Raw genomic sequence first — 461,373 nt, 5'->3', positions numbered from 1 at the left:
GGACAACCCCGACCTCACGCTGGCCTGACCCGCTCCCCCATCACCGAAAGGACAACTCGTGTCCACACCCGCACCATTCGACTTCGTCGTCACCGGTGCGACCGTCGTCTCGCACGACGATCGACGCCAACAGGACATCGCCGTCCGCGACGGCCGCATCGCAGCGGTCGGCGAACAGCTCGCCACCGACGGCGTGCGCACCGTCGACGCCACCGGCCTGCTCCTGCTGCCCGGTCTGGTCGACATGCACGTCCACCTGCGCGAGCCGGGGATGACCGAGAAGGAGGACTTCGCCAGCGGCACCCGTGCGGCCGCCGCGGGCGGGGTGACGACCGTGGTCGACATGCCCAACACCAAGCCGCCCGTGGCCACCGCCGAGCGCTTCCGCCAGAAGCTGGATCTGGTGCGCGACAAGGCCTATGTCGATTTCGGGCTCTACGGCATGCTCGATCACGACAACGACGCCGAGATCGCGGGCATGGCCGAGCTCGGTGCCATGGGATTCAAGCTGTTCATGGGCCAGACCACCGGGGACAACCGCTGCCCGAACGACGCGGCCATTTTCCGCGGGCTCGAAGCGGCCGCCGCCGCCGACCTCGTCGTCGGCGTGCACGCCGAGAACGACCACCTGCTGCGGATGTTCGGTGACCGGCTGCGCGCCTCCGGGCGCAAGGATCCGCGCGCCCATCTGGAGGGCAGGCCCGCGTTCGTGGAGGTCGAGGCTGTCACCCGGATCGTCACCATGGCGACCGAGGCGGGCACGAAGCTGCACATCCACCACCTGTCCACGGCGGTCGGTCTGCAGCGCGTGCTCGATCTGCGCGCCCAGGGCCATCAGGTCACCATCGAGACGCTGGTCGCGCACCTGTTCCTCGACGACGAGGCGTATGCCACGCACGGCAACCTGATCAAGCTCAACCCGCCGATCCGGCCTGCCGGCGACGTCGAGGCGCTCTGGGCCGGTATCGCCCGCGGTGACGTCGACATCATCGCCACCGACCACGCGCCGCACACCGCCGCCGAGCAGGCCGAGCAGGACGTCTGGAAAGCCTACGGCGGATTCATCGGGGTCGAGACGATGCTGCCGTTGCTGCTCACCGCGGCCGCCGCGGGCAAGCTCACCGTCGAGGACATCGTCCGGTTGTGCTCGTATCAGCCCGCGCGGCGGTGGAAGATGGCGGACAAGGGCCGGATCGCCGCCGGGTTCGACGCCGATTTCGTACTGGTCGACCCGACCGCTGCGTCCGTGCTCGACGCGGCGACCCTGCATTCGAAGCACAACGTCAGCCCGTATCACGGATGGCCGCTCGAGGGTGCGGTGCTCGCCACCTATCTGCGCGGACAATTGATCTTCGAAAAGGGTGATGTCATCGGCGCCCCGGCCGGGCGCCAGGTCGTGCCCGTCCGGGCCCCGCACGTCATCGCACAGTGACCGCACGACATTCCGCACACAGGACCGAGGGAGACGCGTGAGCGACCATCAGACAAGCCTGCTCGGCGAGGACGGCGCTGCCACGATCGGCAACGCGGTGGCGCACTGCCTCGCCGAACTGCCCGCCACGCGGGCGCGCGCCCGAAACACCGTGCCCGCGGTCGTGGCCGGCATCGGCACGACCGCGCCGCACGCGCTCCAGGGCGCCCTGCTGCTCGATGCGCTGGCCCGGTACGAGGTTCCGGTTGACCGGACGGTTCCGTTCGCGGATCCGGCCGGGCTGACCGCCGATGAATCCTGGAACCTGGCGCTGGTGCTGAGCCCGTGGAAACAGGACGTGGCGAGCAGGCTGGCCGCGCTCACCCCTTCCGCCGCACAGACCGGTGTGGTCGACACCGTCGTACGCGGTGACGGCGGAACGGTCGGGGTGAACACCAACAGCTGGGCCGCGCAGGCGGCGATGGAAACGTTGCTCGGCGGGCAATCACCCGCCTCGGTCGTGATTCTCGGCTCGGGCGGCTCGTCGAACTCGGTGGCCCTCGCGGTCCGCCGCGCCTGGCCGAAGACCCGCTTGATCGGCAGCGCGCGCAACACCGACGCGCTGCGGGCATGGGCGGACCGCTGCGACGCCGAGACCGTCGCACCCGGCGAACTCGGCGCGCTGTTCGCCGAGAAGGCACCGACGCTGCTGGTCAACACGACCACTTGGGGCGAGACCGACGCCTCGGAGGAGCAGCCCTTCGCCTTCGAGTTCGCCGCGCTCACCGCCCCGGGCAACAGCTACTTCGATCTGAACAACCGGGTTTCGGCGCTGCAGACCAGCGCGCTGCGGGCGGGCATGAACGTGATGTCGGGGACGTTCATGCAGCGCGCGACCAACGCGTGCCGGGCCGCCCTGCTGGCGACGAGGCCGCGATGACCACCTTCGACACCACCCGCAGCAACGAGCCGACCAGCCTGCGCGAACGCGTGTATCGCTATCTGCGTCAGCAGATCACGACGGGCGAGTACGCGGGCGGCATCCGGCTGACCGAGGAACAGATCGCCGACGAGCTCCAGGTCAGTCGCACCCCCATCCGGGAAGCGTTGCAGCGCTTGACCAGTGAGGGGCTCGTGGAGCGGGTGCGCCGCGGGCAGCTGGTTGTCGTGGCGGTCGACGCCGACGCGCGGGCCGAACTGCACGAGCTACGGGTGGCGTTCGACCAGGTCGCCGCGCGGATGATCAGCGCCAAGGCCGACACCGTCGACTGGGATTCGCTCTACGCCGAGCTCGTCCCGCTCGAGACGGCGCTGCGCGAGCACGGCGTCGGCAGCGCCCAGTACTCGATGGCCCATCTGGCCTTCCACATGGCCGTCAATCGCGCCGCGTTCACGCCGATCACCTCATCGTTCCTGGAACGGCAAGCCTTCCTGTACCCGACCGACGACTACGTCCAGCAGCCGGGCCACGAGCCCATCTCCCAGCACCGCACGCTGCTCGACGATCTATCCAGCGGTGATGTCGAGCGCGCCATCACCGCGGCGCGGATCCACGCGCTGCGCGGTCCGGGCAACACCACCCTGTAGCAGAGGAGTTCCACCATGTCCGACGACACCGTCCGGATGTTCGTCAACGGCCAGGCCATGCGGGGCGGGGCATTGCACGACGCGCTCGCCTCGGCCCGCTTCCTCGGCCGGGTGCGCACCGCTCCGGTGTACCGGTTCTTCGACTTCGACAACTCGTTCCCCGGTCTCGCGCCGGTTGCCGAAGGCGGCTGGTGCGTGCCGGGAGAAATCTACGAGGTCTCCTACCGGGAGCTGCGTGAGCGACTGCTCCCGCGTGAGCCCACCGAACTGGAACTGTCGGTGATCGAGCTCGAGGACGGGCGCGGGTCGCTGAGTATGGTGTGCAGGCGCCTCCCGGTCGAAGACGATGCGGTCCGAGAGATCACCGCGACCGGCGGCTGGCACGAGCACCGCGCCACGACCGCCGACCGCACATGAGCGAAATCCTCACGGCGGGCGTCGATCCGGGCACGGCGGACCACTATCTGTGGTGCACACCCGACACCGTCAGCTGGGGGACGTTGCCGACGCCGGACACCCCTGCCGTGCTCACCGTCGACAGCGGCGACACCGTCACCTTCGACACCGTCTCCCAGGAAGGGCTGATGGAGGACCAGGGACGAGACCCCATCGCCTATTTCGGGCAGTACGGAGTCGGCAGGGCTCAGGTCCTGCCGGAGGCCGTCGAGCTGGCGGCCTCGGATCTGCACCGGACGCCCGCGCCGCCGGGGCCGCACATCGTGCTGGGCCCGGTCCGGGTCCGCGGGGCACGAGCGGGTGACTGGCTGCGCGTCGACTTCCTCGACCTCACACCCCGAGTGCCCTACGGCATCATCTCGAGTCGCCACGGGCGTGGTGCGCTACCGGAGCTGTTACCGCACAGCGCCGACGGTGCCGCGGTACCGGTGGTGAGCAAGTTCTGTTCGTTGGACGAGCCAGGGACATCGGCGGTGTTCGGCTACGACACCCGTCGCGCGCGGATCGAACTGGCGCCGTTCCTGGGCCTGTGCGGGGTGACCCCCGAGGGCAGTGCCGCACGGAGCACGATTCCGCCCGGCGCGTTCGGCGGGAACATCGACATCCGCGAGATCGTCGCCGGATCCGCACTGTTCTTGCCGGTGCAGGTCGAGGGTGCGGGCTTCTATCTCGGCGACCCCCATTTCGCCCAGGGCAACGGCGAGATCGCGCTCACCGCGCTCGAAGGGTCACTGCGCGCGACCGCCCGGCTCACCATCGTGCATTCCGGCCTGCCCCAGCATGCTTCGTTTCCCTTCGTCGAGACCGACGAGCACTGGGTAGTGCTCGGCATGGACGCCGACCTCGACGTCGCCATGCGGCACTGTGCCCGCCTCGCCGTCGAATTCCTCTCCTCCCACACCGGCATGACACCCACCGACGCGTATCTGTATCTCAGTGCCGCAGGCGATTTCGCGGTGACCCAGGTCGTCGACCTGGTCAAGGGCGTGCACTGCTCGATCAGGAAACGCGACTTCGCCCACTAGCCCACCGGGGAGCCCCTCTTGCCCGACACTCCACCGACCCGGTCCGGTGCCCTGCGCCGGGCCGATGGTCTCGCGGTCCCGGCCCTGCGCAACGCGCGGCTGCCCGACGGGCGCCTCGTCGACGTAGACCTCGCCGACGGCGTGATCAGCGCAGTGACGCCCGCGACCGCGGCCCCGTACGACGACCGCGACCTCGACCTGACCGGCCACCTGCTGCTCACCGCCCCGGCCGAACCACACGCCCACCTCGACAAGGCACTGACCTACGACGAGATCCGTTCTCCTCCCGGCGATCTCGACGCGGCGATCCGCGCCTGGGACGACCACACCCCGCATCTGACCGTCGACAACATCGCCGAGCGGGCCCACCGGGCGGCGTTGCGCCTGCTTGCCAACGGGACCACGGCCGTGCGCTCCCACGTCAACCTGCTGCGCGGCGACGACCCGCTGCGCGGGGTTCGCGCGCTGGTCGCGGTGCGCGAGGAGCTCGCCGAGCTGATCGACATCCAGCTCGTCGCGCTGACACCGTACGTCGTCGGCGACGACGTCCTGCACCAAGCCATCGATCTCGGCGTCGACTTCGTCGGCGGTCATCCGCACCAGACACCGGACCCCAGTGGGAACCTCGCGCGGCTGCTCGCGGTGGCCCACGCCCGCGGAATCGGTGCCGACCTGCACACCGACGAGCGGCTCGATCCCACCATGCTCACGCTCGAGGAACTGGCGAACACGGTGCGCGACTGGCCGAGAGCGCTGCCGGTGACGGCCGGGCACTGCGTCAGCCTGGGCATGCTCGAGCCCGAATCCCTCGCCCGGGTCATCGCCTCGGTGCGGGCCGCGAACATCGGCATCGTCGCCTTGCCCATCACCAATCTCTATCTGCAGGGCCGCGACCGCCCCGCCGCCACCCCGCGCGGGATCACCGCGGTCCGCGCGCTGCTCGACGCCGGGGTCCGGTTGGCCGCGGGTGCCGACAATGTGCGCGATCCGTACAACCCGATGGGGCGCAGCGACGCGATGGAGACAGCGATGCTGCTGGTGACGGCCGCGCATCTGACCCCGACAGAAGCTTATCACGCGGTGAGCACCGGTGCCCGCGATGTCATGGGTCTGCCGGCCGCCGGTGTCGAGGTCGGTGCCCGCGCCGACCTGCTGGCGATTCGCGCGGCGAACCTCGACGAGGCGATGGCCGACGCACCGGCCGACCGCATCGTGCTGCGCCGCGGCAAGCTCGTGTCGGTCAGCCGGACCGAACGGTCGACCGCACCGCTCGTGCCGGGCTCCCGCCGAGCACCGGCGCGAACCGGCTCCTAGCCGCCGAACACGCGCTCGACGACTGCCTTGGCGCGGCGAGTGATGCGCATGTAGTTGTCGAGGAACTCGCTGCCGTCGTCGGTGGGCCAGCCCGCGACGCGAGCGACGGCGGACAGGAGGCGGCCGGGGCCGGGGAGCTGGTCGGAGGGCTTGCCGCGGACCAGTACGAGAGCGTTGCGGGCAGCGGTGGCGGTGATCCACGATTCGCGCAGCAGGGCAACGTCTTCCGGTTCGAGGATGCCCTCGGCCTCGATGACGTCGAGTGACTGCAGGGTCGAGGTGTTGTGCAGGCCGGGGACCTGGTGGGCGTGGCGCAACTGCAGCAGCTGCACGGTCCACTCGATGTCGGCCAGGCCGCCGCGGCCCAGTTTGGTGTGGGTGGCGGGGTTGGCGCCGCGCGGGAGCCGTTCGGAGTCGACGCGGGCCTTGATCCGGCGGATCTCGCGGACGGAATCGGCGGACACGCCACCGGCCGGATACCGGACCGGGTCGATGACGTGCAGGAACCGCACACCCAGCTCCTGATCGCCCGCCACCTGATGGGCGCGCAGCAGAGCCTGCACCTCCCACGGCTGCGCCCACTGCGCGTAGTAGGCCTGGTAGGCCGCCAGCGTGCGCACCAGGGGCCCGTTGCGCCCCTCGGGGCGCAGGCCCGCGTCGACCTGCAGTGGCGGATCCACGCTCGGCGCGCCGAGCAGGCGCTGAACCTGTTCGGCGATGCCGATGGCCCACTTCATCGCGGTGGTCTCGTCCTCGCCGGGCCGTGGTTCGCAGACGAACAGCACATCGGCGTCGGAGCCGTAGCCCAGCTCCATGCCGCCGAGCCTGCCCATGCCGATCACCGCGAAATCGGCGGGTGCCGGCGTGCCACGCTCGGCCTCCGAGGCGCGGATGACCCCGCTCAGCGACGCCTCGAGCACAGCGACCCACACCGAGGACAGCGCCGCGCACACCTGCGGCACGTCGAGCATGCCGAGCAGATCCGCCGAGGCGACCCTGGCCAGTTCGTGCCTGCGCAGCGAACGGGCCGCCGCGACAGCGCGTTTCGGGTCGTCGTAGCGGGCGGCGGCGGTCTGGATGCCGCGGGCGACCTCCTCGGGCTGCGGTCCGAGCAGCTGCGGTCCGCCGGGCCCGTCGGCGTACATGCGGATGGTCTCCGGGGCGTTGATCAGTAGATCGGGCAGGTACTCCGAGGAGCCGAGCACGATCATCAGCCGCTGGGCGATGGCGCCCTCGTCGCGCAGCTCGCGCAGGAACCAGATCTGATCGTCGAGCCCCTCCGACACGCGCCGGTACGCGAGCAGGCCCGCATCGGGATTCGGGGTGTCGCCGAGCCATTCGAGCAGGGTGGGCAGCAACAGCGCCTGGATGCGACCCTTGCGCGAGACCCCGCCGGTGAGCGCCTTGAGGTGACCGAGCGCGTTCGCCGGCGCGGCGTAGCCGAGGGCGGCGAGCTGGCGGACGGCGGCATCGGGACTCAGGCGCAGCGCGTCGGAGTCGATGCGGGCGACCGCGTCGAGCAGCGGCCGGTAGAACAGCTTGCCGTGCAGTCGCCGCACCCGCATCGAGTTGCGCCGGATCTCGGTGTCGAGCACGCCGACCGCGTCCTGCCGCCCGTCCGGCCGGATGTGGGCGGCGCGCGCCAGCCAGCGCATGCCCTCCTCGTCGTCGGCGGCGGGCAGGGTGTGGGTGCGCTTGAGCCGCTGCAGTTGCAGACGATGCTCGAGCAGGCGCAGGAATTCGTAGGAGGCGGTGAGGTTGGCGGCGTCCTCACGACCGACGTATCCACCGGCGGCGAGCGCGGTGAGCGCCTCGACCGTATTGGTGACGTGCAGTGACTCGTCGACCCGGCCGTGCACCAATTGCAGGAGCTGGACGGCGAATTCGACATCGCGCAGGCTGCCCGCGCCGAGTTTGAGTTCGCGCTCGCGCAAGTCGGCGGGGACCAGGTCCTCGACCCGGCGGCGCATGGCCTGCACATCGGCGACGAAATCGGGGCGCTCCGAGGCGGTCCACACCATCGGCATGATCGCGTCACGGTACTGCTGGCCGAGTGCGAGATCGCCGGTCATCGGCCGGTTCTTCAACAGCGCCTGGAACTCCCAGGTGCGGGCCCAGCGCTTGTAGTAGGCGAGATGGGAGTCGAGCGTCCGCACCAGCGCGCCCGCCTTGCCCTCCGGCCGTAGCGCCGCGTCGACCTCGAAGAAGGCCGAGCTCGCCACGCTCATCATCTCCGCGGCCAGCCGGGTCGCGGTCGCGTCGGCCGGTTCGGCGACGAAGACCACGTCCACATCGCTGACGTAGTTCAGTTCGCGCGCACCGCATTTGCCCATCGCGATCACCGCGAGCCGCACCGGCACCTCGCCGTTCTTGCACACCCGCGCCACCGCGACCGACAGCGCCGCGGTGAGCGCGGCATCGGCCAGGTCCGACAGCTGCCTGCCCACCACCAGATACGGCGGGACCGGCTCGTTCTCCACGGTGGAGGCCAGATCGAACGCGGCCAACAGCATCAGCTGATCGCGATACCGCTTGCGCAGCAACGAGATCGCCTCCGGACCTGCGATCGTGGCGCGATACAGCATCGGTCCCGCGCCGGGCCCCGTCTCCGGTGCCGACGCCACGGCGTCGAGCAGATCGGCGATCACCGCGTCCCGGCCGGGAAGCTCTTTGGCGCGCAAGATCTTCCACGCGTCCGGTGTGGCGACCAGGTGGTCACCGAACGCCGTCGACGAGCCGAGCAGCCCGAACAGCCTGCCGCGCAAGGTCGTTTCCGAGCGGATCGCCGAATCGAGTTCGGCCCAGTCGGCTCCCAGCGATTCGCGCAGCCGGATCAGCGTGGACAGCGCGAGGTCGGCATCGGGCGAGCGCGAGAGCGCCCAGAGCACGGGCACGCCGTCGACATTGTCCCAGCCGAGCTGGTGCAGGGAGTCGGCGGCGGCGGGCTCCAGTAAACCGAGCCGACCTACGCCGGGAACAGCGGAGCGGGCAGTCGGTGGCCGAACCATGCCCTCAAACTACCTCGTGATGGCATCGACCGCGTCACGCCCGTCCGCCTATCGGCTCACAAGCTGAGGTACTCCTTGAGCTCCCACGGGGTGACCTGGCTGCGGTAGTCGGCCCACTCGCGACGCTTGTTGCGCAGGAAGAAGTCGAAGACGTGCTCGCCGAGGGTTTCGGCGACCAGTTCCGAGCGCTCCATCGCCTGCAGCGCCTCGTCGAGGGTGCCGGGCAGCTCGCGGAAGCCCATGGCGCGCCGCTCGGCGGCGGTCAGCGACCACACGTCGTCCTCGGCCTCGGGCGGCAGCGTGTAGCCCTTCTCGATGCCGCGCAGACCGGCGGCCAGCAGCACCGCGAAGGTCAGGTACGGGTTGCAGGCCGAATCAGGGCTGCGGATCTCGACGCGCCGCGAGGAGGACTTGTTCGGCGTGTACATCGGCACACGCACCAGCGCCGACCGGTTGGACCGGCCCCACGAGGCCGCGGTCGGGGCCTCGCCACCGTGGATGAGGCGCTTGTAGGAGTTCACCCACTGGTTGGTGATCGCGCTGATCTCGGGAGCGTGTTCGAGCACGCCCGCGATGAACGAGCGCGCGGTGCCCGAGAGGTTGTTCGGGTCGTCGGCGTCGGCGAAGGCGTTGGACTCGCCCTCGAACAGGCTCATGTGGGTGTGCATGGCCGAGCCCGGGTACTGCGAGAACGGCTTGGGCATGAACGTCGCGCGCACGCCCTCGTCGATCGCGACCTCCTTGATGAGGTAGCGGAAGGTCATCACGTTGTCGGCCATCGACAGCGCGTCGGCGTAGCGCAGGTCGATCTCCTGCTGGCCGGGCGCGCCCTCGTGGTGGCTGAACTCGACCGAGATGCCCATCGACTCGAGCGCGTCGATGGCGTGGCGGCGGAAGTTCGGGGCGGCGTCGTGCACGGCCTGGTCGAAGAAGCCACCGTTGTCGGCCGGAGTGGGTTCGTAGCCGTCCTTGAGCTGCTCGCGTAGCAGGAAGAACTCGATCTCGGGGTGCACGTAGCAGCTGAAGCCGGCATCGGCGGCCTTGTTCAGCTGACGGCGCAGCACGTGGCGCGGGTCGGCCCAGGACGGCGAACCGTCGGGCATCGTGATGTCGCAGAACATGCGCGCGGAGTGCTGATGGCCCTTGGAGCTGGCCCAGGGCAGCACCTGGAAGGTCGAGGGATCGGGGCGCGCGACCATGTCCGCCTCGGACACGCGCGCGAAGCCCTCGATGGCCGAACCGTCGAAGCCGATGCCCTCTTCGAAGGCACCTTCGAGCTCGGCGGGGGCGATGGCGACGGACTTGAGGTAGCCCAGTACGTCGGTGAACCAGAGACGTACGAAGCGGATGTCCCGCTCTTCGAGCGTCCGCAGCACGAATTCCTTCTGGCGATCCATACGGGCGAGAGTAGGCACCTGGCGTTAAATCCGTGTTACATACACGAACGGGTTTGCGATCCGCCCGGCCCCTTGGGCCACATCACCGGCCACGACCTGCCCGCGGCGCCGTCCGCGAGTGCTCAACAGGTGAGGCCGGGTCCGGGCGCGGCGAGATCGACGAGGTAGTCGATGATCGCGCTGTCGAGGCACTGATCCCCCGCTACGAGCGCGGCGGTGTGCCGGTTTCCGCGGAAGGTGATCAGATCCGCGCCCAGCTGTTCGGCCAGGTCGACTCCCGCCTGATACGGCGTCGCCGGGTCGTCGGTGGTGGAGACGACGACGGTGACCGGCAGGCCCGGCGCCGACACCCGATGCGGGTCACTGGTGTTGGGCACCGGCCACGCGGCACACAGTTCCAGCGGGGCGGCGCCGGTGCCCTTGCCGTCGTCGAGGAAGGGCGCGGCCTTGCGGTACTCGGTGTCCTGGCGACCGGTCACCGCGGGATCGGTGATGCGCGGGTCGTCGACGCAGCGGATGGCGTTGAAAGCGTCCTGGGTGTTGGAATACGTGCCGTCCGGGCGGCGGCCGTCGTACAGGTCGGCCAGTTCCAGCAGGGTGTCGCCGCGGCCGTCGCGCAGTTCGATCAGCCCCTGAGTGAGCACGTTCCACATCTCGTCGCTGTAGAGCGCCTGCTGGACGCCGGTGATCGCGTCGTTGTAGCTGAGCCCGCGCGGGTCGTCGGTCACGGCCGGGGTGGTCTCGAGCGGATCGACCAGCGCCCGGAAGCGAGCCACCGACTCGGCCGGATCGGCGCCGAGCGGGCAGCCCGCCTGGGCGGCGCACTCGGCGGAGTAGGCGTTGAACACGCCCTGGAAGCCCGCGGCCTGGCGCAAGGACTCCTGGACCGGGTCCTGGGAGGAGTCCACCGCGCCGTCGAGGACCATGGCGCGCACGTGCCGCGGGAACTTCTCGGCGTAGGCCGCGCCGAGGCGGGTGCCGTAGGAGTAGCCGAGGTAGCTCAGCTCGGCGTCACCGAGCGCGGCGCGCAGAACGTCCATGTCCTGGATCACCTCGCGGGTGCCGACATGGGCGAGCAGGTCGGTGCCGGTGCGCTGGGCGCAGCGATCGGCGTACTCACGGTTGTCGGCCTCGGCCGCCGCGATGCCCTCCGGGGTGTTGTCGGTCGGTGGCTCGGCGCGTTCGGCGTCGGCCTGCTGTGGGGTCAGGCAGACGATCGCGGGCAGGGAGGAGCCGACTCCGCGCGGGTCGAATCCGACGCGGTCGAACTTCTCGGCCAGCTCGGTGCGGGTGCCGATGGTGATCATCGACAGCCCGGAGACGCCGGGACCACCGGGATTCATCAGCAGGGAGCCGATCTTGCGGCCGGTGGCCGGGAGCCGGGAGAGCGCGATCTGGGCGGTCGGTCCGTCCGGGCGGGCGTAGTCGACGGGCACGGTGACCCGCGCGCACTGCGCGCTGGGCGGCAGCCGGTCGTCGGGTCCGCCGAAGCTCTCGCACGAGCCCCAGTCGACCTGCTGGGAGTAGAAGGTGTCCAGCCCGGGCGGTGGTGGCGGCAGCTCGGCGCGCGGCGCGTCCTCACTGGTGCTGCATCCGGTGACGATCAGCGCGGCAATCGCGCCGATGACCACGACGAACCGACCTCGCTGCACGGTGGGTCCACCTTTCCGCGCCGCCGGGCGCACATCTCGATGCGCCCGTTCCGCACGGAGGGGCTCGTGCTCACGGTAGCCGAACCAGCGGTGTGACCGATCACACCGCCACCGGCCCTTAAACCGGTTCGTATCGAGGTGGCACACTGGATTCGTCAGACAAACCCGGGGACCCGGTTACGGGCCTCGAGGAACCAGACGAAAGGGACGATGATGTCCGTATCCGATGAGCAGACTCCTGCCTACGGTGCCGCTCCCGCCACCGCCGACAAGCCTCGCCGCAAGACCCGTGTCCAGCATCTGCAGCAGATGAAGGCCGAGGGCGAACGCTGGTCGATGCTGACGGCCTACGACTACTCCTCCGCGCGTCTGTTCGAAGAGGCAGGCATCCCCGTCCTGCTGGTCGGCGACTCCGCCGCCAATGTGGTCTACGGCTACGACACCACCGTGCCGATCACCATCGACGAACTCATCCCGCTGGTGCGCGGCGTCGTCCGCGGCGCACCGCACGCCCTGGTCGTGGCAGACCTGCCGTTCGGCACCTACGAGTCCTCGCCCCAGCAGGCCCTCGCGACCGCCACCCGCTTCATGAAGGAGGGCGGCGCGCACGCGGTCAAGCTCGAGGGCGGTGAGCGCGTCGCCGAACAGATCGCACTGATCACCGCGGCGGGCATCCCCGTGATGGCACACATCGGCTTCACCCCGCAGAGCGTCAACACCCTCGGCGGCTTCCGCGTCCAGGGCCGCGGCGACGGCGCCGAACAGCTGGTCGCCGACGCCATCGCCGTCCAGGAGGCAGGCGCCTTCTCGGTGGTGATGGAAATGGTCCCCGCCGAACTCGCGGGCCAGGTCACCCGCAAGCTCACCATCCCCACCGTCGGCATCGGCGCCGGCGCCGACTGCGACGCCCAGGTCCTGGTCTGGCAGGACATGGCGGGCTACACCAGCGGCAAGACCGCCAAGTTCGTCAAGCGCTTCGGCAACGTCGGCGACGAACTGCGCACCGCCGCGGCCACGTACGCCGCCGAAGTCCGCCAGGGCACCTTCCCCGGGCCGGAGCACAGCTTCTGATCCGGCGATGACAACCGATCGGGCGACGCCCATCCCGTCGCCCGATCCCGACGCGCTGACCGCCTGGGCGGCAGCGCGTCCGGCCGCCCACGGCATCGCGGTGCCGGCCGGTGGTGCGGCGGAAGTGGCAGACTCGGAGGCGAAATAGTCGAGTCGAGCAGAGGTACCGATGCCGCACCGTCGTTGGAAGTTCCGTCCCGCGCTGTTGATCGCGGGTGCGCTCGCCGTCGCGAGCCTGACCGCGTGTGGCAGTGGCGAAGCCGTGCCCACCGGTAGCTCCGGTACCACCACCTCGGCGGCCGGCAGCGCGGCGAAGACCACCGGCCCGGCGGGTGCCGGCGAGGCCGTGATCACCGATGCCGCCGCGGCGGAGTTGTGCGGCATGATCGAGCCGGAGTTGTCGAACTTCCGGGTGCAGGGGCCGACGTTGGGGCGGTTCTCGCTCAACGCGATGGTGCACGAGTGGGCGCTGCGCAATGGGGGGATCAACGGGCAGGTGCTCGCCGACAAGGCGATTGTCGACCGGGTGACCACCGGGGCCTGCCCCGATGTGCGGACCGAGGCGCTGACTTCGCTCGAATTGCCGGATCTGGCTTCGGGATTGGCGTTCTGATGTGCACGCTCTACCCAGAGATCGAGCCGTTCGAGCACGGGCTGCTCGACGTCGGTGACGGGCAGTCGGTGTACTGGGAGGTCAGCGCGAACCCCGACGGCAAGCCGGTGGTGTTCGTGCACGGCGGGCCCGGCGGCGGCACCGACCCGCTGCAGCGGCGCTTCTTCGATCCCGCCGTGTACCGGATCGTGCTGTTCGATCAGCGCGGCTGTGGCAAGTCGGTGCCGCACATCGCCGACGGCGCGAGCCTGGACACCAACACCACCCCGAATCTGATCGCCGACATGGAACTGCTGCGCGAGCACCTCGGTATCGAACGCTGGCAGGTGTTCGGCGGTTCCTGGGGTTCCACCCTGGGCCTGGCCTACGCCGAGGCGCATCCGGAGCGCGTCACCGAACTGGTGCTGCGCGGGATCTTCCTGTTGCGGCGCAAGGAGATCGACTGGTACTACAACGGCGCGGCGGGCAGCGTGTACCCGGCCGAGTGGGCGAAGTTCCTCGCGCCGGTGCCGGTCGAAGAACGCGACAGCGATCTTGTCGAGGTGTATCACCGGCTGCTGTACTCCCCCGATCCCCAGGTCGCCCTCGACGCCGCGGTGGCGTGGTCGACCTGGGAGGGTGCGACGAGTTCACTACTGCCGCAACCGGATCGGATCGCCGCAACCGGTGAGGCGCGCTTCGCCCTCGCCTTCGCCCGGATCGAGAACCACTATTTCCGGCACGGCGGATTCCTCGACGAGGCACAGTTGTTGCGTGACATCGATCGGATCGCCGACATCCCCGGGGTGATCGTCCAGGGCCGCCACGACATCGTGTGCCCGGCGGTGAGCGCCTGGGAGCTGCACAACGCGTGGCCGTCCTCGACCCTGCACATCGTCGAGGACGCGGGGCACACCGCCCACGAGCCCGGCATCACCCATCACCTGGTGGCAGCGACCGACACGTTCGGGAAGCGAGACTGAATCATGGCGACCGAAGCAGGACCAGCCGTCATCGCGGCACTGCGCGAGGACATCGACCGGCTCCTGGCCGCCGAACCCGACGTCCGGGTCGACGCGTACGACTCCGTGCACCAGATGCGGGTCGCCACCCGCAGACTGCGCAGCGTCCTGCGCTCCTATCGCAAACTGTTCGTCAAGGACGAGGCGGCCGCCACCGAGGCCGAGTTGAAGTGGCTGGCCGACCTGCTCGGTGTCGCTCGCGACGCCGAGGTCCGCGCCGAGCGCTTCGCCGATCTGCTGGCCACCTTCGACGAGGTCCCGGCGGAGGTCACCGATGCACTGGTCGGCGCGTCCCGGCAGGCCTACGCCACCGCCCACGCCGCGGTGCTGGCCGCACTCGACGGCGAGCGCTACCACCGCCTGGTCGAGGTACTGACCACCTGGCGCACCGATCCCCCGCTCTCGGCCGCCCGGGCCACGAAGGACGCGACCACCGTCTTCGAGCAGATCCTGCGCCGCGACCGCACCCGCCTGCGCGAACTGGTCTTCGCCGAACCCACCGCCACCCCCGCCGATCGCGTGGAACTGCTGCACGACATCCGCAAGGGCGCCAAACGCTTACGCTATTGCTGCGAAGCGGCCGCGGCGACCCTCGGCTCCGACGCCCACGACCTCGGCGCCCGGGCCAAACGCCTGCAATCGGTTCTCGGCGACCACCGCGACGCCGTGGAATCCCGCGAAGCGATCCTGACGGTGGGCACCGGCGCCCACGGCCCGACCGCCACCCTCTACGAACTCCTCGCCGACACCGAGGAAGCGGCGGCGGGACAGGCACTGGCCCGCTACCCGTCCGCCGCGGCCTTCATCTCGAGCTGAACGAGAACAACGACCGGCCGAGTGGGGTCGGCTGCCGGGGAAGGGCGGCGAACTCGGAGGCCAGGCGCCGGTGCGCTGTCGTCAGGGGCCTGGGCACGACGAGGTTCCATCAGCTGACGTAGTCGAACGTGATGATCCTCTTGCCCGGATCGGCCACGGTCAACCGCACCGGTACTCGCTGTCCTTCCGGCGGTCGCCCCTCGCACCGACCGAGCACCGGCGGTTGCGCCACGAAGATCTCCGCGGGCCGCGAACCGTTCGCTTCCCGCAGGACCAGCGCGGAGAACTCGCTGCCCACACGGGGGGCGAGCACGGTCGCCTCGGTCAGATCCACGCACGCGCGATCCACCTTGCTGGCCACCGCGTCGGTCCGTCGCAGGGTCTCCACGGCGGGACCGAGGCCGTCGATCACCCATTGCGGCACCTCGGTGCCCGCGCAGTGCGCCAGGCAGATCTCGGTCACGAACCGATCCGCCAGGCGGCGCAGCGGGGCGGTGACGTGGGCGTACGGTGCGCCGATGGCGCTGTGGGTCAGCTTGTCCGCGCCCGGGTCGTCGAGGTCGGCCAGGATGGTGTAGCCCGCGCCGCGCAGGAGGCTGGTCGCCTCCGACATCAGCACCAGGGCCGCGGGGGTGTTGGCGTCCAACCCGGCCAGTAGCCGGCCGACCGGCACGTCGGCGGGCCAGGCGACACCCAGCGCGGCCGCCGTGCGCCGCATCGAGTCGATCGCGCTCTGCGCCGGGGGCGGCATGGTCCGCAGCAACCCGATCGGGGCGCCGTTGTGCTCGAGCATGATCCGCGCCGCGCACATCCCGGTGAGCAGCGAGACCTGTTCGTTCCAATCGTCGGCGGCGGTCCTCGGCTCCAGCTCGAGCCGCCATTCGTCGCCGTGGCGGACCACGTCCTGCGCGGGCAACCGCAACGAGATCGCGCCCTGGTCCAACCCCGCCTCGATCCGCAGCCGCCCGAACTCGGGCAGCGCGACCAGTGAGGGGTGCAGTGTGCCCGCGTCGGCATCGGCCTGCACCCGGGCGTAGTCGAAGCGCTCCCGCGAGCGCACCATCGCACGTGTCACCGAAAAGGATTGGGGCACAGCGTGTTCGTCGAGTTCGATCGTCCACAGCGCAGCGGGACGGTTCTGCCCGGGCAACAGGCTGGCGGCGTCCTCGGACAGCACCGTGGGGTGCAGCGGCACCGCGCTGTCGGGGAGGTAGAAGGTCTGACCACGCGATTCGGATTCGCGGGCGAGCGCGCTGCCCGGCATGATCACGGCGCCGACATCGGCGATCGCGTAGTGCAAGGTGAAGCCGGTCGCGGTGCGTTCCAGCCGCAGCGCCTGGTCCAGATCCATGGCGCCGGGCGGGTCGATCGTCACGAATTCGATATCGGTGCGATCGGCCCTGGTGCCCGCGAACGCGTCGACCGCGTCGCGGGCGTCGGAGACGGCCTCGGCCGGATATTCCGAGGCCAGTCCGAATTCGGAACGGATGGCGCCGAAGTCGACCGGCGCCGAGACGATCCGCTGATGGAGTTCCATCCTGGCAGGTTAGGACGAGAAACTACTGCAATGCCAGCATGGTGCCGTTGAGCTGATCGAACGGGCCGAAGACCGTGAAGGTGACCCGGCCGCCGGGCACGGCGGAGGACACGGTCGCGGCCGCGTCGAGCGCCTCGCCGAAGGAGGCCGCCGACGGATGCGGCAGCCCCGCGATGGTCAGGCCGATCCGGGACTGGGAGACCCAGGCGGTATCGGCTGGGCTGAGGTCGACCTGGACCCCACCCGCCAGCGGGGTCACCGCGACCGCGCTGGCCGATCCGGCACCCAGCGAGGTGAAAACCGCAGCGGCTCCGGCGATCAGTGCACCGGCGACAATGGAACGAACTACCCGCATGTAAATAAGACCTGCTTCCGCGATCGAATGTGTTGGGCCCGCGACCGGAGGGCAGCGAGTCCTGCCGACGGCGAACACTCTATGACCTCGCTCACGTTCCCGACGAGTTCCAGCGCATATTCACCGAGCCGATACACGCGAGCGGCCACCGGCCCGGCAATTGTTACTGTGGCGGCGGCACGCCCGGCACACGCTGGGCGGTGCGCCACCCACGTCGATAAATGGGAGTTCCGAGCGTATGTCGTCGCTGATTTTCGATTACCTGCTGCCGATCCTCGGTCCGGATCAGGCCACCTTCTGGGCCAAGCTGCTGGTGATCAACCCCACCTAGTGTTCCGCGCCTGAAATCCGTTGTCTAATTGTAGGATTCGGTGGTGGCTAGGACGGGGCGGCCGAGATCGGGTCCGGATTTGGTAGTGACCGACGCTCAGCGTCGGGAGTTGGTGCGTGGTGCGCGAGCGGCGACGTCGACGCAGGCGTATGCGTTGCGGTGCCGGATCGTGCTGGCCTGCGCCGAGCCGGGCGCGTTCAACACCCACGTTGCCGCTGAGGTGGGTGTGTCGGCGATGACGGTGCGCAAGTGGCGGAACCGGTTCATCGAGTACGGATTGGCCGGTCTGGCCGATGAACCGCGGCCGGGCCGGCCGCCGTCCATCCTGCTCGATCAGGTTCAGCAGGTGGTCGAGATGACCCTCGAGCAGGTCCCGGCCGATGCCACGCACTGGTCGCGGTCGGCGATGGCCGGGCGGTCCGGGCTGTCGAAATCGACGGTCGGGCGGATCTGGCGGCGGTTCGACTTGAAACCCCACCTGGCCGATGGATTCAAGATCTCCACCGACCCGTTGTTCGTGGAGAAGGTCGTCGATGTCGTTGGCTTGTACCACAATCCGCCCGAACGAGCCGTGGTTCTCTGTGTCGACGAGAAGTCTCAGATGCAGGCTCTGGACCGGTCCCAGCCGGTCTTGCCGATGATGCCCGGCATGCCCGAGCGCCGCACCCACGACTACGCCCGTCACGGCACCACCAGCCTGTTCGCCGCGTTCAACATCGCCGACGGCACAGTGATCGGCGAACTGCACCGCCGCCACCGCGCCACCGAGTTCCGCACGTTCCTGACCAGCATCGACAAGACCGTGCCCGCCGAGTTGGACGTGCACGTGGTCTGCGACAACTACGCCACCCACAAGACCCCGATGGTCCAGCAATGGCTCGCCGCCCACCCACGATTCCACGTGCACTTCACCCCGACCGGCTCCTCCTGGCTCAACCAGGTCGAACGCTGGTTCGGGCTCCTCACCCAGCAACTACTACGCCGCAGCGTCCACAAAAGCGTCGCTGCACTCGAGAAAGACGTCCGAGACTGGGTCGACCAGTGGAACACCAACCCACGCCCATTCGTCTGGCGCAAGACCGCCGACGAGATACTCGACTCCCTCGCACGATATCTGCAACGGATTTCAGGCGCGGAACACTAGTGGACTGATTCCTGCCGAAACATGTCGCCCCCCGTTCACTACACGGGGGGCGAGGTGTTTCCTGGGCGGCTAGCATCCCGCTGCGTGAGCAGAACTACCGCCGCCATCGCGGCCAGCACCACCGTCTTCGCCCTGCTGCTGTCCGGCTGTGGCGACGACTCCTCGTCCACGACCGATTCCTCCTCCTCCACCGCCGCCGCCCCGACCGCCGAGGTCGACGCGGGCAAGGCGGGCATGTTCGTGGTGAGCTACCGCAACGCCTTCCCGAAGCTGGCCGAGGGCCGCGACGACAAAGCGGTCGCCGACGTGCTCACCCAGACCTGCGATGACATCGCCGCCGGCAAGTCGGAGCCCGACACCGTGGCCGGCATCGTGTCGAGCACCGAGAACGGTTCGGCCACCGCCACCGACGAAGAGGCGCAGGCGATCTACCAGATGTCCAAACTCATGTGCTGAGGTTCGCCCAGCGGAAGCGAGGCGGCGGAACCCCTGCGGGTCCGCCGCCTTCGTCGTCGCCGTAGGCGGACGAGCCGACCTGTAAGCCGGATCCTGTCCCCGATTCGCATCGGTAGGCGACCATCCATCTGGACACACCGTCGCCGGGTGCCTCGAGCGGTCCACCCGCAGGCTCGGGCGAGCAGCCCTCCAACACCTGCGCAGCCGCACCGCGAGGTGCGACCTTCGACCTTGCTCCGGGCGGGGTTTACCTAGCCGCCCCGGTCACCCGGGGCGCTGGTGCGCTCTTACCGCACCGTTTCACCCTTACCGCGCCTGCGCGCGGCGGTCTGTTTTCTGTGGCACTGTCCCGCGGGTCACCCCGGGTTGCCGTTAACAACCGCCCTGCTCTGTGGAGTCCGGACTTTCCTCGGCGTCGGGCAGCGGCACCTGAGGTACCCGTTCCCGTCACCGCGGTCGCCCGGCCGACTCGTCCGCTCGTACAGAGTACCCGCGGTGCGAACCACGGCCCGGAGGAGGCAGCCCGCGTAACCACGGAGGGCCCGAGAGCTCAGCCAGATTACGCAGTACGGTTGTCACTCATGGAACGTGTCGACGTCAGTTTCCCTTCGGGTGACCAGCAATGCGCCGCGTGGCTCTACCTGCCCGACGGCGCGCCCCGACCGCGACCGCTGGTGATCATGGGACACGGGCTGGGGGCTACCCGCGAGATGGGGTTGGATCGGTATGCGCGGCGGTTCGTGGCCGCGGGAATGGGGGTGCTCGCCTTCGACTACCGGCATTTCGGGACCAGTGAGGGCGCGCCGCGTCAGCTGCTCAACATCGCCAAACAGCGCGAGGACTGGAGGTCCGCGATCGCCTACGCGCGCAGCATTCGCGGCTTCGACGCCACCCGAATCGCGCTGTGGGGCACCTCCTTCGGCGGCGGGCACGTGCTCGCGGTGGCCCCCGACGACGACTACCTCGCGGCGGTGGTCGCGCAGGTGCCGTTCACCAGCGGGTGGTCTTCGTCGATGGCGAAGGGACCGATCAGCCTGACCAAGGTCGCCACGATCGCCGCCACCGACGTGCTGTTGGGCCCGATCCGGCGCAAGCCGGTGGGTATCCGACTGGCCGGGCGCAAGCGGGCCGCGGCGCTGATGAGCGCCTCCGATGTGCCCGAGGGTTTCGGCAGGCTGGCCGAGGAGAGCGCCACCTACGAGCCGAAAGTCGCCGCGCGAGTGGCCTTCTCGACCCTGTTCGACGCTCCGGGACGCCGGGCCAAGGCCCTCAAGGTCCCCGTGTTCTACGCCATCGCCGAGCACGATTCGATCGCCCCGGCCGCCCCCACCCGCAAGGCCGCCGAGCGCACCAAGCACGCGGTGGTCAAGCAGTACCCGGTCGGCCACTTCGACGTGTACTTCGACGACGTCTTCGAACAGGTCGTCCGCGACCAGACCGACTTCCTGGTCTCGGTCCTGCGCCCCTGATACGGCGGACGGTGTCCGAAACCCGCCGGTACGAGCAGGGTCGTCGGGCACCATGGGTCCATGGAACAGCTCAGCTCGCGCACGATCTACACCAATCCGTGGCTGCGGCTGCGGGAGGACACCGTTCGGCGGGCCGACGGGACGGTGGGGATCTACGGCGTGCTCGACAAGCTCGACTGGTCACTCGTGATTCCGTTCGACGGCAAGGGGTTTCACCTCGTCGAGCAGTTCCGCTACCCGTTGGGCGTGCGCTGCTGGGAGTTTCCCGCGGGCACTCCGCCCGAGGGCACCACACCCACGCCGCTCGAGGTCGCGCACAACGAGTTGCGTGAGGAGACCGGTCTGCGGGCGGGCCGGATGGTCCACCTCGGCACCATGGCGACCGCCCCGGCCATCACCAATCAGCGCGGCCACTGTTTCCTGGCCACCGACCTCGTCCCCGGCGCACCCGAGCGCGAACACGAGGAACAGGACATGCGCACCGCGTGGTTCTCCCGCGCTCGCGTCGAGGCCATGATCATGCGCGGCGAGATCGTCGACGCGCACACCCTGGCCGCCTTCGGCATGCTCCTCATGCACGAACGCAGCCTCGGCTGAGCCCTACCGGGGCGGTGCCGCAATGACCTCGGAGGTCATCGCCGGGCGGCCGGCGAGGTCGATACGCTGACCAAGTGACGGCGACAACGGCCAGTGCCGGAGGGCTGCTGCTCGCCGCGGGCTTCGCGCCCGCCTACCGGGAGTCGAGCCTCGACGCCGCCGAACAATGAGTCGCGAGTACACCAAGGGCGCGGCACCATTCGGTGCCGCGCCCTTGGTACCGGGTTCGCTCAGAGGGGCCGAAAGCCCGCGCCGACCCCGCCCGCGCGGTCGATCACATCCAGGATGACCTGGATGGGCTGGAAATAAGCGGGCGAGTGGACCGGGTTGGCACCGCCGGTGCACGGCACGTCGAAGTCGATCGGGCCGAGGCCGGTGAGCCTGCCCTGGTTCATGCCGACCAGACGATCACCGACGACGACCGGACCGCCGGAATCACCGGGCTGCGAGCAGTACTGGTTGATCGAGGTGCCTTCGAGCTCACCCCACACCACGCCGCAGCTACGTCCGCTGGTGCGCCCGTCCGAGCACACCATGGTGCCCGGCCCCGGCGCGCCACCGATCCCGGCGACGGTGGTCTCGCCGATGGTGCGCACCGGCAGGACCTTCGACGCGTCCAGTTGCAGCACAGCGAAATCCAGGTAGTCACCGTCGTCGGAGAACGCGACGGTGCCGATCACTCCCGCGCCCAGCGCCTGCTCGGCACCGACCCGCGACCCGGTCGGCGCGCAATGGCCCGCGGTGAGTCCGACCAGGCGACCCGCGTTGTCGTGGCCGATGGCCGTCAACGAGCACCCCGACTCGTTGTCGAAGACGATGCCGGAACCCGCCCCGAGCACCACGCTCGGATCAGCCGACACGCTCCCGACGCCCGCGGACGCCGTGAGCACCCCCGCGATGGCCGCCGCACATGCCGCCATCCGTAGAAACCTCATCAAGTACCTTTCTCGATGGCCGCGGCATTCCGCACGCCCGTGAACCTTTCGGTCACGGGGACGATGTCGTTACGCCCCCCGTGAACCCAGGCACTCGTACCGCGTCCGGGCGAGCGGGCCGGCTACAGGTACGAGGTGTCGTTGACCAGGCGCACCGAGGCACCACCGTCGGGATAGAACTCGGCGATGCACAGCGAGGCCAGATCCAGGTGCAGGCGATACAGCAGCGACGGGCCGACGCCGAGTGCCAACTGCAGCAGTGTCTTGATCGGGGTGACATGGCTGACGGCGACGATGTTCTCGCCCGGATACAGCGCCACCAGATCCCGGCGAGCACCCTCGACGCGCTCGCGCACCTGATCGAAGCTCTCGCCACCGGGCGCGGGGATCGACGGGTCGCCCAGCCAGTCTCTGTGCAGCTGCGGATCGCGCTGCGCCGCCTCGGCGAAGGTGAGACCCTCCCAGTCGCCGAAATCGGTCTCGGTGAGGCCGTCGAGGACGCGCAACGGAACATCGAGCGCGGTGGCGGCGGCCTCGGCGGTGGAGCGGGCGCGCTGCAGCGGCGAACTCACCACGGCGGCGATATCGCCCTTGGCGGCAAGCATTTTCGCGGCGCGCTCGGCCTGCTCGCGACCGAGGTCGGTCAGCGGCGGATTGCCGCGGCCGGAGTAGCGACGTTCCACCGACAGGGCGGTCTGGCCGTGGCGCAGCAGCAGCAGGCGGGTCGGCTTGCCGACGGCGCCGGTCCAGCCGGGAGCGGTCTTCGGGGTACTCGTCATCTTCGGCACGGGCACTTCGTCACCGGCCGCGTACCCCGCCGAGACGGCCTCGCGGACGACCCCGGTGAGCGCGCCGTCGTCCATCGCCTCGTTCGCCAGCCGGTCGGCATGGGAATTCTCGGCGCGCGGGATCCAGGAGAAGCTGACCCGGTCGAACCCGGCGACCAGCGCCCGCGCCTGTTCGGCGAGCGGAATCATCGCGGGATGCTTGACCTTCCAGCGTCCCGCCATCTGCTCGACGACGAGCTTGGAGTCCATCCGCACCGCGACCACCCGCGCGCCCAGTTCGGCCGCGGCCGCCAAACCTGCCAGCAGACCACGGTATTCGGCGACGTTGTTGGTGGCGACGCCGAGGAACTCCTTGCGCTCGGCGAGCACCCGGACGTGATCGTCGGCGAAGACCACCGCGCCGTACCCGGCCGGACCGGGATTGCCGCGCGAGCCGCCGTCGGCCTCGACGATCACCTCGTGCGCACTCATCGGCGCACCGATCCGCTCACAGCCCCGATTCCTTGGTGCGCACCATGATCGCGCCGCATTCCGGGCAGCGCAGGACGGCGTCGGGCGCGGCCTTGGCGATGCGCTGCATCTCGCCGCGATCGATCTCGATCCGGCAGGCGCCGCAGCGACGGGCCTGCAGCAGAGCGGCGCCGACCCCGTGGGCGGCGCGCTGCTTGTCGTAGACGGCGAGCAGTTCGTCAGGGAACTGGCCGAGCAGGCCGGAGCGGTCGTTGTCGCAGCGACGCTGGGCCACTTCGAGATCGGCCAGTGCCTCGTCGCGCAGGCGTTCGGCGTCGGCCAGGTCCTGGTCGGCCTTGCTCAGGCGGGCGCCCGCGTGGTCGTGATCGGCGGCCATCGCCTCGCGCTGCTCCATCACGGTCAGCAATTCGTCTTCGAGCACCGTGCGGCGGCGCTCCAAACTGCCCAGTTCGTGCTGGAGCTCGGAGAGCTGCTTGGCGGCGACGGTGCCGGCGGTGAGCATGCCGCGGTCGCGGTCCTCGCGCTTGCGCACGGCCTCGACCTCACCCTCGAGCTTGCGGATGTCACGATCCAGATCGTCGATGCCGATCTCCACCGCGACGGCCGCGTCCTTGTAGCCGTTGCGCTCGGTCGTGAGCCGCGCGACCTCCTGCTGTTCGGGCAGCGCGTTCCTGCGGTGCGCGATCCGCGTCAACTCGGCATCGACAGCGGCGAGCTGGAGCAGCTTGGACTGGACCGACGGTTCGACATTCAACGCGCACGAACTCCTGAACACTGTGGAGGGATGGATCGATCAACCGTACCGCGCCGCGGGGGTTCACCACGCCATGACCCGAGGACGCGGCCACAGACCGGCGAACACGCGGCCCTTCCGACGAAATCGCCCGCTCCGTGGCTCACAGGCACGCCCGCTACGAAACCGACAACTGGGTGCCGCGCATCGGCCCAGCGACCCGACGGACCGGGGGTGAAGTCGCTCAGCCGGTGACCGTCCACGGGTCGGTGCGGAGAGTACAGATCCGGGTGGTGATGTCGGGCAGGGCGGTGCGGACGATCTGGTCGGCCTGGGCGCACCAGGGGAACTCGGTGGCCCAGTGGGCGGCGTCGATCAGGGCGGGGCCGCCGCGGCGGAGGTGCTCGTCGACGGGGTGGTGGCGCAGATCGGAGGTGAGGTAGGCGTCGACGCCGTGGCGGATGGCGGCGTCGAGGTAGGAGTCACCCGCGCCACCGCAGACGGCGACCTTGTGGACCATCCGATCGGGGTCGCCCGCGGCGCGCACGCCCCAGACGGTGCGGGGCAGGCCGACGCCGACGCGGGCGGTGAACTCGCGCAGGGTCTCGGGCCGGGGCAGTTCCCCGATCCGGCCGATGCCCAGGCTCGACGGCAGTGGCGCCCGTTCGGTGAGGTGGTAGGCCGGTTCCTCATAGGGGTGGGCGGCGCGCAGGGCGGCCAGCACGGCGAGGCGGCGGGTCGGGGCGGCGACCACCTCGACGGCGTCCTCGGTGACGGTCTCCACCGCGCCGACCACACCGATGGCCGGGTTGGCGCCCGGCAGCGGGCGGAACTGACCGGTGCCCGAGGTGTACCAGGCGGCCTCGCGATAGTCGCCGATCGCGCCCGCGCCCGCGGTGAACAGGGCCGAGAGCAGGGCCGCGGTATGCGTCTGTGGCACCTGGATCACCCATTTGTCCACGGCGGCAATCGGTTTGGGATCGAGCGGGCCGGTGACGGTGAGGCCGATGGCGGCAGCCAGCGCGTCCGAGACGCCCGGATCGGCGGAGTCGGCGTTGGTGTGGGCGGTGAACAGGGCGCAGCCGTGGCGGATCAAGGTGTGCAGCAGCGCGCCCTTCGGCGTGTTCGCCGCGACGGTGTCGACCCCGCGCAGCAACAGCGGATGGTGCACGACCAACGCCTGCGCGCCCCAGTCGATCGCCTCCTCCACGACGGCGGCGGTGGCGTCGACGGCGAAGACCACCTTGCGCACCTCCTGCCCCGGGTCGCCGCACACGAGCCCGACCGAATCCCACGATTCGGCCAGTTTCGGCGGGTAGGCCCCGTCGAGCACCCCGATCAGTTCGGCCAGGTCGGTCACCGCCGCCTCCTTCGTCGCGCTGGGATTGTCGTCATCGTGCGGGTCGCACCGTGTCTCGAAAGCAGCGTCCGCCCGAGGTGCCCGGTCGACCCGACGGCCGGGCGAACACGCGTGGTCACCACGGCGCCGCCCGCATCCGGCCGATCGGCTGGTCGGGGTCGGCCGATCCGCGCCGGGTCGCTCACCACAGCGCCGTTCGCACAGCGTCGATCAGCTGATCGACGTCAGCCGGCCCGCGCACAGCCACCCGCAGGTGGTTCGGACCGAGGCCGGGGAAGGTGTCGGCGCGGCGCACGGCGATACCGCGGTCGGCGAGTCGTTTGCGCAGCAGCGCACCATCGGGGACACGCAGCAGCAGGAACGGCCCGGTCGCCGGGGTGTGCACCTCGATGCCGAGCGCGCTCAGTCGCTCGACCATCGCGGCGCGGTCGGCGGCGATGCGGTGCGCGGCCTGGCGTGCCTCGGCGACCGCGGACGGCTCGGCGGTCGCGCTGATCGCCTCGAGCTGCAGGGTGCCCAACGGCCAGTGCGGTCGTCCCCGAGTCAGCCGGGCGAGCACTGCGGGCGCGCCGAGCGCGTAACCACACCGCAGCCCGGCCAGTGCCCACGTCTTGGTGAGGCTGCGCAGGACCAGGACGTCGGACACGGCGAGTCCGGCCAGCGATTCGGGTTCACCCGGATCGAGAGACGGCTCACCGGCGGAACTGGACACGCCGGGCCCGGAGACCGCATCGGCGAAGGCTTCGTCGATGACGAGGAGGCGGCCGGGGCGGCGCAGGGCGCGCAGGGTCTGCGCGGGGTGCAGGACCGAGGTGGGGTTGGTGGGGTTGCCGAGCACGACGAGGTCGGCGGCGTCGGGGACCAGGGCGGGGTCGAGGGTGTACGGCGGGTCGAGGACCACGCGGGTGACCGGGACGCCCGCCTCGCGCAAGGCCAGTTCCGGCTCGGTGAACGACGGGTGGATCACCGCGGCGAGGCGAGGGGTCAGACGCGGCAGCATCGCGAAGCCCTCGGCGGCGCCCGCGAGCAGCAGGACTTCCTCGGGCGCGCGGCCGTGCCGGGCGGCGACGGCGGCGCGGGCGGCGTGCTCGTCGTCGGCGCAGGGGTAGCGGCCGAGGTCGGCGAGGCGGGCGGCCAGGCGGTCGCGCAACCAGGCGGGCGGGGCCAGGCCCTGCACGTTCACCGCGAAATCGAGCATCCCCGGGCGCGCTTCCACGTCGCCGTGGTGGCGCAACATCGCGGGGTCGACCGAGTCCTCGAACACAACTGAACACCCTACGTGGCGCGCGTTCGGCGGCACCGGCGAGAATGGGCGCGTGGATCTACACGTCACGTTCATCTGCACGGGCAACATCTGCCGGTCCCCGATGGCCGCGAAGATGTTCGAGGCGCATCTGTTCCGGGCCGGGCTGGCGAACCGGGTGCGGGTCAGCAGCGCGGGGACCGGATCGTGGCATGTCGGCGATCCGGCCGATCCGCGGACCGAGGCGACGTTGCGCCGCGCGGGCTACGACACCGAGCACATCGCGGCCACCTTCGGGCCCGAGCACCGCGACGCCGACCTGGTCGTCGCCCTCGACACCGGCCACGACCGGGAACTGGCCCACCGCGGCGTGCCGACCGAGCGACGCCGACTGTTGCGCAGCTTCGATCCGGCCGCCGACGGCAGCGACGTGCCCGACCCGTACTACGGCGACCAGACCGATTTCGACCTCGTCCGCGACCAGATCGAAGCCGCCGTCCCCGGCCTGCTCGACTGGGTGCACGCCGCACTCGCCACCCGCAGCCCCGCCGATGCCCGATGATCCGCAAACTCGCCTTCCTGCTGCGCCCGAGCTGGCTGATCCTCGGGGTGATCGTCGTCGCGTTCGCCTACCTGTGCTTCACCGTGCTCGCGCCGTGGCAGCTGGGCAAGAGCGACAGCACCGAGCACCGCAATCAGTTGATCGCCGAGTCCGTGCAGGCCGATCCGGTGCCCGTGACCGACATCCTCGACGGTGACCCCACGACCCACACCGAATGGCGCAATGTCACCGCGACCGGCAGCTACCTGCCCGAGTCGACCGTGCTCGTGCGCCTGCGCCACCTCGACGGAGCCCCCGGCTACGCGGTACTGGCCGCCTTCCGCCTCGACGATGGCCGCACCCTGCTCGTCGACCGCGGCCTCGTCGCCGCCGTCGACGGCACCCGTCCGCCCGCCATCACCGATCCGCCCACGGGCCCGCAGCGCCTCGACGCCAGGGTGCGCGCGTCCGAGGGCGTCGTCCCCGACAAGGCCCCGAGCACCCAAGACGGCTACCGGCAGGTCTACACCATCGACACCACGCAGGAATCGACCGTCCTCGGCACCACCCTCACACCCATCCCGACCGGCACCGACAAGGGCGGCTACCTCCAACTGGCCGAGAACCAGCCCGGCGCCTACACCCCCACCCCCCTGCCCCAGCTCGACGCGGGCCCCTACCTCTCCTACGGCCTGCAATGGCTCGCCTTCGGCATCATGGCCCCCCTCGGTCTCGGCTATTTCGTCGTAGCCGAACTCCGCGCCCGCCGCCGCGACCGCGCCACCCCCACCAGCTCCGAGTCCACAGCCATCCCCGCCGAAGACTCGACCGCTCCCGCCACCCCGAACACCGAAGCCCGCCTCGCGGACCGCTACGGCCGCTACCGCTGACATCGCCACCTGACCGCACCCGCACCGTCCGCTCACCCCCGCCGAACAACCCACCCCACGATCCCCGCCACCACCACAGCCCCCACCTGCACCGCCTCCGACATCCGCACCGCCCGCCGCAGATCCGCGGTCCTCGGCGCAGGTCCCTCCCCCAGCGTCGGCCGTAGCTCGGCACCGTGCCGGTACTGTGTCCGGCCCCCGAGCTGGACCCCCAACGCGCCCGCCATCGACGCCTCTACGACCCCCGCGTTCGGGCTCGGATGCTTGCCCGCATCGCGCCGCCACGCCCGCCATGCCGCCCCCGGGGTGCCGCCGACCAGCGGCGCCAACCCCACCGTCAACACACCGGTCACCCGAGCAGGCACCAGATTCGCCACATCATCGGTCCGCGCCGCCGCCCAGCCGAACCGCTCATACCGTTCGTTCCGATACCCGACCATCGCATCGAGGGTGTTCACCGCCCGATATCCCAGCAACCCCGGCACCCCCGCCACCGCACCCCACAGCAATGGCGCGACCGTCGCGTCCGAGGTGTTCTCGGCCATCGATTCCAGCGCCGCCCGCGCCAACCCGTCGGCATCGAGCACCGAGGGATCCCGCCCGCACAGCGACGGCAACAGCTCCCGTGCTCCGGCGAGGTCATCGGCATCGAGCCGATCAGCCATGGCGTGCCCCGCGCGAGCGAGACTGCGCCCGCCCAACACCGTCCAGGTGGCCAACGCGGTCGCGAGCAACCCACCCCGGGCGACGGCAGCGCCGAACGCGACGACCGACCCCACCGCCACGACCTCGTGCACCACCCCGGCCCGCCGGTCATCGGCATAGGTCGACCGTTCCAACGCCGCTGCCGCAGTACCGAATCCGGCGACCGGATGCCAGCGCCGGGGATCGGCGAACACCCGATCGAGCACGAATCCCAGCACCAGCCCGCACGCGGTCGATGTCGCCTTCTGCACGGGGCGAGGGTAGCCGGTGGCGGGAATGTCACACCGGGTGCGCCGGGTTCGTCATCTCTGCGACAGACTTTTCTCATCCCCGGCACCGGGGCGGACAACCGAATGGCGACCACGATGACCGACTCACCGCAGCCCCTCGATCAGGCCGAACTGGCCCGCCGTTTCGAGGAACACCGCCCGTACCTGCGCCGACTCGCCTACAGCACGCTCGGCAGCCTCAGCGACGCCGAAGACGTCGTGCAGGATGCGTGGCTGCGCCTGCAGCGGCAGTTCGCCGCGGGCACGGCGGGCGAGATCGACAATCTGCGCGCCTGGCTGACCACCGTCACCGGTCGGCTCGCCCTCGACCACCTCGGCTCCGCACGCGCCCGTCGTGAGCAGTATGTCGGCGAGTGGCTGCCCGAACCGCAAGTCACCTGGGACGACCCGGCCGACCGGATCTCCCAGGACGAGCGGGTCACCACCGCCTTGCTGGTCGTCTTGGAGTCGCTGTCACCCGCCGAGCGCACCGCCTTCGTCCTGCAGGACGTGTTCGGTATGACCGGCCCCGAAGTCGCCGAGGTCGTCGGACGCACGCCCGCCGCCGTTCGCCAGCTCGCCTCCCGCGCCCGCAAGCACGTGGAGATCGGCACCCCTCGCTTTCCCGCTTCCCCCGTCGAACAGGAGCGGGTCGTGTCGGCGTTCGCGCTGGCCTGGCGATCGGGCGATCTGCGTTCGCTGCTCGGCGTGCTCGACGAGAACGTGGTCCTCACCGCCGACGGTGGCGGCAAGGTCCCCGCGGTCCGTCAGCCCGTGCGCGGCGCGGAACTCATCGCGAAGATGCTGCTGGGCTGGTACCACGCACCCTCGGCCGCGGGTGGCTGGGGCAGGTCGGTCCTGGTCAACGGCGTCCCCGGTCTGGTGGTTCACGACGGCGCCAACATCGGCGTCTTCTCCTTCGTGGTCGACCAGGGACGCATCACCGCCCTCGACATCGTCCGCAACCCTGACAAACTCCACGACCTCCCCACCGAAGGTGACTGGTCCTTCGGCAACCACTGACCCCGAACCAAGATCATCACGCTGTGGTGGCGTTCGCCCCTCGCCACCACAGCATGGTGATCAGCGGCCCAGGTGGCTACGCGTCGAGGGGGTAGGCGTGGGCGGCGGCGACCTCGGCGGAGAGGAGTTTGCCGTCCACGGCGGTGAGACCGGCGGCGAGGCCGGGGTCGGCGGTGCAGGCACCGCGCCAGCCTCGGTCGGCGATGGCGCGCGCATAGGGCAGCGTCGCGTTGGTGAGGGCGACCGTCGAGGTGTGGGGTACCGCCCCGGGCATGTTCGCCACGCAGTAGAAGAGTGAATCCGCCACCGGGAAGGTCGGGTTCGCGTGGGTGGTCGGGCGCGTGGAGGCGAAGCAGCCGCCCTGGTCGACGGCGATGTCGACGAGGACCGAGCCAGGACGCATCCGGGCGACGAGTTCGTCGGACACCAATGTCGGCGCCTTGGCGCCCGGCACGAGGACCGAACCGATCACCAGATCCGCCGCCCGCACGGCCTTGTCGATCTCCCACGCGTGCGAGGCGAGGGTGCCGACGCGTCCGGCGAAGCGGGCATCGAGTTCCCGCAAGCGCGCCAGATTCGTATCGAGCACGCTCACCGTGGCGCCCATCCCGACCGCCACACTCGCCGCGTTGGTCCCCGCCACGCCCCCGCCGAGCACCACCACGTCGGCCGGGCGGACGCCGGGGACCCCGCCGAGCAGCACACCGCCCCCGCCCAGCGGAGCCATCAGGTGATAGGCGCCGACCTGGGCACTCAGCTTGCCCGCCACCTCGCTCATCGGCGCGAGCAGCGGCAGCGAACCGTCCGGCGCGCGCACCGTCTCGTAGGCGATCGCGGTGATGCCCGAGGCGAGAATCGCGTCGGTGCACTGCTTCGACGCGGCCAGATGCAGGTAGGTGAACAGCACCTGGTCGCGGCGCATCAGCGAGTACTCCTGCGCGATGGGCTCTTTCACCTTCAACACCACAGCGGCCTCGGCCCACACCTGCTCGGCGTCTGCCACGATCCGCGCGCCCGCGCCGCGATAGTCGTCATCGGCGAATCCCGAACCGACCCCGGCTCCGGCCTGTACCAGCACCTCGTGTCCGTGCGCGACCAGTTCGCTGGCACCCGCCGGCGTGAGCGCCACCCGGAATTCCTGCGGCTTGACCTCCGTCGGCACCCCGACCGTCACGCCTGCACCCGTCATCCGGCCAGCCTAGGACGTGCCCGGAGCGGATTCGGCCGACCTGGTTCGCGTGTCGGATCGGGATGGCCCGACCAGCGCGGGTTCCGGCAGCGCCACGAGCCCGCAGCGGTGCCGCTCCGCACCGGAGCGGCACCGCTGCGGCGGCCCACCGCGCCCGGTTCGCCGGGACAGCGCAATAATCACCGCATGATCATCAAGGTGACCGGGTTCGAACCGGAGATCGACGACACCGCGTGGATCGCGCCCAACGCGACCGTGATCGGCCGGGTGCGCCTGGCCGCCGAGGTCGGCATCTGGTACTCGGCGGTACTGCGCGGCGACCTCGAGGAGATCAGCGTCGGCGCCGGAACCAATATCCAGGACGGTTGCGTCCTGCACGCCGATCCGGGCTTCCCGCTCACCGTGGGCACCGGGGTCTCGGTGGGCCACAATGCGATTCTGCACGGCTGCACCATCGGCGACGACGTACTGGTCGGTATGGGTGCGACGGTGCTCAACGGTGCGGTGATCGGCGCGGGCAGCCTGATCGCGGCCAACGCGCTGATCCCCGAGGGCGCGCAGATTCCGCCCGGATCACTGGTCGCGGGGGTGCCGGGCAAGGTGCGGCGCGAGCTGACCCAGGGACAGCAGGACGGGATCAAGCTCAACGCGGCAGTGTACGTGCACAACATCGCGGCGCACCGGGATGCCGAGGTGTTGTGAACCATCACACTGAGCAAGTGTCCAGTAGGTAAACCTGATAGCATTTGCCCTGCGTATTGCGTCCGATCATGAGAGTTTCGGTCGGCACCGGATACGCGAGGCAGGAGGTATCACGGTGGCATACATGCAGGCCGGTGTGCACCGAGCGGGGGGACGGCTCAGCGTGGCCGATATCGCCGCCCAGCCGGGCGGAATCGAGGCACTTCGGTGCCGCGTCCACGAATTACGTTCGCGCGGAGTCCATTTCGCCGCCAATGCGATCGAGCAGGAGATGGCCGCGCTGGATCTGGCGCCACGAGGATAATGGGGCGATGCCTACCGTCTCGTCCATCCTCGCGCGGATACTGGAAAAGCCCGTCACCGACGGTGAGAAGCTGCTCGACAGCGCACTGTCGGCGTTCCTGGACTTCGGGATCAAACGCACGAGCATGGGCGAGATCGCGCGGCGCGCCGGGATCAGCCCGGCCACCCTCTATCGGCGCTACGAATCCAAGAACGAGCTGGTCGAAGCGGTCGGCGTGCGCGAAGCGCAGCGCTATGTGGCCGAGATCGACGAGCGGGTCCGCGCGGTCGCCGATCCCGCCGATCAGATGGTCGAGATCTTCGTCGCGTTCGTCACCACCATCGCGGGCAACGAGCTGTTGCGCAGGCTGCTCGGCACCGAGCCGGAGATGATCCTGCCCCGGCTCACCACCGACGCCGGGCCGATCCTCGCGGTCGGGCGCGCCTACCTCGCCGAGAAGCTCCGCGAGCTACCGGCGGGCGAGGCGTCGCCCGATTTCGACCCCGATCTAGTCGCCGAGGTCATGGCCAGGCTCGGGCTGTCCCTGGCGCTCACCCCGGACGGGCTCATCCCCCTCGACGACGCCGAAGCAGGGCGCGAGTTCGCCCGCCGCACGCTGCTGCCGATGGTCGGCATCCGCAGCGATCACTGAACACCGAACGCGGCCGCCACCACCTCGTCGACGCCCGCATCCGCCACGGGCACGCCGTCTTCCAGTACCGAGCGCACTCTGCGGACGATCTCGGCGGCCGCCGGACCGGCCGGATCGGGCACCGGCAGGCGCGCCACGTACTGGGTGATCCAGCGACGCCTGCCCGAGTACAACCGATTCCCGCACACCGCGTCGTAGAACCGCAGCCCCAGCGCCGAATTCGCCACGCCCATCAGCAGATACGCCAGCTCGGTCGCCGCCTTCCCCGCGCCGAGGTCGGTGAGCGAGATCCAGTAGCAGTCCCCGTTGACCACCGCGCCCGAGCGATCCAGCGCGAAACGCGGTCGCTCGCTGATGTCGGGGAACACCAATTTCGGTGCGCCCCACAGGTGTGGACGCTGCGGCACCCAGATCTCGAACCACTTCCGGCCACCGTCGAGCACGTAACGTCGTCCGGCCAGCACCTGCTCGTGCGAACGCAGATACTCCGCCGCGCTCGGGAATTCGGCCAGATCGATCGGCGTTCGGCGCGGCTGCCGGACATCGTAGGGATACAGCACTCTGGTGCCGCGAGCCATCGCGACCTGCCACGGCCGCAGATCATGATGAGTGATCAACTGCCGCAACAACTCCGGCTCCGGCATCGGGTCCATCTGCTCCCACCGATCGGAGATGAACACCCGATCCGCCGTCGTCTTGATCCCCACCCGGATCCGCGCGGCCTCCCCGAAGGAACGCCAGGTGCGCTCGGCGATCCGCGCCAGCCACCGATCCACCCCGGGCCGCGACATCCGCCAGGCGGTGTCGACAGTTCGATCGGGCGAACTCGCCCGCACACTCAGAGGTGAGGTCGGCCACGCACCCGCCCGCTCGGACTTCCCGCTCGACGACGGCACGGTCATCGACACCGGGTCCGGCGATGACGTGTCCATCGAAGAAACGCCTGCTGCCTGTTCTCCCGCCGAACCCGTGCCCGTCGGCGTCGTCTCCGACGCGGCGACTCCCGTGCACAGAACTCCCACCTCCACCGCGAACACGCGCCCACCGTCACCCACCAGGCAGGCGGACTCACCGGCGAGCGCGTCGAACAGGTCGGTGGCGCAATCGGGTTCGGCGCCCGGCTCCTCGTACACCGAGACGTAGCGGCAGTCCGGGTGGTGGTCGGCGCGGGTGGCGACGGTGATCGCGGGCAGCACGGCGGCGGTGAAGAGTTTGGTGTCGCCGAGGTCGTAGAGCTCGACCGGGGTGAGGTCGATGGTCAGGATGCGGCGCAGGTTCGCGCCGGCGCGAGTGGTGAGGAACCGGTTGGCGCACAGCAGGCCGAGCACGCCGTCGGCGGCGAGCAGACGAGGGGCGACGGCGACGAACGGGTGGGTGAGGTCGATGCGCCCACGCAGGCCGAACTGTTTGCTCAGCAGTCGGGCGGTCGCGCCGCCGAGCTGCTGGGTGCGCACGTAGGGCGGGTTGGTGATGATCAGGTCGAAGGCATGGTCGGGCAGGCGGGACGCGGCGGCGAGGAAGTCCTCGGCTCGACAGTCGATCGCGACGCCTTCGTCGGAAGCCCGCCGCGCCGTGCGGCCGACCGCGTGGCGATCCAGGTCGTATCCGGTGAGCCGCACCGCGATATCCGGGGCAGTCGCGGTCAGCTCCCGATGCACCGCGAGCAACAGCTCACCATCACCGCAGGCCGGGTCGAGCACGCGCAGTTCGTCGGCGCGTGGCGCGTGCAGCAGCGCCCGTCGCGCCAGAAACCGCGCGAGCTCGGGCGGCGTGTAGTGCCTGCCGTGCCGTTTGCGCTCCTGCGCGTCACGGGCCTGCGAAGCCATGCGATCGATTGTGCCCTGCGAGCCCCTCCGCACACCGTAAGCAGGACCCCGCCTCACCGGCCGAAACGGCAACGCCCGTCCCGATCGGTGGTTCCGCGCGGTCCGAACGGCTGCTAGGTTGGTCTCAAAATGGGACTAGCTCCCGTGACCTACCCAGGGAGCCGCGCGATGACGCCAACCGACCACGACAGCAGCGATTTCGCCACCCTCCAGCGGCTGGCCGACGAACGCTGGACCTGTCGCCAATTCCGCCCGGAGCAGGTGGACCGGGCCACCATCGAACAGTTGCTCCGCCTCGCGCGGCGCACGCCCTCGTGGTGCAACACCCAGCCGTGGCAGGTCGTCGTCACCGAGGGCGAGGGGACCGAGAGGTTCCGCAAGGAACTGCTCGCCCACATCCAGGCCAACGGCACCGCACCGGATTTCGAGTTTCCCGCGCAGTACGCCGGTGTCTACCGTGATCGCAGGCGCGAGTGCGGTTTCCAGCTCTACGACAGCGTCGGCATCGCCAAGGGCGAGCACGAGAAGACGATGCGCCAGATGGTGCGCAACTTCGAGTTCTTCGACGCACCGCACGTCGCGATCGTGACCTCCGAAGCCGATCTCGGCGTCTACGGCGCCATCGACTGCGGCCTGTGGCTGGAGAACTTCCTCCTCGGCGCCCAGGCCCTCGGCCTCGGCGCCGCTCCCCAAGCCGCCCTCGCCTCCTACGCCCCGTTCCTGCACGACTACTTCGCACTCCCCGCCCACCGCAAGGTCGTCTTCGGCGTCTCCTTCGGCTACCCCGACCCCGACCACCCCATCAACACCTTCCGCACCCACCGCGCACCCCTCGACGACCAAATCACCTGGCACACCGCCTGATCAAGATCAACAGGCACTGGTGGCGGGCGGCTCTCGGCCGATGGTCACACCAGAGCCTGGTGATCAACCGTCCAGGCTTCTACGCGGGCCGGGATGCCTCGGTGAGGCCGGGGCCGGGCTCCGGAACGATGTCGCGGGCGGTGATTTCGGTGTCGCAGGCGTCGCAGGTGAGGTGGACGTGGGCTTCGCCGGTGCACTCTCGGTGGCGGTACTCGACCGGCGGGCCGTCGGGGGCCATGTAGGTGTCGCCCCAATCGCGGATCGCCATGAGGATCGGATAGAGGGCGTGCCCCTTCTCGGTCAGCCGGTACTCCTCGTACGCCCCGTCCTCGACGGGCCGCTTCACCAGGACCCCGTGTTCGATCAACCGATCCAGCCGATCCCCCAGCCGACTCCGCGAAATCCCGAGCGCACCCTGGAACGCGTTGAACCGCCGCACCCCGGCAAAACAGTACTTCAGGATCAGCAACGTCCACCGATCCCCGAAGATCACCAGCGGCCGCGTGATCGAACACGGGACCTCGGCCAGCTCTTCGTAGCGCACCCAGCCATTATGCGCGCAGCCGGGCCGCCGCGGACCTACCTCCCGCGACGACGCAGTTCAGCCGCCTGCGCCCGCATCGCACCCGCGACGAGTTCACGCCCCTCGTGCACGAGATCGACCACCTCACGCGTGGTACTACGCCCGGCATCGCTGAGGATGTCGCCAATGGCGACACCCGTGCGACGCACCGCAAAGGACAACTCGTCGAAGAGTTCCTTCCGATAGCTCATCGAACACCCCCCACCACGACGCCGTCGGTGAACATCTCCCGGCCGAGTTCGGATACACGCATCGACGTAAGGCTCCTTCGGTAACGGCAATTCGCAGCCCAGCTGCCCTTTGAGTGTACGACCGTTCACTGAACAGAAACAACCCTCCCGGTACGCGAAACGGCCGCCGTTGTCTCCTGGCGGGGAGGCAGCGACGGCCGGATCGTAACCAACCAGCTACAACGTCACAGTGGGATGTTCTTGTGGTGGCTCTTGCGGGCCGGGGCCGCGGCGAGGGCCGCGGCGATGATGCTGCGGGTCTTGGCCGGGTCGATGACCTGGTCGACGACGCCGATCGCGACCGCGCGTTCGACACCACCCGCGATCTTCTCGTGTTCGGCGGTCAGGCGCTCGTGCAGGGCTTCGCGCTCGTCGTCGGGGGCCGCGGCCAGTGCCTTCTTGTGCAGGATACCGACGGCGGCCTTGGCGCCCATGACGGCGACCTCGGAACCGGGCCAGGCGTAGACCGCGGTCGCGCCGAGGGCACGGGCGTTCATGGCGATGTAGGCGCCGCCATAGATCTTGCGGGTCACCAGGGTGACGCGCGGGACGCGCGCCTCGGCGAAGGCGTGCAACAGCTTCGCACCGCGACGCACGACGCCCTCGAGCTCCTGGCCGACGCCGGGCAGGTAGCCCGGAACGTCGGTGACCACGACCAGCGGGATGCCGAACGCGTCGCACAGCCGCACGAAACGTGAAGCCTTCTCGGCACTTTCGGAGTTGAGGCAGCCACCCAGACGCAACGGGTTGTTGGCCAGCACGCCGACCGTACGACCGCCGAGACGACCGAGGCCGGTGACCATGCTGCGGGCGTACCCACCCTGCAGTTCCTCGAAAGAGGACTCCCCGTCGACATTGTCGAGCAGTTCGTGCAGGAGCGGCTTCACATCGTAGGCACGCTTGGCCGACTCGGGCAGCAGTGCCTTGAGGTCGACATCGCCGTGCTCGGCCGCGACCAGATCGAACTCGCCCTGCTCGGCGAACATCGAGACCAGGCGACGGGCGCGGTGCAGCGCGTCGGGCTCGTCATCGGCGGCGATGTGGCACACGCCGGACTTCTTGAAGTGTGTGGTGGGACCACCGAGGGTCGCCATGTCGACGTTCTCGCCGGTCACCGAGCGGACCACGTCGGGACCGGTGACGAACACCCGGCCCTCCGGCGCCATGATGACGACATCGGTCAGGGCGGGGCCATAGGCCGCTCCACCCGCGGCGAAGCCGAGGACCACCGAGATCTGCGGGACCAGGCCGGACGCGCGGACCATGGCCTCGAAGACCAGGCCGACCGCGTGCAGCGCCTCGACACCCTCGGCGAGACGGGCACCACCGGAGTGCCACAGGCCGACGACCGGGATGCCGGAATCGATGGCGGTGTCGATCGCGTCGACAATGTGCTTGCAGCCCTCGACACCCATCGCGCCGCCCATGACGGTGGCGTCGGAGCAGTAGGCCACAGTGCGCACACCGTCGACCTCGCCGATGGCAGCGAGTACACCAGAGCGGTCCCGCGGATGCAACGGCAGGATCGTGCCGGGGTCGAAGAATCGCTGGAGGCGACCGAGTGGGTCACGCGGATCGGTCGTCGTGTCTTGAAACGCGGGAGCAATGATTGTCATCGCGTTCACTCCTACCTTCGTTGAGAGTCTCGCCGCGGCGGCGGCTGCGTACGGCGAACCGCCGGTGGGGGTCGAGCCATTCAGTTGGCGCGACCCCCACCGGGGATCGTGAATGCAGTCGATCGGTGCGGCTATGCCCGACCGAAGGCGAGCGCGACGTTGTGCCCACCGAAACCGAAGGAGTTGTTGATCGCGTACTCGATTTCCTGGCGACGGGCTTCCCCGTGCACCACATCGAGGTCGATCTCCGGATCCTGGTTGTCCAGGTTCAGGGTCGGCGGAACGATGCCGTCCCTGATGGACAGCACGGTGAGGATCGACTCGAGGGCACCGACGGCACCGATCGAGTGACCCAGCGCCGACTTCGGCGCGTACACCGAGGCATGCTGCACCCCGGCGTAGTGGATCGCGTTCTTCTCGGCGACGTCGCCGATCGGAGTCGCGGTCGCATGGGCGTTCACGTGCATGATGTCGCGCGGGGACAAACCGGCGGTCTGCATCGCGCGCTGCATGGCGCGTCCCGCACCGGTGCCCTCCGGATCAGGTGCCACCAGGTGGTACCCGTCGGAGGTGATGCCCGCACCCAGCAGGCGTGCGTGGATGGTCGCCCCGCGGGCCTTGGCGTGCTCCTCGGTCTCGATGACCATGAGCGCGCCCGCTTCGCCGAAGACGAAACCATCCCGGTCCTTGTCGAACGGCCGAGACGCGCCCTTGGGGTCATCGTTGCGGGTGCTCGTGGCACGCATCATCGAAAACGCCGCGATCGGCACATCGGAGATGTAGCCCTCGACACCACCGGTGACGACGATGTCGGCGTCACCCATCACGATCATCCGCCACGCGTTGGCGATGGCCTCCGAACCCGACGAGCACGCCGAGACCGGAGTGACCACTCCCGCCCTGGCCTTCAGCTCGAGACCGACGACGGCCGACGGACCGTTCGGCATGACCATCTGAACAGCCAGCGGCGAGATCTTGCGATAGCCACCGTTCTTCAGCTTGTCCACCGAATCGATCAGCGCGTCGCCGCCACCGAGGCCGGTACCGATCGCGACGCCGAGACGGTCGTGATCGACCTCAGGGCTGCCCGCGTTCTTCCACACCTCGCGACCGAGAACGGTCGCCAGGCGCTCGACATACGCCATCCGGCGGATCTCGACCCGGCTCAGCAGCGTGTCGGGGCTGACTTTCAGGTGACCGCCGATGCGCACCGGCAGGTCGTATTCCTCGATGAAGGGATCGTCGAGAACGTCGATTCCGCTCTCACCGTTGAGGAGTCCCTTCCACGTCGCATCGACATCACCCGCGATCGACGTGGTCGCCGCCATGCTGGTGACGACGACGTTGGGGAATTTCCCGTTCAAGGTCGACGGAGCAGGAGTGGTCATGTGTACGCAGCCCTACTCGGCGTCGAACTTGGCCTTGAGCTCCGCGGCGGCGTCGGAGTTCTCCGCCTCGAGCTTCTGGATGTAGGAGACTGCGTCACCCACGGTCTTCAGGCTGGCCAGATCCTCGTCGGGGATCTTGACGCCGTACTTGTCCTCGGTCTGCACAGCGATCTCGACCATGGACAGCGAGTCGATGTCCAGGTCGTCGACGAAGGACTTCTCGATGGTCACCTCGGAGGGTTCGATACCCGTAACCTCTTCGATGATCTTGCCGAGTTCTTCGACGATCTGTTCCTGGGTCAGAGCGGCCACTTTGGTGGCTCCCTTCTTGTTCTCGTTTGTAGGGGTCTGAAACGGACGCGCACTTCGTCGTGCGCGACCGCCGGGGGGAAAGCTAGCCCGAGGTGGTCAGTTCGGCCAACGCGGGGAGGTCTTCCGGCGTCTTCAGGGCGAGCGTGGGCGTGCCCTTCAGTTCGCGCTTGGCGATGCCGACGAGGGTGCCCGCCGGTGGCAGTTCGGCCACGGCCGAGACTCCGGCGGTGCGGATGGTCTCGGTGCACAGGTCCCAGCGCACGGGGCGGGTGACCTGTGCGGCGAGCTTATCGATCGCGTCGGCGCCCGAAGCGACCGGCTTGCCGTCGAAGTTCGACAGCAGCGTCCGGATCGGATCGCTCGGCGAGATCTGGGCGATGGCTCCGGCGACAGCATCCTGTGCCGGGGCCATGAAGGCGGTGTGGAACGCACCGGCGACGGGCAACGCGCGGACCCGTGCCTTCTCCGGCGGGTTCGCGGCGAGCTCCGCCAGAGCTTCCAGGCGGCCCGCTGCCACGATCTGGCCCACCGCGTTGCGGTTGGCCGGGACGAGATCGAGTTCGGCGAGCCGTGCGAGCACGGTGGCTTCGTCGCCACCGAGCACCGCGGACATACCGGTCGGCTCCTCCGCGCACGCCTTGGCCATCTCCCGGCCGCGGATGGCGGCGAGGGCGACGGCCTCGTCGGCGGTGATGACACCGGCGACAGCGGCTGCGGCGAATTCACCGACCGAGTGTCCGGCGACGACTGTATCGGCCGGCAGCGATTCGGGGGCGATTTCGGCGAAGGCGAGCAGGGCGGCGGCGACCACGAGTGGCTGGGTCACCGCGGTGTCGACGATCTCCTCCGCCGTCGCGGTGGTACCGAGACGGACCAGGTCGAGGCCGGCGGCCTTCGACCACAGCTCGAGGCGATCAGTCGCACCGGGGAGTGCGAGCCACGGCGTGAGCATGCCGGGTGTCTGGGACCCCTGTCCAGGGGTGAGCAACGCGATCACTCCCTAAGAGAACACTGTGACCCCCGCCGCAGGAGATGTCGGCGCGAATGAAGCTTTCGGACGCGTTTTGTAGGGGTCCCACAAAATCCGAGGTGGGCTGTCCTGATCGACCGATTCCCCGATCCCGTTACAGGGGGTCGTGACCCATTGGTGTGGGCGGGGTTTCTGTGACAGGGGGTGACGATTCGTTATGCGTTCGTGTCAAACGACCCACTGTGGCCGCGATCCGGAGCACATAAGCGTCTCGAGGATTCATCGGATCACGTCCCGTGATCTCCCCGATTCGTTTGAGTCGGTACCGAACGGTATTTGGATGGACGTACAGCTGACGCGCGCACGTTTCTACTGCTCCACCACAATCCAGATACGCGTCGAGTGTGTCGGATAACGAAGATCCGGCAGCAGCCAACGGGAGCACAAGATACTCGTTCAGCGCCTCTATCGCAGCTCTATCGCCCAGCAGCGCGCGTTCGGGCAGCAATTCCGAGGCGTGAACGGGCCTTGGCGCGGCGCGCCAGCCCACCACGGCCTCCATTCCGGCCAGCGCCTCGATCGCGCTGGCGTGCGCGGCCCCGAGAGTCCGCATGGTCGGGCCGATCACCACCGGCCCGTCGGAGAACACGTCACTGAGCAGATCCACCAGGAACGGCGAGCCGATCCCGGCGTCACCGAGGTTCCCGCTGACCACCATCACCAGCCGAGCGCCCTGCACCACCGCCAGCGCGGCCCGGCCGTGCCTGGTCGCGATGGTGTGCACCGCGCCGACGGTCGAGACGCCCTGATCCAGCGGCGGGGTACCGACCAGCACGGTGGCGGGCGCAGTGGCGTCCCAGTTCAACGTGGCGGCCCGGGAAAGCATGTCCGGGCCCGTGTCACCGCGGACCACCGCGTCGACCACCAGGGCCTCCAGGCGGGTATCCCAGGCGCCCCGCGACTCGGCGGCACTGGCGTACACCGAGGCGGCCGCGAAACCGAGCTCACGCCCGTATCGCAGCACCGCCTCGGTGAGCGCGACCAGCTGCCGATCGTTGCGGGCGAGGGCGGGCAGCCACTGTTCGAAGAAGTCCATGGCCACCCGCACCATGTCCACGGTCTGGCGCAGCGTGAGCCGCCGCGCCAGATCCTGCGGAATCACCTGGAACGCGTCCAGGCTGAATCGGATGTCGGAGTCGGGATCCTGCAACCACTCCAGGAAGTTCACGACCGCCGTCTGCACCAGCATCTGCACGCCCGCGCGCTGCGCGGCGTCCAGGTCGGCGAAGAACGGCAGCCGATCCTGCATGGATCCCACCGCCTCGGTGGACAGTCGGCCCGAGAACTGCTTGACCCGCTTGAGCAGCGTGTCGGGCAGCGGATCACGAGTCTGCCGGTTCGGGGACAGTGCCCCCGTCGGCAGGTATACCTCGTGCTCGCTGGTGCCCTCGGTGATCCGACGGGGCCGCGGCGGTTTGCGCTCCACAGTCCAATAGTCCGCTACGCGAGTTCCTCGCCCGCGTCCGCACTCGGCTTCGGCGCGGCGGCGACATCGTCGATGCCGTACTTCGCCGCCGCTTCCACCGCCTTGGCCTTGTCGAACGAGCCCTCCTTCACCAGGCCCTCCAGCACCGCGACCACGATCGACTGCGCGTCGACGTTGAACACCCGGCGCGCGGCCGGGCGGGTGTCGGAGAAGCCGAACCCGTCGGTACCCAAGGTGGTGTAGTCACCGGGCACCCACTGACGGATCTGATCGGCGACCGCGCGCATCCAGTCGGTGGCGGCCACGACCGGGCCCCGCGTCGGCGCGAGCGCCTGGGTGACGTAGGGAACGCCGGGATCGGTGTCGGGGTGCTTGAGCGCCGCGATCTCCTTGTCCAGCGCCTCACGGCGCAGTTCGCCGAAGGAGGTCACCGACCACACATCCGCCGCGACACCCCACTCCCGCGCCAGCAGTTCCTGTGCGCGCAGGCCGTCGGGCACGGTCACGCCCGAGACGAGGATCTGCGCGCGGACATCGCCCTCACCACCGGGCTGATAGAGGTAGAGACCCTTGAGCAGCCCGGCCACATCGAGATCGTCGGGCTCGGCCGGCTGCTGGTAGGGCTCGTTGTACAGGGTGATGTAGTAGAAGATGTTCTCCCCGGCGAAGGCACCGCTCTCCGGCGGATTCGTGCCGGGCAGCGGAGTCTTCTCCGGCGTGCCACCGCCATACATCCGGCGCAGACCGTCGCGCACGATGTGGGCGATCTCGAAGGAGAACGCCGGATCGTAGGTCACCACCGCGGGATTGGTGGAGGCGAGCAGCAGCGACTGGCCGTCGTTGTGCTGCAGTCCCTCACCGGTGAGCGTGGTGCGCCCGGCCGTGGCGCCGAGGACGAACCCGCGGGCCAGCTGGTCGGCCGCGGCCCAGAAGCTGTCGCCGGTGCGCTGGAACCCGAACATCGAATAGAAGATGTAGAGCGGGATCATCGGCTCGCCATGGGTGGCGTAGGAGGTGCCCACCGCGGTGAACGACGCCGTCGAACCCGCCTCGTTGATGCCCTCGTGCAGGATCTGCCCGGCGGTGCTCTCCTTGTAGGCGAGCATGAGTTCGGCGTCGACCGAGGTGTAGAGCTGGCCGTTGCGGTTGTAGATCTTCAGCGTCGGGAACCACGAGTCCATGCCGAAGGTGCGCGCCTCGTCCGGGATGATCGGCACGATCCGCTTGCCGATCTCCTTGTCGCGCAACAGTTCCTTGACCAGGCGCACCAGCGCCATGGTGGTGGCGACCTTCTGCTTGCCCGAACCCTTGCGGACCGAGCGGTAGGCCTCGTCGCCGGGCAGCGTCAACGGCTTCGGTGTCGTACGCCGTTCCGGGATGAACCCGCCGAGCGACTCACGCCTGCTCAGCATGTACTGAATCGCCGGATTGTCCATGCCCGGGTGGTAGTACGGCGGCAGGTACGGATCCTTCTCCAGCTCGGCATCGGTGATCGGGATGCGCTGCAGATCGCGGAAGTCCTTGAGGTCCTGCAGCGCCAGCTTCTTCATCTGGTGGGTGGCGTTGCGGCCCTCGAAGTGCTTGCCGAGGGTGTAGCCCTTGATCGTCTTGGCCAGGATCACCGTCGGCTGGCCCTTGTGCGCCATCGCCGCGGCGTAGGCCGCGTAGACCTTGCGGTAGTCGTGGCCGCCGCGCTTGAGATTCCAGATCTCGCTGTCGGACATGTTCTGCACCAGTGCCTTGGTGCGCGGGTCACGGCCGAAGAAGTGGTCGCGCACGTAGGCGCCGTCGTTGGCCTTGTAGGTCTGGAAGTCGCCGTCGGGAGTGGTGTTCATCAGGTTCACCAGCGCGCCGTCGCGGTCGGCGCCCAGCAGCGCGTCCCACTCGCGACCCCAGACCACCTTGATGACATTCCAGCCCGCGCCGCGGAAGAACGACTCCAGTTCCTGGATGATCTTGCCGTTGCCGCGCACCGGGCCGTCGAGCCGCTGCAGGTTGCAGTTGATCACGAAGGTCAGGTTGTCGAGCGCCTCGTTGGCCGCCACCTGGATCAGGCCGCGCGATTCGGGCTCGTCCATCTCGCCGTCGCCGAGGAAGGCCCAGACGTGCTCGTCGGAGGTGTCCTTGATGCCGCGGTCGTTGAGATAGTGATTGAACCGCGCCTGGTAGATCGCGTTCATCGGGCCCAGGCCCATCGACACCGTGGGGAACTCCCAGAAGTCGGGCATCAACCGCGGGTGCGGATAGGACGGCAGGCCCTTGCCGAGCCCGCCGTGGCTGTATTCCTGGCGGAAGCCGTCGAGCCGATCGGCGCTGAGGCGGCCTTCGAGGAAGGCGCGGGCGTAGATGCCGGGCGAGGCGTGGCCCTGGATGAAGATGTGGTCGCCGCCGCCGGGATGGTCCTTGCCACGGAAGAAGTGGTTGAAGCCCACCTCGTAGAGCGCCGCCGAGGACGCGTAGGTCGAGATGTGGCCGCCCACGCCGATTCCGGGGCGCTGCGCGCGGTGCACCATGATCGCGGCGTTCCACCGGATCCAGGCGCGGTAGCGGCGCTCGACTTCCTCGTCACCGGGGAACCAGGGTTCGTTCTCGGTGGGAATGGTGTTGACGTAGTCGGTGGAGGTGAGCGCCGGAATCGAGACGCGGCGTTCGCCCGCGCGCTCGAGCAGGCGCAACATCAGGTAGCGAGCGCGGCCCGGACCTTCACGGTCGAGCATGTCGTCGAAGGATTCCAGCCACTCGCTGGTCTCTTCGGGGTCGATGTCGGGTAGATACGACGCCACTCCTTCGCGGATCACCCGCACGCGTTCACCGGTGGCTCTGGTGGGTTGTTCACCGCCTGTGGCGGATGCTGTGACAGCGGGATCATTCGCGGAATTCGCTGAAGCTGCAGAGTGGATCAGGTCGGTCAAATCTGCTCCTCGTACTGGGGGCTTGAACTGCTGATGGCGTCGCTATCCCCGGGCCTGCCCGCTTGGTGTGCGGACCACCCGTTACGAAAGGTTCGGGCGCACCCCCCATCCTTGCCGAAAGGGCCGCCCAGGTCATCATGTCAGCAGCAAATCCATTAGGTTCTGCGGGGGAAAACGTGAGTGTGTACCGGTGAGTGAGAGGGAACGCGGAACGATGAGGCTGCTGGACGCGCGTCGGCTCGGACTGGCCTGTGCCGTCGTCGCGGTGACCTCTGGTCTGGTCGTCGCCGGCTGTGCCACCCAGATCCCCGGAACCCCGACCACCGACGCCGCCGAAGTCGCCGCCTACCAGACCGAGGCCGCGGCGTCGTCCTCGGCGGCGGCGGCCTCGCGGGCAGCCGCCGCCGAGGCCAAGGCGATCAGCGACAACTGCACCCAGTTCCCGACCACCACGGGCGCGGGCGTCACCGCCTACAACGAATTCGTCTCCGCGCACGACAGCAACGCCGGCGACTACGCCGACAAGCGCGAGGCCGCGGCCACCACCCTCGACAACGCGGCGACCAAGGTCGAGAGCGGCGTCACGGCCGCCGCGGGCGCGCTACCGGCCGAGCTGGCCGGCAAGTTCACCGACTACGTCATGGCCGCGCGCGCGCTGTCGGCCGAGACCAGGAAGATGACCTACAGCTCACCGGTCGGTCGGCTCAACGAGGCCAGCCGCACCATTAATCAGGCCCGTACCGCGGTACAAGAGGCCTGCCCAGGCCGCTGAATTCGCCCTGCCGACACGCGGCGTACGGTCCCAATTCATCCGATCGGCTTGCGTTGCGGGCGATAACCATGTTCGCTTGCACCTATCTTACTGTCGGCAGTTTAGGGAGGACACCACCGTGGTCGCCGCGGCGGACGCGCAGAACTACGCTCAGAAGCTTGGCATTTCTCACGGCTTGGTTGTTCAGGAATTGGGCTGGGACGAGGACACCGACGACGCATTGCGCGCCGAGATCGAGGAGGTCAGCGGCGGCGAGATGGTCGACGAAGACTCCGACGAGGTCGTCGACGCCGTCCTGCTCTGGTGGCGAGAAGGAGACGGCGATCTGGCCGACGAGCTGATGGATGCCATCAGCCCGCTGGCCGACGAAGGCTTCATCTGGGTCCTCACCCCCAAGACCGGGCACCCAGGCCATGTCGATCCGAGCGAGATCGCCGAAGCCGCACCCACGGCCGGCCTGACCCAGACATCCACTATCAGCCTCGGGGCCTGGACGGGCAGTCGCCTCGTGCAGCCGAAGGCACCGTCGAAGCAGCGCTGACTCTTCGGTTCGCTAAGGTCTCAGCTGGGCGAGAACGCTCGGCTGAGACCCGACACGACGACAGGATCCCCAGTATGCCGCTAGAGGTTGGCACTCTCGCGCCGGACTTCACGCTCAAGGACCAGAACAACCAGCCCGTCACCCTGTCGGATTACCGCGGCAAGAAGAACGTGCTCCTGGTGTTCTACCCGCTCGCCTTCACCGGCATCTGTCAGGGCGAACTGTGCAAGGTCCGCGACGAGTTGCCCAAGTTCCAGAACGACGACGCCGAGATCATCGCGATCTCCGTCGGTCCCCCGCCCACCCACAAGATCTGGGCCGCAGAGCAGGGCTACCTGTTCCCGTTGCTGTCGGACTTCTGGCCGCACGGCGCCGTCACCCAGTCCTACGACGTCTTCAACGAGAAGTCCGGTTATCCCAACCGCGGCACCTTCGTCGTCGACAAGTCCGGATACATCACTTTCGCCGAGATGAACGAGCCCGGAGAGGCCCGTGACCAGGCGGCTTGGGAGAAAGCGCTCGCCGCGCTAGATTCATAAACCGTCACCGCCGGTTCTCCCCGGCGGTGCCAGGGCGTATAGCTCAGCGGTAGAGCACTGGTTTTACACACCAGCGGTCGGGGGTTCGATCCCCTCTGCGCCCACCATAAGTGCCGTACTCGAATCACCGACCGACAAAACGTCGGCAAGGGATGGTTCGGGCGGGACAGTAGAAGAAGATTCAGCATCCGTACGGGTAGGAGCCTCCGCATAGCGGGGGCTCTTGTCGTATCCGGAGTCTTGGCTGTGTGTGGCTCGCTGAGCGTTGGCGTCGGGTTGCGTGCCCTGCTGGCTGGTTGTGCCGTCTATCCGGCCGTGGGCGGCGCGTGAGACCGCAGTGATGCCCCGCCCGGCTGTTCGGCGTTGGTGAATCCGGTTGGCCTCGTGCAGTTCCGCGAACAGTGGCGTCTTGTCATCGGCCGGAACGACGGTGTTGGTGGTCTCATCGAGGTAAAAGCGCTCGAAGAAGGTTTGGTTGAGCAGGCGGCGGATGTTGTCGGCACCACTCTGGTACATCGCGTATGGGTTCACCAGAAGGTCGAGGCTGCGGCGCAGGACATCAGCCCCGGCGGCGAGTTCGGCGCTGGCGTCAGCCAATCCGAGCTTGAGGCGGTCTTTTTGGATGGTGATATCGCGAAGTTTGGCGCGGATCTTGTCGCCGGGCAGGGTGCCGTCGGCGAGGGCATCAACGAGCCGGTTTTCCTGCGTATCAAGATCGCGGATACGCCGAGCCAGACTGGCGTGGAGTTCCTTGGTGGCGGCGTGTTCGTTGCTCAGGGTGTGATTTAGGACACGGCGCACGTCGGTGATAAACCCGGTCGGCAGCGCGAAGCTGCGGTAGTGCTCGACTATCGCGCCTTCGACATCCTCGATCCGAAGGTGCGGCAGATCGCACAAGCCCTCTTGACGACCCCGGCACACGAAGTAGCCGTACTTCTTGCCTGCCCTGCCGGTGGGCTGGGTGAAGATCAGGCGCGAGGTGCGGCCCTGGGTGTGGCAACGCTGACAGAAGATGCCGCCTTTGAGGTAGTGCTGGTGGACGCGGTCGCGTTGGCCTCTGGCGCTTCTGAGGTCACGGACTTCCTGGACTTTCTGGAACAGTTCTTCATCGACGAGGGGTTCGTGGTTGCCGGGATAGATGTCGCCCTTGTAGATGACGTACCCCAGGTAGTACGGGTCACCGAGCATCTGGTCCAGCTTGTTGGCGGACACGGGATGGATATGGGGGTTGCGGGCGGCCGGGCGGGCGGTCAGGCCGAGGTCGGCCATGGTGGCTTCGAGGCGTTCGATGCTGTACTCGCCAGTGGCGTACAGTTCCCAGGCTTTATGCACAAGGGTGGCGCGCTCGGGATCGAGGGTGACGGTGGCGATCTTCTTGCCGCCGATGTCGGTTTTGGTGTTGAGGTAGCCGAGTTTGGCGCGGCCGATGGTGCCGCCGTGGGTGGCTTTGTAGGCCATCTTGGCGGCGACGTCGAGGCCGTTCATGGTGTTCATGAGGCCGTTCATGACATCAAGCATGCCCTCCATCGCGGTGGCGGCGGGGCCTTCGCCGAAGTCATCTTTGACGGTGATCAGGCGGATGCCGAACTTCTGGAGCTGAGCGATGTGGATGGCGGCGTCAAAATGATTTCGGAAGGCGCGCGCCCGGTTGTAGGTGATGACGTACTTGATGCCGGGATGGGCGTGGATGTAGGCGAGCATCTGCTTGAACGCCGGTCGGTGCTCGACGTCCTTGGCGGAGACGCCGCCCTCGATGAACGGTGGATGTACCAGTTCGCCGCCGACGGCGTTGACCTTGGTGACGCATTCATCCTGCTGGGTGGCGATGGACAGCCCGTTGGGGTCGATGTCGAGGGCAGTGTCGAGCTGCCCTTTCGTGGACACTCGGAGGTAGATCAGCGTCGGTGCTGACGGAGCGAGCAGCGGAGTGGCTCCGAACTCGGTTTCCAGGGAACCGGGCTCTCCCCTGTTCGCGCGACCGTGCCTGGCTGTGACCAGATCCTGAATGTATGCCGGAATGTTGCGAGCGTTGCTCTCGTCCATAAGCTGCCTCCTTTGCTGTGACTACAGTGACGTGGCCACCAGCAACGAGGGGTCAGGATCTTGTTGCCCGTAAACAGCACGAGGGACGCCATAAATGGCGCCCCTCGTGGATGCGGGATATAAGATCGCTAACGTCTCAAATGCGTGGTCGCCATAAGTTAACTGTACCTCGAAAAGTGGCTATTATCAAGGGAATTCAGGGTTTCGGCCACAGTTCGGCGGATCTTCGCGGGCTGGAAGTTCACTCGGTTTGACCGACCCGCGAGACCACCGATCCATCCTCGCCGCCCGCATCATGTCCATCGAAAGCCGCACCAGCAGAACGACGCTTGCGCTGGGTATCATCGCCAGATACGCCGCTGCCACACGCCACCCCCAGCGACCGGTTGACGCGAGGACAAATTAACTTGTCGCGGGCAGGAGAAACGAAGCATGACACCTCGGCACCATCTCATCCCAGAGGCTTACCTACGGCACTTCGCCAAAGCCAAACCAGGCAAGAAGTACCCAGTTGTAGCACTGGTGGATCGAGATGATTCGAGCCGAATAATCCCTAAATCGGTCGATAAGGCGTGCACTGAAGTTGGCTTCTATCGAATCGAAACCGATGATCTGGCACGCGAGAAAGACCGTCAGGGGCACGACCCAGAACTGGTTGAAAACCATCTCAGCCACTTTGAAGGCGAAGGCTTGAAAGTGATCGATAAGTTCACGCGGGAACTCAGCCTCGCCTCCATGACACAGGAGGACTGGTACCACCTGATCAACTTCGTCGCTTTGCAGACGGTACGCGGGCACCGATGGCGTGAAGACCTGAACGCTCTCGCGACCCACAGCGCGCGACAATATCTGCGGGAGACCGTTTCCGATGATGAGATCCGAGACTGGCTGGTCGAGCGCGGCCAGCGACCTACCCATGCAAGCGTACTGGCGTACCGACGTGAGATGACCGGCGATGACGGACCTCGCTTGTTCGCACCCCAAGCAGTGTTGGTTCAGGAAAGCATCCGGATGGCATTTACGCAGATCAATGAGAGGCTCGCCGACTGCATGGCATGGAGCCTGATCGTCGGACGCCCAGGCTCGGTTCTCACCAGCGACGAACCTATTGTGTGGTGGAGCCCAGGCGACGATCCCGTGGGATTCGGATCAGCGCGGGTGATGTGGTTTCCGCTTAGCGACCGTGTGATCCTACAAATTCGTGACACCACGGCAGACCCGGAAAAGCTCGGCCTGCCAAACTCGGCAACACAGGAAGACCGGGACTCGCTCATCCGGTTCATCAACCGGGAAGTCGCCGGCCAGGCCACACGCTGGATCGTCCATCATCCCGATGCTCAACCTCTCGACGGAATAGACTTACCTGCCCGCACAGAGTGGCGGACCCAACTTGTCGATCAGAGCGTGGACGGCAACGTAGTGCGCGAGCAGTACGTTTTCCGCCGCCTGCCCCGCCATGGGATGAATCCGGCCACCAGCGGTGACCAATCGAACCGTACCGAGACCGAGCGACAGAAGCCGAACGGCGCCAACGCAAGCGCCGTCACAGAGGGCGGCTAGAGTATAAGTCAGCCAGCGCGATCGTGACGAGACGGCAGCTCCCGACGGGAGACAACAGCCCCCGAAGGGACTCGTAGCCTGCGTTGCAAAGGACCGTCCCGAGGGGGATTTCGATTCATGATCCGGCGCTATTTTGCACAGGCACGCCACCTCCGATTCTGGAAACAGTTCGGTCAGAGAGTATTTGCCGCTGTTGGCTTGATGGCTGTCAGCCTCGGGCTGTGGGCACTGTTCTATCCGGACCTGTTTAAGAAGAAGTGGTGGGTCGTCGCCGTAGTGGCTGTCGTCGCGCTCACGTGGGCACTCGTGGTGGAGCGGCCACGGCTCCCACAGAAGCGCTATTCGTCCAATGCGACCATCCGCCTCGTCGTAGGCGACCTGTTCGACCAGACCGACGGCAGTCTCCTCATCGGGATGACCTCAACGTTCGACACATCTGTTACTGGCGGAATAATTGCGCCAAACAGCGTTCAAGCGCACTTTCTCAACAGGATCTACGCCGGTTCAGAAGTACGACTAGACATGGCGCTCGACTCCGCACTGTCGGGAATAGCGCCCGCCGCAAACAGTCCGATAAACAAACCCGGCAAGCAGGTCGTGTACCCGATCGGGACGGTGGCAACCCTGTCGGCAACCAACGCACAGAAATACTTCTGTGTCGCATACACCGACATGGATGTTCACAACGTTGCACAAGGCTCAATACGCGGAGTATTGGACAGCCTCGACGCCGTATGGGACGCGTGCGACCGCCACAGCAACGGTGCGCCCGTTTGTGTACCACTGATTGGACAAGGCCAGTCACGGATATCCGAGCTCACCGGTGAAGTCTCGGCACGATTGATCGCCTTCTCGTTCGTACTGAGGACGAGAAGGCATAGGTTCTCCAGAGAGCTGCGTATCGTCGTCACCCAAACTACCGCCGATAACATCAATATGGCGGAGTTCCAAGCATTTCTCACCTCATTGGAGCAGTGATGACTGAGTCGAACCTCTCGCTACCCGAAGTAACCCGGTGCGCATTCTGCGACTACCTAAGTGGCCGACGTCCATTCACCATTCTCTGTCGCTCAGACCGTGTCGCAGCGCTTGTAACCCGCGAGCAGCGAGGAGTTGGCCACATCATCGTGGTACCTGTCCGCCACGCCCCCACGCTTCTAGACCTGAGCGAGGACGAACGACACGCAATCATTGACACCGTCGCCTTGGTCGCCAAAGCAATCGACGAAGCGTTCGAGCGTCCCGGCATTGCTGTGTGGCAGAACAACGGCACGGCTGCTCACCAAACGATTCCACACGTTCACTTCCACGTTGCCGGAACCCTCCCCGATGGTGGCACCGAGTTCGGGGAGGTCCCGGAGCTAACGATCGACGAGACTGATCGGATCGCCGCCAAGATCCGTGCAGGCTCGGATCACCTGTGCTGATATCACCGCCACGATTGGCGACCTGCAGCTCGACACATCACCGATAGCGACCTGTCACAGCCCAAGAGACGAATAGACCTTGTCCGGGTAGATATGCGGCCCCGCCTTCTCAGAACTAGAAAATGTCGAGGCATAGTTGTCGAGTGCGTGCTGGATAATCTTCGGCTGGAACGTTACCGAGACCGTGTAGTAGTCGACATCCAGGAAGGGCTGCGGAATAATCGAGCGGTCGACCGAACGATCCCGAGTGTTCTTAATATTGGCAACCACGACGGGCAACTTGAACTCGATTGCCAACTTTACTTCATGAGCGAGAAACGAAACACCGTTCCCACCCTTCCTCCTTGCACTAGCGCTCCCAAGAAGCACGATCTGCTTTGCATTCGTCATGCGTGCACGAAGGTTTCTTTTGATCGTTTCAGGAAGGCTTGAGTCTTTGGAGATGTTCAGATCATGAGCATCAAAGAAATTGAAGTCGATTTTCTCGTTATCGCGCCATGCTTCCATCATTCGGTAGCAGTGGATATCTTCACTAGCAAATGCAACATATGTCTTATTCCTGTAACCCACGTTTATCCTTTGATCTTGGATCAATCTTGACACCGGAGACTTGAGGCGACGCGCAAGCACTGACAATTCCTGGACATCAACAATATATCGGAATCGTCGACTCGGCGGGCCGCCGACCGCGACCCACCAAACCGACGGCGATACCCTCCAGCCGACTAGGCCAGCTGAATCAGCTTCCAATCGACGGCCTGGCCGCTGTACGGCGGCATAACATTACCCTTGGCAATCGGAGCAGTCGTCGACGGATTACCGACGACCTGCCACACCCCGCTCTCAGGGCAGGTAGATCCAGTATGAGCAATCGTGCCAACCTGACTCATATTGAGCCACCTTTCACCATGACCCTCGGCGTCCGCTTCGGGCCTCGTGGCAGCAGCAAATAAATCTCTGGTCACGATGTGGTCGCCATCACTGACACCCCACAGTCCCCCTGGTAACTTCAGCCGCCTACCGCCAAGTAGATGCAACCCCAGGCCAGAGCCCCTAGGCATCCGGCCTGGGGTTTGCTGTACCGCCATACAGCTTACAGCGGTGTAACTCTCGGCTGGAAAGTCTGTTCGAACGCCGAGGGCATCTAACCCTTGGTGACCGACCACAGCAACTGCGAGGCCGCTGCACGAGCGGACAGAATGCCAGGCCAGAAGGCATTTAGGCCACTAAAATATTCGACCGACCAGTTTCTCGAACGCAATTTATGTTATTGAATTGTGATGTTTACTGGCCATTAGCAGAGTTCCGAGTCGCGCTGGGTTGTCAGGATGATCGGCCCGCGCGATGCAGAGAAAAATTGTTCGGCATGGTCCACGGCCCCATCCATTCCAAGGGTTGCCGAGCCTCCCAAACCGCGCGATCTTGCACAGCCGCGATACCCTCGCCTTCATGGTTGCCGTACCGCTCGAAGCACTCCGCCAAGCGATCCGATCCGCCTGGTCAGCCGACACGAGCGCTGCCGCAGCCTGGACCGAGAACAACCGCGCCAAGGGGCAGTGTGCCGTGACCGCCTGCGTCGTCAACGATCATCTGGGCGGCGATATCCTTCACACCACCGCCACCTTGCCCAGCGGCGATACCGTCTCCCATTACTTCAATCTCATCGACGGCAGGCCGGTTGATCTCACTGCCGAGCAGTTCCCGGAACACACCCAGTTCTCCGAACCGGCACCGAAAACCAAGGGCTTCGCCTCAACCCGCGAGTTCTGTCTCTCCTACGAGCACACCAAGCAGCGCTACGAACTGCTACGGGCAAGGGTTGCCGAACGTCTCAGTGACTAGCCTCACCGTGCCGTCCACAGCCCGAAAAACTCGCGTACTTCCGCCACCGCTACATGCCGACGCAGCTCATCCGCGATCTCGGTAAGCGTCGTTTGCAGGCGTGTCGAGGCCACCTTGCTGACGCCTTGGAAGTTCTCGATTAGTACCCCGCAGCCATCGGCAATCGCCCCGGCCTGAACATAGTTCTCAGCCAAGCGAACCTGCCAGGCAGTCTGCTCACGCGGGTAGGCCGCGGTGCCGCCGATGGCAGATCGCAGATATGTGGTGGCTTCACTGTGGTCGCCCATTCGCATGAACGCCAGGCCGGTCAATCCGCTGAGCTGCGCTTCCGGCAGATGAGCAAGGTAGGCCGGATCATGACCTCTGGTCGATTCATACGCCCGGTGCGCCCGATTGACCGCACCAACCATCGCCGAACGATCGCCAATCACGCTGAGCGCCTCGGCCTCGCGAATTGCGGCCAGTGCCCGCAGCTTTGGGCCGCCCTCTCTCCTGGCGGCGAGTTGCGCGGCTTGGGCGAGCTGCACGCCCTCTTTCGGCCGTGAACCTTCCCGATACGACAGCAGGCAGGCGTTGATCCAGGTATGGGCGGCGGCGATCCCGTCGCCACTGACGGTGGCTGCCTGAGCCGCGTCGGCGTAGTAGCGCTTGGCATCCTTCCAACGGCCTGCGTCGTAATGCACCCAGCCTGCGGCGGTCATCATCTCGGCCCCGGCGCTGGTGAGCGCTTTGCCTACCTTGTCGCTGTAGCTGCCAGCATCGAGGAGTTGCTCGATGTAGCGCACTTCGTTGGAGGCGATCTCGCACAGCCGATCACCGCCAGCCATCAGCTGTAATTCGTGAATCTTGTCGATGCTCTTGGTAATTCGTTCGACATCCGTGGCACCGACCTTCGGTCCAGAAGACGCGGACGAAGCGATCTCCTGGCGCTTGTTTCCACCGACAGCCGTAGCAACCCCAACCGCACCCGTCTTGAAGAACTGGCGACGCCGCACGTCTGCCTCCTCGTCCGACTCGGCCGCCAGTATGGCCAATGGCACTTGGAGTGCGATGGCCACACGGCGCAACACGCGGAGATCGTAGCTGGCGGGGCCGTCGTGCTCCAGCTGCGAAATTGCCGGTTGGGTGAAATGAAGGAGCGCACCCAGATCCGCCTGGGTCATCCCGATGGATCTACGAATCCGCCGGATGGTCTCGCCCGTTGTCATAGACATTCTCGGATACCCCCTGCGCGGCCGAGCCTACTTGGGTTGTGCCGGGTAGGCCGCCTTCGCCGTACGGTTGCGGCCCCGTCTGCACCATATACCGATTTCCGTATAACGGCGCACGGACTAGCTATTTCTGGGCGAAAGCGGCGGTTTTCCGGGCTTACGGTCCAACGCGGTACCCGGCACCGGGCCGACGCCGAACCCCTCAGCGGCGCACCGGTTTACCCATGGGTGGCAGGCCGGTGGCGAAATGCCCCCGGTGCCGGGTACCACCGCCTATTTCGGTTGCTCTGCCACGGAGGATCTCGATGACAACGAATTCGATTGCCATGCAACACTTCATCGCCATAACAAATCAGGAAGCGCACCAGCCACCATCGGTGCCGTTCACCATCGAACAGTCCCACTCGGTGATGCAGTTCCACGTGGCCTGCCGCGCTACACGCTGCCCGAGGAAGGCTGCCGCGCTCGATGCGCTCATCGAGGCCGGACGCGTGGTGCCCTCTGCCAGCAAGCCGCGGTGATCGGTTGTGACTAGGCAGCTGAGATCGAATCTGGCCAACGTCTGCCTGCGGGGGTGTGAGTCATGCCTACATGGCTAAACCTGCTTCTCGCCGGGGTTGCTGGCGTCGGCGCGATTGCACTGCTTGCGTCGGTGGTGGTGATGGCGACACGGTGGCCGGGAGATCCGGGCAGCGCGAGCGCGGCCAGGCCGGCGCCGGGCGGCGATGCTGGATCAACCCCACCGGCAAGCGATGCCGCATCGGGCATCTGGCCCTACTCGTGGACGCACGACGTACCCGATCAGCCCTTCACGGCCGATGAAGCCCACCGCGAGATGCAGGTGCATCGGATCTGCCGCCTGGATGGGTGCGGTAGGAAGGCTGTCGCCTTCCAGACGCTCATCGACGCCGGACGGGTAAGGCCGGATACGTCGCGCCAGCCGTACTGACCGGCACGGCGCAACATCCACAGACAGTCTCGATGCAGAAAGTGAGCTCCCGCATGACTGATGCAGACGATTCGCAGGACGCGAGAAATGATCTGCCACAGCCAATTCCGCGGCGGTATCGAGATGCGGCAGATCGGACCTTCGTGCACGCCGATGGGCCGTTGGCCGAGATCCTGTGTGACGCATACCTGATGGAGTTGACGGTCATCCGGGCGAGGCAATTGCGCGAGTGTCACGGGATGCACCGACCGGATGACTGCTGGGTGCATTTGCAGGCGGCGGTGAAGCTGGTGGATACGGCGTGAGGTTGAAGGCACAGTAGGGATTCAGAATCGGGCCTTCTGCGGACTTCAGGTGTGTGCTCTGCGCTACCTGCGGTCCGACGTCTTGTTCAGGAGGTGGCGTTGTAGCTCAATGTGGCGGAAGCGATAAGCTGCACCATCTATCCGGAATAGGCCGACACGGTGCATGTCCTCCAGGAAATCGATGGTCTTCTTGGGGAGCTTCCCTCGGCGGGCGGACCAGCGTGATACGAACAAATAGGAGTACCATGCAGGCTCCCGCGCGATAGCCAAAGCCATCCCAATAGGAATAGCGAACGGGATTGCAATTATCATCATAAGCGGAACCATCGCAATCCAATGAGCTGAATCCGAGGGCGTCGAGCCATCCGGCATAGAAAAAAACCAAATGATGAATCCAACAACGACCACCATGTATAGGATATTGACGGGAATGCCAGCCAGCGCCCGATTTCTACTTACCCGGTGTGTCGAAATCGGATCTCGCCACGCATTGCGGATAGCGTCGCAGTTCGGACAGTCGCAACTCCAGCCGCAGGTAATGCAGCGCTGTTCCGCGCTGTCCCACTGCTCCCGCTGATAGGTATCCTTTTTAAGTTGCGGACTGTGTTCCGGACATCCCGAATCATGTTCTCTAGGGCGTAGCCATCGGGCAATTCCGTGCTGGATGCTCGCCAGGAAAACGAGCACGGGCGCGACCAATACACCAATCAATGCCCAAATCGCTACTACCGCTGACATGGACAGACCAGCGGGCAACATGTCGATCATCCAGCCACAGAGCATATCCAGCTTTGAGAAGGGCAGGTTTCCGTACCAGACGAGAAAACCTAAGAAGGCACCGCCAGCGAGCGGAGCCCAAAGGAAACCCTTAGCCTCGTGCCGAATTTCGTATCCGACAAAGTCTCTTAGGCTCTTCGAGCCGGTAGGCATCGGAGGTTCCTCGATCCGCCGTATTTGCCATACCAGAACGATTGGTACTACAGCGAATGGCGACAGCAACAAGACGACAGATACCAGAATATGCAGGTACCATACTTCCTTATAGGCGAGGAAACCTAGCGCAACTACCAATGCAATAATCGGAAATGTAACCCGTAAGCGGCGATCCTCAAATAGCCAATCAATAAGCTGATTGACGGTTCGAAATTTTACATGCGGTTTGCCAGAGAGATGCCACCATTCGATAGTGCCGCCAGGATCAACCGTGCGTGCAATATGTGACAGCCACTTTTCGGACTCCCAGATCCTCCATTTCGTTCGAGGACGCCGCGGGTCTGCTTTATCGTCCTCCGATACAGTACGCCGATCGAGCACTGCCGGTACTAGGCAGTCGAAGAGGTAGTGTTGGATTGTTTCAGGGTCACTAAAACGGTCTGTGTCGAGCAGTTCTAGCGGAGTTGTTGCGACAGTCCGTTGATCGCGGCGATAGTCCTTGTCGATATAAATTGTTCGCACAAGCCAGAGGCCGAGCGGGTTGGAGCAGATCTTGGACAATGACTGCGATCGCTCGCTAACAAGAGCATTTTTCATTTCCAGCCATGTCGGGTCTCCCTCCGGCGCAAGGTCGACCAGGTACTTCGCCGCTTCCTCGCTTTTCAGCGGATGCGCCTCAATGACCGCAGCACGAGCAATTACGCCAGACTCGTCGACAATTTCGCCGTACGTCTCGGTTCTGCAACTCACCACCAGCCCGTCGTGGTGAGTAAGGTGTTCATTGAGAGCCTTCACGATATCTGATCGGATACCGCTGACGACTTCATCGAGGCCGTCAATGACAGGGAGGATCAGGTTGGCGTCATACAACTCGCCGGGCGAGGTTTTCTGATTGCTTCCCCATACTTCGGGGTAGTCGATTGTCAAACGATGGACAATCCAGTCTCTTAGCGACTTCTGCTCGGCGACATTCCAGCTGTTGGCGCGGAGAAAGATCGGAACGATCTGCCATTCTTCCTGCTCAAGCAGGCCCCATTGGAGAGTCTCCGCGAAAACAGTCTTACCTGCACCTGTCTGACCGAGGATCACTAGTCGACTTCGCGCAAGCTTCCGAAACTGAGAAGCAGCATCGAGGTGGTCTTCGGAGGTTACGTCGAATGCAAACGGTCCCGATCCGCCGAAAGCGTTGACGAGACGATCTGCCCGCTGCTGCTTGGTCAATGACCAGCGGACGGGCATGGGGTGGTTTGAATCGAGTCGGAGTGCCTTTCGCTCTTCTTTGCAGCGCTTGAGCACAGTCTGCGTGAGCATTTTGGCGGCTTCGAACTGCGCATTAGTAGGATCAAGTAGACGCCGCGATTGCGGAGGGTTCACATTGACAGTGTCGATGTGAACCAGCGGGCTACCAACGAAGTCACTTGAAACAGCGGGCGAGCCGGTTGATTTCGTACCCGCACCCTCTTCACTGGTTTCGTCTTGACTGGAGGCCATGCGAGCAGCGTCCAACACGAATTCGGTCGATCTGTTCCCCGCAAATTGTTCGACCGACTGCGTGCTATCGAGCGTGGGTTCCTGTGGGGCAGATTTGGCTTCGAATTCCTCTTCCAACTTGAGGAGTGCATCCACCAATCTTTCTCGGGCGTCGTCGATCCAGCGCCTTCGTCGACCCTCCCAGATTTTACTGGCCCGGTCTGGTTCAGAAGCAAAAATTTGCTTCATCAACTCCGATGCGAACTTCCCCTCGTCTGCCTCGCGTTCCATGTCACTTAGGATGTACATGGTTCTTAGTAGGCCACGCTTTGTGATTTTACTTTGCGGATCTATTGACCGATCAAATCTCTTGTCCTGCATGGCATGGCCGAAGACATTCTCCAATGCCACCACAGGGTCGAGCGCCAACAGTTCCGGACAGAGCCTTTCGACAAGGCGCGCAATATAATACAAGTCTACGTGATATTTCGCATGACTGTACTTCCGGTCACCGAGCTTGACCGGCTCGCTGTCCCGATAAGAACCGGCTCGTAGCCCAGCTTCTACCCGGACCCTGTATAGGTACAGCGCCGCCAGTTCATGCACCATCGCCTTGGAACGGCCCGCATCCCTATCTGTCACGGCCAACATGATAGCTTACACGTAGGTGTCATGATCCCATTTGACCTCAATCAGCCATGAATTTCCTCGGGCTCAAGGTACTTCAGCAGCTCCGCCTCAAACCATTTATGAAAGTCCGGCCGGAGCCAGCTTGTTGAAGAAGGATCGTCCGGGGACAGATCGTAATTTCTGACCAAATCTTTCATCGCAGTAGTTGCAGCAGCAAAGAAACTCAACGGCGTCTGCTCTGATAGAACCTCGCCAGATAATTGACCGGCTTCTTCCTCATGCATGAGTCGCACTAAATGCGCCGCAGTCGTCACCATATGATCTATATCGTTAGTTTCATGCTCGCGTCGTAATAGCGAGTCCAGCATTGTTGCCGACAACTCCTTTTGCCAGTCATCGCTATTGGCCATGAGATACAGGGCATCCCTTGCCAAACCGGTGTTCTGTTCTACCAGTTGGCGCACACCTTGTTCCACGGCGGAATAGACGCCACCCGCCTCGGTCGCCTCATTGCCTTCGTCTCTATATCGACCGGTAAGCCAATGCTTTCCAGTCAGCTCAAACAAATATGCGATGGCAGCCGGATCAAATTGCCCAAGCGGAAGAGGGTCCGCCGGAAGTTCCGGGTACTTCCGTTCAGGTTGAGGTTCCGACGAGGGGTAATGGTTGGGGTCTGTCATATTTAGTTCTTCTATAAATATATAAGCATATAAGGCGAGAAATTACGAGACCCGCCCTTGATGATCCATTTCCGGGCCAATACTTGGATGCCCTCCCGCTGTCAAGAGAGTTCACCGACAACTTGGCCGCAAGTTGGGCGTCGTTGCAGGTCACGCCCAACTTGCGGCCAACTTCGGTTCCGCTCCTCGATTCCACATGCCACAGTCGAATTGCTTCCATGCCGGAAGCCGGACAATCCCTGATTGATCCGCAAACCCATCCAAAGGAATTCAATGCAATCCACCCTCACTGCGTGGGTTCTGTTCATGGTCTCGTATTTGCTTGTTTCGCTGGAAGCGACCATCAAGGTGCGGCTTTCACAACCACGACACGGGCGACATAGGCGACCAACGGGCAACCTGTGCCCCGGCTGCAGCCACGGCCCGAACGGTGGTGATACCTAACTCTCGCAGTCGTTTCGGCACCAGTCCGGCTGGTGCCGAAACGACTTATCCCCAACCAGCCCTTCGGTTCTGCTCCTTATCCACCCACAGCAAGGAGGCTTACATGCCCCATCTCCCGAAAGCGCAATCCCCGCGGTGGTTCTGCCACCCACTTTCTCCGAATATCTCACCCCGCCTCGTCCTGATCCTCGTATTTCTCATCCTCATCACCGGCTTGGTGACCGCGTGTGGTTCTTCAACCCGGTCGTCCGCTCGCTCCGCCACCTTGGTGCTTACGGCCTCAAGTGCGGAACCCCGCCCGGCCCTGCCGGATTCGCTCGCCACCGAGCTGACCAACATGGCAAGGCACTCGAAGCGGAAGGGCGACGCCACCGTCCGCGTCATCACATCCACCAGCGGCGAGGTCATCACGACCGACCTCACCCCGCTCCGGCCGAACGGCCAGGTGCAGCATGCCGCCGCCGACTCCGAGCGGCAGATCCGCGCGGCCATCGATAAACTCGGCGTCACGCTGAGTGAGGCCACTTCCACCACGCCGGGCCTGAACGTGTTGCCGCTGCTCGATCGGGCAGCGCAGATTCCAAACGCAGATATTCATGTGCTGTCGTCGGGCATCAGTACGGGGGCCCCGATGGCATTCCAGGCTATTGGCTGGAACACGAACCCGGACAGCGTCATCGAGAGCATTACCAGGCAAGGACAACTGCCCAACCTCACCGGCCGTCACGTGACTTTCCACCGCCTAGGCGTCGCTGCCGGATCGCAACCGGGCTTGCCGCCGTTCGCGCGCACCGCGATCGAACGAGTATGGGTCGGGATCTGTGAGCGGGCGCAGGCGGCGAGGTGTGCCGTCGCCCATGACACCCCGTCCGCGGCGGCACCGGTAGCCACGATGCCAGTACCGGTGGTTGGAGTTCCGCAGGCGATCACCGAGGACGGCTGCCCGGTATGGCTGAACCTGTCCGACGCCGTGCTCAGATTTTCAGCCGACAGCGCGGCGCTGCCGGCCAGCGCCGACGCTGCCCTTCTTCCCATCGTGGAAGCAACCTCCCGCTGCACGATTCGGTCGCTGGACATCACCGGGCACATAGCCGATACCGGCGAAGGGAACGATCACAACGATTTGGCGGGTCGCCGTGCCCGCGCAGTGGCAGATCGGTTGGTCGCCCTAGGGCTTCGGCGTGACCTGCTGAAGGCGGTCACTGGCCGCGGTGCCCGCCAACCGGTGATCCCCAACTTCACCGGCGGCGTCTTCGACGAGGCAGCCGCGCAGAAAAACCGCCGTGTCGAGATCGTCTTCCACAAGGCGGGTCGCTGATGCCCCAACACCACCCCTCGCAAGAACGCCCATCCGCCAACCAGATTGGAGGTACTGCTGTGACTTTGACACCTGCCACCACGCCGAACTGCCTCTCCCCTGACCCGCAGCCGTCGAGGACGGTGACGCTACGTAAGCCAACCGACCCACCGATCCTGCCCACGACCCTCGCGGAGCAGCAGTACGAGCCGAAGTCGGTACCCAAGCGGGATATCACATGGTCGCTGGCGACGGGCAAACCGATCCCGCATGGATGGTTGCCGCAAGTACTGGCGCTGGTCGGCGAACAGCGTCGGATCGGCGTCACCCGTGATCCGGCCACATTCAGCCAGATGGAAGCCCTGGTGCTGAGCAAGGGCATGCTGGGGGCCGAGGAAGCCCGCGACCGAGGTGCCGACCAGCTGGGCGACCTGGTAGACCGGGCAGCAACGATCAAGGGCGAAATTGACACGGTGCGTGCCCAAATCGCTCAAATGGACGCCCAGCCGCTGACCGGTATGAACGGCGATATCATCACCACCCGCAGTGCTGGGGACCGGATGATCGTGGTCAGCGCCATCGTCACCGAGGAGCGCGACGCGGGCAGTGTGAAGCATCGGCGGGTGCCGGTCTGGGCACACCGGTTCGCTACTTGGGCGCCATTGGCGGACTTCTTTGTGCTGCTGTATTTCCTGGCGCAGGTGTTCAATGTTGATCTGGCCGGACTGTCGGCTGGTGACGGGAGGGCCTGGGGCGAAAGCCTGATCGGGTTCATCACCTCCATCGTCTTCGCACTGCTGGGTACTGCGGCCGTGGCCGTGGGGCTGAAGTTCATCGGCCACGATCTCAAGGGCTATAAGGACGAACACGGCCACGTCGAGTTCCCGGAAGGGCAGGCGCGCAGCATTCCGTTGCTGTTCGTGGGTTTGGCGTCGCTGCTGGCGATCGGGGCCGGAATCGTCATGGCATACAGACTCGTCTCGGACAGCGTGGCGGCAGGCGGCAGCATCACCGGCGCGGTCGTGCTCGGGGTCTTCTTCGCGGTCGTGGTGATCGTGGTGAACGTGGTGGTCGTCGCGACGCGCTTTCGGGACGGATCGCTCCAGACCGACGAGATCGGGCACTTGGCGACGCAGCTGGCACCGATCCAGAAATTGCGCGTCGATTCACAGCGCCGGATCGACAGCCTGACCACACAGTTGCCGCCGCTCATGCTCAAGGCCGAGCGGGTCTACGCCGCAACGCTCGCCAGGATGGGAACACCGCTCAAGGGGGCGGATCAGGTGCGCTTGCTGGCCCGCTCGTACCACCAGGGTTGCGGCGCGGAGGCAACGTTTTCCACGCAGCACAATGCGGACAGCAACTTACTGGCCCCGCAGGTGGCGGTGGATTACTCGGTGCTCAACCACCTGTTGGGTCGCCTGGGCGAATTGGTCGCGGAGAGCGAAACATCCACCGAGGGTGCGACGTCGACGACTACTCCCACGTCCACGCCTGAGGTGCCGAAGGGCACTTCGAGCGCGAACGACGAAGCTGACGACCTCGGTGGGGAGTGGTGACGCGATGAGCGACGACCTGAATATGGCCGAGAAGTTCAAGCGCGGTTGCATCAGCATCCTGGTCGGCGTGGTTGCCGTCTACTGCGCGGTCGGGGTCATCGAATCCATTTGGCCGACACTGGCACTCATCCTGGGCATTGCGGGAGTGATCGGGGTGATCGCGGGGTTGGTGCTGCTGTATCGCAAGATCCGCAGCGGGTGGTAACTACCGCTTACCCACTCCAATATTGATGGCAATTCTGCAACGTTGACATAAGTGCAATGAACAAACTTATCACCTCCAGAATGATCGCCCTTTCGGTGTTGTGATTTAGTCAATACCGTTGATCGTTGCATACGTGCAACGCATAGTAGAGGACAGCGGACCGTTGCGTGCGTGCAACGCGATCGCGTGAAGGCGTTAATCGCCAAGTCCATTTTCAGAAATATCAACCGTAATTCCCCAAGGAGGACAGCTATGTCAAAAACTGGACGCTACAACTATCGCCGACCCGCAAAGGGTCGCAATCAGCCCGGAAGGGACCGCCACGTCACTGTGCGCAGCGAGCGCAAAGATTCGCCGGATCTTCAGAAATTGGGCCGCGCAATTATTGCGATGGAACTCGAAGAAATGGAGCGACAAAAGGCTACTGACGACGCTCAGACTGATGCCGCTACGGGCTCCCCCGCTGCCGACCTGCTTGCTGAAGAAGACGATTCGGAGGCCGCCCATGACAATAAATAACCCGACCCAAGAACTAACGGCCGACTCCCTCGTCTGGCAACTCCTTTTCTGGCCCAGCCCGTTTCGTGAAGGAGCGGCAACGTCGCTGCTCCGCCATTGGGCCGCACAAAAGCACGCACCACAGCTGATCCTCGAAGCCCGCGCAACCAGCGACGGGGTGGAATACCTTGTGGGCAGCCAACTTCGGCATGTACACAGTGTGCGCCGGTCCGTCGAGCAGCTGATCAGCGGCTCGGTGGTGACGCCGTTCGATGCCGACGAACGCGGCGACATCGTCACCGCCCGCCGCCTCAAGCTCACCGCGACGGATTGGCCGCTCGAACCGGTCGACCGTGTGGCTTCCAGTCGTTCGATTCTGAGTGCTCTTACCGCTGTGAATACCGGTGAGCGACTGGTGATTCAAGTAGTACTCGGGCCGCGCCGTCAGCCGATGTTGCCTCCTAGCGAACACCCCCACGGTGGCCATCAATCGGTGGCGTCGAAAGTGTGGAATGGGTTGCTGCCGGATAAGCGGCCGAATGCCAGGCAGGCCATCACCCGCAAGCTCGGCCAGCACGGCTTCGCGGCCGTCATCCGCATCGGCGTCGAGGCCGGCACCGCGGACCGGCGAAAATCGTTGCTCCTTGGTCTGGCAGCGGCGATCGGGACGGTGGAGACGGCCGGGGTGCATCTCAAGCTGGCGGACGAGAAAGCCGCAAAGGTCAACGGGCCGAAAGCAACCTGGTCGATCCTGACCCCGGCCCAGCCGCTGAGTGTGCCGGAACTGAGTCACCTGCTGGCCTGGCCGGTGAGTGATCACGACGAGCGGTTTCCTGGGCAGCCGCCCTTGCATCCGAAGCCGGTGCGGCCGACCCCGGCGCTCCTGAGTGGTGAGAGGGTGATCGCGGAGGCCAACGCCCCCGGCGTCTCTGGCACTATCGGCTACGACGTGCTCGACAGCATGCGTCACACCTGGGTCATCGGGCCGAACGGCACCGGCAAGTCGACGCTGCTGTTGAACCTGATCGTTCAAGACCTCGAAGCGGGTCGGCCGGTGGTGGTGATCGAACCGAAGGATCTGGTGACAGACATCCTGGCTCGGATTCCTGAGCATCGGAAACAGGACGTAGTCCTCCTGGATGCCCTGGACGAGGCCCCTGTCGGAATAAATCCCTTGGCGCACAGCGAGGGCCGCACACCGGAGGTCATCGCGGATTCGCTATTCGGCACCATCCATGCCATTCACGGTGATCTCGGGCCACGCTCGGCGGACATCCTCCGAAATGCCTTGGAGGTGCTGGCGAAGCGCGATGACGCCTCGCTCACCATGCTGCCGCTGCTGCTCACCAATCCGGGGTTTCGGCGGTCGCTGACCCAGCGGGTGATCCGCGACGATCCTTTCGCGGCCGGGCCGTTCTGGGCCTGGTTCGATGCGATGTCACCAGAAGCGGTGGATACGAAGATCGCTCCACTGAGCAACAAGCTGCGCCCCTTGCTGACACGCCAGTTGAGGGCTGTTCTGGCGCAGCGCAATCCGAAATTCAACATACGCCAAGTGCTGAACGAGAACAAGGTACTGCTGGTGCCGCTCCAGAAGGGCGTCATCGGGCCGGAAAGCGCGCAACTGCTGGGTGCGCTCGTTCTGGCGGAACTGTGGCAAGCAATCCGCGAACGAGCAGGGACGCCGGAAGAGACCAGGCAGCCCGTCGAAATCTACATCGACGAGGTGCAGGACTACCTGCGGTTGCCGACTGATCTTGGTGATGCGCTGGCCACCGCACGGAGCCTCCGGGCCGGGTTTCACCTGGCGCATCAATACCAGAAGCAGTTGCCCCCGGCGATGCTCGATGCCTTTCGGAACAACGCCCGCAGCCGCATCACCTTCCAACTGCAATCCGGCGATGCCAAGGACATGGCGGCCGGGCAGACGATGATCGCGCCGGAAGACTTCGGGGCGCTGCCTGCCCACCACATCTACACCAGCCTGATGCGGGACAACTCAGTCCAGCCGTGGGCGTCCGGCACCACCTTGCCACCGCCACCGATCACCAGCGATCCGAACGAGATTCGGCGACTGAGTCGAGAGCGGTATGGACAGCCGCTCGATGAGATCGAGGCGGGGTTCGCTGCGCTGTTGGAGCAGGTGAATGGCGGGACTAGTAGCGGCGGAGCCCGTCGCCGAAGGAGGAACGACGCGTGACTACACCCCACCCTGTCGACAACCCTTTCGGCCCCTCCAAGAAATCCTCATCTACCTGGCATCATGGTTCGCTGCGGAAGCCGAATGATGGTGCCCATTCGGGCACCACAACACAAGGCCGCCGCCGCGTGCGTGACCTGGACAAAGTAGCCCAGCAACTAGGCGAACGAGACACCGCGATCCTGCGATCGGTGGCAGAACACAAGTTCCTGACCATCGGGCAGATCGAAGTGTTGCACTTCGAAAACGCCCCCGGATCACGCTCACGCGCCGCCCGCCGCGCCTGCGCCCGTCTGCGTCGGCTCGGGGTGCTCGGTGGCTTGACCCGCTCGGTCGGCGGAACCAGCGGGGGCAGTGGCGGGCTCATCCACTATGTCGATGAAGTCGGCGACCGATTACTGCGGCGTGAAAGTGAACGCCGCACCCGACGCGCGTTCCGCGAACCCACCGCGCGTTTCTTGAACCATCAGCTCGGTGTCGCCGACGCCCACGTGGGCCTCGTCCGTGCCGACCGGGCTGGGCAGTTGGAACTGCTGCGCTGCGATATCGAGCCGATCTCATGGCGAACCTACACCGGGATCGGCGCGGTGCGTCTGACCCTCAAACCGGATCTGTACGCCGAAACCGCTTCGCCACCCGGTAGCGAGTACGTCGACGCCGCCTTCATCGAGATCGACATGGGGACCGAAAGCATCCCCACCCTGATCCGGAAGTGCCGCGAGTACGAGTCATACCGCAGACAAGGCATCGAACAGGACCGCAGCGACGGAGCGTTTCCGGTTGTCATCTGGAGCATGGCCGCCGAAACCGACGCCAAGGCCGAACGACGGCGCAGCGCCCTGCATGGCGCTATCGCCAAAGACCGCCGCCTGCCTGAGGACCTGTTCCGGATCATCGCACCCGAACAACTAATCAACATCACGCAGAAAGGAACCAGCCTATGACAGAAGCGAACACAAAACTTGTTCACCCACAACCGATTCCCCCGATCACCAAGCGCTACCGAACCATCCTGGCCGACCCACCGTGGGACATCCTGCAACGCGGGACCCGAGGAGCCGAACAGCACTACTCGCTCATGCCGATCGAGCAAATCAAGGCCATGCCCGTGGCCGACTTGGCTGAGGACAATGCTCACCTTTTTCTCTGGGTTACGAATGCCACGCTGCGGCACGGATTCGAGGTCATGGATGCATGGGGCTTCACCTACCGCTCCCCGCTCACGTGGGTGAAGCCGCGCCTCCAACTCGGGCAGTATCTGCGCAACATGACCGAACACGTCCTGTTCGGCACCAGAGGCAAAGCACCGGTCAACTTCCGCGCACAACCCACCTGGTTCATCGCCCCGGTTCAAGACCATAGCCATAAGCCTGAAGAGCAGTTCGCGATCATCGAGCGCGTCTCCCACGGGCCGTATCTGGAACTGTTCGCCCGCCGTCGTCAACCAGGGTGGGAAGCATGGGGCAACGAAATCGACGACTCCGACATCGTGATCCCCGGCTACCCGGTGCCGTCCGACCACCAGCGCGCACACAAGGGCAATGACGACCCGAGGATTCTCACGGGATAGAGACAGCGCCTCGTCGGTGTCCTGCGGCCGTCACCGTGAACACATCCCGTGTTCGCCGGCCGCTCGCACCGAGGAGGAGCGATGTCCACACCCGAAGGATCGAGCAGCAGGGAAATCACCCTGGCGATCAAACTCGACCCAGCCCGCCACGCTCAGCTCACCTGGATCGCCGAACTGCGCGGCACCACTCTCAAGGCCGAATCGTTCAAAGCGGTCGACGCCTACATCGAGGCAGCCAAACAAGATCCCGAGCTGATCGCCAAGGCTACCGCCGCCCGAGAAGAAATCGAGCGGCAAGCCAGGGAACGGCAGGAGGCTATCGCCAACCTGTTCACCGCACCCACCCCGCCACCGCCCATCCAAGAAGACGAGACGGAATCTGGCGAGAGTGAGGCAAAAGGCACCCGTCGTTCGACCGGACGACGAGGCCCGCAGGCCAGCGAGTAGCGCCACAACCGTCGGGCGAAGCACGCGCTCCCGGCGACACACGGCCGGTCGGATCAGCGAATCGAGGAGCAGTCCTCTTCGCTGGCCGACCGGTCACTTCTCCTTTATATCCGTAAACAATAGGACCTTCACCTCTTCGCTTCGTTGCAGTTTTTACAATAATCGTTGCATGCACGCAACGATGGCGTTATAGTCGAAAAACAAAAAGGAGTAAATAAATCAATGAATCAGGAACAGGCAATCAATATTGGAAATTTCCTGAGATCGAAACGTGAGGGTACAGGGCTATCGCAAGCAGAAGTTGCACGGCGAGCCGGTGTCGCCAAGAGTACTGTCAGCCGGTTGGAAGCGGCGCAGATCAAGCCGCATACCGATAGCCTGCAAGCAATCGGCGAGGTCCTGGGCGTCTCTCTCACAGATATTTTCGCCGCAATCGGTCGAATACCAGCAAGTGAGCTGCCGAGCATCCGCCCGTACCTTCACGCCAAATACTGCGATATGCCAGCCGAGCTATTGGAGGAGATCGAGAACTATCTCGACGGCCTCGCCCGCGCACGAGGCATCAGTTTCGACGGTCCGCGCAACGACGAAGATCAATACGCCACGACAGCGAAGTAATAAGACAACGAGGAGGAACGGAGCCGAAACGAGGAAAACAACCCAAAACCCTCGGGTGGGATCAGGGTGACAACCAGACGGAGAATTCATGTAATCAGATCAAACGCCGAGAGGAGATGTCTTTATGCACAACGAACCCCCTATCCGCCCCCACAGTCACACACTCGCGCACCTGCGAGCTTTGTTGCCACCCCAGCGTGTACACGCGCTGAGCTTTCGTGCTGCACTGCGAATCGCCCAGCGGCAGGCCGAATCGCTGCACGACCGCCACGGGTCGTTCGGCGCCCCGGTGCCAGACTCGATCATCAGCAGTTTGCCGCAACTGCACGTCGAACTGGTCGACAGTCCGATCAGCAGCCTGCGGTTCTGGGACGCCGGACAGCAGCAATGGATCGTCCAGCTCGCCGCCTCGGACGCCGAACCCACTCGGCGATTCCATCTGGCCTACGAGTTCAAACACATCCTTGACCACAATCACCGCCATCAGCTCTACCGCGGCGACGAACACCACACAACCAACTGCCAGGCCGAACGAGCCGCACGCAACTTCGCCGGACTCCTGCTCGTTCCCTCCACCGTGTTGACCGATGCATGGGTCGCTGGAACACGCGACCCTACTGCCTTGGCCACCCTGTTCGCTGTGGACCCTGCTGTCATCACGGCACGGCTGGCACAGATTGGTATCGGAAAGTCGGTGCGCACGCCACAGGCGGGTACCGGCATTGATCCCATTCCAAACGCGACACGCAAGGAATGCCCGATCTGCCCAGCCCGCACCACGGCCGCCCGCAGGAACAGCCCCTCCCGGGCTCGGCCCAGCCGGGCACGTATGGCGATGGCGGAGGCCTAACCATGAGCCGCCGCGTCGATCGCAATCCAGAAGCCGCGTTCACACCAGCAGTACTGTTCCTCTCGGTCGCCAACGCATCGAACGTCGTGACCGACGATCAGGGTGAACCGCTGGCGATCAAGCGGCAGCGTGAGTACGGGCTCCTGACCGCCAGCGCACTCGGGGTCGGGGTGGTCAAGGAGTTCATCGAGATCGGCGTACCTGCGACCGCCCTGCGCTACCGGCCGGAACTCCGCAAGATGCTTGGCTACCTTCGCATCCATCCAGATGTTCACTATGCGATCTTCCCTCACCAAGGGCGGTTCGCCCAGCATTACGCTCATCGCACCAGCCTGCGCGACCGCTTCGGGCGTCTCGGTGTTCGGGTCGTCTTTCGCGACGCCTCATCCAGACTCATTTGAAGACCAGCGAACAAACGGGGTCGGTCAAATCAAATTCCCAATTCACCAAGAAAGGGACTTGGCGTTACGGGATAGGGTCTACCACTTTTCGCTACCCGCATATCGGTATAGACGATATGCACACGATCCCGTGCTCGTGTTATTGATACGTAGAATTTTCTCCTTGCTTCCGCTATCTCGTCATCAGACGGATTGAATCCCGGCAAGCCGGCATTATCCGCACCCGCCAACACGACGCAATCAAACTCAAGCCCTTTCGCAGCGTGGACTGTAGAGACATAAACATGGCCGGGTGCACGCGCTCTGGATCCCAAGTCTGCGAGCATCATATGGGCGGCAGCTCCACCTGGATGTAGCGCAGTTTTCATTCTGTGCAGCTCTCTCGCATCCTCGCTATCGGACATTTTGGACACAATATCAAGAGTAATATCACAGAATCGTTCAACGAACCCTGACGCAGACGAAGATCTCGGATAATCCAACATCAGCTGCACAACGTCACGGCGTATCGAGTGATCGCTTTGACCACGCAAGACTGAATCCAACTCACGCAATCTCGATGCGAGTTCATGAGCATTCGAGCTCGCCGACCATACAGCCATATTTTCAAGCAGCAGTGTGATCGGAACAGGCTCCCAATCATCATTAGACCGTGCAAATGCGGGCACTCCCGAGCTTCGCAAATACTTGACAATTACGTCTCGGTCCGAACCCCAAGGAGCCAGGACTGCTATCTGATCGTACGCGATTCCGCGGGTCGCCTCATGCACCACTAGTTCTAACACCTTTTGCGTTTGCGCCGGAACTCCGCCAGGAGCCGAGTGTATTTCCACACTGCCACCAGGCTTGTCGGAAATTACCGACCTTGTCTCTCCCAAAGCCTTCAGCGCCGCAGATATTATTCCAGTACCACTGCGATAGTTGCGTTCCAGGTTAATCGGATTTATCTCCATAGCCAGGTGACGCAAAAGTTCGGGGTGCGCTCCTGAAAATCCATATATTGCCTGGTCAGGATCACCCACTGCAAATAGGGTCGAGTTTGTCTCTGGACTAAGAGTAATCCCGCGAACAATCCGGTCGAGTCCGGGAGCTAGGTCTTGGTATTCATCCACAAACACCCTTGAATACGATGCAGACAGAACTCTTCGAACCCACTCGTTATCCTCAACCAAGTTGACCGCATGCCTGATTACATCGCGAAATTCATATATTCCTCGCTCGTCCAGAATACGGTTCATCTCTAAAGCGAGCTGCGCAATTCTCGGGCCACCTAGCCGTATATCGCCAGAATAGTCGAGCCGTTGCCGCACCCGGTTTACTGTTGCACGCACAGTGGCACGCTCATAAGAGAGAAACGTGCTTCGATCGAACGCTTCCACAAAAGCCTGATCCAATTCGGAATTTGTCGCGAATCGACTCTCCGCAAGACCGGTATTTCCAGCAGCTTTAGCGAATGGCAGAATTATTCGACCTAGAGCAAAAGAATGCACCGTTCCGATAAAAATCGTAGCCCGCGAATGAACCCCCAGCTCTGCGAGACGTCTTCTTAGTTCGAACGCGGCATCGTTGGTCATCGTTATACAAGCTAGCCCCTGTGGCGAACGTATATCCCCATTGAGAAGATGACGGGCTAACTTGGTGGTCAACAGTTTCGTCTTACCACTCCCAGGTGGGGCAAGGACGGCACAATGTCCATCCGACTCAAACGCTTCCCACTGCTTCTCATTTTCGGCGAGCTCTGCAACTGCTTTATCGTACGCGCTCACGGAATGAGGTGGCCCATCGCACGGGTAACATACTCGGGAGCATCGAGTTTTGCATTCCGCGCTGTAAGCCGTTGAGCAAATCTACCCTTCATTTTTTTCACATATCCAACAAAGTCTGATCCGCTCAAATTTCCACTAGCATAACTGTCTCTGAATCCTTGAGCCTTGGCAGCACTCAAATTAAATGAGAGCAATGCCTCCATCATCGCAGCAGCGTTTCTATCACTGGCATCGTACAGATCAGCTTCGAGTGTCTCACGACCGCAGAAGATTCCAGATTTCTCAGGGTCGTTCGGATCCTCACCCAATACTGTTGCAATCTTGCGTGCACGGTCGGCACCCGTCTTTCCAGCCCCGGCCGAAGGATCCCCGTCAGTGATCACCGCATACGGTGTTCCAACCGCTCGCAAGAACTTTACATAAGAGAGGAAGTGGGTTCCATGGATAGCGCACACGGTCACACCATGCTCATCGAAATTTACACCTGCGTCTGCCAGCCTCGCTGCTAACACTTGCTCTGCAAATCCTTCAACCAGTAGAACTCGACGAGCGAAAACTAGCTCGGACCTGGTGGCGTCAAGGTAGCGACCCAGATCATCCCACTCAGTCTCTGAGAGATCAGCATTCACAGCAGCGAAGGCTTCCGTCTCGACATCGGAGTTCCGAAGGATAACCAGCTTTTTCGGATTTACGACTGATACAATATGCGGACTGTGCGTTGTGACAATTGTGCTCCGTTTATCATTATCGCTTCTCAGAAGACCCTCAAACGCGCGTCGTTGCAGGTGCACATGCAAGTGCGCTTCCGGTTCTTCTATCGTGATCAGAGCATGCTCAATTTCTCGACTATCAAGCAGGCGCTGAAGCTTCAGCTGAAGCAGAGCCAGATACAGGACATTGAGTGCCCCCAAACTCGCACTCGCCAACGAGCGTTGAGAAGCGCCGTCGATAAATAACTGCAATGAGCGGAGGGTGCGTGCAGGGTCCGCTGGAGTGATATCAAGCGTCGGATCAAGCCGATGAATTGGACCTACAAGCAGCTGACCATGATCAGCTATATCAATGCTAGCATCCTTCACCCCCGGAAGATTGCGTATTGCAGAGTTGGCGTCTTCCAGCGCTTTCTTTACGATATCCAAATCGCTGGCGCTTGCCGTTCGTGAGATTTCCTCCAAAACCGGCCGAAGCGGGGAACGCCGCCAAGAGGCCAAATCGCTCTGCACGTCCCGGAGCGCGTGCATATGTTCATGATAGAGATAATTGCGAAGTTCGCCACTAATCCGTTGATTCTCGTCCAGTCCACCGTATATGAGCCATTCATAGACCGGTGCACTCTGCGGATCAACCTTTTGTCGAGGACGGAACTGATAGGTGAGTTTCGCCTTCATTGGGCTGCCGGAAATTAGCGCATCTCTAAGAGTGGCCAACAAGCCAGCATTGGTATCAAAATCGTCTATTTCAACGGAGATAGAAATGACATGCCCGTTTGCCATTGGGTCAGTGCCGAGGGATTCCGAAAAATCTTCGCTGGTTAACGTCCGCTGCTGGCCTGACATACCAGGATCGAGAACGAGCCTGAGGGCATATAGGAGATTACTCTTGCCGCTACTATTCTCCCCAACGACAACAGCACCACCGTCTAACGTGATGTCCAGAGCGCGAAGGTTTCGGAAGTTCGACACAGTGAATCGGCTCAGCCTCATGCCGCATGATCCTACCGTGCAACCGACCAGTAACCGCTGAGCAATCGCGAACTGTCCGAGTTGAGATCCACTGTAGGACTTGGAGTTAGCGATCAGTTTGCCCGCGTCGACCTCTTCCGCTTGGCCGCATGGCTACACCCCGCTCTTGCAGCACCCGTCGAACGGTGGTGGCGGCGCTACCCATCTGTTTGGCGATGGTGGCGAGAGAGTCTCCGGCTTGGTACTGCTCGACGGCAGTGTCAATCTGGGATTCCGTGAGGTGTTGCTGTTGGCGCATGAGGACGTTGTTATCGGCCAAGACCTTGAGGACGCCGCCTTTGGACAGTTCGTACTGCTTGCAGAGCTTGGGCGTGGAGGTACCACTCTTGTAGGCGGTGACCAGTTCGGCAATCTGTTCGGGGGTGAGGCGACGGTCGATGCGGAAACGACGGGCTGGTGGAGCCTCCGATGGCGGACGTTGGGAAGTTGAGGCGACGCGAGCGATGACCCCTTGGAGGTGGTCAGCGTTGTATCGATTCGAGTAGGTTCTTATGAGGCCCACCTACGAAACAGCATGTCAGACGCTGTTTCTCACACCCGGCTCCACTCCCCCGACATCACTTCACCCGTTGAGCTTGCCTAGAACTTGCCAACGGGTCGGCGGAACTACGTGCCGGTGGCCGATTCGGTGCCACCGAACAGCACTGCCCCGGCAGACTCAGCGCTTCGTCGTAGACGTGCCCGTAGACCCGCAGCAGGATCGCCGGGTCATGTCCCAGCCACTTCGCCGCCGCCGACACCGATGCGCCCGAATCCAGCAGGTTCGTCGCGGCGGTGTGCCGAGCATCGTGCAGGCGGATCACCGGCAGACCCGCCGCCTTCGCCTGGCGCTGGAATTCGTCGGTGTACCACTCCGGCCGGATCGCCGAACCATCTTCGTGGACCGCGACCAGACGATCGTCGGACCACGCGACGCCGAGCGCGAGCGCTTCGGCCTTCTGCGCGACCCGGAACCGATGCAGCACGGTCACCACGTCGGCCGGCGGCGGCTGCGCCGTGACTTCGGATCACCCTCTTCGGTGTCCTTGCCGACCGTGACCCGACCGCGCGCCACAGTGGGCGTTGCCCCGTCGATCCGTGACCAGCGCAGCCCCATGATTTCCGAGCGGCGCAATCCGCACAGCGACAACAGGAACAGCGCGTGCAGCCGGTGAGCGCGTACGTGGTCCCGGAACACCGCCGCCTGTTCGCGCGTCCAGACGTTCATCTCGGTATCGGTGATGTCGGGCCGCCGAACCAAGCGGGCGACATCGCGCGTCACCAGACCTTGCGACACCGCGTCGTCCAGCGCGGCGGTCAACTGAATCAGCATGGTGGTCACCGTGCGTTCAGACACCCCACGGAGTTCGGGCGCTGCGGGCGCGTCCGTCGTGGCGACGTACAGGCCGCTCTTCGGCCGGACGATCGCGCCCGAGCCGAGCAGCGGCCCCGAGATACCGCGCGCCCTTCTCGCCGAACTTCTCGGCAACCTGGGCGTACCGCACGCCGTCCGACTGCGCTGCCACGAACACCAGCACGGCGTCCGATGCCGCGCCCGGTTTCCGTTGCACCTGACGGCCTTCGGTTAGCCGCCACGTCACCAGGCGATCCACGTGCGCCTTCGTGAGTTGCTGGAGCGGGAGCTTTCCCAATCGCTCCACAACCGGTTTCAGCGCGTCGCGGTAGCCCTCCAGAGTCACGCGGCGAACATCGCGCCGCCCGTCCAGCCACTTGCCGATGTGTTCGCCGACCGTGGTCTTCGCTGGCCCGACGTAGGTACCGTTCACGACTTCGGTACTGATGCGGCGGTATTCGCGCCGCGCTTCGGTCTTGTTGGTGAAGGTGAAGTGCTTACGGTGGCGCTTGCCGTCCTGCCGCACGCCGATATCCACCTGTTATCGGTGGTCAGAACGCGCATTCGGCCGGTCAGAGCGGAGGTCGACCACGATCACCACGGCGGTGGTCGGCGGCGAACTCGATTCCGTTCGGACTCGGACTCCACCCGTCGCCGGATCGCGTCCACCGTGCGTTCGGGTGGAATCGGCTCCGGCCACACGATCGTGCCGAACACCACGAGCAGCGGCAGGCCGATCGCGAGGATGAACCCGAACGTGATCACCCGTCGGCCCTCTCGCCTGCCACGCTCAGCACCGGCGGTTGATCGTCGCGCGCTTCGGCTGCGGTCAGCCACGCGGCCACGTTGTCCAGCGACCCCGTGACGACCACGCGGAACGGGCTGTACAACTCCCACCCGTACGGCGGTTCGTGCGCCTTGCGGATCGCCATCGAGCGCAACGCGGCCCGTTCGGTCAGCTCATCGAGGCGGAGCTGTACCGGGCCGCTCACGATGCCCGCCGCTTCGGTTCCCACCGATCGAGCGCGACGAGTAGCCGCCGGATCACCTCGGGTGGCGCGACTTCTACCGGGTGCGGTCGTTTCGTGTGCGGCGTGCGCTGGGGCAGTGTCACGGGTCCCCCTGTGGGTGTCAGGTCAGTGCGCCCACCGCCGCAGAGCTTTCGCCATCGTCCCGCAGCTCACTGCGCCCGATGTGCCGAGCCAGCGTTGCCCGGCATACCCCGGCGGTGGGGCTGAAATCAACGCTAGACGTGCATAATTGGTGGTCACAGGCTTACGGTGTTGACAGAGTGTTCACAGCTCCCCGAGCCGAAGGATCACCGCGATGGAACCGGGCGCACAGCTGAGAGCCGCGCGTGAGGCGGCTGGGATAGGGCTCGAAATCGCCCGGCTGACGCACTACTCACCCGCGTATCTGTCGCTCATCGAGTCCGGCAAGCGGCCGGTACCGGCCGAGGTCGCCGCCGCCTATACCGCCGCTCTGGGTGAATCGGCCGATGGAGAACGTGCCGGGGCCGAATGGATACGGCGGGTCGCGGCGTCCGATGTCGGCGGGGACACCCTGGACCGGCTGGAGATGGCCGTGGACGATCTGGCGTCGGCCTACTCCACCACCGCGCCCGCCGAACTGCTGGTCGATATCCGGCAACACATGGGGTACACCGCGCGGTTGTTGGACGGGAAAATGACCCTGGTCCAGCACCGCCGCCTGCTGGTGACCGCCGGGTGGCTCTCGCTGCTGGCCGGGACGTGCCACATAGACCTGGACGAACTACCCGCCGCCGCCGCCCGGCTGCGCGCCGCCCGCGATATCGCCGAAGAGTCCGAGCACCCCGAAATATCGGCCTGGACGCTGGAGACTCGGGCGTGGCAGCACCTCATCAATCGGGAGTTCGCCGAAGCGGTCAAGTTGTCACAGGCGGCGTGCGACATCGCCCCGGCCGACAGTTCGGCCTACATCCAGGCGACCGCGCAGCAGGGCCGCGCCCTGGCCCGCATCGGGGACAGTGCGGGCACATACGGGGCGCTGCGCAGCGTCGCGCGCCTGGTGTCCGGTCTACGCACCCCCGACCGGCCGGAGCATCACTTTCGCTACGACCCGTCAAAGGCCGATACCTACGTCGCCACCACGCTGTCCTGGCTCGGTGACCCGGCGGCCGAGGTCTACGCTCGCCACGTCGTCGCCGATCTGGAGCGCGCCGTGTGTGTCAGGCCACGCCGTATCGCGATGGCGAGCTTGGACCTGGGCCTCGCGCTGGTCGCCGCTGACAAGCCAGATGAGGCGGCGAGCGTGGCGCTGGGCGTGGTCACCGGCGGCCGGTTGGTCCCGTCGCACTACTGGCGGGTGTCGGAGATCGTGAACGGGATCGGGCAGCAGGACGCGCACGGCGCGGCCATCGTGCGCGAAGCGTTCCAAGACACCTACCCGGCATGAATCTGCGCAGGTCAGCGGCCGGATATCGCGAACCGGGAACTTGCCTAGAGCTTGCCAAGACGGACCGATACGGGGCGGACAGGGCAGCACACCACGGACGTGGATACCGCGCTGACCTGGACTCATCGGACGGAGTGGAACAGGGCGGACGTTGATGGGCGCTTTTACACACCAGCGGTCGGGGGTTCGATCCCCTCTGCGCAGCGATAGCAGCACACCTGCGAGTTTCACGCCCACGACGTCGGGCAAGAACGCACCGTCAGGTTCCGGTAGCCATCGCCGAAACCCCAACGGATATGATGATTCGTCGACCGATGCGGTCCGCATGAGCGCCGAGGAATTCGGGCGCGAAGAAGATCGCATCGGTGTTCGTCTCGCCCGTGGTGCTCGGCGGCGGACACCGCTGTTCCCCCGCACTGGACAAGCACATCCGGCTCCGATCGGCCGAGCGGAGGCAGTTCACCACCGCGATGATGCTGCGCTACCTCGCCGACTGGGGCCCGTTCGCGCACGAGCGCCGCAATCGGCACCATGAAACGGTCTGCATCAGCCCGAGCACGACCAGTACCCGCGCCTATCCACGCTCCTGATCCGATTCAGCGGTACCGACAGTGATCACCACATTGCCTGTCTTGTGCCCCGTTTCCACGTACCGATAAGCCTCCACGATCTCGTCCAGCGGAAACCGCCGGTCGACCACCGGGGCGAACTCACCTGTGGTCAGCAGCTCCGCCAGGTACCGCACCATCGCCTGATCGTGCTTCGGCACCGCGAAGACGACCTTCTTGCGACCGGCCAACGGCGTAACCGCCGCCAGCAGGAGGTTCTGGCCAAACCTGCCCGCCTCCGACGACAGGTATACACCCCCGGTTTTCAGCAAGCGCGCGCAACGGCCGAATGAACTCATTCCCACCGCATCGATGACCACGTCATAGGCATGATCCTCGGCCGTGAAATCCTCGACTGTGTAGTCGATTACCCGATCCGCGCCCAGCCCCCTGACCAGATCCATTCGCTCCGTGTCGCAGACCGCCGTCACTTCCGCGCCGCGCGCCTTCCCCAATTGGACGGCGGCGGAGCCGATAGCGCCGGTCGCGCCGTTGACCAGCACGCGGTGCCCGCTGCCGACTGCCGCGGCGTCAAGAAACGTCAGCGCGTAGTGCGCTCCTTCCGTCGCAGGTGCGGCGTCTTCGCAACGTAGGTTCGCCGGAATCTTTGCCAGCGAACCGGTTTCCGGAATCGACAGGTATTCGGCGTGGCATCCGAAAGGTCCCTCGTTGTATCCGAAGACCCGATCGCCGACGGCGAAGGAGGTGACCGCGTCACCAACCGCTGCTACTTCGCCCGCGAACTCGGTCCCGAGAATCAGGCGCTTCGGCCGCCACAATCCCGTGAAGGACCGAACGATGAAGGGCTGTGCCGCCCGATACGCACAGTCGGTCCGGTTCACCGTGGTCGCCTGAATCCGGACGAGCACATCGCTGTGGTCAGGCTTCGGCTGGACCACCTCGGCGACGTGAACCACCTCAGGAGAGCCGTATCGCGAATGCACCGCTGCCTTCATGAAACGGACTGTAGCGCAACTCTTCTTTCGACGTCCTGGTCGACGAAACACCCGCCGACGCTGTCCGAAACCTCGGACACCCTCCCGGTTTGTGGCCACGACGTCGACTTCGCGAGCAGCAGCGTCGGCCACATTCGCCTCCATGATCGGTGGCCGTGACGATCTGGCACGACAACCTCCGGCTCCGTCCTGCACGGTGCCCGAACACTGGCAAGAGGTTCGAGCCGGGCGGGAGAATTCACCTGGCCGCCGACCGCCTCGAAGGGGGCGCGTCGCTAGGATCGCGGTGTGGTGTACGACCCCGACCTGGACATCCTCATGGTCGACGGCTACCGGCACAGGTGGAAGCGGTCGGAGTTCGTCATCGAGTCATGCGCACTCGACCCGGTCGTCCTGCCGACCGGTCGCGTGGTCGCCTGCGATCCCCTCTCCACCCGTGACGACGAGCCGTTCCCGGTGACTGTCGCCCCAGGCGCCTATCCGCTGTTCGCCTGGGTCGCAACGCAGTTCAAGCGCGGCAAGCAGGTCGACCGGCGCAACGCGTTGCTGGAGCTGCGCATCAGTGCGGCACCCGCGCTGACGTGGGAGATGGCTTTCCTCGCCGACGAGTCGGCCGCCGACCTCCGGGAGGAAGGGGCCTACACAGGGCACACCGTCGACGCCGGCTGCGCCACCCTCGCCGACGTCGAGGCGCTGAAGGCCCTGTGGCGCTGGGACATCAGCGAGGTCGATGCGGTCTACGTTCCCCGGCCACTCCCCACCGAGCCCGCTCTCGGCTACATCTCTGCGGTCACCGACGAGGAGACCGGCGCGAACGTCAGCATCCTGAGTTCCGGTCGGGGCAACGGCGTCTATCCGACTTTTGTGCTCCGGGGCGAGCACGGCGAGGTCACCGGGTTGGTCACCGACTTCATGCTGTTCCCCAACGCATGAGCTGGTATCGCCTCGCGCGGGCGGCGAAACTTTTCGGAGAGTGGCGGTCGCTGCCGACCGCGATAGGGTCTCATGGATATGAGCTTGCCGCCGGCCACCACCGTCGCACCCGACAATCGCGTTCCCGCCGAGGTCGGCGCGCGACTGACCGATCTCCTGGAGAAACTGGTCACGCGACGCGACGTCCACCACGCCGCCCTCACCATCGCGAACGGGGAGGGGACACAGCGCTGGTCAGCCGCCTCAGGCCGTGCCGATCACCCGATACGCCCTGACGACCCCTTCTTCATCGCGAGCATCACCAAACGCTTCATCATCGCGTTGGTGATCCAGGCCGCCGAGCGCGGCGAGATCGAACTGGGCGCACCGATCACCGGCTACCTGCCGACGCAGGCGACCGACGGACTTCACGTGCTCGGCGGAGTCGACCGGACCTCCGCGATCACGGTGCGCCACCTCGCCAGCCACACCTCAGGGTTGCCCGACCACTTCGAAAAGCGTCGTGGGGGCCCCAGCCTGGACGACCAGCTCGCCGCCGGCCGGGACGTGGCGTGGACGTTCGAGGACATGATCCGAACCACCCGCGACCAGCAACGGCCCCACTTCGCACCGCAGGACCTCACCGTCTCCCGGCAGAAGGCGCGATACTCCGACACCGGATTCCAGCTGCTCATCCGCATCCTCGAAACGGCTACCCAGCGCTCGTTCGCCGAACTCCTGACAGAACGGATCATCGGACCGCTCGGATTGACGAGTACCTGGCTACCCGGGCATCGCCCGCCGGAGTCGACGGCGGCACCCACACCGCTCTACGCGAAACAGCGTCGCGTCGAACTCCCCTCGTTGATCCAGTCCAGCAACGACTTGTTCAGCAGCAGTGGCGATCTGCTCACCTTTCAGCGAGCACTGCTCGGCGGTGAACTCTTCCGTGAGCAGAGTTCGTCGCGCCTGCTCACCGAGCGCCGCAACAGACTGCGCAACATCCCCGTCCTCCGGTACGGATTGGGCACCATGTTCTTCGGAGTCGGTCGACTCGCGTCGGCGGGCCGACACCCCGTCACCCTCATCGGCCACTCGGGGGCGACCGGCACCTGGCTCTTCCACTGTCCAGAACTCGACCTGCACCTCACGGGCACCGTCGACCAGACCAAGGGACGGGCCATCCCCTTCCGGCTCATGACGCGCTGCCTCAACATCTGGCGCGCGTGAGGTCGAGTTGGCGCACACTCGCCACGGACGTGCGCGGTATGTCTACGTCCGGCGTGACTCGAGGGCGTCGAGAATGAGATCGAGGCCGTAGGCGAATTCGGTGGTGTGGTCGTAGCCCGGCTGGAGGGCGTGGTCGACGATCATTTCGGTGAGATAGGGCAGTTCGGTGGTCGGGAGGTCGGCGAGGATGGTCGTGGCGACCTCCTCGACGTCGCCCGGCGTGGTCACCGGGAGGTTCGCTTCCTGGAGGACCGATCCGCTGACGTAGCTGTCGATGAGGGCGACGGCGTGGGCGGCCAGGGGAAGGGTGAAGCCCGCGCGGCGGAGGACGCCGAGAACGGCGTCGTGGTGGCGCAGCGTCGCCGGGCCGGGGTTGCGCCGGGAATCCATGAGGCCGAGGGCCCAGCTGTGCCGGGACAGGACCGCGCGAGCCGACGACGCACGGGCGCGGATCGCGGCACGCCAGTCTCCGTCGCCGTCGGGTAGCTCGATCGCCGCGAACACCGCGTCGACCACACCGTCGAGGATCGCGTCCTTGTTCGGCACGTGGTGGTAGAGCGACATGGCCTCCACTCCGAGTTCCTGGGCGACCTTGCGCATGGTGATCGCTGCCGCGCCGCCGCGATCGGCGACCTGGATCGCGGCGGCGAGCACGCGATCTCTGCTGAGTGGCTGCCGGGTCGACGGCGGTGTGGGCATCGCGGCTCCTCTGGTGCGAACTGTTGACAACCTTACATGCGTAAGCCACCCTTACATATGTAAGATCCGAACAGAGGAGGCCGCGATGCCGATGCCGAGATGGTGGGGACACATCAACAAGCGGGTGTTCAATCCGCGCGCGGTGGCGAGCGGGAAGTGGCCGGTGCTCACGCACGTCGGCCGCGCGTCCGGCACGACATACCGCACGCCGCTCGACGCGCATCCCGTCGAGGGCGGCTACCTGTTCGTGCTCGTCTACGGATCGGGTTCGGACTGGGTGCGCAACATTTTGACCAGCGGAAGCGCGCGTCTGCGAGTGGAGGGGCACGACTTGGAACTCACCGCGCCACGGGTGGTCGGCCGAGACGAGGCTTTCGAGGCCATGCCCGCCGACGTGGCCCGCCCGCCGAAACTGTTGCGCATCAACGAGTTTCTCCGCATGGACCTGGTCGAGGCGCGGCACACGACGAACCGGAGGCCGCGGGAGTGAGTAACCTGGTTGGGGTCGGACCGCCGAACGCTCAGGAGATCACCCCGTGGGTAGCGAAAACGAGCTCGACCCAGCGCAAGTCGAACTCGGCAGGTTCTATCCCCAACCACCCGAAGCTGTTTGGCACGCCCTCACCGATCCGACCGTGATCGACCAGTGGCTCCTGCCATCGATCGGCTTCGACGCACAGGTCGGGACGTCGTTCCTGTTCACGATCCCGTCGAACCCACCGGCCGAGGTCGCCTGCGAGGTACTCACCGTGACACCGGGTCGCGCGATGTCGTGGAGCTGGATGGATATGCGCGGCCCACAACCGGCTCGCTGGATCGTCAGCTGGACCCTGCAACCGCAGGGCCACGGAACCCGATTACTGCTCACCACCACGGGTTTCGACATCACCGACAAACGTCAGCGGATGCAGCGGAACAACCTCGAACGCGGGTGGCGGCAGCTTCTGACGAAGCTGGGCGGCGTGCTCGACGATCTCTGAACGACCTCAGCCCGGCAAGCCGACGAGTACCGCGCTCTCGGTCCACAACTCCCGCGCCAAGTCGTCGCGCAACGCGTCATCGGACGGGTCGGGCCAGGTGAGCTCGCCCCCTCGCAGTGCCGCGTACACCCGACCTTCCGGTGGACGAACATCCCCGGATACCAATTCCACCAACGCGTTTCCGGCATCGGGTCGGGTGTTGAGCGTGCGATCGAACCGACGGGCGGGCCAGCTCACCACGGGCGAGCCCATCGCCGACCAGGCCACCCTCATGTACCACGGAAGGTCCTTAGCCAATCCCGTCCCGAACACCTGCCCCGGGCAGTACGCGATCGCGGTGATCCCCTTGTCTCGCACGGCATCCTGTCCGGACAACGCCCGAGCCGTCAGCACGGTGCACAACTTCGACGCGGTATAGGCGTGCTCACCCGCTTTCCGCGGGCGGTTGTCCAGCCCCGGATCACGCTCGGGATGCGCCAGCAGCACCGTGTCGGCGTGGCGAGGTGGCGTCAGCCCCGCGCCGGTCGCGGGATCGTGCGTGCCGCTGGTCGTCAGCACCACGGTCGCGCCATCGGCGAGCGAGGGCAGCAGCAGCCGCAGGAGCAGATAGTGCGCGAGGTGGTTCACCGCGAAGGTCGTCTCGAACCCGTCGACAGTTCGATGGGCGGCATCGGACAGCACCAGACCCGCGTTCAACACCAACGCGTCCACCGGTGTCCCGCCGAGCTCCGCACCCACCGCCGCCGCGAACGCCCGCACAGATTCGAGCTCCCCCAACTCCAATGGCAACGCGTCCCCACCACCCCGCGCCCCCAGAATCAGCCGAACATCACCCGATCCCTGAAGCCGCTCCACCGCCAGCGCCCCGAATCCGGACGTCCCACCGGTCATCACCATCGTCGACATCGCGCCCCCAAGGCCTTCGTCGTCCCGTCATCTCAGCGTAGCCCGCCGACCTCGCCAGGACACCCGCGATCACAAGTCCGAGCCGAGCCGAGCCGTCAGCCGACGTCTCGGCGGAGCCAGGTGACTTCGGCGCCGGTGTTGTCGGTGCCCTGGCGGAAGGCTTCGAGGTCGTCGTCCCAGGGGGTGCCGAGGGCGCGGTCGATTTCGGTGGGGAGGTCGAAGGCTCCGTGGGTGTCGAGCTCGGCCGCGGCTTGGAGGAGGGCGCGTAATCGCATCTCGCCGAGCATGACGTCGCCGTTGGCGCCGGTGGAGCCGTGCCAGAGGCCGAGGTCCGGAACGAAACTGTAGCGCTCGCCGTCGACACCGTCGCTCGGGTCCTCGGTGACCTCGAAACGCAGAACGGGCCAGGAGCGCAATGATTGGGCAATTCGGGCGGCGGTGCCGACGGGGCCGATCCAATCACTGGTGGCGCGCAGTTGTCCGTCGGCGGGTTGCGCGGTCCAGCGCAATTTCGCCGGGGACGACAGCGCGGTGGACAGTGCCCATTCGACGTGCGGGCACAACGCGGCGGGCGATGAGTGGATGTAGACCACACCCGCCGTCGCGTCAGCGAACTGACTCGATGCGCGCACTACCAACACCTCCAGCCTCGACAAGGAGCGTCTTCCCCAACGACCCGTCGCGGACTGGCGTGGCCCGAGTGTACTGAAGTGTTCGGTGTTGCGCGTGTTACTTCACAGCGTGTTATGTGTCTCTGCGATCACGGAATCGCTGAATTTCGGCCACGCCGCTCTGGCCCAGTCACCGAAATTCTCGTCGCTCAACGCGATCGCCGCCACCTTTATTTCCGGGTCGACCCAGAGGAAGGTGCCGGACTGCCCGAAGTGCCCGTAGGTGCGGCCGGAATTCGAACCACCCGTCCAATGCGGGGATTTCCCGTCGCGGATTTCGAATCCCAATCCCCAGTCGTTGGGGCGCTGGGCGCCGAAACCGGGCAGGATGCCGTCGCGGCCGGGGAATTGCACAGTGGTCGCGTCATCGAGCGTTTGCCGAGATATCAATTCGGGCGTCAGCAACTCGGTGGCGAATCGGGTGAGGTCGTCCAAGGACGCCCAGGCCGCGTGCCCGGCGGAGCCGTCGAGGATCGCGGTCTTCATACCGAGCGGTTCGAAAACCGCCTCGCGCAGATACCGCGGGAATTCGATGCCGGTGCTCTCGGTGAGGAAATCGGCGAGCAGCTCGAATCCGGCGCTCGAGTAGATGCGACGGGCGCCGGGCGCGGAGATGACATCCGGTGTGGCGAAGGCCACACCGGATGTATGGGCGAGCAGGTGACGCACGGTCGCACCGGGCGGGCCTGCGGGCTGGTCGAGCTCGACCGCGCCCTCCTCGACGGCGACCAGCGTCGCGTAGGCGACCAGAGGTTTGGTGACCGAGGCGAGCCGGAACACCCGATCGGTGTCGCCGATGGTGGCGGCACCGTCGGCGGTGACCACGGCGGCGGCGGCGTTCTCGACCGGCCAGTGCTGAATCTGCTGCAACGATCGCATACTCGGCAGCGTACGAGACGCGGCTACGATCGGGTCATCATGAGCCCCGCACCATCGATCCACGGCGACGTGGCGGCCGGTTTCGGTCCCGTCGCCGACGCTTTCCGCCGCAACTTCACCGAGCACGCCGAGATCGGCGCCGCCGTCGCCGTGTACGCCGGTGACCAGCCGCTGGTCGACCTGTGGGCGGGGCATCGCGATCGCCGCCGCGAAGTGCGGTGGGAGCGCGACACCATTGTTCCGGTGTTCTCCTCGTCGAAGGGGCTGTCGGCGTTCGCCCTCGCCGTCGCCGTCTCACGTGGGCTACTCGACTACGAGTCGCCGGTGGCGAAGTACTGGCCGGAGTTCGCCGCACACGGCAAGGACCGGATCACCGTCCGGCAGCTGATCGACCATCAAGCCGGGCTGTCTGGGCTGGACCGGATCGTGACACTGCGCGAGCTGACCGACCGGGACGCGCTCGGCGAGCTGCTGGCCGCCCAGAAACCCGCCTGGCGACCGGGCACCCGGCACGGCTATCACGCGCTGACGCTCGGGTTGTATCAGAGCGAACTGCTGCGCCGGGTCGATCCGGCGGACCGCAGTCTCGGCCGGTTCTTCGCCGAGGAGATCGCCGGACCGGTCGGCGCCGACGTGTTCATCGGGCTGCCCGCGACCGAGCCGATGGAGCGGGTCGCCCAGCTCTCGGCGACCAAGGGCCTCGACATTCTGCGCTACGAGCTCCGCGACGTACCGCTGCGGATCGGGGCCGAGGTGTATGCCAAACGTGGGCTGTCGTATGCGGCACTGACCAATCCGCGTCCCGGTGCGCCCGCTCGCGCCGCGCGCCGGGACTTCCTCGAGATCGAGTGGCCGGGCATGAACGGTGTCGGCAATGCCCGCGCGCTGGCCCAGATCTACGGCGCGGCGGCGGGGCGCACCGGTGTCCTGCCGATCGACGACGACGTTCTCGACCTGCTCGCCGCCGCCGACACCGCCGACGACGTACCCGCCGATGACCTGGTCCTGCACACCAAGAGCCGCTACCACCTCGGCTTCCGCAAGTCCCGCGGCAGCTTCCGCTTCGGTTCAGACAAACGCGCCTACGGCACCACCGGTCTCGGTGGTTCCTTCGGATTCGCCGACCCGACAACAGGACTGGGCTTCGGCTACAGCATGAACCGGCTGGGCATGGCCATCCTCGACGACGTCCGTAGCCGCAATCTGCGAGATGCTGTCATGAAGTGCGCTGCCAGGTAGCTCAATCGGCATCCGTACAGCGGCTCGCCGGTGTCGGACGAGCACGAATGATGCCTCCGCCCCGGGGATTCGGGTGCGAAGGCATCATGGGCCGATTCGGCGTGAACCGAGGGCGTCAGTGTCCGGCGACGCCGGTGATCTCGTTCGGTGCCGCATCCAGAGTCGCTGTGGCCGTGACCTTTCCCTCGGCCAGGTCGACCCGGTGGACCTGCTTGTTGGCCGGGTCGCTCACGTAGGCGATGCCGCCGCGGACGAACAGCGAGGGCCGGGCTTCCTGCCAGTCGAGGGGCTCGGACCAGGTGTCGATGACCGGGATGGTCCGGGTGACGGTGCCCGCGACCGGATCGATCTCATGGATCTTGCCGTCGGTGCCGAGCACCAGCGCCTCACCCTGCGGGCCGCGGCCCAGGGAGCGGAAGGTGTAGCTGGTGCCGATGTCGATCAGGCGCAGGCTTGCGTCGGTGGTGTTCACCAGCGAGATCTGCTGCGGGCGTTCGAGTTCGGCTTCCTTGTCCTGCTTGTAGTCGCCGAGCACGATCGGGGAGGCCGCACTGCCGGACATGTTGCCGATCCGGCCGTAGGGGGTCGGGCTGGTGACCTTGGTGAACTCACCGTCGCGGTAGACGAGGACGCCGGTCTGGCAGCCGACAACGACGGCTTCGCCCTGAGCGGTCGCTTCGCCGTGCACGCCGGGGCAGTCCTCGTTGCGGGCGAGTTCCTCGCGGTCGCCGTCGAGCGCGACGAGACCGGTCCGCGTCTCCTCGGTGCCGAGGGTGAGCACGAGTTCACCGTTGCTCAGCTCGACCGCGACACCGTGGTGCGGCGCTGCGGCCTGGTAGACCTCGGTTTCGGGCTTTTCCGTACCGATCTGATCGGTATCGATGATGGTGACCTCGCCGGAGCCGTCGGCGAACAGCACCGTCTTGCCGGCGTGCCGAACGACGTGGCCGGGCTTGGCGGCCGGGAAGTCGGTACCGGTGAAATCTGCGTCGTAGGCGTCGAAGACGCGGAACCCGTCCTTGGTCGAGACGACCAGGTGATCGTCGTCGCCGGCCGGGTTGAGGCGGTGGAAGCCGTCGAGGGTCACCTCGCCGCGCTGGTCGAGGCTGGCACCGTCGAGGACGTAGATGCCGCCGTCGTAGGTGAGGGCGATCGGCTCCGCGCCAGGGGTGTGCTCGTGGCCGGGCGCGGAATCATCCGTGCCGCAACCACTCAGGGCGACCACCGAGGCGAGGACCCCGGACATGGCCACCTTCGTGGTGATCCGTGACCGACTGTGCATGTGTTGCTCCATTTCTCGTGCGTGAACTACGTCGATTGCCCGGACAGACCACGGGTGATCGCCTCGGTGTTGGTGCGCGCCATCTCCAGATAGGTGGCCGCACCGCCGCCCGGTGCGGACAGCGATTCGGTGTGTAGCGCGATCACCTGGATCCGCACACCGGTGTGCTCGGCGAGGACGCGCGAAAGCCGGTCCGGCTGGGCGGAGTCGGCGAAGATCGCGCCCACTCCGGCCGCGCGAATCGCCCCGGCGAGCTCATCGAGGTCCGAGGCGCTGGGCGAGGCCAGGGTGGTGCCGCTGGGGATCACGGCGCCGATCACCTGGAAGCCGAAACGCTGGGCGAGATACCCGAAGACGTGATGGTCGGTGACCAGCTGTCGGTGTCCGGGTGCGATCGCGGCGAACCGATCGGCCATCCATCGGTCCAGCTGGTCGAGTTCGTCGAGATAGCGATCGGTGTTGTCGCGCACCGCGTTCGCGTCGATTCCGGGCACCCGGTCGATGACCTCCGCGCTGATCGCCTCGACCGCGAGACGGACCCGCTGCGGATCTGTCCAGAAATGCGGATCGGGCTGGCCGGCGGACTCGTCGGCGGTGTACTCGATCGGGTTCACGCGCTCGGCGACAGCCAGGGTCGAGACCCCCGCGTCGTCCGCGGCCTGCACATGCCGGGCGACCCCTTCTTCGAGACCGAGCCCGTTGTGCACGACCAGTGCGGATCGTTCGATCTCGGCGGCCTGACGGGCCGAGATCGCGAAGGAGTGCGGGTCCGCTCCGGGCCGCATGAGAACGGTCACCGGTGTGGTGTCACCGACCACTGTCCGGGTCAGATCGCCGAGGATGTTGGTGGTGACGACGATCCCGGCCCGGTCGCCGGTAGACGAGCAGGCGACCAGGGACCCGAGCACAGCCAGCGCTCCCACCAGGGCCAACACCGTGCGGATCGCTCGGCGACTCCCGCCGACGCGCGATACCCGTTGCGCGGACGAGCGCACCTGGAATCGCGTCCCCCCGTCGGCATCGACCGGTCCGGGCACGCCTGTCGCCACAATGTCGCGACCGGTCGACGACTCTGCGATACGGTTCGTGTTCACAGACCCGCCTCCACCAGTAGTGACGGTTCGATGTCCAGCGGGAATTCGCGGGCGGTGCGGAGGTTGTCGTTGTAGGCGATCTCGTGGACGGTGCGGGCGCGAGAGTCGTTGAGGTAAGCCCGATTCGGGTCGACCTGGATCACCGGTCGGCCCTCGACGGGGCCGGTGAGCAGGTCGACCTGTGCTGTCTGCGTGCCGGATACGGGGTCGATGCCGTGCAGGACGCCGTCGCGGGTGAGGGCGAGCAGGGCCGAGCCCTCCCCCGCCGTGTTCGCCGCGACCGCGTCGGCGAGGGGGGTGTGGGTCCAGGTCTTGGTCCTGATGTCGACGCTCCAGACGGCGTCGCGACCGGCGAGGGCGGTCAGGGTGGTGCTGCCGGGACGGTGGGTGAAGGCGGTCGCGCGATCGGCGGTCGGGGTCGGGTAGGGGATCTTCTCGGTGACGAACTCACCCTCGCGCTGGGCGACGACGAGCGCGCCGTCGGCACAGCCGAACACGACTCCACGCCTGGTCACGGCTTGACCCTGGGCCGCTGGGCAGGTCTCGGGCTGTACCTGTCCGGGCGCGCCGTCCCGGTCTCGCACCTCGACCCGGCCCGTACCGTCGGCCACGACGAGCCGCTCGCCATACGGCACCGCGATCCCGTCGATCCGCCGTGGCTCGGGCACAACGCCTTCACCCAGGGCGACACGATCGAACGCGACCGTCGCCCCGGACTCCAGAACAACGGTGGCCAGGGCCGAATCGCCATACGCCGCAACCACACCTGACTCGTTCGAGGTAGAAGCGCCACCGGGCACCGTGGCCGCGCCGACCGAGCGAATCGGTGCGCTGTAGTAGTGCCGGTGATCGCCGTGATCCACGGTCCACGCACCGCTGTCGACGATGTGGATCCGGTCGCCGGAGCTCAGGTAGGCGAATCTGCCGTCATCGGCCAGCCGCAGCGCGGGCGAACCACCGGTGCGCGATCCTGCCGGACTCGGCTGCACGGCAGCACCTTCGAGTGCCACATCGACCGGCGTGACCTCCTCGGTCAGCAGATCGACGACCCGCACCGCACCGGTTCCCGCGTCGACCACCACCAGCCGGGTCTGCGCCTCGGTCATCTCCTCGGCACCCGCGACGAAACCGTGCGGTGTCTCCTCGACCACGGCGGGTTCCTCCGCCGTCCCGCAGCCGACCAGCGGCACTGCCGCCAGCGCGGCCACCGAGGCGGCCCCGACCCGGCCGAAGCGCTCGCGCAGGGCGGACACGATCGCCGACAGGAAGAACGCGCCGACGGCCACGGCCGCGATGGTCGCGCCTGCCGCGGTCCCCGCGTGCCAGGAGATGACCAGCCCGCCCACGGTCGAGAGCCCGCCGATCAGAGCCGCGACGGCCATGATCACCGGAATCCGGTCCGACCAGTACATCGCCGCGGCGGGTGGGGCGATGAGCAGGCCGAAGACCAGCAGCGTCCCGACGACATGGAACGACGCCACGATCGCCAGCGTCACCAGCCCGATCAGCGCCGCGTGCGCCAGCTTCGGCCGCAGCCCGAGCGTGTGCGCCTTGCGCGGATCGAAGCTCAGCGCGAGGAAGGCCCGGTGACCCAGCACCGCCACCACCACCGCGACCGCGAGTGCCGCGACGAGGTACCACAGATCGCGCGACCGCACGGCCAGCACGTCACCGAAGAGGAACCCGGTCAGGTCGACGGCGAACGACTGCGAGCGCGACACGATGATCACCCCGGCGGCCAGCATGCCGACGAACAGCAGCCCGATCGCGGTGTCGGTCGCGAAGCGCTTGCTGCGCCCGAGCACCGACACACCGAAGGCCATGGCAGCGCAGCTGACCGCCGCACCGACGAGCAGATTGCCGCCCAGCAGCGCCGCGACCGCGACACCGGGCAGCATGCCGTGCGCCATCGCGTCGCCGAGAAATGCCATGCCGCGCACCACAACCCAGGTCCCGGCGAGGGCGCAGACACAGGAGACGAGCAGGCCGCCCCACAGCGCTCGCTGCACAAATGCCACCTCGAACGGGGCGATCAGCCAATCCATAGCGCCGAACGATATACTGAAAATGATTATCGTTACAAAGAGGGGTGAGATGCGACACACAGCCGACTCGGCGATCCGGCTCGAGCACCTGACGGCGGGCTACGCGCGTCAGCCCGTGCTGCGCGACGTGACGGCCACGATCCCGCGCGGGCAGGTCACCACCGTCGTCGGGCCCAACGGTTCAGGGAAGTCGACCCTGCTCGGCGTACTCGCGGGCACCCTCGCCGCGCTGCAGGGCGCGGTTCATCGCGACACCGCCCGGCGACCCGCGTTCGTGGTCCAGCACACGGCAGTACCGCCGACGCTGCCGATCACCGTGCGCGACACCGTGGCGATGGGACGCTGGGCGCACCGCGGCCCGTGGCGACGGCTCACCAGCGAGGATCGCGCCATCACGCAGTCCTGCCTGGAACGGATGAACCTCGGCGATCTGGCCACTCGACGGCTCGACACCCTCTCGGGCGGACAACGCCAGCGCACCCTGCTCGCCCAGGCCCTGGCCCAGCAGTCGGATCTCCTGCTGCTCGACGAACCGGCGGCGGGCTTGGACGCGGATTCCCAGGCCGAGATCGCCCAGGTACTGACCGAGATCAGCGCGACCGGCGTCACCGTCGTCCAGGCCACCCACGACCTGGCCGAGGCGCAGCGGGCCGATCACTGTCTCGTCCTGCGCGCGGGCCGGCTCGTCTCGGCGGGTGGTCCGGCGGAGGTGCTGGCGGTGATGGTGCAGTGAAAAGCCCGCCCAGGGAACCGAGGACGGTTCACCGAGCGGGCGTGGTCGGGTCGGTTTACCAGTCGGCCTCGGTGTAGCGGATGATGCCGCGCAGGTTCTTGCCGTCCAGCATGTCCTGGTAGCCCTGGTTGATCTCCTCCAGCGAGTAGCTGCGGGTGACCATGTCGTCGAGGTTGAGCTGGCCGGACTTGTAGAGCTGCAGCAGGCGCGGCGCGTCCTGGCGGGCGTTGCCGCCGCCGAAGATGCAGCCCTTCACCGTCTTCTGCAGCATCGACAGCAGGAAGCTGTTCATCTTCACATCGCCGGCGTCCATGCGGCCCATCGAGGTGACGACCAGCGTGCCCGCCTTGCCGGTGAGGATCAAGCCCTCCTCGACGTAGTCGCCGTGCATCTCGCCCATGGTGAGGATGACCTTCTCGGCCATCCGCCCCTCGGTCGCGTCCATGAGCGGCATGATCGCGGCGGCCATGGACTCGTAGGTGTGGGTGGCGCCGAACTTCTGTGCCTGCTCCAGCTTCCACGGATTCGGGTCGATGGCAACGACTTTCGACGCACCGGACAGGACCGCGCCCTGAAGCGCGCTCAGGCCGACGCCGCCGATACCCGCGATGACCACGGTCTCGCCCGGCTGTACCTGCGCCACATGGGTCGAGGAGCCGAAGCCGGTCGGTACACCGCAGCCGACCAGGCAGGCGACCTCGAACGGGACAGTCGGATCGATCCTGACCACCGAGGTGTGGTGCACCGTCATGTAGGGAGCGAAGGTGCCGAGCAGGCACATCGGGATGACGTTCTCCCCGCGCGCCTGGATGCGGTAGGTGCCGTCCGAGATCGCCTGCCCCATCAACAGTCCCGCGCCCAGATCGCACAGCGCCATGTTGCCTGCGACGCAGGCGGGGCAGCGGCCGCAGGCCGGGATGAACGAGAGGATGACGTGGTCGCCCACCGCCAGATCACTCGGACAGTTCGGGCCGAGCTTGGTGACCACGCCCGCGCCCTCGTGCCCGCCCATCACCGGGAAGGCGGGCATCGGCGTCGCGCCGGTGACGATGTGATGGTCGGAGTGGCACATGCCCGCCGTTTCCATCCGGATCTGCACTTCGCCGGCGACGGGGTCGCCGACCTCGATCTCCTCCACCGACCACTGCTGGTCGGTGCCCCACAGGATCGCGCCCTTCGTCTTCATTTCCGGTCGACCTCTCGCCAAGCTGGTGCCTCGTAGTGACTGCACTCACCCTAACGAAGATTCGGCCAATTCTGGAACACGTTCTAGAAAGAATATGAAGATTTCTCTATCCATGCACGTCATGGACGTGGTGCACGAGATCGTGGAGGAAATATCGGCCCAGTGAGGTCACGGTGAACAGCGAGCCGTCGCTGCGCGCGCCACGCAGGGCCAGCCGATCCGACGGAACCGCGCCGAACGCGGCGGCCACCGTGGCCGCGGCGAGCGACAGTTCCTCGGCGACCCGGGCGGGATCCTGCTCACCGTAGCGATCCTCGACCGCCGTCGCGTCCTGATCCCAGTTCTCGAACCGCGGCGCCTCGACGCCGTCACCGGCCAGGATCAGCGCGAGCCTGATGTCGAAGATCCGGCACACATCGCGCACGTGCGCGCCGTATTCGAGGACCGACCAAGTGGACTCGTCGGGCCGCACCCGCGCCTCGGCGCGTTCGAGCGCGGCGCCGAGGCGGGCGGCACTGGCGAGGGCCAGTTCGGGGATCGCCGCGTAGGCGGTGGCCTCGGCGTCGTATCCGCAATCGGGGCAGGGGCGTTCGAGGACCCAGGTCCAGTTCTTGATGTCGGGGACGATCATGATGCGAGCCTAGAATGTCTGCATCTTGTGATCCATCAATATTCCGCCAACTATCCGCGAGATCCGGGCATCACTCGGCGAGACGTTGCGCCTGTTCGAACAACTCCAGCGTCACCGCGTGCAGGAAGTCGCCCACCGGCACGGGCGCCTTGCCCGCGAACGCCCGCGCGTGCGTGCCCTCGAGCACGATGCCCAGCTTGAAGCAGGCCAGCACGGTGTACCAGGTGACGGCGCTCAGGTCACGGTCGGAGAATTTGCCGTAGTGCTCGACCATCTCGGCCTCGGTCGGCAGACCGCCGACGGTGCCGAGCGTGCCCATCAAGCCCGCGCCCACAGTGCCCGGTTCGGGCCTGGTCGCCAGCTGCCAGCCGAGGTCGAGCAGCGGGTCACCGATGGTGGACATCTCCCAGTCGACCATGGCGGCCACCTCGGGGCTGTCGTAGTCGAACATCATGTTCGCCAGGTGACAGTCGCCGTGCATGATGCCGGGGGGCGGGTCCGTCGGGCGGTGGCGGTCGAGCCAGTCGCCGACCTGCTCGAGACCGGGGATCCGCGGGCCGGGGTAACCCTCGTTGGCGGAGTAGGACTCGAGCTCGCGCAACCAGCGCGGCACCTGGCGTTCGAGGAAACCGTCCGGCTTGCCGTAGTCCTGCAGGCCGAGTGCCTGGTAGTCCAGGGAGCCGAGGCGGGCGATGGCCTCGACCGCGGACAGGCCCATCCCGTGGCGGACCTCGGGGTCACCGGCGTGCAGGGCGGGCAGTTCGGTCTGCGGGTTGAAGCCGCGGATGGGCTCCATCAGGTAGAAGACCGCGCCGATCACCGAGTCGTCGGCGCAGGCCGCGATCACGCGCGGGGACCGGATCTCGGTGCCGTCCAAGGCGCCGAGCAGTCGCGATTCGCGGCGGATGACGTCGTTGCTCTTCGCGCGCAGGTGTTGGGGGCCGCGGCGCAGCACGTACTCGCGATCACCACGGGTGAAGCGCAGCATGATGTTCTGCGTGCCGCCACCGATCGCGGTGACCTCGCCGAACTCGCCGCCGGGCAGGTTCTGCTCGTCCATCCACTGCCCGATCGCCGCGAAATCCGCGATCGTCGGGTCGACATCGAGCGGTTGCGAAACAGCCATGACGGACATTCTGCCCCGAGATCGCCACCCGCTGCGCGGGAATGCCTCGCAGGCACACGACCGCGCCCGGCGTAGGGTTTCTCCCACGATGCGCACGCTCTTGATCGACAACTACGACTCGTTCACCTACAACCTCTATCAGCTGATCAGCGAGGTCAACGGCAACGAGCCGACCGTCGTGCGCAACGACGAGGCCGTCGAACTCGACGAGCTGGGGCTGGAGCGTTTCGACAATGTGGTGATCTCGCCGGGGCCGGGCCGCCCCGACCGCGCGCGGGACATGGGGGTGTCGACGGCGGTGATCGCGCACAGCGCGCTGCCGTTGCTCGGGGTCTGTCTCGGCCACCAGGGGATCGTGCTCGGCGCGGGCGGTGCGGTAGGGCGGGCACCGCAGGCCAGGCACGGTTTTCTCGATCAGATCACCCATGCCGATGGTGAGCTGTTCGCCGGGCTGCCGCAGGATTTCACGGTCGTGCGCTATCACTCGCTGGCGGCGCTGGAACCGCTGCCGGAGGTCGTCGAGGTGACCGCGCGGACGAGTGACGGCGTGATCATGGGGGTGCGGCATCGGGAGCGGCCGCAGTGGGGTGTGCAGTTCCATCCCGAGTCGGTGTCGAGCGAATTCGGTGCGGCGCTGGTGCGCAATTTCGCCGACCTCACCAAGGCGCGGGCGCACTCCACCGCGCCGGTGGTGGTGCGCGGGCCGGTGCACGTTCCGAAGGCGGTCGCACCCGAGCATCGATTCGACTTACGGCACAGCGTGATCGAGCGGGCCATCGACACCGAGGCGATCTTCCTGCGCCGCTTTGCCGAGTCGTCGACGGCGTTCTGGCTCGACAGCGAGCATGTGGAGCCCGGCCTCGACCGGTTCTCGTTTCTCGGCGACGCGGCCGGGCCGCATGCCGAGATCGTGGGTTACCGGGTGGGCGAGGGAGTCGTCACGGTGACGGATGACCGGGGAACACGCACCGTCGCCGGGACCGTGCTGGACTATCTCGACCGTGAACTCCGGGCGCGGCACTGCGAGACTCCCGCGCTGCCTTTCGATTTCGCCGGTGGCTATGTGGGCTATCTGGGCTACGAGGTGAAGGCGGACTGCGGCGCGCGGGCCGTGCACCGCTCCCCCACCCCGGATGCCCAGTGGATCTTCGCCGACCGGTTGATCGTGGTCGACCACGAGGCGGGCCGTACGCATCTGCTCGCACTGACCGAACCCGCGACCGAACAGGCGGCACAGCGGTGGCTGCGCGAGACCGAGGCCGCACTCGCGGAGCTGGCCACCTGGGTCAATCCGGCCGATCTGCCCGTGCCCGCCGATCCCGACGCCGTGCTGGCACATCTGGTGCGTGGCCGCGATCGGTACCTGGCTGATGTGGCGGTGTGCCAGGAGCGCTTGCACGCGGGCGAGTCCTACGAGATCTGCCTGACCGACGCGGCCGCCGTGGCCGCCGCGCCTGACGACGGGCTCGACCTGTACCTGCGGCTGCGCCGCTGCAACCCGGCACCCTATGCCGCCTACCTGCGCTTCGACGGTCTGGATGTGGCCTGTTCCTCGCCCGAGCGGTTCCTCAAGATCGACCGGGACCGGATGGTGGAGAGCAAGCCGATCAAAGGCACCGCGCCGCGCGGGCACACCGTCACCGAGGACGACCACCTGCGTCGCACGCTGGCCGACGACCCGAAGACCCGCGCCGAGAACCTGATGATCGTCGACCTGCTGCGCAACGATCTGGGCCGAGTCTGCGAGGTCGGCTCGGTACACGTGCCCGAGCTGATGAGCACCGAAACCTATTCCACCCTGCACCAGTTGGTGTCGACCGTGCGTGGCACACTGCGCCGCGACACCGGCGTCGTCGACGCCCTGCGCGCCTGCTTTCCCGGCGGCTCGATGACCGGCGCGCCCAAACTGCGCACCATGGAGATCCTCGACGAGCTGGAAACCGAGGCACGCGGCGTCTATTCGGGCACCATCGGCTTCCTCGGCCTCGGCGGCACCGCCGACCTCAACATCGTCATCCGCACCGCGGTCCGCTACGACGACGAATGGCGGATCGGCGCGGGCGGCGCCATCGTCCTCGACTCCGACCCCGAGGACGAGTACGCGGAGATGGTCCTCAAGGCCGCGGCGACCTTCCGCGCACTGCCTTAGAACGGCAGCGGCCGGCCTGTCGTTGCACCACTCGGCGGTACCACCCCGCCCGTGTGGTGCCACACCACTACCCATCGTGGGGCGCACCCGCCGGGCGACCTTCCACGGCGCCCCGGCCGAAGGGCTGACTATCGTCGCGGGCGGGAGCGCTTGCCCGGTTCGGGTTCGGGCGGCGGTTCGTCGCCGCCTCGTCCGGTGATCCGGCCGAGCAGACCGACACCCGGTACCTTCGCCAACGCCCCGAAGATGTCCTCACCCAGCGAGATCATCGCCTCCAACCGGGGCAGCAACCGGTCATAGGTGGCGAAAACCGGATCGGCCAGCGCCAAGGTGCGATCGAGCCGGTCGATCGTGCTGTTGAGCCGGTCCACCGCGATCGAGAGATTCTCGACCAGATCCGGCAACTGAGCGGCCAACTGCGCCGAGGCAGGTGGCAACCGCACCGCCGCGTCGAACGCGTACCCCGCCGTCTGCTGCGCCGCATCGATCGCCTGCCCCGCCGCCGTCTGCGCCGCCCCCACGGCAGCCTGAGCCGCCGAGAGCAGTTCGGCCCCCGGCACCCTGCGCGCCTGCGCCTCCGGCACCGGCTCGGCCGCGCGCCCCCGCTTCTTCGGGTTCGTCATGACACCACTGTGCCCCACCGTCGGCCCAGACGCAGGAAGGAGCCACTCACCCCCACTCCGTGTCACTCCGCCCGACTACGCTCCAGCAAACACTGTCGTACCGGCGTGACATCATGCCAAGACCATGGAACTACGCAAGGGCGCGCACGCATCAGTCCCGACATCGCTTCTCGCCGTGGTTCTTTCATGGGAGTCGGCGCACGCCGTCGACGTGCATGCGTTGCTGGTCACGGAGTCGGGCCTGGTACGCGGCGACGGAGACTTCGTCTTCTTCAACGCGCCGAGGCACGTCTCGCAGGCGGTCACGCTCGACCAGCAGCCCGCGCTCGGGACAGCCCGGCTGAGTGTGTCGCTCCCGCGGACCGAGGACGAGGTGGCGCGGATCGTGATCAGCGCCTCGATCGACGACGCCACCTTCGACGAGCTGGACGACCTCACCCTGACCGTGCACGCCGCCGACGGCCCGGTCGCCACCTTCGTGGTCGACGGGATCGAGGACGTGCAGGCGATGATGTTCGGCGAGTTCTATCGCCGCGACGGGCAGTGGCGGTTCCGGGCGATCGGGCAGGGCTGGGCCGGTGGATTGGCGGGGTTGGCCACGGAGTTCGGGGTGACCGTGGACGAGTCGGTCGCCGGGCATCCCGAACTGCCGGAGGCGGTGCGTACCGAGCGTTCGTCGACGTCGCCACGATCGTCGGCGGCCGGGTCCACCCACACCGCGGATCGCGCTCGCCTTGCCGCCACGGCACCCCGTCATGACACCTCGACCAGCGAGTCGTCAGAAGCCGACCGAGCAGGGCGGCCGACGGCGCGCCCCCCGGAGCTCACGCGCCGGGTGATCGACGTGCCACCACCGCCCCCGCCGGACCCGGAGTTGGCCGACTGGCATCCGGACCCGCACGCGCCAGGGCAGTTGCGCTGGTGGGACGGTGACGAGTGGACCGGCAGCACCCGCCCACACATCCACGAGCATCGCGCGCACTGTGGTCGCTGCGGTAACCCGCTGCGGCGCAGGTTCTTCGGCGGGCATTCCCAGTGCAAGAGCTGCACGGCCGAGGTCGAGGAGTTCCTCACGCACTGGCGCAACCGGGCCGTGCGGGTCATGACCGGCCCGGGCACCCAGTCGATGGAGTGGATCGAGCTGTGGACCGCGCTGCGATTCCAGCGCATCGATGACCAACGTGGCCGCGCGGTACTGCGGGAGGTGGGCACGACTCATGTGGAGCGGATGGTCGCGTTCGCCTTCGCCGACGGCGAGGTGTTCGCCGAGGAGCTGGAAGCCTTCGAGCACGTCGTCAGTGAGCTGGCCCTGTCGGGCCACATCGTCGACGATCTGCGCCGCCGCATGCACCGCGGCCGCACCCTGTCCCGGCTGCGCGGCGGCGAACTGCCCACCGTCGACACCCCCGGGCTGCACCTCGACCCCGACGAGCGGGTGCACCTCGATCTGCCTGCCGTGCACATCCGCACCCTCGCGCGCGGGCCGCGCAATACCGAGGGCAGGCTGATCGGCAGCTCCAAGAAGCTGCGCTTCGTCGGCGACGGCACCGGTATCGAATTGCCGTGGAACCGGGTGGTCTCGGTGCATCCCGAGCACGGCACCGTGGTACTCGCGGCGACCTCGGCGCGCGGCGGCGCCACCTTCGGCGTCGCCGATCCGGACTATGTGGCAGCCGCGCTGGAGGGCGCGCTGCGGGTGTCGAAACGTCTGGTGCTGACGCCGGGCCAGCGCGACACCCGCAGCATCCCCCAGGATGTGAAAGCCCAGGTGTGGCAGCGTGACGGTGGTCGCTGCGTCGAATGCGGCGACGGCCACTACCTGGAGTTCGACCACATCATCCCGCTCAGCCGCGGCGGTGCCACGAGCATGACGAACCTGCAGATCCTGTGCCGGGCCTGCAATCGCGCCAAGGGCGCGCGGATCTAGCCGGTCGGCCGGCCCGCTCGCGCCAGCAGGTACGAGCGCAGGACCAACCGGAGTTCCTCGACGAGCGCGGGACGCTGGTGCTGGTCGGCCTCGACGATCAGCGGCATCATCCCGCGCACGAGCTGGATGGCGACGGTGGTCGCGCGCAGGCGGTCCTCGGGGGCGAGTTCGGGGAAGGCCGCGCCGATCAGGGCTTCGAACCGCAGGTGCAGCGCACCGTAGGCGGGCGCGACGGCCGTGCGCAAGGTGGTCGGCATGTCGGTGCGCGCGAACAGGGCCTTGAATCCGGGGTGGGCGATGTTGAACTCGACCAGGGTGCCGAGCACCCGGGTGAGCAGGGCGTCGAAGTCGAGGCCCTCGGATTCGTGGGGCACGCCCGCGCCGAGTGCGGCGAGCTGGTCGCGGTAGAACTCGGCCAGCGCGGCAGCGATCTCGTCCTTGTTGCGGAAGTACTGGTACAGCGAGCCGGGCGAGATCCCGGCCTCGGCCGCGACCGCGTTCGTGGTGGTCCCCTCGTATCCGCGTTCGGCGAAGACCGCCGCGGCCGCACGCAGGATGTCCTCGATGCGGCGGCGGCCCCGTTCCTGACGGCGCACCTCGGCCATGTTCCTCCTCTTGAAAATACGAGTGATTACTCGTATCCTCCAATGCGAGCGCTCACTCGCATATTTCGCAGACTAACAGAGGGGCCGTCGTGCTCGGATCATTCCTCACTCGTCGCTTTCGCACCGTGATAGCCATGGCACTGGCCGTGTTCGGCCTGTTCGTCGTGCTCGCGGGCGGTGCGCTCGACAGCTTCGCGTTGAACCGCTTCGAACGGGAGGACTCCGAATCGTCGCTGGTGCGCCGGGATCTCATCGAGAACTTCGCGACCGGGAGCCCCAACGTGGCGATCCTGGTGACCGCAACCGACGGGGACGTGCGCACCGACCGGGTCGCCGAGATCGGCACCACACTCACCGAGGAACTCGCCGAGTTCCCGGGTGTGATCGAAGTCCGCTCGTTCTGGCAGCCCGATGCGCCCGAGACCCTGGCCAGCACGGACCTGCGGCACGCGCTCGTCCTCGCCGTGGTACCCGGCGACGCCGACCATGTCCGGCGTGGGGTGCTGCCCGCCATCGAGACCGAGTTGCTCACCGAGGTCGACCCCGCGGTGACCCTGACCCTCGGCGGCGGCGACGAGGTGTTCCGCGATGTCGCCGCACAGGCCTCGGCCGATTTCCTGCGGGCCGAACTGATCGTGCTCCCGCTGGTCTTGCTGCTGTTGTGGGCGGTGCTGCGACGATGGGCCTTGGCCCTGGTGACGCTGGGCATCGGCATCTTCTGCGTGGTCGGCACGCTGGCCCTGTTGCGCGTGGCCACCTCGTTCACCGAGATCTCCACCTTCGCCGCGAACATCGCCCTGGTCATGGGCATCGGCCTCGGCGTCGACTACGGACTGTTCATGATCTACCGGTTCCGGGAGGAGCTCACCGCGGGCGCCGAGGTCGACGCGGCGGTGCGCCGCGCGGTCGCCGGTGCGGGTCGCACGATCGTGTTCAGCGCGGTCACCGTCGCCGCGAGCCTGGCCGTGCTGCTGGCCTTCGGCTTCCCGTTCCTGTCCTCGTTCGCCTACGCGGGCATCGCCGTCGCCGCGGTCGCGGTGCTCGGCGCGACCGTGATCCTGCCCGCCGCGCTGCGCCTGCTCGGGCACCGCGCACTGCCGACGCGGCCCGCGGGCGATCCCGAACGCGGGTTCTGGTTCCGCACGGCCGACACGGTCATTCGCAGGCCGGTGTTGACCGGCGGCGCGGCCCTGCTCGCGTTGCTCGCGCTGGGCGCACCGGCGCTCGGCGTCAACTTCGGCGCGCCCGACGACCGCGTGCTGGGCGGCGACTACCCGGTGCGGTCGATGTACGACACGATCCGCGCGGACTTCGCGACCGAGGAGGCCGATGCACTGCAGGTGCTGGTCCGCCACTCCGATCCGGGTGCGGTGGCGGGGTACGCGGCGAGCCTGTCGTCGGTTCCCGGTGTGTACCGGGTGGATTCGGCGGCGGGGTCGTTCGCCGACGGTGCCGCGGTGCCGGGCACACCCTCGACGGCGATGTCGAGCGAGGGCGCGACCTGGTTACGGGTCGTACCGACCGGCGATCGCCTCCAGTCCGATCCAACCGGCCTGGTGGCGGAGATCCGGGCGGCCCCAGCGCCGTTCGAGGTGGCCGTCGGCGGCTACCCGGCCGAGCTGACCGACTATCGCGACGGCATCAGCGCGCGACTTCCCCTGGTCGCGCTGCTGATCATGGTGGTCACCTACGCGGTGCTGTTCCTGATGACCGGCAGCGTGCTCGCCCCACTCAAGGCGGCAGTGCTCAACATGCTGTCGATGACGATGATGTTCGGCGTGCTGGTGTGGGGTTTCCAGAACGGCGCGCTGGCCGATGTGCTCGGCTTCGCCCCCACCGGCACCATCGAGCCGAGCATTCCGATCCTCATGTTCTGCATCGCCTATGGCCTGTCGATGGACTACGAGGTCTTCCTGCTCGCCCGCATCAAACAGGACTACGACCGCACCGGCGACCCGATCGGCTCCATTCCGCGTGGCGTCGCGCGCTCGGCGCCACTGGTCACCGCCGCCGCCTTGATCCTGGCCGCCTCGTTCGCGGTGTACAGCACCAGTGACGTGGTGTTCCTGCAGCAACTCGGCATCGGCATGGCGATCACCGTCGCGATCGACGCCACCCTGGTACGCGGAGTGCTCGTCCCGGCGCTGATGCGGTTGGCGGGCAAGGCGAATTGGTGGGCGCCGCGACCACTACGCAGGCTGCACGACCGTTTCGGCCTGCGGGAGGCACCGCGATCCGACGATTCCCGCGAGCGGGAAGGTCTGCTGGTCTGAGCAGGGGCGAGCGACTCACTCCGCGCCCCGGGGTGAGTCGCTCGCCTCGCGGCTAGCCGAGGATGGCGTTCATGATGGTGCCGCCGCTGGTGGCGACCACGCCGCCGATCATGGCGCCCGCGATCATCTTCGGCGACTCCATCGAACTGCCGCTCCACTTCTCCCAGGCGAACTTTCCGCCGGCGACCGTGATGGCGAGCACACCGGACAGGATCATGAACCAGGTCAGGTACTGGACCATCTGCATGATCTTGTCCGACAGCGGCGGCGCCTGCGGCGTAGGGTTGCTGACCTGCGCGAACGTCGTGACGGTGTCGGCCATCGACGTCAGAATGATGCTCATAGCCTGCTCCCCTATCGCGTAATGCGAACTGCGTTCCCGCACTGTCGTATTCGAACGAGTCCAGGATACGGGCGCAAACCCCCGACGCACCAACAATACCGATCGGTTCGGTCGAGGTGGGCAGCTGCGACCACCGATCCGACCGGATAACATCGCCAGTGCAGTTCATCGCCGTTCCCCCGAGTTACCGAGTGAGCACACATGATCCTGGCCGTCGTCACCGATACCTTGGCCGTCACCGATACCTTGGCGCAGTTCGGCAATCCGACGCCGGAAGCGCCACCGGTCTCGGACAAGATTCTGCAGCTGATCCGCTACTTCACCTGGTTCATCCTGCTCTCCGGAGTGACCGCGATCACCTACGCCGGTGGCCGGTTCGCCTGGGAGAAGTGGACCGGCGGCGGCTTGGAGTCGCCGAAGATGGTCGCCGGCGCCATGATCGGCGGCGCGGTGGCCACCAGCGCGGGCACCATCATGAACGCGGTGCTCTGATTCCTGTCCGCTCGTAGCCGGTCCGGATCTCCGGACCGCCTCGACCGGCGAGGAACGATACGACCCGAGTTCTGGCGTGTTCGCGCAGAACTCGGGTCGTCGGGGATGCATGGCGTCGAGTGTCGGCGCATGGCATCTACCTCCTGTCTGTCAGCCGTCACGGCAACGTCGGTCTAGGTGTACAGACGATCCAGGAAGGCGAACAGGTTCTCGCGCACCCGCCGCGCCTTCTCCTCCGGCGTCAGGTCCTCGCGGTAGCGGCTGCCCATCGCGGGCCGCTTCTTGTTGCGGGCATACAGCGAGCAGGCCAGATCGGTGCACATGTAGCTGCCGACGGTATTGCCCTTGCGCCCCGACTCGCCCGCCTTGTTCGCGGTCATCAGCGAGACGCCGCCACCGGAGTGCGTGGTCAGGCAGATCGTGCACATCTGGGTCTTGCCCGAACTGCCCGTCTCGTGACGCAGGGCGACACTGATCAGTTCGCCGTCACGCGGCACCGAGACGTAGCACCGGCCCGCGTACGACGGGTCGGTCCAGCCGAGGAAGTCGAGATCGCCCCAGGGACGATCGGCCAGATCACGAGGGACGTTGAGCCGTTTGGCGTCGCCCTTCGAACAGTTCACGAACGACGACCTGATGTCGCGTTCGGTGAGGGGTTCCATGGGGAGGTGTCCTTTCAGCTTGTCGATGAACAAACGGTAGACACGCTAATGATCCCCCGGTCCACTGACAACCGAGTTTCCTTGTCACGACCCCGGCGGCTGGGACCTCCCCATCCCGCTACGGCCTGACGATGCCCGCGGCCCGGGCAGCACGAAGCCAGTCGGGGAACTCGCCGAGCAGCCTCTGGTAGAGCTCGGCGTCGTCGATCCGGTCGATGTCGTCGAGGGCGAAGAAGCCCGCGTTGTCGACGACGCGGCCGTCGAGTTCGTCGAGGGTGCGCAGCACACCGAAGCTCGAAGTGCCGAGGCCGATGAACTGCCAGAACGCGGGCAGGGCGCTGGCCTCGCGCATGAGCGCGGCGATCTCGCGCTTCTTCGCGAAGCCGCCGTCGGTGAAGAAGAGCACCAGGGTGGGTTCGGCGGTGGTCGAGAGGGTGTCGATGACGGCGCGCATCACCGGCAGTTCGTCGTTGCGTCCGCCGATCCGGTCGTAGTCGATGCCCTCGTGGGTGCCGGCCAGGTGCAAGAAGGTCTGCGCCCACTGCTCGCCGTGCGCGACGGTGATGTCGGGCAGTTTCGCGAACTGCAGCGCGTACAGGTAGGCCTCGAGCGAGCCGTCGCCGTCGAGTTGGGTGGCGACCGGGATCATCCGTTCGACCACCCGGTGCACGGTGCCGCCCCGGTAGAGCTTGTGCATGCTGCCGGTCTTGTCGATCACCAGCACGACACGCGCCCGCACGCCGAAGGCGCTCTTGTCGATGAGGATCTTGGCGACCTCGCGCTTGCGCAGGTCGAGCTTCTGGCGCTTCTCGAACGACAACGCCGCCTCGCCCGGCACTGTCCGAACCTGCGGCACGACAACGGGTTCCGGCTGGTCGATGGGTACCGGCCCGCCGACGGGTTCCGGCTCGTCGTCGACGCTGACCCCGTGATCGGTGACCAGATCGGCGAAGCCGCCCGCGTACCCCTGCCCGACGGCGCGAATCTTCCACTGCTCCCCGCGCCGGTACAGCTCGAGCGCGATCACCACCGATTCCTGATCGAGCCCGTCGATCACGTACTCGTGCAGCACGTTTCCCGCCCGGTCGGCCACCGAGGCCACCGGAGCCGCGTGCCCGCCGAACGTGTCCCCCTGCGCCGCGGCGGTGATCACCGCGCGGATCTGCGCGATCTCCCCCGGCACCGCCCCCAGCGAGATCGCCAGCTCCGCACCGTCGAGCCGTACCCCGGGCGCGTGCGGCTGGTTGAAGAACACGAAGTCCGCGTCCGACCTGACCTTGCCCGCCTCGGTCACCAACAGCGCCGACAGATCCGCCCCGACCCCACCCCGAACCGACAGCACCACCTCCCCCACACCGAGCCCGGCATTCTGCCCCTTCATCAGCCCAGCAGTCACTGCGACTCCTTCATCTGCCGGCCCCGGTCGGCCGTAATGCCCCACACCATAAGGGCATCCACGTCTCCGCCGCCGGTCGAGCGAGTATTTCGGGCACTCCGCCGACCACCGGCACGCCGCCTCCGCTCAGTAGCCGGTGAAGTGGTCGGTGCGCAGGCCGGCTCGGTGGCCGCGGAAGCGGGCGGCCAGGGCCGAGACCATGCGGGGTGGGCCGGAGAGGTAGATGCGACGGGCGGACAGGTCGGGGACGGCGGAGCGGATGATGTCGGGGGTGATGGCGTCGGCGGTGATGTGGCGCCACTGCTCGGGCAGGTCGGTCGGGGGTTCCGGGGAGACCACGACGACCGGGGTTCCCGAGGCGAGGAGTTCGGCGCGGTAGGGCACCCGTGGGAAGGGTGAGCCGTAGATCAGGACCGCGTCGTGCGGGTGGTCCGCGCGCAGGTGGCTCAGGAAGGGGGTGACGCCGATGCCACCGGCGACCAGTGCGACGGGGCGATCGGCGCGGGGCAGGACGAAATCACCGCGGACGGCGGTGGCCGTCACCCGATCGCCGGGGCGCAGATCCAGCAGTGCCTTCTTGTAGCTGGACGAGTTCTCCGGGATCCGCACGGCGACGTCGACGGTGTCGCTTCCCGGCGCGGAGGCGATGGTGAACACCCGCCGGGTCCCGCGCTGGTCGGCCGAGTGCGGGACCTCGAGTTCGAGATACTGCCCCGCGTGATGACGCACCGGGCGCGCCGGTTCGAACGACAGCTCGTGGACACCGTCCCCGAAGTCCTTGCGATCACGCAAAGCCAACCGGATCCCGCGCCGCTGGCCGAGCCCGAATGCGATCAGATTGACCACCAGCAGGGCGAGTTCGTAGGTGCTGTCGAAGGGGCCGAGCACCACGGCCTCGCCGATGAGCCGCGGCGAGTACAGCGGCCAGGCGAACAGCGACGCGGCCACCACGGCCAGGATCAGCTGCTGATGGCGACGCGGCGCCAGGGTGAACGGCTCGCTGAGCATGAATCCGGCGAAGAACACGATCGGGGTGGAGTAGACGACGTACTCCAGCACGGCGGTGCGGTCGGGATAGAACGCGGCCGCGCCCCAGTAGGTCAGCGCCGCGGCCGGGATCGCGAAGGTCAGCGCCATGGTCAGCAGGCCGGTGCGGTACAGCACGGCGAGCGCGCCGACCAGCACGAACGGTGCCAGCGTCTCGCTGGCCGCCCACCAGATCGTCATGGGCCGCAGCGTGTCATCGCCGAGCAGTTCACCGAGCAGCAGCGCCGCCACCACACCGGCGGCCACCGGATTGAACATGTGCCTGCCCCGCCAGGCCAGCAGATACTTCGAGGCGTTGGCCAGCACCGCCACCAGGCCGAGCCAGGCGAGTTCGCCTGGATCTGCGGTGGGCCAGTAGAGGAACCACAGCAGCAGCGCGGTGATCACCGCGGATTCGACGTGGGCTCGGCGCCGCCAGATCCGGGCCAGCACCACGCTGGCCGCGACCGAGGCCGCGATCAGGACGGCGGCGGTGGCCAGCATGTCGAGCGGGACGAAGATCGTCGAGTCGAGCTGTCCGGTCAGCGCCTGGATCAACGCGATGACGGCGAGCCCGGCGAGCACCAGCGTCACGAGCCGATACATCGTGACCTTGCCCAGCAGACTGCGGATCATGCGAACACCTCTCCGGTGAATGCCGCCGACACCGCACCGGATCGATCGATCACGACGACCTCGGTGCGCGGCCACGCGGGGTCGTCGGTGAGTCGCGACGGGTGCACGAAAAAGGCCGCCGTGGCAGCGGCATCGGCGACAGCGGCGCTGTCGGCGACCGCCCAGGTGGCCACGACTCCGGTGATCGGGCGGCCGGTGCGGGCATCGAGCACGTGATGCAGGCCCTCGCCCCAGGCTCGGCGGTTCACCGCGGACCCGCACACCGCGCGTCCGGGCGCCAGCTCCAGCACCCCGACGGCCATGGTCGCGTCGTCCGGGTGTTCCAGGGCGACGCGCACGGGATCAGCGGAAGCGTTGAGCAGATCACCACCCGCGTCGATGACACTGCGATGCCCGCGATCGGCGAGCACCGCCGCCACCAGGTCGACCAGATAGCCCTTGCCGACCGCGCCGATGTCGAGCACCGCACCCGGGGGCACGGTGAGGACCGCTCCCTCGCGGCGCGCGAGCGTCCACTGCGGCGCGGGAGTCGGCACACCGATCGGGCGCAGCCGATAGTTCGCGTCGTAGCCGAGCATTTCGAGCCCGCCACCGATCAGCGGGTTGATCGCACCGGCGGTGAGTTCGTACAGATGGTCGTAGAGGGCCAACAGCGGCGACGCGTCCGGGCCGAAGTCGACCGACGCGCCCGTGCGCAGCGCGGCGATGTCACCGTCATCGCGAAAGCGCGACCATCGGCGATCGAAACTGTCGAGGCAGGCCCGGACCGCCGCGCGGTCGGATTCGCCGAGCGCAACGGCGGTATCGATCTGCCAACCGGTGCCGATGGCCTCGAACCGCCACTGCTCAGGCAGCGGCCTCATTCTTGATCGTCTCGATCGCGGCGTTGAATCCGCCGCTGGTCAGCGATGATCCAGAGACCTTCGTGACATTGAGCTCGTCGATCCTCTTGCCCACCACTTCGTTGGCGATGCCGCCGACGAAGCGCGCCTGAAAGGCCAGCGATCCGCCGGTGCCCCGAGGGTCGACCCGCACCGCGTCGACCGTGCCGTCGGCAGCGAGACTCATGGTGACACCCACCTTTTGGGTCCCGGCCGGTGTCTGGTAGCTGCCCTCGGCCTGGTACTCGCCCGGGGTGTAGACGCCCGACTCCTCTTTCGTGGCACTGGGAGTCGGTTCGGCGGCCGTGTCGTCGGCACCACCGCAGGCGCTCAGCAGAAAGGCGCCCGCCGCGACAGGGGTCAGCAGCATGGACTTGGCCCGAGAGTCGGTCACCGCACAGCTCCTCAGGTTGGGCTAAGCGGAACTATACGGGCGTATCGCCCATCGTCCAAGACCTTCGTGGCGGCCTGTTCCCCGCCTAGATCCAGCCCTTCTCCCTGGCTTTGAGCGCGGCTTCGTAGCGGTTGGCGACACCGAGTTTGCTCATCGCCGAGGACAGATAGTTGCGGGTGGTGCCCGGCGAGAGGTGGGCGCGTTTGGCGATGTCCTCGACCGAGGCGCCATCGGCGGCGAACTCGAGCACATCGGCCTCGCGGGCGGTGAGAACGGTGTCACCAGCGCTGATGGCCTCGGCCGCCAGCTCGGGATCGACGTAGCGACCGCCCTGGTGGACCGTGCGGATCACCTCCGCGAGCGTGGCCGCCGAGGTGGTCTTGGGCAGGAAGCCGCGCACGCCCGCCGCGAGTGCTCGCTTGAGATAGCCGGGGCGACCATGACTGGTGACGATCAGGGTGCCCGCGCCGGGGGTGATGCGCTGCAGCTCGACAGCGGTATCGATGCCATCGATACCCGGCATCTGCAGATCGATGACAGCCACCGCGACCGGCGCGTCCTGCTCGGCACGGCGCCGCCACAGCGCCAGCAGCTCCTCGCCCGAACCGACGTGCGCCACCACCTCGAGATCGGCCTCCAGACCGAGCATGGTCGCCAAGGCCGCGCGGATGAGCGTCTCGTCGTCGGCGAGGAGGACGGGAATCATGAATTCTCCCAATGGATTTCCAGGGTGAAATCGTCGTCGGACGCGACGACGTCGAGGTCGGCACCGACCGCGGCCAGCCGCTCGGCCAGCCCACGCAATCCGGAACGCTCACCGGCTGTCCCGTGGGGTCGGTTGTTACGCAGCGACATTCCCGCAGCACCGAGTGTCAGCGTCGCGGTGGTCGCCGAGGAGTGTTCCACGATATTGGTCGTGCCCTCGCGCACCACCCACGCGGCGACCTCGTGATTGCGCTGCGGCACCTTCGCGGCATCGCCCTCGACGACGAGCCGACAGCCCACCGCCGACAGCAGCGACCGCGCCCCCGCCACCTCACCCCGCAGGTCGATGTTGCGGTAGCCGCGCACCAGCGTGCGCATCTGCCCCATCGATTCCACCGCGAGCGTTTTGACCTCGTCCATCTCCGCGGTCGCGCGCTCGGTGTCTCCGGCGCGCGACAGGGCCACCGCCAGTTCGCTCTTGACCGCGATCGCCGAGAAGCCGCGGCCGACCACGTCGTGCAGGTCGCGGGCGAACCGCAACCGTTCCTCGGCGACCTGCAGTTCGGCTTCCACCCGTTTCGCGTGCTCGAGCTCGTCGACGACCCGCAGTCCCCACACCGTGAGCAGCGTCGTCCCTGCGACGAAGAATCCGGTGGCGGCGACCACCGCCGCCAGCAGCAATCCGGACATCCAGGATTGGCCGAAGACCAGGCCGGTGGCCAGGCTGATGACGAGCAGGACCCGCCACTTGTGCCGGAGGAAAGGCACCAGGGCCAGCGTGGCCAGCAGCATGGCGAACATGCCGACCGTGCGTGCCTCGTCGGCGGCCGCCTCGTCGGTGGCCACCCGGACCATCACCGCGGCGACCAGCCACAGCACCGACAGCGTCACGGTGAGCGCCGTCGCCGCCCACCGGCGCGACGCCACGGTGGAGAAGGTGGCCAGATCGGGCTGGGCGTCCATCGCGACGAGGGTGACCAGACCGGCGAACACGATCATCACCATCGACCACGGCGCCGCGACCGTGGCGATCATCGCCACCACGACCACGACGATGGCCACGTGGAAGGTGAGCCGGGTGTAGAGCCGGAACTTGGCCGGACCCGACAGCGCACGCCACCACGTGACCAACTGACTCATCCGCGGTCGTCCCAGCGGAAGCTCCTGCGGGTCAGCACGAGGGCCGCGACGATCCATACCGCCAGTGTCGCAAACGGGCGGGCGGATTCGGTGACGGTGTCGGCGAAGCTCATCGCCGGGTCGTCCACGCTGCCCGCGTACTGGCCGGCCGCGCCGAGGTAGATCAGGTCGGAGACGGCGGCGAACGGCGTCCAATCGGCCACTGTGGCCAGCCGATCGGGCAGGAAGTCACGCACGAAGGCCATCCCCAGCATCGCCAGCGTCATCACCGGCAGCGAGGTGACCTGCGCGGCCTCGGCGTTCTTGGTGACCGCGCTGGTCGCCAGGGCGAGCAGGGAGAACAGCACGATGCCGCCGAGCAGGGCGAGCACCATCGCGACCGGATTGACCGGCGCCGGGGTGCCGGTGCCGTACACGATCGCCGCGACGATGGCGGTGCAGACGAAGGTCACCACCACGCCGGGGATCGTCGGCGCGGCCTGGATCTGCCAGTCGGTGGCCTCGCCGGTGCGCAGCCGTTTGAGCACGCCCTCGCCGCGGCGCGTCGTGACCATCGACAGCACCGAGTAGTACTGCACGAACAGCAGCGCCATCACCGCGAGCATCTCGAAGGTCATGGCCGCGATGGCCGGTGTCGATCCGGCGTCACTGCGGCCGACGAAGTACACGAACAGCGCGATGCCGACCGGGAAGACCGTCGCGGTGTAGACCAGCGTCTTGTTGCGCCGGAACTGGAGGTATTCGGCCTTGCCGAGCGAGGCGAGGGGGCGGCGGCGGAATCCGGCCGCGGGGGTGGCGGTGGTCATCGTTGTGCTCCGATCAGTTCGGCGGTGGTGCCTTCGCGCTCGCCGCCCGCGATGTCGAGGAAGACCGATTCCAGCGAGGCGGCGCGCGCCTCGAGCCCGGTCAGCCGGACCCCGGTCTCGCGGGCCCAGGCGAGCAGCTCGAACAGGTGTCCCTGCAGGTCGTTGGTGCTGATGGTGACGGTGGCCTGCGCGTCGATCCGCGCGCCGGGCAGCGGGGGCATCGGCAGGCCGGGATGGTCGAAGGCGATCCGGGCCGGGTGGTCGTCGACGAGTTCGCGCAGTGTTCCGTTGCGCGCGATCGCGCCCTTGTGCATGATCGCGATCCGGTCGGCGAGCTCTTCGGCCTCGTCGAGGTAGTGCGTGGTGAGCACCATCGTCACCCCGGACGCCTTGAGGTCGGCGAGCAGCTTCCAGGTACCGCGCCTGCTCTCCGGATCGAGTCCGGTCGTCGGCTCGTCGAGGAACAGCAGCCGCGGCCGGCCGAGCAGCGCGCAGGCCATGTCGACGCGGCGCTGCTCGCCACCCGACAGTGAGCCGACCCGCACGCCCGCCCGGTCCGACAACCCGACCTGAGCGAGGACGACGTCGGCGGTCGTCGGATTGGTGCAGGTCCCGCGCCACATCTCCAGCGTCTCGGCGACGGTCAGCTCGGCGGGCAGCCCACCGGACTGCAACATGATGCCCAACCGCGGCCGCACCTCGGCGCGGTGCCGCAGCGGATCGAGACCGAACACCTCGACCTGACCGGCCGAGGGCGCGACGAGCCCCTCCAGCATGTCCAGTGTCGAGGTCTTGCCCGCGCCGTTGGTGCCGAGCAGCGCGAAGACCTCCCCCTCGGCGATGTCGAGGTCCACCCCGGTGACGGCTTCGAAGGCGGTCTCGCCGCGACCGTAGGTCCGGCGCAGCCCCCGGGCGGTGATGATGTCGGGTTGCGTGTTTCTCATGGGTACTACGGTCCGCGATCCGGGCCGTCACCAGTAGTACGCGCGATCACCGATTACCGATGAGTTCCGCACTGCTCGGCGATGACAAATGTCATCGCCGAGCACCGCTGGGCGAGAACCCGATTCAGCCGACCGGATCGGTCAGGCGGAGCGCCTCGACGAGATTCGCGTACAGCTCGTCGGTGGCGAGCAGGCTCCGGTGGTCACCCGCCGCGCGGATCCGGCCGTCCTCCATCACGATGATCGTGTCCGCGTCCAGGATCGTGGACAGCCGGTGCGCGATGGTCACCACCGCGCCGTGCTCGGCCATGCCGCGGACGCAATCGTGCACGGTCGCCTCGGTGACTCCGTCGAGCTGGGCGGTGGCCTCGTCGAGCAGCAACACGTCGGGGCGGCGCAGCAGCGCGCGGGCCAGGGCGATGCGCTGGCGCTCGCCGCCGGAGACCGTGGTCGGCGACAGCGGTTCGTCGAGCGAGTCGACCCGATCGGACAGGTGCACGGTGGCGAGGACGCGTCGGACCTCGTCGTCGGTGGCGTCCGGGCGCGCGTAGCGGATGTTGTCGCCGATGCTGCCCGGCACCACCGGGGTGTCCTGTTCGACGTAGGCGAGCCGTTCCCGGATCTCGGCGTGGGTGTACTCGCGGTAGGGGCGGCCGTCGAGCAGCACCTCCCCGTTCTGGGGTTCGAGGAACCGCAGGATCAGCGAGAGCACCGTCGTCTTGCCCGCACCGGACGGTCCGACGATCGCGGTGTGCCCGCGTCGCGGGATCGCCAGGTCCAGCGCATGCACGGCGGCCGGGCGGTCGGGTCCATAGCCGGCGGTCACGCCGCGCAGTTCGAGCACCGGACCGTCCGCGGGTCCGGCCGGACCGCGCGGGGCGGCCGCGGTGTGCGGCTCCACAGGCATCGACTCGACCTCGCGGATGCGCTCGGCGGCGGCGATGCCGGCCTGCATGGCGGTGACATTCTGGGTGAGTTCGCCGATGGGCGACATCAGCCCGAACGCGTACAGCAGGAAGGCGATCAGCGTCGAGACCGTCATCAGATCCTCACCGACCCGCCAGGCCCCCACCGCGAGGATCGCGATGATCGCCAACTGCACGCCGGTCCAGGAGACCGACCACGCCATCGCCTCGCGCCGCACCGCGATCACGCTGTGCCGTGCGGACTCCTTGGCATCGGTCATGATCTGCTCGGCCTGGCGCCGCTCCGCGCCACTGGCCTTGACCGTGCGCAGGGCCCGCAGCGCGCCCTCGAGTGTGCCGCCGAGTTGCCCCACATGCGCCTGGGCCTGTGTCTGCGCCTTCGCGATCGCGGGCATCAGCGTGGCGAACAGCACCGCGACGACCACGACGGCGACGACCGTGGTGGAGAACAGCGTCAGATCGAGCACGGCCATCAGGATCAGCGAACCGGCCAGCATGACCGTGCCGTTGATCAGGCCGATGATCGAGGAGGTCGCGGCCTCGCGCAGCAGCACGGTGTCGGAGGTCACGCGGGTGACCATTTCCCCCGCGGGACGACGGGTCGCGGCCGGGATGGTCGCGGTGAGGAACCGCCGCACCATCCGTTCGCGCGCGCTGAGCACGACGCGTTCACCGAGCGTACCGAGCAGTGTCCACTGCCAGTAGCCGAAACCGATGCCGACCACCGTCAGCGCGAGCAGCGCGAAGACAGGACCGGTCAGTCCGGCACCCGCGCCCAACGAGTCCAGGATCCACTTGGTGACCAGCGGTGTCGCCAGTCCCATCGCCGAACCGGCCAGCGCGCACACCAGGCCGAGCGCGAGCGGCCCCGGGTACGGCCGGGCGAACGACCACAGCAGCCGCAACCGGGGGAATCTCTGGATCGTCTCGCCAGCGTTCATCCACTCAGTGGAACACAGCTGTTCCATTATGGTCAATGTAGTTCTTTTTCGGAGACCGCAGTTACCATACCGACATGAGCGTCAGCACCCCCGCGCAAGAACGGACCCGGCGCACGATCCTCGATGCCGCGGTGCGAATCCTCACCAGGGACTTGTCCGCCTCGCTCGCCGATGTCGCCGCCGAGGCCGGGGTCGGCCGCACGACCGTGCACCGGTACTTCCCCGAGCGCAACGACCTGATCGTCGCCATCGCCGCCGACACCCGCGACAAGCTGACCGCCGCCCAGGCACGGGCCCGCCTGCACGAAGGCCCCACCCTCGACGCCCTCGAACGGCTCTGCGTCGAGTTCTTCGATCTGGCCGGTCAGCAGATGCTGCTGGCACTGGACAATCCGGTGTTCACCACCTGGTCGGGCTGGGAGGACAACCCCACCGAACGGGAACTGCGCGCCACCATCGATCGCGGCCGCGACGCCGGCGAACTCGACGCCGAACTCGACACCCGCTGGATCGAGAACCTGATCTGGTCCTTCGCCTACATCGCGTGGATCTCGGTCAACGACGACACCGGCATGTCCCGCCACCTGACCCTCCAGAACTGCCTGCGCACCCTGCGCAAAGCACTGGCGCCCTAGGCGATCCGGGCGCCGGATCGGCTGAGTGGACCGCGGGATGCGCCGCCTGCCCCCGGTCGACAGCTGCGGCGCGGCCGACCACCGGGCACCGGACCGGGGCCATCTTCCGGCGGCGCCGATCTCGCGGGCCCGCAGGGCAGTGCCGACGCCGGACCGATCAGGTCCAGAATCCGTCGTGAACCGCCCGCGCCCGAGGCAGGTCGACGGGCCCGAGAACCAGGAGTTCACGCTGGCCCGCGGCGAACACGGTGCGACACGGCAGAGCCATGGTCGGGTTCTCCGGGTTCGCACCGGTCAGGGCGAGCAATTCGTCCTCGCCGAGCGCGTAGACGACGCGACCGATGCCCGACCAGTAGATCGCCCCAGCACACATGGCGCACGGTTCGGTGCTGGTGTAGAGCGTGCAGCCGCGCAGGAATTCGGGCTCGTAGGCGGCGGTGGACAGCCGCACCAGATTCGTCTCGGCGTGACCGGTCGCGTCGCGTTCGGTGGCGACGGTGTTCTCCGCCTCCAGCAGCACAGCGCCGTCAGATCCGGCGAGCAGCGCCCCGAAAGGGTGGTTGCCGTGCTCGCGGGAACGGCGGGCGATCGCGACGGCGGTGTCGAGCAGTGCGCGGTCGGCGGCGGTCAGGGTGGTCATGCGGGGATCTCCTTCGAAGAACGGGTTTCGGGACGCGCGACCCGCGTCAGTAGAGCGTGCACGAGTCCAGCCGTCACGAACGCGACGACCACGGCGGACGCGCCGAGTGCGGGCCACCGCTCGGCGATCGGACCGGTGAACACACCGGGCTGGCTCATGAACGGCACCGCTGCCGCCACGCCGAGCAGCCAGGCGACGAATCCCGGTCCGAAACGACTCGGTGGACGGACGGGTCCGCGCACCAGGAACCGGTCGACCAGGACGACGGCGAACCACGGCGCGATCCAATTGCCCAGCAGGATCAGGAAATTCTGGAACGACTCCCAGTAGTCGCCCTGGCCGGTGAGCCAGCCGAGGGTGGCGCCGATCGCCCCCACCACGAGCACCGCCTGCCAGCGCGTCATCCGCACCCCGGCGGTCAGCCAGGCCAACGCGCCGGAATAGCAGTCCAGGCAGCTGGAGGTGATGGTCGAGATGCCGAGCGCCAGCATGGTGACAGCGGCCAGCACGCCGGGCAGCACCTCGGTGACCAGATCGGTCGGGGTGCCGATGAAGGCCAGCGTGCCGATGGCCGCGCCCAGTCCACCGATCCACACCGAGCCGAGCAGTGTGCCGGTGAACGCGCAGGCGAACAATCGTCGCGGAGAGGTGTCGGCGGGCATGTACCTGGTGTAGTCGGCAGCATAGGTCGAGAAACTCAGCGCCCGCGAGGCGTGCACGGCGACGGTCAGCGCGAACGCGCCGACGAACCCGAGCGCACCGGCCTGCTCGGCGTCGAAGCCCGAACCCAGATCGCTCTGCGTGAAGCCGTAGACCGAGACCCCGATGAACAGCACCGGCAGCGCCACTGCCATCGCCTTCTGCACGGTGTGGATGAAGCTGTAGCCGACCAGGGCGATGACGATCTGCGCGATCGTCACAATCGCGAACGCGCTGGTGAAACCGCCGCCGAGCAGGGTCTGCACGGCGAAGGTGCCGAGCACGGAGTTCACCGCGAACCAGGCACAGGCCTTCAGGAAGACCAGCACCGCCGGTGCGATCGCGCCGACGCGCCCCAGCGGTCCCCTGGTCTGCACGAGCAGACCGACTCCGGTGCGTGGCCCGAAAGTCGAGGTGATGCCGATCGCGGCCGCGCCGATCGCCGAGCCGATCGTGATGGCGAGCATCGCCTGGACCCAGCCGAGGCCGAAAGCCGCGGTGGCGAGCATGCCCGCACTGAGGGTGGAGAACTGGACATTGGAGCTGAACCAGAGGGTGAACGACGCCCCCGGCCCACCGCGACGCTCCCGTTCGGGAATCGGTTCGATGCCCGCGGCTTCCACGGTGGTGGCTGCGCGAGCGCTGTCGGCGAGTCTGCCGACGATCGGAGGTGTTCGGGCCATGAGAAAGCCCTTTCGATGATTCGTAGGAAGTGTGGCTGCGCAGTGCATCCAGTAGATCAATGGATTCACCTGGCCGAACAGGTGTCGGATGTGCGAACCTGAGGCCGATCCGAGCACCGAATTCCTATGATCGTTCGAGACCCGAGGAGATTTGTTTCGTGCGAGTGTCCGACCTGTTGACGATGGAACAGGCGCGGTTGACGCTGCTGGCCCCTGGCGAACTCGACCGCGAACTGCGCTGGGTCTACACCACCGACCTGCTCGAGCCCGCTGCCTTCCTCACCGGCGGCGAGCTGGTCCTGACGAGCGAGGGGTGGTACCGCACCGACGCCGACTGCGAGACCTTCGCCGCCTCACTGGCCGCCGGTGGCGCGGCAGCCCTGGTCGCCGGCGACATTTTGCTCGGCCATGTGCCATCCGCGCTGGTCCGTGCCTGCGCCGACCGCGGCATCGCCGTGCTGGCCGCCCCCGCCGAACTCAGCTACGGTGTGCTCTCGCGCACCGTGATCGAACGCTTGAACCGCGAGCGTGGTCGTGAACTGTCCGAGGTGCTCGGCCGCCATCGTCGCCTGGTTCAGGCCCTGGTCGAAGGCGCCGACCTGGGCGGTCTGGTGGCGATGCTGGCCACCGATATCGGACGCGAATGCTGGGCGGTCTCCCCTGCCGGGCGGGTGCTCGCAGGCGCCGCCGACACCCTGCCCGCACCCACCCGGTTTCACCTCGCGGTGGCGAGTCAGCTGGCCGACCAGCTGCCGACTGTGGTCGACGGCTTCACCGTCCACCCGATCGGCCGACGCAGTCAGGGCGCCGGGCATCTCGTCATCCACGGCGCGCTCGACGACCCGCTCGAGCGCGAATCCGCCGAGCAGACAGCACAATTGCTCGCTCTGGGCGGCGCTCGGCGCGACGAGCGCCGCCGTACCGAACAGCACCTGCACGCCGAAATGGTCGATCTCATCGATCAGGGCGCACCCACCGGCTCGATCACCGCCCGCCTGCGCGCGGCCCGCCTCGACCCCGACCGGCCGTTACTCGTCCTTACCGCGCTGACCAGCGGGATGGTGCGACCCTGGGACCTGGCGGCCGACCTGATCGAAAGCGTTCTCGACACCGACCCCGACAGTCGCGCCGTCCTCGCGGGCGGCGCGGACGGGTTGACCGTCATCGCCTCGACCGGCGTCGACCTGGACGAGACCCGCGTGGCCGAGCTTCTGCGTGCTCGCCTGAGCGACCTCGAACCCGCGGCCCTCGGCGGCCGAATCACGTTCGGCCTCAGCGCAACTGCCGACGGCCCTGCCGCACTGACCGGGGCTCTCCAGGCATCTCGGCACGCCGCCCAACTGGCCACCGAGAGTCCCCACCGCCTCGCCCTTGTCACCGCTCGCGAGCTCGATTCCCACCTGCGCCTGCTGGCCGGCGTCCCCGCCGAGATCCGCGCGGCCTACCGTACCCGTCTACTCGGCCCCCTCGAACGCTACGACGCCGAACACCACACCGACCTGCTCCCCACCCTGCACGCCTTCCTCGACGCCAACTGCGCCTGGCGAACCACCGCCACTACCCTCCACATCCACGTCAGCACCCTCCACTACCGCATCCAACGCATAGAACACCTGACCGGCCGCAACCTCGCCATCACCCGAGACCGAGTCGACCTCTACCTCGCCTGCTCCATCGCCGATCGGTAGTCCTATCCGAACGCGGCGACATCTCCCGAGGAGAGATGGTCGTTGCCCCGGTCAGTCATAGGCGTAGCCGCCATGACCCGGCTCGCGCAGCACCGTGGCGGCGACCGGCCATGGCCGGTCATCGATATCGTCAGCCGCTGGACCACGCCGATCCCGTGGAGCCTGGACCATGTCGGCCGACAGCGCTTCGGCAAGCTCGAACGGCGCATCCTCGAAGGTGCCTGACCCGGTTTTCGCAGCTCTCGGAGAATGGGCCAACGACAACCTCGCGAAAGTCGAGGCCGCCCGCAGCGACTACGACGCCACCACATCCCGAGAGGAAGGGCATCGCCACGACGGTGGGGCGGGTGGGGCTCGAACCCACGACCAGCGGATTATGAGTCCGCGGCTCTAACCGACTGAGCTACCGCCCCTGGCCGCGGTGCACCCGCGGGCGAGTGGGATCGTACCCGGTGGGGCGCGGCGCTGACCACTCGGCGAGCCGGGGAACGGGGTGTTCGGGGGCCGATAGGAGGGGACGGCGGCGGGTGGTCGGGGACGTGGTCGGCCGGGAATCCGAGGGCCACACCGGCGAGGCCGGGCGTCGGTGAACGCACTCCACGGCGATCGGTCCCCGCGCCCGCGTGGGGATGACGCGGCGACCGATCACCGTAGGTGATGCCGAACCGAAACCAGTTGGCAGCTAAAAATTCTCGACATCTTCACGCCGTCGCGGCGCGCGTTCTTCGCCGACGCGACGGTCGATGGATCCCCCTGGGTTGCTGGCCACCTTGATCACGAGGGCGACCAACAACAGAACCGCGGCGATGACCACGACGACAATGAGTCCCTGCACAGATTGAACTTAACGTGTATTCCGTTGTGGCGCACATTAAGTTACAATGTCGCGCCAATCGTCAAGACGGTACGGCCCAGCGCCGAGCGGTCTTCGATCGCGGCATGTGCTCGCTTCACCTGATCGAGCGGGAACGCCTGCCCAACAACGACTTCCAGCCTGCCGGCGGCAACTTCGGCCTGGGCGCGCCGGGCGATGGCCAGCCAGTCGGTCACCGCGCCGACGGCGGCGAACAGGTCGACTACTGTGACACCACGCACACCAGCGACCTCCGCGTCACCGGTACCGAACTCTCCTGCGGCGGAACCGTATCCGAGGAACACCCCGTTGTCGGCGGTCACCGCCAACCCCAGCGCGCCGATGTCACCACCCGCGCCGTCGAACACGACGTCCGCGCCACCGCCGGTGATCTCGCGAACCCGCTCGTCCCAGCCGACGACAGAGTAGTCGACAACGGCGTGGGCACCCAATCGCGTTGCGAGCGCGAGCTTTTCGACACCACGAGCCGCGGCGACGACCTTGGCACCGGCCGCGGCCGACAGCTGGATGAGCAGCGTGCCGAGTCCACCGGCCGCCGCGGTGACCAGCACCCAGGAGTCCGGCCGCACGGCCGCCCGGTCGAAGACGGCGAGCGCGGTGCGGCCGTCGTGAGCCAGCGCCACGGCCTGCTGCGTGGTCACGCCCTGCGCGATCTCGACCAGGGTGGCGGCCTTGGCCAGCGCCTGCTCGGCGTAGCCACCGGTGGGCACACCGCCGCCGATGCCACTGGACGCGGTCTGGGTGACGACGCGCTTGCCCAACCACTGGTCGTCGACCTCGGCGCCGACTGCGCTGACGACACCGGCGATCGCCCCACCGGGCACATACGGCAGGGTCAGCGGGAAGAAGTCCTGACCCCAACCACCGCGCAGCCGGGTATCGAGGAACATCACGTCAGCGACCTCGACATCGACCACCACCTCACCCGAACCCGGTTGCGGCGCCGCTACTTCCAGCACCTCGAGCACTTCGGGACCACCGAACTCTTTGACCTGTACTGCACGCATGGGCACGACTCCTTCGTTCACGGGACTCGTCCAAGCATGAAACCTCGAGCAGGGTTCAGGTCAAGGCCGCTGCCGGGGGGATCACATCATCAGGAACCGCCACCGCAGCTGCTCCCGCCACCACAGCTGCTGGAGCTACCCCCGCCGCTACTGCTGGAGCTACCCCCGCCGCCACTGCTGGAGCTACCCCCGCCGCCACTGCTGGAGCTCCCGCCACCACAGCCGAGACCGCTGCCACCCTCGGACCCGCTGCTCCCGCCTCGATCACTGTGATCGTGCCCCGAGGCTCCATCGACGTACAGAGCGGTCCCGGCCATCCCCGCCACCCAGCCGCCGCCGTGGTCATTCGCGCCATACCCACCGCCGCGCGGCCTGTTCGCCCGACGGACCAACAGCACGACGACCACGACGAGGACCGGAACGATCACGGCCAACAGCACGACAAGGATCACCAGCGACGACATACCTGTCAGGCTAACCGCCGCGCGGACCGAAGGCAGCCCGTCACCCAGGGGCCTTACAGTGAATTCATGGCGCTCTCGATCCCCCGATTCGGCCCGCGTGCGGTCGACCTGAACCGGGTCGACCGCGCCGTCACCGACGTGTGCCTGCCCGAGGCGATCTTCAAGACCTGCCCGTGGCGACCCCGCGAACTCGTGGAATCCGGTCTGCGCCAATGGTTGCGCTGCTGCGGCGCGGCCCTGCGTGACGATCAGGTGATCGGCATGCCCTCGCACGCGGTCGACGAGGCCTGGCACGGCTTCATCCTGTGCACCCGGCTCTACGCCGACTTCTGCGCCCGCGCCTACGGCCGCTTCCTGCACCACTACCCCGACGGGGCAGGCGAGACCGACGAACACGGGTCGATGGCCGAACAGCTCGGCCGCACGGTGGTCGCCTGGTCGATGGTGGCGCGACCGGACGAGCGGTGTGTGCTGTGGGACCTGGACCGCGCCGTCGGCGTCGAGCAGCCCTGGGGCGTCGACGCCCGGCACGTCGCCGCCGTGGAGAAGCAACTGCGCCGGGCGTGAGCGCCGCCTAGACCAGCTTCATCCGCCGGGCGGCGAAACGCACCGCGCCGGGGGCGATCCGGTTGATCCGGTACTGCAGCCACGATTCCGGCGTCACCGGGACGATGTCACGACCGGTGCGCACCGCCTTCACGATCTGGGTGGCGACCTTGTCGGGGGTGTAGCCGCGCCGCTGGTACAGCTTGTCGAATTTCTGCTGCGCGGCGGCCTCCTCCTCGGCGGAGACACCCGAGATCCGGGTGGTGGCGACGATATTGGTGTGCACGATGCCGGGGCACACGGTCGAGACCGAGATGCCGCGCTCGGCCAGTTCGGCGCGCAAGCAGTCGGAGAACATGAACACGGCCGACTTGCTGGTGGCGTAGGCGGCCATGTCACGCTGCGGGCTGTAGGCGGCCATGCTGGACAGGTTCACGATGTGTCCGCCCAGGCCACGCTCGGCCATCGCGGAACCGAAGGCCCGGCAGCCGTTGACCACGCCGCCCAGGTTGATCCGCAGCACCCGGTCGAACTCCTCGGACGGGGTGTCGAGGAACCCGCCGGCCTGGCCGACTCCGGCGTTGTTGATCAGGATGTCGGGCACGCCGTGCGCCGCGATCACCGCCTCGGCATGCGCGCGCACCGCCTCCTCGTTCGACACGTCGAGCGAATAGGAATGCGCCACACCACCTTCGGCGGCGACGAGTTCGGCGGTCTGCTTGGCGGCGAGCTCGTTGACATCGGAGATCACCAGTTCGGCGCCGAGGCGAGCGAAGGCGAGCGCGGTCTCGCGGCCGATGCCGCTGCCCGCACCGGTGACGACCACCAGGTTGTCGTCGAATTCCCGTCGAGTGCGGCCGACTTCGGCCCTGGCCAGGCCGCGTGCGACCCCGGCGCCGTCGAGGGCCTCGATCAGTTCGGTGGTCGCGGTGGCGAGCAGTTCCGGATGCGAGAACGGCATCCAGTGCCCGGCGGGCACATCGCGACGCCACAGCCGGTCGGTCCACTTGCCCGAGTCGTCATAGCCGGCGGGCCGCACCGCGACATCGCGCCCGGCGACGATCAGCTGCACCGGCACCTCGGTGCGCCGTTCACGCGGGGAGAGCATGCGCGCGACGATGTTCGCGCGGTAGATCAGCAGCCCGTCGACCATGTCGCGCCGGAAGGTCGGCCCGAGCTTGACATTGTCGGCCGGGGTGTCGTTCATCAGGGAAACGGCGCGCTGCCACAGCTTTTCGGTCCCGATGGCGCCGAAGGTGACGCGCGGCAGCACCGGGGTCATGAAGAAGAAGGTGTAGGCCGAGGACAGCAGCTGGGTCACCGGCTGCCACACATTGCGCGGCGTCGGCCGCGACAGGCGGTCACGCACCCAGCTGGCCAGGTGGTCGAGATTGGGGCCCGAGACCGAGGTGAACGAGGCGACCCGCGCGGCGGCCTGCGGCTCGCACACCGCCTCCCAGACCTGCACCGAACCCCAGTCGTGGGCGAGCACGTGCACGGGACGGTCGGGGCTCACCGCGTCGAGGACGGCGTAGAAGTCGCGGGCGAGTTCGTCGAGGCGGAAGTCGGCGGTGCGCTGGGTGCGGGTGGAAGCGCCGTGGCCGCGGGTGTCGTAGGCGACCACGTGGAAACGCTCGGACAGCAGCGGGATCACGGTGTCCCACAGATGATGGGTGTCGGGCCAGCCGTGCACGAGCACGATGGTGTCGGCGGCGGGATTTCCGTATTCGTACACCGCGATGTCGAAGTCGCCGCTACGGACGACACGCTCATTCGCGACCTGGGGGCTGTCGATGGTCATGGTCTTTCGGACTCCTTGTCCCGGAATCGAACTCACAGATCGAGCACCAATCGCTCACCGTGGGAACGAGATACGCAGGCGAGCAGCTCACCCGCGGCGTGGTCGGCATCGGAGAGCACGGTCTCGCGATGGTCTGGTTCGCCCGAGCGCACCCGCACCACACAGGTGCGGCAGAAGCCCTGCCTGCACGAGTAGGGCTGATCGGGACGCGACTCGAGGATGGCGTCGAGGACGGTGCGGTCGGCGGGCACCGTCACCACCTCGCCGGTGGAGGCGAATTCGATCTCGAACGCGGTGCCGTCGACGATCGGCGGCGGGGAGAACCGTTCGTAGTGCAATTCCACCTCGGGCAGCGCGCGCACGGCGGCGACGATGGCCGAGGTCATCGGGGTAGGTCCGCAGGCGTAGACGGCGGTGCCGGGGCCGACGCCGGGCAGCAGCGCGGCTGCGTCGGGCAGACCGTGTTCGTCGTCGGTGCGTACCACCACGCGCGCGCCGAAGCTCTCGATCTCGTCCAGGAACGGGATGGTGTCGCGGCTGCGGCCGCTGTAGACCAGCGTCCACGGCACACCGAGCCGATGCGCGAGCCGGGCCATCGGCAGGATCGGGGTGATTCCGATCCCACCGGCGACGAAGTGCAGGCGCTGGGCGGGCGATCCGTGGCCGGGCACGGCGAACGGGAACGCGTTGCGCGGCCCGCGCACCACGACCCGGCTGCCGACGGGCAGGTCGTCGTGCACCTCGGCCGAACCGCCGCCCCCCTCGGGGATCCGGCGCACGGCGACGCGGTAGGCGCGCTCGTCGGCGGGGTCGCCGCACAGCGAGTACTGGCGCAACCGGCCCGAGGGCAGTTCCAGATCCAGATGCGCACCGGGACGCCAGCGCGGCAGGACGCGGCCGTCCGGCGCTTGCAGGCGCAGGCTCACCACATCCTGGTCGTGGGCCTCGATCCGCCGCTCGGTCACCACCACCGGGAACCGGCGGTCGTCAGCGCGCAGCCGGGCCAGGTCACCGCGATTGACCAGCGCGCTCCAGCGCAGCCGGGTGGTCGCGATGGCGTCGAGGACCCTGATCCCCGGATCGCGGCGGTGCTTGCCGTAGAGGTCGGCGGGGAAGTCGTGGGTGGTCACGAAGCCGCCGCACGGGCCGCCGGCGATTTCGCCAGGTAGGCGACGGACTGAGCGGTCGAGCCGACACTGTCCGGGTTGTAGCCGGGCTGGAACGTCGACAGCGCGCTGACCAGCAGCGACGGTACACCGGGCAGCGCGCCCCGCCACATGGCGCCGAACACCTTGCCGAGCAGGCGCGGGTAGCCGTGATCGGGCAGCTCCGGGTCCTGCTGGACGAGGAACCGGGTCCCGCGCACCACCAGTGTGAGGAAGATCGGGAACACCAGGATCATCGACGCGCACCGGCGCACATAGCCGACGCCGAAGTACACCGCCACGTCGTGGGCGACATTGCGGTGCTCGACCTCCTCGGCACCGTGCCAGCGGAACAGATCGGCCATGCGCGGGTCGGCGCCGAACTTCTCCAGATCGGCGTTGAGGACCCAGTCGCCGAGCCAGGCGAAGAAGTGCTCGAGGCAGGCGATGAAGGCAATCCGTTCCACCAGCATCTGGCGGACCACTCGATCATCGCCACCGCGCGGACCCAGCGTCTTGCGGAACAGGTATTCCATCTGGCGCACATACGGCCCCGGATCGATGCCGTGCGCGGCGAACACCTCGCCGAGCACCTTCTCATGGGTGCTCGCGTGCATCGATTCCTGCCCGATGAAGCCGAGCATGTCCTCGCGCAGCTTCTCGTCCTTGACGAAAGGCAGCGCTTCGCGATAGGTCGCGCAGAACATGCGCTCGCCCTCCGGCAGGAGCATGTTCAGCGCGCTGATCAGATGGCTGGCCACCGGCTCGGCGGGCATCCAGTGCAGCGCCACGTCCGACCAGTCGAAGGTCACATTGCGAGCCTGCAGCGCGACCTGACCCGGATCGGTGTCCGGTCGCCGCGCGGCCCGGCGAAGTAACTTCATCGGTACTCCTCGTCCTCCCGCGCAGAGCTCCTGCGAGCGCTGCGGCGCAGCGGTGCGCCGATTCCTGCGGTAGGGCAATGATACATCTATGTAGTATTCCAGGTAACACCTATTTTGGATTCGCCCGCCATCACGCGGCGACCGCCACCGCGAGCGGCAGTGCCGCCAGAATCCCGCAGGCGGCGATGGTGAACCACTTGCGTTCGGCCAGGACGCCGACATCCTCGCGCGGCAATGCGCTCGGCAGGTAGTAACGGGCGGTCGGCGCGCCAGAGACCCAGCGCCCGGTCCAGTCTGCTCGCCAGCAGCGGCGACACTCGGCCACCGAGCAGACCGGAGCCGTGCACGACGATCGCGATCGCGCCTTCGGCCCGGGTGGTCCAGCCGTAGACCAGCGAATAGAGCAGGAAGGCCACCAGCAGGAAGCCGAGATAGGACGCGACGAGAACGACCGCGACCAAGACGGTGCCCAGTACCACCCATCGCGCGGCGAACGCGACCACCAGCAGCACGTACGGCACGAGCAGCGCGAGACCGAGTCCGAGGACCAGCAGGACCAGCACCTGCGGCCCTGAACTCTCGGCGCCCGAGGAAACGAGTGCCCCACCGACGCACAGAAGCCCGAGCAGCAACAGCACTCCATTGCCGAATCCGCGCCGGTCGCCCCGGAAGCGCACCACGAACACACCCAGCAGCCACTCCGACCGCCAGCAAGATCACCCGGCCCAGCGCATCGGGCCACTCGGCGGCGACTGGGCTCACACGAGTGGTCGGCGCTTCGATGCCCGGCGGGCAAACCTGCCCAGGGTCACCGCCGAGTTCCGAGGAGCGCCCCGCCCCCGCGTGAGCGAATACCACCACCAGCCAGCGCAGCGTGCCGAGCCGGCGTTCGGCGTTGGCATGCAAGACCGTGAACAGCACGGCGTAGCGAACCACCCACCGCCGTCGGTCCAGAAAGCGCTGCCGATCAGCACCCGCAGCGGATCCTCGCCGAGGTGGTGCAGGTTGGTCGAGCGGTGACCGAGCCAGACCCGCGCTTCCTCGGGCGGGAGCCGGGCGATGATCACGGTGGTCACCGCCAGCTCACCGATCCGTGTGCGAATGACCGTGCTACTCACCACGACAGTGCGCCTGGAGTTGGATAGCCAGGTTATTGCCAGCTGATTTCGGGTAGTCACAAAGTGACGGGTTGAATCCCAGCCATCTGCAGGTATGCGACGGAAACTCTGCCGCAAACCTGAACGCCGACCGGTAACCAACCGGACGTCGATGAAAGGAGGTGCTGGGTCATGATTGTCGATTTCTTACAGGTTGTCTGGCAGTTCTTCACCAACCTGATCGCCTGACCACGATCGATTCCCCTGTCGGTGGCTCCTGCCGCACGGGTGCCACCGCCAACCGATCGGGGCAGCCTTGTTTCCGTCGACGGTCCCCGGGTAGCCGCCCAACGAACGTCCACCCGATCCGAGGAGGCAGTCGTGCCGCAGCAAGCATGGAGTGCCAAGCGGGAACGCCAGTACAAGGACATCAAGAAGTCCGAACGCGACCGCGGCACCAGCGAGAAGCGCGCCGAGGAGATCGCGGCGCGCACGGTGAACAAGACCCGTGCCCAGAAGGGCGAAGCCGAGACCTCGAGCCACCTGTCCCGCACCGATACCTCGCCCTCCCGCCGCGGTGGTCAGCGCGCGCACCGCAAGGGACCGCGCGGCCTGACCCGCGACCAGCTCTACAACGAGGCACGCCGTCGCAACATCGACGGCCGCTCGAAGATGAACAAGCAGGAACTCGCCCACGCCCTGGGCCGCGACTGAGTACCGCGAAAGGTTCGCCATGCAGATCGGATTCAAATTGGCAGCCGAGGGGTGCCCGAACTCGTGCAGGCCTATCGGCAGGCGGCTGGGCAGGGGCCGCGATATGCCGAACTGGGTGTGGCGTTCGCGCCGACCGAGGAGGAGGGCGCCGAGGCGGCACTGTCGACGAACCGGTGGTCGGTCGGCGGCTGGAAGGTGATGAGCGAGTTGCCCAATCCCGACCGCTATGTCAAGGCGGTACGCGAATACACCGACGCGGGGTACGACCGAGTCGTCCTGATGAACGCGGGTCCGGACATGGACGCCTTCCTCGACTTCTACGCCGGCGAACTGGACCCGCTCCTGCGCGCCGGGAGCTGAGACGGCTCGCGCCGTGACAATGCCGACAACGCCGGTGACCCGGGCCCCCGACCTGACCGACGCCGCGCGATGATCAACCGCAGCCCCTGCCCCGGTTGTTCGAGGCGGGGCGAGCGGGGATCACCAGCCGGGGTCGGTGTCCATCGGGACATTGATCCAGCTCGGACGGGACGGGTCGAGTTCGAGGTGCTGGGTGCGCAGGCCGCTCTCGTTGAGCAACGGCCGCAGCGGGATTCCGCTGGGGAAGTTGCCCGCGAAGACGTCGACCCGAAGACGGTGGCCCGGCAGCAGGACACCGTCGGTGGCCCTGATGCCGATGTCGATGATGGTCGGCTCGCCCGGCACCACCGGTTGCCGCGTGGCCAGGGTGAGGTACGGGTACGGATCGGTGTAGTCGCCGTTGGGTGAGCGCGTCGAGTTGGCCTCGTCGACCGTGCGCAGCGAGGCCATCAGCTGCCCCTGCGACCAGACCGTCGAGCGGCCGTCGGGCGCGACGTCGTTCACGGTCACCGTCCAGTAGCCGTCGGTGGTGTCGAGCACGGTGTTCAGGTGCGCGGCGATGGAGCCGGAGATGCGGGTCGGCTGGGTCACCGGGGCGGTGGTGAAGGTCAGCGCGGCACCCTCGCTGATCCGGGCGTCCTTGATGCAGACGTCCGGCAGCGGAACCAGACCCGCCGTGCCCTGCGCGGCATCACGGGAACAGATGGTGGCCAGACTCGGATCGACCGAGACCCGCTGCGCCCCACCCGGCTCGCCGACCAGACTGCCGTCGAACCTGGCGCCCGGCGCGGTCCCGGAGGAGGCCGGGTCCAGGTACAGCCGCCGGTGCTGCATGCCCGGGCGGGGGAACGCGACATCGGTGGTCCACTGCTCACTGCCCTGCTGCCACAGGGTGACCGGGTCGTAGCGGTCGATGCCGTTGTCGATTCCCTTGAGCCACTTGTCGAACCACGCGCGCTGCAACGCTTCCAGCGGCGCGGGCGCCCCCGGCCGGCCGAGACCCGAGCTCACCGTCACGTGATAGACGTTGCCCATGATGAGCTTCTTCTGCTCGGCGGGCACGTCGACGGCGTTGTAGATGCGCGGGGACGAGTAGGTGAAGATGTCGTGCCAGCCGCCGTAGATGAACGTGGGCACCTGGACCTGGTCCGGCTTGCCGACCCAGGACGTGCGCAAGGAGCTCTCGTCGTCGAGGATCGTGGCCAACTCCGGCGGGATCTGGTCGATGCTCGGCGTGGTGAGCGCGGCGATGAGGACATTGAAGAAGGTGAACGGATCGCGGACGCGGTCGGCCAGCCAGGTCCAGTCGAACCTGCCGGTGAGGATCGAGACCATGTCAGGCAACAGCTTGGCGCCGTCGACGGCGAGCAACCAGGCGGGGATGAAGCCGATGCCGAGCGCGCCACCCGGGGCGGCGACATCACGGATGAGGTCGCTGCCGGGCACGATCGGGAAGATCGCCTTCAGCGCCTCGGGCTGACGCTGCGCGGTGTGCAGCTGGTTGATCCCCGAATAGGAGATGCCGCTCATCCCGATCTTGCCGTTGGACCAGCCCTGTTCGGCCGCCCAGTCGACGACCTCGACACCGTCGAGCTGTTCGCGTTCGCCGAACACCTGCCAGACACCCTGCGAGAAGCCGGTGCCGCGCACGTCGACGACGACCTGCGTGTAGCCGCCACGGATGAGATTGCGGTCGACGCCGAAGGTACGCCCCGCACCCCCGGGCAGCGCGTTCATCATGTCGCTGAGGCTGCTGTAACCGAACGCGGAGAAATCGAGGTTCTGCAGCACCGGCATCAGCACCTCCGACAGGCCGGGCACCGAGAGTGCCGAGTCGGCGATGTTGGAGACGAGCTTGGTGTAGGGCGTCATGTTGACGATCGTCGGCGTCGGCTCGGCGATCGGCTGACCGTCGGCACCCGCCGGGTGATAGACGTTGGCTTTCAATACTGTTCCGTCACTCATCGTGATCGGAACGTCCCACTCGATGAACACATTCGGGTACTGCTGCGGTCCGTTGTGGGTGGCGACGAACTGCGCGTCGAGCCCCTCGGCGGCCGGCGCGGCCTGCCCGACCGGGGCCGATGCCACCGCACCCGCGAACACGACGACAGATGCGACCAGCGCGGACAGTCGCCCTCGATGTTTGATCATGCTTCGGTCTCAGCCCTCCACCATCGGGAACCACGACGTTCCCGTACCGGAAAGTAACGTAGCTTGGGTCACGCTATATGGCAAGAACATGTTCTCCATCACGGCAGACAACCACCAGCCGCCGCACCGGCTCACGCCCGGCACTGCGAGAATTGGCACCGTGAACGCCCCTGATCTCGACGCCGACGGCCGCAGGTACCGGGGCGCCGCGCCCGGACAGCGTCAGCGGGAACGACGCGCCCGGCTGGTCGAGGCGGCCACCGAGGCGTTCGGCACCGAGGGTTACCGGGCCACCACGGTCACCACCATCTGCGGCACAGCGGGCGTCGGCAAGCGGTACTTCTACGAATCCTTCACCGACAGTGAGGATCTCCTGCTGGAGGTGTACCGCGAGGTCACCGCGCGCATGCTCGAGGCCATCCATGTCGGGATGGGCGATGTCGAGGCCGATCTCGACACCCGGGTGCGGGTGGCCCTCACGGCCTACTTCCAGCTCATCGCCGACGATCCCCGAGTCCCGCGGATCGCCTTCTTCGAGATCCTCGGGGTGAGTCCCGCCGTCGACCACGCCTACCACGATGTGCTCGACGCGCTGGTCGACATCTGCCTGGCCCTGATCACCCCGCACCTGGATCTGACCGACCATCCTTCCGTCAGCGTGCGGATGCTGATCCTCGGACTGGTCGGCGCGATCTTGATCATCGCCCAGAAATGGGTGCTCTCGGGCTACCGGGAACCGCTACCCGAGGTCGTCGACAGCGCCTGCCTGGTGGTGGGTGCCGTGCTGGCCCGCATCGGTTCGACCGGCGAGCAGGGCTAACGAATCCCGTCGACGAACTCGGCGAACCGCTCGGCGATCCGATCCGGGTATTCGCCGTTGATCGCGTGCGAGGCCTGCGGCCACACCTCCACCTGAGCGTCCGGGATCAGGCGCGCGGTGGCGGCGGCCCGGTCGGCGTCGTGGACGATGCTGCGGCCGGCGAACAGGGCGAGCGTCGGCACGGCGAGCGCGCGCAACTGGTCTTCGGTGGGGCGCCCCAGCAGCGGCTGGGCGCCTCGGTAGTACTTCATCCCGGCGGCGATGAGCTGCCCCTCCGGCACCGAATCAGCCTGTGCCCCACCGGATATCCAGCTGAGCAGTCGGTTGCGCACTGCCGCGGGCATACCCGGCACCACACTGCCCAACGAAACGACGATCATCTTCCAGCTCAGCCGCGCGAAGGTGTTAGCCGGATCGAGCAGGGTGATCGAGGCGAGGCGATCGGGGCGGTGCAGTGCGGTCTGCACCGCCAGGTTCGCGCCGATACTGGCGCCGAGCAGGTGAGCACGCGACAGACCGAGTCCGGCCAGGGTCTCCTCGACCCAGGTCGCCTGGTCGGCGCCGTCGGTCAGCTCGCGGACCTGAGTGCTCGCGCCCGGCTCACCGATGCTGTCCACCGACCAGACCGTGTGCCGGGCCGACAGTCCCGGCAGGTTGGCCCGCCACATCGGGGTGCAGGCCTGGCGGCCGGACAGCAACACCACCGGCATGTCACCGCCGGGGCCGAAACGGTAGGCGCGGACCGGCCCGAACGAGGTCGGAACGGCGGCCACCGCATCGGGTCTCGGCAACAACGCCAGTCCCGCGCGATAGGCCTCGGCGAAGTGATCGAAGCCCGATCTGCCGGTGAAGTAGCCGATCTTGCCCGCCGGGCGGCCGATCATGGGTTCGAGGAACAATTCGGCCGCGGGCATGCCGCCGAGGGTAGTCCTGCGCGACGCCCGAACTCCGGCGGATCCGCTCGCCAGCCATCCACGACCTCGCCCGCCGTGGTTGACCGACGCGCCTCCCGGAGTAACCCTGGAATATGACTACTCACGAGAACCAGCAGCTCGACGAGGTCATCGAACGGTTGACCATCCGGTACCCGACCATCGCCCCCGCCGAGATCGCCGACATCGTCCGCCACACCTACGACCACTTCGCCAAGGCACACGTCCGCGACTTCGTTCCCCTGCTCGTCGAGCACCACATCCGCGACGAACTCGGCACCCCGACCGGAGAGATCCCACCCATCCCGGACTGATCGACCGGGCGACCCCGCTAGCGTGGGTGGCAGACCACGCCAACCCACAGGAGGTCCGCATGCCCGACACCGTCCGCGGAGTCATCGCCCGAGCGCAGGATGCCCCGGTCGAGACCGTCGACATCGTGATCCCGGATCCGGGACCGCACGATGTGGTCGTCCGCGTCCAGGCATGCGGGGTCTGCCACACCGACCTGCACTATCGCCAGGGCGGGATCAACGACGAGTTCCCGTTCCTGCTCGGCCACGAGGCCGCCGGTGTGGTCGAAACGGTCGGTTCCGCCGTCACCCACGTGACCGCCGGTGATTTCGTCGTGCTCAACTGGCGCGCGGTCTGCGGCGAATGCCGAGCCTGTCGCCGCGGACGCCCGTGGTACTGCTTCGACACTCACAACGCCAGCACCCCGATGACGCTCACCGACGGGACCCCGCTCACCCCGGCGCTCGGCGTCGGCGCCTTCGCCGACAAGACCCTCGTGCACGAAAAACAGTGCACCAGGGTCGATCCCGACACCGATCCCGCCGTGGCCGGACTGCTCGGCTGCGGCGTGATGGCCGGGATCGGCGCGGCGGTGAACACCGGCGCGGTCTCGCGCGGTGACAGCGTCGCGGTGATCGGCTGCGGCGGGGTCGGTGACGCCGCCATCGCCGGTGCCGCCTTGGCCGGTGCGGGCACCATCATCGCGATCGACCGTGATCCACGAAAACTGGAGTGGGCCAAGGACTTCGGCGCCACTCATACGATCGACGCGAGCGTCGAGGACGTGGTCGAGCGGATCAAGGAGCTCACCGACGAGTTCGGCGCCGACGTGGTGATCGACGCGGTCGGCCGTCCCGAGACCTGGAAGCAGGCCTTCTACGGCCGCGACCTCGCGGGCACCGTGGTCCTGGTCGGCGTCCCGACCCCGGACATGACCCTCGACATGCCGCTGATCGACCTGTTCTCCCACGGCGGCGCGCTGAAGTCCTCCTGGTACGGCGACTGCCTGCCCGAACGCGACTTCCCGACACTGATCGACCTCTACCGGCAAGGGCGCCTGCCGCTGGACCGGTTCGTCACCGAGCGCATCGGCATCGACGACGTCGAACAGTCCTTCGCCGCCATGGGCGAGGGCAAGGTGCTGCGGTCGGTGGTGGTGTGGTGAACCCGCGCATCGAACGCGTCGTCACCTCGGGCACTTTCAGCCTCGACGGGGGCACCTGGGATGTCGACAACAATGTCTGGCTGATCGGTGACGACGCCGAGGTGCTCGTCATCGATGCCGCCCACGACGCCGCCGCCATCGCCGCCGCTGTCGGCGACCGCACGGTCTCGGCCATCCTGTGCACGCACGGACACAACGACCACGTCACCGTCGCCCCGGATCTCGCCGACCGCTTCGACGCCCCGATCCTGCTGCACCCCGGCGACGAGCCCCTGTGGCGGATGACCCACCCCGACACCGACTACCGCTCCCTCGCCGACACCACCCGGATCACGTTGGCGGGCACCGACATCGACCTTCTCCACACACCGGGCCACTCCCCCGGTTCGGTCTCGCTGCACGTCCCCGACCTGTCCGCCCTGTTCACCGGCGACACCCTCTTCGCAGGCGGCCCCGGTGCCACCGGCCGCTCCTTCTCCGACTTCGACACGATCATCGACTCCATCCGCGACCGCCTCTTCGCCCTCCCCGACGACACCGTCGTCCACACCGGCCACGGCGACACCACCACCATCGGCACCGAACGCCCCGCGCTGGCCGACTGGATCGCCCGCGGGCACTGAGCATCAGCGCTTGTGGCGCAGGAGGGCGGTGACGAGGGAGCCGGTGTCGAGGGCGCGGGCGTTGCGCTCGGATGACCACTGACTGTTGGTGGTCACGACCATCGACTCGGGGCGGGGATTCCCCAGGCAGTGTGGGGCGAGGGCGCGGAAGAATTCTTCGGGGTCGAAGACGGCTTCCGGCGGGTGGACGCCCGGCTGCTTCGGGTGCAGGACAGTGCCCACCGCCAGTGGGATTCCGGTGGCCTCCGCCATGGTCAGGCCGGGGAATTGGCCCAGCGCGCAGCCGATGGTGGCGGGTTCGCCGTCGAGGGTGCCGGTGGCGGTCGCGAACAGCGGCGGCAGGGCGCAGTTGTCCAGGGCCGCGAGCGGGGAGCTGGGCAGGAGGTTCTCGACGACCGCGGCGACGGAAGCGGCACGGGCCCGGGAGAGGAACCCGGAGCGCACGGCCGTGCCGAGCGCGGTGAGCGGGCCGATGACATGCGGCGGGGCGACCGCGAGATTCACACAGTCGACGAGGCCGGGGTAGGTGTGGAACAGGGTCACCGGTTCGGGGTGGCCGAAGGTCCAGCCGGTCCCCGAACCGATCCCCGGGTAGTCGACGGTCGTCTTCGTCAGTGGCTTCTCGCGCACCTGCTCGTTGCCGCGAATCACCGGGATGGGCGTGCTCACCTGCTCGATGCCGTGCACGATCGCCGCGCTCGGCTGCCAGGACCGCTGGGCGGGCTGGGCCATCAGCAGGTTCCAGCCGGTGACCACGGAGTCGGCCCGGTCGAGCCCGCTGATCGCCTGGCGGGCGAGCAGATTCGCGACGCCGGGACTGGCGCCCATACCGATCACCGCGGTGACCCCGTTGGCCACGGCCTGCTCGTGCATGTCGAGCATGGTCGCGGTCGGCGCCGGATCGTCACAGACGTCGACGTAGTCGCGCCCGGCCTCGATGGCGGCGGCCAGGATGCCGGGCCCGAACCGGAAGTACGGGCCGACGGTGTTGACCACGATGTCGTGCTCGCGGACCAGCGCCACCAGCCGGTCGTGCTCGGTGACGTCGATCTGACGCGCCTGCGCCCCGAGTGCCTCGGCGACCGCCCGCGCGTTCGACTCGGACAGATCGCCGATCACCACCTGCTCGACATCCTCGTGCGCGGCGAGCATTCGCGCCGCGGCCCGGCCGATCTCGCCCGCCCCACCCAGCACCAGCACACGCATCAACGACTCCCTTCCCTCGGCGCGCCGCTCGGCGCCGCCGTCGGCTTCTGGCTACCCGGAAACCACCAGTTCCATCCGTCGGCCAACGACATGAGCACCGGCACCATGATCAGCCGGATCAGCGAGATGTCGATCGCGATGGCCACGGCGAGGCCGAACCCGATCTGCTTGAGTTCGAGCACATCGGCGACCACCAGCGAACCGAAGACCGCGATCATGATCAGCCCCGCGATCGTGATCTGCGGCGCGACCCTGGCCATGGCGCGGCGCACCGCTTCGGCGGTGTCGCCGCAGAGCAGGTACTCCTCCCTGATCCGGCGCACCATGAACACCTCGTAGTCCATCGACAGCCCGAACAGCACCGCGAACATGGCCACCGGCAGGAACGCCTGGATACTGCCCACACTCGTGAACGCGAACAGTGATTCGCCGTACCCGAATTGGAAGACCGCGATCGTGGCGCCGAGGGCGGCGGCGGTCGCCAGCGCGTTCAACGCAATCGCCTTGATCGGGATGACGACGCTGCGCAGGGTGATCACCAGGTAGATCAGCGACAGAACCAGCACGAGCAGCACGACCAGCGGCAGCATCGCGGAGGTCTCCTCGGCGAGATCCCGGTACTGCGCCGACATTCCGCCGATGTGCACCTGAATCCCGTTGGCCGCCAAAGCCGCCGCATCGCCGCGCAGCTGGTCCACCAGGGCACCGGTTTCGGGTGCGTCGACCGGATGGGCGGGCTGCACCAACGCCAGCAGGCAGCGCGGGCGCTCGGCATCGTCGATCAGCGAACCACTGACGGCCCGTCCGACCGGTCCGCCGGCCAGGGACTCGAAATCCGTTGGCGCGACATCGAAGACCGATGCCGTCGACAGCACGCCCCCGTTGCCTTCCAGCCCGTCGAGGTAGCCGCGCACCCGGGTGGCATCGCCGTTGTTCAGCGTCCGCCACTCCCCCACGCACGCCGACAGGTAGATCGGGGCGACGGCCGATCCGCCGAAGGCATCGGCCGCGGTCGCGTAGCCGCGACCCGCCGGGGTCTCCGAGAGGGTGCCGATGCCCAGGTCCAAGCCCAGCTTCATCCCGGTGACCGGCACGGCCAACAGGATCAGCAGCAGGAAGGTCGGGACACCCCATGCGGCGGGCCGACGCTGCACCAGCGTGACCCAGCGATACCACCGGCCGGTCGTCGGGTCGGTCTTCGTGTCGGATCGGTGCGGGCGCGCGGCGAGCCGGGGCGCCAGCACCGCGAGCAAGGCGGGTAGCGCGGTGACCGCGGCGAACATCGAGCACAGCACGACAAGTCCCGCGGCGATGGCGATCTCGCGGAACACCGGGCCGTCGATGATCATGATCGAGCACAGCGACACCATCACGATGACGCCGGAGATGATCACGGTGTGCCCCGAGGTCTGCAGGGCGCGCGTCAGCGCGACGAGCACCGTGGCCTGCGAGGTGTCCGCGCGCTCGGCGAGTTCCTCGCGGAACCTGCTGATGATGAACAGCGCGTAGTCGATGCCCACCCCGAGGCCGATGATCGTCGCGACCACCAGCGCGAACTGCGACATGCCGAGCGAGCCGGCGATGACGGCGATGCCGCAACTGCTCAGCGCCACACCGAGAATCGCCGACACCACCGCCAGGCCCGAGGCGAGCAGCGACCGCAGCCCCCAGACCAGCAGCAGGATCGCCAGGCTCAGCCCGATGATCTCGGCCCTGACCTGGTCCTCGCGCTCGACATCGGCCAGCGCCTTGTTCAGTGGCGTCTCCCCGGTCAGATCGGCGGTGACCCCCACCGGCAGTTCGACCCCGGCCACCGCGGCCTCGATGCGATCGGTGGCCAGGTCACGCTCGGCCACCTCACCGCTGAGGGCCACCAGGATCATCGCCGTGCGGCGATCGGCGGTGGCCAATTGCGGACCGACCTGGGCGGTGGTCGGGTCGAGGATGTCGCCGATGCCGGGCACGCCCCGCACGGCTTCGACGATCGGGCCGACCGCCGCCTCGACCAGTCGCCCCTCGCCCGCCGACACCACCACCGCCACCTGCTCGGCGCCGATCCGCGGGAACCGCTGCGCCAACACCTCGGTGGCCGTCGCTGATTCGGAACCCGAAATCGAGTAGTCGGGCAGGCTCAGGTGGGTTTCCAGCACCGTGTACTGGATGCCGCCGACGACCGCGATGATCGCCCAGCACCCGAGGATCAGCCAGCGTAGCCGGTAGCACCACCGCGCCCAGCCGGCGGCGAGGCCGCGAGGTTCACCGCGGCCTCCACCGGTGGGTGCGCTCTGCTGTGGTGCTGACTTGCTCAGCGTGTGCGTACTCATCAGAACGAGAAGAAATTCTGCTGCTTCATCTCGCGGATGCTCTTGCGGAACGCCGCGGCGACGAGGTCGAGGTCTTCGTAGCTGTGCGCGTCGCCGAGCATGATGGTGTGCAGCTCGGGCAGATACACCCCGTTCAGACGCATGTAGTAGGCCAGCGCCAGCATCGCCTTGACGTGGCTGCCTGCCGCCTGGTCGCGGGCCAGCGCGGGCTTGGAGTACTCGAAGCCGATGCTGAACACAGTGTGCTTTCCGCGCACCTGCGCCCCGACCTCCTCCTCGTCGGCGATCTTCTGCAAGGCCTCGCGCAGGTAGTCGGTCTTGGCGTCGAGTTCGCTGTACACCGCCGGATTGTCGCGCAGGTAGGTGAGCACGGCCGCGCCCGCGGCGGTCGAGACCGAGTTTCCGCTGGTGGTGCCGCCGCAGAACGCCCTGGTGGCGAAGTCCTCGAACGGATCGTTGGTCGTGCGCGCCGACTGCATGACCCGGCCGCTGCCGACGACAGCGCCGCCGGGCAGGCCCCCGCCGACGATCTTGCCCAGACAGGTCAGGTCCGGCTCGACACCGGCCAGCGTCTGCACGCCGCCATAGGTCACCCGGAAGCCGCTGACCACCTCGTCGAAGATCAGCACCACCCCGCACTCGTCGCACACCTGCCGCAGCTTGCGCAGGAACTCCGGGTCGTAGTCGAGGTTCATCGACGGCATCGGCTCGATGACCACCGCGGCCAGCGTCGCGGCGTGCCGCCGGATCCGCTCGAGCGAGTAGTCCGCACCGTACTGGAACACCAGCGTGTTCTCGACGACACCGCGCTGCGCACCGGCCGAATTACTCACCGGCGTCGGCTCTTTCGGGTCACCGCTGTAGCGGAACCAGGACGACACCATGCCCTGATCGGACCAGCCGTGATAGTGGCCTTCGAACTTGCCGACCACGTCCTTGCCGGTGAACGCGCGGGCGATGCGGGAGGCGGTGAGCACCGACTCGGTACCGGAGTTGGTGAAGACCACATTGCGGTCGCCGCCGAACGCCTCGGCGATGATCGAGGCGAGCTCGAGTTCGGCGCGGTTGCCGATCGCGTTGACCGCGCCCTTGCGGACGGCCTCCTCGACCGCGTCGACGACGGGCTTGGGCCGGTAGCCCAGGATGTGCGGGCCGAAACCGCTGGACAGGTCGATGTAGCTGTTGCCGTCGATGTCGGTGATCCGGCTGCCCTCGGCGGTGTCGACGATCAGCGGGTACTCGCTGGGCAGCATGTAGCGATCCATGTGGATCTGGGCGATCAGCGCGCGCTCTCCGTCGTTCTTGATCGCCATCGCCTGCGGCATGTGCCCGGCGATCTCGACGTCGAACAACTCCTTGAGCTCGGCGCTCATGAACGGCGAGAACCGGTCGGTGAACTTGCGCGCGTTGGCCCAGACGTCGATGTCGGGGTCCACCGCGCTGACGAAGCCCTCACCGGTCAGGAAGGCCAGCCCCAGCAGTGTGAATTCGGTGGTGAGTCGCCAATTCGCCGCGCGCAGTACCTTTGTCGCGTCGTCGAAGAAGCCCATTGTCGACCACGAGTCGCTCTTGTCCTCGAAGTGGTATTTCAGGACCGCGGTCAGTTGATCACGACGGTCGTCGGGAAAACCGGTCGCGCCCTCGGGCGGTACCGTGAAAGCCTCGACGAAACGTTCGACGGCTTTGTCCCATTCACGGTGAATGCACGCGTAATAGAAGGCGGCCAGGTTCCATTTGCTGTCTTCGGACAGGGTGCCGACCAGCCCGTAGTCGAGCATGATGATCTGGCCGTCGTCGGTGAACATCACATTGCCCGGATGCGGGTCGACGTGGAATTCACCGTGGAAGAACGCCATCGTGTAGATGATGTCCTGCAGGCGGCGCGCGAGCTCACCGCGCGGGTAGGTGCACTTGTCGTATTCGGTGCCCGGAATCGCGTCGTCGATGAATTCCATGACCAGCACGTCCTCGGAGCACAGCTCCGGGTACACCTCGGGAACCCGCACGAACGGATGCGCCCGGAAGTTCTCCCTGACCCGGCCCTGGCGCTGCGCCTCGATGCGCATGTCGCACTGGTCGACCAGGAACGGACGCAGCTCGGCGAAGTGGCTCACCGCGTCGTAGGACCGGGCGAGCGGAATGAGTTTCTGCAGCGTGGTCAGCATGGCGCTGGTCGCCTGGGTGCTCGCGACGAGCCGCTCGCGCACACCGGATTTCACGATCTTGACGGCGACGATCTGGCCGGTGTCGAGCCGCCCACGGTGCACCTGGGCGACGGTGCCCGCCGCGATCGCGACGGGGTCGAAGTCGACCAGCCTGCGATTGAGCTCATCGTTGCCCGCGGTGCCGAGCAGCAGGGTCGATTCGACCGGCGACATCGCGGGCATATCGGCGAACAGCGCGCGGAATTCGGTGATGGCGTCGCTGTCGAACAATCCGGTCTGCGTGCCGAGAATCTGGCCGGCCTTGGTGTACATCGGCCCCATTCGGACCAGGAATTCCCGGAGATTCGACGTCACCACGGCTTTGTCCCCGGTACGCCGGAACTGCCGGTAACCACGGGTTCCGTAATAAGGGAACCAGGTGGCCAAACGGGCGACTTCACGAGCGGGTGAGCTCGTCTTCTTCTTCACGACAGTCGTCATAACCCCTCCTCAGCGCACGCCGGATCGAGCGTTTCCACGACGAAACGCTCGATCCGTGCACTCGAGTCACTGATAAACGAACAAACTCACCGGGTGAACCGTTGGCCCCCTTGCCAATTCGGTCACGATTGGCCGATCACTACGTCGACCGCGTTGCCCTTCGGAGTCTGGCACATCAACTGCCTGTAACCAAAGGTTACGCACAGATTCAGTGGCCGAGGTCACAGCCGTGGCCATACCCCCGTCAACGGCCCTTCGCCGCAACATCTTTCGTCGTCGCAGCTGAGACCGGAAATCCAACCCTGACAAATGGGCGCTTGTTCAATTACGGTGCCGTACAACGTCTTTCGGTGCTCGCTGTCGCGCGAGCGTGGTGGAGCGAATCACCGGTTCGGGATATCAGCAGAAGTCTTCCGAGGCGGAGCGACCCCGGTCACGTGCGGACCGCTGCTCCCGCACATGACTACGCGCCACCAGGGCGGACCCCGCTGAGCTCAGGCGGGAACGCCTCGTCCGCCCAGCATGCGTAGGCAGACCCGGAGGAAGCGCAACAGGCCGGGCACGGTGCCGCGGCGAGTCAGGACGGTGGTGACGGTACTCGTCGTCGATTCGGGCAGTGGGCGACCGGCGAAGCGGTCGTCGAGCCAGTCGAACATCAGCGGAGCGGCGAAGACCGCCAAGGTGATGTGCTCACTGAGACGATCACGCAGATACGTGACGTGGGCCCCGGCGGCCCGGTAGCGCTGCACCTGACCGTCCACATCGTCCACCGAGATCAGCGGGTCGGCGACACTCTGCACGACCAGCATCGGCATGGTCGGGGTGTGCAGGCCCAGTTGCAGGCTCCGCATGAGTTCCACGATCTCCGGCTCGGCCAGCACATCGGCCAGCGGCTTGGTGGTCATGGTGTCCCAGTCCATCCGCGGTGCGCGCAGCACCGCGCCGACGGTGGTCCGCTCGGTCAGGTCCGTCAGCCGCCGTTGCGCGTCGGGGGTGGCGTCACTGAGGGCGGCGTCGAGGGCGGGTGAGACGCGGCGTAGGCCGGCCACGACCATGCCGGGTAAGCCCGAGAACACCGAGCCGTTGAGCCGCAGGAAGGTCGAGGCGGGATCACCGACCGGCGATCCGGCCGCCGCGCCGACGATGGTCAGTTCCGGCGCATACGTACCCGCCATCTCAGCGGTCCACGAGGTCGCCATACCGCCACCGGAGTAGCCGAACAATCCGACCGGCGTGGCCGGGTCGAGGCCCAATTCGCCGAAACCCAGTGTGGCCCTGATCCCGTCGAGCGAGCGATACCCCGGTTCGCGCGGGGCGCCGAACACCCCGAGCATCCCCTCGTGATCGGGCACGGCGACGATCCAGCCGCGGTCGAGCGCGGCGCCGATCAGGAAGATCTCGAACTGCGGCACCGCCCCCAGGGCGCGCGCCCCCTGCCGCAGCGCGTAGGACGGAAAACACTGCGACGACACCGCGTCGATGGCGCACTGGAAACTGAGCACCCGCTCGGGACGACCGGCGACCCCCTCGGGCACCAGCACGGTGACCACCGTCGTATCGGGTCGATCATCGAGATCGGTGGTGCGGTAGAGCAATTGCCACGCGGTGAACGACTGCCGGACCAGTCCGAACGCGGCGATCGTGACCCGTCGCGTGTGCAGAATCGCACCGGGCGCCGTCGCCTCCCAGCCACGCGGCGGGGTGTGGAACGGGTCGTCCTCGGGACGTCGCGGTTGGCCGGGGTGGTCGAACCGCAGCGGCTCCACCGGCGCGGATTCATCGAAGACGTCGGCATTGACGGTCATCCAGGGTCCTTCCTGACCGGAACCGCACTCGGCCCCGGTGTCCGATCACAGCCGTGTGCGTGCGTCTGTGCACCGAATTCCACACGGCTCCACCGATTCCTTCTGGAACTCAGTGGTTCCACTCACTGTACGAGGGACGGAGCGGTAACGCTCGTCGCCGGGTAGGTCAGACTGCCACCGGCAGCTCGACCGGATCGCCCGCTTCCGCACCGGCGCCCCGTACCACCGCGGTCAGCAGACCGAGCAGCACGAACTGGTCACGCGGCAGCGACAGCGCTTCCGGCGCCCAGTTGTGCACGAACCCCACGGCCAGTCCCGAGGCCGGATCCACCCAGCCACCAGAACCGGCGAACCCGATGTGCCCGAACGCGTTCGGCGCGCCCATGACCGGCCAGGAGTGGTAGCCGAGCCGCCAACCCATCGGCAACAGCAGATTGCGATCGGGCAGCACCGACTGCAACCGCGCCATCGCGCGCACCCGGCCCCGCGACAGCAGCGGCGACTCGGTGGCGATCACGTTGTAGACCGCGGCCAGCGAGCGCGCGGTGAACACACCGTTCGCGCCAGGCATTTCACCACGAAGGATGGCGGGCTCGGTGCCCAGTGCCAGCCGATCGATGCCCTCGGTGTAGATCGAGCGCAGGAATCCCGCGCCGGGCACCGGCGTGCGGGCCGCCAGCCGAATCATCATGTCGGCCTGGGGAATTCCCAGCGGAGTCGTCGAACCGTGGGTTCCGGCGACGGTGGTGGTCGAGCCGGGTCCCGGTGTTCCGAGATGCAGCCCGTCGATCCCGAGCGGTTCGGCCAGTTCCGTCCGGTACAGCTCGCCCATGCTCTTGCCGGTCACCGCCCTGGCGATCCCGGCGATGAGGGTGCCGTAGGAGATCGCGTGATAGGCCGGGAAGCCACGGAACCGGTCCGGCGCCGCGGCGGCGAGCCGTTCCTCGATCAGCTGATGATCGGCGAGCTCATCGGCGTTGCGCGCGAACACACCGATCCGCGACAATCCCGCCCGATGACTCATCGCCTCGGCGACGGTGATCCCCGCCTTCCCCTTGACCCCGAACTCGGGCCAGTACTCCGCGACCGGCGCCCGATAGTCCACCAGCCCCCGCCCGGCGAGCACGTGCAGAACCGTCGAGGTCACACCCTTGGAGGTCGAGTACGACAGCGCGCCGGTGTTCTCCCCCCACGGCACCTCCCCCGCCGCATCCGCACACCCCGTCCACACATCGACAACCCGCCGCCCATGCAGGTATACCGCCAGCGCACCCCCGCCACGCCCACCCTCGAACAACCGCCCGAACCGGTCGACAGCATCCTGGAACCGGGGAGCGGCACTACCGCGAACAGCGGTGTGCGACAGCACCGGACGAGACGATGCTCCACGCATAACAACCTCACATGTCACCTTTGACAAACCGCCCCGGACCACGATCCGAAACCAGTCGGAATATTCACGTTACCGGAGTTGAACAGGCATTTCGAGAGCAAGCCGACCTCACACCAACCACCAGGCCCGATCTCTCCCGTACGAAGAAGTTTGTGCGGAAAATTCGTTACCGAACACAATTGCCACTCATATCCACCAGACGAACCCGCTGTGACCATCCCGCTGCAAACCGCCGCGGCGGCGTCCCGCCCGGCCGTGTTTCAGGCGGTGCAGGGTTCGCCGCGGGGTCCTCGCACGCACCGAAGGCACACATCGGGCACAGGGGAAGCGCTCGCCTGGTCAATGATCCCGTCGTCGCTCACAGAGCCGCGAATCGGCGCCGGAGTCGCCGCGCAGGCTGCCGTGGTCAGAGCGCGGTGCCGTGGACAACCGCTGACGTCCCTGCACACCATGGGCACGAATCGCTGCGGTGGCTCCTGCGAGGGTGGGAAGATCAGGTCGGCCGTCAGGGAAGGACCACCATGACCTACATGCCCCCGATGGACGCGATGTTCCTGGCGATGGAGTCGCGTGAGCATCCGATGCACGTCGGCGGGCTGGCATTGTTCGAAAAGACCGACCGTGCCGACGATTTCGCTCGGACGCTGTACGAGGACATGGTGCGCGGCGACGGCACGGTGGCGTCGATGTTCCGGCGGCGGCCGGGGCGTTCGCTCGGCGCGTTCTCCCTGCTGCGGTGGGACCTCGACGACGACGTCGAACTCGACTTCCACGTCCGGCTACTGTCCCTGCCCGCGCCCGGACGCGTGCGGGAACTGCTGGAGCTGGTGTCGATGCTGCACGGTGCACTACTGGACCGGCACCGCCCGCTGTGGGAGGTGTACGTGATCGAGGGCCTGGCCGATGGCCGTGTGGCCATGTACGCCAAGACGCATCACGCGCTGATGGACGGCGTCGCGGCTGTGCGGACCTGGCAGCGCACATTGGCGTCGGATCCGGTGGCCCGCGACTGTCGACCACCGTGGCGGGCGGAACGGCAACGCAGACAACAGAAGTCGACAGGATTGTCCGACCTGACCGGCGCGGTGCGGTCGATCTCCCGGACCGTCGGTTCGGTGCCGGAGGCGATCTCGGGAACCCTCGAACTCACACGGCGCACGCCGGGCCCGCTGCCGTTCCGCGCGCCGCACACCATGTTCAACGTGCCGATCAGCGGCGGCCGACGGTTCGCCGCGCAGTCGTGGCCGCTGTCTCGATTGCGGGCCGTCACCGCGACGACCGGCGTCACGCTCAACGATCTGGTCCTCGCCCTGTGCGCGGGTGCCCTGCGCCGATATCTGCTCGCCGAGGACGTGCTGCCCGAGCGTCCGCTGATCGCGATGGTCCCGGTGTCGCTGCGCGGGACCGAGACGGGACCGGCCGACGGCGGCAATGCGGTCGGCGCGGCACTGTGCGATCTCGGCACCGACGAACCCGACCCGCACGCTCGCCTGGCGCGCATCCGCGAGTCGATGGTCCGGACGAAGTCGACCATGTCGCGGTTGACTCCACTGCAGGTGCTCGGCCTGTCGGCGGTGAACGTGGCCGGCCTGGCGTTGCCGTCGCTGCCCTGGCGGCACGACAACGGCCGACCGCCGTTCAACATCGTCATCTCGAATGTCCCCGGCGACGAGAAGCCGAAATACTGGAACGGAGTCCGACTCGAAGCCTTCTATCCCGCGTCGATCCCGCTCGACGGCCAAGCCGTCAACATCACCACCATCAGCTCCGGTGGCAGCATGCACTTCGGCATCGTCGGCTGCCGCCGCGCCGTCCCCCACCTGCAGCGGCTCCTCCTCGGGCTGGAGGAATCCCTGGCCGAACTCGAACAGCTCGATTGACGCACGGGCGCGTCCGCTGGTTCGGCGGCGGTCCTCACCGCATCAGCCCGCTCTGATACGCGAGGCCAACGGCCTGGGTTCGGTCGCGGGATCCGGTCTTCGTGATCACCTGGGCGACGTGGGTGCGGGTGACTGCCTCGCTGATGAACAGTTCGGCACTGATTTCGGTGTTGGACCGTCCGAGTGCCATGAGTTACCGGCGGTAGGTGGCGTTGGGAGGTTCACTCACATTCCCAGATTTGGTTGGCATCTGGTGTCATGGATGTTGGCACGTCGATGCACAGTGGCTAATGCCCAGGCGGCACCACCTCCATCGGCAGCGGTGCTGCCGATGGAGGTGGTGCCTATCACTCAAGCGGCTGAAGTCTACCGCCCCCTCTTGTTATCTGTGACATCGTTTCAAACTGACATTTTTGGCATGACCTCCTCCATCAGCAGTTTATGACTGTTCCACATCTGCTTCCGCTTGCCCATGTGACCATATTTGGTGGGCAGCACTGTTCCGAATCCACCGATTTCTCCGTACAGGTCCTCCAGGCGCTGGCGGACGGTGTCTGGTGAACCGACGATCCACAGATGATCCATCAGGTAGTCGACGGTGATATCTGAGTCGTGCACGGAGTCATCGTGTTTCAGGTAGTCCAGCCAGCCGATAGCGGCCATGAATACGAGAAAGTGTTTCTGCCAAACCTCGGCTTGAAGGCTGTTCCGGACGAAGTTTCGTGCTTCTGCGTCGGTATCGGCGACGAAAATCTCGCGGTTCACACGCCAAATGCTGCGGTCGACAGTGTGGCCGTTTTCCCGTGCTGCGGTGGCGTAGGTATCCCAGTGGCCGGTCAGGAAGCGCGCGTTGAAGAACACACTCAGTGGAATGTAACCGCCCTCGCCGGCAAACTTGATGCTGGCGCTGTTGGGAGAAATACCTGCGATGGCGATCGGTGGATGCGGATCCTGATACGGCTTCCAGAACGGGCCGAAGCCGTAGGCGCATCGGGTCGGGTCTTCACCCATCAATAGCCCATGGCCGGGATTCCGGACCTGCCAAAACTTGCCCTTGAATTCCCACTCGCCGTCGAGGTGCGAGGTCCAGATCATTTTCATTATCTCGATTGCCTCGGCCTGCATTTCCCGGTGCTGACCGGAGAGATTGTCGACGTTCGTGAGCTTGAAATCGCCGGGGATCGTACCGGCGGCTATGCCGCATATGTACCGGCCCTGCGCCATGTGATCGAGTTGCATGATCCGGAATGCCAGTGCCGCAGGATGATAGAAGTGGGGAACATATCCTCCGGAGCAGAGTTTGATGTTCTTCGTCCGCGGGATGGCCTGCGATATGATCAGGTCACCAGCTGGCCACGGCTCCGTCTTTGCGGTGAGGTGTTCACCAAACCATGCCTCGTCGACACCAAGCGAGTCGAGAAATTCGATCTCATCGAGGTCCTGTGCAATACCCTCGGCCACGAATGTTCCTGGCGGGTGAATCGGCTGCATGAAGAATCCGACCTTCATTTCAAGTTCCCTTCTTGTGTAAATTGTTACGGTGTGGTCCGTTCGATAGCCAACCTGGCGACTTGCGCTAGGTGGATACAAATTAGTCACGCTACTCACGAATCGCTTGATTTCGTTCACAGTCAGTATTCCGTAGCCGACAATGTTTCGGTTAAGGGGACAGATGAATGTCGCGCGACTCGCCGCCGGTGTCACTCCCGGTAGTTGGTCGCCAAGCGTCGGGATCCCGGCGGTGTGTGGGGCGAATTCAACGCATGGACCGTGTAAGTGAGTCTCCGGTGGGCGATCGGCACGGGTGCCGCAGAACGATGGGGCAGCGTCTGCCAGGCACGCCTGCCGGTCGGCACGAACGTCTCTCGCCCTCGGCCGACGCGGAGCCACCCTCGGCCAGATGCGCGATTTGCTGTGTAGCAGGGGCGATCCTCGCACGTAACTCGTTGGGCACAGGATGTTTCGACTGCTCGTAGGCCATGAGTGGAACATATTGCAGGACAACCGATCACGACACATGGCAATCGAGTGAAAACCGGGTTAAGGTTGGCCACTGAACATCGAGCCAAACGCACTCGGAGACACGCGGACTTGTCCTTGTGAATGCACAGCACGCTCTTCGGTCTCCTATGCGCGTAACCGAGGAGTCTGTTCAGCGGTGGCCACGAGGGACATCGGTGGCCCGCCGCCACCGGCCATCCACGCACTGTTGTCCGGCGGCACTGAACCAGGAGATTACCCTCATGACCGGTGAGTACGAAGCGATGATCCGCACTGATATTCCGTCTTCTGCGCGGATCTGGAACTTCTGGATGGGCGGTAAGGACTTCTATGAGGTGGATCGTGTTGTCGGAGAGGCGAGTCTGAAGATCGACCCAGACATCGCGACCGTGTCTGTTCAGTCACGCCAGTTCCTCGTTCGGGTGGTGCGATACCTGGCCGGTGAGGTTGGGATCCGTCAGTTTCTCGACGTTGGCGCCGGCCTTCCCACCATGCAGAACACCCATGAGGTCGCCCAGTCGGTGGCATCGGAGTCCAAGGTCGTCTACATCGACAACGATCCGCTTGCGCTCATTCACTCGCGTGCCTTGCTGACCAGTACCACCGACGAGGGTGTTACCGCCTACTTCAATTGCGATTTCCATGATCCGGACCGAGTCATTGCCGACGCGCGCAACATCTTGAATTTCAGCCAGCCGGTCGGAGTGATGTTCATGGGTGTCCTCGGTCATGCCCGCAGCTATGAGGACATGCTGCACATCGTGCGCACCGTCATGGATGCGACTCCTTCGGGCAGCTATCTGGTGCTGTGGGACGGAACTCCCGACAGTCAGGCATATGTGACCCTGTGTGAGGAGTACACGAAGTCCGGAGGTGTGCCGTATGTTCCGCGCACCCAGGAGGCGATCCGCGCGGTCTTCGACGGTTTCGAGTTTGTCGAGCCGGGCTTCGGTCCGATCACCGAATGGCGCAACAAGGCGGGCTCGGGGGGCATCGAGCAATCGATTTCGTCCTACGGCGCTGTCGCACGCAAGCCATGAAAAGGGATGCCGGATCCTTGTTCGATCCAGTAACGATGCGAATTGGGAGTCGCTCGTCTGGTTCGCTGGCATCGCTCTGGTGGTGAGACGAGGGCGACTGTGGGGCTATGGCTATTGGTCGAGCAGATCCTCAAGAGCTCTTGCCTGGGCCGGGTCGAGGATCTGGTGTGCTACTTCAAGGATGAGTTCCACACCGATCCCGCCTCGCAGTTGTCGAAGCGCATCCAGGTTGAGTACCGCGGCGGCCCCTAACGCCATTTCGGTGTGTAGGCGCCAGGCTTGGATTTGCCACTGCACTGCTTCAAACAGGTGATCCTGCTGAAGCGCGAGTGATCCGAGGGAAGTGATCGTGGTGGCTATTCCGGCACGGTAGCCGAGTGCTTCGGCCAGGGTGAGAGCGCGCCGGTATTGGTATTCGGCTTCGGTGTAGTCACCCCGCAACTGAGCCAGCGCACCGAACTGGTGGTAGATGCCGGCTATTCCGGCGCGGTAGCCGAGTTCTCCGGCGAGAGCGAGAGCGCGCCGGTATTGGTATTCGGCTTCGGTGTAGTCACCCCGCAACTGAGCCAGCACACCGAGCTGACCGTAACCGGCGGCTATTCCGACGCGGTCACCGAGTTCGTGTTTGATGGTCAGCGCACGCTGGCATTGCTGTTCAGCTTCGGTGAAGTCGCCTTGCTCTTGGGCCAGCGCACCGAGTTGCCCGTAGCTCGTGGCTATTCCGGCGCGGTCACCGAGTTCGTGTTTGATGGTCAGGGCACGACGGTATCGGTGTTCGGCTTCGGTGAAGTCGCCTTGCTCTTGGGCCAGCGCACCGAGTTGCCCGTAGCTCGTGGCTATTCCGGCGCGGTCACCGAGTTTCTTCTTTGCCGCGAGCGAGCGCTGGTATCGGTGTTCTGCTTCCTCGTAGTCGCCTCGCAGTTGGGCGATCATGCCGAGCTGGTGGTGGCCGGCGGCGACGCCTGCGCGGTTGCCTTGTTCTTCTCCGATGGTGAGGGCGCGCTGGTATCGGCGTTCGGCCTCTTCGTAGTCGCCTCGCAGTTGGGCGATCATGCCGAGCTGGTGGTGGCCGGCGGCGACGCCTGCGCGGTTGCCTTGTTCTTCTCCGATGGTGAGGGCGCGCTGGTATCGGCGTTCGGCTTCCTCGTAGTCGCCTCGCTGTTGAGCGATCATGCCGAGCTGGCGTAGCCAGTGAGCGCGTTCAGGTGCTTCGGCTGGTAGATGGCGGAGGGTGTCGTGGATGAGGGTGATTTCGTGATCCCACGCTCCGATGGTGTGCAGGCGGTCGCAGACGGCCAGGGTGAGGTCGTGTGCTGCGGCGATGTTGGAGGCTTGCCTGTAATGGAAGCGGGCTTCCAGTCGGTCGTGCAGGTCGGCGTCACGATCCTGTGGCCAGGCCGCCACGCGCCAGACCCAGTACCCGGCCGCGCGACGGTGCGCGGCGACGATGTCGTCACGTTGATCGTGCGCGAGGGACCTCTCGAGTGCCGAGAAGGTCGAGCGATGCACGAATACCCGCCCGCTCTCCGGATCGATGGTGAGCAGGTTGTGGGAGGTCAACTCATGGACAAGCTCATCGATGTCGAGATCGGTCGAGATCGGTGGATGCGGCTCGGTGTCGTCAGCGATTACCGCGGGCGCAATCTCGTCGGATATGTGTTGTGGAAGCGCGTCGAGGTCGAATGCGGTCGGCGTGAGATCGGTGTGGTGTTGGGCGGTGGCGGCGGTGATCGTGTGGCGCAGTGCCCGGTAGTCCGGTTGCCGGGCGGCGCTGGGGTCGTGGGTGCCGATCTGGTAGAGCAACGCGTTGTTCTCAACCGGCTCTCGATAGACCGAAGCACCGATCAGCAACCGATTCGCGGCAGGGGTAAGCCGGCCGAGTAGCTGGTCGAGCAGGATGTCATCGGCGATGAGTGCGACGATGGTTGCGAGAGCGGTGTCGAGAGTATGTGCGGTGAGCGCGGGTCGTGCCACGGGATTGTGCGTGATGGCGTTCTCGAGCCGATGGGTGATCTCGTGGTAGCGGCCGATCTGGTTGTTGAGCAGGGCATCGAGGTATTCCAAGCTCCGCGGATGGCCGCCAACGAGCCGCCAGACGCGATCCAGCTCGTCGGCGGTGAGCCGGTCCAGCGCGGGCAAGGCCCAGATCAGCTTGAACGTTTCCGCCCGCGATAAGGGCCCGATCTGATGTGACAACAGTCGATGGTGAGCGTTGTCGGGGAGTACGAATGGGTAGCGGGAGGTGACGATCAGTCGGCTATCTCCCGGATCGGCAAGCCACGCCGACAGCAGCGCCGCCAACTGTGGATCGGACAGTGTGCTTGTGCTGGTGAGGTTGTCGTCGAAGTTGTCCAGCACCACCAGCACCGGCAGTTGGTCGAAAACGAATGCTCGCAGCGCATCCAAACGGTTCTGCCACGACTCGGTGGTGGCCGAGGCAAGGTTGGCCGCCCGCAGCACGCGGGGGTCCCGCGAGGCACCGTCGTCGATCAGGCAATGCCTGCGTATGGTGTCGGCGACCACTGACAAGACGCCGTCGATGGTGGTCTCGCCGGTGACCACCGCGATCACTACGGCGAACCGTTGACGGCGAACGATATGGGCGGCCAGGGCTGTCTTACCGACGCCTCCGATGCCGTGCAGCACGATGCCTGCGTATCGGTTTCCTGCCAGTTCAGCGGGAAGCCTACGTTGTTCGTGGCGTCGTCCGACGAACTCCCCGACCCCACGAGTCAGCAATCCCGGCACCCTCACGGTGTCAAGGCGCGGAACCGATTCGGATACTGCCGGGTCGTACACACTGACAGCGCCGTTGCCCGCAAGTACGGTCACGACATTCCACTCGTCCATGCTCGCCAGCAGGGCGTCGGTGGGGTCGGTCGAGGTGGACAATTGTTGGTGGATGGTACGGCGTGCGTCGGCGACCGCAGCGACTACATCCGGGAACTGATTCTGGGTGAGTTCCTGGTAGACGCGGGCGAACAATGCGGTGGCATAACGATCGGTCACTGAGGTTTCGGTGCCGATCACCGCGCTGGCACCGTGGGCGATCAGCGCGGCGGCGAACGACGGTGCGGCTGTGTCGGCGTCTGTATGACTGGAGGCCAGACTGATCACCGGAGGCATCGACCCGGGTGGGATCGCTTCCGCGACAAATGTTTCTGCGTCTACCTCGCGGGCCGTGCCGTTGTCGTTCTCGAGCAGCAGGCATCCAGTCTTGCCGTGGCTAGACAGGTGCAAGATGTGCGTGGGAGACCGAGCCAGTTCGGCCCTGATTGCGACGGTGGTGGCGAATTCGACGATGCGGACCTCCGCGTCGCGCTCGCGAGCACCCCGCACTGCAGATAGCACATTGCGCAGTTCCCGCTCGTGATCCAACCCCGGCCCGCTGCCCCTGTCGGTGGCCGCGATCGCCACCAGAATCCGCAAGGGACCAGGGATTGTACGAACTGGCTGGGCGGGGATATGCCGGTAGACCGTGACCAGCGGGTGCAGTACGAGCGGCCGTTGGGTAAGGGGATCGGGCATTGTCTCCCACGGCAATCCAGCGAACGGTCCTGTCTCGATCCCGAGCCTGACCGGCAGGTGCGCGGCGACGGCGTCGGCGAGTATCTGCGTGAGTGCCACCGACACCGGCGACGGAAGAAAGGAGTCGGCAACCAGCTTTCCCGCACGCCGCAGCGACACCGAATAGGAGCCAGTTTCCGAGGCCAAGCCCGCCAGCTCGGCTCGTGCAAATGCCGAGCGCCGCAGCCGCGCCCGTGCATTGCCGATCTCGGCGATCGCATTCACCAACCCCGGACGCACGCCGGTGTGCTCGGCGGTCACGTCGACGTCTGTGCCGTGCAACCACACCCGATTGTCGGTCACAGTCAGCACCACCTCCACCGCGCCGGACGATGAACGCGGACCGAACCCGGAGATACGCGTAGCGACGCTGTCGTGGCGTCCGGACCCCGACAGTGAGAGTTCGGTGGCGGCGGCCGCGTCACGCAACACCAGCCAGTCCTCTCGGGTACGGCGGTCCATGCCCGCATGTGTGGCCAGACGTCCCGCAGTGCGCAGAAAGTACTCCACCACCCTGATCAGCTGGTCGTCGTTGCGTGACACCGTGCGATGTTGACCAGGATCGGTGGGAAACCAGTTACGTAGCGTCCCCTCCGACACCTTGGTTTCGCGGGCGATCGTCTGCACCGTAGGTGGGCGCCTCGCGGTCGGTGGCCGCGCCGCCGATCGCAGGCGATCCAGTTCGGTGAAGAACTTCTCTCGCGCACCGTCCTCGGCCATCATCGCGTTTCGACGAGCCGCGAGTCGCGGCGACTCGCCGCGGCTCGTGAGAAGTTGGATGCCCCAAAATCGCTCCCTGACATGCGCATTCAGTGACTTTAGCGAATCTCGGCGCTCGCCGGAACGTCATGGCGCGGGCTGTGCTGGATATCAATCCCAGCTCAAAACCAACCCAGGAGATCCAGTCATGCATCCCATTCTGCGCAAAGCGCTGATGATCGCCATCGCACTGTTGCTCGGCATCATCGTCGGCATCGTCAACGGTCTCCTCACCCACTTCGGTGGCGGGCCTATCACCGAAACGATCCGTGATGGCGGCATTGGCTTCGCCGGAACTTCGGCCTTCGTCCTGGTCGTAATGGCATGCCTGGGCGCCCTCTGAATTCGGTCCCGTCAACTTGTGGCGTCCGGCTTCCGCCCGCATAGGCTGTCAGAGGGAGTTCCTGAAGGTCACCGCAATTAGGTTAAGTGGAAACAAACCTTGCCTCCAGTCCCAAGACGCATGGGTTGCTGCGCGCACCGCCGACTACGGGATTTCTCTCCGGTGAGCCTCGGATTGCTCTTTTGGGGGCGGTGGCAGCCCTCGGTTCTGTTGCCCCGGTCGCAGTTTGGCGCCCGGGGCAGCGCGGGGCTTGGTGGCGCGTACAGCGGCGGCGGTGCGGCCGATAGCGGCGGCCGTGGCGGCCAGGTGCACGTTCACCCCTCCAGCGAGTTCGGTTTGCTGTCGGCCGGAGCCACAGCAGCGAGCACCCGGCGGCGCGCAGCTTCTCGAAATGGCCTGTCCCAGGCCTTCGGGCTCACTTCCTGTGGCAGCCGGACAGACGATGCCGCCCCGTGGGCGGCATAGCGGGGGGACCTTGTCCAGCAGATTGCTGATGACCGCGCTGTACTTGTCATCAATCCTGCCATTTAATGGCTGACGTCGAGCAACGACGTTCGACTACGCCAACGCTAGTAGCCGATGTACCATGCCACGCTTGGCAGGGTTCCGGCATATCCGCAGATCAATCGCCTAACGCCGCCAACCGGTCCAACGCTGTCCGCTCTTGACAACGACACCAACTGGAGGATGGGCGCAGGTGAGTACATGGAGTACCAGCACTTCTCGCTCCCGGGCGGTCAGGGTCGCGAGCAGCCTGGGTGCGCTCACCGTGCGGCGGCCGGCGCAACGCAGGGCGCCGAGGACACCGCCGACGATGGCGGGGTTGAGCCAGCTGTCACCCGCGGCGCAGCGCCGGATGGCGGCGACCAGGTCGGCGGGTGCGGCGTGTTCGAGCAGGGAACCGCTCGCGCCCGCGGCGAAAGCCTCCTGGACGGTGGAGTCGTCGTCGAGGTGGTGAGCACCAGGACGGCGGCACAAGTCACCCTGGACGGGCTGGTCGACCACCTGCGAACCCAGGGCGGATGGTCGTGACCTATACAAACAGTCGCGATGGTGGACCGCCGTCAGGCGCGAAGGCTGGGGCCAGACCAAAGCACCATGCACGTCTGGGTCAAAGCCGCGACGGTCAGCTGCAGGTCACGTTCGGCGACGAAGCCGCGAACTAGTGCCTTGTCTGGATAGGTTGCTGCGGTAATCGGGTGTCGGCTTGCTCTGGCCGGCGGGTCGGGTGATGCTGCCGGTGGAGGTGGTGTCGTGGGCCGGAAGCCGGATGTGTTTGTGCGGCCGTTGTTCCCGGAAGAGGGGCGGCGGGTGGCGCGGATCGCCAAGACCAGCAAGGTGCCGGTCAGAGCGAGGCGGGCGATCGTGGTGATGGCGTCGGCGCAGCGGCAGCCTGTCGGGCTGATCGCGAAGTTGATGCAGGTCTCGGAACCCTATGTGCGGCAAGTGATTCACGACTTCAACGAGCATGGGTTTGGTGCTCTGGACCCAAAATGGAGCGGGGGCAGGCCGAGCAAGACTGATCCGAAGATGCGTGAACGGATCTGTCAGATCGCCCGGTGCTGCCCCCTGAGCCTGGGTTGGCCGTTTTCGACGTGGAGTCTGTCCAAGCTGTGGGATGTGTTGGTGCTCAACGGGATTGTTGATATCAGCCGCGAGACTCTGCGTCAGATCTTGAAGGCCGGCGGGGTGTCGTGGCAGGCCACCAAAACCTGGAAGGCCAGCAACGACCCCGATTTCGCGGCGAAGATGGCACGGGTGCTCGAGCTCTACGACAATCCACCCGCTGACGGGCGGGTGGTCTGTGTCGATGAGTTCGGGCCGCTGAACCTGCAACCGCGTGCTGGACGTGGCTGGTTTCCGCGGCGACGCCCGAATCGGTTGCGCGCGCCCTACAACCGCACCCAGGGGGTGCGGCACATGTTCGGCGGCCTCGATCTGGCGACGGGCCTGCTCTATTACCGGATCCGTGACCGGAAGCGCTGGACCGAGTTCCTGGCGTTCCTCACGTCGCTGCGGGCCCGCTGGCCCGGCGACAAGCTGTACTTGATTCTGGACAACTACTCGGTGCACAAACGCCGTGAGGTGCGGGAATGGTGCGTGGCCAACGCGGTCGAGTTGGTGTTCGTGCCTGCCTATTCGTCCTGGTTGAATCGGATCGAGTGCGAGTTCGCCGCGCTGCGGTATTTCGCGCTCAACGGCACCGACCACCGCAGCCACGACGAGCAAGACACCGCGATCGGCAACTACATCCGCTGGCGCAACCAGCACGCCGGACCGATCCGCGACTTCGCCGTCGGATCCAAGATCCGGCATCCGGATTACCTAACGAACGTTGCCTGACGAGGCACTAGATCGAACCTTCACTGTTTCAACGCGCGGACGCTAGGTCTGATCCACACCCGGCCAGGTCCTAGGGAGGCACTTCGCCGCGGCGGCGTGTCCGTCTCGCGGCACCACGCGTGTGGCCTCGCGTACGGATGTCGTTGTAGTCACGGGTGGCGCCCCGATCACGACGGGCACAGAACCCCCTGTCAGCGATGATCGCTAGCAGAGATCTCATGGTCAAGGCTACGATGGTGCCTATGTCGCGCCTCGATCGCATCACCTCGGATCCGCAGATCTGCCATGGTCAGCCGGTAGTGCGCGGACTTCGGATGCCGGTGCAGAACATCCTCGAGATGATGGCTTCGGGCATGAGCCGCGAAGAGATCCTCGACGACTACCCGGACCTGGAATCCGACGACCTCCTCGCCGCGCTGGAGTTCGGTGCTCTCGCGGCAGGCGGACACACCGTCGTCACTGTCAACGCCGCGTGAAGTCCTGGTCGACGCGCAACTCCCGGCACGACTGGCCCGGTTCCTAGGCGACGCCGGACACGACGCGGCACACAACGCAGTTGCCCGCAGGAAACCGCACCACCGACGACCAGGTCACCAAGGAAGCCGACGCTGAGGACCGCGTGGTGGTGTCGAAGGACGCCGACTTCCGGATCTCGCACCAACTACACGGCCAACCCCGCCGCCTTCTGGTCGTAGCGATGGGAAACATCAGCAACAACGATCTGCTCGCCGTGTTCGAAACACACCTGGAATCCATTGTGGCGGCGTTCGACGATGCCGACCGCGTCGAGATCAGGCCGACCCAGATAGTGGCCTGGCCGAGAACGCCACGGACCCAGGATTAGGAGCAATCCGAACGTCCAGCCCATCTGCCTCCAGAGGTGCCGGCGTCACGGCTGCGAGATCGGATCCCGCTGGCGCGCAATTGATCCCAGATAGCAAGCCGCACGCGCGCCGCCCACCCACTGAGATATCGAACCTCGGCCAACCGGGTAGGTCTTCGACCGCAGCGGTCGCGCCGAGGACCGACACCCCACCACGCAGATGTTGGTCATCGGTGAACTGCTGTCGCCCTACATGATCCACCGACTATGCGCGGCACGCGGGATCCGGCGAGCGGAGTTCGAAGAAGAGCCGCTGTGGGCACATGATGCGGTCACGCTCGGCCAAACGAACAAGATCCTCCCGCTATTCACGCTCTGCCCGGTACCGTGCCACACCGTCGAGCAAGTCCGCGACAGTCCGCGTGCTCGCCGTCGACGGTTGATCGACCACGCCACCACGAAAACGCTGCCACAACTCCATCCGCACCTGGGCCGCCTCATCACCAACAACCCGCGCCAATAGCCGGTCTTTCTCCTCCACCGCGAGACTGGCGATCCACCGACCCAGCGCACCCGGATCATCGGCCACCGGCGGCAACGGCGCTGACGCGGTTGCGGCGACGTGCAACAGATCCTCGTCCAGGCGAAGGAAATCGGCCAATGCTCGCTGGGGGCCGGTCAACGTACCCAACCCCGCAGGCACCGGCGGTTCGGGCTCGTCGTCATGATCGCGATCGAACGCCCACTCATCGCGCTCCCACGACCCATACCCAGCCAACCACGCAAGATACAACGGCCGCAGATCACCGGCCGCCAACTCCCCCCGCACCCCCACAATGGCGGGCAGCCACGACTCGGCATCGTGATTCCAGTCGCACTCCTCATCCTCACTGCGCAGGTCGATGACAAGATGCTTGCCCACCGATCGCGCCTCGACGTGCTCGTCGAGCAGGTACCGCTCGACGGTGTCGGCCCTGAGCAACTTCTTCGGCAAGCGCAGCATGACCCGCCGCGACCCCCAGTTCGCCAGATACAGATGCGCGTCGAAATACCGATCCATCATCCGATCAGGCGCACCACGAAACGAACCCCAGTGGTACTCGTTGACAAAGCTCGTGCTGGTAATCACCGCCCGCGTCGACAACTCCCGCAGCTCCGTCTGCTGATCGGCGTTCAGTGGCCGATCGACAGCCATGAACTCGTAGTACTGGTATTCGCTCACCGGTCACGCACCCTGTTCTCGAACTACCGTTGTGGGGCAATGTAATTCCACAGCTTTGCTCCGCGACAACGCCCCGACAAAGTGCGGGCGTCAGCGACTTCACGAACGCGGCGCCGGTTCGGCGGGTCGCGGGGTCCGCACCCGCCGTGTGCTGACAAGCCCTGGCTATCGAGGCAATCCGACCCGGTCGAACTCCTGCTGGAGCCGCGGCCGTCGACGGTGTTTCTCACGTAATTCACCGATCAAGTGATCGACCTCGGCGGCCTGTGGGGTGCCTGCGGCGAGCGCGCGCATTCTGTGCAAGTAGCGGGCCGCCACCTGATAGTGGCGTACACCTGTGTGGGCGAGTTCCGCGGTAACCAAATCGGCGAGCACCGGAACGACCGCGGCGGGGTCAACGGGCTCATACGCGGCAACCAGCCGGTCCCACACATCGACACTGGTGAGGTTGAGCGCATGGGCCGCGTCCCAGGCCAACTCGACATCACCCAAGCTCCCCAACGCGAACAGCACAGTTTCCCTGGCGCTGAATGCCAACCGCGCCAGCACATCATCGCGATATCGCGGCCACAGCTCACCAGCGCACATGTACAAGCGGGCCGCGGTCGTCGAGGACGGCCACCGCGTGAACACCTCCACGCGAGCTGGGAGTTCTTCACCGACGCGATACTCGCCCAGCAACTCACACCAGTACTGCGCGCCCTCCTGGGCTTGGTGCCCGCGATCGAAATCGGCAGCCTGCCTGGCCCAATCGATCGCCAGCTCGACTTCACCGACCTCGGCCAATGCACGCGCGGTGTCGGTAAACCACGCTGCGACTCGACGATCTCGCGCGTGGGTAGCGATGATCGCATCCACGTCGCCCGCGACCACCGCTAACCGCCGCAGGTTCCATTCCACAAAGAACCGCCGTGCCGAACCGGGCCCGAGGTCGGCCTCCAACTGCCGGATTCGGTCGCGATAGGACGCCATGCCGTCCTCGCCCAGAGCACCGGCATAGGCGACTGGATCCAGCTCGAAGTAGTCAACCTCGCCCTCGAACTGGAACGCGATCATCCACGCCACCAGCTTCGACACCGGCACCCGCGCGACCGCGGCCGAACGCGCGTGGATATCGAGCAAGTCCCGGATCGCACTGCCCATGACCCCGCTGGAATCATCAGCGCGGGCGATGAGCTTGATCGCGCTCGCCAGGGCCTTCTGCGTGACCGCGAATACCGCCGCTGGGTCGGAATCGAACGCGTCGGCAAGTAGGTCAACCGCGTGCTGCATCGGCCGGCCATGAGCGGTGGCCGCGCTTCGGTGATGCAGGTCAGCGCGGGTACGGATCAACGGCAGCACGGCAACGGCGAGGTCAGACACCCACCGATTCTGCCCGACGATTCTGCCCTGGTCGTCGTTGCCCGGCGGCTACCAGATCGTGAAAGACACCGAGGGCGGCTGTCGAGGTGGCACTTCGTCCATGGAGTGCGCGCGACCATGGTGACGGATCGACGAGTCCGCGCGGTCGACGCCGAGGAGTGGATCGAGTTCATCGAGCATGGTGTTCCGTCATCGGCACTGCGGTGCCGCATCTACGCCGCTTCGTTTCCAGAACGGGCACGGTGTCGGCTGCTCGTGCAATCCAAAACGTGTCGATTTCGTGTTGCACATCGTAGAAGACCTGTCTTATCGTGATGGTTTCGCAGCTCAGAGGCAGTTTTCCCACGTATCACCAGACTTGATCCCGAAACTGGGCGGGTAGGACAGTCGAGTCGCGCAAAAGACCAGGTGAGAGCGTCGCACCAGTAGCACAACACAAAAAAGAGATTCCAACACGTGCGAAAAAACGCAGGTCAGAACCTCTTCTTAATGCGCTCCCCCATCTGGACTCGAACCAGAAACCTGCCGATTAACAGTCGGCTGCTCTGCCAATTGAGCTATAGGGGAATGCCCTGGGTCGGTAGACTCAGGCGGTCTGCCTTGGCGGGCTGACCGAGATGAAACTTTAGCGCATGGGGTTGCGGGTTCCCAAATCGGGCTGCTACCTGCGGACATGCGGCGTATAACGATGTGTCGACGAACCGTGGGCGGATCGACATGGGTGGGGCGGGTGGGGCAGGATGAGGCGGCACACGAACGTGGGAGGAGCTCCATCAGATGCTGCGGTTGATCATCGGCGTAGCGGCCGGGTATGTGCTGGGCACCAAGGCCGGGCGCGCGCGCTACGAGCAGATCAGTGCGGCGACGCGGGCGGTCACGGGGAGTCCGGTGACGAAGAAGCTGGTGTCGGTGGGCCGGCAGAAGCTGTCGGACAAGTTGAGCACGCAGCAGAAACTGGAGCCGATGGTGCCGTTGGACGAGCGAACCACGGTGCTCGTGCCGCACAACCAGCTGCGCCGCTGAGTCAGGCGCCCGCCGCGTAGCCCTCGTTGCCCATGGCCTGCGCGGCGAGGCTCTTGCGGTACTGCTCGAGCGCCACCAGGTCGCCGAACAGGGTCATGTAGGTGTCGGGCTCCTCGCTGGCCGAGAGGCGCTGGAGCTTGGATTTCAGCTCGGCGATCTGACGGCCGACCCAGGCTTCCTGGGTGCGGGCGAGGATGGCGGTGATGAAGCGCGGGGTGTCGTTCTGGGAGCGCACCGGCAGCTGCTCGTTGGCCAGCTCGGAGACCAGGGCGCGGATCATCAGGTCGTCGGTGTGGTCGGCGACGGCGGCCACCCACTCGGCGCCGCCGAGACCGGAGGCCGTGCCGCCCGCCTGGGCGATCATGATCCGCACGGCCACGTAGGCGGGGTGAGTGAAGGCGGCGGTGTCGATGGCGTCGAAGGCCACCCCGGCGATGCCGGGGTATTGCAGTGCGGCGCTGAGGGTTTGACGCTGAGCCAGCAGCACCGGATCGTTCGGGGCGGGGCGCACCGAGGAACCCTCGTCGGCGCGAGGCGCGGAAACCGGTGCGGCACCGACCTTCCCGCCGGGCGTGGGCTTGCCGTTCGTGCCGGTGCGGTTCTTGCGCGCTTCCTCGCCGACGCGACGCACGACGAGCTGGATGTCGTCCCAGCCGACCCAGCCCGCCAGTTTGGTCGCGTAGCCCTTGCGGGTGGCGTTGTCCTTGATCTGCGCGACCACGGGCACCGTGCGCCGCAAGGCCTCGACCCGGCCCTCGACATCGTCGAGATTGTGTTCGGCGAGCAGACCGCGAATCACGAACTCGTAGAGCGGGGTTCGTCGCGCAACCAGGTCGCGTACGGCGGCGTCACCGGAGTGCTGACGGAGCTCGCACGGGTCTTGGCCGTCGGGGGCGACGGCGATGTAGGTCTGGCCGGCCAGGCGCTGATCGCCGCTGAAGGCCTTGAGCGCGGCGGCTTGCCCGGCGGCGTCGCCGTCGAAGGTGTAGATGATCTCGCCGCGCCAGAAGTTGTCGTCCATCAGCAGCCTGCGCAGCACCTGGAGGTGTTCCTCGCCGAAGGCGGTGCCGCAGGAGGCGACGGCGGTCTTGACCCCGGCCAGGTGCATCGCCATGACGTCGGTGTAGCCCTCGACGACGACGGCCTGGTGGCCCTTGGCGATGTCGCGCTTGGCGTGGTCGAGGCCGAACAGCACCTGAGACTTCTTGTACAGCAACGTCTCCGGCGTGTTCACGTACTTGCCGGGCATGGTGTCGTCGTCGAAGAGCTTGCGCGCGCCGAAGCCGATCACCTCGCCGCCCAGGTTGCGGATCGGCCAGAGCAGGCGGCGATGGAACCGGTCGATCGGGCCGCGTTTGCCCTGCTTGGACAGTCCGGCCGCTTCCAGCTCCTTGAATTCGAAGCCCTTGCGGAGCAGGTGCTTGGTGAGCACGTCCCAGCCGCCGGGCGCGTAGCCACAGCCGAACTGCTGGGCGGCGGCGGCGTCGAAGTTGCGCTCGGTCAGGTAGGCGCGGGCCGCCTCGGCCTCGGGTTCGCGCAGTTGCGCGACGTAGAACTCGTGCGCGGCGGCATTGGCGGCGACCAGACGGGAGCGGGTGCCGCGGTCGCGCTGGACCGAGGTGCCACCGCCCTCGTAGTTGATCTGGTAACCGATGCGGTCGGCCATCTGCTCGACGGCCTCGACGAAACCGATGTGCTCGATCTGCTGCAGGAACTTGTAGACGTCCCCGCCCTCACCGCACCCGAAGCAGTGGAACAGGCCGTGGTTGGGGCGCACGTGGAACGACGGCGACTTCTCGTCGTGGAACGGGCACAGGCCTTTGATGGAGTCGGCGCCCGCGCGCTTGAGCGCCACGTACTCACCGACGACGTCTTCGATCCGGACCCGGTCACGGATCGCCGCGATATCGCGATCTGGGATTCGTCCGGCCACGTGGGAAGTCTAGTCGGTCGGGCTCAGCGGCAGTCCAGCGAGGCGGCGACGCGCTCGAAGCGGCTCTCGGTGTAGGAGGCGATCTGGTCGATCACCACGCGCACGCGGGCGGGGTCGTCGGTGGCGGCGTTCCACCAGGGCAGCATCTGGTCGTCGAGGTGAGCCGGCGCGGTGGTGAGCAGGCGGTCGGCGACGGCCTGCACGCGCTCGCGCTGGGTCTGCTGGCGGGCCAGGTGGCCGCGGTCGGAGCGCACGTAGCGCAGGGCGACGGTCTTGAGCACGGCGACCTCGGCGGCCACGATCGGCGGCACGACCAGGTTGGCCTCGTAGCGGATGAGCGGGCCGGGGCCGTAGCGCTCGTGGGTGGCCGCGATGGCCGCCGTCGCGAAGCGGCCGACCAGCTCGCTGGTGAGCCGCTTCAACGCGACCGAGGACGCGAAGGTGCCGTCGTAGTCCACGGCATCGGCTACCACGTCGAGTTCGGACAGCCGCTGGGCGGCGGCGGCGAGCGCCTCGATCGACTGGTCGGGGTGCTGGCCGTGGCCCTGTTCGGCGAGTGCGGCTTGCTCGGCGGGGTCGGCCAGGGCGCGCAGGTCGATGCGGCCGACGATCACGCCGTCTTCTACGTCGTGCACGGAGTAGGCGACGTCGTCGGACCAGTCCATGATCTGGCATTCCAGGCTCTGGACGCGCTCGGGGGCGTCCTTGCGGACCCAGGCCAGGCGTTCGAGGTCGTCGTCGTAGGCGCCGAACTTGGTGCCGGAACCGCTTCTGCCCCACGGGTATTTGATGGTGGCGTCGAGGGCGGCGCGAGTGATGTTGAGCCCGGCGCTCTCCCCCGCCGCGTCGAGGACCTTGGGTTCGAGGCGGGTCAGGATGCGCAGGTTCTGCGCGTTGCCCTCGAAACCGCCGTACTCGTCGGCGAATTCGTCGAGCGCGCGTTCACCGTTGTGGCCGTAGGGCGGGTGGCCGATGTCGTGGGCGAGCCCGGCCAGGTCGACCAGGTCGGGGTCGGCGCCGACACCGTCGGCGATGCTGCGCCCGATCTGGGCGACCTCGAGTGAATGAGTGAGGCGGGTGCGCGGGGTGTCGCCCTCGCGCGGGCCCATGACCTGGGTCTTGTCGGCGAGGCGGCGCAGGGCGGCGGAGTGCAGGACGCGGGCGCGGTCGCGGGAGAACTCACTGCGGTGGCCGCGGTCCGCGGCGCCGGGCCACGCGGTCTTGCCCGGTTCGTGGACCATGCGTTCCCGGTCGTGCGGGGTGTAGCTGTCGGTCATCGGATCTCACTGTCCCGCCGTGTAAGAGAAATCTGCCGAGAAGTGGGTGAGCTGATACCACAGCAGCGCGCCGGTTTCGCGGGCGATGCCGTGGAACTGCGATTCCCTGGTGTAGACGGCCGGACCGGTGCGGGTGGGTGCGGTCCACGCGCGCAGACCGGCGTCGCGTGCCATCGTCCGGGTCCGCAGTGAATGCCACGGATCGGAGACGAGTACGGCCGATGACATCCCGCGCGCGCCCATGGCGTCGGCGACGGCTTCGATGCTGCGCAGGGTGTCGGAGCCGGTTTCCACGGCGAGGATGTGATCGCTGGGCACGCCCGCGTTCTCGAGGTAGCGCTTGCCCGAGGCGGCCTCGGTGTAGAGGTCGCCCTCCTGTTTGCCGCCGACGGTGATCACCATCGGCGCGACCCCGGCCTCATAGAGCCGGCCCGCCTGGTACAGCCTGGCCTCGAACACCGACGACGGCGTCCCGGAGTACTGGGCCGCGCCGAGTACCACGATCGCGTCGGCGGGGGTGTAGTTGTCGATCCGGGCCACCTGCCACACCCGGACCGCGGTTCCGGCGACCAGAATCAACCCCATCAGCACAGCGCCGACGATCAACCGGGCCATCCACACCGAGATCGAGGAAACGAGCCCGCGCGGATGCCGGGAATTCGCCGCAGGTGCTGCCGTTCGCGAGAAACCCGACTTCATCCTGATCAGTCTGCCAGGTCGCCCCTACGCCCGATGATGCCAGCGGTCACCGGCCGGTTCCGGTCCGGTGAACTCCTCGACGAGAGCGTCCACGCGTGGAAGATGACGTGCGCCGAGCTGGATGAGGCTCGCTGGGACTCACCAGCCGCGTTCGCGCCACTCGGGCAGGTTCGGGCGGTCGGTGCCGAGGGTGGTGTCGTCGCCGTGGCCGGGGTGGACGACGGTGTCGTCGGGGTAGCGGTCGAAGAGTTTGGTGGTGACGTCGGTGAGGAGGGTGTCGAAGTCGGCGGGGTTGTGGGTTTTGCCGACGCCGCCGGGGAATAGCAACGGTCGATAGCGGATAAGATGAGCCATGGCCATCATCAAAGCCGCGATCTACTGCCGCATATCGGAGGACCCGCGCAGCACTGAGCGGGGCGTGACGCGCCAGCGAGAGGACTCTGAGCAGCTCGCCAAGGCCCGGGGGTGGGAGGTTGTCGGTACCTATATCGACAACGATGTCTCAGTGCTGGGCGCTCGATTTCGGCAGAACTACGACGCGATGCTCGAAGCCGCAGTTCGTGGCGAGTTCGATTTCATCGTCGCCTACGGCCTGTCAAGGCTCTGGCGTAACCGGAAGGAGCGAGCGCACGCGATCGAGGTCCTCGCGAAGGCCAGAGTCGGAATCGCCCTGGTCAAGGGGTCCGATATCGACCTGACCTCGGCAGCCGGACGTATGTACGCGGGCATCCTTGGCGAGTTCGACTCTGCGGAGTCCGAGATCAAAAGCGAACGAATTGCCCGCGCTGCCAAGCAGCGTGCAGAGGAAGGCCGGGCGAATGGTTCACACGCATACGGATGGACGCGTGTCTACCAACGAGATTCCGCAGGCAACATGATCAGCTGGGAAGACGTCGAAGATCCCATCGCCGCCGACGTGGTCAGGGGCATCGTGGCCGACCTCTTGGCCGGTCTGTCGATGAATCACGTTGTCCGAGAACTGAACGCCTCAGGCACCCCCACACCCTCGGGGAAGGGAAAGTGGATGTCGTCGACAGTGCGCAAGCTGGCTCTGCGCAAGATGAATGTCGCGATCCGGACGCACCGCGGACAGGAGTATCCGGCAGCATGGCCCGCGATCGTCGACCGAGATGCCCACGACCGCGTGACAGCGCTACTGACCGACCCGACCCGGGTGACAACCAAGGGAGGCGCCCGCCGACACCTCCTCAGTTTCGGTATCGGCCGCTGCGGAAAGTGCGGGTCGATCCTGCGTGTCGTCAATCGAGGGGGCCCGCACATCTTGTATTGCTGCGACACGCCGCAGGGCTGTGTCGGACGACGAGTCGAGTGGGTCGACGAATTCGTCGCCTCGGTGATCTGCGCCCGACTGGCACGCGAGGACGCGCGAGACCTCTTCGTGAGCAGCGACGACACCGCGGGTCGTGATGCTCGCATCCGTGTCGATGCGATCCGATCCCGGCTGGACAGCGCCGCAGATGCCTTCGCGGACGGTGAAATCGACGCCCAGCAGCTCGCACGAATCACCGCAAAGCTGAAGCCCGAACTGTCAGCCGCCGAGGCAGACGCGAGCCGAGCCACAGCAGGATTGGACAGCACGCTGGTTTCGGAAATCACCGCTGGTGATACGCGCGAAGTTTGGGACAGTCTTGCTGTCACGCAGCGAATTGCGGTTCTTCAAGCACTGGACGTCCGCGTGACGCTCCTCCCGGCTCGAGGTGGACCGGGCTTCAAACCGCAGTATGTCCGTATCGACTGGAATGCGTCCGAGAGCCAACCATGATCTCCGCCTAGAGGTTTCGGTACGCTCCACTACAGAGCTGACCAGCACAAATAAACAGATCGGCGTGCGCGGTAGTCGCGGCGAATTCGCGAACTTCTCTCAATGACGGTCGGAGAATCGCCAGCTGATAACTGGCTTCGCTGCTCAAAGATTGCTGAGGGGAAGGCCGCGGCCGACAGACCCAAACAGGCGTTTCGTAGCCCACCCCTTTTGGGCGGCCTGCCCCCGCGGCGAGCGGAATGCCCTTCCACGGCCATCGGCCGTGATCTCCGGTCTGCGCGGCGGCTGGTCTGTGTGGTGTTTGTCCCTCTCGGTGTGGCCTGAGGGCCACACGATCACCACGGCGGCGGGCGTCAAGGGTGGCGCAGCCATCGCGTAGCGACGCCGCAGGCGCCCTTGATGCTCGTTGCCGAGGTGATAGCCCTCAGATCAGGCCACGCCGAGAGGGACAAACACCACGCTCCGCGAAGATCCGCGCGAGCGTAGCTCGCGATACCCGCTCCGGGACCTGACTCGCGTCACCTCGAGGAACCACCCTCACCAGCCAGCGCACCACGCACCCACCGGTACACGCGCTACTCCACCACCTGCCACCACAGCCGCGGCCCTAAACCGCAGCCTCGCGCACCTGACAGCACCACCGTCACCGACTCCCAACGCAACCCACTCGCAAACCCGCCGATGTACTCCCAACCCAACCACTTCTTTTTCTCTCAACCACCACCCCATCCATCCCTCACTTGTTCTTTGATTTCTGATTGCTCCCCACCCCCACCCAGTTCGACATCTCATTGGACACGCAGTGGGTGATGAGATGTCGAACTGGGTGGGGGTGGGGAGTGAGCAGAAATCCCGCCCTTAACCGCAGCTCACGGGATGGATGGGGTGGTGGTTGAGACCGCGAATATCTAGCACCCCACAGGTGCTAGATATTCGCCAGATAGTCGCGCGGTTTTCGCGCCTTCGATCCACACCAAGATCGAATACCGGACCGCCGAAACCACGAGAAGATCGCCCTTCCTCGGCGTGACAGCGTGAGCACGGACGGCGGGCAGTTCAAGGGCGCTCCTTCGTCGCGTCGGCTGCGCCGATGGCCTACGGCCACCCTTGAGCAACCCACCGTCCGTGCTCGTGAAGCCTTCGGAGGAAGGGCCAGAGGAACAGTTGGGGAACAAGCCCAACCGCCGAACCGCGGCAGGCTGATCCTTGGAGGCAAGCGAGCGAAGCTCGTGCGGCAGTACATCCCGAGCCGGGCGGGCCGGAACGCGACGGAGCCCCCGACCCGATCACGGGCCAGGGGCTCCTGGTGGTGCTGCGCGGCGGACTTACGCGGGCGGGGTGTAGCTGCCCAGGTCGTAGACGCGGCCGTTGCCGCCCTCGGCCGGGCCGACGAACAGTAGGCCGTCGAGCCGTCCGCCGATCGCGACGCCGTTGGCGCGGGCCCGGCGCACGCCGGCGCGGATCGCGCGCTGGACGTCACGGTCCATGGTGACCGCTGCCAGGCCGTCGTCTTCGTCGTCGGCGCGGTCGTCGGTCTCGAGGATCAGCTGCGAGTCGATCACCGGGTCACCGGTCGCGGCGACCTGCGGGCGGCGGTTGACCCAGAACAGCGGCTGGCCCTGGCTGTTGTGGCGGTGGCGGCGGATCACGGCGATGATCTCGCCGCTGACTCCGTCGCCGGGGGCGACGTCGCGGCCGAACGGGTTGCGGGCGCTGCCGGTCATCAGCTCGGCGTTGATCTGGTCCAGGTCGGTCAAAGCGTTGGTCATGGTGTGTGTCCTTCGTTCGTGTGGAGCGTGTTTCGGAGATGGTTGGGCTACCGGGGCAGGCTCACTGCCTGTCCCGGTAGCGATCGGTCAGCGAACCAGGCTCAGCACCTCCCCCGTGTCGTCGTCGGTCTCGGCGGCGGCGATGATCTGCGCGACGCGGGAGTGCGACAGACCGACCGCGGCGCCGATCGTGCGTGTGGACTCCCCCGCCGCGCGGCGGCGCAGGATCTCGGTGTCGCGGTCGGCGATCGACTCCGGCTCCGGTGCGGTGTCCAGGGCCTCGACAACCGGTGTCGCCCCGCTGTCCAGTGCTGTCCGGTCAGTGTCCAGCGCTGTCCACACCGCGTCTACCGGTGTCGAATCGCTGTCCAGTCGCGCCGAACCGAACTCGGGCGCGGCCTGAGGCAGCTCGGGAGCGCGCGGGACCTCGATCAGGGCCGACAACCCGTGCGTGGCAGCCAAACCGAACAGCGGAGCCGCACCGGCGACACCGGCAGCGATGGCTGCGGGCAGGATCCGCTGTCCGGATTCCGCAGCGTGGAGACCATTTCCGACCACCGAGATCAGTTCGGCGGCGAACAGCTCGGTCCAGAAGAACCACTTCGTCGCCGCGGGGATCGTGACGCCTTGGCGGGCTCTGCGCTGCAGTGAAACCAGGGCTACAGCGGACTGGACAATTGCTCCGTCGACGAAGATCGGGCCGACCCACGCTAGACGCGGGTCGATACCGGCCATCACCGACAACTCGGTCAGGGCCGCGAACGACCAGACGAACGCGCCGAGTCCGATCACGATCGTCATCGCCATCGCGGTCAGTTCGGCGGCGTCCATCCGCCGGGTAGACGGACGGTGGACGGGCTGTACAGCGGCTGTACGGTTCATCGCTGGTGTCCTTCCTGGCTCATGGACGCTGTCCACGGGCTCCACGTCGGGGCGTGCACCAAGCGCTCCTGCTCGTCGTGCAAGGCGTGCCCGGACAACTGATCCAGGGCGTTGTCCAGATCGCTGGCAAGCTCCCGGTTACGGTCCTGCAGATCGGCGACCCGCGCTTCCAGCTCGGCGATCCGGGCGAGTAGATCGGTCTGCTCGGTGCCGATCTCGGGCCGCTGCATCGGGTGCAGCGCGATCACCGGGGCCAGGTCGGCCTGGTCGCGCTCGACAACGACGACGCTGGCCGTCGCGGGCATCGTCGACTCGGCCGCGGCGCTCACCGCTCGACCCCTGCCCGCTCGGCCTGGCGGTCCATCGCCGCGGCGATGGCGTTGCCGTGCCCCTGGTAGTCGGCCAGCGCACTGGTCCGGGCCGCCACGCTGGCGCCGAAGGACGGAACCGGCTTGTCCGGACAGTTGCGGGAGGCGTCGCTGGACGGATACCCGTTGATGTTGTGAACGTGCTGGAACGTGGGCTGCGCGTCGCGGATCTCCTCGCCGCGCTCGTACGGCATCCGGGTCACGTAGTGGTTGGCGACCAGGCCCAGCTCGTCGTGCTCGATACCGTTGACCGCCAGGTCGCGGGCCTGATCCCAACTGCGGGCAGCGACGGGGCCGAGAGTCTCGCCCAGCTGGGCCCGCTTGGCGTCGGCGGCCTCGGCACCGTCGTACCGGTAGTCCAGGTAGGCGCCTGACAGGGTCACCCATTCCTGGAGCCACCGGTCCTCACCGTGGTTGATCCAGGTCGACGAAAGCTCGGTGAGGTCCATCTGATCGGCCGGGTCGTAGTCGTCGGGATCGCGGTGGTAGCCGACCGCGGCCCAGTGGGTGAAGTCCGCGCGCATCAGCTGTTCGGTGTCGGACTCGGACTCGGCGGTGACCTCGTCGGCCCGGTCGTTGCGGTCGGTAGTCTCGGTCATTGGTTCGTGCCTTTCGTTGCTGCTCATGGAGTGGGTGGGTTCGAAGCCGGGCCAGGCGCCGTGGCCGGTCATCTCGCGTGCTTGCATGTGCGATGACCACCGGGTGTCGTTCATGTCGGGCGGCTGCAATCCGCCCGGCATGAACACTTCGTGGGCCCTGGTCATCGCCTCGGGGGCGTGGATCCAGGCGTCGTGGATCTCGGTGAGCTCACGCCACCGGGGCCCGACCTCGGGGTCTGAGGACCACAGGGCGTCGATCGCGCGGGCTTCGGGCAGCAAGGCGGCGTCCTCGTCGTAACCGCGGTCGTAGTAGTCCTGCGCGCGGGCGAAATCGGCCCGCCACAACACCTCGGTCTCGTCGTCGATCCGGTCGGCGTAGCGGGCGATGAACGGGTCGTCGAGCTCGTTCTCGTGGTTCATCGCTCCATCCCGTCGCGCTCGGTCTGGCGTGCCAGGGCATCGGCCAGGGCATTACCCGACGAAGCCGCCACGCCGCTCGACTGCTCGGCGACACCGCTGAACACCGGCACCGACGCTTCCCGAGCCGACTCGGCCACACGCTCAGCGTCTTTCGCGGCCCCGGCCTCGGCCTGCCGCTCCGCGCGGTACCGCACCACCCCCTCGGTCAACCACCAGCCGGAGAACTTGTCCAACCCCTCCCTGAGGGTCTCGGAATCTCCCTGCCGGGCCAGCTGCTCACGGACCACCGGCGAATCCGTGTTCTCGTAGGCAGCGAGCATTTCGTCCGCGAGCATCTGCCGAACTTCCGGAGCGAGGTCGGTGATCATCACGTCACGAACGGGCCGCTCCGGTTCCGGTGCCGCAGCACGTTCCTGGGCGGGCCTCGACGGGGCCGAGGTCTCACGGACAGCCGCGGCCTGACGCTCGGGGCTGCCGAACCGCTCCTTGGCAGGAGCCCGTTCGGCGAGCTTGTGCACCGCCTCGTCACGCTCCCCGCGGAACCGATCCCGGTCAGCCAGCGCCTGATCGCGCTCGGCGATCATCGTGGCCAGCTGCCGTGTCAGATCGGCGTTGCGGTCGGTCAGCTCCCCGTTGTGCTCGATCGAGAGGCTGTGACGCTGGCGCAGGCTCGCGTGCTCGCGGGCCAGGTCCATCTGGTCGAGCTCGGCCTCACCGAGCAGCCGCTCGCGTGCACCGACACGATGATCGGCCAGATCCGCGGCCAACGTCTTGGGCAGCCCATAGTTCTCATACCGCGGGGTTCCCGGCTCCCGTGGATCGGTGACCTCGACCCGCATCCGGGCCGCACTCGATGCCGCACTGTCGACGCTGGCATGTGCGTAATCCATGGCGGCGGCCTCGCTGCCGACCGTGGCGATCTCACTGGACAGCACCTTGCCGGTCCCCGGCTCGATCCGCGCTACCGCGACCTCGTGCGGCTCGGCGACCGCGTACTCGACCTCGTGCTCACGCGACCAGCGCGCGACCGCGCTGATCGCCTCATCCCGTGGACCCATCGCACTGCGGCGCTGCACATCATCGGCGGCGAGCCCGGTGGGACGAGACTCCACTGCGACGAACACCGCCGCATCCTGCGACAGGCGCTGATCGCGACCCATCTCCCGCGCTGTCTGCTCGATCGCTTCCTCACGGACCGGGTAGTGGTTGCGGACCTGGACACCACCGGGCACGCCGTAGGTCGCGGTGTAGCTGGTGTGCTCGGCCATGTAGTCGATCTCGTGGCCGATCTCGCGACGAGACAAACCGGCCGCGTACGCCGCCTCCTGTGTGGTCTGGCGCGCCTGCTCGGCGATCTCGGGATCGAGTGTCTGGCCGGACCGGTTCACACCCAGGTGAGCGCTGCGCAGGCGCTGCACCGCGTTGCGCTGGCGGTCGTTGAGCTCGTCGTAAGCCCGGGGCGGACGCTGCTCGCGGCGGGCCTCGGCGCGCTTGGCCGCCTGCTCGCGCTGCTCGGCCACCAAGCGGGCGTTGTGCTCCCGCCGACCGGCCACCCAGGTCTCGGACTGCACCGCGACCGCCCTGGCTGTGCGCTCCTGCTCGGCGTTCATCGGCGTGAACACCGCGCCATGCGGTTGGGCGGGGTTGCGGTCGGCCTCGCTCAACGCCAGCGCGACCTGGCCGCGCCGCTCGATCGGCAGCGATTGCTGCTCGTGCAGGGTCGACTCGATCGAGTACCGGATACCGGCCAGCCGCGCGTCGTCGCGGTCGATGTCAGCGGGGGTGTAGCCGGGCTCGTTGCGTCGGGCATGCGCGGCGAGGACCTCGAAGCGGTAGTCATCGACTCGCTTGGAGTACCAAGCCGCGGCGACCTTCTGCTCGCCGACCTGGGCCTGGATCGTCTCGGCCAGCTCCTTGCGCTCCTTGCGCGAGAGCTTGGGCACCGTGTCCCCGACCTTGCGTCCACGCTGGTTGTGGATCCACATCCGGGCCGCGGCCATGATCGATCCCAGCGCCTTGCCGGTGCTGCGGGTCAGTTCGTCCTCGACCGCGGGGCCATCGGCGTGACCACCGCTGTTGTTGTCGTGAAGTGTGAACATTTTCAATCTCCTTCTTGTGGATGGGTTAGAACTCGTCGCAGTAGCAGTCGCCGTCATGGCCACCGCAGCTGGCGCAAACGGAGTTGGCGTCGCGGTAGGTCGGCTCGGCGCAGTAGCACTCATCGGGCGGACATTGGCGGCGGCACGAACCCTGGATGTTGTTGTCGGGCATCACTTCTCCTTCTTGGTTGGGTTGGTGTTTGTGCGGCGGGTCTCGTAGCGGGCGCGACGGTGCGCCAGGGCCTCGATATGCCGGCGGATCCAGCTGCCGGTGTCGACAGCCGCGTAGTAGGCCATCTGGGCGGTCTCGATCGCGCCAGGGCGCCCAGCGCAGTGCCACCACCCGAAAGCCGCGATGGCCAGCACGTAGAGGGCCAGCGGACCGGGCAGCGGCAGCACCGTCACCGCGGTTCCCGCGACTGCGGTTCCGGCGATGGCCGGTCCCCAGATCCGCGTCCAGTCACGGGCCTTCGTCACACGCGGCACGTGCGGGGCGACAGTGCGGCCGACCTGGCCGCCATCGGGGATGACCGGGACGAGCTGGGCGGCGAGCTTCTCGGCGGCGGTGCCGGTCATGTCGGCGGCGAGCTGGTCGAGCACGGACTGCTCGTGGGCCTTCGCCGCGGCGCTGCGCCCGCCCAGCTCCTCGCCGTGGTCCTCGGGATCGGGTAGTGGATTCGGGATAGCCATTGGTCGTAACTCCTTGTCCTGCTGCTGGTTTCAGGCGCTGCGGCGCTTGGACATGTCGATCACCGGCGCCAGATCACCGGAATCGGTGTCGGCACTCTCGGTGGGACCGGTGAACTTGTTGAGCCCCAGCAGCGGCCGGATCCGGGACAGTTCGGCGTCGTCGAGCGGGGACACCCGCCCGAAGCGGGCCCGCCCGCCCGCGACCTGGACCACGTCGCCCTTCTGCATTGCGCGCAACTTGTTCGGCGGGACCAGGAACTGGTCGCCGGACTGCACGTTGCCCTCGTCACCGGCGGCGTTGCCGCTGATCAACTTCCGCGACAGCTCGAACTTGGGGCGGGTGCCGTAGATCTTGGCCAGGGTCTCCGGATCGGTGGACCGGCCCAGCAGCGAACCACCCGAAGCCGCCGACACCAGCGCGGTGCGGTTGTCGTCGTCGTGGCCCAGGCCCTGCCAGGACTGCGCGATCCACCACGACCCGATCCCGGCCTTACGCAGGCGCTCGACCCACTTCACCGCGCGGGTCTTGCCGTCCGACACCGCGGAGAACTCGTCGACCACCATCAGCGACGTGCGGCCGTGCTGCTTGTCAGCAAGCTGCTCGAACATCGTTCCCAGCGCACCGAACTGGCTACGCGCCCGGTCGGGGGTCTTCACACCCTCCAACACGATGTAGATGACATCGAAGTCGGTCAGCTCCTTGTCGCCGTCGAACGCCGACCCGAGGGACCGGTACAGGTTCGCGAACTCGGCGCGCGCGGAGTTGATGACCGGCTGCTTGCCGTCGATCGTCGACGCGATCTCCATGTCGATCCCGGGCACGCCCGGCCACGGGCTCGCCCCGGCCTCGCCGCCCCAGAGCTTCGAGAGCACCTCGACGTTGAACCGCGACAGGAAATCCAGCCAGCTACGCGGCGGGTTCGACCCGATCGGGGTCGGGGTGCCGTCGATCAGCTCGACCCGCGCCGGAGCATCCACGATCAGGTGGATCAGGGTCTCGCGGATCTCGTGGAAGTAGCGCTCGGTGTCGGTGGTCGGCGTCGAGCCGCCCGAGATCATCGCCGACAGGATCGACCGCAGATCCTGCACGATCTCCTTCTGCACCTCGGCGGGCTTGGTGCCGAAGTCGGCCTGGGGCCACATGCCCAGCGACACATCGTCGGGGAAGGTGCCGAACCGCTCCGGACGCACGCCCAGGGCGGTGAACCACGTGCGCATCCGGACCGCGACCTTGCGGCTCTCGGGGCCACCGTTGCAGTCGACGATGATCACCAGCGGGCGACCGGGCCGATCAGCACGCCACCACTGCCGATGCCGGGTCCAGGTCGTCACGAACCAGGACACGAGCACGCGCAGCATCAGCGTCGTCTTGCCCGAACCGCTGGAGGCCACGGTGGTCATGTGCTCGGCCACATTGATCCAGGGCAGCAACAACCGGGTCTCGGTGCGGCCCAACAGCATCCGCCACAAGCTCTTGGGCGGTGCCTGGTCGGTCTGCGAGGACAGGCGCCCGATCACCAGCTGCGGGCTCCAGTAGCCACTGGTGAAGGGCAGACGCCGCCGCGACAGGCGCGCCGCGGCACGCTGCTCGCGCTGCGCCTGGGCCCACAGTGCCCGCTCGGTGCGTGCCGGGGACTTGAGTCCGACCGTGGCCAGCTGCACCCGCCGGTTGGTGTGCGCGATCGTCGCGGTCATCCACGCGACCGGCACCAGGATCACGGCCATGCCCAAGAGGCCGGCCGCGTACTGGCCGTCCATGAACTGACGGCTGGCTTCGGTCGCCATCGTGCCCGGCGCCAGCACATCCCACGCCCACAACGCGGCCGCACCCGGCATCGCCAACAGCGACCCGATCATCCAGTTACGCAGCTTGGTCGGCTGCCACGCCAGCGCGGTCGCCGGGACCAGGATCATCGCCACCATCACCAGCACCGCCACCACACACGCCGCCATCAGCAACGCGCCATCGGCGACACCGTCGAGGGAGATCTCACTCAGGTTCGGGATCCAGCCGATCGGGTCGGTGTCCAGGCCGACCGGCGGCATCGTCGGCTCGACGTGGATCTCCGGCGAGTTCGCCGGGGTCGGCTGGGCGGACAGGACCGGCGTCGGCGCGTACGGCGCGCAATCAGCCGGGGTGATCATCGGGGTGCAGCTCATTGCGACACCGCCTTTCCATTCTCGGTTCGGTCTGTGACCTGGGTGTTTTCGTGATCAGCGGCGCCGCCCGCGATCACCCGGAGCCCGGGTCGCAGGTCGGGAGAGGACGAATCGGCCTTCTGCTTGGCCAGAAACCCGTCCAGATCCACCAGCCGCAGCCGCGGCCCGCTGTCGGTGTCCATGCCGTTCGCGGCGGTCCGGATCACCGTCTTGACCGCCTCACCGCGGCAGTAGTAGGTCAGGCCCACGCACTCGGCCGACTGAGCGGCCCGCACCGCCTGGAACACCGCGCTACGCGCCGCGGCAATGCTTTTCGGGGTCAGCTCGACCTCGACCGCCCACAGATCCCCAGCGGAGTTGTAGAAGCGGCCGTCGTGAATGTGCGGGCGAGGCTGCCCCGCCTTCACCATCCCGACATCGGCGCGCAGCGTGCGCTCCGAGATCCACCGGTCCAGGTCCATCCCGGTCAGCGCCAGCCGCAGCTGGAACACGGCCTTGGTGTGCGCGGCCATCTTCGGCGTGGGCACCCAGTAGCGCACCGGCCGATCCAGCAGCGCCTCGGCCGTCGACTTCGTCGGGAAGATCCACGCCGGACCGAGCACCGGCCGCGGTCGCCGGTCGCTGATCATCCCGGCCGCCGACCACTTCGCCACGATGCGATAGGTCCGGGAACTGCTCACGCCCAGCATCTCGCCAACCACATCCATTGGGGCGCCGTACATCTCGGCCAGGATCGTGAGACCGGCCATATCGCGCGGTGAGAGCCGAAAGCTCATCTCTCCATCCCTTCTCGATCGGTAGTTCGTGCCAGCGCCGCGGCCACGGCATTGCCCGAGGGCGAGTAGCTCGCGAGCGCACTGGTCGGCGCTGTCCATGCCGGTCCGGGATCTCCGGTGCTCGGCTCGTCGAACTCGGCGCGGTCCACGCCTCGGCGTTCTGCCGCCCGGAGCTGGTGCTCGCGGGTGGCCTTCGCCAGCGCCTGGAGCTGTGCCTCGCTCGGCTGGCGCTTCGGCGCGGCCTTCTCGACGTCGAAAAGGTGCGCCACCAGCGGTTCCTTGCGACTGCCACGCGAGCGGACGATCCGGCCAGCAATGTCCTGGCCGTTCGGGCGCAAACCCTCAGCAGCCAACTGGCGCCGGGTCCGCAAATGCGCTGGCGCGGTCCGCCACTCGTAGGTCGGAATCGGCTCACTCATCGCGGCACCTGCTCGACCGGTCGACGTTCTACGTGCACGCAATCGGTGCGCTCGACCTCGTGCGCCCGGCAGATGTTCGGCGACTCGACATAGGACTGCTGGTCAACCCACGCGACCGAGCAGCCGACCATCCCTACGACCACCAACGCCGCCAGCGCGAGCAACCGCAAACCCGCGGGCAGATGGTTCAGCGGGGCGTATACCGCGCCGACACCGGCGAACTCCGGACCGCCCATCGACTGCAGAGCACTGCGACCGACCTGGTCACGATCGTCGATCCGGCTGCGGTACCGCGGGGCGCCATTCCCCTGCCCGTTCATCGCTCGACGCCGTCCCGGTCGGCGTTGCGTGTGATCGCATCCGCAATCGCGTTACCGGACACGCGTTCGGTCTGCGCGCGGTCCGGACGCGGGTACACGCGAATCTTCGATGCGCTGTCGCGGGTGTGCCCAAGCCAGTCAGCGAAGCTCTCTGCCGGACCGACTGCGTAGCCGAGGCCCCGCGCGGTCGACTCGACGTTCACGCTGCCGAACGTGCGCGGAATCCAGTCACGTTCCGGGTCGATTTCGTCGAATCGGTCCGCGTACGGCTCCAACGCTGCGTAGCGGGCCTGCAACGCGACCGTGCGCCTCTGCAAGATCGCCTGCGCCGCGATGATCGAATCCAGCTCGTCCAGCAGATCTTCCGGGTCGTAGAACGGCTCCTGGCCGTGCTCGGTGCTCATCGCCGGACCCCCGACCGCTTGGACGACCGCCACAGCCACACGGCGCCGACGAGCATGAGGATGAATCCGAGGGCATCCGGCGCGATCAGCGCCAGAGATCCAATCGACAGCAGCGCGACCGCGGTCGCGAATGTCCGGGCCCGCATTACGCCGCCCTCCGAGCCGAACGGCCCAGCAGCGCAGCGAGCTTGGCTCGTGCCTGCGGAGACATCGGGGGCGCCTGGGCAACGATCTCGTCCAGGTAGTCGCACACGTCCGGCGCCAACGTCACAGTGCGCGGGGTACGGCGACCGTCATCCGCGTTGACACTTGCGGCGCACGCGGCTGCCTGCGATCGCGCGGCGAATGCTGGACCACCGGCCTTGCGCTGATGACGAACCGGCGCGCTCATTTGGCACCGTCCTCGGCCAGCGGGCGAGTGAGCGCCAGCACCTGGTTGCGGTCGACCTTGATCAGCCGCGGGCCGACCTGGAACGCCTGGAGCAGACCCGACTTGGTCCACCGACGAACGGTGGTCGGGTGCACGCCGCCTGCGAGCAGGCCAGCATCTCGCAGCCCGATCAGATCGGGAGTCGTCCTCGAACTGTCCCCTGTGTGCATCTCTGCAACTCCTTCTGCTTGTGCGGTCTGTGTATACACACGAGCGTATACGCAGATGCGTATACGCTCAAGCGCTGCGTATACGCAACCTGCTCGAAGCAGCAAAAAACCCTGATCAGCGGACCGATCAGGGCTCTTGACAAGGGCGCCGGGAAACCCGGCCTTGGATCACTCTCGGCTCAGCGCCATCCGGAACGAGTAGGCGCGATAGCGACCGGGAATGTAGGACACATCGGAGATCATGAGCAGCCGATCACCCGCGGTGAGGTACCGCTGCTTGACCGTCATGATCGGTTCGCCAACCGGCACGCCGAGCCAATCCGCGTGGGTACCGGCGGGCGCCCGCTCCGATAGCTCCTCCTCGAGGAAATCGGCTTCCGGCGGAGACTGCCCCGGCAGATGGAAGGTGTCGGAGATCGAAATCGGTCGCCCGCCCTCCGTCGCGCGAGTGATCACGTGAACCAGCGTCGCGCCGACCTCGAGACCGAATGTCTCGGCGAGCTCCTGGTCGGCCGCGATCTCGCGAATCTCGCGATCGACCACCACCTCGTCGCCGCCGGCGGATTCGGTGTTGTAGGTCGTCTCCGGGCTCTCCATCTGACGCTCGGGCGAGATCCTGGTGTCGTCGGACTGCGCAAGGACCAGCGTCCCGCGGCGTTCGACCGTCTTCACCAGCCCCCACCGCCGAAGCTGACCGATCGCCTTCCGAGCAACGATCTCCGACACCCCGTTCTCGCGCGCGATCTCCGCCAGGCTGGGTAGCCACACGTTCGGGGGTATCACCCCCTTCCGGATGTCCGCGGCGTACTTGTTCGCGATCACCACATACTTCGGCTCCGACATCGGCACCCCTCTCGGTCCACGTCCACAGGCAAACCGCCTGCGTATACGCAGAGAATGTACCTCCGATAAGACGACACACCGATACCCCCGGTGCGCGGGCCGCGTCATACGCCGTCAGCGCAACTGCCAATATTGGGCGGCGTCGTCCAGGTTCCACCAGGACACAAACGAGTCGTCTGTCGACTCGAGACTCCACCCGGCGGCCAGCTCGTCGAAGAACTCGTCGCTCCCGGTCTTGCCGCCTTTCGGCTCACCGATGACGATCAGCCGCTCACCACCGGCCTCGGCGTAGTCCCACAACGTCCGCGCCGACATCGAGTCTCCCCAACCGGGCGGCCAGCACAGGAACAGCACCCGCTCACCGAGGCGCTGCGACTCCCACGCCTGCTCGAGCTCCGCCAGCCCCGCAACCCGGTGCCACGCCGCCCGCCTCCCCGGCGCGTTCGGGAACGACGGATTCGCCGCATCCGCCGGCGGCTCGGAGTCGAATGCGAGGACGTCCACGCCGCGGGCCGCCAGCATCGCCGCCCAGTACCCGCGCCCAGCGCCGACTTCACACACCCCATGGTCACCGGCGATGCGGGCGACCCAGTCGAGCGTCCCGGGCGACGGCACCGCGTACGCGTACGTCTCCTGCAGGACGGTCTGCGCGTAGCCGAGTCGAGCACTTCCGGTCACACCGTCGCCGGGAATCCGGCGCTGCCCATCCGCACCAGCGCCGACGAGCGGTTCCACGACGTCCCAGTATGGATTCGCGCTCTCACCTCCGGCCAGAAAGTTCAGCATCCGCAGGTCGAGCAGCCGCTCCTGCTCGGGATCGGCGCCACCCGCCAGGCTGGCCGCGGTATCCAGATACTCAGCGACCTTCGGATACTCGGCCTGCAACCTCCCCTCATCCGCGAGAAGCGTGGCCAGTTGGTCGCGACGATCCGGGGACAGCGTGAAGGCAGTCATCCAACTATTATGCCCACACGATCATATTCTTGTGCCCAAGTTGAGGGCAACCAGGCTACACCCGCGAACAAAGGATGAGCATAGTTGAGTTCAATTACCTTCCGATAGTCGAAAACCCCTGAAGCCAGCAAAAAGATTAGCCCATCCCGTATGAAATCAACATATCCTCAAGCGAACTCAAGCCCTTCAAATCGTCAAATCGTTTCGCGTTCGTGAAGGCAAGGGCCGCGCCGATATGAGTCGTATCGGCATACTGACCGAAGGAACCCCACCATGCCATTACACGAGCAACATTTGGATAATTTTCTCGGATATAATTCTTCAGATTTTCAACACAGGAATCGTCAACTTTATCCAAGAACTCGAAGAATTCACCGACCGCAGGCCAGTCCACCCCGTCAAGTGACTTGCCGACACCTTCAAAATATCCACGAATAGCTTCAACGGCGTCCGATTTAGAGTTAAAAACAAATACGAATCGCTCTTCGTTATAGGGGTGGGATATAAATATACTTGGATCCACACCCATGCCGATCAGAGATTTGAGTCGATCCGAATGCTCGACAACTTCGTCGCTTGTCAATCCAACGCAGGCCCAAGCAGGACGATCCTTGAGAAATAAGTCGATGTAGCTCTTGAACCGCAGAGTTCGGTCTACACGTACGAGGTTTAATGCCGACAGGTGGTCGATCCACCAGGTGCCGACCGGTAAGCTGCCTGACAGAATGCTTGCATAAGAAGCCTCAAGCGTTTCCAGCGCAACTTCCGGGGTAGACGCGTTTGCCGTCGTTGTTCCGACAAACCAAAGAGCAGTTAGCCCAGCTAGGGCTTCATCATCTACCAGATCGACAACCTCGATGGCGCGAACTACAGCAGCTTTGGCGACATTTGCATTGCTAACAGCACGCTCGACAAGGAGGTTGGCAAGCACGTCATAGTCAGTTTCACGATCGGACTGCGCCGCGCTTATCTGCGCCTTTTGAAATGCCGAGAGAAAGGACGGCTCGCCAAATATGTCCAATAGCTCCAGCGCGGTCAGTTTCGCTATTATTTTACGGTCAGCATGTTGAATCCGACTACTCGCCTTCACCTCAGCTTCGGCCGTGAACTTCTCCCGGATAGCGATTTCCGCCTGAATGCGAGCGATTTCCGTTGCGCGAGACTCCGTTATTCCGACAGTCTGATTCTCAATGTATACCTGGTTTGAATTGTCACCCGCCTTTTGACTACCCTTGCTAAGCATCGCGAGAACTAATATTTCCACCGCCAGTCATGTTCTGGTTCGCATTATCCCGGGCCTTTTGGCTTTGCCGGACGGTTCGGATGCCTATCCGATAACCGGTCACGCCAGCAGTGCCGCCTCCGACAAGGAGCCCAACAAGGAAAGTTCCAATACCATCGAAAAACCAATCCACCCCATGCCTCCGAATCATTCAAGTGACGTCGCCCACAAAGCCTACCCTGGACGGCCCCGCTTTCGACGACAAACACCTCTCAATCCGCGCACATCCGATCAACGAGCAACTTCCGGCCCTGACCACTCAACTAACGGAGTTGCGAAGCTTAAGAGCCCACCGCAAGTCGCTCCTCTCGAATCGCTCGGCGCAGCGGACAGCACTGGCTTGGAGCGACTTCGCGGCCCCATCGCTACTTTGGGATACGCGCCCTATACCGTAATCCGCTGCGGAACTCGACCTGATCACCATCCTCGATCACTCCACTCCGCGAGATGTGGACGCTCTGCGCCTAGAGTTGTGTCGTCGCCGTGGCCGGGGTAGACCAACGTGTCATCCGGGTAGCGGTCAAAGATCTTGCTGGTCACGTCGCCGAACAGGGTTCCGAAGTCGCTCGGATTTGTTGTCCGCCCAAGACCCCCCGGAAATAGCGAGTCACCGGTGAAGAGGTGGGTGTGGCCGGTGGTGTCGGTGAGGGCCAGCGCGAGGGAGCCGGGGGTGTGGCCGCGCAGGTGGATGACTTCGAGGGTGAGGTCGCCGACGTCGATCGTGTCGCCGTCGGTGAGGAGGCGGTCGGGGGTGACCGGGAGGGGGTCCGCGTCCAGGGGGTGGGCCGCGGTGGGGACGCCGAGTGACTTCGTGACCTCGGTCAGGGCCTGCCAGTGGTCGGGGTGCTGGTGAGTGGTGACGATCAGTTCGACCTGGCCGGGGGTTTCCTGGGTGGTCAGTTCGAGGATGCGGGCGGCGTCGTTGGCGGCGTCGATCAGGACCGTGGCGCCGGTGGCGGTGCTCTGCACCAGGTAGGTGTTGTTGTCCATCGGGCCGACCGACATCTTGGTGATGCGGGCGCCGGGGACGTCGCGCTGCTGCGCGCCCGTGCCGGGGGTGAGGTGACCGGTGTAGCGGCGATCGACTGAGACCATGCGCCGATCGTAGGAGCAGGCGCCGACACTCGCGGACTCGCCGTACGGCCCGTGCGCCCATTAGATTCGACCCATGCCGCAGTCGAGGAAGAGTCCGGCCCGACGATCAGTTCCGGTGCGCGCACTGGCTGGTCTGATCGGCATCGTTTTCGCCGCACTGAGTCTGCTGTGCGCGCCGGGCGCCGCGGCCGAACCGCCCGCGCGGATGGGTCCGCAGGTGGTCGACTCCGCGGACGTGCTCAGCGGCGCCGACGAGGCCAGGGTGACCGAGGCTGTCGATGCGCTCTACCGCGACCACCAGGTGAAACTGTGGGTCAACTACGTGCGTGACTTCGACGGGATGGCGCCGCGCGACTGGGCCGCCCGCACCGCCGACCTCTCCGGCTTCAGCGACCGCGATCTGCTGCTCGTGGTGGCGGTGGAGGATCGCGGCTACTGGCTGCACGGCGAGCTGCCGACGGAGGTCAGCGAGGCAGAGCTGGATTCGCTGCTGGCCCGCGAGGTGGAACCCGCACTGCGGGACGAGCAGTGGGCGCAGGCCGGGGTCGAGACCGCCGAGGGCCTCGGCGCGGCGATCCGCGGTGGCGGGGTGTCGCTCGGGGTGTTGGCGCTGCTCGCGCTGGCGGTCGTCGTGGTGGCGGGCGGGCTGATCCTGTTCTCCCGCCGTCGCCGCCGTGGTCGGGAGCGCGCCGAGCTGATCAGCGCGCGCGAGATCGATCCGACCGATTCGGCGGCGCTGGCCGCGCTCTCGCTGCCGACCCTGCACGAGCTCTCGCGCGAGCGCCTCGTCGAGATCGATGACGCCGTGCGCACCAGCACCGAGGAATTGGCCTTGGCCACCGGCGAATTCGGGGAGACCGCGGTGACCCCGTTCCGCACCGCCCTCGACGCCGCCCGTGCGGCCACCGCCAAGGCGTTCACGATTCGTCAGCAACTCGACGACGACATCCCCGAAACCCCCGACCAGCAGCGGGCCATGCTGCTCGATCTGATCACCACCGCGGGCAAGGCCGATCGCGAACTCGATTCGCAGGTGGCCGATTTCGACGCCATGCGCGATCTGCTCATCGACGCGCCCGCCCGGCTGAACGGGCTCACCCAGGCCGTCGTCGAGCTGACCGCGCGCACGCCGGCCTCCGAGGCCGAACTGGCGCGGCTGAGTTCGGCCTATCCGACGTCGGTCATCGCCCCGGTGCGCGACAACGTGCAGATGGCGCGCGAACGAATCAGCTTCGCCGAGAGCAATATCGACACCGCGCGGGCCGCGCTCACCCAGCCGGTCGGGCGGCAAGGCGGTGCGGTGGCGGCCATCCGCGCGGCCGAGGGCGCGATCGGTCAGGCCCGCGCCCTGCTCGACGCGGTCGACCAGGCCGCGACCAATATTCAGCAGGCCCGAGACGGACTGCCCGCCGCCATCGAGGAACTGCGCTCCGACCTCGGCGTCGCCGCCGGCCTCACCGAATTCGGCGGGCCCGAGCTCAGCGCGGCCGTCACCACGGCCACCGACGCCGTGAACTCGGCGTCCGCCGCGGCCGAGACCGATCCGCTGGGCGCCTTCCATGAGGCGGTCAACGCCGATGCCGATCTCGATCGGGCGATCGCGGCGGCCTCGGATCGCAAACTCGCGGTCGAGGATCTGCGGCGCCGACTCGATCGCACGCTCACCGACGCGGCCGGGCGGATCGACGCGGCGTCGTCGTTCATCAGCACCCGCCGCGGTGGGGTCGACGCCGAGGCGCGTACCCGGCTCTCGGAAGCACAGCGCCATCTCGACGAGGCGCGCGGACTCGGCGGCGCCGATCCGCAGCGTGCGCTCAGCGGCGCGCAGACCGCCGCTGATCTCGGCGGGCGGGCGATGCAGCAGGCGCAGGCGAGTGTGCGGGCGTGGGAGAGCCAGCAGCGGCGGCCGGTCGCGGGCAATGCCCAGACCGGCGCGGTGCTCGGCGGTATTCTGCTCGACAGTTTCCTGCGCGGTTCGATGAGCGGTGGATCTCGGCGCAGCAGTGGTGGGGGTGGTTACCGGGCGGGCTCCTTCGGCGGGTCATCGGGATCGCGGCGGGTCAGCCGGGGTGGTCGCTTCTGAGCGCTTGACCCTCACACCGTGTGAGGCCGTACACCGGAGGGCGTCATGTTCAGTATCGGAGATTTCGCCAGACACGGTCAGGTGTCGGTACGCATGCTGCGTCACTACGACGCGGTGGGGCTGCTGCACCCGGCCCGGGTCGACCCGGCCACCGGCTACCGGTTCTACACCGCGGCACAGCTGGCCCGGCTCAACCGGATCGTCGCGCTCAAAGAGCTCGGGTTCACCTTGGAACAGGTGGGCCGGATGCTCGAACCAGGGCCCGATGTGGTCGCCCTGCGCGGCATGCTCGCGTTGCGCCGGGCCGAGCTGGAACAGCGCATCGCGGACGACCGTGCGCGGTTGACCGAGGTCGAGGCGAGACTCCGCATCATAGAAAAGGAGGGCGTCATGCCCGATCAGGATGTCGTGATCAAGTCGCTGCCCGCGGTCAGAGTGGCCGAATCGACCGGGGTGGCAGCGGGGTTCGAACCCTCGGCGATCAGCCCGGTGATCCGGCCGCTGTTCGAAGGGCTGTTCTCACGACTCGAGCAAGCCGGAATCGCGATCGTCGGGCCCGGAACCGCCTACTACGAGCCACGCGAGGACGGATCGGTGGAGGTCCACGCGTGCGTCCCGGTGAAGGCGGAACCTGATGCGGCGCCGGAGTTCTCGATCGTCGACCTGCCCGCGCTGGAGAAAGTGGCGACCACCGTCCATCACGGCAGCGTCGCCGAGATCGGTGCGGCGTGGCAGGCGCTGGGCCGCTGGGTGGAGGACAACGGATATCGCACCGGCGCCCCGGTCCGCGAGGTCACCCTGGAGTGGACGCCCGACCCCGACGGATGGGTCACCGAGCTTCAGGAGCCCCTCGCCCCGAGGTGACCGGCACCGGGCGGACAAGTCGGGCGCACGACCTGGACTCTGCGGTCGTGCGCCCGCACGGTGATGGAGTTCGTCCGTGAGCGCCGACGCTCGCCGCGATCGATGCTCACGGACCCCGTGCTGAGGCGGCGTGGAGCTCACCGCGGCGCACCCACGGGGCCACCCCGAGTGGTGCCGTAGCGCGACGGGAATCCGGCCGTTGGCACCGAACGCCACCATCGGGCGACGCCGACATCCGTCAAGCGGTCGCGACCTCGTGATCTGTGCGCTGCCAGTCGAGTTCGGCAGCGATCGCGGACAGCAGGTCGGTGGTTCGACTGCCGCCCCCCAGCCGGGCCAGCGTGAGTGTCCCCCAGTAGGTGTAGACGAGGATGGTGACCGCAGCGGAGGCGCCTGCCGACGGGCGGGGATGGGCGGCGAGGTAGACGATCTCGTAGTCGTCGAGAAGCACGCCGGTCGGGGCGCGGAAGGCAGGGACGGTGCCGGTGTTGGTGAGGGCGATGTGACCCGCGGTGGAGTGGATTCGGTTGGGGCCGAAGATGTCCGGGAAATGCAGGGCGGACTGTTCGATGACGCCGGTGGTGAGGTCGTCGTGCAGGCTGGTGCCGATCTTGCGGGCCAGGCCGACGAGGTTTTCGGTGTCGGCGCGGTCCGCGGTGAAGGCGGCGAGACCGATGAGGTTGGTGCCTGCTTCCGCCGCGACCGGCGGGTCCAGACGCCTGCGCAGGTCGACCGGGTAGACACAGCCGACCCGGTCGGCGCCGGTCAGCGTGACGAGGGCTCGCAGCACCGCGGCGGTGACCAGCCCGTTGACGCTCACCGCGTGCGTGCGCGCCTGCTCGACCACACGCGCGGTCTCGGTCGGGTCGAGCCGGATCCGGTCGGGTCGAGCCAGCGCGGGTGGAGCCGGTTCGCCCGGTTCGGCGACCGGTGTCTCGTCGGCGACGACCAGCGGACGGGTCACCGACTCCAGTCCCGAACGCGGCCCGCGGACGACCCCGCGCCGGGCCAGCAACGCTTCCAACGACTCCGGGTACGCCCGCGCACCCGCCGCGATGGTCCCGGTCTCCACGTGGTCGGTGTAGTAGCCCCACAGCCGGGCGAGCAGTTCCACGCAGTGCGCGGCGTCGGCGATGCTGTGGTGCACGAACAACGTGACCCGCGCCCGATCCTCTTCGGCGAGAACCACGTCCAGGTAGCCGAGCTGCGCGTTGGGCGCCATGGATTCGGCCGGGATCCTGACCTCGTCGGGGTCGTCGAAACTCACCCACGCGCCCACGGGCTCGATGTGACCGGGGCGCAACAGGATTCCGTTACCCTCGGCGTCCTCGACGATCCGGCACACCAGAATCGGAAAGGCTCGCTGCAACGCCGCGAACGCCGCCCCGAGCGCTGCCGCGTCGAGTTCACCGCGCACCGTCACCGAGCGTCCGGTGAAGGTTGCGTGCCGCACGAATCGCTGCTCCGACGGAGCCAGCACCCGCACGACGTCTTCCGGTTCCCACAGCACAACGGAAAGAGTGAGGCACACACCTCCCCGACGCAAACCGTCAGGTACGCCCTGTGATCACCTGTACCCCGGACCCCGTCGATCAAGATCAACAGGCTTTGGTGGCGTTCGCTACTCGGCCGATACTCACACCAGAGCCTGGTGATCAACCGTCCAACGCGAGAAGCCCGCACCTGGTGGGGTGCGGGCTTCTCGGGTGTGGTTCCTACGCTCCGAGGAGGCGGGTGGCGAGGTAGGACTCGACCTGGTCGAGGGCGATGCGTTCCTGAGCCATCGAGTCGCGTTCGCGGACCGTCACGGCCTGGTCGTCGATGGTGTCGAAGTCGACGGTGATGCAGAACGGGGTGCCGATCTCGTCCTGGCGACGGTAGCGGCGGCCGATGGCGCCCGCGTCGTCGAAGTCGATGTTCCAGTTGCGGCGAAGCTGGGCGGCGAGGTCCTTGGCCTTGGGGGTCAGGTCGGCATTGCGCGACAGTGGCAGGACCGCGGCCTTGACCGGCGCGAGGCGACGATCGAGGCGAAGGACCGTACGCACGTCGACGCCGCCCTTGGCGTTGGGGGCCTCGTCCTCGGCGTAGGCGTCGACCAGGAACGCCATCAGCGAACGGGTCAGGCCGGCCGCGGGCTCGATGACGTAGGGGACGTAGCGCTCACCCGAGGCCTGATCGAAGAAGCTCAGGTCGGTGCCGGAATGCTTCGAGTGCGTCTTCAGGTCGTAGTCGGTGCGATTGGCGATGCCTTCGAGCTCGCCCCATTCGCTGCCCTGGAACCGGAAGCGGTACTCGATGTCGGTGGTGCCCGCCGAGTAGTGCGACAGCTTTTCCTGCGGGTGCTCGAACAGGCGCAGGTTCTCGGGATCGATGCCGAGGTCGGTGTACCAGGCCAGGCGGGTGTCGATCCAGTACTTGTGCCACTCGGCGTCCTCGCCGGGCTTGACGAAGAACTCCATCTCCATCTGCTCGAACTCCCGCGTGCGGAAGATGAAGTTGCCCGGCGTGATCTCGTTGCGGAAGCTCTTGCCGATCTGGGCGATACCGAACGGCGGCTTCTTGCGCGCGGTGGTCTCGACGTTCTTGTAGTTGACGAAGATGCCCTGTGCGGTCTCGGGGCGCAGGTAGTGCAGGCCCTCTTCGTCGTCGACCGGGCCGAGGAAGGTCTTGAGCAGGCCGGAGAAGTTCTTCGGCTCGGTCCACTTGCCGGGCTGGCCGGTCTCGGGATCGTTGATGTCGGCCAGGCCGTTGGCGGGCGGGCGGCCGTGCTTCTCCTCGTAGGCCTCCAGGAGATGATCGGCGCGGTAGCGCTTGTGGGTGTGCAGCGATTCGACCAGCGGATCGGAGAAGGTCTCGACGTGGCCGGAGGCCTCCCAGACCTGACGCGGCAGGATCACCGAGGAGTCCAGGCCGACGACATCCTCACGGCTGGTGACCATGGTGCGCCACCACTGCCGCTTGATGTTCTCCTTCAGCTCGACGCCCAGCGGACCGTAGTCCCACGCCGACTTGGTGCCTCCGTAGATCTCACCGCACGGGTAGACCAGACCCCGGCGCTTGGCGAGGTTGGCAACGGTGTCCACCTTCGACTTGGGTGCCACGCGAGATTTCTCCATCCACTGCGAGTCGGAATTGCCGGTATCCCGCCCGGTGCTCCGGATCGACATACCGTACGTATCGGGTCCAGCGTATCGGGAGGTGTCCAGCGAGATTGCAGCAGCCGACCGTCTCCCGCCCGGCGCGTCATTTGACATGCGCACCCTTGCATATCAAAATGGAATCTGTTTCCATTAAGGAGTTGGCTCATGACCACCGAGGCCGCGCCCGCGCACTCACACAATCCGTACCACTCCCCCGCCCCCGCCGCCGTGCCCGCACGCCAGGTGCTCGAGGACGCGGGTGAGCTGTTGCGGGCCCTGGCCGCGCCGGTGCGGATCGCGATCGTGCTGCAATTGCGCGAGTCGCCGCGCTGCGTGCACGAGCTGGTCGACGCGCTCGGGGTCACCCAGCCGCTGGTGAGCCAGCACCTGCGCATTCTCAAATCGGCGGGGGTCGTCCATGGCGAACGTTCGGGCCGCGAGGTCCTCTACGAACTCGTCGACGACCATCTGGCGCACATCGTCGTCGATGCCGTCGCCCACGCCGAAGAAGGGTAAACCGTTGACTGACAATTTCTCCGGCAAGCAGGTCGGCGTGCGGAGCACCCGCCAGCGCAGTGCGATCTCGGCCCTGCTCGGCGATATCGACGAGTTCCGCTCGGCTCAGGAACTACACGACGAACTGCGCAAACGCGGCGAGGGCATCGGCCTGACCACCGTGTATCGCACGCTGCAGTCGCTGGTCGACGCGGGCATGGTCGACGTCTTGCGCACCGACTCCGGCGAATCGGTCTACCGGCAGTGTTCGAGCGGCCACCACCACCACCTGGTCTGCCGGCACTGTGGTCGCACCGTCGAGGTCGAAGGCCCCACAGTCGAGGCGTGGGCCGAGTCCATCGCGGGCGAATACGGCTTCACCGAGGTGAGTCACACCCTCGAGATCTTCGGCACCTGCCGTGACTGCGCGCACGCCCGCACCGAGTCGTCGGAGGACGTGCCCGCCCCGGTTCGATAGCGACTCACATCACAGAGCGGAAATCTCGCTTCGCCTGCCCCGTCCAACCTTCACGAAGAGGACCTCGGCAGCGAAGAAGGGGAATTCGTGAGTGCGACGCTGGGTGTCGAGCCCGAGCAGTTGACGGTCATGGCCAGGATGTGGCGCCAGGCGGGGGACGAGGTCGGCGGGCTGGCCTGGTCGACGATGTCCGAGGCGACCGGCGACGGCAGCGAGGTACTCGCCGCCGTGCGCGCACTCACCGATCCGGCCCAGCGCGGCCTCGCCCGTCTTCTCGGGATCGGAATGGGTCACCCCGCCGTCGAGTGCTACCGCACCGAGCGCGCGGTTCTTCTGGTCCAGTACACAGGAGGTTTTCCAGCTCAACCTGCACGGCGGGTTGGATGAGATCGAACGCCTCGACACTCTCTTCGGCGCTCGGCTCGGTGAGTCACTGTCAGCCAGCAGCTCGAGGCCATGCTGGCCCCGATCCCGAACCCCGCCGGGGTGGGCGAACTCGGCACCGCACCGGCCGCGACCGGCGCGCGCAACGCCGTACCAGGACATGGTCGAGCGCAAGTTCGTCATGTTCGGCACCGAGGGCAACGGCGGATGGTCGAGCTGCTCGGTGCGATGAATTCGGGCGCAGCGGGAGTCGGGGTGTACGTGCCGGGAACGGGCACCGGGGTGTTCGACACCGGCTGGAACAATCCGAATCCCGCCGTCCAGCGCTACTCGATGACCGCGCCTGGCGACCCGATCGGCGTCGTCCAGTCGTATCCGGAAGCCGGACTGTCGATTCCGGGCGGGGTCCGGATCCCCGGCAATCCGCACGCCTCGGCCGAACTCGGCGGCGACCCGGACGAGGTACCCGGCGTGACCCGCCTCGACACCGGCTTCTACGGCACCGCGACCAGTGGACATCGGCCGGGCGAGGTGGTGTTCGGACCGGACGGGCACGGGAAGTACTGGGACGACCCGAAATCGACCGCCTTCGCCAATATCGTCGGGGTGATCGCGGGCGGTGAGGTCACCGGATATGTCGAGCGAGGCATCGAGAGCCGCTGGATCGATGTCGGGCTCGGCGACAACGGCAACGGCGCCAAGGAGGCGTTCGACGCGGGCAAGGCCGCCTCGGCGGGGGCGCTGTTCGACGTCGATCCCTATGCCGATCCGCGCATCACCGACAAACCCGGGCTCACCGTCACCGAGGCGAGCCGGCTGGTGGCGGGAAATTTCGAACTCGTCTGGCCGGAGCCGGTTTCCGTGCCCGTCGATGCGGTCGATCTGACCCACGGCCGCCGCACCGATCCGAACTCGCTGCGCGCGGTCGGGCCGCCGTGGACGCCGATCTACGAACGGACACAGATCAATCCGTCGCCGGAGTTCATCGACCGCGTGCTGGCGAACCTCGCGGCGATGACCACCCGCGGCTTCGTGCGCGACCCCGATCCGATCCCCGGCGACCAGCCGGAGAACCGGTCCTACACCGATCCGCGCGGCTTCACCGTGAGCGCCGCCCTCTTCTACGGGGCCGACCCGGCGCAGCGCCGGTTCGCGATTGGCTCGACGTCACCGTGCGCGGCGGAATGACACGTCACGCCGCGGCCCGCGCCAGGGGGTGAACGTTAGGAAGGTCACTGTTACGACCGGCGCGCACCGGGTAGGTTCGGACGCGGCCCCCGCGGGGATCGGGCCCCAACAATAGTCGAACACTGACCCGACCAGGGAGTTTCCTGTGGCTCTTCACCGCCGAACCCTCCGCTCACGCGGTCTCGCCGTGCTGGCGACCGCGACCGTCGCGGCCGCGCTGCCCGCCGCGCTGGCCGGCTCCGCGCAGGCGCGGATGATCGGCGGCTTCGACGTCGGCGGCGCCATCGAGGTCGAATACGACCAGGCGGGCGGCCCCGCGCTCGGAGAGCCCACCTCCCCCGAGGCCGACGCGGCCGCCGGTGGCAAGTACCAGACCTTCGCCAACAACGCCGCCATCTACTGGCATCCCGACACCAACGCCAACACCGTCGCCGGGCAGATCCGCGACAAGTTCGCCGGTCTGGGCAACGAGTCGGGCAAGCTGGGCTATCCGACCACCCGCGAGCAGTCGACTCCGGCGGGCACCGGACGGTTCAATCATTTCCAGCATGGCTCGATCTACTGGTCCGTCGGCACCGGCGCGCACCAGATCAGCGGTCCAATCCGGGACAAGTGGGGCGAACTCGGCTGGGAGTCGAGCCCGCTGGGCTTCCCGCTCACCGACGTGTCCGCGGCAGGCAAGGGCGACGGGCAGTACAGCATGTTCCCGACCGGCGCCATCTACTGGTCGCCGAAGACCGGCGCGCACGCGGTGTGGGGCAGCATCCAGGCCGACTGGATCCGCGCGGGCGGCGAGACCGGCCGCTACGGCTACCCGACCAGCGACGAGTACGACTACCAGGGCGGCAAGGCCCAGGATTTCCAGGGCGGCAAGATCACCTGGAAACCGGCGAGCTGACTCTCCGGGGCGGGTCAGGACGCGAGCAAGCCCTGCCTGGCCCTGCTCGCGCCGGACAGCGCCAGCAGCAGCATCGTAGTGAGGGCCTGATCGTCGAGGCCTTCGGCGGGGAAGGTGTAGCGCAGGATGACGTCGCCCAGTTTGCCGCGCGCGATCAGGGTGACCGAGCCGAACTGGATCTCGTTGTTACGCTCGGCGACTCGCTTGTGCAGTTGCGGTTTCAACGGTCGATCCCAGGCCAGCACGCTGGTCAAGGACAGCACGGTGAGGCCGGGTGCGAGGGTGACGGCGCGGATCGAGCACAAGGCGCCGTCGTATTCGAAACCGAGCGAGCCGTCGGCGTCGACCCGGATGTCGATGTCCTGCATCTGCAGGCAGGCACCGGAGCGCGCCTGCAGGTCGAGTTCCGGGGTGACCACTGAGTCCATGTCGGCTCCGTCGCTCATTTGGCGCCACCGAAGCGGCGATCGCGCTTGGCGTATTCCAGGCACGCGTCCCACAGATTACGCCGATCGAAATCGGGGAAAAGCGTGTCCTGATAGACGAATTCGGCGTAGGCCGACTGCCAGATGAGGAAGTTCGAGCTGCGAAACTCGCCCGACGGCCGCAGGAACAGGTCGACATCGGGCATGTCGGGTTCGTCGAGATAGCGGGCGACGGTGGCCTCGTCGACCTTCTCCGGGTCGATCTCACCCGCCGCCACCCGGCGCGCGATTTCGCGTGCGGCGTCGGCGATCTCGGCACGACCGCCGTAGTTGACGCACATGGTCAGCGTCATCACGTCGTTGTCGCGGGTGAGTTCTTCGGCGACCTCGAGTTCCTTGATCACGCTGCGCCACAGGCGCGGTCGGCGCCCGGCCCAGCGCACGCGCACGCCCATCTCGTGCATCTCGTCGCGGCGGCGGCGGATCACGTCGCGGTTGAAGCCCATCAGGAAGCGGACCTCGTCGGGGCTGCGTCGCCAGTTCTCGGTGGAGAAGGCGTAGGCCGACAACCACTTGACGCCGATCTCGATACAGCCCTCGACGGAGTCCATGAGCACGGCCTCGCCGCGTTCATGTCCGGCGGTGCGCGGCAGACCGCGTTCCTGGGCCCAGCGACCGTTGCCGTCCATCACCAGCGCGACGTGGCTGGGGACCAGTTCCGGGGGGATCGCGGGCGGACGCGCGCCGGAGGGATGCGGGGACGGCGGGCGCACGGTGCGGGTGCCGTCACCCGGCTTGCTCGCGGTGGAAGAGTCACGACGCAGGATCACGGGCTCCATCCTGCCTGATCGCCGGGTGCGGTCCGCACGGGCTCCGCCGTGTACCGGTCGCGACCGCGTTCGGTCGGCGCGACAGCCGGGTGAACCAGGACGCGACGGTCAGCCGACCCGGTCGACGACAGCGGTGTCGACCCGATTCACGGTGGCGGTTTCGGCGGTGCGCTCGATCAACGGCAGGGTGCGCAGCTGACGTTCCAGATGCCATTGCAGGTGGGCGGCGATCAGGCCACTGGCCTGACGGCGGACGTTGCCGGGAACGCCGTCGATGTAGGCCCACTCCCCCTTCAACAGGGCGACGAGCAGATCGAGCACCCCCGCGGCCGGGGTACTCGACCCCGGCGGGCGACAGTGCACGCAGACCGCACCGCCCGCCGCCACATGGAAGGCGCGGTGCGGGCCGGGGGTGGCGCAGCGGGCGCATTCGTCCAGGGCGGGCGCCCACCCGGCGAACCCCATGGCGCGCAGCAGGTAGGCGTCGAGGATCAGTTCGTGCGGTCGCTGCTTGGCGGCGATGGCGCGCAGGGCGCTCGCGGTGAGCGAGTGCAGTTTCGGCGCGGGGGCGCGTTCCTCACCCGCGAGGCGCTCGGCGGTCTCGAGAATCGCGCAGGCCGTGGTGTAGCGGCCGTAGTCGTCGATGATGTCGGCGGCGAACGCCTCAACCGTGGTGACCTGGGTGACCACGTCGAGTGTCCGGCCTGGATGCAGTTGCACGTCGATGTAGGCGAACGGCTCGAGCCGCGCCCCGAACCTGGACTTGGTGCGCCGCACCCCCTTGGCGACCGCGCGGACCAGCCCGTGTTGCCTGGTCAGCAGCGTGACGATGCGATCGGCCTCGCCCAGCTTGTGCTGACGGACCACCACCGCCTCGTCCCGATACAACCGCACGCGCCCAGTCTTCCACGTCGGCCCGACAGCGCGGTCACGGACACGGGCGCGGTGGCGGCTGCGATCGCCCGGCACACCGCGGTGACGCGCACGCCGCAGGTCGGATCTACCGGAGCAGGCCGGTGATCAGCAGCAGCAGGGACTGCTGGGTCTCCACGCGCGCGGTGGCCGGGTCGGCGGAGTGGGCGACGATGAGCGAGGCTTCGGTGATGGCGCTGAGCAACAGTTGCGCCAGCACCGGGACCGGGGCGGCGGCGACCAGTCCGGCGTCGGTGGCGCGTTGCAGTTCGCCGGTGATCAGGCCGAGGCCGTGGCGGGACTCGAATTCGCGGAAGGCGGGCCAGCCGAGCACGGTCGGGGCATCCATCAGGACGATGCGCAGCATTTCCGGGCGGGCGCAGATGTCGAGGAAGCAGGTGAGTCCGGCGGTCATGCCCGCGAGGACATCATCGGGGTCGACCGCGGCGACCGCGCGCGCGATCTCGGCGGTGGCCTCGGTCTCCACCTGTTCGAGCACGGCGAGAAACAGGCCGCGCTTGTCGCCGTAGTGGTGATGCAGCGCGCCGCGGGTGACGCCGGCGGCCGAGACCAACTGCTCGGCGGAGGTGTTCGCGAAGCCGCGCTCGGCGAACAGGTCACGACCTGCCCGCTCGAGCGCGGCCCTGGTACTGCGGGAGCGATCCTCCTGACTACGGCGCTGCATGCAGCCGAGTGAACTCCACGATCAGTTCCGCGAGCAACTCCGGCTGGTCTTCGGGCACGAAGGTGTAGGAATCGTCGACGGTGCGCAGACTCGCCCGCGGCAGGTCGGCGACCAGCCGCTGGGCCAGCGTCATCGGGAACAGTTTGTCCTCGGTCGACCAGATCACCAGCACCGGCAGGTCGACCTCGGCGAAGCGCTCGGCGGCGGCCATCGTGTATCGGATGTCCACACCCGCGGCGAAGCGGCGTAGGTCGGCGCGGATCGCGGCGCTGCGCTGTGCGGGCCGCAGATAGGACTCCGCGATCTCGGTCGGCAGGTGATGTTTGGTCACCAGGCCGAAGGCGAGCGGCAAGCGCTGCAGGAACCGCCACCGCAGCGGGGCGAGCAGCCCGGCGATCGCGCCGGGCAGCTTCGCGACCTTCAGCAGCGCGGTGAAGGGCCGCGGCGGGAAGGTTTCGTAGCAGTCGACGGCGGCCAGGACGACGCGGCCGATCCGTTCCGGGTGGCGGGTCATCAGGATCTGGGTGAGCGCGCCGCCGGTGTCGTTGGCGACGACGGTGACGTCGGTGAGATCGAGCGCGTCGAGGAACTCGGCGATGAGGTCGGCGAGGCCGGTGGGAGTGAGGTCGGCGTCGGGCAGCGGGATCGAGTGCGCGCCGAGCGGCCAGTCGGGCGTGAGGCATCGGTGTCCGGCGGCGGCGAGGCCGGGGACGACCTCACGCCAGAGATCGGCGTTGACGAGCAGGCCGTGCACGAACACGATCGGCGATCCGATGCCGGTGTCGTGGTAGCGGATGTGGCCGGACGACAGGGCGATCTCGTGCGCCGGCCCGAGTGCTGTGCTGATTCCCATGGGGTCCTCCCCTGGTCGAATGCTGACCCGTTCACTGTTACATACATTCGGTATGTATGTCTACGGCGAGTATCCACCTAGGGTATGTGGACGTGTGACCAACTCCCGCGCTACGGTCGAGCCACGTACCTGCAGAGACGGAGCTCACATGTCCGCACCCGACCGGATCGCGCCGAAGCCTTCGGCCGAGCTCGGCCTCACCGAAATGTCCTCGGCGATCGCCGAGGGCCGCTTCAGCTCGGTCACCGCCGTGACCGAGGCGCTCGACCGGATCGAGGCGTCCCAACCGACCCTCAACGCCTTCCGCGTCGTCCGCCGCGAGGCCGCGCTCCGGGAAGCCGCCGAGGCCGACGCCCAATTGGCCGCCGGTACCCGGCTTCCACTGCTGGGCGTACCGATCGCGGTCAAGGACGACACCGACATCGCCGGTGAGATCACCGCATTCGGCTGCGGCGGCGAGTTCGGCCCCAAGACCGAGGACGCGGAATCGGTGCGCAGGCTGCGTGCCGCCGGTGCGGTGATCGTGGGCAAGGCCAATACCTGCGAGCTCGGCCAGCTGCCCTTCACCAGCGGCGACGCCTTCGGACACGCCCGCAATCCGTGGGATCGCCGCCGCACGCCCGGCGGTTCGTCAGGCGGGTCGGCGGCGGCGGTCGCGGCCGGACTGGTGCCTGCCGCACTGGGTTCCGACGGTGCGGGCTCGGTGCGCATCCCCGCCTCCTGGAACAACCTGGTGGGGATCAAGCCGCAACGCGGGCGCATCTCCACCTGGCCGCACGCCGAGGCGTTCTACGGGCTCACGGTCAACGGACCGCTCGCGCGCACCGTGCGCGACGCGGCCCTGCTGCTCGACGTCGCCGCCGGACCGCACAGCGGTGACCTGCACACCCCTGCTCCGATCGACGCGAGTGCCGCCGTGGGCCGCGATCCGGGCAAGCTCAGAATCGCGCTCTCCCTGCGTATTCCGTTCACCGCGACCAAGACCGCCCTCGACCCGGAGATCGCGGCGGCGGTGCACGCGCTGGCGACGACGCTACGCGGGCTCGGGCACACCGTCACGGTCGCCGACCTGCACTACGGGCTCATGATCGGCGCCTCGTTCCTGCCGCGCTCGATGGCCGGGATCCACCTCGTGCACCGCGCGATGCCGGAGGCGGTCGTCGACCCGCGAACCACCGCCAACTCTCGTCTCGGCCGTGTCCTCGGCGGGCCCGTCCTGGCCGCCGCCCGTCGCGCGGAACCGTTGCTGCACCGGCGCATCGGCTCGTTCTTCGACGACTACGACCTGGTGCTCGCCCCGACCACCGCCACTCCCCCGCCGATCGCCGAGGAAATCGACGGCATCGGCGTCGGCGCCACCAACAACCTGATCACCGGCGCCTGCCCCTACACCTGGCCCTGGAACGTACTCGGCTGGCCGAGCGTGAACGTCCCCGCCGGGTTCACCGGGGCCGGTCTGCCGATCGGCGCCCAGCTGATGGGCACCGCCAACACCGAACCGATGTTGATCTCACTGGCCGCTCAGCTGGAATCGGCACGACACTGGGAGCGCGACCGGCCGACCCCGTGGTGGTGAGTCACACCCACTATCGGCCCGGTTCGGCCCAGAGCTCGATATCGCTCTTGGTACCGGCCGGACACCCGTCCTGACCGGACTGGCGGGGAAACATCAGCAGGCAGCGCTGTGGACCCGCCGAACCGACGGCGGTGGTGACCAGCACCGCGATCGAAGAGCCGTCGGCGACACGACTGGTCGAGAAGCCGAGCATGCCGGTGACGCCACGATAGTCGCTCTCGCGCAATTGGACCGCGATCGCGGTCCGATTCGGTGGCAGGTCGCCGAGCACGCCCCGGCTGCTGCGCACGGCCTGGAGGAACAGCCCGCTCACGTCGAAGGCGAGGCCGGTACGATCGCCGGCCCAGCTCGGGCGATAGTCGGTGAGTTCGGGATAGCCGCGCAGATCCTCGATCAGTCCGGCCAGTTCGGCGCAGAGCTGTTCGTGTTCGAAGGGCACCGGCTGGTCGCCGAGTCTGCCGATGCCGCGGACACAGTCGGCGCCGCCGAGCATCACCGGCGCCGCCTTCGCGACATAGCGCACGGTCAGGTTGGCGGGCAGCGCGGCGGTCGCGCGCTGGTCGGTGATCAGCCGGGTGACCGCGTCGTTGCCGAGGATCGCCGGGCCTGCGCCACTGAGGCAGCCGCGGCTGACCGACTTGGCGAAAGTCGGGAAGTCGTCATTGCGACCGGCGAAGAACAGCAGTGTGCGGCGGTCGAAACCTTCGGTCTCGCACGGGGCGGGGAAGCGGTAGAGCTCCTGCTGTTCACGCCAGCTCAGACTGCGCTGGACGACACCGCGGTCGGTCAATTCGGCCCGCAGATCCTCGACCAGGGTCGTCACATACAGGTCGCCCTCGGTCTCCGGGTGATAGATCACGACCTCGTCGTAGCGGGGCGCGCCATTCGATTCCCGCGCGCCCTGGACATAGTCGGCGACCAGACGCGCCTGCACCGTATTGCTCGGCGCCGCTTGGAAATACAGCGGTGAAGCCTGGTCGAGACCGTCGGCGGACAGGGTCGTGGCCACCGCGGGCACACCGAGTTCACCGAGCCGGGTGATCGCCCGGCGGGTCTGGTCGTTGCTGCGGTCGATGCCGACGACACCGAGCACGCTGGGATCGTCGGCGACCAGCGAGCGCAACGGATTGTCCACCACCCAGCGGGCGTGACGCATGTCCGAGCCACCGTTGGCGACGATGACGCGCAACAACGGTTCCGACTCGTCGAAGGCCAGCAGCGCCCGGCGCTGCTGCACCGCGAGCCCGGCGAGCTCCTCGACCTGGGCGTGCGGGTAGCGCACATTGGTGTCGAGATAGCTCAGACCGGCGAAATACACCAGCGAGACCAGCGGGCGGTTCGGATTGTGCTCGCGTGCCCGTGCAGCGGCCGCGTTGAGCCGGAACACTTCTCGCTGCATGGTCGACAGCTCGGGATCGTCGGTGAAGGTCTGCCTGGCGTTGTCGCTGTAGCCGACGCATTCACCGTCGCGCAGGCTCACCGAGACGCCGTCGGTCCACGGCCAGTGCGCGCACGCGACACCACGCAACGGCGGGAAGTACACCAGCGTGGCGGCGACGGCCACGGCGATCGGAATCAGCACGCACAAGCCGACGAACCAGCTGCGCGCCGCCAGCGGTGGTGCGGGCGGCAGGGCCATCCCCCGGAAGCGGGGATCGCCGACACCCGGTGGGGTGTCGGCCGGCAACAGCGCGCGCAGGGGCAGGAACCAGGCGTCGGCCTGGCGATGGGTACGCCGGTTGTCGATCTCGCGCACCCAGGTCTGCAGCGGGTCGGGCGGCTGCTGGGTCGGCGCGTCGGCCAGGCTCTCCAGGGTGCGCAGCGAGCGCAGGTCGCTGATCTGTGAGAGCTCGCCGACCTCACGCTGTGGGCCCTGCTCGCGGAAGGCCAGCACGACCAGCGGATCGAACAGCCCGGTCTCGTTGCGGATCTCGTTGATCCAGGTGAGGATGCGCGCGCCGTCACTGCCCTCGGCGAGGCCGCCCCACAGCGCCACCGGGTAGGCGGTGCGCCGCCAGCTCGACGGTCGCCAGATCCGGCGGCGATAGGCGTCACGCAGGTCTTCGAGGAAGGCGTGTATCAGGAGCTTGGCGATCTGCTCCTCGTTCTCGTCGACCCGGTGCGAGGCGGTCAGCCGAGACGCGAAACCCAGGAAACTGTCGGACAATTCGGGTGCGAGGTAGCGCTGGCGCAGGAACCATCTGGTCACCTTCGACATGCCGGGAATGCGCCCGGAGACCCACAGCCACAACCGCAGCACCGGCCACAGCGCGAGCACGCCGAACACGACTCGCGAGATCGTGTCGCCCGCAATGCCTTCGGCGGTGTCGGAGTGACTGGCGGGCGTGCCGCTGCGCAGCAGCTTCGGCAACCGGCGGCGCAATTCGTCGGGCGCCTCGGACTCGTCGCTGGTGACGCGCTGCCTGGTCAGCCAGTCGGCGGTGCGGTAGCGCGGGAACTTGATCGCGCCCATCGCGGTGTCGTCGGCGGCGAAACCTGCCACCAGGTGCTGGATGATCGGCAGGCAGTGTCCAGGGATCTCCTGGTCGTTGGCGTGTGGTCCCGCGTTGAAGGCATTGAGGTCAGCGGTGAGCGCGGTGGGCGGCAGGTCCGGCGATCGCAGGTCGATCTTGGCGCGCGGTGTCGCGCGCCTGCCGCCGGATTCGCCCAGCCAGCTGTAGAGATCGGTGACCAGCGCGGTGTGGCCTTGCACGCCGACGATCTCGACGATCGGCCGCGGCAGGGTGCGCCGTCGACGCAGCAGTGCGCGCAGGACGCGCGGCTTGGTGTCGGGAATCTCCAGCGCCCGCAGCAACTCCAGCAGCTTGCCGACATCATTGCTCTCGGACATGTCGGCGGCCTCCCCCGGAAAAACGATCAGCGAACACGCCGGCCGAGCCGATGTGTTCGCCGAACGATACCCCGAACGACCGACGGTCAAACGGTCAGAAGCCCAGCTTCCCCAGCTGTTTCGGGTCGCGCTGCCAATCCTTGGCGACCTTCACGTGCAGGTTCAGGTAGATCCGGGTGCCGAGGATGTGCTCGATCTGTTTGCGGGCGTTGGTGCCGACCTCCTTGAGGCGGGCACCGTTCTTGCCGATGATGATCGCCTTCTGGCTGGGCCGCTCGACATAGAGCAGGGCGTGCACCTCGAGCATGTCCTCGTTGGCCTCGTACGGCTCGATCTCCTCGATCACCACAGCCAGCGAGTGCGGCAGTTCGTCACGCACGCCCTCGAGCGCGGCCTCGCGGATCAGCTCGGCCATCAGGGTTTCCTCGGGCTCGTCGGTGATCTCCCCGTCGGGGTAGAACGCCGGACCCTCGGGCATCAGCGAGGCGATCACGTCGACGAGCACCTCGACCTGTTCGCCCTTCACGGCCGAGACGGGAACGACTTCGGAGTCGGGGCCGAGCAACTTCGACAGCGCCATCAGCTGGTGGGCGATCTCGTCCCGGCCCACCTTGTCGATCTTGGTGACCACGCCGAGCACCTTCGTCTTGGGCGCCATCAGCTTGATCTGCTCGACGATCCAGCGGTCGCCGGGGCCGATCTTCTCGTCGGCCGGGATGCACAGGGCGATCACGTCGACCTCGGAGTAGGTGTCGCGCACGAGGTCGTTGAGGCGCTGGCCGAGCAAGGTGCGCGGACGATGTAGGCCGGGGGTGTCGACCAGGATCAGCTGGGTGTGGTCGCGGTGCACGATGCCCCGGATGGTGTGGCGGGTGGTCTGCGGGCGCGAAGAGGTGATCGCGATCTTGGAGCCGACCAGGGCATTGGTCAGCGTCGACTTGCCGGTGTTGGGGCGGCCGACGAAACAGACGAAGCCGGAGCGGAATTCGGCGCCCTTACCGTGATCAGCCACCGTGCACCTCGTTCAGCACCGCGCCGCTGCGATCGGTGCGGATCACCGCGGCCGAGGGCGAGACCTCCCACACCGCCTCGATCCCGGCGTCGTCGGGAGCACCGGCGACGACGACCGCCGCCTCGAAACCCTCTGCCCCACTGGAGATCGCGGCGGCCACGGCGGCCTGCAGCGCGGTCAGCGGGAGCGCGGTCAGCGCGACCTCGCCCGCGGCGTAGGTGCGGCCATCGGTGTCCCGTACCGCGGCGCCGCTCGCGCCGCCGGTGCGGGCCAGCGCGCCCCGCGCCAGGACCAGCAGTTTGTTGTCCTCGGCGTCCAGTTCACTCATCGGCTTCTCCGTTGTCGTCGGGACCGTTCGCAGTCACCAGATCGGCGTCGGTGCGTAGCTGCTTGCCGGTCTTCTTCTTGTCCTTGTCGGCCGCCTGACGCACCAGCACGGTGTTCACCCGCATGCGGCCACGCGCATCGGCGCCGCCCTCGCCACGCAGAACCAGCCCGTGGACGGTCACCTTCGAGCCGGGCAGCGGCACGCGGCCGAGTTCGTGGGCCAGCAGACCGCCCACCGTGTCGACGTCGGGGTCCTCGATGTCGAGTCCGAACAGCTCGCCGAGATCCTCCACCGACACCCGCGACGAGACCCGGTAGCGACCGTCGCCCAGTTCCTCCACCGGCGGGGTCTCGTCGGTGTCGTATTCGTCGGCGATCTCGCCGACGATCTCCTCGAGCACGTCCTCGATGGTCACCAGACCGGCGATGCCGCCGTACTCGTCGACCAGCAGCGCCATGTGGTTGCGGCGCCGCTGCATCTCGTCGAGCAGGGCGTCCAGCGGCTTGGAATCGGGGATGAACACCGCGGGCCGCATCACCTCGCGCACGGACACCTTGCGGCTGCGATCGGCATAGGGCACCAGGTCTTTGAGGTAGACCACGCCGAGCACATCGTCGACGTTCTCGCCGATCACCGGGATCCGGGAGTGTCCGGAGCGCACGGCCAGCGACATCGCCTGCGCGGCGGTCTTGTCGCCCTCGATCCACACCATCTCGGTGCGCGGGACCATCACGGCACGGGCGGCGGTGTCGCCGAGTTCGAAGACGGACTGGATCATCCGGCGTTCGTCATCGGCGACGACACCGCGTTCGCGGGCCATGTCGACCACCTCGCGCAGTTCGATCTCGGAGGCGAACGGGCCGTTGCGGAATCCCCGGCCGGGGGTGATGGCGTTGCCGAGCAGGATCAGCAGCCTGCTCACCGGGCCGAGTACCGCGCCGATGAGCTGCACCGGCACGGCGGCGGCCAGCGCGATCGAGTAGGCGTGCTGGCGACCGAGGGTACGAGGGCCGACGCCGATCACGACGTAGGACACCACCACCATCAGCGCGGCGGTGACGACCAGGGCGGTGCGCTCGTTCCACAGGTCGAGGGTCGCGGCGGCCAACAGCACGGTCGCGGTGATCTCGCACAGAACGCGCAGCAGCACCATGAGATTCACGTACCGCGGGCGGTCGTCGACGATCTTGCGCAGCCGCACCGCGCCGGAACGGTCCTCGCGGACCATGTCGTCGAGGCGCGCCCGCGAGACCGTGTTCAGCGCCGAGTCCACCCCGGCGAACACGCCACCGATTCCGATCAGCACGATCGCGAGCGCGATCAGGGTCAGTGAGGTCACGCCGGGCCCAACGCGTCACCCGGGGCGGTGAAGCCGGCCTTGCCGAGCAGTCGCGCGTCGCGCTCGGCCAGTTCGACACGGCGCTGTTCCTCGCGCAGGTTCACGTACCACTCCTCGAGCAGCTGGGCCTGCAGCGCGAACATCTCCTTCTCCTCCTCCGGCTCGGCATGGTCGTAGCCGAGCAGGTGGAGCACGCCGTGCACGGTGAGCAGGGCCAGCTCGTGGTCGAGCGAGTGGTCGGCCTTCTGCGCCTGACCCATCGCGAACTCCGGGCACAGCACGATGTCACCGAGCATCGAGGGGCCGGGCTCCGGGCTGTCGGGGCGGCCACCCGGCTCGAGCTCGTCCATCGGGAACGACATCACGTCGGTGGGGCCGGGCAGGTCCATCCAGCGCACGTGCAGGTCGGCCATGGTGTCGAGATCGACGAGCACCATGGACAGTTCGGCGGCCGGGTGCACGTCCATCCGGCCGATCACGAAACGTGCCACGCTGACCAGGTCTTCTTCGGGAACGTCCATGCCCGATTCGTTGGCGATCTCGATGCTCACCCGTTCAGGGTACGTTCGTCCCCGACCAGCGCCGTTCGCGGCCCGCCGGGGCCGCGAACGTCCGGCGCCGGCCGGGATCGAACGCTGCGTGGGCTACCGGCGCTCGGCGCGACCGGCGGCCCGGCGTTGCGCACGATTACCCGGATAGTGCGGGCCCGGCACCGGCCGGGTCTCGGACTCGAAACGGTCGTAGGCGTCGACGATGTCGGAGACCAACCGGTGCCGCACCACGTCGGCGCTGGTGAGCTCCGAGAAGTGGATGTCGTCGATATCGGTCAGGATCTCCGCGGCCGCCCGCAGACCCGAGCGCTGCCCGTGCGGCAGGTCGACCTGCGAGATGTCACCGGTGACCACCATCTTCGAGCCGAAGCCCAGGCGGGTCAGGAACATCTTCATCTGCTCGGCGGTGGTGTTCTGCGCCTCGTCGAGAATGATGAACGAGTCGTTGAGGCTACGGCCACGCATGTACGCCAGCGGCGCGACCTCGATGACACCGGAAGCCAGCAGCTTGGGAATGGCTTCGGGGTCCATCATGTCGTGCAGCGCGTCGTAGAGCGGACGCAGATACGGGTCGATCTTGTCGTTGAGCGTGCCCGGCAGGAAGCCGAGCCGCTCACCCGCCTCGACCGCCGGCCTGGTCAAGATGATGCGGGTGACCTGCTTGGCCTGCAGGGCCTGCACCGCCTTGGCCATGGCCAGATAGGTCTTACCGGTGCCGGCGGGGCCGATACCGAACACGATGGTGTTGACATCGATCGCGTCGACGTAGCGCTTCTGGTTCAGCGTCTTGGGCCGGATGGTCTTGCCGCGCCGGGACAGGATGTCCAGGCTCAGCACCTCGGCGGGTGACTCGGACACGCCGTCGTCGGTGAGCATGGAGACGGTGTGGCGGACCGCCTCGGGCGTGATCACCCGGTTGCGCCCGGTCAGCGCCACGAGCTGCTCGATGACGCGCTCGGCCAGCGCCACATCACCCGCCTTGCCGGTGATGGTGACGGTGTTGCCGCGGACATGGATGTCGGCCGGGAGCAGCTTCTCCAGCTGACGGAGGTTCTGGTCGGCCGAGCCGAGGAAGGGGAAAACAGACTCCGGGGCGAGTTCGATGCTCGAACGCACTGTTCGCGCCGCGGGACCCGCGTTGGTTCCGCCTGCGCCGATGCCTGATACGGGGTTGGTGGGGTCGCCGATCTCGCCTGGATTCTTCAAAAGTGGCTATAGCCTGCTTCCGGTCTCGACTGTCTGTTCGATGACCTCAGTTTAACGCGCGGCACCGACACGGCCCAGCGATATAACGGCGCCGAACAGCAGACCGTGATCGCAGGTCACAGGATCGTGGCGGTGGGCTACCAGCGATCGGTGAGCGCGCCGAGCGCGCCGAGTGCTACCGCGGCGGCGGTGGAGGTCCGCAGAACGGTCGGCCCGAGCAGCACGATGTGCGCACCAGCCTCGGCCAGCGCGGCCACTTCGGTGTCGTCGAGGCCACCCTCCGGGCCGACGATCAAGATCACCTCGGCCGCCTCTCCCACTGGCAACTCGATGAACTTGCCGGTGCCGGATTCGTGCAGCGCGGCGACGATCACACCGTCGGCGGTGGCCTTGCGCACCAGGTCGAGCAGGTCGCGGGTGCGATGCAGGTCGGCGACCTCGGGAATGTAGGCGCGCCGGGACTGCCGGGCGGCCGAGCGTGCGGTGGCACGCCACTTCTCGAGGCCCTTGGCGGCTTTGGCTTCCCAGTTCGCGACGCAGCGCGCGGCCTGCCACGGGACGATCAGATCGACGCCGGCCTCGGTCATCAGTTCGACCGCCAGCTCGGAGCGCTCCGACTTGGGCAGTGCCTGCACCACGGTCACCGGGGGGAACACCGGCTCCTCGATGCGGCGATCGTGGACCACCAGCTCGAGGCGGTCCTTCTGCGCCGCGACGACCTCCGAATCGGCGAGTACACCGTGCCCGTCGGACAGGGTGATCGACTCGCCGACCCGGATCCGGCGCACGGTCGCGGCATGGCGGCCCTCGGGACCGTCCAGCACGGCGACGGCGCCGGTTTCGGGCACCTCGTCGAGATAGAAGACCGTCGCGGCCACCGGGTCAGCGTCCGCTGAAGGAGGCGCGCAGCCGGGCGAACAGGCCGCTGTTGTGCTCGGACTGCGCCGACATCACCTCGGCACGGTCCCGATCGCGCATGCCCTTGAACTTTCGCAGCAGGTCGGTCTGCTTGCCGTCGAGTTTGGTCGGCACCACGATGTCGAGGTGGGCGAGCAGGTCCCCACGCGCGCCCGAACGCAGCCGGGGCATGCCATGCGCCCGCAGCTGGATGACCTCGCCGGGCTGGGTGCCCGCGGCGATGCTGAGCTCGGTCGGCCCGTCGAGGATGGTGTCGACGACCACGGTGGTGCCGAGGATCGCGTCGACCATCGGGACCCGGACGGTGCAGTGCAGATCGTCGCCGTCGCGGACGAAGGTGTCGTGCGGCTGCTCGACGACCTCGACGTAGAGGTCACCGGCGTGCCCACCGCCGGGGCCGACCTCGCCCTGGGCGGCCAGCCGAACCCGCATGCCGTTGGCGACACCGGCCGGGATGGGCGCGGCGATCTCGCGGCGCGCGCGCACGCGGCCGTCACCACCGCACTTGTGGCACGGATCGGGGATGGTCTCACCGGCACCGCGGCAGGTCGGGCAGGGGCGCGAAGTGAGCACCTGGCCCAGGAACGAGCGCTGCACCGACTGCACCTCGCCCGCGCCGTCACAGGTCTCACAGCGCACCGGCTTGGAATTGCCGTTGGTGCCCGCGCCCACGCAGATGTCGCAGAGGATCGCGGTGTCGACGGTGAGGTGCTTGGTCACCCCGACCGCGCATTCGGCCAGGCTCAGCCGGGTGCGGATCAGCGAGTCGGCGCCGGGCTGCACACGACCGCGCGGCTTGCGCGCTCCGCCTGGCTGGCCACTCATTCCACCGAAGAACGCCTCGAACACGTCGCCGAGTCCGCCGAAGCCGGCGCCGTTGAATCCGGCACCGCCACCGCCGTTTTCGAGCGGGTCACCGCCGAGATCGACGATCCGGCGCTTCTCCGGATCGGTCAGTACCTCGTAGGCGGTGGAGACCTCCTTGAACCTGGTCTGCGCCGCCTCGTCGGGGTTCACGTCGGGGTGCAGTTCGCGGGCCAGCTTGCGGTAAGCGCGCTTCAGCTCCTGGTCGGTGGCGTTCTTGCCGACGCCGAGCAGTCCGTAGTAATCCCGTGCCACTGTGAGTTCTCTAGTCCTTGGTCGCTGTGGTCCAGCCGAGCGCCTCGCGCCCTCAGTCGAATCCACTCAACTTTACCGGCCGAAGTATCGACCTTAACAGTGCGGGTGGGGTCGTTCCCGAGCTGGCGTCACCTTTCGGCGAGCACCTCACCGATGTAGCGGGCCACGGTCGCCACCGACGCCATGGTTCCCGGATAGTCCATCCTGGTCGGGCCGAGTACGCCCATGCCGCCGAGCACCGCCCCCGCCGCGCCGTACCCGGTGGAGACCACCGAGGTGCCGCGCATCTGCTCGACCTGGGTCTCCTCGCCGATCTGCACCATCACCTGTCCCGGCTGCTGCGCCGCGGCGAGCAGCTTCAGCACGATGACCTGTTCTTCCAGCGCTTCCAGCACCGTGCGCAAGGAGCCGGGGAATCCGAAGTCGGCGACATTGCGGGTGAGGTTGGCCGTACCGCCGAGGACGAGCCGTTCCTCTGGATGCTCCACGAGCGTCTCGACCAGCACGGTCGAGACCCGGACCAGTACATCGCGGATCTTGGCCGGAGCACGTTCGGGCAGCCCCGCGACCGACGCGCTGGCCACCGAGAGCAGCTTGCCGTCCATCGCGCCGCCGAGCAGGCCGCGCACGGCGGCGAGGTCGTCGTCGGAGATCACCGCGCCCAGATCGACGATGCGCTGGTCGACCCGGCCGGTGTCGGTGATCACCACCAGCAGCAGCCGGGCCGGATTGAGCGCGACGACCTCGATGTGGCGCACGATCGAGGCCGACACCGTGGGGTACTGCACGACGGCGACCTGCCTGGTCAGCTGCGCCAGCAGGCGAACCCCGCGTCGCAGGACATCGTCGAGGTCGACGCCGGATTCCAGGAATTCCATGATCGCGCGCCGCTCGGCGCCCGAGAGCGGTTTCACCTCGGCGATCCGGTCGACGAACTCACGGTAGCCCTTGTCGGTGGGGATGCGGCCCGAGCTGGTGTGCGGCTGGGTGATGTAGCCCTCGGCCTCCAGCACCGCCATGTCGTTGCGCACGGTCGCGCTGGAAACGCCCAGGTGGTGCCGTTCCACCAGCGACTTGGAACCGATCGGTTCCTTGGTGGCGACGTAGTCCGCGACGATCGCTCGCAGGACCTCGAAACGCCGATCTTCGGTGCTCGACGCCATCGACCCCACCTCCTCGCTCGTGCCGGGTACGTCATCGGCCCGCGTGTGCCGCTGCCGCACAGACTCGCACGCGGACGCTCGGAGCGTCTCGTTGTCCAGTCTAATTGTCTGCGTCGACATCGCCGGGCCACACGGGTGCCCGATCGGCCCGCGGCGCGAAGTTCTCCACAGGCCGGGTTTATCCACAGGCGGCTGATCGGGTCTTGTCGGCCGGTGGACGCGGACGTACGTTCGGTGCTGGATCAGGGTCATTGCCAGCGTTTTTCGAATGTCGTCGACGTGCGGGAGGGGTCTGTGGTGCGTCAGGGTGGGCAGAGTCATGGGCAGAACACGGGTACGGCGGTAGCGCTGAACCCGGTGGCGTTCGCCGCGATCGACCGGGCGTGTGGCGAATTCCTCGATGTGATCGCGCGGATCCGAGCGGCGGCGGGGGAAATCGGCGGGCAGGCCCACTGGGGGCTGGGCGAGGGAGACGCCCGGTTGATCTCCGGGGCCACCCTGGTCTCGCGGTTACGGGCCAAGGCGTCCGAACCGGGGAACAGCGTCGACGCGGTGATGGCGGCGCACGCGCGCGTCGTCGACGATATTCGGCACGCGCTTCGGATTGCCCGGGATCAGCTGGTACGCGCCGACGCGGAGTGGGCCGATCTACTCGACTCGGTGGAATCCGCTGTGGGGCACCCCGATCTGCCGATCGGACGGCCACGGTGATGGCCGTGCACGAGCCGCGGGGCATCCCCGGCGGCGGTGAGAACAGCTGGAATTGGCGGCACCGGGAGATCAGGGCGGCGTTCGAGACGCTCGAAGTGACCGATGCCTATGCGCAGGCGGACAAGTTCGCGCTGATCGCGCGGTGCTGGGCGGACGGGGTCGCGGCGTTCGAACGCGCGATGGGTGAATCGCTGTCCGAGGCGTGGACGGGAGTGGGCGCTTCGGCCGCGGCCGCGGCGGTCGATGCCCATCTCGCCCAGGCGCGAAGTCTGAGCGTGGCGCTCGACGAGCTGCCCGAGGTGGTCAGGGCCGCGGCCGAGGCGATCGTGGCGACCAAGTACGCGATTCCGGCGCAGGTCGAGTCCGAAGGGGAGGCATCGACGTGGGCGATGCGTGGTGCGGCGAAGTATCGGGCTGCTGCGGCGGCCGAGGACTACGCACGGGCCGCGATGCACGAGCGATATGTCGTTCCGTTCGGCGAATTGGACGGTCGCATTCCGATACTGCCGTTACCGAGCCCGCTGGTCGATTCGGCGGCCGAGGTGGGCGATCGTGGGCTGCTCGTCGCGCCCGCGGGTCGGCCGGGTTCCGAGACCGGTGTGGGCGCTCGGTCGTCGGCGGGCCATGCGGGCGATGCGGGCGGTTCTGATGTGTCGACCGTGGGCGCCGGCGAGATGTCGGCCCGACCAGGGCCGAGTCCGGGTGCGACCGAGGATCCCGACCCATCCGTGGCGGACGCGTCGAGCCCGGTTCCAGCCGAGTTCGGTGGCACGACAGGACCGGACGACGGGAGAACGGTCGCGTCGTCGACGGTGGTCGCCGGCGCACCGGTCCCCCTGCCGGCAGCGGGCGGCACAGGGATTGTCACGACACCACAGGGACCGCTCGGGCAGGTCGACGCGACGATGTCGCCGAGCCGGAGCCTGTCGGGCAGCCCGTATTCCGGTGGCGAGCGACCGACGAGAACGGCGCAGGGCGCGAGTGATAGCGCGCTGACCGATGGCCCGCGCTACCAACAGCCGCCGCGGCACACACCGTTCGGGCCCGGATCGGGGCGAAGCCTGCCGGGTGCGGCAGGTCCGGTGATCGGCGCCGAGCGGCCGAGTGGAATCACAGTGACCCGGCCGGCCGACCGCTTCTTTTCCTGCGCAGGACCGCTCAGCCCGCTGTCGCCGTGCGAGGACACCGAGCACAGGCTCCCGGACTACCTGATCACCGAGGCGAACACCGAGGCACTGCTCGGCGACCCGCGACCAGCGATCATCGGCGGAGTGATCGGCGCGGGTGACGACTTCGTGCCCGGCGAGCAGCGCTCACCGGCGGCTCGACGGTGACGGCGATGCCAGCGAGTCGCCGACACCGTCGGTACTGGCCGCCCCACCGGGGCGGCCGATGCCGAGTCAGCCCCTGGCGGCCGAGTGGGCGCCGCCGACCTGTTTGCCCGCGAGAGCATCGAGGCCGAGCATCGCCAGCAGCGATACGCAATCTTCCGCATCATTGGAATGGGACGCGACCGTCCGCGCCGCGACTGCGCACTGATGCGCGGTCGCCGCCTTCTCAGCGGAGCGCGCTTCAGCGAACTCGCTCTGCTCGTGGACGAGGGTGATGTGCCGTTCGGTGGACATTTAGCTCCCTAGGATCGTCTCGAAGCCTACGCCCCCAATCGTTATCTTCGGCCCCTAACCCGCCGAAAAACGCCTTCGACCACCCTGCTGTCCACCCTGCCGCACCCGGTGTGCATCGCGATGGTTAGTGACGATGACCGGGTGATCACCGATCGGTCACCGGGTGATCGGGGAACACGAATTCCGGTCACGAAAACGTCACCCAAGCACAGTCCGCACGACTCGTACCAGCGAACGAGACCGGATCAGCCCAGCAGATCGCGCACGATGCCGTCGGCCAGCAGGCGGCCGCGGTCGGTGAGGACGAGATTGCCGTCGACGAGGTCGGCCAGTCCGTCGACGAGGACGCGGTCCAGGGCGGGACTGGCCGTGGGTGCCAGGTCGGCGACCGGCAGGCCGGTGCGGAGCCGGACGGTGAGCATGAGGTGCTCGGTGTATCGCTCGTCGTCGGTGAGGGCCTCCCAGCCCGCGGCGGGCAGGCCACCGAGAGCGACGCGATCGGCGTAGCGGGCAGGGTGTTTGACGTTCCACCAGCGGATACCGCCGACGTGGCTGTGGGCGCCGGGGCCCGCGCCGAGCCAGTCACCGCCGTCCCAGTAGCCGAGGTTGTGGCGGCAGCGGGCGTCGTCGTCGGCAGCCCAGTTGGAGACCTCGTACCAGGACAGCCCCGCCTCGCCGAGGCGGGCATCGATGCGCTCGTAGCGCGCGGCGAGGACATCGTCGTCGGGCGCGGGCAGTTCCCCACGACGGACCTTGCGCGCCAGCGCGGTGCCGTCCTCGACGATCAGGGAGTAGGCGGAGACATGATCGACACCGGCGGCCAGCACCGCGTCCAGGCTCGTATTCAGATCGGCATCGGTCTCCCCTGGCGTGCCGTAGATGAGGTCCAGGTTCACGTGCTCGAAGCCGGCGGCCCGCGCCTCCTTGGCGGCGGCAACAGCGCGACCGGGCGTATGTGTGCGGTCGAGCACCCGCAGCACGTGCTGCGCGGCCGATTGCATTCCCAGCGAGACGCGGGTGTACCCGGCCGAGCGGATCCGCTCGAAGAACTCCGGGGAGGTGGACTCCGGGTTGGATTCGGTCGTCACCTCGGCCCCTGCGGCCAGGGTGAAATTCGCGCGCACCGCGTCGAGCACCGCAGCGAGCCCCTCGCCGCCGAGCAGCGAGGGCGTGCCGCCACCGACGAAGATCGACGACACCGCCGGCGTCGCGCTGGGCAGCGCACCGAACTCGACCGCGGCGGTCGCGAGCTCACCGCGCAACGCCTCGAGCCACGATTGCGGGGACGCCGAGGTCCCCAGCTCCCCCGCCGTGTAGGTGTTGAAGTCGCAGTACCCGCAGCGCGTGGCGCAGAACGGCACGTGGACGTACACACCGAAAGGGCCGCCACCGAAATCGCGCAGCTCCGGCCGATCGGTATCGGCCGGGATCGCGCGAGCAGCTCTGGAGGCAGCACTGAGAGTCACCACTCCAGTCTGCCGCGCCCCGTCGGCCGCACCCGCGCGGCCCCAGCCGATACCCGCGGGCCGAGGTCAGCCGATGACGGGAGTGTTCTGGTTGGCGGCGAGCAGCCAGCGGCCGTCCTCCTTGGTCGTGACGTACAACGGTGCCCCCTCGCCGTCGAGCTCGTCGCCGAGCGGGTAGTGGGGCTGGCGCGCCTTGACCGCGGCGACGTCGGGGCGCAGGAACAGGACATGCTCGAGTTCGTAGGCGACACGGCCGCTGGGAGAGCCGCCGGGCAGGACCTGCGCGGTGAACTCCCCGATCGCGTTGCGGCCGAAGAGTTTCTTGCCGTGGCCGATCGTCCAGATCGCGTCGTCTCGGAAGACGCCGACGAACTCCTCGACGAGTTCGTTCGCCTGGGCGCGGGCAACCGTGGCGACGACCGCGCGGATGGCGGCGATCTCGGTCTCGAGGTCTGGGGGAGTATGTCCTGCGATGCTGACTTCGTTGCTCATGCCACCACCGTGCAACCTCAACAGCAGTCGAGGTCAACCACCGAGCGCGCCACCGCACAGCGGGGAACTCGACGCATCATCGGCTGCTTTTCCCGTGCCATTTATGACCCACATCACAGAACTGTACGAGCATCCAGGGAATTTCCCTCAAAAGTGCGGGAAATATCTCCCCGCGGTCGGAACGACCGGGCTGACATGGCACAATAGGCTCCATGCACGCAACAGGAGTACGACTCGTGGCCCGTCGCCACGTCGACTTCCTGCGCGTCTGCAGCGCCTGTTGTCGGCCCGGTCTCCACCGGTAGCGCAGCGGCTTCCACGCCCGGGTATCCCCCGGTGTCTTCGACTCTCATCGGCCCGCTGACCACCTGACGCGAGCCAGCCCCTCGCGCCTTCAGCACGGATGTACCACCACCCCCGCAGGAGCGACCCCTATGACGTCGAGCACCGACGCCGGTTCGACCGACAAGTCGACGGCACAGGCCCGTCCAGAGCGCCCGGCCACCGAGCGCCGTGTCCGGCCCGATCGGCCACGCACCGAAGCACCCGTCGCGCCGCGCGCGCGCACGGGCAAGCCGGTCCGCCGCCGGTCCGAAGGCCAGTGGGCGCTCGGCTACCGCGAGCCGCTCAACCCGAACGAGCAGTCCAAGAAGGACGACAACCCGCTCAACGTGCGGGCCAGGATCGAGAACATCTACGCCAAGGGCGGCTTCGACTCGATCGACAAGGCCGATCTGCGCGGCCGCTTCCGCTGGTGGGGTCTCTACACCCAGCGTGAAGAGGGCTATGACGGCACCTGGACCGACGACGACAACATCGACATCCTCGAAGCCAAGTACTTCATGATGCGAGTGCGCTGCGACGCGGGCGCGCTCAGCGCCGCCCAGCTGCGCACCATCGGCCAGATCTCCACGGAGTTCGGCCGCGACACCGCCGACCTCTCCGACCGAGAGAACGTGCAGTACCACTGGATCGAGGTCGAGAACGTCCCCGAGATCTGGCGTCGGCTGGAATCGGTGGGTCTGCACACCACCGAGGCCTGCGGCGACTGCCCGCGCGTGGTGCTCGGTTCGCCGCTGGCCGGTGAATCCCTCGACGAGGTGCTCGATGCGACACCCGCCATCGACGAGATCGTGAAGCGCTACATCGGAAAGAAGGAGTACTCCAACCTTCCCCGCAAGTTCAAGACCGCCATCTCGGGCCAGCAGGACGTGGTGCACGAGATCAACGACATCGCCTTCGTCGGTGTCGAGCATCCTGAGCACGGCCCCGGCTTCGACCTGTGGGTCGGCGGCGGCCTGTCGACCAACCCGATGCTGGCCAAGCGCGTCGGCGCGTGGGTGCCGCTCGACGAGGTGCCCGATGTGTGGGAGGCCGTGGTCTCGCTCTACCGCGACTACGGCTACCGCCGCCTGCGCACCAAGGCGCGCCTGAAGTTCCTGATCAAGGACTGGGGCATCGAGAAGTTCCGCCAAGTGCTCGAGGACGAGTACTTGAAGCGCAAGCTGATCGACGGTCCCGCGCCCGAACAGCCCGCCAAGCCGATCGATCACGTCGGTGTGCAGAAGCTGCGCAACGGCCTCAACGCCGTCGGCTTCTCCCCCATCGCCGGTCGTGTCTCGGGCACCATCCTGAGCCAGGTCGCCGAGGCCGCCGAGAAGTACGGCTCCGACCGGATCCGGTTCACCCCGTACCAGAAGCTGATCATCCTCGACATCGCCGACGACCAGGTCGACGCGCTGATCGACGAGCTGGAACCGCTGGGCCTGCAGGCCCGTCCGTCGATCTGGCGCCGGAACCTGCTCGCCTGCAGCGGCATCGAGTTCTGCAAGCTGTCCTTCGTCGAGACCCGCAAGCGTTCGCAGGTGCTCGCACCGGAGCTCGAGCAGCGGCTGGCCGACATCAACGCCGAACTCGATGTCCCGATCACCATCAACATCAACGGTTGCCCGAACTCGTGCGGCCGCTCCCAGATCGCCGACATCGGCTTCAAGGGGCAGTTGGTCGACGACGGTGCCGGGAATCATGTCGAGGGATTCCAGGTTCACCTGGGCGGCAGCCTCGGCCTGGACAGCGGGTTCGGCCGCAAGCTGCGTCAGCACAAGGTCACCAGCGTCGAGCTCGGCGACTACATCGAGCGCGTGGTCCGCAACTTCGTCAAGAACCGGGAGTCCGGGGAACGCTTCGCGGTGTGGGCGGTTCGCGCCGACGAGGCCGACCTGCGATAAGTCGAAGAGGAGATCTCCACTGTGACAACGAATCTCGCGGCCAAGCTGGCCGAAGACGAACTGCGCGCACTGGCTGAGCAGGGCGCGGCCGAGCTCGGTCCCGACGCCTCGGCGGCCGAGCTGATCGCCTGGACCGACCAGCACTTCGGCGACAACTACATCGTGGCGTCGAACATGCAGGACGGGGTGCTGGTGCACCTGGCCGCGCAGACCAGGCCCGGCGTCGACGTGTTGTTCCTCGACACCGGCTACCACTTCGCCGAGACCATGGGCACCAGGGACGCGGTCGAGGCCGTGTACGGCGTGAACGTGGTGAACGTGCGCCCCGAGCACAGCGTCACCGAGCAGGACGAACTGCTCGGCAAGGATCTGTTCGCCACCGACGCCGCCGAATGCTGCCGGCTGCGCAAGGTCGTTCCGCTGAAGAAGTCGCTGTCCGGGTACAACGCCTGGATCACCGGTATCCGGCGGGTGGAGGCCCCCACCCGCGCCAACGCGCCACTGATCTCGTTCGACGAAGCCTTCGGACTGGTGAAGATCAACCCGATCGCCCCGTGGTCCGACGACGAGATGCAGGCTTACATCACGGCCCACGGCATTCTCGTCAATCCCCTGGTGGAGGAGGGTTACCCGTCCATCGGTTGCGCGCCGTGCACGCGTAAGCCCGAACCGGGATCCGATCCGCGCAGCGGCCGCTGGGCCGGGCTGGCCAAGACCGAATGCGGATTGCACCAATCATGACTGTCACCACCACTGGGAGTGAGCCTGTGAGTACCCACACCACCGAACGCGAACTCGGCCTGTCCGAGTTCGACACCCTCGCAGCGCTGGAATCCGAGGCGATCCACATCTTCCGTGAGGTCGCGGGCGAGTTCGAGCGGCCGGTGATCCTGTTCTCCGGCGGCAAGGACTCCACCGTGCTGCTGCACTTGGCGCTCAAGGCCTTCTGGCCCGCGCCGCTGCCGTTCGCGCTGCTGCACGTCGACACCGGGCACAACCTCGACGAAGTGCTCGCGTTCCGCGACAAGGTGGTGGAGAAGTACGGCCTGCGCCTGCACGTCGCCTCGGTCGAGGAGTACCTGGCCGATGGTCGGCTCGCCGAGCGCCCCGACGGCATCCGCAACCCGCTGCAGACCGTGCCGCTGCTCGACGCCATCACCGAGCACCGTTTCGACGCGGTGTTCGGTGGCGGCCGCCGCGACGAGGAGCGTTCGCGCGCCAAGGAGCGGATCTTCTCGCTGCGCAACGCCTTCGGCCAGTGGGATCCGAAGCGTCAGCGTCCCGAGCTGTGGAACCTCTACAACGGCAAGCACGCGCCGGGCGAGCACGTGCGGGTGTTCCCGCTGAGCAACTGGACCGAGCTCGACATCTGGCGCTACATCGCGCGCGAGGACATCGACCTGGCCAGCATCTACTACGCCCACGAGCGTCCGGTGTACCAGCGCGACGGTATGTGGATGACCCCCGGCGTGTGGGGCGGTCCCGCCGAGGGGGAAGTGCTCGAGACCCGGTCGGTGCGCTACCGCACCGTCGGCGACGGTTCCACCACTGGCGCCATCATTTCCGACGCCGCCGACAACGCGGCCATCCTGGCCGAGGTCGCCGCATCCCGACTGACCGAACGCGGCGCGACCCGCGGCGACGACCGAGTGTCGGAAGCCGCGATGGAAGACCGCAAGCGAGAGGGTTATTTCTGATATGTCCGACCTATTGAGGCTGGCCACCGCCGGTTCTGTCGACGACGGTAAGTCCACTCTGGTCGGACGGCTGCTCTACGACACCAAGTCCGTGCTGGCCGATCAGATCGACGCCGTCACCCGCGCCTCGGTCGACAAGGGCCTGTCGACACCGGACCTGTCGCTGCTCGTCGACGGCCTGCGCGCCGAGCGTGAGCAGGGCATCACCATCGACGTCGCGTACCGCTACTTCGCCACGCCGAAGCGGTCTTTCGTGCTCGCCGACACCCCCGGTCACGTGCAGTACACCCGCAACACCGTCTCCGGCGCGTCCACCGCGCAGCTGGTGATCCTGCTGGTCGACGCGCGCAAGGGCGTCATCGAGCAGACCCGCCGCCATGCCGCCGTGCTGGCACTGCTCGGCGTGCCGAAGCTGGTGCTCGCGGTGAACAAGATCGACCTGGTCGAGGATCCGGCGACGGTGTTCGCCGAGATCTCGGCCGAGTTCAACACACTCACCTCGACCCTGGGCTGGGCCGACGAGGACGTGCTGGAGATCCCGGTCTCCGCGCTGCACGGCGACAACATCGCCAGCCGCTCGGCCAACACCCCGTACTACGACGGCCCCTCGCTGATCGAGCACCTGGAATCTGTTCCGGTGGACGCGGATTCGACCGGCGAGCACGCGCTGGGCCTGCGGTTCCCCGTGCAGTACGTGATCCGCCCGCGCACCGCCGAGTACCCCGACTACCGCGGCTACGCGGGCCAGATCGCGGCCGGCTCGGTCTCCCCCGGCGACGAGATCGTGGTGCTGCCCTCGGGCAAGCGCACCACCGTCGAGCGGATCGACACCCCCGACGGTGAGCTCGCGGTCGCGCAGGTGGGCCGCAGCGTGACGCTGATCCTCGCCGACGAAGTCGACATCTCGCGTGGTGACATCATCGCCTCGGTCGCCGACGCGCCCGAGCCGGTCGACACCTTCGACGCGACGGTCTGCTGGCTCGGCGACAAGGCGCTGCGCCCTGGCGCGCGGCTGCTGCTCAAGCACGGCGCCAAGACCACCCAGGCCATCGTCGGCGCGCTGGTCGAGCGCTTCGACGAGCAGGCCCTCGCCGCGGTGCCGAACCCGGAGTCGCTCGAGCTCAACGACATCGGCCGGGTCTCGCTGCGGCTGGCCGAGCCGATCCCGGCCGACGATTACCGCACCAACCGGCACACCGGTTCGTTCCTGCTGATCGACCCTGCGGGTGGCAACACCCTCGCGGCCGGTCTGGTCGGCGATGTGCTGACCTCGGTCGAGGTCGGGGCCGCAGTCCGATGACGGGTGTGCTCGCCCCGCTGCGTGGTGCCGCCATGGCACCGCGTACCGGTGGCGGGCCCGCACTCGTCGCGGTGGCTCACGGCAGCCGTGACCCCCGCTCCGCCGCGACGATGGCGGCCGTGGTCGCCGACGTCGCCGCCGCCCGCCCCGACCTCACGGTCCGGCTGGCTTTTCTCGACCTGAACGCGCCGTCGGTGGAGCAGGTCACCGATGATCTCGCCGCCCAGGGACACACCTCGGCGATCGTCGTTCCGCTGTTGCTGGGCAATGCTTTTCACGCTCGCGTCGACCTACCCGCCTTGCTGGGCGAGGCGACGCGACGGAATCCCCGGCTGCGACTCACCCAAGCCGACGTCCTCGGCGCCGATCCGCGCCTGCTCGCGGCGCTGGCCGATCAGGTCACGCACGCCGTCAACGGTCGGCCGGTTGCTTCCGGATCACGATCTGCGGACATCGCCTCGCCGCACATCGGCACGCTCCCCGGCTCACCGGGGGCAATGGTGCGTACCTTCGGGTCCGCCGGACCCTCGCCCGAGCTGGGAATCGCGGTGGCCGCTGTCGGTTCACGGAACGCGGCGGCGAATCGACGGACCGCGGCGGTCGCTCGCCGACTCGCCGCATCGACCGGCCTCCGCACCGAAATATGCTTCGCCACAGTAGATCCCGGAATCGCTGTGGCCATCGACCGGCTCCGTGCGCGTGGCGCTGAACACATCGTCGTCGCACCCTGGTTCCTCGCGCCTGGACTGCTCACTGATCGACTCCGCACGGCGGCACCCGACCTCGTGCACGCCGCCGTCATCGGCGCCCACTCCGCACTGACCGAGGTGATCTGGGCACGCTACGACAGCACGATCGCGGCGGAACTCGAACTGTCCGCCTGAGATCCGCGCGCTCGGCCCGATCCCCTCCCTCCGACCGACTCCCCTCGTACACCCCGGCATCGCCTCTGCTCTCGGCCGCATTCCCCTGCCCGCACGCGCCTCACCGCTCCTCTCAGCCGCCTCCCCCTGCCCGCGCGGGCCTCGCCACTCCTCTCGGCCGCCTCCCCTGCCCGCACGCGCCTCGCCGCCATCCACACTCCACCGTGGCCATCCACACGTCACCGTGCGTTCTGCGATGCGCACGCTCCGCCACCGACCGGTACTGCGCCGTCGGCGATCGGATCCATGAAGTGGCTCCGCACACAGCGCGCGACAACGTTGCGCGCGGCTTCATCCCCGCACCCGCGAGGCAGCTCGACCAGCCGGACTTCGACCCCTCCAGTGACCCAATTCATGCAACCGAACCCTTCCCTACATACCCCATGGGGGTATAGTTCGTGTCAGCGCAAACGAACCAGGAGAGGCGAAACGATGACCACCAACGCCCACACCGGACACGTCACCACCGCACCCCCCACACCGCAGCCGACGAACAACGCCGCACCCGGAGTCGATGGCGGCGGCCGCGCCACACACCGGAATCACGGTGATCGCACCGAAGCCGCGCAGGCCACAGCAGCCGTCGAGCACCACCACGCGGACCACCACACCGCACACGTCGGCCCCGAGGCACGCCGCGCCGCCGAACGCGCCGGGCACCACGTGACTCACGCCGCCGAACACACCGGACACGACGGCGGCCACGCAGACCAGGCAGACCAGGCAGGCACTGCCATCCAGGTCGGACACGGCGCCGGACCCGGAGGCCTGCTGATCACGCAGGACGGGTACACCCTGAATCTCGAGACGACGATCGCCGAGCCGGGCGGGATCGATTTCCGGTTCCGGATCCTCGGGCCCGACGGGGCCGCCGTGACGGAGTTCGATCCGATTCACGATCGGGAGCTGCACCTGATCGTGGCGCGGCGGGAGCTGACCGGGTTCTGGCACGTGCATCCGCGCCGCGAGGCGGACGGCACCTGGGCGATCCGGTTGGACCTGCCCGAAGCGGGCGCCTATCGGGTGTTCACCGATATCGCCCCGCGCGCCCTCGGACGGACGATCACGCTCGGCGCCGATCTCGCCATCGCGGGACACTATGCGCCACAACCGGTTCCCGCCGTTGGGCGCGCAGCCGAGATCGACGGCTACGAGCTCACCGTCGACGGTGAGCTACGCGCTGACGGCGACCTGCTGACGCTGACCGTCCGCAAAGACGGCGCATCGGTGACGGATCTGCAGCCCTACCTCGCCGCCTTCGGCCACCTGGTGATCCTGCGCGCCGGTGACCTCGCCTACGTGCACGTCCACCCCAACGGCGAACCCGGCGACGGCATCACCCCCGCCGGTCCCGAAATCAGCTTCCACACCGCTGTTCCCGGTCCCGGCACGTATCGCCTGTTCCTCGACTTCCGCCACAACGACGCCGTGCGCACCGCGGCCTTCACCCTCACCACCCCGCAGACCACCGAGCACACCCACCACCGCTGACCACCCCGTCCAGGTAACGATGCCATCCGCGCGTCCGGGCATCGAGGTCAACCCTGAGGAGACAGGAGCCGGGCGGCGATCGCGCGGGCGGCGTCCACGCGCGACGAATCACCGGTCTGGCGGGCGACATTGGCCGCGCTCACGATCGCGTCGAGTTCGAAGGCGAGCAGGTCGGGGTCGACCATGGGGAGGGCGCCGAGGTCGCGGGCCTTGGCGATCTCGGCGGCGAGGAAGGCCAGCCACTGGTCGTGATCGGCGACGACGGCGTCGTGGACCGGTCCGGTCTTGCTGCTGAACTCGGTGAGCGTGGCGACGCGAAAACAACCACCGGGAAAGGGCGGTTCGTCGATGTGGGCGAACCAGCGGTCGACCAGGGTGCGGATCCGCTCGATACCGCGGGGCACTGCCAGGCTCGGTGCGATCACCCGCTCGACGAAGATGTCGCGGCCGGTCTGCACGGCGGCGAGTTGCAGGGCCTCCTTGGTGCCGAACAGGGTGGCGATGCCGCTCTTGCTCAGCCCGAGGTCGGCGGCGAGACGCCCGATGGACAGGCCGTCGAGACCTTCGACGGAGGCGAGTTCGGCGGCACGCTGGGCAATGGTCGCCCTGGCGCGGGCGCCCTTGGCCAGCCGTTGATCGGTCGGTTCCGTCAACTGGGTCATGCAGACCATTCTTCCACTCCCCCCTTGCGAAGTCGAACGAACGGTCGTACTTTTATCCACGAACGATCGTACGTTCTTATTTCTCCCCGAAGGACTCCGCATGACCGACGTCTCCGCTCGGCCCGACGATCCACTCATCACCCCGGCCACCGATTCCGCCACCCGCCGCACTCTCGCAGTCGCCGCGGGGGCCGCCTTCATCGCGTTCCTCGACCTCTCCGTCGTCAACATCGCGTTCCCGACCATCGCCCTGAGCTTTCCCGAGACCGCCACCGCCACGCTGACCTGGATCGTCAGCGGCTACGCGATCGCCTTCGCGGCCTTGCTCACCCCGGCCGGACGTCTCGCCGACGTACTCGGCCGCAAGCGCCTGTTCGCCGTCGCATTGACCGGGTTCGCCGTCACTTCCCTGCTCTGTGGGCTCGCGCCCAACGCGCAATGGCTCATTGCCGGACGCATCCTGCAGGGCATGACAGCGGCATTCATGGTGCCCGCCGCGCTCGGACTCCTCTTGGCGGTCACGCCGCGTGCGAAGATCGGCACCGCGATCGGCGCGTGGTCGGCGGCAGGCGGGTTCGCCGCGGTCGTCGGCCCGGCGCTGGGTGGTGCGCTGGTCGAGGGGTTCGGGTGGCGGGCGGTCTTCCTGATCAATGTGCCGATCGCGCTCGCGCTGATCGTGCCGGGACTGCGGCTGCCCGACGCGGGCAACGGCGGTCGCGACACCGCGCTGCCCGATGCGCTCGGCACGGTCGCGATCGTGCTCGGACTCGGCGCGCTCGTCGCGGCCGTCACCGAGGGGCAGTCGTGGGGCTGGACCGCACCCGGCACGCTCACCCTGCTGCTCGGCGGTGTCGCGCTGACGCTGTTCGCCCTGGTCCGTTCGGCCGGACGATCGAACCCCGCGGTGCCGGTGGCCCTGTGGCGGGATCGCCGGTTCGCGCTGGCCAACGCGGGCGCGTTCCTGTTCGGCGCGACGATGTTCGCCTGGCTGCTCGCCGGACCGCTGTTCCTGCACACGATCTGGGGATACTCGGTGCTCGAGTCCGCCGGTGCGCTCACCATCGGCGCGGTGGCGGCGATGGTGACTTCCCTTGTCACCGGACGCATCACGTCCGCACCCGGACAGCGCTGGGCCGGTGTGTTCGGCGCGCTGATGTACACCGCGGCGCTGATCTGGATGAGCACCGATGCCTTCGGCCCCGAACCCGCGCTCTGGTCGGCGTGGATCCCGGCCGGCATTCTCGGCGGTGGCGGCATCGGTTTCGTCATCACCGTGCTCGGTACTGCTGCGGCGAGTTCGGTTCCCCCGCAGCAGTTCGCGGCGGGCATCGGCCTGAATGTCACCGTGCGCCAAGTGGGTGGCGCGCTCGGTGTCGCGATTCTCGCGGCGATCCTGGCAGCGACGGCAGATGACGCGCTGCGCGGCTTCCACATCCTGTTCGCCGTGTGTGCCGGGATCGGCGTCGCGGTCACCCTGCTGCTCGCCCTGCCCGCGCACTCTCGCTCGACCGACTGATCCGACCACCGAGGAGATCGACATGTCTTCCACCACTCCCCTGTCCTCGGACGACCACCGTGCCGCGCCCCGTACCGAGACCGACGACCCGCTGCTGCTGACTCCAAAACAGGCGCACACTCTGCTCGCGGGCGCGCCGTGGCGGCGCTTCGCGGTGCTGGGCGACTCCATCGCCGCGGGCACCGGCGATCCGAGCCCCGGCTACGCGCCCACCGGCTGGGCCGACCGGGTCGCGGCTGCCCTCACTGCGGTCCAGCCCACGCTCGCCTACCGCAACACCGGCCGGATCGGCGCGACCAGCACCCAGGTGCTCGACCGGCAACTCCCCGAGATCCTGGAATTCGCACCGGATCTCGTGCACGTCAATTGCGGCGGCAACGATCTGTTCGAGCCGGGTGCCGACCTCGACCGGTTGCGCGAGAACCTCTCGACGATCTGCGCGGCACTGACCGCCACCGGCGCGCAACTGTCCGTCTTCACGGTCGCCGATGTGTGGGACGTCGAGCGGATGGCGCCGATGCGGCCGATGCGGCCGAAGATGGCCGCGCTCAACGATATGGTCCGCGTGATCGCCGCCGACTACGACGCCGTGCTCACCGAGTTCTGGGAGCATCCGGTGCGGTCGCGCCCGGAGTTGATGAGCGCCGATCTCCTGCACTTCACCACCAGCGGGCACGCGGTCGTGGCCAGTGAGGTGATCCAGTCGCTGAGCGCGCGCATCGCCGCGGCCTGATCGGCGCGGGGCTCGGCTCGGCAGTTGGGGCAGGCAACTCCCGCCGTGCTCAGCTGTTGTCGCGCACCAGTTCGGTGCCGAGGGCGACGAGTTCGGCCCTGACCTCGGCGGGTTCGACCACCTCGACATCACCGGCCCAGCCCGCCAGTTGGCGCGCGAGCATCTTCGTCGTATCGGCGGTGATGCTCGCGCGCACCCGGCCATCGTCGGCCGGACCGAGCAGGGTGCAGTGGCGGCCCTGCTGGTCGTCCAGGATCGGGGCGAGCGCGGCGGAGACGAGGACAGTCGCGGCGACGGCTGCACGACGCTGCTCCATCTCGGAAACGACCTCGGCCCACTGCTGCTGGAGGTCGAGTTCCGCAGGCCGGTCGACGGTTTCGTCCAGCACCGCGAGCTCCGCGATCCGGTCGAGGCGGAAGGTGCGCCTGCCGCGCTCGGTACCGGCGATCAGGTACCACACCGTCTCCTTCTCGACCAGCCCCCAGGGATCGACCGCCCGGACCGTACGCTGACCCGACCGCAGATAGTCGATCCGTACCCGTCGACGATCCACCACCGCGCGCTGCAGGACCGCGAGCATCGCGGGCGGCTCCGGATCGGGCCGACCCCATCGGGCCGGGTCGACGACCACGGCATCAGCCGCGGCAGCAGCATCCGCGCGAAAGGTCTGCGGCAGCGCCCGAACCAGTTTGCGCAGCGCGGATTTCAGCTCGGGAGCAGCCTGGGCCGCCGGACCGGCCAACAGGAACAGCGCCCTGGTCTCCCCCGCGGTGAGACCGGACAGGTCGGTGCGGGCGCCACCGATCAGCGACCAGCCACCACCCCGGCCCGGCTGCGGATACACCGGGATGCCCGCCGTCGACAGGGCCTCGAGATCGCGGCGGGCCGTTGCCACCGACACCTCGAGCTCGGCCGCGACCTGCGCGGCCGTCACCCGGCCCCGCGTCTGCATCAACAGCAGGGTGGCCACCAATCTGTCCGCTCGCATACTCGATGATTCTGCCGGAATAAGTGCTCATTCGGTGCGTACTTTGGCTGGCAAGGTTGTTCTCGCATCACAACGACAACAGGGAGAAACCATGCTGCGCGGAATGGCCACCACCACCTACTACGCCGACGATCTCACCGCAGCCAAGGACTGGTACGCCGCATTCCTCGGCATCGCACCCTATTTCGAGGTTCCGGGCGGCTACTACGAGTTCCGGGTCGGTCCGCTGCAGGCCGAGCTCGGCATCATCAACCGGGCCTACGCCCCTGCGGGTGCGCACCACGCGCCGGGCGGCGGAGGGGTGGTGTTCTGGCAGGTCGACGACCTCGCGGCCACCCATGCCCGGCTGCTCGAGCTCGGCGCGACCGAGTACGAGCCGATCACCGAGCGCGGGGAGGGAACGGGTTTCGCGACCGCGGCGGTGCTCGATCCGTTCGGCAATGTCCTCGGGATCATGACCAATCCACACTTCGTCGCCATGACGGCGCCGCTCGCCGCGGCGAGGTAGCGGCTCAGCCGACGAACCAGCGCTCGAGCACGGTGGCCACACCGTCCTCGGCGACATCGCCGGTCACCTCGTCGGCGAGGGCGAGCACGTCGGCGGGTGAGCTGGCCATCGCGACCGAGTGGGCGGCCCAGCGCAGCATCTCGCGGTCGTTGAAGCCGTCGCCGATGGCCAGTGTCTGGTCGGGCGCGACGCCGAGTACGCGCCGAAGCCGTTCCAGCGCCCAGCCTTTCGAGACGCCCCGGCGCGACACGGTGAGCCACGGTCCGTATTCGCCGTGCACCCACGACGCGTCGGGCACGTCGAGCGAGGCCAGCAGGGCGAGCATCTCCTCGGCGGTGCCACTGGGCCACCAGCCGTTGAGCCGGGGCGTCGGCTGACTGCTCAGCACACGATGGTCGACGAGCTGGAAATCGCCGATGGAGTACTCCCCCGGACCGTGCCCGGTCGCCCAGGTGCCGACGCCGACCCGCTCCGCGGCGAAGATCATCTCCGGAAACAGCGCGCGCAGGGCGAGCACCGCCGGTGCCGGGTCGAAGGACTGCACGGCAACGGGTTCGCCGCGCGCGACATCGATGTGCACGGCCCCGTTGGAACACAGCGCGTGTCCCTCGGTGAGCCCCAACTCGCCGAGCACCGGTCGGGTGGTGAGCACGGTGCGCCCGGTGGTCACCACCACATGCGCCCCCGCCGCCACCGCCGCCCGCACCGCCGCGATGACCCGCGCACTGATCTCGACCCCCGTCGACAGCAGGGTCCCATCCACATCGAGCGCAATCAGCTTCGGCGCTCCCCCGAGTACAGCCACCACGCTATTGTGCCCGCCCCCACCGACACCCACACCGCGTTTCACCAGCAGTTCCGCCGGTCACCCTCGCGTCCGACACATCTCAGTACCGCGCTCCTCGCCCTGGTTCGGTGCACGAGCGAACTTCGAGCCGACCGGCGCCGGAGAACGCGCACGGGCGTCACGCGGAGAGATGCCGCCTGGAGTGGGCTCTCACGGCTGCGGCTACACGAGATCCCCGTGGTGTGACCACACACCTGAGGCCGATCGACGCAAGCCATCGACGTCGCCGTCCGTCCTCGCCGAACTTCACACCCACAGAGACGCAGCACCCGGCCAGGCCGCCGCGATGCGCCGCCGCGATGCGGAGGTCACCGCAGATGCCCGATCCGGGCGCGCGATGGGAGTCAGAGGTGCTGTCGCGCAGCGAATCCTGCCGCGACTTCCCGGGAATTGAGTCGTTGCGATCAGCGGCGGCCGCCACCGCCACCGGCCCCGCCTCCGCCACCGCCGCCCTTCGAGCCGCCGGAGGAATCGCCACCCGTGGACGAACCGCCCTTCGAGGAGCCGCCCCTACCGGAGCCGCCGGTCGAGGAGCCGCCCGAGCCACCACCGGAAGTGCTGCTCGACGAGGAGCCGCCGGTCGAGCCGCCGGAGGAGGCGCCACCGGCCGAAGACCTACCACCAGAGGAGATTCCGCCACCCGACGCGCCGCTGCTGGACGAGCCACCACCAGAAGCACCACCGCCCGATCCACCGCCACCGCCAGAAGCACCACCGGATGCACCGCCACCGCCAGAAGCACCACCGCCAGAAGCGCCACCACCGGATGCGCCACCACCGGACGCATCGCCACCGGAGCCGCCACCACCACCGGACGCGCCGCCGCCCGAGGCGCCACCACCGCCGCCGCCCGACGCGCCACCACCGGACGAGCCGCCATCTGACCCGCCGCCACCGGAGGCACCCCCGCCAGAAGCGCCGCCCCCGGATGCACCGCCGCCGGAAGCACCACCGTCGGATCCTCCACTCGAAGCACCGCCACCCGACGCACCACCGCCAGAGGCACCGCCGGATCCGTCCGTGCCACCGGACCCACCGGTCGAGCCACCACCCGACCCGCCGTCAGTGGCACCGCTGCCACCACCCGGCATCGCACCACCGGACTCCACACCACCCGACGTGCCGCCGGAAGGCGGAGTGCCCGTACCGATTCCACCGGGAAGCGACGTTCCGGTGTCGACGGGTGTGCCGACACCGGGCACTGTGGTGCCGTCGGTCGGGGTGGACGGCCCGGTTCCCGGGATCGTCGCGCCGGGCACATCCGTACCGGGCGTCGACGGAATGCCGGGGGCAGACGGTTCACCAGGAGTCGAGGGCCCGCCGGGGTTCGCGCCGGGGGCGGTGATGGGACTGGCGGCGGGCAGGTCGGGTGACCCGGGATAGGTCCCTGGGTTCTGCGGATCCACGGACATCCCGAAGGGCAGGGGATTGATGAAGCGAGCCGGATCGCCGTAGGTCGTGCGGGCCAGCGGCGAGCGGCATTCGTCGTCGCGGAGGTCCTGGTGACCGGAACCGCCGCGCTCGCCTCCGGCGAACGTCTTGCCGGGAGCCCCCGCACGGTCCGGGGCGACGAACCGCTCGTAGGCGGTCCGCACGGCGGTCGTGCCCGCGACCATGACTCGCCCGGTGACCGGGTCGATGCTGCCGAGCAGCCCGGCGTTCCGGGCGGCGGCCAACTCGGCACTCATGTCGTAGAGCAACGCGTCGGCGGGTGCGCCGAGTGCCGGGAACCGATCGAGCACGGGCGTGAGACCGGGATCGAAGGGACTGCCGAACACCGTCATGGCCGACATCGCCAGCGCGGAAACCACTGCCGCGCTGGAGAACACGGCGACATGCGGACCCGCGCCGCCGCCCTGCTGCTCGGGCGCGAAGGTCCGCGCCGCCAGCGCTGCCGCACCCGCGGCGACCACCTGGCCAGGATCGGCGACGGTGACCAGCGGGACACCGAGTTCGGCGAGCGTACGTGCGACCTCCGGCGGACGTGAGGCGCCGCCGACGACCAGGATGCGCGACAGGTCGGCCAGGCGCAGCCCCGCGGCGGCCACGCTCTTGCTGACCAGCGGGAAGGTGTCGCGGATGTGCTCGGCGCGCAGCGCGTCGATGTTCACCATGGAGGTGAGTGTCTGGGTCGCGCGGGCCGAGCGCGGTCCACCGGCGTACCGGGCGACCATCTCGCCCAGCGGCTTGCCACCGAAATCAGTGGACCGCGTGGGCGTTCCGATCATCGGATGGTGCGGCCAGTCCGGGCCGACGCGTAGCACCGTGAGGTCGAGACTGTTGGCGCCGAGGTCGTAGACGAGCACGAAACCCGGCGCCAGCGGACCCCGGTCGGTCTCCAGCCATTCCGCGGCGGCGACCGGCTCCGGCACCAGTAGTACCTGACCGGCGCCCGCCAGATGCAGCGCCTGCCCGAGCAGGGCGACCTGCTTGTCGGAATACACCGCCGGATAGGTCAATACGGCGCCCTCGGCCGGTTCGGCCAACGCGATCAGCCCGGTGACCACCTCGGCGATCAGATTGGTCGCCGAGTAGAACCGGCCGCCGATCACCATCGGCTCCGGCTCGCGGCTCAGGTCCGCGAAATCGGTGATGGCGGAAGCGAATTCGTTGATCGCCCCGATGCGGGGTCGACCTGCTTCGTCGAATGTCAGTGCGGTGCGTCGTGTTCGCACCGCCGGTTTGGCCGGATTGTCGGCGACCACCGCCGAAATCGCATTGACCGTACCGATACTCAAGCCCAGACCTCTGGTCATGTTTTTGCTATCCCGTCAACGCACCGTGACCACGTCCAGCACGCGAGCGCACCATGTGGCCGCGGTCGTCTTCCAAACAGCTCGCACAGATTAACTGTCCCATCATCGAATTGCTGCCCGATTGATACGAAACACGTGACCTTTGGCCCTTGTTGAGGGATACATGCAGGTAGTGAGGCATGCGGACAATCGTCCAGTCCCCTGAACGATGCCGAGGCGACCCACAGACTCCGAGAGCCAGCTACTCGCGAGTAATCACCCTGCGCCTGCGGTGAATACATTCTTACAGTTTGTTATTGGGCATAATTAGCGCACTTACCGACCGGTAATCAATTCATTTACCGCTCTTTTGATTTCACTTTCGGCGAAATACATTGCCTCGGATCGGTGTACGCACCACAAAGGATGATGCGTCAACGCAACGGCCGATACCCGCCAGCGCCGACCGGCTCGCGACGGTTGACTCGAAAGCACGGAGAGACATCCGAGCGATCTCCGAATACTCAGGGACAGAAGGGAATACACATGTCCACTCGTTTCGCCGACCAGGTCGTCCTCGTCACCGGAGCCGGTTCCGGCATCGGCAAGGCGGTGGCGCTGCGGGTCGCGACCGAGGGCGCTGCCGTCGTGCTCGGCTCGCGGGGCAAGGATCAGGGCGAGCAGGTCGCCGAGCAGATCCGCGCCGCAGGCGGGCGCGCGCTGTTCATCCCCACCGATGTCACCGTGGAGGACGAGGTCGAGCGCCTCACCCAGAGCGCCCTCACCGCCTTCGGCAGGCTCGACGCGGCGTTCAACAACGCGGGCGCGATCAACGCCTTCGGTACGGTGGCCGAGATCGACACCGCCGCATGGCATGCCGACCTCGCCCTGAACCTGACCGGGGTCTTCCACGGCCTGCGCCACCAGGTACCGGCGATCACGGCCTCCGGTGGCGGCGCGATCCTCAACAACGCCTCCAACCTCGGCGTCGTCGGCATGGCATCGGTCTCGGGGTATGTGGCGGCCAAGCACGGCGTCGTCGGGCTCACCAAGTCGGTGGCGCTCGAGACCGCGTCGTCGGGCGTGCGGGTCAACGCGATCCTCTCCGGCGCGGTCGAGACCCCGGCTTTCCGCGCCTCGATGGGCGCGACACCGGAGGGCGAGGCGGCGATCGCGGCGCTGCACCCGATCGGGCGGATCGCGCAGCCCGACGAGATCGCGGCGCTGTGCGCGTTCCTGCTCAGCACCGAGGCCTCCTTCATCACCGGCGCCGCGGTCGCCGTGGACGGCGGCTTCACCGCGCAGTAGCCGCCGTACGCCGAAGGCCCGCCACATCCGCTGATGTGGCGGGCCTTCGGGTGTCGTCGACTAGCTGCGCGCGAGCAGCCGCCGCAACGGTCGCACCCGCGGTGCCACCGCACCGCCGGCGCGGGCCTCCGGACGGCGGGCGCGCACCAGGCGGTCGAAATCCTGTGCGTCGCGCGCGGGCTCACTCAGCTTGCCGTTGTTGAAATCGTCGGCGAGCTGCTGCACCGTCTCCTGCGCACAGGACTTGTTGGTGCCGATGAAGCCGCTCGGACCACGCTTGATCCAGCCGGCCACATAGGTGCCGGGCACGATCTCGCCGCCGGGAGCGGTGAGCACGCGGCCGTGCTCGTTCGGGATCACGCCGCGCTCGTCATCGAAGGGCAGATCCTTGGTCGGCACACCGCGGTAGCCGACGGAGGTCAGCACGACACCGGCCTCCACCAGCTCGATGTCCCCGGTCGCCACCGCACCGACGCGACCGTCGGCATCGGCGACCAGCTCGTTGCGCTCGACCCGCACACCGGTCACCGTGTCGGTGCCGACGATCTCCACCGGCGAGGACAGGTAACGGAACACGATCCGCCTGCGCTCACCGAACGGCCGGGTCGCGACGCTGTGCAGCAGGCGCAGCTTCTGCTCGACCTTGTAGGACAGCTCCGGGGTGACCTCGGGCAGCTCGCCGTCGATCGCGATGTCGATGTCGGCGGCCAGCAGGCCGACGAACTCGGGCACCGTGAACGCCGACTCGGCCGGGCCGCGGCGGCCCAGGACCACGACCTCTTCGATCTTGCTCTCGCGCAAGGCCTTCAGCGCGTAGGGCGCGATGTCGGTACCGGCCAGCGTGGCCGGATCGACGGTCAGGATGCGGGCCACGTCGAGGGCGACGTTGCCGTTGCCGACGATCACCACCCGCTTCTGGTCCAGATCGAAGGTGTCATCGGCGTGCTCGGGATGGCCGTTGTACCAGGCCACGAAGTCGGTGGCCGACACATTGCCCGGCAGACCCTCGCCCGGGATGTTCAGCTTGCGATCCGAGGACGCGCCGACCGCGTAGACCACACCGTGGAAGTGCTCGAGCAGATCGGCATGACTGATGTGCTTGCCGATCTCGACATCGAGGTAGGTACCGAAGTCCTCCTGCTTCGACATCACGTCGAACAGGTCGGCGACCTTGCGTGTGCGCTGGTGATCGGGCGCGACGCCGAGCCGGGCCAGACCGTAGGCCTGCGGCAGCCGGTCGAACATCGTGACCGAGACACCGGGCTGGGTCAGCAGCTCGTCGGCGGCGTACATCGCCGACGGGCCCGACCCGACGATCGCGACCCGCAGCGGCGACCGCTTGGTGTCGATCGACGGGGGCATCACCGGAGGGGCCAGCGTCGGCCGGTCCCGCTGAACCCGGTAGAAATCGGCGTTGATCTCGATAAAGGGCTTCTGTTCGTGGGTCAGCTTCTTCGACGAGGTGATCGCGTCGACCGGGCAGGCCGTGGCGCAGGCACCACAGTCCACACAGGCCGCCGGATCGACGTAGAGCATCTCCGCGGTCAGGAAGTCCGGCTCATCCGGGGTCGGATGAATACAGTTCACCGGGCACGCGTAGACACACGAGGCGTCACTACAGCATGACTGGGTAACGACGTAGGGCATGGAAGACTACCGCCGACTCAAGCGACTGCGTGCTTGACGGAGCGCTTGGGCTCCGAGCGGTACCGGCTCGACGGGCCGTCGATACCGAGCAGCTTCCAGACCCGCTTGGCCACCGGGTTCATCAGACCGATCTCCTCGGCGAGCGCGCGCACGTCGATGAAGTAGTCGGCGAAGACCTGCTTGGCCTCCTTGGAGCCGTAGAACAGCTCCTTGCGCACTTCCTTCGGCATGTCGAACTGCTTGAAGAAGGTCTTCGGCGGGGTCGCGATCGCCCGGCCGAGGATGAACATGATGATCGGCATCGCGATCGACAGCACGAACTTGTTGAACGGCCGCTGGGCGGGCACGTTCTTCTTCAGGAACTCGTGGGCGAAGGAGATGTGGCGAGCTTCCTCGGCCACGTGGATCGCCATCACGCCGCGCATGATCGGGTGGATGTCGTCGCCCGAGCGCAGGATGTCCTTCTGGATGTGGTCGATCGGCTCCTCGCCGGCGAGCACGGCCATGAAGAAGAAGTTCGGGAACAGCGCACCGCCGGGCGAGGCCAGGTGGCGCAGCTGACGCACGAGCGGGTTCATGCCCGGCACGTCGGCGACGCGGTTGACCATCTCCTGGAACATCAGAGTGTGGTTGTGCTCTTCGATCATCTCGTGCGAGCAGTACCGGAACTCCGGGTCGTTGTTCTTCAGGTTGAAGATGTGCTGCATCATCCCGATGATCAGGATGGCCTCGAACTGCAGGCCGACCTTGGCCACATTGGCCTGGCGGACCTTGCCGATCTCGATCTTGACGTCCTGCGGCAGGGACTGGTACCAGGGGTGGCGACCGATCGGGTCGGCCGAGGTGACCAGGATCCAGCGCTCCGGCTTGCAGTCCGGGTCGAAGTCCGGGTTGTCCCAGTCGATGTCCTCGAACGGGTCGAAGTGGCGGTCGACCGATGCCTCGGAAAGCATCAGCAACTTCTCGGCGTACGCCTGAGCCTCGGCGACTACAGGATCGACGTCAGGGGTGGTGGGCGCAGACATCGTCGTCACTGCCTCTCCTCAAGGGACGTTTACTGTTTCCAATAGTTACACCTATGAGGTAGCGCGTCAACTCCGAGAAGGGCGCGGATTCGCGTGTTCGGCGCGTCGAAAAGCCGACACGAAAAGCTACTCACCAGTAAAAACGCCCCTACCTGTGACGCTGGGTCATACACAGTCTCGGTGGCCGCGTGGCGAGTCGGGAAAAATAGATTCACGCCGAGCGCGTCGACCCGCTGGTCGGACCGACGGTACCGGTCATCCTGCGCCGATACCGGACGTCAGGTCGGCGTACGGGCAGCCAGCGAACAGCGCGACAACACCGACAGAGCTTCGCGGCATCGTGTCGCGGGGCCCTGCCGTGGCGGGTTCGGATCAGCTGGTCGGCAGATCCGGGATGCGGGTGGCGCGCGCGTAGACCGTCTCGCCCTCGGTCAGCCGCAACGCCGCGGCGTCGCCGCGAGTCACCTGGGCGGCGAACTGGTCGCCGGTGGCGGCATTGCGCAGTTCCAGCCGCACCTCGAAGCCCAAGCGCACGATGCGTTCCACGGTGGCCCTGGTGACACCGGCCGAATCCGCGGTGCCCTCGTGCTCGGCCAGCGCCATGCTGGGATCACGGCCCACCCGGATGTCGTGCGGACGGACCAGATGCCCGTTGAGCCGCGCGACCGCGCCGAGAAACGACATCACGAACTCGTTGGCCGGGCGGTCGTAGACGTCCTCGGGCGAACCGACCTGCTCGATGCGGCCCTTGTTCATCACCGCGATCCGGTCGGCGACGTCGAGCGCCTCCTCCTGGTCGTGGGTCACCAGCACCGTGGTCACGTGGACCTCGTCGTGCAGCCTGCGCAGCCACTGGCGCAGATCGGTGCGCACCTTGGCGTCGAGCGCGCCGAAGGGCTCGTCGAGCAGCAGCACCTGCGGGTCGACGGCCAGCGCGCGAGCCAGCGCCATGCGCTGGCGCTGACCGCCCGAGAGCTGGGCCGGGTAGCGGTGCTGGAACCCGTCGAGCCCGACGATGCCGAGCAGTTCGTCGACGCGCTTGTCGATCTCCTTCTTCGGCCGCTTGCGGATGGTCAGGCCGAAGGCCACGTTGTCGCGCACCGTCATGTGCTTGAACGCGGCGTAGTGCTGGAACACGAAGCCGATGTCACGCTTCTGCGGTGGCACGTGGGTGACATCGTTGCCGGCGATCATCACGATCCCGGAGTCCAGCGACTCCAGGCCCGCGATCGAGCGCAGCAGCGTCGACTTGCCCGACCCCGACGGGCCGAGCAGGGCGGTGAGTTCGCCGGAGGGGATGTCGATGGTGACATCGTCGAGCGCGGCGAAGGAACCGTAGTTCTTGCGCGCGTTGGTCACGGTGATCATTCGGGGCCCCGCTTGCGTTCGAGAAGAGTCATCAGGAGAAGGACTACCAGGGCCATGCCCATCAGCAGTGTCGCCGCACTGTAGGCGCCGAAGTCGTTGTGATCATCGATGTAGCGACCGTGCACCAGCAGGGTCAGCGTCTGAGACTCGCCCGGCATCGCGGTCGAGACCATGATCACCGCGCCGAACTCGCCGAGCGCGCGGGCCACGGTGAGCACGACACCATAGGTGAGGCCCCAGCGGATTGCGGGCAGAGTGATCCGCCAGAAGGTCTGCCACCCCGTGGCGCCGAGGGTGGCCGCGGCCTGCTCCTGATCGTCGCCGATCTCGTGCAGCACCGGTTCCACCTCGCGCACCACGAACGGCAATGTCACGAAGATGGTGGCGATCACCATGCCCGGCAAACTGAAGATCACCTGGAACCCGAGGGATTCCAACCCGCCGAACCATCCACCCGCACCCCAGAGCAGGATCAGCGCCACACCCACGACCACCGGCGACACCGCGAACGGCAGGTCGACGATGCCCTGCAACAGACTGCGCCCCGGGAACTTGCTGCGCACCAGCGCCAGCGCGGTGATCACACCGAAGACCACGTTCAACGGCACCACGATGGCCACGATGATCATCGACAGCTGGAACGCCGAGATCGCCGCGGGCGTGGTGATCGAGTCGATGAACGCGCCGATCCCGCGTTCGAAGGTGCGCAGCAGGATGATGACCAGCGGCAGCACCAGCAGGATGAACAGGTAGCCCAGTGCGACGGTGCGCAGCGAGATCCTGGTCAGTGCCGACAGCTTCATCGAGCGGCCTCTTCCTTGCGCGCGGTCCGCTCGGCCAGCAGGCGCAGTACCAACAGCGTGGCGAACGCGACGGCGAGCAGCGCCACCGATACCGCGGCCGCGTTGACCGGCCGGTCGACCTCGATCTGCTGCTGGATGTACTGCGAGGTCACCTGCGTCTCGCGCGGGATGTTGCCGCCGATCAGCACCACCGAGCCGTATTCACCGATCGCCCTGGCGAAGGCCAGGCCGCCGCCGGAGATGATCGCGGGCGTCAGCGTCGGCAGCACGATCCGGCGGAAGGTGATCCAGTTGCCGGCACCGAGTGAGAGCGCGGCCTGTTCCACCTCACGGTCGACCTCGATCAGCACCGGCTGCACCGACCGCACCACGAAAGGCAGGGTCACGAACGCCAGGGCGATCACCAGGCCGGGCTGGGTGGCGTTGAGGTGGATGTCGAAAGGACTGCTCGGGCCGTAGAGCGAGAGCAGCACGATCGAGGCGACGATCGTCGGCAGCGCGAACGGCAGATCGATCAGCGCGTTGACGATTCCCTTGCCGGGGAACTCGTCACGCACGAGCACCCAGGCAATCAGGGTGCCCATGAAGAGGTTGACCACCGCGACCACCACCGACACCCCGATGGTGATCCGCAGCGACTCCAGCGCCGCGGGTGCGGTGACCGCGTCCCAGAAGCCGGACCAGCCGTCCTCGAACGAGCTGACGGTGAGCGCCGCCAGCGGCAACAGCACGATGAGGCTGAGCCACAGCACCGCGATGGCGATGCCGAGCGGACCGACCGAGCCGGTCACCCGCAACCACGACCCTCGCGGGCCGCGGGGCTTCGGCGGCGCGGTGGTCGCCGATTTCTCCAGGTTCACGGCATCGCCGGAATCGAGAGTGTCCCCGGTCCCGGCATGCCCACTGCTGTCAGTCACAGTTGTCCAGTATCGCGTGTGTGCTGGGTCACGGCTTACCTGGTCGCCTGGTCGTAGATCATCGCGATCGTGCCGGTGTCCTGCGCGAACAACTCCTCGTCCACGGTCTTCCAACCGCCGAGGTCATCGATGGTCCACAGCTGGGTGGGGGTGGGGAAGTCGGCGGCGAACTCGGCGGCCACGCCCGGGTCGACCGGGCGGAAACCGGCCTCGGCCCAGGCACGCTGGCCCTCGGTGGTGAACAGGAAGTCGCGGAACGCGATGGCCTTGGCGGCGTTCTCGGCGTTCTCGAGCACCGCGACCGGGTTCTCGATCTTGACAGTGATCGGCGGGTTGACGTGCTCGATCGGGTCGCCGTTGCGCTCGGAGAACAGGGCCTCGTTCTCGTAGCTCAGCAGCACGTCACCGGTGCCCTGCAGGAAGGCCTCGGTGGCTTCGCGGCCCGACTTGGGCTGCACCCGCACATGTTCGGGCGAGATCAGCTGCGACAGGTAGTCCAGACCCGCCTGTGGGTTCTTGCCGCCCTCGCTCTTGGCCGCGTACGGCGCCAGCAGGTTCCACTTGGCCGAGCCGGAGCTGAACGGGTTCGGGGTGACGACCTCGACCCCCGGCTTCAGCAGGTCGTCCCAGTCCCTGATGCCTTTGGGGTTGCCCTCACGGACCACCAGCGTGACGACCGAGCCGAACGGGACGCCCTTGGTGGAGTCGGCGTTCCAGTTCTCGTCGATCAAGCCCGCCTCGACCAGGCGGGTGATGTCGGGCTCGACCGAGAAGCTCACCACGTCGGCTCGAGCGCCGTCCTTCACCTTGCGCGACTGGTCGCCCGAGGCGCCGTAGGACGCCCGGACGATGACGCCGTCGCCCGCCTCGGTCTTGTTGAACTCGGGCACGACCTCGTCGAAACCGACCTTGGGCACGGCGTAGGCGTAGAGGTTGATGGTGCCCCCGCTCCCGTCGGCCACGATGGCGTCGCCGTCGGTCGAATCGCTGGCGCCACCGCCGCAGGCGGTCAGGGCGACCGCGGCGACAGCAGTGAGCGCGATGGCGGCGGCGCGGCGGCGCGAGCCGATCCAGGTGTTGCGAGACATCGGGGTGTACCTTTCGGGAAAGGACCTGCCGCGCAATGTCTTTCGCTGCGGCAGGAGAAACACTTGTCGATCGGTGGACCTGCGAGGCGGTGGCTGCACGACAGTCGGCGCGACTCGGGCTCATGGCCCCCGGAGTGCCGAACTACGACTGCGAGAGAAAGCGCGCGCTAGTCTACTCGGCAGGAATGCGCAGACGAGTCCGATGGCCGATCATCGACAGAGGATGTCCGCGACCGCGAGGTCGCCGACAGCGATCAACGCCAATTCATGGCGGATCTGCGGGGCAACACTCGACGACACGGGCAGACTGTAACAGATTGCGACATGATGGTTCGAATCGACGAGAACTCCATACCGAGGGGGGATTTCATCCTATGACCATGGCTCCAGACCGCGTTCGCGTGCGTTTGCCGGAGATCAGCACGCGTGCCTGGGAGCACCCGGCCGACCGCACCGCACTGGTGACGCTGCGCTCACTCAGCGGCTTCGACACGGTGCTGCGCGCACTGTCGGGACTGCTGCGCGAACGTCAGCACCGGCTGCTGTACCTGGCAACCGCTGTGCGCGTCGACGAACGGCAGTTCCGCACCCTGCACGAGTTGCGGGCGGATTGTGTCGGCGTGCTCGACGCGCCGACCACACCGGAGATGTTCGTCCTGCAGGACCCGTCGGTGAACGCCTTCACCATCGGCATGGACAAGCCGTTCATCGTGCTCACCACCGGCCTGCTCGAACTGATGGACACCGAGGAGCTGCGCTTCGTCGTCGGCCACGAGCTCGGCCACGCTCTGTCCGGGCACGCGGTGTACCGCACGATGCTCATGCACCTGATGCGGCTGTCGGCCTCGGTCGGCTGGATGCCGGTCGGCGGCTGGGCACTGCGCGCGATCGTGGCGGCGCTGATGGAGTGGAGCCGCAAGTCCGAACTGTCCGGCGACCGCGCCGGCCTGCTGTGCTGCCAGGATGTCGAGGCCTCGGTGCGGGTGCACATGAAGACCGCGGGCGGCGCCTGGCTGACCGAGATGAACCACGGCGCGTTCCTCGACCAGGCCGACGACTACATGCGCTCGGGCGACCTGCGCGACGGCGTCCTCAAACTGCTCAACCTGGAACTGCAGACGCACCCCTTCTCGGTCCTGCGCGCCGCCGAACTCCGCCGCTGGATCCAGTCCGGCGAGTACGACCGCATCCTCGGCGGCAGCTACCCCCGCCGCGACTCCGACCGCAACGCCCGCATCAGCGACGAGGTCAAGGAAGCCGCCCGCACCTACCGCGAATCCTTCGACCAGTCCGACGACATGTTCGTCCGCACCGTCCGCGACCTCGGCCGCGACGTGGGATCAGCCGTCAACACCGTCGGCCAGGAAGTAGGCCGCACAGTATCCGACCTCGGCAAACGCTTCGACGACTGGCGCAAGAACTAGCCGACCCACAACACCATCAATCGAGTCCGCCTGACCGCACTCCCCACCACACACGACACCATGCGGAATCCGCCATGACCGCACTCCCCGCCACACACGACACCGTGCGGAGTCCGCGATGACCGCACCTCCCAACCCCGCACAACACCATGCGGAGTCCGCGATGACCGCACTCCCAACCCCGCACAACACCATGCGGAGTCCGCGATGACCGCACTCCCAACCCCGCACCCGCGACCCCGAGGAGCGGCGGCCGACGAAGTCGGCCGGTCGCGGCCGGGTCGCCGGTCAGCGCTCGAAGCGCATGCGCCGCAGGCGCGAGTCTCGAGCGCTGACCGGCGGCCCCCAGGGGCCGCGACTCGAGCGCGCCAGCGCTCCAACAAACACAGCCCGTATGCCTCCCCGTGTCACTGGACCCCGGATCCGACCGAACCTATCGCGCCTATCGCGTGAAGAACCACGCGATGACAACAAGAACCAACAGGGCGACAAGAGCGAGCTGAACGCGCGAACGTGGCATCAGCGAACACCGCTGCCCACGGTCGGCCGCACGGGTGCGGCAACGGGGGCGGACACGGCGATCGGCGCCACGGCCGGGACTTCGGCGTGGTCGTCACGCCCCAGCGCGCGGAAGATCGCGCGCAGGGCACGGTCGAGCAGGAAGGCGATGGCGAAGCTGATCGGCACCATGCCGACCAGCACGACGAGGAACTGGGGGATGAAGGGCAGTCCGGCCACCCAGAGTTCGAAGCCGTCCCACCAACCTGCGATGCGTTCCACGTCGACCAGACTAGTCGGTCACCGTGAACGGTCCGCTCCGGCCGACGCCGAGCCATGTCGCGACGCCACGACCAGCGGATCGACCGATTGCGCTGGACGTCGGCTCGCGGCGCCCCGATGATGGGGTATGGAGTCTTCCAGCGCCGACAGCCTGCCGATTCTGAGCCCGGTGTCCTCCAGCGGCAACCGTGGCGCCTTCCCGCCGATCGACGACTACGCGTTCCTGTCCGACTGCGAGACCGGCTGCCTGATCGCCAGCAGCGGTGCGGTCGAGTGGATGTGTGTCCCCCGCCCCGACTCTCCCAGCGTGTTCGGCGCGATTCTCGATCGCAGCGCCGGGCACTTCCGGATCGGGCCGTACGGCACGCAGGTCCCCGCCGCGCGGCGGTATCTGCCGGGCGGGATGATCCTGGAAACCACCTGGCAGACCGCCACCGGTTGGCTGATCGTGCGTGACGCGCTCGTACTCGGTCCATGGCACAACAACATGGCCCGTTCCAAGACCCACCGCCGCACCCCGATGGACTGGGACGCCGAGCACTGCCTGTTGCGGACGGTCAAATGTGTCAGTGGCACCGTCGAATTGGAGATGAGCTGCGAGCCCTCCTTCGACTACCACCGCGGTGGCGCGCACTGGGAGTACACCGGCAAGGTGTACGAGCAGGCGAGTGCGATCAGCAGCGCCGACTCCGAGTCGGGACTGTCGCTGGTGCTCACCACCGATCTGCGCCTCGGATTGGAGGGGCGTGAGGCGCGGGCGCGGACTCGGATGAGCGAGGGCGATTCGGTGTACGTCGCGCTGACCTGGTCGGAACTGCCCGCACCCGGCAATTTCGACGAGGCGGCGGAGAAGATGTGGGCGACCGCGGAATGCTGGCGACGCTGGATCACCCTCGGTGACTTCCCCGACCATCCGTGGCGCAACTACCTGCAGCGCAGCGCGCTCACCCTCAAGGGCCTCACCTACGCCCCGACCGGCGCGCTGTTGGCGGCCGCGACCACCTCCCTGCCGGAAACCCCTGGCGGGGAACGCAACTGGGACTACCGCTACACCTGGGTCCGCGATTCCAGCTTCGCGCTGTGGGGCCTGTACACCCTGGGCCTGGACCGCGAGGCCGACGACTTCTTCAACTTCCTCAACGACGCGACCACCGGGGACAACGGTGACGCCGTCCCCCTGCAGGTGCTCTACGGGATCGGCGGCGAACGCCGGATCACCGAGGAGACGCTGCCCAATCTGTCCGGCTACGACGACTCACGACCGGTACGCATCGGCAACGCCGCCTACAACCAGGACCAGCACGACATCTGGGGCACCATGCTCGATGCGATGTACCTGCACATGAAGTCCCGTCAGCAGGTGCCGGAATCACTGTGGCCGATGCTCGAACGCACCGTGCACGCCGCGATCGAGCACTGGCGCGAACCCGATCGCGGCATCTGGGAGGTCCGCGGCGAACCGCAGCAGTTCACCTCGTCGAAGGTGATGTGCTGGGTGGCGCTGGATCGCGGCGCCCGGCTGGCGCAACTGCACGGCCGCGACGAACGCTCGGCGCGGTGGTTCGAGATCGCCGAGGAGATCCGCGCCGACGTCTTGGCCAACGGTGTCGACGCCGACGGCGTGTTCACCCAGACCTACGGCGGACACACCCTCGACGCCTCGCTGCTGCTGGTGGTGCTGACCCGGTTCCTGCCGCCGGACGATCCGCGGGTGCGCGCGACCGTGCTGGCCATCGCCGACCGCCTCACCGTGCACGGACTGGTGCTGCGCTACGACACCGACACCACCGATGACGGACTGGCCGGTGAGGAGGGCACCTTCACGATCTGCTCGTTCTGGCTGGTGTCCGCGCTGGTGGAGATCGGCGAACTGGAGCGGGCCACCCATCTGTGCGAGCGGCTGCTCGGCCTGGCCAGTCCGCTGCGCCTCTACGCCGAGGAGATCGATCCGCGCACCGGCAGGCATCTGGGCAACTTCCCGCAGGCGTTCACCCATCTGGCGCTGATCAACGCCGTCACCCACGTGATCAGGGCCGAGGATTCCCGCGAGGTCGGTCAGTTCCAGCCCGCGCACACGCCGCCGCACCGGCCGAGCTGAGCACGCTCAGCGGGTGAGCCGCTGGGCCCGTTCCCGCAGCCCGGCCAGGGTGCGCAGGCCCGCGTCGATCTCGGTGATGCGCAGTTCACGCTGGTCGCCATAGCGCAGGCCGGTCTCCTCGGCGGCGCGCAGTGCCTCGTCGGCGGTGCGCGAGACCTCGGCGGCGATCTCGGTGTAGTGGTCACGCAGCACGCGCTGCAGGGTGCGCAGGCGGTTGCGGGATTCCTTGCCCACCTGGAAGATCACGTCGTCGGCCAGCCGCGCGACGGCGACCTTGGCCTCGGCTTGCCTGCGCTGTTTGCGGCTGCGGCGGTCGTCCCACAGGGCGTTCACGCCGAGCAGCACCCCCGCACCCGCGGAGTACCAGTTGACGAGCGACATGCCGAGCAGGCTGGTGGCCAGACCGACCATCAGAATGCCGCCGTAGGAGCCGCGCAAGGCCGACAGCGCCTGTTGTCCGATACTGGCTTTGGCGCTTTCCAGTGTCTCCAGTGACTGGACCGGTTCGAGCACCTCGCCGGGATTGGTCAGGCGCAGTTCGGGCAGCGGTGGGGTTCGATTGTGCGGCGGGAACTTCGCGGCGACCTGTTCGGAGAGTTCGACGGCGCGATAGTGCGCCATCACGAAGTTCTCCTCGACCGCCTCGCAGATCCGCGCGTCGAGTTCGGTGGCGAACTCGGTCCACTTGTGCGCCGGATCGGTGCGCGTGATCTCGGCCTCGGCCTCGCGGACCAGGCTGCGCAGCCGATGCCGCAGATCGTGTTCGATATCGGCGTTGAGCTCGGCGCCGCCGTCGACCAGGGTGACCTGCCAGGTGGCGGTGCGCTGGCGCAACTGATCGGCCTCGGCGCGGGCGGCGGCCAGGCGCTGGGTGATCTCGGCCCGCCGACGCGGATCGCGCAGGGTCTCGACTTCGGCGCGCAGGGTGACGGTGAGCTGGTCGGTGACCAGGGCGATGTCGCGCACCGCGGCCGCGATCGCGACCGAGTCGGCCTGGGCGACCACGTATTCCTGCAGGTGGTCGATGAGCTGGGGCACCCCGGACTCGATGTCGCGCTGCTGATCGCCGGTCTCGTCGGCCTGCCGGTGCAGCAGGGCAGAGACCGGGGCGACCGCGAAGTTCAGCCCGGCACCGTCGAGCAGGGCGCGGTTGCGTCGCTGGGTCAGTGACCAGTGCGGGTTGCGGTCGATCTTGGTGAGCACGCAGACCACCGAGGGGCACACCTGCTCGACGCGACGTAGATAGTCCAGCTGGGCTTCGGTCAGTTCGGCGGCGGCGTCGGTGGCGTAGAGGACGACGTCGGCGGCGGCGATCATCGACCAGGCCGCGCCCTCGTGGGTAGTGGGTCCTGGTGCGTCCATCACCACCAGGCCGTCGGCCAGCAGGGGGCTCGGCTGCGCGAATTCGGCACGCAGCACACCGAGGGCGGTCAGCGCGGGCCCTGGGTTGAGCGGGTCGACGGGCACCCGTTCGACCCGGCCGCGCTGGGCCGATTTCACCAGGGTCGCGCTCGGCGCGGCGCCGTATTCGACGATCACGGGGACACTGGGCTTGCCGTCGGTCGCGCTGACCGGGCTGCCGACCATGCTGTTGACCAGCGTGCTCATCCCGGCCTGCGGTTCACCGACGACGACCAGCCGCACGCGGGGGTCGCTGAGCCGGGCTCGCACCATGCCGAGGCGGGCATCGAGGTCGTCGCGGCCGCCCGAGCGAACCAGTTCCCGCAGTTCGTCGACGAGAGACACGACCGGGGCCATCACATCCGGATGCTTCACCGTCGCGGCCTGCAGTCCGGCTGCGGCAGACAAACCTGTCCTCACTCTCCTTGCGTGTACCCGGCCGAGACGCAGGGACTAGACGAAGTCGTACCCAGGATGCTCGGTGGGAAACACAGCGCTTCCCAGATCGGCGCCACCGAGCCCCGAATCGAACAGTCCGGCCGAGACGCCATGGTAGACGCCGTGGTGCTGATCGAACTCGCCGGCGATCGGCTTGGTCTCGATGACCGGCGGTTTCACCGGGGCCTGAGTGGTCGGCACGGTGACCGCCGGCGGCGGGGTGACGACGGTCGGCGCGTCGACGGTCGGGACGGTGGGCTGCTGCGTGGGGACCGACGCGGTCGGCTGGACCGTCATCGTCGGCTGGGGCGCCACGGTGGGCTGGGTGGCGGTCGGCTGGGGCGCCGTCGGGGTCGGGACGTCGACGGTGGGGGTGCTCGGCGCGGTCGGCTGGGTCGTGACGCCGCCGGTACCGCCCGGAGTGGTGATGTCGGTGCCGGGCGTGGTGTCCCCGGTGGTCGGCGTGGTGCCCCCGGTGGTCGGCGTGGTGCCACCAGTAGTCGGCGTGGTGCCACCAGTAGTCGGCGTGGTGCCACCAGTAGTCGGCGTGGTGATGACCGTCGGCGGCACCGTGAGTTCCGGCTTGGTCACGCCGGGCGTCGACGGTGCGGTCGCCGAGGGCAGGCCGGGCAGCGTCACCGTGGGCGCGGTGGTGATGTCGACGGTGGGTGCCGTGGACCCACCGGTGCCCGGCACGGTCGACGGGGTGGAGGAGCCGCTATCGGAAAGATCGGGCAGCACAACGGGTTCCGCCGGTGTGGCCGGCGCGAACAGACCTGGCACCGCGGCGGCGGGCGCGGTCAGCGGGGACACGGCGGGGGTGCTCAGCACATTGGCGATCGGGGTGGACGCGGCGTCGGGCTGGATGGTGGTTTGCAGCGGCGTCGCGGCGACCACGGGCGGGGCGACCGCGACCGGGGCGGGCGCCACGGGGGCGGGCGGCGGCGCGATCGGGGCGGGCGCGACCGGAGCCGGAACCGGGGCGGGCGCCGGTGCAAGGGGGGCGGGCGCCGCGATCACGGGAGCGGGCGCACCGGGCAGGCTCGGACCAGCCGGAGCGGACGCACCGGGCAAGTTCGGACCAGCCTGCGACGAAGAGCCGGGCAGACCCGGACCGCCCGAGGAGGACGAACCAGGCAGGCCCGGAGCACCCGACGACGAGCCCGGCAAGCTCGGGCCATCCGACGGAGAGCCGGAGCCGGGCAGGCTCGGGCCAGTGGACGATGGCGTGCCGAGACCGGCGTCGGCGGGCGAGGAGGCACCGGGACCGACGGAATCCAGGCCGGCGCGCGCGCCGGTGTCACCGGGGACGCGCAGGCCGTCGCCGAGCCACTTGCCGTAGTCGTCGAGCTGGTCGCCGACCTTGCCGACCTGGACATCGACCTTCATCTGCGAGGTGAACCACACGCCGTCGAGGCCCGCGTGCATGTCGATCTGCCAGTCGGTGGTCACCATGGCGCCGAAGCCGTCGAACAGGCCGCCGACATCGCCGATGCCGTTGAACAGCCCATCGGGGGAGTTGGGTCCGGCCACCAGATCACCGGGGTTGGTCGCGCCGGGCACACCGATGCCGTCGAAACCGGGAAGGCCGATGCCCTGGCCGGGCAGACCATCGAAACCGGGAATGCCGATACCGTTGCCGGGCAGACCATCGAAACCGGGGATACCGATACCGCCGTGACCACCACCCGGCAGGCCGATGCCGCCGTCCTGGTCGGCACCGGGCCGGCCGAACGAGTCGTCGAAGCCGAGGCCCGGCGATTGCGGGTAGGACGGGATGCCGATGCCTGTGGAGTTGTCGTCGCTACCGGGGATCCGGAAGTCGCGCTCACCGTCGGAGCCGGGGATCTCCGGTCGCCATTCGGACTCGGTGGAGCGGCTGACCATGGCCAGGTCGTCCTCGGCGCCGGGGCGGGTGCCGAACGGGGTGTGCGGCTGCACCGGGAAGGGCTCGGGCTCGGCGGCGAGGTCGGGGAAGGTGATGACCGGGCTCGGCGCATCCGGGCTCGGATCGGCGGGCACCGTCTGCGACGACCAGCCCGCGTAGCGGCTGTCGGCATTGCTGGTGCCCTGCTCGCGCTCGGGCGTGGTGCCGTTGGCGGCGACCAGTGCGCCGCCGGTCACATAGGCACCCGCCCTGGCCACCCGGGCGACACCGTTGGCGACCTTGTAGGCCGTGTCAGGGCCTTCTGCGCGTGCGGCACCGTCATCGAAAGGCAGATCACGCGTCATCCAAGCTCCAACACTCGCATCGATGTAGGTCCCCACCACGATCGAGGCGGAAGTGAGAACCATCCAACACTAATTCCGGAATGCCGAACTGTCATTTCGATCAGAACGGTCGGCACTCACCTTATGGCGAACAACACCTTTCGGCGAGCCGGTGGAATCAGGGGGACCGGATCCCAAGAGAACTCTAACGATTGCTCAACGGAGCGTGAAGATCGGCTGCTTAGCGTCGGTTTCGCCGACCGAGCGGGTCGGCGGACACGATTCTCGAGGAGACCCACATGACCGCATTCGCCAACCACCGCCGCATCCGCGCCGCGGCACTGCTCGGCGGTGTCGCCTTGATCACCGGCACCGTCGCCGGTACCGCGACGGCCGCGCCGACCATCACCTCGGTCGAGAGCGGCCACGATCGAACGATCATCCTCTGCGGCGCACCGGGCGATGGCGTACCGCCGCCGCAGGTCCGCTTCCAGCGCACCGTGCCCGCCGAGCGGGTCCAGCCCGCGCTGCCCGTGGAGCAGGGCATCCAGGACCGGCCGCCGGTGCCCGGTCCGCCGCTGGACGGCGCCGAGTGCACCCGGATCGATCCGGCCGGGGCGGTCCCGGCCCAGCCCGCCGTGCCGGGCACCCTGGCCCTGGCGTTCCCGCCGCATACGCGCTGAGCAGGACAGCCGATGGATCGCACTAGGGTGAGCAGATGACCGGACAGCAGATCTTGGTCGTCGACGACGAGGTCCGCGTGCTGGCGTCACTGCGTCGCGGCCTGGAACTCTCCGGCTTCGACGTGATCACCGCGGGTGACGGCGCGCAAGCCCTCGCCCTGGTGCGGTCGGCCGCCCCCGACGCCATGGTGCTCGATGTGAACATGCCCGAGCTCGACGGCGTCGGCGTGGTCACCGCCCTGCGGGCGATGGACAACGACATCCCCATCTGCGTGCTCAGCGCCCGCAGCGCGGTGACCGACCGGATCGCGGCCCTGGAACGCGGCGCCGACGACTACCTGACCAAACCGTTCGATCTGGGCGAGCTCGTCGCCCGGCTGCGCGCCCTGCTGCGGCGTCGACCGGTGACCGCCGCGCCGCCGGGCCGCACGGTCCAGGTGGGCGAGGTGGTGATCGATCTCACCGGCCATCGGGTGCGCTCTGGCGGGCAACCGGTCGAGCTCACCAAGCGGGAGTTCGAACTGCTGGCGATGCTGGCCGACAACAGGGGCATCGTGCTCGGCCGCGAGCAGATCCTGGCCGCGGTCTGGGGCTACGACTTCGCCACCGACACCAATGTGGTCGACGTGTTCGTCTCCTACCTGCGCCGCAAGCTCGAGGCCGAGGGCGTCGCGCGGGTCGTGCACACGGTGCGCGGGGTCGGTTTCGTGCTGCGGGACCAGCCGTGAGCGCGGCGCGTGGTTCGTGGTCGTTGCGCATGCGGGTTGCCGTGGTGTCGGCCGTGGTGGCCGCGCTGGTGGCGATCACCCTCGGGCTCACCTACGCCGCGCTGCTGAAGGTGGCCGGCTCGCGCCAGTTCGATCAGACGGTGTCGACGATGCGGGTACAAGTTGCCCAGCGCGCCGATGACGTTCCGGGCGCACCACTTTCGGCACCGCCGCGCCCCGCGACACCCGACCCGTCCACCACGATCACGGTGCCTTTCACCCCCGTGGACACCGCGCTCGCGCCGGTGCAGGGCGCGCCGGGCCTGCTGGTCCGGCTCGATCCCGATCGCGACCTGGTCGAAGCCGCGATCACCCGCAGCCAGCTGATCGGTCTCGGTATCGGCGTCGGCGGGGTGCTCGTCGCGGCCGGATTGGGTTGGGTGCTGGCCGGATTCGCCGCGCGCCCGCTGCGCAGACTCGCCAACGCCACCCAGGAGATCGACACCCTCGACGAGTTGCCGCCGCTGTCCGGACGTGGCGCACGAGAAGCCGAGGAATTGTCCGACGCGATCAACCGGATGCTGGCACGCCTGGACACCGCACACGGCGAGACCAGGCAGGCGCTGGCGGGCGCCCGCGATTTCGCCGCAGTCTGCGCGCACGAACTGCGCACCCCGCTCACCGCCCTGCGCACCGATCTCCAGGTGCTCGCCGGGACGGAACTGCCCGCCGAGCAGCGTGGCGCGGTGCTGGCCGACGTGCTCGCGGCCGAACGCCAGATCGAGCACACCCTGACCGATCTGGAACGACTCGCCGTGGACGAACTCACCGACCAGGGCGCCTTCGAATCGTTCGAGCTGTGCGAGACGCTGGATCGGGCCGTGCAGAACGCCCGGCGCGCTCAGCCGGAAGTCGACATCAGCCTGACCGCCTGCGAACCGGTCCCGATGACCGGGCTGCCCGGCGGGATCATGCTGATCGTGACCAATGCCGTCAGCAACGCGGTCCATCACGGGCACGCCACCGAGGTCACGGTGGCGGCGCGCGCGGACGCCGACAACATCGAGATCACCATCGACGACAACGGCTCCGGCATCCCGGAACACCTGTCCCCCACCGCTTTCGACCGTTTCGCCAAGCGGCCCGGCTCGCCCGGTTCCGGTCTCGGCCTGGCACTGGTGCGTCAGCAGGCCGAACTACATGCCGGCACCGCCGAACTCGAGCACAGCCCGCTGGGCGGTGTCCGCCTGCGCGTGCACATGGCTCAGGCGCCGGTGAACACCGGCGCCTGAGCTGGGTCCTGCCTACTTCTTGGGCTTGTCCGAATCCGAGGACAGCGCCGCCACGAAGGCTTCCTGGGGCACCTCCACGCGACCGATGGTCTTCATGCGCTTCTTGCCCTCCTTCTGCTTCTCGAGCAGCTTACGCTTACGGCTGATGTCGCCGCCGTAGCACTTGGCGAGCACGTCCTTGCGGATGGCGCGGATGTTCTCGCGCGCGATGATCTTCGAGCCGATCGCCGCCTGGATCGGCACCTCGAACTGCTGACGCGGGATGAGCTCACGCAGCTTGGTGGTGAGCTTGTGCCCGTAGGCCTGCGCCGCGTCGCGGTGCACGATGGCGCTGAACGCGTCGACCGCCTCGCCCTGCAACAGGATGTCGACTTTCACCAGGTCGGCCGCCTGCTCACCCGCCTCCTCGTAGTCGAGGCTGGCGTAGCCACGGGTGCGCGACTTGAGCGAGTCGAAGAAGTCGAAGATGATCTCGGCCATCGGCATCGTGTAGCGCAGCTCGACGCGGGTCTCGGACAGGTAGTCCATGCCGCCGAGCTCGCCGCGACGCTGCTGGCACAGCTCCATGATCGAACCGATGAACTCGCTGGGCGAGATCACCGTGCACTTCACGATCGGCTCGTAGACGTGCCGGGCCTTGCCCTCCGGCCAGTACGAGGGGTTGGTGACGATGTGCTCGGTGCCGTCCTCCATCTCCACCCGGTACACCACGTTGGGCGCGGTAGAGATGAGATCGAGGCCGAATTCGCGCTGCAACCGCTCGCGGGTGATCTCCATGTGCAGCAGCCCGAGGAAGCCGCAGCGGAAACCGAAGCCCAGCGCCACCGAGGTCTCCGGCTCGTAGGTGAGCGCGGCGTCGTTGAGCTGCAGCTTGTCGAGGGCATCGCGCAGATCCGGGTAGTCCGAGCCGTCGACCGGGTACAGACCCGAGTAGACCATCGGGCGCGGTTCGCGGTAACCGGTCAGCGGCGCGGTCGCGCCGTTGCGGGCGCTGGTCACCGTGTCACCGACCTTCGACTGGCGCACATCCTTCACGCCGGTGATCAGGTAACCGACCTCGCCGACGCCCAGACCCTGGGTGGGCTTCGGCTCGGGCGAGACGATGCCCACTTCCAGCAGCTCGTGGGTCGCGCCGGTCGACATCATCTTGATCTTCTCGCGCGGGGTGATCTTGCCGTCCACCACGCGGATGTAGGTGATCACGCCGCGGTAGGTGTCATAGACCGAATCGAAGATCATCGCCCGCGCCGGGGCATCGGAGTCGCCGACCGGGGCCGGGACCGCCTCGATGACCTTGTCCAGCAGTTCGGTGACGCCGACGCCGGTCTTGCCGGAGACCCGCAGCACGTCCTCAGGTTCGCAGCCCACGATGTGGGCCAGCTCGGCCGCGTAGCGGTCCGGGTCGGCGGCGGGCAGGTCGATCTTGTTCAGCACCGGGATGATCGTCAGATCCTTCTCCAGCGCCAGGTAGAGATTGGCCAGTGTCTGCGCCTCGATGCCCTGGGCGGCGTCGACCAGCAGGATCGCGCCCTCACAGGCCTCGAGCGCGCGGGAGACCTCATAGGTGAAGTCGACGTGGCCCGGAGTATCGATCAAGTGCAGGACATAATCCTCGCGACCGGCCGCGGTGTCGATCGACCACGGCAGCCGCACGTTCTGCGCCTTGATCGTGATGCCGCGCTCACGTTCGATATCCATCCGGTCCAGGTACTGGGCGCGCATGGCCCGCTCCTCGACCACACCGGTCAGCTGCAACATCCGATCGGCCAGGGTCGACTTGCCATGGTCGATGTGGGCGATGATGCAGAAGTTCCGGATCCGGGACGGATCGGTGAACGTCGTATCGGCAAAACTGGAAGCCACTCCACTCCTCGAGGGGTATCGGCGAACTCGGTCCATCGTCCCATGGCCGGATTCCCGGCTCCGTCACCGGTGCACTGTTGCGTGGGTCCCCGTTATATTTCAAGGATGGCCAGCAGTTGGAACACACTCGGCAAGCAGCTCGGCGTGATCGCCAAGGAACAGGGCCCGAAGATCGTGCGCAAGCAGGGCCCGCGGCTGCTGGAGAAGCTGGTGGGGGCCCTGGCGACCAAGCCGGGACCGGCCGTCGCGGTGCGCCCGACCGCGTCCACGCCCGTCCCCACCGCCCACCGCGCCCGTCAGATCGTCTACTGCCCGCAACTGGACGGGCGCGCCGATCCCGGGGAGATCGTCTGGACCTGGGTTCCCTTCGAGGAGGACCCGACCAATGGCAAGGATCGGCCGGTGCTGGTGGTCGGGCGCGACCGCAAGACCCTGCTCGGGCTGATGCTGTCGTCGAAACCCGAACGCGCGCACGACCACAACTGGGTCGGCATCGGCTCGGGCCCGTGGGACAACGCGGGCCGGGCCAGCTGGGTGCGGCTGGACCGGGTGATCGACGTGCCGGAGGACGGCATCCGTCGCGAGGGCGCGATCGTCGAGCGCAAGACCTTCGACCTGGTCGCGCACCGCCTGGTCGCCGAATACAGCTGGAGCTGACCGGGTCACGGCCTAGGTGTGCGGGTCGCGCGAGCGCCCGAACACCAGGCCGTACACCAGCGCGCCGAGCGCCCCACCGATCAGCGGGAACACCACGAACGCCCACACCTGCGCCATCGCCCCGTCCTGATACGGCGCGACCGCGAGGCTGCGTGCCGGGTTGACCGAGGTGTTGTCGATCGGCAGGGAGACCAGGTAGATCACCGTGAGCGTGACACCGATCGAGAGTCCGGCCAGCGGCACGTCGGAGATCTGGTCGGTGGAGGCCAGCACCACGAACACCAGCAGCGCGGTCAGCATCACCTCGATGATGATGGTGGCCGCCAGGCCGTATCCGTTCTGCAGGACGGCCTCGCCCAGCGGACCGGTCAGCGCCGAAGGGCTGTGCGCGCCCCAGCCATTGGCGCCGAGCCCGTCGACGCCCCGGTCGTAGGAGGGCAAGTTCTTGGCCAGCGCGAACAGCACCAGCCCCGCCAGGAAGGCGCCGATCAGCTGGGCGATCACGTACCCGGCGGCGCCGACCGCGCTGATCCGGCCGAGCAGCAACTGTCCGAGGGTGACCGCCGGATTGACGTGGCAGCCCGAGATCGGCCCGATCGCGTACACCAGGAACATCAGCGTGAGCCCGAACGCGAAGGCGACGCCGAGCGCGCCGACCCGATCACCGGCGAGCACCAGCGTGCCGAGACCACAGATCACCAGGATGAAGGTGCCCAGCGCTTCGGCGGCCCACTTCTTCGGCTCGGAAACAGGGTCGGTTTCGACGAGTTCCTGCGCAGTGGGCATCGGCCGCCACCTCTTTCGGGAGGAGTGATCCCCCGCCGACGAGCGGGGTCCGCACGAGCGAACGCGACATTACGCCAGGCGAGTGACCTCCACAACGACTTCGAGGTCTGTCGAGCCGCCCCCGGAGAAAACACCTTTCAGAGGAGGCACATCCGCGTAATCGCGGCCGACACCGACCGAGACGTGCTGTTCGTTGACGGCCAGATTGTTGGTCGGGTCGTAACCCCACCACTGCCCGGTCCACGCCTCGATCCAGGCGTGCGACTGCCCGGCCACCGTCTCGCCGATCGCGGCACTCGGCTTGGGATGCAGGTAGCCCGAGACGTAGCGACTGGGAATTCCCATGCTGCGCAACAACACCAGCGTCAGGTGCGCGTAGTCCTGGCAGACCCCGCGCCGTTCGGCGAAGGCCTGCAGCGCGGAGGTGTGCACCGAGGTCGTGCCCGCGATGTAGTCCATCTCCTTGTGCACCCACTCCGCGGCGCGCACCACCGCCTTGGCGGGCGGCTCACCACGCGAGAGCTGACGGGCCACGGTCGCGAGTTTGCGGTCACGCGGCACATAGGCGGTGGGACTGAGCATTTCGTCGAACCGGTCGACGACCGGCCCGGCCCGCAATTCCTCCCAGGTCAGTTCCTCGGTCGGCTCGGAGAACGGTTCGGTCTCCACCACCGAGGACCCGGTCACCTCGAGTTCGGTGTGCGGCGCGTGGAGGTCGAAGGCGGTGACCGCGGTGCCCCAGTAGTCGGTGTAGCGGTAGGCCCTGGTGGCGGGCACGGTCTCGACGCGATTGAGGATCACGTTCTGCCTGCTGTCCGCGCGCGGGGTGAGCCTGGCCTCGTTGAACGATCGTGTCACCGGCGCGTCGTAGACATACCCGGTGGTGTGCACCACTCTGATCCGCCAGCTCACAGCTCTCCCTCCACCTGCACGCGACCGTCCTGGCTGCTGCGCACATCGGTCCAGGCGACCCAGGGGGCGGCGTGGAAGTACTGACGTGACACGGCTTCACTGACCTCGCGGCAGCATTTCTGCAGTGTGAGCAGTCGGTTCTGCAGGTCTTCCAACAACACTCCCGGCGGCAGGAACTCGAGTTCGCTGCGTGCCCGGCCGAGCACGCGCTGCGCCTCGTGCCGCGCGCCGACCCGGCTGCCCGGCCGCTGATCCAGCTCGGTCAGGCAGGCCTCGGCCACCCGCAGGGTGTGGAACACCGAGCGGGGGAACAGCCGGTCGATCAGGATGAATTCGGCGACCCTGGCGGCGTCGAGCGCGCCGCGATGGGTGCGCAGGTAGGTGTCGTGCGCGCCCGCCGAGCGCAGCACCGTCACCCAGGCGGGTGAGGAGGTGCGGTCACCGGCGCGCGAGAGCAGCAGGCGCACCATCATGTCGATGCGTTCGATGGACCGGCCCAGCAGCAGGAAGCGATAGCCGTCATCGCGGCTCAAGGTCGAGTCGGTCAGCCCGGTGAACATCGCCGCGCGGTCCTTGACGTAGGAGAAGAACTCGTGCGGGCCGAGCCCGCGCGCGGCCCGTTCCGCCGTCGTGAGCCCGTTGTAGGTGGCGTTGATGCACTCCCACATCTCGCTGGAGGTGACTTCGCGGGCGCCACGGGCGTTTTCGCGCGCCTTGGCGATGGAGTCGCTGATCGAGACGCCGTGGTCGTGGCTGAACGCGACGAGATCGGTCACCGACCAGACATCGAGGCGCAGCCCTTCGGGGGGCTCGATGCCGAGCACCTTGAGCAGCACGCGGGAGGTGCGGTCGGCGTCGACGGTGGCGTCTTCGAGCAGTTGATGCACGGCCACGTCCAGGATGCGCGCGGTGTCGTCGGCGCGCTCGACGTATCGGCCGATCCAGTACAGGGATTCGGCGTTACGAGCCAGCATGTGTGTTATTCCCCGATCAGCCGCTGCGTCTGTTGTTGTTGCTGCTGTTGCTGATTGGCCTGCGGCGCACTGAGCTCGCGACCGATCTCGAACGAATCGGCCTGCGGCGGATCGCTCACCAGTTCCGGACCGGCCAGTTCCCGCTCGGCCGTGCCCGAGCGCGAAGCCAGCACCCAGGTGTCCTTGCTGCCACCGCCCTGGCTCGAGTTCACCACCAGCGAGCCTTCCGGCAGCGCGACCCTGGTCAGTCCGCCCGGCAGCACCCAGATGTCCTCACCGTCATTGACCGCGAAGGGGCGCAGGTCGACGTGGCGGGGCGCCAAATCGTTGCCGATCTTGGTCGGCACCGTCGACAGCTGCACCACCGGCTGCGCGATCCAGCCACGCGGATCGGTCTTGACCTTGCGTTTGATCGTCTCGAGCTCGCGGGGGCTCGCGTCGGGACCGATCACGATGCCGTAGCCGCCGGACCCCTCGACCGGCTTGATCACCAGCTCCCCGACCCGATCGAGCACTTCCTCGCGTTCCTCGTCGAGCCAGCAGCGGAAGGTGTCGACATTGGGCAGGATCGGCTTCTCGCCCAGGTAGTACTCGATGATCGTCGGCACGTAGGTGTAGATCAGCTTGTCGTCGCCGACGCCGTTGCCGATCGCGCTGGAGATGACGACATTGCCCGCGCGGGCGGCATTGAGCACCCCGGCGACGCCGAGCACCGAATCGGGACGGAAGTGCATGGGGTCGAGGAAGGTGTCATCGATGCGCCGGTAGATGACGTCGACCTGGCGCTCCCCCGCCGTCGTGCGCATGTAGACGACATTGTCGCGGCAGAACAGGTCACGGCCCTCGACCAGCTCCACACCCATCTGCCTGGCCAGCAGGGAGTGCTCGAAGTAGGCGGAGTTGTGCACGCCGGGGGTGAGCACGACCACGGTCGGGTCGGCCTCGTTGGGGGCGGCCGAGGCACGCAACGCCCGTAACAAATGCCCCGGGTAGTCACCGACGGCCCGCACCCGGTGCGAGGAGAACAGGTCGGGGAAGACCCTGGCCATGGTGCGCCGGTTCTCCATCACATAGGAGACGCCCGACGGCGAGCGCAGGTTGTCCTCGAGCACGCGGAAGTCACCGCGTTCGTCGCGCACCAGGTCGATGCCGGAGACGTGGATGCGCACGCCGTTGGGCGGGACGAGTCCGGCGGCTTCGCGGTGGAAGTGTTCACACGAGGTGACCAGCCGCTTGGGGATCACCTGGTCACGTAGGATGTTCTGCTCGCCGTAGACGTCGGCCAGGAACAGTTCCAGCGCGGTGACCCGCTGTTTGATCCCGCGTTCGAGCTTGGCCCACTCGGCGGCCGCGATCACCCGCGGCACCAGATCCAGCGGAAACGGGCGTTCCTGGCCCGACAGCGAGAAGGTGATGCCCTGATCGATGAACGCGCGGTCCAGGGCGTCGGAGCGTTTGGCCAGGTCGTCGACGTTGTTGGCGGCCATCGCGGCGTGGATGCCGCGATAGGGCGCCCGAACCTTGCCCGAGGCGTCGAACATCTCGTCGAAGGCGTCGGCGAATCGGCCGGGGCCGTATCCCTCGAACAGGCCGGTGTGCGTGGATGCCGGATGCCCGTTCGTTCTCACCAACGCCGGTGATGCAGATCGAGCCGTACTCGGCGCAGTGGTGGAGGTCATGAGAAAAACTGTGCATCACCTGGCAGCAGGGTCGTGTGAGACACAGGTAAATTTCTTGCATCACCTGAAACGGGTGAAATCGGCGGCGGCGCGCGAGCGAGATCCGCGGGCGCCGCAGGGCCGATTTCGTCGGCGGGTGCCCAGCTGGTAACCTCGATCTTCGGCGCGGTGTTACCCGTAGTTCAGCACCATCTGCTGCATCGTGGGCGCGCGCCCAACGAGCTTTCAAGGCAAACCACCCAGCGACAGGAAACCAGAGGATACAGGCGTGGCCAACATCAAGTCCCAGATGAAGCGGATCCGTACCAACGAGGCGGCGCGCAAGCGCAACCAGTCGGTCAAGTCCGCGCTGCGCACCGCGATCCGCACCTTCCGCGAAGCCGCCGCTGCCGGTGACAAGGAAAAGGCTGCTGAGCAGCTGCAGTTCGCGAGCCGCAAGCTCGACAAGGCCGCTTCCAAGGGCGTCATCCACGCCAACCAGGCGGCCAACAAGAAGTCGGCGCTCGCGCTGGCTCTGAACAAGATCTGACGCAGTACCCCGTAGTACGCAGCCGCCGTGGCCTCGATGACCACGGCGGCTTTTGTCGTCGGCTACCATTCCGCGCATGTTGACGGTGTACGCGAATCAAACGGTGGTACGAGGCGATGACCTGGCCGAGGTGATCCGCGCGGCGGAGATCCTCGGGATCGGTCTCAAGATCGAGAATGTGATGGTGCCCGACGAGGACGGTGGCTACGGCGCCGCGTGGATCGTCACCCGCGAGGACGAGGTCCCGCTCTACGACGAGTGGGAAGGCCGCTACGAGGACCTCGAGGACGACGAGGAGCCGTTGGCTGTCGTCGGCGAGTGAGTCCGGTCAGTTCACACAGCGGATCTCACCCGAGGTGATGTCGCTGCGGACCGGCGTGCCCGCGTCGGGAGTGCCCGACACCGACGTGGTCGTACTGGTCCGCCAGGCGCCGGTCGTCTGCTCGGTCGACCAGGCCGTCGGCGGTTCGGTGCGTCGCACGGTGGGCCGCACGGTTGACGAGGGCGGAATCCGCAACCCGAACGCGGCGGCGACCTCCCGGCGGATCGCGGCCCGGTCGACGATATTGACGTCCTGACCGTCGATCACGTCGTAGCGCAGCACCGGCAGGGTGCGGAATTCGACCTCTGGATCGTCCGCGCCGCCGAGAGTGCGGACGAACTCGGTCATGTTCCAGCCGTCCGACAGCACGATATTGCGGTGCGCCACCGCCATCAGCGCCGACAACTTGCCGGGATCGGTGAGCGTGCCCGCGCTGTGCAGCTGCCGGGCCACCGAGGTCAGGAAGGCCTGCTGGCGATGGGTCCGGTCCAGATCACCGTTTTCCAGGCCGTGCCGCTGCCGGACGAAGGCCAGTGCCTGCGCCGGATTCAGGTGCTGACGGCCTGCGGGGAAGTCGGCGCCGGAGTACTCCGTGTCGCGCACCGGGTTGTTCAGGCACACCTCGACCCCGCCGAGCGCGGCGGCCAGATCGTAGAAACCGGCGAGGGTGACCTCGGCGAATCGGTCGATCGGCACGCCGGTCAGATCACGCACCGCGGCGACGGTCGAGGCCCGGCCCGCCTCCCGGCCCGCCTGCTCGAGTGTGCGCTGATCGGTGACGCCGCGCGCGATCATCTGGTCCTGCACCGCGGCCTTCTTCAACCCGTAGGTTTCCTTGATCTTGGCGTGGGTGTATCCGGGGATGCCGGTCACCGGAACGTAGTTGTCGCGCGGGATCGACACCGCGACGATCTTGTCCATCGCGGCCGGAATGTGCACCAGGATCAAGGTGTTGGCGTTGTATCCGCCTTCGTCACCGTCACCCGCGTGCAATTGGTCGAGCACCTCCTTCGGCAACTCGTCCCCGTTCTGGTCGCGCCTGGTGTCCAGGCCGATCAGCAGCACGTTCAGATCACCGTCGAGCGAATGCGGCGCGTCCTCCCCCAGCGCGTACGAGCGCAGAAATCCCGCATCGAAGTTCCCCGCCGTCGACCACCCGTACGCGGTGATCACGACCACCGCCGCCGACAACGCCGCCACCACCACCTTGACCACCCGCCTGGCCACCGGCCCCGCCGACCCCCGAGCGCGTCGACCGCGCCCGCGCTCCCCGTTCCGGCTCTCGATCGACTCGTCCATGTCATGATCAACCCTGCCAGCTGCGATAGCGGACAGACATCGCGATTCGATCCCGATTCCATGGCGACCCGGCCGTGTCGGTCAGTGCGGACGGGCGCCGGTTCGCCGACTCAGCCTGCGGCTCGGAGGTCGAGGATGCGGGAGAGGGCGTGTTCCACGGCGTAGGTGGCGTCGGCGGCGCCGCCCTTGACGTCGGCGTTGAGGGTGGCGACGACCTGGAGGGCGGTACCGATGGTGGCGGGGTTCCAGCCGCGGGCCTGGGCCTGGGCTTTTTTCACCTTCCACGGCGGCATGCCGAGTTGCTGGGCGAGTGTGAACGGGTCGCCGCGGCCTGCCGAGCCGACGCGGGCGATGGTGTGTACGGAGTCGGCGAGGGCGTCGGCCAGCAGCACATGCGCGACACCGCGGTCGGTGGCCCAGCGCAGAGCTTCCATGGCTGCGGGGCGATCGCCGGCAACGGCCAGTTCGGCGACATCGAATCCGGTGACCTCGGCGCGGCCGGAGTAGTAGCGGCGCACAGCATTCGCGTCGACCTTGCCACCGGTGTCGGCCACCAGCTGCGAGCAGGCCGCGGCGAGCTCGCGCAGTTCGGAACCGACGGATTCGAGCAGGACCTGGACCACCTCGGTCGAGACCTTGACGCCCGCCGAGCGGAACTCGGCGCGCACGAACTCCGCCCGTTCGGCGCCCTTGGCGAGTTTCGCGCAGTCGTGCACGACCGCACCTTGCTTCTGCAGCGCGGACGCCAACGCCTTGGCCCGGCCGCCGCCCGAATGCAGCACGATCAACACCACACCGTCGGGCGGGTCGGCCGCCGCCTCGGTGATCACCGCCACCGCGTCCTTGCCCGCCTCCGCAGCCGACTCGAGCACGATCACCCGATCCTCGGCGAACAGTGAGGGACTCAGCAGCTCCGCCAGTTCGGCGGTGCTCGCGTCCCCGGCACGCAACCGGTCCACCGGCACCGATTCCGGATCGGGGGCACTCGCCCGGACTTCCCCGGTCACCCGCGCCACCGCACGCTCGACCAGCAACTCCTCGTCACCGAGAACCAGATGCACCGCAGGGTGTTCGCTCACGGGCCGATCCTACGTAGGACCCCTGACAGCCGTGCGGAGGGCGCGGTCGGGGTGCGGCGGCGGGTCGTGACGGTTCGTAGGTGGGCGGGATCGCCGAGGACGATGGTGTCGCCGTCGCGGTCGGTGCGGGCGATGGTGGCACCCAGTTCGGTGAGGGTGGCGGTGATGGTGGAGTGGGGATGGCCGAACGCATTGTCGGCGCCCGCGCTGATCAGGGCGAGGCGGGGATGGACGGCGCGGAGGAATTCCGGGGTGGTGGTTCGGGATCCGTGATGGGGGACCTTGAGGATGTCGGCTCGGACGTCGTGGTTGCGCAGCAGACTGGTTTGCGCGTCGGCTTCGATATCGCCGGTGAACAGGATGGTGCCGATCGCGGTGCGGGCCTTCAGGACCAGTGAACGGTCGTTGGCTTCGTTCTGTGGCAAGGTTGTCGGCACGATCCGGCTCGGCGAGAGAACCGTCAGTTCCACACCGTTGAAAGGGATCACATGCCCTGCGTGGAGCTCGAGCAGTGGAATGCGCGCCGCGCGGGCCAGCGCGGACACACGCTCCACTCCGCCGGAGTCGTCGGCGTGTTCGTGGTGGTCGCGATGTGTGGCCGCTTCGGAGCCCGCCCGGTCACCTGCCGAGGACAGGGCACAGGAGGCCGCCACCCTCGCCGAAGACACCGGCGGTCCAGTCGGCGGCAGCGATCCGGACGCCCCGGATGCAGCTCGCTGTCCCGGCCCGGTGGGCTCGGTGGTGGCGGCCGATGACGGAGACGCGGTCTCGCCTGATTCGCTGGGAACAACACCGGGTTGCGTGGTGGCCTGGTCGTCTCCCCGCGGGCGCGTAGGGCAGTCGTGATCGACGGTGGAGCGCAATTCGCCGGGTGCGGTCCCGATCGCGTCGACGACACGCCCGTCGATCGCGCCGGACAGTCCGGCGATGTGGTCGGCATGGGGATGGGTGAGTACCAGCAACGAGATGCGAGTGATCCGCAGGCGGTCCAGGCAGTGGCGGATCAGCCGCGGGTCGGGACCGGTGTCGATGACGACCGCTGCCCCGGAACCGACGGACAGTGCCAGCCCGTCCCCTTGGCCGACATCGCACATCGCCAGCACCCACCCGTCCGGCGGCCATCCGGGCTGGAACAGCCGCACCGGTACCAGCACCACTGCCATCCCCAACACGGCGACAGCGAGCAGCCTGCGCGTCCTCGACCAGCGCAGCGCAGCCACGATCGCGACGACGATCACGGCGGCGACCAGCCCCGCGGTGACGCCCGAGCTCACCGACACCGTGGCTCCAGGCACCGCCGCGGCGCGATCGGCTACACCGAGCAACCACCACAGTGGCGGACGCGCGCACCACAGCACCCACACCGCGGCTTCACCCCACAGGCAGGCCGTGACCGCACCGACTGCCCCGATCACCGTGATCAACCCGATCACTGGCGCCACCAGTGCGTTCGCCGCGATGGCCACCAGACTCACCCGCCCCGACAACGCCACCATCAGTGGCAGCGTCACGACGAAGGCTCCGGCCGCCACCGCGACGATCTCCGCCGGTGCGCGCCACCATCCGCGCGCCCGCAACCAGTCCGCCCAGCTCGGGGCGAGCAGGATCAAACCTGCTGTGGCGATCACCGAAAGCGCGAATCCAGCGCTCACCGCCAATTGCGGTGCCACGGCGAGCAATCCGATCACCGCCGCGCACAGCGCCGGTAGCGCCTGCTTGCGGCGACCGGTCAGCAGTGCCAGCACCGTCACCGATCCCATCGCCGCCGCACGCAGCACACTGGGATCGGGCCGAGCGACGACCACGAACAGCACCACCGCCCCGGCTGCTGCTGCGGCGCTGGTCTGCGGACCCGCTGTGGCCAGACGGGTCAGCGCGAGCAACGCGGTCAACAAGATGGTGAAGTTCGCGCCACTGACCACGCAGAGGTGTTGCAGGCCGGCTATTTCGAAGGCATCGCGCACCTCGTCGGACAGCGCCGAGGTGTCACCGACAACCAACGCGGGCAGCAATCCCGCGGCGGCGGGCGGCAACGCCCGCGCTGCCGAATCCACCAGATCCGTGCGCACGGACGTGGCCCATCGCTGCCACCACGGCGGGTCACCGATCCGTTCGACGACGGCGTTGGCCTGCAAGGTGGCGATGGTCAGGTCCGCCCGATTCGGTTCACTCACCTTGGCCCGGAAGCGAACCACCTGACCGGGCGACAACTCCGCCCATTCGGAGCCCTCCGCCAAGACGACGATCGCACCGCCGACGCGCGTCGATGTCGCACCGCCACCGAACTCGCGCAGACCCGCGTGCACGATCCAACGCCGCTGACCGCCGAAAGCGCTGGAGCGCATCGGCTTCGCGTCGTCGGACACCACCGCGACCACATTCACCGAGCGACCGAACGACTCTCGCAGCGGATGCGTCTGCACCTGGTGTTCCCGCCACGCGCCCGCAGCGCCGAACCCCGCGGCGAGCACCATGGTCGCCAGCCCGGTGACGGCGACCACCCGCCACCGTTCCCGCCGATGCGCCATCGCCCACAGCAACACCACCCACAGCCCGATCGCCAGCCCGACAGCGCCGACCGCGAGCAGCAGGCCGGCGAACCATCCGAGGGTCACCGCGACGATCGTCGCCAGCCAGCACCCGAGCGCGGCGGGCAACAGACGCATGTCGAGTACCTGCCACTCCGGCTCCTCGACCGCCGGCCCCGTGCGCGTCGCCGACTTCATCCGCGCGTCACGGCGTCACATCCGAATCCCGCCACCGCACGGGATCGTCCAGTCGCGCCGACGCGGCTCAGCATTCGAGGTACCCGGCCGACATGTGGGTGGTGCGAGCGACCACCGACGATGTCGATCTTCCCCGGAGTTGTCCAGCCGATCCCTGGCGCCACCCGTCCCCCCGTCACCTCCAGGTCGCGCAGATGGTTCCTGCCACCGGCCATCCCTCCTGACCCGCCCGGGCGGGCCGCGAGATTCATGTCGTCACCCGCATCTCCGACCGCGCCCGGACAGCCCTGTTCGACCAGACGGCTCATGTCCTCACCAAGTCGCGCAGTCGCGCCAGGCGAGCGGGGCCGATCCCGTCGACGTCACCGAGTTGGGCGACATCGGTGAACCGGCCGTTGGTAGCGCGCCAGGCAAGAATCGCCTTGGCCGTCACTGGTCCCACGCCCGGCAATGCGTCGAGTTCGGCCTCGTTCGCCGTGTTCAGGTCGACGCGGGAGGTCCCGGTCGAAGACGGTGTGCCGGTGGAGCCCGCGACATTGGGACCGGTGCCCGGTGCCCGGTCGGTGGCGCTGATCATGACGCTGCCCAGCACGGGTGGGCCCGAGTTGGGACCGGTCGCGCCGACGACAACCTGGTCTCCGTCGGACAGCCGCTGGGCCAGGTTCAACCCGGCCAGGTCGGCGCCCTCGCGTATGCCACCCGCCATCTCGATGGCGTCGGCGACGCGGGAGCCACCCGGCAAGCGGTGCAGGCCGACTCGCTCGACCAGCCCCACCACGCTGACGACGACCTCCGCGCTCGCACTCGGCGCCATACTGGCCACCGCCGCCACCTCGACGGCGGGCTCGGCCCGCACAGTCGTACTGTCGGCCCGCACCGAAGGGACCGGCGGGACCGACTGGGCCATCGGCTGGTCGCGCATGACCATCACTCCGGTCACCAGCACCGCGACCAGTCCGACCAGACCCAGCGCCAATGAACCCTTCAGGCCGGTATCGAGCCGTGCTTGCCGAAAACGCTCCGGCACGAATCGGTTCCGCCGATCCGTCCGGCCGTCGTCGAGCCAGCCCGGAGTACGCACCTCCCCCGGTGGCCCGGACGACGGCGCGAGTTCCTCGTCGTCCCAATGGTCGCGGTCGCCGGTGCGGGCACCGGCTGTCGCCGCAGCGACCCCGGGACCGCGCCGCGGTACACCGCTCGGCCATGGCCGCTCGCTGACCGCCAGGCCGCCCAGCCGTTGCCGTACCCGCTCGTGTTCTTCGTGTCGTGACATGGCAGCGACGCTACGACGCCGCGGGTCGGTGAATCCGGCGCCGACCAGGGCCGATAACGAACCTGTGGATAACTTCGACCCTGTGGACAACTCGGCGAAAAACGGCCTCGGCCAAGAAATCCGCGCGGTCCGGGTGAATACGGTGCGCTCATGGCCGGTTCGCAGTACGCATGGTTCCATGCAGCTCGCACAACGATTCCGCGACTTCGCACTACGCGAAGCTCGCGGCAACTCCCCGCTCTACCAGCAGCGGGCGCTCGACATCGCCGAGGATCCCGCGGTGCTGGCAGTGATCGCCGAATTGCCCACCGGCAAACAGCAACCCAACCTCGTCTTGGCAGCCGCGCGAGCGCACGGCGCGAGCGCGGATTCCTACCCGGACTTCCGCCACCACTGACACTGGGTCTCCCAGGAAGGACCCGGCGTGCTTATCGGCCTCGTCTACCTTCTGCCCCAACGGGATTCGGATACGGCGCGATTGGAGCTCGTGATCGACGAGGTGCCGGTGGCTTTCGCCGGGCCGCACGGTCAGTCCTTGGACTGGTTCGGCCCGGTGTAGGAGCGAGAGCCTCAGATCCGGCGCATCACCGAGACGACCTTGCCGAGGATGACCGCCTCGTCGCCGTCGATCACGGAGTAGGCGGGGTTGCGCGGTTCGAGTTGTACGTGGCCGTTGCGCCGCCGGTACACCTTGACCGTGGCCTCCTCGCCGATCATGGCGGCGACGATGTCACCGGAGACCGCCTCGTGCTGTCTGCGTACGACGACGAGGTCGCCGTCGCAGATCGCGGCGTCGACCATCGAGTCGCCGCGCACCCGGAGACCGAAGACCTCACCGCGGCCGACCAGTTCGCGCGGCAAGGTGAGGACGTCGTCGGCGTGCTGCTCGGCCAGGATCGGCGTGCCTGCGGCGATGTCACCGACGACCGGGACGCTGACCGAGGACTCCGCGGACGCGCCGGGCGCTCCGCGCAGAAACAGGCGGACGTCGATGGGCCTGGTCATCGTGGTGCCGCGACGCAGGAAACCGTCCTCCTCCAACGCCTTCAGGTGTTTGGAGACCGTGGACGTGGAGCGCAGGCCCACCGCGTCGGCGATCTCCCGCGCGCTCGGCGGATAGCCGTTGGCGAGTACCGAATCCCTGATCACGGCGAGGATGTGTTGCCTGCGCGAAGGCAGGTGCGCGGTGTCGGGGTGGTCGAAGTCGTCGTATCCGGTCACCGGGGCATCGTAGAGGCCCGGGTGATCAGGCTCTCAGCCCAGGTTCCTGGCGAAGCAGTTCGACTTGGGCAACAGGTGATACGGAGCGAACAGCGGAATCCGCTGGTAGCCACTGCGCTCATAGAAACGCACCGCGTCGGGCTGCAGATGGCCGGTCTGCAAGACCATCCTCGGCAGGCCGGCCACGCGGACGGCATCTTCGGCGGCGCGCAGCAACGCGGTCGCGGCACCGGAGCCACGGTAGGAGAGCCGGACGAACATCCGCTTCAGTTCGAGTTCGCCGTCGTTCCAGCGCAGCGCGGCATGGCCCGCGGGTTCCGCAGCGCCGTAAGCGACGAAGGTCCGATGCACGGTTTCGGTATCGACCGCGTGGGGGTCGCCCCCGAGACCAGCGAAATCGAGATGGGCGTAGCGGGGTCCGATTTCGGCGGCCATCTCCGCGCGCAACGTCTCGGCGTCCGGATGGTCCCAGTCGACGGCGCGCACGCGCACCGGATGCGTAGTCGGTCGAGTCGTGGAGCCTGCCATGGCTTCTACGGTAGACACCCGGTCGGACCGGTTGTCAGCACCGCGATGCCGAACAGGCACATCTCAGGAACACCCGCCGGGCAGGACCGCCACGCCCAGTGCGCCGACGCCGAGGTGCACGCCCAATGTCGGACCGAACTCGGCGACATGGAGTTCGCTCAGTTCGGGCAGCTGCTCGCGAAGTTGCTCGGCGATGGTCTGCGCGGCATCGGCTGCACCGAGATGCTGGATGCCGAGGGCCGCGCCGTCGCGGCCCGCGGCCTCCACCGCGGCCGCGACGAGTTTGGCGTAGGCGCGCGAGCGAGTGCGAACCTTCTCCCGCAGCTCGAGTTTGCCCTCCACCAGATGCAGCAGTGGCTTGGTCACCAGTTCGCTGCCGAAGAAGGCGGCCGCGCTGCTCAGCCTGCCGCCCTTGCGCAGCTGTTCGGTGCGGTTGACCAGGATGAAGGTGCGTGCCCGGGCCGCGGCTGCCACCGCGCACTCGTAGACCGCGTCCAGCGTCTCGCCGGCGCGCGCCCGGCGCGCCGCCGCGAGCACCGGCAGGCCCGTCGCCAAGCCCGCGCCGAGCGAATCGACCAGGCGCACCCGGTCTTCGGCGCCCATGTCACGCACCGCCTGCCTGCCCGACTCCCAGGTCGCCGACAGCATGCGCGACAGGTGCACGGCCACGACGCCGTCGCCGTCGCTGTGGGTCAGCGCGCGTTCGTAGGCCTCACGCAGTTCACCCGGCGAGGCCGCCGAGGTCGTGACCGAGTCCGCCGCGTAGTCGATCTCGACAGGATCGACACCCTCGCGGATCTCCCGATCGCCGACCAGCACGTGCAACGGCACCACTTCGACACCGAGTTCGGCGACGAGGTCATCGGACAGCCCGGCCGTCGAATCGGTGACCACCACAACGGTCACGGACTACCGGACCTCCTGCAGCGCCTTGGTCATCGCCGTCGCGACGGCGGCATGCCCGGCCCAGCCCCAATGGATCCCGTCCGGGTTCGCCGAACCCGACTCGATGTCGTCGCGCACGGCCGCACCGAGGTCGACCAGGGGCACCGAGGTCTTGCCCGACCATGCCTGCAGCGCCTTGACCGCGCGCGCCCTGCCCCGGTGCACCCGCCCGTAGGCATCGCACTTGTGTACCGACGGCAGTACCGCGACCACCGGCAGTTCAGGACGCAGGTGCGCCAACGCCTCGCGCGATTGCTCGAGGTAGTCCACACTCACCCTCGGCGGAAGAGCAACGGGCCGGCCGAGTTTCGACAGCTTCGGCTGCAGCCAGTTGTAGGAGGCGCGCACGCCACGGCGCAGCCGCGGCGGGCGGATGTAGCGGATCAGCTCCCGCAGGGCGGTGGGCAGCGGCGAGGGCAGGGTGTCCATGCCGCCGACGGCGAAGACCACCGCGCCGGCGCGCGGCACCGCGGCCCACACCCGGGGATCGCCGATCAGCGCCCAGTAGGCGTCCCGGCAGGTCCAGCCGATCCTGGCGATCAGCTCGACGTCCCAATCCAGTTCGGCGGCCACCATATTCGGCCAGATCCGCGGATCATCGGCGGGCAGTCCACCTTTGGGCCCGTAGTACGCGAGCGAATCGGCGATCACCAACAGCACCGGCCGGGGCGAGGCGGATTCGACGGGCCGGTCGGCGGCATCCTCCTGGACCAGCACGGAATCCAGTCCCGCAACGGCCAACGACTCACTGTGCGGCACAGTGTGTTCCGCCACAGTACCAACGGCATCAGGCTCCACGACCACCGAACCCGCAGCCACAGCGGCGGCAGTGCCGGCCTCAGCGGACGCGACGGGAGTACCGGCGACCGCCGACTCGCCTGTCACCGGCGCATTGGCGGCAGCGGACCCGCCGGCCACGACGGACGCAGTGACCGAGCCAACCCCAGCGGACACTTCGGTCGCCGCAGCGGTGGCGCTGGATTCAGCAGCGGCTTCGAGCACAGTGGCGCGAGTATCTGCCGCAGAGTCGGCAGTCAATGCAACGGCTGTGTCCACCGCCGAAAGGCCGCTTGTCACCATGCCGCCCGCCTCAACAACGGCAGGCGCGGCTACTGCCGGTCCGCCACTGACCGCCGCGACGGGGCCAGTCGTTGCGGATGCACTGGCCGCGGCGGTGCCGGACGCAGTCGAGGCATCGGCCACGGAAGTGGCGGGTTCGGTGAACTCGGCGACAACCGGGGCCGTGGCTGTGTGCACCGCACTGGTGGCCGGTGCGGGGTCGGCCACGGTGGGGTCGGTTTCGACGATGCCGTCGACATCAGCGGTCGACGGCTCGTCGGGCGCCGGATCGGCCAGGCTTGGTCCGGTCGAAGCGCTTGTGCCCACGGGAGATCCGGCAAGCGCGCTCGGGCTGGTGGGAGCCGCTCGACCGGGATCGGTACTGCCAGGGGCAGCAGCCGCCACAGCGGTCGTACTCGCGGAAGCCTGATCGGAATCCGCTGTCACGGCAGCGGATTCCACATCATCGGACGTGTCCGTGGCAGCACCGGCGACGACACGATCCTCGCCCGGTGCGGCGAACTTCGCAGCAGTGACATCCGTGTCCTGCACAGCGGAACTCGTCGTAGCATCAGCGACGGCCGCCGTGGCGTCGACCTGGGACGGAGGAGGTTCTTCGGCTTTTTTCACCGCCGAATCGTCTGTGCCCGTGTCGGACTCGTCGGCAACCGTCGCCTCGGGCTCGGGAGTCACCGGCGCGGGCGGCGGGCCGAACAGAGCATCGGGCAGCGATCGGGTACTGCGCGCGGTGACCTGCTGGAAGAGTTCGTCCGGTACCGAACGGATCGGCTCCTCACGCTCGGAGCGTGCGGGCCGAGCGGGTGGCGGGCCGAACAGGGCGTCCGGCAATTGCCGTCCGGCCTTGGCCGTCACCTGCTGGAACAGTTCGTCCGGTACCGATCGGACGGGCTCTTCAGAGGACATCGGGAGCTACCTTCGCCGCTGCGTTCCAAACATCGAGGCGCCAGCCGGGTCGGTCGATGTCAGGGCCGTGGCTGGACAGCTGCACCCAGCTCGTATTGGCCAGTCCACCCAGGACGGGCCAGTTCTCTGGAGGCAGTTCCAGCAACGCGGCCGTGAGAGCTGCGATCAGCCCGCCGTGCGCCACCAGGATGATAGTCCGACCGGGCCAATCCTGCCGCTCGTTGTACAGTTCGCGCACCACGGGCAGCGACCGCGCACCGACTTCGAGTTTGCTCTCGCCACCGGGTGGCGTGTAAGTGGCGTCGAGGCGCCACTGCACCCGAGCGCCGGGGTAGTCGGCATCCACCTCGAGATGGGTCAGGCCCTCCCAGTCGCCCAGGCTGGTCTCGCGCAGCCGCGGGTCGGTGACGATCGGCAGGTCACTGATGTCGCCGAGCGCCTGCGCGGTCTCCTTGGCGCGACGCAGATCGGAGGCATGGACCGCGATGGCATTGCGCGAAACGAGTTCGCGCGCTGCCTCTTTGGCCTGCTGCCTGCCCAGCTCGGTCAGATCGGTATCGATCTGCCCCTGCATCCGGTCGGCCGCGTTCCACTCGGTCTGCCCGTGCCGCAGCAGGATCAGCGTGCGCACATGGGCGTACTTGCTCACTCGCTGCTGTCCTCTGCCCGCGCGTCGTCGGCGGCGGCCGGAGCCGTGGGAGCGGCGATGCCCTCGACAGGCACCGTCGGGCAGTCACGCCACAGCCGCTCGAGCGCGTAGAAGTTGCGCTCGTCGTTGTGCTGGATGTGCACGACGATGTCGACGTAGTCGAGCAGCGCCCAGCGGCCCTCGCGGGTGCCCTCGCGACGGACCGGCTTGTGCCCGGCCTCGCGCAGCTTCTCCTCGACGCTGTCGACGATCGCGTTGACCTGGCGCTCGTTGGGCGCCGACGCGATCACGAAGCAGTCGGTGATCACCAACTGCTCGGAGACGTCGAGGACGACGACGTCGGTGGCGAGTTTGTCGTCGGCCGCGAGTGCGGCGACCTTGGCCATGTCGATCGCTTCGGCGGAAGCACTCATGCCGCGTCCCCCTGACAGGTCAGAACCTCGCTCGTGTCGCTCAACGTCATGCACCTTCCGTTCCTGCGGGCACATACAGGTGCCGCTTCGATATGTACTGCACCACGCCATCAGGGACGAGGTACCAGACCGGCCGCCCCTCCGCGGCGCGGCGACGACATTCACTCGACGAGATGGCCAGCGCGGGGACCTCGACCATCGTCACGGCATCGGCGGGAAGGTCCCGCAGATGTTCCTCGAGATGGTCGGTGTTCAGCTCGTACCCCGGTCGGCTCACCCCGACGAACTTCGCCAGTTCGAACAGTTCGGTCCAATCCTGCCATGTCAGGATGTTGGCCAGCGCGTCCGCACCGGTGATGAAGTACAGCTCGGCGTCGGGATGCGCGCTCTGCATCTCGCGCAGGGTGTCGACGGTATAGGTGACCTTGTTGCGTTCGATGTCGGCCCGGCTGACCGAGAACCGCGGATTGGACGCGGTCGCGATGACCGTCATCAGGTACCGGTCCTCGGCGGGGCTGACCTGCTTGTTCACCTTCTGCCACGGTTGTCCGGTCGGGACGAAGATGACCTCGTCGAGCGCGAACCGGTTCGCGACCTCGCTCGCCGCGACCAGGTGGCCGTGGTGGATCGGGTCGAAGGTGCCGCCCATCACGCCGAGCTTGCGGCGCGGCCGAGCTGTCTCGTGCATGGGGACCGAGCTTAATGGGACTCCCACCACACCAGCGGATCGGCGTACAGCGGGGCCCCTTCCTGCTCGTCCGCACCCGTGGCCTGCTCGCACATCTGGGTGTACTGGCTGCGGGTGCGCTCCAGCTCCTCGACGAGGTGAGCGGCCGGATCGGCGGTGACGCGGCGGTCCAGTTCCGCGAGCAGGGCCTCGATGGTGACCCACCACTGCCCGCGGACCCGGTTCGATTCCCCGCGCAGCTGCAGCCAGGCGGCCGCGCGCAGGCACTGCGCCCGCGGCACGATCTTGTCCTGGTCGCCCCACAGGTCCGCCGCGCACAGATAGCCGCCCAGCGCCTCGGCTTCCTGACCGCAGCATTCGCGGGTCACGGCCGCCGACCACACCAGGTCGGCGTGCCGATGCCGGTCCGCCGTCGAGCCGGCGAGCAGTCGTGCCGCCTCGGTGAACTGCCAGGCGGCCTGGCGATAGCGCCCGAGCCGGATCAGCGATTCGGCGAACTCGGCGCGCACCTGCGCGAGCTCGCGGGGCGGGTAACCGGTCTCGGCGTTGAGCAGGGGAAGGTCGAGTGCGGCCACCGCCTCGGCGTGCCTGCCCGCCCGGTGCCAGGCGCGGCCCGCTACGAGCCTGAGGTGCACCGAGTCGGCCGCCGAGATCGGCTGCCAGCACTCGGCCGCCGTGGCGGCCGCGCGTGCCACGTCCCGGTCGCGGCCGGGCTGCGCGGCGACCGCCGTGACGAGCTGGGTGTGCAGGACCGCGAGTTCCCGGCCACGCAGCTCACTGCCCCCGACCACCAGCGCCCGGCGCAGCTGCTCCTCGGCCGCGGCGGGTGCGTCGATCACCCGCAAGGCCGCGAGCTCGGCCAGCCTGCGCGCCGCCCGCGCACCAGAGCCGGAACATCGACAACCGCCCGAACTCGGCTCAGCACCCGAGACCGGACCGGGTTGATCGCAGGTGCCGCGACAGCCCGCTGGTGCCACACCCCGTGCGGTCCCCGCAGCGCCACCGGCAGCAAGGCCGACGCCGATCGCCTCATCCGGCGACCGGGGATCGACTTCGCCGGACTCGGTGGAGACGCGGGGACTCTCGCCGTCGAACACATCGGTCACCGGGCCGACCGTGCCCACCGTGCGATCGTCGTCCGGTGCGGGCGCACCACCATCTCGTCATCGCGAACACCGCGGTCGTCCCACTCGTCGCCGCGCGACGCCCCTGCCAGCATGGCGGTGATCTTGGTCGGGTGACCCTGTGACTCGCTTAACGTCCGCTGATGGTCCTCAGGACTTCGGGCGCCGGGACTTCGGCAGTTTGGCGACGACCGCGTCGTAGGAGGCGTCGATCAGTTCGCGTATTTCGTCGGGCGGTACGGCGCCGTCGAGGCGAATGCTGTTCCAGCCGTAGCGGCCGATGTAGGCGGAGGCGCTGACGTCGCCGGGATGAATGAGGACGAGTTCATCGGCTTCGGCGCGGTCACGACCACATTTGAGGCCGATCGCGGTGCCGTCGCCGAGGAAGGCGAAGATCTTGTCGCCGACCTTGGCGACAATGTCGCCCTCCCACGGTTCGTCCTGCCAGGCACCGGGTTTGGCCAGGCAGTAGGGCAGCGGGTCCACACTCATCACCAACTCCTTCACACGGGCAACAGCCGGGAGACGACCTCGGTCAGCTGGCGGGCCGAGCGGCATTCGTGCATCTCGATCACCTCGCCGTAATCGCGGGCGGCCGAATCACCGGTCCCCCACAGGTTTTTCGGCTCTGGGTTGAGCCAGTGCGCGTGCCGCGCGGTGCCGACCAGCTCGCGCAGGGTCTCCAGCCGCGGATTGCGATAGTTGGTGCGGCCGTCGCCGAGGATCAGCAGGGAACTGCTGCTGGTGACGGCCTCGCCGAAATGATCGGCGAAGCTGGTCAGTGCTTGGCCGTAGTCGGAGTGGCCGTCGGCGTCGATGATCCGCGATTCGGTGAAGATCCTGGTGAGCACGTCGTCGAGCCCGGCGTGCGGGTCGAAGAAGCCGGTGACCTCGTCGGTGCGGTCGACGAAGGCGAAGATCCTGACCCGGGAGAACTGCTCGCGCAGCGCACTCACCAGCAGCAGGGTGAAATTGCTGAATCCGGCCACCGAGCCCGAGATGTCGCACAGCAGCACCAGTTCGGGCCGGCCGGGGCGCGGCTTGCGATTCACCAGGTCGATCGGCACGCCGCCGGTCGACATCGAGGCGCGCAGGGTCTTGCGCAGATCGATCTCGCCGCGGCGGGAACGCTTACGCCGCACCGCCAATCGGGAGGCGAGGATGCGGGCCAGGCGCTGAGTGCCGCGCCGCAGCTCGGTGAGTTCGCGCTCGGAGGCGCGCAGGAAGTCGGCGTCCTCTGCCTGGCGGGCGACACCGTAGGTCGCCACGCGCTCGCGCCCGATCTGTTCGGCGACGCGACGGTTGGTCTCGGCCTCCACGCTCGCCCGGAATCCCGCGATTCGTTCCCTGGCGACACGGCGGGCGACCTCGGTGTCGCGCTCGCTCGCATCCGGTGGCAGGGCCAGCCCCGCCAGCACGCGGGCCAGCAAGCTCTGTGGCGCGAGATCCTTGAGCGCCTGATACGCCGAGAAGGAGGGGCCGCGCGCGGACTGGTACTGCCCGAGTTGCTCGACCACCTGCCCGGCCAGCAGCTGGATCTGTGTGTCGCTGTCGTGGCCGGCCAGGAGTTCGGCGAGCTGTTCGCGCAGGGCGGGCAGATCGATCTGCCCCTCGGGAGTACGGGGCAGATCGGGTCCGTCGGCGCCGCGCTCACCCACCGCGACCGGGAACCACAGATCGAACAGGCCGTCGAAGGTGGCGCGATGGGTGGGACGGCGTAGCAGCGCACAGGCCAGCCCCTCACGCACGGCCTCCCGGTCGAGCAGATCGAGGACGGTGAGTACCCGGCCCGCGTCGACGGTTTCCGACGGCCCCACCGGCACGCCACGGGCCCGCAACGCCGCGACGAACCCGGCGACGTGGCCACCGAGTCCGTGCGGCGCGGGCGCGGTCATGCTCAGGCCAGTTTCAGCTCGGCCAGCGCGCGCTGGTGATCACTGCGGTGCTTGAGCACCACCCCGAGGGTGGCGCGCACGGTCGCGTCGTCGAGGTCCTCGGCACCCAGGGCGAGCAGCGTGTTGCCCCAGTCGATCGATTCGGCCACCGAGGGCAGCTTCTTGAGCTGCATCCCGCGCAGCACGTGCACGATGCGCACCAGCTGCTCGGCCACTGCCTCGGACAGCTCGGGCACCCGGCTGGCCAGGATGCGCCGCTCGAGCTCTTCGTCGGGGAAGTCCAGATGCAGGTACAGGCAGCGCCGCTTGAGCGCTTCGGACAACTCGCGGGTGGCGTTGGAGGTGAGCACGACGAACGGTTTGCGCGTGGCGGTGATGGTGCCCAACTCCGGCACGGTCACCGCGAAATCGCTGAGCACCTCGAGCAGCAGCCCTTCGATCTCGACATCGGCCTTGTCGGTCTCGTCGATCAGCAGGACCGTCGGCTCGGTGCGGCGGATGGCGGTGAGCAACGGCCGCGAGAGCAGGAACTCCTCGGTGAAGACATCGGCTTTGGTTTCGGCCCAGTCGTTCTCGCTCGACGCCTGGATCCGCAGGATCTGCTTGGCGTGGTTCCACTCGTAGAGCGCGCGAGCCTCGTCGACGCCCTCGTAGCACTGCAGCCGGACCAGTTCGGCCCCGGCGACCTGGGCCACCGCCCGCGACAGCTCGGTCTTGCCGACACCCGCCGGACCCTCGATGAGCAGCGGTTTGCCCAGTCGGTCGGCAAGGAAGACGGAGGTGGCGGTGGCCTTGTCGGCGAGGTAGCCGGTGGCGGCGAGCCGCTCGATGACCTCGTCGACGGTGCTGAAGATCGGTTCCTGTACCAGGGTCACGACTACACCGGCCGAGTCTGGCCGTCGCCCCACACGATCCACTTGGTGGAGGTGAGTTCGGGCAGTGCCATCGGGCCGCGGGCGTGCAGCTTCTGGGTGGAGATGCCGATCTCGGCACCGAAGCCGAACTGCTCGCCGTCGGTGAACGCGGTGGACGCGTTGACCATGACCGCGGCGGCGTCGACCCGGCTGGTGAAGGCGCGGGCCGCGGCCAGATCGGCGGTCACGATGGCCTCGGTGTGGCCGGTGCCCCAGGTGTTGATGTGCTCGACGGCGGCGTCGATGCCGTCGACGACCTTGAGCGCGATGTCCATGGTGAGGTACTCCTCACCCCAGTCGGCGTCGGTGGCGGGCACCTGACCGGGCAGGTCGCCATGGATGGTGACACCCGCGTCCGCGAGCGCCTTGCTCAGCCGTGGCAACGCGGTCTCGGCGACGGCGGCGTCGATGAGCACGGTCTCGGCGGCGTTGCAGACGCTGGGACGGCGGGTCTTGGCGTTGAGCACGATGGCCTCGGCCATGTCCAGATCGGCGGCGGCGTGCACGTAGACGTGGCAGTTGCCGGTGCCGGTCTCGATGGTGGGCACCTGCGCGTCGCGCACGACGGCGTTGATCAGGCCGGCACCGCCGCGCGGGATCACCACATCGACCAGGCCGCGGGCCTGGATCAGGTGGGTGACGCTGGCACGGTCGTGACTGGGCAGCAGTTGCACCGCGTCGGCCGGGATGTCCTGGGCGACAAGGGCTTCGCGCAGCACCTCGACAAGGGCGGCGTTGGAACTCGCCGCCGAGGACGAGCCGCGCAGCAGGGCCGCGTTGCCGGACTTGAGCGCGAGACCGAACGCGTCGACGGTGACATTGGGGCGGGCCTCGTAGACCATGCCGACCACGCCCAGCGGCACCCGCGTCTGGCGGATCTCGAGGCCGTTGGGCAGCGTGGAACCGCGGACGACCACGCCGACCGGATCGGGCAGGCCGGCGACCTGGCGCAGGCCCGAGGCGATGCCATCGATACGGGCCTTGGTCAGGCGCAGCCGGTCGAGCAGATTCTCCTCGGTGCCGGCGGTCTGCGCGGTCGCGATGTCGGCGGCATTGGCCGCGAGGACGCGATCGGCGGCGGCGAGCAGGGCGTCGGCCGCCGCGTGCAGGGCCTCGTTCTTCTGCGCCGTGGTCAGCTGAGCCAGCACTCGGGACGCGACGCGAGCCCTGCGGGCGGCGTCGTGCACCGCGGCGCGGATGTCGAGCTCGGGGGTCACTTCTACCGTCATGGGTATCAGCGTACGCAGTCCGGCTGTCCGGTTCGACGCCACCCGGACGCCGTAAAGCGGCCCCGACCGGCGGCGGGACCGAGTTGTCCACAGGGTTTGCGCCACTGGCCGAGTTGTCCACAGGTGGCGGCGGGCCGCGTCGCCTCGGCCGGGCTGTCGTCGCGAAACCGATTCCGACGACACCGCGACCGCTAGATTCGGGGCCATGGACCGATCCGGTGTGCCGACCGTCGTGGTGCTCGGCAGCGTCAACATGGATCTGGTCACCACCACCGAGATCAGACCGACGCCGGGTGAGACGGTGCTCGGGTCCGGCTTCGCGACCGTGTCCGGCGGCAAGGGCGCCAATCAGGCGATCGCCGCGGCACGGTCGGGTGCGCGGGTGCGGTTCCTCGGCGCGATCGGCGACGACGCCTTCGGAGCCACCCTGCGGTCCACCCTGGCCGACGCCGGTGTCGACACCACACTGTTGCGGGTGTTCGACGGGCCGAGTGGCGTGGCCACGATCGTCGTCGACGCGACCGGTGAGAACAGCATCATCGTGGTGCCGGGGGCGAACGGACACGTGCGCGACCTGACGGCCGAGGAACTCGCCGCGATCGCCGAGGCCGACCTCCTGCTGTGCCAGTTGGAGATCCCGATCGAGACGGTGACCGCCGCCGCCCGGCACGCCCGCGCATCGGGCACCATCGTCGCGCTGAATCCGTCGCCGGTCCAGCCGTTGCCCGCCGAACTGTGGGCCGCCGTCGATCTCGCGATCGTGAATTCCCTGGAGTACGAGCAGTATTCGACCGAATTGGCACACCTCGCGCATGTGGTGCGCACACTCGGCGGTGACGGGGCGGCCTACTACGGCGCCGACGAGACCGAGTTGCCCGTCTCGGCTCTCGCTGTCGAAGTGGTCGACACGACCGGAGCGGGCGACGCGTTCACCGGGGCGCTCGTCGCGACCTGGACCCGAGGCCCTGCCTTCGCAGTGAACTGGGCGAATACCGCCGGCGCTGTGGCGACGACCATCCTGGGCGCCAGTTCGTCGATCCCCGACCACACCCAGATCGCGGCACGGCTGCCCACGGACTGAATCCACTCGACAACACCCAGAAGCTCCTCCGACGCAGCCGGGTTCGGAACCTGGTCAGGTACCCGCTTCCCGCAGCACACCTCGGCAGCCACCCGCCGATATCGAGGTGCGTTGCCCGTCGCGAGTCCTTACCGTTGGTGCTTCATCCAGGAAAGGACCGAACCATGTTTCCCGTCGAGCTGCGCGGTACCAGGGCGCAGACGCTCATGTGGGCCAACGAGCACGAGATCGAGCAGTCCGCGCTGCGTCAGCTCCGCAATATCGCGGAGCTGGAATGGGTGCACGGACTGCGCGTGATGCCCGATGTGCACCTGGGCAAAGGCGCGACGGTGGGCTCGGTCATCGCCATGCGGGCTGCCGTCGCTCCGGCTGCGGTCGGGGTGGACATCGGCTGCGGGATGGAGAGCGTCAAGACGGGGCTGACGGCCGCCGATCTGCCCGATGACCTGCGATCGCTGCGGTCGCGGATCGAGCGGGCCGTGCCGGTCGGGTTCAACGCGCACCGCGACGCCGTGAATGTCACGGCGCTGCACGCCGGTTCGCACGGGCAGTCGGCGCGGACCAAGGGCTGGGAGCGGTTCTGGCGCACATTCGCCGACCTGCACCCCGGGGTGTCGTCGCTCGAGTCCAGGGCGCACAAGCAGATCGGCTCGCTCGGCGGCGGCAACCATTTCATCGAGGTCTGCCTCGACCAGGACGACGCCGTCTGGATCCTGCTGCACTCCGGATCCCGCAACATCGGCAAGGAGCTGGCCGAGCGGCACATGGCGGTGGCGCGGGCGCTGCCACACAACCAGTCGCTGCCCGATCGCGATCTGGCCGTGTTCCTTTCCGGGACACCGGAGATGGCGGCCTACCGGCGTGATCTCACCTGGGCGCAGGAGTACGCCGCGCGCAACCGGGCGGTGATGCTGGCGCTGGTGTGCCGGGCGGTGCGCGAGGAGTTCGCCGAGCGCGAGGTGCGCTTCGACGAGCCGATCTCGTGCCACCACAACTATGTGGCCGAGGAGATCATCGACGGCGTGCCGATGCTGGTGACCCGCAAGGGCGCGGTGCGGGCCGGCGACGGCGATCTCGCGCTGATCCCGGGGTCGATGGGTACCCGGTCGTATGTGGTGCGGGGCAAGGGAAATCCGGCTTCGTTCCAGTCGGCCTCGCACGGCGCGGGTCGGCGGCTGAGCCGGACCGCGGCCAAGAAGCAGTACACCGTCGCGGATCTGGTCGCCCAGACCGAGGGCGTGGAGTCGCGCAAGGACGCGGGTGTGGTCGACGAGATCCCGGCCGCGTACAAGGACATCGACGAGGTGATCGCGGCGCAGTCCGATCTGGTCGATGTGGTCGCGACGCTGCGTCAGGTGCTGTGTGTGAAGGGCTGACTCACCGTCGGCGCAGGGTGCCCGCCACGCCCGCGCCGACGAGCAGCAGTCCGGCGACGAAGGTGAAGCCGCTGGTGATCCACGCGTTGAGCGCCACGTGCAGCTCGTCGGTCATCAGCGGCAGATCCCCCACCAAGCGCCAGATGCTTTCCGGTGACACGAAGTAGATCAGGCCGGGCAGCACGCCCCACACCAAGCCGGCCAGGATCGTCGCGACCGGGGTGTACCCGGCCAGCGCGCTGACCAGCAGGAGCAGCAGCGCGCCACCGATGATCTGCAGGCTGGACCCGAATCGGTCGGCGGCGTCACCCAGGATCACCCAGCGACTGGTGTCCAGCGCGCCGTGCGCGGCCAGCGCCATCCCGATCGGCGTCACCACCAGGGCGAGGAAGGCGCCGATCAGCGTGCGCGATGCCGTGGAACTGGACTGGAACTGCGAACCCGGCGGTGTCCAGCCCGCCGGTGAATCGAACCTGTTCGCCATCGCTGGTCTCCTGCTCCCCGCCCGGACATCCGGCATCTCCCCTATTGTCCTCGCCCACGCGGGTTTTCGCCGCCCGAATCCCTGATCGTTGTGCGCGCGGCCGCGACGGGGTTCTGTACTGCCCATCGGACCTGTCGGTGGGCGCTGGCACCATGACCACCATGACCTCAGCCGCAGGCAACGACGTGCTCGACCTGACTGCTCCCGACCTGCGCGAACGTGCCGAGGAGCTGCTCGGAGAGCTCGCCGGACCGGACGCGCGGCTGCGGGAGGACCAGTGGACGGCGATCGAGGCCCTGGTGGTGCAGCGCAGGCGGGCGCTGGTGGTGCAGCGGACCGGCTGGGGCAAGTCGGCGGTATACTTCATCGCCGCCAAGCTGCTGCGCGGTGCCGGGCGCGGGCCCACGGTGATCGTGTCGCCGCTGCTGGCGCTGATGCGCAACCAGGTGGCCGCGGCCGAGCGGGCCGGGGTGGTGGCGGCCACGATCAACTCCGGCAATGTCACCGAGTGGGACGAGATCCATCAGCGGGTCGCCGACGGGGCGGTCGACGTGCTGCTGGTGAGCCCGGAGCGGTTGAACAATCCCGACTTCCGTGATCAGGTGCTGCCGCGGCTGGCCGCCGACGCCGGGCTGGTCGTCATCGACGAGGCGCACTGCGTCTCGGACTGGGGTCACGACTTCCGGCCCGACTACCGCCGTATCCGCACCCTGATCGCCGATCTCGGGTCGGACGTGCCGGTGCTGGCGACCACCGCGACGGCCAACGACCGGGTCGTCACCGATGTGGCTGGCCAGATCGGCACCGACACCCTTGTGCTGCGCGGCACCCTGGACCGGGAGTCGCTGCACCTGTCGGTGGTGCGGTTCGACGACGCGGTCCAGCGCACGGCCTGGCTCGGTGCGCAGCTCCATCGGCTGCCCGGTTCGGGCATCATCTACTGCCTCACCGTGGCCGCCGCCAACGACCTGGCCGACGTGCTGAACTCCCACGGTCACACCGTCGCCGCCTACACCGGGCAGTCCGACCCGGCCGAACGCGAGATGCTCGAGGGCGCGCTGCTGAACAACGAGGTCAAGGCGCTGATCGCGACCTCGGCGCTCGGCATGGGTTTCGACAAACCCGATCTGGGGTTCGTCGTGCACGTCGGCGCCCCGTCCTCGCCGATCGCCTACTACCAGCAGGTCGGTCGCGCGGGTCGTGGCACCGAGCGGGCCGAGGTGGTGTTGCTGCCCGGACCCGAGGACGCGCGGATCTGGAGCTACTTCGCCTCGGTGGCGTTTCCGCGGGAACACATCGTGCGAGCGGTGCTCGCCGCACTCGACACCGACCGACCGCTGTCGACGGTGGCGCTGGAACCGATGGTCGAGCTCAACCGATCGCGGCTGGAGATGGTGCTCAAGGTGCTCGACGTGGACGGCGCGGTGCGCCGGGTACGCGGCGGCTGGCTGTCCACCGGTCAGCCGTGGACCTACGACACCGAGCGCTACGAACGGCTGGCCGCGGCGCGCGACGCCGAACAACAGGCGATGGTCGACTACCAGGCGACGAGCACCTGCCGGATGACCTTCCTGCGCCGTCAACTCGACGACCCCGGTCTGGCCGCGCTCGACGCCACCACACCGGACTGCGGGCGCTGCGACAACTGCACCGGCGTCAGCCCCGACACCACCGTCGACGAAGCCGCTGTCACCGCCACCCGAGCACGCCTGGACCGCCCCGGCCTCGACCTGACCCCGCGCAAACAGTGGCCCAGCGGCATGGCCAAGCTCGCGGTTCCGCTGTCCGGCAAGATCACCGAGGGCGCCGAGACGGGTCGAGTGCTCGGCAGGCTCACCGACCTCGGCTGGGGTCAGCGGCTGCGCGCCCTGCTCGACGGTCCCGACGCGCCCGTGCCCGATGCCGTCTTCGACGCGTGTATCGCGGTCCTGCGTGATTGGGACTGGGTGCAGCGCCCGCGCTCGGTGCTGGCAATGGAGTCACCCAGCCACCCGCGGCTCACCGAGAGCTTGGCGCAACGGCTCGCCCAGGTCGGTCGCCTCGATCACCTGGGCACCCTGCACACCAGGCCCGACCGTCCGCCGGTGTCGGCCGCGAACTCCGCGCATCGGGTGGCAGGGCTGTTCGACTCGTGGGAGGTCCCGGACCTGACTGCCGTCGAGGGCCCGATCCTGCTCGTGGACGCGCGTACCGATACCGGCTGGACCCTCACCATCGCCGCACACGCCCTGCGCCGCAGCGGCGCCGACGCGGTTCTGCCCTTCGCCTTGGCCACCCCGACCTGACACGTCCACCACCTGAACCGCACCGCGGATCACGCTGGACCGCAGCCGTATTCGCGGGGCCGAATCCATGGTTTCCGGCCCCGGCGAGGTGTATCCGGCGCGTGCGAGTTGTCCTGGCCCGTCGGCGAAGACGGCCGCACGGCAGGCCGCGCGGCGTCGGCGTCCCGTGCGCCCGGTGATCCAGTACGCTCGGTGCGTACTGGTGGTCCACCGCTCGATCGATGGAGTCGTCATGGCGTCCGCCGCACCGTGGATTCCGCCATTGCCCGTGATCAGGGTGATCCAGCGGATTCGCGACGCACTCACGGTTCTGCACCGCAAACTGGTTCCCGGTCATCTCGCACTGCTGGAGATGCAGGTCGCCGGGTTCCTGTCCCAATCCATCAGCGCCGCCGCCGAACTCGGCATCGCCGACGCGCTCGCCGAGGGGCCTCGCCGGTCCGACGAATTGGCCCGCGCGGTCGGCGCCGATGAGGACGGGGTGCGCAGGCTGATGCGGCTGCTGGTGAGTTTCGGGGTGTTCGCCCAGCGACGTGACGGCGCGTACGCGCTCACCGCGATGAGCCAGGCACTGCGCCGCGACGCCGAGGTGACCCTGCGTGATCTGTTCCTGTTCTACGGGTCGCCCTTCCATCGCAACCACTGGACCCACCTCACTGACGCAGTCCGCACCGGCCGCTCGGTCGGTCGCGACCTCGACGGCGCGGACTTCTTCGACTACGCCGCCGAACATCGCGAGCTCGGCGATCTGTTCGACAAGGCGATGACCAGCATCAGCACACTGTCGGTCGAACCGCTGTTCGCCGCCTACGACTTCAGCCGGTTCGGCACCCTCGTCGATGTGGGCGGCGGACGTGGCAACCTGCTCATCGAGATCCTGACCCGGAATCCGGCGGCGACGGGCATCGTGTTCGACCTGCCGAGCGTGGTGGACGACTTGGCCGCCGACCTCGCCGCGACCGGTCTGGCGCAGCGCTGTACGGCCACGGCCGGTTCGTTCTTCGAGTCGGTGCCGGCCGGTGGTGACGCCTACCTGCTCAAACACGTCCTGCACGACTGGTCCGAAGACGAAGCCGTGCGGATCCTGCGGACCCTGCGCGCCGCCATGGACCCCACCGCGGTGCTGCTGGTGATCGAATTGGTCCTGCCCGTCCACCACCGTCCGCACCCCGGCAAGGTCATCGACCTGGAGATGCTGGTGAACACCGCGGGCCGCGAACGCACCGAGGAGCAGTTCCGCGACCTGCTCGCGCGCGGCGGTTTCACCCTCACCGCAACCGTCGCCACGGCGGCTCCTGACTGCGTCCTCGAGGCCGTCCCACGCTGAGCCCGAGCTCGACACGCCGCGCCGATTGTGTGTGCAACACGCCACCAGTGCTTGAATGCGGCTATGACCAGGACCACGTTTGCTCGAACCCTGATGGCTGTCGCCGTGGGCTGTGCGGCCGGATTCACCCTCGTCACCACCCCCGCCCAGGCCCTGCCGGAGAACCCACTCGACTGCTCCGGCGTCCCCGGCGCCCAGGCCGCCGCCGACCGCGAAAGCGCCCGCCACGGCATCGCGATCACGCCGCTGTGCTTCAGCGGCGGCCTCTACAGCAACATCCACGCGGGCATCCCGCTCGCGGTGTTCAACCCGCTGACCCTGCCCGGCACCGTCTCGGTCTGCATGGACGAACGCCCGGCGGTCGAGGCCGCGGCCAAGTTCAACTGGACCCGGGTCGACGTGATGCCGATGTGCATCCAGAACCGGGCCTTCGGCGTCTACGAGATGTAGCCGACGCGGGTCCGCTGCCCGGCCGGAGCGGACCCGCTCGACTATCGTTGCGCAGGTGGCCAAGTCTGCGACTCCGGCTGTCGAACTGCCGGTGGGTGAGCACACGGTGCGGGTCAGCAATCCGGACCGGGTGTATTTTCCCGAACTCGGCGCGACGAAGCTCGATCTGGTGCGCTATTACCTGAGCGTGGGTGACGGCATCGTCAACGCGCTGCGGGACCGGCCGTGCATGCTGCACCGGTTTCCGAAGGGCCTGCCCGGCGGCAAGGTCCACCAGAAGCGGCTGCCCGCGGGCGCGCCGGACTGGATACGCACCGTCCGCGTGTACTTCCCGCGCTACGGCCGCCACGCCGACGAACTGTGCGTGCACGAACTCGCCGACGTGATCTGGGCGGTGCAGATGTCGACCGTCGAATTCCATCCGTGGAACTCCCGGGCCCGCGACACCGAATCGCCCGACGAGTGGCGCATCGACCTCGACCCCATGCCGGACTGTCCGTGGTCGCGGGTGCAGCGAGTCGCCGCAGTGGTGCACGAGGTGCTCGACGAGCTCGGCGCGACCGGGTGGCCCAAGACCTCCGGCGGGTCCGGCCTGCACGTCTACGTGCGGATCGCACCGGAGTACGGGTTCACGCAGGTGCGCCGGGCCGCGCTCGCCTTCGCCGAGGAGGTACGGCGGCGGGCGCCCGAGGACGTGACCACCGCATGGTGGCGCCGCGACCGAGATCCGGCGCAGTTGTTCGTCGACTACAACCAGAACGCGCGCGATCACACCATCGCCGCCGCCTATTCCGTGCGCGGGGTGGCCGCGGCGACGGTGTCGACCCCGGTGCGCTGGAGCGAGATCGACGACATCCACCCGCGCGATTTCACCATCGCCACCGTGCCCGCCCGCTACGCCGAACTCGGTGACCTGCAGGCCGACATGGACGAGGCCGTCTTCGACATCACGCCGCTGCTGGAACTGGCCGATCGGCACGGCGTCGACGAACCGGTCGACCTCGACGAATCGTGAGCCCACGGGGAGGGTGGGCCGACGCGATCATCGGCGAGAGGGAAGAATCAATGCTCCGGCACCGCCCCCACGCGGTGTCGGCGCCGATGACACCACGCGACCCATCCCCGACGGGTCTCGGCGGCCGATGAACTCAGGAGGTCCTTCGTGCCCGAATCCGCGACCGTGATCGCGATCGGCCCCGATCCGTCCGCGCCCCGCCTGCTCGAGAAGGCGGTCGTCGGCGCGGGGGCGCGGGTCGGTGCGCTCGCCGAGGCCGAGGCGCTGATCTGGACCGGTCAGCCGGGCGATTTCCCCACCGAGCTGCCCGCGTCGGTGCGTTGGGTGCAGCTGCCCGCGGCGGGCATCGAGGACTTCTTCGACGCCGGAGTCTTGCGCGCCCACCCCGGGGTGGAGTTCACCTCCGCGGCGGGCGCGTTCTCCCACAGCGTCGCCGAGCACGCGCTCATGCTGCTGCTGGCCGGGGTGCGCTACCTGCCCGAGCACCTGCGCGCCACCTCCTGGCAGCAGCGCGAGTTCTTCCCGCATGTGGGCTCCCTGCGCGGCAAGACGGTGACGATCGTCGGAGCAGGCGGGATCGGGCGCGCGCTGATCCCGATGCTGGCGCCGCTGGGCGCGCACGTGATCGCCGTGAATCGTTCGGGGCGGCGGGTCACCGGCGACGGGATTCCCGACTCGGTGGAGACGGTGCCGGCAGAGCAGCTCGGGCGGGTGTGGTCCCACACCGATCACGTGGTGGTCGCGGCACCGGCGACGGCGCAGACCAGGCACCTGATCGGCGCGGACGAGCTGGCCCGGCTCAAGCCCTCCTCGTGGGTGATCAATGTGGCGCGCGGCAGCCTGATCGACACCGCCGCACTGGTCGAGGCGCTGACCGGCGGCGTGATCGGCGGCGCCGGACTCGATGTCACCGAACCGGAGCCGCTGCCCGACGGGCACCCGCTGTGGACGCTGCCCAACGCCATCATCACCCCGCACGACTCGAACCCCCCGCAGCTGCGCCTGGCCGCCTTCGCCGATCACGTCGGCGCGAATGTCGCCCGGTTCGTCGACGGTCGGCCGCTGCATGCGATCGTCGATACCGACCGGGGCTACTAGCGCTGTTCGCAGCGGCCGGAAGATGATTCCATTCGGATGCATCACGCGCCGAACGGCGCGCCGGAATCCGCAACGGCGGTTAGGCTGTCCACGTCCTGGTTCGGTAAGGATGGGATCGGCAATGGGTTGGACCTTCACGGCGGACGAATTCGCGCACGTCTGGCGAGAATCGGGTCAGGACCGGATGCCCTTCCCCATCCGGATGCTCGAGTCGCCGCGCACCGAGGACGAGGCCGCCCGATTACGCGCGAACCTCGAGGAGCGACTACCCGGCGGCGGCGATCCCGATCTCGCCGCCTGCCTGCGGATCATCGCCGAACCACACGCCAGGATCGTGCTCGTCGGGGGCGCGCACACACCGGGCAGCGAGATCCGGCTGCTGGCCTGCGCGGTCTACGACCACGCGGTGATCGTGCGGCAATCCCCGGGGCCCCGTCCCGATTACGGTGGCAGCGTCAAGGTTTCGATCGGGCACAGCGCCGGGGTCGGCGCGCGGATCGCGGCCTGCCTGCCCGACACCCCACCCGGACGTGAACCCGCACGGGAGGCCGCCGCCGAGGCGGTTCGCGACGAGGAGACGGTCATGGCGACCCACCCCGCCGTGCCGCGCATCCAGCGTCTGCTGCGGCGGCCACACACCGCCGAGGGCCACATCCGCATCGAATTCGGGCTGGACCGGGCCGCGCCGCCCGCCCCGGTGCACTACAGCTGGATCGACGTCGCCACCGACGGTCGCTACCTGCTGCGGGCCGGGGAGACCGTGCACGTGGTGCCCGCGTCGACCGGTCAGCTCGCCGCCCAACTGCAGCGCAGGCTCGCACCGGCGCACAGTTCGCACAGCCGAAGGTCCGGCTAACCTGGACTCCGACGCATGATCTGGAGGGGAGACGCGATGACGATCGAGAGCAGCAGAGCCGAGATCTCCCGGTTCCGCAGCGCCGCCACGGCGGGGACACTCGAGTTCGATCCCGATGCCGCGCGCCGCTGCGCCGAACTCTACGACCAGCAGGCCGATCGACTCGCCCAGCTGCGTCACGACCTCGAATCCGCCGCGGAGGCAGGCGGATTCGGTGGCTTCGTCTCCGCCCAGCAGTTGCAGGCCGGGTTCGCGCACAAAGCCCGTGACGCCGCCGAGCTGCTCGACCACTACATCGAAGCGGCGTACCGGATGAAGGAGTCGTTCCTGCTCAGCGCCGGTCTCTACGAGGAGGCCGACGCCGCCGCGGCCGCCGCGCTGCGCGCGATCGACACGAGGCGCCGATGAGCGGAACCGATCCCACCTACATCAGTGCGATGGAGCATTTCGAATCCATGCCGCACGAGCAGATCCACGCGCGCACCCAGCAGATCGACGCGGGCGCCGTCCTCGGCGCGTCGCTCACCTGGTTGGAGAGCGCCGCCGCCCTGACCACCTCCATGCCCCTGACCAGGTCCGGCGCCGACCGGCTGATCGAGGAGAGCGGGTGGACGGGTGCCGCCGCCGATGCCGCCCAGGCCGGTACCCGCGCGTTCGCGGCCTCCGTCGACGAACTGGCGGCGGTGTTCGCCGAGGTCGGCGCGCGGCTCGGTGGCGTCGCGGCGGCCGCGGAGGCGGTGAAAGTGGCGGTGGTCGCGCCCGGTGACTCCGGGCCGATCGGCACCATCGCCCGCCTGCTCGAAGCTGCCCACGTCATCGATGCCCAGATGGCGGCAGAGGCGCTGCGCCAGGAAGCTGTCCTGGCGATGAACATGATCTACAAGCCCGCGTACTCGCTGGCCGGGACCGCGGTACCCGCGCTGCCCGAACCGCCCGCGCAGCCGGGGGCACAGTGGTCGGAATCGCCTGCGGAACCGGCGGGTTCGTCATCGAACGGAAATGGCTCCCCGGCACCGACTCCCAGTTCGACAGCCGTCGAACCCGGTACGCCACAGGGAGATTCACCCGGAGCCGAGAACGGCTCGAGTCCCGGCGCAACCGCTGCGCCTGACCAACGACCAGCCCCACCCTCGCCCAGCGACACCCCTGCGCCACCCAGCGAGGACGCAACGCCACAACCGGGCACTGCCACACCGGAACCCACCCCGCCGTCCGAAGTTCCCGCGCCACCGGACCAGGGGACCACCCCGCCGAGTGCCACACCTGCGCCCTCCAGCGACGCTCCCGTACCACCCGGCCGGGACGCACCGCCGCCACCGAGCACTCCCGCACCGGAAAACACCCCGCCGTCGAGCGAGGCTCCCGCACCGCCGTCCACCGAAAACCCCGCGCCGCCCGCCCCATCCAGCGAGGCGCCTGCTCCCCCGCCGTCGGCTCCGGAACCCGGGCCGACGGAATCACCGCAGCCGCCTGCACCCAGCCCGGAACAACCCGCGCCGAGTTCCGAACAGCCACCGGCACCAGAACCACAGACATCGCCGAACACCCCAGCACCCCAACCCGCGCCGCCGACCGCCGATAGCTCCGCGCCGAGTTCCGAACAACCGGCCCCGGCTGCCCCAGCACCACCGGTGCAGCCGAATAACCCAGTGCCCCAACCTGTTCCGGGCACCCCCGACATGTCTGACCCGGGCGGTCAACCCGGCGTCACCGGCCCCATCCCCGGTGCGGAGGAGCCACCCACCGCGCCCGCGCCCCCGCCACCTCCCGCCGACCTCGATCAGCCGGGCGTCATCCCACCACCACCGTGACCGGGTCGTGCCAGCGGAAGTCGCGGGTCGCCCCCTCCGGGCAAGCCGAGATCACGGCACCCGGCCAAAGACGGTCGGCAGGGACACCCGCCGCCGTCCTCCCGCGCGGTCAGGGCGATGTCGGACCCTGCTGGCACCATCCGTGTGGTGACAACACCCGAACGGCCGATGCCGCCACTGAACGCCGATGAGCGGACCACGCTCGAGTCGTGGCTCGACTTCTACCGGACGACGCTCGCCATGAAGTGTCAGGGACTCGACGACACGCAACTACGCACCGCAGCCGCGGCGCCCTCCACGCTGACCCTGCTGGGCCTGGTCCAGCACATGGCCGAAGTCGAACGCAACTGGTTCCGCAGAGTGCTCGCCGGTGAGTCGGTCCCGCCGATACACGATCCGCGCGCCGACACCGCCGGACACGACGGCGGATTCGCGGTATCCGAAACCTCGTCGTATGCCACCGCTCTGGCCACCTGGCAGGGCGAGATCGAGCACGCCCGCGCCAACTGCGCGGAACGAGCGCTGGACGACACCGCGGCGTTCATGGGCGGAAGAGTCGGTCTGCGCTGGATCTACACCCACATGATCGCCGAGTACGCCCGGCACTGCGGTCACGCCGACCTCCTGCGCGAACGCATCGACGGAGCCACTGGCATGTGAATCAGCGCGCGGGCAGGATCGGCTGCGCCGCCGGTGCGGTGTGGTCGCGACGCCGGCTCCCGTGGCGGCGGGTGTGGAGCCGGGCCGGTCCAGCAGGCACCGGACGCACCGGTGACCACGCCGGTCTGTTCAGCGTGTGCGGCACCGCGCCGCGGTCAGACCTTGACCAGGTCGTCGGCGTGGATGACCGGACGCTGCATGCCCTCGGGGAGATCGGTGGTGGAGCGCCCGAGCATGGCGGCGACCTCGGTGCTGTCGTATTCGATGACGCCGCGGGCGATCACCGTGTCGTCGGGACCGATCAGGTCGACGACGTCACCGCCGAAGAAGCGCCCGCGGATGCCGGTGATGCCCGCGGCGAGCAGGGAACGGCGTTCGGCGACGGCGTCGACCGCGCCCGCGTCGAGCAGGACCGCGCCACGGGTGTCGGCGGCATGGCGGACCCAGAACTTGCGGCCGGACAGCCGCACCGGGCGGGCGGCGAAGGCGGTGCCGACGGTACCGACGGTGAGTGCGGTCGCGGCGTCGGCGGCGGCCGCCAGCAGGACGGGGATCCCGGCGTCGGCGGCGAGGCGGGCGGCCGAGAGTTTGGAGGCCATGCCGCCGGTGCCGAGCGCACCGCCGCTCCCCGCGATGACGCCGTCGAGGTCGGCACTGCTGCGAACCTCGGGAATGAAGGTGGCCGCGCCCTTGCGCGGGTCGCCGTCGTAGAGGCCGGCCACATCCGAGAGCAGGATCAGGGCTTCGGCGCCGACCAGATGGGCGACCAGGGCCGCGAGGCGGTCGTTGTCGCCGAAGCGGATCTCCTCGGTGGCCACGGTGTCGTTCTCGTTGACCACGGCGACCGCGCCGAGCGAGCGCAACCGGTCGAGGGTGCGCTGGGCGTTGCGGTGGTGCTCGCGGCGCGCGAAATCATCGGCCGACAACAACACCTGGCCGACGGTGCGGTCGTAGCGGGTGAACGACGTACCCCAGGCGTGCGCGAGTGCCAGCTGACCGACACTGGCCGCAGCCTGCTTGGTCGCCAGGTCCTTGGGCCTGCGCGACAATCCGAGCGGGGCCATCCCGGCCCCGATCGCGCCGGAGGACACCACGACCACGTCCGAGCCCGCGCGCATCCGTGCCTCGACGGCATCGGCCAACAGATCGAGCCGATCGGTGTCGAGTCCGCCTTCGAGGCTGGTCAGCGCCGACGAACCGATCTTCACCACGACACTGCGCGCCGAGACGATCGCCGCGCGCCCCTGACTCAGCTCCGAACCCACCTGCATCGCGTCACTCCCTGCACCACGATCAACGTCGACGGTCTCCACCCGGAGACCCACCGCAGTATGCCGATCCGTCGGTCGTGCCCGACAGCGAATTTCGCCGGGCACGACCCCGTGATCACTTCTTTCGTTCGCCGTCCTCGTCGAGCAGACCGCGCCGCGCCTGCGAGGCGAGCTTGCGCTCCGCCGCACCGACTCGCTCGTTGTTCTCCAGCCGAAGGTCGGTACCGCGGCCGGTCGGCTGCATGTCGACACCCGCCGAGATCTGCGGCTCCCATTCGAAGGTGACCTCACCGATGGTGACCGGGCACCCGGGCTCGGCCCCCTGCTTGACCAATTCGGCTTCGACACCGAGCCGAGCCAGTCGGTCGGCCAAGTAACCCACGGCCTCGTCGTTGTTGAAATCGGTCTGGCGGATCCAGCGCTCGGGGCGGGTACCGCGCACGACGAAGCCACCGGGTTCGTGCGGATCGGCGACGACGTCGAACCCGGTCTCGTCGGTCGCGATCGGACGGATGACGGTGCGCTTGGGCGCGGCCTTCGGGTGATCTTCGCGATACTGGCGAACCATGTCGGCCAGCGCGAAGGTCAGCGGGCGCAGCCCGGCGCGGCTCACCGCGGAGATCTCGAAGACCGGCCAGCCACGCTCGGTGAATTCCGCCGACACCATCTCGGCCAGCTCGGCCGCATCGGGCACATCGGTCTTGTTGAGAATCACCACGCGCGGCCGGTCGGCCAGGTCACCCAGGCTCTCGTCACCTGACAGCGCCGGCTTGTAGGCGGCGAGTTCGGCTTCGAGCGCATCGACATCGGAGACCGGGTCGCGACCGGGCTCGAGCGTCGCGCAATCGACGACATGGGCGAGCACCGCGCACCGTTCCAGATGGCGCAGGAAGTCCAAGCCGAGGCCACGACCGTCGCTGGCACCCGGAATCAGGCCCGGAACGTCGGCGACGGTGAAGGTGGTGTCACCGGAGAGCACGACGCCGAGGTTCGGGACGAGCGTGGTGAACGGGTAGTCGGCGATCTTGGGCTTGGCAGCGGACAGCACCGACACCAGCGACGACTTGCCCGCCGAGGGGAAACCGACCAGGCCGACATCGGCGACCGACTTCAGTTCGAGCACGAGATCGAGCTCTTCGCCCTCTTCGCCGAGCAGCGCGAAACCGGGCGCCTTGCGTGCCTTGGACGCCAGCGAGGCATTGCCGAGGCCACCACGGCCACCACGGGCGATGATGAAGCGGTTACCGATACCGACGAGATCGACGACGACCTTGCCGTCGCCATCGACGACAACGGTGCCGTCGGGCACCTTCAGCACCAGGTCGGCGCCGTTCTTGCCCTCGCGATTACTGCCCTCGCCCGGTTTGCCGTTGCCAGCCTTGGCGTTGGGGTGGAAATGGAAATCGAGCAGGGTGTGCACATTGGCGTCGACTTCGAGGATCACGTCCCCGCCGTTGCCGCCGTTGCCGCCGTCGGGCCCGCCGAGCGGCTTGAACTTCTCACGATGCACCGAGGCGCAACCGTGTCCACCTCTACCGGCACGAACATGCAGCACGACGCGGTCGATGAATTTGGACATGGGTTGATCCTCCTCCTTCTGACTGGTCATTTGCGGTAAGGGTGGGCGAACACGACAGAGCGGGTCAGGGAAGAAACCCTGACCCGCTCTGGTGTCCGTGGGGAGCGAATGCTCCAGGCGGTCAGGCCTGGACCGGCTCCGGGACAACGATGTTGACGGTCTTGCGGCCACGCTTGGTGCCGAACTCGACCGCGCCCGCCGCGAGGGCGAACAGGGTGTCGTCGCCACCACGACCGACGTTCACGCCGGGGTGGAAGTGGGTTCCGCGCTGACGGACGAGGATCTCGCCCGCGCTGACCTTCTGGCCACCGAAGCGCTTCACGCCGAGGCGCTGGGCGTTCGAATCACGACCGTTCCGGGAGCTGGATGCACCCTTCTTATGTGCCATTGCTTCGTCTCCTCGGGAATTCTTACTTGATGCCGGTGACCTTGATGACCGTCAGCGGCTGACGGTGACCCTGGCGCTTGTGGTAGCCGGTCTTGTTCTTGAACTTGTGGATCCGGATCTTGGGACCCTTGGTCTGATCGACGACCTCGGCGGCCACGGAGATCTTGGCCAGCTTGTCGGCGTCGGTGGTCAGATCGGCGCCGTCGACGACGAGAACCGGGGTCAGTGCCACGGCAGTGCCCGGCGCGCCCTCGAGCTTCTCGACCTTCACCAGGTCACCGACCGCGACCTTGTACTGCTTTCCGCCGGTCTTGACGATTGCGTACGCTGCCATCGGTCGGCTTCCTCCACTCACGTTGGTCCTGCACATGTCCACGCCGCAGCTGCGGCGCGTATTTCTGGGCTCATCCCCGCACGAGCGGGGGAAGAACGTTGGCTGCCTGCGGTATCACCCGACCGTTCGGCCAGATGCCCAATCGCGGGGCAGCGACCGACCTAGGTTACCAGAACGGTAACCCCTCCCCCAATTCGGCCGGTCAGGGCCGAATCGGGGGAGCTTGGGGTCAATTCGATTCGGAGGTCGGCGCGCCCGCGGGACGACCCACCGCGCGACGGCGCGGCTTGCGTTCCGGGACGACCACGGGCTCCGCGGCGATGTCGACGACCGCCGCGGCGGGCTGCTCGTTCGCCGACAACACGAACACGGCGCCCGTGCTGTCCGATGCGGGGGCGGCCGTCGAACGGGCCACCCGGCGTCTGCGGGGCGCCCGCGCGGGGGGCTGTTCGGCGGCGGGTGCGGTCTCGGACTGCGTCACCGGCTCCGGCTGCATGACCTCGGCGACCGGCGCGACCTCGGCGAGCGAGGTCGACTCGACCGCGGCGGGCTCGGCCTGCTCCGGCTCCTCCGCCGCGACAGGCTCGGGCTCCTCCGTGCCAGGCTCGGGCTCTGCCGCGAGGACACCGGTCAGCGCGGGGCTCTCCGCCGCCTCCGCCTGCGCGGCGGCATTGCGGCTGGCCCGACGTGAACGCGAACGCGAACGCGACCTGGTCGGCTCGGCGACGGCTTCCTCGGCGGCTTCGGTCTGCGCCGTCGCCTCCTCGGTGGGCTCGCCTTCGTCACCGTGATGAGCGGCCATCGCGAGCGCGACCGGGTGGGCCCGCTTGACCGCGATGTCCTCCTCGTCGTGCTCGGCGGCCGGTGCGGTGCCGTTGGTGGCCGGTGCGGCGGCCGCGGCCGGTGCCTTGTCCCTGTCCTTGTCCTTGCCGCGACGACGGCGCGAACCGCCCTCCTTGGCACGCGGCTCCTCGACACCGGACCCGGCGTCCACCGGGTAGGAGTGCACGATGATGCCGCGGCCGTGGCAGTGCTCGCAGGTGGTGGAGAACGCCTCGACCAGGCCGGTACCCAGCTTCTTGCGGGTCATCTGGACCAGGCCGAGCGAGGTGACCTCCGAGACCTGGTGGCGGGTGCGATCCCGGCCCAGCGCCTCGGTGAGCCTGCGCAACACCAGGTCGCGGTTGGACTCGAGCACCATGTCGATGAAGTCGACCACGATCATGCCGCCGATGTCGCGCAGCCGCATCTGGCGCACGATCTCCTCGGCGGCCTCCAGGTTGTTCTTGGTGACCGTCTCCTCGAGGTTCGACGAACCCGAACCGGTGAACTTGCCGGTGTTGACGTCGACGACGGTCATCGCTTCGGTGCGATCGATCACCAGGGTGCCGCCCGAGGGCAGCCACACCTTGCGGTCGAGCGCCTTGGCGAGCTGTTCGTCGATGCGGTACGCGTCGAACACGTCGACACCGTTGTTGTTCTCGTGCCGGTTCACCCGAGGCAGCAGGTCCGGCGCGACGGTGCGCACGTAGTTCTCGACGGTGCTCCACGCGCGCTCGCCCTCGATGACGAGCTTGGCGAAGTCCTCGTTGAACAGATCGCGGATGACCTTGACCAGCATGTCGGGCTCTTCGTAGAGAGCCTTGGGCGCGTTGGAGTCCTTGGCGTTCTTCGAGGCCTCTTCGATGGTGCGCCAGGTGGCCTGCAGCCGCTCGACGTCGCGGGCCAGTTCCGGCTCGCTCACGCCCTCGGACGCGGTGCGGATGATCACCCCGGCGTCGGCGGGCACGATCTCGCGCAGGATCTCCTTGAGCCGCTTGCGCTCGGTATCGGGCAGCTTACGGCTGATCCCGGTGGAAGTACCGCCGGGCACGTACACCAGGAAGCGACCGGCCAGGCTGATCTGGGTGGTCAGGCGGGCGCCCTTGTGACCCACCGGGTCCTTGGACACCTGCACCAGCACCTGATCGCCGGGCTTGAGCGCCTGCTCGATCTTGCGCTCCTTGCCGCCGAGCCCGGCGGCCTCCCAGTTCACCTCACCGGCGTAGAGCACGCCGTTGCGGCCACGGCCGATGTCGATGAACGCGGCCTCCATGCTGGGCAGCACGTTCTGCACCCGGCCGAGGTAGACATTGCCCACCATCGACGCCTGACCGGAGCTGGTGACGAAGTGCTCGACGAGGATGTTGTCCTCGAGCACCGCCACCTGGGTGGTGGTCTGGTGGCCCGGCGCGTGCTCGGCCGGATCGAACGCCTTCTCGCGCACGACCATGACCCGGTCGACCGCCTCACGGCGGGCCAGGAACTCCGACTCGGTCAGGATCGGCGGACGACGACGCCCGGCCTCGCGGCCGTCACGCCGACGCTGCCGCTTGGCCTCGAGCCGGGTGGAACCGGAGATGCCCTGTACCTCGTCGGACGAACCCGAGGAGGAACGGCCACGGCTCTTGTTGCGGGGCTCGCGCTCGTGCACGACGGTGTTGGGCGGATCGTCCTCCGAGGCCGCCTCGGCCTCGCCGGAATCCCCGCCGACCTTCCGGCGGCGGCGACGACGGCGACGACGGCTCGCCCCTTCGGGCAGCGATCCGTCCTCGTCGTCGCTGTCGGCATCGGTGTCGGTGGCCTGCTCGGCCTCTTCGGTGCCGGCCTCGGTCGACGCGGTGGTGTCGTCGTCGGTGTCGGCGGCCTCGCTGTCGCTGTCGCCGTCGCCGTCGGCGTCGTCGCCATCGGCGGACTGCTCGCCCCGGCCGCGACCGCGGCCACGACGGCCCCGACGACGGCGACGCGGCTGACCGTCGGCGTCGTTGTCGCCGGACTGGTCGGTGGCATCGGACTGATCGGCGTCGGACTCGTCCTCGGCCGGTTCGGGCTCGACGACGGCTTCCTCGACGGGTGCCGGGGCCGGCTCCTCGGTCCGCTTGGGGGTCCGCTCGGCGCGGCGACGCTTGCGCGCCTCCTCGGCGGCGGTGGCGTCCGGCGGCAGGAACAGCGGCGCGGCCACAGCGGGCGCCTCGAAGCTCACCGGCTCGGCCGGCGCGGGGGCGTCGGTGGGCCGGTGAGTGAACAGACCGGTGTGCGCGTCGTCGGCCATCGCGGCGAACACCTCGTCGGTGCGCGCGACCTCGGGCGCGGAGAACAGCGACGGCGCGCTGGTCGAGTCGGCCGGTTGCTCGGCGGCGGATGTGGTGGGGGCGGCGGGCGCCTTCGTCGGCGCTGCCGGGGATTCGCCGGATTCGGCGTCAGCGGCGGCGATCGCGTCGCGCACGGTCTCGGCGACCGCGCGATCGACATTCGATTGAACGCTGCGGGCCTCGGTGCCCAGTTCGGCCAGTTTGGCCAGGATGCGCTTGCTGGTTACTCCCAACCGCTTGGCCAGTGCATGAACTCGAATTCGCTCCGGCAATTGATCGGCATCCTGTTGTGTTGTGTCCAGCGGCTCTTTTTCGGCCACGAAGTCTCCTCGGGCCCCCGGGCGCGTCCCTCCCCGGTACGGGAGTGACGCGGCCGGCGCGGGGGCATCGTCCGTGCACCTCGTACCCGATGGTACGAGGGTCATCTGGTCTCGCCCCGCGTTTCCGGTCGCACCATGATCGTTCCTGTGGCGGGCCAACCGGTCACGCGGCGCCTGGCTGTACGGCGTGACGCCGCGCTTTCGAGCGCTCATCCAGCGTGCCTGGGCGGTCGGCCCCAGCAACAGGGTCGTCCGTGGCAGCGATGATCGGCATCAACCGCGGTGTCATCCGGTCATGTCCGGGGCCGCTGTCACGTACCTGCGCGACAGGCTGTCACCACCCGCCCGGTCTGGGCAGCGGGGACATCGGCTTCGAACACATCCGTACTCAGTATCCCATACTGTTCGCGCGGGGATCGCCATCGGCGCAACGAACGCGCGGACCTCGGCCGCTCGAGCTCGTCGCGTCCGCACCGGACGCGACGAGCGAGGACAGCAAGATCAAGCTGCATCCGATGCTGCCTGACCGGGCGCCCAGCGTGGTCACCCTGCGCTGCCGCCTCCGGGCGCTGACCGGTCAGGCAGGGAACCAGAGCGCGATCTCGCGCTTGGCGGACTCGGGCGAGTCGGAACCGTGAACGAGGTTGTACTGGGTCTCCAGACCGAAGTCGCCGCGGATGGTGCCGGGCACGGCCTTCTCGACCGGATCGGTGCCGCCGGCGAGCTGACGGAACGCCGCGATCGCGCGCGGGCCTTCCAAGACGGCCGCCACGACCGGGCCGGAGGTGATGAATTCGATCAGCGAGCCGAAGAACGGCCGTTCGGCGTGTTCGGCGTAGTGCTCGGCGGCGAGCTCGGCGGACACGTTCTTCAGTTCCAGCGCCTTGATGGTGAGGCCCTTGCGCTCGATCCGTGCGAGTACCTCGCCGACGAGGCCACGGGAGACGCCGTCCGGCTTGATGAGTACCAAAGTCTGCTCAGTCACGCGGTAACCCTAGCGTCGCCTGCGGCACTGCGCCGATCGGCCCCCGAAGCCCCGCTCAGGACTCCGTGCGCTTCATCCGCTGACTCGGCAACAGCCCCGCGTCCATGCGGCGCTGGACGTCCGCGCGCAGCATGAGGATGAACGCCCACACCGCGACGAACACCAGGCCGACGATGCCGATCGACAGGTGGATCAAGGCGCCGGCCAGCAGCAGTACCTGAAGACCCAGGTTGAACGGGATCGCCCACGGTTTGCCCTGCACCCCCGCGCCGAGGAACATCACCACCGCGAGCGCGACCAGGTAGGTGCCGGAGAACCAGGTGACGCCGCCGCCGACGTCGGCGACCACGGGCAGCGCCAGCAACACCACGATGGCCTCGAGGACCAGGGTGCCCGCCATGACACCGCGCAGCCCCTTCCACGGATCGGTGGCGGGCGGGGGTACATCGGTCATGCTGTCTCCATTCGGCATGCTCGGGCGCCCTCCGTGGTCACGCTCCGCTTCCTCCTCCGGGCGCTGACCGCTCATGCCGTCGCCATTCGGCATGCTCGTGCGCTGACCGCTCATGCCGGTCTCTTTCCGAACAGGGCGCGCGCCGCGCCCGCGGTGACCACCGAGCCGGTGACGACCACGCCGGCGCCGGAGATCACGTCGCCGTCGTCGCCCGCCTGCTCGGCCAGGGCGATCGCGGATTCGAGTGCGTCGGGCAGGGTGTCGGCGGTGATCACCCGCTCGTCGCCGAAGCGCTGCACGGCGAGGTCGGCGAGCGCGTCGACATCCATGGCCCGCGGCGATCCGTTGCTGGTGACGACGATCTCGTCGAAGATCGGCTCGAGCGCGTCCAGGATGCCACCGGCGTCCTTGTCGCCGAGTACGGCGACGACACCGACCAGCTTGCGGAAGTCGAACTCGGTGGTGAGGGTGTTGGCCAGCGCCTGTGCGCCCGCGGGGTTGTGCGCGGCGTCGACGAAGATGGTCGGCGCGTTGCGCATCCGTTCCATCCGGCCCGGGCTGGCCACGCCGGCGAACCCGGCGCGCACGGCCTCGATGTCGAGCTGACGCTCGGCACCGGCGCCGAAGAACGCCTCCACCGCGGCCAGCGCCAGCGCCGCGTTGCGGGCCTGGTGCTCGCCGTGCAGGGGCAGGAAGATCTCGTCGTAGACGCCTCCCAGCCCCTGCAGGCTCAGCAGTTGCCCACCGACCGCGACGGCCCGTTCCAGCAGCCGGAACTCCGCGCCCTCGCGGGCCACCGCCGCGTCGGCCTCGACGGCCCGGCGCAGCAACACGTCCATCACCTCGGGCTCCTGCTCGGCGATCACCGCGACGGTGTCGACCGGGATCAGCGCCTCGGGCGCGCGCTTGATGATCCCGGCCTTCTCCTTGGCGATCGATTCCAGGTCGGGGCCGAGGTAGTCGGTGTGGTCCAGGCCGATGGGGGTGATCACCGCGACCTGCGCGTCGATCACATTGGTGGCGTCCCAGGTGCCACCCATGCCGGTCTCCACGACCGCCACGTCGACCGGCGCCTCGGCGAACGCGGCGTAGGCCATGCCGGTGAGCACCTCGAACTTGCTCATGGCCGGGCCGCCCGCCGCCGCGGACTGCTGATCGATCATCGCCAGGTAGGGCTCGAGCTCGTGGTAGGTCTCCACGTAGCGGGCCGGGGTGATCGGCTCGTTGTCGATGCTGATCCGCTCGGTCGCCAGCTGCAGATGCGGGCTGGTGATCCGGCCGGTGCGCCGGTGCAGTGCGGTGAGCAGGGCGTCGATCATCCTGGTCACCGAGGTCTTGCCGTTGGTGCCCGCGATGTGGATGGCCGGGTAGTTGCGCTGCGGGGTGCCGAGCAGATCCATCAGCGTGCTGATCCTGGTCAGCGACGGTTCGATCTTGGTCTCCGGCCAACGCTTGTCGAGTTCGGCCTCGACCAACGCCATCTCGGCGAGGTCCACCGGCGACGGCCCACTGCCGAGCCGGGCCGCTTCGTAGTCGCTGCCGCCGAAGTCGGCGTCCTCGGGGCCGAGATCGCCGGTGTCGCTCACTTGGCGCTCAGCTCCGCCAGGCGGGCGCCGATGCGGGCGACTTCGGCGGCGGCGACATCGCGACGGCCGGTGATCTTGTCGACGACCGGCTGCGGCGCCTTGGCCAGGAAGGCGTCGTTGGCCAGTTTCGCCGTGGTCTGATCGAGGTCCTTCTGCGCGACCGCGAGGTCCTTCTCCAGGCGACGGCGCTCGGCGTCGAGGTCGATCGCGCCCGAGGTGTCGAGTTCCACGGTGACCGTCGCGCCGGACAGGCGCACCTCCACCTCGGCGGTGGTGGCGAAGTCCTCGCCCGGCTCGGTGAGCCGGGCCAGGTTGGCCACCGAGCCGGCGAATCCGGCGAGCCCGGCCTTGTCGAGCCCGGCCAGCCTGGCCTTGACCTTCTGCTTGTCGGCCAAGCCCTGGTCGCCGCGGAAGCGGCGGATCTCGGTGATCAGGCGCTGGGTGTCGGCCACCCGCTGCGCCGCGACCTCGTCGGTGGCGACGCCACTGGCCTGCGGCCACGGGGCGATCACCACCGATTCGCCGCCGGTGAGCGTCTTCCACAGAGTCTCGGTGACGAATGGGATCACCGGGTGCAGCAGACGCAGCACCGCGTCGAGCACGGTGCCCAGCACCACGGCCGTGCTCTCGGCGCGCGCGTCGGACTCGGCGAACTGCACCTTCGACAGCTCGAGGTACCAGTCGCACAGTTCGTCCCAGGCGAAGTGGTAGAGCGCCTCGCAGGCCTTGCCGAACTCGTAGGCGTCGAAGGCGGCGTCGACCTCGGCGCGGACCTGGTCGAGCCGGTCGACGATCCACCGGTCGGCGTCGGTGAGGGTCTTGCGCGGGGGCAGCTCGCCCGAGCGCGCGCCGTTCATCAGCGCGAACTTGGTGGCGTTGAACAGCTTGGTGACGAAACTGCGCGAGGCCAGCGCGTGCGCTTCGCCGACGGAGAGGTCGCCGCCGGGCTGGGCGCCGCGGGCCAGGGTGAAGCGCAGCGCGTCGGCGCCGTAGGCGTTGATCCAGTCCAGCGGGTCGATGCCGTTGCCGCGCGACTTCGACATCTTCTTGCCGTGCTGGTCGCGGATCAGGCCGTGCAGGAAGACGTCCTGGAAGGGCACCTGCTTCTGGCTGCCCTTCCCGGCCGTGAGGACCGGGTCGTCGCTGACGTACATGCCGAACATCATCATCCTGGCCACCCAGAAGAACAGGATGTCGTAGCCGGTGACGAGGACGCTGGTCGGATAGAACTCGGCCAGCTCTTCGGTGGCGTCGGGCCAGCCCATCGTGGAGAAGGGCCACAGGCCCGAGGAGAACCAGGTGTCGAGCACATCGGGGTCCTGCACCCAGCCCTCGGGCGCTTCCTCGCCGGGGCCAAGGCAGACGATCTCGCCCTCGGGGCCGTACCAGATCGGGATGCGGTGGCCCCACCACAGCTGACGCGAGATGGTCCAGTCGTGCATGTTGTCGACCCAGTCGAACCAGCGCGGTTCCTGGCTGGCCGGATGGATCTTCACCTCGCCCTCGCGCACGGCGTCACCGGCGGCCTTCGCGAGCGCCTCGACCTTGACCCACCACTGCATCGACAGGCGCGGCTCGATCGGCTCGCCGGAGCGCTCCGAGTGGCCGACCTGGTGCTTGTAGGGGAACTTGCGGCCGACGATGCGGCCTTCGGCGTCGAGGCGCTCGCGGATCTTGACGCGAGCCTCGAAGCGGTCCATGCCGTCGAATTCGGTTCCGCTGTCGGCGATCCGGCCGGCCTTGTCCATGATCGTCGGCATGGGCAGGCCGTGGCGCAGGCCGAGCTCGAAGTCGTTGGGGTCGTGCGCGGGGGTGATCTTGACCGCGCCGGAACCGAACTCCGGGTCGACGTAGTCGTCGGCGACGATCGGGATCTGACGGCCGGTGATCGGATGGTGGACGGTGGTACCGATGAGCGCCTTGTACCGCTCGTCGTCCGGGTGGACCGCCACGGCGGTGTCACCGAGCATGGTCTCGACGCGGGTGGTCGCCACGATGACGTGCGGTTCGTCGTCGCTGAGCGAGCCGTAGCGCAGGCTCACGAGCTCGCCGTCGACCTCCTTGTGGTCGACCTCGAGATCGGAGATGCCGGTCTGCAGCACCGGTGACCAGTTGACCAGCCGCTCGGCGCGATAGATCAGCCCCGCGTCGTAGAGACGCTTGAAGATGGTCTGCACCGCGCGAGACAGGCCGTCGTCCATGGTGAAGCGGTCACGACTCCAGTCGACGCCGTCACCGAGGCGACGCATCTGCCCCTGGATCTGCCCGCCGGACTCGCGCTTCCAGTCCCACACCTTGTCGATGAACAGCTCACGACCGAACTCTTCTTTGGTCTTGCCGTCGGCGGCGAGTTGCTTCTCCACCACCGACTGGGTGGCGATGCCCGCGTGGTCCATGCCCGGCAGCCACAGCACCTCGTAACCCTGCATCCGCTTGCGCCGGGTGAGCAGGTCCATCAGGGTGTGGTCGAGCGCGTGCCCCATGTGCAGCGTGCCGGTGACGTTCGGCGGTGGCAGCACGATCGAGTACGGCGGCTTGGCCGAGGACGTGTCGGCGGTGAAGTATCCGGCCGCTACCCAGCCCTCGTACAGGTCGGCCTCTACCTCGCCGGGGTTCCAGCTCTTGGGCAGGGCATCGGCACGATTACGCGAGTTGTCTGGGGCTGCGCTGGTCACGCCCCAATCCTAAGGGGCCCCAGCGAAGCGATTTACCCACCCCGACCCGACCGCACTCCCAGCCCCGCGCTCCCCGAACTCGCACCCCCCGGTGGTGCGAAAAACAGAGACGGAATCGTCGGTGGATGAGGGACACCGACGACTCCGTCTACTGCCGTGATCCTACCGGCCGTTCACCCCCACCAGGGCAATCCATAGGCAATTCTCAGCTTCACTGAACACAACGAACAAAGGTGATGGTGACACCTCCCAACGCCACGCCGCCGACACGCGGAAGTCGTTGTCCCACAACCCTGTCCGGGAACAATGTCAGGGCAATCCCCGATTGTCGAATTGTCCGTTTTCCTGGATTCTGGTGCGGGTGACGCCACCGCTCGATTCCCCATCACCCTCCGCGCCCCGCTCCGCCCAGCCGCGAATCATCACCCCGGTCGATCTGGTCGATCTCCGGGCCGCCGAGGTCGACGAACTCCACTACCCCAGCGCTACCGTCCTGGTCTTCGCCGGTGTCCCCGGCGCGGGTAAATCCACCGCGCTGCACCGCTTCTTCGGGGCCGGCCCGGACGCCGACCACCCGGTACGCTCCGCCGCCGGCGCCCTGGTGCTCGACTCGAACCACACCCGCAACCGGCTACGCCACCGCTTCGGCCGCACGCCGTACGCCCTGTGGCGACCACTGGTGCACCTGGCGCACTACCGCGCGATCCGCGACACCCTGCGCGAGACCCAGGGCCCGGTCGCCATCCACGACTGCGCCACCTTCGCGTGGAGCCGCGCGCTGATCACCCGCTGGACCCGCGCGGGCGGACGCGATCTGCACCTGGTGCTGATCGACGTGCCGGCGACGCAGGCCAGAGTGGGTCAGGTCACCCGGGGCAGACTCGTCAACGGCGTGGCCTTCACCGCCCACGTCCGCCGCTGGGAACGCATGATGCGCGCCCTCGGCGCCCGCGAGCCCGGCCACGCGTCGACCACCGCACCAGCCTCGGCCTCCGCGGTGATCATCGACCGCCCGACGCTGCGCACCGTCTCCCGCATCACCTTCGACGCCCACTGACCCGCCTCAGCGTCAGCGACTCATGGCACCAAGACCGTCAATGCCCCTGGCATCGCCTGCACAGTGACCGGCAGCATCCCGGCGGGCTCGCCGTCGGCCGTGGCGTAGCCGCCGTCGGCGCTGACGGTGATGCGCCGGGCGCGGTAGCGCTTGGTCGACGGGTGGTCGATGCGCTTGCCCGCCGAGAGCGCGGGCAGCAGTCGCGCCATCTCCAGCCGCGACACCGCGCCGACCACGGTGATGTCGAGGTAGCCGTCGTCGGCGAGGGCATCGGGGCACACCAGCATGCCGCCGCCATAGGTGCGGGTGTTGCCGATCGGGGCCATCACAGCATCGGTGCGCAGCACCGTGTGGTCCTCGGGCGGGTTGTCCTGCGCTCCCGGCGCCAGGCCGGACAGTTCGATCGTGAACGGCAGGGTGTAACCGCGCATCAGTTCGGCGATCGCGGCGACGGTGTAGCGCAGCGGTCCACGCGGGTAGCGCATCTTGTTGGCACGCAGGGTGACTCGGGCATCGAACCCGGTGCCGACGACCGTGGCGAACCAGGTCGGCGTCGCGTAGACCGACTCGATCCGGCCCAGGTCGATGGTGCGGGCGCGGCCGCGCAGCACGATCTCGGTGGCCGCGCCGGGGTTGCCCGTCGGAATTCCCAGCTCACGCGCCAGGTCGTTGCCGGTGCCCGCGGGTACCAGACCGAGCGGCACACCGCTGTGCGCGACGGCCGCCAGCAGCACGTTCATCAGCCCGTCGCCGCCGACACAGACCACGGCGTCGGGTCGCCTGCCCGGATTCGCCACCGCCGCCCTGACCTCTTCGACCGATTCGGCCGCGCTCGGCGCGCGTACCTCGGCCACCTCGATGCCGTGCGACAGCAGGGTGTCCAGCACGGCCTCGGCGACGCCGTCGCCCCGTCCTGCCCCGGAATGCGGGTTGGTGACGACGAGTACGCGCCGCACCGAATGTTCGCTCACGGCATCAGCTTTCCAGGATTGAGCACCCCGGCGGGGTCGAGTTCGCGTTTCACCGCGCGGAGCACGCGGACACCGAGGTCACCGACCTCGGCAGCCATCCACGGGCGATGGTCGGCGCCGACGGCGTGATGATGGGTGATGGTGCCACCCGCGGCCACGATGGCGTCACCGACCGCGGTCTTGGCCAGACGCCACTGCGCGATCGGATCGTCGAGCTGCTTGGCGACCACGGTGAAGTACAGCGAGGCGCCGCTCGGATAGGTGTGCGAGATGTGGCACATGACCAGCGCCGGGGTGCCCTGGGCACCGAGCGCGTCGGTCAGCGCGGCGGTGACCTTCGCCTTCAGGTTGGCCAGATTCGCCCAGCTGGTGGCGGTTTCGAGCGTCTCGCACAGCACACCGACATCGAGCAGCGCGTCACGCAGGTAGGGCGCGGCGAAGCGGCCGTGCGCCCACTGGCGTGCCGGGGCCTCCCCGAGCGCGGTGCCGCCGGCCGCGGTCAGCAGCGCCTCGGCCTCGGCCGAGCGAGCGGCGACATGGGCCGCGGTGCCCTCGAAGGTGGTGATGGCCAGGCATCCCGAAACCGGGTGACCGCCGACGTCACCGGAGCGGGCCAGGTTCAGTCCGGTCTCGGCCTCGTCGGACAGGCGCAGCACGGTCGGCGCCGCGCCCGTCTGCACGAGGCCGCGCAGCGCGGCCGCGCCGGTGGCGAAGTCCGGGAACGACCAGGCCTGGTAGGCAGTGGTGTCGGGCACCGGATGCACGCGCAGGGTGACCGAGGTGATGATGCCGAGGGTCCCCTCGGAGCCGACGAACAGTTCGCGCAGGTCGGGCCCGGCCGCCGAGGCGGGGGCGCGGCCGAGGTCGAGGCTGCCCTGCGGAGTGGCGACCGCCAGGCGCACCACCATGTCGTCGAAACGGCCGTACCCGGCGGAAGCCTGCCCCGAGGACCGGGTGGCGGCGAACCCGCCGATGCTGGCGAATTCGAAACTCTGCGGGAAGTGCCCGAGCGAGAGACCGTGCGCGCCGAGCAATTCCTCGGCCCGCGGGCCGGTGAGTCCGGCGCCGAGGGTGGCGGTCCCACTGACCGGATCGACCTCGGTGAGCGTGTCGAGCCTGCGCAGGTCGAGCGCGATGACGGTGGCGAACTGCCCGCGGACCGGGTCGACGCCGCCGACCACGCTGGTGCCGCCGCCGAACGGGACGACCGCGATGCCGTGCTCGGCGCAGTACCGCAGCAGCGCGAGCACCTCGGCGTGATCGGCGGGGAAGACGACGGCGTCGGGGGCGTCCTGCGGCGCGGTCTCCCGGCGGCGCAGCAGGTCGGGGGTGCTCTTGCCGCCCGCGTGCCGGAGCCGGTCGACGTCGGCGGTGCTGAGGTGTTCGGCACCGACGACGTCGACCAGTCCGTCGCGGTCGGCGTCGGTGAGGACCGAGGGGCGCAGCGGCACGTCGCCCTCGTCACGACGCGCCACCGGCTCGCCCGAGATGCCGAACACCTGCGTGAGCAGGCCTCGGATCTGCGCCGACAGCGGCTGATGCCCGGCGGGGACACCCCAGGCGTCCCACACCATACTCGGCGCCACGGTGGCGGACCCGGACTTTTCGCTGTGTGTCTCGACCATGCGTTACAGTCTGACATATAGTGTCAAGCAGTAACCACTACGACATGTCCTCGAATGGCATCCACATCGCTGTCGGATGTCACCGCCACGAATTCACGACGGCAACCCCACTGGCCCGCTCGATACCCTTGGGCGTTCCAGCCCGACCACGGCGCGGCACCACCGCGTCCGCGACCACACCGGCGGTGAAGCACGATGATCGACCTCGCTCCCCATGCTGACCAGCAGCTCTCGTCTACCGACGTGGCGATTCTCGATGCCACTCGGGCCTGCGTCGTCGACTTCGGGGTGCGCCGCACCACGCTCACCGAGGTGGCGCGCCGCGCGGGCGTCAGTCGACCGACGGTGTATCGCCGCTGGCCCGACACCGGGTCGCTGATCGCGGAACTGCTGGTACGCGAACTGCGCACGATCGTCGGCGAGACCATGCCCGACGCGGGCCTGGGCCGGGACCGGCTGGTGCGCGGCATCGTCGCGGGCGCGGGCGCGATCCGCTCGAACGCGGTGTTCGCCAAGATCTTCCGCACCGACACCGACCTCATGCTGACCTATGTGTTCGGCAGGTTGGGCCGCAATCAGCGCACCCTGATCGAGCTGTTCGCGGCCTCGATCCGGCTCGGTCACGACGACGGGTCGATCCGGTCCGGTGACGCCCAGCAGATGGCGACCATGCTGCTGCTCATCACCCAGTCGGCGGTGCAGTCGGCGGGCACGGTCGAGCCGCTGCTGGCCGGTGCGCAGTTCGACGCCGAGTTGTCGAGGGCGATCGAGGGTTACCTACTCCCGTTACCCGACAAGGACTGCGATGACTCCTGATTCCACGCCCGATCTCAACGCGGCGCGCCGCACAGCCGAACTGACCGCCCTCGGTGATCATCCCGAGGTCGACGTGGTGGTGATCGGCGGCGGCGTGACCGGCACCGGCGCCGCCCTCGACGCGGCCGCGCGCGGCCTGCGCACCCTGCTGGTGGAGCGCAACGACTTCGCGTTCGGCACCAGCCGCTGGAGTTCGAAACTCGTGCACGGCGGCCTGCGCTATCTGGCGAGCGGGCGCGTCGGTATCGCGCACGAGAGCGCGGTCGAGCGCGGCATCCTGTTGCGCACCACCGCACCGCACCTGGTGCGCCCACTCCCCCAGCTGGTGCCACTGCTGCCCGGCATCAAGGGAGCCCAGAGTTCGCTGATCCGTGCGGGTTTCGCCGCCGGTGACGCGTTGCGGATCGCGGCGCGCACCTCGGCTGCCACCCTGCCCCGTTCGCGCCGGGTCGCGGCCGCCGAGGCGTTGCGCCTCGCCCCCACCGTGCGCCGCGAGGGGCTGCGCGGTGGTCTGCAGGCGTGGGACGGTCAGCTCGTCGACGACGCGCGCCTGGTCGTCGCGCTGGCCCGCACCGCCGCCGCCGAGGGCGCGACCGTGCTCACCCGGATGGAGGCCATTGCCGCGACCGGTGATTCGGTGCGGCTGCGCGACAGCCTGACCGGTGAGACCTTGCCGGTGCGGGCGCGTGCGGTGATCAACGCGACCGGCGTGTGGGCGGGCGAGCTCGACCACAGCATCGAGCTGCGCCCCAGCCGAGGCACCCACCTGGTGTTCGACGCCGCCGCCTTCGGTGGCCTGAGCGCGGCGCTCACCGTGCCGGTGCCCGGCAGCATCAGCCGCTTCGTCTTCGCCCTGCCCGCCGCGCACGGACGTGTCTACCTGGGCCTGACCGACGAGGACGCGCCCGGCCCGATCCCCGACGAGCCGCAGCCCACCGAGGCCGAGGTCGACTTCCTGCTCGACACCATCAACACCGCCCTGCGCGAACCGTTGACCCGCGCCGACATCCGCGGCCGCTTCGCCGGCCTGCGCCCGCTGCTGCAGACCGCCGACGACAGCACCGCCGACATCTCCCGCGAACACGCGGTCCTCACCGCACCCGACGGCCTGATCACCATCGTCGGCGGCAAACTCACCACCTACCGCCAGATGGCGCAAGACGCCGTAGACGCCGCGGTCGCCCAGTCGGCGCTCCCCGCCGCGAACTGCCGAACCACCCGGCTTCCGCTCGTCGGCGCGGTCGCGGGCGCGGCCCGGGACCGCATCGACGCCCCCGGCGTGCTCATCGAGCGCTACGGCAGCGAAGCGAGCCAGATCGTCTCGGCCTGGCTCGCCGACCCCGCCCTCCGCGAGCCCGTCGCCCCCGGCATCGACGTCACCGCCGCCGAATTCGACTTCGCCATCACCCACGAAGGCGCCCTCACCGTCGACGACCTCCTCGACCGCCGCACCCGCATCGGCCTGATCCCCGCCGACCGCGCAGCCGCCCTCCCCGCCGCCGAAGCCGCCTTCACCCGCAACACCCCGGTCCCCCACTGACCACCACCTCGACGCGAGGCGACCGCTCACCTACCAGTGAATACACCTCGCGCGAGAACCCCGGTCCGCCACCTACCGCACTCCCCGACACGAAGTCCGCCACCCACTCAATCCACCACCCAGGTGTCCAGGTCGGCCCGCATGCACGCACGCGGCCATTCGTCCAGCCCGTTGGCCGACTCGGTCGCACGGATCGCCCGCAGACCGGGTGGCTCGTCAGCGGGGTCGATGTAGGCGAAGCCGAGACGCTCGTAGTACGGGCCGTTCCACGGCACCTGGGTGAACGTGGTCAAGGTGATCTCGTGCAGCCCACGGTCTTTCGACCACCGCACAGCGTGGTCGATCAGGCGTTTGCCGATGCGCTGTCCGGCGTGGGCGGGGTCGATGGAAACCTGGTCGATATGGGGTTGGCCGTCGACCAGGCTCAGCACCAGGTAGCCGATGGGCCGGTCCTCGGCGTCGGGCCACACCCAGGCGCGGCCCTCGGTGATGAAGGCGCGCAGGACCTCTCGCGGCGGGGGCTCGTCCTCGGCGACGGCATGCATCCCGATCCCGGCGAACGGCGCCCCGGCGCGCTCCTCGATCCGCCGCAGGAGTTCGATCTCGTCCTCGATGGCAGGCCGGATGGCCGCACAGGTGCGCGTCATCGGACGACCGGGGTGGCGAGGATGCCGTTGAGCACGGCCCGCAGGGCCCAGCGGGCGCGGTCGTCACTGTCGCCGTCGAGCATCTGCGAGCGCTGCGCGACGATGGTCGGGTACCGCTCGGCGGGCAATTCGGCGACGCGGCGCGAGATCTCGGCGAGGTGGTCGACCGCGTAGCCGCCCGTGGTGTAGTGGGCGGCCCGCTCGGCGGCCTCGGCGGTGATGTGCAGGTGGATGAGGTCGACGGCCCAGGTGGCGGCGGCCGGATCGAGTCCGCCTTCGCGCAGCAGGGCGAGCAGCTGCTCGATCAGGCCGAGGGTGTGTTCGGTGGTGGGGATTCGGCCGAAGGCGACCAGAGCGAGGCCTTCATGGCGGGCCAGTGCGTCGACGGTCGTCTCGACCAGGGTGGTGAGGCGCTGCCGCCAATCGCCCTGGACGGGCGCGGGGACTCCGGCGAGGACGTGGTCGAGCATGCCGGTCATCAGGTCGTCGCGATTGGCGACGTAGACGTAGAGCGAGGCGGCGCCGGTATCGAGTTCCTGCGCGACCCGGCGCATGGTGAGCGCGGCGAGGCCCTCGGTGTCGAGGATGCGCAGACCGGTCTCGATGACGAGATCGCGACTCAGCGGGGCTTTCGCCGGTCGGGCCCGGCGACTGACGGGTGCGACATTCATGCCCTCGATGATACGCAGCCGTCGAACGCCGTTTGACACGAACACCGTTCGCGATCTTGGGTTTCCTCCCCGCCTGATCGACGGATCGGCCCACGGCCGAACACCACCGCCCTCCTGCGCGCCGCGGACGCGGGCGACTTCGTGACGCCCGCCCACCGCACCGACGCTGTTGCGCGACAGAGGATTCAAATCAGGCCCGCTGACCAGCGAATTCGATACCGCACCAAGCGCTCGGCAGGGTCGGCGACCACCTCGGTCGCCGACCGTTTCACCGTCGGCCCCTTATCGCCGCGCGTTCGGCCCTCTATGCTGGCAGAGGCCGGTCCGAGAAGGAGGCGTTGATGCACGCGCATTCGTCCACCGTGGCCATCGTGCCGGGGACGGGAATCGTCGCCCGTTTCGGTGACGTGGTGGTCTATCTCGCGGGGGAGACCCCGTCCACCGATCGTTTACTCGGCGCGGTCGAGACCGTCGCCAACAACACCGCGGCCTCGGCGCCCGGTGCGGCGTTGGCGCAGCGGCTGGCCGGGGTCGTCTTCGGTGGCACGTCTGCCCCGCCGCCGTTCGGCGTGCTGGCTCCGACGGCCGACGGCATGCTGATTCTCTTGCGCGGCGCGGTGATCGCGGAGATCTCCGGCGCCGAGGGCAACCGCAGGCTGGCCGGTGATCGCGCCTTCACCTGGGTCGACGAGATCATCCGCGAGCCGGTCCGGCGGATCGCGGTCGGCGCCGAGATGGCCGACCCGACCAGCGCCAATCCGCGCACCGATCTGCGGGCGGGCATCGTCAACGGCAACGGCTTCGTCCTCACGCTCGGCCGTCGCCGCAATCCGGCGCCGCGCCGCGTCGAGACCGCCGACGAACCACCACCGACCGAGGCGACCGGTTTTCGCGCCCTGCGCGAACCCAACGGCTCATCGGGCGGCGACGCGCTGCCGGCGACCGCGGGCTTCCCGGCGCCGGGTCCGGCCACCGGTCACCTGCCCGCAGGCGAGCCGAGTGGGCCCGAGAGCAAAACGGTGAGCGCGGGCGCTCGCCCCGACACCGGCGACAGCGCGACCGTCAGCACCGGTCAGCGCAGTTCCCCCGCGAACAATGCTCCCCTGGCCTGGTCACAGGCGCTCGACGCCGCGCAACGGTCCGAACCCGTCGCACTGAGCAAGACCCAGCTCAGCAATCCGAGCAGCCCGCGCGGCGCCCTCGTCACCGAGGACGGGCTCAGCTACCCACTGGATCGGTCCTATGTACTCGGCCGCAATCCCTCCGGCGACGAATCGGTGCGCGCCGCCGCGGCAACCCCCATTCTGATCGAACGCGACCGGCTCGTCTCCCGCGTCCACGCGTTCGTCGCACCCGACCGCGGCAAGGTGTTCGTCCGGGAGGCCCCCGCCACGTCCGGCACCTTCTTCGCCGCCCCCGACAGCGAACGCTGGTCACGCGTCGGCACCCTGCCCATCGAACTGCAACCGGGCTGGCGCCTGCGCATCAACGACTTCCTGCTGACCTACTGTGTCTGACTTCGACTGACCCGCGCTGCTGAGCGCAGACCATCCCGACGCCCGTGGTCGTGCACGTTCCACGGGCGCCGGATCGCGATGCGGCTCAGGCCTCGAGGGCGTCGAGCAGGGCCGCGCGCTGGCGAGCACCGAGGCCGCCGATGCGGCGATCCTCGGGAATCTCGGCCTGATCCATCAGCTTGGCGGCCTTCACCGGGCCAACGCCCGGCAGCGCCTTGATCACGGCAGCGACCTTGGTCTTCTTCACCAGGTCGTCGCTGTCGGCCTTCTTGAGCAGATCGGCGACGGTGACCTTGCCCTCCTTCACCTTGCCGATCAGTTCCGAGCGCGCCTTGCGCACGGCAGCCGCTTTGGCCAACGCCTCGGTGCGCTGTTCGGCGGTCATCGTAGGCAGTGCCATGTCTCCTCCGCTTCCACTCGTCACTCGAACATCTGATTGACGGACCGAGTAAACAGCACAGGATCGGCAGCACCAGTCCGACACACCGCGAGGATACGCCGATGAGTTTTGCGTGCTCGGCCCGTCGTAATGGGTGAACGACCTGCAAGACGGACCAAACGGACGAATGGATCGTTGCCACGGCGGGTACCCGACAGCGAATGGCGGACCACTTTCCGCGGCCGTAACACCGCACCCACCTGCGACGACACATCAGCAGAAGCACTTCACGGGATCAAGGTTCAACGGCGAACCACGGAGGATCAACGAAGCTCCTCGGCCCGGGCGCGACCGGTCAACCGGTTGTCACCGTATCCGGTGAAGATGCTCGAGACAGCTACACAGTTGTGTGCCACGGGATTTCCGGTTGCCGCGAGTCGGGAGCGAAACGGCCCGCGGATGTGCTCTCCGCCGCTCGATGCGCTAAGAATGACGCGACCCGGCGAACACTTTTGCTGACTGGAGTTGCATGCGCGAGGAACACCCGCTCGACGACGAGGTCGTCTCGCTGCCCGACCGGGTCGATCGAGCCCGGCGGCGAATTGGCTATCAGTCCGACCCGGCCCTGACCGACGCGCTGTCGGAAGACGAATTGCGCGCCGAGCGCGAACTCGCCGAGAAGATCCGCACCTACGAGCGCGACCAGCGCTGGAAGCAGATCAAGGCGGCCTCCATGCACGCCGACCGACTGCGCGAGACCAACGAAGAGCTCGAACGCGCCGAGATGGCCGACCTGATGCTGGCTCGCAAGGCGATCGCCGCCCAGCGCCGCGAATCCAATCCGCGCGCCCGGCTGGCCTCGCTCTACCAGCACCGCACCTGGTCGCTGCGCGCGCTGGCCGGCGTCGTGATCGCCGGGATGCTCTGGTCGGCGGTGAATGTCCAGCACAACATCGCCCCCGGCGGCCCCAGCGACCCGCTCTACTGGGCCAGCTTCGGCCTGGAGGCGATGATCAGCGTCTGCCTGATCATCATCATGATCGGCACCACGCGCGTCTCCGAGTGGGGCGTGATCGGCAATCGCACCCAGGTGATGGTGGCCGAGATGTTCCTGCTCACCCTCACCATCGCGCTCAACACCTATCCCCACCTGAGCGCGGGCAACTGGTACGACGCGGCCGTGCACGCGGTGGCCCCGGTGATGATCGGCGTGGCCCTGCTCATCCACAACGCCGCCAGCGCCCGCTACGCCACCGCCATCGCCCGCGCCTCGGCCGAGATCCCGGCCGACGACGCCGAGGACATGCTCTCGGCCGCCCCCGCGTTCCGGGCGAGCCAAGGCTCGCACTCCTGATGTGATCACCCACCACAGCGAAGCGCCCGCCGGATCGGATCCGACGGGCGCTTCGTGGTGTGCGAGGTGAGCTAGGCCGACTTCTCGCGGCGCTCGGTGCGCTGGGCCTTGCGGGGGACGATGGTCGGCAGGACGTTGTCGCTGACGGTGTCACCGTTCACGACCACCTTGGCGACGTCGTCGCGGCCGGGGATGTCGTACATCACCGGGAGCAGGACTTCCTCCATGATGGCGCGCAGGCCGCGGGCGCCGGTGCCGCGCAGGATCGCCTGGTCGGCGACCGCTTCGAGGGCATCGGGGGTGAACTCGAGGTCGACGCCGTCCATCTCGAACAGTCGCACGTACTGCTTGACCAGTGCGTTCTTCGGCTCGGAGAGGATCTTGACCAACGATTCCTTGTCCAGGTTCGTCACCGAGGCGACGATCGGCAGGCGGCCGATGAACTCGGGGATCAGCCCGAACTTGATCAGATCCTCGGGCATCACGTCGGCGAAGTGGTCATCGGTGTCGACCTCGGCCTTGGAGCGGACCTCGGCGCCGAAGCCGATGCCGCGGTGGCCGGTGCGATCGGAGATGATCTTCTCCAGGCCCGCGAAGGCGCCCGCGACGATGAACAGCACGTTGGTGGTGTCGATCTGGATGAACTCCTGGTGCGGGTGCTTGCGACCGCCCTGCGGCGGCACACTCGCCTGCGTGCCCTCCAGGATCTTCAGCAGCGCCTGCTGCACACCTTCGCCCGAGACATCGCGGGTGATCGACGGGTTCTCGCTCTTGCGGGCGATCTTGTCGACCTCATCGATGTAGATGATGCCGGTCTCGGCGCGCTTGACGTCGTAGTCGGCGGCCTGGATCAGCTTCAGCAGGATGTTCTCGACATCCTCGCCGACATAACCCGCCTCGGTGAGCGCGGTGGCGTCGGCGATGGCGAACGGCACGTTCAGCATCTTGGCCAACGTCTGCGCGAGGTAGGTCTTGCCGCAGCCGGTGGGGCCGAGCATCAGGATGTTCGACTTCATCAGCTCGACGACCTCGCCGCGGCTGTCGCGGCCCTTGTCACCGGCCTGGATGCGCTTGTAGTGGTTGTAGACCGCCACCGCGAGCGTGCGCTTGGCCGTGTCCTGGCCGATGACGTAGTTCTCCAGGAAGTCCCGGATCTCGGAAGGCTTGGGCAGCTCGTCGAGTTTGACCTCACTCGACTCGGCCAGCTCTTCCTCGATGATCTCGTTGCACAGGTCGATGCACTCGTCGCAGATATAGACCCCGGGGCCCGCAATGAGCTTCTTGACCTGCTTCTGGCTCTTTCCGCAGAACGAGCACTTCAGCAGATCGCCGCCGTCTCCGATGCGCGCCATCTCGTAGGTCCCTACTTCCTTGTCCGAGTGCGACCGTCGTCCCCCGATTGGGCCGGAAATACGTTTCGGTGCCGTCAATCAGAGCAATGGTCCCTGAGTCGACCGTACCTGGTGTGCGCGAGAAGGGTCGACAACTCGCGCATGTTTCTGTTCAGGGTTGTGCGGGTTCTCACCATTGTGAGCCGACCCGCGGGAAAAAGACGGGCCCGCCGCCCAGATCGGGCAACGGGCCCGGGCGTGTCACTTCTGACCGCTGAGCTTCCGGTAGTCGAAGACCTGGTCGACGATGCCGTATTCCTTGGCCTCGTCGGCGGTCAGGATCTTGTCGCGATCGGTGTCCTTGCGGACCTGCTCCTCGGACTTGCCGGTGTGCCGCGCGATGGTGACCTCCATCAGGCGACGCATCCGCTCGATCTCGGCCGCGGCGATCTCGAGGTCGGACACCTGGCCCTGCACGCCGCCCGAGGACGGCTGGTGGATCAGGATGCGCGCGTTGGGCAGCGCGGCGCGCTTACCGGGCGCACCGGCGGCCAGCAGCACCGCCGCGGCCGAGGCCGCCTGGCCCAGGCACACCGTCACCACGTCGGGGCGCACGTACTGCATGGTGTCGTAGATCGCCATCAGCGCGGTGAACGAGCCACCGGGCGAGTTGATGTACATGGTGATATCGCGGTCAGGATCCTGCGATTCCAGCACCAGCAGCTGCGCCATGATGTCGTTGGCCGAGACATCATCGACCTGGTTGCCCAGGAAGATGATGCGCTCCTCGAACAGCTTGTTGTACGGGTCGGAGGTCTTGACGCCGAACGAAGTCTGCTCGGTGAACTGCGGCAGGATGTAGCGCGACTGAGCGGGGGCGGGTGCGCCACCTTGGGCGGCGCCGCGCGGGTCGTACAGATTGGCCATCTTTGTCTCCAAGCTTGTCTCGAGTGTGTGGGGCGCGCCTGCGCTTACTTCGCCTGGTTCGCGTGGCTGACCACGTGGTCGATGAAGCCGTATTCGAGGGCTTCCTTCGCCGTGAACCAGCGGTCGCGGTCCGCGTCCTCGGTCACCTGCTCCACCGACTTGCCGGTGTGCAGCGACTGCAGCTCGTTGAGCTCACGCTTGGTGTGGGCGAACTGCTCGGCCATGATCGCGATGTCGGCGGCCGAACCGCCGATGCCCGCCGAGGGCTGGTGCATCATGATCCGGGTGTGCGGCAGCGCGAAACGCTTGCCCTTGGTGCCCGCGGTGAGCAGGAACTGACCCATCGACGCCGCCAGACCCATCGCGACGGTCTTGATGTCGCACTCGGCGAACTGCATCGTGTCGTAGATCGCCATGCCCGCGGTGACCGAGCCACCGGGTGAGTTGATGTAGAGCGCGATGTCTTTGGTCGCGTCCTCGGCCGAGAGCAGCAGGATCTGCGCGCAGATCTTGTTCGCGATTTCGTCGTCGACCTGGGTTCCCAAGAAGATGATGCGCTCACGCAGGAGACGCTCGTACACCGAATCACTGAGGTTGAGACCAGCAGTAGCGGCTGTCATGACCCCTGCCTGGTTGATTGTCACGGATACCTGCCTTCTCTTCTCACCGATTGCTACGGCCATACGGTTCGTCGTCACAAACACTAACGAAGCAGGGCGGCACCGAACTCCCGGTACCGCCCTTCTTCGCTCACAGCGCAATCTCGCTCCGCTCGATGACACAGTGCGCGCGGCGCACTGTGTCATCGGCTCGCTCGCTGCGCTCACTCACAGCACAATCCAAGCACCCCGTGGGGGGCACCGGTCACACCGGCATCAGAAAACTACTCGGCGGCGGCCTCGACCTGCTCGTTCTCCGAATCGGCCGGGTCACCGAACATTTCGGCGGTGTCGACCACATTGCCCTCGGAGTCGGTGACCTTGACCTGGCCGACGACACCGGCCAGCGCCTTGCCGCGACGCACGTCGGCGAACACCGCGCCGAGCTGGCCCGCCTGCTGCACCTGCTGGATGAACTGCTCCGGCGACATGCCGTAACGCTGGGCCTGGAACAGGATTCGCTCGGTCAGCTCCTGCTGGCCGACCTGGGTGTTCTCGGCCTCGGCGATGGCGTCGAGCAGCAGCTGGGTCTTCACCGACTTCTCGGCGGCTTCCTGAGTGTCCTTGTCGAACTCCTCGCGGGAGGAGCCCTGCGCCTCGAGCGCCTCGGCCAGCTTGGCCTCGTCGTGGTCGAAGCCGTGCACGGCGTCGTGCAGCACCGCGTCGACCTCGGCCTTGACGACCGCCTCGGGCAGTGGGACCTCGACGGTCTCGAGCAGGGTGTCGAGCACCTTGTCGCGGATCTGACCGGCCTGCTCGACCTTCTTGACGCGCTCGGCGCGGCCCTTCAGGTCTTCCTTGAGCTCATCGATGGTGTCGAACTCGCTGGCCAGCTGGGCGAACTCGTCGTCGGCCTCGGGCAGCTCGCGCTCCTTGACCGACTGCACGGTCACGGTGATCACGGCTTCGGAGCCCGCGTGGTCACCGGCGACCAGGGTGGAGGTGAAGTCCTTGGACTCGCCGGCCTTCAGGCCGATGACGGCCTCGTCGAGCCCCTCGATCAGCTGGCCCGAACCGACCTCGTGCGACAGGCCGGTGGTGGCCGCCTCGGGAACGTCCTCGCCATCGACGGTCGCGGACAGGTCGATCGAGACGAAGTCGCCGTCTGCCACCGCGCGCTCGACACCGGTCAGGGTGCCGAAGCGCTGACGCAGCGAGGTGAGCTGCTGCTCGATGTCGGAGTCGTCGATGGTGTAGGAATCGACGGTCACCTCGAGGCCCGCGTAATCGGGCAGCGCGATCTCGGGACGCACGTCGACCTCGGCGGTGAACGCGAGCTCCTCGCCGTCCTCGATCTTGGTGATCTCGATCTCGGGCTGCCCGATGACCTTCACCTCGGTGGTCTGCACGGCCTCGGCGTAGCGGCCCGGCAGCGCGTCGTTGACGACCTGCTCGAGCACGGCGCCACGGCCGACCCGGGTCTCGATCAGCTTGGCCGGAGCCTTGCCGGGACGGAAGCCGGGGATCTTGACCTGCTGGGCCAGCGCCTTGTACGCCTTGTCGAAGTCGGGCTTCAGCTCCTCGAAGGGCACCTCGACGTTGATCCGGACCCGGGTCGGGCTCAGCTGCTCGACGGTGCTCTTCACGGACATGCTCCTTGGTTCGTAGTTCGGTGGTGTCCCCGCACGGGGCGTCGCGCCATGAGTCGGCGCGGCGCATAATGCGCATCCCGACCAGGGTAGTTGACCGCCTTCGCGGTCGTGCAATCGGCGGTTGGTTGCGGCCGCGGCTAACCGCCGACCTGCACCGCATCAGTGACGAAGACCAGCGTCTCGTTCGGCGCGACGCCGTTGCCGCCCGCGCCATAGCCGAGGTCAGGCGGCACGATCAGCAGCCTGCGCGCACCCTGCTGGACGCCGAGCAGACCCTGGTCCCAGCCCTCGATGACCTGGCCGGCGCCCAGCGTCAGCTGGAAGGGCGTGCCGCGCTGGAACGAACTGTCGAGAGTCTCCTTGTTCGACCAGGTGACCAGCTCGTAGTTCATGGTCAGCGGCTGCCCGGCCGCCGCGCCGGGACCGTCGCCCGGCACCAGGTCCTTGGTGATCAGGGTGGTCGGCGGGTCGCAGGTGTCGGGGATGGTGATGGTGGGCACGTCGCCGTACCCACCGTCGACGACCACGTCGTCGGCGGTGCATTCGAGGCCGGTGCGCGCCGCGGCCGTCGTGGTGCTCGCCTCGCTGGAATCCGAGTCGGAGCCGCACGCCGCTGTCGCGATCGTGGCGGCCGCGACGAGTCCGATGCCGAAGAGCCTGCCGAGAGAATGCATGGCCCGCACAGTAATCGACGGCGGGCACGGCACCGACGGTAGGCTCGGCCTTGCGTTTCTCCACCGGTTCCGCCGAGGATCGATCGGCGCCGGCGGGTCCCGGCGCGCAAGGCGCCGCGGCAGTACACCGTATGCGAGGAGTCCGCGATGACCAGGACCAGCGACATCGAAGGCGACACCGCCGCCGACAACGTGGGCGACGGCGACGGCGAGACCATCGCCCCCACCCCCTATGTCCTCACCGACGCCCCCGGCCCGCTCAGCCGCGACGAACTGGTCGCGGTGGACACCTGGTGGCGGGCATCGAACTATCTCGCGGTCGGCCAGATCTATCTGATGCGCAACCCGCTGCTGCGCGAACCGCTGCGCCCCGACGACATCAAGCCGCGGTTGCTCGGCCACTTCGGAACGGTGCCCGGCCTCAATCTCGTGTGGGCGCACGCGAATCGGGTGATCCGGCAGCGCGGCCTGAACGCTGTCTACGTGGCAGGCCCCGGACACGGTGGCCCCGGCCCCAATGCCTGTGCCTGGCTCGAGGACGCCTACACCCTGCTCACCCCCGACATCCCCCGCGACATCGACGGCATGGGCAGGCTGTTCCACCAGTTCTCCTTCCCCGGCGGGGTCCCCAGCCACTGCGCGCCCGAGACGCCCGGCTCGTTTCACGAGGGCGGTGAACTCGGCTACAGCCTGCTGCACGCCTTCGGCGCTGCCCTGGACAATCCCGATCTGACGGTGTTCTGTGTGATCGGCGACGGCGAGGCCGAGACCGGTCCGCTGGCGGGCAGCTGGCACGCGAACAAGTTCCTCAACGCGGGTCGCGATGGTGCGGTGATCCCGATCCTGGCGCTCAACGAGTACAAGATCGCCAATCCGACGATCTTCGCCCGGATCCCGGAGGCGGAACTGGTCGAGTTGCTGCGCGGGTACGGCTACGACCCGCTGATCGTCTCCGGTGACGATCCGGCGCCGGTGCACCAGGCGATGGCAACCGCCATGGACACCTGCCTGGACCGGATCGCCGAGTTCCAGCGCGCCGCGCGCGAGGACGGCGACACCGCCCGTCCGCGCTGGCCCATGATCATCATGCACACGCCCAAGGGCTGGACCTGCCCCCCGGTGGTCGACGGCGAGCGCGTCGAGGGCACCTTCCGGGCACACCAGGTGCCGCTGCCGACCGCGCGCACCAACCCGCGCCACCGGGAGGTGCTCGAACAGTGGCTGCGGTCCTATCGGCCCGAGGAGCTGTTCGATGAGCACGGCACACCGGTCGCGCTGATCCGCGACCAGGTCCCGGAGCACCCGATGAGTCTCAATCCGGTCGCCAACGGCGGATTGCTCGTGCGCGACCTCGACTTGCCCGACTGGCGCGACTACGGCGTGCCGGTCGATCAGCCGGGTACTGGTCAGCACGAGGCGACCCGGGTGCTCGGCGGTTGGCTGCGCGATGTCACCGCGCGCAACCCGCACAACTTCCTCACCCTGGCCCCCGACGAGCTGGCCAGCAATCGCCTCCAGGACATCCTCGAGGTGACCGGCCGCAACTGGCAGGGCGAGGTCGGGCCGTGGGACGTGGCGCTGAGCCCGACCGGCCGCGCGGTGGAAGTGCTCTCCGAGCACATGTGCCAGGGCTTGCTCGAGGGCTATCTGCTGACCGGCCGCCACGGCGTGTTCACCTGCTACGAGGCCTTCATCCACATCGTCGACGCCATGTTCAACCAGCACGCCAAATGGCTCGACGCCAGCGCGCAGGTGTCCTGGCGGCGCAAGATCCCCTCGCTGAACTACCTGCTCACCTCGCACGTGTGGCGCCAGGACCACAACGGCTTCACCCATCAGGACCCCGGATTCCTGGACGTGGTCGTCAACAAGAGTCCCGAGATCGTGCGCGTGTACCTTCCGCCGGACGCCAACACCCTGCTGTCGATCTACGACCACTGCCTGCGATCGCTGCACTACGCCAATGTGGTCGTCGCGGGCAAACAGCCGGGGCCGGACTGGCTTTCGGTCCAGGAGGCGGCGCTGCACTGCGCCAAGGGCGTCGGCATCTGGTCGTGGGCCTGCCACAACGACGAGCCGGGGACCACGCCCGATGTCGTCCTGGCGTGCGCGGGCGACGTCCCCACCCTGGAGACGCTGGCCGCCACCGCGATCCTGCGTGATCGCCTGCCCGACTTGCGGGTCCGGGTGATCAACGTCGTCGACCTGATGCGCCTGCTGCCCGCCGAGGAACATCCGCACGGCCTGTCCGACCCCGAGTTCGACTCCTTGTTCACCCGCGACCGCCCGGTGATCTTCGCCTTCCACGGCTACCCCTGGCTGGTGCACCGCCTCACCTACCGCCGTACCAATCACGCCGAACTGCACGTGCGCGGATACAAGGAGAAGGGCACCACCACCACCCCGTTCGACATGGTGATGCTCAACGATCTGGACCGGTTCCACTTGGTCATGGATGTGATCGATCGCGTGCCCGGGCTGGGCGAGCGGGCGGCCGGCCTGCGTCAGGACATGGTCGAGGCCCGTCTGCGGGCCCGCGCCTGGACCAGGGAGCACGGCGCGGACATGCCGGTCGTGGCGGACTGGGTGTGGCCCTCGGCCGCGATCCCCGGCGACTGAGCCGATACCCGGTTGCGGCACGGTGGCGTGCTGCACGACGATGGCGGGGATGACCCAGCGATATCACCACGCCGAGAACACGCCACGCGATCGCCGCGACCTCACCGGTCCGTTCGACGTGATCGGCGATGTGCACGGCTGCCGCGCCGAGCTGGAGACCCTGCTGGGCGAGCTGGGCTACCGGATCGACCGCGACGAGCGCGGGCGGGCGATCAGCGCCACCCACCCCGACGAGCGGATCGCGGTGTTCGTCGGCGATCTGGTCGATCGTGGCCCCGACACCCCTGGCGTGCTGCGCCTGGTGATGAGCATGTCCGCCGCGGGCACCGCGCTGTGTGTCACCGGCAATCACGAGTCCAAGCTGGTCCGCGCCCTCGACGGCCGCAACGTGCGCATCGCGCACGGCCTCGCCCAGTCACTTGACCAGCTCGCTGCCGATGACGACATCGAATTCCGTTCCGCCGCACATGCTTTCCTGCGTGCACTGCCCAGCCAGCTGATCCTCGACCGTGGCAGGCTCGTCGTCGCCCACGCGGGCCTACCCGAGGAATTCCACGGCAGCGCGTCGAGCCGGGCACGCGCCTTCGCCCTCTACGGCGCTCCCACTGGCGAGATCGATCGACACGGCCTGCCCGTCCGCTACGACTGGGCACAGGACTACCGGGGCCGCGCCACCGTCGTCTACGGCCACACCCCCGTCACCGAGCTGCGGTGGGTCAACAACACCCTGTGTCTCGACACCGGCGTGGTCTTCGGTGGCGCCCTCTCCGCCCTGCGCTACCGCGAACTGACCACGGTCTCGGTGCCCGCCGAGCAGGTCTGGAGCGAGCGGGCGGGGATCACGCCCGCTCGCTGAGCACATCGACTCAGTCCATACCGCGTTGCTTCTCGAGCGCCCGCCATCCACCCGCACGTTTGTCGGCGATGATCTGCTTCAGCGTGCGTTCGCCGAGGGCCTGCCCCTCGTAGACCGCGAGGGTGATCGTCACCGAATTGCCACCGCGAAACCCTGGCGTGCGGTGCGATGTTCGGGCGAAGTGGGCCTACCATCACCCCGACGTCCCGATCCACAGTCAGAGGAGAGGTTCATGCGCCGAACGTTGCTCGCCCTGTCCGCGCTCTGCCCGCTGGCGGTCGCCGGGGTGGCGGCGGCAGATCCGGCGCCGCCCGGCACGGGGACTTTGACGGTGCGAGCCTTCACCGGGTCCGAACCCCTGCCGGTCAATCGCGCCGATATCGCGGTGACTCCGTGCGATGCCGAGGAGGCGATCGCCACCCTGGTCAGTGGGCCCGATGGGAGCGCGACAGTGTCGCTGCCCGCCGGGTGCTACGAGGCGACTGTGGTGACGGTGCCCGGCGGGTGCGGTCTGACCGACACCGATCCGGTTCGTCTCACTGTCGTCGCGGGGACCGAGGCGCATGCCGGGTTCCGCTTCGGATGCGCCTGAGCGCGGTCAGTCCTTCGGGCCGCCCGCCACGTAGATGACCTGACCGGAGACGAATCCGGCGCCGTCGCTGACGAAGAACGACGCCGTATTGGCGATGTCGGCGGGCGTGCCGACCCGGTTCACCGGGATCTGCGCGGCCGCGGCCTGTTTGAACGCCTCGAAGTCGACGCCGACCCGGGCGGCGGTGGCCGCGGTCATCTCGGTCTCGATGAAACCGGGGGCGATCGCGTTGGCGGTGACGCCGAACTTGCCCAGTTCGAAGGCGAGGGTCTTGGTGAAGCCCTGCATGCCCGCCTTCGCGGCGGAATAGTTGGCCTGGCCGCGATTACCGAGCGCCGAGGTGCTCGACAGGTTCACCACGCGCCCGAACTTCGCCTCCACCATGTACTTCTGCACGGCGCGGGTCATCAGGAAGGCACCGCGCAGGTGCACGTTCATGACGGTGTCCCAGTCCTGCGTCGTCATCTTGAACAGCAGGTTGTCGCGCAGCACGCCTGCGTTGTTGACCAGCACGGTCGGCGCACCGAGCTCGGCGGCGATCTTGTCGACGGCGGCGGCGACGGCCGCTTCGTCGGCCACATCGGCGCCGACCGCGAGCGCGGTCCCACCGGCGGACTCGATGCCCGCGACGGTGTCCGCACAGGCGGCCTCGTCGAGGTCCAGGACGGCGACGGCGAATCCGTCGACGGCGAGCCTGGCGGCCACCGCGGCGCCGATACCCCGCGCGGCACCCGTGACGATCGCAACCCTGCGTTCGGTGGACATCAGATCTCCTAGTACGACCGTGAGCTGGGCGAATGGTGATGGTCGGGGTGACAGGATTTGAACCTGCGACCCTCCGCTCCCAAAGCGGATGCGCTACCAAGCTGCGCTACACCCCGAGGCCTCGGGGCGAAACGCCGTCGAGGGAATTCATGTTTGAGCGGGTGACGGGAATCGAACCCGCACCATCAGCTTGGAAGGCTGAGGTTCTACCATTGAACTACACCCGCAGGCATACGACATCGATGGGATCGCCACGATGTCGTGTGCGCCATGACTGTACCGAATCCCGCGCGAAAAACGCCAATCCGCCCCCGGGTCCACCCGGCGAGAGCGTCGGCTGTCGCGGTGGCCCGCACCGCCTACGCCATGCCCGATTAGGGCCGAACGACCCTATCCCCGCGCCCCGCCGCCGGGACACCATGAAGGACGCGCACTCGTGGGAGCCTGCGCCTGCTACACCGGGGGAATAAATAGGAGAAATTTCCTTGAAAACCTGCCACGTGGGCGGCGAGTAGGCCACCATGGGAGAGCGCGTGACGGTGGATGCCACATCGTCACGAATCGCCCGCTGTGCCAGGAGGAACCCATGGCGACGCAACGTCCACCACCCGGAGACGGGCAACACGCTGCACGTTTCGGCAGGCCGGAAATACTTTCGGGAAGTGTGTAACGCCCGAGCCGCTGCAGCGATGTCATAGCCGATCGCCATTCGCGAGAGACTGCAACGCGTTCTAGAACGCGACTTTTCGGTCTCGGGTGGCTTGCTAGGATCCTTTTTGCCGGACGGGGGTATCTGGAAAGGGGGCGGTGAGCGTGTGCCGAACTCGGTGGACTCAACCGCGTAGCAGTGCGAACGATCGAGGTGGCGAGTTCGTCGCCACCCGCCACCGGTGATCTCGATGGCTGTCCACATCGAGCCACCGGTCGCCGCGATGGCCCGCGCCTGGGCCCGCGCGGTATGCGCCGAACCAGGCTCTTCCACGGCGCCGTACCAGTTGGAGCCGGTGCTCGTCGACATCGTCGAGCGGCTGCTGCATCTGGCCAGAACCGAACCATTCCCGGTGCCCCAGGCGCGCATGCTCGGCGCGCGACTGGCCGAGGCACCGTTCGAACGCACCAGAATGCTCGCGCACGCCACCCGCTGGCTGCTCGGGTTCCCGTCCGGCGTGCCGGGCTCGCTGGTCGCCACCCGGTGGCCGTTGGTCGCGAGTCAGGCCATCGACAGCTACGCGCAGGCGCTGCAGGAACGCGCGCTCGCGCAACAGGAACAGAACATCTCGGCGAAAGTGTCACTGCGCGTTCAGGAGATCGCCGCGCTGCAGCACCGCTTGCGCCACGAGGCCACCCACGACGCGCTCACCGATCTGGCCAACCGCACGCTGCTGCAGGAACGAGTGCGCGCGATGGCCGCCGACCCCTCCCGCGGGGTCGGGGTGCTCGTGGTCGATCTCGACCGCTTCAAACAGATCAACGACGGCTACGGACACGCGATCGGCGACGAGGTGTTGGTCGAGCTGGCCAACCGGTTGCGTGAGGTGTGCCCGCCCGACACGGTGATCTGCCGCTACGGCGGTGACGAGTTCGTGGTGGCGGCCAATCCGCGCCGCGACACTCTCGGCGAGCTCGCCCACCGCGTGGTCGCGGCGCTGCGCGACCCGGTGTGGTCCAGCGCGGGACCGGTGCCGGTGTCGGCCAGTGTCGGCACCGCGTTCTGCCCACCGGGAAAGACGTGCGATTTCACCGACCTGCTGCGTCGCGCCGACCGCGCGATGTATTCGGCGAAATCGGCGGGCGGGCGGCGTTTCGCCCTCGCCGAGTCAGGCGACCCGGAACTGGGAACCGCGGTCGCCGGTTGAGCTGGGCCACGAGCACTCGCTCGCGGCCTGGCTCAACCGTTTCGAGCGTCGCCGTCGTGGTCAGCGCGGCTGACAAGTGGGGCACCAGAACAGGTTTCGCCCCTCCAGCACCGCGTGCGCGATCGGTGTCGCGCACACCCGGCACGGTTCGCCCTGGCGCCGGTAGACGTAGGTGCGCGGTCGGTCTTTCGCGTAAGACGGTGCGCCCGAATCGTGTTCGGGTCGAACCACGTGCATGCGCCCGGTGGCGACGCCGATCGGCATGAGCCCGACGAGGTCGGCCCAGAGCGCGTCCCAGTCCTCGGCGGTGATCGAGGTCCCCGGCCGGTACGGCGAGATCCCGTGCCGGAACAGCACTTCCGCGCGGTACACATTGCCGACCCCGGCGATCAGCGCCTGGTCCATCAGCAGCGCGCCGATCGGTCTGCGCGAGCGCCGGATTCGCGTGCCCGCCCGCTCGTGATCGGCGTCGGGCCGCAGCGGATCGGCACCGAGCCGGGCGACGAGCGCGTCCACCTCGGGCGGGTGCAACACCTCGCAGGCGGTCGGCCCACGCAGGTCGGTGCCGAAATCGGTGGCGGCTCCGAGCATTCGCATCCGCACCTGTCCCACCGGTGCCGCCATCGGCAGCTCGACCTCGCTGAAGGTGCCGTACAACCCCAGGTGCACGTGCACAGTCAGCCCGGACCCGTAGTGGTGCAGCAGATGCTTCCCGACCGCCTCGGCCCGCTCCAGCACCTGCCCGTCCACCAGCGCGGCCCCGTCGGCGAACCGTCCCTGCGGACTCGAAACCCGCACCACCCCACCGGAGAACCGCTCCTGGTGCAGTGAAGCGATGCGATGGAGGGTATGCCCCTCAGGCACGAGACACACCTTCCTGGAAACTCACCGGCTGATTTCGTGCGCACATCGGTTGCTCACCGGGTGCGCCCAGCGCCGGTCGCGTGGCGAAACGTCGGCCCGCGACGCGACCGCGGCGGCGCCTGCCTACTTGTCCGCGGAATCGCGGTAAGGCGGCACGGCGGGGGCTTCGCCGGACTTCTCGTAGTCGGCGAGGATGTCGATGCGACGCTGGTGGCGCGCCTCGTCCGACCACGGCTGGGCGAGGAAGGCGTCGACGATGGCGAGTGCCTCTTCGGTGGTGTGCATGCGGCCGCCGATGCCGATCAGCTGGGCGTTGTTGTGCTCGCGGGCCAGCTTGGCGGTCTCGACGCTCCAGGCCAGGGCGCAGCGCGCGCCGGGCACCTTGTTGGCGGCGATCTGCTCGCCGTTGCCGCTGCCACCGAAGACCAGACCCAGGCTGCCCGGGTCGGCGACGGTGCGCCGCGCGGCCTCGATGCAGAAGGCGGGGTAGTCGTCGAGCGCGTCGTATTCGAGAGCGCCACAGTCGACGACCTCGTGTCCAGCCTCCTGCAAGTGAGCCTTGACATGATTCTTCAGTTCGAAACCGGCATGGTCGGCACCCAGGTAAACGCGCATGGCTGCGATTGTGTCAGGCCCGCTTAGAGTCGTGTCATGCACCCGCACGAACCGCTTTCTCCGCATTCGGCAGGTCCACCGCCGGAGCGATCGGACGGAGCCGCGGCCGCGGAACCGTCACTGCGCAAGGACACCGACACCCCGGCCGCGCAGCCACCGACCTCCCCCCAGCCCGCCGATCCGGCCTCTTCGCCGTGGACCCAGCCGGGCGTGCCGACCGGCGGTTTCCCCACCCAGCAGCACACCGGCACCTATCCCCCGATGCCTCGGTTCCCCGGTCCGCAGGGCGGCTATGCGCCCGCCCCGCAAGGGCAGTACGCACCCGGCTACTACCCACCCGGCGGCCCGCCGGTGCCGCCGCAGCATCAGCCGCGCGGGTTGTCGCCGTATGGGATGCCCGCCCGGCATCCCTGGGAGATCCCGCTGCTCGTGGTGGTCATCATGGTGACCTCGGTCGCGTATCTGATCGCGCTGCTGATCCTGTTCCTCGAACTCGTGGCCGAACCCGTCCTCGACGACCAGGGTCGGCCCGTGTCCGAGGGTTCGCTGCTGACCAGCCCGTACGTGCTGCTGCTGTTGTTCGCGCCGATCCTGCTGTGGGCCGGTCGTGGTCTGAACTACGCGACCCAGCGGATCAACGGGGTGAAGATGTCGCCCACCCAGTTCCCGGAGGGGTACCGGATGGTGCAGGAGGCGGCCGCCCGGCTCGGAATGCGCAAGGTTCCCGACGCGTATGTGGTGCTCGGCAACGGCCAGATCAACGCCTTCGCCTCCGGGCACGGCTTCCGTCGATTCGTCGTGGTCTACAGCGATCTGTTCGAGATCGGCGGCGCCGCCCGCGATCCCGACGCGCTGGCCTTCATCATCGGCCACGAGGTCGGTCATCTCGCGGCCGGTCACGTGTCGTATTGGCGCCAGCTCGGCATGTTCGCCGTCCCGTGGCTACCGGTGCTGGGATCCTCGCTGATCCGCGCCCAGGAGTACACCGCCGACAATCACGGCTTCTGCAACCGGCATCAGGGCGCGCCCGGCGCGATGGCGACCCTGGCCGCGGGCAAGTACCTCAACTCCGAAGTCGGCTTCGACGAGATGGCCGACCGGGCCGCGCTGGAGAAGGGCGGCTTCGTCTGGCTGGTCAACGCCATGTCCAGCCATCCGGTGCTCACCTGGCGGATGTGGGCGCTGCGCGACCGCAGCAGGCCGGGCCCGATGTTCTGGCGGCCGAGCGCCTCGCGGCCCGGCGCGATTCCACCGCCCGGCGGCTATCCGCCGAACACAGGGCAGCGCGCGCTGCCGCCGAAACCCGTGTGACCGGACAAGGGGCGCCGGACCAGTTGGTCCAGCGCCCCTTGTCTGTTGTCAGTCGAAGAAGTCTGTTGTCAGTCGAAGGCCGGGTCCTCGGTGCGGGTGCGCTTGAGTTCGAAGAAGTGCGGGTAGGAGGCCAGCGCCACCACTCCGTCCCAGACCCGGCCCGCGTCCTCGCCGCGCGGGATGCGCGAGAGCACGGGTCCGAAGAAGGCGACACCGTTGACGTGGATGGTCGGCGTGCCGACATCGGGGCCGACCTTGTCCATCCCCGCGTGATGGCTCACGCGCAGCGCCTCGTCGTAGTCGGTGCTGGTCGCGGCCTCGGCCAGCTCGGCGGGCAGGTCCAGCTCGGCGAGGGCGTCGGCCACGACGGCGACCAGGGTCTCCTGGGTGCTCTCGCGTTCGAACTCTGCCTTGCGGTCGTGGATGCGGCTGCCCAGCGCGGTGTAGAGCGGCGCGAGGATCTCGTCGCCGTACTTCTGCGCGGCGGCGATGGCGACGCGGACCGGGCCCCAGCCCGAGGCCAGCAGCTCGACGTAGCCCTCCGGCAGATCGTCCTTGTCCTCGTTGAGCACCGACAGGCTCATCACGTGGAAGCGCACCTCGATGTCGCGCACCTGTTCCACTTCCAGGATCCAGCGGGAGGTGATCCAACACCACGGGCACAGCGGATCGAACCAGAAATCGGCGACATCCTTGGTGGCCTGATCGCTCACAGGTCTTCCTCTCGGTTCGGCGTCGGTGGGGCCGGGGACGGCCCATCGGTTGGTGCAACCCCGGCGGGGCCGGAATCGTTCCCTCCCCGGTGCCGGGCGCACTAGGCTCGAGGCAGCGAGGAGTCCGGGTCGTCCGCGAGAAGGGGTCCGTTCATGAGCTCGAATCAGCATTTCGTCGTCATCGGTGGTGGTCTCGGGGGTGCCAAGCTCGCCGAGGCCTTGCGGGCCAATGATTTCGACGGTCACGTCACGCTGCTGGCCGCCGAGGAGGAGCTGCCCTACGAGCGGCCGCCACTGTCCAAACAGCACCTGGCCGGCACCCAGCAGCTGCCGGATTTCACCGTCGACCAGGCCGCCTGGTACCGCGATCACAACATCGACCTGCGGTTGGGGACCACGGCGACGGCGTTCGATCCGGCCGCGCGGACGGTGACACTGCCCGACGGGTCCACCCTGTCCTACGACAAACTCGCGCTGGCCACCGGCTCGCGCCCGCGGACACTGCCGATTCCGGGCGCCGACGCGCCGAACGTCTACACGCTGCGCACCATCGGCGATTCCGATGTGCTCGCGGAGGTGCTGCGGTCCCGGCGGCAGCTGGTGATCATCGGGGCGGGCTGGATCGGGCTCGAGGTCGCCGCCCAGGCCAGGGCGAGGGACGTGGCGGTCACCGTGCTCGAGGCGGCGGAGCTGCCCTTGGTCGGCGTGCTCGGGCCGGAGATGGGCGCGTACTACGCCGAGGTGCATCGCTTGCACGGCGTCGATCTGCGCCTGAACACCAAGGTCGAACTGATCCGCACCGACGACGGCGTCGCCACCGGAGTTCAACTCGGTGACGGCACCGTCGTGCCCGCCGAGGCGGTGCTGATCGCGGTGGGCGCACAGCCCAACACCGACGCGGCCGCGGCCGCCGGGCTGGCGGTCGACGGAGGCGTGCTGGTGGACGCGGCACTGGCGACCAGCGATCCGAATGTGGTCGCCGTCGGCGACATCGCCGAGCAGCAGCATCCGGTGCTGAACCGGCGGGTCCGGGTCGAGCACTGGGCGACGGCGCTGAACCAGCCCGCGGTGGCGGCACTGACCATGCTCGGCAAACCCGCTGTCTACGAACGGCTTCCGTACTTCTTCAGCGATCAGTACGACGTCGGCATGGAGTACACCGGCTATGTCGGCCGCGATGACGATGTACGGGTGGTGGTGCGCGGCGACCTGACGGGCAACGCGTTCGTGGCCTTCTGGCTGGATCCGCAGAACCGGGTGCGCGCGGGAATGAACGTCAACGTGTGGGACGTGACCACCCGGATCAAGGAGCTGATCCTGGCCGGGGAACCGGTCGATCCCGAACGGCTGGCGGATACCAGCGTGAAACTGTGACCCAGTTCACATCATGAGATCTGTCGAAAGCGAGAGGCCGGCTCCGACCATCTGTCGAACGCGCCATCGGGGCGCGCCGGATCGAGGAGACATCTCATGAAGTACATGCTGGTCAAGACCTACGCCAAGGCCGCCTACTGCGACACCCCGGTGCACGAATGGGCACCCGAGGACATCGCCGCCCACATCGATTTCCAGCGGACCCTCGGCGAGCAGCTCGCCGCCGCGGGTGAACTCGTCGATGCCCAGGGGCTGGCCGGGCCGGACCAGGCGCTGATCGTGTCCGGGGACGGGCGGTCGGCACCGGTGGTGACCGACGGCCCCTTCCCCGAGACCAAGGAATTCCTGGCCGGGTACTGGATCGTCGATGTCGACTCCGCCGAACGGGCTGTGGAGATCGCCGCGCAGGCCTCGGCCGCGCCCGGTCCCGGCGGCAAGCCGATCGGCGAGCACATCGAGGTGCGCCCGATCATGAGCGCGCCCGCCGCCGAGTGAATCGGGCACCGAACACCGAGGACCTGCTGCGCGCGCTCGCGCCGCAGGTCCTCGGTGTGCTGGTCCGCCGGTTCGGTGATTTCGACCTGGCCGAGGACGCCGTGCAGGATGCCCTGCTGGCGGCGGCGACCCAGTGGGACACCGAGGGGCCGCCCGCGAATCCCCGCGGTTGGCTGATCCAGGTGGCCCAGCGCCGGATGGCCGACGCGGTGCGCGCCGAGGTCGCGCGACGGCGCAGGGAGACTGCGGTGTTCGTGCGGGAGGTGCCGGTCGAGGCGGCGCATCGCGACGACACTCTCGACCTGTACTTCCTGTGCTGCCATCCGGACCTGCCGCCCACTGGCGCGATCGCGCTGACCCTGCGCGCGGTCGGTGGCCTGCGCACCGAAGAGATCGCCGCCGCGTTCCTGGTCCCGGAATCGACCATGGCGCAGCGTATTTCGCGCACGAAGAAGCGGCTCGCGGAGATGAACGAGCCGTTCGCCGACGGCGCTGCCGACACCGCCCGGCTGAGCGCGGTGCTGCGGGTGCTGTACGTGATCTTCACCGAGGGCCACACCAGCAGTTCCGGTGCGGGTCTGCGCCGGGCCGATCTGTCCACCGAGGCCATCCGGCTGACTCGGGCCCTACAGGCGCTGCTGCCCGAGAACACCGAGGTGAGCGGCCTGCTCGCGCTGATGTTGCTCACCGATGCCCGCCGCGGCGCCCGGACAGGCCCGCATGGTGAACTCGTTCCGCTCACCGAGCAGGACCGGTCGCGCTGGGACCGTACCCAGATCACCGAGGGCCTGCGCCTGCTCACCGCGGCCATGTCCGCCGGCCTCACCGGTCCGTATCTGCTGCAGGCCGCGATCGCGGGACTGCACGCGGACGCCGCCCGGGTCTCCGACACCGACTGGGCCCGAATCCTGCAGCTCTACACCATGATCGAACGCCTCGGCCCGAATCCCATGGTCACCCTCAACCGCGCGGTCGCCACCGCCATGGTGCACGGCTCCGCCGCCGGTCTGGCCCTCACCGACACCGTCGCCGAACCCCTCGCCCGTTCACATCGCCTGCCCGCGGTCCGCGGGCACCTGCACGAGATGGCGGGTGACCAGGCCGCGGCCCTCGCCGAGTACCGCCGGGCCGCCACACAGACGGCGAGCACTCCCGAACGCGACTACCTGCTGCTGCGCGCGGCCCGGTTGCGCACGAACGGGGTCACCGGGGCTTCGTCCGAGGTTGACGCGCGGACTTCGATCGAGTGATCGCTGCGCGCCTCGGCCTCCCACCATCCGCATGGCAGACTCACGACGGTGACGGACGTGCACAGCGCGGGTGTGCTGGTCTACCGCCGAACCGAGGCCGGAATCGAAGTGTTGCTCGGGCACATGGGCGGACCGCTGTGGTCGAGGAAGGATGTCTCGGCGTGGTCGATTCCCAAGGGCGAGTACGCCCTCGGCGAGGAGTTACCGCGTGTGGCGGCTCGCCGTGAGTTCACCGAGGAGCTCGGCCTACCGGTTCCGGACGGCCCATGGGTCGACCTCGGCGAGGTGCGCTACGGCAGCGGCGGCAAGCGCAAGACCGTCATCGTGTGGGCGGTCGAGGGCGAGCTGGATCCGGACGAGATCGCGCCGAGCACCTTCGAACTGGAGTGGCCGCCCCGCTCCGGACGGTTCCGCGAGTTCCCCGAGATCGACCGGGCCGCCTGGTTCGACCTGACCACGGCCTCGGAAAAGCTCAGCAAAGGACAGCGGCCCTTCCTCGGCCGCCTCGCCGAGTACCTCGACTGACCAGGGCGCGCCACGGCGCGCGGGGGTAGATTGCGGACATGCCCACCGACTTCCAGCTCAAGACCATGAACGGCGTTCACCGTGCCCTGCTCAAGGTCACCGGCGGCCGGATCGGCAACCAGATCTTCGGTATGCCGTCCCTCGAACTCACCACCATCGGCCGCAAATCCGGCACCCCGCGCCCGGTCATGCTGACCACGCCGATCATCGACGGCGACACCGTCGTGGTCGTGGCCTCCCGCGGCGGCGACCCGACCCACCCGGCCTGGTTTCTGAACCTGCGCGACAACCCCGAGGTCGAGGTGTCGCTGGCCCAGGGGCCGCGCAAGCCGATGCTGGCCCACGTCGCCACGCCTGAGGAACGCGCGCAGCTGTGGCCGCGCGTGGTCGCGGCGTACAAGGGGTACGGCGACTACCAGACCAAGACCACCCGCGAGATTCCACTCGTGCTGTTGACCCCGAGGACCTAGACCAGCGCGGCCCGGAATTCCGTGGGACTGCTCCCTCGCGATCGCTTGAACGCGGCACTGAATCCGAACGCGTCGGAATAGCCGACGGTGGTCGCCACCTGGGCGACGCTGCGCGCGGGATCGGCGAGCAGTTCCTCGGCCTCGGCCATCCGCCAGTCGGTGAGATAGGCCAGCGGCGGCTCACCCATCACCTCGGTGAACCGCTTGGCGAACAGGGCCCGGGAGACCGCCGCCTCGGTGGCCAGGCTCGCGACCGTCCAGCGGTGGAACGGCCGGTCGTGGATGGCTTCGAGCGCGGGGCCGACCACCGGATCGGCCATACCGCGGTACCACGCGGGCGCGCAGTGCTGCTGCTCGGCGAGCCAGGTACGCAGATTGCAGACCAGCGCCCAGTCCAGCAGACGGTCCATCAGCGCCTGCGAGCCCGCCCCGTGCCGGGCGGCATCGGTCGCGGCCTTCTCCAGCCAGGCGCACAGCTCGGCGTCGCCCCCGACCACCAGCACCGGGGGGAGCGCGCGCAACAGCCGCTCGTGCCGTCGACCGGAGGCGCGATAGGCCCCGACGATGAGCGAAGTCTCCTCCGACGCACCGGTTTCGGGCAGGAGCTCGATCAGTTCCGTTGTCGCGCAGGCAGTCTCGGCGGGACCGAACCCGTCCGGCACGAAGCAGGAGAGCTCGTAATCGGTGCGCGGGCGGTCGTCGAGGCCGGTGGTGTCGATCAGCTGGAACGGCTCACCACCCTGCACGAGGGCGGTGTCACCGGCGACCAGCCGGGTGCGCGACCCGTCGGGGAGTACGACGGTGCCGCCGCCACGCAGCACCGTCACCATGATCAGCGGGGCACGGTCGGCGAAGTGGATGGTCCACGGTGCGCGCAGCACCGCGTGCGCCAGAACCGACCGATCGGCGCGAATTCCACTCAGCAACGAACTCAACGGATCCATGACAACCAGAATAGACGAACTCCTATCCATTGCAGATGATCATCCATAGATCGTCCACACGATCCGCGGTTCACTGAAAGGGCAGGGCGCACCGCCCGCATCACGCACCGAATCAGGGAGCCCACCGTGCCGCAGACCGCCGACATCGCCGCGCACACCGCCGACGCCACCGGATCCGACACCGCCCGCACCGCGCTCGTCGTCCTCGCCCACCACCGGGCCGATTCACTGTCGGCCCATATCGCCGAGCGCGCGGTCGCCCGGCTCACCGCCGCCGGCTACGCGATCGATCTGCTGGATCTGCATCGCGAGAACTTCGATCCGCGGATGACCGAAGCCGACCAGCCCGACTGGGGTGACCGCGAGAAGCAGTACTCCCCCGTGGTCGAGTCACACATGCGCCGGGTGCTGGCCGCCGACGTCGTCGTTGTCGTGTTCCCGGTCTACTGGCAGAGCGTGCCCGCGATCCTCAAGGGCTGGATCGACAGCGTCTGGAACTACGGCTTCGCCTACGGCCGCAGCAAGCCCCGGCTCGCGGGCAAGCGAATCCTGTGGCTCGGTCTCGCGGGCGCGACCGCCGACGACGCGATCCTGCCCGGCATGCAGCAACTCCTGGACGCCCAGCTCAACGACAGCATCGCCACCTATTGCGGGTTCAGCGAGTCGCGGGTCGGGCTGCTCCCCGATGCCGAGGAGTCGCCGCAAACCCTCGACGACGAAGGCAATCTCGTGATCGGCGACGCGATCAGCGGCGCTGCCCGCGTCGCCCACTACGCCGCCTTCGACGCCAGGGCCGAGGGGTTCGTCGACGAATTCCTCGCAGCTACCCTCGTCAACGCCTGAGTCCCGCACCGGCGCTGTCGATCCGATCCCGCCCCACCGCACGATCGGATCGACAGCGCCGCGACCAGCCAGCGCCGGAACGGAATCCACTCCACCGGCCGCACGCTCAGATACCCGGCAGGGTGCGCAAGAGCACGCCGAAGAGCTCGGTGGCCGTGCCGGATTCGACAGCGGCCTTGTCGATGGTGCCGATCGCACCGGCGGTGAAATCGGCGTCCTGCTCCGGGACGTAGCTCTCCGGGTCGTCGATGCCGGGGGCATACTGGGCGAACATGGTCGTCATGGCCTGGAGGAACGGGGCCATCAGGGTGGCCAGGTGGGCGGCGGTGCCGCCGGTGGTGCGCACCATCTTGGCGCCCTGCTGGAAGCCCGCGAACATCGAGTACATGCCGCCCAGGATGGCCAGGTCGTACATCGCGGCGGCACCGAAGTCCTCGCCGACGAACTCCGCACGGCCGAACAGCTCCAGCACCCCGTGGAAGCGCTCGAACTCCGCCGCGGCGCCACTGTAGAGCACGAACGCGGCCGGTCCGCCGATCATCGAGGGCACGGCCATGATGCCGCCGTCCATCAGCGCCACCTCGTGTTCGGCGGCCCAGCGACCGAGCGAACGCGCCTGTTCCGGCGTGGCGGTCGTCAGGTTGATCACCGTGCGCCCGCGCAGCGCCGCGGCGGCGGGTTCGAGGTGCTCACGCACCGACGCGTCGTCGAGCAGACACAGGATCACCAGGTCGGCGACGGCCAGCGCCTCGGCCGAGGTGGCGGCGACCTGCGCGCCCTGGGACACCAGCGCCTCGGCGCGGGACGGGGTGCGGTTCCAGACCGTGAGCTGATGACCGCCCGCCAGCAGGGCCTGCGCCAGCGCGGCACCCATCGCGCCGAGACCGAGTACCGAAATATGCTGTGCTGTCACAGAATTCGACATGGCTTCCCTTGTTCCGACCGCACGTCGCCGGTCGGCAACGTTCTCCCAGACTCGCCGGTTGCACTACACTTGACAAGTACCGACTATGAAGTCGGATACTCACCGAAAAGTAAGTAAGGCGACCATGAAGCAGCGAGAGCGTCCGTACTCCTGTGGCATCGATGCCGCGCTCGATGTCGTCGGCGGCAAGTGGAAGGCGCTGATCCTGTGGGCCCTGTCCACCGGCACGCAGCGCTTCGGCGAGCTCAAGCAGCTGGTGCCGGGAGTGACCGAGAAGATGCTGATCCAGCAGCTCCGCGAGCTCGAGCACGACGGCGTCATCCACCGCGAGGTCTACGCGCAGGTCCCACCGAAGGTGGAGTACTCGCTCACCGAACTCGGCGTCTCACTGAACGAGGCGCTCGAGACACTCGGCGCGTGGGGCAGCGCCAACATGACCCACATCTGCGCGGTGAAAGGTGTAGAGGCGCCCGTCCATTGACGGGCGCTCGTGGGCTCAGCCCTTGACGCCGGCCCAGGTCGTGCCCGTAATGCGCTCGTAGGCCTCTTCGTACTTGCGCCGAGTCGCCTCCACGACGTCGGCGGGAATCTCCGGGCCCGGGTATTCCTTGTTCCAGCCGGTGGAGGTCGACCAGTCGCGCACGAACTGCTTGTCGAAAGAGCGCTGCGCGCGGCCCGGCTCCCACTCGTCGGCGGGCCAGAAGCGCGAGGAGTCGGAGGTGAGCACCTCGTCGCCGAGGGTGAGCACGTCACCGTCCCACCCGAATTCGACCTTGGTGTCGGCGACGATCACCCCCGCCTTCGCGGCGTGCTCGGCACCGCGCGAGTAGATCTCGAGGGTCAGATCACGCAACTTCTCGGCGACCTCGCGACCCTCCTGGCGCACCACCTCGGCGAAGCTGATCGCCTCGTCGTGCCCCTCGGTGGCCTTGGTCGACGGGGTGAAGATCGGCTCCGGCAGCTTGTCACCATCGCGCAGGCCCGGCGGCAGGGCGATACCCGACACGGTCCCCGAACGCTCGTATTCCTTCAGTCCCGAGCCGGTGAGGTAGCCGCGCGCGATGCACTCGACCTGCAGCATCTTCAGCGGCTTGACCCGGATCCCGCGCCCGGCGAATTCCGCGGGCACCTCGGTCGCCGACACCACATGGTTGGGGATGTCGGTGAAGTACTCGAACCACCAGTTCGACAGCTGGGTCAGCAGCGCGCCCTTGCCCGGGATCGGCGTCGGCAGCACCACGTCGTAGACCGACACCCGGTCCGACGCGACGAGCAGCAGGGTGTCGCCGTCCTCGTAGAGGTCACGAACTTTCCCGGCGTGCACATGCTTCAACGTCGAGCCTCCGAATCCTGGGTGGGGCGTACCTACTGAGTATGTACGGACTGTACCGACCGGCCCGGCCGCCGAATCACACCTGGTCACCGTGAAGCGGAGCCCGTCACATCGGACGGTGGGGCCGTCGCCGGCCCGGCCGATCAGGCCCTCGCATCGTCGTCGTGGCGGGGAAGGCGCGCACGCTCCGTCCGTAGGCTCGCACAATCGGCGGTCACCAGGTCGGGGTGCGGCCGCGTAGAGGGAAACTCGTGAGCGGGTGTCGGCGGCAAGTGGCATTGTGGACGCCGAACCACCGTGCCGTGTTCGTCGACGACGAAGGAGATCTATGTCCGCCCCGAATCTCACCCGCGACCAGGCGGTCGAACGCGCGGCCACGGTGGCCGTGCAGAACTACCGGATCGAACTCGACCTGACCGACCAGCCGCGTGGCGCGGGTTCGGAAGTCTCGGACACCTTCGAGTCGAAGACCACGGTCACCTTCACCGCCACTCCCGGCGCGAGCACGTTCATCGACCTGGTCGCGCCGCGGGTGCGCTCGGCCGTGCTCAACGGTGTACCGCTGGATGTGAGCGGCTACGACGAGTCGACCGGTATCGCGCTGGCCGATCTGGCCGCCGAGAACGAGCTGGTCGTGGAGGCCGACTGCGCGTACTCGCACACCGGTGAGGGCCTGCACCGCTTCGTCGATCCGGCCGACGACAACGTCTACCTGTACTCGCAGTTCGAGACCGCCGACGCCAAGCGGATGTTCGCCTGCTTCGACCAGCCGGACCTCAAGGCCACCTTCGACATCGTCGCCACCGCCCCCGATGACTGGCGGGTCGTCTCCAACGGCGCCACCACCGAGGAGCACAAGGTGGGCGCGGTCGTGCGCCACACCTTCGCGACCACCCCGAAGATGAGCACCTATCTGGTCGCCATGATCGCCGGTCCGTACGCCAAGTGGACCGACTCGTTCAGCGACAGCCACGGCGAGATCCCGCTCGGCCTGTTCTGCCGGGCCTCTCTCGCCGACCACATGGATGCCGAGCGGCTGTTCACCGAGACCAAACAGGGTTTCGCCTTCTACCACGACAACTTCGGCGTACCGTACGCCTTCGGCAAGTACGACCAGCTGTTCGTGCCGGAGTTCAACGCGGGCGCGATGGAGAACGCCGGCGCGGTCACCTTCCTGGAGGACTACGTCTTCCGGTCCAAGGTGACCCGGGCGTCCTACGAGCGCCGCGCCGAGACCGTGCTGCACGAGATGGCGCACATGTGGTTCGGCGATCTGGTCACCATGACGTGGTGGGACGACCTGTGGCTCAACGAGTCCTTCGCCACCTTCGCCTCGGTGCTGTGCCAGGCCGAGGCCACCGAATACACCAGCGCCTGGACCACTTTCGCGAATGTGGAGAAGTCCTGGGCCTACCGCCAGGACCAGCTGCCCTCCACCCACCCGATCGCCGCCGACATCCCCGATCTGCACGCGGTGGAGGTGAACTTCGACGGCATCACCTACGCCAAGGGCGCCTCGGTGCTCAAGCAGCTCGTGGCCTATGTGGGACTGCAGCCGTTCCTTGCCGGTCTGCGTGCCTACTTCGCCGAACACGCCTACGGCAACGCCACTTTCGATGATCTGCTGGCCGCGCTGGAGAAGGCCTCGGGCCGCGACCTGTCGGACTGGGGCGCGCAGTGGCTCAAGACCACCGGCCTCAACATCCTGCGCCCCGATTTCGTCGTCGCGCCCGACGGCACCTTCGAGAGTTTCGCCGTCGTGCAGGAAGGGGCGGCACCGGGTGCGGGCGAGTACCGCGTGCACCGGATCGCGGTCGGGGTCTACGACGAGCGCGACGGCAAGATCGTGCGCACCCACCGGGTGGAGCTCGACCTCGACGCCACGGGCCGCACCGAGGTGCCCGAGCTGGCCGGGGTGCAGCGTGGTCAGCTGGTACTGGTCAACGACGACGACCTCACCTACTGCTCACTGCGCCTCGACCCCGATTCCCTGGACGTGGTCGTGCAGCGCATCGGGGAGATCGCCGACTCGCTGCCGCGCACGCTGGCCTGGTCGGCGGCCTGGGAGATGACCCGCCAGGCCGAGATGAAGGCCCGCGATTTCGTCGCCCTCGTGCAGCGCGGAATCGGCGCCGAGTCCGAGATCGGCGTGGTGCAGCGGCTGCTCATGCAGGCCGGCACCGCGATCGGCAGCTACGCCGACCCCGAGTGGGCCGAGCAGCAGGGCTGGCCCGGTTTCGCCGACCGGCTGCTCGAGCTGGCGCGCGCGGCCGAGGCGGGATCGGACCATCAGCTCGCCTTCGTCAACGCGCTGACCGGGGCGAAGCTGGCACCGCGCCACACCGAGGTGCTGGCCAAGTTGCTCGTCGCCGATCCGGGGGCGGGGCTGAGCGGGCTCACCGTCGACACCGATCTGCGCTGGCGCATCGTCAGCGCGCTGGCCGCCGCCGGTCTGCTCGACGCCGATGGCCTCGCCACCCCGACCATCGACGCCGAGCTCGCGGGCGACCCGACCGCGGCGGGCAAGCGCCAAGCCGCGGCCGCGGCGACCGCGCGTCCGATCGCCGAGGTCAAGGCCACGGCGTGGGACACCGTGATCGGCGACGACTCGGTGCCCAACATCACCGCCCGCGCCATCGTCGGCGGATTCGCCCCCGCCGGTCAGGGCGAGCTGCTCGCGCCCTACGTGGACAAGTACTTCGCCGAGATCCCCGCCGTGTGGGAGCGCCGTTCCAGCGAGGTCGCCCAGACCGTCGTCGTCGGCCTCTACCCGCATTGGGCGATCAGCGAAGCCGCTGTCGCCAAGGCCGACGAGTTCCTGGCGGGCGAGCACCCACCCGCCCTCTACCGCCTGGTCTCCGAAGGCCGTGCGGGCATCGAACGGTCCCTGCGCGCAAGGGAATTCGACGCGAAGTAGTCGACCCGACCCGGAGGCCCGGTGCGTGCACGCACCGGGCCTCCGCATTCCCGGCCCCGGCCGTCCCCGACGCATCAGCAAGCCCCCACGGAATCGTTGATCGCCCGGCTCCCAGGCGAGCATCGGCCGATTACCTGCGCCATCGCAGCCTGGTGATCAACGGTCCGAGCCGAGCCACGGCGGGCTCCTGCTGTGCCGGGTGACACCGGGCCCGAACGGCTGCCCGGATAGCGGGGCGGGGGCTGGTCTGCTGTGAGCGGATCTGCTGACAGCAGTGTGAGCGGCGAATCGTGGTGTGCGCGGGGCACGGTGGAGCCATGGCACACGACGACAAGACTCCGATGTTCAGCTGGCGGGCGCGGGAGCAGCTGTTCGCTCGCCGGATCCTCGTGCTGGACGGGGCGCTCGACGACGACAACGGCACGCTGCTCATCACCCAGCTGCTGACCCTGGCCGCGCAGAGTCCCGAGGCGCCGGTCTCGCTGTGGATCCACTCCCCCGGCGGCTCGGTGCCCTCCATGCTGGCGATCCGCGACGTGATGCGCCTCGTCCCGTGCGAGGTCTCCACTCTCGCACTCGGATTGGCTTGCAGCGCTGGGCAATTCCTGCTCTCTTCCGGTACACCGGGCCGCCGGTTCGCCCTGCCGCACGCGCGCATCCTCATGCACCAGGGTTCGGCGGGGATCGGCGGCAGCGCGGTGGAGGTCGAGGTGCAGGCCGACGATCTGCGCTACACCGTCGACACCGTGCTCGGCCTGATCGCCGCAGACACCGGCCAGCCCTTCGACCGCGTCTACGAGGACTCGCTGCACGACCGCTGGTTCACCGCGACCCAGGCACTCGAGTACGGGTTCATCGACCACATCGTCGAATCCTTCGACCAGGTGGTGCCGAACCGTCATCGCATCGGCATCGGCATGAACACCTCCGGAACCCACCGATCACGGAACACAGAGCGCGGAGAGGCGGAAACCCCATGACCAGCTACACGATTCCCAACGTCGTGTCCCAGCATCGCGGTGGTGAGCGGATCACTGACATCTACTCGCACCTGCTGAGCGAACGCATCGTCTACCTGGGCACACCGATCGACTCCGGGGTGGCCAACGCGCTCATCGCGCAACTGCTACACCTCGAATCCGACAGCCCCGGCCAGGCCATCAGCCTCTACATCAACTGCGAGGGCGGCGACCTGTCCGCCATGCTCGCCGTCTACGACACGATGCGCTTCATCAAGGCCCCCGTCCACACCACCTGCGTCGGCCAGGCCATCGCCGTCGGCGCCGTCCTCCTCGCCGGCGGCACCCCCGGCCACCGCGCCATGCTTCCTCATACCCGAATCGTCCTGCACCAGCCGGCAACTCGCGGCCAGGGCACCATCCCCGACCTGATCCTCCAGGCCGACGAAATCGTCCGCATGCGCGCCGCCATCGAAGCGATCCTGTCCAAGCACACCGGCCAGACCCCGGAAACCCTGCGCCGCGACACCGACCGCGACCGCGTGTTCACCGCCGACACCGCCCTCGACTACGGCCTCGTCGACCAGGTTCTCCACGAACGCGAGTAACCCGCACACTCCGCGGCAATGGACGGCTGATCACCAGGCACTCACGCAAGCAACGGCCGAGAAGCAACACCACCACCGCCTGGTGATCACTGGTCCAGTTCAAGAGCGCGGCGTCTCGGGCGTGCCCGGGTATAGCGAGGCCCAGCCGCAGGTGGCGTCACGGTGGCCAGGCCGTGGCTGGGCAGCGACCAGCGCCACTGTCCCGGGCCACCATCAGTGCCACCATGGCCCCGCGGTCGCGGATTCATCTTCGTGACAACGGCGCTCGCGATCGGCGGGCGTTCACTGCTTTTCGATACGGTCCAGGTAGACGCGGCGGACATCGTCGTCGACGCGGGTGATCGCCGCGTCGTCGTGCGCTGCCTTGCGCAGCAGGCGCATCACCGTCTCCGGCACCAGTCCGGAGGCGTTGGCCGCCAGCCCGACATAGCCGGGTACGGCGGTTTCGGCGGCTCGGGTCTTGACCGTGCGCACCACCGCGGCGGCGATGTCCTCGGGTTCGACGGCGGGCAGGATGCCGTAGTCGATGCCGGAGCTGAGCTCGGTGTGCACCGCCGAGGGCAGCACCGCGCTCAGGCTGACCCCGGTGGTGTCGAGCTCGAGCCGGGTCGCCGCGGTCAGCCCGACCACGGCGAACTTGCTCGCGTTGTAGACCGCCAGCCCCTTGAGCGGGAATTTGCCCGCCAGCGAGGCGACGTTCACGACGTGTCCGTAACCGCGCTCGACCATGCCGGGCAGGGCCAGTCGCATGCCGTGGATGACGCCATAGACGTTGACGTCCATGGTGAGCTGGTCGATCCGGTCGGGCTGGTCGAGGAACGGGCCGTTGGGCATCACGCCCGCGTTGTTGACCAGCACGTCGAGCGGGCGGCCGCGCCACCGGGCGGCCGCGTCGAGAAACGCCGCGTAGGAAGCCTTGTCGGTGACGTCGAGAACGTGGCCGACAGCGCGGTCTCCGAGTTCGGCGGCAGCCTGCACGGCCAGCGACTCGTCGAGGTCACCGAGGGCGACATGCGCACCCGCCTCGACGAAGGCTCGCGCGGTGGCCAGGCCGATGCCGCGGGCGGCGCCGGTGATGGCGATCAGCGCACCGTCGAGATCGATCCTCGGGTAGCTCATGCTGTGTCCTTTCGCTGGGTTCGCTCGGGCGCGCGGGTGGTCGTCTCGCGGACCCGCTCGGGAGCGGTTTCGGGTTGTCTGTCACTCATGCCGGGATCGCGACGTCGTCGTGGGTGATGGTGAAGTCGGCGGGGTCGAAAGCGCTCACCCGGCGGGTCAACTCCCCCGTCGACCAGGGCCAGCTGAAACTGTTGCGGCCGTTGGCATCCAGGTAGTAGCTCTGGCAGCCGCCCGCGTTGTAGACGGTCCCGGCCAGCGCGTCCTGCACCTGGTCGACGTAGCCGGCCTGCACCTGCGATCGCACGTCGAGCACCGCCCAGCTCTCGCGGCGGGCGCTCGCGATCGCCGACACCAGGTAGGCCACCTGCGCCTCCAGAATCGCGAAGGCCGAGGAATGGCCGGTGCCGAGGCTGGGGCCGAGCACGGTGAACGCGTTCGGGAACCCGGTGGTGACGGTGCCCAGGTAGGCCTCGGGTGAGCCCTGCCAATGCTGCGCCATGGTCCGGCCATCGGCGCCGCGCACGATGTCGGCCAGCGGAGTGTCGAGGATGTGGAAGCCGGTGCCGAGGATGACGGCATCGACCTCGGCGGCGGACCCGTCGGCGCCGAGCACGGTATTGCCGCGGAACTCGCTGACCGCGGTGGCGTGCACCGCCACGTTGGGCTTGGTGAGCGACTGGAGATAGCTGTTGGAGAACAGGATCCGCTTGCAGCCGAGCAAGTAGTCCGGAGTCAGCTTGGCGCGCAGCGTCGGATCTCGGACGACCGCGCGCAGGTAGGCAGAACCGACCGTCTGCACCGCCTGCATGAGCGGTCGCGGATTGCGGAACGCGACACCGAGACCCTCCATCAACGCGTACTCCACCGATCGCAATGCCTTGTGCGCGAACGGGAGTCGGCGCATCACCCGCTTCTCGACGCCAGGCACGGGGTGGTCGGGTTTCGGCAGCACCCACTGCGCGGTGCGCTGGAACAGATGCAGCGCGGCGACCTCACGCTGGATCTCCGGCACGAACTGCACCGCCGAGGCGCCCGTGCCGACCACGGCGACGCGCTTGCCGCGCAGGTCGTAGTCGTGGTTCCAGCGCGCGGAATGGAACACCTCGCCGGGGAACTCGGCCAGGCCGGGGATGTCGGGGAAGCGTGGTTCGTTCCACGGGCCCGCGGCCGAGACCACGAAACGGGCGGTCAGCTCACCGTCGCTGGTGTCGAGCCGCCACCGGCGGGCGTCGTCGTCCCAGCGCGCGCCGGTGACCTCGACGCCGAAGCGGGTGCGTTCGGCGAGCCCGTGCTCGCGAGCCACCCGGTCGACGTAGTCGAGGATCTCGGGCTGGGTCGCGAACAGGCGCGACCACTCGCTGTTCGGGGCGAAGGAGAACGAGTACAGACCCGACGGCACATCACAGGCGCAACCCGGATAGGTGTTGGCGCGCCAGGTGCCGCCGAAGGTGTCCGCCTTGTCCACCAGCACGACGTCGTCGACGCCGGCCTCGGCCAGTTGGATCGCGGCGCAGATGCCGGAGATCCCGGCTCCGATCACGACCACCTCGTGCTGCGGGCTCATCTGTTCTCTCCTTCGTTCGATACGCGAATCGCGGCCGCGACACGACGGGGCGCGGTCCGCCGGGCAGTGGCGAGTGTGCTTGCCCGACGGGCGAAATCCATGAAGTTCGGTCCCATCGCGGCGAGATCTTCCTGGCCCGGCTCGACCCGGATCACTCGCGTGCCCGCCGCGCGCAACAGCGCCACCTCGCGATCGAGCCCGCGGGTCATCTGCGCACGAAGCAGTCGTTCGACCCGGTTCAGACCCGTCGCCGGTGCACCACCTTCGGAGGTCATCGGCGCCACGATCACCACTTCGTCCAGCGCCAGCGACACCAGCAGATCCGCTGACACCGACGACACCGCACCGCCGTCGAGGTAGCCGCGTCCACCGATCCGCACCGGCGGGAACCAACCGGGGATCGCCCACGACGCGGCGATCGCCTCGCCGAGGTCGACCGCAGGCGTACCCGGGGCCGGTGACCCGACCACCGCACCACCGCCTGCCGTGGCAGCCTTTGCGCCGATGTCATCCGCCGTGGCGCCGGCGTGGAGCGGCGGGTTCGCGCCGAAGGCGACTCGCTTGCCCGTGGCCGCATCGGCGGCGACCAACCAGGTATTGGGGTGATCGACCCAGCCGTTCGGGGCGATGGCCGCGCCGTATTCGCGCAGCCAACTCGCGTCGCCGCGACCGCGCGGGAGGAATCCGGCCAGCGCGGTGTAAGCAGAGACAGCGCGCACACCGGCGCCGATCAGGCCGAGTCCCGGCAGTCCGATGCCGGGCAGCGGAGGGATCTTGCCCGGGTCGACCGACACATGACGGGCCAGGACGGGGTCGGCGCCCGGTGCGCCGTCGAGGGCGGCGAGGAGGTCGGCCGGGCTGCGACCGGAGCCGAGCGCGCCGACGAGTTCGGCTCCGGCGGAGGTGCCGACCAGGACCTCGGCCGTGCGCAGGTCCCAGCCGAGGGCGCGTTCGACGGCATCGAGGGCGACAGCGGTCCAGGCGAAACCCAGGGTGCCGCCGCAGCCGATGGCTACGCCACGTCGTGTAGTCATGACTCGGATACTAACGGTATTCGAATTCCAACGGTAGCCCGTTTTGCTAAACTCCTGCCCATGGCCAGGATGACGCGCAAGGAGTCGCACGCACTCACCCGTGAGCGCCTGGTCGACACAGCCAAGCGACTGTTCCTGGCCGACGGCTACAACGTGACCTCACTGGAGAAGGTGGCAGCGACGGCCGGGTTCTCCAAGGGCGCGGTGTACTCCAACTTCGCCACCAAGCACGAGCTGGGCCTCGCCGTGATCGACGTCGTGCACGTCGAACGCGCGGAGTCCCTCACCGACGCGGTGATGGCGCACGACACCATGGACGAGCGCATCGCCGGCTTCGCGCGCTGGGCCGACGAGAACATCGGCGATATGGGGTGGACGGCGCTGGAAGTCGAATTCGCCACCAGCACAAGGCACATGCCGGAGATCCGCGCCGAGCTGGCAGACCGCAGGCGCACGCTCACCGCGATGCTTGCCTCACTGATCCAGGTCCAGGCCGACGAGATGGGCATCGACCTGCCGATGTCGGCCGAAGACGCTGCCCTGCAACTGCTCTCGCTCGGCATCGGCCTCGGCGTCCAGCGCGCGATCGATCCCGAACTCCCGGTCAGCGCCATCGTCGACCTGCTGCGACGACTGATCGATTCCGTCCGGGTGAGCTGATTCCCCCGCCTCGGCACCAACACCATCGCCCGGCCACCTCGAACCCGACCCTCCCCCGCGACCTACTCGGCACCGACAGGCACGCCGCACAGTCGAATTCTGCCCACGATGTCGACGAATCCTCAGCCCGCGCCCCCAGGACAAGACGGATCGCCTCGGCGAAGGTCAGGTCGTCCGTAACTCACGGTCCGGAATCGAACCCGCCGCACGCCAAAGCACCTCAGCGCGCGTTCGGTGACCGAATCAGCGCACCATCAGACCTCACGCCGCCAGCGACATCACCGTCGGTGCGGACATGGTCGGGACGTCCACCGGCCGCGAGGGTGCGACAACCCGACGGTCGCCGCCGAGGACCACAGCTCGAGCGGGAGCGACCGCGTGGCGACGCATGGACTCGGCCACCTGCGCGACCAGCTCGCCCAGCGAGGTGCCGAGCGCACCAGCGAGTGCGGCGATCATCTCGCTGGAAGGTTCCTTGCGACCGCGCTCGACCTCGGACAGATATTGCGGCGAGATTCCGGCGCGGCCCGCGGTGTCGACCAGGGTGGACCGTTGTTCGAGCCGCAGGGCGCGCAGCCGGTCGCCCAACGCTTCCCGCCACAGCGGCTCGGGTCGCGCGCGCTCGTCGCGTCCGCCCGGAATCACCCGCAACCCGTTGTGCTCGCCCATACTCCGAGCGTAGAGACCCACGGCGTGATCCACCCTGTTCTTCTGCTGTCGGCGTAACCAGACCACTGCTGCGCTCAGCGGGTGATGCCGAAGCGGGTGTCCACCCAGCGGAGGACGTCGGCGAAGGAAGCCGCGACGATGCCGCTGTGGTCGACGTCGTCGTAGGTGCGGTAGTCGACGGACTGACCGCGCATCTGCTGCTGGGCCACCATCGCGTCGGTGGACTGCGGCGGGACGGTGCGGTCGGAACGGCCCTGCAGGACCAGCACGGGTGTGTCGAACTGCAGCCCGCTGGGATCGTTGTCGTCGAGAACGCGGAGCAGGGCGGACAGATCCCCCTCCTTGGTGAACACGTCCCTGGGCGAGAGCCCACCCCACTTGCCCTCGTCTCGCAGCCCGGCTGTGCACTCGGAGTCCACCACCGGCAGCAGCGAGACCGCGCGATCGGTGAGGAACCGACCAGGGTCGACCTCGCTGACGGTCTGCGCCCCACGCACCAGCAGCGGCAGATATACCGAGATGTCCCCGACCCCGAGCTTGCCGAGCGGATTGGACACCGCCCACTTCGCCATCCGCACCTGCTCGCCGAGATGCGAGGCGGGAGCCAGCGCGACCGCGCCGAGCAGGGGCGAACCCGGCGCCCACGCTCCAGCCGCCCCGGCGGCGAACAGCGCCGCGTGCCCACCCTGGGAATGCCCCATCGCCAGCCAACGTGAACCTACCGAGGGATCGACTTCCCTTGCGGCGGTGGCGATATCGGTCATCGCGCGCTGTTCGGTGTCACCGATCAGATAACCGTGCTCGCCCGGCGTGCCCAGGCCCTGGTAGTCGGTCCGCGCCACCGCGTAGCCCTTGGCGATCCAGCGTGCCTGCTCGTCGCGACCTGGCGAAGCACTCTCGGTACGCGACGGCGCGCACACATCGGCGACGCCATTGGTGCCGGGCGCCCAGGAGATCAACGGCCAACCGCCTTCGGGCGGTGTACCTTCCGGCACCGCGAGCGTGCCCGACACCGCCACGGTCTGGCCGTGCGCGTCGACCGACCGGTACAGCACCAGCGTGTTGCGTGCGCCCGGCACCGCTCGCGAACCGGTCAGCGGCTGTGCCGTGATCACCGACCCGTGTGGACCGGGCACGGATTCCACTGGCGGCGTGTAGAACTCGGCCCGCGGCGCACCTGCGGTGAGCTGACTCGCCTCCGGCGCGTCGTCGGCACAGGCCGAGGCGCCGAGCACGAGGCAGCCCACCACGAGCACCCGGGCGATACCTGTCCGCATGTTCCCCCCGAGACGACGACGGCCGATGTTCCGGCCGATAGATCGCCGATCAGGGTACTCGATCTCCCGCTCACCCCCCGGAACGGCCGGGCGCGCACCACCCGGCCGCCCGATGCGCTCAGACCAGAACCCGGCCCAGGAAGTCGCGGATCAGCGCGGCGATCTCCGGCCCGTGCGTCTCGAGCGCGAAGTGGCCCGCGTCGAGCAGGTGCAGTTCGGCATCGGGCAGATCGCGCAGGTAGGCGCGGGCACCGTCGGGGCCGAAGATCTCGTCGTGCTCACCCCAGGCGATCAGCGTCGGCGGCTGATGCTCGGCGAAGTACTTCTGGAACGTCGGGTAACCGTCGAGATTGTTCTTGTAGTCGAAGAACAGCTGCAGCTGGATCTCCTTGTTGCCCGGCCGGTCCAGGTAGGCCTGATCGAGGGTCCAGGTGTCAGGACTGATCAGCGAGCGCCGCGGTTCCGGCACGCCGTGGGTGTACTGCCAGGTGGTCGCGTCGAGTTCGAGCAGCTTGCGCACCTCCGGTTCGTGGGTGACACGGTCGGCCGCGTGGGCGAACAGCACGTCCCAGAACGGCGTGAAGCCTTCCATGTACGCGTTGCCGCTCTGGGTGATGATCGCGCTCACCCGCTCGGGGTGCGCCGCGGCGATCCGCAACCCGATCGGGGCGCCGTAGTCCTGGATGTAGAGGGCGAAGCGTTCGATGCCAAGGGCGGCGAGCAATCCCAAGGTGAGCTCGGTGAGGTTGTCGAAGCTGTAGTCGAACTCCTCGACGGTCGGCATGGCCGACTGCCCGAAGCCGAGATGGTCCGGGGCGATCAGGTGGTAGTCGTCGGCGAGCGCGGGGATCAGCGTGCGAAACATCGCCGAGCTCGTCGGAAACCCGTGCAGCAGAAGCAGGGTCGGCTTGTCCGGATCACCCGCCTCCCGGAAGAAGATCGACTGGCCCTGGATCTCGACGGTGGCGTGGCGGATCTGACTCACAACGGCTCTCGCTTTCTCGAAGTGGATGACGAGTTGTAACCACTCATCATCATTTTAAAGGTTAGAGCCGCGCGGATTGATTCCCGATCCGAGAAGAAAAGTGCAAAAACTCTGCCCGCCAACGCGAACGGCGCGCCCACCGGGAAGGGTGGACGCGCCGAACGCGAGGCGGCTGGGCCGCGAAAACTACCGGCCGATGGCGGCGGCCATCACGCGCACTGCCGAGATCAAGCCGTCGATCAGATTGCCCTGACGGAACGAGGCCAGCGCGGCGGTGACGCCCAGCTGGCAGATGCGATCGTTGGCCCGCTCGGCCACGTTCACCCCGGAACGCACCTCGATCGCCTGCTGGTTCGGGGAGACGGCGATGAGCACCGAGTCGGCCGCCTCCGGGGTGTTCGGCAGGATCGCGTCGGCACCGGCCGAGGGATCGTTGCCGAGGTCACCGAGGTAGATGTTGAAGCGGACCTTGGTCGCGCGGGTCGCGTCGGTGAGCGCGTTGTCGAGGGCGACGCGCTCACGATCGGTGAACGGCACCTCGTCGAAAACCGTGCCGGGCTCGTGTACGCCCGAGACTCGTCCGCTGCTGGTCAGCGCGAAACCGTGCGGCAGATCGGCCTCGACCACCGCGGGCCACTCAGAACTTGCCACTTGCCCGGCCTCCGATCAGCGCCGCGTCAGCGGCTTCGAGAGCCGCATGGCTGCCATGCGGCTCGGCGGTGTGGTGACCGGCAGCGGTCACCTCGTCGGTAGCGCTCCACAGCACCGGCGGGTGGGTCCACTTCTGCCCGAGCGCGAAGTGGGCCGGCTTCTCTCCGGGAAACTGCTTACCGAGATAGGACAAACCCGCGATCGCGAAGTAGATCGCGGCCGGGATGCCGACGAAGATCAGCACTGTCTCGAGAATGCTCACGGTCCAACGGTAGACGATGCTGTGTAGTAGTTCATCCCCCGGCTGCCCCTTCGCGCGCGCGTGTCACACCAACCAGGCCGCCGCGTTCGGTGGCAGCCGGTCCTCGACGACCGGCGCGCTGGTCAGCAACACCTCACCCGGCGGCAGCTGAATCGGCCCGTCGGAGGCGTTCAGCACACAGGTCAGCCCGCCCGGTCGGCGGAAGGCCAGGCACCCGTCGGGGCTGCCGTACCACTCGAGGCGATCACCGGCGAACTCCGGCCGCGTGCCGCGCAGGTCGATCGCGAGCCGGTACAGCGACAGCGTCGAGTGCAGGGTCTCGAGCTGGGCCTCCACGGTGCGATCGGCCCAGTCGGCCGGGATCGGCAGCCACGAGGTGTCCCCGGCGGTGAACCCGAACGGCGCGGTGGTGCCCTCCCACGGGAGCGGCACCCGGCAGCCGTCACGGCCGCGTTCGGCGTGCCCGGTGCGCTCCCACACCGGGTCCTGCAGCACGTCCTCGGGCAGGTCGTCGACATTGGGCAGGCCCAGTTCGGCGCCGTTGTAGACGAACACCGCCCCGGGCAGCGCCAGCTCCACCATCAGCATCGCCCTGGCCCGCGCCACCCCGGCCTTGCCCCCGCCGTAGCGGGTCACCTCACGTTCGATGTCGTGATTGGACAGCGTCCAGGTCGGCGGCGCGGCCACCGCGGCGACCGCGTCGAGGGAGTGAGTGATCGCTTCGCGGACCCCCTCGGCGGTGAAGGGCGCCTCGGCCAGGCGGAAGTTGAACGCCAGATGCAGTTCGTCCGGGCGCACGTACTCGCCGAAGCGGACGTTGTCGTCGACCCACACCTCGCCGATCGACACCGCGTGCGGATAGTCGTCGAGGACTGTGCGGATGCGGCGGTGGATGGCGTGCACGCCGGGATTGTTGAAGCGCGGATCGTCGTCGTCGTGCACCAGCATCTTCGTCTCGACCGTGGCCATGTCGGGCAGACCTTCCGGCTTGGCCATGCCGTGCGCGACATCGATGCGGAACCCGTCGACCCCGCGGTCGAGCCAGAACCGCAGCGTCTTCTCGAAATCGTCGGCGACCTCCGGGTTGTCCCAGTTCAGGTCGGGCTGCTCGGGCGCGAAGATGTGCAGGTACCACTGGCCCGGGGAACCATCGGCCTCGGTGACCCTTGTCCAGGCGGGGCCGCCGAAGATACTGGGCCAGTTGTTGGGCGGGGAAGCGCCGTCGGGTCCTCTACCGTCGCGGAAGATGTAGCGGGCCCGCTCGGGGCTGCCCGGCGCGGCCGCCAGCGCGTCGACGAACCAGGAATGCTCGACGCTGGTGTGGTTGGGCACCAGATCCATGGTGACCTTGATCTCGCGATCGTGCGCCTCGGCGATCAATTCGTCCAGCGCGGCCAGACCGCCGAAGAGCGGGTCGATATCGCGCGGGTCCGACACGTCGTAGCCGCCGTCGGCCTGCGGCGAGCGCATGACCGGGCAGATCCACAGCGCGTCGACCCCGAGTAGCTCCAGGTAGCCGATCTTCTCGCGCACGCCGCCCAGATCGCCCACCCCATCACCATCGGAGTCGGCGAACGAGCGCGGATAGACCTGATAGAACACGGCGGTCTTCCACCACGGATCGGTGCTTGTTTCCCCCGGCACCGGCGAGGCAGGTGTCTGTGTCACACCGGCAATATTGCCAAAGTTCGCCCGGGATATTCACCTGCCGCGTGACTTTCCTCGAATCTGGCAAATCGCCAGCGTTCGCCACGCCGCGCCGAAACGTAGGGGTAAACCTCGGCATCGAGGGGAAATGGGGCCGCCACCTGCTGGTCATCAGCGAACGCGGGGCACCCGTACCACCCGGTTGGGCGTTTCAGCCGGTCGGTGTGCCGCTTCGTCAGCCGGGCGCGTTCTGGAGGGAGTGCGCGGCCATGTGGAAGTAGTCGAGCAGGGCCTTGCGGTGCTCGTCGTCCAGGATCGACGGTTCGATCTCGCCGACGGCGATCCGCATACACCGCATCCACGCGTCCCGTTCCAGTGGCCCGACGACGAACGGGTGGTGCCGCATCCGCAGCCGCGGATGCCCGCGCTCGTCGGAATAGGTGCGCGGCCCGCCCCAGTACTGTTCGAGGAACATCCGCAGCCTACGTTCGGCCGGGCCGAGATCCTCCTCCGGATACAGTGGTCGCAGGATCTCGTCGGCGGCGACCTCGCGATAGAACACCGACACGATGCGGCGGAATGTCTCGGCGCCGCCTACCGCGTCGTAGAACGAGGTCGTTGTCTGCTCACCTGAAGTCACATCCCCATTGTGCCCCGCTGACCGGCGAGCGATCCGGGCGGTAGACCTCGGTCACGAACGTGGCGCCCTTCAACCACAGTTCACTCGAAAGTTTGAAAAATAGCCGTGCAATACCGGCAGAACCATGGTCAACTGGGTTGCAGTATCGACCCCAGATACCACATGATCCTGCCAATCATGAAATTGAGGTCACGATGAAGCAGCGACCAAGCGCCCGCTCACACGAGGCGCGCGCGCATCGACAACTCCAGCCCGCCGAAGTCCACAATCGTGGCTCGGGGGCTATCCCGCTGCACATCTTGTCCGATCATCATCCGGGCGCACACGGTCATCACGACCTGCCGCATCATCCCGCGCCGCTGCATCTCGCCGGAGACCACGACGTCGCCGCATGGCGCAAACGCCGGGTCCTCCTGCTCAACGCCACCTACGAACCGCTCACCGCACTGTCCGCGCGCCGCGCTGTCGTTCTGCTGATCTGCGCCAAGGCCGACGCGGTCCACGACGATCCACAGGCCCCGGTCCTGCATTCCGCGGGCGCCACCGTGGCGATTCCCTCCGTCATCCGGCTGCGCACCTACGTGCGCGTGCCCTACCGCGCCCGAGTGCCCATGACCAGGGCCGCGCTCATGCACCGTGACCGCTATCGCTGCGGGTACTGCGGCGGCAAAGCCGAGACCATCGACCACGTCATCCCGCGTAGCCGCGGTGGCGAACACTCGTGGGAGAACTGCGTCGCCAGCTGCGCCCCCTGCAACCACCGCAAGGCGGACAAGATGCTGACCGAACTCGGCTGGACGCTGCGTCATCCGCTGGTCTCACCCAAGGGGCCGCACTGGCGACTGCTCTCGACCACCGCCGACCTGGACCCGACCTGGTTGCAGTACCTCGGGGAGGGCGCGGCCTAAGCGCTCTCGATGACCATCGTGGCCCAGGTACCCGGTTCGAGGGCCTCGAAGATGTGTGGGAGATCGCCCAGGTAGCGGATGTAATCACCGGGACGCATTTCGACGGGCTCGTCGGCGGGGCCCGCCATCGCGTGCCCCGCCGCAAGGACGACGTGTTCGACCACGCCGGGTGTGTGCGGGTCCGAGCGGCGGGTGTGGCCTGGCTCGGCGGCGATGCGGTAGACGTCGCAGCGAGTGTGCGATTGCCCCGCTGCGAGCAAAGTCACTCGATAGTCCGCATCGGCCGCAGGCACCGGTGCACCCTCGTCCGCGCGGATCACCTGCACGTTGGCGCGGGGCGGGTCGAGCAGCTTGGAGAACGGCATCTCCAGGGCGACACACAGCGCCCAGAGGGTTTCCAAGCTGGGGTTACCGGTGCCCGATTCCAGTTGCGACAGTGTGGATTTCGCGACTCCGGCACGGCTGGCGACCTCGGTCAGCGACAAGCCTGCGCGAGCGCGTTCGCGCCGCAGCGACGCCGCGATCACCGCTTGGGGTGGTCCGGCGACCGGGTCCTGCCGGTCCATCAAACGCCTCCTGAGAGCTGGCGATATCGCGTTGACTTTACCCACCCGGGGCGTTCATTATGTGAAACATGCGTTCGATCTGGCGAACACTCGACAAGGGCACCGCTGCCGCCGTGGCCGCGGCGTGCTGTGCCGTCGGCCTGTTCGGTGTGTCCTACGGCGCCTCGACGATCGCGGCGGGATTCCCGGTGTGGATGCCGATCGTGATGGCGGTGACGGTGCTGGCCGGTGGATCGGAGCTGCTCTTCTTCGGCATCGTCGCGGCCGGTGGCAGCCCGCTCGCGGCCGTGGTCGCCGGCCTGCTGCTCAATGCCAGGCACCTGCCCTACGGTCTGTCCGCGCCAGAGGTGTTCGGGAGCGGCTGGCGGCGGGCGCTGGGCATCCACGTCCTCAACGACGAATCGGTGGCCTTCGCGACCGCACCCGGCGACCAGGACCGCAAACGCGCCGCCTACTGGGCCTGTGGCATCGGCGTCGCGCTGTGCTGGCCACTGGGCGCCGCCCTGGGCGCGGGACTCGGCTCGCTGGTCCCCGACACCTCGGCCCTCGGCCTGGACGCGGTGTTCCCGGTGATCCTGCTCGCCCTGATCCTGCCCGCCCTGCGCGACCGGGCGACCCTGCGCCCCGTACTGGTCGGCGCGGCGCTCGCGGTGGTCGTCGCGCCGTTCGTGCCGGCCGGATTGCCGGTGCTGATCGCGCTGGGCGGACTCGTGTTCGCCCTGCGTCCGCCCCAGCCCACCCGCACCGAACCGGTCGCCGCATGAACGCCCCGTACCTGCTGCCCGCCATGTTGGCGCTGGCGGTCGGCACCTATGCCCTGCGCTGGACCGGCCCCGCCCTGCGCCATCGGCTGCGGTTGTCGGCTCGCACGATCCACTTGCTCGACACCGGCGCGCTGATCCTGCTGGCCGCACTGGTCGCCACCGCCACCCTGCCTACCGGATCCGGCGAACTCGGTATCGCCCTCCCCGCCGGTGTCGCCGTCGGCGGCATCCTCGCCTGGCGGCGCGCGCCACTGCTCGTTGCGGTCCTCGCCGCAGCCACCACCACCGCGGTACTGCGCCTGATCGGCATGCACTGAGCACTGCGGACATTCCGCGCTGTGAATTGCCTTCGACTGGAATCGGTTTCCGGCGCCTCGATGACCTGTTGGGTTCCGTCGATGGTGCCGCTCTCGCACGCGGCGGCCTTCGCCGTCGCGGCGTTCATCATCATCGTGCTCCCGCGCCCGAACGTGTTGTTCGCGATCGGGCGGGCGTCGACGCTGGGGCGACGCCCCGCGATTCTGTCGGTGCTCGGCGCCGTCGCCGGATCGACAGTGCCGCTCATCACGATCGCACCGGCTTTCGCGAGCGCGAAGTGACGATGCTCGCCCGCGCGGCGCGGCGCGGCGCACCGCCGGCGATGTCAGCTGGGCGACAGGGGAATCGCGCCGCCGAGGCGACGGGCGACCGAGCCGTAGCGGGCGTCGAGGCGTAGCCAGGTGCGGGTGGCGCGGACGCGGACCAACTCGGTGGGCTGGATGCGGCGCGACTCCGTCTTCTCCCCCGCGTGGGGGATGAAGTCCATGGCGGTGAGGGCGAAGACCACACGCATCGGCACCTGGACTTCCAGGTCGTCGGCACCGGTCACCGTGAGGACGGACTGATCGAGCAGCGAAGCCGGTGGGCCGTGGCTGGTGCCGTGTTCGCGAGCCACGTCGGCGCCGCGCTCGGCCAGTTCGACCAAGGCGCGGGCCGGTACGTCGTCGATGTGCACGAAGCCGTCCGTGGGTGGCAGCGCGCCACGCCAGGCCGAATCCATCGAGTAGCCGAGGTCGACCGGATGACCGGTGCGCAGGCCTGCCAGCACCCCGTCGGCACCCACGGTCACGTCATCGACGCCCAGCTCAGCGGTCACGGTACGCACCGCCAGGGTCTCGAAACCGGTGGCGACCCAAGCGGAGACGAGGCTGGAACCCCGGCGGCGCAGGCGGACGACGGCGGCGGGATCGAGCCGGATCGCGCGGGTGAGGAAGGTGGCCAGGTTCTCACGTTCGGCCGGATCGGGTGTGTGCAGCACCCGCTGTTGTGAATTCACGAAGTCTCAGGCCCGCCACAGTGCCAGGTAGTCGCGTTCGGTATCGCTGAGCCTGCGCAGCCGCTGGGTCTCGATGTCGAACGCGGCGAGCTGGGTGGTCGCGATGACCGCGGGCGGTGAATCCGGGGCCGCGCCGTCGGCCCGCACCTCGTAGCCGATGGTGAAGTCGACCGCGCGCAACTGCTTGACCCACATCGCGATGTCGAGTGGGGTGTCCTCGTGCCGCAGCTGCCCGCGGTACTTCACGTGCAGATCGACCAGCACACAGCCCTGGCGCCCCATCGAGGCCGTCGGCTTGTCGTCGTCGAACAACCACGGAATCCTGGCCTCTTCCAGCAGGGTCACCATCCGCGCGTGGTTGACGTGCTGGAACACGTCCATATCCGACCAGCGGATCTCCACCTTGGCGTGGAACCGATGCGGCAGGACGAGGTTCGCCGCTGGTGCGACCGTGTTCGGCGAGCTGGTCACCGTGGTACCTCCGATTGGGCGCCCACCCCGCTCACCATGCTCCGCACCTGTCGCGCGGCGACCGACAGTGTGGCGAGGTCGTGGGTCCCGGACTCGAACAGTTCCGCCAGTGCCGCGCGCGCACGACCCAGCCGGGACTGGTTCTTCGACTCCCAGTATGCAATTTTCTCGTCGGCCGTCTCCTCCGGGTCACCCGCGGACAGCACATCGAGGGTGAGCGAACGCAGCGAACCGTACATGTCGTCACGCAACGCGAGCCGTGCCAGCGCGTGCCAGCGGTCACCGCGTTCGAGATGGCTGACCGCCTCGAGCAGCCAGTCGATCTTGAGATGCTCGTTGAGCGCGTAGTACAGCGCGCCCACCTCGGCGCCGTCGCGGTCGGCGATGTCGGCGATGTCGACCACGTCGAGCAGCGGGTACAGGCTGAGCAGCCCGAACACCTCGGTCGCCAGCTCGGTCGGCACGCCACGGGCGATCAGCTCTGCCGCACCCTGGGTCAGCGAGGTGACGTGGTGCCCGCGCAACCAGCCCGGCACCTGCGGCGCCAGCTCCTGCACCCGCCGGTGGTAGCGATTGATCTCGGCGCCGACGGCGATCGGCTGCGGGCGGTTGCTCAGCAACCAGCGCGAGGCCCGGTCCAGGGTGCGCTTGGATTCCAGTTCCAGCAGGTCACACACCCCAGCGGGGGCATCGGCGCCACGGATGCGCGCCCACACGTCGTGCAGTTCGAAGATCTCGGTGGCCGCGGCGAACGCGCGCACCGTGTCGGAGGTGCTGGCACCGACCTCCTCGTTGAGCCGGTGCGCGTAGGTGATGCCCGCGTAGTCGACGACCTCGTTGACCAGCATCGTGGTGACGATCTCACGACGCAGCCGATGCTTCTTGATCGCCGCGCCGAACCGTTCGCGCAGCGGCGTCGGGAAGTACAGCGGCAGCCGGGCCGCGAAATGCACACTGTCGGGCAGATCGGTCTCGAGCAGATCGGCTTTGAGCCCGAGCTTCACATGTGCGAGCAGATTGGCCAGCTCCGGCGAGGCCAGCCCGGTGCCCGCCTCGGCGCGGCGCGCCAGCTCGGCCTTCGACGGCAGCGCCTCGAGCTCCCGATCCAGGCCACGGCGCTGCTCGAGATCGGCGATCACGCGCCCGTGCACCGTGAGCATCTGTGGCGCGTCGGTGCGCGCGATGCCGATGAGCACGTTCTGGTCCACGTTGTCCTGCAACACCATCCGGGCGACCTCGTCGGTCATCGAGGCCAGCAGTGGATTGCGCTCCTGCGGCACCAGCATGCCCGAACTCACCACGCCGTCGAGCAGAACCTTGATGTTGACCTCGTGGTCGGAGCAGTCGACACCCGCGGAGTTGTCCAGCGCGTCGGTGTTCATCTTCCCGCCGGCCCGGCAGAACTCGATCCGGCCCAGTGCGGTGGCCCCGAGGTTGCCGCCCTCGCCGATCACCTCGACGCGCAACTGGTCTCCGTCGACCCGCACCGCGTCGTTGGACTTGTCGCCCACCTCGGCGTTGGTCTCGGTGCTCGCCTTCACGTAGGTGCCGATACCGCCGTTCCACAGCAACTGCGCCGGGGCGAGCAGAATCGCGCGCACCAGCTCGGGCGGTGAGAGCGCCTGCACCGTATCGGGCAGGCCGAGAGCGATGCGCGCCTGCGGCGAGATCGGCACCGACTTCACGGTGCGGTCGAAGACGCCGCCGCCCGCGCTGATCAAGGCGCGGTCGTAGTCGGCCCAAGACGAGCGTGGCAGCGCGAACAGCCGCTCGCGCTCGGCGTAGGAGGTGGCGGCGTCGGGCTGGGGGTCGAGGAAGATGTGGCGGTGGTCGAACGCGGCGACCAGCCGGATGTGGCGCGAGAGCAACATACCGTTACCGAACACGTCACCACTCATGTCGCCGATTCCGACGACAGTGAAGTCTTGGCTCTGGGTGTCGATACCCATCTCGCGGAAGTGGCGTTTGACCGCTTCCCACGCACCCCTGGCGGTGATGCCCATCGCCTTGTGGTCGTACCCAGCCGAACCACCGGAGGCGAACGCGTCGCCGAGCCAGAACCCGTAGCGCTTGGCGACATCGTTGGCGATGTCGGAGAAGCTGGCGGTGCCCTTGTCGGCGGCGACCACCAGGTAGGTGTCGTCGCCGTCACGGCGGACCACCCGCTCCGGCGGCAGCACGGCGCCGGTGGCGAGATCGACATTGTCGGTGACGTCGAGCAGTCCGGAGATGAAGGTGCGATAGCAGGCGATGCCCTCGGCCACGCTCGCCTGCCGGTCGATCGCCGGATCGCCGGTGGGGGCCGGTGGCCGCTTCACCACGAAACCGCCTTTGGCGCCGACCGGCACGATCACCGCGTTCTTGACAGCCTGTGCCTTCACCAGGCCGAGGATCTCGGTGCGGAAGTCCTCGAGCCGGTCCGACCAGCGCAGCCCGCCGCGCGCGACCGACCCGAACCGCAGGTGCACGCCCTCGACTCGCGGTGAGTACACGAAGATCTCGAATTGCGGTCGCGGCTTGGGCAGTTCGGCGATCTCACGCGGTTCCACCTTCAACGACAGGTAGTCGCGCGGCCGGTCCTCGGCGTCGACGACGTAGTTGTTGGTCCGCAGGGTTGCCTTGATCAGGCCGAGGATGGCGCGCAGGATGCGGTCGGCGTCCATGCTGACCACCTCGTCGATGCCCGCCCGCACCCGCGTCTCCAGCTCGGCGGCCGCCTCGGCGGAGACGGTCGCCGGATCGAATCGGGCGGCGAACAGGTCGACGAAGTCGCGCGCGACCTCGGGATGAGCCAGGAGCACGCGGGCGATATTGGTCGGGCTGTACGGAAAACCGGCCTGCTGCAAGTACTTCGCGTACGCACGCAGGATAGCCACCGACCGCCACGGCAGCCCGGCGCGGAGCACGAGTTCGTTGAGTCCGTCGGCCTCGGCGCGGTCGCACCAGACCGCCTCGAAGGCGTCGGTGAACCGGGCGCGCAGACCGTCGGCGCGGCCGGGCAGTTCGAGCAGTTCGGCGTCCAGATCGCCGCCGAGGGCATTGCGCAGCAGCTCGGGACGAGCCTGCAAACCGAAGTCGTAGATCCAGCGCTCGGTGCCGCCGTCGAGTTCGAGTTGGTAAGGCCGCTCGTCGACGACCTCGACGCCCAGGCTCTGCAGCACCGGAAGCACCTGGCTCAGCGACACACTCGACCCCGCGATGAAGAGGCTGAAGCGCCACGAACCCGGCGCGGCCTCGGGCCTGCGGTACAGGTGCTGACCGATCCCACCCTCGGTGAGCCGTTCCAGGCGCACGATGTCAGCCAGCGCGTGAGACGGCGCGAAGTCCTGCTTGTAGCTCTCCGGGAAAGCCTCCGCATAGCGCTTCACCACAGCGGGATCGAGCACGGTGGAGGTGGCCACCTCCTCGCCGATGCGGTCGTCCCAGGTGTGGCTGGCCGCGTTCAGCAGCGCCTGCAGGCGCAACCGGTTGTCCTCGGAGGTGTCGGGCGCGGCGGCGCCGGTGCCCTCGGCGGGCAGCATCACCGTGAAATACACACTGGCGAGTTCACTTTCGCTCACCCGTGCCGAGTAGTCGATATCGACCCCGCCCAGCTCGGCGACCAGGATCGACTGCATTTCCAGCCGCACCGCGGTGGTGTAGCGATCCCGCGGCAGGTACACCATGCAGGCCACGAACCGCCCGTACCCGTCGCTGCGCAGGAAAAGCCTTACCTGCCTGCGCAATCCGACGCCGAGGACCGCGACAGCGGTGCGGCGCATGGTCTCGATGTCGGCGGAGAACAGTTCGGTGCGCGGGAAGGACTCGATCACCTCGAGCATCGCCTGGCCGGAGAACGACTCCTTCTCGAAACCGGCCGCCTCGATCGCGGTGCGCACCCTGCGGTTGATCACCGGGATGTCGAGCACATTCTCGTGCACCGCGCTCACGGTGAACACGCCGATGAACAGATGCACCCCCACTACGGCACCCGCCTCGTCCACATCGGCGACGCCGACGAAGTACGGGTACACCGAGCGGTGTACGGTCGCGCGCACCAGGCCCTGGGTGAGCATCAGCAGCGGCCGGTCACCCCCGTTGATCGGCACCTTGAAATCGGTGCCGATATCGGGGCGGAGCACTCCGAGACTCGTGCCGGGCACCGCCGTCGACACGGTGTACCCATCGGCCACCACCCGGCGGTAGTGGGCGTAGCCGAGCAGGGTGAAATTGCCGTCAGCCAACCAGCGCAGCAGTTGAGCACAGTCGGACAGGTCCACGGCGGGGAACGGCGCCGATCCCGCGCGGGCTACCCGGTCGAGCTGATCGGCCAGCGAGCTCTGCACCTCGGCCATGGCCTCGGTGTCGTCGATCACCTGACGGACGTCGGCGACCACCTCGGGCATGGTGCGTTCGATGTGGTCGAGCTGAGCCCGGCTGGTGGAGGGGTGCAGCTGCAGGTGCATCCACGATTCGGCGAGGCCAGTCGGTCCGTTGCCATCCACCTCGTGCGGGGCGGCACCGGTGAGCGTGCCTTCCTCGTCGCGGGTCACCTCGAAAATCGGGTGGATCACCTCGGTGACGCTCACCTGCATCCGGCCCAGCGCCGCGGTGATCGACTCCACCAGCAGCGGCATGTCGTCGGTGACGACCTGGACCGCCGCGCCCATCCCCAACCCGTCGTCCGGGTGATACACCTGCACCAGGGCCGTGCCCGCCCGCCGCACCGCGGCCAGATCCATGTGGTTGCGGAAGATCTGGGTGATGCCGGTGATCGGGGAGCCCACATCACCGGCGTCGACGTGTCGGAAGTACGCCTGTTCGAGTATCGCGAGATCACCGCGCAAGCTCTGCGGCATCCCGGCGGCCCACGCCGCGCTCGACATTTCCGACGAGACCGTCATCGTTCGCCCACTCCCATGGATTCGGTTCGCTTCGATTCCGCAACACAGGTGACGCGAATTCGAGACTAGTCGGGGGTACTCGGACATGCTCAGGGAATTTCCGCTTGCCGCACCGGTAACTTGTGAAACGCCGACGGCCCGGCAGGTCGACCGTGTCCATCGATCGTCCTGCAGGGCCGTCGTCACCGACCGCGCGAATCAGTCGCGGGTCAGTTTGCGGTGCGTAACCCGGTGCGGGCGTGCGGCTTCGGCGCCGAGCCGCTCGACCTTGTTCGCCTCGTAGGCCTCGAAGTTGCCCTCGAACCAGAACCACTTGGCGTCGTTGTCGTTGTCGCCCTCCCACGCCAGAATGTGGGTGCAGGTGCGGTCGAGGAACCAGCGATCGTGGGAGATCACGACGGCGCAGCCGGGGAACTGCTCGAGCGCGTTCTCCAGCGAGCTCAGGGTCTCGACATCGAGGTCGTTGGTCGGCTCGTCGAGCAGGATCAGGTTGCCACCCTCCTTGAGGGTCAGCGCCAGGTTCAGGCGGTTGCGCTCACCACCGGAGAGCACCCCGGCCGGCTTCTGCTGGTCCGGCCCCTTGAAGCCGAACGCGCTGACGTAGGCGCGCGAGGGCATCTCCTGGTTGCCGACCTGGATGAAGTCCATGCCCTCGGAGACGACCTGCCAGACGTTCTTCTTCGGGTCGATACCGCCACGGTTCTGGTCGACGTAGCTGAGCTTGACGGTCTCGCCGACTTTTACCTCACCACTGTCGGCCGACTCGAGCCCGACGATGGTCTTGAACAGCGTGGTCTTTCCGACACCGTTGGGGCCGATGACACCGACGATGCCGTTGCGCGGCAGCGTGAACGACAGATCCTTGATCAGCTGACGATCGCCGAAGCCCTTGTCCAGGTGCGACACGTTGACGACGACGTCGCCCAGGCGCGGACCCGCGGGAATCTGGATCTCCTCGAAGTCCAACTTGCGGTGCTTCTCGGCCTCGGCGGCCATCTCCTCGTAGCGGCCGAGGCGAGCCTTGTTCTTGGCTTGACGAGCCTTGGCGCCGGAACGCACCCAGGCCAGCTCCTCCTTGAGCCGCTTCTGCAGCTTCTGGTCCTTCTTGCCCTGGACCTCGAGCCGCTGCGCCTTCTTCTCCAGGTAGGTGGAGTAGTTGCCCTCGTATCCGATCGCGCGACCGCGGTCCAGCTCCAGGATCCACTCGGCGACGTTGTCGAGGAAGTACCGATCGTGGGTGACGGCCAGCACGGCGCCCGGGTAGGCGGCCAGGTGCTGCTCGAGCCACAGCACGCTCTCCGCGTCGAGGTGGTTGGTCGGCTCGTCGAGCAGCAGCAGGTCCGGCTTGCTGAGCAGCAGCTTGCACAGCGCGACGCGGCGACGCTCACCACCGGAGAGGTTGGTGACCGGCTCGTCCGGCGGCGGGCAGCGCAGCGCGTCCATGGCCTGCTCGAGCTGGGAGTCGACATCCCAGGCGTCGGCGTGGTCGAGGAACTCCTGCAGCTGGCCCATCTCATCCATGAGCTCGTCGGAGTAGTCGGTGGCCATCAGTTCAGCGATCTCGTTGAAGCGATCCAGCTTCACCTTGACCTCGCCGAGGCCCTCCTCCACGTTGCCGCGGACGGTCTTCTCCTCGTTGAGCGGCGGTTCCTGCTGCAGGATGCCGACCGTGGCGCCCGGCGCGATGAACGCCTCACCGTTGTTCGGCCGGTCCAGTCCCGCCATGATCTTGAGGACGCTGGACTTACCCGCGCCGTTCGGGCCGACCACACCGATCTTGGCGCCGGGAAGGAAGTTCAGGTACACGTCGTCGAGGATGACTTTGTCGCCGTGCGCCTTGCGAACCTTGATCATCTGATAAATGAACTCAGCCATACGCGGAAGCCTATCGGTGGGGGAAACGGGGGTGAAATGCGGAAGGGGCGGATGCCGCGGAGACGACCCTCAGGCGTCGACCTGCTCGGTTGTCGTGGTGCTCGGCACCGCATCCGGCGATCGCGCCGGGAGGGAATCCGCCGCGGTCGTAGAGGCTACGGCAGTGAGTACGGGCGGTGCATACTCGGCCACGTCGTGGGCGGACTCGGGCTGTGCAGCGCCGCGGCGGTCGGAGATATTCCGAACCACCCCGTGCGGTGCCGTGCGCGGGCCGTCCGAGCGGCGCACCACCGTCGCAGTGCATCGGCCCAGGTCGGGCCCCACCGCGACCGCGCGCATCTCCAGATCCCGGCGTTCGGCGCCGTCCTTGGCGCGGTACTCGTGCGAGCGCAGTTGTCCGTAGGCGATCACCGGGTCGCCCCGATGCAGAGATCGGTCCACCCCCGTCACCAACCTGCGCCAGCAGCTCACCGTGAGGTAGAGATTTCCGTTGTCGACCCACTCCCCCGCACCGGGATCGAATCGACGCGCATTGCTCGCCATCCGGAAGGTCACCATCTGCTCGCCGTTGGCCAGGTCACGTCGGACCGGATGCGTGACCACGGTTCCGACCACCGTCGTATGTGCCTCGTACATCAGTAACTCCCCCGCTCGGTGAATTGCTGCTCTGTCCACTCCACAATGACCTGTCGAAGTGGCTTCCGGGCAACGAGAACGGGATCTGTGGATAGATTCGGCGGTTGTGGACATCGCCCGTGTCAGAGCGCGGGGAGCTCGGTGTTCGCCCCGCACAGCACGACAATCGGCCGCTCCCCCGGCGCCGGAACGTAGGCCCCGCTCTGGACCGCGGCCAGCGCAGCGGCGCCCTCCAGCTCGACGACCACCCGGAATTCGCGCCACAGGTACGTGCGGGCCGCGGCGATCGCGGCGTCGGCGACCGACAGCGCGGTCATCCGCTGACGCTGGGCGATGTCGAAGGCGATGTCGCCGATCCTGGTCGCGCACAGCAGTTCGGTGCTCCGCGACTGCCCGCTGACATCGACCGGTGCGCCCGCCGCGAGCGCGGCCGAGAGCACCGGGGTGTGCTCGGATTCGATGCCGATGATCTGCCTGCGCCTGCCCAGCGCCGCGCCGAGCCCGGCGATCAGGCCCCCGCCACCGACCGCGACCAGCACCGGTGGCCGACCACGCACCTGTTCTTCCAGCTCGAGGCCGATCACCCCGGCGCCGGCCACCACAGCGGGCATGTCGTAAGCGTGCAGATGTTCGGCACCGCGTTCCGCGGCCAGCGTCAGCGCCCGCCGCTGAGCTTCGGCATAACTGGTGCCGTGCCACAGCACCTCCGCACCGTGCGCCCACATCGCGGCCACCTTGGTATGCGGCGCTGACTCGGGCACCACCACCGTGCACGCCTTGCCCAGCTGGGCGGCGGCCAGCGCGACCGCGATCCCGGCATTGCCGCCGGAGGCGACCACCACATGGTCGGCGCCCTCGTCGGCGGCCAGCAGGGCGTTGAGCGCGCCGCGCACCTTGAAAGTGCCGCCGTGCTGCAGGAACTCCAGTTTCAGCGAAACCGGCACCGGCCCGTCGGGCCCGTCGACACTGGTGTGGAACACCGGCGTCTTGCGCGCCCGACCGGCCAGCCTGCGTCGCGCGACGCGCACATCGGTGCGCAGCACACGCTGAGGTCTCGCGCGCTCGGTCGATTCCGCATCTACCGGCACACCGGATCCGCTCACCGGCGTACCTCGCCATCACGACGCGCCAGCTCGGCGTACATCGCGTTGTAGGCGGTCAGGTCGGCGTCGTTGTCGCGGTCGGCGGCCCGGTCGGTGCGCTTGGCCAGTCGCCGATCGCTGCGCGACCACTGGATCAGCAGGGCCAGCATCACCACGACCAGCGGCACTTCACCGCTGGCCCAGGCGAAACTGCCCCCGTTGCGCTGGTCGGCCAGCAGATCGATGTTCCAGCCGAGGCCGAGCGTGCGGTAGAACCAACCGCCGAGGACCGTGGTCATCGACATCAGCGCGATGCCGAAGAACGCGTGGAACGGCAGTGTGCCGAACACCATCGCCAGCTTGGTCAGCGGCGCCACCTCGCGCGGCTTGGGATCGATCCCGATCACGACCCAGTAGAACAGGTAGCCGCTGAGCAGGAAGTGCGTGTTCATCATCAGGTGGGCGGCGTGCGAGTCGACATAGGCGTCGAAGATCCCGCCCAGGTACAGCGCGTAGAACCCGGCGACGAAGATCACCGAGGCCACCACCGGCTGGGTGAGGAACCGCGAGACCGGGTTGTGCACCGCGGCCAGGATCCACTCGCGCGGTCCGGGCACTCCCTCGCGGCCGGCGGGCGGTAGCGCGCGCAGGGCCAGCGTCACCGCGCCACCGAGCGCGAACAGAATCGGCGCCAGCATCGACAGCGCCATGTGCGCGCCCATGTGCACGCTGAACATGGCGGGCGAGTACCGGCCGACCCCCGAGGACGTGGCGAGCAACAACACCACGCAGCCACTGAGCCAGGCGATGGTGCGACCCACCGGCCAGGCATCTCCGCGCTTGCGCAACCGGCGGACACCGAGCAGATACAGCACGGCGAGCACGATCGCCAAGGTGCCGAAGATCAGGTCGAAACGCCAGTCGAACAGCAGCCGGCTCATCGTGGGCGGCCCGGCGAGGGTGTAGCCCAGTTCCACCTCGACCGGCGTCGGAATCGACGTCGGCGGCGGCGGCGGAGTGCGGCCCAGACCCACGGCCAGCCCGATGGTTGCCGCGAACAGCAGCATCTCCACCCCGGCGAAGCGGATCAGCGCACCGCGATCGCGCGGGTCGGCCGCCAGGGCGGGCAGCGCGGCTCGTCGCTGTAGGTAACCGAGGGCGCCGAGGATGAGCAGCGCGGCTGCCTTGGCGAGGACGAGCTTGCCGTAGGTGGTGGTGAACAGCTCCGCGAACGGCACCCGCACCCAGGCGTTGACCACGCCGCTCGCCGCGATCACGGCGATCGAGACGGTCGCCGCGATCGAGAATCGACGCGCGGCGACATCGGTGTCCGTGCCATCGCGCAACGCGTGCGCGAGCACCGCGACCAGACCGCCCACCCACACCGCGGCCGACACCATGTGCAGGATCAGCGAGTTCGTCGCTACGTCATGGGATCCGCCGGAGGATGAATGCCCGGTCAGTGCCAGCGGCATCATGGTGATCAGCGCGCCCGCCAGCAGCAGCGGCGTCCAGCCCCAGCGCAGCGCGAGCCGGCACCCAATCGCCACGATCAACGCCAGCAGCGCTGTCGTGCGCCAAGCCCCGGCCACCTCGACCTGGTCGATGACCGGCCACAGCACCTCGGGCCGCCACATGGCCGACACCGACTGCCCGGTCGTGTCCGACACGGTCAACGGCACCAGCAGCACCGCGCACCCCGCCCAGACCAGCGCGGCGTCACCGGCGCGGCGCACCGCCCGATATCCGCCCGCCTCGAGCAGCCCGCTGTCGCGCGGGGGCAGCAGGAACGCGGCGAACAACAGGGAGCCGACCGTCACCGCCGCGGCCAAATCGGCCACCGCGCGCACCGCAGGCAGTCCATATGTTGTCAACGGCCCCGGATCGGGTATGCCCAGCAGACTGAGCGCTTGCGCCGCCGACAACCCGACCACGAGAGCAGCCACCATCGCGGCCATCGCCCCCGCGACGACACTGAGCACACCGAACGACGAAGCGTTTCCCGCCGACGCAGACCGACCCGATTCCACCGGTGGCGCGCCGTCGACGGCGGGTCCAGCGGAGGGGTCCTGCGATAACGACATGCCAACGAGGGTAGTTCGACGTGCCCGCGCACGCCCCGATGGGGCATCGCTCCCGATCCCAGATCCTGATCTGGTCGATCGCTATACTTTCCGAGCTGGACACCACGGCCGAGTTCGGCCAAGGTGAATGCGACTGCCTCCGTAGCTCAGTTGGATAGAGCAAGGGCCTTCTAATCCCTAGGTCGCAGGTTCGATTCCTGCCGGGGGCGCAAAACCGCCTCTGACCTGCAAATTAGGCAGGTCAGAGGCGGAGCTGCCCACCAAGCACAATGCTCGCCCACTCAGGACCTCGAGGCAGAAGAGCTGCTGGCGGCCGACCCGTTCACGTAGATGACTCCCCGACAGTGCCCGAGAAGAAGATCCCAGTTCCGCCGATGGAAGCACGGCGGAAGGTCCTCGCCGACTGCGAAGGCACAGCCTTCGAAGATCGGCGCGACTCGGCGATCATCGGGCTCATGGTCGACGCCGGTCCGCGAATCGGCGAGATCGCACCGCTGGACGTCGAAGCCCTCGACTTCGCCGAGAACACCGTCCTGGTTCTCGGAAAAGGGCGCCGCCCGCGGACACTCCCGCTCGGCGACAGGACGCGCACCACGCTCCGACGGTACCTACGGGCCCGCGCACGTCGATCTCCGCGTCTACCCCGACTCGCCCCACGAACTATTGCGGTCGGTCGAGTTCGAGCAGCTGCTTTCTGATCTCCGCCTTGAGGACCTTGCCGATCCTTGATCGAGGCAGTTCTGGCCAGACTTCGATCTGCTTGGGCGTTTTCACGCTGCCGAGGTGCGACTTGACGAACGCTGTCATTTCAGCCGGATCCGTGGTGGTGCCCGGCCGCAACTCGAGAACGGCGGTCAATCGCTCGCCCCATTTGTCATCGGGTAGCCCGATCACCGCGCAGTCGGCTATCGCCGGGTGCGCCATGAGTGCTTGTTCGACTTCGGTCGAGTAAACGTTGAACCCGCCGGTGATCACCATGTCCTTGGCCCGGTCCACGATGAAGAGGTAGCCGTCCCGGTCGAGGTAGCCGATGTCCCCGGTGTGATGCCAGCCCCCCGCTGATGCTTCTGCCGTGGCCGCGTGGTTGTTGTAGTAGCCACGCATGACCAGAGATCCTCGGACCACGATCTCACCGCGCTCGCCGCAGGGCAGCAGGCGCCCGTCCTTGGCCATGATGGCGACCGTCACCAGGGGTGCGGGTCGCCCCGCGGACGACAGGCGTGCGCGGGCGATCGTTCCGTCGTCGGTGAAATGATCGTGCGGGGCCATGGTGGCAATCATCATCGGCGCTTCGGTCTGCCCGAACAGCTGTGCCATCACCGGACCGATGCGTGTCAACGCCGCTTCCAGCCGCGCCGCCGACATGGGTGCTGCCCCGTACCAGAAGCATCGCAGCGACGACAGGTCCCGGCCGTCGAGCGACGGATGGTCCAGAACCATGTAGATCAGTGTCGGCGGAAGAAATGTGTGGGTTATGTGATGGGTTTCGATGTTGTCGAGGAAGCTTGCGATGTCCGGCGTGCGCATGACGACGATCGATCCGCCGTGGCACAGCACCGGGAAGCAGAGCACTCCGGCGGCGTGGGTGAGCGGAGCCAAGGCCAGATAGGCCGGTCGGGTGCCGTCCACCGGCCAGGGGTAGCTCATCAGGGTGATCGCTGTCATTGCCTCGATATTGGCGCCGGTGAGCATTACGCCCTTGGGACGCCCGGTCGTTCCGCCGGTGCCGGCGATCAGCGCGAGGTCCTCGGGGGCGTGGCGGTCGACCGGCTCGACGTCCCCGGCGAGGAAGTCCTGCCAGTGGACCGCGAACTCCGGCTCGCCGTCGAAACACACCAGTGTGCGCAGCCGCGGCAACGTGTGTCGGATCTCTTGCACCAGCGGTGCGAACGACGCCTGGAAGAACAGCACCGAGCATTCGAAAAGGTCGAGCAGCTCCCGATTCTCGGCCGCTGCGTTCCGCGGATTGACCGGGCACCAGACCGCACCGGCGCGGCTGATCCCGAAGACACAGGTGAACGCGGTCGGGTCGTTGGCCGACAGGACCGCGATCTTGTCGCCCGGCGCGACACCGTGGGCAGCCAGGCCAGCGGCGATCCGGCCGCTGAGTTCCTGCACCTCGGCGTAGGTTGCGGTTTGTCCGTCACAGACCAGACAGGGGGCGCCAGGGTCTAGCGACGCCCCTTTGTCCAAATAGTCGACGAGCCGCATCAGTTGCCCTGGAAAGTCAGGATCGGTTCGGCCACCAGGCCGAACGCGCGCAGCTGGCCCAGCAGTTCGCGGTGCCCGAATGCCTGGCAGCCGGATGCGAACCCAGTTCTCTTGGGCGCCTGCTGAAGCAGCCAGGATGCGGCGAAGGCTTGCAGGAGGCCGGTCTGCTTGTAGTTCTGGTTGCCGTGGATGACACAGTGCGCACGACCGAGCGGGCCGGAGGCGTGCACGGAATCCAGCGACTTGTTCAGGCGCGGATTCTCCCGTGGTGGCATCTGATTCATGACCTGTGCGGCGGCGGCGGTGAGCGCCTCGTCACGGGAGTCGGGGTCCATGTCTTTGGTCGCCTCGATCGCCTGCGCCACGATCTGCGGTACGCCGTTCATCAGGGCGGCATCGAAGACGCCGCCCTGAGCCTTGCAGTTGGCCACTCGTGGATCTTTCCGGTACCACACGGGGTGCGAGGTGCCGCCCCACGGCAGTGACGTGGCGAGTTCGTGCTGGCCGGGAACGACCAGCGGAACCAGACCCTGGTTGGGGTCGAACTCGACGTAGGTGTTCTGCGCCAGGTAGTGCGCACGCGAGGTCGCCGCGTTCACCAGGATGGTGCGGGTCGAGGCGATCGTCGGGGAACCGCCCCAGAACACGGCGATATCGAGGGTATCGAGGCCGGGCTGCTCCAGGCACAGCTCGGCGGCGATCTCGCCGGTGGTGTACATATGCGCGAGACCCGGTCCCAGCAGCAGGCCCGCTGCGGCGAAGTCCGCGCCGTAGGTCTCGTCACAGGTGATGAGCCAGTCCTGCTCGCCGGTAGTGTCGAGGTAGTGCGCACCGGTCGCGAGGCATGCCTCGACCACTGCTGCCCCATACGTGCTGAACGGGCCAACGGTGTTGCACACGACTGATGCACCACCGAAAAGCTCGGTCAGGGACTCCGCATCGTGGTTGACCTCGGCGATTTCGTAGTCGGCGGTCTCGATACCAGGCACGTGGGATTCCATCGACCGCTTGGTTTTCTCACCGTCACGGCCGGCAGCAACAAAGGGAATGCCGTACTCGCGCAGGTACTCGCACACCAGACGACCGGTGTAGCCGGAGGCTCCATAGACGACGACGGGCTTGGTGGTCATGGTTGATCTCTTCTCTGTTCTGTGGTTTCGGGTGGGATCGGGTTCACATACCCATGCCGCCGTCGACCGGAAGCCCGGCGCCGTTGATGAAGGCAGAGGTGTCGGAGGCGAGGAACACCACCGCGTCCGCGATGTCCTCAGTCGAAGCGAGCCGTCCGGACGGGGTGAGCCCGACTACGGCGTTCACCGCTTCCTCTGGTGTGGCGAACAGGCCGATCCGTGCCACGTCCTCGGCCAGGGCGGCGCCCATGTGGTTCGGCACCAGGCCGGGGTAGAGGCAGTTCACCCGGACGCCGTAGCCGAGCTTGCCGCTCTCCATCGACGCGACCCGGGTGAGCCGGTCCACGGCTGACTTGCTGGCCGAATAGATCGAGATTGCCGGGAAGGCGATGGTCGCGGCGACCGAAGCGATATTGATGACGGTCCCACCGTTACCTGCCGCGCCGCCGGGGCGCATGGTGCGGAACGCGTGCTTGATGCCGAGCGCGGTGCCGATCACGTTGATATCGAGCATCTTTCGGGCATCGCCAGGGTCAAGGTCGATCAGCAGGCTGGTGATCTCCACGCCGGCGTTGTTGACGAGAATGTCCAGTCCGCCCAGTTGTTCGACGGCCGCGGCCAAGGCGGTGCTCCAGGCCGCGTCGTCGGTGACGTCGAGGTGCACAAAGCCGTGGCCTTCGCCGAGTGCTTCAGCGAGCTCGATGCCGGCATCGTCCTTTATGTCGGCGATGACGACTTTCGCACCGGCCTGAGCCAGCGCACGGGCCATGCCCTCGCCGAGCCCTTGTGCACCGCCGGTGACGAGTGCGGTGCGTCCGGTCAGGTCCATGTGGGTCATTCGATCTCCTTCATCGCGAGTGATGACGATCACACGGTCCCTCGATTCTATACAGTTGTCAAGAGTTTGCTTGGCAACTGTCAAGTTTCCGTTGTCCAGCCGTCAAGAATTTCGGTACGCTTGGGCCGTCAACGTCCGACTGAAGAGGACCGTGCATGCCGCGAGCCAACCCAATCGACAAGCACGACGCACGCCGTCGTGCACTCGCCGACTCCGCGCTGCGCACGCTCGGCGAAATCGGCTACGCGAAGTCGTCGCTGCGGGAGATCGCCAACAACTCCGAGTTCTCCCACGGTGTGGTGCACTACTACTTCAATGACAAGCTCCAGCTGATCCTGTACTGCGTGAAGCGGTTCAAAGAGACCTGCGTGACCCGCTACGACGGCGTGGTCGCCGACTCCGCCTCGCCGCAGGACCTACTGGACGGCTTCACCGGCAAGCTGCGCGAGACCATTGTCGAGGAGGCTCCGATGCATCGGCTCTGGTACGACCTGCGCTCGCAGAGCATGTTCGAGGAGAGCTTGCGCGAGTCGGTCGGTCAGATCGATCGCACCCTCGAGGACATGGTCTGGCAGGTCGTCACCCGATACGCCGAGTTGTGCGGCACCGAGCCGTCACTCACCCCGAACACCGCGTACGGCACACTCGACGGCCTGTTCCAGCAGGCGTTGCTCAGCTACCTCTCGGGCGACGAACAGGCGCTCGCGGTACTCGACGCCCAGGTGCATCAGGTCATGCCGCTCATGCTCGCTCGGTAGCTGCGGCGATCTGTGCTCAGCGGTATTCGCTGGGCGACATTCTGAGCGTGCACCGGAACACCCGGCTGAAGTGTTCGGAAGTGGGGAACCCCAGCGTGCGCCCACGGTGCCGACCCAGCTGTGGTGACGTCGCCGGATTCACCAGATCACGCCGCCACTGTTCGGGCGGCGCCACCCTGACAGTGTCGAACCCGTCGACGGAGTTCCCGCTTCGCTACTCGCCTGCGCAACGCACTGGAGAACGCCGCGCGACGCAGCATGAAAGCCCGTTCCGGTGAATGCTGGCAGGTGGACACCGAGACCAATGTCTTCCTGAGCCGCGCCAAGGATGATCTCCTCACCCTGGATTTCCTGGCCTATCACTGCCCTGACGAGCCGTGGACGCCGATCTTCGCCGAGGACGTCGTCATCGTCGGCGAAGCGCTCTCCCCGTCCAACCACATCAGCCAGATGCTGACAAAACAGGCGCGCTACGCCGAGGCCGGGATCGAAGAGTACTGGGGAAGTACTGCTCGATCGCGAAGGCCGCCGGATCGACGACTTCACGGCAATGTCCAAGATCGCCGTATTCTGATTGGCTTGATTCGAAGGTATTCGGCTGGACCTGGCCGATCCGAGCTGAGTCACGCGCGGTGTTCCGCGATCGGAACGGGCGAACAAGGCATCGCCGAGTAGGTCACCACGAGGGGCGCGTGATCGGAGAGCCGCTCGGCGGGCGACGGTTCCTTGCCCACGACAACGGCCGACGCGAGGCGGGCGAGACCGGGTGTCGCGAGTTGGTGGTCTACTCGCCAACCCACATCCTTGGCGAACGATTGACCCGCCCAACTCCACCAGGTGAGTGGACCCGGGCGATCGCCGTGCACCTGACGCACCACGTCGACGAGCCGGCGCGTGCCCAGAATCGAACTGAACCACTCGCGGTCGACAGGCAGGAAGCCGTCCATCGTGCGGGCAGCACGCCAGTTGGTCACATCGTGCCGAGTGTGGGCGATGTTCAGATCCCCGGTGAGGACGAACTCGCGTCCGACGCTCAGCGCCGCGAGCCGGTTCCGGTGCACTTCGCGGGCGAACGCCGCGAGGAACCTCCGCTTGCGTTCGTACTTGGCCCCACCGTCGGGCTGTTCGCGCATCGAGCCCGGGCGCTGGAGGTGCGCGGGCAGACCACCCTTGGGGAGATAGAGACAGGCCACCGTCACCGGTCGGTCGGCCAGGTCGACCTCGATATAGCGTCCCTGTGTAGCGAACTCAGCGAGTCCGCGGGCCCTGGGCGGGTGGGTCACCCACGTCCGTACAGCAGCGGCGGGAACCCTGGTCAAGACGGCCACACCGTTACGACCGGCCACGGAACCGACGTCCACTGCCGCCGAATAGCCCGGGAAGGTTCCCACATCGGCTGCGGGACAACGCAGCTCCTGCAGCGCGACCACATCGACCGACCGCGTCCGCAACCACCGGTCGAATCCACGACGACGTGCCGCACGGATTCCGTTGACGTTGAATGTGGCGACAGTGAAAGAGTCAGCGACCGACGAACCCATGGCAATACTGTGCCGGAGGCGCCCTGCCTCCCGCCCGGGCAGCTCCAGTAAGCGACAGTCCAGCGGAGTCATTGTCGGGATCTCGCGGCGGAGCCCTCGACAGGCAGCCCTGCCAGCGTCCATTCCAGCATTCCTTCGTCCAGGCGTTTCACGTCGCGTCCTGCTTGGTGTCCGATGCGGATCGCATCCGGTGCCATGACGCAAAAGGCGCCGCGGCAGTAGGCGACGACCGCACGGTCGGTGGGGAATTCGGCGAGTCGGTCGGCGAGTTCGGCGAGGGGGACGTTGATGGCGCCCGGGATGTGCCCGGCGTTGTATTCCTCGTGCGGGCGGACGTCGATCAGCGTGATTTCTCCGGCGTCACGGCGGCGGATGAGTTCTTCGCGAGTGATGGCGTCTTCGGGTGCGCCGAGTACGGCGGCAGCGGCGACAGCGACGTCGGCCAGGTGAGCTTCGGCAACCGTCTGCACCAGCGCGAAAAGGCGAGCTACGTCGGTGCCGGCGAGCCCGTAGTACTGGCGAGTGCCCTCGCGTCGGGCCTGGACCAGCCCACCGGACTTCAGTGATTGCAGGTTGGCCGAGGCGGTGGTCAGGTTCATGCCGGTCGCGGTGGCGATCGCCTCGACGGTCCGCTCACCCTGGGCGAGCAGATCGAGGATCTGCAGTCGGCGGCCGTTGCCCAGGGCCTTGCCGACGCGGGCGATCTCGTCGAAGAGGGCGGCTTTGCGGCCGATCTGCTCACTCACGCTTGCTTCTCCAATACTCTTTGGAATAGCTTATTCCATAGTTCCTTGGAACAACATCAGATAGGGCGATTGTATTCGCCACCACGTCCCGCCACGCGGGAGCCGCCCCATCCGGGAGAACGCGTGAACTACCTCTTCGTCCTGCACGACCCGCCCTATGGCACCGAACGTACCTACAACGGCATCCGCTGGGCGCGGCAGATGCTCGAAGCCGGACATCAGGTGCGAGTGTTCAACTTCGCCGATGCGGTCATCTCCGTCACCGCTGGGCAGAAGGTCCCCCACGGCTTCTACAACCTGGCGAAGATGACGACCGCGCTCACCGACAACGGCGGCGAGATCGGCAACTGCGGAGCCTGCATGGACGCCCGTGGAATGGGCGAGGACCAGCTCGTCGACGGCGCACACCGCTCCTCGATGGCCGAGCTGGCCGACTGGACCACCTGGGCCGACCAGGTCATCAACGTCTAGAACCCCTCCAGCAGCAAAGGAACCACAAGCCATGAGCAAAACCGTCGCCGTGGTCGGTGCGGGCGTAGGCGGGCTGACCGCCGCCGCCGAACTACGTAAAGTCCTGCCCACCGAAGATCGGGTCGTGCTGATCGACCGCAGTTTCGAGGGCAGTTCGGGGCTTTCGCTGCTGTGGGTCCTGCGTGGCTGGCGCACCCCCGAACAGGTCGCCGTGCGGCCGACGCCAACCGCATTACCGGGGGTCGACATGATTACCGGGCAGGTGGAACGCATCGACCTCGAGACGCGAACCATCGACCTCGGCGCGGCGGGAACGATCGGCTACGACGCCCTGGTCATCGCGCTCGGCGCGAACCTGAACATTGCCCGGCTGCCCGGCTTGGCGGATGCCTTCGATGCCGGGGTGGCGGGGCAGTTCTACACCGTCGACGGAGCCCTCGACTTGCACCTCCAGGTGGAAGCGCTGGAGTCCGGCCGAGTGGCGGTGCTGGTGGCGGCGGTGCCGTTCAAATGCCCGGCCGCACCGTTCGAAGCCGCGTTCCTGCTCGCCGACCAACTCGGGCAGAAGCTCACCACCGGTGCGGTGACGGTGGATGCTTTCACCCCCGATCCACTACCGATGCCGGTCGCCGGGCCCGCGGTGGGCAACGCGCTTGTGGAGATGATGCGAGCCAAGGGCATCGGGTTCCACGGAGGCAAGTCCGCCACCGGCATCGACCCGAAGGCCCGGACGGTCGACTTCGGCGACGGCACCACCGAAGCCTTCGATCTGCTCGCCGTGGTGCCGCCACACTCGCCCAATGCCGCCGCGGCCTCGACCGGACTGGGCCCCAACGGCTGGATTCCGGTCGACCCCGCCACGCTGGCCACCACCGCGCCGGGAGTGTTCGCGGTCGGAGACGCCACCGCGCTGCCGCTGCCCAACGGCAAGCCGCTACCCAAGGCCGCGATCTTCGCCGAAGCCGAGGGCGAGGTCGCCGCACACCAGATCGCCCGCTACCTCGGCTATGACGTCCCCGACACCCGGTTCACCGGCGAGGGCGCCTGCTACGTCGAACTCGGCGCCGGCCTGGCCGCCAAGGGCGAAGGCAACTTCCTGACCCCACCGACACCGCAGGTGAGCCTGCGGGAACCCTCGACCGCCTACCACGACGAAAAGCAGCGGCAGGAGCGAGACTGGCTGGCACGCTGGAACATTCGATCCTGAACTTCACCCGGGCTACACCCGCGCATGGATGTGGCCCGGTTTCCGCACCTTCAGCGAAAGAATCTCTCTGTGTCACACAGCGCAACGACTGCCGGTTCCGATGTTCCCGAGATCGCGCGGGTACAACGGACCGCGCTCCGGGTTCTGGTGTCAGCGCAGATCCTCAGCGGTGCCGGGCTGGCCGCAGGTATCACTGTCGGCGCGCTGCTGGCCCAGGACATGCTCGACTCCACCAGCCTGTCGGGGCTCCCCAGTGCCCTGTTCACCGCCGGGTCCGCGGTGGCTGCCGTCGCGGTGGGCCGTCTGTCCCAGGCGCGCGGTCGCCGCCCGGGTTTGGCTGCCGGATATCTCGCCGGTGCGGTCGGCAGCCTCGGTGTCATCGCCGCCGCCGCGCTGGACACTCCGATCCTGTTGTTCCTCGCGCTGTTCGTCTACGGCGCGGGTACCGCCACCAATCTGCAAGCCCGCTACGCCGGAGCCGACCTCGCCGACCCGGCCCACCGCGGACGCGCGGTATCGACCGTGCTGGTCGCCACCACTCTCGGCGGTGTCGTCGGTCCCAATCTCGCCGCCCCGACCGGTTCCCTCGCCGAAGGTCTCGGCATCCCGTACTTGGCCGGGCCGTTCTTGCTCGCTGCGCTCGCCTACGCCTTGGCCGCACTCGTGCTGGCAGTGTGGCTGCGCCCGGACCCGCTGCTGCTGGCACGCGAGATCGGCGCCACCGAAGCCGTCGACCTCCCCGAACAGACGCCCTCTCCGATCGTGAAACGCATCGACAAGGGCATCGCCGCAGGTGGTTTCGTCATGGCCGTCACACAGCTGGTGATGGTCGCAATCATGACCATGACGCCGGTCCACATGCTCGCCCACGGACATGGCACCGCCGCTGCCGGTGTGGTGATCGCTGTCCACGTCGGTGCGATGTATCTGCCCTCACCGGTGACCGGATGGCTGGTTGACCGCTACGGACGACTGCCCGTGGCCGCCGCGTCCGGGATGACGCTGCTGGCGGCGGGCCTGCTGGCGGCCTCGGTCCCCGGCGATTCGGTGGGGCTGCTCGCTGTAGCGCTGGCGCTGCTGGGTTTGGGCTGGAACCTCGGGCTCGTAGCGGGCACCGCCATCATCACCGATACCGTCCCGTTGGCTACCCGGGCGAAAACCCAAGGGACGGTGGATGTCTCCATCGCGATCGCCGGAGCGACCGGCGGAATGGGCTCCGGGCTGATCGTCGCCGCGAGCAGCTACCCGACTCTGGCCCTGGCCGGAGGCATCCTCGCGCTGGCGGTCGTGCCGGTCGCCGCGTTCACCGCAGGCAGGCACCCCACCTGAACAGGGCGAAGGGTGCGGTCAGCTGCTGGTTTCGGGCGGTCGTGGCGAAAGTTTCCAGTACCGAACTCCAGGCGCCGCCACCACCTTCGACCACACTGTCGGCCGTGGCTTTCCCCCTCGACCAGACGGTCGATGTGGCAAGAAAGTGCCCTCACACCGAGCCAGTGGCCTGGCCGACCCATCTCGGAGGCACCTGGGAGCCCAGGTCGGACGGTACCGCACGATCACGGCGTCACGGAGGTCGGCGACAACGCCACCGGCACGACCCTGCCGAGATCAGCCATCGAGGCCTTGGTGCCAGCGCACGGCAGCTTCATAGGAGCCGGGCACGTCAGTGGCGTTTTGGCGAAGAATGCCTCGCTGCGGGCCGCGGGCAGACGATCAGGGCACAATGGCCCCTGACGATGTCGGATGCGTGTTCGGCCCGGCCGATGCTCGCTGGTACAGCGGCCGCCGCTGGAACCGGTCGGTCAGCGAGTCGCCGAGGAATCCTCGGCGGCGAGGCGGGTGGTCAACAGCTCGGTGAGTTCTTCGGCGCAGCCGAGCTGGCGGCGGAGATTCGCACAGCTGGATTCCGCCTTGCCGCGCAGCACATCGAGAGTCGCGCCGGCCTGGCGGCGAAGCACCGCGCTGGAGTTCGAATCCGCCAGGACTTCGAGCGCTTCCAGGAGTTCTTTCATCTCCGCGAGAGTGAATCCGAGCGGCTTCATCCTGCGAATCACCAGCAGGCGTTGAACATCTGCCTCGGTATAGAGCCGGAAACCGCCCGCCGACCGCTCCGACGGAGTGACCAGGCCGACGTCATGGTAGTGGCGCACAGTGCGGATCGACAGGTCGGTGCGTGCGGCGACCTCACCGATCTGCAGGTGTCGACTCTGCTCGTCACCCATGTTCGACCTCCACACTTCGGGCGTGCAATGGCTGCGAGCCACGACAGGGCAGTACGCAGTCTCCTGCCGACAAGGATTTCACCCTAACCTCCGCACGCCCCCGGAGCTCCGCCCGGCAGCAATTCCAGGGTCGGCGAGGAGCCGGTCGACTTCACATCGTCTTCGACGCGGATTCCGCCGGCATCGACATCCACGCATCCGTTCCGGGGCACGCACATTCGCGGGAAGCGGCGGGGGTCACGCGTCGGTCACCCTCGCCCCTGGCTCCGCCGGGCTGTCGGCATCGCGCGCGCTGAGCAACGCGGTGAACTCCTGCGCGTAGTCGAGCTGACGCCGCAATCTCTCGCAGTTCTGTGTCGCGATCGTGCGGCACGCGACCACGATCTCCCGCGCCTCGCCGCGCCGCTCGGGAGCACCGGCGGGATCGTCGAGGACCTCCAACGCCTCGAGCAGGTCTCGCATCTGTTCGAGGGTGAAGCCCAGGGGTTTCATCCGGCGGATCACCAGGAGGCGTTCGATGTCGTCGTCGGTGTAGAGCCGGAATCCACCCGCGCTGCGCGCCGAGGGCGTCACCAATCCGACCTCGTCGTAGTGCCGGATCGTTTTGATCGACAGTTCCGTTCGTTCGGCGACCTGGCCGATCTGCAGGTGCGCGCGAGCGGTGTCCTCGGTCATGTCAGTGGCCGCCTGCCAAGTGTCCGCTCAGCCGTTCGTGCCGCTGCTCGGAGGCTGCGTTGAGCCCCACGATCTCGACGTTCTTGCCCTTGGCCTCGTATTTGGTGGTGATCGCGTCCAACGTCGCGACGGTCGAGGCGTCCCAGATGTGGGCGTCGGACATATCGATCACGACATTGCGCGGGTCGTCGACGTAATCGAACTGGTACACCAGGTCATTGCTGGAGGCGAAGAACAACTCGCCACGCACCTTGTAGACGCGGGTGTCGATGCTGCCGTCATGGTCGATGTCGGCCTCACCGACCTTGACCACTTCGGTGAAGTGGGCGACGCGATGCGCGAACGCGACCATGGCGGTGAGCACACCGGCGATCACGCCGTAGGCGAGGTTGTGGGTCGCCACCGTGACAACGACGGTCACCAGCATGACGCTGGTCTCGGCGATCGGCATGCGCCGCAACGTCTTCGGGGCGATCGAGTGCCAATCCATGGTGCCGACCGAGACCATGATCATCACCGCGACCAGCGCCGCCATCGGGATCAACGCCACGACATCACCGAGCCCGACAACCAGGATCAGCAGGAACACACCGGCCAGGAAGGTCGAGATGCGCGTGCGAGCGCCGGATTCCTTCACGTTGATCATGGTTTGGCCGATCATCGCGCAGCCACCCATTCCGCCGAAGAAGCCGGTCACCACATTGGCCACACCCTGACCCCAGCCTTCCCGGGTCTTGTCGGAATGGCTGTCGGTGATGTCATCGACCAGCTTTGCTGTCATCAACGACTCCAGGAGTCCGACCAGCGCCATGGCCAGCGCATAGGGCGCGATGATGCCCAACGTCTCGAGGGTGAACGGAACATCCGGGATCAGCCAGGTCGGCAGGCTCGACGGCAGTTCGCCTTCGTCGCCCACGTTGGGCACGTTGAGCGAGAACACGATGGTGGCGGCGGTGAGAAGCACGATCGCCACCAGCGGGGCCGGAACCACGTTCGACAGCTTGGGCAGCAACACCATGATCGCGATGCCGAGCGCGACCATCGGATAGACCAGCCACGGCACCCCGAGCAGATGCGGGATCTGCGCGGCGAAGATCAAGATCGCCAACGCGTTGACGAAGCCGACCATGACGCTGCGCGGGATGAATCGCATGAGCCGCGCCACGCCGATCACGCTGAGCACGATCTGCAGCACGCCGGCCAGGATGACCGTCGCGATCAGGTAGTCCAGGCCGTGTTCCTCGACCACCGGCGCGATGACCAGCGCGATCGCTCCGGTCGCGGCCGAGATCATCGCCCGGCGACCACCGACGATCGAGATCGTCACCGCCATGGTGAACGACGCGAACAGCCCGACGCTCGGATCGACACCGGCGATGATCGAGAACGAGATCGCCTCCGGGATCAGCGCCAGCGCGACCACCAGCCCGGCCAGGATCTCGGTGCGCAGACGCTTCGGGCTCCGCAGCGCGTCCATCACCGACCCGTCGGTTTCCTTGGTGGTGGACACAGCTGTCCCCATCGGCGAGCTCCGTTCGGTCGGTCGCGCGGGTGCCCCAGGGACCACGGTCGGCGCGGTGGAAGAAATCGGTGATGCGAGCAGTCGGCGGCACGAGCGCGACAGTGCTGGACATCATCGGCCACGCTGCCGGATGACGATCTTCAGCTAACACTCAGCGGAGTGAATATACCCTCCCGTACGGGTAGGCTCACAACCCTCGACGGGGTGACGTGTCGGAGGTCTCACTTGCCAGCCACGCCGCCATGACGTGGCGATGTCGTCGCGAGCGGCCAGGTCGAACCCGTCGGCCTGCTGGTCGCCCGGCGTGATCTGCCGACGCGATCGTCGACCTTCAGTTGCCGTACTGCTGAGTTTCCGGCCGTTCGATCATGATCCCGTGCGCCGGTTCCGTCGCCACCGGCCGATGTTCGACGCCGCGGGGAACGACGAAGATGTCGCCTGGACCCAGCGTCACCGGCTCACGGTCCCGCAACTCGATGCGGAAGGTGCCGTTCCAGCACAGGAACAGTTCGTCCTCGTCGTGGTGGTGCCAGGGGAAGGCACCGTGGAAGCGGGCGATCCGCACGACGGCGTCGTTGGCCGTGGCCAGATCCCTCGGTTGCCACGGCGCGGTCAGGCTGTCGACTACTTCGGTGATCGAGATCTTGGTCATGGGTCCATCCTGACGACGGCAGGCCCGCACCCACAGAGCCAATCGAGATAGATTGGTTCGCATATGGAGCCAATCGAACTCGCCGACCGGCTCGGCCGCTGGTCGGCCGACCGCGGGCCGATGTATCTGCTGCTGGCACGGCGCCTGCGGACCCTGATCGATGACGGCGAGCTGCGGGCGGGCACACTACTGCCGCCCGATCGCCGACTCGCGAAAGCGCTCGCGGTCGGTCGCGGCACAGTCGTGGCCGCCTACGACCTGCTCAGCGGCGAGGGACGGGTCGTGCGCAGGCAGGGTAGCGGCACCCGGGTCGCTGGACCGGGCGCGCTTCCGGCCGGGGAGACCACCCACTCACCGGCCTTCCTGCAACTGCTCGAACCGGACGCCGACGTCATCGCGCTCGCCTGTGCCGCCCCGCCGACACCGCCGCCCGAGGTGGTTCAGGCGTATCAGCACATCCTGCCCGAGCTCGCCGCGACCGACGGCGACATCGGCTATCGACCGACCGGACATCCGTTGTTGCGCACCGCGATTGCCGATCGCTACCGGGCACGTGGGGTACCGACCGACCCGGCACAGATTCTCGTCACCGGCGGTGGACAGCAGGCCTTGTCGCTCCTCGCCCGCGCGCTGCTGCGACCCGGTGATCGAGTGCTGGTGGAGGCGCCGACCTATCCCGGTGCGCTCGAGGCGTTCCGGGAGGTCGCGGCCATCCCGCGGACCGGCCCGGTCGGGCTCGGCACGATCACCCCGGCTGCGCTGGCCTACGTCGTCGCGACGTACCAGAATCCCACGGGCGCGGTGCTTTCCGGGCTGGCCCGCAGACGGCTGGTCGAGTCGGCCCGAGCATCCAGGGTGCCGCTGGTCGACGACGAGGTCCTGGCCGAACTCGGCTTCCCCGGCACCGATCCGCCGCCACCGCCCTTGGCCGCCTATGACGAGTCGGTGATCTCCCTCGGTTCGCTCAGCAAGATCGTCTGGGGCGGACTGCGGGTCGGTTGGGTGCGCGCGCCGAGCCCGCTGATCGCCCGGTTGGCCCGGCTGCGCGCCGTACACGACCTCGGCGGCAACATCCCCGCGCAGTTGGCGGCCGCCCGGTTGCTGCGCGACCTGGATCCGCTGCGCGACCGAATCACACGGCAGCGCAAGGAAAGTCACGATGTCCTCGGTGCCGCGTTGGCCAGGCTCCTGCCCGAATGGGAGGTCACCCCGGTGACCGGCGGTCAGACGCTGTGGATCCGGCTGCCCGAGGGGGACGGCACCTCGTTCGCCCAGCGCGCCCTGCGACACGGTGTCGCGATCCTGCCGGGTACCGGACTCGACGCCACCGGCGCCGGCATCGACTACATCCGGATCAGCTTCGTCGCCGATTCCCCCACGCTGGAGGAGGCCACGAGCCGCCTGGCCGCGGCGTGGCACGGCTACACACCACCCGACCAGCCCTCGTCCGCGCCGCCTTCACTGGCTGTCTAGATCGGAGTCGTCGCCAGCTACCCGAACACCTGCGAGCTCCTCTGCCGGACTCGTTGCTACGCAGAGGAGTTGGCGGCGAGGACGCGGGCCGCCTCCCGTACCGCGGAGATGTTGGCTTTGAGTTGCCGGGATCCGGCCAGCTTGGCAGCGATGTGGTCGCGAACGAGGATCGGCTCGTAGGCGAGGCCGTCGGCGAGATCGAGGTGGCTGGGCAGGGTGGCGATCGTGGCGTCGATGTTGCCGTCGTGAAAGAAGGCCACCGAGCGGCGGCGGCGAATCGTGCCCTCGACGACCGGCGGTTTGACCCGGTGCAGGGTCGAGGGCCAGCGGTCGTTGGTCAAGCGGGCGGTGAGGTCGCCGAGATTGATCAGCAGTGCGCCGTCGATCGGCTCGACATCGTGCCAGGTCCCGTCGTGATCGAGTACCTGCAGCCCACGCACCTGATCGGCCCACAGCACGGTGACCAGCCCGAAATCGGTGTGCTCGCCCATGCCGGTCAGGTCGCCGTCGAGGGTGACGTCGGTGCCGGCGGGCAGGGCGTAGTTGTTCATCCGCAGCACGTCGACGGAGTGGTCGGTGTACGCGTCGAAGTAGTCCTCGGCCAGGTCGAGCGCCTGCGCGAACACCCGCATGAGCGTGCGCGCCACCCGTCCCGCGTGCTCGAAGTAGTCCTCGACCCGCGGCCGGAAGCCCTCGACCGTGGGCCAGGTGTTGCGACCGTAGTCCGCCTCGTCCAGGTCGAGGTCGGGAAAGGACCGTGCCTCGGTGCCCACATTGAACGCCTCGAAGAAGTCGTTCATCCGGCTCGCCGATTCGATGCCGAGGCTCAGCGACAGCGATTCGCTCTTCGGCGGGGAGTACCCCCGATTACCGGGGACCCGGTAGGTCGCCTTGCCCTCGGGCGGCAGGGCGAAGAAGCTGTCGACGGCCGCGGCCAAGCCGGCGAGGACGTCAGCGGGCACGCCGTGGCCGAGGACCTGTACGAATCCCACGGTGCGGCAGGCCTCGTCCATCCGCCGCGCGGTGTCGGCCCGTTCGCGCGCGGTGCCGGGCTGGACGAACGGCGAGATGTCGACGACGGGAACGGCGAAGTTCTCGGACATGGGCAGCACTCCTGCACGATCGGGACCGGAACACCCATTCTTCGAAGCGCGACCTACTCCTGGGATGAATCCGCCGTAACGATCGTGTAATTCAGCCTGCGCAGACCGTCAGCGATGCCCCCGCGCCAGCACGCGTAGTCATGGCCACCGTTGAACTCGACGGAGGCCACCTCCGCACCTGCCGCGCGGAGACTCTCGACAACCGGCCGGTGCAGCGGCACGAGCACCCACTCCTGTGCACCGACCTCCACATACGCCCTGGTCCCACGCAGATCCGCGCCGAGGATCGCCGCGGGTACCTCGTCCTGCCACACCGAGCCCGACTGGCTCAGCGCCCCGTCGTCGATGAGGTTGTCCAGGGTGGTCGGCACGTCCTGCGGGCCGGTCCACACCTCGCCGTCGAAGAACACCACGACCGGGTCACTCTCCTCGCGGGACGCCGACCTCCCGGCGCCCGATACGACCGAATCCATACCGCTGCGAAGGCAGTGGTTACGGGCAGGTAATCTTGCCCCCCATGTGGATCATTCTCGCCGTTTCCGTGGTCAGCTCGGTAGCCATCGCGATCTTGTTCGCCATGGGCTTCCCCGAGCACTGATCGTCGCACGCTGACCGGGTTCGTCGCGCCGGTCACCACGGGCCAGTGATCCGTGCCGTTTTCATCCTGATTCCAGGTGAGCGGCCTAGAGTTGACTGATTGTGCGGGGCAATGCGGAGGGGGACGGAAGGGTCGCCCTCGTGCGACGCCGACTGTCGTGCCGTCGACGCAAGCCGAGCACCGTTGGAGTGTATTGGACGCTGGCGCGCGCCGGGTTCAAACGGCAGGCCCAGTACAAACTGGCGATGTTCGCCGGTCTGTTCACCAACTGCGTGTTCGGCTTCGTCCGCGCGGCGGTGCTGGTCGCCGCGGTCCGCGCGTCCAGTGATTTCGGCGGCTACGACGAAGCGACGATCGGCGCCTACGTCTGGTGGTCGCAGGCACTGCTCGGCGCCACCCAGTTCATGGGTCCACCGCTCGACCTCGTGGACCGGATCAAGTCCGGTGACGTCGCGATCGACTTCCTGCGTCCGGTCGACGTCCAACTCGGCTACCTGGCCACCGACATGGGCCGGGCCGCCTGCGTCTTCCTGCCCCGCGGCGTACCGAGCATCATCATCGGCGCGGCCACCTTCGGACTGTCGATGCCCTCGACCCCGGTGGATTATCTGATCGCGCTGATCAGCGTGCTGCTCGCGGTGGCGCTGTCGTTCCTGTGCCTGTTCGCGGTGGCCCTGATCGGGTTCTGGGTGGTGGAGATCCGCGGGATCAGGGTGCTGTATCAGATCGTCGGTACGTTCCTTGCCGGTCTTTTCGTTCCGGTGCACATGTTCCCCGACTGGCTGCGCGTCATCGCGAGAGCTACGCCGTTTCCTTCCATCCTGCAGGCACCGATCGATACGCTGTCCGGACGGGCCGCAGGCGCAGACGCTTTGCTCATCGTTGCGGCACAAGGCTTCTGGGTCCTGGCGATCGGACTGCTCGGCAGGGTGTTGCTGCGAGCGGGACAACGCAGGCTGGAGGTACAGGGTGGCTGAACCGGAGTCCGGGCGTGCAGTGGCCGGGAACTGGTTCACCCCCTACCTCGCAGTATTGCGTTCGCGTGTGAAAGCACAGCGGGTGTACCGGCTTTCGTTCGCCACCGAGGTGTTCAGCGCCTTCCTGATCGGGCTGGTCGAATTCGCCGAGGTGTGGGTGATCTTCCACAATGTCGGCACGCTCGGTGGGCTCGACGTGCACGCGGCGCTGCTGCTGTTCGGCCTGTCCAACACCGCGTTCGCCTTGGCCCAGGTGCTGGTCGGGCATCTGGACTCGCTGCCGATGATGATCCGGATGGGCACGCTCGACGCCTACCATCTGCGCCCGCAACCGCTGCTGCTGCAACTGGTGACCAGTGACATCTCGCTACGCAGGCTCGCGCGCGCCGCGGTGGCGGTGATCGTGCTCTCGGTCGGGCTGTGGAGCAACGATATCGACTGGGGCATCGCCCCGGTTACCTTGATCGTGATCACCCTGATCAGCGGAATCGCGCTGTTCTGTGGCCTTTTCGTATGCGCGGCGGGACTACAGTTCTTCTTGATCGACGGTGCCGAGCTCACCAACAGCTTTACCTACGGCGGATCCTTCGCCGCGATGCAGCCGGCCTCGGTGTTCCCGGCACCGCTGAAACTGTTGTTCGGGTTCGCGATTCCCGTCGCGTTCACGGCGTACGTGCCGACCATCGCCCTGCTCGGTCTGCCCGGACCGCCGTTGCTGCCCGCGTGGTCGGCCTGGCTGACCCCGGTAGCGGCGGTGTGGGTGTGGCTGCTGGCGCTGGCGGCGTGGCGGATCGGCACGAGGCACTATCAGGGCGGAGGAGGATAGCGATGGACGAGCCCAGCGCAACGGAACCGATCATCGACATCGACGACCTCACCCGGCAGTTCACCGTCTACCGCCAGAACGGCAGCCGATGGCGCCGGCATCGCACCACGATCACCGCGGTCGACCGCATGAGTTTCCGGATCGAACGTGGTTCCGCGGTCGGCTACATCGGCGCCAACGGCGCGGGCAAGTCGACCACGATCAAAATGCTCACCGGCATCCTCGTGCCGACCACCGGTAGCGTGCGCACCTGCAGTCTCGAACCGGTGCGCCAGCGCAGGGAGCTGGCCTCCCGCATCGGCGTGGTGTTCGGGCAGCGCTCACAGCTGTGGTGGGATCTGCCACTGCACGAGTCGTTTTCGATTCTGGCGGCGATCCACCGCCTCGACCCCGACGTCGCCGACAAGCGCACCCATGAGCTCGTCGAGCAGTTGGAGATGGCCGAGACCCTCGACACGCCCGTGCGCCAGCTCTCGCTCGGCCAGCGCATGCGCGCGGAAGTGGCTGCCGCGCTGTTACATTCACCGGAGCTGGTGATCCTGGACGAGCCGACGATCGGTCTGGACGTGCTGTCCAAGCAGCGCCTGCGCGAATTCCTGCGCGCCGAGCGCATCGAACGCGGCACCACGCTGCTGCTCACCACCCACGACATGGGCGACATCGAGCGCCTCTGCGACCGGGTGCTGGTGGTCGACCACGGCAGGCTCGTCTACGACGGCTCGCTGACCGGACTCGGCGCCACTGTCGGCGCGCGCCGGGTGCTCGTGGTCGACCTCGCCGTGCCCACACCGGATCTCGACGATCTGCCGTGCGGTGCGCAACTGCTGTCCAGCGATGCCGGCGGCATGCGGCAGCGCCTGGCCTTCGATGCCGAGCAGACCACCGCGGCGCAACTGCTCGCCGCGGTCTCCGATCGCGTGCAGGTGCGCGACCTGTCGATCGAGGAGCCCGGCATCGAGGACGTGGTACGCCGGATCTACGAGTCGGCCCGCTGAGCGAGTTCAGCTGGGCGCGTGCGGATTTCCGGAGTACATGCGGACCTCGCCGTTCTCGCCGAGGAAGGCGTTGACCAGCATGATCCGCTGGGCCTGCAGGTCGGCTTCCTCCGGCGCGCTGGTGGTGATCGAGATCTGCGGGATGGCGGCCCAGTTCACCACGTAGCGTTCCGGTGGCCCGTCGTCATCGGACAGGCGCGCGAGCCGGAACACCGACACCGCGCGGCGCTCCATGAGGTCGCGCACGACGTCGGCGATTCGCTGCGGGTCTTCCAGCGCGAACAGGAACCCGAACGTCAACTCGGGCGAGGACACATAGGCGGGCACGTCTATCGACGTTAGCGCATACGACGGTGACGCCGAACCGGCGCGGGGAATTGATTGCCGCGAATGCGCCACACGGTTACCTGGCGGACCTCACGCGGAGACCCCGCCGTAACGGTGGATAACAATTTCCGCCGACCACCATGTTTGTACATCATACTATTGCGCGGCAGCGCCGGATCGCGCTTTCCTGAGAGGGTCCCGATTCATCCCCGGGTCGTCTTCCTCGCCGCAGCGTCGCGGATATTCGTCGACGCCCGGGCGGGGCTACGCCGGTGCCGGGGAGTGCACCTCCCCCGAATCCTCCCCGGCCCTGGCGTATCAGAGTTCTGTCAGTGAGTGTCATCAGGGGCGTGCACATGACCATCGATCCCGGCCATCGTGTGGACGACACGCAACTGCCGCCACCGTCGGCCCTGCTCCGGGCCTTTCTCGCACCCGACCCGAATCCGACGCCACATCGCGTGCTCGATGCCGCGAGCGGGCTCGCCCGCTGCCATGATCGCCGGCGCGCGGCGCTCGAGGCGGCCCGTCGGCCCGGCGCAGCCAACGGTCGAACCGCGGAATCGGGCCGTCTGATCGACGACATCGACGACGAACGCGCCGCGCTGATCGCCCGCATCGATGGCTGGGTCGCCGCCAATATCGCCCACCGGGCGGGTGCCTCCCTGCACACCGAGACGCTGGGCGCGGTGATCGATCGGATGGCGGCGAAATGGGTCGCCGCCAAGCACACGCTCGACAGCGACCCGATGACGACGACGGCACCACGGCAGCGGGAGGCTCGCGCCCATCTGCAGTGGTGCCGTCTTGCCGAGTTGACCGATGGCTACCGCGACTTGATCACCGATGTCGCCGAACGCCGCAGGCGACTGCCGGTGTGGTGATCAGCGCTGCTCGGTCGTGGGTTCCGGCTCGGTGACCTTCGGTTCGGGGGCCTTCGGTTCGGCCACCTCGGCCTGCCAGGAATCGTCGGGTTCGGTCGTCACGTCCACGTCGTCGACGACGACAACCTCTTCACGGCTCCGACGCTCGTCCTGTTCGGCATCGCGACGAGCCGCCGCGGCCGCCTCGTTCATCTCGATCACATCGGTGATGAACTCACCGATCTCCCGAGCGACCGAGCTGACGGTTCCGGTGATGATGGCGGCGATATTGCCGACCCGCTGGGCACCGGAGGACGTCAATTCCTGGACCAGATCCTTGTTGCTTTCGAATTTGCCGACCATTTATACGCCCACTTCGGTTGCCTTCCGATTACGCATAACGATAACACCGGGCTTGGGCGCCCTCTTGACCAAGCTGTCCGGCAACGCGAGCGCGAAGATCTTGGCCCAGACCGAACCGATCTGCTTGGAGAAACGACCGGTGTTGTAGGGCAGGCCATACTTCTCGGCCAGCGCCTTCACCTCGGGCGCCATCTCCGGGTACCGGTTGGCCGGCAGATCGGGGAACAGGTGGTGTTCGATCTGGTGCGACAGGTTGCCCGACATGATGTGGAACAGCCGCGAGCCGGTGATGTTGGCCGAGCCGAGCATCTGCCGGACATACCACTCACCCCGGGTCTCGACCTCGGTCTCCTCCTTGGTGAAGGTCTGCACGCCCGCCGGGAAGTGCCCACAGAAGATGATCGAGAAGGTCCACAGGTTGCGCACCACATTGGCGGCGGCATTGCCAGCCAGGGTGTGGACGAACAGCGGGCCGGTCAGCGCCGGGAACACGACGTAGTCCTTGAGCACCTGCTTGCCCGCCTTGCGGGCCTGGCCCTTGAGCAGCGGCTTGAGATCGCTCCACTTGCGCTTGCCCTTGATGATGTTGTCGGCCTCGAGGTCGTGCATCATCACCCCCCACTCGAACAGCACCATCAGCAGGAACGCGTACACCGGGTTGCCCAGGTAGTAGGGGTTCCACTTCTGGCCCTCGTCGATGCGCAGGATGCCGTAACCGATGTCGCGGTCCATGTCGTGGATGTTGGTGTAGGTGTGGTGCATGTAGTTGTGCGAGTGCTTCCACTGATCCGCCGGGCAGACCGTGTCCCAGTCGAATTCGCGGGAGTTGATGCCGCGCTCGCGCATCCAGTCGTACTGGCCGTGCATGACGTTGTGGCCGATCTCCATGTTGTCGAGGATCTTCGACACACCGAGTGCGGCGACGCCGGCCAGCCAGAACGGGGGCAGGAAGCCCAGGTACATCAGCCCGCGCCCGGCGATCTCGAGGCCACGCTGGGTCTTGATGATCTTGTAGATGTAGTCGCGGTCGCGTTCGCCCAGATCGGCGTCGATGCGGGCGCGCAGCGCGTCGAGCGCCTGGCCGAACTCCTCGACCTGCTCCGGGGTCAGGATGACCGGGCCGTCTTTGCCTTCAGTGAGAATCGTCATGGCTGTATCTCCCCTTGATGGATTCGGTTGTCTAGAGGGCGATGTCGACGTCGCCGACCGCGGTGTTCACGCAGATCTGGATCTGCTTGTCGGGATCGGCATCCAGCTCGCCGGTGCGCAGATTGCGAGTGCACCCGGAGACCTTGGTGGCGGTGCAGGAGAAGCAGATCCCCATGCGGCAGCCGTATTCCGGGGTCAGGCCCACCGCTTCGGCCTGTTCGAGCAGCGGTGCTCCGGTGTTCTCGGCGGCGACGGCGCTGCCAGAGAAGGTGACGGTGCCGGTGGCCTCGGCCGGGTCGGCCGGGACGGTGGTGAGGGTGAATTCCTCGCTGTGTACGCGATCTTGCAGACCTTCGGCGTCGAAGATCGTCTGTACCGCCCGCATCAGCGGCGGCGGACCGCAGACGAAGGTCTGCGCGTCGGCGAACCAGGGCGCCACCCGCTCGAGCTCGTCGTAGTCGAAGAACCCGCTACCGGTGGAGGTCTCGCCGTTCACCACGGTACCCGGCTCCACCGGGTACCGGTACTCCACGCGGAAGTTGGGCCTGCGCGTGGCGATCGCGGTCAGTTCGGCACGGTGGGGCACCATCTCGGGCTGCCGCGCGTAGTGCAGGAAGGTGACCTGACCTGCGTAGTCCTCGGCATCGAGGGTGCGCAGCATCGACAGCACCGGGGTGATGCCGCTGCCGCCACTGACCAGCAGCACCTTCTCGGGACGGGGCTCGGGCAGGGCGAACACACCGGACGCCGGCGCCAGGTCGACGACCATGCCCGGCTTGGCGTGCTCGTGCAGGTAGTTCGACACCAGCCCGCCCGGATGCGCCTTGACGGTGAGCTGGATATAGCGATCACCGCGACTCTCCGGGTCGATCGGCGAATAGCAACGGGTGTGGCGAACACCGTTGATCGACACACCGATCTGCACGTACTGACCGGCGGCGTGACCACGCCACTGGCGCGAGGCCCGCAGCGTGAGCGTCACCGAGCCGGGCACCGCGTGCGACACATGGGTGACCTCGGCGCGCAGTTCCCGCGCGGTCAGCGCGGGGCTGACGAGTTCCAGGTACCGGTCCAGCGGGTGCGGCGTCGTCAACGTCTGCACCAGGTCGATCAGTCCCACCATGATGTGTTGCCCCTCTGCGGAAGTTCCTTCGACGTGCGAGCCACAATTTCAGTGCACGTCTGTACACTCACTAGTGTGCCGGATGGACCCGGCCCACTGTCAACCGGCAATAATGTGAGCCGGGCAACATGAGCGGGGAAGCGACTATGGTGAACGGATGTATGCTCACCGATGTGACTGAGCAGGCAGGAACCCGTAACGAGCGCAAAGCGCACACCCGGGCGGCCCTCCTCGAGGGCACCCTGGCGCTGGCCGCCGACCGCGGGTTCGCGGCGTTGAGCCTGCGCGAGATCGCGCGCTCGGCCGGGATCGTGCCGACCGCGTTCTATCGCCACTTCGCCTCACTCGACGACCTCGGTGCCACCCTGGTCGACGAGGGGGTCACGGCACTGCGGCTGGCGTTGCGCGAGGTCAGGCGCAAGCCGGACGCGCATCTGGCCGACACCGTGCGCTTCGTCTTCGACCAGGTCAGGGTCAAGCGCGCGCTGTTCGGCTTCCTCATCCGCGAACGTCATGGCGGCTCGGCCGCGCTGCGTCAGGCGATCTCGTTGGAGCTGCAGTTGATCGTGCGCGAGATCGTCGCGGATCTGTCGCGCCTGCGCGCACTCGACGCCTGGAGCACGACCGAGCTGGAGATCGCCGCGGATCTGCTGGTCAGCACGGTCACCGACGGCATCGCCGCGTTCGTGGCGTCGGCGCCCCGCGAGGAATCGGCGATCGTCGAGCGCACCGTCATGCAGATGCGCCTGATCGCCCTGGGCATCGGCGGCTGGGTGCCGTCCCGCCTCTCCGAGGACTAACTGTTCCGCCTCCCCGAGACTTCCAGCCGGGTCGTCGGGGGTGGGCCTCGGCCCGCGTCAGGCGCCGGGCCGTCAGTCGATTCCGTGGTCGTGCCGTGGGTGCACCCGGCGAGCTACCCCGATGCTTGCGAGATCAGTTGTTCCGTCGGTCATTTCCTGCCGCAGCGGGATTCGGAGTACGGATGTTCACACAAAGTTACCGGCGCGTGGCCGTGATCCTGCACAGTCCCGCTACCGGTTTCACCCCCGCGCGACCTTCGCCGGGGCGCGGACCGGGAGCAGTACCAGCAATCCGGCGACCAGGACGACGAGCAGGCCCGCGATGCCCGCGCGGTCACTCTGGAAGGCCCAGACGAACAGGCCGAACAGGGCGGGGGCGAGGAACGAGACCGCGCGGCCGGTGGTGGTGTACAGGCCGAACAGCTGACCCTCACGGCCGGGCGGTGCCAGGCGGGCCAGGAACGAGCGGGCCGAGGCCTGCGCGGGGCCGACGAAGATGGTGAGGGCGAGGCCGAAGATCCAGAACATCATCGTGCCCGACACCACCAGCAGCACCAGCCCGCACAGGATCATCCCGACCAGCGAGGCCACGATCACCCGCTTGGGCCCGAGCGTGTCGTCGAACCGGCCCGCAACCACCGCCGCCGCACCCGCGACGACATTCGCGGCGATCCCGAACAACAGGACATCGGCGGCCGCGAACCCGTACACCTGGACCGCGAGCACCGCGCCGAAGGTGAACACCCCCGCGAGGCCGTCCCGGAAGACCGCACTCGCCAGCAGGAACCACACCGTGTGCCGGTCGGTGCCCCACAGGTCACGCACATCGCGCCACAGCACCCGATAGGAACCGAGGAAGCCCACCCGGTCGGCACCGGGATCGGCCCCGGTGCGCGGCAGTTCCGGCACCGCGAACAGCACCGGCAGCGCGAACACTGTGAACCACACGGCCGCCAGCACCACGACCAGCCGCACATTGAGACCCTGATCGGTGGGGATCCCGAAGATGCCGCGGGTGTCGCCGTCACCGGCGAGGAACCCCACGTAGCAGATCAACAGCAGCACGATGCCGCCGAAATAGCCCATCGCCCAGCCGAACCCGGATACCCGGCCCACTGTGGCCGGAGTCGAGACCTGCCGCATCATGGCGTTGTAGGGCACGCCCGCCAGCTCGAAGACCGCCGAGGCGAAGGCCAGCAGCGCCAGGCCGAGCCACAGATCACTGTGCTCATCGCGGACGAAGAACATCAGCGACATCGCGCCGACGGTGAGCGCCGTCAATGTCGCCAGCGCCCGCTTCCTCGACCCGACGGCATCGAAGTACTGCCCGCACACCGGCGCCGTCAGCGCTACCACCAGACCCGCCGCGGCCAATGCCCAGCCGAGCCACGCGCTCGCCGAGATCGAACCCGGCAGGTCCTTGCCGACCGAATCGGTGAGATACACCGAGAACACGAAGGTCAGCGTGACGGCCTGGAATGCCGATGACCCCCAGTCCCACAACCCCCATGCCACAACTTGCCCGCGTCCGGCCGCCTCGCCGACGGTCTCGGCCGCGTTCACCTCGGTCATGGGGCGAAGCGTATCGGCGATCGGGAGTTCCGGCAGGACACCTCGGCGATTCGGCACGCCGACATTTCATATGAACCTGGTTGCATAGTACCGCGCGTTCCGGATACTCTCGTCCCATGGCACTGGAGCACGCGCTGCTGGTCTCGCTCAGCGAACGGGCGGGGTCGGGCTATGAACTCGCTCGCCGATTCGACAAGTCGATCGGCTACTTCTGGAGTGCCACCCATCAGCAGATCTACCGGGTTCTCAAACGCATGGAGGACTCCGCCTGGGTGACCGTCGAATCGGTGAACCAGCACGGCAAGCCGGACAAGAAGGTGTATTCGGTGGCTCCGGCCGGGCAGGACGAACTGGCCCGCTGGCTCGCCGAACCCACCGACTCGGTGCCCACCCGCGACGAACTCGGCGTGAAGATCCGCGGCGCCGCGCACGGCGACATCGACGCCGTCTGCGCCGAAGTCGCCCGCCACCGCGCCCAGCACGCGCAGCGACTCGACGAGTTCCAGCTCAGTGAAAAGAAATTCTTCCCGGTGCCGGACCAGCTCTCCGGCACCGAGCTGCACCAGTATCTGGTGCTGCGCGCGGGCATCCGCGCGGAGTCCGGCTACGTCGAATGGTGCGACGAAGTACTGCAGGCCCTGCGACCGCGAAAAGGTGAACCCAGCCCATGAGTTCCTTTCCCCATCTGTTCGAGCCCCTCGACCTCGGCCACACCACCCTGCGCAACCGAGTGGTCATGGGTTCCATGCACACCGGTCTCGAGGACCGCGCCTGGGACACCAACAAACTGGCCGCCTACTTCGCCGAACGCGCCCGCGGCGGGGTCGGCCTGATCATCACCGGCGGCTACGCGCCCAACCGCACCGGCTGGCTGCTGCCCTTCGGCGGCAAGCTCACCACCAAGTCCGAGGCCTACCGGCACCGCACCATCACCAAGGCGGTGCACGCCGAGGGCGGCAAGATCGCCATCCAGATCCTGCACGCGGGCCGGTATTCCTATATGCCGACCAGTGTTTCGGCCTCGGCGATCAAGTCCGCGATCAACCCGTTCAAACCGCGCGCGCTCTCGTCCAAGGGCGTCGAGAACACCATCGACGACTACGCCCGCTGCGCGAAGCTGGCCAAGTTCGCCGGCTACGACGGTTGCGAGATCATGGGCGGTGAAGGCTATTTCATCAACCAGTTCCTCGCGCCCCGGGTGAACAAGCGCACCGACAAGTGGGGCGGCACGCCCGAGAACCGACGCAGGCTGCCGGTGGAGATCGCCAAACGCATCCGCGCCGCGGTCGGTCCCGATTTCATCATCGTGTTCCGGCTGTCGATGGCCGAGCTGGTGGAGAAGGGCCAGACCTTCGAGGAGATCATCGCGCTGGCCCAGGAATTGGAAGCGGTCGGCGTCGACATCCTCAACACCGACATCGGCTGGCACGAGGCACGGGTACCCACCATCGTCACCTCGGTGCCGCGCGCGGCGTTCGTGGAGTTCACCGCCAAGATCGCCCGCAAGGTGAACATCCCGGTGTGCGCGTCGAACCGGATCAACATGCCCGAGATCGCCGAGGAGATCCTCACCCGCGGTGACGCGGCGCTGATCTCGCTGGCCCGCCCGCTGCTGGCCGATCCCGAGTGGGCCAACAAGGCCGAGGGCGACCGCGCCGACGAGATCAACACCTGCATCGCCTGCAACCAGGCCTGCCTCGATCACGCCTTCGGCAACAAGAAGGTCTCGTGCCTGGTCAACCCGCGCGCGGGCAGCGAGACCACGCTGCAGCTGCTGCCGACCCGGCGGGCCAAGCGCTTCGCGGTGGTCGGCGCCGGTCCCGCGGGCCTGTCGGCGGCGGTGAGCCTGGCCGAGCGCGGCCATCACGTCGACCTGTTCGAAGCCGACGACAAGATCGGCGGCCAGTTCGACATCGCCCGCCGCATCCCCGGCAAGGAGGAGTTCGACGAGTCGATCCGCTACTTCCGTCGCCGGATCGAGCTCACCGGTGTCGCCCTGCATCTCCAGAAGCGGGTCAGCGCCGAGGAATTGATCACGGGCGGGTACGACTCGGTCATCCTGGCGACCGGCGTGCGCCCGCGCATCCCCAACATTCCCGGCATCGACCATCCGATGGTGCTCTCGTACGCCGAGTTGGTGAAGGAGGAGAAGCCGGTCGGCAAGAAGGTCGCGGTGATCGGCGCGGGCGGGATCGGCTACGACGTGAGCGAATACCTGACCGTCGAGGGTCATCCCACCCTCAAACTCGATGAGTGGAAGCAGGAGTGGGGCGTGGACTCCGACGACGAACAGGTTCGCGGCCAGCTCAAGACCCCTCGGCCCTCCCCCGCCGCCCGTGATGTCGTTCTGCTGCAACGCAAGTCGACGCCGTTCGGCAAGGACCTCGGCAAGACCTCCGGCTGGGTGCACCGCGCGGCCCTCAAGGCCAAGGGTGTCGAACAGGTCGGCGGCGTGAACTACGACCGCATCGACGACGCGGGCCTGCACATCAGCTTCGGCGAGAAGCACGAGAACCCCCGTGTCATCGAAGTCGACAACGTGATCGTCTGCGCGGGTCAGGAATCCGTCCGCGAACTCGAAGAGCCCCTCCGCGCCGCCGGCGTCGACCTGCACCTCATCGGCGGCGCCGATCTGGCCGCCGAACTCGACGCCAAACGAGCCATCTCCCAGGGCACCCGCCTGGCCGCCGCCCTGTAGTCCCCCCGACCCGGTCGTCCGACGCGACGGACGACCGCCGCACCGCCCCGCCCGCCGAACTCGCATCCGGCAGGCGGGGCGGTGTCCTTTTCGCCGACCTGGACCTTGGCGAGGCGGTGGCCGAGGCCGTGACGACACCGTCCGGGCGGGCCGCACCGTCGAGTCACGATCTAGGCGGTTGCCAGGTCGGCGACCAGGGGCGCGCAGGGAGCGCCCGGACGGGCTCGCGTACCAGCGCAGGTGGCCGACTAGCCAGTCCTCCAAGCGATTTCGGCGTTGCGTGGTTCGTCGGCGACGGTGCGGAAGTAGTCGATCTCGGAGAGTTCATAGCCGATGTGGCCCAGCGGGAGCAGCGTTTGCTCGGCGCGCGAGAGCGGCCGCTCGGCGCGGTAACCCCGGTGGCGAAGCTCGGTTGCTTGCTGTCGCTCGGACCTCCGGTACCGGGATGCCCCGCGCTCGGACACGCGCCATGAAGCGATGCTCTTCGGCGAGGGCCGCTCGGTCGCGCAGGCGCAGGGGCCCATTCCAGCCGGCCACGGCCGACCCACCTCCCCGCCGACCGCGCCCGCGGCTGGGGCGCACCCGCGCGGCGGCCTCTGGTGCCCGGCGAAGCCGTGGGATGGGTCCGGAGTCATCACCGATGAGGCTAGGGCCCACCGCCAGGTTCCCGGTCAGCCATCGCTGATCCATCCCCTAAGCTCGCCGTGTGAGCTTGCCCTCCCCCACTGCAGACAATCGTGCCGTCGTCACCGGCGCGTCCTCCGGCATCGGTACCGCGCTGGCCGCCGAGCTGGCGGGCCGCGGCTATTCGCTGATTCTGGTCGCCCGGCGCGGTGAGGTCCTGACCGAACTGGCCCAGCGGCTGACGCTGGCGCACGGGATCACCGCCGAGGTGCGCGCGGTCGACCTGGCCGATCGGGCGCAGCGGGCCGGCCTCGTCGACGAGCTCGCGGTGCGCGACATCGCCGTGCTGTGCAACAACGCGGGCATCGCGACCTTCGGCCCGGTGGCCGAGCTCGACTTCGCCTACGAGCGCGCGCAGATGGAACTCAACGCCACCGCCGTGCACGACCTGACCCTGGCCGTGCTGCCGGGGATGATCGAGCGCGGGGCGGGCGGCATCCTGATCAGCGGCTCGGCCGCGGGCAACATGCCGATCCCGAACAACGCCACCTACGCGGCGTCGAAGGCCTTCGCCAATACCTTCTCCGAGTCGCTGCGCGGTGAGCTCAAGGGCAGCGGCGTCAACGTCACCCTGCTGGCACCGGGCCCCGTGCGCACCGAGACACCCGCTCCCGAGGACGAGTCGATCGTCGACCGGATGGTCCCCGATTTCCTCTGGGTCTCCTCGGAGTACACCGCCAAGGTCTCCATCGACGCACTGGCCCGCAACAAGATGCGCATCGTTCCCGGCCTCATCTCCAAGGGCATGAGCGTGGCCGGAAACTACGGGCCACGCTCGTTCACCGCCCCGATCGCCGGCGCGTTCTACAAGAAGCTCGGCAGCTAGTCACCGCTTCCGCGTTCCGAACAGGCTCCGGCTGATCTCCCGCCCGGCCGCACTCGCCGCTGACCGCAGGAAGCTCTTCACCGCCGGATTCCGCATGATCCGGTCCGCCGCCGAGTCGTCCTGGCGCGGCGCCTTCGACGGTGCGGTTTCGGTGTCCGGATCGGCGACCGCCACGCTGGCCAGCAGCATCTCGTAGGCCGACTCGCGATCGATGCTCTGCCCGTACTTGCCCTGCAGTGCGCTCGACAGCGCCTTGGACTTGATCGCGTCGGCGCCGATGGTGTCCATCAGCGAGCGCGGCGGCGCGATCTTGGTCCAGGCCACCGGTGTCGGCGCGCCCTTCTCCGAGAGCACGGTGACGACCGCCTCACCGGTACCCAGCGAGGTCAACGCCGACTCGAGGTCATACACCGCCGACTTCGGATAGGTACGCACCGTCTTCGACAGCGCCTTCTGATCGTCGGGGGTGAAGGCGCGCAGCGCGTGCTGGATGCGGGCGCCGAGCTGCGAGAGCACCGGATTCGGGATGTCGGTGGGCAACTGGGTGCAGAAGAATACGCCGACACCTTTGGACCGGATCAGCTTCACCGTCTGCTCGACCTGCTGCAGGAACGCCTTGGACGCCTCGGCGAACAGCAGGTGTGCCTCGTCGAAGATGAACACCAGCTTGGGCTTGTCGACATCGCCCACCTCGGGCAGCGTCTGGAACAGATCGGCGAGCACCCACATCAGGAAGGTGGAGAACAGCACCGGTCGCGCGGCCTGCTGCCCGAGTTCGAACAGCGTGATCACGCCCTGCCCGCCCGCGGTGCGCAGCAGATCGGCCGGATCCAGTTCGGGTTCGCCGAAGAAGGTGTCGCCGCCCTCGGCCTCCAGATTCACCAGCGACCGCAGGATCACCCCGGCCGTCTGCGCCGACACCCCGCCGATGCCCCTGAGGTCTTCCTTGCCCTCCGGGCTGGTCAGGTGGGTGATCACCGCGCGCAGATCCTTCAGATCCAGCAGGGCGAGCCCGCGCTGGTCGGCCCAGTGGAAGATGAGGCCGAGGGTGGATTCCTGGGTGTCGTTGAGGCCGAGCACCTTCGCCAGCAGGATCGGGCCGAACGAGGTGATCGTCGCCCGGATCGGTACCCCGATGCCGCCGGTGCCGAGCGAGACGAACTCGGTGGGAAATCCGCTCGGCGCCCAGTCGGCGCCGGTCTCGATGGCGCGGGCCCGGATCTTCTCGTTGTCCTGCCCCGGCTCGCTCAGGCCCGACAGGTCGCCTTTGATATCGGCCATCACCACCGGAACCCCGGCCCGCGAGAGATGTTCGGCGATGCCCTGCAACGTCTTGGTCTTCCCGGTTCCGGTGGCTCCGGCGACGAGTCCGTGCCGGTTCATCATCCGTAGCGGAATACGCACGCGGGCAGCGGGATCGGCCGTGCCGTCAACCATGACCGTGCCGAGTTCCAGCGCCGGACCGTCGAAGGCGTAGCCGGCGGCGATCTCGGCGGCCGCGCCGGAAGTCGCAGGGGGGTCGGTCGATTCCGCGCCCGCGGCGGCGGCCTCCTGTTCGGCGGCCTCCGCGGCCGCGGCCGCCTCGGCGGCTACCCGGGCCGCTTCCTCGGCCGCCTTGCGTGCCGCTGCCGCCTTTTCCTGAGGGGTGGTCATTCGCGCGTCCTCCGTCTGGTCACACTGCCGTACGCAAGAAAAGCTCGAAAACGTCTGGGGGAAACCTCAGGCGAACTGTATCTCCGCCGGTCACCCGGGTGTCGGCCATCCGGTGATGTCGGCGCGCAACCGGCCGCCGCGCCCGCCCGACACACCTGTCGCCCCAGCGCGCCGACGCACCGTTAGGGTGGCTCAGGTGTCAGACAAACTCTTGGTGTGGATGGACTGCGAGATGACGGGGCTCCGCCTCGACAGCGACAAGCTGATCGAGATCGCCGCGCTCGTCACCGACAGCGACCTCAACATTCTCGGTGACGGTGTCGACATCGTCATCCACGCCGACGACGCCGCGCTGGCCTGCATGCCACCGGTCGTCGCCGACATGCACGCGAAATCCGGTCTGACCGAAGAGGTTCGGCGTTCCACCGTCACCCTCGAGCAGGCCCAGGAGCAGGTGCTCGACTACATCGAGCAGTACGCGCCCACCGCGCGCACGGTGCCGCTGTGCGGCAACTCCATCGCCACCGACCGCGGTTTCATTGCCCGCGACATGCCCGAACTCGACGCGCACCTGCACTACCGGATGGTCGACGTGAGCTCGATCAAGGAACTGTGCCGACGCTGGTACCCGCGCATCTACTTCGGCCAGCCGGAGAAGGGCCTTGCCCACCGCGCCCTGGCCGACATCAAGGAATCCATCCGCGAGCTCGAGTACTACCGCCGCACCGCGTTCGTGCCGCTGCCCGGCCCCTCCACTGTCGAGATCACCGCCGCCGCCGAATCGGTCACCGAGGCCATCGATGTCACCGGCTCGAGCCCCCGACCAGCGGATTAGGGTCTGGCCCGGAAAACACGCTAGTATCTACGGCGCCGGTGATTCACCGGCGATGGTGACCGTAGTTCAGTTGGTAGAGCACCAGGTTGTGATCCTGGCTGTCGCGGGTTCGAGTCCCGTCGGTCACCCGAAGAACCTCTGGCCGGGGTCCTGAGAAATCAGAACCCCGGCCAGAGGTCTATCCAGGGCCTGTCACCCGGCTCGCCCGATGTCTGCGTACCGCCGATCGGTTCGCGCAGGCCGGGCTGCAGAAGCGCTGCCTCCCGTTGCGGGAGGTGTCGACGTAGACCTGAGTGCAGCCTTCGGCCGCGCAGGCGCCGAGGCGGTCCATGCCGAGGCCGGTCAGATGCAGGGCGGTGCCGACGGTGATGAGGGCGGCGATCTGACGGTCGGTCGCGACGCCGGGGTCACGGAAGTGCAGGTGCCAGCCGTCGCCCGCGTGGTCGGTCAGCCGGGGTGCCGCGGCGTAATCGGCCAGCAGCGCGTTGAGCAACTCCGCGCGGCCGGGACGGTCCGCGCACTCCACCACGCGGCGCCAGCGCACCAGGAACGCCGTCACCGACGCGAGGTCGGCATCGGTCGGCGGGCCCGGCAGGACGAGTCCCGCGGCGGCGCAGCGCCGACCCAGTTCCGCACCGCTCGCACAAGGCTCGTTGAGCAGACCGACTCCCAGCCGCACCGGCTCCCGTCCGTAATGGTTGTAATGCACAATGCCATTACAACAGACTCGGAGCATGAGCAGTCACACCACGCACACCTGGCGGATCGAGTCGGCCCACCGAACCAGCGAAGGGCTCATCGCCTACCAGCGCTGCCGCTGCGGGGCCCGCCGGGTCGTTGTCGGCGACCTCGGCACCAGCATCACGGCCGAACTCGGCGGTCCCGAGACCGGCCTGGCGGCCACCGCCTAGCGCGCACAGGCCAGCTTCATGACGAAGGTCACGTTCGGCAGCTACACTTTGGACCGCTGCCCAGATGTGGGGCAGATCTCGTCATTCGCGTCAGCGCTCGACCGGAAAGACCACTTGATGAAGCGTTCCACCGTCGTCACCGCCCTCGCGGCGGCCCTCGTGCTAGGCCCGGTCGCAGGCACCGCCGCGGCCGCCGAATCGCCCGGACTGCCCCTCACCGCGTTCACGACGGACGCCCCCGCGACCTCCGACAAGGTGGGCCTGCCGAGCGAGCTGCCCGAGACCGGTTCGGCGCAGAGCGGCTCGACCACCGGCTTCGAGACCACCGGCTCCTCCGGCACCGGCTCGGCCGGCCTGCCCAACCTGGATCGCCTGCTGTTCGGCGGGCGCATCCTGTGCGGGGCGCTCGGCAGCGCGCTCGCCGTCGCCGGCGAGGCCATGATGGACTGCAGCGACCTGCCGACCCCGGTCTGAACAGACCCACCCACGAACGAAGGGCCACCGGATGTCTCCGGTGGCCCTTCGCTTTTCGCTGTCGTGCCCGATCAGAGGGCGTCGGCGTTACCCGCCTTCCACTGCTCCCAGGGGACGTTCCAGTCACCGAGTCCGTCGACCCCGGACAGCGTCCCGCCGACGGTGTTCTTGATGATCGTGATGTCCCCGCGCTTGGCGTTCTCGTACACCCAGCGCGCGTTGGCCGGGCTCAGGTTCAGGCACCCGTGACTGGCGTTGGAGTAGCCCTGCTGACCGATCGACCACGGGGCCGAGTGGAAGAAGATGCCGCTGTAGGAGATTCGCGTCGCGTAGTCGACCGGCGTGCGGTAGCCATCGGGCGAGTCCACCGACACACCGTAGGTCGAGGAGTCCATGACCATCTTGTCGAACTTGTCGCCGACGATGTAGATCCCGTTGTCGGTGGGCGTGCTGTCCTTGCCCATCGAGGTCGGCATGGTCATCACCACCTCACCGTTGCGCTCGACCACCACCTGCTTGGTGTTGTCGTCGGCGGTGAAGATCTGCGCGTCACCGATGGTGAAGTGCGAGGTGATGTTGTCCTGACCGAACAGACCCTTGCCGAGATCCTTGCCGTAGACGTTCACATCGATGCTCACCTTGGTACCGGGCGCCCAGAAATGCTCGGGGCGCCAACGGACTTCGCGGTTGTTGACCCAGTAGAACGCGCCTTCGACAGCGGGCTCGGTGGTGATCGTGATGGCTTCCTGGGCCGCGCGGCGATCGGGGATGTTCTCGTCGAACTGGATCGCCACCGGCTGACCGATGCCGACCACATCGCCCTCGCCGGGCAGCAGGTACGGCTTGGTCTGATTGTTCGGGGAGCTGGTGGTGAAGCTCAGCGTCGAGGAGTTGGCTCCACCGAGGCCGATGGCCTTCGCGGTGAGCTGGTAGGTCTTGCCGTAACCGAGCACCTCGGTGGTCGCCCAGGACCTGCCGTCCGGGGCGAGCGCGCCCGAGACCACCGTGCCCTGCTGGTTGGTCAGCGCGACCTCGGTGAACTTGCCGTCCTCGACCTGGAAGGCCAGCGGCATGCCCGGCGAGACGCCGACCTGGCCGTCCTTGATCTCCGAAACCAGCTTCGGCTTCATGAGTTCGGTGATCGGATTGCGATCGATCGCCACCTCGACACCAGTGCCCTCCGCCGCCGAGCAGGCGGACGCGCCCAGCGCGAACACCGCCAGCAGCACCACCGGAACAATTGTCCGCAGCGACCGAGGTCGCCCCCGTTTCTTACCCATGTCAACCCCGTTTCCGTACCGACGCCGTGCTGTAACTGTGCGCCGCAGATCCCACCGATCGGATCGCTCTAGCCATCCGCACCGCGGGGGCGTTCGAGATCGTCGTCCCGCCATTCTGCCAGCCCGCTCGGCCGCCACCAACGGGAAAGCCCCCGCGACACGACCAAGTCACAATCGTTAGATATGTCTGGAGGCGCCCGCCGTTAACAACGCGAACGGACCGACGTCCGCGCCGGTCAGCAGCCGATTTCACTTTCCGGCCCCGAGCCTGTTAGTGTTTGTTCCGCACCGCACAGCGGAGCGAGCGGAGAAGCCGAGAGGTTCACTCCAGCGAAGCACGCGCCATTAGCTCAATTGGCAGAGCAGCTGACTCTTAATCAGCGGGTTCGGGGTTCGAGTCCCTGATGGCGCACAACAGACCGCATCCCGGCAGTTATCGAAACTGCCGGGATGCGGTTTTTTCGTCTCGGTGGAGCGCGCCGGCCAACAGTCACGGCGTTGTCATCCCACCGCCATGGACAATCGCGCGCAGTGCCACCCCAGTCCCGATCCGGACACCTTCTAGCTGCGCAAACACTCACGAAACCTGATTCGGCCGAACTTTTTCTGTGACGCGCACCACTGCGAGAACGATCGCAAACCCCCTGCGTACATAACGATTCCGCATCTACGCGGAGAACGGACCAAGATCGTCAGCGTTTACCGTTCAGGTTTCGTTCACCTTACGTTCATCTACCGTGACCATTCTGCAATCAGGTCAAAAACAGACCTGCGGTTTGGTCAGCAAGGTTCGAACCTTCGCGAGTACCGAACAGCGCGTGGTCTCCCCGCAGCCAGCTGTGGAGCACCGTGCGACGCGGCGGATCGCCATCGAGCGTCCGTACCCCGACAGCGTACGCACATTCCATACAGACAGAAACAACACATCGCCTGACCGGCGCCGCGCCGCCGCGCGCGCTGCGCGATCCACCGCGCCCCGACCCGGGCCCGGATCGCCAGACAGAGATGAAGGAACAGAAAAGCAATGATCGACAAAGACAAGCTCAGCACCGCTATCGGCCGTCGCTCCCGCCGTGAGGCGTTCACCGTGGCAGTCGCCGCGATCGGTCTGGTCGCCGTAGCCGCGTCCTCTGCCGTGTCGTTCGCCGATGCCGGTACGCCCGAGCGTGCCGCCATGGTCGTCGAGCAGGCGGAGAGCATTCCCGCTGTCGGCGCCGCCCCTGCCATCGAAGCCATCCCCGCGCCCGCCCCGGAGGTCGCCCCGGAACCCGCTCCCGAGGCCGCTCCGGCCCCGATGCCCGAGCCCGCCCCCCGCGTGTACGCGGACAACCTGGACGGCTGGATCCGCGAGGCCCTCGACATCATGGCCGAGAAGGGCATCCCGGGCTCCTACGAGGGCATTCACCGCAACATCATGCGTGAGTCCAGCGGCAACCCCCAGGCGATCAACCTGTGGGACATCAACGCGATCAACGGCATCCCCTCCAAGGGCCTGCTCCAGGTGATCGACCCCACATACGCCGCCTACCACGTCGAGGGCACCCCGTTCGACGTGTGGAACCCGGTCTCCAACATCGTCGCGGCCTGCAACTACGCCGCGCACCGCTACGGCTCCATGGACAACGTCAACAGCGCTTACTGAGCCACCTGACGGGTCAACGCCCGCGCCCCGGTCATCGCCGACCGGGGCGCGGGCGTTCGTCGTAGAATCGGCCGGTGCCAGACAGCGCCGATCAGGCACCCGATCACGCGCATTCCGACGCGGCAACGGCCAGTCGGGTCGCCAAGGCCCGCCGACTGGCGGCATACGCGTGGTCACGCGAGATCAGTGGGGCCGAACTGCTCGCCCTGCCCGCGTCCACGCTGCGTAAACTGGCCCGCGCGGCCGAGACCAATCCGCCGAGCACCGGCGAGACCTGGCAGGTCGTCGCGGACCTGCTCGACCAGAAGGACGCCTGGGCCGCCCGCAACCCCGGCCACCCGGCCGCGGTGCGCACCCACGCCGACGAGAAGCTGATGTGGGTCAAACCACCGGTGAAGCCCTGGGCCGAGGAATCCTGACCTGCGACCACCGCGAAGGCGCGTGAACCGAGGGCGCCGGCCGCTGCGGGCCGAGGGGGATCGCCACCGGGTGAGGATCAGCCGAGCAGCAGCCCGAGAGCCAGCGCGAGCATGACCACGGCGATCAGCGAGTCGAGGACCCGCCAAGCGCCCGGACGGGCGAACAGCGGCCGCAGCCGTCGCGCGCCGTAGCCGAGGGTGAGGAACCACACCACGCTGGCCACCATGGCACCCGCGGCCAGGAACCAGCGATCGGGCGTGGCGTAGGTGCTGGCGAACGAACCGAGCAGCACGACCGTGTCCAGGTACACATGGGGGTTGAGCCAGGTCAGCGCCAGGCAGGTCAGCACGGACGCGCCGAGCGCGACCGACGCGCCCGCCTCGGCGATCAGCGTCGATGAACCCAGCGCACGGCGTGCAGCGAGCAGGGCGTAGCCGAGCAAGAAGGCCGCACCCGCGTAGCGCGCGACCGTCACGACGGCGGGAAACGACTCGACGACCGTGCCGAACCCCGCAACGCCGACGGCGATCAGCACGATGTCGGATACCGCACAGACCGCGATGACCGGAAACACATGCTGACCGCGCACGCCCTGCCGCAGGACGAACGCGTTCTGCGCGCCGATCGCCACAATGAGCGAGAGTCCGAAACCCAATCCGGAGAAGGCGGCCAATGCCGCCGATGATGCCGTCACAGCTGTCGACGCTAGAAGGCCGCCGAAGACAAGACCAGCTAATGATTCTGCACAGTCATTAGAATCCCTTATGTGGATCTGCAACTTGACCAACTGCGCGCTCTCGACGCCGTGCTCACCGAAGGAACGTTCGAAGCGGCGGCACGTCGGTTGAGCGTGACCCCGTCGGCGATCAGTCAGCGCATCAAGGCGCTGGAAGACGCCGCGGGCCGCATCCTGCTGCAGCGCTCGAAACCGGTGCGCGCCACCGAATCCGGGCTCGCGGTCCTGCGCCTGGCGCGGCAGGTGGCCTTGCTCGCCGGTGACACCGCACGCGAACTCGGCGACGCCGACCGGCCCGCCGACCGACCCATCCGCATCCCGATCGCCGTCAACGCCGACTCGCTCGAATCATGGGTGATGCCCGCGCTGGCCCGGGTACCCGCCGGGATCTTCTTCGACCTGCACCGCGAGGACGAGGAGCACACCACCCGCCTGCTGCGCGACGGCACGGTGATGGCGGCCATCACCGCGACGGCGACGCCGGTGCGGGGCTGCAAGGTGGACCCGCTCGGCGCGATGCGCTACCGCCCGATGGCGACGCCGGACTTCGCCGGAACCTGGTTTCCGAACGGCCCGACACCGGCCGCGTACACCAGCGCGCCGGTCGTGCACTTCGACCGCAAGGACGATCTGCAGTTCCGTCAGCTACGCCGCCGGGTCCGCCGCGATGTCGACCCGCCCAGCCACTACGTACCCTCGTCGAACGGATTCGCCGAGGCGGTACGGCTCGGACTCGGCTGGGGCATGCTGCCCGATCTGCAGACCGGAACAGACCGTGCCGCAGGAACTCTGGTGAACGTCGATGGCGATTCCGCCATCGACGTACCGCTGTATTGGCAGCAGTGGAAGCTGCACTCCCCCGCGCTCAGCGCTGTCGCGACCGCGATCGCCGACGCGGCCGCGACGGCATTGAGCATCCGGTAGGCAGACCTTCTTCGCCACAATCTAGGCAGCGGAGAGGAATTCGATCAGCACACGGTTGATCTCATCGGGTCGTTCGAGATAGCCGTAGTGCCCGCAACGCTCGATCTCGGTGTAGCGAGCGGTGGGGATCGCCTCGGCGACCTCGCGGCAGAACCGCGGCGGCACCATCTGATCGTCGGCGAAGCCGACCACCAGACTGGGCACGGTGATGGCGTGGTAGGCCGCGCGACGGTCCTGCGAACGGTCGAGCCCGAGCTGGGCGCGGGTGCCGGGAGTGCCCTTGCCCGAAGTGAATTCGAAGATGTCGAGCCACTCCTGCGCCTTGGCCGGATCGGCCAGGGTGTGTGGCGACAGATTGAGCATCGCCTTGATCGCGGCCGCGTACTCCGGCGGCAGCTGGATGCCCTTGTCGAACAGGGCCTGTTCGCCCTTGTTGAGCGTGCTCGTCACCGGGTGCGGGCGCGCCGTGGCGGCGAACATGACCGCCTTGCCGAGCAGTTCCGGCCGGGCCAGGGCGAGTTCGGCGACGATCCGCGAGCCCATCGACGTGCCGACCACGTGCGCGGGAGCGCCGAGGTGCTCGATGAGGGCAGCGGTGTCACCGACCAGCTGGGACATGGTGATGCCCGCGGCGGACTCCGCCGACGGCGCGATCCCGCGATTGTCGACGGTGGCGACGCGGAATCCGGCCTTGACCAGAGCGGGCACCTGATAGGTACGCCAGACGCGGCCGGGGCTTGCGCTGCCCATGACCAGCAGGACCAGCGGGCCCGTTCCGGTCTCGTCGTAGCTGAGCTGAATGCCGTTGAGCGTGGCGATGGGCAATGTCTCTCCTGTTAGCTGTTTGCTAAAGTTAGAAATCACCATACCGGTCGAGCGGAAGGCGGGTCTCCCACGGTGCCAGGACTGAGCAGGCCGCTGTACCAGATGAAGGCCGACTTCTTCAAAACCCTCGGCCACCCCATCCGCATCCGGGTGCTGGAACTGCTCAGCGAGCGCGAACACGCGGTCTCGGAAATGCTCCCCGAGGTCGGCGTCGAAGCGGCCAACCTGTCTCAGCAGCTCGCGATCCTGCGCCGGGCCGGACTGGTGACCGCGCGCCGCGAGGGACTGTCGGTGACCTACGAACTCACCTCGCCGCGGGTCAAAGAGCTGCTGATCGTGGCGCGCGCGATCCTCACCGGCGTCGTCGCCGGGCAGGCCGAACTGCTGGACCACCCCACCGAGTCGCCGGTCGCCAACACCGCCTGAGCCCCGGCCATCGAGCCGGTCCACCCCCGCCGTCCATTAGTTGCATATTTTCTAAACTAGCAACCTAGCAAGTTGACAAGGAGAACATCCGTGACCGCGAGCTCCGCGCCGACGACGGCTCCGACGAAACACCCCGGCATCCTGGCCTGGGTCGACGAGATCGCCGAACTGACCGCACCCGAGCGCATCGTCTGGTGCGACGGATCCCGCGACGAATGGGATCGGCTGACCGACGAACTGGTCGAGAAGGGCACCTTCGTCCGGCTCGACGGCAAGCCCAACTCGTTCTGGTGCGTCTCCGACCCCGACGACGTCGCCCGGGTCGAGGACCGCACCTTCATCTGCTCGGAGAACGCCTCGGACGCGGGCCCGACCAACAACTGGGTCGACCCGGTCGACATGCGCATCCTGATGGCCGAGCACTACCGCGGCGCGATGGCCGGGCGCACCCTCTACGTGATCGCCTTCTGCATGGGCCCGCTCGACGCGGCCGAGCCGAAGTTCGGCGTGCAGATCACCGATTCGCCGTACGTGGCCGTATCGATGCAGATCATGACCCGTTCCGGCGCGCGGGTGTGGGACAAGCTCACTGCCGACACCGAGTTCGTGCGGTGCCTGCACTCGGTCGGAGCTCCGCTGCACGAGGGCCGGGCCGACGTGCCGTGGCCGTGCGACCGCACCAAGTACATCGCTCATTTCCCCGAGTCGCGCACCATCTGGAGCTACGGCTCCGGCTACGGCGGCAACGCACTGCTCGGCAAGAAGTGCTTCGCGCTCCGCATCGCCTCGGTGCTCGGCCGCGACGAGGGCTGGCTGGCCGAGCACATGCTGATCCTCAAACTCACCTCACCGCAGGGCAAGACGCACTATGTGGCCGCGGCGTTCCCGTCCTCGTGCGGCAAGACCAACCTCGCGATGCTGGAACCGGCGCTGGCGGGCTGGCAGGCCGAGACGATCGGTGACGACATCGCCTGGATGCGCTTCGGCGCCGACGGCAGGCTCTACGCGGTGAACCCGGAAGCCGGGTTCTTCGGCGTCGCACCGGGGACCGGCGCGCGCACCAACCCCAACGCGATCGCCACCGTCGACCGCGGCAACTCGGTCTTCACCAACACCGCGCTCACCGACGACGGTGACGTGTGGTGGGAGGGCCTGACCGAGCAGCCGCCCGCGCACCTGACCGACTGGCGCGGCAACGACTGGACTATCGATTCGGGAACCCCTGCCGCGCATCCGAATTCGCGCTACTGCACGCCGATCGAGCAGTGCCCCTCGGTCGCGCCGGAGTGGAACGACCCCGCCGGTGTGCCGATCTCGGCGATCTTCTTCGGTGGTCGCCGGGCGAGCACGGTGCCGCTGGTCGCCGAGACCTTCGACTGGGCGCACGGGGTGTTCACCGCCTCGGTGCTGTCGTCGGAGACCACCGCCGCGGCCGCGGGCGCGGTCGGGGTGGTGCGCCGCGATCCGATGGCGATGCTGCCGTTCCTCGGTTATCACGTGGGCGACTACTTCGCGCACTGGCTGAAGCTGGGCGCGCAGGCCGACACCGCCAAGCTGCCGAAGATCTTCCAGGTCAACTGGTTCCGCCGCGGCGAGGACGGCACCTTCCTGTGGCCCGGCTTCGGTGAGAACGTGCGCGTGCTGAAGTGGGCGCTGGAACGGCTCGACGGTACCGCCGAAGCCGAGTGGACGCCGATCGGCTACGTCCCCTCCGCCGACGCGCTGGACCTGACCGGCCTCGACGACGCCGATCGCGCCCTGGTCGGGCAAGCGCTGGCCGTGGACACCGACGAGTGGGTCACCGAGACGCGGTCCATCGACGAGTGGTTCGCCGGCATCGGTGGCAACCGGCTACCGGAGGAACTACGCGAGCAGCTGGCCGCGTTGAAGCTGCGCCTGCTCGGTAGCCGCTGACCATGCGGGCGCTGCTGCCGACCTGGGCGGAGTGGAAGCCCGCTTTCCGGGCGCCGGGCACGGATCTGATGGCGGGGCTGATCGTGGCGCTGGTGGCCTTGCCACTGGCGCTGGGATTCGGCATCAGTTCCGGGCTCGGCGCCGCCGCCGGGCTGGCGACCGCGATCGTGGCCGGCGTGCTGGCCGCGGTCTTCGGCGGCTCACGCTTCCAGGTGTCCGGGCCGACCGGCGCGATGACCGTGGTGCTGGTGCCGATCGTGGCCGAGCACGGCGCGGCCGGAGTACTGACCGTCGGATTGATGGCCGGACTGATGCTGGTCGCGCTGGCCTTCGCCGGTGTCGGACGCGCGGTGCGGTTCATGCCCGCCCCGGTGATCGAGGGGTTCACCGCGGGGATCGCGGTAGTGATCGCGCTGCAACAGTTTCCGGGGGCGCTCGGGGTGGTCGGCGCCGAAGGCGAGAAGGTCTGGCAGTCGGCCTTCGATGCCGTGCGCCGGTTCGTCGAGGAGCCGCAGTTCACCGCGCCGGTGACGGCGCTGGTGGTGGCCGCGGTGATCCTGCTCGGCGGGCGGTGGCTGCCGAAGCTGCCGTTCGCGCTGGGCGCGGTGGCCGTGGCGACCGTGGTGTCCCGGATCTTCGACCTGGATCTGGCCGTGATCGGCGAGATCCCGGTCGGCCTGCCCGCTCCCTCGCTGGGTTTCGTCCGGCTCGACGAGGTGACCACCCTGCTGCTGCCCGCGCTGGCGGTCGCCGCGCTGGCCGCGCTCGAATCCCTGCTCTCGGCCACCGCCGCCGACGCCATGGCCGTCGGCACCAGGCACAATCCCGATCGCGAACTGTTCGGGCAGGGCCTGGCCAATATCGCGGCCCCGCTGTTCGGCGGGGTGCCCGCGACCGGCGCGATCGCGCGGACCGCGGTGAACGTGCGCTCCGGCGCGCGCACCCGGCTGGCGGCGCTCACCCACGCGGTGATCCTGGCCGGAATCGTCTACCTGGCAGCCGGACTCGTCGCCGACATCCCGATCGCCGCGCTCGCCGGTGTGCTCCTGGCGACCACCGTGCGCATGGTCGAAGCCGCCTCGCTCGCCGCGATCGCCCGAGCCTCCCGCGGCGACGCGATCGTCATGGTGATCACCTTCTTCGTCACCGTGGCCTTCGACCTGGTCACCGCCGTGGTCATCGGCATCGGCTTCGCGCTGGTCCTCGCGGTCCGCGCCATCGCCCGCGAAGCCACCCTGCAGCAGGTCCCGCTGGACGAGAGCGACCATCTCGGCGAAGAACATGCCCTACTCCGCGATCACATCGTCGCCTACCGCATCGACGGCCCGCTCTTCTTCGCCGCCGCCCATCGCTTCCTCCTCGAGCTGGCCGAGGTCGCCGACGTCAAGGTGGTGATCTTGCGCATGTCGCGCATCACCGCCCTCGACACCACCGGCGCCCTCGTCCTCAAAGACGCCATCCACAAACTCGAACACCGCCACATCACTGTCCTGCTGTCGGGCCTGCGCGAAGACCACCGCCAGCGCCTGACCACCATCGGCGCCCTCCCCGAGGACGGCAACGACAGCGTTTTCCCTGACACGGGCGCGGCCATCGCCCACGCCCGCCAGTTCCTGCCGACGGCGCGAAGACACAGCTGAAAGGCTTTCGATGCAGGAACTACCGCGTCGCGATGACAGTGCTGCCGCTCGGTCGACGGTCGTGGCGTAGTGGGCGGTCCGGTCAGCGACGATCACCAGGGCGGGAAGTCCGGGGAGCCGCACCCCCGCAGGTCCATCTCCCCCGGCGTGCCAGATCGCCGGTCGGTCGCGACGAGGACCTTGTCCACCAGCGACCGGAGCGCGGCACTCTCCCCTGGACTCAGCCTGTCCACGAACAACTTCCGCACCAGGTCGACATGCTCCGGCGCGGCCCGTTCGAGAACCGCCCTTCCCGCGTCGGCCAGCGAGACGACGACGCCGCGCGCGTCATCCTCGGCCGGCCTGCGATCGACGAGCCCACGGGCCGCCATTCGTGCCAGCTGCTTGGACAGCCGGGACTTGTCCCAGCACACCTCGGCGGCGAGTTCCTTGGCGCGCAAGCACCCGTTCGGCGCGGCCGAGAGCGGCACCATCAGCTCGTAGTCGGCCATCGACAGTCCGTGTTCGGCCAGTCCCGCGGACAAGGCCGCGTCCAGCCGCTGTCGCAGGCGAATGTAGGCCTGCCAGGTCTGCTGCTCGTCGTCGGACAACCATCGGGGCACGGGAATGATCGTAGTACGCATTTGGTTGACATGGAAACCAAAGCAATGAGGAGGCGTCCGATGCCCGCTATCACCGTCGACGACATCATGGTTGTGCCCAGGCTGCCCCGGCCCGACGTCACCGAGACCCAGCGGCCGGTGCGGCAGATCGTCACCGCGAACCGCCAGCGCGAAGGTGCCGGATTCGAGGTGACCCGACCGTTCCCCAGCGTCGACCTGCGCGCGGCCGACCCGTTCATCCTGCTCGACCAGATGGGCCCGGTAGCCTACGAGCCCTACGAGGCAAAAGGCGCGCCGTGGCATCCGCATCGCGGTTTCGAGACCGTCACCTACATGCTCGACGGCACCATGGTCCACCACGACTCCCAGGGTGGCGGCGGCGTCATCGCCGAGGGCGACACCCAATGGATGACCGCCGGCTCGGGCATGCTGCACGACGAACTGCCCGAGGAGAAACTGGTGATCACCGGCGGCACCTTCCACGGCATCCAGCTGTGGGTGAACCTGCCTCGCGCCAAGAAGTTCGCCACCCCGCAGTATCAGGACCTGCGCGGCAGCGAACTGACCCTGGTCAGCTCGCACGACGGCGGCGCGCTGGTACGCCTGATCGCCGGCGAGGTCGGCGGCTTCACCGGCCCCGGTTCCACCCAGACCCCGATCGCCTACGCCCACGCCTCGATCGTGCCCAGCGCCCAGCTCGAAACCCCGTGGCCGCGCGACTTCACCGCCATGGCCTACGTGCTGTCCGGCAACGGCACCGTCGGCACCGACCGGCGCCCGATCGGCGCGGGCCAACTCGTGGTCTTCGGCAAGGGTGACGCGATCACGCTGACCGCCGACACCGAGCAGCACTCCAGCACCGGCGATCTCGAGGTCCTCCTGCTCGGCGGCACGCCACTGCGCGAACCCGTCGTCCAGTACGGGCCGTTCGTGATGAACACCCGTGAGGAAATCATCCAGGCCATGGAAGACTTCCAAGCCGGACGCATGGGCACCATTCCGGCCGAGCACCGGACCGGACGTCGCCTGGGGGAATAACCGACTCGAGCCCCGGTGCGATTGCTGCTCGCGCGCGGTTGACAACGGGCAGCCTCCTCACAACAGTGGACGTGGCTACCCGGCCCCTGTGTCCGGGCCAACATCCGAACCGCTGCAGACATAGAGGAATTCATGAACGTTCGCCGGATCACCATCGCTGTCGCGGCCGCAGGTCTGACCCTGCTCGCCGCCCCCGCCGCCCATGCCAACCCGGTGACGGGCTCCGCTGGCACCGGCTCGTCCAGCTTCGACTCGATCCTGGGCGCGACCGGTTCGGCGAACCTGGTCCAGTCCGGTTCCGCGGGCGGCGCGTTCGCCAGCTGCGACGAGGCCCGGGCCGTCGGCCGCGCGCCGCTGTTCCGCGGCGAGCCGGGCTACTCCCCGCACCTGGACCCGGACGGCGACGGCCTGGCCTGCCCCACGCAGTAATTCTGGAGGCTGGCGCCTCGAGGTTTTCGGCCCTGTGGGCCTCGCCCCCGAGGGGCGAGGCGGCCGAAAACCGTGGTGGTTGCGTTCGACAAGAAACACCCGATGTGGCTGGGCCGCATCGGGTGTTTTCGTGTCGCCAGTTCTCAGCGGCGGAAGATCTTGATCAGGACCAGGCCCGCCACGAGGGCACCCGCGCCGATCAGCGTGTATTTGACCTTGGGCTCGCTGAACTTGGCGACCACGATCGCCTTGGTGTCGTCCGCGATCCGCTGTGGATCGGCGCGCACCGCCAGTTCGTCGAGCGTGGTCGCCAACCGGGCACGCGCGATCTCGATCTCGCGTTCGATCCGGTCGGTGTCGTCCTTGGCCACCGTCACCTCCATATATGTCTGCTGCTCGCGGACGAGTCTATCCATGCCCGTCGCGCACCCGGTCGGTTACCGTGCGTGGGTGACCGACAACCATCGCCTCTCCCCCGGAGACCCCGCCCCTGAGTTCACGCTGCCCGACGCCGACGGCAAGGACGTGTCGCTGTCGGACTACCGTGGCCGCAAGGTGATCGTCTACTTCTACCCGGCCGCCAGCACGCCCGGCTGCACCAAACAGGCCTGCGACTTCCGCGACAACCTCGCCGAACTCGGCGACGCGGGACTCGACGTCATCGGCATCTCGCCGGACAAACCCGCCAAGCTGGCCAAGTTCCGCGACGCCGAGGGCCTGACCTTCCCCCTGCTGTCGGACCCCGAGCGCAGCGTGCTCACCGAGTGGGGCGCCTTCGGCGAGAAGAAGATGTACGGCAAGACCGTCACCGGCGTGATCCGCTCGACCTTCCTGGTCGACGAGCAGGGCAAGATCGAGCTGGCCCAGTACAACGTGCGCGCCACCGGCCACGTCGCCAAGCTGCGCCGCGACCTGTCGGTGTAGTCAGCCCTCGAAGGAGCGGATGAAGATCTCGTAGCCGTCGAGCATCCGCGCCAGGCCGAACTCGAAGTCAGCTCTGCCCCAGTCGATTTCCTCGTTGTCGAAGGCCGACGCGGCGAGGGCGGTCGACATCGCGGGAAAGCGGCCGGTGCCGAGCACCTCGGCCATGATCGTCGCGAAGTCGGCGCCCTCGCCCACCCGTAGATCCCTGGCCGCGCGCCGCCTGCCGATCGAGTACATCGACAGGTTCATCACCAACTGGAGCTTGATCGTCTCCGGCAATGTCGTCGAGCCGAGCGCGCGCAGGCCGGCATCGAGCCAGGCCATGCTGTTGGGCCCCATCGGCGGTCCGCTCTGCGGGATGTCCACCCACCACTCGTGCACGCCGACGGCCTCGAACTCCGCCGTCGCCCATTTCTCCAGCCCGACCCGCCACGGTGTGCCCTGCGCGATCACCGGCGGTGGCCCGATGACCCGGTCGGTCAGCAGCGCGATCAACATGGTCTTGCTGTCGACGTAGCGGTACAGCGACATCGCGGTGAAGCCGAGCTGTTTGGCGACCCGGGTCATCGACAGGGCCGCGTAGCCCTCCGCGTCGGCCACCTCGATCGCCGCATCGAGAATCTGGTCGAGGGTGAGCCCCCGCTTGGGGCCGCGGCCACCGGATTCCCGCAGGCCCCACATCAGCTGGACCGCTTTCGGCAGGTCCTTGTCGCCGGTCGTCGTCATCGTCCACCTCCGCTCGCGTCGACTCTAGCGGGCCGGCGCTCTTGCGCCAGAGAACTGTTTAACCTATAAACTAGGTTTATTACATAAACAGTTTTCGATCGGAGATCTCATGGCACCCGAATCCGTGCCCGCCCTCACCGTCCACCGATTGCGCAAGGTCTACGGCACCCACGTCGCTCTCGACGACCTCGACCTGGCGGTCGAGTCCGGCACCGTCTTCTCCCTGCTCGGCCCGAACGGCGCGGGCAAGACGACCCTCGTCCGCATCCTGGCCACCCTGATCCGACCCGACGGCGGCCAGGCACGCGTCTTCGGCCACGACGTCGCGCGGGCCGGTGACACCGTTCGCGGGCTGATCGGCGTCACCGGCCAGTACGCCGCCGTCGACACCATCCTCACCGGCACCGAGAACCTGCGCATGACCGGCCGATTGCTCCACCTCGGTACGGCCGAGACCAGACGGCGCACCGCCGAACTGTTCGAGCGGTTCGACCTCGTCGACGCCGCCGATCGCCCGGTCGCCGGGTACTCCGGCGGCATGCGGCGACGTCTGGATCTGGCCATGAGCCTGATGGGCAGGCCGCGCATCGTCTTCCTCGACGAGCCGACCACCGGGCTCGACCCTCGCAGCCGCCGCGACCTGTGGACGGCGATCCGGGAACTCGCGGACGACGGCACCACCATCTTCCTCACCACCCAGTACCTGGAGGAGGCCGATCAGCTGGCCGACCGGATCGCCGTGCTCGACGGCGGCCGCATCGTCGCCGACGGCACCGCGGCCGAACTCAAACGCCTGGTCCCCGGCGGCCACATCCAGCTCAGCTTCGCCGACCACCACCTGCTCAGCGCCGCCGCGCGGGCCGTCGCCGACGAACCCGGCGCGTACATCGATGCCGATCAGCTCACCGTGCAACTCCCCGGCGACGGCAGCGCGACCGAGATGAAACAGGTGCTCGACCGTTTCGCCGATCTCGACATCGCGATCGAACAGCTCACCGTGCACACCCCCGACCTCGACGACGTCTTCTTCGCCCTGACCGGACAACCCCGCAGCGCCGCCGCGGTCGCCTGAACCTCGAAACGAGAACCACCATGACCACTCTGTCCCCGGCCCTGCGAGTCGTGCGCACCGCACAGGACTCGGCCACCATGCTCGACCGCAATATCCGGCACACCCTGCGAAGTCCTGACACGATGATCATGACCATCGCGCTGCCGGTGATGATCCTGCTGATGTTCGTCTACGTCTTCGGCGGTGCGATGGAAGTCGGCCGCGGCGCCTACATCGACTACGTGGTACCCGGAATCATCCTGCTGTGCGCGGGTTTCGGTGCCTCGACCACCGCGGTCGCGTTGTCCACCGATGTCGCCGACGGCATCATCGACCGGTTCCGCACCATGGCCATCGCGCGCTCGGCGGTGCTCACCGGGCATGTCGTCGAGAGCGTGCTGCGCAATCTGCTCACCTCCGGCATCGTGATCGGGGTGGCGTTGGTGATCGGCTTCCGGCCGACCACCGATCCGGTGCGCTGGCTCGGCGCGCTCGGCCTGCTGGCGATGTTCGTGTTCGCGCTGTCGTGGTTGTCCGCGGCGCTGGGCCTGCTCGCCCGGAACCCGCAGGCGGCCAACGGCTTCACCTTCGTGTTCATGTTCTTGCCCTATGTGAGCAGCGCGTTCGTCCCCACCGAGTCGATGCCGACCGCACTGCACGCCTTCGCCCGCAATCAGCCGGTGACCCCGGTCATCGAGACCCTGCGCGGGCTGCTGATGGGCACACCGATCGGTCACAGCGCGGTACTCGCCGTGCTGTGGTGCGCTGGTATCGGCCTGGTCGGCTATCTGGGGGCGCGGATACTGTTCCGGCACCGAACCAGCGCCTGAGACGGCGGGCCGCGCGGGAGCACCGCGCGGCCCGTGCGGTCGATCAGTCGGCGGACTGGGACAGACCGCCCTCGGGCACGACCGCCTGCGCGGGCTGCATACTCAGCGGAATGCCGGTACCGGGCAACACCGGGGCCATCACGGGGGTCTCCGGCTCGACGGGAGCGGGCTCGAGCGGCAGCGGTTCGTCCTGTGGCGCGTCGCCGTACAGCTGCGTGGGGTAATCCAGCGGGAAGCGGCTCGGGTCGACCAGCTGCGGATTCGGCGACATGTGCTCGTAGGGCGACGCCTCGCCCGGCTCGCCCGCCGGGCTCACCTGCAGGCCGCTCCCACCCCCGACGCCACCGGCCGAACCGGAGTCCGCCGCTTCGCGCATGGTCGGCAGCGGCGCCGGGCTCGCGGGCCCGGCACCCGGTTCGGAGGACACCGCGGTGTTGTCGACCACGGGCGTGCCGGCGTTCAGTACCGCGTACGAACCACCCGCGACCAGTCCACCCGCGAGCACGCTCGCCGCCGCGGCGACGAGCGCGGTTCCGCGCTTGGTCCGCGGTGCGAGGGCGACGGGCACGTCGATCGCGTCACCGAGCGCGACCAGCGCGGCACCCGCGGCCGGTGCGAACGGCGCCAACCGACACGGCAGCACCGGAACGCCGAACCCGCTGACCGCCTCGCGCACCGCGGGCGCGTCGGCGGAGGAACCGATGAGCACCACCGCGCCGGGGCGCACCGAGGCGGCGTCGAACTGGTCCCATGCCGCCGACACCCCGGTGCGCAACGCGTCGGGGGTGGGTGCGCCGGTCTGGCCGGAGGCGGCGAGCACGCGATGGCGGCCCGGGTCGAGCAGCGTCATCGCCTGGTGGCCCGGAACCGCTTCGTAGACCAGCAGATTGTCGAACTCGTCGAGCCAGGTCATCGCCCCGGCGACGAACAGGTGTGCCGACTTGGCCGAGACCAGCGAGGCGGTGTGCCACGGGGTGTCGGCCAGCCCGGTGACGATCGCGCGCCGCTCGGCGGCATCGCGGTAACTCACTGCCACCCCGGCGATCTCGTACTCGTCGTCGAGCTCGGCGGCCAGGGCGTCCAGCGCGGTCCGTACCGCCGCGGCCACCTCCGCCTTGCCGTCCCCGCCCGCACGCACGGTGCGCCGCAGGAGCATCCGATCGGTGAGGGTGCCGCCCGACGCGGCGAAGGCCACCGCGTGCACGGCGCCCCGCTCGGTACTGACGCCGAGAGTTACCACAGATTCCGCTGCCACAGTCATGCCGAAAAACGCCCCCATCTCGTCGCGATAGGTCGATTACGGTGAGATTTCACCGCGAAGAAGCGTGCGGATGCACGCACGCTCATCTGATGATTCGTCACCGGTCACGATGCGGATGGGTGGAATCTCTCCCAGTTGTTGACACGCTGTCGGTATGCCCGTGTCACTGCTGTGTGTATACCGCTAGCCTGGATGGGTGGAAGTACACGCGCAGGCCCGGTCCCCGAAGAACCGTCCGGACCCTGCGCTGGAATTGCAGGACGATCCGCAGGAGCTGATGCCGCGCAAGCGGCCCACCCAGGAGCGCAGCAAGCGCAAGTTCGACGCGCTCCTGCAGTCCTCCCGGGAACTGCTGGTCGAAGTGGGTTTCGAATCGTTCACCTGCGAAGAGGTCGCGCAGCGCGCGGAGGTGCCGATCGGCACCCTCTACCAGTTCTTCGCCAACAAGTACGTCATCGTCTGCGAGCTCAATCGCCAGGACCTGGTCGCGGTCTCGCGCGAGCTGGCCGACTTCCACGGCGAGGTCCCCTCGCTGGACTGGCTGCGGCACATGAACCAGTTCGTCGACCACCTGGCCAATCTGTGGACCACCGACCCCTCGCGACGCGAGGTGTGGCTGGCCATGCAGTCCACCCCGTCCACCCGGGCCACGGGTGCGTTGCACGAGAAGGAATTCGCCGAGGTGGTCTCGCAGATGCTGCGACCACTGACTCCGCGCACCCCGCGCGCCCGGCGCACCATGATGGCCGAGGTGCTCGTGCACGTGGTTTATTCGATGCTGAATTTCTCGGTGCAGGACGAACAGTCCAATGCCGATGCCGTCGCCGAGCTCAAGCGACTGATGGTCGCGTATCTGCTTGTCGCGGAAAAGGAATCGCGAGCCTGACCGGGCCTGCGCCGGGAACGGTACGAGTTCTGGACGTTCCCGGCGAGTTAACCATGTTCGGCGAGATCAGGTGTTGCGTTCTCCGGGACCTACTCGGCCTTCGATCAGGTCCGCCAATTCGCCTGGGTCTTCCAGCACCACCATCGCCGCCGCGGTGTCACCGTCGTGGGTCAGCGACAGGTGGACGCGGACTCGGGGCAGGAACTCCGCGGCCAGGCCGTGCAGTTTGATGCTCGGCCTGCCCCAGGCGTCGTTGACGACCTCGATCAGCGGATACGGGTTGTCGCCGATCTGTGGGCTACGCGCGAACCGCGAGGTCGCCCACGCTTTGAGCACCGCCTCCTTCGCCGCCCAGCGGGCGGCGTAGCTGCGGGCCGGGTCGGTGCCTTTGCTCTGGCAGTAGCGGCGTTCACCAGCGGTGAAGCTCTCCCTGAGCATGGTCGTACCCGGCCGTTGCAGCTGTTCGGCGAACTCGGAGATGGTCACCAGGTCCAAGCCGATACCGAGAATCGTCACAAAGCGGCAGCCTACGACGCTTCGCCGGAACGCGGAGCCGAACCGAGCTGTCCTGCGCCGCAACCCCATCCGTCGGCACGGTAGCGACCGTCGCCGTCGAGCCGGGCCGTCGGCGAGAGCAGCACGTCGGCTTCGAGCTGACGAATCTGCTTGGCCGGGGTGCCTTCGGCGCCGAGGCGCCGATCCGCGGGCTTCTCGTACAGCGCCGTGCCACCGCACATGGCCTCGGCGAAACGCTGCCTGCCCGCGAGCTGACGCGCCTGTGCCCGCTCCTGGTACTCCGCGCGCGCGGCGGGGTCGATCGCGGCCAGGAACGCCTGCGGATGGACCACCGCGAGCAGACCGGACACGTGCCCGAAGCCGAGCGAGGTCACCAGACCCGCCTTGAGCGCGAACTTCTCGCCGAAGCGCAGCGGCTCGCGCGCCCACACCAGGTGCGGGTAGTCGGCCATCTTCTCGTCGACGCAGTCCAGGCTCCGGTTCGGCGGGATCACCCCGTTCTCCAGCACCTGGCACAGGCCGATGAGCTGGAAGGCCGCCGCGCCACCCTTGGCATGGCCGGTGAGGCTCTTCTGCGAGACCACGAACAGCGGGGCGCCCTCGGTGCGGCCCAGCGCGCCCGCGAGCCGCTCGTGCAGCTCCGACTCGTTGGGATCGTTGGCGGCGGTGGAGGTGTCGTGCTTGGAGATCACCGCGATGTCGTCGGCGGTGACGCCGAGCTTGCGCAGTTCGCCCGCCAGCCGTGATTCGCTGCCACCGCGACCCGCGCCCAGCGCGCCGAGACCCGGTGCCGGGATGGAGGTGTGCACGCCGTCGGCGAAGGACTGGGCGAAGGCGAGCACACCGAGTACCGGCAGGCCCATCTCCACCGCCACGTCACCGCGTGCCAGCAGCACGGTGCCACCGCCCTGCGATTCGACGAAGCCGCCGCGGCGGCGATCGTTGGCGCGGGAGAAGTAGCGGTCGCTGATGCCCTTGGCGCGCATGGCCGCCGAGTCGGCGGTGGCCGACATGTCACCGAAGCCGACGATGCCCTCGATACCGAGATCGTCGAAACCGCCGGCGACCACGACCTCGGCCTTGCCGAGCCGGATCTTGTCGACGGCTTCCTCCACCGAGACCGCGGCCGTGGCGCAGGCCGCGACCGGATGCACCATGGCGCCGTAGCTACCGACGTAGGCCTGCACGACGTGCGCGAGCGCCACGTTGGGCAGCGCCTCCTGCAGGATGTCGTTCGGGCGCGGCTCGCCGAGCAGGTTGTCGACGTAGAGCGAGCGCATCGAGGACATGCCGCCCATGCCGGTGCCCTGGGTGTTGGCCACCAGGCTCGGGTGCACCCAGCTCATCAGCTCGTCGGGGCTGAAGCCCGCGCTGACGAACGCGTCGACCGTGCAGACGATGTTCCACAGCGCGACCCGGTCGATCGAGGCCGCCATGTCGGCGGAGACGCCCCAGATGGTGGGGTCCCAGCCGGTGGGGATCTGACCGCCGACGACGCGGGAGAGCTTGGCCTTGCGCGGCACCCGGATCTCGGTGCCCGCCTTGCGGGTGACCGTCCAGTCGCCGGAACCCTCGACCGGGGTGATCACCGTGTGCTCGGGATCGGCGCTGTGGAAGGCGCGTGCCTCGGCCTCACCGGCGACGGTGAACGACAGGTCCTGGTCGAGGAAGACCGAGGTGAGCAGCGGTCCCGCGTTGTCGGCCATGGCGCCGTCGTCCTCGTAGCGGCGCACGCCGCAGCGTTCCACGACGGTGTCGTGGTAGCGCTGCGCCACGTCGGCTTCCGGCACGAAGTCGCCGGATTCGGTGTCGTACCAGCCCGGCTTGGGCTCGTTCTCCCAGCGGACCAGCCCGGTCGTCCAGGCCAGCTCGAGCACGCCCGCGGCGGAGAGCTGGTCTTCGACCTCCATCTCGAAGCGGGTGCGCGCGGAGCCGTACGGGCCGAGTTCACCGGCGCCGACGATGACGACCATGTCGGTCAGGTCGGCGGTGACCTCGCCCCATTCCGGCACGGGCAGTGCCGAACTCATCGTCGGCGGCGCGGGCAGCGCGGCGATGGTCGCGGACGTGGCGGCCTTCTCTTCGCTCGCTGCTTCCTTGGCCTCCTGCGCCTGCTTGGCCAGGGCCGGCAGGTCGAGCTTGGCGCGGGCGAGCCCACCGGTGAGGTCGATCTGCTGCGGGCTGGTGACGGTCACCTGACGGGCCCGCGAGGTGCACCACTTGAGCAGCTCGTCGGCCATCTCGGTGGTCGACCAGGTGTGCACACCGGCCGCTTCCACGGCCTCGACCATCGGGTCGTTGTGGCCCATCAGCCCGGTGCCGCGCACCCAGCCGATCAGCGCGTGCACCAGCGTCACCCGGGCGGCCCAGGACTTCTCGGCCCGCCACTTCGCGACCACGGCGTCGAGCGCGGCCTTGGCCTCGCCGTAGGCACCGTCGCCGCCGAACAGGCCGCGGTTGGGCGAACCCGGCAGTACCACATGCAGTTTCGCGTCCACGTCGTGGTCGGCGCCGAGGGCGGACAGACCGCCGATCAACCGCTCCACCGACCACAGCAGGACCCGCATCTCCATTTCGGCGCGGGCACCGGCGTCGGCGAGATCACCGGCGACGCGCGGTGCCGCGAACGGCAGCAGCAGCGTCGGGGTCATCGCGTCCTTGACCTTGATCTTGGCGCCGCCCGCGTTGTCGACCTGTTCGGTGCCGACCCAGTCGATCAGCGCGTCCAGGTCCTGGTAGGAGGCCATGTTCGCCGGGACCACCCACAGCGCCGCGCCGTGGCGGGCGTTGTCGCGGTACAGCGAACGGTAGAAGCGCAGCCGGTCGTCGTTGAGACCGGAGGTGGTCACCACCACGGTGGCGCCGCCGGCGAGCAGTCTGCCGGTCACCGCGGCGGCGATGGAACCCTTGCTCGCGCCGGTGATCACGGCGATGTCGTCGGACCACAGGCCGGGCTCGGTGGTGTCGAGGGCGGCTTCGGCGATCCGGGCGTACATCCCGGCCAGCACCGAGCGGGCCTCGTGCATGGCCCGCTGACGCCACCAGTTCGCCTGCGCGGCGACGGCTTCCCCGGCACCGAGGTAGCCGGTGATCGGCTGCTCGGCGGTGGTGGCGTCGTCGCCGAGCCACATTGTGGCGAGGTCCTCGCGGGCGGTGGCCCAGCGGTCGTCGATGAGGACGGCCTTGCGGGCGTCGAACGCGGGGGCGACCAGGCGCGGCCAGTCGGTGCCGAGTTCGGCCGAGACGAGGTCGACGAGGGTGTCCGGCGTCGCCTCGGGCGCGCTGACCTGCTCGCTGAGGCCGAGCTGTTCGAGCACGACCCGGGCCGCGGTGGCGAGCACGCCGTCGCGTCCGGTGATCTGCTCGGTGAACTCGCCCAGTGCGGCGGCGTCCACGGTGCCGCCGGACGCGCCGCCGGTCGAGGGCAGCGAGACCGCGACCCCACGCCGGGCCGCCACCGACTGCACAGCGGCGTCGATGGCCGCGTCGACCGAGGCAGCGTCGCTCAGTGCGCCCCCGGCGAGTCCGCCGAGGTCGCCGCCACGCACGCTGGCGCCTTCGCGGGTGCCGAGGGAGACCTCGGCGGTGACGTGGCTGGCCCAGCCGTCGCCGAGTTCCCAGGTCTTCTTGACCCGGTCGGCGATGGCGGCGGGCCGCTTGCCGGAGGGGCCGAAGACCTTGCGCAGGTGGTCGCCGATGGCATCGTTGAGCACCGAGCCGAAGGGCTTGTAGGTGCGGGCCAGACGCTCGACGGTGGCCGCGAGGGCGCCCATGTCGGCATCGGCCGCGCCGTCGATGGCGCCGAGGGACAGTTCGGCACCGAGGTCGACGAGCAGCTGGTTGCGGCGCGAGGACACGCCGTCGCAGAGGCCCTCGATGGTGTCGACCGGACCGATCTGGTCCATCCGCAGCTTGGTCCACAGCGCGATGAGCACGCGGGTGGCGTCGGCGGCGGTGAAGGCGATGTCGTCGGGACGGGGCCCGCCGGTGGCGACCGGGGCCGCCGCGACGGGGGCCGCCGCCGCGGCGGGCGCGGCCTGCGTCTCGGCGGGGGTCTCCTCGATGTCGTCGACCGGTGCGGGATCGGTGTCGGTGGCGTAGACGACCGCGGCGTCGCGTTCGACGTTCACCACCTCGACCGTGGCCCCGCCGAAGCCGGGCAGCTTGAGCGTCTGGGTCGCCAGGTTCGCCACCGTCGGGGTCGCGCCGAGGCCGATCTCGACGAAGCGCTCCACGCCGAGTCCACCGTGCGCGGTGTCGGTGAACAGCAGGTCCTGGGTCTCGATCCAGCGCACCGGGCTGGCGAACTGCCAGGCCAGCAGCTCGATCAGCACCACCCGGCACAGTTCCGCGTCACGCTCGGCCCAGGCGTCGAACTCGGCCAGTACCGCGCGCAGCGGCTCCGAGGGCACGAGTGCGGCGATCTCGGTGAGGAATTCACGATCCAGCGAGAACGGGCGCGGCACCAGGTTCGGGATGTAGCGGCCGACGAGCACCGCCGGGTCCACCTCGGTGGGCAGCAGCTGCTCGAGCTTGTGCCGGAACTCCGGGACGCCGTCGCGCAGCACCGAGGAGTGGAACGGCACATCGATGCCGGGCACCAGGATGAAGGCCCGCTTGCCACCGAATTCGGCACGGCGACGGTCGATCTCGGTCTCCAACGCCTCGAGTCCGGCGACGGTGCCCGCGATGGCGTACTGCGAGCCGCGCAGGTTCAGGTTCACGACCTCGAGGAATTCGCCGGTCGCCTCGCCGATGCCGGTGACGAAGTCGATGACCTCGGCGTCGGGCAGCCCGATCTGCGAGGGGCGGATGGCGGCCATCCGGTAGTCGCTGCGGCCCTGCGCATCACGCGGGACCAGCTCGTGCATGGCCGAACCACGCTGGAACACCACCTCGAGCACGGCTTCCAGCGGCAGCACACCGGCGACGGCGGCCAGGGCGTTGTACTCACCGACCGAGTGCCCGGCCAGCATCGCGCCCTCGACGAACGCACCGGCCTCGCGCAGCTCGGCGACCTGGGCGACGCCGAGAGTGGCCATGGCGACCTGGGTGAACTGGGTCAGGTGCAGCACGCCGTCGGGGTGCCGGTGTTCGACGCCGCGCGCCTTGAGGTAGGTCGGATTGTCGCGCACCACCGCCAGGATGGAGAAACCGAGAGCCTCACGGGTATGCGCGTCAGCACGCTCCCACACTCGCTTGGCCGCCTTCGAGCGGGTCAGCGCGTCCAGGCCCATCCCCTTGCGCTGGATGCCCTGTCCCGGGAAGGCGTACACGGTCTTCGGGGCGGCGGTGCGCCCGGTCGCGGTCATGACCAGGTCACCGTCGACCCGGCAGGAGACCTCGACGATCTCACTGCCCGCGTCCACCGCGATCCGCTCCACCCGCACGTCCACGGTCGCGCCGGGGCGGACCATGCCGAGGAACCGGGTGGTCCAGGCGGTGAGAGTGCGTGCGGGAACGGAGCTTTCGGGATCCACCGCGACCACGGCGTGCTGAGCGGCGGCCGAGAGCCACATGCCGTGCACGATCGGGCTGCCCAGGCCGGCCAGCTTGGCGGCGGCCTCGCAGGTGTGGATCGGGTTGTGGTCACCGGAGACCGCGGCGAAGGCGTGCATGGCGCGCGGGGCGGCCATGGTGACGTCGCGACGACGGCGGCGCGGGGTGTCGGTGGCCTCGGCCGAGACCGCACCGGCCGCGCGCGGCGGATCGGTGAGCTCGGCGGCGCCGTTGCGCCCGCGGATGGCGAAGCGCTCGACGAGCCGGGCCAGCGGAGCGGGGGCGAGACCCTGATCGAGAATCAGGCCGACCGTCACGGTCACCTCGACGACGCGGCCCATCTCGGTGTCGACCACCGTGCCGCTCTCGGCACGAACCACGAGAATGCTGGTTTCGGAGGGCAATTCGTTCAACAGCTCGATCTGGTGGTCCAGGTGGACCAGGTCGAGCATGCCCTCGATCACCGAGCCGCCGTGCGGGGCACGCGCCGCGCCGAGCACCGCGAACACCGCGGGCCAGCAGGCGCCGACCAGGACGTCGGGCGCGGTGCGACCGAGGGTACTCAGCGAGTCGGGCAGACCGGAACCGGTGACCCCGGCGTGGTCGGCGACCAGATCCGGAGTCCAGGCCAGATTGACGTGCGCCGCACCGCCCTTCACCTCGGGCAGTTCCTGCCCGGCGGCCACCCCGAGCAGCGCCGACATGGCGCCCTCGGCATCGGCCTCGGTGATCACCGGAGCGCCACCGGAGTACACACTGGTCGGCACGGTGATCCGGACCTTCACAGAATCCCGGCCCAGCAGCGGCACGGCCAGTTCCACATAGCTGAATTCGGCTTCGGGACCGTCGGTTTCGGTGAGGGTGGCGCCGGTGCTCCGGTGCACCGCGCTCCCCTGCTCGACGATCCACTCGGTGGCATCGCCGAGGCGGTGCACCGGGTTGACGGTGGTGCGTCCGGCCCACTGCACATCGGGGGCGGCGAGCACGGTGTCGATCGGACCGGTGACCAGCCCCGCGACCCGGCGCGCGTCCACCGGCGCCGGGACGACGCCCGCGCGGACCAGGCTGTAGGCGGTGTCCTGCTCGAAGCGGTCGAGCAGTTCGCCGACCGGCTCGTCGACCCGGGTGATGCCCGCGACCGCGACGGTGCCGGGAATGATGCACACCTGATCGGCCGAGTAGCGCGGATCATGGGCCTGCCACAGCGAATCCGAGCGCCACCAGCGCCGCACGTCGGCGTCGACGACGGGCACGAAGTTCACCGGCTTGCCGGGGGTCTTGCACAGCGCGACGAAGAACGGCACGTCGGCCGGGTGCAGCACGGTGTCGGCGACGGCCGGGTAGTGCTTCTTGAGCGTGCACAGCGCCTCGACCGGATGCTCGAACGCCTCGTCGTCGGGGAAGAAGGTGTGGATCTCGCCGCTGTCGACCGGGTGCAGCCGGGATTCGGTGCGCCGCATCATCTCCGCGAACCGGTCGCGCCAGCTGATGTCGAGCCAGTCCGAGCGGGTGGCGTCGCGGATCGCGTCGCCGATGTCGCTGCCGCAGTCGAAGGAGATCGGCACGTCGCTGGAAACCGCGAGGGAGACATAGCGTTCCAGCCACTGCTGGTAGGTCATGGTGGCGACGTCGCCGAAGTAGGGCTTGGCGGTGGCGTCGAGCGCGGCGATGATCTCGGCGCGGCGGGCCGCCACGGCCTCGGCGTCACCGGCGACCTCGTCGAGCAGGCGGCCGGTCCGCGAGGCGGCGTTGTCGATCTCGTGGATGTCGGCGCCGAGCTGGCTGCGGCCCGAGGCCATGCCGCCGCTGGCGGTGCCCGCACCGACCCAGTCGGGGGTGCCGGGGGTGTCGACGAGCAGCTGCTTGACCTCGGGCGCGGTGGTCGCCTCGAGCGTCGCCATGGCGGCGGTGCCGACGAGCACGCCGTCCAGCGGCATCTCCGGGTAGCCATGGGCGGTGGACCAGGTGCCGGTGAGGTAGTCGGTGGCGCGCTCGGGGGTGCCGATGCCGCCGCCGACGCAGACCACCACGTTCGCGTGGCTGCGCAGCTGGGCGTAGGTGGCCAGCAGCAGGTCGTCGAGGTCTTCCCAGGAGTGGTGACCGCCGGCCTTGCCGCCCTCGATGTGCATGATCACCGGGTAGTCCGGGACCTCGTCGGCAATGCGCAGCACCGCGCGGATCTGGGCGACGGTGCCCGGCTTGAACGCCACATGGCTGATCCCGGCCTCGGCCAGTTCACCGATCAGCGCGACGGCCTCGTCGAGTTCGGGGATACCCGCGGTGACGATCACGCCGTCGATCGGCGCACCCGCAGCGCGCGCCTTCTGCACCAGGCGCTTGCCGCCCAGCTGCAACTTCCACAGGTAGGGGTCGAGGAACAGCGAGTTGAACTGCACCGCGCGACCCGGCTGCAGCAGCTGGCGCAGTTCGGTCATCCGGTCGGCGAAGATCTGCTCGGTCACCTGACCGCCACCGGCCAGCTCGGCCCAGTGGCCCGCATTGGCCGCGGCGGCAACGATTTTCGCGTCGACGGTGGTCGGCGTCATGCCCGCGAGCAGGATGGGCGAGCGACCGGTGAGCTTGGTGAAGGCGGTCTCCACGACGATCCGCCCGTTGGGCAGCCGCACCGGCTTGGGCGCGAACGCCGACCACGGGGTGGACGGCTCGGGAGCCGCGCCCGGGGTGAGCAGGCTGCGCTGCCCGGCGCGGGTGGCGGCGGCGATCACGCCGACGCCGGTGCCCTTGAGCGAACCACCGGTCACCCGGGAGAGCAGGTCGCCGGGGCCGAGATCGAGAATCCACTGTGCGCCCAAGTCGACGACGGCGTCCACGGTGGTGACCCAGTCGATCGGGTCGACCAGCACCTGCTGGGTGATCGCGGCGGCGAACTCGGCGTCGAGGTCACACTGCCGCGCCCAGCCCGCGACCAGGTCGACGGTCTCGGCCAGCGCCGGATGGTGGAAGGCGACGTCGACGACGATGTCCTCGAAGACAGGCGCGAACACCGCGCCACCGCGTGCCTTGCTCTCCCGCTCCCTGGTCTGCTCGTCGTGCAGCTGAGCGCAACGCGTGCGCACCCGATCGATCTGCGCGGGGGCGCCCGACAGCACGACCCGGCGACGACCGTTGCGGATCGACACCACCGCCGCGATCGCGGGGTCCACACCCTCGGCCACCTCGGCCACGATCGCGCGCAACTGCTCGGGATCGATATTGGAGACCGCGACCATCGGCGAGCGCTCGCCCACCGGCATCAGCCCGCGCCTGCGCGCGATAAGACCCGCAGCAGCGCCGACGAGCTGGGCGATGGCCAGCAGCTCGGCGTCGCGCGCGCCGGCGGCCTCGACCGCGGCGGCGGCGAACAGCCCCTGCGAATGCCCGATGACGGCGACCGGCGGGTGTTCGATCAGGTCGAGCCCCTGCAGCCGCAGCGCCTTCGTGGCGGCCAGCTGAGCCAGCAGCACACCGGGCATCGACACCGCCGCCGACCGCAGTACCGCGTCGGCGGGGGCCGACGACGGCTCCTCCGGTTCGTCCAGCTCGCTCTCGAGGACCCAGCCCATCGGGTCGAAACCGCCGGGCCGGACCATCAGCAACTGTGTCGCAACCGGCTCGATGAGGGCTGCGGCCTCGTGCACCAGCGCGGTCAGCTCGGGCTCGAGCGCGCTGTCGCGGCCGATCTCCTCGAGCTCACGCAGCCACTGCGCACCCTGCCCACCGAACGCCAACGCGTATCCCGCCCCGTTGTGCAGCTGCTCGAGCAGCGACACCCGGACACCCGACGCCTGCGCACGACCACTCTCTTTCGCGGTGCCCATCTCGGTGCTCTCGTTGATCGTCAAGACGCTCGACTTCCTTCTCCTGGCGCTCCGCCCACCGACGGGCGCACACGTATCCGGCAGCCCCTCGGGCCTGTTGGCAGCCACGATCGCACAAAATCATGAGGAAAGCCTCACGTTTCCCGCCCCGACGTCAGCTACCCGCCGGTATTCATGCACGGCCGTACCAAATTATTCTGAAACATGACCCCGCCTCATGTTTGAACCCGCAGGTGAGCGCACCCTGTCCGATTCCAAAACATGAGCGCCCCTCACGTTGGAGGTGACCAAATCGTTATAATCCCAGGTCGTGTTACCGACGGGTACGCCACGCCGCCCCAACGCTTCGCCCAGCCGCTTCTGCCCGGTAGAGTTTGGACGGTCGTACACATCCAAGCGCGAGTGGCGAAATTGGCAGACGCGCCAGATTTAGGTTCTGGTGTCCACGGACGTAGGGGTTCAAGTCCCCTCTCGCGCACAGATTCACGTCAGATATGACACTTGTTCGTGCCACGTGTTGGAGAGCACTCTCACACACGGAGGACGACCAGTGGAAACATACTTTGACCTGCACCGGTTAGTGGCAAATCTGCCACTTCGCGTCACTTCTGACCCCTGTGGGAAGTTTGCTGACACCCCTGACGGGGGTGGTCAGCGGTGATCGCACCAGTCATCCCGCCTCAGTCGACGCTGCAGGAACTTGTCCACGGACCGCTGGCCGCGACCCGCTCGATCGGTCCGGCCGACGACAACCTGGTGATCGGCACCTGCACTGTCGGCGACAGTGGCCGGATTCTCGACAAGATCACCTTCGCCGCGCTGGACTTCAATAGCGGCACTCGCCTCGAGCTGACATGCCTCGACGCCGGGGTTCTGCTCGCTCGTCCGGTACCCGACGGTGCCACCGCCGTCACCGAGGGCGGCTACTTCCGGGTTCCCTACCGGTTGCGGCGCCGAGTGAGCCTGTCGATCGGTCATCGTGCCCTGCTGATCGGGCACCGCAGCCACCGTGCGCTGCTGATCCATCCACCGGCTGCCCTCGACCTGCTGTGCGCGCCGAGCCTGCAGTTGATGACGGAGGGCGCGCGATGACCGAACTCACCTCATCATCCGCCAGCGCCGCGACGGTGGCCGCCGCACGGCTGTTGTTGACCCAGATGGGTCTGTCACCAGCCGATCTCGTCATCCCCGACGCACAAATGCCGACGTTCGGCGAGCTGATTCCGAAGGTCCGCGCACGATTGTCCGAAGGAACGCTGCGCACCTACAACACCCACTTCGACCACCTACTCGCACAGTGGGCCGACCGTCGTCTCGACGAGCCGAGCAAAACCGACCTCGAAGAGATCGCCAGCCGCATCCAGGCGGACGCACGGGTCAACCGCGCCTCACGCGGCGGCACCAGCGCGGTCGAGCATTTCATCAGCGCTACTCGCTGCCTCTACCGCTTCGCCGAGGACACCGGCTGGATTCGGCCCTCCGACAACCCTGCCCGCAAACTCGCCATGCCGATTCGACAGCCGTCGCACCGCCAACCGATTCCGTCGAATCAGCTGACCGAGATCTGCACCGTCGCGGCCACCACAGGTAACGACCCTGAGCTCGACTCGCTGATCCTGCGGCTCCACATCGAGACCGCGTGCCGCCGCGGCGGGGCCCTCGCGCTGCGTCCGCACGATCTCGATCCTGATCAGTGCCTGATCTATCTGCGGGAGAAGGACGGCACCGATCGCTGGCAACCCGTCTCCCCCACGCTCATGCGACACCTACTTGCGCACGCCGAGGATCGACACGGCCCGCGCACCGGGCAGTTGCTGCGCTACCGCAACGGAAGACCCATCACCGGACGGCGTTTCGATCACATCTGGAATCGCGTCGGGCAAACCTTGCCGTGGGTGACCAGCCAGGGCATCAGCACGCACTGGCTGCGCCACACCACCCTCACCTGGGTCGAACGCACCTTCAGCTATGCCGTCGCCCAGAAGTACGCCGGGCACCACAGCAAGAGCAACGGCACAACTGCCACCTACGTCAAATCCGACCTCACCGAAGTCGCCGCCGCGCTCGCTGTGCTCACCGGCGAAACACACCCGCTCGTGCCCGCCTACCAGCCCGGCACGACCGGGCCGTCCGCACGCTGAGCCCGCGACCGAAAGACACAAACCTCATGACCGACCTTGCTCTCACCGAGCCGACCACTGCCGTGCGGACGACATATTCGCAGGCGGATCCACCCAGATCGCGTGCGCACGCATTCTTCTGGACTGTCCTCGCCGCTGCGGCTACCGTCAGCATCACCGGCAATGCCACCCAAGCCCTCCTGCACGACACCGCGCTGCCCGTGGTCGCTGCGGCGGTCGCGATCATCCCGCCCCTGGCACTGTTGGCCGCCGTGCACGGAGTGACGGTCCTCGCTCGTGCGCACACCGCAACCCGAATCGCACGCTGGGTCGCAACCGCCATGACAGTCCTGATCGCCACCGGCGCGTTCTGGTTGTCCTTCACCGCGCTGCGGTCCCTAGCCTTGACCGCCGGAGTTCCCCGCGGTGAAGCGTGGTTGTGGCCGTTGATCATCGAGGGCTCGATGGCCCAGGCCACCGTCGCATTGCTCGCGCTCGCCTACTCCACCCCCGGTCACGATCACCAGCGTGCGCACACCGCTGACCGTGCGCCCACCGATCTATCCGAGCCGCAGAATCGATTGGTAGTGCCCGGCGAGGTCGCGCAGAAAGAGCTCGTGGTGGCCGAAGCTGTGCGCACGGTCCCATCCAGATCCCAAGACGTCGGCCGTGACTTCTCGGAACTGGCGACGCAGCTGTGCGCACGTGATCCAGCCCGGCGACGAGACCCCGAACTCGTCGCCAGAGCACTGGCCCATCACCATCACGACGGCTGGAATCCCACGCGCATCGCCACCGAACTGAACAAGAGCCGCTCCACCATCAGCCGGATTCTCAGCGATGCCGCGGCCTTCGGAACCCTCGCAACCTCCAAGGAAACTGTCTCCACAACCAGGCCGACCGTGCCGAGGCATCACCGTCCTCCGGCTCGGTCACGATGAATGCGGGGCCTCTCGAATGACGTGATTGCGCAAAGACTGTCTCCTGATTCCGCGAAGGTCTGGCAAATCGATCTCGACCGATGCCGACGCAGGTCCATGCCAGAGCCGTAGGCGTGCTCGGCACGACGATCATGCTGCGGATGATTCCATTCCATTCCATTTCGGCCGCGTGGAATGGAATGGAATCGAATCCCGCCAGTCACGCGACCGATCGGGTCAGCCTTCGGCGTCGAGCATAGGCGCGCGGACCCGAGGCAGCCGTTGGCCAATCGTCTTCGCGGCGGATTCGCTGGGTCTGCGGTCGTTGTGACCGTAGACCCGGTCTGTCACGGCGACCGACTCGTGCCCAGCGTCACGGGAGACCACGAAGATCGGCACCCCGTCCTGCAACTTCCACGAGATCCCGGTGTGGCGCAACATGTACGGAGTCAGGTGTTTGCGCCGTAGCGACTGCAATGCCGCGGGATAGCGGGTGATCAATTCCTCCGCATCGACGCCAGTCCACCTCGCCCGGTGAGTAAACGGCTGAAGATGTGCCTGGGCCAGAGTGTCGTGGCCCGCATTGAACGCCGCCACCGCACTGGCGAGTGCCTCCAGGCGCCGCAACGCCGGTTGCCACGCCTTCTCATAGAAGCTCGCGGCCGTGATCGGGCCCTTATCCTTGGTGCAGAACAAGTATTCATCGCCATCGCGGTCCAGATCGAGGCGCTCGAGAGTTTGGAGCGGCACATTGATGCTACGCACGCCACGTTCGGTCTTCGGCGGACCCAAGACCAACCGCGACCCGGCGTCTTTCCACGCCCTATCGATCTGCACCACCCCCGTCACGGGGTGCACATCGCGCACCAGCAACGCCCCGATCTCCGACGGCCGTGCCATCGACACCAGCCCGAACTCAGCCTGCGGACGCCACCGCGGAAAGATCAACTCCTCGAACAACTCCCACTCGTCATTGTCGAAGATGCATTGCTTTCGACCGCGATCGGCAGGTAACCGAACACCGGAGCACGGGTTGAACGGCAACAACCCGAACGGGCGCTGATTCACCGCCGCCCGCAATCCACCCGAGAGGAACCCGTGCTTGTTGTGGATCGTGTGGGGTTTGTGGCCCTTGTCTTCCGCCAGGAACACGATCCACGCTGCGTCGCTGTCGGCAGTGACCGCGTCGAGAGTGGCTGTCGCCCCGAAGAACGGGACGACATCGTTGCGCACGTATCCGAGGTATTTGCGATGGACCGGCGGGGAGATACTGCCGACCTTCAGCAGTCGGTCTGCGTAGTCGGTGAGCCAGCCACCCAACAACACACCCCCGTCCGCACCCGCACGTCTGGCCGGCAAGATCGCCAAAGCCCGGTCCAGTCCGTGACGGTCGAGATACTCAGACCACCAGACCGCTTCCTCGTAATCCTCATCGAAACTCTCTGCCGTGCCGCGGCGAACCCCGTCTGTGTCGTAGTAGTGAAACGGGACCTGCCAATTGATTGTGCCGTCCTTGCGCTGGCGCGGCCGAGGAGCACTCATCGGAAATCCTTTCGTCGGACCCGAACACTCGTCTCATTGAGATCTCGGTCGCACCGACCGTGAATCTCGCCCGGCCACAACACGTCCCGGACCACTCAGCAACTGCGGATATCAGAGATCCGACCACGTATATGGTGGCCCCCAGCAGGAACTTCCGCAGCCGATCGACCGAATAGCACGGATCAGCTACCGAGACGCCATAGAATCCAACTCATCCCCGATGTCGATCGCACGTCACCAACACCTCGATCGACAGCCTCAAAGCCAGGAGGCCGACGATGAACGACGATCTGGACGTCGCACGCTCCGAACTTGAACAACCCGTTCCTGGTGCTCCCCACGAACCGACGTACCCGGTGTCCGCCGGAGCCCGAGCACTGGGCAAGTCCGAACGCTGGTACACGCAGCAACTCAGAGCTGGACGCTTCCCGGGACACAGAGCAGGCCGTACCTGGTTTCTCACCACCAGCGACATCGCCGCAGCCATCGAGGCCACCAGCCATCCGGGCAAGTCCTCAAAACGTGCGGCGAGTGCGGAGCCTCCAATCCGGCCTAACCGACCACAGCGCACCCGCCACCGCCGGCCGATTCCACCACAGGGCCGATAACAAGCGGCAGCCGAATATCCCTTCCGAAACCAGCGTCCGACAATGCCGTCGGCGGCCATTGCCGACAGCCGATTCTCGATATCTTATTCTGGTCCACGACTCGCTGACCCCGCGTACGCAACTGCTTGCCGAAAGCGCATGGAGCATGTTAATTAATAGCGTCTACACAGGCAATAACGTGCGACCGGCATTTTATTGATCAGAAATATCTAGCGCTGCATAGTTTTCAATAATAAGAACGCACGACAGGCGGCCAGGAGCTATTAGTTGGCCCATCATCTAGGCCAGTCGAATAGACTCATCCATGCTCGCGCCACCTCGACATACACCCGTCAGCGAACCGTCCAGAAAGACGCGAAGAGACTACCGCTTGCGGAGATGCACGAACTACGGGATAATGTAAGTTAGCGGCTCGCAAAGCCTTTGAGCCCTAGGAGGACTTGAACCTCCGAGGCCTTCGCCGCTCTAAAACCGCAGGTCAGAGCCATAGTGCAACTTGGCTACATCGGTGCCATTCGGTTCTTCACGCTATTCCACGACGCCTCACGACATTCCGATGCAGTTTCCGGTGACAAGAGGCGGGTCCCCATTTCCGGCATAACCAACCCGGCCCCTGAGTCTGCGCAAGGGGAGCGGAACTGCGAAACGCGAAGTTTCAGTCGCCAATACTTGGCGCGAGCCCGATGATGCGCTTCAATGGAATGGGAGGATCAGCAGGCTGGACAGGAAAGTAGCGTCCATGCCAAGTCAGCGTCATCACGTAGGTCTGCCGCTACCCGCAGCAGCAAGCCGGTTACGAAGCACCTCGCAGTCACAACCAACGATCGGTATATCGAGCATCAACGACCGGGCACGTCTGCCCGGCCAGCGGATCTTCAAGGCGATGAAATGGCCAACAGGCCAACCGGTTACGTATGCGGTCCATCGCCAGATCATCAGCATGCGATGCGCCCGGTCCTCGACGAGTCACCACACGATCGGTCCGCTCGGGCAGATACGGCTTCCTGCCGAAATACGACACGCCGCTGGAATCACCGCAGGCGACCACATCGTCCTCGTAGCGTTGCCATCCGAAGGGATTGTGGCGATCATTCCCCCGCAGATCGCTCTGGCAGTCCTTCTACCTGTACTGAACTCATCGATCGGTACCACATGAGCAACCCCGATTTCGAGGTCGCTCGACTCCTCCTGGAACGCCTCGGCATTCGCCCGGATGATCTGCTCGAATCACCAACGAGGCCGACCAGGGCACCGACCTTCGCGGAGTACATCCCCCGCCTTATCGAGGCAGTACCGCCTGGCGCGCGCAAGGTCTACCTGCCTTACTGGCGTCGACTCGAGGCGTACTGGCCCGATCGGACGCTGGACGAACCGACCGCGCTCGAGCTCCAACAACTTATCGAGGTCACGCGACGAAATGCCGTGGTGCGACGTAACAGCCGAGGCGGACGCTCTGCATCCGAGCACATGGTCAGCGCGATCCGCTGCTTATACCGTTACGCCAAACGCGACGGCTACATATCAGCTGCCGACAACCCATCCGCAGACATGGATATGCCGACACGCCTCCCGAGTACGCGCCGCGCCCTCGGGAACCGCCAACTCGCCGAGATCAATCACATCGCCTCTACCACCGGAAACGACACCAGTCTCGACACTCTCATTCTGCGGATACATCTCGAAACAGCCTGCCGGACTGGCAGCGCTCTACGACTTCGCGGCGAAGACCTCGATCCCGAACAATGCCTTATCCGGCTGTTCGGCAAAGGCGGAACGGTCCACTGGCAACCGATCTCTCCCACCCTGATGACCAGCATGCTCGAACACCAAGAGCGCAGCCCCGATCCAGCACAGCAACTCCTGCGGTACCGGCACGGCCGCCCGATCACCCGACGCCGCTACGACCACCTCTGGAACCGAATCGGACGACACCTCCCCTGGGTGGCCACCCAACAGATCACTACCCACTGGCTCCGACACACAACTCTCACATGGGTCGAACGAAACTTCAGCTACGCCACCGCCCGCGCCTTCGCTGCCCACGCTGAACCCAGCGGCCAAGACAGCACCACCCTCACCTACGTACGCGCATCCATCGAAGAAGTCGCAGCGGCCGTTGCTGCCCTGACCAGCGAACCCCATCCCCTCGCACCCACACACGAAAAGACCTCTGACGTAGAGGTAGCGACTCACCCCGGACGATCCTGACTCGCCCCAGCGAGGGACTGCCGCGGTTCGGACGCCACGGTTCGCAGTGCAAGAAACAACACGATGACTTCACGGTCGCTCAGGTCGGCGAGGATGGAACGAACTACCGAACGGACCTGAACATCGGACGCTGGGGCGGGTTGATCATCGAGGATGAGCGGTGGCGCTGCCGGTGGAGGTGATGCCGTTGGCTCGCAAGCCGGAAGTGTTCGTCAGAGCGGTGACCCGGAAAGGGTGGCACTGGCGCAGATCGCGCGGTGCAGCGACATTCCGGTTCGGATGCGGCGGGCGCCGTGGAGGTAGTGGCCTCGGCGCAGCATCAGCCGGTCGGGTTCATCGCGATGCAGGTTTCGGAATCGCATGCGAGGCCGATGGTCCACGGCTTCAATGCCCGCTGGTTCGGGGCGGCGGACCCCATATAGAGCGGGGACAGATCAGCGAAGACCGATCAGACGACGCGTGATCGGATCTGATCGCCCGGTACTTCCCCGTAACCTGGGGTCGCTGTTGTCGACACGGAGTCTGTCGAAATTGACGGAAGTGTTGCGGATCAACAAGTTTGCCGAAGTCAGCCGCCAGGCCGTCCGTTGGTACTGCAACGGCGTTTCAGATGAGGGGATGGCCGCGGCGGCGGTAGTGCCCGAGCCCAGCACGCGGCGGCTCCGACATCGGCGGACAGATCCACGCAAAGACAGCCCTGACGAGCGTCTGTGTACTTTCAGGTCACGCCGGTGCGGAACCGCATCCATCATCTCTGTGTCACGCACAGTAGTCGAGCTCGACGCATCGACGACAGAGCCGTCACCGTGTAGTCCTTCGAGGAATCTTCTACAACCCACTCGAACGGAACCGGTTGCTCAAACGCTGTAAACTCGCTGAGACCGCGGTGATCACCGTGGTCGCGGGCTGGTACTGCTGGAGCAGATTGACCGGATTCAGCGAGCGATTCGGCCGTTGCGGCGCGCTCGCTGTTCGAGGCGGCGCTCTTCTCGGCCGAGGAGTGCGCTCAGTTCGCGCAGTGCCGAGATCTGTTCGTCTACCTGCCTGCGCTTAGTCGCGATAAGAACCGCGCCGTCAGCACAGTCGATATCGCGAGCGCGCACACCTTCCATGACCTGGCCGATCTCGACCAGCGAGAACCCCAGCGTCTGCATCCCTCGCAACAGCCGGACCTGTTCGACGAGCTCGTCGGGATAGTCGCGGTAATTGCCCGCGGTGCGGTCGATCCGGCCGAGCAGGCCTCGGCGCTCGTAGTAGCGCAACGCGTGTCGGCCGACACCGGTCCGGGCTTCCAATTCACCGATCAGCATAGGTCTCTCACTTGACTGTAGAGCTAGATCTACACCTTAGTCTCGGTCAGCCGACCCCGAAGGAGCCCGGATGTACCTGCTGGCCGATACCGAAAAAGCCGTGCCGTGTTCGATCACGGACGCGTTCGCCTACGTCTCTGACCTGGAGAACTTTGCGCGATGGTTCCCCGGCGTCGAGATGGTCACCGCCGACGACGAGCTCCCTGCCGGCGTGGTCGGGAAGCGCTATCTAGAAACAGTCACGCTACCGACAGGTCGCAGAACGACGATCCCGCTGCGCGTGCGTGAGGCTTGTGCGCCGGTGCGGCTGGTCACCGAAGGAAGTTTCGCACTGCTTCTTCCCCGCATGGAAATCGACCTCAGCCCCCTCGACGCCGAGCATTGTGTGATCCGGTGGCGGATGTACAGCCGTGTCGGCACCAGGCTGCTGCGGTGGACCCTGCTGCCTGTCGCTGCCATCACCATGCAACGACGGGCGCAAGTCGGCCTGCGCAACCTCGCACAGTTGCTCGGTACTGACCGAGGCGAGCCCTAGCGAGGCCGTTCACTGTGAGGCGACGATTTGCCGAGCCGAGCCGAGCCGAGCCTGACGCCGACGTCGGTTAGCACGACAGTTGTATTTCGTTGCTTCATAATCGGTTTCGTTGATGTCGGAGTTGGCGGGCGTAGTTCTGGTGGCGGCGCCGCCATCGGCAGGTGGCCAGGGCGTGGGTGAGAGTGCGGGCGGGGTGCAGGACTATCGCCAGGAGACGGCGGACGTCGGCGACTGTGATTCGACCCAGCCCGCGTGGGCTTTTGGGTCGGTAGCGGCGGTGACGGCGAGGAAGGCGTGGGCGAGCATGGCCAGGGTGATGTGCCGGTACCAGGGAGTCCATTTGCGGACTTGGTAGTGGTCGAGGCCGCATTGGTCCTTGGCGGCCTGGAAACATTCCTCGACCGCCCACCGGGAGCCGGCGACGGCGATGATCTGCTCGCGGGTAACGGTGGCGGGGTGAAAGCACAGGTAGTAGGCGATGTCGGTGGGGTCGTCGAGGCTGCGGCGGGCCAGCAGGGTGCGGGAGAACCCGGCCGGGACGTCGCCGAAGGACGGTAGCGTGGCCCACGCCCAGTCGTAGACGCGTTCGCCTCGCTCACCGAGACCGGCCGATACGCGATGCCAGGCATCGGCGGGCGCGCGACCGACAAGGGTGTCCACACGGCGACGGCCGTCGAGGTCGTTCACGGTCTGACGGACCGGCACTTCCAGCACGTAGGACAGCCGGCGAGCCTCGCAGAACGAGCGAAACTTTCCGTCGCGCCCGTAGGCGGAATCGGCGGCGACCCAGCCGGCGGTCACGCCCGCCTCGACGGTGCGGGCGATCATCGCTTCGGCCAACCGGGGTTTGGTCACGACCCCCTGTTCACGACGTGGGTCGGGGATCCCTGCCTCGGTGCATCGGTCCGCGTCGCCGGTCCACGATTCCGGCAGATACAGCTCTCGGTCGATCAATGCTCGCCCCGCACCGGCAGCGTAGGCGAGGAACACCCCGAGCTGGCAGTTCTCCACACGTCCGGCGGTGCCGGAGTACTGCCGCTGCACACCCACGGACTTGACACCCTTCTTCAGAAACCCGGTCTCGTCGACCACCAGCACACCATCCGGGCAAGCCAACGCGGTCGTCACATACGAGCGCAGCCTGTCGCGCAGTTCATCGGCATCCCACCGCGACCGGTTCAGGAAATGCTGCAGCCCGTCCGGCCCCACCACACCCGCGGCATCGGAGAGCTGCCAGGAGTTCTTGCGTTCCACCGGCGCCAGCAACCCTGTCAGGTACGACCGCGCCCACCGCCGCGACTCCACCCGACCGAACATCCCCGCGATCCCAGCGAACACCTCGTCGAACGCCACCCGCCACACCGAAACATCCTCGGCCACAACATCATCCAACACGAACGGGCAACCTACCGCACCGCCAGCCCTGGTGCAGCACAACGAAATACAACTGCCGTGCTAACACGACAGTTGTATTTCGTTGTGTCACAAGGGATGTCTTCGATATCGGAGTTGTCGGGCGTAGTTCTGGTGGCGGCGCCGCCATCGGCAGGTGGCCAGAGCGTGGGTGAGGGTGCGGGCGGGGTGGAGGACTATCGCCAGGAGACGGCGGACGTCGGCGACTGTGATTCGACCCAGCCCGGTCGGTAGCGGCGGTGACAGCGAGGAAGGCGTGGGCGAGCATGGCCAGGGTGATGTGCCGGTACCAGGGAATCCATTTGCGGACTTGATAGTGGTCGAGGCTGCATCGATCTTTGGCGGCCTGGAAACACTCCTCGACCGCCCACCTGGCACCGGCGACGGCGATGATCTGCTCGCGAGTGACGGTAGCGGGATGAAAGCACAGGTAGTAGGCGATATCGGTGGGGTCGTCGATGCTGCGGCGAACCAGCAGGGTGCGGGAGAATCCGACAGGGATGTCGCCGAAGGACGGTAGCGTGGCCCAGGCCCAGCCGTAGACGCGTTCGCCGCGCTCACCGAGACCGGCCGACACGCGATGCCAGGCATCAGCGGGCGCGCGACCGACAAGGGTGTCCACACGGCGACGGCCGTCCAGGTCGTTCACGGTCTGACGGACGGGCACTTCCAGCACATAGGACAGCCGGCGAGCCTCGCAGAACGACCGGAACTTCCCGTCGCGCCCGTAAGCGGAATCGGCGGCGACCCGTCCGGTCCTGTCACACCCGCGGCATCGGAGAGCTGCCAGGAGTTCTTGCGTTCCACCGTCGCCAGCAACCCCGTCAGGTACGACCGGGCCCACCGCCGCGACTCCGCCCGCCCGAACATTCCCGCGATCCCCGCGAACACCTCGTCGAACGCCGCCCGCCACGCCGAAACATCCTCGGCCACAACATCATCCAACGCCGACTGGCTACCTACCGTACCAAAGGACCTCTTGCAGCACAACGAAATACAATTGTCGTGTTAGCAGAGGGTGGAGCCGATACGTCCGACCGCCGCGCTCATCCGGGCTGACGGGGGCTGAGAATACCTGCGGTGCTCTAATTTACGTCGTCCGTACAGCAGCACAGTCGTTGATCTTCGGTCATACTGAACAGGCGTCTGACCGGGCATTCGATGCTTCCACTCTGCTAAGAGGAAGACTATGGAACTCAAGATCGACCTGCTGGACCCACATGACCCGGGATCGGCGGCTGTCGCCGACGAGCTGTTGCGATTGAACAGTTGGCTCCTCACACAGGATGGATTCCGAGGGCGCGTTCGCGTGCTCGAGCGACCCCCCGCAGCGGGAACACTGGGAGCGAGCCTCGACGCCGTTATGGTCGCTGTATCGTCCGGACTGACAAGTTCAGCCGCATTCGGCGCGCTCATCGCATGGCTGAAAACCCGTCCGGGGAAGCTCACCATGCGGGTGAAGAAGCCGGACGGCACCGAGATCGAGATCGAGGCCGAAGGACTCCGCGGACTATCTGCTGCTCAACTGGCCGCGTATGTCGAGAGTATTCAGGCAACAGCGAGTAGCGACCCGACCTCGTGACCGATCGCGGGCCGTCGGGCGAGCCGGGAAATAGGCCGGCGATCGCAGTCGGCGGCGGCGATCTGTCCTCCTCGACCGTTCGGGTCCTACTCGCCGGGACGAGCGATCATGCTGCGGGCTCAGCTCTCCCACCCATCTCCGCTGTGGGCCGATCATTGCGCGCACTCGATCGAGTGCTTCGTGATCGATGTGGTGTTCCGGCCGAATCCATTCGGCTCATCGACAATTGTGTGGAACCTCAAGATCTCGCACGCGCTATCGATAACGCAGCCCGAGAAGCCGAGTCGGTGTTCATCTTGTACTTCATCGGGCATGGGCTGATCGGCACCGACAGAAAGTTGCATCTCGCTACGTACTCGTCCATGTCCTCAACGCCTCGTGGCGCGTACGCGGCACTGCCGTACAGCGAGATTCGGCTCATCCTGGAAGAGTGCCGGGCACGCTCTGTCGTCGTAATCTTGGACAGTTGCAGGTCGGGACGGGTCTCTGACTGGAATCTTCGAACCGACGTGCTCGATTCTCCAGTTGCGTACGGCGGATTTCTTCTCTCTGCGGCCGCCGCGGACGAGGAGGCGCTCGCGCCGGCAGATGCCGAGTACACCCTCTTTACCGGCGAAGTCATCCGATTCCTGAACGAGGGCGATCCGTCCGCCGGGCATACATTTCTCTGTCTGGACGACCTCTACGAATATCTGGATCGCCGGTTGCCGACAGCGAACCGGCCACACCGCAGAGTTCAAGGCCGGGTGGGCGATCTCGAGCTCGCGCCGAATCCGGCGTACGTAATGCGGCAGCCTCCGACTCCGGCCGCCGTGGATTCCGTGTCCGGTGACTCTGTCGCACCCTACCGGGGCCTCGCGTTCTACGGACCTGCGGACGCTCGCTGGTTCGTCGGTCGCAAGTACGTGACTGAACGGCTCGTGAGCAGAATTGCCGACCACGATGCTACGCATGGACCGATCATGGTGGTCGGTCCATCCGGCGTCGGCAAGTCATCGCTGGTACGCGCCGGTGTTGTACCGGCGCTGCGCGACAACGCGTTCCCCCGGTCCAGCACCTGGCCGATCATGATCATGACCCCGGGTCGCGAACCGGTCGCCCGGCTGTCGGAGAGCCTGGGGGAAGCCCTCGCCGAACACCCACGCACCATTCATCGACGCCTCCGCGACAATCCCACGGCTATCTCGGAGATGATCGAACAGATCCTCTGCGATACCGCCCGAGACATCCTCGTGGATGGGCGCCTGCTCTTGGTTGTCGACCAAATGGAGCAGACGTTTACACTCTGTGATGACAATGATGAGCGGCGTACGTTCGTCGATGCGTTGTGTGCTGCGGCGTCTCCCGGCTCACGCGCGGTTGTGTGCGCGGTCCTCCGCGCGGACTTCTTCGGACATTGCGCTAGTCACCCCGGCCTGCTGCAGGCTCTCGAGGTCCAGGGCGGGCAGGTCTTCGTCGGCCCCATGAACGGCGGGCAGTTGCGCAGCGTGATCATCGAGCCCGCGCTGCTGGCGAACCTGCGAGTGGATCCAGAACTGCCGGAGGAGATCCTCAGAGACTTGGCGGTCGGTGACGATAGCGATCTTATCGACGGCGGAGCCTTGCCGTTGGTCTCGCACGCGCTCGATGCCGCCTGGCAACTGCGGAGTGGCAACGTCATCACGGCCCACGGATACGAGCGGGTCGGCGGAATACGTGGTTCGATCGCCCACACCGCAAACTCGGCCTTCCTCGATTTCGACAGCGATGAGCAGGAGGCCTGCCGTCGGCTGATGGTGCGAATGGTGACTGTCGGCACCGATGCGCCCGACACGCACCGCCCGATAGATCTGAGCGATCTTCGAGGCATTCACGACTGTGCGGAGAAGGTCGCGAGCGTACTCATACGAGCCCGGCTACTCGTCCGAGACGAGACATCGGTTCGTCTGACCCACGACGCGGTGGTCAGGCACTGGGACAGGTTGCGGGCCTGGATCAGCGACGATCGTTCGTGGCACATAGTCCGCCAGCAAATCAGCGAGGCGCACCTGATCTGGCGTGACCGCCGTCGTGATGACAATCTGCTGACCGGAGACCGACTCGCAGACGCGGTTCGATGGACCGCGGATCCCCCGCGCGCAGCGCTGCTGACCACTGACGAGAGCGCCTTCGTCGCAGCTTCAGCGAGGCAGCGTCAGCGCAGAATCCGGCGTCTGCAGCAGGTGATCGCGATACTCTGTGTCCTGGTTCTCGCGACCGCGACATCAGCCCTATACGCGATGGCAAAGAGTGCTGAGTCGCGCCGCGCTGCCGATGTCGCTGTGGCACGATCGCTGGTGGACTCGGCTCGGCTCGAGTTCTTCGGCAGACCGGACCTTGCCATTCTGCGCGTGGCCGCAGCATTGCGGCTGACAGACGATATCGACATCAGAGTTGCCGCCGGTCCTATCATCCAATCGAGCGCAGGGATGTCAGCGACCCTGTCCATGCCATCAGGATTCAGCGTGAATCCCGAGAAAGCGACGTTGACACCGATCCCAGGAACAACGCAAGTCGTCGTGGATGACGGAGCCTACGATGATTCGCCGAAATTCTGGCTGGTCGACTTGGCGACACGCGCGATCGACGAGGTGACTCTTCCGCTCGGGGGACCCGGCTCTGACATCGCCCTCATCGACTCGAGCCGAAAGACTGCGATCAGCACGGACACGGATATTCTGATCGTCGACGAATCCGACCCGAGCAACCCAATTCTTGAAATACCCGTCGACGCACGGCCGTTCGGCGTAGTCGGCATCCCGAACGGATCAATCGTAGCCTGGTGCGATTCTGCCAATAGGCTCAGCGTAATCGACGCGCGCTGGGAAACCGAACCGACGATCCTACCTGATTCCTGCTCACCGACCTCGGTCCAGTTCCTGCACAGCACTCGCACGCCGCGCAACCATGTCGCACTCAGCGCCGACGGCGCCATCGTGGTCGGCCTCAGCGAAGAAATCCTGACCATTCATAATGTTGCCACTTCCGACCGTACAGTCGTGAATGCAGGCGGCGGCATCGTCATGGATTTCGACCTTTCGCCTGACGGGAATTTCGTGGCTACGCTGGACAACGATGGGATTGCGAAAATTTGGGATCTGCGTGCGGTGCCCCTTGTTCCGACCGAGGTCTCCGATCCAGGCGCACAGGTACGGGCACTCGCCTTCAGTACGGATAGCCGGAACCTGACCGTCGGTACGGACTCGAATATCAGACACTGGCGTGTTCACCAGAACACGTGGGCAGACGATCCGTCACTCGATCGGCCGGCCACTGCGGTCGAGTACGTATCCGATGGGTCGTCGCTTCTGACGATCGACAAACAGGGGCAATTGATCCAGTGGGATGGAACGATATTGCCGAACTACGACGACTACGCCGACTTGCCCATCGCGGTGAGTGCCGACGGGACGTACGTGGCGACAATCGGAATAAAACATGACGAGGGTTTCGGACTATCGCTTCGAAAGTGGGATATCCGTCGAAATCCTCCGGTCGCACATGTTTTCGCCCCGAGCGTATGGTACACGCAGACACCGACCGCCGCGATTTCGGATGACGGGGAGCTCGTTGCGGTCAGCCGAGGATGGGAGGCCGGAGTGGAGATCTGGAGCACCGGAGCCGATGCCCGGATCATCGCACGTGTCCATGCCCCCGGCAGCCTTGTCGATCGCATGGAATTCAGTCCGGATGGCAAGGTGTTGGCATATATCGTGGTCGAATCCGATAATAGTTCGGAGTTGAAGTTCTTTTCCGTGGATGAACATCGCGAACTAATCTCTGAGGAGAAGTTCGAGTTCGTACAATCGATTCGCAGAATCCCCAGCGGGCACCTTTTGATAGATTCGAGAATTCCGCAAGACAGGTCGGACGGAAATCAAGAATTCGAGTCCGTCGTCTTCGACATGGACAGCATGAGTTCAATGGGTGGGCCGGCTCGCGCCGTGGGATATGCTGTAGCCGTATCACCCGATGGCGGTCGCACCGTTCGAGACAACAACGGCGGCGCGATTGTGTGGGACGAAGAGACAGGGACTACCATAGCCGAACTGGCGGACCCTCCGTATGCGGTGGCCATAATCCCGAACACCAGATTCGCATTTTCCAGAGACGGATCGAATCTGATTGCGTACAACGGGGTAAGTGTCGGGTCCGCGGATCCAGGCGATGTCCCCGCCGGTTTCGACTACGAACTTGCCGTTTGGGATACGTCTACGGGAAGGTTCGCTGGTGGACTCAATGCAAATGGCATCCCGATCGCGACCGGCGACGGTCGACTCTTCTTCTTCCCGGTCGACATCGATAATCAGCCACAGGTATTCGAGACCGCGTTGTGGAGCACCGACCGACAGGTGCTCACCGACCGGCTGTGTGCCGTTGTGGGCCGAGATCTCACGCCCGAGGAATGGCAATCCACAGCGACCCTCCGGGACCGGGAATACACATCTACCTGCCCCTCCAACACCAGCTGAACACGGACGACACGGTCTCCTGATCATCGCCTGGTGGGAGTTGGCGGTGGACAACGCACGCGTCGCCGACCGCCACGGCTACACCCAGCATACTCGGAGCGATAACCCGCCCGCGCCCCCAACTGCCTGCCAGTTGGTGTCTCAAAACGATCTTGGTCTCAACCGGTCAATGCATCACCGCTGGTGAATGATGTCCGGTTGTGGAGGCGATGGTGCGTGTGGGGGGGTAGTGGGTTCAGTGTTGAACAGCAAGAGCGGATTTGGGACGGTTGGCGCGGTGGGGAATCGCTCGGGTGGTCGCCGGTGTAGTAGGTAGCAACCATCCGCGTGTCTCACGGTTTCTGCGTGTGAGTGGCGGGATCCGCCAGGCGTCTCGGTGTCGGCGTGCGGGTCATCTGTCTCTTGGTGAGCGTGAGGAGATCTCACGTGGTATCGCCGCAGGCCGCGCGGCCCGAACGATCGCCGATCAGATCGGGAGGGCATCATCGACGCTGTCGCGGGAGATCACCCGCAACGGCGGTCGAGAGGTGTACCGAGCCGCGGTCGCCGATGCGGCCGCCTACGAACGCGCGTTGCGACCGAAACCTAGCAAGCTCGCCACTAATCCGGTGCTGCGGGAGATGGTCGCCGCGAAGCTGGGCGAGGATTGGTCGCCGCAGCAGATCGCGGGGTGGCTGCGATGACGGGACCCCGGTAGTCGGTCCACCTGAACCGATCTCATGGGGTCAGGTCACCTCCATCGCACCACTCGAGCACGTAGATGCGGCAGATGTGACGCGAAAACGTGTAAGAGCGGTATACGAGACACCTCTCTTGCACGCGCACCGCCACGTTCCACTCCACACGGGCGCGGTCGCACCGACGTCGAATATTCGCGGGTAGATAGCCCTTCCACCGGATTCAGGCCTGGCCGACGGCCTCCAGCCAGGGCGGAGAGAACCTGTCCACACGCTCGCAGTCGGGGTGCCCGCGATCCCCCGCTCGAACGCCTCGAACCTGTCCCCAGATCATGCGTGGCGTAGCCGATCCGGCGCCATCCGCCCTACAAGTCGGACCAGCTCTGGCGCAACGGCTCCCAGATTCCGGAGGTTCTGGTGCCGTCGAGAAGCGGATCGAGGAACTCCGCCAGCACGGCGAAGGCCTCATCGAGCGTATGCAAGCGCGCCGCGAGTTTGGCCGCACGTGCTTCCTTCGGATAGCCCGCAGCCCACTGGGGGCCAGGGCTTCGTACTGCCGCAGGGAGCGTGAGATTAGGCCGCCGATGTTGTTGAAGTTGCAGAGCCGCTGCGGTGCTCGCGGCGTCGATGGGGAAGCGGGCGATGATCAGGTGCAGATCCACCAGGTCGTGGTAGCGAGTCGATGGGGTGTTGTTCCTGGCTCCGTACAGCTGATACATCGCGGCGACTTTGTCACCGATCTGGTCGGCCAGCGACATCACTGTGAACGGCGGGAGCTCAGCGAAACCGTCGATGTCGATCATGGAGACAGGTACGACTTGATCGGTCCCCGCGGCGAGAGTAGTCCGTATCGACAGGTCGATGGGGAATGTGTACAGCAGTGTGGCTCCGTAGTACACATCGGCCGTCAGCTGTGCAGCGTCCGGACCTCCCGGGTTAGATTTGCTGCGTTTGACCTGGAAGGAAAGGGGATCGAGGTCGGTTGGTCGATCCAGGAGAGCCCGAAGTTCGATGATCGCTTCCTCGGCGGTGACGTCGGTGCGCATCAGATCGGCGTCGCGACTATGGCGTGCGCCGTCGGTGATGCGCACCAACAGGCCACCGCCACCTTTGAGGACCCAAGGGCTGCCGGGGTCGACGAAGACCCGGGCGAGGAATCTGAACAGATATATCTCGCGCTGGATCTGGTCGGAGGGGCGACCGGTGCGGGTTGAGAGCGTTCTGGCTTTGGACTTGAACGAGCTCTGGAACGCTGAGGCAGATCGGCGGGGTGTTGAGGTCAGTGTCGCTCCTGGTCTCGGGTTGGGCTGACTACGGCATCATGCAGGCTCTGGAGGGCGATCTGCACTTCATTCGACGTGAACGCTTCATCCGAGGTGACGAGGGAGAGGGCGGGCCGGATTGCCGTAGCGATCGGCTCGACCATCGCAGCGAGTTGCTGCGAGAGGAGCTCGGGAGGCAAGCTGGCGGCCACGGCGTCACGCAGTACCTTGTCGAAACCGCTGCTGGATAGCACCTCCCGAACCGACTGCCTGATGACGGCAATCATTTCCGGTGAGAACTCGATCTCGCGACCGCCGTCGAGCTCGTCAGCCTGCGCGAGTTCTACCGCTGAGGCGGGCACTCCCGCAGTGTGGATGAAGGTCCTGACGACTTCAGCGCCGTCTCCGGGGTGAGCTCCGTAGTTGTGGGCGTAAGGACGCAAGGCTTCGGCGAGCTCAGCCGACGTGGTGTCCCCGGTCATGATCGTGTCGCGCACGACACTCGCCAAGTGGCCACCGTCAGTGTTGGCGGCGGCCAAGTCGGTGACCGTGCGCAGGGGACGAGTAACAGGAAGCCCGTCGACGCGGTGCCATTCGGTCGGGGTGAGGGCGGCGACGATGAAGGTGACCTCGGAGCTACGGCTGCGCCGCGGTTTGCCGACGGTGAATTGGTGGATGTCGGCGTCGAGGTCGCCGAGTTGCAGCAGCACGGCGGCAGATCTGTGCGACACGACGCCGAGGGGCACCGGGTCACCGAGGCGATCACCGGCGGTGCGAGCTGGTTCGAGTGCCAGCCACGCGCTGCGGATCGCGTCGAGCGGGGAGTCCGGTGCGCCGGCGACCCGGTACACACCGTGCTGGATCCGGATCAGGTGGCCGTGGTCGGTCAGCCGTTTCAGCTGCAGGGGTGTGACCCCGCGCTCCACCGCGGCCTGCCTAGTGGTGAACAGGCCCCACTGTTCCTCCCCGAGAGAGGCTAGTTCCAGAAGCGGACCGTTGAGCATGACCTAATAGTAGCGCGTGCGCACACAATAATTTCATTCAGTACGTAACTTTCGGGCGCCACAGTGACAATATAGTGGCGCACCAGTCGGCTATGTAGTGGCGTACAACACACCGTGCATGGAGGATCTCGATCGTTGACGCCCGCTAGCCCATGGCCTGGCGGCGGTCCCGCCAGGGTATGTCCAGGCGCGTCGATGACGAATCCCATAGCCGGGCTCCTGAGTCGCGGGGACCGGATATCAGCCGGTGCAGGTGACCCCGACCTGGGGTGGCAAGTAGGCACCGTGTGGGATCGCACGTGCGGTTCGGAACAACGCCAGCTCGGCGAAATATTCGCTGCCCCTTCATCGTTCGGGTTGCTGTTCGTCACCGGGGTTTTGCGTACCGGACATTCGTCCAGTTGAAACTTGTGCGTACTGGACGTCCGTCCAGTCGAGACTGGAGCTCGGTATTCGAATTCGACCTAGGAGACATCCATGGGATCCGCATCCTCACTGCTGGCCAGCGTGCTCGTTGACCTGATCCTCGCCGCGATTCAGAGCGGCAGCGCGGGCAGCTGACCCGACACCGCGACGGCCCATCGGGAAATCCTCGGTGGGCCGTCGTCATGTGCTCAGCGCGGAGTGAGTTCGACGCCGCACCGCCCTACTCTGCCAGGTCTGGTAGATGTCGGCCTTTGGACGCTTCGCCGTCAGCGGCGTAGCCGATGCCGTTGAACTCGGCGTTCTACTTGTTGTCGCGGGCGATGACGGCGAACAGCTCGAGGACCCGGTGCCCGTTACGCTGCGAGGATGACTTCTGGGCAGACCGAGATCTGGCCCGCGCTGCGGGAGACCCGCGGGGACCGGCGCAGTTCCTCCTTATTGGACTGCCGCTCGGCCTAGGACATCAGGTCGTTGACCATCACCTGGTAGAACAAGTCCATCACATCATCGGTCGCCCGCGCCCGCAGGGCGACAACGGTCGCGACCAGCACCGCCAGCTGATGCTCCCGTAGCCGCCGCAGCTGACTCACCCGCTCCGACAACCTCTAAGCCGACACCCGAGCAGGCGCCGCTGCAGCACCACCGACGCCGGAACCAGTGCGTTGACATCCCGCAACCGCGCCAGCGCGGTCAGCAGCCCTTTCGCCGACGGCTTGAATAACCCCCGCCGCAGCCACTCCAGGTCGATCACCTTGCGGCGGCCGCCCGTTCCGCGGCACCAGCATGGCCTGGCCCGAGACCGGGTCCAGCTGCTCGGAGACGCCGATGGTCAACGCCTGGCGGGCCAAACATCCACGGTTCCATATGCATTTCACCCCGGCAGGGTCGTCGTGGCTCAATCAGGTCGAGCGCTGGTTCGAGATCCTCACCGGCCATCTCCTGCGCCGTGGGGTTCACAAAAGCGCTGCACTGGACAAAGACATCGTCGTGTGGATCGAGCAGCGGAACGCCGACCCGAAGCCGTTCGTCTGGCCCAAGACCGCGGAGGAGATCCTGGAATCACTCGCACAATATCTTGAACGAATTGCAGGCGCGACACACTCGTCTTGCAACGACCCCTGGAATCCGTCCTTCGGCCCCGGGGAGTTAGCTGCCTGACGTTCATCTTGTCCGAGATGCCGGATCAGCATGACTCACCGAGGTTCACCAGAATTGCGGGGCCAATCCCCAGGCCTCGAATTCTGCCGACAACAACTCGCGCAGCGCGGCGCGGCTGGGAAAGCGGTCGGGGTCGGCACCGGTGACCGCCAAGGTGACCGTGTGGCCGTCGGTGGAGAAGGACAGATTCACACCTACCTCCACGCGGCGGAACATGTCGGTGTCATTGGTGCACACGACCGGTCGCATGAGGACGGCGGAGGCGTGGTGCCCCGCGAAATCGGCAACCCCACTGGCGGTTTCGCCGAGGTTGGTGCACAGGCATTCCGGGGCCTTTGCGGTGCGGGCGAAATGGCGCAGGACGAAACGGGGCAGGACCATCTGCAACGGTTGGAGGTGTTGCAGAGCGGGCGTGGTCGCGGGGTCGCGGTAGGCGGTGGCGGCACGCTTCACAGCCGAGCGCACGGCGGCGAGGTCGATGCGTTCGTCGGCGCGATAGGTGACCGAGATCGGCAAGCCGGTGGTGGCATTGGCGCGCGGATCGTCGGAAGTGCGCATCGAATGCGGGATGTCGACGCGGATGCCTGCGGTGTCGCCGACCCGCCCACTGCGACCGAGTATACCGGCGCCCAGGGCGATCAGGAGCCCGTTCGTGGTGCCGGAATGCCGTGTGGCAGCGGCGTTCCACTCCGTGAGATCGAGCTGGACCACCAGGTCGGCCGGTGACCACTGGGTCGGCAGGGGGAACTCCGGGAGTGCGGGGCGAGGGTTGCGGTCGGGCTCGACGACGCCACGGGCGGCGATCGCCGCGCGAATCCCGTGCGCGACCGCGCGTAGCTGTCGGCCCGCATCGATGACATTCGCAGCCAGCGCGTTCCGTGGCTGTGACCCGACCAGCTGTCCAGAACCCGCTGTCACGTCGGGGCTATCATAGAGCCGGGCCAGTGCGTCGCCTACGGCGAACAGCACCGCGCCACCGTCGGATGCCACGTGCGAGGTCACCAGCGACACCAGCGTCCCGCCGGTCGTGGTCGTCGTCGCGGAGAGCCGCCACACCTGACCGGTGGTGGGATCGAAGTCGACCCGGCTCTGCGCGAAGTACCAGTCCAGCATTTCGTCTTCGGCGACCGGCACCGACTCCCATACCAGCGGTAGCGATTCGGTGGCAGGGAGCCAGTAGGGGCGGGCGAACGGAACCCGGACCGGTTGCACGCGCCGGGCCAGGAACCCGTGGGCTAGGTGGGCGTGGAAGCGGGTGAGGATCTCGGGGTCGAGGGGCTTGTCGAACCGCCAGGCGAGTTGATTGACCAGTGCGTTGCCGTAGAGGCTGTGCAGCTTGAGGAATAGGTCGTCGTCGGCGGTGAGCCGATTGACGGCGACGGGCGCGGTGAATTGGGCAGGGGCGGTGAGTGTCATGAGAGCTCCTCAGCGAGCACGCAGGGTGCGGACGGTCAGGGGTGCGAAGACGGCGGCGATCACGAGTGAGGCCACCACCGACCACAGGGCGTCGGTGCCGATCACGCCGTCTTCGGCGAGCCTGCGCACCGCGGACACCAGGTAGGACACCGGGTTGTAGTCGGAGACATAACGCAGCCAGGTCGGCATGGCCGACTCGGGCACCAAAGCGTTGGATGCGAAACTCAGGAAGGTGAGCACCAGCATCGACATGCCCTGCACGGCGGCGGGTCTGGACACGGTGACGCCGATGAACGCGAACAACCAGCTGATCGCGGTGGTCGCCAGGACGACGAGCACCGCACCGGCGAGGAGCCCGGCCGGATGATCGGGCCGGTAGCCCATCGCGAATCCCACGATCACCACCGTGGTCGCGGCGATGACATACCTGGTCGCGCCGGCCAGCAGCGCGCCGGCGACCGGTGCGGACCGGGCGATCGGCATGGCGACGAACCGATCGAAGACGCCGGATCGAATGTCTTCGGACAGTTGCACTCCGGTGGCCACCGACGACGTCAGCACGATCTGCACCAGTACGCCGGGAATCAGGATCGGCAGGTACGCCTGCATGCTGCCCGCGATGGCGGTACCGAAGATGCTGCCGAACAGCAGCGGCCCGACGATGGGCAGCAGCAGCGCGTCGTAGAGCAACTGCGGGCTGTGCCGGAAAGTGAGCAGACCTCGCCACGCCATCATCAGCGACTGGAACAGCGAGGCCCGCAGGCTCACGTGGGTGATGCGGGGACGGCGGTCGATCGTCGGCGGTGTGGGGTGCTCGACGGTGCTCTCGGCGATGGTGGCAGTCATGGTGGCCTCGGTCTTTCGGATCAGGCGGCGACGCGGTCGGTGCCGGTCAGAGCGAGGAACACGGCGTTGAGATCGGGACGGTCGACAGCGAAACCGCGCAGTGCGATGCCCGCGGCGCGGCAGGCGGCGACGATATCGGCGGCGGTGCCCGCATCGGTGAGCGCGACGGTGAGGTTGCCCGCCGACGACCCTTCAGGTACCTCCCCGGTGAGTGCGGCGACGATGGCCTCCGCGTGGGCGGACTGGGCGGGGTCGGCGAGTTCCAGGCGCAACACCTGATCGCCGATGGAGGATTTCAGCTCGGCCGCGGTGCCCTCGGCGACGATCGTCCCGCGGTCGATGACGGCGATCCGGTCGGCCAGCGCGTCGGCCTCTTCGAGGTATTGCGTGGTGAGCAGCACGGTCGCGCCGCGGGCGACGAGACGTCGGATCACGCCCCACGTCTTGTCGCGGGTGTGCGGGTCGAGACCGGTGGTCGGCTCGTCGAGGAAGATCAGCGGCGGATCGGTGATCAGCGTCGCCGCCAGGTCGAGACGACGTCGCATACCGCCGGAGAACTGATTCACCGGCCGGTCGGTGACCTGCGACAGCTCGAACTCCGCGAGCAATTCGACGCTGCGGCGTGCGGCAGCACGGCGGGTGAGCCCGAGCAGGCGGCCGAACAGCCGCAAATTCTCACTGGCGGTGAGAGTTTCGTCGACCGAGGCGTACTGGCCGGTGAGCCCGATCATCGAGCGCACGGCCGTCGCGTCGCGCGCGATGTCGTAGCCGAAGATCTCGGCGGTGCCGCGATCGGGACGGACCAGAGTCGCGAGCATGCGGACCGTGGTGGTCTTGCCCGCGCCGTTGGGGCCGAGCAGGGCGAACACGGTGCCCGCCGCGATGGTCAGGTCGACGCTGCCGACGGCGGTGAAATCGCCGTAGGACTTGCCCAGACCGGTGGTGCGGATGGCGATGTCGGTATTCACTGTTGCCTCCCGGCGGAACGGAGCAGTTCAGGGGCGATCGGTGAACCCAGCAGTGCCTCGACGGCATCGGCGGTTCGCTCGACACCGTCGGTGGCGAAATCGGCGGCGTAGCACGCGGCACGTTCGATGACGTCGGGACGCGAGACCTGATCGAGTAGTGCGTCGAGGCGTTCGGCGGTGAGCTTCTTCGCGGGAATCGTGGCCGCGAGGCCGAGCCGCTGTAGCGCCTGACCCCAATACGGCTGATCTGCCTGGACCGAGCAGATCACCTGCGGCACACCGGCTCTCAGTGCTGCGGCGGTCGTGCCCGCACCCCCGTGGTGCACGGCGGCGACACAACGGGGTAGCACGCGGGCGTGATCGACCTGACCGACGATCGCGACGGCATCCTCGAATCCCGGGGCGATCGTCGCCCAGCCCGACGCGAGCAGCAGCCGACGACCTCGCCGGGCACAGACCTCACGCAGCATCGCAACGAATGCGGAAGGGTCGCTGACATCCATGGAGCCGAATCCGACGTAGATCGGGGCAGTTCCCGCGTCCAGCCAGGACTCGAGAGAAGATGTCTGCGAAGGCGGTTCAGAGTGAACGGAATCCGTTGCGCTGATGAGGAATCCGTCCGAATCGACCGGAAACCCGACGAACGGCCCTGGCAGCTGCTCGTCGACACCAGGGAACAGAAACGGGTCGTACGCCTGGATTCGCACGCTCGCTACATTCGGCCCGGTGCTGACCGGCAGGACCGGCGCCAGGGCCGCGGCTCGTGCGCGGGCCAGCACCGACCAACCTCCACGGTGCACGAACCCCGGAAGGTGGCCGGCCCAGCGAATCGGTGCGACGGGAACCGCGCTGTTCGGCTGGATCGGGAAGAAGTGCATGGCCGCGAACGGCAGTCCGACCGCCCGCGCCACCGACTCGGCGGCTTCCTCTCCTGCCATTCCCGCCACCACTACATCGTGTCCGGGTGCCAGGGCACGTAGGTCCTCGATCTGCTCGGGCACTCCACGTCGCTGCAGGTCGAACAGCGCACGCAGCCGGGCGCGTGGATCGCGGCTGGTGAAGCGTCGGTCGGTGCGCTGCGCGTGCAGGAGATCGGCGGTATCGCGGCCGAACGGCACCGCGGGAACACCGTGGTGATGAGCGAAGGCGACGAGGTTCGGCGCGAGTGCCAACGTCACGTCGTGCCCGCGCTCGCGCAGCGCACGGGCCAGCAGGATGCCGGGCTGGGCGTCTCCTCGGCTGCCGGTGAAAGCCAACAGTGACCCGCATCGGCTCACCCCGCCTGCACGGCGACACGCAGCGCGTCGGTACGCGGGGCTCATGCGTCGGCCGGCTCTGGTGTTTCCGCGCGTCCGGTCGCTGCGTCGGCGAGCGCGAGCGCGGCGGGCACCAGCAGGTCAGCAGCTGGACCCGGATGTACCTCGGCGGTGATCGACGACAGTACCTGCCCGAACACGGTCAGGAATTCGTCCATCACTTCGGCGGGGAGCCCGGCAGGATACCGGGTCGACACATAGAGTCCGTCGGCTGCCCGTACGACCCACAGGAACACCTCGTCGGGCGAGTACGACTCCGCGCGCAAGGTTCGTCCACGCAGGTCGGCGACCAACTCGTAGCCGGGCAGGACCCGGATATCGAGGAAGGAAATGCCGAAGCGCGGCGTTTCGATAACGTCGAGCAGGTCAAATACACGCGACCAGGAGGCGTCGTTGGCGGTGCGCGAACGGCGCAGCGCGGCGCGTGCGAGATCCATGGCTTCGGTGATGTCGGCGCCGGTCGGCAAGGCGATATCGACTGGCACCACATTGACGAACCAGCCCATGGATTCCATCCAGCGCAGGTCAGGGCGGGTCGCGATCGGCATCGCGGTGCGCATCCGGTTCGCGCCGAACCGCTGCTGATTGGCCACGGCCAACGCGGCGAACACCGCTACCGACATCCGGTGGCGCACCTGGTCGAGGACCGTTTCGAGCTGCTCGAGTTCGCTGAGATCGAGCAGCCGCCGCGACACGCTGGGCTGGGGCAGGTCCGCGGGAGCGGGCCGCTGGGCATGCGGGGCGAAGCGCGGCATCGCGCCGTCGGCGAGGAACTCGCGCCACGTCGCGACCGCGGCGGAATCCGGACCCAGTTCGGCCGCCTTCGCTCGTTCCAGGACGGCGAAGTCGGCCGCGCTGCCGAAAGTGACCGACTCACGCGCCAGCTCGCCGGCCATGACCTCGTAGTAGAGCGTGCGCAGTTCGAGGATCAGGATGGCTTGGGAATAGGCGTCCATCACGGAGTGATCAGCGGCGACGAGCACCGTGAAATCGCCGGTGTCGGCGTGCTCGATCGTGGCCGCGAGGCAATGCGGCCACACCAGTGGCGACAGACGCTCTTCGAGGGCGCCGCGGAGGAATTCGTTGATCCGGGCGCCGTCGGTGAGTCCGGCGACTGATTGCTCGGCGATCCCCACGGCGGCGGGTGTCGCGACGAGTCTGCGCGGTTCGTCCGCGGACACGATGCGCACCGTGGTGCGCAGGCCCTCGTGCCTGGAGTGCCAGCGCCGTAGCGTCTCGCGCCAGGTGGGGCCGTCGAGTGGGGCATCCATCTCGAAGACGGTGCCGATCCAGCGGCCGCGACCGGGCAGCGGATCGGCGGGATCGACGCTCGCGCAGTAGTCGGCGTGCACGCTGGTCAGCGGACGATCGTCGAGCCGCCATGCGTCGGTGGCGAGTACGGGCGTCCATATCGACAAGACGCCTGAACGGATTTCGAATTCGGACAGGTGGGTGTACTCCATGACCGGTTCACCTCGTGACGAATGCACGCCGAAGCGGCAAAAAGGCGGGATTGTAGGATAACACCGCACTGTGTCATCTGATGCTTCGGAACTTCGGCGGCAATAAATTTCCGGGAAGCCTTGGCGAGATAGATCGTATATGTGAATCTACTGAAAGTAGCGCCATGGTGACGGCTGTCACCGCCGCATTGAACGAACCCGTTCAGCCTGCATGTTTGCATAAATCGCATCACGAGTTCGACAATCCTGGACAAGACGTTTGAATGTGAAATCCAGTAACAGAAATGCCCGTCGACATTTTGTTCACTACAGATGAAAAAATGTTTGCGTGCGCATCACGCCACTGCTGGTCGATCGTCCAAGTACATTTTCCTTATGTTCACTTGACGCAATTCATATACGCCGCTCGCTATACGAAAACTGGCGCATCCGGGATGGTCGGCCGGAAATACTCGACAAGCGTTGTCCGGCGACCGACGGGAGTCATCCCTTGGACGACAGTGAGGGCGAGGACATCACCGTGGTGCGGGGCTCCTCACGAGGCGTCGAACGGCGTCCGTCGTTCCCATTGGTCGCTGTTCTACGACGAGACATCGGCGTGCGCGTGCGCCGCCGAACTGGGCACCAACTACCGGACCGTCGTCCGGAGGTCTCCAAGTCGAGGACGCCTGGCTATGTTGGCCGGGCACGATGTCGAACAAGCCGGACACTCGCCGCCTGCCGAGCCGGCTATCGCCGTCGGCCCGCCGCTCAGATCGCCGGAGACATCGATGAGTTTCACTCCACCGGACCCGGCTTCCTCGACGGCGGACACGTGGGGCACTCCCCCGTAGGTCACCGGAACGGTGTGCTGAGTCGCCCGACCGTCCGACTATGTCAGATCAGCGAGCTCGGACCTTCGGTGCCGGCATCCAAGGCCCGTGAGGGCCTCTAGACGCCGACGACCGTGCAGCGTGTGCCGGTACGCCCGGCGTCAACAGGCGGGGGAACGAGCCCCCTCCAGCATGGACAGCTGGATCGTATCCGCCATTGCCCGATAGCCGGCGGGGTTGGGGTGTAGGCGGTCCGGACTGGCATAGACGTCCTGAAGGACAGCGGGATTGGCGGGGTCACGGAGGGCGGCGTCGAAGTCGACGATGCCGTCGGCGAGGGTTTGGCTACGTATCCAGGTGTTGATCTGCTGACGGTCGGTCTCGCTGCGGGGGGCCAACACGACACCGTTGACAACAGCGTCGGAGGCTGGAAGCAAGGTGCCGATCCAGATCTTCTTGCCGTGCCGGCGCGCCGTGGTGATCAGTTGCTCATATCCCGCGATCATCGATGCCGCGTCGGCGTGTGGGGGCAGGCCGAGGTCGTTGATGCCCTCTTGGACAAGGATCCCGCTGACTCCGGCCTGGTCGAGTACGTCGCGTTCGAACCGGGAAAGGCCACTGGGACCGAGAAGCAGCGGTTCACCGCTGGTCAAGAGGCGGTTGCTGCCGATTCCGGCGTTGACGACCGAGACAGGAATACGCGCGTCGTCGAGCCGGCGTTGGAGGAAGTCCGGGTAGCGTCCATTCGTGTCGGCCACGGCGCGGTCGGCGGGGACAGCGGCCGCGGTGGTACCGACGAAGCCATCGGTGATGGAGTCGCCGAAAGCGACGATCGCTCGAGTCTGGGCGGGTGCGAGCACATCCAGGGCATTGACGTAAAACCAGGCGTTGGTCGTGGCGGTGAACCCCGTGGGGTCGGGTTGTCCTGTCAGGTCGCCGCTACCGGCAGGGGAATAGTAGGAGGTGGCGTTGGCATTCCAGTGTTTGGTCGGCGGACCGACCGGGTCGGCGACGTGGATACTGACCACCAGCGGTCTGAAAGAGGCGGCAGTGAACGGCACCGGGTCGCTGAGGACATCGGCTCCGGCCGCGAGCGTGGTCGAAGGCTTGCCGCCGAACAGAACCGGTGTGATGTTCGCTGCGCTCGCCCCTGACACCTGATCAGCGACGCTGACGGTGTCGAAGGTGACAGGTGTGAGACCGAATCGGTTCGTCAGACGAACCCGTACCTGCGTTCCGCCCAGATGCGGGGTGACGACCATACGGAAGGTTTGATTGTTCACGGCCATCGGGACAGGCCCACCGGACGCATCCATCGGCGTCACCGAATCGGTCGGGCTGGCCGCCCACGACGCTACGAAATGCTCTCCCCCGCAACCAGATTCTCGGGCCTGTGCGAGGGCGGGTTGTATCGCGAGAACGGGTTGTATTGCGCCCACGACCATGGTGCCTGCTGTAGCGGCGACAGCGATGGGCACGCGCCAGGCCGATGAGATTCGCTGCCGAGGGGGAGTTGTCATGTCGGAGAATTTCATCATCGAACTCCTGCTTCACGTCGGGTGATTCGCCGCGCTGCTACGCACGACATGGCATTGGTCGCGTCTGAATCGACCATTGCTACGGACGACTGCCACATCTGAGGCGTTCCTGTCGATCTCATCGGAAAGGCCGCGGTATCCATCCGCGAATGGGCCTGAGATAGTGCGCCGAATCGTGCAAAGGAAATCTTCACGATCGCTTGTTTCCCTGTAGTCACAGGTCAGATGAGGGTGCCGATATCGCGGGCGACGATATTGTCCAATGCCCGTTCAGCGACCGCGGCGATGGTCATCGACGGGTTGCAGGCCGCAGTGTTACCGGGCATCAGCGCACCGTCGAGGACATAGAGTCCGGGTTGGTCGTGCACACGGCCGTCGAGGTCGCACACCGCGCCCATGCTCGCCCCACCCAAGGGGTGCCAGGTGGACGGGAACAGCGCGTTGGTATCGAGGAGAATGCCCTCGGGTCCGGCGATGCGGCGCACTGCGGGGCCGATGTGATTGTTCTGGATGTCGCTGTCGCCGGCGGAGGGCCAGTGCAGGATCGCGTCGTCGCGACCCGAGTCGTAGGCGAAGGTGCCGCGGCCGTCGCTGACTCCGAAGCCGACCATCATGGTGCTGCGCGGGTCCAGCGACAGCGGCGGGATCGACGCCTGGATGACGGTATGCGCGGAACGCGGATCGCCCCAGTTCTTGCTGCCGTAGACCACCGGACCGCCTTGGGGCGCACCGAATTCGGCCGACGGATCGGTCCAGACGTAGATCCGGTCGGCATTGGTCCCCCAGCCCTGGCCGAGGCCGTCGGGCAGATCGGGGATCAACCCCTTGGCGCCCGCACGGACCAGCAGTCGAGTCGTGTTGAGGCTGCCCGCGGCCATGATCAGGGTGCCCGCGGAGAGGATCTTGTTCTCGACCACCGCACCGGTGGTGTCCAGGCGCAGCACGTGCACGATCCACCGGCCGTCGGTGCCGCGTTCGACATCGGTCACCTCGTGCAGGGTCTCGACGGTCACCCGACCGGTGGCCTCGGCGGCCGCGATGTAGGTGACGTCGACCGAATGCTTGCCGCCGTTGTTCACGCCCATCGCACCGTCACCGTTGGTGTAGGACGGTTTCATCTCCCCGCGCAGTTCGGCGAGCGCGAAATCCCAGTCGATGGGCATGGGGATCTTCGACAGTGGCATACCGGCCCGCTGTACACGTTCGGCGAAAACTCTTGCTGCGCGGTAGTTCTCGCTCGCGACCAGCTCGTCGGGAGCCTCGGCCAGTTTCAGCATCGCGGCCACCCGCGGATAGTGCACCCGGTCCATCAGCGCCCAGTCGAGTTCGGCCGGGAAGTGGGTGTCGAAGACTTCCCTGGTGGGCTGCAGTGACATCCCCTGGTAGACCAGGGAGCCACCGCCGACGCCCGCCGCGCACAGGGCGGTCATATTCACTCCCGGCACGGCTTCGACCAGGCCGGTATAGGGCTCGAAGATCATGGGGCGACCGAACAGGTTCGGGCTGGAGCGATACCAGAGTAGTCGCTTGTCCGGAGATGAGGCCCGGGGGAAGGTTTCGGCGTTGGGGCCGGTGGGCCAGCGCAGTCCGCGTTCGAGCACCGTCACCGGCACCCCCGCCTGCGCCAGTCGCAGGGCACTGACGCCGCCACCGAATCCCGAGCCGATGACCACGACCCTGTGCTCTTCCCGCGTCAGCGGGACGGTGCCGGGCTGCGCGGCGGCCGGGGCAGCCGAACCGACCGAACGTGCGCCCAGAGCTAAGGCACCAGCAGCGGCAACACCGCCCAGCAGGGAGCGGCGCGAGAATGCGGGCATCACGAGATCCTTCATCTTTGTCTGACCAAACAGGCAGAACGGGTTGGGTTGTTCGGGACTTCTTGCGTTCGGCAAATCGAGTCCGAGGCCCGGTGTCGATCAGCCGAAGGCGCAGCCGGTGAGCGGCTACACGGGAGACTGCCGAGCAGGAAGAGGATCCATACCTGCTCGAGTATTCGCACGCGGGGTGGCCGGAGGCATGTTGGCGGTGTCGGCCCCGACCGCCGACACCGCGCCCGTACGACGAATGGTTACCACCACGCCGAGTCGTCCTGCCATCGCGAACTCGCGCTGACTCGACCGACACATACGACACGCTCCCTGTACGCCATCCGCTTGCTTCATCACTTCGGTGCGCTTGCTTGCTGTCGACCACGAGGTGCGTCACAGCGAAGCCGTCGTACGGTAACACGGTTACTCGCGTTGCTCGGGGTGTCAGATCTCGACGAACTGAACACAGGACCAAGTTGGTCAACTGTTCATTTATCGGCACCGTTCGGGACACCGCGTCGCCCTAGGTTCGGCTCGTCGGACTCACCTGCCACCGTTCTAGCCGGAGACCACCGCATGCGATTTCCAACGCCCCGTCTGTCCGCCAGCATCAGCTCGCTCACAGCGCTCACCCTGATCACGGGCATGCTGTACGCCCCGGGGATCGCCCAGGGCGACACCGTCGAAACACTCGCGGCCACCCCGATCGCCGAGGCCGAGCAGATGTGCACCAGTGGCGCACCGACATTCGACGATGTGGTGACCGCTGCGGCGTCGGTCCTGCGCGGCACGGTCGGGCCCGACCAGCTCGCCGGCTACGACCAGCAAGTCGCCGACTTCCGCACCTCGATCGCCGCAGTGCGAGTGCACCGAGACGGATTGCCGATGCGTCCGGACCTGGTCGGGACCCGGACCGCCGAGATCGACGATCCGATCGTCACCTACCTCGTGAACGGCCTCGACGCGGTGCGAACCGGACGGATCGACGAGACGATGTCGGTCTCACACCTCACGGTCAACGACGCGATCGAGGTGTTCGTGCTCGCGACAGGCATCGTGAAGATCCCGGCCAAGCTCACCGCCGGCATGGTTCCCACAGTCGGATTCTTCCTCGAGCCAGTGGTCAGCGCGATGTTCAACGGAACGAAAGCACTGGCCCGCGCGGTACAGAATTCGATCGACGCGGGATGCGTCGCACCAAATGTGTATCCGCCGCTGGTGCTCGACGAAGCCGTGATCGAACCGGTCCAGGTTCCGCCCGCGATCGAGGCGCTGGCAGCGTCAGTCATGACCGCGAACGGCAGCTGCACACCGGTCGCCGAACTGACTCTGGCCACGGTCGTCGAACGTGCGCGCGCCTATTTCGACTCCGGCGCCGTGCAGATGGACCGGGCCGCGATGCACGAGACCGCCGACGCGTTGCAGAGCTTCCTGGCGAGCAACCAGGTGGCCAAGCCGATGCTGATGCGCCGCGCTGATGATCTCGGACCTCTGGTCGAGGCCCTCGATATGGGTCCGGTGACCTTCCTGGCCAACCTCGGCGCCGACCTGGCCGAGGGCCAGGCACTACAGACCGTGCCGCTGGCGCAGGTCAAGGTGGAGAATGCTTTCGACCTGGCGACACTGACTCTCGACATCACCAGCCTGCTGTTCTCGGCGGGTACCACCGTTGCCGGTTTCACCGGAGTCGGTGCGGCGGTCACCACACCGTTGTCGATCGTCCAGGACTTGGTGTTCGCGCCGACCGATTACGGTGCGCCGATCATGCGCGGTGTGATGCAGTCGATGTGCGCGGTCTAGATTCAGTGGCGTCGCGACAGTGTCGATTGTCCTGCGCAAGGCGAACCCACTCCCCCGCCGAAGCAAAGGTTCCGGGCGCTACTCAGCTCAGCGGCGAACGTCCGTCATTCGCCGAGAGACGATGCCCAACAGCGAATCCTGCCGGTTCGTGGCGTGCTTGAATCTTGTCGGTCGGATCGGTTTTCCGAATAGGGTGCCACGCGATGAAGTATCCGGAGTCCCGGTGGGTGATCGGTGCGCTGCTGTCGGCCATGATTGCGGGATCAGTTCTGGTTGCCGGCGCAGTCGCGCTGGAGCGCAGGTCCGATCAGGGCGGCGCCTCGCCCCAGGAACGACAGTGCGCGGAGCGCGGATGGCGACCCGCCGTCGTCGACGTGTCAGGCACGCCGCGCGACGTGCAGTGGAAAGGCCCGGAACGGTCCTGGTCCAAAGGTGCGATCATCGTCATGCACGGCGGCGGTGGCGAGCATGTCCAGTGGTGCGGGTCGAATTTCGGCTCAGCGGCGGCGCAAGTCCGATTCAGCGAGCTCGCCGTCGAAGAAGGCTTCGCCGTCTTTCTGCTCAATTCGTCGAGCGAGGTGAGCGACAACCACGGTCGGATCTGCGGCAAGATCTGGGACGACGAGGTTCGAGACCGACCGAATCTGGATCTGCCGTTCATCGAACAGGTTATGCAGCAAGTGATTCCGTCGCTGCGGCCTGCCGACAGCGAGGACGCGATCTACCTTACCGGCCTGTCTTCCGGAGGGTATATGGCCGTTCGGGCAGCTACCCATCTCAACACGCTCGTCACTGCTTTCGCACCGGTTTCCAGCGGAGACCCCTACGGCTGGCATCGAAGATGCGAGCCAGGACTGACAGCGCGCATCAAGGTCGAAGGCGCGGGATACGACAACGAGACCGGCAAGCACATCATCGAGCGGAATTCCTGTCTATCGCAGAGCTACCCGAACGAAGCCCGCTGGGACGACGGACAGGCACCGACCAAACCGACATTCCGACTTTTCCATCACGAGATGGACGGCATCAACGATGTATCGTGCGCAGACAAGGTCGCTCGCCAGCTACGCTCGCACGGCTATCCGGGCGAACCGGACTTCCTGCTTCGCGGAGGGCGGCGCAGTCTGGCGAACCATCTCTGGCAAGACGAGTACAACCGTCCCATCCTGGACTTCTTCACGAGCAGTCTCGATCGATGAAAGACCCTGCTTCTCTGAGAAGCTGGCCGCGAAAAAGGACTGGCGCACAAATGAAAATGGGACTCTATCTACCGAACTTCGGTTGCTGCGGGGAAGCCGCTGTCCTGGCCGAGCTCGCGCGTGAAGCCGAGGACGCCGGCTGGGACGGTGTCTTCGTTTGGGACCACCTGCAGGTGGTCGAACCGACAGCTGACCCCTGGATAGCGTTGACCGCCATGGCAATTGCGACATCGACGATCCGTCTCGGCACACTCGTCACTCCTGTGCCACGTCGCCACATCGCTAAACTTGCCCGGGAAGTCAGCACGCTGGACCAACTGTCCTCGGGTCGCGTCACACTCGGCGCCGGTGCTGGGTACTCAGCACTGCCCGACTACTCCGCATTCGGAGACACCGGCACCGCCGCGGAGCGGGCAGCCAAACTCGACGAGTCGCTCACTGTTCTCGACCAGCTCTGGAGTGGTAATCCCATCGAACACGACGGCCCCCATTGTCAAGTGAAGACCGACGGATTCACACCGACTGTGCAGCGTCCGCGCGTCCCGATCTGGACAGCGGCAACGAAGTCTGCAGCCAAGCCCCTGGCCCGCGCGGCTCGCTGGGACGGCGTGATCTGTGCCGACGCATACAAGTTGGAGGTCGAACCGGACGACCTGAAAGTGATGGTCGAGAAAGTCTCGGCTGTGCGCAATCTCGATACACCTCTGGATGTGATCCGATTCGGTCGCACCGAGAACCCCAAGGAAACCTCAGTTGTCGAGGCCTGCGCCCTGGCAGGCGCCACCTGGTGGATGGAATACACGTTCCCACACATCACCGACATCGAAGGAACACACAAACGCGTCCGCCAAGGACCTCCTAGGGTCGCTTGAATCACTCACGGCTACTCCGTCCCATTCCCGTCATAGACCGGCGTGGGCGTGACCACAGGTAGTGTTGCGGACTCGCAGTTGCCGGAACTGGAGTCATCGCGGCTCTGCTCGTTGCGATTCTGAGGCCTCTCGCCGCGCCGTCATCGCCACCTGACCGCGCGAAAGCGCTACCACATACCACCGCGAGTCACACTCGGACGGTTCCGGGGCCTGGCCGTAGCAGAAGCAGTTGCTCACGGCATGGTGGCACCATGGACGTCGCCTTCGACTGGATTCTCAGGTGCGAGATGCCCCCTTGCACACGATAACTCGCGGCCATACAGCCCACCACATGCAAGCTTCGGCGCCGCTAAATCACTGCAACAGAACACTGTTCGTCAACGCTTCAGCGTTGACCGGGGGCCCAAACGCCGACTAAGTTGAGCAGTCGACTAATAATCGTGACATGGGGGATGTCGATATGCACACTGCGACAGATGTTTTTGATCCAACTCTCTACGCGGCCACACGCCTGCCCCGAGAACAAGCCGAAACTCTTCCGTACTCGGTGTACACCGAGCCTGCCTGGTTCGAGCGCGAGATGGAAACAATGTTCCGCCCTGCGTGGCACTTCGCTGGGCTTGCCTCGTCGATCCGCAATCCGGGCGACTTCCTTACCCTCCGCCTGTTGGACGAGCCGCTGCTGGTCGTGCGCGGGGACGACCAGCAGGTGCGTGTATTCCGCAACTCCTGCCGCCACCGCGGATCGTTGATCATCGATGAGCAGGCAGGCACCTGCCGCGGCCTGCGCTGCCCGTACCACTCGTGGACCTACAGTCTCGAAGGGGTTCTCAAGCACGCACCAGGCCTTGGCGACTACAGCCGTGAAGAGTTGTCAGGGCTCGGGAAAGACCTGCTCCTGGTGCCTTGCGGGGTCCGCGAGGGGCTGATCTTCGTGCACCTCGGAGACCTGGCGAATTCACCCACCCTGGACGCCTACCTCGGCAACTACATCTCCACTGTCGCGGCCCCACACCAGACCGCGCAAATGATCGCAGTCAACCAGCGCGAGTACGTTCTCGATTCCAACTGGAAGCTGTATGTCGAGGTGGACATGGAGACGTTGCATACCAAGCACATCCACCGCGGATCGATCGGCGAGCAACCGGTCACCGTCCCGGTGTCCGAGGGCAACTGGATCGGTGTCTACCACGAGTCGGAGCACACCCCAGCGCTCTACCCGAGTCAACAAGGTTCCGGGTTCCCACATACCAGCGGCCTGACCGGCGCTGCGGCCAAGGGAGCCCACTTCTCCATCCTGCTGCCCGGGTTCTTCCTCGTCACCGCGCAGGACGTGATGTGGTGGATCCACAAGATCCCGGATTCGGCCACCCGCACCAGGGTCCGCGTCGGATATTCCTTCCCCGCCTCGACGATCGAACGGCCCGACTTCGATGAGGTGTCCAAACGCTATTACCAGCGTCTCGACCAGGTCATCGAAGAGGACGACTGGATCACCGAGCATCAGCAGAGAGGTCTCAACCGCTCCGCGCCGGGCAGCTACCTGCCCGAGGAACATGTCGTGCACCGCCTCGACAACTGGATCCTGGATCGGGTTCTCGGTGCCTAGCCACCGCATACGCAGTCTGACCGGGTGGTCGGTGCTCGCGGGTTGCTTTCTGCTCGGGTTCTTTCACCGGTTCGCTCCCGCGACCTCCGCCGAAGCGCTCTCCGCTGACCTAGGTGTCGGCGGGGCCGCCCTCGGCGCCCTGGCCGCGTGGCATTTCTGGATATACACCGTGGCGCAGATACCGGCGGGGATGTTGGTGGACCGCTATGGCACGAGGTGGTGTGTCGGGGCCGGGTCTCTGGTGACCGCGGCCGGGTCCTTCACTCTCGCCAGTGCGCAGAGCGTGGTGGTGGCCTCGGTGGGGCCGGTGCTGACGGGCGCCGGTCTGTCCGTGGTGTTCGTCGGCATCATGAAATACAACGCCGCGTGGTTTCGGCCGGAAAGCTACGGTCTGGTCACCGGTGTGACGATGCTGCTGGCCACCGGTGGGGCGATCATCGCGGGTTCGCCCACAGCGTGGTTGCTGGAGCGCTACAGCTGGCGGGAAGTCTTCGCGGTCGCCGCAGTCGCCGGAGTTGTCCTATCGGTCGCGGTGGCCGTCGTGGTTCGCAACCGGCCGCCACACAGCCCCGTTGAGGCCGACGTCCCGAGCGGTGGGGCGCGGGCAGGTCTGCGCACCGCCCTGCGGCGACACGAGCTGTGGCCATTGCTGCTGGCCACTGTCGGCACCAACGGCACCTTCTACGCCTTCGCTGGACTATGGGGCGTTCCGTTGCTCACCGAAACCCGTGGCTTGTCCAATACTGTTGCCGCCGCGTACACCACCGCCACATTGACTGTGTACGGCGTGGGTTGTCTGGCGATCGGCGTGTGGTCGGACCGGGTAGGGCGGCGCAAGCCATTTCTGTTGGCCACCAGCGGTATGGCCGTGGCCGGTTGGGCCGGTCTTGCTGTGCTGCCATGGGATTCGGGCTGGCAGGGCATCGGTCTGTACGCCTTGGTGGGCGCTGCCGCCTCTCAGGTGACGGTGTCGTTCGCGGCGTTGAAGGAGTCCGTGCCGGCCAATATCGCGGCGACGGCTCTCGCGGTTCTCAATGCCGGCGTCTTCGCCGCCTCCGCGGCATTGCAACCACTGTTCGGCCTGGTTGTCGACAGTAAATCAGGTTGGGGTTGGGCGCTGGCGCTCATGGTAGGTGTCGCTGTCGTGGGTCTCGTTGCCGTCCGCTACTCACGCGAGACATGGTGCAGCCCACTGCCCACCGCCTCAGGTCGGGCAGCAGTATCGACATAGGCGCCTGAATCGGCATCTTTGGCGAGCCGCTTCGGCGGGGCGGCCGGGCAGATCGTCGACACTGGCGGAGGCTGCACCAAGATCGAAGCAGTCATCGGCAAAGTCCCAGGTACCGGTGCTCCACTCCAACTCGTCGTCACGACCGCTGACCCCGGCCTGGCGGAGGAACGAGTCGACATCCTGCACTGGTCCGTCGGCCTGTATGACGGAGACGCCGGTGGTGAGCCGCTCGCGGAAGGCCACGACACTGAAGCCTTCGAGGCCGCGGTGGAATCAGCAGTGCAGAACCTGGAGAGCAGAACGCCCCACATTCGACGAACTCGGCGACTGCCAACGCGAGCAAGTTCTCACCGCCCATTAGCATTAAGTAGGGGTAGTCCAGAGGCGGCAGTGCCCTGTCGCGGGCGCCGCGGGACGTAGCGACGCCCGCTTCACCACGAAAGAGGTCGACTACCGCGCACGACCGGCCTGAGGTGGGCAGCCGGTCGTGCATGTGTCAACTCAAGTCCTCCACATGTAATACGGACAGCGATTCGTCGGGTTGGTCGAGGCGGAACCACGGCCACCACCACGACGCCGCACCCAGCCAGAACCACATGTCCCGCGCCCGCGCACCCGGCCAGCGTCTCGCAGCGAAGAACCTGACCATAGACAAGGGCTACGACTACCCAGCGACTACGCCGAGCTGGGCAGTCGAGGGCTCACCGGCTCCATCCCTCGCCGAGGTCCCCGCGCCAAGGTCACCACTGGCCGCTGGATCGTGGAGCAGACCTTCGCCCAACCCCACCACACCGACGTCTGGCCACCCGAGGGGAACCTCGCACCGACATTCACAACGGGCTCTTGAATCTCATTGCAGCGCTGACCTGTTGGTGTCGGCTCAGCATGCCCGCGCACGGCATGCTCGAAATGCGGCACCCCGAAACCGCATCCGCAGCACACCGGACCGTACATAACCACAGGTCGATCGCCGATGCCTGCCCGAACTGAAATGCCATGTGCGAGAGGCGCAGAATGTGCAATGATGGCCCGGTCACAGCATCCGGTGCGAGGGAGGGAGCGGGATCGTGGAATCGGCCACCGTATACCGCTGGAATATTCGCAACGGCACTGGCGTACTGACTCGACCTGACGGCCCGCCCATCTGGTTCCACATGTCCAGCGTGGAACAGGGCGACGTGCTCGAGATCGCCGAAGGCGACCAGGTCGATGTAGAAATCGAGAACGTTCCTCAGGGGGGATACGAATGCCGCGCGCTATCGGTAAGAAGGCACGTCGAGTAGCCACCGTCCTAACCGCACTCTCAGCTGTCAGTGCAGCTCTACTGGCTTCAGCACCGGGAGCGGCAGCCCAGCCGGGCCACTACGACTTCCATCCGAATGACACCCGCTATCGGTACGAGGGCAAACACGGCACCTTCACCGGCGATGCCGTCTACGCCAGGCAAGACCCTCGCGGTGGCAACCGCCTGATTTGGTCGCTGCGGCTGTCGCCCTACGTCCAGAACATGGTGCAAGGGCCGATGTCATGCGGGGCCGCCGTGGTCGGGAAATCCGGCTACCACGATTCGCACCCGTCGATTCCAGCCGACTACTTTTGGCACTCCACCATCACAGGGTTGCAGCTCGACCGCACCTACACACTGGCCGCGCGCTGCGACTTCACCGCCAACAACGGACACACGACCGCACCCGGCAACGTCCAGTACACCGTGGAGTTCACACTGCATTCGTCCTGATCATGAAAGCCCAGCGAGCAGGAGCGGCGCGGACCGCACGACCAGAGGCAGGCCACCAATTTCGACCGTCTTGCCTGCGGAACAGCTACCGGGCCTGGTATTGCCCACATCACCCTGTCCAGGCCCGCTCTCGCCTGGCTTGCTGTCACGAAAGGGCCTGCTGCATGATCGGGTGACGACGTCACCTACCTCTGCAGCAGTCCCGACCCACAACCAGCTGGGAGCGTCCTCGCATGTGCGGGACCGACGGCCCGACAGCGGCGGGAAGGTGAGCATCAGCCGGAGCATCCCCGCGTGTGCGGGGCCGACACTTCTTCACCTGCAGGTTTCCGAGCAGACCATCCTGTTTCCTTCACTTCGTTTCGAGCCACCGGTACGCTACGCGACGTAGTGTGCGCAGCTCGTCAAGGGTCAGAATCCATTCACCCGGTCGTGCCGCCGACGACACAGCCCCGAGAGATCGTTCGGGACGGTTCAGCTGGTCAGCCGTTCTAGCCTGTCCACGAATGTCGATGTATGGACTCAGGACTTTCTTGACCGCTTGTTATCAACTGACGCTTGACGTTTCAGCGGCACCATGATGATGTGAACGACCAGTGTCAATGCCGATCGAGGACGGCAACTCGTGGATCCGAAGACGACGGCGGAGTATCGGTATCGCGCCGTGTGCGAAGTCGGCCGAGGTCGAGGCGTTGATCTGTCGGCTGCGGCGTGAGCATCCGCGGTGGGGAGCACGTCGGATCAGCTACGAACTCGTTCGCCGCGGCACCGATCCCGCGCCGTCGCGGCCGACTGTACATCGCGTCCTGGTCCGCAACGGGCTGGTGAACCCGCAGGTCCAACAACACAAACGCAAGTACCGGCGGTGGCAGCGCGAGGCACCGATGCATCTGTGGCAGCTCGACATCGTCGGCGGAGTGCAGCTGGCTGATGGCCGCGAGTGCAAGCTATTGACCGGCATCGACGACCACTCACGGTTCATCGTCGTGTCGGCGCTGCTGGCAACACCATCGGCCCGCGAGGTGAGCGAAGGATTCCTGGCGGCGATGCGTCGTTTCGGAGTGCCCTCAGAAGTGTTGACTGACAA

The 461,373-nt window shown here is 67.6% G+C and carries 426 protein-coding genes, 9 tRNA genes, 1 other RNA gene and 7 pseudogenes (2 of these 443 only partly in view); 194 read left to right on the top strand and 249 right to left on the bottom strand.

Features of this window, described 5'->3' with window-relative positions; translation table 11 throughout:
- The 7 genes in view from BOX37_RS08135 to BOX37_RS08105 are tightly spaced (at most 37 nt apart) and all read left to right on the top strand, a layout consistent with a single transcriptional unit that may run on beyond the window.
- Window positions 1–28, top strand: partial view of an ABC transporter substrate-binding protein gene (locus tag BOX37_RS08135; protein WP_071927108.1) — the 3' portion only. The gene continues 1,028 nt to the left of window position 1, outside the view; 28 of the gene's 1,056 nt are visible here — the last part of the coding sequence; the start codon falls outside the window, past its left edge; the stop codon is at window positions 26–28.
- A gap of 30 nt (window positions 29–58) precedes the next feature.
- Window positions 59–1,432 carry an allantoinase AllB gene (allB, locus tag BOX37_RS08130; protein WP_071927107.1) on the top strand — a complete coding sequence of 458 codons (1,374 nt, stop codon included), beginning with the start codon at window positions 59–61 and terminating at the stop codon, window positions 1,430–1,432.
- Between the two features lie 37 nt (window positions 1,433–1,469).
- On the top strand, window positions 1,470–2,351 hold the full coding sequence (locus tag BOX37_RS08125) for a hypothetical protein (RefSeq protein WP_071927106.1): 882 nt from the start codon (window positions 1,470–1,472) through the stop codon (window positions 2,349–2,351).
- On the top strand, window positions 2,348–2,998 hold the full coding sequence (locus BOX37_RS08120; RefSeq protein ID WP_071931283.1) for a GntR family transcriptional regulator: 651 nt from the start codon (window positions 2,348–2,350) through the stop codon (window positions 2,996–2,998). Before BOX37_RS08125 ends, BOX37_RS08120 begins: the two co-directional genes overlap by 4 nt.
- 15 nt (window positions 2,999–3,013) lie before the next feature.
- A complete protein-coding gene (locus tag BOX37_RS08115; RefSeq protein WP_071927105.1) occupies window positions 3,014–3,415 on the top strand; it encodes an allophanate hydrolase-related protein in 402 nt (133 codons plus the stop codon).
- Window positions 3,412–4,479: an acetamidase/formamidase family protein gene (locus BOX37_RS08110; protein WP_071927104.1), complete on the top strand. Its 1,068-nt coding sequence runs from the start codon at window positions 3,412–3,414 to the stop codon at window positions 4,477–4,479. Before BOX37_RS08115 ends, BOX37_RS08110 begins: the two co-directional genes overlap by 4 nt.
- Window positions 4,480–4,497: 18 nt before the next feature.
- A complete protein-coding gene (locus BOX37_RS08105) occupies window positions 4,498–5,793 on the top strand; it encodes an amidohydrolase family protein (RefSeq protein WP_240505266.1) in 1,296 nt (431 codons plus the stop codon).
- Here the strand turns inward: BOX37_RS08105 and BOX37_RS08100 are convergent.
- The 3 genes from BOX37_RS08100 to BOX37_RS08090 form a co-directional block, all read right to left on the bottom strand.
- Window positions 5,790–8,801, bottom strand: coding sequence for a bifunctional [glutamine synthetase] adenylyltransferase/[glutamine synthetase]-adenylyl-L-tyrosine phosphorylase (locus tag BOX37_RS08100; RefSeq protein ID WP_071927103.1), 3,012 nt, complete (start codon window positions 8,799–8,801; stop codon window positions 5,790–5,792). The genes BOX37_RS08105 and BOX37_RS08100 overlap by 4 nt on opposite strands.
- A gap of 56 nt (window positions 8,802–8,857) precedes the next feature.
- On the bottom strand, window positions 8,858–10,198 hold the full coding sequence (gene glnA / locus BOX37_RS08095; RefSeq protein ID WP_071927102.1) for a type I glutamate--ammonia ligase: 1,341 nt from the start codon (window positions 10,196–10,198) through the stop codon (window positions 8,858–8,860).
- A gap of 122 nt (window positions 10,199–10,320) precedes the next feature.
- Window positions 10,321–11,850, bottom strand: a complete 1,530-nt coding sequence (locus tag BOX37_RS08090; protein WP_240505265.1) for an alpha/beta hydrolase — start codon at window positions 11,848–11,850, stop codon at window positions 10,321–10,323.
- A 213-nt stretch (window positions 11,851–12,063) separates the two neighbouring features.
- Here BOX37_RS08090 and panB point away from each other — a divergent pair, with 213 nt between their 5' ends.
- Genes panB through BOX37_RS08070 form a run of 5 tightly spaced genes read left to right on the top strand, consistent with a single transcriptional unit; the run spans window position 12,064 to window position 15,351 of the window.
- Window positions 12,064–12,921 (top strand): 3-methyl-2-oxobutanoate hydroxymethyltransferase, encoded by an 858-nt coding sequence (panB, locus tag BOX37_RS08085; RefSeq protein ID WP_071931280.1) that lies wholly within the window; start codon window positions 12,064–12,066, stop codon window positions 12,919–12,921.
- A 7-nt stretch (window positions 12,922–12,928) separates the two neighbouring features.
- Entirely contained in the window at window positions 12,929–13,069 is a 141-nt protein-coding gene (locus BOX37_RS33815) for a hypothetical protein (protein ID WP_156910324.1), read from the top strand.
- 21 nt (window positions 13,070–13,090) lie between these two features.
- Window positions 13,091–13,534 carry a hypothetical protein gene (locus BOX37_RS08080; RefSeq protein ID WP_071927101.1) on the top strand — a complete coding sequence of 148 codons (444 nt, stop codon included), beginning with the start codon at window positions 13,091–13,093 and terminating at the stop codon, window positions 13,532–13,534.
- On the top strand, window positions 13,534–14,496 hold the full coding sequence (gene pip / locus BOX37_RS08075; RefSeq protein WP_071927100.1) for a prolyl aminopeptidase: 963 nt from the start codon (window positions 13,534–13,536) through the stop codon (window positions 14,494–14,496). The genes BOX37_RS08080 and pip overlap by 1 nt, the downstream gene beginning before the upstream one ends.
- 3 nt (window positions 14,497–14,499) lie before the next feature.
- Window positions 14,500–15,351, top strand: coding sequence for a CHAD domain-containing protein (locus BOX37_RS08070; protein WP_071927099.1), 852 nt, complete (start codon window positions 14,500–14,502; stop codon window positions 15,349–15,351).
- Window positions 15,352–15,460: 109 nt separating this feature from the next.
- Here BOX37_RS08070 and BOX37_RS08065 read toward each other — a convergent pair whose 3' ends face one another.
- Window positions 15,461–16,888, bottom strand: a complete 1,428-nt coding sequence (locus BOX37_RS08065) for an RNB domain-containing ribonuclease (RefSeq protein WP_071927098.1) — start codon at window positions 16,886–16,888, stop codon at window positions 15,461–15,463.
- Window positions 16,889–16,910: 22 nt separating this feature from the next.
- Window positions 16,911–17,243 carry a hypothetical protein gene (locus BOX37_RS08060; protein ID WP_071927097.1) on the bottom strand — a complete coding sequence of 111 codons (333 nt, stop codon included), beginning with the start codon at window positions 17,241–17,243 and terminating at the stop codon, window positions 16,911–16,913.
- Window positions 17,244–17,617: 374 nt separating this feature from the next.
- Here BOX37_RS08060 and BOX37_RS08055 point away from each other — a divergent pair, with 374 nt between their 5' ends.
- Together BOX37_RS08055 and BOX37_RS33810 are read left to right on the top strand one after the other, a co-directional pair.
- The gene (locus BOX37_RS08055; protein ID WP_071927096.1) at window positions 17,618–18,718 is read left to right on the top strand and encodes an IS630 family transposase; all 1,101 of its coding nucleotides are present in this window, start codon (window positions 17,618–17,620) and stop codon (window positions 18,716–18,718) included.
- A gap of 84 nt (window positions 18,719–18,802) precedes the next feature.
- Entirely contained in the window at window positions 18,803–19,174 is a 372-nt protein-coding gene (locus BOX37_RS33810) for a hypothetical protein (protein WP_071927095.1), read from the top strand.
- Between the two features lie 66 nt (window positions 19,175–19,240).
- Here the strand turns inward: BOX37_RS33810 and rnpB are convergent.
- An RNA gene (rnpB, locus tag BOX37_RS08045) (RNase P RNA component class A) lies at window positions 19,241–19,646 on the bottom strand.
- A gap of 109 nt (window positions 19,647–19,755) precedes the next feature.
- Here rnpB and BOX37_RS08040 point away from each other — a divergent pair.
- The gene (locus BOX37_RS08040; RefSeq protein WP_071927094.1) at window positions 19,756–20,643 is read left to right on the top strand and encodes an alpha/beta hydrolase; all 888 of its coding nucleotides are present in this window, start codon (window positions 19,756–19,758) and stop codon (window positions 20,641–20,643) included.
- 60 nt (window positions 20,644–20,703) lie between these two features.
- Window positions 20,704–21,240 (top strand): NUDIX domain-containing protein, encoded by a 537-nt coding sequence (locus BOX37_RS08035; RefSeq protein ID WP_071927093.1) that lies wholly within the window; start codon window positions 20,704–20,706, stop codon window positions 21,238–21,240.
- 230 nt (window positions 21,241–21,470) lie between these two features.
- Here the strand turns inward: BOX37_RS08035 and BOX37_RS08030 are convergent, their stop codons facing one another.
- The 5 genes from BOX37_RS08030 to cobC all read right to left on the bottom strand — a co-directional run bounded on the left by BOX37_RS08030 (window position 21,471) and on the right by cobC (window position 26,791).
- Window positions 21,471–22,160, bottom strand: coding sequence for a chymotrypsin family serine protease (locus tag BOX37_RS08030; RefSeq protein ID WP_071927092.1), 690 nt, complete (start codon window positions 22,158–22,160; stop codon window positions 21,471–21,473).
- 137 nt (window positions 22,161–22,297) lie between these two features.
- Window positions 22,298–23,434, bottom strand: a complete 1,137-nt coding sequence (locus tag BOX37_RS08025) for a bifunctional RNase H/acid phosphatase (protein WP_071927091.1) — start codon at window positions 23,432–23,434, stop codon at window positions 22,298–22,300.
- A gap of 16 nt (window positions 23,435–23,450) precedes the next feature.
- On the bottom strand, window positions 23,451–24,188 hold the full coding sequence (locus BOX37_RS08020; RefSeq protein ID WP_071927090.1) for a zinc ribbon domain-containing protein: 738 nt from the start codon (window positions 24,186–24,188) through the stop codon (window positions 23,451–23,453).
- A 223-nt stretch (window positions 24,189–24,411) separates the two neighbouring features.
- On the bottom strand, window positions 24,412–25,527 hold the full coding sequence (locus BOX37_RS08015; RefSeq protein WP_071927089.1) for a Nif3-like dinuclear metal center hexameric protein: 1,116 nt from the start codon (window positions 25,525–25,527) through the stop codon (window positions 24,412–24,414).
- 181 nt (window positions 25,528–25,708) lie between these two features.
- The gene (gene cobC, locus BOX37_RS08010) at window positions 25,709–26,791 is read right to left on the bottom strand and encodes an Rv2231c family histidinol phosphate aminotransferase CobC (protein ID WP_240505264.1); all 1,083 of its coding nucleotides are present in this window, start codon (window positions 26,789–26,791) and stop codon (window positions 25,709–25,711) included.
- 52 nt (window positions 26,792–26,843) lie between these two features.
- Between cobC and BOX37_RS08005 the strand changes: the two genes are divergently transcribed.
- The gene (locus BOX37_RS08005) at window positions 26,844–27,332 is read left to right on the top strand and encodes a low molecular weight protein-tyrosine-phosphatase (RefSeq protein ID WP_071927087.1); all 489 of its coding nucleotides are present in this window, start codon (window positions 26,844–26,846) and stop codon (window positions 27,330–27,332) included.
- On the top strand, window positions 27,332–28,201 hold the full coding sequence (locus BOX37_RS08000) for an SURF1 family cytochrome oxidase biogenesis protein (RefSeq protein ID WP_071931279.1): 870 nt from the start codon (window positions 27,332–27,334) through the stop codon (window positions 28,199–28,201). The genes BOX37_RS08005 and BOX37_RS08000 overlap by 1 nt, the downstream gene beginning before the upstream one ends.
- Before the next feature lie 32 nt (window positions 28,202–28,233).
- Here the strand turns inward: BOX37_RS08000 and BOX37_RS07995 are convergent, their stop codons facing one another.
- A complete protein-coding gene (locus BOX37_RS07995) occupies window positions 28,234–29,157 on the bottom strand; it encodes a cobalamin biosynthesis protein (protein ID WP_084759485.1) in 924 nt (307 codons plus the stop codon).
- A gap of 114 nt (window positions 29,158–29,271) precedes the next feature.
- On the opposite strand from BOX37_RS07995, the gene sigJ reads away from it, so the two are divergent.
- On the top strand, window positions 29,272–30,198 hold the full coding sequence (gene sigJ / locus BOX37_RS07990) for an RNA polymerase sigma factor SigJ (RefSeq protein ID WP_071927085.1): 927 nt from the start codon (window positions 29,272–29,274) through the stop codon (window positions 30,196–30,198).
- A gap of 76 nt (window positions 30,199–30,274) precedes the next feature.
- Here sigJ and ald read toward each other — a convergent pair whose 3' ends face one another.
- Window positions 30,275–31,372, bottom strand: coding sequence for an alanine dehydrogenase (ald, locus tag BOX37_RS07985; protein WP_071931278.1), 1,098 nt, complete (start codon window positions 31,370–31,372; stop codon window positions 30,275–30,277).
- A gap of 201 nt (window positions 31,373–31,573) precedes the next feature.
- Here ald and BOX37_RS07980 point away from each other — a divergent pair, with 201 nt between their 5' ends.
- The 3 genes from BOX37_RS07980 to BOX37_RS07970 all read left to right on the top strand — a co-directional run bounded on the left by BOX37_RS07980 (window position 31,574) and on the right by BOX37_RS07970 (window position 33,024).
- The gene (locus BOX37_RS07980; RefSeq protein ID WP_071931277.1) at window positions 31,574–32,089 is read left to right on the top strand and encodes a gamma carbonic anhydrase family protein; all 516 of its coding nucleotides are present in this window, start codon (window positions 31,574–31,576) and stop codon (window positions 32,087–32,089) included.
- A 124-nt stretch (window positions 32,090–32,213) separates the two neighbouring features.
- Window positions 32,214–32,393 (top strand): hypothetical protein, encoded by a 180-nt coding sequence (locus BOX37_RS07975; RefSeq protein ID WP_240505390.1) that lies wholly within the window; start codon window positions 32,214–32,216, stop codon window positions 32,391–32,393.
- 7 nt (window positions 32,394–32,400) lie between these two features.
- Entirely contained in the window at window positions 32,401–33,024 is a 624-nt protein-coding gene (locus BOX37_RS07970; RefSeq protein ID WP_071927083.1) for a TetR/AcrR family transcriptional regulator, read from the top strand.
- Here BOX37_RS07970 and BOX37_RS07965 read toward each other — a convergent pair.
- Window positions 33,018–34,850 (bottom strand): Eco57I restriction-modification methylase domain-containing protein, encoded by a 1,833-nt coding sequence (locus tag BOX37_RS07965; protein ID WP_071927082.1) that lies wholly within the window; start codon window positions 34,848–34,850, stop codon window positions 33,018–33,020. The two genes, BOX37_RS07970 and BOX37_RS07965, sit on opposite strands and share 7 nt — an antisense overlap.
- A gap of 168 nt (window positions 34,851–35,018) precedes the next feature.
- Here BOX37_RS07965 and BOX37_RS07960 point away from each other — a divergent pair, with 168 nt between their 5' ends.
- Window positions 35,019–35,714: a nitroreductase gene (locus BOX37_RS07960; RefSeq protein WP_071927081.1), complete on the top strand. Its 696-nt coding sequence runs from the start codon at window positions 35,019–35,021 to the stop codon at window positions 35,712–35,714.
- A 79-nt stretch (window positions 35,715–35,793) separates the two neighbouring features.
- On the opposite strand, the gene BOX37_RS07955 is transcribed toward BOX37_RS07960, so the two are convergent.
- From BOX37_RS07955 to aceE, 8 genes are all read right to left on the bottom strand, one after another.
- Complete coding sequence (locus BOX37_RS07955) at window positions 35,794–36,258, bottom strand: winged helix-turn-helix transcriptional regulator (protein ID WP_071927080.1); 465 nt, start codon at window positions 36,256–36,258, stop codon at window positions 35,794–35,796.
- A 35-nt stretch (window positions 36,259–36,293) separates the two neighbouring features.
- Window positions 36,294–36,488 (bottom strand): hypothetical protein, encoded by a 195-nt coding sequence (locus tag BOX37_RS07950; protein WP_071927079.1) that lies wholly within the window; start codon window positions 36,486–36,488, stop codon window positions 36,294–36,296.
- A 224-nt stretch (window positions 36,489–36,712) separates the two neighbouring features.
- A complete protein-coding gene (locus BOX37_RS07945) occupies window positions 36,713–38,143 on the bottom strand; it encodes an acyl-CoA carboxylase subunit beta (RefSeq protein WP_071927078.1) in 1,431 nt (476 codons plus the stop codon).
- A 131-nt stretch (window positions 38,144–38,274) separates the two neighbouring features.
- Window positions 38,275–39,531, bottom strand: a complete 1,257-nt coding sequence (locus BOX37_RS07940; RefSeq protein WP_071927077.1) for a KasA/KasB family beta-ketoacyl-ACP synthase — start codon at window positions 39,529–39,531, stop codon at window positions 38,275–38,277.
- A gap of 12 nt (window positions 39,532–39,543) precedes the next feature.
- Window positions 39,544–39,843 (bottom strand): meromycolate extension acyl carrier protein AcpM, encoded by a 300-nt coding sequence (gene acpM / locus BOX37_RS07935; RefSeq protein ID WP_019046010.1) that lies wholly within the window; start codon window positions 39,841–39,843, stop codon window positions 39,544–39,546.
- An 82-nt stretch (window positions 39,844–39,925) separates the two neighbouring features.
- A complete protein-coding gene (locus tag BOX37_RS07930) occupies window positions 39,926–40,840 on the bottom strand; it encodes an ACP S-malonyltransferase (protein ID WP_071927076.1) in 915 nt (304 codons plus the stop codon).
- 127 nt (window positions 40,841–40,967) lie between these two features.
- Entirely contained in the window at window positions 40,968–42,269 is a 1,302-nt protein-coding gene (locus BOX37_RS07925; RefSeq protein ID WP_206045868.1) for a PucR family transcriptional regulator, read from the bottom strand.
- A 44-nt stretch (window positions 42,270–42,313) separates the two neighbouring features.
- Window positions 42,314–45,097, bottom strand: a complete 2,784-nt coding sequence (aceE, locus tag BOX37_RS07920) for a pyruvate dehydrogenase (acetyl-transferring), homodimeric type (protein ID WP_420811592.1) — start codon at window positions 45,095–45,097, stop codon at window positions 42,314–42,316.
- A 328-nt stretch (window positions 45,098–45,425) separates the two neighbouring features.
- Here aceE and BOX37_RS07915 point away from each other — a divergent pair, with 328 nt between their 5' ends.
- From BOX37_RS07915 to BOX37_RS33805, 5 genes are all read left to right on the top strand, one after another.
- On the top strand, window positions 45,426–45,983 hold the full coding sequence (locus BOX37_RS07915) for a hypothetical protein (RefSeq protein ID WP_071927073.1): 558 nt from the start codon (window positions 45,426–45,428) through the stop codon (window positions 45,981–45,983).
- A gap of 118 nt (window positions 45,984–46,101) precedes the next feature.
- Window positions 46,102–46,524: a DUF3052 domain-containing protein gene (locus BOX37_RS07910; RefSeq protein WP_071927072.1), complete on the top strand. Its 423-nt coding sequence runs from the start codon at window positions 46,102–46,104 to the stop codon at window positions 46,522–46,524.
- Window positions 46,525–46,598: 74 nt separating this feature from the next.
- On the top strand, window positions 46,599–47,063 hold the full coding sequence (locus BOX37_RS07905) for a peroxiredoxin (protein ID WP_071927071.1): 465 nt from the start codon (window positions 46,599–46,601) through the stop codon (window positions 47,061–47,063).
- A gap of 32 nt (window positions 47,064–47,095) precedes the next feature.
- A tRNA-Val gene (locus BOX37_RS07900) sits at window positions 47,096–47,170 on the top strand.
- Between the two features lie 277 nt (window positions 47,171–47,447).
- Window positions 47,448–47,852: a hypothetical protein gene (locus BOX37_RS33805; protein WP_156910323.1), complete on the top strand. Its 405-nt coding sequence runs from the start codon at window positions 47,448–47,450 to the stop codon at window positions 47,850–47,852.
- A 342-nt stretch (window positions 47,853–48,194) separates the two neighbouring features.
- Here the strand turns inward: BOX37_RS33805 and BOX37_RS36075 are convergent.
- A pseudogene (locus BOX37_RS36075) lies at window positions 48,195–49,106 on the bottom strand (recombinase family protein); the annotation flags it as partial.
- Window positions 49,107–49,538: 432 nt separating this feature from the next.
- Between BOX37_RS36075 and BOX37_RS07890 the strand changes: the two are divergent.
- From BOX37_RS07890 to BOX37_RS07880, 3 genes are all read left to right on the top strand, one after another.
- The gene (locus BOX37_RS07890) at window positions 49,539–50,666 is read left to right on the top strand and encodes a DUF4238 domain-containing protein (protein WP_071927070.1); all 1,128 of its coding nucleotides are present in this window, start codon (window positions 49,539–49,541) and stop codon (window positions 50,664–50,666) included.
- A gap of 117 nt (window positions 50,667–50,783) precedes the next feature.
- On the top strand, window positions 50,784–51,644 hold the full coding sequence (locus BOX37_RS07885; protein ID WP_071927069.1) for a macro domain-containing protein: 861 nt from the start codon (window positions 50,784–50,786) through the stop codon (window positions 51,642–51,644).
- Entirely contained in the window at window positions 51,644–52,093 is a 450-nt protein-coding gene (locus BOX37_RS07880) for an HIT family protein (RefSeq protein ID WP_071931276.1), read from the top strand. The genes BOX37_RS07885 and BOX37_RS07880 overlap by 1 nt, the downstream gene beginning before the upstream one ends.
- Window positions 52,094–52,147: 54 nt before the next feature.
- On the opposite strand, the gene BOX37_RS07875 is transcribed toward BOX37_RS07880, so the two are convergent.
- The gene (locus BOX37_RS07875) at window positions 52,148–52,663 is read right to left on the bottom strand and encodes a TIR domain-containing protein (RefSeq protein WP_071927068.1); all 516 of its coding nucleotides are present in this window, start codon (window positions 52,661–52,663) and stop codon (window positions 52,148–52,150) included.
- 879 nt (window positions 52,664–53,542) lie between these two features.
- Here BOX37_RS07875 and BOX37_RS07870 point away from each other — a divergent pair.
- Window positions 53,543–53,935, top strand: coding sequence for a YunG family protein (locus BOX37_RS07870; protein WP_071931275.1), 393 nt, complete (start codon window positions 53,543–53,545; stop codon window positions 53,933–53,935).
- A 2-nt stretch (window positions 53,936–53,937) separates the two neighbouring features.
- On the opposite strand, the gene BOX37_RS07865 is transcribed toward BOX37_RS07870, so the two are convergent.
- Complete coding sequence (locus BOX37_RS07865) at window positions 53,938–55,143, bottom strand: helix-turn-helix domain-containing protein (RefSeq protein WP_276207241.1); 1,206 nt, start codon at window positions 55,141–55,143, stop codon at window positions 53,938–53,940.
- A gap of 308 nt (window positions 55,144–55,451) precedes the next feature.
- On the opposite strand from BOX37_RS07865, the gene BOX37_RS07860 reads away from it, so the two are divergent.
- From BOX37_RS07860 to BOX37_RS07850, 3 genes are all read left to right on the top strand, one after another.
- A complete protein-coding gene (locus BOX37_RS07860) occupies window positions 55,452–55,667 on the top strand; it encodes a hypothetical protein (RefSeq protein WP_156910321.1) in 216 nt (71 codons plus the stop codon).
- Between the two features lie 62 nt (window positions 55,668–55,729).
- Entirely contained in the window at window positions 55,730–56,095 is a 366-nt protein-coding gene (locus tag BOX37_RS07855) for a hypothetical protein (protein ID WP_071927065.1), read from the top strand.
- Between the two features lie 53 nt (window positions 56,096–56,148).
- Window positions 56,149–56,400: a hypothetical protein gene (locus BOX37_RS07850; RefSeq protein WP_240505262.1), complete on the top strand. Its 252-nt coding sequence runs from the start codon at window positions 56,149–56,151 to the stop codon at window positions 56,398–56,400.
- Between the two features lie 63 nt (window positions 56,401–56,463).
- On the opposite strand, the gene BOX37_RS34860 is transcribed toward BOX37_RS07850, so the two are convergent.
- Complete coding sequence (locus BOX37_RS34860; protein WP_156910320.1) at window positions 56,464–59,445, bottom strand: NACHT domain-containing protein; 2,982 nt, start codon at window positions 59,443–59,445, stop codon at window positions 56,464–56,466.
- Between the two features lie 50 nt (window positions 59,446–59,495).
- Window positions 59,496–60,113 (bottom strand): hypothetical protein, encoded by a 618-nt coding sequence (locus BOX37_RS33790; RefSeq protein ID WP_156910319.1) that lies wholly within the window; start codon window positions 60,111–60,113, stop codon window positions 59,496–59,498.
- Between the two features lie 547 nt (window positions 60,114–60,660).
- Here BOX37_RS33790 and BOX37_RS07835 point away from each other — a divergent pair.
- The 11 genes from BOX37_RS07835 to BOX37_RS07785 all read left to right on the top strand — a co-directional run bounded on the left by BOX37_RS07835 (window position 60,661) and on the right by BOX37_RS07785 (window position 70,202).
- On the top strand, window positions 60,661–61,875 hold the full coding sequence (locus BOX37_RS07835; RefSeq protein WP_084759483.1) for an OmpA family protein: 1,215 nt from the start codon (window positions 60,661–60,663) through the stop codon (window positions 61,873–61,875).
- A 59-nt stretch (window positions 61,876–61,934) separates the two neighbouring features.
- A complete protein-coding gene (locus BOX37_RS07830; protein ID WP_156910318.1) occupies window positions 61,935–63,413 on the top strand; it encodes a hypothetical protein in 1,479 nt (492 codons plus the stop codon).
- A gap of 4 nt (window positions 63,414–63,417) precedes the next feature.
- On the top strand, window positions 63,418–63,618 hold the full coding sequence (locus BOX37_RS07825) for a hypothetical protein (protein ID WP_071931273.1): 201 nt from the start codon (window positions 63,418–63,420) through the stop codon (window positions 63,616–63,618).
- 171 nt (window positions 63,619–63,789) lie between these two features.
- Window positions 63,790–64,137: a hypothetical protein gene (locus tag BOX37_RS34855; RefSeq protein WP_206045786.1), complete on the top strand. Its 348-nt coding sequence runs from the start codon at window positions 63,790–63,792 to the stop codon at window positions 64,135–64,137.
- A complete protein-coding gene (locus BOX37_RS07815; protein ID WP_071927059.1) occupies window positions 64,124–66,316 on the top strand; it encodes a type IV secretory system conjugative DNA transfer family protein in 2,193 nt (730 codons plus the stop codon). Before BOX37_RS34855 ends, BOX37_RS07815 begins: the two co-directional genes overlap by 14 nt.
- Complete coding sequence (locus BOX37_RS07810; RefSeq protein ID WP_084759482.1) at window positions 66,313–67,260, top strand: replication-relaxation family protein; 948 nt, start codon at window positions 66,313–66,315, stop codon at window positions 67,258–67,260. Before BOX37_RS07815 ends, BOX37_RS07810 begins: the two co-directional genes overlap by 4 nt.
- Complete coding sequence (locus BOX37_RS07805) at window positions 67,257–67,886, top strand: MT-A70 family methyltransferase (RefSeq protein ID WP_071927058.1); 630 nt, start codon at window positions 67,257–67,259, stop codon at window positions 67,884–67,886. The genes BOX37_RS07810 and BOX37_RS07805 overlap by 4 nt, the downstream gene beginning before the upstream one ends.
- An 81-nt stretch (window positions 67,887–67,967) precedes the next feature.
- On the top strand, window positions 67,968–68,333 hold the full coding sequence (locus tag BOX37_RS07800; RefSeq protein WP_071927057.1) for a hypothetical protein: 366 nt from the start codon (window positions 67,968–67,970) through the stop codon (window positions 68,331–68,333).
- A gap of 222 nt (window positions 68,334–68,555) precedes the next feature.
- Window positions 68,556–68,951, top strand: a complete 396-nt coding sequence (locus tag BOX37_RS07795) for a helix-turn-helix domain-containing protein (RefSeq protein WP_071927056.1) — start codon at window positions 68,556–68,558, stop codon at window positions 68,949–68,951.
- Window positions 68,952–69,075: 124 nt separating this feature from the next.
- Complete coding sequence (locus tag BOX37_RS07790) at window positions 69,076–69,801, top strand: ImmA/IrrE family metallo-endopeptidase (RefSeq protein WP_071927055.1); 726 nt, start codon at window positions 69,076–69,078, stop codon at window positions 69,799–69,801.
- A gap of 2 nt (window positions 69,802–69,803) precedes the next feature.
- Window positions 69,804–70,202: a recombinase family protein gene (locus tag BOX37_RS07785; RefSeq protein WP_071927054.1), complete on the top strand. Its 399-nt coding sequence runs from the start codon at window positions 69,804–69,806 to the stop codon at window positions 70,200–70,202.
- Between the two features lie 29 nt (window positions 70,203–70,231).
- Here BOX37_RS07785 and BOX37_RS07780 read toward each other — a convergent pair whose 3' ends face one another.
- The 8 genes from BOX37_RS07780 to BOX37_RS07750 form a co-directional block, all read right to left on the bottom strand.
- Window positions 70,232–71,968: a UvrD-helicase domain-containing protein gene (locus tag BOX37_RS07780; RefSeq protein WP_071927053.1), complete on the bottom strand. Its 1,737-nt coding sequence runs from the start codon at window positions 71,966–71,968 to the stop codon at window positions 70,232–70,234.
- Entirely contained in the window at window positions 71,965–73,671 is a 1,707-nt protein-coding gene (locus BOX37_RS07775; protein ID WP_071927052.1) for an ATP-dependent nuclease, read from the bottom strand. The genes BOX37_RS07780 and BOX37_RS07775 overlap by 4 nt, the downstream gene beginning before the upstream one ends.
- Before the next feature lie 85 nt (window positions 73,672–73,756).
- Entirely contained in the window at window positions 73,757–73,855 is a 99-nt protein-coding gene (locus BOX37_RS36070) for a hypothetical protein (RefSeq protein WP_420811614.1), read from the bottom strand.
- A 412-nt stretch (window positions 73,856–74,267) separates the two neighbouring features.
- Window positions 74,268–74,675 (bottom strand): tyrosine-type recombinase/integrase, encoded by a 408-nt coding sequence (locus BOX37_RS35155; RefSeq protein WP_240505261.1) that lies wholly within the window; start codon window positions 74,673–74,675, stop codon window positions 74,268–74,270.
- Window positions 74,676–74,677: 2 nt separating this feature from the next.
- Complete coding sequence (locus BOX37_RS35150; RefSeq protein ID WP_071927050.1) at window positions 74,678–75,031, bottom strand: site-specific integrase; 354 nt, start codon at window positions 75,029–75,031, stop codon at window positions 74,678–74,680.
- Window positions 75,032–75,038: 7 nt separating this feature from the next.
- On the bottom strand, window positions 75,039–75,581 hold the full coding sequence (locus tag BOX37_RS07755) for a hypothetical protein (RefSeq protein WP_071927049.1): 543 nt from the start codon (window positions 75,579–75,581) through the stop codon (window positions 75,039–75,041).
- Between the two features lie 56 nt (window positions 75,582–75,637).
- Window positions 75,638–75,808: a hypothetical protein gene (locus tag BOX37_RS33785; RefSeq protein ID WP_156910314.1), complete on the bottom strand. Its 171-nt coding sequence runs from the start codon at window positions 75,806–75,808 to the stop codon at window positions 75,638–75,640.
- A complete protein-coding gene (locus tag BOX37_RS07750) occupies window positions 75,805–76,059 on the bottom strand; it encodes a hypothetical protein (RefSeq protein ID WP_071927048.1) in 255 nt (84 codons plus the stop codon). Before BOX37_RS07750 ends, BOX37_RS33785 begins: the two co-directional genes overlap by 4 nt.
- A 310-nt stretch (window positions 76,060–76,369) precedes the next feature.
- On the opposite strand from BOX37_RS07750, the gene BOX37_RS07745 reads away from it, so the two are divergent.
- Both BOX37_RS07745 and BOX37_RS34850 read left to right on the top strand, forming a co-directional pair.
- Window positions 76,370–77,479: a helix-turn-helix domain-containing protein gene (locus BOX37_RS07745; protein WP_071927047.1), complete on the top strand. Its 1,110-nt coding sequence runs from the start codon at window positions 76,370–76,372 to the stop codon at window positions 77,477–77,479.
- Window positions 77,480–77,844: 365 nt separating this feature from the next.
- Window positions 77,845–78,069 carry a dihydrofolate reductase family protein gene (locus BOX37_RS34850; RefSeq protein WP_071927046.1) on the top strand — a complete coding sequence of 75 codons (225 nt, stop codon included), beginning with the start codon at window positions 77,845–77,847 and terminating at the stop codon, window positions 78,067–78,069.
- On the opposite strand, the gene BOX37_RS07735 is transcribed toward BOX37_RS34850, so the two are convergent.
- Window positions 78,054–79,043, bottom strand: a complete 990-nt coding sequence (locus tag BOX37_RS07735; protein WP_156910313.1) for an NAD(P)-dependent alcohol dehydrogenase — start codon at window positions 79,041–79,043, stop codon at window positions 78,054–78,056. The two genes, BOX37_RS34850 and BOX37_RS07735, sit on opposite strands and share 16 nt — an antisense overlap.
- A 288-nt stretch (window positions 79,044–79,331) precedes the next feature.
- Between BOX37_RS07735 and BOX37_RS07730 the strand changes: the two genes are divergently transcribed.
- Window positions 79,332–79,976, top strand: coding sequence for a DUF4241 domain-containing protein (locus BOX37_RS07730; RefSeq protein WP_071927045.1), 645 nt, complete (start codon window positions 79,332–79,334; stop codon window positions 79,974–79,976).
- Window positions 79,977–80,054: 78 nt separating this feature from the next.
- On the top strand, window positions 80,055–81,185 hold the full coding sequence (locus BOX37_RS07725; RefSeq protein WP_071931269.1) for a serine hydrolase domain-containing protein: 1,131 nt from the start codon (window positions 80,055–80,057) through the stop codon (window positions 81,183–81,185).
- Between the two features lie 42 nt (window positions 81,186–81,227).
- On the opposite strand, the gene BOX37_RS07720 is transcribed toward BOX37_RS07725, so the two are convergent.
- Complete coding sequence (locus BOX37_RS07720) at window positions 81,228–81,884, bottom strand: TetR/AcrR family transcriptional regulator (protein WP_071927044.1); 657 nt, start codon at window positions 81,882–81,884, stop codon at window positions 81,228–81,230.
- 85 nt (window positions 81,885–81,969) lie between these two features.
- Between BOX37_RS07720 and BOX37_RS07715 the strand changes: the two genes are divergently transcribed.
- Both BOX37_RS07715 and BOX37_RS07710 read left to right on the top strand, forming a co-directional pair.
- Entirely contained in the window at window positions 81,970–82,374 is a 405-nt protein-coding gene (locus BOX37_RS07715; RefSeq protein WP_071927043.1) for a nitroreductase family deazaflavin-dependent oxidoreductase, read from the top strand.
- A 46-nt stretch (window positions 82,375–82,420) separates the two neighbouring features.
- Entirely contained in the window at window positions 82,421–82,864 is a 444-nt protein-coding gene (locus tag BOX37_RS07710; RefSeq protein ID WP_071927042.1) for an SRPBCC family protein, read from the top strand.
- 6 nt (window positions 82,865–82,870) lie between these two features.
- Here BOX37_RS07710 and BOX37_RS07705 read toward each other — a convergent pair whose 3' ends face one another.
- The 3 genes from BOX37_RS07705 to BOX37_RS07695 form a co-directional block, all read right to left on the bottom strand.
- On the bottom strand, window positions 82,871–83,755 hold the full coding sequence (locus tag BOX37_RS07705) for an SDR family NAD(P)-dependent oxidoreductase (RefSeq protein WP_240505260.1): 885 nt from the start codon (window positions 83,753–83,755) through the stop codon (window positions 82,871–82,873).
- Window positions 83,756–83,865: 110 nt separating this feature from the next.
- Entirely contained in the window at window positions 83,866–84,402 is a 537-nt protein-coding gene (locus tag BOX37_RS07700; RefSeq protein ID WP_071927040.1) for a DUF3145 domain-containing protein, read from the bottom strand.
- Between the two features lie 102 nt (window positions 84,403–84,504).
- Window positions 84,505–85,320, bottom strand: coding sequence for a serine hydrolase domain-containing protein (locus tag BOX37_RS07695; protein WP_071927039.1), 816 nt, complete (start codon window positions 85,318–85,320; stop codon window positions 84,505–84,507).
- Window positions 85,321–85,359: 39 nt separating this feature from the next.
- Here BOX37_RS07695 and BOX37_RS07690 point away from each other — a divergent pair, with 39 nt between their 5' ends.
- Complete coding sequence (locus tag BOX37_RS07690) at window positions 85,360–86,559, top strand: serine hydrolase domain-containing protein (RefSeq protein ID WP_071927038.1); 1,200 nt, start codon at window positions 85,360–85,362, stop codon at window positions 86,557–86,559.
- 115 nt (window positions 86,560–86,674) lie between these two features.
- Here the strand turns inward: BOX37_RS07690 and aztD are convergent, their stop codons facing one another.
- The 3 genes from aztD to aztB form a co-directional block, all read right to left on the bottom strand.
- Window positions 86,675–87,841 carry a zinc metallochaperone AztD gene (gene aztD, locus BOX37_RS07685; RefSeq protein ID WP_071931268.1) on the bottom strand — a complete coding sequence of 389 codons (1,167 nt, stop codon included), beginning with the start codon at window positions 87,839–87,841 and terminating at the stop codon, window positions 86,675–86,677.
- Window positions 87,842–87,867: 26 nt separating this feature from the next.
- Window positions 87,868–88,785, bottom strand: a complete 918-nt coding sequence (aztC, locus tag BOX37_RS07680) for a zinc ABC transporter substrate-binding protein AztC (RefSeq protein ID WP_071931267.1) — start codon at window positions 88,783–88,785, stop codon at window positions 87,868–87,870.
- A gap of 146 nt (window positions 88,786–88,931) precedes the next feature.
- Window positions 88,932–90,980: a zinc ABC transporter permease AztB gene (gene aztB, locus BOX37_RS07675; RefSeq protein WP_071927037.1), complete on the bottom strand. Its 2,049-nt coding sequence runs from the start codon at window positions 90,978–90,980 to the stop codon at window positions 88,932–88,934.
- A 49-nt stretch (window positions 90,981–91,029) separates the two neighbouring features.
- Between aztB and aztA the strand changes: the two genes are divergently transcribed.
- Window positions 91,030–91,713, top strand: coding sequence for a zinc ABC transporter ATP-binding protein AztA (gene aztA / locus BOX37_RS07670; RefSeq protein WP_071927036.1), 684 nt, complete (start codon window positions 91,030–91,032; stop codon window positions 91,711–91,713).
- Window positions 91,714–91,768: 55 nt separating this feature from the next.
- Here the strand turns inward: aztA and BOX37_RS07665 are convergent, their stop codons facing one another.
- The 3 genes from BOX37_RS07665 to BOX37_RS07655 form a co-directional block, all read right to left on the bottom strand.
- A complete protein-coding gene (locus BOX37_RS07665; RefSeq protein ID WP_071927035.1) occupies window positions 91,769–92,899 on the bottom strand; it encodes an NDMA-dependent alcohol dehydrogenase in 1,131 nt (376 codons plus the stop codon).
- A gap of 106 nt (window positions 92,900–93,005) precedes the next feature.
- A complete protein-coding gene (locus tag BOX37_RS07660; protein WP_071927034.1) occupies window positions 93,006–93,533 on the bottom strand; it encodes a DinB family protein in 528 nt (175 codons plus the stop codon).
- Between the two features lie 67 nt (window positions 93,534–93,600).
- On the bottom strand, window positions 93,601–94,665 hold the full coding sequence (locus BOX37_RS07655; RefSeq protein ID WP_084759480.1) for a phosphotransferase family protein: 1,065 nt from the start codon (window positions 94,663–94,665) through the stop codon (window positions 93,601–93,603).
- A gap of 79 nt (window positions 94,666–94,744) precedes the next feature.
- Between BOX37_RS07655 and pabB the strand changes: the two genes are divergently transcribed.
- Window positions 94,745–96,805 (top strand): aminodeoxychorismate synthase component I, encoded by a 2,061-nt coding sequence (gene pabB / locus BOX37_RS07650; protein ID WP_071927032.1) that lies wholly within the window; start codon window positions 94,745–94,747, stop codon window positions 96,803–96,805.
- 128 nt (window positions 96,806–96,933) lie between these two features.
- Here pabB and BOX37_RS07645 read toward each other — a convergent pair whose 3' ends face one another.
- Complete coding sequence (locus tag BOX37_RS07645; protein WP_084759479.1) at window positions 96,934–97,428, bottom strand: hypothetical protein; 495 nt, start codon at window positions 97,426–97,428, stop codon at window positions 96,934–96,936.
- A gap of 124 nt (window positions 97,429–97,552) precedes the next feature.
- Between BOX37_RS07645 and BOX37_RS07640 the strand changes: the two genes are divergently transcribed.
- Window positions 97,553–99,355 carry a TerD family protein gene (locus tag BOX37_RS07640; RefSeq protein ID WP_071927031.1) on the top strand — a complete coding sequence of 601 codons (1,803 nt, stop codon included), beginning with the start codon at window positions 97,553–97,555 and terminating at the stop codon, window positions 99,353–99,355.
- Here BOX37_RS07640 and BOX37_RS07635 read toward each other — a convergent pair.
- Window positions 99,352–99,960, bottom strand: coding sequence for a TetR/AcrR family transcriptional regulator (locus BOX37_RS07635; protein WP_071927030.1), 609 nt, complete (start codon window positions 99,958–99,960; stop codon window positions 99,352–99,354). The genes BOX37_RS07640 and BOX37_RS07635 overlap by 4 nt on opposite strands.
- 134 nt (window positions 99,961–100,094) lie before the next feature.
- On the opposite strand from BOX37_RS07635, the gene BOX37_RS07630 reads away from it, so the two are divergent.
- A complete protein-coding gene (locus tag BOX37_RS07630; RefSeq protein WP_084759478.1) occupies window positions 100,095–102,233 on the top strand; it encodes an MMPL family transporter in 2,139 nt (712 codons plus the stop codon).
- A gap of 52 nt (window positions 102,234–102,285) precedes the next feature.
- On the opposite strand, the gene BOX37_RS07625 is transcribed toward BOX37_RS07630, so the two are convergent.
- The gene (locus BOX37_RS07625; protein ID WP_071927028.1) at window positions 102,286–102,576 is read right to left on the bottom strand and encodes a hypothetical protein; all 291 of its coding nucleotides are present in this window, start codon (window positions 102,574–102,576) and stop codon (window positions 102,286–102,288) included.
- A 201-nt stretch (window positions 102,577–102,777) separates the two neighbouring features.
- Between BOX37_RS07625 and BOX37_RS07620 the strand changes: the two genes are divergently transcribed.
- Window positions 102,778–103,068 (top strand): hypothetical protein, encoded by a 291-nt coding sequence (locus BOX37_RS07620; RefSeq protein WP_071927027.1) that lies wholly within the window; start codon window positions 102,778–102,780, stop codon window positions 103,066–103,068.
- A 173-nt stretch (window positions 103,069–103,241) separates the two neighbouring features.
- On the opposite strand, the gene BOX37_RS07615 is transcribed toward BOX37_RS07620, so the two are convergent.
- The 10 genes from BOX37_RS07615 to BOX37_RS07570 form a co-directional block, all read right to left on the bottom strand.
- Window positions 103,242–103,730, bottom strand: coding sequence for an FBP domain-containing protein (locus BOX37_RS07615; RefSeq protein ID WP_071927026.1), 489 nt, complete (start codon window positions 103,728–103,730; stop codon window positions 103,242–103,244).
- Between the two features lie 118 nt (window positions 103,731–103,848).
- On the bottom strand, window positions 103,849–105,126 hold the full coding sequence (locus BOX37_RS07610) for a VWA domain-containing protein (protein ID WP_240505258.1): 1,278 nt from the start codon (window positions 105,124–105,126) through the stop codon (window positions 103,849–103,851).
- Between the two features lie 126 nt (window positions 105,127–105,252).
- The gene (locus BOX37_RS07605; protein WP_071927024.1) at window positions 105,253–106,788 is read right to left on the bottom strand and encodes an FAD-dependent oxidoreductase; all 1,536 of its coding nucleotides are present in this window, start codon (window positions 106,786–106,788) and stop codon (window positions 105,253–105,255) included.
- On the bottom strand, window positions 106,785–107,651 hold the full coding sequence (locus BOX37_RS07600) for an FAD:protein FMN transferase (RefSeq protein WP_071927023.1): 867 nt from the start codon (window positions 107,649–107,651) through the stop codon (window positions 106,785–106,787). Before BOX37_RS07600 ends, BOX37_RS07605 begins: the two co-directional genes overlap by 4 nt.
- Entirely contained in the window at window positions 107,635–108,063 is a 429-nt protein-coding gene (locus BOX37_RS07595; protein ID WP_240505257.1) for a calcium-binding protein, read from the bottom strand. Before BOX37_RS07595 ends, BOX37_RS07600 begins: the two co-directional genes overlap by 17 nt.
- Before the next feature lie 85 nt (window positions 108,064–108,148).
- Window positions 108,149–108,769, bottom strand: coding sequence for a response regulator transcription factor (locus BOX37_RS07590; protein WP_156910311.1), 621 nt, complete (start codon window positions 108,767–108,769; stop codon window positions 108,149–108,151).
- Complete coding sequence (locus BOX37_RS07585) at window positions 108,766–109,908, bottom strand: sensor histidine kinase (protein ID WP_071927020.1); 1,143 nt, start codon at window positions 109,906–109,908, stop codon at window positions 108,766–108,768. Before BOX37_RS07585 ends, BOX37_RS07590 begins: the two co-directional genes overlap by 4 nt.
- Window positions 109,905–110,714, bottom strand: a complete 810-nt coding sequence (locus tag BOX37_RS07580) for an ABC transporter permease (protein WP_071927019.1) — start codon at window positions 110,712–110,714, stop codon at window positions 109,905–109,907. The genes BOX37_RS07585 and BOX37_RS07580 overlap by 4 nt, the downstream gene beginning before the upstream one ends.
- Complete coding sequence (locus BOX37_RS07575) at window positions 110,711–111,658, bottom strand: ABC transporter ATP-binding protein (protein WP_071927018.1); 948 nt, start codon at window positions 111,656–111,658, stop codon at window positions 110,711–110,713. Before BOX37_RS07575 ends, BOX37_RS07580 begins: the two co-directional genes overlap by 4 nt.
- 124 nt (window positions 111,659–111,782) lie before the next feature.
- Window positions 111,783–113,525 carry an ABC transporter ATP-binding protein gene (locus BOX37_RS07570; RefSeq protein ID WP_206045784.1) on the bottom strand — a complete coding sequence of 581 codons (1,743 nt, stop codon included), beginning with the start codon at window positions 113,523–113,525 and terminating at the stop codon, window positions 111,783–111,785.
- Between the two features lie 74 nt (window positions 113,526–113,599).
- Between BOX37_RS07570 and BOX37_RS07565 the strand changes: the two genes are divergently transcribed.
- A complete protein-coding gene (locus BOX37_RS07565; protein WP_071927017.1) occupies window positions 113,600–114,160 on the top strand; it encodes a TetR/AcrR family transcriptional regulator in 561 nt (186 codons plus the stop codon).
- A gap of 157 nt (window positions 114,161–114,317) precedes the next feature.
- Here BOX37_RS07565 and BOX37_RS07560 read toward each other — a convergent pair whose 3' ends face one another.
- Window positions 114,318–114,800, bottom strand: coding sequence for a nucleoside deaminase (locus BOX37_RS07560; protein WP_071927016.1), 483 nt, complete (start codon window positions 114,798–114,800; stop codon window positions 114,318–114,320).
- A complete protein-coding gene (locus BOX37_RS07555; protein WP_071927015.1) occupies window positions 114,797–116,182 on the bottom strand; it encodes a purine-cytosine permease family protein in 1,386 nt (461 codons plus the stop codon). Before BOX37_RS07555 ends, BOX37_RS07560 begins: the two co-directional genes overlap by 4 nt.
- 158 nt (window positions 116,183–116,340) lie before the next feature.
- Between BOX37_RS07555 and BOX37_RS07550 the strand changes: the two genes are divergently transcribed.
- The gene (locus BOX37_RS07550) at window positions 116,341–117,870 is read left to right on the top strand and encodes a helix-turn-helix domain-containing protein (protein ID WP_167659913.1); all 1,530 of its coding nucleotides are present in this window, start codon (window positions 116,341–116,343) and stop codon (window positions 117,868–117,870) included.
- Window positions 117,871–117,942: 72 nt separating this feature from the next.
- On the top strand, window positions 117,943–118,095 hold the full coding sequence (locus tag BOX37_RS34845; RefSeq protein WP_206045783.1) for a hypothetical protein: 153 nt from the start codon (window positions 117,943–117,945) through the stop codon (window positions 118,093–118,095).
- Window positions 118,096–118,209: 114 nt separating this feature from the next.
- On the opposite strand, the gene BOX37_RS07545 is transcribed toward BOX37_RS34845, so the two are convergent.
- The 3 genes from BOX37_RS07545 to BOX37_RS07540 form a co-directional block, all read right to left on the bottom strand.
- A tRNA-Ile gene (locus BOX37_RS07545) sits at window positions 118,210–118,283 on the bottom strand.
- A gap of 269 nt (window positions 118,284–118,552) precedes the next feature.
- Window positions 118,553–118,705 carry a hypothetical protein gene (locus tag BOX37_RS33770; protein WP_156910309.1) on the bottom strand — a complete coding sequence of 51 codons (153 nt, stop codon included), beginning with the start codon at window positions 118,703–118,705 and terminating at the stop codon, window positions 118,553–118,555.
- Window positions 118,706–118,746: 41 nt separating this feature from the next.
- Window positions 118,747–119,751, bottom strand: a complete 1,005-nt coding sequence (locus tag BOX37_RS07540) for a zinc-binding dehydrogenase (RefSeq protein WP_071927013.1) — start codon at window positions 119,749–119,751, stop codon at window positions 118,747–118,749.
- 530 nt (window positions 119,752–120,281) lie between these two features.
- On the opposite strand from BOX37_RS07540, the gene BOX37_RS07535 reads away from it, so the two are divergent.
- Window positions 120,282–120,782 carry a glycine-rich domain-containing protein gene (locus BOX37_RS07535; RefSeq protein ID WP_071931264.1) on the top strand — a complete coding sequence of 167 codons (501 nt, stop codon included), beginning with the start codon at window positions 120,282–120,284 and terminating at the stop codon, window positions 120,780–120,782.
- A 7-nt stretch (window positions 120,783–120,789) separates the two neighbouring features.
- Here BOX37_RS07535 and BOX37_RS07530 read toward each other — a convergent pair whose 3' ends face one another.
- The 5 genes and pseudogenes from BOX37_RS07530 to BOX37_RS35940 form a co-directional block, all read right to left on the bottom strand.
- The gene (locus BOX37_RS07530) at window positions 120,790–122,562 is read right to left on the bottom strand and encodes an SDR family oxidoreductase (protein ID WP_071927012.1); all 1,773 of its coding nucleotides are present in this window, start codon (window positions 122,560–122,562) and stop codon (window positions 120,790–120,792) included.
- Window positions 122,563–122,594: 32 nt separating this feature from the next.
- Window positions 122,595–123,692, bottom strand: coding sequence for a PDR/VanB family oxidoreductase (locus BOX37_RS07525; protein ID WP_071927011.1), 1,098 nt, complete (start codon window positions 123,690–123,692; stop codon window positions 122,595–122,597).
- Entirely contained in the window at window positions 123,689–124,591 is a 903-nt protein-coding gene (locus BOX37_RS07520) for a metal-dependent hydrolase (protein ID WP_071927010.1), read from the bottom strand. The genes BOX37_RS07525 and BOX37_RS07520 overlap by 4 nt, the downstream gene beginning before the upstream one ends.
- 86 nt (window positions 124,592–124,677) lie before the next feature.
- Complete coding sequence (locus tag BOX37_RS33765; protein WP_156910308.1) at window positions 124,678–125,271, bottom strand: YdcF family protein; 594 nt, start codon at window positions 125,269–125,271, stop codon at window positions 124,678–124,680.
- 286 nt (window positions 125,272–125,557) lie between these two features.
- Window positions 125,558–125,667 (bottom strand): annotated as a pseudogene (locus tag BOX37_RS35940) (rhomboid-like protein); the annotation flags it as partial.
- A 402-nt stretch (window positions 125,668–126,069) separates the two neighbouring features.
- Here BOX37_RS35940 and BOX37_RS07505 point away from each other — a divergent pair.
- Window positions 126,070–126,402 (top strand): plasmid stabilization protein, encoded by a 333-nt coding sequence (locus BOX37_RS07505; protein WP_071927007.1) that lies wholly within the window; start codon window positions 126,070–126,072, stop codon window positions 126,400–126,402.
- A 51-nt stretch (window positions 126,403–126,453) separates the two neighbouring features.
- Window positions 126,454–126,762 carry an LLM class oxidoreductase gene (locus tag BOX37_RS07500; RefSeq protein WP_071927006.1) on the top strand — a complete coding sequence of 103 codons (309 nt, stop codon included), beginning with the start codon at window positions 126,454–126,456 and terminating at the stop codon, window positions 126,760–126,762.
- Window positions 126,763–126,882: 120 nt separating this feature from the next.
- Here the strand turns inward: BOX37_RS07500 and BOX37_RS07495 are convergent, their stop codons facing one another.
- Window positions 126,883–128,916 (bottom strand): CocE/NonD family hydrolase, encoded by a 2,034-nt coding sequence (locus tag BOX37_RS07495; protein ID WP_071927005.1) that lies wholly within the window; start codon window positions 128,914–128,916, stop codon window positions 126,883–126,885.
- A 160-nt stretch (window positions 128,917–129,076) separates the two neighbouring features.
- Here BOX37_RS07495 and BOX37_RS07490 point away from each other — a divergent pair, with 160 nt between their 5' ends.
- Window positions 129,077–129,736: a TetR/AcrR family transcriptional regulator gene (locus BOX37_RS07490; RefSeq protein ID WP_071931263.1), complete on the top strand. Its 660-nt coding sequence runs from the start codon at window positions 129,077–129,079 to the stop codon at window positions 129,734–129,736.
- On the opposite strand, the gene BOX37_RS07485 is transcribed toward BOX37_RS07490, so the two are convergent.
- On the bottom strand, window positions 129,733–130,650 hold the full coding sequence (locus tag BOX37_RS07485; RefSeq protein WP_071927004.1) for an alpha/beta fold hydrolase: 918 nt from the start codon (window positions 130,648–130,650) through the stop codon (window positions 129,733–129,735). The genes BOX37_RS07490 and BOX37_RS07485 overlap by 4 nt on opposite strands.
- Window positions 130,651–130,763: 113 nt before the next feature.
- On the opposite strand from BOX37_RS07485, the gene BOX37_RS07480 reads away from it, so the two are divergent.
- From BOX37_RS07480 to BOX37_RS07470, 3 genes are read left to right on the top strand one after another with little or no spacing between them, the layout of a single operon-like run.
- Entirely contained in the window at window positions 130,764–130,982 is a 219-nt protein-coding gene (locus BOX37_RS07480) for a three-helix bundle dimerization domain-containing protein (protein WP_071927003.1), read from the top strand.
- A gap of 59 nt (window positions 130,983–131,041) precedes the next feature.
- Window positions 131,042–132,127 carry an S-(hydroxymethyl)mycothiol dehydrogenase gene (locus BOX37_RS07475; protein WP_071931262.1) on the top strand — a complete coding sequence of 362 codons (1,086 nt, stop codon included), beginning with the start codon at window positions 131,042–131,044 and terminating at the stop codon, window positions 132,125–132,127.
- A complete protein-coding gene (locus tag BOX37_RS07470) occupies window positions 132,124–132,750 on the top strand; it encodes an MBL fold metallo-hydrolase (protein ID WP_084760716.1) in 627 nt (208 codons plus the stop codon). The genes BOX37_RS07475 and BOX37_RS07470 overlap by 4 nt, the downstream gene beginning before the upstream one ends.
- A 3-nt stretch (window positions 132,751–132,753) precedes the next feature.
- On the opposite strand, the gene BOX37_RS07465 is transcribed toward BOX37_RS07470, so the two are convergent.
- The 5 genes from BOX37_RS07465 to BOX37_RS07445 all read right to left on the bottom strand — a co-directional run bounded on the left by BOX37_RS07465 (window position 132,754) and on the right by BOX37_RS07445 (window position 142,099).
- Complete coding sequence (locus tag BOX37_RS07465; protein WP_071927001.1) at window positions 132,754–133,956, bottom strand: saccharopine dehydrogenase family protein; 1,203 nt, start codon at window positions 133,954–133,956, stop codon at window positions 132,754–132,756.
- A complete protein-coding gene (locus tag BOX37_RS07460) occupies window positions 133,956–136,280 on the bottom strand; it encodes an MMPL family transporter (protein ID WP_084759474.1) in 2,325 nt (774 codons plus the stop codon). The genes BOX37_RS07465 and BOX37_RS07460 overlap by 1 nt, the downstream gene beginning before the upstream one ends.
- The gene (locus tag BOX37_RS07455) at window positions 136,280–138,925 is read right to left on the bottom strand and encodes an aminotransferase class III-fold pyridoxal phosphate-dependent enzyme (protein ID WP_084759473.1); all 2,646 of its coding nucleotides are present in this window, start codon (window positions 138,923–138,925) and stop codon (window positions 136,280–136,282) included. Before BOX37_RS07455 ends, BOX37_RS07460 begins: the two co-directional genes overlap by 1 nt.
- 494 nt (window positions 138,926–139,419) lie before the next feature.
- Window positions 139,420–140,730: a lipase family protein gene (locus BOX37_RS07450; protein WP_084759472.1), complete on the bottom strand. Its 1,311-nt coding sequence runs from the start codon at window positions 140,728–140,730 to the stop codon at window positions 139,420–139,422.
- Window positions 140,731–140,896: 166 nt separating this feature from the next.
- Window positions 140,897–142,099 carry a serine hydrolase domain-containing protein gene (locus tag BOX37_RS07445; protein WP_240505256.1) on the bottom strand — a complete coding sequence of 401 codons (1,203 nt, stop codon included), beginning with the start codon at window positions 142,097–142,099 and terminating at the stop codon, window positions 140,897–140,899.
- Between the two features lie 545 nt (window positions 142,100–142,644).
- On the opposite strand from BOX37_RS07445, the gene BOX37_RS07440 reads away from it, so the two are divergent.
- The gene (locus BOX37_RS07440; protein WP_071926998.1) at window positions 142,645–144,003 is read left to right on the top strand and encodes a WS/DGAT/MGAT family O-acyltransferase; all 1,359 of its coding nucleotides are present in this window, start codon (window positions 142,645–142,647) and stop codon (window positions 144,001–144,003) included.
- A gap of 34 nt (window positions 144,004–144,037) precedes the next feature.
- Here the strand turns inward: BOX37_RS07440 and BOX37_RS07435 are convergent, their stop codons facing one another.
- Entirely contained in the window at window positions 144,038–144,193 is a 156-nt protein-coding gene (locus BOX37_RS07435; RefSeq protein ID WP_240505255.1) for a response regulator transcription factor, read from the bottom strand.
- Between the two features lie 209 nt (window positions 144,194–144,402).
- Window positions 144,403–145,512 carry an LLM class flavin-dependent oxidoreductase gene (locus BOX37_RS07430; RefSeq protein WP_071926997.1) on the bottom strand — a complete coding sequence of 370 codons (1,110 nt, stop codon included), beginning with the start codon at window positions 145,510–145,512 and terminating at the stop codon, window positions 144,403–144,405.
- Between the two features lie 734 nt (window positions 145,513–146,246).
- On the opposite strand from BOX37_RS07430, the gene BOX37_RS07425 reads away from it, so the two are divergent.
- Entirely contained in the window at window positions 146,247–147,044 is a 798-nt protein-coding gene (locus tag BOX37_RS07425; protein ID WP_071926996.1) for an SAM-dependent methyltransferase, read from the top strand.
- Between the two features lie 111 nt (window positions 147,045–147,155).
- Here the strand turns inward: BOX37_RS07425 and BOX37_RS07420 are convergent, their stop codons facing one another.
- Window positions 147,156–151,154 (bottom strand): tetratricopeptide repeat protein, encoded by a 3,999-nt coding sequence (locus tag BOX37_RS07420; protein WP_167659912.1) that lies wholly within the window; start codon window positions 151,152–151,154, stop codon window positions 147,156–147,158.
- Between the two features lie 364 nt (window positions 151,155–151,518).
- On the opposite strand from BOX37_RS07420, the gene BOX37_RS07415 reads away from it, so the two are divergent.
- Window positions 151,519–151,713: a hypothetical protein gene (locus BOX37_RS07415; protein WP_071926994.1), complete on the top strand. Its 195-nt coding sequence runs from the start codon at window positions 151,519–151,521 to the stop codon at window positions 151,711–151,713.
- A gap of 630 nt (window positions 151,714–152,343) precedes the next feature.
- On the opposite strand, the gene BOX37_RS34840 is transcribed toward BOX37_RS07415, so the two are convergent.
- Window positions 152,344–152,718 carry a response regulator transcription factor gene (locus tag BOX37_RS34840; protein WP_206045782.1) on the bottom strand — a complete coding sequence of 125 codons (375 nt, stop codon included), beginning with the start codon at window positions 152,716–152,718 and terminating at the stop codon, window positions 152,344–152,346.
- A 249-nt stretch (window positions 152,719–152,967) separates the two neighbouring features.
- Here BOX37_RS34840 and BOX37_RS07405 point away from each other — a divergent pair, with 249 nt between their 5' ends.
- The 3 genes from BOX37_RS07405 to BOX37_RS07395 all read left to right on the top strand — a co-directional run bounded on the left by BOX37_RS07405 (window position 152,968) and on the right by BOX37_RS07395 (window position 154,900).
- Complete coding sequence (locus tag BOX37_RS07405; RefSeq protein WP_240505254.1) at window positions 152,968–154,056, top strand: IS630 family transposase; 1,089 nt, start codon at window positions 152,968–152,970, stop codon at window positions 154,054–154,056.
- A 242-nt stretch (window positions 154,057–154,298) separates the two neighbouring features.
- On the top strand, window positions 154,299–154,532 hold the full coding sequence (locus BOX37_RS07400) for a DUF433 domain-containing protein (RefSeq protein WP_071926993.1): 234 nt from the start codon (window positions 154,299–154,301) through the stop codon (window positions 154,530–154,532).
- Between the two features lie 80 nt (window positions 154,533–154,612).
- Complete coding sequence (locus tag BOX37_RS07395) at window positions 154,613–154,900, top strand: DUF5615 family PIN-like protein (protein ID WP_206045781.1); 288 nt, start codon at window positions 154,613–154,615, stop codon at window positions 154,898–154,900.
- A gap of 343 nt (window positions 154,901–155,243) precedes the next feature.
- Here the strand turns inward: BOX37_RS07395 and BOX37_RS07390 are convergent, their stop codons facing one another.
- The 3 genes from BOX37_RS07390 to BOX37_RS07380 form a co-directional block, all read right to left on the bottom strand.
- Complete coding sequence (locus BOX37_RS07390) at window positions 155,244–156,101, bottom strand: hypothetical protein (RefSeq protein WP_071926992.1); 858 nt, start codon at window positions 156,099–156,101, stop codon at window positions 155,244–155,246.
- A 165-nt stretch (window positions 156,102–156,266) separates the two neighbouring features.
- On the bottom strand, window positions 156,267–157,463 hold the full coding sequence (locus BOX37_RS07385) for a hypothetical protein (protein WP_240505253.1): 1,197 nt from the start codon (window positions 157,461–157,463) through the stop codon (window positions 156,267–156,269).
- Between the two features lie 494 nt (window positions 157,464–157,957).
- Window positions 157,958–158,030: transfer RNA gene (locus tag BOX37_RS07380), tRNA-Asn, on the bottom strand.
- A gap of 210 nt (window positions 158,031–158,240) precedes the next feature.
- On the opposite strand from BOX37_RS07380, the gene BOX37_RS07375 reads away from it, so the two are divergent.
- On the top strand, window positions 158,241–158,486 hold the full coding sequence (locus tag BOX37_RS07375; protein ID WP_071926991.1) for a hypothetical protein: 246 nt from the start codon (window positions 158,241–158,243) through the stop codon (window positions 158,484–158,486).
- Between the two features lies 1 nt (window position 158,487).
- Here BOX37_RS07375 and dnaG read toward each other — a convergent pair whose 3' ends face one another.
- From dnaG to BOX37_RS07355, 4 genes and pseudogenes are all read right to left on the bottom strand, one after another.
- The gene (dnaG, locus tag BOX37_RS07370) at window positions 158,488–160,419 is read right to left on the bottom strand and encodes a DNA primase (protein ID WP_071926990.1); all 1,932 of its coding nucleotides are present in this window, start codon (window positions 160,417–160,419) and stop codon (window positions 158,488–158,490) included.
- 23 nt (window positions 160,420–160,442) lie between these two features.
- The gene (locus BOX37_RS07365; RefSeq protein ID WP_071926989.1) at window positions 160,443–161,696 is read right to left on the bottom strand and encodes a deoxyguanosinetriphosphate triphosphohydrolase; all 1,254 of its coding nucleotides are present in this window, start codon (window positions 161,694–161,696) and stop codon (window positions 160,443–160,445) included.
- Between the two features lie 6 nt (window positions 161,697–161,702).
- Window positions 161,703–162,311 carry a YdcF family protein gene (locus BOX37_RS07360; protein ID WP_240505386.1) on the bottom strand — a complete coding sequence of 203 codons (609 nt, stop codon included), beginning with the start codon at window positions 162,309–162,311 and terminating at the stop codon, window positions 161,703–161,705.
- A 222-nt stretch (window positions 162,312–162,533) separates the two neighbouring features.
- A pseudogene (locus BOX37_RS07355) lies at window positions 162,534–162,719 on the bottom strand (MBL fold metallo-hydrolase); the annotation flags it as partial.
- A gap of 28 nt (window positions 162,720–162,747) precedes the next feature.
- On the opposite strand from BOX37_RS07355, the gene BOX37_RS07350 reads away from it, so the two are divergent.
- A complete protein-coding gene (locus BOX37_RS07350; protein WP_071926987.1) occupies window positions 162,748–164,178 on the top strand; it encodes a recombinase family protein in 1,431 nt (476 codons plus the stop codon).
- Window positions 164,179–165,503: 1,325 nt separating this feature from the next.
- Here the strand turns inward: BOX37_RS07350 and BOX37_RS07345 are convergent.
- The 18 genes from BOX37_RS07345 to BOX37_RS07280 form a co-directional block, all read right to left on the bottom strand.
- Entirely contained in the window at window positions 165,504–165,947 is a 444-nt protein-coding gene (locus BOX37_RS07345) for a hypothetical protein (protein WP_071926986.1), read from the bottom strand.
- 87 nt (window positions 165,948–166,034) lie between these two features.
- Window positions 166,035–166,829 (bottom strand): DUF2637 domain-containing protein, encoded by a 795-nt coding sequence (locus BOX37_RS07340; protein ID WP_084759470.1) that lies wholly within the window; start codon window positions 166,827–166,829, stop codon window positions 166,035–166,037.
- Window positions 166,826–167,158, bottom strand: a complete 333-nt coding sequence (locus BOX37_RS07335; RefSeq protein WP_071926984.1) for a hypothetical protein — start codon at window positions 167,156–167,158, stop codon at window positions 166,826–166,828. The genes BOX37_RS07340 and BOX37_RS07335 overlap by 4 nt, the downstream gene beginning before the upstream one ends.
- Complete coding sequence (locus BOX37_RS07330) at window positions 167,155–168,216, bottom strand: hypothetical protein (protein ID WP_071926983.1); 1,062 nt, start codon at window positions 168,214–168,216, stop codon at window positions 167,155–167,157. Before BOX37_RS07330 ends, BOX37_RS07335 begins: the two co-directional genes overlap by 4 nt.
- On the bottom strand, window positions 168,213–170,315 hold the full coding sequence (locus BOX37_RS07325) for a hypothetical protein (protein WP_071926982.1): 2,103 nt from the start codon (window positions 170,313–170,315) through the stop codon (window positions 168,213–168,215). The genes BOX37_RS07330 and BOX37_RS07325 overlap by 4 nt, the downstream gene beginning before the upstream one ends.
- Before the next feature lie 25 nt (window positions 170,316–170,340).
- Entirely contained in the window at window positions 170,341–170,487 is a 147-nt protein-coding gene (locus tag BOX37_RS33760; protein ID WP_156910307.1) for a hypothetical protein, read from the bottom strand.
- Window positions 170,487–171,005 carry a hypothetical protein gene (locus BOX37_RS07320; protein ID WP_071926981.1) on the bottom strand — a complete coding sequence of 173 codons (519 nt, stop codon included), beginning with the start codon at window positions 171,003–171,005 and terminating at the stop codon, window positions 170,487–170,489. The genes BOX37_RS33760 and BOX37_RS07320 overlap by 1 nt, the downstream gene beginning before the upstream one ends.
- A gap of 30 nt (window positions 171,006–171,035) precedes the next feature.
- On the bottom strand, window positions 171,036–173,165 hold the full coding sequence (locus tag BOX37_RS07315) for a type IV secretory system conjugative DNA transfer family protein (protein WP_071926980.1): 2,130 nt from the start codon (window positions 173,163–173,165) through the stop codon (window positions 171,036–171,038).
- Entirely contained in the window at window positions 173,162–173,941 is a 780-nt protein-coding gene (locus BOX37_RS07310; protein WP_156910306.1) for a hypothetical protein, read from the bottom strand. Before BOX37_RS07310 ends, BOX37_RS07315 begins: the two co-directional genes overlap by 4 nt.
- On the bottom strand, window positions 173,938–174,360 hold the full coding sequence (locus tag BOX37_RS07305) for an RRQRL motif-containing zinc-binding protein (RefSeq protein WP_071926978.1): 423 nt from the start codon (window positions 174,358–174,360) through the stop codon (window positions 173,938–173,940). Before BOX37_RS07305 ends, BOX37_RS07310 begins: the two co-directional genes overlap by 4 nt.
- A complete protein-coding gene (locus BOX37_RS07300; protein ID WP_071926977.1) occupies window positions 174,357–174,680 on the bottom strand; it encodes a hypothetical protein in 324 nt (107 codons plus the stop codon). The genes BOX37_RS07305 and BOX37_RS07300 overlap by 4 nt, the downstream gene beginning before the upstream one ends.
- The gene (locus BOX37_RS07295) at window positions 174,677–175,084 is read right to left on the bottom strand and encodes a hypothetical protein (RefSeq protein WP_071926976.1); all 408 of its coding nucleotides are present in this window, start codon (window positions 175,082–175,084) and stop codon (window positions 174,677–174,679) included. The genes BOX37_RS07300 and BOX37_RS07295 overlap by 4 nt, the downstream gene beginning before the upstream one ends.
- Complete coding sequence (locus BOX37_RS33755; RefSeq protein ID WP_156910305.1) at window positions 175,081–175,230, bottom strand: hypothetical protein; 150 nt, start codon at window positions 175,228–175,230, stop codon at window positions 175,081–175,083. Before BOX37_RS33755 ends, BOX37_RS07295 begins: the two co-directional genes overlap by 4 nt.
- Window positions 175,231–175,471: 241 nt before the next feature.
- Window positions 175,472–175,684: a MerR family transcriptional regulator gene (locus BOX37_RS33750; RefSeq protein WP_156910304.1), complete on the bottom strand. Its 213-nt coding sequence runs from the start codon at window positions 175,682–175,684 to the stop codon at window positions 175,472–175,474.
- Window positions 175,685–175,852: 168 nt separating this feature from the next.
- Window positions 175,853–176,527 (bottom strand): GntR family transcriptional regulator, encoded by a 675-nt coding sequence (locus BOX37_RS07290; RefSeq protein WP_071926975.1) that lies wholly within the window; start codon window positions 176,525–176,527, stop codon window positions 175,853–175,855.
- A gap of 114 nt (window positions 176,528–176,641) precedes the next feature.
- A complete protein-coding gene (locus BOX37_RS07285) occupies window positions 176,642–177,481 on the bottom strand; it encodes a hypothetical protein (protein WP_071926974.1) in 840 nt (279 codons plus the stop codon).
- 136 nt (window positions 177,482–177,617) lie between these two features.
- A complete protein-coding gene (locus BOX37_RS33745) occupies window positions 177,618–178,724 on the bottom strand; it encodes an LPO_1073/Vpar_1526 family protein (protein WP_156910303.1) in 1,107 nt (368 codons plus the stop codon).
- Window positions 178,725–179,180: 456 nt separating this feature from the next.
- Window positions 179,181–179,858, bottom strand: a complete 678-nt coding sequence (locus tag BOX37_RS07280; RefSeq protein ID WP_071926973.1) for an MBL fold metallo-hydrolase — start codon at window positions 179,856–179,858, stop codon at window positions 179,181–179,183.
- 115 nt (window positions 179,859–179,973) lie between these two features.
- On the opposite strand from BOX37_RS07280, the gene BOX37_RS07275 reads away from it, so the two are divergent.
- Together BOX37_RS07275 and BOX37_RS07270 are read left to right on the top strand one after the other, a co-directional pair.
- Complete coding sequence (locus tag BOX37_RS07275) at window positions 179,974–181,941, top strand: TPM domain-containing protein (RefSeq protein ID WP_084759469.1); 1,968 nt, start codon at window positions 179,974–179,976, stop codon at window positions 181,939–181,941.
- 45 nt (window positions 181,942–181,986) lie between these two features.
- Window positions 181,987–182,805, top strand: a complete 819-nt coding sequence (locus BOX37_RS07270; protein ID WP_071926971.1) for a MerR family transcriptional regulator — start codon at window positions 181,987–181,989, stop codon at window positions 182,803–182,805.
- 238 nt (window positions 182,806–183,043) lie between these two features.
- Here BOX37_RS07270 and BOX37_RS07265 read toward each other — a convergent pair whose 3' ends face one another.
- Both BOX37_RS07265 and BOX37_RS07260 read right to left on the bottom strand, forming a co-directional pair.
- Window positions 183,044–184,315 carry a phthiocerol/phthiodiolone dimycocerosyl transferase family protein gene (locus BOX37_RS07265; protein WP_084759468.1) on the bottom strand — a complete coding sequence of 424 codons (1,272 nt, stop codon included), beginning with the start codon at window positions 184,313–184,315 and terminating at the stop codon, window positions 183,044–183,046.
- Between the two features lie 205 nt (window positions 184,316–184,520).
- Window positions 184,521–185,921 (bottom strand): glycine--tRNA ligase, encoded by a 1,401-nt coding sequence (locus tag BOX37_RS07260; protein ID WP_206045780.1) that lies wholly within the window; start codon window positions 185,919–185,921, stop codon window positions 184,521–184,523.
- A 189-nt stretch (window positions 185,922–186,110) separates the two neighbouring features.
- Here BOX37_RS07260 and BOX37_RS07255 point away from each other — a divergent pair, with 189 nt between their 5' ends.
- From BOX37_RS07255 to BOX37_RS07235, 5 genes are all read left to right on the top strand, one after another.
- On the top strand, window positions 186,111–186,461 hold the full coding sequence (locus BOX37_RS07255) for an ArsR/SmtB family transcription factor (RefSeq protein ID WP_071926970.1): 351 nt from the start codon (window positions 186,111–186,113) through the stop codon (window positions 186,459–186,461).
- Window positions 186,462–186,465: 4 nt separating this feature from the next.
- A complete protein-coding gene (locus tag BOX37_RS07250; protein WP_071926969.1) occupies window positions 186,466–186,918 on the top strand; it encodes a Fur family transcriptional regulator in 453 nt (150 codons plus the stop codon).
- 87 nt (window positions 186,919–187,005) lie between these two features.
- Window positions 187,006–187,305, top strand: coding sequence for a hypothetical protein (locus BOX37_RS33740; protein ID WP_156910301.1), 300 nt, complete (start codon window positions 187,006–187,008; stop codon window positions 187,303–187,305).
- Window positions 187,306–187,374: 69 nt separating this feature from the next.
- A complete protein-coding gene (locus tag BOX37_RS36065; protein ID WP_156910300.1) occupies window positions 187,375–188,490 on the top strand; it encodes a hypothetical protein in 1,116 nt (371 codons plus the stop codon).
- 145 nt (window positions 188,491–188,635) lie between these two features.
- Window positions 188,636–189,388, top strand: a complete 753-nt coding sequence (locus BOX37_RS07235; protein WP_071926966.1) for an LGFP repeat-containing protein — start codon at window positions 188,636–188,638, stop codon at window positions 189,386–189,388.
- Between the two features lie 14 nt (window positions 189,389–189,402).
- Here the strand turns inward: BOX37_RS07235 and BOX37_RS07230 are convergent, their stop codons facing one another.
- The 5 genes from BOX37_RS07230 to BOX37_RS07210 all read right to left on the bottom strand — a co-directional run bounded on the left by BOX37_RS07230 (window position 189,403) and on the right by BOX37_RS07210 (window position 193,093).
- Window positions 189,403–189,756, bottom strand: a complete 354-nt coding sequence (locus tag BOX37_RS07230) for a YbjN domain-containing protein (protein WP_240505385.1) — start codon at window positions 189,754–189,756, stop codon at window positions 189,403–189,405.
- Between the two features lie 74 nt (window positions 189,757–189,830).
- Window positions 189,831–190,652, bottom strand: coding sequence for an isoprenyl transferase (locus BOX37_RS07225; RefSeq protein WP_206045779.1), 822 nt, complete (start codon window positions 190,650–190,652; stop codon window positions 189,831–189,833).
- Between the two features lie 99 nt (window positions 190,653–190,751).
- Entirely contained in the window at window positions 190,752–191,537 is a 786-nt protein-coding gene (gene recO / locus BOX37_RS07220; RefSeq protein WP_071926964.1) for a DNA repair protein RecO, read from the bottom strand.
- A gap of 106 nt (window positions 191,538–191,643) precedes the next feature.
- Complete coding sequence (locus tag BOX37_RS07215; protein ID WP_071926963.1) at window positions 191,644–192,240, bottom strand: TetR/AcrR family transcriptional regulator; 597 nt, start codon at window positions 192,238–192,240, stop codon at window positions 191,644–191,646.
- Entirely contained in the window at window positions 192,227–193,093 is an 867-nt protein-coding gene (locus tag BOX37_RS07210; RefSeq protein WP_071926962.1) for an alpha/beta fold hydrolase, read from the bottom strand. Before BOX37_RS07210 ends, BOX37_RS07215 begins: the two co-directional genes overlap by 14 nt.
- A 148-nt stretch (window positions 193,094–193,241) precedes the next feature.
- On the opposite strand from BOX37_RS07210, the gene BOX37_RS07205 reads away from it, so the two are divergent.
- On the top strand, window positions 193,242–194,669 hold the full coding sequence (locus BOX37_RS07205; protein WP_071926961.1) for an amidase: 1,428 nt from the start codon (window positions 193,242–193,244) through the stop codon (window positions 194,667–194,669).
- A 10-nt stretch (window positions 194,670–194,679) separates the two neighbouring features.
- On the opposite strand, the gene BOX37_RS07200 is transcribed toward BOX37_RS07205, so the two are convergent.
- The 9 genes from BOX37_RS07200 to hrcA all read right to left on the bottom strand — a co-directional run bounded on the left by BOX37_RS07200 (window position 194,680) and on the right by hrcA (window position 205,156).
- Complete coding sequence (locus BOX37_RS07200; protein WP_071926960.1) at window positions 194,680–197,520, bottom strand: ABC transporter substrate-binding protein; 2,841 nt, start codon at window positions 197,518–197,520, stop codon at window positions 194,680–194,682.
- A 94-nt stretch (window positions 197,521–197,614) separates the two neighbouring features.
- Window positions 197,615–198,532, bottom strand: coding sequence for a GTPase Era (gene era, locus BOX37_RS07195; RefSeq protein ID WP_071926959.1), 918 nt, complete (start codon window positions 198,530–198,532; stop codon window positions 197,615–197,617).
- Window positions 198,525–198,860, bottom strand: coding sequence for a cytidine deaminase (locus BOX37_RS07190; RefSeq protein ID WP_071926958.1), 336 nt, complete (start codon window positions 198,858–198,860; stop codon window positions 198,525–198,527). The genes era and BOX37_RS07190 overlap by 8 nt, the downstream gene beginning before the upstream one ends.
- The gene (locus BOX37_RS07185; protein WP_071926957.1) at window positions 198,853–200,199 is read right to left on the bottom strand and encodes a hemolysin family protein; all 1,347 of its coding nucleotides are present in this window, start codon (window positions 200,197–200,199) and stop codon (window positions 198,853–198,855) included. Before BOX37_RS07185 ends, BOX37_RS07190 begins: the two co-directional genes overlap by 8 nt.
- A complete protein-coding gene (ybeY, locus tag BOX37_RS07180) occupies window positions 200,196–200,750 on the bottom strand; it encodes an rRNA maturation RNase YbeY (RefSeq protein ID WP_071926956.1) in 555 nt (184 codons plus the stop codon). The genes BOX37_RS07185 and ybeY overlap by 4 nt, the downstream gene beginning before the upstream one ends.
- A gap of 93 nt (window positions 200,751–200,843) precedes the next feature.
- Window positions 200,844–201,908, bottom strand: coding sequence for a PhoH family protein (locus BOX37_RS07175; RefSeq protein ID WP_156910708.1), 1,065 nt, complete (start codon window positions 201,906–201,908; stop codon window positions 200,844–200,846).
- Between the two features lie 185 nt (window positions 201,909–202,093).
- Entirely contained in the window at window positions 202,094–202,834 is a 741-nt protein-coding gene (locus BOX37_RS07170) for a 16S rRNA (uracil(1498)-N(3))-methyltransferase (RefSeq protein WP_071926955.1), read from the bottom strand.
- Between the two features lie 4 nt (window positions 202,835–202,838).
- On the bottom strand, window positions 202,839–203,993 hold the full coding sequence (gene dnaJ, locus BOX37_RS07165) for a molecular chaperone DnaJ (protein WP_071926954.1): 1,155 nt from the start codon (window positions 203,991–203,993) through the stop codon (window positions 202,839–202,841).
- Window positions 203,994–204,121: 128 nt separating this feature from the next.
- Window positions 204,122–205,156: a heat-inducible transcriptional repressor HrcA gene (gene hrcA, locus BOX37_RS07160; protein ID WP_071926953.1), complete on the bottom strand. Its 1,035-nt coding sequence runs from the start codon at window positions 205,154–205,156 to the stop codon at window positions 204,122–204,124.
- A 279-nt stretch (window positions 205,157–205,435) separates the two neighbouring features.
- On the opposite strand from hrcA, the gene BOX37_RS07155 reads away from it, so the two are divergent.
- Together BOX37_RS07155 and BOX37_RS07150 are read left to right on the top strand one after the other, a co-directional pair.
- Window positions 205,436–205,867, top strand: coding sequence for a hypothetical protein (locus BOX37_RS07155; RefSeq protein WP_156910299.1), 432 nt, complete (start codon window positions 205,436–205,438; stop codon window positions 205,865–205,867).
- Between the two features lie 5 nt (window positions 205,868–205,872).
- A complete protein-coding gene (locus BOX37_RS07150) occupies window positions 205,873–207,201 on the top strand; it encodes a hypothetical protein (RefSeq protein WP_156910298.1) in 1,329 nt (442 codons plus the stop codon).
- A gap of 66 nt (window positions 207,202–207,267) precedes the next feature.
- Here the strand turns inward: BOX37_RS07150 and BOX37_RS07145 are convergent, their stop codons facing one another.
- The 3 genes from BOX37_RS07145 to BOX37_RS07135 all read right to left on the bottom strand — a co-directional run bounded on the left by BOX37_RS07145 (window position 207,268) and on the right by BOX37_RS07135 (window position 209,450).
- On the bottom strand, window positions 207,268–207,492 hold the full coding sequence (locus BOX37_RS07145; RefSeq protein ID WP_071926950.1) for a hypothetical protein: 225 nt from the start codon (window positions 207,490–207,492) through the stop codon (window positions 207,268–207,270).
- Between the two features lie 245 nt (window positions 207,493–207,737).
- Window positions 207,738–208,958 carry a radical SAM family heme chaperone HemW gene (hemW, locus tag BOX37_RS07140; RefSeq protein WP_420811590.1) on the bottom strand — a complete coding sequence of 407 codons (1,221 nt, stop codon included), beginning with the start codon at window positions 208,956–208,958 and terminating at the stop codon, window positions 207,738–207,740.
- A 66-nt stretch (window positions 208,959–209,024) separates the two neighbouring features.
- On the bottom strand, window positions 209,025–209,450 hold the full coding sequence (locus BOX37_RS07135; RefSeq protein ID WP_071926949.1) for an SgcJ/EcaC family oxidoreductase: 426 nt from the start codon (window positions 209,448–209,450) through the stop codon (window positions 209,025–209,027).
- A 434-nt stretch (window positions 209,451–209,884) separates the two neighbouring features.
- Here BOX37_RS07135 and BOX37_RS07130 point away from each other — a divergent pair, with 434 nt between their 5' ends.
- The 6 genes from BOX37_RS07130 (at window position 209,885) to BOX37_RS07105 (ending at window position 217,089) form a co-directional block, all read left to right on the top strand.
- Window positions 209,885–211,678, top strand: coding sequence for a nitrite/sulfite reductase (locus tag BOX37_RS07130; RefSeq protein ID WP_071926948.1), 1,794 nt, complete (start codon window positions 209,885–209,887; stop codon window positions 211,676–211,678).
- 21 nt (window positions 211,679–211,699) lie between these two features.
- Window positions 211,700–212,419 (top strand): phosphoadenylyl-sulfate reductase, encoded by a 720-nt coding sequence (locus BOX37_RS07125; protein ID WP_071926947.1) that lies wholly within the window; start codon window positions 211,700–211,702, stop codon window positions 212,417–212,419.
- Window positions 212,416–213,375 carry a sulfate adenylyltransferase subunit CysD gene (gene cysD / locus BOX37_RS07120; protein WP_071926946.1) on the top strand — a complete coding sequence of 320 codons (960 nt, stop codon included), beginning with the start codon at window positions 212,416–212,418 and terminating at the stop codon, window positions 213,373–213,375. The genes BOX37_RS07125 and cysD overlap by 4 nt, the downstream gene beginning before the upstream one ends.
- Window position 213,376: 1 nt before the next feature.
- The gene (locus BOX37_RS07115) at window positions 213,377–214,675 is read left to right on the top strand and encodes a sulfate adenylyltransferase subunit 1 (protein WP_071926945.1); all 1,299 of its coding nucleotides are present in this window, start codon (window positions 213,377–213,379) and stop codon (window positions 214,673–214,675) included.
- Window positions 214,672–215,559, top strand: a complete 888-nt coding sequence (locus tag BOX37_RS07110; RefSeq protein WP_084759467.1) for a sirohydrochlorin chelatase — start codon at window positions 214,672–214,674, stop codon at window positions 215,557–215,559. The genes BOX37_RS07115 and BOX37_RS07110 overlap by 4 nt, the downstream gene beginning before the upstream one ends.
- Before the next feature lie 471 nt (window positions 215,560–216,030).
- Window positions 216,031–217,089, top strand: coding sequence for a DUF748 domain-containing protein (locus BOX37_RS07105; RefSeq protein WP_240505251.1), 1,059 nt, complete (start codon window positions 216,031–216,033; stop codon window positions 217,087–217,089).
- Between the two features lie 47 nt (window positions 217,090–217,136).
- On the opposite strand, the gene BOX37_RS07100 is transcribed toward BOX37_RS07105, so the two are convergent.
- Window positions 217,137–217,751 carry a TetR/AcrR family transcriptional regulator gene (locus BOX37_RS07100; RefSeq protein ID WP_071926944.1) on the bottom strand — a complete coding sequence of 205 codons (615 nt, stop codon included), beginning with the start codon at window positions 217,749–217,751 and terminating at the stop codon, window positions 217,137–217,139.
- 100 nt (window positions 217,752–217,851) lie between these two features.
- On the opposite strand from BOX37_RS07100, the gene BOX37_RS07095 reads away from it, so the two are divergent.
- On the top strand, window positions 217,852–219,267 hold the full coding sequence (locus BOX37_RS07095) for an MFS transporter (protein WP_071926943.1): 1,416 nt from the start codon (window positions 217,852–217,854) through the stop codon (window positions 219,265–219,267).
- A gap of 22 nt (window positions 219,268–219,289) precedes the next feature.
- Complete coding sequence (locus tag BOX37_RS07090; protein ID WP_071926942.1) at window positions 219,290–220,000, top strand: SGNH/GDSL hydrolase family protein; 711 nt, start codon at window positions 219,290–219,292, stop codon at window positions 219,998–220,000.
- 49 nt (window positions 220,001–220,049) lie between these two features.
- On the opposite strand, the gene BOX37_RS07085 is transcribed toward BOX37_RS07090, so the two are convergent.
- Window positions 220,050–220,988: a helix-turn-helix transcriptional regulator gene (locus BOX37_RS07085; protein ID WP_071926941.1), complete on the bottom strand. Its 939-nt coding sequence runs from the start codon at window positions 220,986–220,988 to the stop codon at window positions 220,050–220,052.
- A gap of 91 nt (window positions 220,989–221,079) precedes the next feature.
- Between BOX37_RS07085 and BOX37_RS07080 the strand changes: the two genes are divergently transcribed.
- Window positions 221,080–221,496 (top strand): VOC family protein, encoded by a 417-nt coding sequence (locus tag BOX37_RS07080; protein ID WP_071926940.1) that lies wholly within the window; start codon window positions 221,080–221,082, stop codon window positions 221,494–221,496.
- Between the two features lie 4 nt (window positions 221,497–221,500).
- Here the strand turns inward: BOX37_RS07080 and BOX37_RS07075 are convergent, their stop codons facing one another.
- Window positions 221,501–222,301 carry an HAD family hydrolase gene (locus tag BOX37_RS07075; protein WP_071926939.1) on the bottom strand — a complete coding sequence of 267 codons (801 nt, stop codon included), beginning with the start codon at window positions 222,299–222,301 and terminating at the stop codon, window positions 221,501–221,503.
- Between the two features lie 446 nt (window positions 222,302–222,747).
- Window positions 222,748–225,081 (bottom strand): Hsp70 family protein, encoded by a 2,334-nt coding sequence (locus BOX37_RS35750; RefSeq protein WP_167659911.1) that lies wholly within the window; start codon window positions 225,079–225,081, stop codon window positions 222,748–222,750.
- Window positions 225,082–225,624: 543 nt separating this feature from the next.
- On the opposite strand from BOX37_RS35750, the gene BOX37_RS07065 reads away from it, so the two are divergent.
- A complete protein-coding gene (locus tag BOX37_RS07065; protein WP_071926937.1) occupies window positions 225,625–226,386 on the top strand; it encodes an SDR family NAD(P)-dependent oxidoreductase in 762 nt (253 codons plus the stop codon).
- Between the two features lie 60 nt (window positions 226,387–226,446).
- Here BOX37_RS07065 and BOX37_RS07060 read toward each other — a convergent pair whose 3' ends face one another.
- The 7 genes from BOX37_RS07060 to BOX37_RS35935 all read right to left on the bottom strand — a co-directional run bounded on the left by BOX37_RS07060 (window position 226,447) and on the right by BOX37_RS35935 (window position 233,534).
- The gene (locus BOX37_RS07060) at window positions 226,447–228,033 is read right to left on the bottom strand and encodes an FAD-dependent oxidoreductase (RefSeq protein WP_071926936.1); all 1,587 of its coding nucleotides are present in this window, start codon (window positions 228,031–228,033) and stop codon (window positions 226,447–226,449) included.
- A gap of 17 nt (window positions 228,034–228,050) precedes the next feature.
- Window positions 228,051–229,058, bottom strand: a complete 1,008-nt coding sequence (locus BOX37_RS07055) for an AurF N-oxygenase family protein (RefSeq protein ID WP_071926935.1) — start codon at window positions 229,056–229,058, stop codon at window positions 228,051–228,053.
- Window positions 229,059–229,430: 372 nt separating this feature from the next.
- Window positions 229,431–230,426, bottom strand: coding sequence for a sulfate/molybdate ABC transporter ATP-binding protein (locus tag BOX37_RS07050; protein WP_071926934.1), 996 nt, complete (start codon window positions 230,424–230,426; stop codon window positions 229,431–229,433).
- Window positions 230,423–231,229: a sulfate ABC transporter permease subunit CysW gene (gene cysW / locus BOX37_RS07045; RefSeq protein ID WP_071926933.1), complete on the bottom strand. Its 807-nt coding sequence runs from the start codon at window positions 231,227–231,229 to the stop codon at window positions 230,423–230,425. The genes BOX37_RS07050 and cysW overlap by 4 nt, the downstream gene beginning before the upstream one ends.
- On the bottom strand, window positions 231,226–232,089 hold the full coding sequence (cysT, locus tag BOX37_RS07040; RefSeq protein WP_420811613.1) for a sulfate ABC transporter permease subunit CysT: 864 nt from the start codon (window positions 232,087–232,089) through the stop codon (window positions 231,226–231,228). Before cysT ends, cysW begins: the two co-directional genes overlap by 4 nt.
- Before the next feature lie 92 nt (window positions 232,090–232,181).
- Window positions 232,182–233,234, bottom strand: a complete 1,053-nt coding sequence (locus BOX37_RS07035) for a sulfate ABC transporter substrate-binding protein (protein ID WP_071926932.1) — start codon at window positions 233,232–233,234, stop codon at window positions 232,182–232,184.
- Window positions 233,235–233,444: 210 nt separating this feature from the next.
- Window positions 233,445–233,534, bottom strand: coding sequence for an Ms4533A family Cys-rich leader peptide (locus tag BOX37_RS35935; protein WP_336083272.1), 90 nt, complete (start codon window positions 233,532–233,534; stop codon window positions 233,445–233,447).
- A gap of 74 nt (window positions 233,535–233,608) precedes the next feature.
- On the opposite strand from BOX37_RS35935, the gene BOX37_RS07030 reads away from it, so the two are divergent.
- Entirely contained in the window at window positions 233,609–234,658 is a 1,050-nt protein-coding gene (locus tag BOX37_RS07030) for a M48 family metallopeptidase (protein WP_071926931.1), read from the top strand.
- Between the two features lie 519 nt (window positions 234,659–235,177).
- On the opposite strand, the gene BOX37_RS07025 is transcribed toward BOX37_RS07030, so the two are convergent.
- Window positions 235,178–235,438 carry a hypothetical protein gene (locus BOX37_RS07025; protein ID WP_071926930.1) on the bottom strand — a complete coding sequence of 87 codons (261 nt, stop codon included), beginning with the start codon at window positions 235,436–235,438 and terminating at the stop codon, window positions 235,178–235,180.
- 127 nt (window positions 235,439–235,565) lie between these two features.
- On the opposite strand from BOX37_RS07025, the gene BOX37_RS07020 reads away from it, so the two are divergent.
- Complete coding sequence (locus BOX37_RS07020) at window positions 235,566–237,536, top strand: glycoside hydrolase family 15 protein (RefSeq protein ID WP_071926929.1); 1,971 nt, start codon at window positions 235,566–235,568, stop codon at window positions 237,534–237,536.
- Window positions 237,537–237,542: 6 nt separating this feature from the next.
- On the opposite strand, the gene BOX37_RS07015 is transcribed toward BOX37_RS07020, so the two are convergent.
- Together BOX37_RS07015 and BOX37_RS35745 are read right to left on the bottom strand one after the other, a co-directional pair.
- Window positions 237,543–239,345, bottom strand: a complete 1,803-nt coding sequence (locus BOX37_RS07015; RefSeq protein WP_167659910.1) for an SMC family protein — start codon at window positions 239,343–239,345, stop codon at window positions 237,543–237,545.
- Between the two features lie 45 nt (window positions 239,346–239,390).
- Complete coding sequence (locus tag BOX37_RS35745) at window positions 239,391–241,607, bottom strand: hypothetical protein (RefSeq protein ID WP_156910295.1); 2,217 nt, start codon at window positions 241,605–241,607, stop codon at window positions 239,391–239,393.
- Window positions 241,608–241,885: 278 nt separating this feature from the next.
- On the opposite strand from BOX37_RS35745, the gene BOX37_RS07005 reads away from it, so the two are divergent.
- The 3 genes from BOX37_RS07005 to BOX37_RS06995 are packed head-to-tail and all read left to right on the top strand — an operon-like array spanning window position 241,886 to window position 244,268.
- Window positions 241,886–242,269: a hypothetical protein gene (locus BOX37_RS07005; protein WP_071926926.1), complete on the top strand. Its 384-nt coding sequence runs from the start codon at window positions 241,886–241,888 to the stop codon at window positions 242,267–242,269.
- A 35-nt stretch (window positions 242,270–242,304) separates the two neighbouring features.
- Window positions 242,305–242,997: a response regulator transcription factor gene (locus tag BOX37_RS07000; protein WP_071926925.1), complete on the top strand. Its 693-nt coding sequence runs from the start codon at window positions 242,305–242,307 to the stop codon at window positions 242,995–242,997.
- A complete protein-coding gene (locus tag BOX37_RS06995; protein ID WP_240505250.1) occupies window positions 242,994–244,268 on the top strand; it encodes a sensor histidine kinase in 1,275 nt (424 codons plus the stop codon). Before BOX37_RS07000 ends, BOX37_RS06995 begins: the two co-directional genes overlap by 4 nt.
- 12 nt (window positions 244,269–244,280) lie before the next feature.
- Here the strand turns inward: BOX37_RS06995 and lepA are convergent, their stop codons facing one another.
- Window positions 244,281–246,167 carry a translation elongation factor 4 gene (gene lepA / locus BOX37_RS06990; RefSeq protein ID WP_071926924.1) on the bottom strand — a complete coding sequence of 629 codons (1,887 nt, stop codon included), beginning with the start codon at window positions 246,165–246,167 and terminating at the stop codon, window positions 244,281–244,283.
- A gap of 69 nt (window positions 246,168–246,236) precedes the next feature.
- Here lepA and BOX37_RS06985 point away from each other — a divergent pair, with 69 nt between their 5' ends.
- Window positions 246,237–246,788 carry a type II toxin-antitoxin system PemK/MazF family toxin gene (locus BOX37_RS06985; RefSeq protein ID WP_071926923.1) on the top strand — a complete coding sequence of 184 codons (552 nt, stop codon included), beginning with the start codon at window positions 246,237–246,239 and terminating at the stop codon, window positions 246,786–246,788.
- 12 nt (window positions 246,789–246,800) lie between these two features.
- On the opposite strand, the gene BOX37_RS06980 is transcribed toward BOX37_RS06985, so the two are convergent.
- The 4 genes from BOX37_RS06980 to BOX37_RS06965 all read right to left on the bottom strand — a co-directional run bounded on the left by BOX37_RS06980 (window position 246,801) and on the right by BOX37_RS06965 (window position 251,001).
- Window positions 246,801–247,574, bottom strand: coding sequence for an aquaporin (locus BOX37_RS06980; protein ID WP_071926922.1), 774 nt, complete (start codon window positions 247,572–247,574; stop codon window positions 246,801–246,803).
- Window positions 247,575–247,643: 69 nt separating this feature from the next.
- Window positions 247,644–248,486, bottom strand: a complete 843-nt coding sequence (locus tag BOX37_RS06975; protein ID WP_084759465.1) for a transglutaminase family protein — start codon at window positions 248,484–248,486, stop codon at window positions 247,644–247,646.
- Complete coding sequence (locus BOX37_RS06970) at window positions 248,483–249,460, bottom strand: alpha-E domain-containing protein (protein ID WP_071926921.1); 978 nt, start codon at window positions 249,458–249,460, stop codon at window positions 248,483–248,485. Before BOX37_RS06970 ends, BOX37_RS06975 begins: the two co-directional genes overlap by 4 nt.
- Window positions 249,461–249,465: 5 nt before the next feature.
- The gene (locus tag BOX37_RS06965; RefSeq protein WP_240505383.1) at window positions 249,466–251,001 is read right to left on the bottom strand and encodes a circularly permuted type 2 ATP-grasp protein; all 1,536 of its coding nucleotides are present in this window, start codon (window positions 250,999–251,001) and stop codon (window positions 249,466–249,468) included.
- Between the two features lie 406 nt (window positions 251,002–251,407).
- On the opposite strand from BOX37_RS06965, the gene rpsT reads away from it, so the two are divergent.
- Both rpsT and BOX37_RS06955 read left to right on the top strand, forming a co-directional pair.
- Complete coding sequence (gene rpsT, locus BOX37_RS06960; protein ID WP_071926920.1) at window positions 251,408–251,668, top strand: 30S ribosomal protein S20; 261 nt, start codon at window positions 251,408–251,410, stop codon at window positions 251,666–251,668.
- A gap of 76 nt (window positions 251,669–251,744) precedes the next feature.
- Window positions 251,745–251,990: a hypothetical protein gene (locus tag BOX37_RS06955; RefSeq protein WP_071926919.1), complete on the top strand. Its 246-nt coding sequence runs from the start codon at window positions 251,745–251,747 to the stop codon at window positions 251,988–251,990.
- Window positions 251,991–251,996: 6 nt separating this feature from the next.
- On the opposite strand, the gene BOX37_RS06950 is transcribed toward BOX37_RS06955, so the two are convergent.
- The 4 genes from BOX37_RS06950 to BOX37_RS06935 form a co-directional block, all read right to left on the bottom strand.
- A complete protein-coding gene (locus BOX37_RS06950; RefSeq protein WP_084759464.1) occupies window positions 251,997–253,289 on the bottom strand; it encodes an LCP family protein in 1,293 nt (430 codons plus the stop codon).
- A 110-nt stretch (window positions 253,290–253,399) separates the two neighbouring features.
- The gene (holA, locus tag BOX37_RS06945) at window positions 253,400–254,368 is read right to left on the bottom strand and encodes a DNA polymerase III subunit delta (protein WP_071926917.1); all 969 of its coding nucleotides are present in this window, start codon (window positions 254,366–254,368) and stop codon (window positions 253,400–253,402) included.
- Entirely contained in the window at window positions 254,365–257,094 is a 2,730-nt protein-coding gene (locus BOX37_RS06940) for a ComEC/Rec2 family competence protein (protein WP_071926916.1), read from the bottom strand. Before BOX37_RS06940 ends, holA begins: the two co-directional genes overlap by 4 nt.
- 304 nt (window positions 257,095–257,398) lie before the next feature.
- Window positions 257,399–258,367 (bottom strand): ComEA family DNA-binding protein, encoded by a 969-nt coding sequence (locus tag BOX37_RS06935; protein ID WP_071926915.1) that lies wholly within the window; start codon window positions 258,365–258,367, stop codon window positions 257,399–257,401.
- Window positions 258,368–258,545: 178 nt separating this feature from the next.
- On the opposite strand from BOX37_RS06935, the gene BOX37_RS06930 reads away from it, so the two are divergent.
- The gene (locus tag BOX37_RS06930; RefSeq protein WP_084760700.1) at window positions 258,546–258,764 is read left to right on the top strand and encodes a DUF2332 family protein; all 219 of its coding nucleotides are present in this window, start codon (window positions 258,546–258,548) and stop codon (window positions 258,762–258,764) included.
- A gap of 27 nt (window positions 258,765–258,791) precedes the next feature.
- Window positions 258,792–258,926, top strand: a complete 135-nt coding sequence (locus tag BOX37_RS35740) for a hypothetical protein (protein ID WP_276207240.1) — start codon at window positions 258,792–258,794, stop codon at window positions 258,924–258,926.
- Window positions 258,927–258,937: 11 nt separating this feature from the next.
- On the opposite strand, the gene lexA is transcribed toward BOX37_RS35740, so the two are convergent.
- From lexA to BOX37_RS06870, 12 genes are all read right to left on the bottom strand, one after another.
- Window positions 258,938–259,588: a transcriptional repressor LexA gene (lexA, locus tag BOX37_RS06925; protein WP_071926914.1), complete on the bottom strand. Its 651-nt coding sequence runs from the start codon at window positions 259,586–259,588 to the stop codon at window positions 258,938–258,940.
- A gap of 33 nt (window positions 259,589–259,621) precedes the next feature.
- On the bottom strand, window positions 259,622–260,116 hold the full coding sequence (locus tag BOX37_RS06920; protein WP_071926913.1) for a GNAT family N-acetyltransferase: 495 nt from the start codon (window positions 260,114–260,116) through the stop codon (window positions 259,622–259,624).
- A 63-nt stretch (window positions 260,117–260,179) separates the two neighbouring features.
- On the bottom strand, window positions 260,180–261,022 hold the full coding sequence (locus tag BOX37_RS06915; RefSeq protein ID WP_071926912.1) for a DegV family protein: 843 nt from the start codon (window positions 261,020–261,022) through the stop codon (window positions 260,180–260,182).
- Window positions 261,023–261,025: 3 nt separating this feature from the next.
- The gene (gene octT, locus BOX37_RS35130; RefSeq protein ID WP_240505249.1) at window positions 261,026–263,044 is read right to left on the bottom strand and encodes a diglucosylglycerate octanoyltransferase; all 2,019 of its coding nucleotides are present in this window, start codon (window positions 263,042–263,044) and stop codon (window positions 261,026–261,028) included.
- Window positions 263,034–263,693: a histidine phosphatase family protein gene (locus BOX37_RS06905; RefSeq protein ID WP_071926911.1), complete on the bottom strand. Its 660-nt coding sequence runs from the start codon at window positions 263,691–263,693 to the stop codon at window positions 263,034–263,036. The genes octT and BOX37_RS06905 overlap by 11 nt, the downstream gene beginning before the upstream one ends.
- A complete protein-coding gene (gene rsfS / locus BOX37_RS06900; RefSeq protein WP_071926910.1) occupies window positions 263,690–264,106 on the bottom strand; it encodes a ribosome silencing factor in 417 nt (138 codons plus the stop codon). Before rsfS ends, BOX37_RS06905 begins: the two co-directional genes overlap by 4 nt.
- A gap of 46 nt (window positions 264,107–264,152) precedes the next feature.
- The gene (gene nadD / locus BOX37_RS06895) at window positions 264,153–264,794 is read right to left on the bottom strand and encodes a nicotinate-nucleotide adenylyltransferase (RefSeq protein WP_071926909.1); all 642 of its coding nucleotides are present in this window, start codon (window positions 264,792–264,794) and stop codon (window positions 264,153–264,155) included.
- Window positions 264,795–264,805: 11 nt separating this feature from the next.
- On the bottom strand, window positions 264,806–265,918 hold the full coding sequence (locus BOX37_RS06890) for a hypothetical protein (RefSeq protein WP_071926908.1): 1,113 nt from the start codon (window positions 265,916–265,918) through the stop codon (window positions 264,806–264,808).
- A 150-nt stretch (window positions 265,919–266,068) separates the two neighbouring features.
- A complete protein-coding gene (locus BOX37_RS06885; RefSeq protein WP_071931247.1) occupies window positions 266,069–266,410 on the bottom strand; it encodes an MmcQ/YjbR family DNA-binding protein in 342 nt (113 codons plus the stop codon).
- Between the two features lie 11 nt (window positions 266,411–266,421).
- Window positions 266,422–267,813 carry a vWA domain-containing protein gene (locus tag BOX37_RS06880; RefSeq protein ID WP_071926907.1) on the bottom strand — a complete coding sequence of 464 codons (1,392 nt, stop codon included), beginning with the start codon at window positions 267,811–267,813 and terminating at the stop codon, window positions 266,422–266,424.
- Window positions 267,814–267,815: 2 nt separating this feature from the next.
- Window positions 267,816–268,688, bottom strand: coding sequence for an AAA family ATPase (locus BOX37_RS06875; protein WP_156910293.1), 873 nt, complete (start codon window positions 268,686–268,688; stop codon window positions 267,816–267,818).
- Between the two features lie 2 nt (window positions 268,689–268,690).
- A complete protein-coding gene (locus BOX37_RS06870) occupies window positions 268,691–269,956 on the bottom strand; it encodes a glutamate-5-semialdehyde dehydrogenase (protein ID WP_071926905.1) in 1,266 nt (421 codons plus the stop codon).
- A gap of 205 nt (window positions 269,957–270,161) precedes the next feature.
- On the opposite strand from BOX37_RS06870, the gene BOX37_RS06865 reads away from it, so the two are divergent.
- Both BOX37_RS06865 and BOX37_RS06860 read left to right on the top strand, forming a co-directional pair.
- The gene (locus BOX37_RS06865; protein WP_071926904.1) at window positions 270,162–271,037 is read left to right on the top strand and encodes a ribokinase; all 876 of its coding nucleotides are present in this window, start codon (window positions 270,162–270,164) and stop codon (window positions 271,035–271,037) included.
- A 164-nt stretch (window positions 271,038–271,201) separates the two neighbouring features.
- Complete coding sequence (locus BOX37_RS06860) at window positions 271,202–272,413, top strand: RtcB family protein (RefSeq protein WP_071926903.1); 1,212 nt, start codon at window positions 271,202–271,204, stop codon at window positions 272,411–272,413.
- A 1-nt stretch (window position 272,414) separates the two neighbouring features.
- On the opposite strand, the gene BOX37_RS06855 is transcribed toward BOX37_RS06860, so the two are convergent.
- A complete protein-coding gene (locus BOX37_RS06855; RefSeq protein WP_071926902.1) occupies window positions 272,415–272,897 on the bottom strand; it encodes a hypothetical protein in 483 nt (160 codons plus the stop codon).
- Between the two features lie 152 nt (window positions 272,898–273,049).
- Between BOX37_RS06855 and BOX37_RS06850 the strand changes: the two genes are divergently transcribed.
- From BOX37_RS06850 to BOX37_RS06810, 9 genes are all read left to right on the top strand, one after another.
- Window positions 273,050–275,182 (top strand): RecQ family ATP-dependent DNA helicase, encoded by a 2,133-nt coding sequence (locus BOX37_RS06850; RefSeq protein WP_071926901.1) that lies wholly within the window; start codon window positions 273,050–273,052, stop codon window positions 275,180–275,182.
- A gap of 232 nt (window positions 275,183–275,414) precedes the next feature.
- Window positions 275,415–276,509, top strand: coding sequence for a methyltransferase (locus tag BOX37_RS06845; RefSeq protein WP_084759463.1), 1,095 nt, complete (start codon window positions 275,415–275,417; stop codon window positions 276,507–276,509).
- Between the two features lie 63 nt (window positions 276,510–276,572).
- Window positions 276,573–276,959, top strand: a complete 387-nt coding sequence (locus BOX37_RS06840; RefSeq protein ID WP_240505247.1) for a hypothetical protein — start codon at window positions 276,573–276,575, stop codon at window positions 276,957–276,959.
- A gap of 55 nt (window positions 276,960–277,014) precedes the next feature.
- Entirely contained in the window at window positions 277,015–277,974 is a 960-nt protein-coding gene (gene ligD / locus BOX37_RS06835; protein WP_071926899.1) for a non-homologous end-joining DNA ligase, read from the top strand.
- 147 nt (window positions 277,975–278,121) lie between these two features.
- On the top strand, window positions 278,122–279,072 hold the full coding sequence (locus tag BOX37_RS06830) for a D-isomer specific 2-hydroxyacid dehydrogenase family protein (protein ID WP_071926898.1): 951 nt from the start codon (window positions 278,122–278,124) through the stop codon (window positions 279,070–279,072).
- 121 nt (window positions 279,073–279,193) lie between these two features.
- The gene (locus BOX37_RS06825; RefSeq protein ID WP_071926897.1) at window positions 279,194–279,928 is read left to right on the top strand and encodes an ESX secretion-associated protein EspG; all 735 of its coding nucleotides are present in this window, start codon (window positions 279,194–279,196) and stop codon (window positions 279,926–279,928) included.
- 36 nt (window positions 279,929–279,964) lie between these two features.
- Window positions 279,965–280,336, top strand: a complete 372-nt coding sequence (locus BOX37_RS06820; RefSeq protein ID WP_071926896.1) for a hypothetical protein — start codon at window positions 279,965–279,967, stop codon at window positions 280,334–280,336.
- Window positions 280,333–281,739, top strand: coding sequence for a hypothetical protein (locus BOX37_RS35735; RefSeq protein ID WP_071926895.1), 1,407 nt, complete (start codon window positions 280,333–280,335; stop codon window positions 281,737–281,739). Before BOX37_RS06820 ends, BOX37_RS35735 begins: the two co-directional genes overlap by 4 nt.
- Before the next feature lie 147 nt (window positions 281,740–281,886).
- The gene (locus tag BOX37_RS06810; protein ID WP_206045776.1) at window positions 281,887–282,399 is read left to right on the top strand and encodes a DinB family protein; all 513 of its coding nucleotides are present in this window, start codon (window positions 281,887–281,889) and stop codon (window positions 282,397–282,399) included.
- Between the two features lie 155 nt (window positions 282,400–282,554).
- Here BOX37_RS06810 and proB read toward each other — a convergent pair whose 3' ends face one another.
- The 9 genes from proB to BOX37_RS06765 all read right to left on the bottom strand — a co-directional run bounded on the left by proB (window position 282,555) and on the right by BOX37_RS06765 (window position 295,122).
- The gene (proB, locus tag BOX37_RS06805) at window positions 282,555–283,670 is read right to left on the bottom strand and encodes a glutamate 5-kinase (RefSeq protein WP_156910291.1); all 1,116 of its coding nucleotides are present in this window, start codon (window positions 283,668–283,670) and stop codon (window positions 282,555–282,557) included.
- Window positions 283,671–283,785: 115 nt separating this feature from the next.
- On the bottom strand, window positions 283,786–285,249 hold the full coding sequence (obgE, locus tag BOX37_RS06800) for a GTPase ObgE (RefSeq protein WP_071931244.1): 1,464 nt from the start codon (window positions 285,247–285,249) through the stop codon (window positions 283,786–283,788).
- 121 nt (window positions 285,250–285,370) lie between these two features.
- Window positions 285,371–285,637, bottom strand: coding sequence for a 50S ribosomal protein L27 (rpmA, locus tag BOX37_RS06795; protein WP_067486232.1), 267 nt, complete (start codon window positions 285,635–285,637; stop codon window positions 285,371–285,373).
- A 22-nt stretch (window positions 285,638–285,659) separates the two neighbouring features.
- Window positions 285,660–285,971, bottom strand: a complete 312-nt coding sequence (gene rplU / locus BOX37_RS06790; RefSeq protein ID WP_071926893.1) for a 50S ribosomal protein L21 — start codon at window positions 285,969–285,971, stop codon at window positions 285,660–285,662.
- Window positions 285,972–286,200: 229 nt separating this feature from the next.
- A complete protein-coding gene (locus tag BOX37_RS06785) occupies window positions 286,201–289,422 on the bottom strand; it encodes a translation initiation factor IF-2 N-terminal domain-containing protein (protein WP_071926892.1) in 3,222 nt (1,073 codons plus the stop codon).
- Window positions 289,423–289,999: 577 nt separating this feature from the next.
- Window positions 290,000–290,407 carry a nucleoside-diphosphate kinase gene (gene ndk / locus BOX37_RS06780; protein WP_071926891.1) on the bottom strand — a complete coding sequence of 136 codons (408 nt, stop codon included), beginning with the start codon at window positions 290,405–290,407 and terminating at the stop codon, window positions 290,000–290,002.
- 55 nt (window positions 290,408–290,462) lie between these two features.
- Window positions 290,463–290,879 carry a DUF4233 domain-containing protein gene (locus tag BOX37_RS06775; RefSeq protein WP_071931243.1) on the bottom strand — a complete coding sequence of 139 codons (417 nt, stop codon included), beginning with the start codon at window positions 290,877–290,879 and terminating at the stop codon, window positions 290,463–290,465.
- Between the two features lie 92 nt (window positions 290,880–290,971).
- Complete coding sequence (gene folC / locus BOX37_RS06770) at window positions 290,972–292,357, bottom strand: bifunctional tetrahydrofolate synthase/dihydrofolate synthase (protein WP_420811612.1); 1,386 nt, start codon at window positions 292,355–292,357, stop codon at window positions 290,972–290,974.
- Window positions 292,358–292,443: 86 nt separating this feature from the next.
- Window positions 292,444–295,122: a valine--tRNA ligase gene (locus BOX37_RS06765; RefSeq protein WP_071926890.1), complete on the bottom strand. Its 2,679-nt coding sequence runs from the start codon at window positions 295,120–295,122 to the stop codon at window positions 292,444–292,446.
- A 361-nt stretch (window positions 295,123–295,483) separates the two neighbouring features.
- Here BOX37_RS06765 and BOX37_RS06760 point away from each other — a divergent pair, with 361 nt between their 5' ends.
- Entirely contained in the window at window positions 295,484–296,179 is a 696-nt protein-coding gene (locus tag BOX37_RS06760) for an ATP-binding protein (RefSeq protein WP_240505245.1), read from the top strand.
- Between the two features lie 20 nt (window positions 296,180–296,199).
- On the opposite strand, the gene BOX37_RS06755 is transcribed toward BOX37_RS06760, so the two are convergent.
- The gene (locus BOX37_RS06755) at window positions 296,200–297,150 is read right to left on the bottom strand and encodes a YegS/Rv2252/BmrU family lipid kinase (protein WP_071926889.1); all 951 of its coding nucleotides are present in this window, start codon (window positions 297,148–297,150) and stop codon (window positions 296,200–296,202) included.
- Window positions 297,147–298,724 (bottom strand): FAD-binding oxidoreductase, encoded by a 1,578-nt coding sequence (locus BOX37_RS06750; protein WP_156910706.1) that lies wholly within the window; start codon window positions 298,722–298,724, stop codon window positions 297,147–297,149. Before BOX37_RS06750 ends, BOX37_RS06755 begins: the two co-directional genes overlap by 4 nt.
- A 246-nt stretch (window positions 298,725–298,970) precedes the next feature.
- Between BOX37_RS06750 and BOX37_RS06745 the strand changes: the two genes are divergently transcribed.
- Window positions 298,971–299,591 carry a TetR/AcrR family transcriptional regulator gene (locus BOX37_RS06745; RefSeq protein WP_071926887.1) on the top strand — a complete coding sequence of 207 codons (621 nt, stop codon included), beginning with the start codon at window positions 298,971–298,973 and terminating at the stop codon, window positions 299,589–299,591.
- Window positions 299,581–301,131, top strand: coding sequence for a glycerol-3-phosphate dehydrogenase/oxidase (locus BOX37_RS06740; protein ID WP_071926886.1), 1,551 nt, complete (start codon window positions 299,581–299,583; stop codon window positions 301,129–301,131). The genes BOX37_RS06745 and BOX37_RS06740 overlap by 11 nt, the downstream gene beginning before the upstream one ends.
- A 107-nt stretch (window positions 301,132–301,238) precedes the next feature.
- On the opposite strand, the gene BOX37_RS06735 is transcribed toward BOX37_RS06740, so the two are convergent.
- Together BOX37_RS06735 and BOX37_RS06730 are read right to left on the bottom strand one after the other, a co-directional pair.
- Window positions 301,239–301,778 carry a GNAT family N-acetyltransferase gene (locus tag BOX37_RS06735; RefSeq protein ID WP_071926885.1) on the bottom strand — a complete coding sequence of 180 codons (540 nt, stop codon included), beginning with the start codon at window positions 301,776–301,778 and terminating at the stop codon, window positions 301,239–301,241.
- Entirely contained in the window at window positions 301,775–302,449 is a 675-nt protein-coding gene (locus BOX37_RS06730; protein ID WP_071931240.1) for a TetR/AcrR family transcriptional regulator, read from the bottom strand. Before BOX37_RS06730 ends, BOX37_RS06735 begins: the two co-directional genes overlap by 4 nt.
- A 341-nt stretch (window positions 302,450–302,790) precedes the next feature.
- Between BOX37_RS06730 and BOX37_RS06725 the strand changes: the two genes are divergently transcribed.
- Window positions 302,791–303,966, top strand: a complete 1,176-nt coding sequence (locus BOX37_RS06725; RefSeq protein WP_071926884.1) for an FHA domain-containing protein — start codon at window positions 302,791–302,793, stop codon at window positions 303,964–303,966.
- A gap of 85 nt (window positions 303,967–304,051) precedes the next feature.
- On the opposite strand, the gene mihF is transcribed toward BOX37_RS06725, so the two are convergent.
- Complete coding sequence (gene mihF, locus BOX37_RS06720) at window positions 304,052–304,366, bottom strand: integration host factor, actinobacterial type (protein WP_019045768.1); 315 nt, start codon at window positions 304,364–304,366, stop codon at window positions 304,052–304,054.
- A 508-nt stretch (window positions 304,367–304,874) separates the two neighbouring features.
- Here mihF and BOX37_RS06715 point away from each other — a divergent pair.
- Complete coding sequence (locus tag BOX37_RS06715) at window positions 304,875–305,699, top strand: hypothetical protein (RefSeq protein WP_071926883.1); 825 nt, start codon at window positions 304,875–304,877, stop codon at window positions 305,697–305,699.
- Window positions 305,700–305,770: 71 nt separating this feature from the next.
- On the opposite strand, the gene clpX is transcribed toward BOX37_RS06715, so the two are convergent.
- The 5 genes from clpX to BOX37_RS06690 all read right to left on the bottom strand — a co-directional run bounded on the left by clpX (window position 305,771) and on the right by BOX37_RS06690 (window position 310,882).
- Window positions 305,771–307,051, bottom strand: a complete 1,281-nt coding sequence (clpX, locus tag BOX37_RS06710; RefSeq protein WP_071926882.1) for an ATP-dependent Clp protease ATP-binding subunit ClpX — start codon at window positions 307,049–307,051, stop codon at window positions 305,771–305,773.
- 240 nt (window positions 307,052–307,291) lie between these two features.
- Complete coding sequence (locus BOX37_RS06705) at window positions 307,292–307,957, bottom strand: ATP-dependent Clp protease proteolytic subunit (protein WP_071926881.1); 666 nt, start codon at window positions 307,955–307,957, stop codon at window positions 307,292–307,294.
- 44 nt (window positions 307,958–308,001) lie between these two features.
- Window positions 308,002–308,577 carry an ATP-dependent Clp protease proteolytic subunit gene (locus BOX37_RS06700; protein ID WP_071926880.1) on the bottom strand — a complete coding sequence of 192 codons (576 nt, stop codon included), beginning with the start codon at window positions 308,575–308,577 and terminating at the stop codon, window positions 308,002–308,004.
- Between the two features lie 263 nt (window positions 308,578–308,840).
- Window positions 308,841–310,202 carry a trigger factor gene (tig, locus tag BOX37_RS06695; protein ID WP_071931239.1) on the bottom strand — a complete coding sequence of 454 codons (1,362 nt, stop codon included), beginning with the start codon at window positions 310,200–310,202 and terminating at the stop codon, window positions 308,841–308,843.
- 143 nt (window positions 310,203–310,345) lie between these two features.
- Window positions 310,346–310,882 (bottom strand): FKBP-type peptidyl-prolyl cis-trans isomerase, encoded by a 537-nt coding sequence (locus BOX37_RS06690; RefSeq protein WP_071926879.1) that lies wholly within the window; start codon window positions 310,880–310,882, stop codon window positions 310,346–310,348.
- Window positions 310,883–311,029: 147 nt separating this feature from the next.
- On the opposite strand from BOX37_RS06690, the gene BOX37_RS06685 reads away from it, so the two are divergent.
- Window positions 311,030–313,501, top strand: coding sequence for a phosphoketolase family protein (locus BOX37_RS06685; protein ID WP_071926878.1), 2,472 nt, complete (start codon window positions 311,030–311,032; stop codon window positions 313,499–313,501).
- Window positions 313,502–313,589: 88 nt separating this feature from the next.
- A pseudogene (locus BOX37_RS06680) lies at window positions 313,590–314,330 on the top strand (metallophosphoesterase); the annotation flags it as partial.
- A 37-nt stretch (window positions 314,331–314,367) separates the two neighbouring features.
- Here the strand turns inward: BOX37_RS06680 and BOX37_RS35730 are convergent.
- On the bottom strand, window positions 314,368–314,490 hold the full coding sequence (locus BOX37_RS35730; RefSeq protein ID WP_276207239.1) for a hypothetical protein: 123 nt from the start codon (window positions 314,488–314,490) through the stop codon (window positions 314,368–314,370).
- Between the two features lie 99 nt (window positions 314,491–314,589).
- Between BOX37_RS35730 and BOX37_RS06675 the strand changes: the two genes are divergently transcribed.
- Window positions 314,590–314,949, top strand: coding sequence for a hypothetical protein (locus BOX37_RS06675; protein WP_071926877.1), 360 nt, complete (start codon window positions 314,590–314,592; stop codon window positions 314,947–314,949).
- Window positions 314,950–314,955: 6 nt separating this feature from the next.
- On the opposite strand, the gene fabG is transcribed toward BOX37_RS06675, so the two are convergent.
- The 3 genes from fabG to BOX37_RS06660 all read right to left on the bottom strand — a co-directional run bounded on the left by fabG (window position 314,956) and on the right by BOX37_RS06660 (window position 315,941).
- On the bottom strand, window positions 314,956–315,714 hold the full coding sequence (fabG, locus tag BOX37_RS06670) for a 3-oxoacyl-ACP reductase FabG (protein WP_071926876.1): 759 nt from the start codon (window positions 315,712–315,714) through the stop codon (window positions 314,956–314,958).
- Between the two features lie 39 nt (window positions 315,715–315,753).
- Window positions 315,754–315,830: transfer RNA gene (locus tag BOX37_RS06665), tRNA-Pro, on the bottom strand.
- Between the two features lie 40 nt (window positions 315,831–315,870).
- A tRNA-Gly gene (locus tag BOX37_RS06660) sits at window positions 315,871–315,941 on the bottom strand.
- A 672-nt stretch (window positions 315,942–316,613) separates the two neighbouring features.
- Here BOX37_RS06660 and BOX37_RS06655 point away from each other — a divergent pair.
- On the top strand, window positions 316,614–317,570 hold the full coding sequence (locus BOX37_RS06655; RefSeq protein WP_071931238.1) for a GGDEF domain-containing protein: 957 nt from the start codon (window positions 316,614–316,616) through the stop codon (window positions 317,568–317,570).
- 60 nt (window positions 317,571–317,630) lie between these two features.
- Here BOX37_RS06655 and BOX37_RS06650 read toward each other — a convergent pair whose 3' ends face one another.
- Complete coding sequence (locus tag BOX37_RS06650; protein ID WP_071926875.1) at window positions 317,631–318,434, bottom strand: Fpg/Nei family DNA glycosylase; 804 nt, start codon at window positions 318,432–318,434, stop codon at window positions 317,631–317,633.
- Between the two features lie 123 nt (window positions 318,435–318,557).
- On the bottom strand, window positions 318,558–319,049 hold the full coding sequence (locus BOX37_RS06645) for a ribose-5-phosphate isomerase (RefSeq protein WP_071926874.1): 492 nt from the start codon (window positions 319,047–319,049) through the stop codon (window positions 318,558–318,560).
- A gap of 261 nt (window positions 319,050–319,310) precedes the next feature.
- Between BOX37_RS06645 and BOX37_RS06640 the strand changes: the two genes are divergently transcribed.
- Window positions 319,311–320,360, top strand: a complete 1,050-nt coding sequence (locus BOX37_RS06640) for a M48 family metalloprotease (RefSeq protein WP_084760694.1) — start codon at window positions 319,311–319,313, stop codon at window positions 320,358–320,360.
- A 68-nt stretch (window positions 320,361–320,428) separates the two neighbouring features.
- Here BOX37_RS06640 and BOX37_RS06635 read toward each other — a convergent pair whose 3' ends face one another.
- Window positions 320,429–321,073: a mycothiol-dependent nitroreductase Rv2466c family protein gene (locus BOX37_RS06635; protein ID WP_071926873.1), complete on the bottom strand. Its 645-nt coding sequence runs from the start codon at window positions 321,071–321,073 to the stop codon at window positions 320,429–320,431.
- 153 nt (window positions 321,074–321,226) lie between these two features.
- Here BOX37_RS06635 and BOX37_RS06630 point away from each other — a divergent pair, with 153 nt between their 5' ends.
- The 5 genes from BOX37_RS06630 to BOX37_RS06610 all read left to right on the top strand — a co-directional run bounded on the left by BOX37_RS06630 (window position 321,227) and on the right by BOX37_RS06610 (window position 325,187).
- The gene (locus BOX37_RS06630; RefSeq protein WP_071926872.1) at window positions 321,227–322,447 is read left to right on the top strand and encodes an NAD(P)/FAD-dependent oxidoreductase; all 1,221 of its coding nucleotides are present in this window, start codon (window positions 321,227–321,229) and stop codon (window positions 322,445–322,447) included.
- Window positions 322,448–322,543: 96 nt separating this feature from the next.
- Window positions 322,544–322,942, top strand: coding sequence for a YciI family protein (locus BOX37_RS06625; protein ID WP_071926871.1), 399 nt, complete (start codon window positions 322,544–322,546; stop codon window positions 322,940–322,942).
- Complete coding sequence (locus BOX37_RS06620) at window positions 322,939–324,192, top strand: RNA polymerase sigma factor (protein WP_071926870.1); 1,254 nt, start codon at window positions 322,939–322,941, stop codon at window positions 324,190–324,192. Before BOX37_RS06625 ends, BOX37_RS06620 begins: the two co-directional genes overlap by 4 nt.
- Window positions 324,193–324,240: 48 nt before the next feature.
- Entirely contained in the window at window positions 324,241–324,717 is a 477-nt protein-coding gene (locus BOX37_RS06615; RefSeq protein ID WP_071926869.1) for an NUDIX hydrolase, read from the top strand.
- 38 nt (window positions 324,718–324,755) lie between these two features.
- Window positions 324,756–325,187: a nitroreductase family deazaflavin-dependent oxidoreductase gene (locus BOX37_RS06610; RefSeq protein WP_071926868.1), complete on the top strand. Its 432-nt coding sequence runs from the start codon at window positions 324,756–324,758 to the stop codon at window positions 325,185–325,187.
- On the opposite strand, the gene BOX37_RS06605 is transcribed toward BOX37_RS06610, so the two are convergent.
- Window positions 325,184–326,131: an AraC family transcriptional regulator gene (locus BOX37_RS06605; protein WP_071926867.1), complete on the bottom strand. Its 948-nt coding sequence runs from the start codon at window positions 326,129–326,131 to the stop codon at window positions 325,184–325,186. The two genes, BOX37_RS06610 and BOX37_RS06605, sit on opposite strands and share 4 nt — an antisense overlap.
- Before the next feature lie 126 nt (window positions 326,132–326,257).
- Between BOX37_RS06605 and BOX37_RS06600 the strand changes: the two genes are divergently transcribed.
- Window positions 326,258–326,974 carry an NAD(P)H oxidoreductase gene (locus BOX37_RS06600; RefSeq protein WP_240505244.1) on the top strand — a complete coding sequence of 239 codons (717 nt, stop codon included), beginning with the start codon at window positions 326,258–326,260 and terminating at the stop codon, window positions 326,972–326,974.
- A gap of 106 nt (window positions 326,975–327,080) precedes the next feature.
- On the opposite strand, the pseudogene BOX37_RS06595 reads toward BOX37_RS06600, so the two are convergent.
- A pseudogene (locus BOX37_RS06595) lies at window positions 327,081–327,905 on the bottom strand (NAD(P)-dependent oxidoreductase); the annotation flags it as partial.
- Between the two features lie 118 nt (window positions 327,906–328,023).
- Between BOX37_RS06595 and BOX37_RS06590 the strand changes: the two are divergent.
- Complete coding sequence (locus tag BOX37_RS06590) at window positions 328,024–328,380, top strand: winged helix-turn-helix transcriptional regulator (protein WP_071926865.1); 357 nt, start codon at window positions 328,024–328,026, stop codon at window positions 328,378–328,380.
- A 15-nt stretch (window positions 328,381–328,395) separates the two neighbouring features.
- Here BOX37_RS06590 and BOX37_RS06585 read toward each other — a convergent pair whose 3' ends face one another.
- Window positions 328,396–329,232 (bottom strand): phosphoribosylaminoimidazolesuccinocarboxamide synthase, encoded by an 837-nt coding sequence (locus BOX37_RS06585; RefSeq protein WP_071926864.1) that lies wholly within the window; start codon window positions 329,230–329,232, stop codon window positions 328,396–328,398.
- A gap of 328 nt (window positions 329,233–329,560) precedes the next feature.
- Between BOX37_RS06585 and pepN the strand changes: the two genes are divergently transcribed.
- From pepN to BOX37_RS06570, 3 genes are all read left to right on the top strand, one after another.
- A complete protein-coding gene (pepN, locus tag BOX37_RS06580; RefSeq protein WP_071926863.1) occupies window positions 329,561–332,149 on the top strand; it encodes an aminopeptidase N in 2,589 nt (862 codons plus the stop codon).
- Window positions 332,150–332,466: 317 nt separating this feature from the next.
- Window positions 332,467–333,129, top strand: coding sequence for a ClpP family protease (locus BOX37_RS06575; protein ID WP_071926862.1), 663 nt, complete (start codon window positions 332,467–332,469; stop codon window positions 333,127–333,129).
- Window positions 333,126–333,716, top strand: a complete 591-nt coding sequence (locus BOX37_RS06570; RefSeq protein WP_071926861.1) for a ClpP family protease — start codon at window positions 333,126–333,128, stop codon at window positions 333,714–333,716. The genes BOX37_RS06575 and BOX37_RS06570 overlap by 4 nt, the downstream gene beginning before the upstream one ends.
- 282 nt (window positions 333,717–333,998) lie before the next feature.
- Here BOX37_RS06570 and BOX37_RS06565 read toward each other — a convergent pair whose 3' ends face one another.
- The 3 genes from BOX37_RS06565 to BOX37_RS06555 all read right to left on the bottom strand — a co-directional run bounded on the left by BOX37_RS06565 (window position 333,999) and on the right by BOX37_RS06555 (window position 337,433).
- Window positions 333,999–334,835, bottom strand: a complete 837-nt coding sequence (locus BOX37_RS06565; protein WP_071926860.1) for an SDR family oxidoreductase — start codon at window positions 334,833–334,835, stop codon at window positions 333,999–334,001.
- Window positions 334,836–334,920: 85 nt separating this feature from the next.
- Window positions 334,921–336,399, bottom strand: a complete 1,479-nt coding sequence (locus BOX37_RS06560) for a flavin-containing monooxygenase (RefSeq protein WP_071926859.1) — start codon at window positions 336,397–336,399, stop codon at window positions 334,921–334,923.
- Window positions 336,396–337,433: a patatin-like phospholipase family protein gene (locus tag BOX37_RS06555; protein ID WP_071926858.1), complete on the bottom strand. Its 1,038-nt coding sequence runs from the start codon at window positions 337,431–337,433 to the stop codon at window positions 336,396–336,398. Before BOX37_RS06555 ends, BOX37_RS06560 begins: the two co-directional genes overlap by 4 nt.
- A gap of 60 nt (window positions 337,434–337,493) precedes the next feature.
- Between BOX37_RS06555 and BOX37_RS06550 the strand changes: the two genes are divergently transcribed.
- The gene (locus BOX37_RS06550; RefSeq protein ID WP_071926857.1) at window positions 337,494–338,093 is read left to right on the top strand and encodes a TetR/AcrR family transcriptional regulator; all 600 of its coding nucleotides are present in this window, start codon (window positions 337,494–337,496) and stop codon (window positions 338,091–338,093) included.
- Between the two features lie 261 nt (window positions 338,094–338,354).
- On the opposite strand, the gene BOX37_RS06545 is transcribed toward BOX37_RS06550, so the two are convergent.
- From BOX37_RS06545 to BOX37_RS06515, 7 genes are all read right to left on the bottom strand, one after another.
- A complete protein-coding gene (locus tag BOX37_RS06545; protein ID WP_084759461.1) occupies window positions 338,355–338,762 on the bottom strand; it encodes a helix-turn-helix domain-containing protein in 408 nt (135 codons plus the stop codon).
- Window positions 338,763–338,836: 74 nt separating this feature from the next.
- Window positions 338,837–340,039, bottom strand: a complete 1,203-nt coding sequence (locus tag BOX37_RS06540; RefSeq protein WP_071926856.1) for an alpha/beta hydrolase family protein — start codon at window positions 340,037–340,039, stop codon at window positions 338,837–338,839.
- 118 nt (window positions 340,040–340,157) lie between these two features.
- Complete coding sequence (locus tag BOX37_RS06535) at window positions 340,158–341,024, bottom strand: alpha/beta fold hydrolase (protein WP_071926855.1); 867 nt, start codon at window positions 341,022–341,024, stop codon at window positions 340,158–340,160.
- Window positions 341,025–341,210: 186 nt separating this feature from the next.
- The gene (locus tag BOX37_RS06530; protein ID WP_071926854.1) at window positions 341,211–341,675 is read right to left on the bottom strand and encodes a DUF5130 domain-containing protein; all 465 of its coding nucleotides are present in this window, start codon (window positions 341,673–341,675) and stop codon (window positions 341,211–341,213) included.
- Window positions 341,662–341,937, bottom strand: coding sequence for an aa3-type cytochrome oxidase subunit CtaJ (gene ctaJ, locus BOX37_RS06525; protein WP_071926853.1), 276 nt, complete (start codon window positions 341,935–341,937; stop codon window positions 341,662–341,664). The genes BOX37_RS06530 and ctaJ overlap by 14 nt, the downstream gene beginning before the upstream one ends.
- Window positions 341,938–342,000: 63 nt before the next feature.
- Window positions 342,001–343,605 (bottom strand): glycoside hydrolase family 13 protein, encoded by a 1,605-nt coding sequence (locus BOX37_RS06520; protein WP_071926852.1) that lies wholly within the window; start codon window positions 343,603–343,605, stop codon window positions 342,001–342,003.
- 214 nt (window positions 343,606–343,819) lie between these two features.
- Complete coding sequence (locus BOX37_RS06515) at window positions 343,820–344,224, bottom strand: globin (protein ID WP_071926851.1); 405 nt, start codon at window positions 344,222–344,224, stop codon at window positions 343,820–343,822.
- Window positions 344,225–344,418: 194 nt separating this feature from the next.
- Between BOX37_RS06515 and BOX37_RS06510 the strand changes: the two genes are divergently transcribed.
- The gene (locus tag BOX37_RS06510; protein ID WP_240505242.1) at window positions 344,419–345,132 is read left to right on the top strand and encodes an HNH endonuclease; all 714 of its coding nucleotides are present in this window, start codon (window positions 344,419–344,421) and stop codon (window positions 345,130–345,132) included.
- On the opposite strand, the gene BOX37_RS06505 is transcribed toward BOX37_RS06510, so the two are convergent.
- Window positions 345,129–345,698 (bottom strand): helix-turn-helix domain-containing protein, encoded by a 570-nt coding sequence (locus BOX37_RS06505; RefSeq protein WP_071926850.1) that lies wholly within the window; start codon window positions 345,696–345,698, stop codon window positions 345,129–345,131. The two genes, BOX37_RS06510 and BOX37_RS06505, sit on opposite strands and share 4 nt — an antisense overlap.
- Window positions 345,699–345,766: 68 nt before the next feature.
- On the opposite strand from BOX37_RS06505, the gene BOX37_RS06500 reads away from it, so the two are divergent.
- The 3 genes from BOX37_RS06500 to BOX37_RS06490 are packed head-to-tail and all read left to right on the top strand — an operon-like array spanning window position 345,767 to window position 347,061.
- The gene (locus BOX37_RS06500; RefSeq protein ID WP_071926849.1) at window positions 345,767–346,462 is read left to right on the top strand and encodes an AzlC family ABC transporter permease; all 696 of its coding nucleotides are present in this window, start codon (window positions 345,767–345,769) and stop codon (window positions 346,460–346,462) included.
- A complete protein-coding gene (locus tag BOX37_RS06495) occupies window positions 346,459–346,779 on the top strand; it encodes an AzlD domain-containing protein (RefSeq protein WP_071926848.1) in 321 nt (106 codons plus the stop codon). The genes BOX37_RS06500 and BOX37_RS06495 overlap by 4 nt, the downstream gene beginning before the upstream one ends.
- A 60-nt stretch (window positions 346,780–346,839) precedes the next feature.
- A complete protein-coding gene (locus tag BOX37_RS06490; protein ID WP_071926847.1) occupies window positions 346,840–347,061 on the top strand; it encodes a hypothetical protein in 222 nt (73 codons plus the stop codon).
- Between the two features lie 44 nt (window positions 347,062–347,105).
- Here the strand turns inward: BOX37_RS06490 and BOX37_RS06485 are convergent, their stop codons facing one another.
- The 7 genes from BOX37_RS06485 to BOX37_RS06455 form a co-directional block, all read right to left on the bottom strand.
- Entirely contained in the window at window positions 347,106–347,777 is a 672-nt protein-coding gene (locus BOX37_RS06485) for a DUF8185 domain-containing protein (protein ID WP_071926846.1), read from the bottom strand.
- Between the two features lie 6 nt (window positions 347,778–347,783).
- Complete coding sequence (locus BOX37_RS06480) at window positions 347,784–348,248, bottom strand: thioesterase family protein (RefSeq protein ID WP_206045775.1); 465 nt, start codon at window positions 348,246–348,248, stop codon at window positions 347,784–347,786.
- Window positions 348,245–353,131: an NAD-glutamate dehydrogenase gene (locus BOX37_RS06475; RefSeq protein WP_071926845.1), complete on the bottom strand. Its 4,887-nt coding sequence runs from the start codon at window positions 353,129–353,131 to the stop codon at window positions 348,245–348,247. The genes BOX37_RS06480 and BOX37_RS06475 overlap by 4 nt, the downstream gene beginning before the upstream one ends.
- A 198-nt stretch (window positions 353,132–353,329) precedes the next feature.
- Window positions 353,330–355,006 carry an energy-dependent translational throttle protein EttA gene (ettA, locus tag BOX37_RS06470; RefSeq protein WP_071926844.1) on the bottom strand — a complete coding sequence of 559 codons (1,677 nt, stop codon included), beginning with the start codon at window positions 355,004–355,006 and terminating at the stop codon, window positions 353,330–353,332.
- A 69-nt stretch (window positions 355,007–355,075) separates the two neighbouring features.
- Window positions 355,076–355,642: a single-stranded DNA-binding protein gene (locus BOX37_RS33200; protein ID WP_084759459.1), complete on the bottom strand. Its 567-nt coding sequence runs from the start codon at window positions 355,640–355,642 to the stop codon at window positions 355,076–355,078.
- Window positions 355,643–355,764: 122 nt separating this feature from the next.
- Window positions 355,765–356,745, bottom strand: a complete 981-nt coding sequence (locus BOX37_RS06460; RefSeq protein ID WP_240505241.1) for a serine/threonine dehydratase — start codon at window positions 356,743–356,745, stop codon at window positions 355,765–355,767.
- Complete coding sequence (locus BOX37_RS06455; protein WP_071926842.1) at window positions 356,742–358,808, bottom strand: bifunctional copper resistance protein CopD/cytochrome c oxidase assembly protein; 2,067 nt, start codon at window positions 358,806–358,808, stop codon at window positions 356,742–356,744. The genes BOX37_RS06460 and BOX37_RS06455 overlap by 4 nt, the downstream gene beginning before the upstream one ends.
- Window positions 358,809–358,943: 135 nt before the next feature.
- On the opposite strand from BOX37_RS06455, the gene BOX37_RS06450 reads away from it, so the two are divergent.
- Together BOX37_RS06450 and BOX37_RS36060 are read left to right on the top strand one after the other, a co-directional pair.
- Window positions 358,944–359,017: transfer RNA gene (locus BOX37_RS06450), tRNA-Arg, on the top strand.
- A gap of 60 nt (window positions 359,018–359,077) precedes the next feature.
- Entirely contained in the window at window positions 359,078–359,506 is a 429-nt protein-coding gene (locus BOX37_RS36060; RefSeq protein WP_084759458.1) for a tyrosine-type recombinase/integrase, read from the top strand.
- Here BOX37_RS36060 and BOX37_RS06440 read toward each other — a convergent pair.
- Genes BOX37_RS06440 through BOX37_RS06430 form a run of 3 tightly spaced genes read right to left on the bottom strand, consistent with a single transcriptional unit; the run spans window position 359,469 to window position 362,987 of the window.
- Window positions 359,469–361,019, bottom strand: coding sequence for an acyl-CoA synthetase (locus tag BOX37_RS06440; RefSeq protein WP_071926840.1), 1,551 nt, complete (start codon window positions 361,017–361,019; stop codon window positions 359,469–359,471). The two genes, BOX37_RS36060 and BOX37_RS06440, sit on opposite strands and share 38 nt — an antisense overlap.
- Window positions 361,019–362,149: a DUF5938 domain-containing protein gene (locus BOX37_RS06435; protein WP_071926839.1), complete on the bottom strand. Its 1,131-nt coding sequence runs from the start codon at window positions 362,147–362,149 to the stop codon at window positions 361,019–361,021. Before BOX37_RS06435 ends, BOX37_RS06440 begins: the two co-directional genes overlap by 1 nt.
- Window positions 362,150–362,192: 43 nt before the next feature.
- Complete coding sequence (locus BOX37_RS06430; protein ID WP_071931233.1) at window positions 362,193–362,987, bottom strand: SDR family NAD(P)-dependent oxidoreductase; 795 nt, start codon at window positions 362,985–362,987, stop codon at window positions 362,193–362,195.
- A gap of 155 nt (window positions 362,988–363,142) precedes the next feature.
- Between BOX37_RS06430 and BOX37_RS06425 the strand changes: the two genes are divergently transcribed.
- Together BOX37_RS06425 and BOX37_RS33735 are read left to right on the top strand one after the other, a co-directional pair.
- Window positions 363,143–363,745 carry a TetR/AcrR family transcriptional regulator gene (locus BOX37_RS06425; RefSeq protein ID WP_071926838.1) on the top strand — a complete coding sequence of 201 codons (603 nt, stop codon included), beginning with the start codon at window positions 363,143–363,145 and terminating at the stop codon, window positions 363,743–363,745.
- 288 nt (window positions 363,746–364,033) lie between these two features.
- Window positions 364,034–364,420 (top strand): hypothetical protein, encoded by a 387-nt coding sequence (locus BOX37_RS33735; RefSeq protein ID WP_156910288.1) that lies wholly within the window; start codon window positions 364,034–364,036, stop codon window positions 364,418–364,420.
- Here BOX37_RS33735 and BOX37_RS06420 read toward each other — a convergent pair.
- The gene (locus tag BOX37_RS06420) at window positions 364,369–365,286 is read right to left on the bottom strand and encodes an exodeoxyribonuclease III (protein ID WP_071926837.1); all 918 of its coding nucleotides are present in this window, start codon (window positions 365,284–365,286) and stop codon (window positions 364,369–364,371) included. The two genes, BOX37_RS33735 and BOX37_RS06420, sit on opposite strands and share 52 nt — an antisense overlap.
- Window positions 365,287–365,354: 68 nt before the next feature.
- A complete protein-coding gene (locus BOX37_RS06415; protein WP_071926836.1) occupies window positions 365,355–366,032 on the bottom strand; it encodes an ArsR/SmtB family transcription factor in 678 nt (225 codons plus the stop codon).
- Between the two features lie 123 nt (window positions 366,033–366,155).
- On the opposite strand from BOX37_RS06415, the gene BOX37_RS06410 reads away from it, so the two are divergent.
- The 3 genes from BOX37_RS06410 (at window position 366,156) to BOX37_RS06400 (ending at window position 369,039) form a co-directional block, all read left to right on the top strand.
- On the top strand, window positions 366,156–366,503 hold the full coding sequence (locus tag BOX37_RS06410) for a DsrE/DsrF/TusD sulfur relay family protein (protein ID WP_071926835.1): 348 nt from the start codon (window positions 366,156–366,158) through the stop codon (window positions 366,501–366,503).
- Window positions 366,504–366,534: 31 nt separating this feature from the next.
- Window positions 366,535–367,710: an NAD(P)/FAD-dependent oxidoreductase gene (locus BOX37_RS06405; RefSeq protein WP_071926834.1), complete on the top strand. Its 1,176-nt coding sequence runs from the start codon at window positions 366,535–366,537 to the stop codon at window positions 367,708–367,710.
- A gap of 69 nt (window positions 367,711–367,779) precedes the next feature.
- Window positions 367,780–369,039: an MFS transporter gene (locus BOX37_RS06400; protein WP_240505240.1), complete on the top strand. Its 1,260-nt coding sequence runs from the start codon at window positions 367,780–367,782 to the stop codon at window positions 369,037–369,039.
- Between the two features lie 470 nt (window positions 369,040–369,509).
- On the opposite strand, the gene BOX37_RS06395 is transcribed toward BOX37_RS06400, so the two are convergent.
- The 4 genes from BOX37_RS06395 to BOX37_RS06380 form a co-directional block, all read right to left on the bottom strand.
- Entirely contained in the window at window positions 369,510–369,929 is a 420-nt protein-coding gene (locus BOX37_RS06395; RefSeq protein ID WP_071926832.1) for a MerR family transcriptional regulator, read from the bottom strand.
- 237 nt (window positions 369,930–370,166) lie between these two features.
- Complete coding sequence (locus BOX37_RS06390) at window positions 370,167–370,604, bottom strand: MerR family transcriptional regulator (protein ID WP_071926831.1); 438 nt, start codon at window positions 370,602–370,604, stop codon at window positions 370,167–370,169.
- Window position 370,605: 1 nt separating this feature from the next.
- Complete coding sequence (locus BOX37_RS06385; RefSeq protein WP_071926830.1) at window positions 370,606–372,126, bottom strand: SulP family inorganic anion transporter; 1,521 nt, start codon at window positions 372,124–372,126, stop codon at window positions 370,606–370,608.
- Window positions 372,127–372,457: 331 nt separating this feature from the next.
- Window positions 372,458–372,778, bottom strand: coding sequence for a cupin domain-containing protein (locus BOX37_RS06380; protein ID WP_071926829.1), 321 nt, complete (start codon window positions 372,776–372,778; stop codon window positions 372,458–372,460).
- Between the two features lie 63 nt (window positions 372,779–372,841).
- On the opposite strand from BOX37_RS06380, the gene BOX37_RS06375 reads away from it, so the two are divergent.
- Window positions 372,842–374,251, top strand: coding sequence for an aminotransferase-like domain-containing protein (locus BOX37_RS06375; RefSeq protein WP_071926828.1), 1,410 nt, complete (start codon window positions 372,842–372,844; stop codon window positions 374,249–374,251).
- Window positions 374,252–374,307: 56 nt separating this feature from the next.
- On the opposite strand, the gene BOX37_RS06370 is transcribed toward BOX37_RS06375, so the two are convergent.
- Together BOX37_RS06370 and BOX37_RS06365 are read right to left on the bottom strand one after the other, a co-directional pair.
- Window positions 374,308–375,354: an isopenicillin N synthase family dioxygenase gene (locus BOX37_RS06370; RefSeq protein ID WP_071931232.1), complete on the bottom strand. Its 1,047-nt coding sequence runs from the start codon at window positions 375,352–375,354 to the stop codon at window positions 374,308–374,310.
- A 53-nt stretch (window positions 375,355–375,407) separates the two neighbouring features.
- On the bottom strand, window positions 375,408–375,767 hold the full coding sequence (locus BOX37_RS06365; protein WP_156910287.1) for a hypothetical protein: 360 nt from the start codon (window positions 375,765–375,767) through the stop codon (window positions 375,408–375,410).
- Between the two features lie 373 nt (window positions 375,768–376,140).
- Between BOX37_RS06365 and BOX37_RS06360 the strand changes: the two genes are divergently transcribed.
- Genes BOX37_RS06360 through BOX37_RS06350 form a run of 3 tightly spaced genes read left to right on the top strand, consistent with a single transcriptional unit; the run spans window position 376,141 to window position 378,750 of the window.
- A complete protein-coding gene (locus tag BOX37_RS06360) occupies window positions 376,141–376,929 on the top strand; it encodes an ABC transporter permease (protein ID WP_071926826.1) in 789 nt (262 codons plus the stop codon).
- Window positions 376,922–377,755 (top strand): ABC transporter permease, encoded by an 834-nt coding sequence (locus tag BOX37_RS06355; RefSeq protein ID WP_071926825.1) that lies wholly within the window; start codon window positions 376,922–376,924, stop codon window positions 377,753–377,755. The genes BOX37_RS06360 and BOX37_RS06355 overlap by 8 nt, the downstream gene beginning before the upstream one ends.
- A gap of 2 nt (window positions 377,756–377,757) precedes the next feature.
- Entirely contained in the window at window positions 377,758–378,750 is a 993-nt protein-coding gene (locus BOX37_RS06350) for an ABC transporter ATP-binding protein (RefSeq protein ID WP_071926824.1), read from the top strand.
- A 6-nt stretch (window positions 378,751–378,756) separates the two neighbouring features.
- Here BOX37_RS06350 and BOX37_RS06345 read toward each other — a convergent pair whose 3' ends face one another.
- Window positions 378,757–379,077 (bottom strand): hypothetical protein, encoded by a 321-nt coding sequence (locus BOX37_RS06345; RefSeq protein ID WP_071926823.1) that lies wholly within the window; start codon window positions 379,075–379,077, stop codon window positions 378,757–378,759.
- A 332-nt stretch (window positions 379,078–379,409) separates the two neighbouring features.
- On the opposite strand from BOX37_RS06345, the gene BOX37_RS06340 reads away from it, so the two are divergent.
- The gene (locus BOX37_RS06340; protein WP_240505239.1) at window positions 379,410–379,961 is read left to right on the top strand and encodes a DUF4254 domain-containing protein; all 552 of its coding nucleotides are present in this window, start codon (window positions 379,410–379,412) and stop codon (window positions 379,959–379,961) included.
- On the opposite strand, the gene BOX37_RS35115 is transcribed toward BOX37_RS06340, so the two are convergent.
- The 3 genes from BOX37_RS35115 to BOX37_RS06325 are packed head-to-tail and all read right to left on the bottom strand — an operon-like array spanning window position 379,962 to window position 382,575.
- Entirely contained in the window at window positions 379,962–380,303 is a 342-nt protein-coding gene (locus tag BOX37_RS35115) for a hypothetical protein (protein ID WP_240505238.1), read from the bottom strand. It abuts the gene before it with no gap.
- Window positions 380,304–381,452 (bottom strand): fatty acid desaturase family protein, encoded by a 1,149-nt coding sequence (locus BOX37_RS06330; RefSeq protein ID WP_071926822.1) that lies wholly within the window; start codon window positions 381,450–381,452, stop codon window positions 380,304–380,306.
- A 31-nt stretch (window positions 381,453–381,483) separates the two neighbouring features.
- Window positions 381,484–382,575, bottom strand: coding sequence for a ferredoxin reductase (locus BOX37_RS06325; protein ID WP_071926821.1), 1,092 nt, complete (start codon window positions 382,573–382,575; stop codon window positions 381,484–381,486).
- A 173-nt stretch (window positions 382,576–382,748) separates the two neighbouring features.
- Here BOX37_RS06325 and BOX37_RS06320 point away from each other — a divergent pair, with 173 nt between their 5' ends.
- Window positions 382,749–383,375 carry a TetR family transcriptional regulator gene (locus BOX37_RS06320; RefSeq protein WP_240505237.1) on the top strand — a complete coding sequence of 209 codons (627 nt, stop codon included), beginning with the start codon at window positions 382,749–382,751 and terminating at the stop codon, window positions 383,373–383,375.
- Window positions 383,376–383,615: 240 nt separating this feature from the next.
- Here BOX37_RS06320 and BOX37_RS06315 read toward each other — a convergent pair whose 3' ends face one another.
- Complete coding sequence (locus tag BOX37_RS06315) at window positions 383,616–384,947, bottom strand: MFS transporter (RefSeq protein ID WP_071926819.1); 1,332 nt, start codon at window positions 384,945–384,947, stop codon at window positions 383,616–383,618.
- Between the two features lie 116 nt (window positions 384,948–385,063).
- Here BOX37_RS06315 and BOX37_RS06310 point away from each other — a divergent pair, with 116 nt between their 5' ends.
- From BOX37_RS06310 to cmrA, 3 genes are all read left to right on the top strand, one after another.
- A complete protein-coding gene (locus BOX37_RS06310) occupies window positions 385,064–385,618 on the top strand; it encodes a PadR family transcriptional regulator (RefSeq protein WP_071926818.1) in 555 nt (184 codons plus the stop codon).
- The gene (locus BOX37_RS06305; protein ID WP_071926817.1) at window positions 385,615–387,645 is read left to right on the top strand and encodes an NADPH-dependent 2,4-dienoyl-CoA reductase; all 2,031 of its coding nucleotides are present in this window, start codon (window positions 385,615–385,617) and stop codon (window positions 387,643–387,645) included. Before BOX37_RS06310 ends, BOX37_RS06305 begins: the two co-directional genes overlap by 4 nt.
- A gap of 706 nt (window positions 387,646–388,351) precedes the next feature.
- The gene (gene cmrA, locus BOX37_RS06295; RefSeq protein WP_071926815.1) at window positions 388,352–389,155 is read left to right on the top strand and encodes a mycolate reductase; all 804 of its coding nucleotides are present in this window, start codon (window positions 388,352–388,354) and stop codon (window positions 389,153–389,155) included.
- On the opposite strand, the gene BOX37_RS06290 is transcribed toward cmrA, so the two are convergent.
- Window positions 389,156–390,808: a helicase HerA-like domain-containing protein gene (locus BOX37_RS06290; RefSeq protein WP_071926814.1), complete on the bottom strand. Its 1,653-nt coding sequence runs from the start codon at window positions 390,806–390,808 to the stop codon at window positions 389,156–389,158.
- Window positions 390,809–391,004: 196 nt separating this feature from the next.
- Between BOX37_RS06290 and orn the strand changes: the two genes are divergently transcribed.
- Window positions 391,005–391,643, top strand: a complete 639-nt coding sequence (gene orn / locus BOX37_RS06285; protein WP_071931230.1) for an oligoribonuclease — start codon at window positions 391,005–391,007, stop codon at window positions 391,641–391,643.
- Between the two features lie 55 nt (window positions 391,644–391,698).
- Window positions 391,699–391,771 (top strand) — tRNA-His (locus BOX37_RS06280).
- Window positions 391,772–391,821: 50 nt separating this feature from the next.
- On the opposite strand, the gene BOX37_RS06275 is transcribed toward BOX37_RS06280, so the two are convergent.
- Window positions 391,822–392,352, bottom strand: coding sequence for a CGNR zinc finger domain-containing protein (locus BOX37_RS06275; protein WP_071926813.1), 531 nt, complete (start codon window positions 392,350–392,352; stop codon window positions 391,822–391,824).
- A 25-nt stretch (window positions 392,353–392,377) separates the two neighbouring features.
- Between BOX37_RS06275 and BOX37_RS33730 the strand changes: the two genes are divergently transcribed.
- A complete protein-coding gene (locus tag BOX37_RS33730) occupies window positions 392,378–392,554 on the top strand; it encodes a hypothetical protein (protein ID WP_156910285.1) in 177 nt (58 codons plus the stop codon).
- A gap of 18 nt (window positions 392,555–392,572) precedes the next feature.
- Entirely contained in the window at window positions 392,573–393,028 is a 456-nt protein-coding gene (locus BOX37_RS06270) for a hypothetical protein (protein WP_156910284.1), read from the top strand.
- 71 nt (window positions 393,029–393,099) lie between these two features.
- Here BOX37_RS06270 and BOX37_RS06265 read toward each other — a convergent pair whose 3' ends face one another.
- Window positions 393,100–394,308 carry a L,D-transpeptidase gene (locus BOX37_RS06265; protein WP_071926811.1) on the bottom strand — a complete coding sequence of 403 codons (1,209 nt, stop codon included), beginning with the start codon at window positions 394,306–394,308 and terminating at the stop codon, window positions 393,100–393,102.
- Between the two features lie 339 nt (window positions 394,309–394,647).
- Here BOX37_RS06265 and BOX37_RS06260 point away from each other — a divergent pair.
- From BOX37_RS06260 to BOX37_RS06250, 3 genes are all read left to right on the top strand, one after another.
- Window positions 394,648–394,720 (top strand) — tRNA-Lys (locus BOX37_RS06260).
- Between the two features lie 612 nt (window positions 394,721–395,332).
- Entirely contained in the window at window positions 395,333–395,950 is a 618-nt protein-coding gene (locus tag BOX37_RS06255) for a transglycosylase SLT domain-containing protein (protein ID WP_071926810.1), read from the top strand.
- A gap of 74 nt (window positions 395,951–396,024) precedes the next feature.
- Window positions 396,025–396,369 (top strand): hypothetical protein, encoded by a 345-nt coding sequence (locus BOX37_RS06250; protein WP_071926809.1) that lies wholly within the window; start codon window positions 396,025–396,027, stop codon window positions 396,367–396,369.
- Window positions 396,370–396,446: 77 nt separating this feature from the next.
- On the opposite strand, the gene BOX37_RS06245 is transcribed toward BOX37_RS06250, so the two are convergent.
- Window positions 396,447–397,064 (bottom strand): LysE/ArgO family amino acid transporter, encoded by a 618-nt coding sequence (locus tag BOX37_RS06245; RefSeq protein ID WP_206045773.1) that lies wholly within the window; start codon window positions 397,062–397,064, stop codon window positions 396,447–396,449.
- 72 nt (window positions 397,065–397,136) lie between these two features.
- Between BOX37_RS06245 and BOX37_RS06240 the strand changes: the two genes are divergently transcribed.
- Window positions 397,137–398,030: a LysR family transcriptional regulator ArgP gene (locus BOX37_RS06240; protein WP_071926807.1), complete on the top strand. Its 894-nt coding sequence runs from the start codon at window positions 397,137–397,139 to the stop codon at window positions 398,028–398,030.
- A 21-nt stretch (window positions 398,031–398,051) separates the two neighbouring features.
- Here BOX37_RS06240 and BOX37_RS06235 read toward each other — a convergent pair whose 3' ends face one another.
- Window positions 398,052–398,855, bottom strand: a complete 804-nt coding sequence (locus tag BOX37_RS06235) for an alpha/beta fold hydrolase (RefSeq protein ID WP_071926806.1) — start codon at window positions 398,853–398,855, stop codon at window positions 398,052–398,054.
- Window positions 398,856–398,957: 102 nt separating this feature from the next.
- Between BOX37_RS06235 and BOX37_RS06230 the strand changes: the two genes are divergently transcribed.
- The 3 genes and pseudogenes from BOX37_RS06230 to BOX37_RS06220 all read left to right on the top strand — a co-directional run.
- Window positions 398,958–399,281: an ArsR/SmtB family transcription factor gene (locus BOX37_RS06230; protein ID WP_071931229.1), complete on the top strand. Its 324-nt coding sequence runs from the start codon at window positions 398,958–398,960 to the stop codon at window positions 399,279–399,281.
- Window positions 399,282–399,371: 90 nt separating this feature from the next.
- On the top strand, window positions 399,372–401,195 hold the full coding sequence (locus tag BOX37_RS06225) for a phosphoenolpyruvate carboxykinase (GTP) (protein ID WP_240505236.1): 1,824 nt from the start codon (window positions 399,372–399,374) through the stop codon (window positions 401,193–401,195).
- A 2-nt stretch (window positions 401,196–401,197) separates the two neighbouring features.
- Window positions 401,198–402,698, top strand: a pseudogene (locus BOX37_RS06220) (SulP family inorganic anion transporter); the annotation flags it as partial.
- Between the two features lie 229 nt (window positions 402,699–402,927).
- Here the strand turns inward: BOX37_RS06220 and BOX37_RS06215 are convergent.
- Window positions 402,928–403,437, bottom strand: coding sequence for a MarR family winged helix-turn-helix transcriptional regulator (locus tag BOX37_RS06215; RefSeq protein ID WP_167659906.1), 510 nt, complete (start codon window positions 403,435–403,437; stop codon window positions 402,928–402,930).
- Window positions 403,438–403,497: 60 nt separating this feature from the next.
- Here BOX37_RS06215 and BOX37_RS06210 point away from each other — a divergent pair, with 60 nt between their 5' ends.
- Together BOX37_RS06210 and BOX37_RS06205 are read left to right on the top strand one after the other, a co-directional pair.
- Window positions 403,498–404,475 carry a pirin family protein gene (locus BOX37_RS06210; protein WP_071926802.1) on the top strand — a complete coding sequence of 326 codons (978 nt, stop codon included), beginning with the start codon at window positions 403,498–403,500 and terminating at the stop codon, window positions 404,473–404,475.
- A 132-nt stretch (window positions 404,476–404,607) separates the two neighbouring features.
- Window positions 404,608–404,904, top strand: a complete 297-nt coding sequence (locus BOX37_RS06205) for an excalibur calcium-binding domain-containing protein (RefSeq protein ID WP_071926801.1) — start codon at window positions 404,608–404,610, stop codon at window positions 404,902–404,904.
- A 143-nt stretch (window positions 404,905–405,047) separates the two neighbouring features.
- Here BOX37_RS06205 and BOX37_RS06200 read toward each other — a convergent pair whose 3' ends face one another.
- Complete coding sequence (locus tag BOX37_RS06200; protein WP_240505235.1) at window positions 405,048–405,320, bottom strand: DUF3618 domain-containing protein; 273 nt, start codon at window positions 405,318–405,320, stop codon at window positions 405,048–405,050.
- A 34-nt stretch (window positions 405,321–405,354) separates the two neighbouring features.
- On the opposite strand from BOX37_RS06200, the gene bcp reads away from it, so the two are divergent.
- Window positions 405,355–405,828 (top strand): thioredoxin-dependent thiol peroxidase, encoded by a 474-nt coding sequence (gene bcp, locus BOX37_RS06195; protein WP_071931228.1) that lies wholly within the window; start codon window positions 405,355–405,357, stop codon window positions 405,826–405,828.
- Here the strand turns inward: bcp and BOX37_RS06190 are convergent, their stop codons facing one another.
- On the bottom strand, window positions 405,829–406,554 hold the full coding sequence (locus BOX37_RS06190; protein ID WP_071926799.1) for a TetR/AcrR family transcriptional regulator: 726 nt from the start codon (window positions 406,552–406,554) through the stop codon (window positions 405,829–405,831).
- A gap of 109 nt (window positions 406,555–406,663) precedes the next feature.
- Between BOX37_RS06190 and BOX37_RS06185 the strand changes: the two genes are divergently transcribed.
- A complete protein-coding gene (locus tag BOX37_RS06185) occupies window positions 406,664–407,626 on the top strand; it encodes an ATP-binding cassette domain-containing protein (RefSeq protein WP_071926798.1) in 963 nt (320 codons plus the stop codon).
- Window positions 407,627–407,646: 20 nt separating this feature from the next.
- Entirely contained in the window at window positions 407,647–408,435 is a 789-nt protein-coding gene (locus BOX37_RS06180) for an ABC transporter permease (RefSeq protein ID WP_071926797.1), read from the top strand.
- A gap of 43 nt (window positions 408,436–408,478) precedes the next feature.
- Here BOX37_RS06180 and BOX37_RS06175 read toward each other — a convergent pair whose 3' ends face one another.
- Window positions 408,479–409,696: a hypothetical protein gene (locus tag BOX37_RS06175; protein ID WP_071926796.1), complete on the bottom strand. Its 1,218-nt coding sequence runs from the start codon at window positions 409,694–409,696 to the stop codon at window positions 408,479–408,481.
- A 277-nt stretch (window positions 409,697–409,973) separates the two neighbouring features.
- Between BOX37_RS06175 and BOX37_RS06170 the strand changes: the two genes are divergently transcribed.
- Window positions 409,974–410,582 (top strand): TetR/AcrR family transcriptional regulator, encoded by a 609-nt coding sequence (locus BOX37_RS06170; protein ID WP_084760680.1) that lies wholly within the window; start codon window positions 409,974–409,976, stop codon window positions 410,580–410,582.
- A 66-nt stretch (window positions 410,583–410,648) separates the two neighbouring features.
- On the opposite strand, the gene acpS is transcribed toward BOX37_RS06170, so the two are convergent.
- Together acpS and BOX37_RS06160 are read right to left on the bottom strand one after the other, a co-directional pair.
- The gene (gene acpS, locus BOX37_RS06165; RefSeq protein WP_071926794.1) at window positions 410,649–411,098 is read right to left on the bottom strand and encodes a holo-ACP synthase AcpS; all 450 of its coding nucleotides are present in this window, start codon (window positions 411,096–411,098) and stop codon (window positions 410,649–410,651) included.
- A gap of 11 nt (window positions 411,099–411,109) precedes the next feature.
- A complete protein-coding gene (locus tag BOX37_RS06160) occupies window positions 411,110–420,439 on the bottom strand; it encodes a type I polyketide synthase (protein ID WP_071926793.1) in 9,330 nt (3,109 codons plus the stop codon).
- Window positions 420,440–420,811: 372 nt separating this feature from the next.
- Here BOX37_RS06160 and BOX37_RS06155 point away from each other — a divergent pair.
- The 4 genes from BOX37_RS06155 (at window position 420,812) to BOX37_RS06140 (ending at window position 423,476) form a co-directional block, all read left to right on the top strand.
- Window positions 420,812–420,893: transfer RNA gene (locus tag BOX37_RS06155), tRNA-Leu, on the top strand.
- Between the two features lie 179 nt (window positions 420,894–421,072).
- Window positions 421,073–421,507 carry a hypothetical protein gene (locus BOX37_RS06150; RefSeq protein WP_071926792.1) on the top strand — a complete coding sequence of 145 codons (435 nt, stop codon included), beginning with the start codon at window positions 421,073–421,075 and terminating at the stop codon, window positions 421,505–421,507.
- A complete protein-coding gene (locus tag BOX37_RS06145) occupies window positions 421,504–422,556 on the top strand; it encodes a tyrosine-type recombinase/integrase (RefSeq protein ID WP_071926791.1) in 1,053 nt (350 codons plus the stop codon). The genes BOX37_RS06150 and BOX37_RS06145 overlap by 4 nt, the downstream gene beginning before the upstream one ends.
- A 26-nt stretch (window positions 422,557–422,582) precedes the next feature.
- On the top strand, window positions 422,583–423,476 hold the full coding sequence (locus BOX37_RS06140; RefSeq protein ID WP_071926790.1) for a DUF2637 domain-containing protein: 894 nt from the start codon (window positions 422,583–422,585) through the stop codon (window positions 423,474–423,476).
- A gap of 216 nt (window positions 423,477–423,692) precedes the next feature.
- Here BOX37_RS06140 and BOX37_RS06135 read toward each other — a convergent pair whose 3' ends face one another.
- Window positions 423,693–424,997 (bottom strand): tyrosine-type recombinase/integrase, encoded by a 1,305-nt coding sequence (locus tag BOX37_RS06135; RefSeq protein WP_071926789.1) that lies wholly within the window; start codon window positions 424,995–424,997, stop codon window positions 423,693–423,695.
- 1,347 nt (window positions 424,998–426,344) lie between these two features.
- Between BOX37_RS06135 and BOX37_RS36055 the strand changes: the two genes are divergently transcribed.
- Entirely contained in the window at window positions 426,345–426,761 is a 417-nt protein-coding gene (locus BOX37_RS36055) for an AbrB/MazE/SpoVT family DNA-binding domain-containing protein (RefSeq protein WP_420811589.1), read from the top strand.
- A complete protein-coding gene (locus tag BOX37_RS06130) occupies window positions 426,758–427,813 on the top strand; it encodes a tyrosine-type recombinase/integrase (protein WP_071926788.1) in 1,056 nt (351 codons plus the stop codon). Before BOX37_RS36055 ends, BOX37_RS06130 begins: the two co-directional genes overlap by 4 nt.
- 212 nt (window positions 427,814–428,025) lie before the next feature.
- Here the strand turns inward: BOX37_RS06130 and BOX37_RS33725 are convergent, their stop codons facing one another.
- Both BOX37_RS33725 and BOX37_RS06125 read right to left on the bottom strand, forming a co-directional pair.
- A complete protein-coding gene (locus BOX37_RS33725; RefSeq protein ID WP_156910283.1) occupies window positions 428,026–428,175 on the bottom strand; it encodes a hypothetical protein in 150 nt (49 codons plus the stop codon).
- A 573-nt stretch (window positions 428,176–428,748) separates the two neighbouring features.
- Window positions 428,749–429,123 (bottom strand): MerR family transcriptional regulator, encoded by a 375-nt coding sequence (locus BOX37_RS06125; protein WP_071926787.1) that lies wholly within the window; start codon window positions 429,121–429,123, stop codon window positions 428,749–428,751.
- A 70-nt stretch (window positions 429,124–429,193) separates the two neighbouring features.
- Here BOX37_RS06125 and BOX37_RS06120 point away from each other — a divergent pair, with 70 nt between their 5' ends.
- A complete protein-coding gene (locus BOX37_RS06120) occupies window positions 429,194–429,658 on the top strand; it encodes an SRPBCC family protein (protein WP_071926786.1) in 465 nt (154 codons plus the stop codon).
- Between the two features lie 201 nt (window positions 429,659–429,859).
- On the opposite strand, the gene BOX37_RS06115 is transcribed toward BOX37_RS06120, so the two are convergent.
- The gene (locus BOX37_RS06115) at window positions 429,860–431,038 is read right to left on the bottom strand and encodes an IS701 family transposase (RefSeq protein ID WP_420811611.1); all 1,179 of its coding nucleotides are present in this window, start codon (window positions 431,036–431,038) and stop codon (window positions 429,860–429,862) included.
- A 4-nt stretch (window positions 431,039–431,042) separates the two neighbouring features.
- Entirely contained in the window at window positions 431,043–431,915 is an 873-nt protein-coding gene (locus tag BOX37_RS36050) for an IS701 family transposase (RefSeq protein ID WP_071926784.1), read from the bottom strand.
- Window positions 431,916–432,260: 345 nt separating this feature from the next.
- Between BOX37_RS36050 and BOX37_RS06105 the strand changes: the two genes are divergently transcribed.
- The 3 genes and pseudogenes from BOX37_RS06105 to BOX37_RS06095 all read left to right on the top strand — a co-directional run.
- Entirely contained in the window at window positions 432,261–432,653 is a 393-nt protein-coding gene (locus tag BOX37_RS06105; protein WP_084759454.1) for an effector-associated constant component EACC1, read from the top strand.
- Complete coding sequence (locus BOX37_RS06100; protein WP_420811588.1) at window positions 432,650–437,143, top strand: caspase, EACC1-associated type; 4,494 nt, start codon at window positions 432,650–432,652, stop codon at window positions 437,141–437,143. Before BOX37_RS06105 ends, BOX37_RS06100 begins: the two co-directional genes overlap by 4 nt.
- A 216-nt stretch (window positions 437,144–437,359) precedes the next feature.
- Window positions 437,360–437,823, top strand: a pseudogene (locus tag BOX37_RS06095) (transposase); the annotation flags it as partial.
- Window positions 437,824–438,185: 362 nt separating this feature from the next.
- On the opposite strand, the gene BOX37_RS06090 reads toward BOX37_RS06095, so the two are convergent.
- The 3 genes from BOX37_RS06090 to BOX37_RS35725 form a co-directional block, all read right to left on the bottom strand.
- The gene (locus tag BOX37_RS06090; RefSeq protein ID WP_240505381.1) at window positions 438,186–438,986 is read right to left on the bottom strand and encodes a nucleotidyl transferase AbiEii/AbiGii toxin family protein; all 801 of its coding nucleotides are present in this window, start codon (window positions 438,984–438,986) and stop codon (window positions 438,186–438,188) included.
- Window positions 438,987–439,099: 113 nt separating this feature from the next.
- Window positions 439,100–440,086 (bottom strand): type IV toxin-antitoxin system AbiEi family antitoxin domain-containing protein, encoded by a 987-nt coding sequence (locus tag BOX37_RS06085; protein ID WP_071926780.1) that lies wholly within the window; start codon window positions 440,084–440,086, stop codon window positions 439,100–439,102.
- Window positions 440,087–440,967: 881 nt separating this feature from the next.
- Window positions 440,968–441,102 (bottom strand): hypothetical protein, encoded by a 135-nt coding sequence (locus BOX37_RS35725; RefSeq protein ID WP_276207237.1) that lies wholly within the window; start codon window positions 441,100–441,102, stop codon window positions 440,968–440,970.
- Between the two features lie 235 nt (window positions 441,103–441,337).
- Between BOX37_RS35725 and BOX37_RS06080 the strand changes: the two genes are divergently transcribed.
- Window positions 441,338–441,670 carry a transposase gene (locus tag BOX37_RS06080; protein WP_240505231.1) on the top strand — a complete coding sequence of 111 codons (333 nt, stop codon included), beginning with the start codon at window positions 441,338–441,340 and terminating at the stop codon, window positions 441,668–441,670.
- Window positions 441,671–441,715: 45 nt separating this feature from the next.
- On the opposite strand, the gene BOX37_RS06075 is transcribed toward BOX37_RS06080, so the two are convergent.
- From BOX37_RS06075 to BOX37_RS06045, 7 genes are all read right to left on the bottom strand, one after another.
- Window positions 441,716–443,086, bottom strand: coding sequence for a hypothetical protein (locus BOX37_RS06075; RefSeq protein WP_071926778.1), 1,371 nt, complete (start codon window positions 443,084–443,086; stop codon window positions 441,716–441,718).
- A gap of 9 nt (window positions 443,087–443,095) precedes the next feature.
- The gene (locus BOX37_RS06070) at window positions 443,096–443,932 is read right to left on the bottom strand and encodes an ABC transporter permease (protein WP_084759451.1); all 837 of its coding nucleotides are present in this window, start codon (window positions 443,930–443,932) and stop codon (window positions 443,096–443,098) included.
- Window positions 443,933–443,952: 20 nt separating this feature from the next.
- The gene (locus tag BOX37_RS06065; protein ID WP_071926777.1) at window positions 443,953–444,900 is read right to left on the bottom strand and encodes an ATP-binding cassette domain-containing protein; all 948 of its coding nucleotides are present in this window, start codon (window positions 444,898–444,900) and stop codon (window positions 443,953–443,955) included.
- The gene (locus BOX37_RS06060) at window positions 444,897–446,156 is read right to left on the bottom strand and encodes a glycosyltransferase (protein ID WP_240505230.1); all 1,260 of its coding nucleotides are present in this window, start codon (window positions 446,154–446,156) and stop codon (window positions 444,897–444,899) included. Before BOX37_RS06060 ends, BOX37_RS06065 begins: the two co-directional genes overlap by 4 nt.
- 62 nt (window positions 446,157–446,218) lie before the next feature.
- Complete coding sequence (locus BOX37_RS06055) at window positions 446,219–447,748, bottom strand: condensation domain-containing protein (protein ID WP_240505229.1); 1,530 nt, start codon at window positions 447,746–447,748, stop codon at window positions 446,219–446,221.
- Window positions 447,749–448,652: 904 nt separating this feature from the next.
- Window positions 448,653–449,780 carry a GDSL-type esterase/lipase family protein gene (locus tag BOX37_RS06050; protein ID WP_240505228.1) on the bottom strand — a complete coding sequence of 376 codons (1,128 nt, stop codon included), beginning with the start codon at window positions 449,778–449,780 and terminating at the stop codon, window positions 448,653–448,655.
- Window positions 449,781–450,250: 470 nt separating this feature from the next.
- On the bottom strand, window positions 450,251–451,846 hold the full coding sequence (locus BOX37_RS06045) for a GMC oxidoreductase (RefSeq protein WP_071931223.1): 1,596 nt from the start codon (window positions 451,844–451,846) through the stop codon (window positions 450,251–450,253).
- A 432-nt stretch (window positions 451,847–452,278) separates the two neighbouring features.
- On the opposite strand from BOX37_RS06045, the gene BOX37_RS06040 reads away from it, so the two are divergent.
- From BOX37_RS06040 to BOX37_RS35105, 8 genes are all read left to right on the top strand, one after another.
- Window positions 452,279–453,637: a hypothetical protein gene (locus tag BOX37_RS06040; protein ID WP_240505227.1), complete on the top strand. Its 1,359-nt coding sequence runs from the start codon at window positions 452,279–452,281 to the stop codon at window positions 453,635–453,637.
- A gap of 203 nt (window positions 453,638–453,840) precedes the next feature.
- Window positions 453,841–454,836 (top strand): alpha/beta hydrolase family protein, encoded by a 996-nt coding sequence (locus BOX37_RS34605; RefSeq protein ID WP_071926774.1) that lies wholly within the window; start codon window positions 453,841–453,843, stop codon window positions 454,834–454,836.
- Window positions 454,837–454,886: 50 nt separating this feature from the next.
- Window positions 454,887–455,708, top strand: a complete 822-nt coding sequence (locus BOX37_RS34600; protein WP_071926773.1) for an LLM class flavin-dependent oxidoreductase — start codon at window positions 454,887–454,889, stop codon at window positions 455,706–455,708.
- Window positions 455,709–456,153: 445 nt separating this feature from the next.
- Window positions 456,154–457,317 (top strand): SRPBCC family protein, encoded by a 1,164-nt coding sequence (locus BOX37_RS06025; protein WP_084759448.1) that lies wholly within the window; start codon window positions 456,154–456,156, stop codon window positions 457,315–457,317.
- The gene (locus tag BOX37_RS06020; RefSeq protein WP_167659903.1) at window positions 457,310–458,548 is read left to right on the top strand and encodes an MFS transporter; all 1,239 of its coding nucleotides are present in this window, start codon (window positions 457,310–457,312) and stop codon (window positions 458,546–458,548) included. Before BOX37_RS06025 ends, BOX37_RS06020 begins: the two co-directional genes overlap by 8 nt.
- A gap of 1,067 nt (window positions 458,549–459,615) precedes the next feature.
- A complete protein-coding gene (locus BOX37_RS33720; RefSeq protein ID WP_167659902.1) occupies window positions 459,616–459,831 on the top strand; it encodes a cold-shock protein in 216 nt (71 codons plus the stop codon).
- Complete coding sequence (locus tag BOX37_RS33715) at window positions 459,795–460,286, top strand: hypothetical protein (RefSeq protein ID WP_156910279.1); 492 nt, start codon at window positions 459,795–459,797, stop codon at window positions 460,284–460,286. The genes BOX37_RS33720 and BOX37_RS33715 overlap by 37 nt, the downstream gene beginning before the upstream one ends.
- A gap of 602 nt (window positions 460,287–460,888) precedes the next feature.
- Window positions 460,889–461,373: the 5' portion of a DDE-type integrase/transposase/recombinase gene (locus tag BOX37_RS35105; RefSeq protein WP_240505226.1), read on the top strand. Its footprint extends 334 nt past the window's final position; the window shows 485 of its 819 coding nt (coding positions 1–485); it begins with the start codon at window positions 460,889–460,891; the stop codon falls past the right edge of the window.

Origin of the sequence: Nocardia mangyaensis (assembly GCF_001886715.1) — a bacterium.
GTDB classification, from domain to species: domain Bacteria; phylum Actinomycetota; class Actinomycetes; order Mycobacteriales; family Mycobacteriaceae; genus Nocardia; species Nocardia mangyaensis.
The sequence above is the reverse complement of the archived record's forward strand: the minus strand, read 5'-3'. Positions and strand labels throughout refer to the sequence as shown.

Bases quoted from the DNA above. Each gene is read 5' to 3' on its own strand.
- BOX37_RS07280 (WP_071926973.1), bottom strand. From the start codon at position 179,858: ATGGTCTCAGTCGATCGCCGCTACACCGGTCACCTCACCCCCGGCACG.
- BOX37_RS06025 (WP_084759448.1), top strand. From the start codon at position 456,154: ATGGGGGATGTCGATATGCACACTGCGACAGATGTTTTTGATCCAACT.
- BOX37_RS06885 (WP_071931247.1), bottom strand. From the start codon at position 266,410: ATGAGTGTGGACCCGCTGCCCTACTGCCTGGCCAAACCCGGTGCCTGG.
- BOX37_RS07860 (WP_156910321.1), top strand. From the start codon at position 55,452: ATGACAACGAATTCGATTGCCATGCAACACTTCATCGCCATAACAAAT.
- BOX37_RS07560 (WP_071927016.1), bottom strand. From the start codon at position 114,800: ATGACCACCCTGACCGCCGCCGACCGCGCACTGCTCGACACCGCCGTC.
- BOX37_RS07285 (WP_071926974.1), bottom strand. From the start codon at position 177,481: ATGACTGCCTTCACGCTGTCCCCGGATCGTCGCGACCAACTGGCCACG.
- BOX37_RS06455 (WP_071926842.1), bottom strand. From the start codon at position 358,808: ATGTCGTTATCGCAGGACCCCTCCGCTGGACCCGCCGTCGACGGCGCG.
- BOX37_RS07000 (WP_071926925.1), top strand. From the start codon at position 242,305: ATGACCGGACAGCAGATCTTGGTCGTCGACGACGAGGTCCGCGTGCTG.
- BOX37_RS06325 (WP_071926821.1), bottom strand. From the start codon at position 382,575: ATGGTGGGACTGATCGACCTGGTGCAGACGTTGACGACGCCGCACCCG.
- BOX37_RS06690 (WP_071926879.1), bottom strand. From the start codon at position 310,882: ATGCATTCTCTCGGCAGGCTCTTCGGCATCGGACTCGTCGCGGCCGCC.
- BOX37_RS07980 (WP_071931277.1), top strand. From the start codon at position 31,574: ATGATCATCAAGGTGACCGGGTTCGAACCGGAGATCGACGACACCGCG.
- BOX37_RS06965 (WP_240505383.1), bottom strand. From the start codon at position 251,001: ATGTTCGACGCCTCGGGCAAGGTTCGGGCGCCCTATCGCGGCATCCAC.
- BOX37_RS07270 (WP_071926971.1), top strand. From the start codon at position 181,987: ATGTTCAGTATCGGAGATTTCGCCAGACACGGTCAGGTGTCGGTACGC.
- BOX37_RS06490 (WP_071926847.1), top strand. From the start codon at position 346,840: ATGACCTGTTGGGTTCCGTCGATGGTGCCGCTCTCGCACGCGGCGGCC.
- BOX37_RS06500 (WP_071926849.1), top strand. From the start codon at position 345,767: ATGCGTTCGATCTGGCGAACACTCGACAAGGGCACCGCTGCCGCCGTG.
- BOX37_RS06390 (WP_071926831.1), bottom strand. From the start codon at position 370,604: ATGACCGAGGACACCGCTCGCGCGCACCTGCAGATCGGCCAGGTCGCC.
- BOX37_RS07340 (WP_084759470.1), bottom strand. From the start codon at position 166,829: ATGAACCGTACAGCCGCTGTACAGCCCGTCCACCGTCCGTCTACCCGG.
- BOX37_RS07320 (WP_071926981.1), bottom strand. From the start codon at position 171,005: ATGGCTATCCCGAATCCACTACCCGATCCCGAGGACCACGGCGAGGAG.
- BOX37_RS06820 (WP_071926896.1), top strand. From the start codon at position 279,965: ATGACGATCGAGAGCAGCAGAGCCGAGATCTCCCGGTTCCGCAGCGCC.
- BOX37_RS07585 (WP_071927020.1), bottom strand. From the start codon at position 109,908: ATGAGTCAGTTGGTCACGTGGTGGCGTGCGCTGTCGGGTCCGGCCAAG.
- BOX37_RS06265 (WP_071926811.1), bottom strand. From the start codon at position 394,308: ATGGGTAAGAAACGGGGGCGACCTCGGTCGCTGCGGACAATTGTTCCG.
- BOX37_RS07415 (WP_071926994.1), top strand. From the start codon at position 151,519: ATGCATCCCATTCTGCGCAAAGCGCTGATGATCGCCATCGCACTGTTG.
- BOX37_RS07260 (WP_206045780.1), bottom strand. From the start codon at position 185,921: ATGGAGAAATCTCGCGTGGCACCCAAGTCGAAGGTGGACACCGTTGCC.
- BOX37_RS07095 (WP_071926943.1), top strand. From the start codon at position 217,852: ATGACCGACGTCTCCGCTCGGCCCGACGATCCACTCATCACCCCGGCC.
- BOX37_RS06375 (WP_071926828.1), top strand. From the start codon at position 372,842: ATGGAGCCAATCGAACTCGCCGACCGGCTCGGCCGCTGGTCGGCCGAC.
- BOX37_RS06675 (WP_071926877.1), top strand. From the start codon at position 314,590: ATGCGCCGAACGTTGCTCGCCCTGTCCGCGCTCTGCCCGCTGGCGGTC.
- BOX37_RS07100 (WP_071926944.1), bottom strand. From the start codon at position 217,751: ATGACCCAGTTGACGGAACCGACCGATCAACGGCTGGCCAAGGGCGCC.
- BOX37_RS08030 (WP_071927092.1), bottom strand. From the start codon at position 22,160: ATGGCGGCATGTGCGGCGGCCATCGCGGGGGTGCTCACGGCGTCCGCG.
- BOX37_RS07965 (WP_071927082.1), bottom strand. From the start codon at position 34,850: ATGGCTTCGCAGGCCCGTGACGCGCAGGAGCGCAAACGGCACGGCAGG.
- BOX37_RS06745 (WP_071926887.1), top strand. From the start codon at position 298,971: ATGATCGACCTCGCTCCCCATGCTGACCAGCAGCTCTCGTCTACCGAC.
- BOX37_RS06850 (WP_071926901.1), top strand. From the start codon at position 273,050: ATGACCACCATGACCTCAGCCGCAGGCAACGACGTGCTCGACCTGACT.
- BOX37_RS06070 (WP_084759451.1), bottom strand. From the start codon at position 443,932: ATGACTGCCACCATCGCCGAGAGCACCGTCGAGCACCCCACACCGCCG.
- BOX37_RS33760 (WP_156910307.1), bottom strand. From the start codon at position 170,487: ATGCCCGACAACAACATCCAGGGTTCGTGCCGCCGCCAATGTCCGCCC.
- BOX37_RS06495 (WP_071926848.1), top strand. From the start codon at position 346,459: ATGAACGCCCCGTACCTGCTGCCCGCCATGTTGGCGCTGGCGGTCGGC.
- BOX37_RS06545 (WP_084759461.1), bottom strand. From the start codon at position 338,762: ATGGGCGAGCACAACGGGTTGCGGGTGATTCCGGGCGGACGCGACGAG.
- BOX37_RS07135 (WP_071926949.1), bottom strand. From the start codon at position 209,450: ATGAGCAACGAAGTCAGCATCGCAGGACATACTCCCCCAGACCTCGAG.
- pip (WP_071927100.1), top strand. From the start codon at position 13,534: ATGTGCACGCTCTACCCAGAGATCGAGCCGTTCGAGCACGGGCTGCTC.
- BOX37_RS07055 (WP_071926935.1), bottom strand. From the start codon at position 229,058: ATGTCTGCGCCCACCACCCCTGACGTCGATCCTGTAGTCGCCGAGGCT.
- BOX37_RS06045 (WP_071931223.1), bottom strand. From the start codon at position 451,846: ATGCCCGCATTCTCGCGCCGCTCCCTGCTGGGCGGTGTTGCCGCTGCT.
- BOX37_RS08065 (WP_071927098.1), bottom strand. From the start codon at position 16,888: ATGGAACTCCATCAGCGGATCGTCTCGGCGCCGGTCGACTTCGGCGCC.
- BOX37_RS07455 (WP_084759473.1), bottom strand. From the start codon at position 138,925: ATGACGACTGTCGTGAAGAAGAAGACGAGCTCACCCGCTCGTGAAGTC.
- BOX37_RS06380 (WP_071926829.1), bottom strand. From the start codon at position 372,778: ATGACCAAGATCTCGATCACCGAAGTAGTCGACAGCCTGACCGCGCCG.
- proB (WP_156910291.1), bottom strand. From the start codon at position 283,670: ATGCAGGTGGGTTCGGAGCTGAGTCAGGGGCGCGCGGCGATCGTCTCG.
- BOX37_RS06630 (WP_071926872.1), top strand. From the start codon at position 321,227: ATGAGCTCGAATCAGCATTTCGTCGTCATCGGTGGTGGTCTCGGGGGT.
- BOX37_RS07360 (WP_240505386.1), bottom strand. From the start codon at position 162,311: ATGGCCCGGTTGATCGTCGGCGCTGTGCTGATGGGGTTGATTCTGGTC.
- BOX37_RS06435 (WP_071926839.1), bottom strand. From the start codon at position 362,149: ATGACCACCAAGCCCGTCGTCGTCTATGGAGCCTCCGGCTACACCGGT.
- BOX37_RS07020 (WP_071926929.1), top strand. From the start codon at position 235,566: ATGGAGTCTTCCAGCGCCGACAGCCTGCCGATTCTGAGCCCGGTGTCC.
- BOX37_RS07570 (WP_206045784.1), bottom strand. From the start codon at position 113,525: ATGAACGCTGGCGAGACGATCCAGAGATTCCCCCGGTTGCGGCTGCTG.
- BOX37_RS07230 (WP_240505385.1), bottom strand. From the start codon at position 189,756: ATGCAGGACATCGACATCCGGGTCGACGCCGACGGCTCGCTCGGTTTC.
- BOX37_RS07330 (WP_071926983.1), bottom strand. From the start codon at position 168,216: ATGAACCACGAGAACGAGCTCGACGACCCGTTCATCGCCCGCTACGCC.
- BOX37_RS33755 (WP_156910305.1), bottom strand. From the start codon at position 175,230: ATGCGGGCCCGGACATTCGCGACCGCGGTCGCGCTGCTGTCGATTGGA.
- BOX37_RS07630 (WP_084759478.1), top strand. From the start codon at position 100,095: ATGGCACTGGCCGTGTTCGGCCTGTTCGTCGTGCTCGCGGGCGGTGCG.
- BOX37_RS07115 (WP_071926945.1), top strand. From the start codon at position 213,377: ATGTCCGACCTATTGAGGCTGGCCACCGCCGGTTCTGTCGACGACGGT.
- BOX37_RS07615 (WP_071927026.1), bottom strand. From the start codon at position 103,730: ATGGAACCCCTCACCGAACGCGACATCAGGTCGTCGTTCGTGAACTGT.
- BOX37_RS33715 (WP_156910279.1), top strand. From the start codon at position 459,795: ATGCCGCGCGCTATCGGTAAGAAGGCACGTCGAGTAGCCACCGTCCTA.
- BOX37_RS07800 (WP_071927057.1), top strand. From the start codon at position 67,968: ATGTCCACACCCGAAGGATCGAGCAGCAGGGAAATCACCCTGGCGATC.
- BOX37_RS06570 (WP_071926861.1), top strand. From the start codon at position 333,126: ATGACCAGCTACACGATTCCCAACGTCGTGTCCCAGCATCGCGGTGGT.
- BOX37_RS06825 (WP_071926897.1), top strand. From the start codon at position 279,194: ATGGGTTGGACCTTCACGGCGGACGAATTCGCGCACGTCTGGCGAGAA.
- BOX37_RS06430 (WP_071931233.1), bottom strand. From the start codon at position 362,987: ATGACCCACATGGACCTGACCGGACGCACCGCACTCGTCACCGGCGGT.
- BOX37_RS07945 (WP_071927078.1), bottom strand. From the start codon at position 38,143: ATGACAATCATTGCTCCCGCGTTTCAAGACACGACGACCGATCCGCGT.
- BOX37_RS07715 (WP_071927043.1), top strand. From the start codon at position 81,970: ATGCCGATGCCGAGATGGTGGGGACACATCAACAAGCGGGTGTTCAAT.
- BOX37_RS07425 (WP_071926996.1), top strand. From the start codon at position 146,247: ATGACCGGTGAGTACGAAGCGATGATCCGCACTGATATTCCGTCTTCT.
- BOX37_RS07575 (WP_071927018.1), bottom strand. From the start codon at position 111,658: ATGAGAAACACGCAACCCGACATCATCACCGCCCGGGGGCTGCGCCGG.
- BOX37_RS06310 (WP_071926818.1), top strand. From the start codon at position 385,064: ATGGCACTGGAGCACGCGCTGCTGGTCTCGCTCAGCGAACGGGCGGGG.
- BOX37_RS07480 (WP_071927003.1), top strand. From the start codon at position 130,764: ATGACTACTCACGAGAACCAGCAGCTCGACGAGGTCATCGAACGGTTG.
- BOX37_RS07520 (WP_071927010.1), bottom strand. From the start codon at position 124,591: ATGAAGTTACTTCGCCGGGCCGCGCGGCGACCGGACACCGATCCGGGT.
- BOX37_RS06475 (WP_071926845.1), bottom strand. From the start codon at position 353,131: ATGACGGTCTCGTCGGAAATGTCGAGCGCGGCGTGGGCCGCCGGGATG.
- BOX37_RS06505 (WP_071926850.1), bottom strand. From the start codon at position 345,698: ATGGACCGGCAGGACCCGGTCGCCGGACCACCCCAAGCGGTGATCGCG.
- BOX37_RS07105 (WP_240505251.1), top strand. From the start codon at position 216,031: ATGACCACCAACGCCCACACCGGACACGTCACCACCGCACCCCCCACA.
- BOX37_RS06405 (WP_071926834.1), top strand. From the start codon at position 366,535: ATGAGCAAAACCGTCGCCGTGGTCGGTGCGGGCGTAGGCGGGCTGACC.
- BOX37_RS07540 (WP_071927013.1), bottom strand. From the start codon at position 119,751: ATGCGTGCAGTACAGGTCAAAGAGTTCGGTGGTCCCGAAGTGCTCGAG.
- nadD (WP_071926909.1), bottom strand. From the start codon at position 264,794: ATGCACGAGACAGCTCGGCCGCGCCGCAAGCTCGGCGTGATGGGCGGC.
- BOX37_RS33200 (WP_084759459.1), bottom strand. From the start codon at position 355,642: ATGTACGAGGCACATACGACGGTGGTCGGAACCGTGGTCACGCATCCG.
- BOX37_RS06540 (WP_071926856.1), bottom strand. From the start codon at position 340,039: ATGCGGACAGGTATCGCCCGGGTGCTCGTGGTGGGCTGCCTCGTGCTC.
- BOX37_RS06350 (WP_071926824.1), top strand. From the start codon at position 377,758: ATGGACGAGCCCAGCGCAACGGAACCGATCATCGACATCGACGACCTC.
- BOX37_RS06940 (WP_071926916.1), bottom strand. From the start codon at position 257,094: ATGAAGTCGGCGACGCGCACGGGGCCGGCGGTCGAGGAGCCGGAGTGG.
- BOX37_RS33725 (WP_156910283.1), bottom strand. From the start codon at position 428,175: ATGCGATTCCGAAACCTGCATCGCGATGAACCCGACCGGCTGATGCTG.
- BOX37_RS06565 (WP_071926860.1), bottom strand. From the start codon at position 334,835: ATGAGCTACCCGAGGATCGATCTCGACGGTGCGCTGATCGCCATCACC.
- BOX37_RS06200 (WP_240505235.1), bottom strand. From the start codon at position 405,320: ATGGATAGACTCGTCCGCGAGCAGCAGACATATATGGAGGTGACGGTG.
- glnA (WP_071927102.1), bottom strand. From the start codon at position 10,198: ATGGATCGCCAGAAGGAATTCGTGCTGCGGACGCTCGAAGAGCGGGAC.
- BOX37_RS06315 (WP_071926819.1), bottom strand. From the start codon at position 384,947: ATGACCGAGGTGAACGCGGCCGAGACCGTCGGCGAGGCGGCCGGACGC.
- BOX37_RS07200 (WP_071926960.1), bottom strand. From the start codon at position 197,520: ATGTCCGAGAGCAATGATGTCGGCAAGCTGCTGGAGTTGCTGCGGGCG.
- BOX37_RS07865 (WP_276207241.1), bottom strand. From the start codon at position 55,143: ATGACAACGGGCGAGACCATCCGGCGGATTCGTAGATCCATCGGGATG.
- BOX37_RS07785 (WP_071927054.1), top strand. From the start codon at position 69,804: ATGAGCCGCCGCGTCGATCGCAATCCAGAAGCCGCGTTCACACCAGCA.
- BOX37_RS33745 (WP_156910303.1), bottom strand. From the start codon at position 178,724: ATGCTTAGCAAGGGTAGTCAAAAGGCGGGTGACAATTCAAACCAGGTA.
- BOX37_RS06870 (WP_071926905.1), bottom strand. From the start codon at position 269,956: ATGACGGTAGAAGTGACCCCCGAGCTCGACATCCGCGCCGCGGTGCAC.
- BOX37_RS06575 (WP_071926862.1), top strand. From the start codon at position 332,467: ATGGCACACGACGACAAGACTCCGATGTTCAGCTGGCGGGCGCGGGAG.
- BOX37_RS07870 (WP_071931275.1), top strand. From the start codon at position 53,543: ATGGTTGCCGTACCGCTCGAAGCACTCCGCCAAGCGATCCGATCCGCC.
- BOX37_RS07325 (WP_071926982.1), bottom strand. From the start codon at position 170,315: ATGTTCACACTTCACGACAACAACAGCGGTGGTCACGCCGATGGCCCC.
- BOX37_RS34605 (WP_071926774.1), top strand. From the start codon at position 453,841: ATGAAGTATCCGGAGTCCCGGTGGGTGATCGGTGCGCTGCTGTCGGCC.
- BOX37_RS07835 (WP_084759483.1), top strand. From the start codon at position 60,661: ATGCCCCATCTCCCGAAAGCGCAATCCCCGCGGTGGTTCTGCCACCCA.
- BOX37_RS36070 (WP_420811614.1), bottom strand. From the start codon at position 73,855: ATGGGTAGCGCCGCCACCACCGTTCGACGGGTGCTGCAAGAGCGGGGT.
- BOX37_RS06555 (WP_071926858.1), bottom strand. From the start codon at position 337,433: ATGACTACACGACGTGGCGTAGCCATCGGCTGCGGCGGCACCCTGGGT.
- BOX37_RS06935 (WP_071926915.1), bottom strand. From the start codon at position 258,367: ATGTCACGACACGAAGAACACGAGCGGGTACGGCAACGGCTGGGCGGC.
- BOX37_RS07535 (WP_071931264.1), top strand. From the start codon at position 120,282: ATGGCGCTCTCGATCCCCCGATTCGGCCCGCGTGCGGTCGACCTGAAC.
- BOX37_RS06985 (WP_071926923.1), top strand. From the start codon at position 246,237: ATGGCCAGCAGTTGGAACACACTCGGCAAGCAGCTCGGCGTGATCGCC.
- hrcA (WP_071926953.1), bottom strand. From the start codon at position 205,156: ATGGCGTCGAGCACCGAAGATCGGCGTTTCGAGGTCCTGCGAGCGATC.
- BOX37_RS07725 (WP_071931269.1), top strand. From the start codon at position 80,055: ATGAGCTTGCCGCCGGCCACCACCGTCGCACCCGACAATCGCGTTCCC.
- BOX37_RS06420 (WP_071926837.1), bottom strand. From the start codon at position 365,286: ATGGGTTCGTCGGTCGCTGACTCTTTCACTGTCGCCACATTCAACGTC.
- BOX37_RS07665 (WP_071927035.1), bottom strand. From the start codon at position 92,899: ATGAAGACGAAGGGCGCGATCCTGTGGGGCACCGACCAGCAGTGGTCG.
- mihF (WP_019045768.1), bottom strand. From the start codon at position 304,366: ATGGCACTGCCTACGATGACCGCCGAACAGCGCACCGAGGCGTTGGCC.
- BOX37_RS06740 (WP_071926886.1), top strand. From the start codon at position 299,581: ATGACTCCTGATTCCACGCCCGATCTCAACGCGGCGCGCCGCACAGCC.
- BOX37_RS07295 (WP_071926976.1), bottom strand. From the start codon at position 175,084: ATGAGCACCGAGCACGGCCAGGAGCCGTTCTACGACCCGGAAGATCTG.
- BOX37_RS07825 (WP_071931273.1), top strand. From the start codon at position 63,418: ATGAGCGACGACCTGAATATGGCCGAGAAGTTCAAGCGCGGTTGCATC.
- BOX37_RS36065 (WP_156910300.1), top strand. From the start codon at position 187,375: ATGCTGGCCCCGATCCCGAACCCCGCCGGGGTGGGCGAACTCGGCACC.
- BOX37_RS07215 (WP_071926963.1), bottom strand. From the start codon at position 192,240: ATGCAGCGCCGTAGTCAGGAGGATCGCTCCCGCAGTACCAGGGCCGCG.
- BOX37_RS06955 (WP_071926919.1), top strand. From the start codon at position 251,745: ATGTTGACGGTGTACGCGAATCAAACGGTGGTACGAGGCGATGACCTG.
- BOX37_RS08100 (WP_071927103.1), bottom strand. From the start codon at position 8,801: ATGGTTCGGCCACCGACTGCCCGCTCCGCTGTTCCCGGCGTAGGTCGG.
- BOX37_RS07110 (WP_084759467.1), top strand. From the start codon at position 214,672: ATGACGGGTGTGCTCGCCCCGCTGCGTGGTGCCGCCATGGCACCGCGT.
- BOX37_RS06185 (WP_071926798.1), top strand. From the start codon at position 406,664: ATGGCACCCGAATCCGTGCCCGCCCTCACCGTCCACCGATTGCGCAAG.
- BOX37_RS07960 (WP_071927081.1), top strand. From the start codon at position 35,019: ATGACGCCAACCGACCACGACAGCAGCGATTTCGCCACCCTCCAGCGG.
- BOX37_RS07795 (WP_071927056.1), top strand. From the start codon at position 68,556: ATGAATCAGGAACAGGCAATCAATATTGGAAATTTCCTGAGATCGAAA.
- BOX37_RS34600 (WP_071926773.1), top strand. From the start codon at position 454,887: ATGAAAATGGGACTCTATCTACCGAACTTCGGTTGCTGCGGGGAAGCC.
- fabG (WP_071926876.1), bottom strand. From the start codon at position 315,714: ATGTCCACCGAACGCAGGGTTGCGATCGTCACGGGTGCCGCGCGGGGT.
- BOX37_RS06385 (WP_071926830.1), bottom strand. From the start codon at position 372,126: ATGGGGACAGCTGTGTCCACCACCAAGGAAACCGACGGGTCGGTGATG.
- BOX37_RS06845 (WP_084759463.1), top strand. From the start codon at position 275,415: ATGGCGTCCGCCGCACCGTGGATTCCGCCATTGCCCGTGATCAGGGTG.
- BOX37_RS07290 (WP_071926975.1), bottom strand. From the start codon at position 176,527: ATGTCGGAGCCGAAGTATGTGGTGATCGCGAACAAGTACGCCGCGGAC.
- BOX37_RS07225 (WP_206045779.1), bottom strand. From the start codon at position 190,652: ATGGAGCCCGTGATCCTGCGTCGTGACTCTTCCACCGCGAGCAAGCCG.
- BOX37_RS08040 (WP_071927094.1), top strand. From the start codon at position 19,756: ATGGAACGTGTCGACGTCAGTTTCCCTTCGGGTGACCAGCAATGCGCC.
- BOX37_RS07655 (WP_084759480.1), bottom strand. From the start codon at position 94,665: ATGTCCGTCATGGCTGTTTCGCAACCGCTCGATGTCGACCCGACGATC.
- BOX37_RS06135 (WP_071926789.1), bottom strand. From the start codon at position 424,997: ATGAGTGCTCCTCGGCCGCGCCAGCGCAAGGACGGCACAATCAATTGG.
- lepA (WP_071926924.1), bottom strand. From the start codon at position 246,167: ATGGACCGAGTTCGCCGATACCCCTCGAGGAGTGGAGTGGCTTCCAGT.
- BOX37_RS06865 (WP_071926904.1), top strand. From the start codon at position 270,162: ATGGACCGATCCGGTGTGCCGACCGTCGTGGTGCTCGGCAGCGTCAAC.
- BOX37_RS08115 (WP_071927105.1), top strand. From the start codon at position 3,014: ATGTCCGACGACACCGTCCGGATGTTCGTCAACGGCCAGGCCATGCGG.
- BOX37_RS07085 (WP_071926941.1), bottom strand. From the start codon at position 220,988: ATGCGAGCGGACAGATTGGTGGCCACCCTGCTGTTGATGCAGACGCGG.
- BOX37_RS06610 (WP_071926868.1), top strand. From the start codon at position 324,756: ATGCCCACCGACTTCCAGCTCAAGACCATGAACGGCGTTCACCGTGCC.
- rplU (WP_071926893.1), bottom strand. From the start codon at position 285,971: ATGGCAGCGTACGCAATCGTCAAGACCGGCGGAAAGCAGTACAAGGTC.
- cysD (WP_071926946.1), top strand. From the start codon at position 212,416: ATGACTGTCACCACCACTGGGAGTGAGCCTGTGAGTACCCACACCACC.
- BOX37_RS07790 (WP_071927055.1), top strand. From the start codon at position 69,076: ATGCACAACGAACCCCCTATCCGCCCCCACAGTCACACACTCGCGCAC.
- octT (WP_240505249.1), bottom strand. From the start codon at position 263,044: ATGTCCTCTGAAGAGCCCGTCCGATCGGTACCGGACGAACTGTTCCAG.
- BOX37_RS07915 (WP_071927073.1), top strand. From the start codon at position 45,426: ATGAGGCTGCTGGACGCGCGTCGGCTCGGACTGGCCTGTGCCGTCGTC.
- BOX37_RS06980 (WP_071926922.1), bottom strand. From the start codon at position 247,574: ATGCCCACTGCGCAGGAACTCGTCGAAACCGACCCTGTTTCCGAGCCG.
- BOX37_RS07205 (WP_071926961.1), top strand. From the start codon at position 193,242: ATGTCCGCACCCGACCGGATCGCGCCGAAGCCTTCGGCCGAGCTCGGC.
- BOX37_RS07090 (WP_071926942.1), top strand. From the start codon at position 219,290: ATGTCTTCCACCACTCCCCTGTCCTCGGACGACCACCGTGCCGCGCCC.
- pabB (WP_071927032.1), top strand. From the start codon at position 94,745: ATGCGCACGCTCTTGATCGACAACTACGACTCGTTCACCTACAACCTC.
- BOX37_RS07600 (WP_071927023.1), bottom strand. From the start codon at position 107,651: ATGAGGCCGCTGCCTGAGCAGTGGCGGTTCGAGGCCATCGGCACCGGT.
- BOX37_RS07465 (WP_071927001.1), bottom strand. From the start codon at position 133,956: ATGCGTGTGCTGGTGCTGGGTGGGGCGGGCGAGATCGGCCGGGCCGCG.
- BOX37_RS07305 (WP_071926978.1), bottom strand. From the start codon at position 174,360: ATGAGTGAGCCGATTCCGACCTACGAGTGGCGGACCGCGCCAGCGCAT.
- BOX37_RS07190 (WP_071926958.1), bottom strand. From the start codon at position 198,860: ATGAGTGAACTGGACGCCGAGGACAACAAACTGCTGGTCCTGGCGCGG.
- BOX37_RS07850 (WP_240505262.1), top strand. From the start codon at position 56,149: ATGACTGATGCAGACGATTCGCAGGACGCGAGAAATGATCTGCCACAG.
- BOX37_RS06425 (WP_071926838.1), top strand. From the start codon at position 363,143: ATGCCGCGAGCCAACCCAATCGACAAGCACGACGCACGCCGTCGTGCA.
- BOX37_RS07030 (WP_071926931.1), top strand. From the start codon at position 233,609: ATGACCATGGCTCCAGACCGCGTTCGCGTGCGTTTGCCGGAGATCAGC.
- BOX37_RS06655 (WP_071931238.1), top strand. From the start codon at position 316,614: ATGGCTGTCCACATCGAGCCACCGGTCGCCGCGATGGCCCGCGCCTGG.
- BOX37_RS07050 (WP_071926934.1), bottom strand. From the start codon at position 230,426: ATGATCACCGTGACCAACGCGCGCAAGAACTACGGTTCCTTCGCCGCG.
- aztB (WP_071927037.1), bottom strand. From the start codon at position 90,980: ATGGATTGGCTGATCGCCCCGTTCGAGGTGGCATTTGTGCAGCGAGCG.
- BOX37_RS06175 (WP_071926796.1), bottom strand. From the start codon at position 409,696: ATGACTGTGGCAGCGGAATCTGTGGTAACTCTCGGCGTCAGTACCGAG.
- BOX37_RS07890 (WP_071927070.1), top strand. From the start codon at position 49,539: ATGACACCTCGGCACCATCTCATCCCAGAGGCTTACCTACGGCACTTC.
- BOX37_RS06270 (WP_156910284.1), top strand. From the start codon at position 392,573: ATGACGAAGGTCACGTTCGGCAGCTACACTTTGGACCGCTGCCCAGAT.
- BOX37_RS06210 (WP_071926802.1), top strand. From the start codon at position 403,498: ATGCCCGCTATCACCGTCGACGACATCATGGTTGTGCCCAGGCTGCCC.
- BOX37_RS07805 (WP_071927058.1), top strand. From the start codon at position 67,257: ATGACAGAAGCGAACACAAAACTTGTTCACCCACAACCGATTCCCCCG.
- BOX37_RS07695 (WP_071927039.1), bottom strand. From the start codon at position 85,320: ATGCGATCGTTGCAGCAGATTCAGCACTGGCCGGTCGAGAACGCCGCC.
- sigJ (WP_071927085.1), top strand. From the start codon at position 29,272: ATGACCGACTCACCGCAGCCCCTCGATCAGGCCGAACTGGCCCGCCGT.
- BOX37_RS06950 (WP_084759464.1), bottom strand. From the start codon at position 253,289: ATGGACGAGTCGATCGAGAGCCGGAACGGGGAGCGCGGGCGCGGTCGA.
- BOX37_RS07590 (WP_156910311.1), bottom strand. From the start codon at position 108,769: ATGATTCCCGTCCTCCTCGCCGACGACGAGACGCTCATCCGCGCGGCC.
- BOX37_RS06715 (WP_071926883.1), top strand. From the start codon at position 304,875: ATGCGCGAGGAACACCCGCTCGACGACGAGGTCGTCTCGCTGCCCGAC.
- BOX37_RS07080 (WP_071926940.1), top strand. From the start codon at position 221,080: ATGCTGCGCGGAATGGCCACCACCACCTACTACGCCGACGATCTCACC.
- BOX37_RS06205 (WP_071926801.1), top strand. From the start codon at position 404,608: ATGAACGTTCGCCGGATCACCATCGCTGTCGCGGCCGCAGGTCTGACC.
- BOX37_RS06725 (WP_071926884.1), top strand. From the start codon at position 302,791: ATGCACGCGCATTCGTCCACCGTGGCCATCGTGCCGGGGACGGGAATC.
- BOX37_RS07035 (WP_071926932.1), bottom strand. From the start codon at position 233,234: ATGTCTCGCAACACCTGGATCGGCTCGCGCCGCCGCGCCGCCGCCATC.
- clpX (WP_071926882.1), bottom strand. From the start codon at position 307,051: ATGGCGCGCATCGGAGACGGCGGCGATCTGCTGAAGTGCTCGTTCTGC.
- BOX37_RS07530 (WP_071927012.1), bottom strand. From the start codon at position 122,562: ATGACCATCGACAGCCCCCAGGTCGCGAATGAGCGTGTCGTCCGTAGC.
- BOX37_RS07430 (WP_071926997.1), bottom strand. From the start codon at position 145,512: ATGAAGGTCGGATTCTTCATGCAGCCGATTCACCCGCCAGGAACATTC.
- BOX37_RS07145 (WP_071926950.1), bottom strand. From the start codon at position 207,492: ATGTCCACCGAACGGCACATCACCCTCGTCCACGAGCAGAGCGAGTTC.
- BOX37_RS07255 (WP_071926970.1), top strand. From the start codon at position 186,111: ATGACCACCGAGGCCGCGCCCGCGCACTCACACAATCCGTACCACTCC.
- BOX37_RS06080 (WP_240505231.1), top strand. From the start codon at position 441,338: ATGGTCAACGCCTGGCGGGCCAAACATCCACGGTTCCATATGCATTTC.
- BOX37_RS35745 (WP_156910295.1), bottom strand. From the start codon at position 241,607: ATGACGCGTGATCTGCCTTTCGATGACGGTGCCGCACGCGCAGAAGGC.
- BOX37_RS06145 (WP_071926791.1), top strand. From the start codon at position 421,504: ATGACCGAACTCACCTCATCATCCGCCAGCGCCGCGACGGTGGCCGCC.
- BOX37_RS08120 (WP_071931283.1), top strand. From the start codon at position 2,348: ATGACCACCTTCGACACCACCCGCAGCAACGAGCCGACCAGCCTGCGC.
- BOX37_RS35115 (WP_240505238.1), bottom strand. From the start codon at position 380,303: ATGGTCGGCAAATTCGAAAGCAACAAGGATCTGGTCCAGGAATTGACG.
- BOX37_RS07645 (WP_084759479.1), bottom strand. From the start codon at position 97,428: ATGACGAACCCGAAGAAGCGGGGGCGCGCGGCCGAGCCGGTGCCGGAG.
- pepN (WP_071926863.1), top strand. From the start codon at position 329,561: ATGTCCGCCCCGAATCTCACCCGCGACCAGGCGGTCGAACGCGCGGCC.
- BOX37_RS06920 (WP_071926913.1), bottom strand. From the start codon at position 260,116: ATGGCAGGCTCCACGACTCGACCGACTACGCATCCGGTGCGCGTGCGC.
- BOX37_RS08060 (WP_071927097.1), bottom strand. From the start codon at position 17,243: ATGCGGGTAGTTCGTTCCATTGTCGCCGGTGCACTGATCGCCGGAGCC.
- BOX37_RS06130 (WP_071926788.1), top strand. From the start codon at position 426,758: ATGAGCAACCCCGATTTCGAGGTCGCTCGACTCCTCCTGGAACGCCTC.
- BOX37_RS07440 (WP_071926998.1), top strand. From the start codon at position 142,645: ATGACCTACATGCCCCCGATGGACGCGATGTTCCTGGCGATGGAGTCG.
- BOX37_RS33730 (WP_156910285.1), top strand. From the start codon at position 392,378: ATGAGCAGTCACACCACGCACACCTGGCGGATCGAGTCGGCCCACCGA.
- BOX37_RS06775 (WP_071931243.1), bottom strand. From the start codon at position 290,879: ATGCCGAATGGAGACAGCATGACCGATGTACCCCCGCCCGCCACCGAT.
- BOX37_RS06750 (WP_156910706.1), bottom strand. From the start codon at position 298,724: ATGGTGTGGGACGCCTGGGGTGTCCCCGCCGGGCATCAGCCGCTGTCG.
- BOX37_RS07495 (WP_071927005.1), bottom strand. From the start codon at position 128,916: ATGATCAAACATCGAGGGCGACTGTCCGCGCTGGTCGCATCTGTCGTC.
- BOX37_RS07640 (WP_071927031.1), top strand. From the start codon at position 97,553: ATGGAACTACGCAAGGGCGCGCACGCATCAGTCCCGACATCGCTTCTC.
- BOX37_RS06120 (WP_071926786.1), top strand. From the start codon at position 429,194: ATGTACCTGCTGGCCGATACCGAAAAAGCCGTGCCGTGTTCGATCACG.
- obgE (WP_071931244.1), bottom strand. From the start codon at position 285,249: ATGTCCAAATTCATCGACCGCGTCGTGCTGCATGTTCGTGCCGGTAGA.
- BOX37_RS07435 (WP_240505255.1), bottom strand. From the start codon at position 144,193: ATGGCACTCGGACGGTCCAACACCGAAATCAGTGCCGAACTGTTCATC.
- BOX37_RS07450 (WP_084759472.1), bottom strand. From the start codon at position 140,730: ATGACCGTCAATGCCGACGTCTTCGATGAATCCGCGCCGGTGGAGCCG.
- BOX37_RS06840 (WP_240505247.1), top strand. From the start codon at position 276,573: ATGACCAGGACCACGTTTGCTCGAACCCTGATGGCTGTCGCCGTGGGC.
- BOX37_RS33815 (WP_156910324.1), top strand. From the start codon at position 12,929: ATGACAACCGATCGGGCGACGCCCATCCCGTCGCCCGATCCCGACGCG.
- BOX37_RS06735 (WP_071926885.1), bottom strand. From the start codon at position 301,778: ATGACGCGCACCTGTGCGGCCATCCGGCCTGCCATCGAGGACGAGATC.
- BOX37_RS06290 (WP_071926814.1), bottom strand. From the start codon at position 390,808: ATGACCACCCCTCAGGAAAAGGCGGCAGCGGCACGCAAGGCGGCCGAG.
- BOX37_RS06605 (WP_071926867.1), bottom strand. From the start codon at position 326,131: ATGGATCCGTTGAGTTCGTTGCTGAGTGGAATTCGCGCCGATCGGTCG.
- BOX37_RS07475 (WP_071931262.1), top strand. From the start codon at position 131,042: ATGCCCGACACCGTCCGCGGAGTCATCGCCCGAGCGCAGGATGCCCCG.
- BOX37_RS06860 (WP_071926903.1), top strand. From the start codon at position 271,202: ATGTTTCCCGTCGAGCTGCGCGGTACCAGGGCGCAGACGCTCATGTGG.
- BOX37_RS07905 (WP_071927071.1), top strand. From the start codon at position 46,599: ATGCCGCTAGAGGTTGGCACTCTCGCGCCGGACTTCACGCTCAAGGAC.
- BOX37_RS06440 (WP_071926840.1), bottom strand. From the start codon at position 361,019: ATGCGGCTCGTCGACTATTTGGACAAAGGGGCGTCGCTAGACCCTGGC.
- BOX37_RS07060 (WP_071926936.1), bottom strand. From the start codon at position 228,033: ATGCCCTACGTCGTTACCCAGTCATGCTGTAGTGACGCCTCGTGTGTC.
- BOX37_RS06255 (WP_071926810.1), top strand. From the start codon at position 395,333: ATGATCGACAAAGACAAGCTCAGCACCGCTATCGGCCGTCGCTCCCGC.
- BOX37_RS06625 (WP_071926871.1), top strand. From the start codon at position 322,544: ATGAAGTACATGCTGGTCAAGACCTACGCCAAGGCCGCCTACTGCGAC.
- BOX37_RS07375 (WP_071926991.1), top strand. From the start codon at position 158,241: ATGCTGCGGTTGATCATCGGCGTAGCGGCCGGGTATGTGCTGGGCACC.
- cysW (WP_071926933.1), bottom strand. From the start codon at position 231,229: ATGAAGCTGTCGGCACTGACCAGGATCTCGCTGCGCACCGTCGCACTG.
- BOX37_RS06305 (WP_071926817.1), top strand. From the start codon at position 385,615: ATGAGTTCCTTTCCCCATCTGTTCGAGCCCCTCGACCTCGGCCACACC.
- BOX37_RS07855 (WP_071927065.1), top strand. From the start codon at position 55,730: ATGCCTACATGGCTAAACCTGCTTCTCGCCGGGGTTGCTGGCGTCGGC.
- BOX37_RS07950 (WP_071927079.1), bottom strand. From the start codon at position 36,488: ATGAGCTATCGGAAGGAACTCTTCGACGAGTTGTCCTTTGCGGTGCGT.
- BOX37_RS06685 (WP_071926878.1), top strand. From the start codon at position 311,030: ATGACCAGGACCAGCGACATCGAAGGCGACACCGCCGCCGACAACGTG.
- BOX37_RS07940 (WP_071927077.1), bottom strand. From the start codon at position 39,531: ATGACCACTCCTGCTCCGTCGACCTTGAACGGGAAATTCCCCAACGTC.
- BOX37_RS07210 (WP_071926962.1), bottom strand. From the start codon at position 193,093: ATGGGAATCAGCACAGCACTCGGGCCGGCGCACGAGATCGCCCTGTCG.
- BOX37_RS07880 (WP_071931276.1), top strand. From the start codon at position 51,644: ATGACTGAGTCGAACCTCTCGCTACCCGAAGTAACCCGGTGCGCATTC.
- BOX37_RS06730 (WP_071931240.1), bottom strand. From the start codon at position 302,449: ATGAATGTCGCACCCGTCAGTCGCCGGGCCCGACCGGCGAAAGCCCCG.
- BOX37_RS06180 (WP_071926797.1), top strand. From the start codon at position 407,647: ATGACCACTCTGTCCCCGGCCCTGCGAGTCGTGCGCACCGCACAGGAC.
- BOX37_RS07735 (WP_156910313.1), bottom strand. From the start codon at position 79,043: ATGAAGGCAGCGGTGCATTCGCGATACGGCTCTCCTGAGGTGGTTCAC.
- BOX37_RS07565 (WP_071927017.1), top strand. From the start codon at position 113,600: ATGAGCGTCAGCACCCCCGCGCAAGAACGGACCCGGCGCACGATCCTC.
- BOX37_RS07555 (WP_071927015.1), bottom strand. From the start codon at position 116,182: ATGGCCCGAACACCTCCGATCGTCGGCAGACTCGCCGACAGCGCTCGC.
- BOX37_RS06705 (WP_071926881.1), bottom strand. From the start codon at position 307,957: ATGGCCAATCTGTACGACCCGCGCGGCGCCGCCCAAGGTGGCGCACCC.
- BOX37_RS07365 (WP_071926989.1), bottom strand. From the start codon at position 161,696: ATGACCGACAGCTACACCCCGCACGACCGGGAACGCATGGTCCACGAA.
- ettA (WP_071926844.1), bottom strand. From the start codon at position 355,006: ATGGCTGAGTTCATTTATCAGATGATCAAGGTTCGCAAGGCGCACGGC.
- BOX37_RS06330 (WP_071926822.1), bottom strand. From the start codon at position 381,452: ATGACGATTCTCACTGAAGGCAAAGACGGCCCGGTCATCCTGACCCCG.
- BOX37_RS06645 (WP_071926874.1), bottom strand. From the start codon at position 319,049: ATGCGCGTTTACCTGGGTGCCGACCATGCCGGTTTCGAACTGAAGAAT.
- BOX37_RS06075 (WP_071926778.1), bottom strand. From the start codon at position 443,086: ATGACACTCACCGCCCCTGCCCAATTCACCGCGCCCGTCGCCGTCAAT.
- BOX37_RS07005 (WP_071926926.1), top strand. From the start codon at position 241,886: ATGACCGCATTCGCCAACCACCGCCGCATCCGCGCCGCGGCACTGCTC.
- BOX37_RS06230 (WP_071931229.1), top strand. From the start codon at position 398,958: ATGAAGGCCGACTTCTTCAAAACCCTCGGCCACCCCATCCGCATCCGG.
- rsfS (WP_071926910.1), bottom strand. From the start codon at position 264,106: ATGAGTGCTTCCGCCGAAGCGATCGACATGGCCAAGGTCGCCGCACTC.
- BOX37_RS07975 (WP_240505390.1), top strand. From the start codon at position 32,214: ATGCAGGCCGGTGTGCACCGAGCGGGGGGACGGCTCAGCGTGGCCGAT.
- BOX37_RS06880 (WP_071926907.1), bottom strand. From the start codon at position 267,813: ATGACCGCGCCCGCGCCGCACGGACTCGGTGGCCACGTCGCCGGGTTC.
- BOX37_RS06050 (WP_240505228.1), bottom strand. From the start codon at position 449,780: ATGGCCGTGAACAATCAAACCTTCCGTATGGTCGTCACCCCGCATCTG.
- BOX37_RS07065 (WP_071926937.1), top strand. From the start codon at position 225,625: ATGTCCACTCGTTTCGCCGACCAGGTCGTCCTCGTCACCGGAGCCGGT.
- BOX37_RS36055 (WP_420811589.1), top strand. From the start codon at position 426,345: ATGCCAAGTCAGCGTCATCACGTAGGTCTGCCGCTACCCGCAGCAGCA.
- BOX37_RS08025 (WP_071927091.1), bottom strand. From the start codon at position 23,434: ATGAGTGCGCACGAGGTGATCGTCGAGGCCGACGGCGGCTCGCGCGGC.
- BOX37_RS06510 (WP_240505242.1), top strand. From the start codon at position 344,419: ATGAAGCAGCGACCAAGCGCCCGCTCACACGAGGCGCGCGCGCATCGA.
- BOX37_RS06640 (WP_084760694.1), top strand. From the start codon at position 319,311: ATGCCTCGGTTCCCCGGTCCGCAGGGCGGCTATGCGCCCGCCCCGCAA.
- BOX37_RS06190 (WP_071926799.1), bottom strand. From the start codon at position 406,554: ATGACGACGACCGGCGACAAGGACCTGCCGAAAGCGGTCCAGCTGATG.
- BOX37_RS07885 (WP_071927069.1), top strand. From the start codon at position 50,784: ATGATCCGGCGCTATTTTGCACAGGCACGCCACCTCCGATTCTGGAAA.
- BOX37_RS07620 (WP_071927027.1), top strand. From the start codon at position 102,778: ATGATCCTGGCCGTCGTCACCGATACCTTGGCCGTCACCGATACCTTG.
- BOX37_RS07350 (WP_071926987.1), top strand. From the start codon at position 162,748: ATGGCCATCATCAAAGCCGCGATCTACTGCCGCATATCGGAGGACCCG.
- BOX37_RS35735 (WP_071926895.1), top strand. From the start codon at position 280,333: ATGAGCGGAACCGATCCCACCTACATCAGTGCGATGGAGCATTTCGAA.
- rpmA (WP_067486232.1), bottom strand. From the start codon at position 285,637: ATGGCACATAAGAAGGGTGCATCCAGCTCCCGGAACGGTCGTGATTCG.
- BOX37_RS08035 (WP_071927093.1), top strand. From the start codon at position 20,704: ATGGAACAGCTCAGCTCGCGCACGATCTACACCAATCCGTGGCTGCGG.
- BOX37_RS07310 (WP_156910306.1), bottom strand. From the start codon at position 173,941: ATGAGCTTTCGGCTCTCACCGCGCGATATGGCCGGTCTCACGATCCTG.
- BOX37_RS07300 (WP_071926977.1), bottom strand. From the start codon at position 174,680: ATGAACGGGCAGGGGAATGGCGCCCCGCGGTACCGCAGCCGGATCGAC.
- BOX37_RS07690 (WP_071927038.1), top strand. From the start codon at position 85,360: ATGAGCCCCGCACCATCGATCCACGGCGACGTGGCGGCCGGTTTCGGT.
- aztA (WP_071927036.1), top strand. From the start codon at position 91,030: ATGCGACACACAGCCGACTCGGCGATCCGGCTCGAGCACCTGACGGCG.
- BOX37_RS07130 (WP_071926948.1), top strand. From the start codon at position 209,885: ATGACGTCGAGCACCGACGCCGGTTCGACCGACAAGTCGACGGCACAG.
- BOX37_RS36060 (WP_084759458.1), top strand. From the start codon at position 359,078: ATGCTCGCCCACTCAGGACCTCGAGGCAGAAGAGCTGCTGGCGGCCGA.
- BOX37_RS07625 (WP_071927028.1), bottom strand. From the start codon at position 102,576: ATGAGCATCATTCTGACGTCGATGGCCGACACCGTCACGACGTTCGCG.
- BOX37_RS06140 (WP_071926790.1), top strand. From the start codon at position 422,583: ATGACCGACCTTGCTCTCACCGAGCCGACCACTGCCGTGCGGACGACA.
- BOX37_RS07580 (WP_071927019.1), bottom strand. From the start codon at position 110,714: ATGACCACCGCCACCCCCGCGGCCGGATTCCGCCGCCGCCCCCTCGCC.
- BOX37_RS07775 (WP_071927052.1), bottom strand. From the start codon at position 73,671: ATGAGGCTGAGCCGATTCACTGTGTCGAACTTCCGAAACCTTCGCGCT.
- BOX37_RS07485 (WP_071927004.1), bottom strand. From the start codon at position 130,650: ATGCCCGCGGCCGAATTGTTCCTCGAACCCATGATCGGCCGCCCGGCG.
- BOX37_RS08110 (WP_071927104.1), top strand. From the start codon at position 3,412: ATGAGCGAAATCCTCACGGCGGGCGTCGATCCGGGCACGGCGGACCAC.
- BOX37_RS07720 (WP_071927044.1), bottom strand. From the start codon at position 81,884: ATGCCCACACCGCCGTCGACCCGGCAGCCACTCAGCAGAGATCGCGTG.
- BOX37_RS07705 (WP_240505260.1), bottom strand. From the start codon at position 83,755: ATGACCGGTGGGACGTCCGGATTCGGGGCGCTGGCGGTGGAGCGGCTT.
- BOX37_RS06370 (WP_071931232.1), bottom strand. From the start codon at position 375,354: ATGTCCGAGAACTTCGCCGTTCCCGTCGTCGACATCTCGCCGTTCGTC.
- BOX37_RS06550 (WP_071926857.1), top strand. From the start codon at position 337,494: ATGGCCAGGATGACGCGCAAGGAGTCGCACGCACTCACCCGTGAGCGC.
- BOX37_RS08080 (WP_071927101.1), top strand. From the start codon at position 13,091: ATGCCGCACCGTCGTTGGAAGTTCCGTCCCGCGCTGTTGATCGCGGGT.
- panB (WP_071931280.1), top strand. From the start codon at position 12,064: ATGTCCGTATCCGATGAGCAGACTCCTGCCTACGGTGCCGCTCCCGCC.
- BOX37_RS06970 (WP_071926921.1), bottom strand. From the start codon at position 249,460: ATGCTGGCTCGTAACGCCGAATCCCTGTACTGGATCGGCCGATACGTC.
- aztD (WP_071931268.1), bottom strand. From the start codon at position 87,841: ATGCACAGTCGGTCACGGATCACCACGAAGGTGGCCATGTCCGGGGTC.
- BOX37_RS07635 (WP_071927030.1), bottom strand. From the start codon at position 99,960: ATGGCCGAGGTGCGCCGTCAGGAACGGGGCCGCCGCCGCATCGAGGAC.
- BOX37_RS07815 (WP_071927059.1), top strand. From the start codon at position 64,124: ATGACAATAAATAACCCGACCCAAGAACTAACGGCCGACTCCCTCGTC.
- BOX37_RS06085 (WP_071926780.1), bottom strand. From the start codon at position 440,086: ATGCTCAACGGTCCGCTTCTGGAACTAGCCTCTCTCGGGGAGGAACAG.
- BOX37_RS06590 (WP_071926865.1), top strand. From the start codon at position 328,024: ATGAAGCAGCGAGAGCGTCCGTACTCCTGTGGCATCGATGCCGCGCTC.
- BOX37_RS06930 (WP_084760700.1), top strand. From the start codon at position 258,546: ATGCAGCTCGCACAACGATTCCGCGACTTCGCACTACGCGAAGCTCGC.
- BOX37_RS07745 (WP_071927047.1), top strand. From the start codon at position 76,370: ATGGAACCGGGCGCACAGCTGAGAGCCGCGCGTGAGGCGGCTGGGATA.
- BOX37_RS06105 (WP_084759454.1), top strand. From the start codon at position 432,261: ATGGAACTCAAGATCGACCTGCTGGACCCACATGACCCGGGATCGGCG.
- BOX37_RS34845 (WP_206045783.1), top strand. From the start codon at position 117,943: ATGACCCGGCTCGCGCAGCACCGTGGCGGCGACCGGCCATGGCCGGTC.
- BOX37_RS07400 (WP_071926993.1), top strand. From the start codon at position 154,299: ATGTCGCGCCTCGATCGCATCACCTCGGATCCGCAGATCTGCCATGGT.
- BOX37_RS33750 (WP_156910304.1), bottom strand. From the start codon at position 175,684: ATGCACACAGGGGACAGTTCGAGGACGACTCCCGATCTGATCGGGCTG.
- BOX37_RS06700 (WP_071926880.1), bottom strand. From the start codon at position 308,577: ATGACAGCCGCTACTGCTGGTCTCAACCTCAGTGATTCGGTGTACGAG.
- BOX37_RS06125 (WP_071926787.1), bottom strand. From the start codon at position 429,123: ATGCTGATCGGTGAATTGGAAGCCCGGACCGGTGTCGGCCGACACGCG.
- BOX37_RS33790 (WP_156910319.1), bottom strand. From the start codon at position 60,113: ATGACAGACCCCAACCATTACCCCTCGTCGGAACCTCAACCTGAACGG.
- BOX37_RS06170 (WP_084760680.1), top strand. From the start codon at position 409,974: ATGCCGCGCAAGCGGCCCACCCAGGAGCGCAGCAAGCGCAAGTTCGAC.
- BOX37_RS07345 (WP_071926986.1), bottom strand. From the start codon at position 165,947: ATGACCAACGCTTTGACCGACCTGGACCAGATCAACGCCGAGCTGATG.
- BOX37_RS07460 (WP_084759474.1), bottom strand. From the start codon at position 136,280: ATGAGTACGCACACGCTGAGCAAGTCAGCACCACAGCAGAGCGCACCC.
- BOX37_RS07605 (WP_071927024.1), bottom strand. From the start codon at position 106,788: ATGATCCGCAGTCTGCTGGGCAAGGTCACGATGTATCGGCTCGTGACG.
- BOX37_RS08070 (WP_071927099.1), top strand. From the start codon at position 14,500: ATGGCGACCGAAGCAGGACCAGCCGTCATCGCGGCACTGCGCGAGGAC.
- BOX37_RS06855 (WP_071926902.1), bottom strand. From the start codon at position 272,897: ATGGCGAACAGGTTCGATTCACCGGCGGGCTGGACACCGCCGGGTTCG.
- BOX37_RS07315 (WP_071926980.1), bottom strand. From the start codon at position 173,165: ATGAGCTGCACCCCGATGATCACCCCGGCTGATTGCGCGCCGTACGCG.
- BOX37_RS07970 (WP_071927083.1), top strand. From the start codon at position 32,401: ATGCCTACCGTCTCGTCCATCCTCGCGCGGATACTGGAAAAGCCCGTC.
- BOX37_RS06560 (WP_071926859.1), bottom strand. From the start codon at position 336,399: ATGAGCCCGCAGCACGAGGTGGTCGTGATCGGAGCCGGGATCTCCGGC.
- BOX37_RS06395 (WP_071926832.1), bottom strand. From the start codon at position 369,929: ATGGGTGACGAGCAGAGTCGACACCTGCAGATCGGTGAGGTCGCCGCA.